Annotated in this window: 407 protein-coding genes, 3 tRNA genes and 1 other RNA gene (2 of these 411 running past the window's edge); 195 read left to right on the top strand and 216 right to left on the bottom strand. The window is 44.2% G+C overall.

Annotation, left to right across the window (positions count from 1 at the left end; translation table 11 throughout):
* The 8 genes in view from AC6H1S_RS12775 to AC6H1S_RS12740 are tightly spaced (at most 35 nt apart) and all read left to right on the top strand, a layout consistent with a single transcriptional unit that may run on beyond the window.
* Positions 1 to 256: the 3' end of a DUF5007 domain-containing protein gene (locus tag AC6H1S_RS12775; RefSeq protein WP_497563861.1), read on the top strand. Its footprint begins 770 nt before the window's first position; only the last 256 of its 1,026 coding nucleotides appear in the window; the start codon falls outside the window, past its left edge; it ends in the stop codon at positions 254 to 256.
* 35 nt (positions 257 to 291) lie between these two features.
* The gene (locus AC6H1S_RS12770; RefSeq protein ID WP_199136444.1) at positions 292 to 3,453 is read left to right on the top strand and encodes a SusC/RagA family TonB-linked outer membrane protein; all 3,162 of its coding nucleotides are present in this window, start codon (positions 292 to 294) and stop codon (positions 3,451 to 3,453) included.
* A 17-nt stretch (positions 3,454 to 3,470) separates the two neighbouring features.
* The gene (locus AC6H1S_RS12765) at positions 3,471 to 4,994 is read left to right on the top strand and encodes a RagB/SusD family nutrient uptake outer membrane protein (RefSeq protein WP_497563860.1); all 1,524 of its coding nucleotides are present in this window, start codon (positions 3,471 to 3,473) and stop codon (positions 4,992 to 4,994) included.
* 13 nt (positions 4,995 to 5,007) lie between these two features.
* Positions 5,008 to 5,727 (top strand): fasciclin domain-containing protein, encoded by a 720-nt coding sequence (locus AC6H1S_RS12760; RefSeq protein WP_497563859.1) that lies wholly within the window; start codon positions 5,008 to 5,010, stop codon positions 5,725 to 5,727.
* A 27-nt stretch (positions 5,728 to 5,754) separates the two neighbouring features.
* Complete coding sequence (locus tag AC6H1S_RS12755) at positions 5,755 to 7,452, top strand: DUF5008 domain-containing protein (RefSeq protein WP_497563858.1); 1,698 nt, start codon at positions 5,755 to 5,757, stop codon at positions 7,450 to 7,452.
* 19 nt (positions 7,453 to 7,471) lie between these two features.
* A complete protein-coding gene (locus tag AC6H1S_RS12750; protein WP_497563857.1) occupies positions 7,472 to 9,214 on the top strand; it encodes an alkaline phosphatase family protein in 1,743 nt (580 codons plus the stop codon).
* Positions 9,215 to 9,228: 14 nt separating this feature from the next.
* Positions 9,229 to 11,172 carry a M60 family metallopeptidase gene (locus AC6H1S_RS12745; RefSeq protein WP_497563856.1) on the top strand — a complete coding sequence of 648 codons (1,944 nt, stop codon included), beginning with the start codon at positions 9,229 to 9,231 and terminating at the stop codon, positions 11,170 to 11,172.
* A gap of 5 nt (positions 11,173 to 11,177) precedes the next feature.
* Positions 11,178 to 12,881 (top strand): alkaline phosphatase family protein, encoded by a 1,704-nt coding sequence (locus tag AC6H1S_RS12740; RefSeq protein WP_199136463.1) that lies wholly within the window; start codon positions 11,178 to 11,180, stop codon positions 12,879 to 12,881.
* 77 nt (positions 12,882 to 12,958) lie between these two features.
* On the opposite strand, the gene lat is transcribed toward AC6H1S_RS12740, so the two are convergent.
* The 3 genes from lat to AC6H1S_RS12725 all read right to left on the bottom strand — a co-directional run bounded on the left by lat (position 12,959) and on the right by AC6H1S_RS12725 (position 16,322).
* On the bottom strand, positions 12,959 to 14,290 hold the full coding sequence (lat, locus tag AC6H1S_RS12735; RefSeq protein WP_497563855.1) for an L-lysine 6-transaminase: 1,332 nt from the start codon (positions 14,288 to 14,290) through the stop codon (positions 12,959 to 12,961).
* Positions 14,291 to 14,574: 284 nt separating this feature from the next.
* Positions 14,575 to 15,288, bottom strand: a complete 714-nt coding sequence (locus AC6H1S_RS12730; RefSeq protein WP_497563854.1) for a LytR/AlgR family response regulator transcription factor — start codon at positions 15,286 to 15,288, stop codon at positions 14,575 to 14,577.
* On the bottom strand, positions 15,285 to 16,322 hold the full coding sequence (locus tag AC6H1S_RS12725) for a sensor histidine kinase (RefSeq protein ID WP_497563853.1): 1,038 nt from the start codon (positions 16,320 to 16,322) through the stop codon (positions 15,285 to 15,287). The genes AC6H1S_RS12730 and AC6H1S_RS12725 overlap by 4 nt, the downstream gene beginning before the upstream one ends.
* 205 nt (positions 16,323 to 16,527) lie before the next feature.
* Here AC6H1S_RS12725 and AC6H1S_RS12720 point away from each other — a divergent pair, with 205 nt between their 5' ends.
* Positions 16,528 to 18,288, top strand: coding sequence for a S41 family peptidase (locus AC6H1S_RS12720; protein WP_497563852.1), 1,761 nt, complete (start codon positions 16,528 to 16,530; stop codon positions 18,286 to 18,288).
* A 20-nt stretch (positions 18,289 to 18,308) separates the two neighbouring features.
* Here the strand turns inward: AC6H1S_RS12720 and AC6H1S_RS12715 are convergent, their stop codons facing one another.
* Complete coding sequence (locus AC6H1S_RS12715; RefSeq protein WP_497563851.1) at positions 18,309 to 19,187, bottom strand: 1-aminocyclopropane-1-carboxylate deaminase/D-cysteine desulfhydrase; 879 nt, start codon at positions 19,185 to 19,187, stop codon at positions 18,309 to 18,311.
* Positions 19,188 to 19,243: 56 nt separating this feature from the next.
* Positions 19,244 to 20,287, bottom strand: a complete 1,044-nt coding sequence (locus AC6H1S_RS12710) for a DUF6588 family protein (RefSeq protein WP_497563850.1) — start codon at positions 20,285 to 20,287, stop codon at positions 19,244 to 19,246.
* A 202-nt stretch (positions 20,288 to 20,489) separates the two neighbouring features.
* Between AC6H1S_RS12710 and AC6H1S_RS12705 the strand changes: the two genes are divergently transcribed.
* The 3 genes from AC6H1S_RS12705 (at position 20,490) to AC6H1S_RS12695 (ending at position 23,362) form a co-directional block, all read left to right on the top strand.
* Positions 20,490 to 21,515 (top strand): RluA family pseudouridine synthase, encoded by a 1,026-nt coding sequence (locus tag AC6H1S_RS12705; protein ID WP_199136494.1) that lies wholly within the window; start codon positions 20,490 to 20,492, stop codon positions 21,513 to 21,515.
* A gap of 3 nt (positions 21,516 to 21,518) precedes the next feature.
* On the top strand, positions 21,519 to 22,367 hold the full coding sequence (locus tag AC6H1S_RS12700; protein ID WP_497563849.1) for an aminotransferase class IV: 849 nt from the start codon (positions 21,519 to 21,521) through the stop codon (positions 22,365 to 22,367).
* A 245-nt stretch (positions 22,368 to 22,612) separates the two neighbouring features.
* Positions 22,613 to 23,362 (top strand): hypothetical protein, encoded by a 750-nt coding sequence (locus AC6H1S_RS12695; protein WP_497563848.1) that lies wholly within the window; start codon positions 22,613 to 22,615, stop codon positions 23,360 to 23,362.
* A gap of 45 nt (positions 23,363 to 23,407) precedes the next feature.
* Here the strand turns inward: AC6H1S_RS12695 and fmt are convergent, their stop codons facing one another.
* The gene (gene fmt / locus AC6H1S_RS12690; RefSeq protein ID WP_199136500.1) at positions 23,408 to 24,316 is read right to left on the bottom strand and encodes a methionyl-tRNA formyltransferase; all 909 of its coding nucleotides are present in this window, start codon (positions 24,314 to 24,316) and stop codon (positions 23,408 to 23,410) included.
* 86 nt (positions 24,317 to 24,402) lie between these two features.
* On the opposite strand from fmt, the gene AC6H1S_RS12685 reads away from it, so the two are divergent.
* Positions 24,403 to 25,446: a DNA topoisomerase IB gene (locus AC6H1S_RS12685; RefSeq protein ID WP_497563847.1), complete on the top strand. Its 1,044-nt coding sequence runs from the start codon at positions 24,403 to 24,405 to the stop codon at positions 25,444 to 25,446.
* Positions 25,447 to 25,454: 8 nt separating this feature from the next.
* Here the strand turns inward: AC6H1S_RS12685 and AC6H1S_RS12680 are convergent, their stop codons facing one another.
* A complete protein-coding gene (locus tag AC6H1S_RS12680) occupies positions 25,455 to 26,375 on the bottom strand; it encodes a ketopantoate reductase family protein (RefSeq protein ID WP_497563846.1) in 921 nt (306 codons plus the stop codon).
* 87 nt (positions 26,376 to 26,462) lie between these two features.
* Positions 26,463 to 27,686 carry an exo-beta-N-acetylmuramidase NamZ family protein gene (locus tag AC6H1S_RS12675; RefSeq protein WP_497563845.1) on the bottom strand — a complete coding sequence of 408 codons (1,224 nt, stop codon included), beginning with the start codon at positions 27,684 to 27,686 and terminating at the stop codon, positions 26,463 to 26,465.
* A gap of 80 nt (positions 27,687 to 27,766) precedes the next feature.
* On the opposite strand from AC6H1S_RS12675, the gene AC6H1S_RS12670 reads away from it, so the two are divergent.
* Complete coding sequence (locus AC6H1S_RS12670; RefSeq protein WP_199136508.1) at positions 27,767 to 28,981, top strand: ABC transporter permease; 1,215 nt, start codon at positions 27,767 to 27,769, stop codon at positions 28,979 to 28,981.
* A 38-nt stretch (positions 28,982 to 29,019) separates the two neighbouring features.
* Here AC6H1S_RS12670 and AC6H1S_RS12665 read toward each other — a convergent pair whose 3' ends face one another.
* A complete protein-coding gene (locus AC6H1S_RS12665; RefSeq protein WP_497563844.1) occupies positions 29,020 to 29,517 on the bottom strand; it encodes a YdeI/OmpD-associated family protein in 498 nt (165 codons plus the stop codon).
* Positions 29,518 to 29,706: 189 nt separating this feature from the next.
* Here AC6H1S_RS12665 and AC6H1S_RS12660 point away from each other — a divergent pair, with 189 nt between their 5' ends.
* Entirely contained in the window at positions 29,707 to 31,053 is a 1,347-nt protein-coding gene (locus tag AC6H1S_RS12660; RefSeq protein ID WP_497563843.1) for an alkaline phosphatase family protein, read from the top strand.
* Here AC6H1S_RS12660 and truA read toward each other — a convergent pair.
* The 10 genes from truA to AC6H1S_RS12610 form a co-directional block, all read right to left on the bottom strand.
* On the bottom strand, positions 31,043 to 31,846 hold the full coding sequence (gene truA / locus AC6H1S_RS12655; protein WP_199136514.1) for a tRNA pseudouridine(38-40) synthase TruA: 804 nt from the start codon (positions 31,844 to 31,846) through the stop codon (positions 31,043 to 31,045). The two genes, AC6H1S_RS12660 and truA, sit on opposite strands and share 11 nt — an antisense overlap.
* A gap of 110 nt (positions 31,847 to 31,956) precedes the next feature.
* On the bottom strand, positions 31,957 to 32,430 hold the full coding sequence (locus tag AC6H1S_RS12650; protein ID WP_497563842.1) for a DinB family protein: 474 nt from the start codon (positions 32,428 to 32,430) through the stop codon (positions 31,957 to 31,959).
* A gap of 3 nt (positions 32,431 to 32,433) precedes the next feature.
* Entirely contained in the window at positions 32,434 to 32,925 is a 492-nt protein-coding gene (locus AC6H1S_RS12645) for an SRPBCC family protein (protein WP_199136518.1), read from the bottom strand.
* 3 nt (positions 32,926 to 32,928) lie between these two features.
* The gene (locus tag AC6H1S_RS12640) at positions 32,929 to 33,792 is read right to left on the bottom strand and encodes a ThuA domain-containing protein (protein WP_497563841.1); all 864 of its coding nucleotides are present in this window, start codon (positions 33,790 to 33,792) and stop codon (positions 32,929 to 32,931) included.
* 117 nt (positions 33,793 to 33,909) lie between these two features.
* Positions 33,910 to 36,318: an alpha/beta hydrolase family protein gene (locus tag AC6H1S_RS12635; RefSeq protein WP_497563840.1), complete on the bottom strand. Its 2,409-nt coding sequence runs from the start codon at positions 36,316 to 36,318 to the stop codon at positions 33,910 to 33,912.
* Between the two features lie 312 nt (positions 36,319 to 36,630).
* Positions 36,631 to 37,083 carry a hypothetical protein gene (locus AC6H1S_RS12630; protein ID WP_199136522.1) on the bottom strand — a complete coding sequence of 151 codons (453 nt, stop codon included), beginning with the start codon at positions 37,081 to 37,083 and terminating at the stop codon, positions 36,631 to 36,633.
* 11 nt (positions 37,084 to 37,094) lie between these two features.
* Complete coding sequence (locus AC6H1S_RS12625; protein WP_497563839.1) at positions 37,095 to 37,541, bottom strand: hypothetical protein; 447 nt, start codon at positions 37,539 to 37,541, stop codon at positions 37,095 to 37,097.
* Positions 37,542 to 37,550: 9 nt separating this feature from the next.
* The gene (locus AC6H1S_RS12620; RefSeq protein WP_497563838.1) at positions 37,551 to 38,882 is read right to left on the bottom strand and encodes a hypothetical protein; all 1,332 of its coding nucleotides are present in this window, start codon (positions 38,880 to 38,882) and stop codon (positions 37,551 to 37,553) included.
* Positions 38,879 to 39,433 (bottom strand): RNA polymerase sigma factor, encoded by a 555-nt coding sequence (locus AC6H1S_RS12615; RefSeq protein ID WP_199136528.1) that lies wholly within the window; start codon positions 39,431 to 39,433, stop codon positions 38,879 to 38,881. The genes AC6H1S_RS12620 and AC6H1S_RS12615 overlap by 4 nt, the downstream gene beginning before the upstream one ends.
* Positions 39,434 to 39,829: a hypothetical protein gene (locus AC6H1S_RS12610; protein WP_199136531.1), complete on the bottom strand. Its 396-nt coding sequence runs from the start codon at positions 39,827 to 39,829 to the stop codon at positions 39,434 to 39,436. It lies immediately after the preceding gene.
* A gap of 139 nt (positions 39,830 to 39,968) precedes the next feature.
* Here AC6H1S_RS12610 and AC6H1S_RS12605 point away from each other — a divergent pair, with 139 nt between their 5' ends.
* Entirely contained in the window at positions 39,969 to 41,270 is a 1,302-nt protein-coding gene (locus tag AC6H1S_RS12605) for a DEAD/DEAH box helicase (RefSeq protein ID WP_497563837.1), read from the top strand.
* Between the two features lie 568 nt (positions 41,271 to 41,838).
* Here the strand turns inward: AC6H1S_RS12605 and AC6H1S_RS12600 are convergent.
* From AC6H1S_RS12600 to mnmC2, 5 genes are all read right to left on the bottom strand, one after another.
* Positions 41,839 to 42,540: a M949_RS01915 family surface polysaccharide biosynthesis protein gene (locus AC6H1S_RS12600; protein ID WP_497563836.1), complete on the bottom strand. Its 702-nt coding sequence runs from the start codon at positions 42,538 to 42,540 to the stop codon at positions 41,839 to 41,841.
* Between the two features lie 23 nt (positions 42,541 to 42,563).
* The gene (gene mazG / locus AC6H1S_RS12595; protein ID WP_497563835.1) at positions 42,564 to 43,370 is read right to left on the bottom strand and encodes a nucleoside triphosphate pyrophosphohydrolase; all 807 of its coding nucleotides are present in this window, start codon (positions 43,368 to 43,370) and stop codon (positions 42,564 to 42,566) included.
* Position 43,371: 1 nt separating this feature from the next.
* Entirely contained in the window at positions 43,372 to 43,692 is a 321-nt protein-coding gene (locus tag AC6H1S_RS12590; RefSeq protein WP_233165617.1) for a hypothetical protein, read from the bottom strand.
* Positions 43,676 to 44,791 (bottom strand): AI-2E family transporter, encoded by a 1,116-nt coding sequence (locus AC6H1S_RS12585; RefSeq protein ID WP_199136539.1) that lies wholly within the window; start codon positions 44,789 to 44,791, stop codon positions 43,676 to 43,678. The genes AC6H1S_RS12590 and AC6H1S_RS12585 overlap by 17 nt, the downstream gene beginning before the upstream one ends.
* A gap of 137 nt (positions 44,792 to 44,928) precedes the next feature.
* Positions 44,929 to 45,597 carry a tRNA (5-methylaminomethyl-2-thiouridine)(34)-methyltransferase MnmC2 gene (gene mnmC2, locus AC6H1S_RS12580; RefSeq protein WP_497563834.1) on the bottom strand — a complete coding sequence of 223 codons (669 nt, stop codon included), beginning with the start codon at positions 45,595 to 45,597 and terminating at the stop codon, positions 44,929 to 44,931.
* A gap of 45 nt (positions 45,598 to 45,642) precedes the next feature.
* Here mnmC2 and AC6H1S_RS12575 point away from each other — a divergent pair, with 45 nt between their 5' ends.
* Entirely contained in the window at positions 45,643 to 45,981 is a 339-nt protein-coding gene (locus AC6H1S_RS12575) for an MmcQ/YjbR family DNA-binding protein (RefSeq protein WP_497563833.1), read from the top strand.
* Positions 45,982 to 46,211: 230 nt separating this feature from the next.
* Here the strand turns inward: AC6H1S_RS12575 and AC6H1S_RS12570 are convergent, their stop codons facing one another.
* On the bottom strand, positions 46,212 to 48,248 hold the full coding sequence (locus AC6H1S_RS12570) for a M13 family metallopeptidase (RefSeq protein ID WP_497563832.1): 2,037 nt from the start codon (positions 48,246 to 48,248) through the stop codon (positions 46,212 to 46,214).
* Between the two features lie 283 nt (positions 48,249 to 48,531).
* Between AC6H1S_RS12570 and AC6H1S_RS12565 the strand changes: the two genes are divergently transcribed.
* Together AC6H1S_RS12565 and AC6H1S_RS12560 are read left to right on the top strand one after the other, a co-directional pair.
* Positions 48,532 to 50,484: a heavy metal translocating P-type ATPase gene (locus AC6H1S_RS12565; protein ID WP_497563831.1), complete on the top strand. Its 1,953-nt coding sequence runs from the start codon at positions 48,532 to 48,534 to the stop codon at positions 50,482 to 50,484.
* 30 nt (positions 50,485 to 50,514) lie between these two features.
* Positions 50,515 to 51,144, top strand: a complete 630-nt coding sequence (locus AC6H1S_RS12560) for a Uma2 family endonuclease (protein ID WP_497563830.1) — start codon at positions 50,515 to 50,517, stop codon at positions 51,142 to 51,144.
* Here AC6H1S_RS12560 and AC6H1S_RS12555 read toward each other — a convergent pair.
* Positions 51,131 to 51,499 carry a VOC family protein gene (locus AC6H1S_RS12555; protein ID WP_497563829.1) on the bottom strand — a complete coding sequence of 123 codons (369 nt, stop codon included), beginning with the start codon at positions 51,497 to 51,499 and terminating at the stop codon, positions 51,131 to 51,133. The two genes, AC6H1S_RS12560 and AC6H1S_RS12555, sit on opposite strands and share 14 nt — an antisense overlap.
* Before the next feature lie 214 nt (positions 51,500 to 51,713).
* Between AC6H1S_RS12555 and AC6H1S_RS12550 the strand changes: the two genes are divergently transcribed.
* The 6 genes from AC6H1S_RS12550 (at position 51,714) to AC6H1S_RS12525 (ending at position 59,943) form a co-directional block, all read left to right on the top strand.
* Positions 51,714 to 54,389, top strand: a complete 2,676-nt coding sequence (locus tag AC6H1S_RS12550; protein ID WP_497563828.1) for a valine--tRNA ligase — start codon at positions 51,714 to 51,716, stop codon at positions 54,387 to 54,389.
* Position 54,390: 1 nt separating this feature from the next.
* Positions 54,391 to 55,119 (top strand): hypothetical protein, encoded by a 729-nt coding sequence (locus tag AC6H1S_RS12545; RefSeq protein ID WP_497563827.1) that lies wholly within the window; start codon positions 54,391 to 54,393, stop codon positions 55,117 to 55,119.
* A 3-nt stretch (positions 55,120 to 55,122) separates the two neighbouring features.
* Positions 55,123 to 55,662: a hypothetical protein gene (locus tag AC6H1S_RS12540; protein WP_497563826.1), complete on the top strand. Its 540-nt coding sequence runs from the start codon at positions 55,123 to 55,125 to the stop codon at positions 55,660 to 55,662.
* Positions 55,663 to 56,000: 338 nt separating this feature from the next.
* Positions 56,001 to 57,356, top strand: a complete 1,356-nt coding sequence (locus AC6H1S_RS12535; protein WP_497563825.1) for a Gfo/Idh/MocA family protein — start codon at positions 56,001 to 56,003, stop codon at positions 57,354 to 57,356.
* Positions 57,357 to 57,391: 35 nt separating this feature from the next.
* The gene (locus tag AC6H1S_RS12530; protein WP_199136565.1) at positions 57,392 to 58,756 is read left to right on the top strand and encodes a 3-keto-disaccharide hydrolase; all 1,365 of its coding nucleotides are present in this window, start codon (positions 57,392 to 57,394) and stop codon (positions 58,754 to 58,756) included.
* Complete coding sequence (locus AC6H1S_RS12525) at positions 58,756 to 59,943, top strand: Gfo/Idh/MocA family protein (RefSeq protein WP_497563824.1); 1,188 nt, start codon at positions 58,756 to 58,758, stop codon at positions 59,941 to 59,943. Before AC6H1S_RS12530 ends, AC6H1S_RS12525 begins: the two co-directional genes overlap by 1 nt.
* Positions 59,944 to 59,952: 9 nt before the next feature.
* On the opposite strand, the gene AC6H1S_RS12520 is transcribed toward AC6H1S_RS12525, so the two are convergent.
* Positions 59,953 to 60,414, bottom strand: a complete 462-nt coding sequence (locus AC6H1S_RS12520) for a type I restriction enzyme HsdR N-terminal domain-containing protein (protein WP_497563823.1) — start codon at positions 60,412 to 60,414, stop codon at positions 59,953 to 59,955.
* A gap of 196 nt (positions 60,415 to 60,610) precedes the next feature.
* Here AC6H1S_RS12520 and holA point away from each other — a divergent pair, with 196 nt between their 5' ends.
* The 3 genes from holA to AC6H1S_RS12505 all read left to right on the top strand — a co-directional run bounded on the left by holA (position 60,611) and on the right by AC6H1S_RS12505 (position 64,922).
* The gene (gene holA, locus AC6H1S_RS12515) at positions 60,611 to 61,636 is read left to right on the top strand and encodes a DNA polymerase III subunit delta (RefSeq protein WP_497563822.1); all 1,026 of its coding nucleotides are present in this window, start codon (positions 60,611 to 60,613) and stop codon (positions 61,634 to 61,636) included.
* A 160-nt stretch (positions 61,637 to 61,796) separates the two neighbouring features.
* On the top strand, positions 61,797 to 62,156 hold the full coding sequence (locus tag AC6H1S_RS12510) for a VOC family protein (protein WP_497563821.1): 360 nt from the start codon (positions 61,797 to 61,799) through the stop codon (positions 62,154 to 62,156).
* 189 nt (positions 62,157 to 62,345) lie between these two features.
* Positions 62,346 to 64,922 carry a zinc-dependent metalloprotease gene (locus AC6H1S_RS12505; RefSeq protein WP_497563820.1) on the top strand — a complete coding sequence of 859 codons (2,577 nt, stop codon included), beginning with the start codon at positions 62,346 to 62,348 and terminating at the stop codon, positions 64,920 to 64,922.
* A 53-nt stretch (positions 64,923 to 64,975) separates the two neighbouring features.
* Here AC6H1S_RS12505 and AC6H1S_RS12500 read toward each other — a convergent pair whose 3' ends face one another.
* The 3 genes from AC6H1S_RS12500 to AC6H1S_RS12490 form a co-directional block, all read right to left on the bottom strand.
* Positions 64,976 to 65,470: an SRPBCC family protein gene (locus tag AC6H1S_RS12500; protein ID WP_497563819.1), complete on the bottom strand. Its 495-nt coding sequence runs from the start codon at positions 65,468 to 65,470 to the stop codon at positions 64,976 to 64,978.
* The gene (locus tag AC6H1S_RS12495) at positions 65,467 to 65,787 is read right to left on the bottom strand and encodes an ArsR/SmtB family transcription factor (protein ID WP_497563818.1); all 321 of its coding nucleotides are present in this window, start codon (positions 65,785 to 65,787) and stop codon (positions 65,467 to 65,469) included. The genes AC6H1S_RS12500 and AC6H1S_RS12495 overlap by 4 nt, the downstream gene beginning before the upstream one ends.
* Before the next feature lie 231 nt (positions 65,788 to 66,018).
* Positions 66,019 to 68,586 (bottom strand): TonB-dependent receptor domain-containing protein, encoded by a 2,568-nt coding sequence (locus tag AC6H1S_RS12490; protein ID WP_497563817.1) that lies wholly within the window; start codon positions 68,584 to 68,586, stop codon positions 66,019 to 66,021.
* A 61-nt stretch (positions 68,587 to 68,647) separates the two neighbouring features.
* Between AC6H1S_RS12490 and AC6H1S_RS12485 the strand changes: the two genes are divergently transcribed.
* From AC6H1S_RS12485 to AC6H1S_RS12475, 3 genes are all read left to right on the top strand, one after another.
* Positions 68,648 to 69,694 (top strand): sensor histidine kinase, encoded by a 1,047-nt coding sequence (locus tag AC6H1S_RS12485; RefSeq protein ID WP_497563816.1) that lies wholly within the window; start codon positions 68,648 to 68,650, stop codon positions 69,692 to 69,694.
* Positions 69,695 to 70,405: a LytR/AlgR family response regulator transcription factor gene (locus AC6H1S_RS12480; RefSeq protein ID WP_497563815.1), complete on the top strand. Its 711-nt coding sequence runs from the start codon at positions 69,695 to 69,697 to the stop codon at positions 70,403 to 70,405.
* Positions 70,406 to 70,504: 99 nt separating this feature from the next.
* The gene (locus tag AC6H1S_RS12475; protein WP_199136589.1) at positions 70,505 to 70,909 is read left to right on the top strand and encodes an EVE domain-containing protein; all 405 of its coding nucleotides are present in this window, start codon (positions 70,505 to 70,507) and stop codon (positions 70,907 to 70,909) included.
* 340 nt (positions 70,910 to 71,249) lie between these two features.
* Here AC6H1S_RS12475 and AC6H1S_RS12470 read toward each other — a convergent pair whose 3' ends face one another.
* Entirely contained in the window at positions 71,250 to 72,434 is a 1,185-nt protein-coding gene (locus AC6H1S_RS12470; RefSeq protein ID WP_497563814.1) for a cation:proton antiporter, read from the bottom strand.
* A 37-nt stretch (positions 72,435 to 72,471) separates the two neighbouring features.
* Complete coding sequence (locus AC6H1S_RS12465; protein ID WP_199136593.1) at positions 72,472 to 72,993, bottom strand: acyl-CoA thioesterase; 522 nt, start codon at positions 72,991 to 72,993, stop codon at positions 72,472 to 72,474.
* 180 nt (positions 72,994 to 73,173) lie between these two features.
* On the opposite strand from AC6H1S_RS12465, the gene AC6H1S_RS12460 reads away from it, so the two are divergent.
* The gene (locus AC6H1S_RS12460) at positions 73,174 to 74,655 is read left to right on the top strand and encodes an alpha-amylase (RefSeq protein WP_497563813.1); all 1,482 of its coding nucleotides are present in this window, start codon (positions 73,174 to 73,176) and stop codon (positions 74,653 to 74,655) included.
* Between the two features lie 4 nt (positions 74,656 to 74,659).
* On the opposite strand, the gene AC6H1S_RS12455 is transcribed toward AC6H1S_RS12460, so the two are convergent.
* The 3 genes from AC6H1S_RS12455 to AC6H1S_RS12445 all read right to left on the bottom strand — a co-directional run bounded on the left by AC6H1S_RS12455 (position 74,660) and on the right by AC6H1S_RS12445 (position 78,562).
* Entirely contained in the window at positions 74,660 to 75,307 is a 648-nt protein-coding gene (locus tag AC6H1S_RS12455) for a hypothetical protein (RefSeq protein ID WP_497563812.1), read from the bottom strand.
* Positions 75,308 to 75,376: 69 nt separating this feature from the next.
* Positions 75,377 to 76,639 carry a type IX secretion system plug protein gene (locus tag AC6H1S_RS12450; protein ID WP_497563811.1) on the bottom strand — a complete coding sequence of 421 codons (1,263 nt, stop codon included), beginning with the start codon at positions 76,637 to 76,639 and terminating at the stop codon, positions 75,377 to 75,379.
* A gap of 9 nt (positions 76,640 to 76,648) precedes the next feature.
* Positions 76,649 to 78,562, bottom strand: coding sequence for an ABC-F family ATP-binding cassette domain-containing protein (locus tag AC6H1S_RS12445; RefSeq protein ID WP_497563810.1), 1,914 nt, complete (start codon positions 78,560 to 78,562; stop codon positions 76,649 to 76,651).
* A 208-nt stretch (positions 78,563 to 78,770) separates the two neighbouring features.
* Here AC6H1S_RS12445 and AC6H1S_RS12440 point away from each other — a divergent pair, with 208 nt between their 5' ends.
* A complete protein-coding gene (locus AC6H1S_RS12440) occupies positions 78,771 to 79,181 on the top strand; it encodes an Rrf2 family transcriptional regulator (RefSeq protein WP_199136603.1) in 411 nt (136 codons plus the stop codon).
* A gap of 55 nt (positions 79,182 to 79,236) precedes the next feature.
* Complete coding sequence (locus AC6H1S_RS12435) at positions 79,237 to 79,884, top strand: NAD(P)-dependent oxidoreductase (protein ID WP_199136605.1); 648 nt, start codon at positions 79,237 to 79,239, stop codon at positions 79,882 to 79,884.
* A 61-nt stretch (positions 79,885 to 79,945) separates the two neighbouring features.
* Here the strand turns inward: AC6H1S_RS12435 and AC6H1S_RS12430 are convergent, their stop codons facing one another.
* The gene (locus AC6H1S_RS12430; protein ID WP_199136607.1) at positions 79,946 to 80,179 is read right to left on the bottom strand and encodes a hypothetical protein; all 234 of its coding nucleotides are present in this window, start codon (positions 80,177 to 80,179) and stop codon (positions 79,946 to 79,948) included.
* A 215-nt stretch (positions 80,180 to 80,394) separates the two neighbouring features.
* Here AC6H1S_RS12430 and AC6H1S_RS12425 point away from each other — a divergent pair, with 215 nt between their 5' ends.
* Positions 80,395 to 81,423, top strand: a complete 1,029-nt coding sequence (locus tag AC6H1S_RS12425) for a quinone-dependent dihydroorotate dehydrogenase (RefSeq protein ID WP_497563809.1) — start codon at positions 80,395 to 80,397, stop codon at positions 81,421 to 81,423.
* Positions 81,424 to 81,526: 103 nt separating this feature from the next.
* On the opposite strand, the gene AC6H1S_RS12420 is transcribed toward AC6H1S_RS12425, so the two are convergent.
* From AC6H1S_RS12420 to AC6H1S_RS12370, 11 genes are all read right to left on the bottom strand, one after another.
* Entirely contained in the window at positions 81,527 to 82,153 is a 627-nt protein-coding gene (locus AC6H1S_RS12420; protein ID WP_199136611.1) for a HEAT repeat domain-containing protein, read from the bottom strand.
* A gap of 20 nt (positions 82,154 to 82,173) precedes the next feature.
* Positions 82,174 to 82,578, bottom strand: coding sequence for a YdeI/OmpD-associated family protein (locus tag AC6H1S_RS12415; RefSeq protein WP_199136613.1), 405 nt, complete (start codon positions 82,576 to 82,578; stop codon positions 82,174 to 82,176).
* A 94-nt stretch (positions 82,579 to 82,672) separates the two neighbouring features.
* Positions 82,673 to 83,110 carry a VOC family protein gene (locus AC6H1S_RS12410; RefSeq protein ID WP_199136615.1) on the bottom strand — a complete coding sequence of 146 codons (438 nt, stop codon included), beginning with the start codon at positions 83,108 to 83,110 and terminating at the stop codon, positions 82,673 to 82,675.
* A gap of 75 nt (positions 83,111 to 83,185) precedes the next feature.
* On the bottom strand, positions 83,186 to 83,566 hold the full coding sequence (locus AC6H1S_RS12405) for a VOC family protein (protein WP_497563808.1): 381 nt from the start codon (positions 83,564 to 83,566) through the stop codon (positions 83,186 to 83,188).
* A complete protein-coding gene (locus tag AC6H1S_RS12400) occupies positions 83,563 to 83,955 on the bottom strand; it encodes a DUF7793 family protein (RefSeq protein WP_497563807.1) in 393 nt (130 codons plus the stop codon). Before AC6H1S_RS12400 ends, AC6H1S_RS12405 begins: the two co-directional genes overlap by 4 nt.
* Before the next feature lie 169 nt (positions 83,956 to 84,124).
* Entirely contained in the window at positions 84,125 to 84,571 is a 447-nt protein-coding gene (locus AC6H1S_RS12395; RefSeq protein ID WP_497563806.1) for an SRPBCC family protein, read from the bottom strand.
* 11 nt (positions 84,572 to 84,582) lie between these two features.
* Entirely contained in the window at positions 84,583 to 85,020 is a 438-nt protein-coding gene (locus tag AC6H1S_RS12390; protein WP_497563805.1) for an SRPBCC family protein, read from the bottom strand.
* A gap of 24 nt (positions 85,021 to 85,044) precedes the next feature.
* Entirely contained in the window at positions 85,045 to 85,353 is a 309-nt protein-coding gene (locus tag AC6H1S_RS12385) for an ArsR/SmtB family transcription factor (RefSeq protein WP_199136625.1), read from the bottom strand.
* Between the two features lie 151 nt (positions 85,354 to 85,504).
* Positions 85,505 to 85,681, bottom strand: a complete 177-nt coding sequence (locus AC6H1S_RS12380; RefSeq protein ID WP_199136627.1) for a spore protein — start codon at positions 85,679 to 85,681, stop codon at positions 85,505 to 85,507.
* 38 nt (positions 85,682 to 85,719) lie between these two features.
* Positions 85,720 to 85,790, bottom strand: a tRNA-Cys gene (locus tag AC6H1S_RS12375).
* A 110-nt stretch (positions 85,791 to 85,900) separates the two neighbouring features.
* Positions 85,901 to 86,641, bottom strand: a complete 741-nt coding sequence (locus AC6H1S_RS12370) for a TrmH family RNA methyltransferase (RefSeq protein ID WP_497563804.1) — start codon at positions 86,639 to 86,641, stop codon at positions 85,901 to 85,903.
* Between AC6H1S_RS12370 and tamL the strand changes: the two genes are divergently transcribed.
* Positions 86,632 to 89,061 (top strand): translocation and assembly module lipoprotein TamL, encoded by a 2,430-nt coding sequence (gene tamL / locus AC6H1S_RS12365; protein WP_497563803.1) that lies wholly within the window; start codon positions 86,632 to 86,634, stop codon positions 89,059 to 89,061. The genes AC6H1S_RS12370 and tamL overlap by 10 nt on opposite strands.
* A 72-nt stretch (positions 89,062 to 89,133) precedes the next feature.
* On the opposite strand, the gene AC6H1S_RS12360 is transcribed toward tamL, so the two are convergent.
* The 4 genes from AC6H1S_RS12360 to AC6H1S_RS12345 form a co-directional block, all read right to left on the bottom strand.
* Positions 89,134 to 89,661, bottom strand: a complete 528-nt coding sequence (locus AC6H1S_RS12360) for a hypothetical protein (RefSeq protein ID WP_199136633.1) — start codon at positions 89,659 to 89,661, stop codon at positions 89,134 to 89,136.
* An 18-nt stretch (positions 89,662 to 89,679) separates the two neighbouring features.
* Complete coding sequence (locus tag AC6H1S_RS12355; RefSeq protein ID WP_497563802.1) at positions 89,680 to 91,971, bottom strand: patatin-like phospholipase family protein; 2,292 nt, start codon at positions 91,969 to 91,971, stop codon at positions 89,680 to 89,682.
* A 55-nt stretch (positions 91,972 to 92,026) separates the two neighbouring features.
* Positions 92,027 to 92,515: a TspO/MBR family protein gene (locus AC6H1S_RS12350; protein ID WP_199136637.1), complete on the bottom strand. Its 489-nt coding sequence runs from the start codon at positions 92,513 to 92,515 to the stop codon at positions 92,027 to 92,029.
* Positions 92,516 to 92,582: 67 nt separating this feature from the next.
* Complete coding sequence (locus AC6H1S_RS12345) at positions 92,583 to 93,785, bottom strand: alginate lyase family protein (RefSeq protein ID WP_497563801.1); 1,203 nt, start codon at positions 93,783 to 93,785, stop codon at positions 92,583 to 92,585.
* Positions 93,786 to 93,888: 103 nt separating this feature from the next.
* Here AC6H1S_RS12345 and AC6H1S_RS12340 point away from each other — a divergent pair, with 103 nt between their 5' ends.
* The 9 genes from AC6H1S_RS12340 (at position 93,889) to AC6H1S_RS12300 (ending at position 111,100) form a co-directional block, all read left to right on the top strand.
* Positions 93,889 to 95,112: a Pycsar system effector family protein gene (locus AC6H1S_RS12340; RefSeq protein ID WP_199136642.1), complete on the top strand. Its 1,224-nt coding sequence runs from the start codon at positions 93,889 to 93,891 to the stop codon at positions 95,110 to 95,112.
* 2 nt (positions 95,113 to 95,114) lie between these two features.
* A complete protein-coding gene (gene ppk1 / locus AC6H1S_RS12335; protein WP_497563800.1) occupies positions 95,115 to 97,172 on the top strand; it encodes a polyphosphate kinase 1 in 2,058 nt (685 codons plus the stop codon).
* The gene (locus tag AC6H1S_RS12330; RefSeq protein ID WP_199136646.1) at positions 97,162 to 98,043 is read left to right on the top strand and encodes an SdiA-regulated domain-containing protein; all 882 of its coding nucleotides are present in this window, start codon (positions 97,162 to 97,164) and stop codon (positions 98,041 to 98,043) included. Before ppk1 ends, AC6H1S_RS12330 begins: the two co-directional genes overlap by 11 nt.
* A 44-nt stretch (positions 98,044 to 98,087) precedes the next feature.
* Positions 98,088 to 101,696, top strand: coding sequence for a BamA/TamA family outer membrane protein (locus AC6H1S_RS12325; protein WP_497563799.1), 3,609 nt, complete (start codon positions 98,088 to 98,090; stop codon positions 101,694 to 101,696).
* Positions 101,697 to 101,751: 55 nt separating this feature from the next.
* The gene (locus AC6H1S_RS12320) at positions 101,752 to 104,166 is read left to right on the top strand and encodes a GAF domain-containing protein (RefSeq protein ID WP_497563798.1); all 2,415 of its coding nucleotides are present in this window, start codon (positions 101,752 to 101,754) and stop codon (positions 104,164 to 104,166) included.
* Positions 104,167 to 104,416: 250 nt separating this feature from the next.
* Positions 104,417 to 105,016 (top strand): TetR/AcrR family transcriptional regulator, encoded by a 600-nt coding sequence (locus AC6H1S_RS12315; RefSeq protein WP_199136652.1) that lies wholly within the window; start codon positions 104,417 to 104,419, stop codon positions 105,014 to 105,016.
* Between the two features lie 74 nt (positions 105,017 to 105,090).
* The gene (locus AC6H1S_RS12310) at positions 105,091 to 106,281 is read left to right on the top strand and encodes an efflux RND transporter periplasmic adaptor subunit (RefSeq protein WP_497563797.1); all 1,191 of its coding nucleotides are present in this window, start codon (positions 105,091 to 105,093) and stop codon (positions 106,279 to 106,281) included.
* A gap of 9 nt (positions 106,282 to 106,290) precedes the next feature.
* Complete coding sequence (locus AC6H1S_RS12305) at positions 106,291 to 109,461, top strand: efflux RND transporter permease subunit (protein WP_497563796.1); 3,171 nt, start codon at positions 106,291 to 106,293, stop codon at positions 109,459 to 109,461.
* A 232-nt stretch (positions 109,462 to 109,693) separates the two neighbouring features.
* The gene (locus AC6H1S_RS12300; RefSeq protein ID WP_497563795.1) at positions 109,694 to 111,100 is read left to right on the top strand and encodes a TolC family protein; all 1,407 of its coding nucleotides are present in this window, start codon (positions 109,694 to 109,696) and stop codon (positions 111,098 to 111,100) included.
* 85 nt (positions 111,101 to 111,185) lie between these two features.
* Here AC6H1S_RS12300 and AC6H1S_RS12295 read toward each other — a convergent pair whose 3' ends face one another.
* From AC6H1S_RS12295 to AC6H1S_RS12275, 5 genes are all read right to left on the bottom strand, one after another.
* Complete coding sequence (locus AC6H1S_RS12295; protein ID WP_497563794.1) at positions 111,186 to 111,938, bottom strand: LytR/AlgR family response regulator transcription factor; 753 nt, start codon at positions 111,936 to 111,938, stop codon at positions 111,186 to 111,188.
* Positions 111,935 to 113,455, bottom strand: a complete 1,521-nt coding sequence (locus AC6H1S_RS12290) for a sensor histidine kinase (protein ID WP_497563793.1) — start codon at positions 113,453 to 113,455, stop codon at positions 111,935 to 111,937. The genes AC6H1S_RS12295 and AC6H1S_RS12290 overlap by 4 nt, the downstream gene beginning before the upstream one ends.
* Before the next feature lie 15 nt (positions 113,456 to 113,470).
* Positions 113,471 to 114,718 (bottom strand): TlpA family protein disulfide reductase, encoded by a 1,248-nt coding sequence (locus AC6H1S_RS12285; RefSeq protein ID WP_497563792.1) that lies wholly within the window; start codon positions 114,716 to 114,718, stop codon positions 113,471 to 113,473.
* A gap of 111 nt (positions 114,719 to 114,829) precedes the next feature.
* Complete coding sequence (locus AC6H1S_RS12280) at positions 114,830 to 115,465, bottom strand: class I SAM-dependent methyltransferase (protein WP_497563791.1); 636 nt, start codon at positions 115,463 to 115,465, stop codon at positions 114,830 to 114,832.
* Positions 115,466 to 115,629: 164 nt separating this feature from the next.
* Positions 115,630 to 115,701 (bottom strand) — tRNA-Arg (locus tag AC6H1S_RS12275).
* A 255-nt stretch (positions 115,702 to 115,956) separates the two neighbouring features.
* On the opposite strand from AC6H1S_RS12275, the gene mgtE reads away from it, so the two are divergent.
* A complete protein-coding gene (mgtE, locus tag AC6H1S_RS12270; protein WP_497563790.1) occupies positions 115,957 to 117,333 on the top strand; it encodes a magnesium transporter in 1,377 nt (458 codons plus the stop codon).
* 105 nt (positions 117,334 to 117,438) lie between these two features.
* On the opposite strand, the gene ychF is transcribed toward mgtE, so the two are convergent.
* Positions 117,439 to 118,533 carry a redox-regulated ATPase YchF gene (gene ychF, locus AC6H1S_RS12265; RefSeq protein ID WP_199136670.1) on the bottom strand — a complete coding sequence of 365 codons (1,095 nt, stop codon included), beginning with the start codon at positions 118,531 to 118,533 and terminating at the stop codon, positions 117,439 to 117,441.
* 325 nt (positions 118,534 to 118,858) lie between these two features.
* Between ychF and AC6H1S_RS12260 the strand changes: the two genes are divergently transcribed.
* Positions 118,859 to 119,320, top strand: a complete 462-nt coding sequence (locus AC6H1S_RS12260; RefSeq protein WP_199136672.1) for a DUF5362 family protein — start codon at positions 118,859 to 118,861, stop codon at positions 119,318 to 119,320.
* Between the two features lie 84 nt (positions 119,321 to 119,404).
* Here the strand turns inward: AC6H1S_RS12260 and AC6H1S_RS12255 are convergent, their stop codons facing one another.
* Together AC6H1S_RS12255 and AC6H1S_RS12250 are read right to left on the bottom strand one after the other, a co-directional pair.
* Positions 119,405 to 119,734 (bottom strand): DUF3276 family protein, encoded by a 330-nt coding sequence (locus tag AC6H1S_RS12255; protein WP_199136674.1) that lies wholly within the window; start codon positions 119,732 to 119,734, stop codon positions 119,405 to 119,407.
* Between the two features lie 145 nt (positions 119,735 to 119,879).
* On the bottom strand, positions 119,880 to 121,664 hold the full coding sequence (locus tag AC6H1S_RS12250; RefSeq protein WP_497563789.1) for an ABC transporter ATP-binding protein: 1,785 nt from the start codon (positions 121,662 to 121,664) through the stop codon (positions 119,880 to 119,882).
* 113 nt (positions 121,665 to 121,777) lie between these two features.
* Between AC6H1S_RS12250 and AC6H1S_RS12245 the strand changes: the two genes are divergently transcribed.
* The 9 genes from AC6H1S_RS12245 (at position 121,778) to AC6H1S_RS12205 (ending at position 127,926) form a co-directional block, all read left to right on the top strand.
* The gene (locus AC6H1S_RS12245) at positions 121,778 to 122,866 is read left to right on the top strand and encodes a Glu/Leu/Phe/Val family dehydrogenase (protein WP_199136678.1); all 1,089 of its coding nucleotides are present in this window, start codon (positions 121,778 to 121,780) and stop codon (positions 122,864 to 122,866) included.
* Between the two features lie 34 nt (positions 122,867 to 122,900).
* On the top strand, positions 122,901 to 123,854 hold the full coding sequence (nusB, locus tag AC6H1S_RS12240; protein WP_199136681.1) for a transcription antitermination factor NusB: 954 nt from the start codon (positions 122,901 to 122,903) through the stop codon (positions 123,852 to 123,854).
* Positions 123,855 to 123,859: 5 nt separating this feature from the next.
* Positions 123,860 to 124,315 carry a DUF1573 domain-containing protein gene (locus AC6H1S_RS12235; RefSeq protein WP_497563788.1) on the top strand — a complete coding sequence of 152 codons (456 nt, stop codon included), beginning with the start codon at positions 123,860 to 123,862 and terminating at the stop codon, positions 124,313 to 124,315.
* Positions 124,316 to 124,409: 94 nt separating this feature from the next.
* A complete protein-coding gene (yajC, locus tag AC6H1S_RS12230) occupies positions 124,410 to 124,721 on the top strand; it encodes a preprotein translocase subunit YajC (RefSeq protein ID WP_199136684.1) in 312 nt (103 codons plus the stop codon).
* 68 nt (positions 124,722 to 124,789) lie between these two features.
* A complete protein-coding gene (locus AC6H1S_RS12225) occupies positions 124,790 to 125,737 on the top strand; it encodes a CdaR family protein (protein ID WP_199136686.1) in 948 nt (315 codons plus the stop codon).
* Positions 125,737 to 126,327: a dephospho-CoA kinase gene (gene coaE, locus AC6H1S_RS12220; protein WP_199136688.1), complete on the top strand. Its 591-nt coding sequence runs from the start codon at positions 125,737 to 125,739 to the stop codon at positions 126,325 to 126,327. The genes AC6H1S_RS12225 and coaE overlap by 1 nt, the downstream gene beginning before the upstream one ends.
* Before the next feature lie 12 nt (positions 126,328 to 126,339).
* Positions 126,340 to 127,299: an exonuclease gene (locus tag AC6H1S_RS12215; RefSeq protein ID WP_497563787.1), complete on the top strand. Its 960-nt coding sequence runs from the start codon at positions 126,340 to 126,342 to the stop codon at positions 127,297 to 127,299.
* The gene (locus tag AC6H1S_RS12210) at positions 127,296 to 127,499 is read left to right on the top strand and encodes a C1orf53 family protein (protein WP_497563786.1); all 204 of its coding nucleotides are present in this window, start codon (positions 127,296 to 127,298) and stop codon (positions 127,497 to 127,499) included. The genes AC6H1S_RS12215 and AC6H1S_RS12210 overlap by 4 nt, the downstream gene beginning before the upstream one ends.
* A complete protein-coding gene (locus tag AC6H1S_RS12205; RefSeq protein WP_497563785.1) occupies positions 127,477 to 127,926 on the top strand; it encodes a MarR family winged helix-turn-helix transcriptional regulator in 450 nt (149 codons plus the stop codon). Before AC6H1S_RS12210 ends, AC6H1S_RS12205 begins: the two co-directional genes overlap by 23 nt.
* Here the strand turns inward: AC6H1S_RS12205 and AC6H1S_RS12200 are convergent.
* Genes AC6H1S_RS12200 through AC6H1S_RS12190 form a run of 3 tightly spaced genes read right to left on the bottom strand, consistent with a single transcriptional unit; the run spans position 127,923 to position 129,939 of the window.
* Complete coding sequence (locus AC6H1S_RS12200; RefSeq protein ID WP_497563784.1) at positions 127,923 to 128,648, bottom strand: ZIP family metal transporter; 726 nt, start codon at positions 128,646 to 128,648, stop codon at positions 127,923 to 127,925. The two genes, AC6H1S_RS12205 and AC6H1S_RS12200, sit on opposite strands and share 4 nt — an antisense overlap.
* Complete coding sequence (locus tag AC6H1S_RS12195; protein WP_199141867.1) at positions 128,648 to 129,211, bottom strand: phosphatase PAP2 family protein; 564 nt, start codon at positions 129,209 to 129,211, stop codon at positions 128,648 to 128,650. Before AC6H1S_RS12195 ends, AC6H1S_RS12200 begins: the two co-directional genes overlap by 1 nt.
* A complete protein-coding gene (locus AC6H1S_RS12190) occupies positions 129,208 to 129,939 on the bottom strand; it encodes a class I SAM-dependent methyltransferase (protein ID WP_497563783.1) in 732 nt (243 codons plus the stop codon). The genes AC6H1S_RS12195 and AC6H1S_RS12190 overlap by 4 nt, the downstream gene beginning before the upstream one ends.
* Before the next feature lie 169 nt (positions 129,940 to 130,108).
* Here AC6H1S_RS12190 and glmM point away from each other — a divergent pair, with 169 nt between their 5' ends.
* Genes glmM through AC6H1S_RS12175 form a run of 3 tightly spaced genes read left to right on the top strand, consistent with a single transcriptional unit; the run spans position 130,109 to position 133,409 of the window.
* On the top strand, positions 130,109 to 131,497 hold the full coding sequence (gene glmM / locus AC6H1S_RS12185) for a phosphoglucosamine mutase (protein ID WP_497563782.1): 1,389 nt from the start codon (positions 130,109 to 130,111) through the stop codon (positions 131,495 to 131,497).
* Positions 131,498 to 131,508: 11 nt separating this feature from the next.
* Entirely contained in the window at positions 131,509 to 132,657 is a 1,149-nt protein-coding gene (locus tag AC6H1S_RS12180; protein ID WP_497563781.1) for a cysteine desulfurase family protein, read from the top strand.
* A 26-nt stretch (positions 132,658 to 132,683) separates the two neighbouring features.
* Complete coding sequence (locus AC6H1S_RS12175) at positions 132,684 to 133,409, top strand: PA3715 family protein (protein WP_497563780.1); 726 nt, start codon at positions 132,684 to 132,686, stop codon at positions 133,407 to 133,409.
* A 78-nt stretch (positions 133,410 to 133,487) separates the two neighbouring features.
* Here the strand turns inward: AC6H1S_RS12175 and AC6H1S_RS12170 are convergent, their stop codons facing one another.
* Entirely contained in the window at positions 133,488 to 133,826 is a 339-nt protein-coding gene (locus AC6H1S_RS12170) for a hypothetical protein (protein ID WP_497563779.1), read from the bottom strand.
* A gap of 225 nt (positions 133,827 to 134,051) precedes the next feature.
* Positions 134,052 to 135,695 (bottom strand): RDD family protein, encoded by a 1,644-nt coding sequence (locus tag AC6H1S_RS12165; protein ID WP_497563778.1) that lies wholly within the window; start codon positions 135,693 to 135,695, stop codon positions 134,052 to 134,054.
* 115 nt (positions 135,696 to 135,810) lie between these two features.
* On the opposite strand from AC6H1S_RS12165, the gene AC6H1S_RS12160 reads away from it, so the two are divergent.
* From AC6H1S_RS12160 to AC6H1S_RS12145, 4 genes are all read left to right on the top strand, one after another.
* Complete coding sequence (locus tag AC6H1S_RS12160) at positions 135,811 to 136,017, top strand: hypothetical protein (RefSeq protein ID WP_199141853.1); 207 nt, start codon at positions 135,811 to 135,813, stop codon at positions 136,015 to 136,017.
* Between the two features lie 64 nt (positions 136,018 to 136,081).
* Entirely contained in the window at positions 136,082 to 136,981 is a 900-nt protein-coding gene (locus tag AC6H1S_RS12155; RefSeq protein ID WP_497563777.1) for an MBL fold metallo-hydrolase, read from the top strand.
* Between the two features lie 256 nt (positions 136,982 to 137,237).
* Positions 137,238 to 138,560 (top strand): cytochrome ubiquinol oxidase subunit I, encoded by a 1,323-nt coding sequence (locus tag AC6H1S_RS12150; RefSeq protein ID WP_497563776.1) that lies wholly within the window; start codon positions 137,238 to 137,240, stop codon positions 138,558 to 138,560.
* 2 nt (positions 138,561 to 138,562) lie between these two features.
* Positions 138,563 to 139,567: a cytochrome d ubiquinol oxidase subunit II gene (locus tag AC6H1S_RS12145; RefSeq protein WP_497563775.1), complete on the top strand. Its 1,005-nt coding sequence runs from the start codon at positions 138,563 to 138,565 to the stop codon at positions 139,565 to 139,567.
* A 172-nt stretch (positions 139,568 to 139,739) separates the two neighbouring features.
* On the opposite strand, the gene AC6H1S_RS12140 is transcribed toward AC6H1S_RS12145, so the two are convergent.
* From AC6H1S_RS12140 to accD, 4 genes are all read right to left on the bottom strand, one after another.
* Positions 139,740 to 140,948 (bottom strand): S41 family peptidase, encoded by a 1,209-nt coding sequence (locus AC6H1S_RS12140; protein WP_497563774.1) that lies wholly within the window; start codon positions 140,946 to 140,948, stop codon positions 139,740 to 139,742.
* 58 nt (positions 140,949 to 141,006) lie between these two features.
* Complete coding sequence (locus AC6H1S_RS12135) at positions 141,007 to 141,471, bottom strand: YciI family protein (protein WP_199138526.1); 465 nt, start codon at positions 141,469 to 141,471, stop codon at positions 141,007 to 141,009.
* 36 nt (positions 141,472 to 141,507) lie between these two features.
* Positions 141,508 to 142,233, bottom strand: coding sequence for an N-acetylmuramoyl-L-alanine amidase (locus AC6H1S_RS12130; protein ID WP_497563773.1), 726 nt, complete (start codon positions 142,231 to 142,233; stop codon positions 141,508 to 141,510).
* Positions 142,234 to 142,378: 145 nt separating this feature from the next.
* On the bottom strand, positions 142,379 to 143,224 hold the full coding sequence (gene accD, locus AC6H1S_RS12125; protein WP_199138530.1) for an acetyl-CoA carboxylase, carboxyltransferase subunit beta: 846 nt from the start codon (positions 143,222 to 143,224) through the stop codon (positions 142,379 to 142,381).
* A 295-nt stretch (positions 143,225 to 143,519) separates the two neighbouring features.
* On the opposite strand from accD, the gene fbaA reads away from it, so the two are divergent.
* The 3 genes from fbaA (at position 143,520) to AC6H1S_RS12110 (ending at position 145,615) form a co-directional block, all read left to right on the top strand.
* Positions 143,520 to 144,599, top strand: a complete 1,080-nt coding sequence (gene fbaA / locus AC6H1S_RS12120; protein WP_497563772.1) for a class II fructose-bisphosphate aldolase — start codon at positions 143,520 to 143,522, stop codon at positions 144,597 to 144,599.
* 115 nt (positions 144,600 to 144,714) lie between these two features.
* Positions 144,715 to 145,188 (top strand): low affinity iron permease family protein, encoded by a 474-nt coding sequence (locus tag AC6H1S_RS12115; RefSeq protein ID WP_497563771.1) that lies wholly within the window; start codon positions 144,715 to 144,717, stop codon positions 145,186 to 145,188.
* A gap of 1 nt (position 145,189) precedes the next feature.
* Positions 145,190 to 145,615: a GNAT family N-acetyltransferase gene (locus AC6H1S_RS12110; RefSeq protein ID WP_199138536.1), complete on the top strand. Its 426-nt coding sequence runs from the start codon at positions 145,190 to 145,192 to the stop codon at positions 145,613 to 145,615.
* Positions 145,616 to 145,689: 74 nt separating this feature from the next.
* Here AC6H1S_RS12110 and AC6H1S_RS12105 read toward each other — a convergent pair whose 3' ends face one another.
* From AC6H1S_RS12105 to AC6H1S_RS12080, 6 genes are all read right to left on the bottom strand, one after another.
* Positions 145,690 to 146,454: a hypothetical protein gene (locus AC6H1S_RS12105; RefSeq protein ID WP_497563770.1), complete on the bottom strand. Its 765-nt coding sequence runs from the start codon at positions 146,452 to 146,454 to the stop codon at positions 145,690 to 145,692.
* A gap of 75 nt (positions 146,455 to 146,529) precedes the next feature.
* Positions 146,530 to 147,375: a hydroxymethylglutaryl-CoA lyase gene (locus AC6H1S_RS12100; RefSeq protein ID WP_497563769.1), complete on the bottom strand. Its 846-nt coding sequence runs from the start codon at positions 147,373 to 147,375 to the stop codon at positions 146,530 to 146,532.
* A gap of 89 nt (positions 147,376 to 147,464) precedes the next feature.
* Positions 147,465 to 148,772 carry an NAD(P)/FAD-dependent oxidoreductase gene (locus tag AC6H1S_RS12095; RefSeq protein ID WP_497563768.1) on the bottom strand — a complete coding sequence of 436 codons (1,308 nt, stop codon included), beginning with the start codon at positions 148,770 to 148,772 and terminating at the stop codon, positions 147,465 to 147,467.
* Between the two features lie 143 nt (positions 148,773 to 148,915).
* Positions 148,916 to 151,870 carry a protein translocase subunit SecDF gene (gene secDF, locus AC6H1S_RS12090; RefSeq protein ID WP_199138545.1) on the bottom strand — a complete coding sequence of 985 codons (2,955 nt, stop codon included), beginning with the start codon at positions 151,868 to 151,870 and terminating at the stop codon, positions 148,916 to 148,918.
* 118 nt (positions 151,871 to 151,988) lie between these two features.
* A complete protein-coding gene (locus tag AC6H1S_RS12085; protein ID WP_497563767.1) occupies positions 151,989 to 152,474 on the bottom strand; it encodes a dihydrofolate reductase in 486 nt (161 codons plus the stop codon).
* Positions 152,475 to 152,921: 447 nt separating this feature from the next.
* Positions 152,922 to 153,716: a thymidylate synthase gene (locus AC6H1S_RS12080; RefSeq protein ID WP_497563766.1), complete on the bottom strand. Its 795-nt coding sequence runs from the start codon at positions 153,714 to 153,716 to the stop codon at positions 152,922 to 152,924.
* 116 nt (positions 153,717 to 153,832) lie between these two features.
* On the opposite strand from AC6H1S_RS12080, the gene AC6H1S_RS12075 reads away from it, so the two are divergent.
* The 5 genes from AC6H1S_RS12075 to AC6H1S_RS12055 all read left to right on the top strand — a co-directional run bounded on the left by AC6H1S_RS12075 (position 153,833) and on the right by AC6H1S_RS12055 (position 157,884).
* Complete coding sequence (locus tag AC6H1S_RS12075) at positions 153,833 to 154,417, top strand: DUF1287 domain-containing protein (RefSeq protein ID WP_497563765.1); 585 nt, start codon at positions 153,833 to 153,835, stop codon at positions 154,415 to 154,417.
* A 71-nt stretch (positions 154,418 to 154,488) separates the two neighbouring features.
* Positions 154,489 to 155,292: a 4-(cytidine 5'-diphospho)-2-C-methyl-D-erythritol kinase gene (ispE, locus tag AC6H1S_RS12070; protein WP_497563764.1), complete on the top strand. Its 804-nt coding sequence runs from the start codon at positions 154,489 to 154,491 to the stop codon at positions 155,290 to 155,292.
* Positions 155,293 to 155,419: 127 nt separating this feature from the next.
* Positions 155,420 to 155,833 (top strand): OsmC family protein, encoded by a 414-nt coding sequence (locus AC6H1S_RS12065; protein WP_199138555.1) that lies wholly within the window; start codon positions 155,420 to 155,422, stop codon positions 155,831 to 155,833.
* Positions 155,834 to 155,893: 60 nt separating this feature from the next.
* Positions 155,894 to 157,060 (top strand): trans-sulfuration enzyme family protein, encoded by a 1,167-nt coding sequence (locus tag AC6H1S_RS12060; protein WP_497566029.1) that lies wholly within the window; start codon positions 155,894 to 155,896, stop codon positions 157,058 to 157,060.
* A 143-nt stretch (positions 157,061 to 157,203) separates the two neighbouring features.
* Complete coding sequence (locus AC6H1S_RS12055; RefSeq protein WP_497563763.1) at positions 157,204 to 157,884, top strand: DNA alkylation repair protein; 681 nt, start codon at positions 157,204 to 157,206, stop codon at positions 157,882 to 157,884.
* Between the two features lie 111 nt (positions 157,885 to 157,995).
* On the opposite strand, the gene AC6H1S_RS12050 is transcribed toward AC6H1S_RS12055, so the two are convergent.
* From AC6H1S_RS12050 to tgt, 5 genes are all read right to left on the bottom strand, one after another.
* Positions 157,996 to 158,277, bottom strand: a complete 282-nt coding sequence (locus tag AC6H1S_RS12050; RefSeq protein ID WP_199138560.1) for a hypothetical protein — start codon at positions 158,275 to 158,277, stop codon at positions 157,996 to 157,998.
* 4 nt (positions 158,278 to 158,281) lie between these two features.
* Positions 158,282 to 161,092 (bottom strand): TolB family protein, encoded by a 2,811-nt coding sequence (locus AC6H1S_RS12045; protein WP_497563762.1) that lies wholly within the window; start codon positions 161,090 to 161,092, stop codon positions 158,282 to 158,284.
* A 1,187-nt stretch (positions 161,093 to 162,279) separates the two neighbouring features.
* Positions 162,280 to 163,179: a DMT family transporter gene (locus tag AC6H1S_RS12040; RefSeq protein WP_199138565.1), complete on the bottom strand. Its 900-nt coding sequence runs from the start codon at positions 163,177 to 163,179 to the stop codon at positions 162,280 to 162,282.
* Between the two features lies 1 nt (position 163,180).
* On the bottom strand, positions 163,181 to 164,284 hold the full coding sequence (locus AC6H1S_RS12035) for an LptF/LptG family permease (protein WP_199138566.1): 1,104 nt from the start codon (positions 164,282 to 164,284) through the stop codon (positions 163,181 to 163,183).
* Positions 164,284 to 165,414 (bottom strand): tRNA guanosine(34) transglycosylase Tgt, encoded by a 1,131-nt coding sequence (gene tgt, locus AC6H1S_RS12030; protein WP_199138569.1) that lies wholly within the window; start codon positions 165,412 to 165,414, stop codon positions 164,284 to 164,286. Before tgt ends, AC6H1S_RS12035 begins: the two co-directional genes overlap by 1 nt.
* Before the next feature lie 215 nt (positions 165,415 to 165,629).
* Here tgt and AC6H1S_RS12025 point away from each other — a divergent pair, with 215 nt between their 5' ends.
* Positions 165,630 to 166,784, top strand: coding sequence for a glycosyltransferase (locus AC6H1S_RS12025; protein ID WP_497563761.1), 1,155 nt, complete (start codon positions 165,630 to 165,632; stop codon positions 166,782 to 166,784).
* 10 nt (positions 166,785 to 166,794) lie between these two features.
* Positions 166,795 to 167,430 (top strand): 16S rRNA (guanine(527)-N(7))-methyltransferase RsmG, encoded by a 636-nt coding sequence (gene rsmG, locus AC6H1S_RS12020; RefSeq protein WP_497563760.1) that lies wholly within the window; start codon positions 166,795 to 166,797, stop codon positions 167,428 to 167,430.
* Between the two features lie 160 nt (positions 167,431 to 167,590).
* Here the strand turns inward: rsmG and AC6H1S_RS12015 are convergent, their stop codons facing one another.
* Together AC6H1S_RS12015 and AC6H1S_RS12010 are read right to left on the bottom strand one after the other, a co-directional pair.
* Positions 167,591 to 169,243 carry a M56 family metallopeptidase gene (locus AC6H1S_RS12015; RefSeq protein ID WP_497563759.1) on the bottom strand — a complete coding sequence of 551 codons (1,653 nt, stop codon included), beginning with the start codon at positions 169,241 to 169,243 and terminating at the stop codon, positions 167,591 to 167,593.
* Positions 169,243 to 169,611, bottom strand: a complete 369-nt coding sequence (locus tag AC6H1S_RS12010) for a BlaI/MecI/CopY family transcriptional regulator (protein WP_199138577.1) — start codon at positions 169,609 to 169,611, stop codon at positions 169,243 to 169,245. Before AC6H1S_RS12010 ends, AC6H1S_RS12015 begins: the two co-directional genes overlap by 1 nt.
* 144 nt (positions 169,612 to 169,755) lie before the next feature.
* Here AC6H1S_RS12010 and dprA point away from each other — a divergent pair, with 144 nt between their 5' ends.
* Both dprA and AC6H1S_RS12000 read left to right on the top strand, forming a co-directional pair.
* On the top strand, positions 169,756 to 170,847 hold the full coding sequence (gene dprA / locus AC6H1S_RS12005) for a DNA-processing protein DprA (protein ID WP_199138586.1): 1,092 nt from the start codon (positions 169,756 to 169,758) through the stop codon (positions 170,845 to 170,847).
* A gap of 131 nt (positions 170,848 to 170,978) precedes the next feature.
* Positions 170,979 to 172,340: a pyridoxal-phosphate dependent enzyme gene (locus AC6H1S_RS12000; protein ID WP_199138588.1), complete on the top strand. Its 1,362-nt coding sequence runs from the start codon at positions 170,979 to 170,981 to the stop codon at positions 172,338 to 172,340.
* A gap of 84 nt (positions 172,341 to 172,424) precedes the next feature.
* Here AC6H1S_RS12000 and murA read toward each other — a convergent pair whose 3' ends face one another.
* The 9 genes from murA to AC6H1S_RS11955 all read right to left on the bottom strand — a co-directional run bounded on the left by murA (position 172,425) and on the right by AC6H1S_RS11955 (position 185,833).
* A complete protein-coding gene (gene murA / locus AC6H1S_RS11995) occupies positions 172,425 to 173,750 on the bottom strand; it encodes a UDP-N-acetylglucosamine 1-carboxyvinyltransferase (protein WP_497563758.1) in 1,326 nt (441 codons plus the stop codon).
* A 76-nt stretch (positions 173,751 to 173,826) separates the two neighbouring features.
* Positions 173,827 to 174,480, bottom strand: a complete 654-nt coding sequence (locus AC6H1S_RS11990) for a DUF4290 domain-containing protein (RefSeq protein ID WP_497563757.1) — start codon at positions 174,478 to 174,480, stop codon at positions 173,827 to 173,829.
* 78 nt (positions 174,481 to 174,558) lie between these two features.
* Positions 174,559 to 176,844, bottom strand: coding sequence for an ATP-dependent helicase (locus AC6H1S_RS11985; protein WP_497563756.1), 2,286 nt, complete (start codon positions 176,842 to 176,844; stop codon positions 174,559 to 174,561).
* Between the two features lie 154 nt (positions 176,845 to 176,998).
* Positions 176,999 to 177,652: an outer membrane beta-barrel protein gene (locus AC6H1S_RS11980; RefSeq protein ID WP_497563755.1), complete on the bottom strand. Its 654-nt coding sequence runs from the start codon at positions 177,650 to 177,652 to the stop codon at positions 176,999 to 177,001.
* A 98-nt stretch (positions 177,653 to 177,750) separates the two neighbouring features.
* Complete coding sequence (locus AC6H1S_RS11975) at positions 177,751 to 179,430, bottom strand: RagB/SusD family nutrient uptake outer membrane protein (protein ID WP_497563754.1); 1,680 nt, start codon at positions 179,428 to 179,430, stop codon at positions 177,751 to 177,753.
* Positions 179,431 to 179,435: 5 nt separating this feature from the next.
* Entirely contained in the window at positions 179,436 to 182,489 is a 3,054-nt protein-coding gene (locus tag AC6H1S_RS11970) for a SusC/RagA family TonB-linked outer membrane protein (protein ID WP_199138597.1), read from the bottom strand.
* A 285-nt stretch (positions 182,490 to 182,774) separates the two neighbouring features.
* Complete coding sequence (locus AC6H1S_RS11965) at positions 182,775 to 184,277, bottom strand: PH domain-containing protein (RefSeq protein ID WP_497563753.1); 1,503 nt, start codon at positions 184,275 to 184,277, stop codon at positions 182,775 to 182,777.
* Positions 184,274 to 184,810, bottom strand: a complete 537-nt coding sequence (locus AC6H1S_RS11960) for a PH domain-containing protein (RefSeq protein ID WP_199138605.1) — start codon at positions 184,808 to 184,810, stop codon at positions 184,274 to 184,276. Before AC6H1S_RS11960 ends, AC6H1S_RS11965 begins: the two co-directional genes overlap by 4 nt.
* 60 nt (positions 184,811 to 184,870) lie before the next feature.
* Entirely contained in the window at positions 184,871 to 185,833 is a 963-nt protein-coding gene (locus tag AC6H1S_RS11955; RefSeq protein ID WP_199138607.1) for an SGNH/GDSL hydrolase family protein, read from the bottom strand.
* 178 nt (positions 185,834 to 186,011) lie between these two features.
* Here AC6H1S_RS11955 and AC6H1S_RS11950 point away from each other — a divergent pair, with 178 nt between their 5' ends.
* Positions 186,012 to 187,382: a dipeptidase gene (locus AC6H1S_RS11950; RefSeq protein WP_497563752.1), complete on the top strand. Its 1,371-nt coding sequence runs from the start codon at positions 186,012 to 186,014 to the stop codon at positions 187,380 to 187,382.
* Between the two features lie 108 nt (positions 187,383 to 187,490).
* The gene (locus AC6H1S_RS11945; RefSeq protein WP_199138611.1) at positions 187,491 to 188,333 is read left to right on the top strand and encodes a glycoside hydrolase family 25 protein; all 843 of its coding nucleotides are present in this window, start codon (positions 187,491 to 187,493) and stop codon (positions 188,331 to 188,333) included.
* A 30-nt stretch (positions 188,334 to 188,363) separates the two neighbouring features.
* On the opposite strand, the gene AC6H1S_RS11940 is transcribed toward AC6H1S_RS11945, so the two are convergent.
* Positions 188,364 to 189,461, bottom strand: a complete 1,098-nt coding sequence (locus AC6H1S_RS11940; RefSeq protein ID WP_497563751.1) for a mandelate racemase/muconate lactonizing enzyme family protein — start codon at positions 189,459 to 189,461, stop codon at positions 188,364 to 188,366.
* A gap of 195 nt (positions 189,462 to 189,656) precedes the next feature.
* Between AC6H1S_RS11940 and AC6H1S_RS11935 the strand changes: the two genes are divergently transcribed.
* Positions 189,657 to 191,672: a thioredoxin domain-containing protein gene (locus AC6H1S_RS11935; protein ID WP_497563750.1), complete on the top strand. Its 2,016-nt coding sequence runs from the start codon at positions 189,657 to 189,659 to the stop codon at positions 191,670 to 191,672.
* 78 nt (positions 191,673 to 191,750) lie between these two features.
* On the opposite strand, the gene AC6H1S_RS11930 is transcribed toward AC6H1S_RS11935, so the two are convergent.
* Positions 191,751 to 192,341, bottom strand: a complete 591-nt coding sequence (locus AC6H1S_RS11930) for a hypothetical protein (RefSeq protein WP_497563749.1) — start codon at positions 192,339 to 192,341, stop codon at positions 191,751 to 191,753.
* 235 nt (positions 192,342 to 192,576) lie between these two features.
* Here AC6H1S_RS11930 and AC6H1S_RS11925 point away from each other — a divergent pair, with 235 nt between their 5' ends.
* Complete coding sequence (locus AC6H1S_RS11925) at positions 192,577 to 193,083, top strand: FKBP-type peptidyl-prolyl cis-trans isomerase (protein WP_199138619.1); 507 nt, start codon at positions 192,577 to 192,579, stop codon at positions 193,081 to 193,083.
* Between the two features lie 64 nt (positions 193,084 to 193,147).
* Here AC6H1S_RS11925 and AC6H1S_RS11920 read toward each other — a convergent pair whose 3' ends face one another.
* The 6 genes from AC6H1S_RS11920 to AC6H1S_RS11895 form a co-directional block, all read right to left on the bottom strand.
* Positions 193,148 to 193,582, bottom strand: a complete 435-nt coding sequence (locus AC6H1S_RS11920; protein WP_199138621.1) for a Fur family transcriptional regulator — start codon at positions 193,580 to 193,582, stop codon at positions 193,148 to 193,150.
* Positions 193,583 to 193,584: 2 nt separating this feature from the next.
* Entirely contained in the window at positions 193,585 to 194,028 is a 444-nt protein-coding gene (locus AC6H1S_RS11915) for a hypothetical protein (RefSeq protein ID WP_199138623.1), read from the bottom strand.
* 8 nt (positions 194,029 to 194,036) lie between these two features.
* Complete coding sequence (locus AC6H1S_RS11910) at positions 194,037 to 195,260, bottom strand: ABC transporter permease (protein ID WP_199138626.1); 1,224 nt, start codon at positions 195,258 to 195,260, stop codon at positions 194,037 to 194,039.
* Positions 195,257 to 195,886 carry an ABC transporter ATP-binding protein gene (locus AC6H1S_RS11905; RefSeq protein WP_199138628.1) on the bottom strand — a complete coding sequence of 210 codons (630 nt, stop codon included), beginning with the start codon at positions 195,884 to 195,886 and terminating at the stop codon, positions 195,257 to 195,259. Before AC6H1S_RS11905 ends, AC6H1S_RS11910 begins: the two co-directional genes overlap by 4 nt.
* Positions 195,887 to 196,043: 157 nt before the next feature.
* Positions 196,044 to 197,666 carry an ABC-F family ATP-binding cassette domain-containing protein gene (locus AC6H1S_RS11900; protein ID WP_497563748.1) on the bottom strand — a complete coding sequence of 541 codons (1,623 nt, stop codon included), beginning with the start codon at positions 197,664 to 197,666 and terminating at the stop codon, positions 196,044 to 196,046.
* Positions 197,667 to 197,799: 133 nt separating this feature from the next.
* Positions 197,800 to 198,495, bottom strand: a complete 696-nt coding sequence (locus AC6H1S_RS11895; protein WP_497563747.1) for a hypothetical protein — start codon at positions 198,493 to 198,495, stop codon at positions 197,800 to 197,802.
* Between the two features lie 60 nt (positions 198,496 to 198,555).
* On the opposite strand from AC6H1S_RS11895, the gene AC6H1S_RS11890 reads away from it, so the two are divergent.
* The 3 genes from AC6H1S_RS11890 to AC6H1S_RS11880 all read left to right on the top strand — a co-directional run bounded on the left by AC6H1S_RS11890 (position 198,556) and on the right by AC6H1S_RS11880 (position 200,393).
* Entirely contained in the window at positions 198,556 to 199,131 is a 576-nt protein-coding gene (locus tag AC6H1S_RS11890) for a HEAT-like fold family protein (protein WP_497563746.1), read from the top strand.
* 90 nt (positions 199,132 to 199,221) lie between these two features.
* Entirely contained in the window at positions 199,222 to 199,800 is a 579-nt protein-coding gene (locus tag AC6H1S_RS11885; protein ID WP_497563745.1) for a nitroreductase family protein, read from the top strand.
* Positions 199,801 to 199,943: 143 nt separating this feature from the next.
* Positions 199,944 to 200,393 carry a 3-oxoacyl-ACP synthase gene (locus AC6H1S_RS11880; RefSeq protein ID WP_199139060.1) on the top strand — a complete coding sequence of 150 codons (450 nt, stop codon included), beginning with the start codon at positions 199,944 to 199,946 and terminating at the stop codon, positions 200,391 to 200,393.
* 31 nt (positions 200,394 to 200,424) lie between these two features.
* Here the strand turns inward: AC6H1S_RS11880 and AC6H1S_RS11875 are convergent, their stop codons facing one another.
* On the bottom strand, positions 200,425 to 201,312 hold the full coding sequence (locus AC6H1S_RS11875; RefSeq protein WP_497563744.1) for a polysaccharide deacetylase family protein: 888 nt from the start codon (positions 201,310 to 201,312) through the stop codon (positions 200,425 to 200,427).
* A 196-nt stretch (positions 201,313 to 201,508) separates the two neighbouring features.
* Between AC6H1S_RS11875 and AC6H1S_RS11870 the strand changes: the two genes are divergently transcribed.
* Entirely contained in the window at positions 201,509 to 204,013 is a 2,505-nt protein-coding gene (locus AC6H1S_RS11870) for a S9 family peptidase (RefSeq protein ID WP_497563743.1), read from the top strand.
* Positions 204,014 to 204,096: 83 nt separating this feature from the next.
* Positions 204,097 to 205,755, top strand: a complete 1,659-nt coding sequence (locus AC6H1S_RS11865; protein ID WP_497563742.1) for a M28 family metallopeptidase — start codon at positions 204,097 to 204,099, stop codon at positions 205,753 to 205,755.
* Between the two features lie 67 nt (positions 205,756 to 205,822).
* Here the strand turns inward: AC6H1S_RS11865 and AC6H1S_RS11860 are convergent, their stop codons facing one another.
* The 4 genes from AC6H1S_RS11860 to AC6H1S_RS11845 all read right to left on the bottom strand — a co-directional run bounded on the left by AC6H1S_RS11860 (position 205,823) and on the right by AC6H1S_RS11845 (position 214,974).
* Positions 205,823 to 206,509, bottom strand: a complete 687-nt coding sequence (locus AC6H1S_RS11860; protein WP_199139068.1) for an autotransporter outer membrane beta-barrel domain-containing protein — start codon at positions 206,507 to 206,509, stop codon at positions 205,823 to 205,825.
* A 160-nt stretch (positions 206,510 to 206,669) separates the two neighbouring features.
* Positions 206,670 to 209,186, bottom strand: a complete 2,517-nt coding sequence (locus AC6H1S_RS11855) for a carboxypeptidase-like regulatory domain-containing protein (RefSeq protein ID WP_497563741.1) — start codon at positions 209,184 to 209,186, stop codon at positions 206,670 to 206,672.
* Between the two features lie 378 nt (positions 209,187 to 209,564).
* Positions 209,565 to 212,165: an ATP-dependent chaperone ClpB gene (gene clpB, locus AC6H1S_RS11850; protein ID WP_497563740.1), complete on the bottom strand. Its 2,601-nt coding sequence runs from the start codon at positions 212,163 to 212,165 to the stop codon at positions 209,565 to 209,567.
* Positions 212,166 to 212,301: 136 nt separating this feature from the next.
* Positions 212,302 to 214,974 (bottom strand): alpha-L-rhamnosidase, encoded by a 2,673-nt coding sequence (locus AC6H1S_RS11845; protein ID WP_497563739.1) that lies wholly within the window; start codon positions 214,972 to 214,974, stop codon positions 212,302 to 212,304.
* Between the two features lie 118 nt (positions 214,975 to 215,092).
* Between AC6H1S_RS11845 and AC6H1S_RS11840 the strand changes: the two genes are divergently transcribed.
* Positions 215,093 to 217,828, top strand: coding sequence for a carboxypeptidase-like regulatory domain-containing protein (locus AC6H1S_RS11840; protein ID WP_497563738.1), 2,736 nt, complete (start codon positions 215,093 to 215,095; stop codon positions 217,826 to 217,828).
* Between the two features lie 51 nt (positions 217,829 to 217,879).
* Here AC6H1S_RS11840 and AC6H1S_RS11835 read toward each other — a convergent pair whose 3' ends face one another.
* Both AC6H1S_RS11835 and pyrE read right to left on the bottom strand, forming a co-directional pair.
* Positions 217,880 to 218,278: an SRPBCC family protein gene (locus AC6H1S_RS11835; protein ID WP_199139078.1), complete on the bottom strand. Its 399-nt coding sequence runs from the start codon at positions 218,276 to 218,278 to the stop codon at positions 217,880 to 217,882.
* A 43-nt stretch (positions 218,279 to 218,321) separates the two neighbouring features.
* Positions 218,322 to 218,984: an orotate phosphoribosyltransferase gene (gene pyrE, locus AC6H1S_RS11830; RefSeq protein ID WP_233165778.1), complete on the bottom strand. Its 663-nt coding sequence runs from the start codon at positions 218,982 to 218,984 to the stop codon at positions 218,322 to 218,324.
* On the opposite strand from pyrE, the gene AC6H1S_RS11825 reads away from it, so the two are divergent.
* A complete protein-coding gene (locus tag AC6H1S_RS11825; protein WP_199139080.1) occupies positions 218,983 to 219,594 on the top strand; it encodes an NUDIX hydrolase in 612 nt (203 codons plus the stop codon). The genes pyrE and AC6H1S_RS11825 overlap by 2 nt on opposite strands.
* 34 nt (positions 219,595 to 219,628) lie before the next feature.
* On the opposite strand, the gene coaD is transcribed toward AC6H1S_RS11825, so the two are convergent.
* Genes coaD through AC6H1S_RS11810 form a run of 3 tightly spaced genes read right to left on the bottom strand, consistent with a single transcriptional unit; the run spans position 219,629 to position 221,505 of the window.
* The gene (gene coaD, locus AC6H1S_RS11820; protein WP_199139082.1) at positions 219,629 to 220,090 is read right to left on the bottom strand and encodes a pantetheine-phosphate adenylyltransferase; all 462 of its coding nucleotides are present in this window, start codon (positions 220,088 to 220,090) and stop codon (positions 219,629 to 219,631) included.
* Between the two features lie 60 nt (positions 220,091 to 220,150).
* Positions 220,151 to 220,690: an RsmD family RNA methyltransferase gene (locus AC6H1S_RS11815; RefSeq protein ID WP_497563737.1), complete on the bottom strand. Its 540-nt coding sequence runs from the start codon at positions 220,688 to 220,690 to the stop codon at positions 220,151 to 220,153.
* Positions 220,681 to 221,505, bottom strand: coding sequence for a DUF3822 family protein (locus tag AC6H1S_RS11810; RefSeq protein ID WP_199139086.1), 825 nt, complete (start codon positions 221,503 to 221,505; stop codon positions 220,681 to 220,683). The genes AC6H1S_RS11815 and AC6H1S_RS11810 overlap by 10 nt, the downstream gene beginning before the upstream one ends.
* 180 nt (positions 221,506 to 221,685) lie before the next feature.
* Between AC6H1S_RS11810 and AC6H1S_RS11805 the strand changes: the two genes are divergently transcribed.
* Entirely contained in the window at positions 221,686 to 223,134 is a 1,449-nt protein-coding gene (locus tag AC6H1S_RS11805) for an ATP-dependent DNA helicase (RefSeq protein WP_199139088.1), read from the top strand.
* Here AC6H1S_RS11805 and AC6H1S_RS11800 read toward each other — a convergent pair.
* The 3 genes from AC6H1S_RS11800 to AC6H1S_RS11790 all read right to left on the bottom strand — a co-directional run bounded on the left by AC6H1S_RS11800 (position 223,131) and on the right by AC6H1S_RS11790 (position 225,960).
* The gene (locus tag AC6H1S_RS11800; protein WP_497563736.1) at positions 223,131 to 224,336 is read right to left on the bottom strand and encodes a sensor histidine kinase; all 1,206 of its coding nucleotides are present in this window, start codon (positions 224,334 to 224,336) and stop codon (positions 223,131 to 223,133) included. The two genes, AC6H1S_RS11805 and AC6H1S_RS11800, sit on opposite strands and share 4 nt — an antisense overlap.
* Before the next feature lie 264 nt (positions 224,337 to 224,600).
* Complete coding sequence (locus tag AC6H1S_RS11795) at positions 224,601 to 224,804, bottom strand: cold-shock protein (RefSeq protein WP_199139091.1); 204 nt, start codon at positions 224,802 to 224,804, stop codon at positions 224,601 to 224,603.
* Positions 224,805 to 225,129: 325 nt separating this feature from the next.
* Positions 225,130 to 225,960 carry a CvfB family protein gene (locus AC6H1S_RS11790; RefSeq protein WP_497563735.1) on the bottom strand — a complete coding sequence of 277 codons (831 nt, stop codon included), beginning with the start codon at positions 225,958 to 225,960 and terminating at the stop codon, positions 225,130 to 225,132.
* 155 nt (positions 225,961 to 226,115) lie between these two features.
* On the opposite strand from AC6H1S_RS11790, the gene AC6H1S_RS11785 reads away from it, so the two are divergent.
* Together AC6H1S_RS11785 and AC6H1S_RS11780 are read left to right on the top strand one after the other, a co-directional pair.
* Positions 226,116 to 226,718, top strand: coding sequence for an LURP-one-related/scramblase family protein (locus tag AC6H1S_RS11785; protein ID WP_199139095.1), 603 nt, complete (start codon positions 226,116 to 226,118; stop codon positions 226,716 to 226,718).
* Between the two features lie 119 nt (positions 226,719 to 226,837).
* Complete coding sequence (locus AC6H1S_RS11780; protein WP_199139097.1) at positions 226,838 to 227,059, top strand: hypothetical protein; 222 nt, start codon at positions 226,838 to 226,840, stop codon at positions 227,057 to 227,059.
* A 62-nt stretch (positions 227,060 to 227,121) separates the two neighbouring features.
* Here AC6H1S_RS11780 and AC6H1S_RS11775 read toward each other — a convergent pair whose 3' ends face one another.
* From AC6H1S_RS11775 to AC6H1S_RS11765, 3 genes are all read right to left on the bottom strand, one after another.
* Positions 227,122 to 227,541, bottom strand: a complete 420-nt coding sequence (locus AC6H1S_RS11775) for a DUF983 domain-containing protein (RefSeq protein ID WP_199139099.1) — start codon at positions 227,539 to 227,541, stop codon at positions 227,122 to 227,124.
* Positions 227,528 to 228,415, bottom strand: coding sequence for an AraC family transcriptional regulator (locus AC6H1S_RS11770; protein WP_199139101.1), 888 nt, complete (start codon positions 228,413 to 228,415; stop codon positions 227,528 to 227,530). Before AC6H1S_RS11770 ends, AC6H1S_RS11775 begins: the two co-directional genes overlap by 14 nt.
* Before the next feature lie 109 nt (positions 228,416 to 228,524).
* On the bottom strand, positions 228,525 to 229,940 hold the full coding sequence (locus tag AC6H1S_RS11765; protein ID WP_497563734.1) for an exonuclease domain-containing protein: 1,416 nt from the start codon (positions 229,938 to 229,940) through the stop codon (positions 228,525 to 228,527).
* A 498-nt stretch (positions 229,941 to 230,438) separates the two neighbouring features.
* On the opposite strand from AC6H1S_RS11765, the gene AC6H1S_RS11760 reads away from it, so the two are divergent.
* Positions 230,439 to 230,951, top strand: coding sequence for a hypothetical protein (locus AC6H1S_RS11760; RefSeq protein ID WP_497563733.1), 513 nt, complete (start codon positions 230,439 to 230,441; stop codon positions 230,949 to 230,951).
* A 58-nt stretch (positions 230,952 to 231,009) separates the two neighbouring features.
* Here AC6H1S_RS11760 and AC6H1S_RS11755 read toward each other — a convergent pair whose 3' ends face one another.
* From AC6H1S_RS11755 to AC6H1S_RS11745, 3 genes are all read right to left on the bottom strand, one after another.
* Positions 231,010 to 231,675, bottom strand: a complete 666-nt coding sequence (locus AC6H1S_RS11755) for a phosphatase PAP2 family protein (RefSeq protein ID WP_497563732.1) — start codon at positions 231,673 to 231,675, stop codon at positions 231,010 to 231,012.
* An 83-nt stretch (positions 231,676 to 231,758) separates the two neighbouring features.
* Positions 231,759 to 231,974, bottom strand: a complete 216-nt coding sequence (locus tag AC6H1S_RS11750) for a hypothetical protein (protein ID WP_199139109.1) — start codon at positions 231,972 to 231,974, stop codon at positions 231,759 to 231,761.
* 8 nt (positions 231,975 to 231,982) lie between these two features.
* On the bottom strand, positions 231,983 to 233,473 hold the full coding sequence (locus AC6H1S_RS11745) for an alpha-L-fucosidase (RefSeq protein WP_497563731.1): 1,491 nt from the start codon (positions 233,471 to 233,473) through the stop codon (positions 231,983 to 231,985).
* A gap of 199 nt (positions 233,474 to 233,672) precedes the next feature.
* On the opposite strand from AC6H1S_RS11745, the gene AC6H1S_RS11740 reads away from it, so the two are divergent.
* Positions 233,673 to 234,569, top strand: a complete 897-nt coding sequence (locus AC6H1S_RS11740; RefSeq protein ID WP_199139111.1) for an AraC family transcriptional regulator — start codon at positions 233,673 to 233,675, stop codon at positions 234,567 to 234,569.
* Positions 234,570 to 234,606: 37 nt separating this feature from the next.
* Here the strand turns inward: AC6H1S_RS11740 and AC6H1S_RS11735 are convergent, their stop codons facing one another.
* Entirely contained in the window at positions 234,607 to 235,182 is a 576-nt protein-coding gene (locus AC6H1S_RS11735) for a hypothetical protein (protein ID WP_497563730.1), read from the bottom strand.
* Positions 235,179 to 235,463, bottom strand: coding sequence for a hypothetical protein (locus tag AC6H1S_RS11730; RefSeq protein WP_199139113.1), 285 nt, complete (start codon positions 235,461 to 235,463; stop codon positions 235,179 to 235,181). Before AC6H1S_RS11730 ends, AC6H1S_RS11735 begins: the two co-directional genes overlap by 4 nt.
* A 202-nt stretch (positions 235,464 to 235,665) precedes the next feature.
* Between AC6H1S_RS11730 and AC6H1S_RS11725 the strand changes: the two genes are divergently transcribed.
* From AC6H1S_RS11725 to AC6H1S_RS11710, 4 genes are all read left to right on the top strand, one after another.
* Complete coding sequence (locus tag AC6H1S_RS11725) at positions 235,666 to 236,238, top strand: RNA polymerase sigma-70 factor (RefSeq protein ID WP_199139114.1); 573 nt, start codon at positions 235,666 to 235,668, stop codon at positions 236,236 to 236,238.
* 82 nt (positions 236,239 to 236,320) lie between these two features.
* Entirely contained in the window at positions 236,321 to 237,286 is a 966-nt protein-coding gene (locus tag AC6H1S_RS11720) for a FecR family protein (RefSeq protein WP_497563729.1), read from the top strand.
* A gap of 155 nt (positions 237,287 to 237,441) precedes the next feature.
* Entirely contained in the window at positions 237,442 to 240,234 is a 2,793-nt protein-coding gene (locus AC6H1S_RS11715; protein WP_497563728.1) for a TonB-dependent receptor domain-containing protein, read from the top strand.
* A 188-nt stretch (positions 240,235 to 240,422) separates the two neighbouring features.
* A complete protein-coding gene (locus AC6H1S_RS11710) occupies positions 240,423 to 241,478 on the top strand; it encodes a patatin-like phospholipase family protein (protein WP_497563727.1) in 1,056 nt (351 codons plus the stop codon).
* Positions 241,479 to 241,502: 24 nt separating this feature from the next.
* On the opposite strand, the gene AC6H1S_RS11705 is transcribed toward AC6H1S_RS11710, so the two are convergent.
* Positions 241,503 to 241,835 (bottom strand): YegP family protein, encoded by a 333-nt coding sequence (locus tag AC6H1S_RS11705; protein ID WP_199139120.1) that lies wholly within the window; start codon positions 241,833 to 241,835, stop codon positions 241,503 to 241,505.
* A gap of 59 nt (positions 241,836 to 241,894) precedes the next feature.
* Complete coding sequence (locus AC6H1S_RS11700) at positions 241,895 to 243,211, bottom strand: MFS transporter (RefSeq protein ID WP_199139122.1); 1,317 nt, start codon at positions 243,209 to 243,211, stop codon at positions 241,895 to 241,897.
* Positions 243,212 to 243,314: 103 nt separating this feature from the next.
* Here AC6H1S_RS11700 and AC6H1S_RS11695 point away from each other — a divergent pair, with 103 nt between their 5' ends.
* The 7 genes from AC6H1S_RS11695 to AC6H1S_RS11665 all read left to right on the top strand — a co-directional run bounded on the left by AC6H1S_RS11695 (position 243,315) and on the right by AC6H1S_RS11665 (position 251,341).
* Positions 243,315 to 243,911, top strand: coding sequence for a GNAT family N-acetyltransferase (locus AC6H1S_RS11695; protein WP_497563726.1), 597 nt, complete (start codon positions 243,315 to 243,317; stop codon positions 243,909 to 243,911).
* Positions 243,912 to 243,956: 45 nt separating this feature from the next.
* A complete protein-coding gene (locus AC6H1S_RS11690; RefSeq protein WP_497563725.1) occupies positions 243,957 to 244,307 on the top strand; it encodes a VOC family protein in 351 nt (116 codons plus the stop codon).
* A gap of 186 nt (positions 244,308 to 244,493) precedes the next feature.
* The gene (locus AC6H1S_RS11685) at positions 244,494 to 245,471 is read left to right on the top strand and encodes a ligand-gated ion channel (RefSeq protein ID WP_199139128.1); all 978 of its coding nucleotides are present in this window, start codon (positions 244,494 to 244,496) and stop codon (positions 245,469 to 245,471) included.
* 651 nt (positions 245,472 to 246,122) lie between these two features.
* Positions 246,123 to 248,651 carry a hypothetical protein gene (locus tag AC6H1S_RS11680; RefSeq protein ID WP_497563724.1) on the top strand — a complete coding sequence of 843 codons (2,529 nt, stop codon included), beginning with the start codon at positions 246,123 to 246,125 and terminating at the stop codon, positions 248,649 to 248,651.
* Between the two features lie 19 nt (positions 248,652 to 248,670).
* Positions 248,671 to 249,414: a hypothetical protein gene (locus AC6H1S_RS11675; RefSeq protein ID WP_497563723.1), complete on the top strand. Its 744-nt coding sequence runs from the start codon at positions 248,671 to 248,673 to the stop codon at positions 249,412 to 249,414.
* 21 nt (positions 249,415 to 249,435) lie between these two features.
* The gene (locus AC6H1S_RS11670) at positions 249,436 to 250,362 is read left to right on the top strand and encodes a T9SS type B sorting domain-containing protein (RefSeq protein ID WP_497563722.1); all 927 of its coding nucleotides are present in this window, start codon (positions 249,436 to 249,438) and stop codon (positions 250,360 to 250,362) included.
* A 1-nt stretch (position 250,363) separates the two neighbouring features.
* Positions 250,364 to 251,341, top strand: a complete 978-nt coding sequence (locus AC6H1S_RS11665; protein WP_199139136.1) for a PorP/SprF family type IX secretion system membrane protein — start codon at positions 250,364 to 250,366, stop codon at positions 251,339 to 251,341.
* A gap of 119 nt (positions 251,342 to 251,460) precedes the next feature.
* On the opposite strand, the gene ssrA is transcribed toward AC6H1S_RS11665, so the two are convergent.
* Positions 251,461 to 251,827, bottom strand: a transfer-messenger RNA (tmRNA) gene (gene ssrA / locus AC6H1S_RS11660).
* A 195-nt stretch (positions 251,828 to 252,022) separates the two neighbouring features.
* Here ssrA and AC6H1S_RS11655 point away from each other — a divergent pair.
* Together AC6H1S_RS11655 and AC6H1S_RS11650 are read left to right on the top strand one after the other, a co-directional pair.
* Positions 252,023 to 252,166 carry a hypothetical protein gene (locus AC6H1S_RS11655; RefSeq protein WP_497563721.1) on the top strand — a complete coding sequence of 48 codons (144 nt, stop codon included), beginning with the start codon at positions 252,023 to 252,025 and terminating at the stop codon, positions 252,164 to 252,166.
* 6 nt (positions 252,167 to 252,172) lie between these two features.
* Positions 252,173 to 252,487 carry a DUF3892 domain-containing protein gene (locus AC6H1S_RS11650; protein WP_497563720.1) on the top strand — a complete coding sequence of 105 codons (315 nt, stop codon included), beginning with the start codon at positions 252,173 to 252,175 and terminating at the stop codon, positions 252,485 to 252,487.
* 145 nt (positions 252,488 to 252,632) lie between these two features.
* Here AC6H1S_RS11650 and AC6H1S_RS11645 read toward each other — a convergent pair whose 3' ends face one another.
* Together AC6H1S_RS11645 and AC6H1S_RS11640 are read right to left on the bottom strand one after the other, a co-directional pair.
* Positions 252,633 to 253,832 (bottom strand): pyridoxal phosphate-dependent aminotransferase, encoded by a 1,200-nt coding sequence (locus AC6H1S_RS11645; protein ID WP_497563719.1) that lies wholly within the window; start codon positions 253,830 to 253,832, stop codon positions 252,633 to 252,635.
* 62 nt (positions 253,833 to 253,894) lie between these two features.
* Positions 253,895 to 254,287 (bottom strand): DUF1573 domain-containing protein, encoded by a 393-nt coding sequence (locus tag AC6H1S_RS11640; RefSeq protein WP_199141101.1) that lies wholly within the window; start codon positions 254,285 to 254,287, stop codon positions 253,895 to 253,897.
* Between the two features lie 163 nt (positions 254,288 to 254,450).
* Between AC6H1S_RS11640 and AC6H1S_RS11635 the strand changes: the two genes are divergently transcribed.
* Positions 254,451 to 256,853, top strand: a complete 2,403-nt coding sequence (locus AC6H1S_RS11635; RefSeq protein ID WP_497563718.1) for an alpha-ketoacid dehydrogenase subunit alpha/beta — start codon at positions 254,451 to 254,453, stop codon at positions 256,851 to 256,853.
* A 187-nt stretch (positions 256,854 to 257,040) separates the two neighbouring features.
* Here AC6H1S_RS11635 and AC6H1S_RS11630 read toward each other — a convergent pair whose 3' ends face one another.
* The 10 genes from AC6H1S_RS11630 to AC6H1S_RS11585 all read right to left on the bottom strand — a co-directional run bounded on the left by AC6H1S_RS11630 (position 257,041) and on the right by AC6H1S_RS11585 (position 265,957).
* Positions 257,041 to 257,646 carry a DUF1684 domain-containing protein gene (locus AC6H1S_RS11630; RefSeq protein WP_497563717.1) on the bottom strand — a complete coding sequence of 202 codons (606 nt, stop codon included), beginning with the start codon at positions 257,644 to 257,646 and terminating at the stop codon, positions 257,041 to 257,043.
* Positions 257,647 to 257,861: 215 nt separating this feature from the next.
* On the bottom strand, positions 257,862 to 258,947 hold the full coding sequence (gene aroC / locus AC6H1S_RS11625; protein WP_497563716.1) for a chorismate synthase: 1,086 nt from the start codon (positions 258,945 to 258,947) through the stop codon (positions 257,862 to 257,864).
* A gap of 89 nt (positions 258,948 to 259,036) precedes the next feature.
* Positions 259,037 to 260,290, bottom strand: a complete 1,254-nt coding sequence (gene aroA, locus AC6H1S_RS11620) for a 3-phosphoshikimate 1-carboxyvinyltransferase (protein ID WP_497563715.1) — start codon at positions 260,288 to 260,290, stop codon at positions 259,037 to 259,039.
* A 76-nt stretch (positions 260,291 to 260,366) separates the two neighbouring features.
* Entirely contained in the window at positions 260,367 to 261,506 is a 1,140-nt protein-coding gene (locus tag AC6H1S_RS11615) for a chorismate mutase (RefSeq protein WP_199141096.1), read from the bottom strand.
* Between the two features lie 56 nt (positions 261,507 to 261,562).
* The gene (locus AC6H1S_RS11610; RefSeq protein ID WP_497563714.1) at positions 261,563 to 261,946 is read right to left on the bottom strand and encodes a nuclear transport factor 2 family protein; all 384 of its coding nucleotides are present in this window, start codon (positions 261,944 to 261,946) and stop codon (positions 261,563 to 261,565) included.
* A gap of 1 nt (position 261,947) precedes the next feature.
* Positions 261,948 to 262,784: a prephenate dehydratase gene (locus AC6H1S_RS11605; protein WP_199141094.1), complete on the bottom strand. Its 837-nt coding sequence runs from the start codon at positions 262,782 to 262,784 to the stop codon at positions 261,948 to 261,950.
* A 274-nt stretch (positions 262,785 to 263,058) separates the two neighbouring features.
* Positions 263,059 to 263,661, bottom strand: coding sequence for a hypothetical protein (locus AC6H1S_RS11600; RefSeq protein WP_497563713.1), 603 nt, complete (start codon positions 263,659 to 263,661; stop codon positions 263,059 to 263,061).
* A 102-nt stretch (positions 263,662 to 263,763) separates the two neighbouring features.
* Positions 263,764 to 264,678 carry a sterol desaturase family protein gene (locus tag AC6H1S_RS11595; RefSeq protein ID WP_199141092.1) on the bottom strand — a complete coding sequence of 305 codons (915 nt, stop codon included), beginning with the start codon at positions 264,676 to 264,678 and terminating at the stop codon, positions 263,764 to 263,766.
* A 14-nt stretch (positions 264,679 to 264,692) separates the two neighbouring features.
* Positions 264,693 to 265,751, bottom strand: a complete 1,059-nt coding sequence (gene aroB, locus AC6H1S_RS11590; protein WP_497563712.1) for a 3-dehydroquinate synthase — start codon at positions 265,749 to 265,751, stop codon at positions 264,693 to 264,695.
* Positions 265,751 to 265,957 carry an RNA-binding S4 domain-containing protein gene (locus AC6H1S_RS11585; protein ID WP_199141090.1) on the bottom strand — a complete coding sequence of 69 codons (207 nt, stop codon included), beginning with the start codon at positions 265,955 to 265,957 and terminating at the stop codon, positions 265,751 to 265,753. The genes aroB and AC6H1S_RS11585 overlap by 1 nt, the downstream gene beginning before the upstream one ends.
* A gap of 97 nt (positions 265,958 to 266,054) precedes the next feature.
* On the opposite strand from AC6H1S_RS11585, the gene AC6H1S_RS11580 reads away from it, so the two are divergent.
* Positions 266,055 to 267,239, top strand: a complete 1,185-nt coding sequence (locus AC6H1S_RS11580; protein WP_497563711.1) for a proline dehydrogenase family protein — start codon at positions 266,055 to 266,057, stop codon at positions 267,237 to 267,239.
* A 245-nt stretch (positions 267,240 to 267,484) separates the two neighbouring features.
* On the opposite strand, the gene AC6H1S_RS11575 is transcribed toward AC6H1S_RS11580, so the two are convergent.
* From AC6H1S_RS11575 to AC6H1S_RS11560, 4 genes are all read right to left on the bottom strand, one after another.
* A complete protein-coding gene (locus tag AC6H1S_RS11575; protein ID WP_199141088.1) occupies positions 267,485 to 267,877 on the bottom strand; it encodes a GreA/GreB family elongation factor in 393 nt (130 codons plus the stop codon).
* 104 nt (positions 267,878 to 267,981) lie between these two features.
* The gene (locus AC6H1S_RS11570; protein ID WP_199141087.1) at positions 267,982 to 268,131 is read right to left on the bottom strand and encodes a hypothetical protein; all 150 of its coding nucleotides are present in this window, start codon (positions 268,129 to 268,131) and stop codon (positions 267,982 to 267,984) included.
* Between the two features lie 141 nt (positions 268,132 to 268,272).
* Positions 268,273 to 270,477 (bottom strand): catalase/peroxidase HPI, encoded by a 2,205-nt coding sequence (gene katG, locus AC6H1S_RS11565; protein ID WP_497563710.1) that lies wholly within the window; start codon positions 270,475 to 270,477, stop codon positions 268,273 to 268,275.
* Between the two features lie 178 nt (positions 270,478 to 270,655).
* The gene (locus AC6H1S_RS11560) at positions 270,656 to 270,973 is read right to left on the bottom strand and encodes an Mpo1-like protein (RefSeq protein ID WP_199141085.1); all 318 of its coding nucleotides are present in this window, start codon (positions 270,971 to 270,973) and stop codon (positions 270,656 to 270,658) included.
* A gap of 63 nt (positions 270,974 to 271,036) precedes the next feature.
* Here AC6H1S_RS11560 and AC6H1S_RS11555 point away from each other — a divergent pair, with 63 nt between their 5' ends.
* On the top strand, positions 271,037 to 272,296 hold the full coding sequence (locus AC6H1S_RS11555) for a carboxypeptidase-like regulatory domain-containing protein (RefSeq protein ID WP_497563709.1): 1,260 nt from the start codon (positions 271,037 to 271,039) through the stop codon (positions 272,294 to 272,296).
* Between the two features lie 28 nt (positions 272,297 to 272,324).
* Here the strand turns inward: AC6H1S_RS11555 and AC6H1S_RS11550 are convergent, their stop codons facing one another.
* Positions 272,325 to 272,960 carry an HAD family hydrolase gene (locus AC6H1S_RS11550; protein WP_497563708.1) on the bottom strand — a complete coding sequence of 212 codons (636 nt, stop codon included), beginning with the start codon at positions 272,958 to 272,960 and terminating at the stop codon, positions 272,325 to 272,327.
* A 67-nt stretch (positions 272,961 to 273,027) separates the two neighbouring features.
* Here AC6H1S_RS11550 and AC6H1S_RS11545 point away from each other — a divergent pair.
* Positions 273,028 to 273,101 (top strand) — tRNA-Ile (locus tag AC6H1S_RS11545).
* A gap of 72 nt (positions 273,102 to 273,173) precedes the next feature.
* Here AC6H1S_RS11545 and AC6H1S_RS11540 read toward each other — a convergent pair.
* Both AC6H1S_RS11540 and AC6H1S_RS11535 read right to left on the bottom strand, forming a co-directional pair.
* Complete coding sequence (locus AC6H1S_RS11540) at positions 273,174 to 273,323, bottom strand: alpha/beta fold hydrolase (RefSeq protein ID WP_497563707.1); 150 nt, start codon at positions 273,321 to 273,323, stop codon at positions 273,174 to 273,176.
* Positions 273,324 to 273,332: 9 nt separating this feature from the next.
* A complete protein-coding gene (locus tag AC6H1S_RS11535; protein WP_497563706.1) occupies positions 273,333 to 275,276 on the bottom strand; it encodes a tetratricopeptide repeat-containing sensor histidine kinase in 1,944 nt (647 codons plus the stop codon).
* Positions 275,277 to 275,572: 296 nt separating this feature from the next.
* Between AC6H1S_RS11535 and AC6H1S_RS11530 the strand changes: the two genes are divergently transcribed.
* The 7 genes from AC6H1S_RS11530 to AC6H1S_RS11500 all read left to right on the top strand — a co-directional run bounded on the left by AC6H1S_RS11530 (position 275,573) and on the right by AC6H1S_RS11500 (position 284,116).
* Complete coding sequence (locus AC6H1S_RS11530) at positions 275,573 to 276,196, top strand: hypothetical protein (RefSeq protein ID WP_199141974.1); 624 nt, start codon at positions 275,573 to 275,575, stop codon at positions 276,194 to 276,196.
* 43 nt (positions 276,197 to 276,239) lie between these two features.
* Positions 276,240 to 277,058 carry a M48 family metallopeptidase gene (locus AC6H1S_RS11525; RefSeq protein WP_497563705.1) on the top strand — a complete coding sequence of 273 codons (819 nt, stop codon included), beginning with the start codon at positions 276,240 to 276,242 and terminating at the stop codon, positions 277,056 to 277,058.
* Positions 277,059 to 277,154: 96 nt separating this feature from the next.
* Positions 277,155 to 278,549, top strand: coding sequence for a hypothetical protein (locus AC6H1S_RS11520; protein WP_497563704.1), 1,395 nt, complete (start codon positions 277,155 to 277,157; stop codon positions 278,547 to 278,549).
* Positions 278,550 to 278,625: 76 nt separating this feature from the next.
* Positions 278,626 to 279,786, top strand: coding sequence for a hypothetical protein (locus AC6H1S_RS11515; protein ID WP_497563703.1), 1,161 nt, complete (start codon positions 278,626 to 278,628; stop codon positions 279,784 to 279,786).
* Between the two features lie 55 nt (positions 279,787 to 279,841).
* The gene (locus AC6H1S_RS11510; protein ID WP_497563702.1) at positions 279,842 to 281,986 is read left to right on the top strand and encodes a hypothetical protein; all 2,145 of its coding nucleotides are present in this window, start codon (positions 279,842 to 279,844) and stop codon (positions 281,984 to 281,986) included.
* A gap of 82 nt (positions 281,987 to 282,068) precedes the next feature.
* Positions 282,069 to 283,019, top strand: coding sequence for a hypothetical protein (locus AC6H1S_RS11505; RefSeq protein WP_497563701.1), 951 nt, complete (start codon positions 282,069 to 282,071; stop codon positions 283,017 to 283,019).
* Between the two features lie 23 nt (positions 283,020 to 283,042).
* A complete protein-coding gene (locus AC6H1S_RS11500; RefSeq protein WP_497563700.1) occupies positions 283,043 to 284,116 on the top strand; it encodes a hypothetical protein in 1,074 nt (357 codons plus the stop codon).
* Between the two features lie 76 nt (positions 284,117 to 284,192).
* On the opposite strand, the gene AC6H1S_RS11495 is transcribed toward AC6H1S_RS11500, so the two are convergent.
* Positions 284,193 to 284,762, bottom strand: coding sequence for a porin family protein (locus AC6H1S_RS11495; RefSeq protein WP_497563699.1), 570 nt, complete (start codon positions 284,760 to 284,762; stop codon positions 284,193 to 284,195).
* A gap of 445 nt (positions 284,763 to 285,207) precedes the next feature.
* Between AC6H1S_RS11495 and AC6H1S_RS11490 the strand changes: the two genes are divergently transcribed.
* Both AC6H1S_RS11490 and AC6H1S_RS11485 read left to right on the top strand, forming a co-directional pair.
* Complete coding sequence (locus AC6H1S_RS11490) at positions 285,208 to 285,621, top strand: hypothetical protein (RefSeq protein WP_497563698.1); 414 nt, start codon at positions 285,208 to 285,210, stop codon at positions 285,619 to 285,621.
* Positions 285,622 to 285,784: 163 nt separating this feature from the next.
* Complete coding sequence (locus AC6H1S_RS11485; protein WP_497563697.1) at positions 285,785 to 286,825, top strand: NAD(P)-dependent alcohol dehydrogenase; 1,041 nt, start codon at positions 285,785 to 285,787, stop codon at positions 286,823 to 286,825.
* Between the two features lie 125 nt (positions 286,826 to 286,950).
* Here the strand turns inward: AC6H1S_RS11485 and AC6H1S_RS11480 are convergent, their stop codons facing one another.
* A complete protein-coding gene (locus AC6H1S_RS11480; protein WP_199141664.1) occupies positions 286,951 to 287,466 on the bottom strand; it encodes a DinB family protein in 516 nt (171 codons plus the stop codon).
* 250 nt (positions 287,467 to 287,716) lie between these two features.
* Here AC6H1S_RS11480 and AC6H1S_RS11475 point away from each other — a divergent pair, with 250 nt between their 5' ends.
* From AC6H1S_RS11475 to AC6H1S_RS11460, 4 genes are all read left to right on the top strand, one after another.
* Entirely contained in the window at positions 287,717 to 288,694 is a 978-nt protein-coding gene (locus AC6H1S_RS11475; RefSeq protein WP_497563696.1) for a helix-turn-helix domain-containing protein, read from the top strand.
* Between the two features lie 441 nt (positions 288,695 to 289,135).
* Positions 289,136 to 289,951, top strand: coding sequence for a DUF6597 domain-containing transcriptional factor (locus AC6H1S_RS11470; protein WP_497563695.1), 816 nt, complete (start codon positions 289,136 to 289,138; stop codon positions 289,949 to 289,951).
* A 126-nt stretch (positions 289,952 to 290,077) separates the two neighbouring features.
* Positions 290,078 to 290,554, top strand: a complete 477-nt coding sequence (locus AC6H1S_RS11465; protein ID WP_497563694.1) for a DUF6265 family protein — start codon at positions 290,078 to 290,080, stop codon at positions 290,552 to 290,554.
* 121 nt (positions 290,555 to 290,675) lie between these two features.
* Positions 290,676 to 290,957, top strand: a complete 282-nt coding sequence (locus AC6H1S_RS11460; protein ID WP_497563693.1) for a hypothetical protein — start codon at positions 290,676 to 290,678, stop codon at positions 290,955 to 290,957.
* Here the strand turns inward: AC6H1S_RS11460 and AC6H1S_RS11455 are convergent.
* The 3 genes from AC6H1S_RS11455 to AC6H1S_RS11445 form a co-directional block, all read right to left on the bottom strand.
* A complete protein-coding gene (locus AC6H1S_RS11455; protein WP_497563692.1) occupies positions 290,922 to 291,308 on the bottom strand; it encodes a MerC domain-containing protein in 387 nt (128 codons plus the stop codon). The genes AC6H1S_RS11460 and AC6H1S_RS11455 overlap by 36 nt on opposite strands.
* A gap of 128 nt (positions 291,309 to 291,436) precedes the next feature.
* Positions 291,437 to 293,176: a serine hydrolase domain-containing protein gene (locus AC6H1S_RS11450; protein WP_497563691.1), complete on the bottom strand. Its 1,740-nt coding sequence runs from the start codon at positions 293,174 to 293,176 to the stop codon at positions 291,437 to 291,439.
* Between the two features lie 56 nt (positions 293,177 to 293,232).
* A complete protein-coding gene (locus AC6H1S_RS11445; protein WP_497563690.1) occupies positions 293,233 to 294,039 on the bottom strand; it encodes a helix-turn-helix domain-containing protein in 807 nt (268 codons plus the stop codon).
* Between the two features lie 608 nt (positions 294,040 to 294,647).
* Between AC6H1S_RS11445 and AC6H1S_RS11440 the strand changes: the two genes are divergently transcribed.
* Positions 294,648 to 295,514 carry an OmpA/MotB family protein gene (locus AC6H1S_RS11440; RefSeq protein WP_497563689.1) on the top strand — a complete coding sequence of 289 codons (867 nt, stop codon included), beginning with the start codon at positions 294,648 to 294,650 and terminating at the stop codon, positions 295,512 to 295,514.
* Between the two features lie 68 nt (positions 295,515 to 295,582).
* On the opposite strand, the gene AC6H1S_RS11435 is transcribed toward AC6H1S_RS11440, so the two are convergent.
* The 3 genes from AC6H1S_RS11435 to AC6H1S_RS11425 all read right to left on the bottom strand — a co-directional run bounded on the left by AC6H1S_RS11435 (position 295,583) and on the right by AC6H1S_RS11425 (position 299,123).
* Positions 295,583 to 295,903, bottom strand: a complete 321-nt coding sequence (locus AC6H1S_RS11435) for a hypothetical protein (RefSeq protein WP_497563688.1) — start codon at positions 295,901 to 295,903, stop codon at positions 295,583 to 295,585.
* 106 nt (positions 295,904 to 296,009) lie between these two features.
* Complete coding sequence (locus AC6H1S_RS11430; RefSeq protein WP_199141967.1) at positions 296,010 to 296,357, bottom strand: hypothetical protein; 348 nt, start codon at positions 296,355 to 296,357, stop codon at positions 296,010 to 296,012.
* Positions 296,358 to 296,570: 213 nt separating this feature from the next.
* Positions 296,571 to 299,123, bottom strand: a complete 2,553-nt coding sequence (locus AC6H1S_RS11425; RefSeq protein WP_497563687.1) for a tetratricopeptide repeat protein — start codon at positions 299,121 to 299,123, stop codon at positions 296,571 to 296,573.
* Between the two features lie 303 nt (positions 299,124 to 299,426).
* Here AC6H1S_RS11425 and AC6H1S_RS11420 point away from each other — a divergent pair, with 303 nt between their 5' ends.
* The 3 genes from AC6H1S_RS11420 to AC6H1S_RS11410 are packed head-to-tail and all read left to right on the top strand — an operon-like array spanning position 299,427 to position 312,608.
* A complete protein-coding gene (locus AC6H1S_RS11420) occupies positions 299,427 to 309,557 on the top strand; it encodes an Ig-like domain-containing protein (protein ID WP_497563686.1) in 10,131 nt (3,376 codons plus the stop codon).
* Between the two features lie 43 nt (positions 309,558 to 309,600).
* Complete coding sequence (locus tag AC6H1S_RS11415) at positions 309,601 to 310,596, top strand: PorP/SprF family type IX secretion system membrane protein (protein WP_497563685.1); 996 nt, start codon at positions 309,601 to 309,603, stop codon at positions 310,594 to 310,596.
* Between the two features lie 11 nt (positions 310,597 to 310,607).
* A complete protein-coding gene (locus AC6H1S_RS11410) occupies positions 310,608 to 312,608 on the top strand; it encodes an OmpA family protein (protein WP_497563684.1) in 2,001 nt (666 codons plus the stop codon).
* Between the two features lie 67 nt (positions 312,609 to 312,675).
* On the opposite strand, the gene AC6H1S_RS11405 is transcribed toward AC6H1S_RS11410, so the two are convergent.
* Positions 312,676 to 315,222 carry a hypothetical protein gene (locus AC6H1S_RS11405; protein ID WP_199141381.1) on the bottom strand — a complete coding sequence of 849 codons (2,547 nt, stop codon included), beginning with the start codon at positions 315,220 to 315,222 and terminating at the stop codon, positions 312,676 to 312,678.
* A gap of 379 nt (positions 315,223 to 315,601) precedes the next feature.
* Between AC6H1S_RS11405 and AC6H1S_RS11400 the strand changes: the two genes are divergently transcribed.
* A complete protein-coding gene (locus AC6H1S_RS11400; protein ID WP_497563683.1) occupies positions 315,602 to 315,880 on the top strand; it encodes a helix-turn-helix domain-containing protein in 279 nt (92 codons plus the stop codon).
* Between the two features lie 136 nt (positions 315,881 to 316,016).
* Positions 316,017 to 316,751: a LytR/AlgR family response regulator transcription factor gene (locus AC6H1S_RS11395; RefSeq protein ID WP_497563682.1), complete on the top strand. Its 735-nt coding sequence runs from the start codon at positions 316,017 to 316,019 to the stop codon at positions 316,749 to 316,751.
* 15 nt (positions 316,752 to 316,766) lie between these two features.
* Here AC6H1S_RS11395 and AC6H1S_RS11390 read toward each other — a convergent pair whose 3' ends face one another.
* Positions 316,767 to 316,916: a hypothetical protein gene (locus AC6H1S_RS11390; RefSeq protein ID WP_199141633.1), complete on the bottom strand. Its 150-nt coding sequence runs from the start codon at positions 316,914 to 316,916 to the stop codon at positions 316,767 to 316,769.
* A gap of 95 nt (positions 316,917 to 317,011) precedes the next feature.
* Here AC6H1S_RS11390 and AC6H1S_RS11385 point away from each other — a divergent pair, with 95 nt between their 5' ends.
* The gene (locus AC6H1S_RS11385) at positions 317,012 to 318,133 is read left to right on the top strand and encodes a sensor histidine kinase (RefSeq protein WP_497563681.1); all 1,122 of its coding nucleotides are present in this window, start codon (positions 317,012 to 317,014) and stop codon (positions 318,131 to 318,133) included.
* Here the strand turns inward: AC6H1S_RS11385 and AC6H1S_RS11380 are convergent.
* The 4 genes from AC6H1S_RS11380 to AC6H1S_RS11365 form a co-directional block, all read right to left on the bottom strand.
* Positions 318,066 to 320,894 (bottom strand): lantibiotic dehydratase, encoded by a 2,829-nt coding sequence (locus tag AC6H1S_RS11380; RefSeq protein ID WP_497563680.1) that lies wholly within the window; start codon positions 320,892 to 320,894, stop codon positions 318,066 to 318,068. The genes AC6H1S_RS11385 and AC6H1S_RS11380 overlap by 68 nt on opposite strands.
* Before the next feature lie 298 nt (positions 320,895 to 321,192).
* Complete coding sequence (locus tag AC6H1S_RS11375; protein WP_497563679.1) at positions 321,193 to 322,521, bottom strand: RagB/SusD family nutrient uptake outer membrane protein; 1,329 nt, start codon at positions 322,519 to 322,521, stop codon at positions 321,193 to 321,195.
* Between the two features lie 19 nt (positions 322,522 to 322,540).
* Entirely contained in the window at positions 322,541 to 325,714 is a 3,174-nt protein-coding gene (locus AC6H1S_RS11370; RefSeq protein ID WP_497563678.1) for a SusC/RagA family TonB-linked outer membrane protein, read from the bottom strand.
* A gap of 19 nt (positions 325,715 to 325,733) precedes the next feature.
* A complete protein-coding gene (locus tag AC6H1S_RS11365) occupies positions 325,734 to 327,047 on the bottom strand; it encodes a TlpA family protein disulfide reductase (protein ID WP_497563677.1) in 1,314 nt (437 codons plus the stop codon).
* 398 nt (positions 327,048 to 327,445) lie between these two features.
* Between AC6H1S_RS11365 and AC6H1S_RS11360 the strand changes: the two genes are divergently transcribed.
* Positions 327,446 to 327,673, top strand: a complete 228-nt coding sequence (locus tag AC6H1S_RS11360; RefSeq protein ID WP_330106209.1) for a helix-turn-helix domain-containing protein — start codon at positions 327,446 to 327,448, stop codon at positions 327,671 to 327,673.
* Positions 327,674 to 327,733: 60 nt separating this feature from the next.
* Here the strand turns inward: AC6H1S_RS11360 and AC6H1S_RS11355 are convergent, their stop codons facing one another.
* Together AC6H1S_RS11355 and AC6H1S_RS11350 are read right to left on the bottom strand one after the other, a co-directional pair.
* Positions 327,734 to 328,441, bottom strand: coding sequence for an LOG family protein (locus tag AC6H1S_RS11355; RefSeq protein ID WP_199140969.1), 708 nt, complete (start codon positions 328,439 to 328,441; stop codon positions 327,734 to 327,736).
* Positions 328,442 to 328,458: 17 nt separating this feature from the next.
* Entirely contained in the window at positions 328,459 to 329,967 is a 1,509-nt protein-coding gene (locus tag AC6H1S_RS11350; protein WP_497563676.1) for a sodium:solute symporter, read from the bottom strand.
* A 200-nt stretch (positions 329,968 to 330,167) separates the two neighbouring features.
* On the opposite strand from AC6H1S_RS11350, the gene recR reads away from it, so the two are divergent.
* The 4 genes from recR (at position 330,168) to AC6H1S_RS11330 (ending at position 333,316) form a co-directional block, all read left to right on the top strand.
* Positions 330,168 to 330,785 carry a recombination mediator RecR gene (recR, locus tag AC6H1S_RS11345; protein WP_497563675.1) on the top strand — a complete coding sequence of 206 codons (618 nt, stop codon included), beginning with the start codon at positions 330,168 to 330,170 and terminating at the stop codon, positions 330,783 to 330,785.
* 6 nt (positions 330,786 to 330,791) lie between these two features.
* Complete coding sequence (locus AC6H1S_RS11340) at positions 330,792 to 331,559, top strand: phosphatidylinositol-specific phospholipase C/glycerophosphodiester phosphodiesterase family protein (protein ID WP_497563674.1); 768 nt, start codon at positions 330,792 to 330,794, stop codon at positions 331,557 to 331,559.
* Positions 331,556 to 332,371 (top strand): SDR family oxidoreductase, encoded by an 816-nt coding sequence (locus AC6H1S_RS11335; protein ID WP_497563673.1) that lies wholly within the window; start codon positions 331,556 to 331,558, stop codon positions 332,369 to 332,371. The genes AC6H1S_RS11340 and AC6H1S_RS11335 overlap by 4 nt, the downstream gene beginning before the upstream one ends.
* Before the next feature lie 108 nt (positions 332,372 to 332,479).
* Positions 332,480 to 333,316, top strand: a complete 837-nt coding sequence (locus AC6H1S_RS11330) for an alpha/beta hydrolase (protein ID WP_497563672.1) — start codon at positions 332,480 to 332,482, stop codon at positions 333,314 to 333,316.
* 6 nt (positions 333,317 to 333,322) lie between these two features.
* On the opposite strand, the gene AC6H1S_RS11325 is transcribed toward AC6H1S_RS11330, so the two are convergent.
* Entirely contained in the window at positions 333,323 to 333,886 is a 564-nt protein-coding gene (locus tag AC6H1S_RS11325) for a DUF4377 domain-containing protein (RefSeq protein WP_497563671.1), read from the bottom strand.
* 114 nt (positions 333,887 to 334,000) lie between these two features.
* Positions 334,001 to 334,948 (bottom strand): ion channel, encoded by a 948-nt coding sequence (locus tag AC6H1S_RS11320; RefSeq protein ID WP_497563669.1) that lies wholly within the window; start codon positions 334,946 to 334,948, stop codon positions 334,001 to 334,003.
* A gap of 198 nt (positions 334,949 to 335,146) precedes the next feature.
* Here AC6H1S_RS11320 and trpD point away from each other — a divergent pair, with 198 nt between their 5' ends.
* The 4 genes from trpD (at position 335,147) to trpA (ending at position 338,834) form a co-directional block, all read left to right on the top strand.
* On the top strand, positions 335,147 to 336,133 hold the full coding sequence (gene trpD, locus AC6H1S_RS11315; RefSeq protein ID WP_199140977.1) for an anthranilate phosphoribosyltransferase: 987 nt from the start codon (positions 335,147 to 335,149) through the stop codon (positions 336,131 to 336,133).
* Positions 336,134 to 336,136: 3 nt separating this feature from the next.
* The gene (locus tag AC6H1S_RS11310) at positions 336,137 to 336,763 is read left to right on the top strand and encodes a phosphoribosylanthranilate isomerase (RefSeq protein ID WP_497563668.1); all 627 of its coding nucleotides are present in this window, start codon (positions 336,137 to 336,139) and stop codon (positions 336,761 to 336,763) included.
* Positions 336,764 to 336,801: 38 nt separating this feature from the next.
* Entirely contained in the window at positions 336,802 to 337,983 is a 1,182-nt protein-coding gene (gene trpB / locus AC6H1S_RS11305; RefSeq protein ID WP_199140987.1) for a tryptophan synthase subunit beta, read from the top strand.
* Between the two features lie 80 nt (positions 337,984 to 338,063).
* On the top strand, positions 338,064 to 338,834 hold the full coding sequence (trpA, locus tag AC6H1S_RS11300; protein ID WP_199140979.1) for a tryptophan synthase subunit alpha: 771 nt from the start codon (positions 338,064 to 338,066) through the stop codon (positions 338,832 to 338,834).
* 325 nt (positions 338,835 to 339,159) lie between these two features.
* Here the strand turns inward: trpA and AC6H1S_RS11295 are convergent, their stop codons facing one another.
* The 8 genes from AC6H1S_RS11295 to AC6H1S_RS11260 form a co-directional block, all read right to left on the bottom strand.
* On the bottom strand, positions 339,160 to 339,618 hold the full coding sequence (locus AC6H1S_RS11295) for a GyrI-like domain-containing protein (protein WP_497563667.1): 459 nt from the start codon (positions 339,616 to 339,618) through the stop codon (positions 339,160 to 339,162).
* Between the two features lie 49 nt (positions 339,619 to 339,667).
* Complete coding sequence (locus tag AC6H1S_RS11290) at positions 339,668 to 340,387, bottom strand: helix-turn-helix transcriptional regulator (RefSeq protein ID WP_199140981.1); 720 nt, start codon at positions 340,385 to 340,387, stop codon at positions 339,668 to 339,670.
* 83 nt (positions 340,388 to 340,470) lie between these two features.
* Positions 340,471 to 342,018: a rhomboid family intramembrane serine protease gene (locus AC6H1S_RS11285; protein WP_497563666.1), complete on the bottom strand. Its 1,548-nt coding sequence runs from the start codon at positions 342,016 to 342,018 to the stop codon at positions 340,471 to 340,473.
* A gap of 31 nt (positions 342,019 to 342,049) precedes the next feature.
* Positions 342,050 to 342,184 carry a hypothetical protein gene (locus AC6H1S_RS11280; RefSeq protein ID WP_497563665.1) on the bottom strand — a complete coding sequence of 45 codons (135 nt, stop codon included), beginning with the start codon at positions 342,182 to 342,184 and terminating at the stop codon, positions 342,050 to 342,052.
* Positions 342,181 to 342,513, bottom strand: coding sequence for a GyrI-like domain-containing protein (locus tag AC6H1S_RS11275; protein WP_497563664.1), 333 nt, complete (start codon positions 342,511 to 342,513; stop codon positions 342,181 to 342,183). Before AC6H1S_RS11275 ends, AC6H1S_RS11280 begins: the two co-directional genes overlap by 4 nt.
* Entirely contained in the window at positions 342,510 to 343,682 is a 1,173-nt protein-coding gene (nhaA, locus tag AC6H1S_RS11270) for a Na+/H+ antiporter NhaA (RefSeq protein ID WP_497563663.1), read from the bottom strand. Before nhaA ends, AC6H1S_RS11275 begins: the two co-directional genes overlap by 4 nt.
* Before the next feature lie 216 nt (positions 343,683 to 343,898).
* Entirely contained in the window at positions 343,899 to 344,819 is a 921-nt protein-coding gene (locus AC6H1S_RS11265; protein WP_497563662.1) for a PorP/SprF family type IX secretion system membrane protein, read from the bottom strand.
* A gap of 14 nt (positions 344,820 to 344,833) precedes the next feature.
* On the bottom strand, positions 344,834 to 351,340 hold the full coding sequence (locus AC6H1S_RS11260; RefSeq protein ID WP_497563661.1) for a lamin tail domain-containing protein: 6,507 nt from the start codon (positions 351,338 to 351,340) through the stop codon (positions 344,834 to 344,836).
* A gap of 253 nt (positions 351,341 to 351,593) precedes the next feature.
* On the opposite strand from AC6H1S_RS11260, the gene AC6H1S_RS11255 reads away from it, so the two are divergent.
* Entirely contained in the window at positions 351,594 to 351,983 is a 390-nt protein-coding gene (locus tag AC6H1S_RS11255) for a hypothetical protein (protein ID WP_497563660.1), read from the top strand.
* Positions 351,984 to 351,993: 10 nt separating this feature from the next.
* Here the strand turns inward: AC6H1S_RS11255 and AC6H1S_RS11250 are convergent, their stop codons facing one another.
* Complete coding sequence (locus AC6H1S_RS11250) at positions 351,994 to 352,614, bottom strand: L-threonylcarbamoyladenylate synthase (protein WP_199141716.1); 621 nt, start codon at positions 352,612 to 352,614, stop codon at positions 351,994 to 351,996.
* A gap of 165 nt (positions 352,615 to 352,779) precedes the next feature.
* Here AC6H1S_RS11250 and AC6H1S_RS11245 point away from each other — a divergent pair, with 165 nt between their 5' ends.
* Together AC6H1S_RS11245 and AC6H1S_RS11240 are read left to right on the top strand one after the other, a co-directional pair.
* Positions 352,780 to 354,420 (top strand): FMN-binding glutamate synthase family protein, encoded by a 1,641-nt coding sequence (locus tag AC6H1S_RS11245; protein WP_199141715.1) that lies wholly within the window; start codon positions 352,780 to 352,782, stop codon positions 354,418 to 354,420.
* 28 nt (positions 354,421 to 354,448) lie between these two features.
* Entirely contained in the window at positions 354,449 to 354,850 is a 402-nt protein-coding gene (locus AC6H1S_RS11240; protein ID WP_497563659.1) for a hypothetical protein, read from the top strand.
* Positions 354,851 to 354,938: 88 nt separating this feature from the next.
* On the opposite strand, the gene asnS is transcribed toward AC6H1S_RS11240, so the two are convergent.
* Complete coding sequence (asnS, locus tag AC6H1S_RS11235) at positions 354,939 to 356,375, bottom strand: asparagine--tRNA ligase (RefSeq protein ID WP_199141713.1); 1,437 nt, start codon at positions 356,373 to 356,375, stop codon at positions 354,939 to 354,941.
* 143 nt (positions 356,376 to 356,518) lie between these two features.
* On the opposite strand from asnS, the gene AC6H1S_RS11230 reads away from it, so the two are divergent.
* Positions 356,519 to 357,832 carry an ATP-binding protein gene (locus tag AC6H1S_RS11230; protein ID WP_497563658.1) on the top strand — a complete coding sequence of 438 codons (1,314 nt, stop codon included), beginning with the start codon at positions 356,519 to 356,521 and terminating at the stop codon, positions 357,830 to 357,832.
* On the opposite strand, the gene AC6H1S_RS11225 is transcribed toward AC6H1S_RS11230, so the two are convergent.
* From AC6H1S_RS11225 to AC6H1S_RS11190, 8 genes are all read right to left on the bottom strand, one after another.
* Positions 357,825 to 359,015, bottom strand: a complete 1,191-nt coding sequence (locus AC6H1S_RS11225; RefSeq protein WP_497563657.1) for a GAF domain-containing sensor histidine kinase — start codon at positions 359,013 to 359,015, stop codon at positions 357,825 to 357,827. The two genes, AC6H1S_RS11230 and AC6H1S_RS11225, sit on opposite strands and share 8 nt — an antisense overlap.
* Before the next feature lie 527 nt (positions 359,016 to 359,542).
* Complete coding sequence (gene sucC, locus AC6H1S_RS11220) at positions 359,543 to 360,733, bottom strand: ADP-forming succinate--CoA ligase subunit beta (RefSeq protein WP_497563656.1); 1,191 nt, start codon at positions 360,731 to 360,733, stop codon at positions 359,543 to 359,545.
* Between the two features lie 130 nt (positions 360,734 to 360,863).
* Positions 360,864 to 361,325, bottom strand: a complete 462-nt coding sequence (locus AC6H1S_RS11215; RefSeq protein ID WP_199141746.1) for a hypothetical protein — start codon at positions 361,323 to 361,325, stop codon at positions 360,864 to 360,866.
* Between the two features lie 120 nt (positions 361,326 to 361,445).
* Entirely contained in the window at positions 361,446 to 362,213 is a 768-nt protein-coding gene (locus tag AC6H1S_RS11210) for a ferritin-like domain-containing protein (protein ID WP_497563655.1), read from the bottom strand.
* Between the two features lie 70 nt (positions 362,214 to 362,283).
* A complete protein-coding gene (locus AC6H1S_RS11205) occupies positions 362,284 to 363,897 on the bottom strand; it encodes a DUF4153 domain-containing protein (RefSeq protein WP_497563654.1) in 1,614 nt (537 codons plus the stop codon).
* Positions 363,898 to 363,916: 19 nt separating this feature from the next.
* A complete protein-coding gene (locus AC6H1S_RS11200; protein WP_497563653.1) occupies positions 363,917 to 364,216 on the bottom strand; it encodes a hypothetical protein in 300 nt (99 codons plus the stop codon).
* Positions 364,217 to 364,259: 43 nt separating this feature from the next.
* Positions 364,260 to 364,556, bottom strand: coding sequence for a winged helix-turn-helix domain-containing protein (locus AC6H1S_RS11195; RefSeq protein ID WP_199141750.1), 297 nt, complete (start codon positions 364,554 to 364,556; stop codon positions 364,260 to 364,262).
* A 112-nt stretch (positions 364,557 to 364,668) separates the two neighbouring features.
* A complete protein-coding gene (locus tag AC6H1S_RS11190; RefSeq protein ID WP_497563652.1) occupies positions 364,669 to 365,301 on the bottom strand; it encodes a hypothetical protein in 633 nt (210 codons plus the stop codon).
* Positions 365,302 to 365,445: 144 nt separating this feature from the next.
* Here AC6H1S_RS11190 and AC6H1S_RS11185 point away from each other — a divergent pair, with 144 nt between their 5' ends.
* The 5 genes from AC6H1S_RS11185 (at position 365,446) to AC6H1S_RS11165 (ending at position 369,280) form a co-directional block, all read left to right on the top strand.
* Complete coding sequence (locus AC6H1S_RS11185; protein WP_199141752.1) at positions 365,446 to 366,096, top strand: ABC transporter ATP-binding protein; 651 nt, start codon at positions 365,446 to 365,448, stop codon at positions 366,094 to 366,096.
* Positions 366,097 to 366,105: 9 nt separating this feature from the next.
* Positions 366,106 to 366,585, top strand: coding sequence for a hypothetical protein (locus AC6H1S_RS11180; RefSeq protein ID WP_497563651.1), 480 nt, complete (start codon positions 366,106 to 366,108; stop codon positions 366,583 to 366,585).
* A gap of 8 nt (positions 366,586 to 366,593) precedes the next feature.
* Positions 366,594 to 367,202, top strand: a complete 609-nt coding sequence (locus AC6H1S_RS11175) for an HAD hydrolase-like protein (RefSeq protein WP_497563650.1) — start codon at positions 366,594 to 366,596, stop codon at positions 367,200 to 367,202.
* A gap of 40 nt (positions 367,203 to 367,242) precedes the next feature.
* On the top strand, positions 367,243 to 368,871 hold the full coding sequence (locus AC6H1S_RS11170; RefSeq protein ID WP_497563649.1) for a S41 family peptidase: 1,629 nt from the start codon (positions 367,243 to 367,245) through the stop codon (positions 368,869 to 368,871).
* A gap of 142 nt (positions 368,872 to 369,013) precedes the next feature.
* A complete protein-coding gene (locus tag AC6H1S_RS11165) occupies positions 369,014 to 369,280 on the top strand; it encodes a hypothetical protein (protein WP_199141951.1) in 267 nt (88 codons plus the stop codon).
* A 53-nt stretch (positions 369,281 to 369,333) separates the two neighbouring features.
* Here AC6H1S_RS11165 and AC6H1S_RS11160 read toward each other — a convergent pair whose 3' ends face one another.
* Positions 369,334 to 370,281: a M28 family peptidase gene (locus tag AC6H1S_RS11160; protein WP_199141946.1), complete on the bottom strand. Its 948-nt coding sequence runs from the start codon at positions 370,279 to 370,281 to the stop codon at positions 369,334 to 369,336.
* A gap of 144 nt (positions 370,282 to 370,425) precedes the next feature.
* Here AC6H1S_RS11160 and AC6H1S_RS11155 point away from each other — a divergent pair, with 144 nt between their 5' ends.
* The gene (locus tag AC6H1S_RS11155) at positions 370,426 to 371,409 is read left to right on the top strand and encodes a potassium channel beta subunit family protein (protein ID WP_199141947.1); all 984 of its coding nucleotides are present in this window, start codon (positions 370,426 to 370,428) and stop codon (positions 371,407 to 371,409) included.
* A 335-nt stretch (positions 371,410 to 371,744) separates the two neighbouring features.
* On the opposite strand, the gene AC6H1S_RS11150 is transcribed toward AC6H1S_RS11155, so the two are convergent.
* From AC6H1S_RS11150 to AC6H1S_RS11140, 3 genes are read right to left on the bottom strand one after another with little or no spacing between them, the layout of a single operon-like run.
* The gene (locus AC6H1S_RS11150; RefSeq protein WP_199141948.1) at positions 371,745 to 372,047 is read right to left on the bottom strand and encodes a hypothetical protein; all 303 of its coding nucleotides are present in this window, start codon (positions 372,045 to 372,047) and stop codon (positions 371,745 to 371,747) included.
* A gap of 43 nt (positions 372,048 to 372,090) precedes the next feature.
* Positions 372,091 to 372,543 carry a MauE/DoxX family redox-associated membrane protein gene (locus AC6H1S_RS11145; protein ID WP_199141949.1) on the bottom strand — a complete coding sequence of 151 codons (453 nt, stop codon included), beginning with the start codon at positions 372,541 to 372,543 and terminating at the stop codon, positions 372,091 to 372,093.
* 11 nt (positions 372,544 to 372,554) lie between these two features.
* A complete protein-coding gene (locus tag AC6H1S_RS11140; protein WP_497563648.1) occupies positions 372,555 to 372,941 on the bottom strand; it encodes a hypothetical protein in 387 nt (128 codons plus the stop codon).
* Positions 372,942 to 373,457: 516 nt separating this feature from the next.
* Between AC6H1S_RS11140 and AC6H1S_RS11135 the strand changes: the two genes are divergently transcribed.
* Entirely contained in the window at positions 373,458 to 373,982 is a 525-nt protein-coding gene (locus AC6H1S_RS11135; protein ID WP_497563647.1) for a LytTR family transcriptional regulator DNA-binding domain-containing protein, read from the top strand.
* A 5-nt stretch (positions 373,983 to 373,987) separates the two neighbouring features.
* Here AC6H1S_RS11135 and AC6H1S_RS11130 read toward each other — a convergent pair whose 3' ends face one another.
* From AC6H1S_RS11130 to AC6H1S_RS11105, 6 genes are all read right to left on the bottom strand, one after another.
* Positions 373,988 to 374,257 carry a hypothetical protein gene (locus AC6H1S_RS11130; protein ID WP_497563646.1) on the bottom strand — a complete coding sequence of 90 codons (270 nt, stop codon included), beginning with the start codon at positions 374,255 to 374,257 and terminating at the stop codon, positions 373,988 to 373,990.
* Between the two features lie 77 nt (positions 374,258 to 374,334).
* Positions 374,335 to 374,727 carry a response regulator gene (locus AC6H1S_RS11125; RefSeq protein ID WP_199142024.1) on the bottom strand — a complete coding sequence of 131 codons (393 nt, stop codon included), beginning with the start codon at positions 374,725 to 374,727 and terminating at the stop codon, positions 374,335 to 374,337.
* Entirely contained in the window at positions 374,717 to 375,796 is a 1,080-nt protein-coding gene (locus tag AC6H1S_RS11120) for a hybrid sensor histidine kinase/response regulator (RefSeq protein ID WP_330106257.1), read from the bottom strand. The genes AC6H1S_RS11125 and AC6H1S_RS11120 overlap by 11 nt, the downstream gene beginning before the upstream one ends.
* A 12-nt stretch (positions 375,797 to 375,808) precedes the next feature.
* Positions 375,809 to 377,935, bottom strand: a complete 2,127-nt coding sequence (locus AC6H1S_RS11115; protein WP_497563645.1) for a sensor histidine kinase — start codon at positions 377,933 to 377,935, stop codon at positions 375,809 to 375,811.
* Between the two features lie 4 nt (positions 377,936 to 377,939).
* Positions 377,940 to 378,578, bottom strand: coding sequence for a hypothetical protein (locus AC6H1S_RS11110; RefSeq protein WP_497563644.1), 639 nt, complete (start codon positions 378,576 to 378,578; stop codon positions 377,940 to 377,942).
* Between the two features lie 61 nt (positions 378,579 to 378,639).
* Positions 378,640 to 380,967, bottom strand: a complete 2,328-nt coding sequence (locus tag AC6H1S_RS11105; protein WP_497563643.1) for an Rv1355c family protein — start codon at positions 380,965 to 380,967, stop codon at positions 378,640 to 378,642.
* 117 nt (positions 380,968 to 381,084) lie between these two features.
* Here AC6H1S_RS11105 and AC6H1S_RS11100 point away from each other — a divergent pair, with 117 nt between their 5' ends.
* From AC6H1S_RS11100 to AC6H1S_RS11090, 3 genes are all read left to right on the top strand, one after another.
* Complete coding sequence (locus AC6H1S_RS11100) at positions 381,085 to 381,540, top strand: response regulator (protein ID WP_199141872.1); 456 nt, start codon at positions 381,085 to 381,087, stop codon at positions 381,538 to 381,540.
* A 126-nt stretch (positions 381,541 to 381,666) separates the two neighbouring features.
* A complete protein-coding gene (locus AC6H1S_RS11095; protein WP_497563642.1) occupies positions 381,667 to 385,149 on the top strand; it encodes a PKD domain-containing protein in 3,483 nt (1,160 codons plus the stop codon).
* Positions 385,150 to 385,151: 2 nt separating this feature from the next.
* The gene (locus AC6H1S_RS11090) at positions 385,152 to 386,165 is read left to right on the top strand and encodes a PorP/SprF family type IX secretion system membrane protein (RefSeq protein ID WP_199140925.1); all 1,014 of its coding nucleotides are present in this window, start codon (positions 385,152 to 385,154) and stop codon (positions 386,163 to 386,165) included.
* 83 nt (positions 386,166 to 386,248) lie between these two features.
* Here AC6H1S_RS11090 and rpoN read toward each other — a convergent pair whose 3' ends face one another.
* Entirely contained in the window at positions 386,249 to 387,724 is a 1,476-nt protein-coding gene (rpoN, locus tag AC6H1S_RS11085; protein WP_199140926.1) for an RNA polymerase factor sigma-54, read from the bottom strand.
* Positions 387,725 to 387,904: 180 nt separating this feature from the next.
* Here rpoN and mscL point away from each other — a divergent pair, with 180 nt between their 5' ends.
* Positions 387,905 to 388,339, top strand: coding sequence for a large conductance mechanosensitive channel protein MscL (mscL, locus tag AC6H1S_RS11080; RefSeq protein ID WP_497563641.1), 435 nt, complete (start codon positions 387,905 to 387,907; stop codon positions 388,337 to 388,339).
* A gap of 66 nt (positions 388,340 to 388,405) precedes the next feature.
* Here mscL and AC6H1S_RS11075 read toward each other — a convergent pair whose 3' ends face one another.
* Positions 388,406 to 389,284 (bottom strand): ChaN family lipoprotein, encoded by an 879-nt coding sequence (locus tag AC6H1S_RS11075; RefSeq protein WP_497563640.1) that lies wholly within the window; start codon positions 389,282 to 389,284, stop codon positions 388,406 to 388,408.
* Between the two features lie 294 nt (positions 389,285 to 389,578).
* Here AC6H1S_RS11075 and AC6H1S_RS11070 point away from each other — a divergent pair, with 294 nt between their 5' ends.
* The 7 genes from AC6H1S_RS11070 (at position 389,579) to tsaB (ending at position 393,976) form a co-directional block, all read left to right on the top strand.
* Positions 389,579 to 390,406 carry a LiaF transmembrane domain-containing protein gene (locus AC6H1S_RS11070; protein ID WP_497563639.1) on the top strand — a complete coding sequence of 276 codons (828 nt, stop codon included), beginning with the start codon at positions 389,579 to 389,581 and terminating at the stop codon, positions 390,404 to 390,406.
* A 26-nt stretch (positions 390,407 to 390,432) separates the two neighbouring features.
* Entirely contained in the window at positions 390,433 to 391,494 is a 1,062-nt protein-coding gene (locus tag AC6H1S_RS11065; protein ID WP_370583494.1) for a sensor histidine kinase, read from the top strand.
* Positions 391,472 to 392,209, top strand: a complete 738-nt coding sequence (locus AC6H1S_RS11060) for a LytR/AlgR family response regulator transcription factor (RefSeq protein WP_199140930.1) — start codon at positions 391,472 to 391,474, stop codon at positions 392,207 to 392,209. Before AC6H1S_RS11065 ends, AC6H1S_RS11060 begins: the two co-directional genes overlap by 23 nt.
* A 134-nt stretch (positions 392,210 to 392,343) precedes the next feature.
* Positions 392,344 to 392,502 carry a 50S ribosomal protein L34 gene (gene rpmH / locus AC6H1S_RS11055; RefSeq protein ID WP_008241331.1) on the top strand — a complete coding sequence of 53 codons (159 nt, stop codon included), beginning with the start codon at positions 392,344 to 392,346 and terminating at the stop codon, positions 392,500 to 392,502.
* Positions 392,503 to 392,568: 66 nt separating this feature from the next.
* Entirely contained in the window at positions 392,569 to 392,967 is a 399-nt protein-coding gene (rnpA, locus tag AC6H1S_RS11050) for a ribonuclease P protein component (protein ID WP_497563638.1), read from the top strand.
* Positions 392,954 to 393,184 (top strand): membrane protein insertion efficiency factor YidD, encoded by a 231-nt coding sequence (gene yidD, locus AC6H1S_RS11045; RefSeq protein WP_199140932.1) that lies wholly within the window; start codon positions 392,954 to 392,956, stop codon positions 393,182 to 393,184. Before rnpA ends, yidD begins: the two co-directional genes overlap by 14 nt.
* A gap of 105 nt (positions 393,185 to 393,289) precedes the next feature.
* A complete protein-coding gene (gene tsaB / locus AC6H1S_RS11040) occupies positions 393,290 to 393,976 on the top strand; it encodes a tRNA (adenosine(37)-N6)-threonylcarbamoyltransferase complex dimerization subunit type 1 TsaB (protein WP_497563637.1) in 687 nt (228 codons plus the stop codon).
* A 48-nt stretch (positions 393,977 to 394,024) separates the two neighbouring features.
* Here tsaB and AC6H1S_RS11035 read toward each other — a convergent pair whose 3' ends face one another.
* Together AC6H1S_RS11035 and AC6H1S_RS11030 are read right to left on the bottom strand one after the other, a co-directional pair.
* A complete protein-coding gene (locus tag AC6H1S_RS11035) occupies positions 394,025 to 395,440 on the bottom strand; it encodes a DUF5723 family protein (protein WP_497563636.1) in 1,416 nt (471 codons plus the stop codon).
* A 5-nt stretch (positions 395,441 to 395,445) separates the two neighbouring features.
* On the bottom strand, positions 395,446 to 397,029 hold the full coding sequence (locus AC6H1S_RS11030; protein ID WP_497563635.1) for a hypothetical protein: 1,584 nt from the start codon (positions 397,027 to 397,029) through the stop codon (positions 395,446 to 395,448).
* A gap of 91 nt (positions 397,030 to 397,120) precedes the next feature.
* Here AC6H1S_RS11030 and AC6H1S_RS11025 point away from each other — a divergent pair, with 91 nt between their 5' ends.
* Positions 397,121 to 397,507 carry a DUF423 domain-containing protein gene (locus AC6H1S_RS11025; RefSeq protein WP_497563634.1) on the top strand — a complete coding sequence of 129 codons (387 nt, stop codon included), beginning with the start codon at positions 397,121 to 397,123 and terminating at the stop codon, positions 397,505 to 397,507.
* The gene (gene priA / locus AC6H1S_RS11020; protein WP_199140937.1) at positions 397,507 to 399,984 is read left to right on the top strand and encodes a replication restart helicase PriA; all 2,478 of its coding nucleotides are present in this window, start codon (positions 397,507 to 397,509) and stop codon (positions 399,982 to 399,984) included. Before AC6H1S_RS11025 ends, priA begins: the two co-directional genes overlap by 1 nt.
* Here the strand turns inward: priA and AC6H1S_RS11015 are convergent.
* A complete protein-coding gene (locus AC6H1S_RS11015) occupies positions 399,981 to 400,661 on the bottom strand; it encodes a hypothetical protein (RefSeq protein ID WP_497563633.1) in 681 nt (226 codons plus the stop codon). The two genes, priA and AC6H1S_RS11015, sit on opposite strands and share 4 nt — an antisense overlap.
* A gap of 208 nt (positions 400,662 to 400,869) precedes the next feature.
* Between AC6H1S_RS11015 and AC6H1S_RS11010 the strand changes: the two genes are divergently transcribed.
* Positions 400,870 to 401,526, top strand: coding sequence for a protein-L-isoaspartate(D-aspartate) O-methyltransferase (locus AC6H1S_RS11010; protein ID WP_497563632.1), 657 nt, complete (start codon positions 400,870 to 400,872; stop codon positions 401,524 to 401,526).
* Positions 401,527 to 401,533: 7 nt separating this feature from the next.
* On the opposite strand, the gene smpB is transcribed toward AC6H1S_RS11010, so the two are convergent.
* Positions 401,534 to 401,983 (bottom strand): SsrA-binding protein SmpB, encoded by a 450-nt coding sequence (gene smpB, locus AC6H1S_RS11005; RefSeq protein WP_199140940.1) that lies wholly within the window; start codon positions 401,981 to 401,983, stop codon positions 401,534 to 401,536.
* A 428-nt stretch (positions 401,984 to 402,411) separates the two neighbouring features.
* On the opposite strand from smpB, the gene AC6H1S_RS11000 reads away from it, so the two are divergent.
* A complete protein-coding gene (locus AC6H1S_RS11000; protein WP_497563631.1) occupies positions 402,412 to 404,697 on the top strand; it encodes a TonB-dependent receptor in 2,286 nt (761 codons plus the stop codon).
* A 1-nt stretch (position 404,698) separates the two neighbouring features.
* Positions 404,699 to 405,154, top strand: a complete 456-nt coding sequence (locus tag AC6H1S_RS10995) for a thioredoxin family protein (RefSeq protein WP_497563630.1) — start codon at positions 404,699 to 404,701, stop codon at positions 405,152 to 405,154.
* Here the strand turns inward: AC6H1S_RS10995 and AC6H1S_RS10990 are convergent.
* Positions 405,151 to 407,010 carry an Nramp family divalent metal transporter gene (locus AC6H1S_RS10990; RefSeq protein ID WP_497563629.1) on the bottom strand — a complete coding sequence of 620 codons (1,860 nt, stop codon included), beginning with the start codon at positions 407,008 to 407,010 and terminating at the stop codon, positions 405,151 to 405,153. The genes AC6H1S_RS10995 and AC6H1S_RS10990 overlap by 4 nt on opposite strands.
* Positions 407,011 to 407,012: 2 nt before the next feature.
* Positions 407,013 to 407,663: a metal-dependent transcriptional regulator gene (locus AC6H1S_RS10985; RefSeq protein WP_497563628.1), complete on the bottom strand. Its 651-nt coding sequence runs from the start codon at positions 407,661 to 407,663 to the stop codon at positions 407,013 to 407,015.
* A 139-nt stretch (positions 407,664 to 407,802) separates the two neighbouring features.
* On the opposite strand from AC6H1S_RS10985, the gene AC6H1S_RS10980 reads away from it, so the two are divergent.
* Positions 407,803 to 408,273, top strand: coding sequence for an Lrp/AsnC family transcriptional regulator (locus tag AC6H1S_RS10980; RefSeq protein WP_330106281.1), 471 nt, complete (start codon positions 407,803 to 407,805; stop codon positions 408,271 to 408,273).
* A gap of 364 nt (positions 408,274 to 408,637) precedes the next feature.
* Here the strand turns inward: AC6H1S_RS10980 and AC6H1S_RS10975 are convergent, their stop codons facing one another.
* The 3 genes from AC6H1S_RS10975 to AC6H1S_RS10965 all read right to left on the bottom strand — a co-directional run bounded on the left by AC6H1S_RS10975 (position 408,638) and on the right by AC6H1S_RS10965 (position 410,867).
* Positions 408,638 to 409,042, bottom strand: coding sequence for a GxxExxY protein (locus AC6H1S_RS10975; RefSeq protein ID WP_497563627.1), 405 nt, complete (start codon positions 409,040 to 409,042; stop codon positions 408,638 to 408,640).
* A 604-nt stretch (positions 409,043 to 409,646) separates the two neighbouring features.
* Complete coding sequence (ung, locus tag AC6H1S_RS10970) at positions 409,647 to 410,324, bottom strand: uracil-DNA glycosylase (protein ID WP_497563626.1); 678 nt, start codon at positions 410,322 to 410,324, stop codon at positions 409,647 to 409,649.
* Between the two features lie 3 nt (positions 410,325 to 410,327).
* Entirely contained in the window at positions 410,328 to 410,867 is a 540-nt protein-coding gene (locus tag AC6H1S_RS10965; RefSeq protein ID WP_497563625.1) for a thioredoxin family protein, read from the bottom strand.
* Between the two features lie 124 nt (positions 410,868 to 410,991).
* Here AC6H1S_RS10965 and AC6H1S_RS10960 point away from each other — a divergent pair, with 124 nt between their 5' ends.
* The gene (locus tag AC6H1S_RS10960) at positions 410,992 to 411,531 is read left to right on the top strand and encodes a DUF2892 domain-containing protein (RefSeq protein ID WP_199141478.1); all 540 of its coding nucleotides are present in this window, start codon (positions 410,992 to 410,994) and stop codon (positions 411,529 to 411,531) included.
* Between the two features lie 54 nt (positions 411,532 to 411,585).
* Here AC6H1S_RS10960 and AC6H1S_RS10955 read toward each other — a convergent pair whose 3' ends face one another.
* The 6 genes from AC6H1S_RS10955 to AC6H1S_RS10930 all read right to left on the bottom strand — a co-directional run bounded on the left by AC6H1S_RS10955 (position 411,586) and on the right by AC6H1S_RS10930 (position 418,075).
* Positions 411,586 to 411,798, bottom strand: coding sequence for a hypothetical protein (locus tag AC6H1S_RS10955; RefSeq protein ID WP_199141479.1), 213 nt, complete (start codon positions 411,796 to 411,798; stop codon positions 411,586 to 411,588).
* Between the two features lie 88 nt (positions 411,799 to 411,886).
* The gene (gene lysS, locus AC6H1S_RS10950) at positions 411,887 to 413,608 is read right to left on the bottom strand and encodes a lysine--tRNA ligase (protein WP_199141480.1); all 1,722 of its coding nucleotides are present in this window, start codon (positions 413,606 to 413,608) and stop codon (positions 411,887 to 411,889) included.
* 175 nt (positions 413,609 to 413,783) lie between these two features.
* The gene (locus AC6H1S_RS10945) at positions 413,784 to 415,691 is read right to left on the bottom strand and encodes an AMP-dependent synthetase/ligase (protein ID WP_497563624.1); all 1,908 of its coding nucleotides are present in this window, start codon (positions 415,689 to 415,691) and stop codon (positions 413,784 to 413,786) included.
* A 189-nt stretch (positions 415,692 to 415,880) separates the two neighbouring features.
* Positions 415,881 to 416,207: a HesB/IscA family protein gene (locus AC6H1S_RS10940; RefSeq protein ID WP_199141482.1), complete on the bottom strand. Its 327-nt coding sequence runs from the start codon at positions 416,205 to 416,207 to the stop codon at positions 415,881 to 415,883.
* Positions 416,208 to 416,335: 128 nt separating this feature from the next.
* Positions 416,336 to 416,749: a Fe-S cluster assembly scaffold IscU gene (gene iscU, locus AC6H1S_RS10935; protein WP_497563623.1), complete on the bottom strand. Its 414-nt coding sequence runs from the start codon at positions 416,747 to 416,749 to the stop codon at positions 416,336 to 416,338.
* Positions 416,750 to 416,863: 114 nt separating this feature from the next.
* Positions 416,864 to 418,075: an IscS subfamily cysteine desulfurase gene (locus tag AC6H1S_RS10930; RefSeq protein WP_330107747.1), complete on the bottom strand. Its 1,212-nt coding sequence runs from the start codon at positions 418,073 to 418,075 to the stop codon at positions 416,864 to 416,866.
* Positions 418,076 to 418,198: 123 nt separating this feature from the next.
* On the opposite strand from AC6H1S_RS10930, the gene mce reads away from it, so the two are divergent.
* The 9 genes from mce to AC6H1S_RS10885 all read left to right on the top strand — a co-directional run bounded on the left by mce (position 418,199) and on the right by AC6H1S_RS10885 (position 424,729).
* Positions 418,199 to 418,600, top strand: coding sequence for a methylmalonyl-CoA epimerase (mce, locus tag AC6H1S_RS10925; protein WP_497563622.1), 402 nt, complete (start codon positions 418,199 to 418,201; stop codon positions 418,598 to 418,600).
* Between the two features lie 113 nt (positions 418,601 to 418,713).
* Entirely contained in the window at positions 418,714 to 419,271 is a 558-nt protein-coding gene (locus AC6H1S_RS10920; protein ID WP_497563621.1) for a hypothetical protein, read from the top strand.
* A gap of 9 nt (positions 419,272 to 419,280) precedes the next feature.
* Positions 419,281 to 419,568, top strand: a complete 288-nt coding sequence (locus AC6H1S_RS10915) for a hypothetical protein (protein WP_497563620.1) — start codon at positions 419,281 to 419,283, stop codon at positions 419,566 to 419,568.
* 203 nt (positions 419,569 to 419,771) lie between these two features.
* On the top strand, positions 419,772 to 420,020 hold the full coding sequence (locus AC6H1S_RS10910; protein ID WP_199141488.1) for a type B 50S ribosomal protein L31: 249 nt from the start codon (positions 419,772 to 419,774) through the stop codon (positions 420,018 to 420,020).
* A 71-nt stretch (positions 420,021 to 420,091) separates the two neighbouring features.
* A complete protein-coding gene (locus AC6H1S_RS10905) occupies positions 420,092 to 421,261 on the top strand; it encodes a putative sugar nucleotidyl transferase (RefSeq protein WP_497563619.1) in 1,170 nt (389 codons plus the stop codon).
* Positions 421,262 to 421,281: 20 nt separating this feature from the next.
* A complete protein-coding gene (gene tpiA, locus AC6H1S_RS10900; RefSeq protein WP_199141490.1) occupies positions 421,282 to 422,043 on the top strand; it encodes a triose-phosphate isomerase in 762 nt (253 codons plus the stop codon).
* Positions 422,043 to 422,882 carry a 50S ribosomal protein L11 methyltransferase gene (gene prmA / locus AC6H1S_RS10895; protein WP_497563618.1) on the top strand — a complete coding sequence of 280 codons (840 nt, stop codon included), beginning with the start codon at positions 422,043 to 422,045 and terminating at the stop codon, positions 422,880 to 422,882. Before tpiA ends, prmA begins: the two co-directional genes overlap by 1 nt.
* A 101-nt stretch (positions 422,883 to 422,983) precedes the next feature.
* Entirely contained in the window at positions 422,984 to 424,336 is a 1,353-nt protein-coding gene (locus tag AC6H1S_RS10890; protein ID WP_497563617.1) for a UDP-N-acetylmuramate--L-alanine ligase, read from the top strand.
* A gap of 33 nt (positions 424,337 to 424,369) precedes the next feature.
* Positions 424,370 to 424,729 carry a helix-turn-helix domain-containing protein gene (locus AC6H1S_RS10885; protein ID WP_497563616.1) on the top strand — a complete coding sequence of 120 codons (360 nt, stop codon included), beginning with the start codon at positions 424,370 to 424,372 and terminating at the stop codon, positions 424,727 to 424,729.
* Here the strand turns inward: AC6H1S_RS10885 and AC6H1S_RS10880 are convergent.
* From AC6H1S_RS10880 to AC6H1S_RS10865, 4 genes are all read right to left on the bottom strand, one after another.
* A complete protein-coding gene (locus AC6H1S_RS10880; RefSeq protein WP_497563615.1) occupies positions 424,706 to 425,824 on the bottom strand; it encodes a GNAT family N-acetyltransferase in 1,119 nt (372 codons plus the stop codon). The two genes, AC6H1S_RS10885 and AC6H1S_RS10880, sit on opposite strands and share 24 nt — an antisense overlap.
* 69 nt (positions 425,825 to 425,893) lie before the next feature.
* Positions 425,894 to 426,100 (bottom strand): hypothetical protein, encoded by a 207-nt coding sequence (locus AC6H1S_RS10875; protein WP_199141605.1) that lies wholly within the window; start codon positions 426,098 to 426,100, stop codon positions 425,894 to 425,896.
* Positions 426,101 to 426,549: 449 nt separating this feature from the next.
* Positions 426,550 to 429,492 (bottom strand): sensor histidine kinase, encoded by a 2,943-nt coding sequence (locus tag AC6H1S_RS10870; RefSeq protein ID WP_497563614.1) that lies wholly within the window; start codon positions 429,490 to 429,492, stop codon positions 426,550 to 426,552.
* Complete coding sequence (locus tag AC6H1S_RS10865; RefSeq protein WP_199141603.1) at positions 429,482 to 430,261, bottom strand: LytR/AlgR family response regulator transcription factor; 780 nt, start codon at positions 430,259 to 430,261, stop codon at positions 429,482 to 429,484. Before AC6H1S_RS10865 ends, AC6H1S_RS10870 begins: the two co-directional genes overlap by 11 nt.
* 140 nt (positions 430,262 to 430,401) lie before the next feature.
* Here AC6H1S_RS10865 and AC6H1S_RS10860 point away from each other — a divergent pair, with 140 nt between their 5' ends.
* Both AC6H1S_RS10860 and AC6H1S_RS10855 read left to right on the top strand, forming a co-directional pair.
* A complete protein-coding gene (locus AC6H1S_RS10860; protein ID WP_199141602.1) occupies positions 430,402 to 431,121 on the top strand; it encodes a ferritin-like domain-containing protein in 720 nt (239 codons plus the stop codon).
* Between the two features lie 11 nt (positions 431,122 to 431,132).
* Positions 431,133 to 431,993 (top strand): ferritin-like domain-containing protein, encoded by an 861-nt coding sequence (locus tag AC6H1S_RS10855; RefSeq protein ID WP_199141601.1) that lies wholly within the window; start codon positions 431,133 to 431,135, stop codon positions 431,991 to 431,993.
* A gap of 58 nt (positions 431,994 to 432,051) precedes the next feature.
* Here the strand turns inward: AC6H1S_RS10855 and AC6H1S_RS10850 are convergent, their stop codons facing one another.
* On the bottom strand, positions 432,052 to 433,176 hold the full coding sequence (locus AC6H1S_RS10850) for a CofH family radical SAM protein (RefSeq protein ID WP_199141600.1): 1,125 nt from the start codon (positions 433,174 to 433,176) through the stop codon (positions 432,052 to 432,054).
* Positions 433,177 to 433,470: 294 nt separating this feature from the next.
* On the opposite strand from AC6H1S_RS10850, the gene AC6H1S_RS10845 reads away from it, so the two are divergent.
* From AC6H1S_RS10845 to AC6H1S_RS10835, 3 genes are read left to right on the top strand one after another with little or no spacing between them, the layout of a single operon-like run.
* Positions 433,471 to 434,709 (top strand): M16 family metallopeptidase, encoded by a 1,239-nt coding sequence (locus tag AC6H1S_RS10845; RefSeq protein ID WP_497563613.1) that lies wholly within the window; start codon positions 433,471 to 433,473, stop codon positions 434,707 to 434,709.
* Entirely contained in the window at positions 434,702 to 435,976 is a 1,275-nt protein-coding gene (locus AC6H1S_RS10840; RefSeq protein WP_497563612.1) for a M16 family metallopeptidase, read from the top strand. Before AC6H1S_RS10845 ends, AC6H1S_RS10840 begins: the two co-directional genes overlap by 8 nt.
* A gap of 24 nt (positions 435,977 to 436,000) precedes the next feature.
* Positions 436,001 to 436,453 carry a GNAT family N-acetyltransferase gene (locus AC6H1S_RS10835; RefSeq protein ID WP_199141597.1) on the top strand — a complete coding sequence of 151 codons (453 nt, stop codon included), beginning with the start codon at positions 436,001 to 436,003 and terminating at the stop codon, positions 436,451 to 436,453.
* A 115-nt stretch (positions 436,454 to 436,568) separates the two neighbouring features.
* On the opposite strand, the gene AC6H1S_RS10830 is transcribed toward AC6H1S_RS10835, so the two are convergent.
* On the bottom strand, positions 436,569 to 437,564 hold the full coding sequence (locus AC6H1S_RS10830) for a sterol desaturase family protein (protein ID WP_497563611.1): 996 nt from the start codon (positions 437,562 to 437,564) through the stop codon (positions 436,569 to 436,571).
* Positions 437,565 to 437,799: 235 nt separating this feature from the next.
* On the opposite strand from AC6H1S_RS10830, the gene guaB reads away from it, so the two are divergent.
* The 3 genes from guaB to AC6H1S_RS10815 all read left to right on the top strand — a co-directional run bounded on the left by guaB (position 437,800) and on the right by AC6H1S_RS10815 (position 443,123).
* Positions 437,800 to 439,269, top strand: coding sequence for an IMP dehydrogenase (gene guaB, locus AC6H1S_RS10825; protein WP_199138639.1), 1,470 nt, complete (start codon positions 437,800 to 437,802; stop codon positions 439,267 to 439,269).
* 223 nt (positions 439,270 to 439,492) lie between these two features.
* Positions 439,493 to 442,423, top strand: coding sequence for a TonB-dependent receptor (locus AC6H1S_RS10820; protein WP_497563610.1), 2,931 nt, complete (start codon positions 439,493 to 439,495; stop codon positions 442,421 to 442,423).
* 115 nt (positions 442,424 to 442,538) lie between these two features.
* On the top strand, positions 442,539 to 443,123 hold the full coding sequence (locus AC6H1S_RS10815) for an LOG family protein (RefSeq protein ID WP_497563609.1): 585 nt from the start codon (positions 442,539 to 442,541) through the stop codon (positions 443,121 to 443,123).
* A gap of 3 nt (positions 443,124 to 443,126) precedes the next feature.
* On the opposite strand, the gene AC6H1S_RS10810 is transcribed toward AC6H1S_RS10815, so the two are convergent.
* Positions 443,127 to 443,858 (bottom strand): hypothetical protein, encoded by a 732-nt coding sequence (locus AC6H1S_RS10810; protein ID WP_497563608.1) that lies wholly within the window; start codon positions 443,856 to 443,858, stop codon positions 443,127 to 443,129.
* Positions 443,859 to 444,009: 151 nt separating this feature from the next.
* Between AC6H1S_RS10810 and AC6H1S_RS10805 the strand changes: the two genes are divergently transcribed.
* The 7 genes from AC6H1S_RS10805 to AC6H1S_RS10775 all read left to right on the top strand — a co-directional run bounded on the left by AC6H1S_RS10805 (position 444,010) and on the right by AC6H1S_RS10775 (position 451,946).
* Complete coding sequence (locus AC6H1S_RS10805; protein ID WP_497563607.1) at positions 444,010 to 445,638, top strand: acyl-CoA carboxylase subunit beta; 1,629 nt, start codon at positions 444,010 to 444,012, stop codon at positions 445,636 to 445,638.
* A 111-nt stretch (positions 445,639 to 445,749) separates the two neighbouring features.
* Complete coding sequence (locus AC6H1S_RS10800; RefSeq protein ID WP_497563606.1) at positions 445,750 to 446,322, top strand: toxin-antitoxin system YwqK family antitoxin; 573 nt, start codon at positions 445,750 to 445,752, stop codon at positions 446,320 to 446,322.
* A gap of 30 nt (positions 446,323 to 446,352) precedes the next feature.
* The gene (locus AC6H1S_RS10795; RefSeq protein WP_497563605.1) at positions 446,353 to 446,964 is read left to right on the top strand and encodes a toxin-antitoxin system YwqK family antitoxin; all 612 of its coding nucleotides are present in this window, start codon (positions 446,353 to 446,355) and stop codon (positions 446,962 to 446,964) included.
* A gap of 3 nt (positions 446,965 to 446,967) precedes the next feature.
* The gene (locus AC6H1S_RS10790; protein WP_497563604.1) at positions 446,968 to 448,125 is read left to right on the top strand and encodes a dipeptidase; all 1,158 of its coding nucleotides are present in this window, start codon (positions 446,968 to 446,970) and stop codon (positions 448,123 to 448,125) included.
* Positions 448,126 to 448,263: 138 nt separating this feature from the next.
* Positions 448,264 to 449,232, top strand: a complete 969-nt coding sequence (trxB, locus tag AC6H1S_RS10785; protein WP_199138652.1) for a thioredoxin-disulfide reductase — start codon at positions 448,264 to 448,266, stop codon at positions 449,230 to 449,232.
* 131 nt (positions 449,233 to 449,363) lie between these two features.
* Entirely contained in the window at positions 449,364 to 451,268 is a 1,905-nt protein-coding gene (locus AC6H1S_RS10780) for a beta-N-acetylhexosaminidase (protein ID WP_497563603.1), read from the top strand.
* A 63-nt stretch (positions 451,269 to 451,331) separates the two neighbouring features.
* Positions 451,332 to 451,946, top strand: coding sequence for a hypothetical protein (locus tag AC6H1S_RS10775; protein WP_497563602.1), 615 nt, complete (start codon positions 451,332 to 451,334; stop codon positions 451,944 to 451,946).
* 51 nt (positions 451,947 to 451,997) lie between these two features.
* Here AC6H1S_RS10775 and AC6H1S_RS10770 read toward each other — a convergent pair whose 3' ends face one another.
* The 3 genes from AC6H1S_RS10770 to AC6H1S_RS10760 are packed head-to-tail and all read right to left on the bottom strand — an operon-like array spanning position 451,998 to position 456,157.
* Positions 451,998 to 452,540, bottom strand: a complete 543-nt coding sequence (locus AC6H1S_RS10770; protein ID WP_497563601.1) for a DUF922 domain-containing protein — start codon at positions 452,538 to 452,540, stop codon at positions 451,998 to 452,000.
* A gap of 52 nt (positions 452,541 to 452,592) precedes the next feature.
* Entirely contained in the window at positions 452,593 to 453,225 is a 633-nt protein-coding gene (locus tag AC6H1S_RS10765; RefSeq protein ID WP_199138660.1) for a response regulator transcription factor, read from the bottom strand.
* On the bottom strand, positions 453,218 to 456,157 hold the full coding sequence (locus AC6H1S_RS10760; protein ID WP_497563600.1) for a ligand-binding sensor domain-containing protein: 2,940 nt from the start codon (positions 456,155 to 456,157) through the stop codon (positions 453,218 to 453,220). The genes AC6H1S_RS10765 and AC6H1S_RS10760 overlap by 8 nt, the downstream gene beginning before the upstream one ends.
* Positions 456,158 to 456,329: 172 nt before the next feature.
* On the opposite strand from AC6H1S_RS10760, the gene AC6H1S_RS10755 reads away from it, so the two are divergent.
* Together AC6H1S_RS10755 and AC6H1S_RS10750 are read left to right on the top strand one after the other, a co-directional pair.
* Positions 456,330 to 457,184, top strand: a complete 855-nt coding sequence (locus tag AC6H1S_RS10755) for a helix-turn-helix transcriptional regulator (RefSeq protein WP_497563599.1) — start codon at positions 456,330 to 456,332, stop codon at positions 457,182 to 457,184.
* 30 nt (positions 457,185 to 457,214) lie between these two features.
* Positions 457,215 to 457,658, top strand: coding sequence for a hypothetical protein (locus tag AC6H1S_RS10750; protein ID WP_497563598.1), 444 nt, complete (start codon positions 457,215 to 457,217; stop codon positions 457,656 to 457,658).
* A gap of 257 nt (positions 457,659 to 457,915) precedes the next feature.
* On the opposite strand, the gene AC6H1S_RS10745 is transcribed toward AC6H1S_RS10750, so the two are convergent.
* Complete coding sequence (locus AC6H1S_RS10745; RefSeq protein ID WP_199138667.1) at positions 457,916 to 458,518, bottom strand: hypothetical protein; 603 nt, start codon at positions 458,516 to 458,518, stop codon at positions 457,916 to 457,918.
* Positions 458,505 to 459,002 carry an RNA polymerase sigma factor gene (locus tag AC6H1S_RS10740; protein ID WP_199138669.1) on the bottom strand — a complete coding sequence of 166 codons (498 nt, stop codon included), beginning with the start codon at positions 459,000 to 459,002 and terminating at the stop codon, positions 458,505 to 458,507. The genes AC6H1S_RS10745 and AC6H1S_RS10740 overlap by 14 nt, the downstream gene beginning before the upstream one ends.
* A gap of 152 nt (positions 459,003 to 459,154) precedes the next feature.
* Here AC6H1S_RS10740 and AC6H1S_RS10735 point away from each other — a divergent pair, with 152 nt between their 5' ends.
* The 3 genes in view from AC6H1S_RS10735 to AC6H1S_RS10725 are tightly spaced (at most 23 nt apart) and all read left to right on the top strand, a layout consistent with a single transcriptional unit that may run on beyond the window.
* Entirely contained in the window at positions 459,155 to 460,540 is a 1,386-nt protein-coding gene (locus AC6H1S_RS10735) for a dicarboxylate/amino acid:cation symporter (RefSeq protein WP_497563597.1), read from the top strand.
* A 23-nt stretch (positions 460,541 to 460,563) separates the two neighbouring features.
* Positions 460,564 to 461,070 (top strand): hypothetical protein, encoded by a 507-nt coding sequence (locus tag AC6H1S_RS10730; protein WP_497563596.1) that lies wholly within the window; start codon positions 460,564 to 460,566, stop codon positions 461,068 to 461,070.
* Positions 461,070 to 461,373, top strand: the 5' portion of a protein-coding gene (locus AC6H1S_RS10725; protein ID WP_199138675.1) for a hypothetical protein. It continues 209 nt past the right edge of the window; only the first 304 of its 513 coding nucleotides appear in the window; the start codon lies at positions 461,070 to 461,072; the stop codon falls past the right edge of the window. The genes AC6H1S_RS10730 and AC6H1S_RS10725 overlap by 1 nt, the downstream gene beginning before the upstream one ends.

Raw genomic sequence — 461,373 nt, 5'->3', positions numbered from 1 at the left:
TGGGTTTAACATGGTTAAAGATGCTTCTGGCGTAAAATACGATGTAGCTTATCCAATTCCTTGTACCAGTTATCCTACCAAGTACACAACTTCATCGGGCGATCAGGCCAGGGCGGTGTTCAGGTTTAACAGACAGGCTTTTGGCAACGTGCAGCAGCAATGCTTTATCGCGCTCAATTTCAATATTTATCAAAAGGGCGACTGGGAGATCATCTTCTGGTTTAAGCGCGACAAACCAAAATTCGATAATGATTAATGAAAACAAATAGATCACCACAAAACATATTTCCAATGAAGTATTTTTACAGCATAGCTATTTTATTGATTTTTGGTTTTCAGCAAGTTGCCTTTGCCCAGCAAAAAATCGCAGTAAGCGGCGTAGTTCTTGATGGCAGCATGAAATCAAAAGAAACCATACCAGGCGTTAGCATTATTGCCGATGGAAAAGTTGTAGCGCAGACCGATGCCGATGGCAAGTTTAGGGTTACCGTTTCGCCCGATGCCGAATTATCTTTTAAATACATCGGCTATAAAACCGCAGTGGTTAAGGTAGCCAACAGAACCAATATTACCGTAACCCTTAGTGCAGATAATACCACGTTAAAAGAGGTAAACATTACTTCGGCGGGTTACATCAGCAAATCGAAAACGCTCTCTACGGGATCGAGCGTTAAGATTTCGGGCAAAGACTTGCAAGGCCAGCCGGCCGGCGACGTGATTTCGCTTTTGCAGGGCAAGGTGGCAGGTTTGAATATCCAGAACAATACCGGAGCACCTGGTTTCAGGGGTTCGGTGGTTATCCGTGGTATTTCCAACATCAGCCTATCAGGCTCGGGCAATAGCACTTTCTTAACACCAACTTCGCCATTGTTTGTAATCGACGGGGTTCCGGTTGATGACAATACCAACTATTCTTACGGATTTCAGCAAGCTGGTCCGGGCGTTTCTCCGGCCTCTCAAATTCCGCCTGAAGATATCGAAGACATCGAGGTATTGAAGGATGCGGCGGCTACGGCGCTTTACGGCTCGCGCGGTGCCTACGGGGTAATTTTGATTACCACCAAACGGGGTAATTCTAAAGTGCCGATTGTACGCTACAGCGGTTCGGCCTTCCTTTCTACCGTGCCGCAGCTCCGCTCTGTAATTGGCGGTAAAGGCGAGCGTTTGCTCAGGATAGACCAAATTATGCGTTACGATACAACAGCTAACCATGCCATAGGCTTGATCAATGGTACGCCGTTTTTGGCCGACAGCTTAAATGCCTATTACAACAACTCTACCAATTGGCAGTCTTATTTCTATCGCCCAACGTTTAACCAAACGCATAACCTTAGCGTTTCTGGTGGCGATGTAGCCTTTAACTACAAGGTGGCATTGGGCGCATACGATGAAACAGGTATCCAAGAAAATACCGGCTATTCTCGTTACAATGTGAACATGAACATGACCTATAACCCCACCCGAAAGTTCAAGCTGGTTGGCCAATTGAACAACTCCATACAGAAGCAGCAGACGGGTAGTGGCAACGGTTTAATTAACAGTGGGGTAGCTTCGGGGGGTAACTCGTCGTCGCTCTTGCCCGCGCCATCGCTCTATTCGTCGGTAAATTCGGTGCTTGGAGCCTTAAAAACAGATAACGACAACAAGATTTTAAACACTTTTGCGACTATTAATGCCGAGTATGAGCTGATACCCAATTTAAAGTTGGCTACCTTCTTAAACTATACCAACCAGTCGAGCACCAAAGACAATTTTTCTCCGGGTGCCTTAAACAGCAACCAATCGCAATACTATACTTACAACGACCGCTCTACCAAGTTGTATAACCGTAACCAGTTGCAGTATGTATATTCGATCAAGGAAAAAGACGAAGATGCCCACAACTTTACCGTTTTTGCCTTCACCGAGCTTAACTCTTCGTTTTTCAAGGCCGATGCCATTTTGAACCAGAGAGGCGTAAACGACCAGTTGCGTGGCCCATTAACCAACATGACCGATTACCTGACTTCTTTGGGCGGAACAATAGATTACAACGATTTTAGGTCTATTGCCTTTGCAGGTCAGTTCTCTTACAACTACAAACAGAAATACGTATTGGATTTTAACTACCGTGCCGATGGGGTTTCTACCAATGGTCCGAATACCGGATTTAAACGTAGTCCAGCAATTGCTTTGAAGTGGAACTTTAACAAAGAAAAGTTCATGGAGAAACTAAAATGGCTTGACTATGGCGATATCCGTTTGAGCTATGGTTCTAACATCCAGCCGGTTGGAAGCATTTACGATGCCTATGGCAGGTATAATGCCGGCGACAGGTACAACAATTCAAATACCGTAATCCTCGAGCTTGGCAGGTTGCCTAACTTGAGTTTGCAGCCAACCAAGGCCACTACCTATAACTTGGGCTTCGACCTTGGTCTTTTCCAAAACAGGTTCTCGGTAGCTTTTGATACCTATTACAAACAAAACGACAATATTTATCAAGAGAAAGCCTTGTCTGGAACCAACTCGTTTCAAACCATTGCCTCCAACGAAATCAGCAACGTAAACTACGGCTGGGAGTTTCAGGTAACAGGTCGTCCGTTAAGCAACAGCAGTCCATTTAAATGGAGCTTATCGGCAAGTTTGGCCATTAACCGTGAGGTATTGGCGGCTTTGCCAGACAAATTGCGTGAGAAGATTTATGAAGATGCCTCGAGCTTGGATCAAGATACCTATTACCGTTTAGGTTTGAACTCGCTTTCAAATTACCTGTTCAATACCAAAGGCGTGTATGCTACCAACAAACAGGTACCGGTTGACCCGATTACAGGTTTGCCTTACCGTGTAGGTGCCAACGGAAGACTGAACTACTTCAAGGCTGGCGATCCTATTTTTACCGATTTGGATGGCAACTACGTGCTCAACGATTACGACAAGGTAATTGCGGGCAACTCGCAGCCACAGGTTACCGGTGGTATCACATCATTCTTGCAGTACAAAAACTGGAGTTTGGAAATCAATGCCTCTTTTACCTTCCAACGCGACATTTTGAACAATGCCTTGGCCAGTCAGCTTTTAAACTTTAACAACCCAACGGCCCTAGGTGCTTTGGTGCCACTTTCTGAGTATAACTATTGGTTGGCCAATGGCGATGTAGCCAAATATGGCAACCCATTGGATTTCATCAGGTCTGGTATCATTAATCCATTCAGGTATTCGCAAACCTTGTTCCAGGAAGATGGATCGTACTTTAAGCTGAATGCGGTGAAGCTATACTACAGCCTGAACCAAAAATTCACGCAGAAATTCGGCATGAACAGGGTAAGCTTAAACTTTACGGCCTCTAACTTGGGCTTCATTACCCGATACTCTGGCCCTAATCCTGAAAACGTAACGGCATTGGGTAGAGACAGTTCTGGCGGTTATCCGCTTTCTAAGCAGTTTGCATTTGGTTTAAACATTGAGTTTTAATCTTGGAAATTATGAAAATGAAAAATATAAAATATGTATTGGTGCTGGCCGCTTTGTTTGTTGTGGCGCCAGGATGTAAAAAATTCCTTAACGTAACGCCAATAGATGCTTTGTCTGGAAATAATTTCTGGCAAACCAGGCAAGACGTAGAAGGTTTTACCAATGGTCTTTATACCAGGCTGAGAAATAAGGTAGCTTCGGGAAGCGACCGTATGTTCTTCCCTGCGCTCGACATCAGGTGTAATTTTGTAAAGGTAATCAGCATGGAGAGCAGTGGTACCAACAGCTTCAACAACCTGATCAGCAATAACCTTAAACCGGTAATTTCTGGTACCACCAGGTACGATAATGCCTTAAAGCAGCTGATGGATTGGAAAGGCTTTTACGATATTGTGGCAGCTGCCAATATCCTGTATACCGAAGTAGACAAGGTTCCATCAACCAGCCTTTCGCAAACAGATAAGTTGCGTTATAAAGCCGAAGCTGTTTTTATGCGCAATTTGGCTTATTTGTTCATTACTAAGCTGTATGGCGATGCGGTTTATTACACAGAAGCCTACCATAGCGCCGCTTTGCCACGCAGTCCGCAGCTTGAAGTGCTCAACAAATGTATTGCCGATATGTCGGTGGCCAAAAATGATTTGCCAACGGCATATTCAGACGTATCGCTGAGCGGTTTCAGGCCAACTAGGGCCAGTGCAGTAGCCTTGTTGATGCACCTGAACATGTGGGCCGCTGCCTGGGATACTGCCGATAAGAGCAAATACTATAAAAACGTACTCTTGCTAGCCGATGAAATGGCTACCTACACCAATTACAGCCTATTGCCCGTGACTACAGAAAATACCCTTAAAATTTTCAAGGGCCGTAGTTCCGAAAGCCTGTTTTCGGTATTGCAGGAAACTAATTATGGAGAGAACTTTGCGTTAACAGCTAACTATTCGTACTACTTTTCGCATTATCCTTACCAAGGAACGGTATCAAAAACGGCGAGTTTCCTATCGTACGATAAAGATTACATCACCAAGCTGTTTCCAGGAGGGACGCCCGATGCCAGGTTAACTACTTGGTTTGAAAACTATAACGCAGATAACGGAAGTTTTCAGTTCAAAAAATTCATCAATACCTATACTACGGGTACCGGTTCGTCTATTTCGGTGACCAACAACGACAGTGCGGTTATTTTCAGGTTGCCAGACGCCTTGTTGCTGGCCGCAGAAGCCGCTGCCGAATTGGGCAACGAAGATGCCGCTAAAGGCTATGTAAATCAAGTACGTACGGCTGCGGCTGCGCCGTCTATTACTTCTACAGGCGAAGAGCTTAAAGCTGATATTTTTAAAGAAAGATGCAGGGAATTGATAGGAGAAGGCCAATTCTTCTTCGATCTGGTGCGTACCAAAAGAGTGACCAATCCAGATTTCTCTAAAAACCCAATCAGCGTAAGCAGCTTTAATGCGGGTGCCTGGACTTGGCCTTTAACCATTAGCGCCACCGAACGTACGGCAAACCCATATTTGGTTGGAAATAATTTTTGGAATTAAAAGCGATATAGAGATGAAAATGCAAAACAGAAATAAAACACTATTGCTGATGCTTGTATCGGCATTATTGCTGATGGCCAGCTGTAAGAAATATTATTTTGACACCGGTGTGCACGAGGCCAAATACAACGGCACCATATTGCAATACCTCAAGTCGAAACCTGCCTTGTTCGATACCACCGTTAGGGTAATCAACTTGGCTGGAATGAACGATGTGATAGACAAAGAAAACATAACTTTCTTTGCGCCACCCAGCGGATCGATATTCAAATCGATTAAACGCCTGAACATTTACCTGCGCACCAATGGCAAAGATACCGTTTCAAAACTGGAACAGATCAAGCCTGCCGTATGGAAAAACACGCTTTCGCAATATGTTTTTAAAGGGTCGTATTTATTGAAGGATTACCCGCAGCGCGATACGCTTTCTTATATCGCTTACCCGGGTCAAGGTTATGCTTCTTATGGAGGCAGGATCATGAACATTGGCGTTATTTTTAACGATGCGGGCGGTGTAGCCTATGCAGGTTACCGTCAGTTGTATCTGGCCTATATTCCCGATTTGTCTAATCCGCAGGTGGCACTGGTGAATATTCCGGTGGCTACGTCAGATATCCAGCCTACCAATGGCGTGCTGCATGTACTGAACAGGAACAAGCATAATTTTGGCTTCAACACCGATACGTTCATCGAACAGGTTGTTTCATCCGGAATATTACCCCCAGGTCCATAAATCAATTTTACGTAAACTCATCAGAAAATGTTAAATTCTATCAAATATAAATCTGCCTTAGCCATTTTAAGCGCGCTGATGCTTGTTTTGGCGATTTATTCTTGTAAAAAAGAAACAGAGCTGGCGCCAGATCCTTATGCAGGGGGCAAGCAGCCATTGGGCATTACCTTTATCTCCAAATCTACGGATCCAGATATCGTTACTGCAGGGGCAACACTTAGTTTAAAAGTAAACGGGTTAATGAAGTTCAAAGACAATTTTAAGCTTTACGTGAACGAAATCGAAGCCGAAGTAGTGAACTATACCGACACCACCGTTTCGTTTAAAGTACCGCTAACTGCCAGTACAGGCAGTATGTGGATTACCGCACAGGGGCAGAGCTTCTTCGGACCGATTATTAAAGTAGGGGGCAAAGTAGCCGTAGACGATCAGTTTAAAATCGTGAATGGTGCATCCAACAGCAGCGGTGCAAGCACCGTTTTCGATATCGAGCAGCTGCCTACAGGTAGGTTCTGGCTTGGCGGTGCCTTCAATAACTTCGAATTAAAAGGAACCGACAAAGTGCCGAACGGCGGTATTGCCCAAATTGATGCCGGCGGAACTTACATCACCACCGATATCAATTTTGGAAAAGGTGCTGGCGGAGGTTTCAAAACCATTTACTCCATCAACAGGATTACAAGTGGTGCGCAAAACGGCAAGTATATCATTGCCGGAAGCTTTACCAGCTATAACTCTACCAGGCCAAACAGGCAAACCCTCAATAACATTGCAAGGTTAAATGCCAATGGTACATTAGATACCATTAAAACTGCCGACAAAGATGCTGCGGGAAATTCGTTGGTGCCTATTGTAAATCCTAAACCGGCAGAAACCTGGAAAAATGGCGATACCGTTTCGGCCTTCAATGCCGGAGTTGACGGTACGGTTAGAAAAACATTTGTGTTTGGCGAACAGATTTACATCATCGGCAATTTCCAGAACTTTAAGCGGATGTACATTCCAAACTCTAGCTACGACGAGAAAGTTTACGACGTAACCAAGATGAGGCAGTTGGTTAGGGTAAATTCGGACGGTACGATGGATTCGACCTTCCACTACAACAAAACTACGCGCCAAAGTGCGGCAGGAGCCAATGGTGCCATTATGGATGCCATGATGCAGGCCGACGGCAAGCTGATTTTGGTAGGCAGCTTCAGCACATTTAACGGTGTACAGGCTAACCACATCGTACGCCTTAACCTCGATGGCAGCGTAGACAATACCTTCTTGGCAGGTACGGGAGCAGATAATGATGTGTATGCAATCAGGTACAATGCCACCACCGGCAAAATCATGCTGAGCGGTTCGTTTGCCAGTTTCAACAACAAGTCCTTGTCTGGCTTGGCTTTGCTCAATGCCGATGGCAGTAATGTAGCCACATTTACTACACAGGCCATTACCGGTGGTATAGCTACTTTCGCGGCCCAGCTAAACAATGGCAAAATATTGGTGGCAGGTTCGTTTACCAAATACGGCGATTACCTGCGTCAGGGTTTTATGGTCTTGGAAGCAAACGGGCAGTTGGCCGTAGGCTATAATAATACAGGTGGTTTCCAAGGGCGTGTTTACGATATGATCGAAACACCAACTGCCAGCGGATCGCAGGTAATCTTGGTTGGCGATGTCTTGAGGTTCAATACCATCTTGCCACACAACGTACTTAGATTGATCATTTCAAATTAACCTCTTAATTTATTCGGTTATGAAAAAAATTATAAAATCGGTTTTTAACTTCAAAACATTGGGCATGGGATCCTTGTTGGGTTTCATTTTGCTGAACGCGGCCTGTAACAAAGACTTCGATAACGTGCTGCCGCAAAAGTTTAAGAACGATACAGCTGGAATTGGCAATAATGCTAAAAAAGTGCTTTACATTATTGTGGATGGCATGCGCGGTTCGGTAGTAAGATCCATAGCGCCACCTAACCTCACGCAGGTAACCAGCAAAGCCATTTATTCTTATGATGGTTTGGCAGATTACCAGCTCAACCCGATTACCAACGCCGCGGCATGGACCACCATGACCACTGGTGTAGATTATACCAAGCACAACGTAACCAGCGAAAGTTTTGCTGGCCTTAACGTACAGAATACGCCAACTATTTTCACGCGATTGAAACAAAGCCTGGGCAATGTCAGGACGGTTTCTTTTGCCTCGACGGCCGCATTTAACGATAATCTGGCTGCGGACGCCAGCTTAAAGCAGAACTTTGCCGACGATAAATCGGTTAAAGATGCCGTTGTGGCCGAGCTCACGACTAATAATCCATCGTTGCTGGTAGCCCAATTCCACAGCGTTGAAACTGCAGGTGCGGCAAATGGCTATACCGAAGGTACCCCAGCCTACACCTCGGCCATTACTACTCTAGATGGCTATATTGGTGAGGTATTGGCGGCATTAAGGGCAAGAAGCACTTATGCCGGTGAGAATTGGCTGGTTGTAATTGCCTCAAACAAAGGCGGTGCAAGCGTTTCTGGTGGCTTGCCGGGCTCTAATATCTTTAACGATCTTTCAAGAAACACTTACTTGGCCTTTTACAATCCTAAATTCAGTCCAACACGCGTAGACCAGCCCAACATCAACAGCTTGCCTTATGCGGGGTTCGCACCAAACTTTTCGGGCAACAATGGTGCCTATACAGCGGCGGTAGCGAGTAACAATACCATTGGCGATTTTGGAACCAGTGGCGAATTTACGGTAATGGTAAAAGTGAGGATGGACCATGCCTCAACGGCTTATCCGCCATTTATTGGAAAAACACCAGATTTTAAAAGCGGTAGCGGTACAACCGGCTGGGTGTTTTTCTCGGCAGGAGATACCTGGACCATGAAGGTGTCGGGTACAGGAACCCAGATTGCCGGAGAAAAAGTAAGAGACGGGGTTTGGCATACCTTGGCTATGCGTATCTATAACAACGGCACACGTAAGGCCAAAATTTATACCGACGATAAGATGAGCGCCGAACTGAACCTGGGTACAGCCAACATGTCGGCCCCAACCGTTCCATTTACCCTTGGCCATATCAACTCAACCGAATCAAACGGAACGATCAATGTGCTGATCAAGGATGTAGCTATCTACAACATTGCCATACCAGAATCTGATCTTATTCCCTACATGAGAAAAACGGTAAAACAGCCAACCGATTTATATTATAACAACTTGATTGGCTACTGGCCATGCGACGATAACCAAGGCAGCGTAATCAGGGAAGCTTCTGGCAAAGGTGTCAACCTCAATTACGTAGGTGCGCCAAACTGGAAGTCGTTTAGCGACATTTCTCCATACATCTCTCCAGAAATCTCGCAGGCCGCTTATCAATCTGTTCCAAACGGCGTGGATATTCCTGTGCTGATTTATAACTGGATGAATATAGCCGTGCCATCGCAATGGAATTTGATGGGCAAGCTTTATGCACCAACAGTTAATTATCCAACCAAATAATAAAATGCTATACGATGAAATTTAATCATGTAACTAAATTGTCTGTGCTGATTTTATTATTGGCCACAACAGCCTGTAAAAAATACGGCTATAATATTCCCGATGGATATACCGATAACTCGGGTAATGTAGCCAACGGCAAAATAGACACCAATATGGCGGTTATCGACAAATCGATGTACGCCAAGGCACGGGTATTTCCGGGCTTGGTAGACCAGTCTGAACCGCGTGTAAAAGATGCCAAGTTTACATTGGATCTTAACTTTACCGACCAAACTTCCGATAACCTGCGCATCAGCGTGGCGCCCCAGCCTCAATACAGTACGGGCTACTATGCGGCACCTGGCGAATTGGTAAAAATCGTAGTTCCGGCGGGCATACAAGGCCTGGGCATTCAAATTGGTGGCCAAACCGATAACTTGGGTGGCAAATATCCCTTGCTGAGAGACCCTGTAATTTTTACGCGTCAGCAGTTATATCCGGGTACGAACTACATCCGTAACCTGTATGGCGGTACCATTTATATCAATGCCAGCTTTGCCTATCCAAACCCGGTTGAGTTTACCATTTCTGGTGCCTGTGTTTCTCCAGACTTTATCCTGGGCCAAAGCACCGATGCCGATTGGGTAGCCAAAGTAAAAGCATCACAGGTTCCTTGGCTCGAGTTCAGGAGCAAGCGCGTAATTTTCCTGATGCCGAGGGATAAGGTGATAGCCACCTTTAGCTCTTCGGAGCCTTTAACCAACCCAACCGCGGTATTGAGCAAATGGAATGATGTATTTGAATTAGATTACAATGGCTGGATGGGCCTTTCAGACAATGCTGCCGACATCAGGGACAGGAGCCCGCAAGGCGCTTGGAGAGGCGTATTGGATATTCAGTTGTCGGCCGGTTACGGCCACTCGGGTTTCCCATTTGTGGGTACCAACGATGCCGAATGGTTCAGTGCTTTCTCGAGCTTGAAGAAAATTTCGACCAGCAACGGCATGTGGGGCAGCTACCACGAATTTGGCCACAACTGTCAGCAAGGCAAGGTTTGGAGCTGGAGCACTTTGGGCGAAACTACCAACAACCTGTTCAGCTTTAAGGTAGCCAACAGGATTGGGGCCGATTATAACATCCTGCACCCCGCCGTATCGAGCGGCTTCCCGCAAGCCATTGCCTACGCCAGTGGAACCGGTACCAAAAACTTTGATTTGGATGCTGCCATGAACGATCCATTTAAACGCATGACACCTTTTGTACAAATATTTGAGAAATATGGCTATGGTGCCATGACCTACTTGTATTCGCAGGCCAGACATGCCGAGCGTTTGAATACCAGCGATATCACCATGCATAATTTCGTGTACGAAAAGCTGTCTGATTATACCCAAACCGATTTGGCCTCGTTCTTCGATGCTTGGGGTATTTTGATCAGCGATCCGGTAAGAGATAAGGTTGCCGCCAAATATCCGGTATTGGCTACGCAGATCTGGACTTACAATCCGCTGAACAGAACAGGTGGTACTGGTGCAATTCCGCCAATAACTTATCCTTTCGTGTCGAGTATTTCAAACAACCAATCAACGGAAGGTTCTCCAGCCAACCTGTTAGATGGCAATACCGCAACTTACTGGCACTCGCAATACAGCCCTGCATTAACCAATGCAACAGCTTTCCCAATCAACATCGTGTTAAAAGTGGGCAGATTGCCAATCCAGGTTCAAGGGGTAACGCTAACGCAACGCCAAAACAGCAATTCCTATGCAAAAGACATGGAAGTGTTTATTAGCACAGACGGTACCAACTATACCACCATGGGCACATTTACCTTGCCTAACAACAATGCCAAATTCAACTATAATTTCCCAACAGGCGTACAAACCGCCAGGTATGTAAAACTGGTTATCAAAAATCAGTATACTACTGCCAATACCTATACGTCATTGTCTGAATTCAATATCATTAAACCTTAACCGAAATGATGAAAAAATATTTCAACTATACACTCTTAGCCGGTATTTCGCTTTCGGTATTGGCTATTGCGGGTTGCAAAAAATATGATAATCCACCACCTGTGTTCGAAGAGCTGAAGCCCATTAGCGACGTGCAGCGAAAAGTGCTTGTGATCAGTATTGATGGGGTTACAGGTAGCGAAATCAAAACTATTGCGCCTACCAACATGGCCACCTTGCTGCAAACTTCCAAATATTCGTACGAAGTACAAAAAAGCGGTGTGGGTACCGATGCCTCTTCGTGGGCCAGCATGGCTACCGGGGTAAGCTACGCCAAGCATCAAATTGGTACCGAAAGTTTTGAAAGGTTGGCCGATCCAACCGGCGACGACCACGCGGCGGTAACTTCGTACAGAAACGTTTTAGATTACATTACGCAGTTTAAAGCCACCAAAACCGCAGTGGTAACGCCTTGGTCAAATCTTCGCTATTACCTCAGGAATGCCGATTTTGCTCCTGTAGTGAGCACAGATCTAGCCGTAAAGGACAGCACGGTTAACATCTTGAGCAAACAAGATAACGTAGGTGCCATCTTCGTCAACTTTAGGGATGTGGAAGCAGCCGGTGCCAATGGCGGATTTTTGGCCAGCAATGCCAATTATAAAAATGCCATTGTAAAAGCCGACGAATATGTGGGCAATATCGTAGCCGCATTAAAGGCAAGAAAGAATTATGCCAAGGAAGATTGGCTCATTATGGTGACCACCAATCACGGTGGCAGCAGCACCAATCCGCAGGCTGGCTTTATCATTGCTTCGAATCCAAGGCTTAAACAGGAAGAAATCAAAAAGAGAGGCTTCAATACGGTTTTGTTTAATAGCACCACCATTGGCGCGAGTGTGAATAACGACAATGGACTATACGACCCAGGTGCTACTAAAGACTTCACCGTGCAAATGCAGGCTAAATTTAACATTGATACCTATTATGTAGGTTTTTTGTCGAAGAGCACATTGATCAATACAAGTAGTTCTCAGCCACAAACCGGATGGCTATGGTTTCAAAGCGATTCTAAAAAATGGAAAACGTCTTTTGGAGGGGCTGCGAATGGAGGTGGAACAAGCAGACCAGAATGCGCTGGTGGTGTCGTTTTTGATGGCAATTGGCATACGCTTACCATGACGGTAAAATATGTAAACAGCACCACAAGAACTGTGAGCACCTACACCGACGGCAATCCGGATGCTACCTTAAACATTAGTTCTCTTAAAAGCTTAAGCACCACAGAGAAGTTAACATTGGGTTATAAGCAATTTTCTGGTGGAACAGGCTTGAATTTCCAAGGTGCTGAATTATTATATTTCAACACCGCATTAGACGCGGCAACCATTAAAGCAAATATTGCTTTAAAGGATATAACCCAACATCCGAATTATGCCAACCTGATTGGTTATTGGCAAAACAATGAAGGTACCGATGCCTATATTGCCAACAAGGCACCGGGTGGTTATGACATGTTGCTGTATGGCGCCTATACCTGGAAAGCTATGGGTACAGATGTACCATCTTCGGTAATTGCCGATCCAAATGCTACCGGCAAGTCGATCGCTCTGACACCGACCACTGTGGGTGCCAATATGTTGTATTGGATGAAGATCAAGATCCTGCCAGATTATGGTCTGGATGGCAATCCGTTCTTGAACCAATTTGAATTAGAATTTTTAAAGTAGTTTAAAAATAAATTTAGGTAAAAAAGTAAGCCCCGACCATTTGGACGGGGCTTTTTTATGGGTGTATAAGTTGCGGTTTATAACTGAGGCAATATTTTTTCCATTACTTCCATACCTTCGTCTATGTGTTTTTGCTCAATGCATAAGGCCGGACGGAAGCGAATGGTTTGGTTGCCACAACCTAAAAACATCACGTTGTTGTCCATGCCTTTCTGGATAAAGCTGTTGCGCATTTCCTTGCTCGGAAAATCGAAGGCGCAAAGTAGGCCACGGCCACGTACGTTGCTCATCTGAGCGTGTTTCGCAGCCAAGGCTTCTAATCTGTCTTTGAGGTAGGCGCCAACCTCGCTTGCGTTTTTGCACAGCTGATCGTCGTGAACAATGTTCAGGATCTGTGTAGAACGAACCATGTCGACCAAGTTGCCACCCCAGGTAGAATTGATGCGCGAAGGCACTTTAAACACATTGGTTTCGATTTCTTCTACCTTTTTGCCCACCAAAATGCCGCATACCTGCATTTTTTTGCCAAAAGCTACAATGTCTGGTCTTGCCTTTTCGCTAAAATGCTCATGGCACCAGAATTTTCCGGTTAAGCCAACGCCGGTTTGCACTTCATCATAAATCAGAAAAGCTTCGTTTTCATCGGCCAATTGGCGCAGTTGTGCTAAAAATTCTTCACGCAGGTGGTTGTCGCCACCCTCCGATTGGATTGGTTCGATAATAATGGCACAAATATCGTCTTTATGATCGGCAAAGGCCTGCTTAACCTGGGCAATTGATATTTCTTCGGTTGAGATAGCCGTTTGAAGATTTTCGCCGGTTAGGGGGAACTTTACCTGCGGTACCGGTACCCTTGGCCAATCGAACTTGGCAAACCATTTGGTTTTGTCGGGCAGGGTATTGGTAAGGCTCAAGGTATAGCCCGAGCGCCCATGAAATGCCTTTTCGAAATGCAGCACCTTAAATCCCTTTTCGGTGGTATAGCCTTTGGCAAAATTCTTCTGCACCTTCCAGTCCATGGCTACTTTAATGGCATTTTCAACAGCCAAGGCGCCACCTGCAATAAAAAAGGCATGTGGCAGGTACGCAGGGATGCCAACTTTGGCAAAGGTGGCTACAAATTCTGCATATTGCTGGGTGTAAACATCAGAGTTAGAGGGGTTGGCCAAGGCCGCCAATAAAAGGTTATGTTTAAAGGCTTCGTCGTTAATCATTTTGGGATGATTATAGCCCAAGGGAACCGATGCAAAGCAGGTAAAGAAATCGAGCAGCTGGCGCTTGTATTTAGAATCGTAAATATAAGCACCTTTGCTTTTCTCCATGTCATAGGTCAGGTCGAAACCATCGGCTAGGATATGTTGCTGCAAAGTTTGGGTTACTTGATCTGGCGCTACACTAAGTTGATACATAAAATTTATATTTTGGTGTTGTCCAAAAGTAACGAAATGTGCCAAATTATCAAATCTGGGCACTTTTTTGAGAAAAAGAGCAAAAACTAGGTTTAAACTGTTTAAAGTATGATTCTAGACAAAAAGCAAAACCGGACTAAACAGATGTGGAAAACTTTTTGGTCGGATTTGCGCCGATGAACCGTTGAGCAAAGCGGAGATTGGGGTTTTAACCATGAAAGAATGAAGGGGTGTGAAGTTGAGTATTGACCATGGACTATCGACCAAAAGCTGTCAACCTAAGGCTAAGAAATGGCTTTGTAAAAGGCATCTTTGTAAACATCGCCCAAGGCAATAACCTGATCGGCAATGTAAATGCGGTTGCGCTCAATGCTGCTGATTTTGTTCAGTGCCACAATAAACGACTTATGCACCCTCAAAAACTGAGAGCTGGGCAATTGTTCCTCCGTTTTTTTCATGGTTTGCAAGCTGGTAATCTTTTCGGTGGGGGTACAAATAACGATGTAGTTTTGCATCCCTTCAACATAAACAATATCGGCTGTGTTTACCCGCACCAGTTTATATTCGGTTTTCACAAAAATATGGTCTGTTTCTTTGTCGCTGGTTGGGCTTAGTGCTTGAGTTTGGTTGCCGGTTGCGAGTGCCTGCAGTACAAATTGGGCTTTTTCGGCTGCTTTATAAAAACGTTCGAAAGAAACGGGTTTCAGCAAATAATCTATCGCGTTGTTTTCAAATCCTTCTAAGGCATATTCGCTATAAGCCGTAGTAAAGATGACCTGGCATTTGGTGCCAATGATCTTTGTCAACTGGAGGCCGCTCAGCTCGGGCATTTGAATGTCGAGGAAAATCAGGTCTATGCCACCCTTCATTACCTGGTTGAGCGCGTCGAGCGGATCGGTGGTGCTATGCGCCAGTTCCAAAAAGGGCACTTTGGCCAAATGATGCTTTAATACATCAATGGCAAGGGGTTTATCATCAACAATAAGGCAGCGGATCATAGTGCTATGTTAAGGTCTACCGTAAAGGTACTATTTTGTTGGTCAATGCGCAGTTGGTGCTTTTGCGGGTAAATGAGTGCCAGGCGCCTTTTGACGTTGGCTAAGCCAATGCCCCCGGTTTTGTCTTTGCCCGAGGTACTGATCTTGTTTTTGACCAGCATGCCGAATTGTTTGCCGGCAATGCTCAATTCGATTTGGATGGGCTCATCCGCATCCTTAAAAACACCATGCTTAAACGCATTTTCGATAAAGTTGATTAATATGAGTGGTGCAATTTTTTGGTCTTTCACCTCGCCCTCAACCTTAAACCCGATAAAGGCTTTTCCTTTTTGCCCGATGCGCTGCAGCTCAATTACGTTTTCCAAATAGGCGATTTCGCGCGCCAAGGGTACATAGGCATCGTCGCTTTCGCGCAACATGTAGCGCAAAAGTTCTGACAGTTTGAGCAGGGCTTCGGGCGCTTCTTCGCTTTGTTGCTGGGCCAGCGCATAAATATCGTTAATGGTATTGAACAGGTAATGCGGATTGACCTGCGATTTGAGAAAAGCCAATTCGGTTTTGAACTGTTCTTTTTCGGCAATTTCCTTCTCCACGCGCATAGTGCGCCAGTCCATCAAATAGCTGAGCAAAAGCGCCAAAAAGATGTTGAGGAAGTTTGAACTCAGCACAACCATGGCCGCAAAAGAAAAAGTAAGGTCGAGTTCGTAGCTTTTCCAACCGATTAAAGGGTAAAAATGTTGTTCAAGGTAATAGTACAGCGGTGCAAAAACCAATATGGCGCCTACAAGGGAAACAATATATTTAAAAATGTTGCCTTTTTTAAGGAACAGCGGAATAAGCAGCAGGTAATTCACATAGAAAAAAGCCGCCGCACAGGCCGTTTGGATCAGCTTAACCGGCAAAACAATTCGTAGAAACAAGCCCCATTCGATTTGTGTGCCCAACACGCCGGTACCTAAGGCTACCAATAACACCTGTACAAACACCAATAGCCAATAGCCGATATGCAAATAAATAAAGGTTTGTTTCTTCATGTGCTAAAAATAGGCTAAAAACGATGGTTTTATCAAATGGTTTACATCAAAGGCCATATTTTATTGACAAAAGGCCCATTCATCCACACTTTAGGGCTAAGTTTTAAAAAAGCTTCTCATCAACAAGTTTTGGCCTCTTGTCAATCGTTTTTGTGGCGAGGTTTCAAACCTTCCAACTTTGGGGCATCAACAACAACATAAACAGATGAAAAAGCAACTCCTAATTTTCTTCACGGTTTTAAGCGGCTTAAGCCTCATGGCGAAAGCACAAACAAGTTCGCAACAAGCAAAAAACATTCAGAAATTTATTCAGGTATGGGGATTGATCAAGTATAAATCGCCCCAAGGCATTGCTGGTAGCTTCGATGCTGATAAGGTTTTCCTGGCAAATGTGGCTGCGATAAGCCAAGCAGACGAAGCATCTTGCAACGAAAAGCTGCTCAGCTTGTTAAACGAGAATACAGCAGGGGTGGAAAAGCCTGGCGTGGCAACCGACAAAGCCTTGTACCTGAACCAAAATCTGGATTATGGCTGGATCAAGGCCTTTCCCAAAAAACTACGAACGGCACTTCAGCTGCTTATCGATTATCGCAATACAAGCGGCAAGCACTATTATATTGCTGCCGATGGCAAAAACGTAGGGTTGGTGCCCAACGAAGTAGCTTATGCCGACTATGATTTTAAAAATGAAGCCATGAATTTGCTGGCATTGGCCAAAGCCTGGGCCGTTATCGAGTATTTGTTTCCTTACAAATATGTAATCGGCAAAAATTGGCAAGCGGTATTAACCGAATCGATCCCGGTGTTTAAGGCTGTTGATTCGAGAATGACTTATGAAAAAGCCGTGCTGACGCTCGAAAATGCCATTAACGATACCCACGCAGCCGGTATTTTAAGCCAGTTGAAAACCCTGCCTCAACTCTTTAAGCTGGTTTATTATCCACCATTTGATTACGAGGTAAGCCAATGGAAAATCGTGGTGACGAATATGTTAAACGATTCGCTGGCTCAAGCTTCTGACCTTAAAAAAGGCGACCAGATTTTGGCCATCAATGGTACCGACATCGAGCAATGGCTCAAAATACGCAGTGCCTTGTTGCCAGCCTCAAACGAAGCCGTCAAACAGCGCCACCTATCAACCGATTATAGGGGAAGGGCTTTTGCTTTTGCCGATCTGCCTGCCAAAACATTGACGGTAAAAGTAAGTAGAGGCAACAGGTTAATGAATTTGCAATTAGAAATGTTGGAGCGGGGCAATGCAAAACAGGTAGCGCTGATCAATGCTTATTTCAGATCGAAATATAACGCCGAACAGGCTTGGAAAGGATATGAAGAATTAGATGGGCAAATAGCTTTGGTAAGGGCAGGACGTTTTCATGATGAGAGTTTGCCGCAGGATGAGGAGGCCGAAATAGCCTTTTCAAAACAGCTACAAAGCAAAAAAGCCATCATTTTCGATATGCGCGAATACCCCCAAGCTCCCGGACTGTTTTATTATTACCTGCCAAGGGCTTTGGGTAAAGCAGCATTTAATTTTGGTCGCTACTACCGCGCGGCTTTGCAAAATCCGGGTGCGTTTGTAAGCCAAGAAGCCATAGAAACCTTCATGAGCAAAGACATGAAGCCTATAGGGGATTTATATACCGGCAAAATCGTAATCTTAACAAATGCAAATACACAAAGCATGGGCGAGTGGTTTAGCATGATGCTGAGGCAGTTTAACCAAAATACGGTGGTGATTGGCAGCCAAACTGCCGGCGCCGATGGAGACGAAAAGCAATTGAATTTGCCAGGTGGCTATCAGTTTGTTTTTACAGGCAATGGCATTTTTTATCCCAACGGAAAAGAAACGCAGCGAATAGGCATTGTTCCCGACCGCAGGTTTAAGCCAACGATGGCCGAAATCGCTTCCGGCAAGGATGTACAATTGCAAGAGGCGCTTAACTACCTCAACAAAATTAAATAAACCCCAATGCTAACCTTAAGCTAGCCCAGCATTTGGGTTAGCTTTTCCTGCATGCCCCAAATGCCCAATAAGCCACCGGTGTGGATAGCCAATATTTTATCGTCTTTTTTGAAGAAGTCCTTACCAGCTAAATCGTTAATGGCAAAGAACAGCTTGGCGGTATAAACCGGATCTACCAATAAGCCCGTTTGGCTGACAAAAGTTGTCATAAACTTTAAAAGCTGCGGCGTGGTTTTGGCATAGCCCCCGAAAGAATAGTCGGTATGTAAAGTAAGCCTACTCAAATTGGGTTCGTATTTAGCGATTTCGTCGGCTATAAAACCACCGTTTTTAAGTACAGGCACTACATGTAGCTGGGTGTGTAGCTGTTGGGCATTAATTCCTTGCAACAGGCCGGCCGCGGTAGTGCCTGTACCAGCTGCACAAAAGATATGGTTGTAGGTTAGGGGCAGTTCGGTAATGATGGCTGCGCAACCCCGTACCGCTTCGGCACTGGCTCCGCCTTCGTCAATAAAATAGGCCGTTTGGTTAGTGGCAAAATGTTTGTCAAACAGGTTCCGCTTATCCTTATAGCTTTCTCTATCTACAAAAATGAGTTGCATGCCAAATAACTTGCAGAGCAGGAGCATTTCGTTCTGTACGGTTTCGCCCCGTACAAAGGCCGTAGACTGAAAGCCATGTCTGGAGGCCGCGGCCGCTGTTGCCACCAGGTGGTTGGAATAAGCCCCGCCAAAAGTTACCAGGTGTTTTTGGCCTCGCTGTTGGGCATCGGCAAGGATATGTTGCAGCTTGCGCCACTTGTTGCCAGAAATATAAGGGTCGATCAGGTCGTCGCGCTTAACCCAAATTGGATGGAGGTGCTCAAAATTAAGGGCCTGAACCGGACTGTAAATCTGCATAACAAAAAAAGCTCCTCCAAAGAGAAGCTTTTTTATCGAGGTTTTAAAATTTTAGGCTATTTGCCAAAACCAAAGCCTATACCTACGTTGGCATAGTCGTACTTGGCTGTGGTATAAGAGCCGTAAACCCTGAAAAAGGCCATATTAAGCTGAAAGCCTACAGAAGCCCTAAATCCGTCTAAGTTGTTTTTAATGGAAATAGGATCAGTGTAAGTGGTGGTTTGATTGGGATTGAGTGCGGTTGGGGTAGAAAATTCGTAATCGCCTAAAGCTTTTAGGCTAGACGAAGAACTGTTGTAGCCAACGCTGGCAAAAGGGGTAAAAAACAGGAGTTTTTTAGAGATAATGGCTTCGCTATTAAATCCGTTAACTTTGATGTTGAGCTCTTGGTTCGAGTTTTGTGCATTGGTGTTTACCTGCAAAGGCAAGCTGTAGTTTAGGCGGGTAAAGCCTAAGGCAAGGGCTATATCAAAAGGCATGAGCTTTTGGCTTTTGCCCATGAGGAGCGGAAACAGTTCAACTTTGGCGCCTGCACCAAATAGGTCGATCTTTCCGGCATCGCTGCCTAATTTGATTTTGGGAACATAGCGCAAAGATACATCGATGTTTTTAGGTAAACCCATGGTCAGCTGTATTTGTGGCGAAGGCACAAAATGGATCCCAGTGCCTTGCGGCAGTTTAAAGGTTTCAGTAGTTGGTGTTCCGTTGGCATATAAACGCATGTTGGCACCTTGGCTGTCATTGCCAAAAGCGGTAGGGCCGGTACTCGGACCTCCTGGCGTAGCCGGCCTGATGTTCTGCAGGCCCAATGTATTCACATCGTAGGTACGGTCTGCCGTGGGCACAAAAGCTGCGGTAGCGGTAATGCGCAAATCGAAACGCAAAAATCCATTGCTCTTGGCGGTCGTGTTCCAGCCCGAATTTAAGCCAACGCCCAAGCCTTTAAACAAGGGATTCATATAGGCGTTGATGAGTTTGGTTGCATCCTCCGGACCTGATTTAAATAAGCCTTCTACATCTTGTTGGGCCAGGAGCCTGACCGGAAATAAAAATGCGCTTAGGATAAATAAAATCTTAAGCGCAGCTAATTTTGTTTTCATTTTTTCTATATCTGTTTGGTTTTAAGGCCGAAAGTATATCTTTCTAATCAGATAAGGAAAAAAGTTTAAAATAATCTTAACATTTTGAGTAAAGTTTTTCATGCGCCCGCCTATTAGTTCAGTTTTACAACGGTATATCAACAAATAGCGAGCCAATTTGTTTTTTTCGGGATTATCAAATTGTTAATCCTATTTTTGCACCATGGAGAACCATCAAATTGAGCAGGAAGAAGAGCAGGATTTATTTGAGCATTTTAATATTGTTGTTGATAAAGGACAGTCGTTGCTGCGCATTGACAAGTTTTTAATGCACCGTATAGAGAATGCTTCCCGCAACCGTATTCAGAATGCCATTGATGCGGGCAATGTACTGGTGAACAAGAAAACCGTCAAGTCGAGCTATAAAGTAAAGCCTTTCGATGAGATTTCCATCGTATTTGCCCATCCGCCCCGTGATACCGAGGTTTATCCAGAAAATATTCCGATCGATATCGTTTATGAAGACGACGACCTGCTGGTGGTGAACAAACCTGCCGGCATGGTGGTACACCCCGGCTTTAACAATTACACCGGTACTTTGGTTAATGCCTTGGCCTATCATTTTGAACAATTGCCTACCTTGCCCGGCAATGACGGCAGGCCCGGGCTGGTGCACCGCATCGATAAAGACACCTCTGGCCTTTTGCTCATCAGCAAGAACGAAATGACCATGACCAAACTGGCCAAACAGTTTTTCGACCATAGCATTACCCGTAAATATGTGGCGCTGGCCTGGGGCGATATTGAAACAGACGGAAGGATAACAGGCTACATTGGCCGAAGCCTGAAGAACAGGATTGTAATGGACATGTACGATGATGAAGAGAAGGGAAAATGGTCGGTTACCAATTATAAGGTGCTCGAGCGTTTGGGCTATGTCACGCTGATCAGCTGCCAGTTGGAAACGGGTCGTACACACCAAATTCGTGCACATATGCAACATATTGGCCATCCGCTGTTTAGCGATGCCAATTATGGTGGCGACAAGATTTTAAAGGGAACCACGTTTAACAAATACAAACAGTTTGTGGCCAATTGCTTTGAAATCATGCCACGCCAGGCTCTGCATGCACAAACGCTGGGTTTCATTCATCCCAGTACCCAAAAGTACATGGAATTTGAAGCACCTTTGCCGACCGATTTTGAGGCTGTTTTAACCAAATGGCGTAATTACGCCCAACAAGCTTAACCCATGATGTCGCCATACATTTTGCATAACGACGAATTTTTTGCGGCCGATGAAGCGATCATCAAGGCTAGCAACCGTGCATTTAAATTCGGCGATGGCCTGTTCGAGTCGATGCGCATGTGCAATGGCAAGCTGCAATTTGCGACATTGCACGCCGATAGGCTACGAGCCGGCATGAAGGCCCTAAAAATGGAAGGCTATGCCTTGCTCGATGATTATTTCCTGAAACAGAAAACAGCCGAACTGCTCAAAAAGAACAGGCTTCATGGCAATGTCCGTTTCAGGTTGGCGGTTTACCGCGATGGCGAAGGCCTGTACACCCCGCAAAGCAATAAGGTAGGCTATGTACTGGAAGCCATGCCTTTGGAAGGACCTTTTTATGAGCTGAACAAGAAGGGACTGATTATCGATGTATACGACGAAATTGCCAAACCCATTAACAAGCTGGCCAATTATAAAACCAGCAATGCCTTGCTTTATGTAATGGCGGCGCTTTTTCAGCAGCAGCATCGTTTAGACGAAACCTTGCTTTTGAACCAAAATGGGTTTTTATGCGAGAGCATGAGCTCGAACGTATTTGTGGTTTACCAGAAACAGATCTATACCCCAGCACTTTCAGAAGGCTGCGTGGCAGGCGTGATGCGCAATGTAGTGCTACAGTTGGCCAAAACCCATCAATTGCCGTTAATAGAGGCACAAATTAGTCCTGAAATCTTAAAGGAAGCCGAAGAAGTATTCGTAACCAATGCCAGCAGCGGCATACGCTGGGTAATGGGCTATGGCAAAAAACGCTATTTTAATGAAGTAGCCAAAGTGCTGAACGAAAAGCTTAATCTTTTAGTTGTTCATTAGTTCATTAGCTCATTGGGGTATTGGTTCATTCGGACATTGGTTTTATAGGAATGCAGGATTGTTTCATGAAAGAAAAACCTGGATTCTCATTGCCTGTAGCTTTCAACTTTCCACTTTCCACCTTCTGCCTTCTGGCCTATTGTCTTTCCCTGTTTCCATCGTATATTTTACTTGATTAAATTACAGTTAGCCAAGCATTCTTCGTAAAATTTTAGTATTATTGGTTACACACAAAATGAACCGATATGAAAAAATTACTCATCATCGTGATGGCCTGCTATGGCCTGAACGCTCGTTCGCAAGTGAACGAAAGCAAAAACTACCTGTACCTCTATTCCGATTCTACAATTCATGCACAAAAAGTCCGCTTGCGGCCTAATTTTTTAGGCTCTTGGGTATTAAGTGCCGATTCGAGAAGCGTGCCGCTGGGGCAGGTCAAATTCTTCAACAACGAAAGGGGTTTCTTTGCCAATACCCGACAGCTCAACTTTTTTGGCGAAGCATCGTTTGCCGAGAGGATCATCGAAGGAAAAATCAACCTGTATCAGCAGATTGTTTACCAAGATATACCCTACGATGGGGTTGATTATCGATTTAGTGGCTATAGACGCGAGCCGGTAAGCAGGCGTATGTTCTACAACAAAGGCTTTGCTAATTTGAAAAGGGTTAATTACGCCAACCTCAGCACCGATATGGCCGACAATCCGCAGAGTTTGGATCTGCTCAAAAGCTACAGGAAAAGCATGGCTACAGGCACGGTGATGTACGTGGCCGCCGGCGTGGCCATTCTTGCGGGCGTGGTTACTTTGGTTTCTGGCGATCCCTTTAAGCAAAACGGCAGCACTTACAGGGGCATGCCAACCTATAAAGACCGCAACTATACCCCAAGCTTTGTCTTGCTGGGGCTTGGTACGGGTTTAAGCGTGGGAGGCTTTCTGATCCAGCGGTCGGGTGCCAGAAACATGGAAAGAGCTATCGACAATTATAACCGGTAGTTTTTGGATCACAGGCAGTGTCGTTTCGGCCTGCCTGTTTTAAATTTACAGGCGCATGCCTCGTAAAAATTCTTCGATCAGCATGCGCTTTTTACCCTCGTATTGTATATCGGTTACCTTTAAAAAACCGTCTTTGGCGGCAAATTTCAAGAAGGTTTTGCCATCTGTTAAAAAAGCGCCAGCAGAAATTCCGGGCTCTTTTTCTTCCAAAACGGCACCGAATATTTTCAAAGCCTTATCATTAAAAGTGGTAAAGGCGGTAGGGTAAGGGCTTAAGCCTCTAATGTGGTTGTAAACCGTTTGGCTAGGTTGGTTCCAATCGATCTTGCAAAACTCCTTGAAAATTTTTGGTGCCATTTTAAGTTCGTCGCTTGCTGGCTGCGGTACCTCGTTATAATCGTTGGCTTCGATGGCTTTTACGGTCCTCACCAATAAATGGGCACCCAAATCCATCAGCTTGTCGTGCAATGAACCTGCGCTTTCGTCGTCGGTAATGGCCACAGAATCAGAAAAGATGATGTCGCCGGTGTCAATTTCATGTTTTAAGAAAAAGGTAGTTACGCCACTTTCCTTTTCGCCATTAATAATAACATGGTTAATTGGGGCTGCGCCACGGTATTGGGGCAACAGAGAGGCGTGCAGGTTAATAGTACCCTTGGGTGGCATGTTCCAAACCACTTCGGGCAACATCCTGAAGGCAACCACCACTTGCAGATCGGCTTTAAAGGCCTTCAGGTCTTCGATAAATGCAGGGTCTTTGAGTTTCAGGGGTTGCAAAACAGGAATACCTTTTGCTACCGCATATTTTTTTACAGCACTTTCACTTAGTTTTTGTCCGCGCCCGGCAGGTTTGTCTGCGGCGGTTACTACGGCAACAACATCGAACTCGGCCTGCAACAGGGCATCTAAAGAAGCAACGGCAAAATCGGGCGTACCCATAAAAACTATTTTCATCAGAATGTTGTTTATTCTCAGCAACCGAAAATCGGGGCTGTTCCATACAAAAATAACTAAAATTCGTTCAAATTTATCTTGTTTCCATGGTTTCAACCGAAGAAGTACTCAGTTCAAGCAGTTTGGTTTATGTTAACCCGGCTATGCCTGGGTTTTGCAGGAAGGGAAAGCCAGGTCATTTTTACTATGAAGATACCCAAGGCAAACGACTACAAAACGAGGCCGATTTGGCAAGAATCCAAAAACTGGTATTGCCACCAGCGTGGACCAACGTTTGGATTTCGCCCAAAAAGAATGGTTATTTACAGGCTGTGGGTTTGGACGCGGCCGGACGCAAGCAATACCGCTATCATCCCGACTGGACCAGCAGAAAATCAGATCATAAGTACTTCAGGCTGCTTGAATTTGGCAAGTCTTTGCCCAAGGCCCGCAGGCAGGTGGCCAAAGACCTGAGCAGAAAAGACTTCGACCAAAGAAAGGTATTGGCCATCTGTATTCGTGTCATCGAAAAAACACTGATCAGGATCGGTAACGAAAGCTACAAAAAGAACTATGGCAGCTACGGCTTGAGTACGCTGCGCGATAAACATTTTAAGCAGCAAGGCAATCAATCGTTTTTGACTTTTGTAGGCAAGAAAGGGGTAAGTCAGGAGGTGGCATTAAGCGATAAAAACCTGGCCAAACTGGTTAAAAAATGCAAGGATATTCCCGGGCAGGAGCTATTCCAGTTTTATACCCAGGGCAAAACACATCAAGCCGTAGATTCGGGAATGATCAACAATTACATCCGCGAAATTACCGGTAGCGATTTTACGGCAAAGGATTTCAGGACCTGGGGCGGTACCTTGGAGGCCTTGAGGCAATTGGCCCATTTAACGAAGCGTTACCCTGAAATGTCGAAACAAAAGATCATCGTAGAGATGCTCGACTGTGTATCGGGCAAGCTGGGCAACACCCGTGCCGTGTGTAAAAGTGCTTATGTTTATCCGCAATTGCTGGTGGCTTTCGAGGAAGATCGGCTGCAACCTTACCTGAAACAAATTAGTCAGCCTGATGCCCAAGAGGCCAAAGCCATACAAAACGACGAAAAGGTACTCCTGCGCTTTTTGAAAAAGGCAAGTATTGTTTAAAAATCTGGTTATTTGCGACTTAAGTCCGTAAAAGCCTTTTCGAAAGTCGGCAAATCAAGGCCCAATAGCTTGCCTTGCCTAACCACATAACCTGTTAACGATTCGAGTTCGGTTTGTTTGTTGGCCATAAAATCGCGGTGCATGGAAGAGGTGGCCTGATCAGGCAGGGCTTCGTAGTGCGCCATCGACTTGTCCATAATGTCTGGATCAACAGCAATGCCCTTGGCCTTGGCTAAGGTTGTTACTTCGGTAATCAGCTTGGCCAAAGTTTCGCGGTTTGCTTGCAATAATTCCCCCACGGGCTGGTCAAAATAGGAAGTAGCCGTAGCCAGCGATGAAAGAAAGATGAATTTCTGCCAGATGATTTTCGAAATTGTTGAGGTGAGCGTGGCTTCAATACCAGCCGCTTTCAGGAAATGTTCAAGCTGGTTAAGCCGTTCGTCGGTAACCTGGTCTATACCGAAAAAGAGTTTTTGCTGATGGCCAATGTTCTCTACCACACCGGGTTCTTTTAGGGCCGAAACGATATACACGCAACCCGAAGGCACGGTGGTTTGGGGCAATAAGCTCCTGATTTTTTCGGCGCCTTCAATGCCATTGAGCAGAGGCAATATTGTGGTTTGTGGGCCAATGCAGGGTTTTAGCTGGGCAATGATCGTGTCCAGGTCGTAGTTTTTTGTACAAATGATGATGTAGTCGGCCAGGCCGATTTCGTTGGCATTGTCGGTAGCCAGGTAAGGCCGGGCAATAAAAGATACTTCGCCTCTGATTACCGTTAAGCCGCGTTCCCTAATTTGTTCGAGATGCTCGCCACGGGCAATAAAAGATACCTGAACAGCGCTGTTGGCGTATTTTTTGGCCAGTAGACCTCCAAAATAACCACCAACCCCACCAATGCCTGCAACAACTATTTTGGTTTGATCGGTCACTTTAACAAGGGTTTAGTACGGTTGATAACTTGCTTTTTGAGCGCTTTTTTAACGGGATAAACAGGTGCTGAAAGTTGCTTGCCTGTTTTATGGATAGAGCAAGTATTTTTTGCGCATTTGCTTGTACTTGCTTAGTCCTGGTTCCCAGCTTGCACGGATTTCCTTTTCAGATTTTCCGGCAATAATTTGCTGCCTGAAGGTATCTACGCCAACCAAGCGCTCAATAGTGCCCATTTCCTTGCTCAGCTTGCTGTTAAAGAAATCTTCTTTTTTGGGCGAGGCTTTGTAGAGTTCGATCAACCAGCTAATGTTTAACATTTTTGTCTTCCTAAAGTTTGAAGTATCGTAATTTCTCAGGTCAAGTCCGTAGCAAACCTGGTCTTGAAACAAAGGTGTTTCGGCCATGCCTTTGATACTGGTTGGTGTATAGGAGAATGCATAAATGCCCTTGTAATAAGGTGCGCCAACTACGGTAAAAGGAAATTGCGTGCCGCGGCCGTGGTTAAGGTAGGTGCCCTCGAACAAACAAGTGCTGGGGTATAATAAAATGGCTTGCGCCGTATTGAGGTTGGGCGAAGGTTTTACCGGCAAGTCATAAGGCATATCGTGATTGTAATTGGCATTTTTAACGATTTGCAGCTTGCATTTGAGCTTATCTTTGAGCCAGCCTTCGCCATTCAGCATCTGTGCATATTCTGCAACCGTCAGGCCGTGTACAATAGGAATGGGTTGTAGGCCGATTCCAGATTTGAAACGCGGATCTAAAATCGGGCCGTCTACATAAAAGCCGTTCGGGTTGGGGCGATCCAAAATCATCAGTTCCTTGTTGTTTTGGGCGCAGGCTTCCATTACATGCTGCAAGGTGTTGATATAGGTATAAAAACGTACGCCAACGTCCTGAATGTCAAAAACCATAATGTCTATATCTGCAAGTTCTTCTTTGGTAGGCGTGCTGTGCTTGCCATACAGCGAAACCACTTTGATACCCGTTCTGGTATCAACGCCATCGTCAACATGAACGCCTGCACTGGCATTGCCCCTAAAACCGTGCTCCGGGCCGAAGATTTTTACAATGTTAACGCCACGTTTCAATAAGCTGTCTACCGAGGTCTGCTTGCCAATTATAGAAGTAGGATTAACCACCATACCTACACGTTTGCCTTTTAAGAGAGGCACATATTTTTCGGTTTGGTCGGCTCCGGTTTTCAGTCCCGGTTTTTCGATAGCTTTTTTTGCGTGGCGTTCCTGTGCACAGGCACCTAAGGTTAAAAGGGCAAATACAAAAGTAAAAACAGCGGCAAATTTCTTCATCACATCAGGTTTTTTAAAGATTTATGTGCGAGTTCAAAATTGAATCAGCACTTTTGCTAAGTTACAACTTATTACAAAACTTGAATATAGAATATTTCATTGCGAGGCGGATGGCCATCAAATCTGAGCGGACTTTTTCGAAGCTCATTGTGCGCATAGCGATTGCTGGCGTTATGCTTAGCCTCGCCGTCATGATTCTTTCGGTAGCCATTATCAAAGGGTTCAAAACCGAAATCCAGGATAAGGTACGGGGTTTTATCGGCGATGTTCAGATTTACCGCTTTGATTTGAACGGTTCTTTCGAGAAATCGCCTTTTGTGCCCAACGATACTACCCTCAGGTATCTCAAAAGCAACCATGCCTTGGCTTCCTTCTATCCTTTTGCCACCAAACCAGCTATCATTTCGGCCAATGGCGAGGTAGAGGGCATCAATTTTAAAGGCGTAGATGCGAGTTACGATTGGCAGTTTCTGAAAAAGCACTTGGTGAGTGGGAGCGTCATCAACTTTGCCGATAGTGGCGCCAACCAGATCATGATATCGAGCTATACGGCCAATCGGCTGAAGCTTAAAACTGGCGATAGTTTTCTGATGCATTTTGTACAGAATCCGCCCAAAAAAAGAAAGTTCAAGATTGTAGGTATTTTCAATGTAGGCATCGAAAATATCGACAAGAATTTTGCCGTTGGTGGCATCAATATCATCCGGAGCATAAATAATTGGGCTCCTAACCAGATGGGAGGGATTGAAGTAAAAGTGAAAGACTTTTCTCAACTTAAGGCCACTGCGGATGATGTTTATGCCAATTTGGAGCTCAAGTTGCGATCGCGTTCAGTAAAAGAAAGCACTCCTGAAATCTTCAATTGGCTTTCGCTGCTGGATGTAAATACCAAGGTACTGTTGGTTTTGATGATGATTGTGGGCGTAATTAACATGGTAACGGCTTTGCTGATCATGATTTTAGAACGTACCACCATGATTGGCTTGCTTAAGTCGTTGGGCATGGCTAATGTTGGCATCATGAAGATCTTCCTGTATAATGCCATCTACCTGGTAGGCATTGGCCTGATACTGGGCAATATTTTAGGACTTGGTCTTGCATTTTTGCAACAGTATACGGAAGTGTTTAAATTGAACCAAACCAATTACTATCTCTCCTACGTGCCTATTGAAGTACACTTTATTGATGTGGTACTGCTTAACCTGGCTACCATTGTGGTGTGTTTTCTGGTCTTGCTGGTTCCATCATTGCTGGTCAGCAGAATCAGTCCATTAAAAGCCATCAGATTTAAGTAGGCTTTCGTTGGTGTTTTTTACCAACGGTTAATAGAATACTAACCTCTTTTATCCATTTTCAGGTTCATGGCCAGCCGATCTATGGCCTGTACCATTCTTTCCACTTTGGCGTCCTCGTTTTTGGCGCCATCAATCCAGCTGATCAAAGCTTGTTGCTCTTCCTTGTTGCACTTTTGGTAGGTTTTAAGAGCCAGAGGTTCATCTGCCAGGCATAAAAGAAATTCTTCCTCGGTGCTTAACGAGTGCTCTGCCCGTGCAACCGTGTTGCTGTACAAAACCAAATCTACCCAAGCGCCTGCTTCCTTGCCAATGTGTTTCCTGATTTCGGCTTTCACCGGTAAAAACAGGTTGCCGTTTTTCATGGGCATTAGGTTTACATTGTCGAGTTGATAGCTGTCTATCCATCCGCTGATTTTAACCATGCCGAAATAGCCTCTTTTTTCTTTCGGTATTTCCGAAATCACGATAAACGTCCAGCCCCCTTTGCCAGGCATTTTGTTTAGAAGGTATTTTTGGTTGATGATTTCGTGCTGCATATGGAAAAGGTTTAGCCGAAGGCTGAACGAAGTTCCGAAAAAATGCCTCGAGATGAAAATGTTTTTTGCTTTGGAACTCAGGTTGCCACTTTAGCCTATCAGTTGCTGCCATTAACGTTTTCTTAACCTTCGCCTTACCTTTAACCTATATGGAGTCCCTAGCTTTGGGCAATTCTATTTTCCGTAATCATGAAGAAAACCCTATTTTCCCTCTTGTTGTTCTGTGGTTTGTCAACGATGCTTCAAGCGCAAGAAAGCCACGTTATTGTCATCAGCGTCGATGGCCTGAGGCCAGAATTTTATATGGATCCGAGCTGGGCCATGGTCAATTTACGCCAGGCCATGCAAACGGGATCTTATGCCCAGGGCGTTCGTGGTGTTTTTCCAACGGTTACCTATCCTTCGCATACTACGATTTTAACAGGCGTAAAACCATCAAAACATGGCATCTATTACAATACGCCTGTAGAGCCTTTGGGCATTAGCGGCAAATGGTACTGGGACTACTCGAGCATTAAAGTGCCTACCATTTGGAGTGCGGCTAAACAGGCCGGTTTAACCACGGCTTGTGTAGGTTGGCCGGTAACACTTGGTGCGCCTATTACCTATAACCTGCCCGAGTACTGGTATTTGCCCAAAAACAAAGGTGGGCAGAACGACGAAATCAAGGCCTTGGCCGATGTGGCTAATCCCAAAGGTTTGTTTGAAGAAGTACAGGAACTTGCCACGGGCAAACTAGGCCAAGGTGGTGCCGATTTGGACTATTATTCGAGCGACGAAAACAAATCGCGCATGGCTTCTTACCTGATCCAAAAATACAAACCTTCGTTTTTGGCCATTCATATTGCGCAGGTTGATCATTTTGAGCATGAGGAAGGCCGGGAAGGCCCAAAGGTTAGGTCGGCGGTAGCCGGTGCCGACAGGGCCATCAAAACCATTATCGATGCGGTAGAAAAAGCCGGCATTAAAAAGAATACCACCATTATTGTAACTGGCGACCATGGCTTTGTTGACGTACACACCCAGGTTACGCCTAATGTGTTGCTGGCTAAGGCCGGGTTGTACGATCCTGCCCAAAAAGACAGCTGGAAAGCCTATTTTCATGCCAGTGGCGGCTCGGCGTTTTTGCACCTGAAAGATCCCAAAGACAAGGCTACCCTGGATAAGGTTAAATCGATGCTGAACGGCTTAACGGCTGGCCAGCAACGCTTGTTTAAAGTGGTAGATAGGGTTGCGCTCGACAAGGTGGGTGCCGATCCGAATGCAGCCCTAGCCTTAACTGCCGAACAAGGTGTTTCTTTTGGTCCATCGGCCGAAGGCGAGCTGGTTAAGCCTGGAAAGGGAGGCACACATGGTTACTTTCCCGATTTTAAGGAAATACAAACCGGCTTTGTCATTTTTGGCAAGGGCATTAAACCAGGCGTAGTGATCCCGCAAATGGGCGAAGAAGACATTGCACCCATCATTGCCAAGCTTTTGGCCTTCGATTTCCCGTCGGCCGATGGTATTTTGTACCAGGGATTGTTTACGAAATAATTTCTACCCAATCCTTGCTTTGCAGGCCTGCAAACTCCGATCGCAAAGGCAGGTCGAGGTAGGGGTAGGTTACTTTAGAAAGGTATAATCCGGTAGGATGGGCAGGTTCTAGTAAGGCTGGGGGCGTTTTGTTGATCAGGTAGCTTTCAAATTCGGCTACGCTCAATTCGTTCCGGCCAATTTTAAGCAGCTTGCCCATAATGATCCTGATCATCTTGCTCAAAAAGCGGTTAGACGAAATATGGAACCGGATGTGATCGCCATTGGCCGAGCTAAATAGTTTGGCATCGCGTACGTAGCAGAGCGTGTGTTCGTTCTTGTCGGGCGAAGTGCAAAGCGCTCTATAATCCTTATACAGAGGTAAAAGGCTAGCCGCTTTTTTCATTTCGGTCAAATTCAGGTCTTTATGCCGGTAAAAAGTGCTTTGCTGACTTAAAAACGGGTCTTTGTAGGTATGCAGGTAATAGTCGTACTGGCGCTGCACGGCATCAAAACGGGCATGGCGCTTTTCTTCAACCTGAATGATGTCGAAGATGGCAATGTTGTGTGGCAATAGGGTATTGAGCCTGAACAGGAGGTCGTAATCCCACGCCTGTGGCAGGTCTACATGGAAAAAAAACTGGCTGGCATGTACCTGCGAATCAGTGCGGCCACAGCCCACAATGGTGAGGGGCGTTTTAAAAATCTGGCTGAGCTTGACCTCGATTACTTCTTGGATGCTATTCGCTTTGGGGTGTTTTTGCCAGCCATTGTAGTAATGGCCGTTGTAGCCGATGTGGAAGAAGTATCTCATGCCCTGCAAAGATACATGGATTTTTAGTTTTCGAAAGACGAGTAATAGCCCTAACCCAAGAGATTCTTGGTAAAAATCTGTTAAGCTAGGGCTAAAACACCATATTGGCTTTATGCTACCCGTTTTACCAATTTCTTTAAGGCCAGGCTGCAGCCATAATGCAGGCCATCGTGCGATACGATAAACGTTACGGCATCCTCAACGTTTTGTAGGCTCAGGCCCGGATAGGTAGAAATGGTGTAAGGCGAATAATTGTCGAATTTGTTGGTTTTGAGATCGGCCTCCAACTGGTCGATGGTACTGAGCAGGTAAGCCTTCATTTGGCTTATTTCTTCATCGCTGAAAGGCCTTTCGGGCTTAGAGCCGTTTTTGTAAAGGTCGATCAGGTGTTCTTCGATGACGAAAGGATTGCCCGATAGTCGATAGCACAAAATCTGCTGACTTACCACCAAATGGCCAACCTGCCAGGCCAGGTTATTGTTAAAGCCCTGCGGGATGTGGTTCAGCTCTGCCGTAGAAAGATCGGCAATGATACTCAGTAATTTGTTGCGCGAGGCGCGGATAACTTCTAAAATTTTTTCCATCATTTAATTGTTAAGCATAGGTTTAAAGCGATTGTCTTTGTTTCTTAAGTCCAAGCCGCCCTCGTATACCGATTTGAGGTTGACCAAATAAAACGACCAGCCTCCATGGCAGCCTAAACGGATATATTTTTTGCTGTTGTCGTCGGTAGGGATGTTCTTTTGGGTAAGGGTTACTACAGTATATCCGTTTTCTTGGGCTAAGGTAATGCCTACAAGGCAGTTTCCGGCAAAGGTAAATTCAAAAAAAGTTTGGCCGTCGGCCTGTGTTACCTGGCCCTTCTCCACATCGTTGTAAAGGAACCAGCGCCAAACGTAGCTATGGCCAACTGTGGCCAATTGTGTCGCATCAATAGGTTGGTTATCGCTAGCCAAATAGTCGGCTTCGCTCAAAAACCATTTTTCTATTTCTTTAGTGGCCCAGGCCTTGTAAATGGTTTGCATATCGGCTTTGATAGCTATTCGGAGCGTAAAGGAAGTCCAGTCAAAATTTTCCATGGCTTATTTTTTAGGCTTTGTTTTTTTGCCGTTTCCAAGCCACAGCAACCCATCGATAATCATTTGGTTTTGAATGTCATTGTCGAAAGTGTAGGATAGGGTTTTAACATCTTTGCCGTATTGGTGTTCATAATCCATATCGTTGTGGCCCATGTTTACGTAAATCATCCTGTAGTTTTTGTTGCTCCATACGACCGGATAGTAGCCCGTGTGCCAAATTTCGTATGCTTTAGGACCGGTGCCCAAAGGGAAGCTGGTCGAATCGATGCTGAGCAAAATATCGATGTTTGGGTTTTTGCGCAGGTCTTTTTCCCATCTGTACCACTCGTTGGGTTGCGATTTAAAGGTTTCGGGCAGGTTTTTGGTTGCTGGATGTTTGCGGTTAACCCTCAAGATGGCCGAAGTTGGCCGCCAGGTGTTGCTGCCGTATTGGCCAGTACCTAAAAACTCGTTGTGGTACCAGTTCCAGTTTTGTTCGTAGGCAGAAGGGGTAAGGGCAAAGGCCGAAAAGTGAAAGCCCATCCAGGCGCCTCCGGTTTTCATGTAGTTTTCGAAAGCAAGGCGTTGTTCGGGCTTTTCAGGTCGGGTGTCTAAAAAGAGCACCACTTGGTATTTGGCCAAAAATGCCGCATTTAAATTGTTCCAGTTGGCGGTAGAGTCGTAACTGAAACCGTATTTTGCGGCCATTTTAGGAAACCACTGATTGGCTTCGTGCACATAGCTTACATGGGCCATATCGTTTTTGCCGGTGTAAAAGGCAATGACGTTGAATTTTGATTTTTTTTGCGCGTAGATACTGTTTACAGATAGGACACAGCAAATGATGAGGGCAAGGGCTAACAGTTTGTTTCTAAAGGATCGTAGCATACGTGAATTGGGTTAAGGTTCATTAAATAAAGATACTGTTTTGGCACATCAAGAACGAGAACAACTAAAAAAGCTTGCCATCTTAACAATGGCAAGCTTATCATGCGGTAATTTTTATTATTTGGCGTTTTTAACGTAAGTGTTGAGCCAAGTGTTCATTTCCCAAAGCATGTGCAGGATGTTTTCCTTGCCACGGTAACCGTGCGCCTCGTAAGGCAGGAACACGAAACGCGTAGTGCCACCAAAGCCTTTAATGGCATTGAACAAGCGCTCGCTGTTGATCGGGAAAGTACCTTGGTTGTCGTCCATTTCGCCGTGGATCAATAAAATTGGGGTCTTGATTTTGTTGGCATAGCTGAATGGGCTCATTTCATAGTACAGCTGAGGCGCTTCCCAATAGGTACGGTCTTCGTTTTGGAAGCCAAAAGGCGTAAGCGTTCTGTTGTAGGCACCGCTGCGCGCAATACCTGCTTTGAACAAATTGGTATGCGCCAACAGGTTGGCAGTCATGAAGGCGCCGTAGCTGTGGCCACCTACGGCCATGCGGTTTCTGTCGCCAACACCCATTTCGCTTAATTTGTTGATGGCGGCTTCGGCATTCAGTTTCAGTTGCTCTACAAAAGTATCGTTGGGTTTTTTGCCGTCTTTGGCCACAATCGGCATTTCGGCATTGTCTAAAATGGCGTAGCCTTGGGTAACGAAGAATAAGGGACCACCAGAGCTGATGGTGGTAAACCGGTCTTGAGAGCCGCGTACCTGAGCCGCATCAGCAGCCGAATTGAACTCACGTGGGTAGGCCCAGATCAATACCGGCAATGGTCCGTCTTTATCTTTGTTATAGCCTTTTGGCAGGTACAAATCGCCTGTTAAATCAATGCCATCGGCACGTTTGTAGGAAATTTTTTGCTTGGTAACGCCATCCAATTGGGTATAAGGATTGGTGAAATTGGTGATCTGCCTGTCGGCAACACGCAAAATCAGGTTTTTGATGAAATAGTTTGGCACGTCTTTCTGGCTTTCTTTGCGGGTAAGCAATACCAGCTTTTGAGGATCTAAAACATCGGTCACCATTTCGAAAGAGCCCGGTTGGCAACGCCAAAGGATTTCCGATTTTTTGGTAGCCAGGTCAAATTTAGCCAAGAAAGGCAAATCTCCCTTTTCTGAAGCGCCAGTAGGATTGTTGAGCAACAATTTGGTGCCGTTATCGGTGGTAAGGATTACCTGGCGACCATATTTGTTCTTTTCGGTAACCGGCATGCCCGGGTTGTTGTAGGCATCGGTAGTGTTCAGTTCGTACAAGGTTTCTAAAGCTCCGGTACTCGGATTAAAACGGCTTAGTTTCGACGTTTGTTTGATCCTCGAATTTTCCCTAACCAAAGCCAACGAGGCATTGCCCCAGCTGATGCCACCATAACGCATTTTGGTTTTCAAAAGCTCTTTTGGAGTACCGTTAAAAGGTGCCGAGAGCGATAAAACCTGATCGTGGTATTCAACATTCTTTTTAATCAAGCCACTGTCTAATGGAACGGCCCATACGATGGTAGCAGGCTCGTCGTCGCGCCAATCGAAACCTCTAGGCACATTTTGAACGTTGTCATAGCCTGATGGACGTACTTCGGTAGAAGGCAAATCGGCCAGTTGCTTAACCACTTTTCCAGTTCTGTCGGTAATGTTTACTACCGAAGGGAAGCCACCCGCCGAAACCAGGTAAGAGAATGGTTTTTTAATGGTTCTTACCATCATGTAGTTTTTGTCGGGCGAGAGCGAAATGCCACTGTAAATGGCTGGTTTGCCAATCGGTGCTTCTACGCCGCCTTTGTTTTGTACCAGTTGCGAGGTCGCAAAAAACTCGAATAACTGCTCGTCGAACGGCGATTTGATCAGATCCTGCAACGTGGCACTAGGGGCAGCCTTGCCCAGGTTTTCCTGGATGGTTGGTCCTTTTGGTGTTAACGGACGCTTTGGCGCCAAGCTGGCCGCTTTGGTAGCTACGCGGTAAAGTAGCGTATTGTCGTCAACCCAAGTAGCGCCACCACCCATAATGGCATTTAGAGGCTGCTTGTTAATTTTGGTGGCCTTGGCCGTTGCCACATCGATTACATAGAGGTCAACCCTGTTCTGGGTAGTCTGTGTAAAGGCAATTTTGGTTTCGCTTGGGCTCCAGCTTACGTTGCCGGCATACAAAGGCGTAGGCAAGCCAATAACCGTTGCCGTTTTACCTGTTTTAATGTTTTTAAGGGTAAAATTATTGATGAACGTTTGTCGGCTGGCCGAATAGTTGTTCGGGTTGATGCGCATGCCGGCAATGCGGTATTCGGGCATGGCGAGCTCCTCAACAGAAGGGTAGGAATTGCGCTCGCTGAACAGCATCCATTCGGCCTTGCTGTCTATGCTTACGCCTGGTGTTGGCTTAGCCAGCAACAAATCGGCAATTGCCTTTGGAGGCATTTGGTAGCTCACGGCATCCTGCGCATAAGCACTTCCGCCAAGGGCAATCAAGAATAAATTGAGTAGTAGTTTTTTCATCAGCTTTAAGTTGTTTTTAATGATGATGAAGCAATCATGCGCCATTGTGCACGCTGTTTCATTTGAATAAGGATAAGTTTTCGGTTAGGGCTTGCCTAAAACAGGCTCTTAAACTTACACATTGTTTAAATGATTAGCAATTTGTATCAAAAATTTGATGAAATCGGCCTAAGGTTAAATACGGTGCCAAACAGCTTTGATGGCTGTAGCAAAAAAAGCTGGCATGTTTTTGCTTTAACATACCAGCCTCTTGGGAAGGAATCCAGTAAGCGTATTGACTTCGGTTGGTAAAACGACTGCTTTTTTTATGCCTTAGATCTTGGTTAGTGCAAGCAGGGCAATAGCTGGTGTGTGTGGTGTGTTTACCTGTGGAAAAGGACTGATGTTTTTGAGCTGGATGATGTAATTGGTGCCGTTTAGCGTAATTGGCGCCAAGTCTTTTTGGTCTTTGGGCACAGCACCTCCAATGTAAAGGCTAAGGTTTTTTTCGGAGCCTATGCTCAGGTCTTTGATTTTAAGCGTAACCATTCCGTAGCCTGCCGAGATGCAATCGGCGTATAAGGGGCATCGGCTGTCTTGTACCGCGGTTAAAGCAACCGTTGTTATCACCTTGTCGCCTTGCTTAAACTCGTAGGTTTGGGCTTGGCTTACCGTAAACTGTGCGGAAAGGTCTGCCGTTTTGTCTTTTTTGCAGGCGATGGCCATAATGAGCAAGAAAAGTGCAAATAAGCTTCCTGGCAATGGATTTTGTTTCAATGTTTTCATGGAGTTAGGGTTTAAAGCTTGCTTAACATGAGGTAGGCCGTTTTTTCGCCGGTATCGGTACCGCGATAAGGAGTGATGTCTCTGAGCTGGATAATGTAGCTGGTACCATTGATATTGATTTTGGCGAGGTCTTTTTGGGCCTTCGGCAGGTTGTAGCCAATGTAAAGGGTAAGGTTCTTTTCTTGTGCAATGCCCTTATCCTTGATAGAAACGGTTGCCTTGGCCAATCCGGCAAGTGCACAAAAAGCATTGGGCGGGCAACGGGTATCTTCGATGGCCGTTACAACAAGTTCGACAGCCGTTTGGCCTTTGGGGTTCAGTTCGATGGGCCTGTTTTGGACAAGGGTATAATTGCCCGAAAGATCGACAGCTTTGTCTTTTTTGCACCCTACCAGTACAATGGCGATCGCAAAGACCAGTAAATTGGCTTTAAAGCTTGTTTTTTGCAAAGATTTCATGATTTTGGTTTATTTTTTCTGGCCAGTAAAATTGAATCTCAGGTTAATGCCCGCAGTATTGATCTTGAGGTTTTTTTCGCCCATGCTGCCGATGGTTGGCTTAAAATAAGGTTCGAAAATAATCGTGTTTCTGCCTATGCTTTGGCTAAGGCCTACCGCAATAATCGCGCTATTGGCAAAATCGAAGCCCTTAAATTTGCTCTCTTCGGTTTGTTTTTCAATGGGAACGCTTTTAACAAAGGCAGCCGAATTTTGAACGGTATAGTCATAAGTGTAGCGCTGAAGTAAGTAGGAGTTGGAATTGATGCCCGTGGCCAGGTAAAAATTCTTCTTTTTGCCCGGATAGAATTTAACGGTAATGGGAATGTCTATGCTTAGCAGTTGGGCATTTACCTTGATGTCGCTGATGCGGCTTTCGCGGCTCATTACATTGTAGGCCATGGCTTGGTTAGACACATCGCTGGCTAAATTTTGCGGAACGGTGCGGTTGTTATCGTAAGAAAGCCTGTTCTGGCTGAGTCCGGCACCCACGCTTACCAATAGGCTTTGGCTTACCTTGATGTTGGCATTGACCCCGAAACCTGCATTTACTTTGGCCGTATTGTTGGCATAATAGTTTACAAAGGTGCCGGTATATACATCGAAAGAATTGCTGAGTTCTTGCTGTTTATCTTCTTTTTTGTTGTTGCCACTGGCCATCAAAATCTGGCTTTGCGCTTTCAAAAATTCTTCGGTGGTTTTTTTCTGGGGCGCATTGTCTTTAATCGGCTTGGCTGGCTGATCGGGCACGGCCGCCACAGCTTGCGGGTTAGCGGCCGGATTTGGGGCTGGCTGATTGGCAATAACCTGCTGCGGAGGCCCTATATTTTTCGAGATGCTATCTTTTTGCACCAGAGCCGCATTGACCGGCACAACGCTGCTTGGATTGTCTTTTGGGTTTTTAGCAATTTGATGAGCAAATCTTAAATCCAGATTTGCTGGTTTTTTTTGTTGCTGGCTCGTCTTTGGGTTGGCTACAATTGCGGTGCTTTCGGTTTGTACAGGCGAATTTGGGGTTAAAGTATCATCGGCTTTGTAAGCTGGTTGCTCTTTTTTGGGTGTTTTTGTCAGGTAATCGGTATGCTCTATTTTTGGAGTATTTCTTTGCGTAAACAAGAAGAGGCCGGCCACTACTAAAATAGAGGCCGCAATGCCCGAAAGCCACCAGATAGGCAATTTTTTGCTTGGCGCTTCAGGATATTTTTTGCGCAGTTCGGCCCAGCCGTTTTCACTTAGGCCATCATCCACATCTTCAAACAGGGCTTTAATATGCCTTGTTAGTTCTTCATCTTGCTGCTTCATCGTGTATAAATTGAATAATTGCTCAATAAACTCTTCAGGGCCTGTTTTGCCCTGGTTAGGTAAGTTCTCGACGAACTTTCGGGGATATTCAGCATCTCCCCAATTTCTTTGTGGCTATAGCCGTCTATTTCGTATAAGTTAAAAACCAAATGCTGTGTTTCGTTCAGGTTCTTCATCAACTTCAGGATATCTTTGGCCGAAAGCTGATCGATTGCCGAATGGTAGGTAGTTTGTACTTCGGTATCTACCATTTCTATCGCCTGATTGAAACGCATGTTCCTTCTTTTATGGTCAAGCGAGGTGTTGACTAATATTTTCCTAAACCAGGCCTTGAAATCGGCATCCTCCCTAAACGTATGCAACGATTTGAAAACCTTGATAAAAGAATCGTTAACCACTTCCAAGGCGTCTTCCTGATTGATCAGGTACCTCGAAGCCACTCCCAATGCGTAGCCATAAAACTGTTTGTACAGCAATTCCTGAAACTGCAGATTTCCATCTTTACAGTTCCTCAATAAGTCGTTAAGAGGAGTCGCCTGTGGCTTGGCCATTTATTGTCTGATGCGCTTTAAACGATATTGGTAATAATTGTAAACTTGACTGGGATGATAAGGTATCATCTTGTCCAAAATTAAGCTATCTCCTTTGGTTTCGTATTGGTAATCGTTGTTTAATATCAGCCCCCAGTCAAAATCAGCCGTCCAAATGTTCTCATCGGTAAATCGAACCATCTTATCTACCAGCACAAATTTGCCGCTGCCCCTGCCTTTTAGGCTTTGGTAACGGTTGCCCTTAAATACTATTCTAGCTTCGCTGCTCGTCATTTTACCATCAACAATGGTTCTAAAAGTGCCCACATATGTGCCATTAAATGCGCTTTGGCCTGGATCCTTTTTACATGCCGAAAAAGACAGAGCCAGTACAGATAAGTATAAGATCCTTCTCATGTTTAGTTTGTTTTATAATAGCCATACGCTGATTTGAGGCCAAACGCTACAGGCTTTTCTAAAAAAGAACAGATAGATGCACTGTAATTGGCCAGCCTACCCTTTATATTTCGTAAATTTGCCTTTCAATATAATAACGGTGTCTTTAGAACAACTCAAATTAAGCAAGCCCCTCAACTCGGTAATGACCGAACTGGGCTATTTAAATGCTAAGGAAATACAGGCTAAAAGCATGTCGCGCATTATTGGCGGACAAGATATCATAGCCATAGGGCCAGAGGGTGCGGGCAAAACCACTACCTATGTGCTGGCTACTTTAATGCGCATCAAATATGGGTTCGAAGAAGCACCAAGGGCCTTGATTTTGGTGCCTACCAAAGAAAAAGTGGAAGAAACGATTGCCCAATTTGAACGGCTGAATAGAAACCAAACCATCCGTATTGTGGGCATCCATGCCGATAACAGCATGGAAAATCAGGTGAACGAGCTGACCGATGGCTGCGATATCGTAGTGGCTGTTCCGTCGAGGGCAAGGGCAGTTTACCTGAAATTGGGGCTCAATACCAATAAAATTCAGCTGATGGTTATCGACGATGCGGCCGAAATGGTGAAACAGGGTATGCAGCTGCCGGTTAACGAATTGGCCAACAGCATTCAAAAATGCCAGCACCTGGTGTTTACCGAGGTAATGCACGAAAAGCTGGAGAAAATGATCAGTGCTTTTATGCGTTTTCCAACGCTGATAGAGGTAGAAGACCTGGGCGAAAACAAAGTGGAAACCCAGCCGCAACTATTGTATCAGGTACCCAACTTTAGAACAAAACTCAACCTGCTTAACCTTTTGCTTAAAGACAGCGAAGTGTTTGATAAGGTGGTCGTTTTTGTCAATACCCGATTAACCGCGCAAACCCTGGCCAAAGACCTTTTTGACGGCAAGGCCAGCGATGTTTTTGTGTATAAGCCCCTGTTTTTTGACGAGGCCGGTTTTGATGATGTCGAAGTTTTTAAGGCAACGCCAAATGCCCGTGTGCTGATTGTAGCCAATGAAATGCTAAGCGATTTCGATTTGAAAGGTATTCCGTTTATATTCCATTTTGAGTTGCCTGCACAAAGGGAAACCTATCTGCAGCGCATAATCAGGCAACAGGATTCTGATGAGCTGATGGCTATTACTTTTGCCACCGATTTGGAATTGCCCGAAGTACGTAAGATAGAACAGGCTATCGGTCAGAAATTGGAAATAGCCGAATTGCCAGACGACCTGCTGATTGAAGAAACCCCCAGGGAAAATACTTCAAAAAAGCAACTGAGCAAGGAAGAAGCCGAGGAGGAAGCTTTTCGCAGGGCCGCCTTTCACGAAAAGAAGAAAAGCAATGCCAAGACCAGCAATTTTGGCGCCGGCGAAAAAGCCGTAATGAGCAAGAAGAAGAAGCACAGCTAAGCGCAAAATACTTTCAAACTTTTAAAGCTAGGAAAGCCTGGCTTGGCATTCACCATCTTAAACCGTTAGGTACGATCTGTTTAGCTTAAATTGCGTAGCGTAGCAAAATACAGGTGGCCATGGTGGCAAGAAAAGGAATCAAAACCACTACTAAAAAGGAGAAAATGTAATCGGATATCAGGAATTTTCTGTGGTCTTGAATGCTGTCGAAGCGATTAGTGAGCAAAGGCTCGAATTTCATTTCTTTTAAATATATCTTGCGAAGCCCGCCGAACGCAATGACGAAAAAGAAGAAGTAACCGAACAGGTTGTAATCATGCTCGTTTGGGGTTGAAAAATATAGACTTCCTATAAGTTGATATGCAAAAAAAAGAAAGGAAACAACAACGCAAATCCAAAAGTATAACGGTTTTCTCAATCGTTTATAAAAAAGGAAAGTAAGGCAGATGCAAACTGCATAAAGCAAAAACATACCTCCCATTTGATTATGGAATTAGTGAGAACATCGGCTTGGCATTCTGGTCAATAAAAAAGCACATGGAGCATTGCCTCAACTGCAATTGATTTTTTAATCGACAATTTGCGTTGTCTTTTTAGCCATTTTATCTAAATATTTGTTTGGAAAAATAGCATGGTTATTCTTCACCATTTTTTCCATCAGCTCCTTAACATGAGCCTGTACCTGGGTTGGCAAACTGTAAAAAGTTAGGTCTACTTGTGTTTTTCTTTCACCATCTAATACCCCGTTCTGATGTCTGATGGCTGTTTTTTGGCCTTTGTAATAGATCAGAATCTTCAAGCGGCCGTCGTCGTAGCCGTTATTGCCAAAAGTACCGTACACAATAATCGGTTCAATCAAGCCGTCGCCATCCAAATCGGTAAACTCGCAATACTTGGTCCAGAACCATATCGAACTTTCAACTGTTGCGCCCTTGGCGTCTGGTAGTTTAAAATCGTTGATTTCCCATTTTTTGGTTGCCACGCCTTTATCTGCCTTAAAATTAAAGGCTTTAATGGAGTTGTTGATGGTATCTTTCGCTTTGATTTTGTCCGAACTTTCTGAAAGTGCTACGTAATAAGTGCCACTTTTGTCGCTATAGGTGTAAGCCCTAAAAATAGGGAAGTTAATGAGGTTTTTCTTTTTGAAGGCGGCTGTGAAAAAATCGTCGGTTTCGGTTTTGTTCAGGGTATAGCTGTGGGTGCTGTCGCTTTGCGCACTGGCTTGTAGCACAAAAAGTGTCATGCAAAGGAGAGCGTACAATTTTTTCATGTGGATAGGTTAAGCGGGTAAATTTAAAGTTTTTTGGCTTCGTTCCAGTAAACATCCATTTCGGCCAAAGTCATGTCTTGCAGGGCTTTGCCGTTTTCCTTGGCCTTGCCTTCTAAAAACTGGAAGCGTTTAATGAATTTTTTGTTGGTTTTCTCGAGGGCGTTTTCAGGATTGATGTTGATGAAACGGGCATAATTGACTAAAGAAAAGAGGAGGTCGCCAAATTCGCCTTCTGCCTTTTCGGTATCGATGGTTTCGTTTTCGGCAATGTTAAACTCGTCTTTGAATTCTTGCAGCTCTTCTTCAACCTTGGCCCAAACCTGTTCTTTTTCTTCCCAGTCGAAACCCACGCCACGTGCTTTTTCCTGTATGCGACTGGCTTTAACCAAGGCCGGCAATGAAGCGGGTACGCCTCCTAAAACAGATTTGTTGCCTTCTTTAAGCTTGAGCTGTTCCCAGTTGCGTTTTACATCTTCTTCGCTGTTCACTTCCACGTCGCCATAAATATGCGGATGCCTACTGATGAGCTTGTCGCATACGCCGTTTAGCACATCGGTAATGTTAAACTGATCGGTTTCGCTGGCAATGCGCGCATAAAAAACAAGGTGCATCATCAAATCGCCCAGTTCCTTTTTAACTTCCTGCATGTCGCCATCCAAAATCGAATCAGACAGCTCGTAGGTCTCCTCAATGGTAAGGTGCCTCAGGGTTTCCATGGTTTGTTTTTTGTCCCACGGGCATTGGGTGCGCAAGGTATCGAGCACGGTAAGCAATCTTAAAAAGGCGGTATCTGGACTTTGGGTAGCTGGTGGCGGAATATTGGCGGGCATATTAATGGATAATGTTGAAAGTAATCATAATCGTAGTGAGCAAAAGTACGATAAGTCCGAACAAAAACATGATATCGGCTAAACGTTCCATTTTCTTGGTGCGTAGTGGAGTGCCCTGCATACTCAAAAAAGAAAGCAGGCAACTGGCCATAAACGAAATAACGGCCAATGCGGCGCCTTCGTCTATATAGGTGGATTGGCTGAGCTTTGAAATCTTGACCGAAGTGAGCACGATAAAACAAAAACCCAGCAAGTTGGCCGATGTGTTGAGGATGTGTGGCGATTTGCTCCCGTTTTCTTGCATGTTATTCGGCTTCTTCAAGTTTTATCTTTTTTGTTATCCTGTAAACCTTCCGTTTCCGTGGCGTTGATTTCTGTTCTTCGCCGAGCAAAAGCCCCCAAGGGGTGAGACCATCAACCCTTTCGAAAATGATTTTAAGCATGGCCAAATAGGGGATACATAAAAACATACCCGAAATACCCCAAATCATTTCGCCCACTACAATGCCAATAAAGGCAAAAAGGGCATTTATTTTTACTTTCGAACCTACTACCAAAGGCATCAGCAGGTTGCCGTCGATGGTGTGTACGCCCACAAAAGCCAGGATTACAAACAGGGCTTTGGCTGCGCCGGCGGTGGCGAAAGTGATGAGTGCACTGATGAGCAGTGCCGTAGAAATGCCCAGGTAAGGAATGATATTGAAAATGCCGGCAATGAGGCCCAGCAAAATCGCATATTTTACGCCCAGCAAAGAAAGGGTAACAATCATCAGCGTGGATACGATCAGCATCTGTATAAACAGGCCGGTAATGTATTTTTTGATGATCTGTTGTATTTCCCTTACAATTTCGGTCACCTTGGTTTTATGTTTTTCGGCAAAAACGGTAGTCAGGAAGGTAAACAGCAGGCGCCTGTAATTGAGCACGAAAAACGTGAATAGCAAGGTGAAAGCCAAGAACAGCAGGCTCGAAGAAATGGTAAGCAGGGTAGAGCCCACCAGGGTTGCACCTGTAGCCAAGGCTTTTTCGGCGCTGTTGCTCAGGTAAGCCTCCTGATTGTAAGTATTAACATGGAAAGTCCTCGAAATCCAATGCTGTATGTCGTGAAAAGCCGTTGTAAGCTGTTTAACCAGCAAAGGCCAGTCGCTCCAGAGTTCGCTTAATTGTGTGCCAAAAAAATACATGATGCCGTAAATGACGGCAATCATTACAATAACGGATGCAATGGAAGCCAAGCTGCGCTTAAACCTGAGCTTGCGTTCTAAAAAGTTGGCTAAAGGCAACAGCAAAAAAGCCATGAGCAATGAAAAAAGCAAAGGCGATAGCAGGCTTTTTCCCAAAATGGCCAAATAGCCAATCATGATAATTGAGAGGAGTGCCAGCGCTAGCCGGGCGACAAAAGGTAAGGAAACTTCCTTCATAGCTGGTAAATTTGAAATAAATATAGGTGAAAATTCGGTAGACTGGAAAGAGTTGTTGGTTTGGTGAATCTTTTTTGCTACTTCAAAACAGCTAAGTGCGAAGAATGGTTTTGGCAAACCGAAAATTGCCAATGGAGTTATTCTTTAGTCGCCCTGATCATTTCTCTTTTGCCGGGCGCGCCCGGAAGTTTTTCGATGCGCATGCCACAGGCTTTGAGAGCTCTTTTTAGGTTTCCGGTGATGGCATAACTCACAAAAGTGCCTCCCTGTTTGAGAAAACTGCATGCGTGTGCAATCAGTTCGTTGGTCCACATTTCGGGTTGATGCCTTACCGAAAAAGCATCGTAATACAAAAGATCAAATTGTTGATTGGTGCCAAAATCGGCAAGGGTGGTATGGGCAATGCGCAAGTTGCAAAAGGCAGAAAGTTGTGTTTTGCTTTGTAGCGCCTGTTCGTAATTGCTTATAAATTCTTGCCAGCTTGTTGCCGGAACATAGTCGCTGTAACCGGTTTGGTTAATAGTGGCTAAAGGCAGTGGAAATGCTTCGATGCCGGTGTAATCGAGCCCCTGCTGCTGCTCTTCGCAGTGAGCCTTGCTCAGGATGAAATTCAATCCAGTGCCAAAACCAACCTCGAGCACGCTGACGACCTCACGCGGATTTAAACCGAGGACAAACTTTAATCCAGCCTCGATAAAAACATGCCTGCTTTCCTGCAGGGCGCCATGGGCAGAGTGGTAGTGCTCGCCAATGGTTTCGTTAAACAAGGTGTTGGAGCCATCGGCGGTTTTGGTTAAGGTATTCATGTTGCAAAGTTGCTAAAAAACAGTCATTATCAATTATCTTTAGGGATGAATATAGAAAGCTTTAGAACGTTTTGCCTCAGTTTGCCCGGAACAACCGAAGGCATGAAATGGGAACACCTTTGTTTCATGATTGAAGAAAAGATGTTTGTGATTGTTGCCTTGGAAGAGGGAAACAGCTTTTCTACCAAATGCGAACCGGAAGAGTTTGATGAGCTGGTGGCAAGAAACGGCATCCATCAGGCTTTGCATATGGCCAAGAGGCAATGGGTGCAGATTGATCGTTTGGATATCCTGACTGAAGAAGAATTGAAGAGCAGGGTGATGGCGTCGAGGGCGCTAGTGCTGGCTAAATTGCCTAAAAAGATTCAGGAGAAGTATAAGTAGACTACAGTTCAACAGATTTGGTTTTAGGCTAGCCGGCCAAGAATATCATAATCTTTTAATCTATGGCTGTAGATATAGCTAAGGTTAGCCACAGCTTGACAGATTTTTTATAGGCGATACCGCTAAGGCTGATTTGAAATGAACGCAAGTTGCTATTGCTGCTCTATATCTGTAGTTGTTCTATAAAAAAAGCCTCTCATCATTTGAGAGGCTTTTCTTTGTTTAATGTTTTACCAGAGTCTTATTCTGTCTTCTGGTTTTTTATAGAGTTTGTCTCCAGGCTTTACGTCAAAAGCTTCGTACCAGGCATCCATGTTTACAGGGGCGCCAATGGTTCTGTATGGGCCCGGCGAGTGCGGATCGGTTTTGATCAATTGGGCGGCGGCTTCTGGCAAAATGTTGCCTCTCCAAACCTGGGCCCATGACAAAAAGAAACGCTGATCGGGGGTAAAACCATCGATTTTTTCATTGCTTTGGCCTTGTTTGGTCATTTTGAAGGCGGTATAAGCCGCGTTAAGGCCACCTAAATCACCAATGTTTTCGCCCATGGTCAATTTACCCAATACATGGATGGTGTCAACCACCGTGTAGGCACTGAACTGATCGCCCAAAGCCTTGGTTTTGGCATTGAATTTTGCACGGTCTTCGTCGGTCCACCAGTTTTTAAGGTTGCCTGATCCATCGTACTGGCTTCCGGTATCGTCAAAACCGTGGCTCATTTCATGGCCGATTACCGCACCAATACCACCATAGTTCACCGCATCGTCAGCATTTGGATCGAAAAACGGGAACTGCAAAATTCCGGCAGGAAATACGATTTCGTTCATGGTTGGGCTGTAAGAAGCATTTACCGTTGGAGGCGTCATGCCAAAACGGGTACGGTCAACAGGCTTGCCTAAACGGTTTACCATTTCATTGTAGCCCCATGCTCCGGCATTGCGCAGGTTTTGGAAATAAGTGCCTCTGTTAATTACCAAGCCATCGTAGGTTTGCCATTTGGTGGTGTAACCCACTTTAGGCGTAAAGGCATGCAGTTTTTCTAAGGCCTTTTTCTTGGTGGCATCGCTCATCCAATCCAAGTTGTTGATCCTGATTTCGAAGGCCTTGCGCAGGTTAACAATCATTTGGTCCATACGCACTTTGGCATCTGGCTTGAAATATTTGGCTACGTACAATTGGCCCAATAATTCGCCAATTGTGCCATCGGTTAAGGCCGACATGCGTTGCCAGCGTGGGGTTTGTACTTTTTGTCCGGTTTGTGCCTGGGTAAAGGCAAAGCTGGCTTTTACAAAAGGCGAGCTCAGGTTGTTGGCAGCTCCTTTTAATACGTTCCACTCCAAATAGGTTTTCCAGTCGGCCAACGGAACCGAAGTTAGCATGCCATTCAGGTTTTTGAAGAAAGAAGGTGAGTTAACCAATACTGTATCCTGTCCATTTACCTTAAATTTAGGCATCAAGGTTGTCCAGTTGATATTTGGCGTAATTTTGTTGAATTCGGCAACCGTTAACTTGTTGTAGGTTTTGTATTGGTCGCGCATTTCGATGCGGCTCATCTGGATTTCGGCCAATGCTTTTTCCAGTCTGAAAACCGTTTCGGCCTTTTGGGTCGCTACGGCTTCGGTATTGCCAACCAAACTAAACAGCTTAACCATGTAGGTATGGTAGGCTGCCCTGATTTTTTGGCTTTGTGGGTCGTCTTTTAAATAATAGTCGCGATCGCTTAAGGTAGTACCGCCCTGCGAAATGTTAACCAGGTATTTGGTTACGTTTTTTCGGTCTTGGCCAACCCCAAAACCAAATAGGCCACCACCAACGCCCGAAGTGCGCATATAGGCGATTTGGTCTAAAAGCCCCTGTACATCTTTTACTTGTTTGATTTTTTCAAGATCGGCTTTGATTGGAGTATAGCCCAGTTTTTCGATGGTCACGCTGTCCATGGCCGCCGCATAGAAATCGCCAACGCGTTTGGTTACTGAACCTGCAGGTGCATTTTTGTCGGCAGCAGCGGCTTCTACCAAGCTTCTCACCGCTTGGGCATTAAATTCGCGGAGTTCGTTAAAAGATCCCCAACGCGTTTCTTTGGCCGGAACAGGGTTGTTTTTGATCCAGGTTCCGCTAGCATACTGATAAAAATCATCGCCCGGCTTCACACTCAGATCCATATTTGCCGGGTCGATGTATTTTTTTGGTGCGTTCTGCGCCGAAGACACAAAACTACCCGCCAGAATACCTGCCACCGCAAAATAACTTTTCAATTGAATTTTCATACTTTATGGGATATAATTAAAGATGAAAATTAAGAATTACCCAATAAACTAAGGCATGATAATAGAAATATTACTTGTTGAACCAGTAATAGATTTTGCTTAAGCCAATTTTGCGGAAAATGTCAATATTAAATAGGGTTAATCTGAACGATTTCATTGTTTTAGCTTTATATACTTATTTAACATATTTTAACATCTTTTATTGTACGGCGCTAAAAATCAGCGATGAAAAAGCCCCATTTTAGTGATTTAATGTGTAATTTTGAATAATTCTAAATTAGAAATGGAAAAACACGAACATCCTCCACATACAGACGGCTGTTGCAGCCACGAACACAAGCACAGCCACGACGACGGGCACGACCATGACCATGGCGATGCTTCATCCATCAAAACCTATTTGCCGGCTATCTTAAGTCTGATGCTGCTGTTGAGCGCTATTGCCTTCGATCATTTTAAATTGGGCTTTTTTACGGGTTACTTGCGTACAGGCTGGTATTTGCTGGCTTATGCCATGGTAGCCTTTTCAGTAATCAAGGAAGCTGTATTGACCATCGTCAAGGGCGATATTTTTACCGAATTTTTATTGATGTCGCTGGCAACCATTGGCGCGCTGGCGCTGGGCGAATATCCCGAAGCTGTAGCCGTGATGTTGTTTTATACCATCGGCGAACTGTTTCAGGGCGCTGCGGTCGACAAGGCCAAGCGAAATATCAAAGCCCTGCTCGATGTGAGACCCGATGTAGCTAACGTAGAGCGCAACGGTAAATTCGAAACCGTGAAGCCCGATACTGTAGCCATAGGCGAAACCATACAGCTCAAAGTGGGCGAAAAGGCTCCCCTGGATGGAGAATTGTTGAGCGAAAACGCCAGCTTTAACACGGCTGCCCTAACGGGAGAAAGTACGCCGAGAACCATTCGCCAGGGCGAAGCGGTGTTGGCGGGTATGCTCAATCTCGATCAGGTGGTTACGTTAAAAGTGACCAAGAAGTTTGCCGATAGTGCCTTATCGCGTATTTTGGAGATGGTGCAGAATGCTACTTCGCGAAAAGCCAAAACAGAGTTGTTCATCCGCAAGTTTGCCCGCGTGTATACGCCAATTGTTTTCTTTTTGGCAGTAGCACTGGTGGCTTTGCCTTATTTTTTTGTGGCCAATTACGATTTTCAGACCTGGTTGTACCGCGCACTGGTATTTTTGGTCATTTCATGCCCTTGTGCCCTGGTTATTTCTATACCTTTGGGCTATTTTGGCGGTATTGGTGCGGCTTCTGCGAACGGAATCCTATTTAAAGGCTCCAATTTTCTCGATGTCATCACCCAGCTTAATGTAGTGGTGATGGATAAAACCGGTACCTTAACCCAAGGTGTGTTCAAGGTGAAAGAAGTCAAGGCCGAAATTGACGAAGCCAGGTTCATGAGCTTGTTGGCCTCATTAGAATCGCAGTCTACCCATCCCATTGCCAAAGCCATTGTAAGCCATTATGGCGATAAGCAGTTGCTAGCTGTAACCGAAGTGAAAGAAATTGCAGGTCATGGTTTAACGGCGCTTATCGACCAGCAACAAATAAGTGCGGGCAATGCCAAGCTGCTTAAAAAATTGGGTGTCGATTATCCTGATTTGATCAACGAACAAGTTGAAACCATTGTGCTTTTGGCTGTGGATGGCAAATATGCCGGTTATGCTATCATCGCCGATGAGGTAAAAGCCGATGCCAAGCAGGCGGTTGATGAACTGCACGCCAACGGTATCAAGCAGGTGGTGATGCTAAGTGGCGACAAAACGGCCATTACGCAGAAGCTGGCTAAAGAATTGGGTATCGACCTGGCCTATGGCGATTTGTTGCCCGAAGATAAGGTAAGCAGGTTGGAAGCAATCAAGAAAGATCCGGCAAACCAGGTAGCCTTTGTAGGCGATGGCATCAACGATGCACCGGTGCTGGCGCTTAGCGATGTAGGCATGGCCATGGGGGCCATGGGTAGCGATGCGGCCATCGAAACGGCTGATGTAGTGATTCAAAACGACCAGCCGAGCCGGATTGTTACAGCTATTAAAATTGGCAAAGCCACCAAGCGCGTGGTTTATCAGAACATTGGTCTGGCCTTTGTGGTAAAAGCTGTGGTACTTATTTTGGGTGCTGGTGGTCTTGCCACTATGTGGGAGGCTGTTTTTGCCGATGTTGGCGTCGCATTTCTGGCGATTTTAAATGCGGTGAGAATTCAAAGGATGAAATTTTGAATTTGCTATTAATTTTAGTAAATTTGATTTGTGAAGGAGCATGTTAAATATAAAATCCCTGACGATTACGAAAAGGTGTGGCAGTTCAATGATATTGACCTGTCGCTAACCTATAGCTATGCCCATTACCTCAACTGGCTTTTTGATGATCGCGTAGAATTGATTAAAGGCAAGGTCTTCAAGATGAGCCCTGCGCCATCACGTTTGCATCAGGAAATTTCGAGAAACCTGTTTCTTCCAATCGCCAATTTTTTAAAAAATCAGCCTTGCAAAGCTTATACAGCTCCTTTCGATGTGCGTTTTCCCAAAGAAAGTACAGCCAACGAAGCTATTTATACCGTTTTACAACCCGATATTTGCGTCGTTTGTGATAAATCCAAGCTCGATGATAAAGGTTGCCTCGGCGCGCCAGATCTCGTTATCGAAATCCTTTCGCCGGGCAATAACAAAAAGGAATTGTTGTACAAATACCAAATCTATCAAGAGTTTGGCGTAAAAGAATATTGGGTGGTAAGCCAAAGCGATCAAACCGTTTTAATTTACAGCTTAATCAATGGTCATTACCAGCCTTCAAAAATCTACACGCTAGGCGAGGTTGTGGCCTCGAGCGTTTTGCCGGGCTTTGGCCTCAGCCTCGACGAAGTATTTACTGATTTGTAGGCAAATCCTGTCCGAATTGCAAGAGGTAGCCGTTGTTGTCGTAAATGGCAAATTCGCGCATGCCATAATCAAAATCTTCTAGCGGATAACAAACATTAGCCTGTTCTTTAAGCTTTTCCCAAATTTCATCAACGTTAGGGGTGTTGAAATAAAAAGAACCCGTAAAAACGGCTTTTTCAAAACCGATATGTTCGTTAGGCAGGCTTACAAAGATTTGTACTTCGTCTTTTTGCAGGCAGGCCCAAAAAGTAGGCTGGTCGGTTAGGCAGGTAAAGCCGAGCAGCTGGGTGTAAAATTCAATAGTTGCATCAAACTGGTTAGTATAGAGGCAAGGGGTTAGTCGATCGAGTTGCATGTTGAGCTTTTGGTTGAACTAAGCTACGAAATTATGTTCAAGGTTGTAAAGTTTAGGCTCTGCTAGCCGGTGTTCTTTGCGAAAACCTTATACGATCTGTCAATTAGGTTCGCCATTAAAAACTGCCGACCGGAAAATGCCAATTGTGCACGCTTTCTGCTTTAAAAATTCCTGCCAAAATCGTATTTTTGTAGTTTAATCGACACAAATATACATGAGCATTTCCACAAAATACGACCCTACGGCCGCAGAAGACAAATGGTACAGCTATTGGCTAGACAAAAAGTTTTTTCATTCAATACCCGATGAACGTGAACCTTATACCATCGTCATTCCGCCGCCAAATGTAACCGGCGTATTGCACATGGGCCATATGCTCAACAACACCATTCAGGATGTGCTGATCCGTAAGGCGCGTATGCAGGGCAAAAATGCTTGCTGGGTACCTGGAACCGACCATGCTTCTATTGCAACCGAAGCAAAGGTGGTAGCCATGCTCAAAGAAAGAGGCATCAGCAAAAAAGACCTGAGCCGTGAAGAGTTTTTGAAGTACGCCTGGGAATGGAAAGAAAAATACGGTGGTATTATTCTAGACCAGCTCAAAAAACTGGGTGCCAGTTGCGATTGGGACAGAACCCGTTTCACCATGGAAGATGACCTGTCTGATGCGGTAATCGATAGCTTTATCCATTTGTACAAAAAAGGCAATATCTACCGTGGCGTGCGCATGGTAAACTGGGATCCTACAGGCAAAACTGCCGTTTCTGACGAAGAAGTGATCCGCAAAGAAGTAAACCAAAAGTTGTACTACATCAAATATGAGGTGAAAAACGAAGGCGAGCCTTCGGCCTTTCTGACCATTGCGACCACCAGGCCAGAGACCATCATGGCCGATAGTGCAATTTGTATCAATCCTAACGACGAGCGCTATACGCATTTGCATGGCAAAAAGGTTTTTGTGCCTTTGATCAATCGCGAAATTCCGATTATACAAGACGAATATGTAACCATGGAATTTGGAACAGGTTGCTTAAAAGTTACGCCTGCACACGATTTGAACGATTATGAACTGGGGGTAAAACACAAGCTTCCGGTTATCGATATCCTGAACGACGATGGTACTTTGAACGATAAGGCCGAAATCCTGATTGGTGAAGACCGTTTCGTGGCTCGTAAAAAGATTGCCAAAATGCTCGAAGAAAGCGGGCACTTGGAAAAGGTAGAAGATTATAAATCGCAGGTAGGTTTTTCCGAGCGTACCGATGCGGTTATTGAGCCTAAACTGTCGCTGCAATGGTTCAGTAAAATGGACCAGTTGGCCAAACCGGCCTTGGAGGATGTGTTGAACGGCGAAGTAAAGCTGATTCCGGAAAAGTTCATCAATACCTATCGCCACTGGATGGAAAACGTGAAAGATTGGTGTATTAGTCGCCAATTGTGGTGGGGACAACGCATTCCAGCCTGGTATTTTCAGCACGAGGAGCCGGTTGTAGCCAAAACAAAGGCAGAAGCCATCGAAGAACTGATCAACCGTGTGCCAGAGCGTCGCGAGTGGTCTGAAGAATCGAAGGCAGGCTTTAGAAAACAGGCCGAAGAATTTATCAGGCAGGACGAAGACGTGGTTGACACCTGGTTTTCGTCGTGGTTGTGGCCGATTACCGTTTTTGGTGGCTTTAAAGATCCCCAGAACAAAGATTTCAACTATTATTATCCAACCAACGATTTGGTAACTGCTCCGGAGATTTTGTTCTTCTGGGTGGCCCGTATGATTATGGCTGGACGCGAATTTACAGGCAAAAAACCATTTACCAATGTTTATTTAACTGGTATTGTTCGAGATAAATTGGGCAGAAAAATGTCTAAATCGCTAGGCAACTCGCCTGATCCGATTGGACTGATCGAAAAATACGGTGCCGATGGCGTAAGGGTAGGCATGCTGATGTCTTCGCCGGCTGGCAACGATTTGATGTTCGACGAAGCTTATTGCGAGCAAGGCCGTAACTTTGCCAACAAAATCTGGAATGCCTTCCGCTTGGTAAAAGGATGGGAGGTTGACGAAACTTTGGCCAATCCAAACCAAAAGGCCATCGCCTGGTTCGAAAGCCGTTTTAGCGAAGCCTTGGCCGAAATTGAATCTAACTTTAAACAATACCGCTTATCCGAAGCCTTAATGGCGACCTATAAATTGGTATGGGACGATTTCTGCGCCTGGTACCTGGAAATGATCAAGCCCCAGTACCAACATCCGGTTGATGCCGAGACCAAGAAAATCACCATCCAGTATTTCGAGCAGATTTTAAGGTTATTGCATCCTTTTATGCCATTTTTAACCGAAGAGCTGTACCACGACGAGCTGTTTGGCGAGCGTGCCGAAATGGATTGCTGCATTGTGGCTGAATATCCGGTAATTGGGCAGGCAAACGAGGCTTTGCTTAAAGAGGCCGAATTGGTTAAAGGATTGGTTTCGGAAATCAGAAACGTAAGGAATAAACGCCAGATTTCGCCAAAAGAGGCTTTGCCTTTGGCAATCAAGGTAAATTCTGGACTCGATTATAAACAATGGGAAAACATTGTTTTCAAATTGGCCAATATTGAGCAGATCGAGTTGGTTAACGACAAGGTTGCGGGTGCGGCCAGCTTTATGGTGGGCAACGACGAATTCTTCATCAGTTTAGGGGGCAACGTTGATGCCGAGGCAGAAAAAGAGCGCTTAAGCAAAGAATTGGAATACCTGCAGGGCTTCCTGAAATCGGTTGATGCCAAGTTGGGCAACGAGCGTTTTGTACAAAATGCAAAACCCGAAATCATTGCCAACGAACGCAATAAAAAAGCCGATGCTGAATCTAAAATTGCAATCATTACCGAAAGCCTAGCGGCTTTGGAGGCTTAGTATGAAAAAAATAAAATTGGGCCTTGCCGGCTTGGCCTTGTGCTTTATGGCCTGCCAAAGCAACCAGAAACAACCGGAAACAGCTGATACGATGGTTCTGGATACCAACATTACGCAGGAAGTTGAAATGTCGCCTCCACCGGTTGCTGGGAGCGATACGGGTTTAAAACCAAATCCAAATACCATTTTGGTAAGTTGCGATGGGGTAGGGAAGATTACTTTTGACGATACCTACGAATCTATTGAACGCAAGGCTGGCAAAGCGAATGTAGGACTTGATTCTGTAATTGTTAATGGTGTGTTTCAGCAGACTTTTGCGACCAAAGTTTGGAAAGGTACGGCAGGAGAGCTTACCATCAATTGGCAAGAGAATAAACCTCCCTATCAAACCATTCAGAATATCATTATTGATAAACCCGGCGCTACTTATGTGTTGCAGAATGGCATTAAATTAGGCAGTCCGCTATCACTGTTTAATAAGCTGAATGGCAAACCGGTAATGCTCATTGGCTTTGCGGGTAAAAATGCAGGTACCTTAATGAGTTTTGACGGGGGCAACCTGATGGCGCAGATACCTTGCGTGAGGGGAGTTTTTGCCTTGCCTCCGATGAAGTCGCACCCTAAAGAGGTAGATGCGGTACTGACGCCAAACCTGGTTCAATCAGACCACACAGCTTTTAAGATTTACGATCCTACATTGGTAAAGATAATTGTCAACTCAAAAAGATAAAAGATGAAGAAATTAGCGGTCATGCTTTCGGTAGCCCTTTTGGTGGCCTGTTCCAATAAAAAAGCAACAGAAAATACAAGTAGTTCAACCATCTTTATCGAGCAGAAAGTAAACGAGTTTATTGCCGAAAACCCCGATTGGACCAAAGACCAGGCAACCCAGGATGCCACTACCGATAAGTTTAAGCATTGGGCCATAAACCTGAGCAACGAGCCTGACTTTCTGAAAGACATGCCTTTAAAGCTCAAAAGCCTAACCGATACGTTGGTAAGCGGACAAACTTTTAAGCGGGCCACTTTTGCGGGCTATAACGATAATGCAAGGCCCAAAGGTTCGCTGTTAAATTACATCCAGCTTCAAATAAACGGTATTATGCCCGATGATATTGTGAAAACCGTAACACTCGACAAAAACTATACGCTTACCGGCAACTTGTATAAGCAAGGCAAAAGAGCTGATGTGAAGTTTGTGAAGGTGGCCGATTTTAAAGGTTATGACATAGGCAAATACACCTTTTCTATTACGGCGGTAAAACCGATGTAGTTTTACAATAAGCTTTAGCCACAGATTGGCAGATCGACCTTGATGACTTCAGGGTATTAAAATCTGTCAATCTGTGGCTTTTGTCATTTAGGCTATAACATCTTTTCTATTACGGCGGTAAAGATGAACAGATTGGTTTTGGAGGCCCAGGCCTATTAATTTCGTTCATCAATGACTTTTACCCTATAGCTTAGGGGGCTTTAGGCTTTTGTTTCTATTGTAATTAAAATATTATTGCTCAGGCTATTAATTCTGATTGAAAAACCTTATTATTGGTTAGGTTAAAACGTTTAAACTGCCTAACATCAACTTTTCACTCATTCAATAACCGTTCTGAGATGGATAACACTAGAAGAACATTTATCAAGCAATCCGTATTGCTTGCAGCCGCTACTTATGCCGGTACGCTCAGTACAAGCGCAAAAAGCTATAACCGCATTATAGGTGCCAACGACCGGGTTCGTGTAGGTGCAGTCGGTTTTTCGGATCGATTTAGGGAAACGCTTTTTCCCTGTTTTCAAAATCACTACAAGGAACTGAATTTTGACCTGGTTGGCCTTTCCGATCTGTGGGCCTACCGCAGGGATCAGGGTACCGCCTTTCTCAAGGAAAAAACGGGTAGCGATATCAAAAGCTGTCGCAACAACGACGAACTATACGCCATGAAAGATCTGGATGCGGTTATTATCAGTACGGCCGATTTTCAGCACGCTTTGCATACCATAGAAGCGGTAAAAGCTGGTTGCGATGCCTATGTAGAAAAACCCTTTGCCGAAACCATGGATGATGCCAAAGCCGCCTTAAAGGCCGTGAAATCCAGCAATAAAATTGTACAGATCGGTTCGCAACGCCGCAGTGGCGAGAATTATAAAAATGCAGCTGAATATATCCAACAGGGTAAGTTTGGGCCCATTACAGCGGTGGATTTGGTGTGGAACGTAAACCAACCCGGGCGTTGGCGCAGACCTGCCTTGGTAGCCAAACTCAAACAGGAAGATATCGATTGGAAGCGTTTTCTGCTCAACCGTCCGGCCGATACCTGGGACCCTCGCAAATATTTGGAATACCGTTTGTTCTGGCCTTACTCTTCGGGCATGCCCGGGCAGTGGATGTCGCACCAAATTGATACGGTGCACTGGTTTACGCAGTTGCATCATCCGCGCAGCGTAGTGGCCAATGGTGGTATCTACACTTGGAAGGATGGCCGCAAAAATTGGGATACCATGGTGGCGGTATTCGATTATGGCAAACCCGATACCAGCGATGGCTTTCAGGTTACCTTTACCTCGAGGATGCAGAACAGCGTAGGCGATGTAGGCGAAGTGTATTATTCGAACGGCGGAGAGCTCAACCTCATCACCAATAAAGTTTCGCCGAAAGGAGGCTTGGGCGAGAAAGAAGCGGCCGCTATGGGCATGAAAGCCAATTTGTTGGGCAATTTCGACCTTTCCAAAGCCGAGATCAAGACGGCTACCGGTGCCAGCATGGGTGGCGATCCCCTAACTTCGGGCCACATGCGCAACTGGATGGAATGCGTACGCAGCCGAAAAACGCCAAATGCTCCGGTTGAGGCAGGTTACTATCATTCTATAGCCAATATCATGACCAATGCGGCGGTACATACCGGTGCAAAAGCCACTTTCGATGAGCAAAAACAGGAAGTAATGGCCAACGGCAAGACTTTCAAATATTAAACCCATATCTACCTATCATTTATAACCCCAATATAATGAAGCTGAACACGATTACCTTAGCACTTTCCCTGCTTGGCCTGACCACGGCTGTACAAGCGCAAAAAACTACCTCTTTGTTTGATGGCAAAACCCTAAATGGCTGGAAGCCCATTGTGGGTTCTGCACCTTATGCCATAGAGAACGGCATGATTGTAGGTACCATGGCCAAAGGTTCGCCCAACTCTTTTTTGGTGACCGAAAAAGAATACGGCAATTTTATTTTAGAGCTGGATGTAAAACTGGAAGGCACCGAGACCAATTCGGGTATCCAAACGCGTAGCCATTTTAATCCTGCCGGCAACCAAGGCAAAGGCATGGTGTACGGAAGGCAGGTTGAAATAGATCCATCGGCCAGATCGTGGACTGGCGGTATCTACGACGAGGCCCGAAGGCAGTGGCTTTATCCGCTAGAACTTAATCCGAAAGCCAAATCGGCTTACAAGGTAGAAGAATTTAACCATTATAAAATCGAATGTATCGGTAACGAAACCAAAACTTGGGTAAACGGCATTCCGGTTGCCTATGTTATCGATACCGTTGATCAAACTGGTTTTATTGGCCTGCAGGTGCATGGCATTGGCAATAACCTCAAATTGGATGGCAAAAAGGTTTATTTTAAAAACATCCGCATCCAAACCGAAAACCTCAAGCCACAGGCTTTTCCAAAGGGAATTTATACCGTTAATTTTATGCCTAATAACCTTTCTGCCTACGAAAAAGCCAATGGTTATAAGTTGCTGTTTGATGGAAAAACCAATGCGGGCTGGGTTGGAGCCTATAAAACCGCATTCCCGGCAAAGGGCTGGAGCATTGCCAATGGCGAGCTGACGGTATTGCCGTCGGATGGGGCAGAATCAACCAATGGTGGCGATATCGTGACCAAGGAAGAGTTTTCGGCCTTCGATCTTTCTTTCGATTTCAAGCTGTCTGAAGGCGCCAACAGTGGCGTAAAATACTTCGTCACCCTGTCTGAAAAAAATACCGGATCGGCCATCGGTCTCGAGTATCAGGTACTGGATGACGAGAGGCATCCCGATGCCAAATTGGGCAGGGATGGCAACAGGACATTGGCTTCGCTGTACGATTTGATGACCGCTAAAAAGGAAGCCCGTTTCCTGCATCCTATTGGTGCCTGGAACAGCGGCAGGGTAGTGGTTTATCCGAACAACAAAGTAGAACATTACCTCAACGGCGTAAAAGTATTGGAATATACCAGGGGGTCTGAAGAATTCAGGAAGCTGGTTGCTTTGAGCAAATATAAGGTTTGGAAAGATTTTGGCGAGGCGCCTAAAGGGCACCTTTTGTTACAGGATCATGGAAACCGGGTGAGTTTTAGAAGCATCAAAATCAAGACTTTGTAATGCGACGTCGTACTTTTATCCAAAAATCGGCCCTGATGGTGTCTGGTTTGTTGCTGTCAGACCGTTTGATGGCCAACCTGTATGCCGAACCCATTTCTATGGCCATGATTGGCTGTGGCGATCGGGGCAAAGGGGTGCTTTCCGTTGTCAGATCTATGCCTGAGCTGTTTAAAGTAGCTGCTTATTGCGATGTGCTCGATTTTAGATTGGCCGAAACCAAGCCTTATGTGCCGGCATCGGCCGAAGCAGTAAAAGACTACCAGAAAATTCTCGACAATAAAAATATCAAGGCCGTATTTATTGCGGTACCCTTAAACCAGCATTTTAAAATTGCCAAAGATGCCGTGCTGGCAGGCAAGCACGTTTATGTAGAGAAAACCATGACCTACAATGCCAGTCAGGCGCTCGAGTTGAGGAAACTGGTGAAGCAATATCCTAAACAGGTATTTCAGGTGGGTTACCAATACCGCTATTCGCCTTTGTATTTTAAGGTAAAGGAAATGATCCAGAGTGGCTATATCGGCAAGGTTTCGCAGATAGACTGCCGGTGGGACAGAAACGGCAACTGGCGCAGGGCGGTACCCGATCCGGGTTTAGAACGGCAGATCAACTGGCGCATGTACAAGGAATACTCTGGTGGCCTGCCTGCCGAACTGTTGTCGCACCAAATCGATTTTATCAATTGGGCATTCGAAACGCAACCCAACGAAATTTTGGGGACCGGCGGGATCGACGTCTTTAAGGATGGCCGCGAAACCTACGACAATGTGCAGGCCGTTTTAAGGTACAAGGAGGCGGGCATGATCGGCAATTTTGGAGCCACCTGTGGCAATGCGCACGATGGTTACCTGTTCAAGATCAAAGGCACTAAAGGCACGGTTTCCCTGCTCACCAATACGGGGGTATTTTATCCCGAAAAGGCTTTGGCCAAAGAACTGGGTATTGTTGATGGCGTAACTAGTGCCACCAAAATAGCACCCCATGCCGACGGGGGCATCCCGATTTTAGATAAGCCTACCATAGACGGTACTAATTATGCCTTGAAAGCTTTTTACGAATCGATAACAGCAGGGAGTATGCCCGTTTCGAACATCGATACAGGCACCAAGGCTTCTATTTGTGTGGCCATGTGCAACGAAGCCATTTATTCGGGGCAAAGCCAGTTTTGGAAAAAGGAATACGATTAGGAAGCTAAATTAAAGCGCCTGATAGTGGGGAAGCTCGGCCACAAACAAAAAACGGCCGTTGCTATGGTCTATTTGGGCATGGTAATGCTGCAGGCCATTGGTTACCACCAGCCAAGGCGCTTTGTAAACCGAGTTATAGCGCGCAGCTTGGTCAAAAGTAGCTTGTGTAATCGCCACCGAAGGCGCTTTGCATTCGATAACCATCAATTTATCGCCGGCCGTATTGTAGACCAGAATATCGCTTCTTTTACGTGTTTGATTAAGGCTGAGGCCTCCTTCAATCTGCAGCAATGCGGTAGGGAAGCCTTTTTCCTTCACCAAAAAACGGATAAAATGCTGCCTTACCCATTCTTCGGGCGTTAAGACCAGATGCTTTTTGCGGATTTCGTCGAAAATGAAATAGGTATCCTCTTTTTGCGTAATCTTAAAGGGATGAGGGGGCAAATTAAGGGGCGTAGGGTTAAAGGACATGTAAAGCAGTTTTCGGTTTTCAGTTCCCGGTTCCGGTTCTCGGTTGGCAGTTTGCTATAGGCGGTTTTAGGCTAACGGTTTTCAATTCCCGCGTTTAGCATCTCAATACTTAAATCTCATATCTCACATCTCATATCTCACATCTCACCGACAAATATACTACCTCAAATCTAATTTAAATCGTAATTTTACGGCAATGAGCGCGGTTGATATCCTAAAAGACTTAAAGGCAAGAAAATTCAAGCCACTATACTTATTGCAGGGCGAAGAACCTTATTATATTGACCAGGTGGTTGATTACATGGAGAAGCATGTGCTGAGCGATGGCGAAAAAGGTTTTAACCAAACGGTGCTCTATGGCAAAGACACCGACATGGCCACTATTCTGAATGCGGCCAAACGCTATCCGATGATGTCCGAATACCAGCTCATTATTGTGAAGGAAGCCCAAGACCTGAAATGGGCCAAAGAAACCGAAGTCAGCAGCAAAGAGGCCGAAGTAGCGCTCAACTATTTTGAGAAGCCCTTGCCGAGCACTATTTTGGTGCTTGCCTACAAGTACGCCAATTTCGACAAGCGCAAAAAGATATACAAGGCCATTGCCAACAACGGCGTGGTTTTTCAGTCTGACCCGGTGCGCGATTACAAGCTAATGCCCTGGATCGAAGACCATATCAAGGAAAAAGGCTATAAAATTGCTCCTCAGGCGGCCGCGCTGATGGCCGAATACCTGGGCACCGATTTGTCTAAAATTGCCAACGAAGTAGAGAAGCTCTGTTTGAACATCAGCAAAGATGCCACGATACAAACAGACGATATCCAGCGTAATATTGGTATCAGCAAGGAGTACAACGTATTCGAGCTGCAAAAGGCATTAGCCGCGCGCAATGTGCTCAAATGCAATCAGATTGTGAATTATTTTGCCGACAATCCCAAAGCCAACCCTATGGTGATGGTGATGGCCAATTTGAGCGCTTATTTTACCAAAATTCTCAAGTACCACTACCTGCCCAATAAAAACGATGCCGCTAAGGAACTGGGTGTAAATCCGTATTTTGTGAAAGATTACGAAACCGCCGCCCGGACGTTCAGCATTGGCAAAACCTTCGACATCATCAGCATACTTCGCAGCTACGATCTAAAAAGCAAGGGTTTAGACAGCACCGGAAATACGACCGATGGTGAGCTGTTAAAGGAAATGTTGTTTAAGATAATCCATTAGTTGGTTGGTATGTTAGTTTGTTGGGTGGTTAGTTGTTGACAAATGTTTAATCGTTAACTTAGAACTGCCAATTCAAAACTGCTAACTGTCAACTAAGAACCGGTAATTGTTTCAATCATTCACTCATTCATTCACTCAATCATTCATTCAATCATTCCCCATGCTCAAAGGACTTCGCACCATTGTTTATCATGTTACTGATCTAGCCAAGGCCAAAGACTGGTACCAACAGGTTTTTGGCATCATGCCTTATTTTGACGAGCCTTTCTACGTAGGCTATAACGTCGGCGGTTTCGAACTCGGCCTCGATCCTGATCCCTCAAGCTACCAAAATGGCAACCAATCAATAACCTATTGGGGCGTTGACGATATCAAAGCAGCCTTCGAAAAGATGGAGATTTTGGGTGTTAAGGTACACGAAGCCCCTAAAAACGTGGGCGGCCCAATTTGGGTAGGCAGTATTTACGATCCTTTTGACAACGTAATAGGCCTGATAGAAAATCCGGAGTTTCAGGCTTAAGTCTGTAGGCTGTCGTGTTTTGTAGGTTAACAAGCCGGCCAATCCTTCATTAACCACCCTCAGCACCAAATACCAACTGGTGATTTTCGCCTAAATATTTCTAGGCATTGTAACTACAAAGTTATTGATATGGCGATATAATTGGCTCTTTGGTCGTTTATATTTACTTGTCAATTAACTTATTATTACATGAAAAGAAATTTACTAACCATTTTACTGGCAGTGGGCGCCATTGCGGCAACCCAGGCACAAGTAAGGCCACAAGGCGGTGGTGCAACAGATAGTACCCGCAGGGCTCCGGGTGCGGCCCTGGGCTCGGGTGTGAGGGCACAGCCTAAACCTTATAACCAGGTGATTACCGATAAGGCACTTACCCGAAAGGGAATGATTACTACCCATAAAATTGAAGACAAATACTATTTTGAAATTGCCGATACCACTTTAGGCAGAGACATTTTGGTGGTAAGCCGCATCTCAAAATCGGGTACCGAAGTCCGTGCAGCGCAAGGGTATGCCGGCGATGTCATCGGCAGTACGGTAATCCGTTTCGACAAAGGACCCAACAACCGCATTTTTATGCGAAAAATCAGCTTCAAAACGTATAGTCCCGATAGCACGACGTCGATGTACCAGAACCTGAAAAATTCAAGCATCCAGCCTATTGCGGCTTCTTTTAACGTAGCAGCGTATTCGCCCGACAAAAACGGCAGCGTTATCGATGTAACCGATTACATCAACAGCGACAACGATATTTTTTATTTCAGTTCGCCAATATCCAAAACCCGTTTCAGGTTGGGTAGCCAATTGGCCGATCGCAGCTATATTCAAAACATCCGCAGTTTTCCGATGAACGTAGAGATCAGCACAGTTAAAACCTACAGCTTATCAGCAGCAACCACTGGCGGTTTTGGCGGTGGTGCGCCAGCAGGCGGAGGCGGTGCAGGTGGTTCAACCGGTTCGGCAACCATAGAGCTCAATACTTCGATGGTGATTTTGCCTAAAGTGCCTATGAAAGCCCGCTATGCCGATCCACGTGTAGGCTATTTTACGGTTGGTTATACCGATTTCGACCTCAACCCGCAAGGGGTGAAGGAAATCGAGCTCATCAAACGTTGGAGATTGGAACCAAAACCTCAGGATTTGGCCAAATACAAACGTGGCGAGTTGGTGGAGCCGGCTAAACAGATTGTGTATTACATCGATCCGGCTACGCCAAAAAAATGGGTTCCTTACCTGATTGCCGGTATAAATGATTGGCAAAAAGCCTTTGAGAAAGCCGGTTTCAAAAATGCCATCGTAGGCAAAATGGCACCAACCAAAGCGCAGGATTCGACCTGGAGCATAGACGATGCACGTCATTCGGCTATTGTGTACAAGCCTTCAGAAATTGCCAATGCCAGCGGACCGAGCATTTCCGATCCTCGCAGCGGCGAAATCATGGAGAGCCATATCAACTGGTACCACAACGTGATGAAGCTGGTGCACGATTGGTATATGATCCAAACGGCTGCGGTTGATCCAAGAGCTCGCAAAGTTACTTTCAGTGACGAATTGATGGGCGATTTGATCCGTTTCGTTTCTTCGCACGAAGTAGGCCATACCTTGGGTTTGTTGCATAACTATGGTTCAAGCTCAACCGTGCCGGTAGAAAACCTGCGCAACAAAAAATGGGTAGAAGAAAATGGCCACACGCCATCGATTATGGATTATGCGCGTTTCAACTACGTAGCACAGCCAGAAGACAACATTACTTCTAAGGGTCTTTATCCACGTATTGGCGATTACGATAAATGGGCCATTGAGTGGGGTTATAAATACCTGGATGGCAAAGGTGCCGGCGATGAAACTGCCGCCTTGAATAAAATGGTGATTGAATCGGCCAAAAACAGACGCCTATGGTTTGGCACCGAGTCTAACCCAGACGATCCGCATTCGCAAAATGAAGATTTGGGCGATAATGCCATGAAAGCCAGCGATTATGGCATCAAAAACCTGAAAGTGATCCTGCCTCAATTGCCTGCCTGGACCAAAGAACCTAACGAAGGTTACGAGAATTTGGCGAATATGTATGGCCAATTAACTACGCAGTTTGGCCGCTACATGGGGCACGTGGCTAAAAACGTGGGCGGTATTTACGAAAACCCGAAAACCGTTGAGCAAGCGGGTTCGATTTACGAGCGCGTACCTGCGGCCACGCAAAAAGAAGCCATGGATTTTTTGAACAGGCAATTGTTTGTAACGCCAAAGTGGATGTTAAACCAATCGATTTTAGATAACATCGATCAAAATCCGTTAGAAGTGGTTTCGAGATTGCAGGGTTCTACCTTGAGTCGCTTGTTGAGCAACAATACCTTGAGCAAATTGGTAGCAGCCGAAGCTACAGATGGCGCCACGGCTTACAAAATTACCGATTTGTTTGGCGATTTGAACAATTCGATCTTCACCGAGCTGAAATCGAATGCAACGATCGATGTATACCGTCGTAACCTGCAAAAAGCTTATGTAGACAAGCTGATTGCCATTGTGAAACCAGCTGCGCCAGCACCAACAGCGGTTAATGCCGTTTTAACCGGCAGGGGCGGTAACATTCCTACGGGTTTGTCGGCGTCGCAAAGCGATGTGGTATCGGTGGTTAAAGGCCAGTTACGCGATTTGGATAAAACCATCAAATCGGCGGCAGGCTCGCAAGGCGATACCTTAAGCAAATACCATTTGCAGGATTTGTCAGACCGCATCGAGGCGGCTTTAGACAGCAAAAAAGACTAAGCACTTTTATTAGAAAAACAGAAAAGCCCCGAAATCTTCGGGGCTTTTCTGTTTTATTTCGACATCAAATAGTCGTCCAGATTTTCCATTCCTGCGGTAAAGCCTTCTTTAAAGCCCATACCGATAATGGTGTTCATGTCTTCCTCCTTGTCGAAGGTGATTTCGATGTAAACCTGGGTTTCGTTGCCTTCGGCCTTGAAGTTCTTGTCCCAGTGCATGATTGGAAATTCAAGGTTAGGTGTACCGTTTTCGTCGCAAAAGCCTGCCGAACTGTTGATGTGGCTTTCTGGGTTTACGATATGGTAATCTACGTTGCACCAATGGCGCTCGCCTTCGGGGCCCACCATGCAATAGAGCCAGTGGCCACCGCTCTTGCAATCCATGGTTTTGGTTTCAGCCTTAAAAGGTTTAGGCGCCCACCATTGGTCCAGGATTTCACTGTCTGTCCAGGCTCTCCATACGGTAGAGAGGTCGGCACCGAACGACCTCGTTACGGTTATTTTCTTGTTTTGTGGTTCTTTCGAAAAGATAGCTTCTCTCTTTGTCATGATTTTTTAGGTTTTAGGTTTTCTAATAAGTTGTCCAGTTGTTCGAAGCGCGTTTCCCAAAGTTTACGGAACTGTTCCATCCAAAGGTCAACTTCTTTCATTTGCTGCGGATTAAAATGGTAATAGATTTCCCGTCCAATTTGTTTTTGCTCTATGAGCTGGCATTCGTTTAGAATTTTGATGTGCTTGGATATGGCCTGCCGGGTACTATCGAAATTTTGAGCAATGGCATTGGGTGTCATGGCTTGTAGGGCGAGCAATCCGATAATGGCGCGGCGGGTAGGGTCGGCAATGGCCTGGAATACGTCTCTTCTCATAAAAACAATAATTTGCAACCTTTCAGTTGCAAACATAAGCGAAACCGATCGGTTGCGCAAATGTTTTTGAAAAATTTTGTGTTAGATTGACCACATAGACACATAGAGAACTTAGAACGAAAGTTTGAAAGGAGGAGCCATGGCGAGCTTGTTAAGCAATCGCTTAGGACCTTTAGTTAAATTAGTTCTATATGGTATGTGGCTAAATAGCTAGTGTTAAGAGCAATTTGTCTACTGCAAGTCATCATTTTTAATGCCCCTTTTATTCTTCTTGATTTCGCTTTGCAATTTGCCAAAACGATAGTTTAGGCTTAATCCAAAATTCCGATAATAGTTGCGGGTATGGCTAAGCTGGCTAAATCCTGGACCACTTAATTCATCGTTTATATCCCTGAATTTGGAAAAAGGGTTGCTTACAGAAATGCCAATGTTCAATTTGCTCTGCAACAGATCCTTGCTCAAGCTGAAAGAATTGCCTACATAACCATTGGTACTGCTTTGTGCACCAGAAATCCCGCCAGAGTCCATGGTAAAATCGGCCCCTGCACGCCAGCCTTGCTTAAAACGATACCCGCTCGAAATATTAGCGTAGGCCATAGCGCCACTACCGTTTAGCAAGGCCTGATCTATGGTTGCAGAAAAATCAACATAGCGCAGGTCGGCGTTTAGGCTAATGTTCCATTGCTTTGTTAACGGATAGTTGAGATAGATATTAATCTTATAAATGCCACCCGTAAAGTTGTTTTCGTAAGTAGTTAAGGTAAGGTTGCGGCTGGCATCGAAGATAGAAATCTGACCAATTACGTTATTAAAGAAGATATGGCCAAGGGCAATATTAAAGGTCCATTTTTTAGAGCGTAGGTAGCTTAACTGTAGCAGGCCGCTGGTGGTTGGTCGTAGGCTAGGGTTGCCCATTCTTTCGAAATCTGGATTGGAGCGGTCGATAAAAGGATTCAATTGATAAATAGAAGGGCGTTGGATGCGCTTACTGTAGCTGAAGCTCAGGCTGCTAAATTCGCTTAATTTTCTGCTGATGGCGGCATTTGGCATGGCATTCCAATAATTTTGTACCACCTGTTGGCTTCCTGTATTGAAATTGGCATCGATAATGGTTTTTTCTAACCTAATTCCAGCTCTGAATTGCCATTTTCCCACATTATAACCGTAAGAATTATAAAAGGCATAAACTTTTTGTCCATTTGCAAAGCTATCTGATTTCGAAGGGTCTAAAACGAAACTCGTGCCGTTGTAACCTAAATAATTGAAATCGCTGCTGTTATTTCTGAAAATACCTTTCAAACCGGTTTCCATTAGTAATTTTCCAAATGGCTGTACATAATCTACCTGTACGGTTTGTTCTGTTAAGCCTTCGTTATTGCTTTGCCTAAAAGCGGGCATATTGTAGTTAATAAGCTGCTCGAAATCTTGATCGGTGTTCAAATGGCCTTCGTTGCGCAGGTAACGATAAGAAAAAGTGAGGAGCTGATTCTTGTTTTTGGCAAAGCCCAACTGATAATTTAAGCTTGCATCGATACCATTGCCATTGCGTTGGTTCTGATTGATCAGGCCGTATTGCTGAATGAGGTTGTTGCTGGCGAAAAATTGGCTCAATTGATTTCCGGAGCCATTAAGCCGATTGCCATTCCAATTAAACTGCCCTGAAAGCAAATGAAGACTATCCAATTCGTAGCTCAACTCAATGCCCGAATAGGCCGTGTTGTTTGTCGATTTGCGGTTGCTCTCCTGTACTAGGTAACTTTTTGTGCTTTGTCTGTTAGTTGTTGCAAAGGTATTAGACTGATTGAACCTGCTGGCGCCTGCTAGCGCAGTAAGCCCAAGCTTGCCATATTTTAAGCTGAATGTGCCTCCCGTTCCAGGGCCACCAATGGGTGCTTTTCCGTTCAGGTTTAACGAACCTTGGTAGCCATCAAAAGCCTGTTTAACAGTAATAATATTGATAATACCGGCCAAGCCCTCACCATCGTATTTGGCAGATGGATTAGTCATCACTTCGATGCTTTTAATGGTAGAAGCAGGGATGCTTCGCAAAATATCCTTCGGATTTCTTTCTACCAGTCCCGAAGGTTTGCCATTGATAAACACGCGATAGCTCGAACTGCCTTTTAACTGGATGTTTTCATCGGCATCAACCGTAATGAAAGGTATTTTGCGCATCATTTCTAATACACTGCTGACCTTGCTTTGCGGATCGGCCTGTAAATCGTAGCTGATTTTGTCGGCATCTTGCTTAACCAAAGGTTTCTGCCCAGTGATATTCACAGTAAGCAAATTTTTGGCTTCTCCGATCATGTATATGGTATTAAGTTCATGTAAAGGCGATTGCTCGCTTAAGCTTAAGCTCATCTTTTTGCTTTTATAGCCCATGCCCTGAATGCGGAGGTTGTAATTGCCTGCCTTTAATTCGCTAAAGCTAAAAGAGCCATCAGCCTTGCTTAAGCTGGTTTGCAAAAGACTATCGGCAGCATTGAGTAACCCAATAGTTAGAAATTCTAAAGGCGCTTTGCTGGCAGAATCAACTAGCACACCACGAATGCCCATTGCTTTGTTCTGGGCAAAAGATGAATTGGAGAAGGCAAATAGCGAAATAAATAAGACGATGACGAATTTGATAGCTGGCGTTTTCATGTTGCTTTTGTTGATCTGAAACAAAAATTCAATTTGATGCTTAGCCGTAGAAAAATAAATGACGAACTTAGGGTTTGAACTGATGGAATGCGATTTATCCCTGTCGAGATTTTTCATCAGCCAAAAACTGAGTTTCATCAGCAATTTGAGCATTTCGGACAGCAATTATTTAAGGAACAAAAAAAATTGTTCACCTTTAACTGATCGAAGCCATATGGATACAAGCAATACCCAACAGAAAAAAGGCAAAACACCGCGAAAGTGGGGCAACCGCTTGTTGTTCTACTTTACCGTTATGGCCGCGGTGCCCGTGTATTGGGCTTCGCTTTTCTATATCAAGTTGGTATCGGGCAATAATGCCGAAGAGCTTGGTTTTGCGGTAACTGTTGCTTTCTTCTTGTTTTTGTATTTGGGCTGGTACCTGGCCGATTCTTGGCAATTGAAGAGCGAACATTTGCTTAAAAAGGTAATTACAGCCTTAGGTTTGGTCGTAGTGGCTTGTTTTGTAGGGCTTTTTATTCATGCCGATATCCAGTTGCCACACCTGCCAGCCGTTAACCTGCTGTTGTTTTGGGCACTTTTTATTTTGCTGAGTTCGGCCTTGGGCACCTGGCTTAAATTTCTGGTTAAACGCTTCAATTTGCGCATAGATCAGGCCAATGCCTTGGCTACGCAGAGCAAGAGCGAACTGCAGTTGTTGCAATCGCAATTGAGCCCCCATTTCTTGTTCAATACGCTCAATAACATGTATGGGCTTTCTATTAGCGATCATGAGAAAATCCCGGACTTGTTGTTAAAACTGTCAGAATTGTTGCGCTATTCGGTTTACGAAGCCAAAGAACTGTTGGTTCCGTTAAAGAGCGAGCTGGCCTATATTCACAATTATATCGATTTCGAAAAAATCAGGATTGGCAATCGCTTATCGTTGACCTGTAATTTAGAGCAGGTGGGCACAGAGCACATCAAGATAGCCCCCATGTTGTTGATCGTATTCATTGAAAATGCCTTTAAGCACTCCAAAAATACAGCGCAGAAATCAATAGTGATCGATATAACGCTGAAAACCTGGGAAGACTGGATTTTGTTTTCCATCAGAAACAGTTTTGATGAGCACGAAGAAAAAACAAAGAACCTGAGCAGCGGCTTGGGACTAAGCAACACCTATCAAAGGCTAAAAGTGCTTTACCCCAACCAATACGAATTGAAAATCAGCAAAGACGAAGGCATGTACAATGTGAGCCTCCAATTAAAAATGAAATAGATGAATACCATCAAATGTTTAATTGTTGACGATGAACCTATTGCCAGGCAGATTATTGAAGGCTATGCCAAGCAATATCCTCTGCTCGAGGTAGTGGCTTCGTGCGAGGATGCCATGGAAGCGCGCATCAAATTGCAGCAACATGCCATAGACCTTATTTTTCTCGACATCAATATGCCTGTAATTGATGGCATTGGCTTTTTGAAGACTTTAAAGAAAGCACCGCAGATTATTTTTACCACTGCCTATAAAGAATACGCTGTAGATGCTTTTGAGCTTTCGGCCAGCGATTACTTGCTGAAACCCTTTTCTTTCGAGCGTTTTTTAATGGCGGTAGATAAAGTGGCCGAAAAGCTGGCGCCAGCTACAACACCTATGCCTGTAGCCGAAACAATTCCTGCCGACGATTTTATGTTCATTAAAAGCGATAACAAAATCTTTAAGGTAGCTTTTGATGATATCCTTTACCTCGAGGCTTTTGGCAACTATACCAAGGTATTTTTGAGCGATAAGCAACTGATGCCAACAGCCACACTCACCAGCTTGGAAGAAGTCTTGCCTAAAAACCGTTTCATTCGCGTGCACCGCTCTTTCATCATCAACAAAAACCACATTAGCCACATTGAAGGCAATCGCGTCTTCATTCGCGATCAGGAAGTGCCCATTTCGGCTAATTTTAGAGAAGGCTTTTTAAGGGTTTGTGGGTTGTAAATTCACGATAAATTTTAACAAGCTTTCTTGCCAGATTGAAAATTATCCTTTTCCTAAATCCGTTCCATTTTAGTAATTTCGGGGCTTAAATACCGAAACATGAACCATTGGCTAGTCAAATCAGAACCTTTTAAATACAGTTGGGAAAAATTTAACCAAGACGGACGCACCTTTTGGGATGGCGTGCGCAATTTTCAGGCCCGCAACAACCTCAGGGCCATGAAAGAAGGCGATTTGGTGCTTTTTTACCACAGCAACGAAGGCAAAAATGTAGTTGGTATTGCTAAAGTGGTGAAAGAAGCCTACCAAGATCCCACCACCAGCGATCCGAATTGGGTAGTGGTTGATTTGGCACCGGTACAAAGCCTGGCCAAACCAGTGAGCCTCGAGCAGATCAAAGCCGAAGAAAGCTTGAAAGACATTTCTTTGGTCCGTCAGGGCCGTTTGTCGGTGATGCCTCTAAAAGCAACAGAGTTCGATAAGATTCTGGAAATGGGAAGTTGAGGTGAGTTTACAGTTGTAAGTTGTGGGTTGTCAGAAATAAAGATAAAAGAGCAAAGATAAATATTGTCATCCTGAGCCTGTCGAAGGACAGAAGGGGAATGTCTTATTGTGAGTTAGCTAAAGGATAAAGGAGCAAAGATTAATTAGCTAATTAGCTAATAATGCGTCACCCTGAATTTATTTTACTTCGTAGCATTCCGCTCCGCTACAGGTCAGGGTCTCTCTAGTTAAAATACTGAAACAAGTTCAGCATGACGATACTTATTACCTAAAACTTATTTCTTACTACTTAAAAGTTAAAACTTTCCACTTTTAACTTTCAACCTTCGACTTTCCACTTTTAACCTTCAACCCCCAACTTCCTCTTGCTGGCCAATAAACCTATGCTCATGATCAAACTGGTGCCCAATACCACAACAAAAAGGAAAGAAGTACTGATTTCTGGCAATATCATGCTAGGTGGCAAGTTGTAGTACAACAGGATACTGATTAATCCCCGAGGCGTTACAAATCCCTCTGGAAAGACATTTTCTTTTTTGAAAAGCCGTAAATAAATGAAGCGGATCAAGTAGATGCTCAACAAGATCAGGAAGCCGTTAAGCAATACGTTTTGGTCGTTCAGTTCGTAAATGTTAATGGTAAAGCCGAAAATCACAAAGAAGAAGGTGCGTATAATGAAGGCACTCTCTGCCGAAAGCTGATGCAACTGTGACAAGTCCTTAGTCAGGTTTTCATACAGAAAAACCGTTCTGAACCAAGCATGCTTAATGGTGTCGGCGTTATTTAAAAACAGACCAAATGCCAAGATCAGTACCAGCGACGAAAGGTGGTGCGATTGCCCAATGGCGTAAATCAAAATGAGTATGGAAATGATGAGGAAGAACTTGATGTGGTGGGAAATCTTGCCCATCAGGTAAAGCAAAAATATACAGGCAATGACCGAAAATATAACCACGATGGCCATATCAAGACCCAATGCCGCAAAAGAACTAGCTGAAATATGGGGGTTGGAAACCGCAAAGTTAAAAATGATAATGCCCAAAATATCAGAAAACGAGCTTTCGTAAATGATAAACTCCCGGCTCTTTTTGCCCAATCCGGCAACAGAGGGGATGGCGATGGCCGAGCTGATGACGCTAAAAGGCACTGCATTAACGAGACAGAGGTAAAGCTCCCTGCCCGTTACCTGGTAAATAATAAAGGTAATGCAGGCAATAGTGGCCAATAGGATGAAAAAGGCCGAAAAGAAAGCGCCCTTAATGATTTTATTCTTCTCCTGGTCGTACTTGAGCTCCAAAGAACCCTCAAAAACAATCAATATCAATCCCACGGTACCCAAAGTAGGCAGGATGCGCAAAAAATTGAAGGTTTGCAGGTGCAGGTTGTCTACCAGCAGGCGTAGGCCAATGCCCAGCAACAGGAGCAATAAAACCGAAGGCAGCTTGGTTTTGCTGGCCACCAAATCAAACAGATAGGAAAAGATTACCAATCCGCTTAAAATAATCAAAGTAGTGTAGGTCGTCATGCCGTTTTCGTTGTTAAGCCGACCAAATGGTCAGGATTTATTCCTTAAAAAATAGGGCCTTGAGTTCGCTAGCGTCGTTGGGTTCCATTTTGCCACCCAAGATTAAACGCAATTGCCTACGGCGCAAGGCCCCGTTAAACAACTCGATTTCTTCATTGGTTTCTGGCTTCAACTCGGGCACAGGGATGGTTCTGCCACTTTGATCAACCGCTACGAAAGTATAATAAGCCTCGTTCGACTTCGCTCTGCTGCCAGAAGGGATGTTTTCTGCCCAAACGTCTAAACGTACTTCAACAGAAGTGTTAAACGAACGGGTAACCTTGGCTTCGATGGTAATGACATCGCCCAGTTTAATGGCTTGCTTAAAGGAAACATTGTCAACCGAGGCCGTAACTACAATCCTGTTGCAGTGCTTTTGTGCCGAAATAGCCGCTGCGATATCCATCCAATGCAACAAACGTCCCCCCATTAAGTTGTTCAGGGTGTTGGTGTCGTTGGGCAATACCAGCTCGTTCATGATCGTGAACGAATCTTTAGGGCTTTTAGCTTTTATACTCATAATGGCTGCAAAAGTAGATAAAAAAGATGGGTTTTGTTGTACTTTTTGGCAAAAGCCATCCGTATGGTCACGGTAAAGAATGGCAAAATGCTTGTTTGCCAAGGCTTAAATTGCTAAAATAGCAGTTCGTTTAAAACATAAATTGCACTTTCCTGTTACCCTTATTTAGCCTTTAAAAATATGCAGAACCCAACGCTTATCCAGTATTTTCACTGGTACTACAACGAAGCCGATAATTTGTGGACAAAAGTAAAAAAAGAGGCTCAAAACTTGGCCGCAATGGGCATTACAGGGCTTTGGCTCCCGCCGGCTTATAAGGGCACGAATGGTACCTTTTCTATCGGCTACGATACCTACGACCTGTTCGATTTGGGCGAGTTTGACCAAAAGAACAGCACTGCCACCAAATACGGAACCAAGGAAGAATACCAACAAGCCATTGAGGCTTTGCACCAGCAGGGCCTGCAGGCCATTGCCGATACCATCTTTAACCATAAAGCCGGTGGTGACGAGCTGGAGAAGGTGAGCGTAAGACGGGTAAACGAAGAAAACAGAAACGAATTTACATCTGACGTGTTCGAAATCGAGGCTTGGACCCGGTTTACCTTTCCGGGGCGCAAAGGCCAATATTCTGAATTTGTTTGGGACCATCAATGTTTTAGTGGCGTAGATTGGGCAGAAGACCTGAAGGAGTCGGGGATTTTTATGATCGAAAATGGCTATGGCGAAGGTTGGGAAAAAGTGCCTTCCAACGAACTGGGCAATTATGATTACCTGATGTTCGACGATATCGATTTTAGAAACCCTGCTGTACGCGAAGAGCTTAAGTATTGGGGCAAATGGTATTACGAAAATACCAAGGTAGATGGTTTCCGCCTTGATGCGGTTAAACATATCTCGCCCGATTTTCTGATCGAATGGATGGACGAAATGGAGCAAGAATGTGGTCGGAACTTCTACTTTGTAGCCGAGAACTGGGATATCCAAAATGTTGGCGACCTCGATCAATACCTCGAAATTACCGGTGGCCGTACACAGCTGTTCGATTCGTTGCTGCACCACAACCTTTACCTGGCTTCTATCGAAGGGCAGGATTACGATATGAGCCGTATTTTTGATAATACCTTGGTGGGCAGCAGGCCCGAACTGGCCGTTACTTTTGTGGATAACCACGATTCGCAACCCATGCAGGCACTGGAATCCTTTGTCGACTATTGGTTCCGGCCGTTGGCTTATGCGCTCATTTTGCTGCGCATACAAGGTACGCCATGTGTGTTCTTTACCGATATTTATGGTGCCAGCTACGAAGACAAGGCGCAACAGGTTGATTTGGCTACGGTTGCCGAACTGCCTGTTTTACTAAAAATCAGGCGCGATTTGGCCTATGGCGAACAACAGGATTACCTTAACCATGCCAATTGCATCGGCTGGACCCGAACTGGCGATGCCGAACACGAAAACTCTGGCTTGGCCGTGCTCATGTGCAACGGCGACGAAGGCTTTAAGGAAATGCAACTAGGCAAGGCTTTTGCAGGTCGGGTTTTTGTAGATGCCTTGGGCAAAAGACAGGAGGAGATTACAATTAACGATGATGGAAATGCTACTTTTCTGTGCAACGCAGGCAGCGTAAGCGTTTGGGTGCCTAAAGAGGCCATGGCCTGAGCCATCAGCAACAAATGGTATCTGCAGGTTTTGGAGCTTCGGTTTGGTCTTGCTTTTTTTGTTGGTTCTTGATTTCGATGGAATTGTTTTTTTCTTTAATTGCGAGCCAAACAATGCCGGTACCAATCAAAGCGGTAATTACGACGATCCAGGTAAACGAGTTCAAGATCCTTTTGGTGAATTTATAGCCCCCTCCCGGTATATATGGACTTTTCTTGTGCGCTTTATTGTAAGTATCGATGTCGAATTCGAAAGGTGCTATGCCTAAAATAGCACGTTCGTGGGCATATTCTTCGCGGTAGATTACATACTTGGAGTTGCTCTGGTCTATTTTCTTTCGGGTAGCCCTTGTAAAATGCAGGACGATACAAATAATCAAGAGGCTGATGATACCTGAACAGATCAGGTAAGAGTTTGGGTTCACTTTGGTGCTGAGCGTAATAAAGCTTCCTATTAAGCCTCCAAAAATGATGATGGTGGTTTGTAAGATGGTTTTGAGTACGCCAATGGCATCTTGTGCATGTGCAATTTCGGCATCCTGATTGGCGCGCATAACATCAAATGCCTCACGCTTATGGGCAATGTGGATATCTATGGCCTTATCGTTTGAGACAGGTTGAGGGATGTCTGTAGATTCTTTCTTTGTAGGCATAGACTTTAAGCGCTGAAGATTGCACCTAAAATAACAGAATAGCCGTAGATTTGACAGCCTGCAAATGCTCTATTTTTTGACATTGGAAATATTGGCAAAGCCAATCAGTTCATCCCAACGGCCACCTGGCTTGCGATAATAAGCCAGTATCTGATAGGTATTGCCAGTTTCGAAAAAAGAGCCCTCAAAAACGGTATCATCAAATTTGCCATTGTCGTCAACCCAAACATATTTGAAGTCGTAAACACCTTGCTTTACCTTGATGTTGCCATAAAAGCGCTTGCGGCTGATATCGTAATTGAGCCTGCTATCTTCGTTGAGGGCATAATTGTTAAACCGGCCCACTACATAAGCACTGCCTTTGGCGCTTGGCGGGACTGCGCTTAGGGTAAAAAGCACATTGGCATAATCGCTGTCGGTAATGTTATCACGACCGTCTTGGTTGCGTACAAAAAAATCGCCGTTTTCGTCAAATTGATTGCTGTATCGGGCAGTGCCGGTGGCCTGGTCTGCAAAAAGGATCACATTGATAGCAGTGTCTCGGTAAATATCCTGAACGTGCTCGGCTTTGTACCGGAAGCTCCTGATGTCAAATTTGCGGAACTCGTTGCCTGCCCAAAACTCGTTGGTGCCCAGCTCGTTGTAGGTGAGGGTTCCAGGTTTTACAAAGGCAGGTTTGGCATTTACCACGGCGGTTTGCGGAATGCCATTTTGCATCACTACAGCCTTTACCTGGAGGTAAGGGTTTTGGATAGCCATTTGATGAAAAATGCTAAAGCTTACCCGCTGTTTGCTGTTGCGAAATTCTACCTGGCTGCTTGGCAACAGCTCGGCACCAATATTGGCTAAATTGTCTACAACGTAAAAGCGCTGGGTAATGATTACGTTTTCTGGCCTATTGCTCTCATAAACCTTAAGCAGGTAATTGCCGCTTATTTTAGGCTTGACTTGCTCGTTGGGCAACGAAATTTGGTAATGCGTAAATTTCTGCAGCGTATTAAAGGAATAGCGGTAACCAAAAATGATATCCTCCTTAAACGATTCTACGTAATCGAGCTGGTTGAGGTTAGACGGTTTCCAATCGTAGGTGCAATGTTCTATGCTATAGCTGTAGTTTTTGTTGCCGCCCCGCAGGTCGTCAAAGCCAAAAGTGAGTGTTTCGCCGGTGCGTTGCGTAATAACCGGAAACGACTGTTCTTTTTTGCTGTTGTAGCATTCAACGGTTTTGATGAAAGGCTGATAGATTTTATTGTCGTAAACCACGCTGGCATTTTGGGCAAAAGCGCATGTACATAAAACGGTGATAAAAGCTATCAGGCCTAATTTCTTCATCAAGTTATATTAAGATTCGAGTTCCATGATTTCGGCGGCCAGTTCTTCCCAGGCTTTTTGGGCATGGTCTAAAAGAGCCTTTTCGGCCAGGTAATGCTTATTCGCTTCGTCCAGTTTATGCTGGTTGGAAAATATCTCTTCCTTGGCCAGTTCGGCTTCCGCGGCTTTTACGCTTATTTCGAAAGCTGCAATTTCTTCCTCGGTTCTGCGTAGCTTTTCGTTCAGCTTTTTCAATTGCTGCTGGGCATTGGCTGGCGCAGGTTCGGTCGCTTTGGGTTTCTTTTCCTCGCCCGTTGGCTTAACCGGAATAGGTTTTGGCGCCGGAATAACGCGCTTGCTGTTCCATTCTTCGTATTCGGCGTAGGTGCCTGGATATTCCTTGATTTTTTCTTCTTCGATGAACCAGATTTTGTTGGCCACATGGTCTAAAAAATACCTGTCGTGCGATACGGCAATGAAAGTGCCTTCGTACTGTTGCAGGGCCTGAATAAGGATGTTGACCGACTGGATGTCCAAGTGGTTGGTAGGCTCATCCAAAATTAGGAAATTCGAATCGGTGGTTAGCGACTTGGCCAAGGCTACCCTCGATTTTTCGCCCCCAGAAAGGACTCTGATTTTTTTGAATACATCATCGCCGGTGAACAGGAAGCAACCCAGGATTGAACGCAACTCGGTATCAGTATGTTTTGGTGCAAAAGCCTGCAGTTCTTCTAAGATGGTATTGTCCAGGTGCAACGATTCCAATTGATGCTGCGCAAAAAAGGTCGTGGTTACATTATGGCCGGTTTCGCAAGAACCTTCAAATTTCTCGGTGCCGGCAATCATGCGCAACAAGGTCGATTTACCTTTGCCGTTGGCGCCGATCAAGGCAATTTTATCGCCTTTTTCGATGACGGCATCGGCATGTTCCAAAATATCGATGTTGGGATAGCTTTTAGAGGCATTTTCGATGCGTACCACGTGTCGGCCCGAAGGTTTGGTAAATTTAAAGCTGAAGTTTACCGTTGGGTTGTCGTCGTCAACATCTTCCACACGCTCCATTTTGTCGAGGGCTTTCATCCTCGATTGAGCCATTTTGGCCTTGCTGGCCTTGGCCTTAAAGCGTTCGATCAAACGTTCTTCCTGTTTGATTTTGGCTTGCTGGTTTTTAAACTCGCCTCTTTGTATCTCGCTGCGCAAGGCTTTTTCTTCCAGATAGAAAGAATAGTTGCCCGCATAAACAGTCAGCTTGCCTTTGCGCGATTCGACGGTTTTGTTGACGATTTTGTCCAAGAAATATCTGTCGTGCGAAACAATGACAATGGCGCCTTCAAAACCGCCCAAATAGTTTTCGAGCCACTTGATAGAAGGCAAGTCCATGTGGTTGGTCGGCTCATCCAACAAGAGGATGTCGGGCGTTTGCAACAGGATTTTGGCCAGCATCACGCGCATGCGCCAACCTCCAGAAAAGGTATTCAAAGGGCGTTGCTGATCTGACGTGCTGAACCCCAAACCCGCTAAAATCTCATTGGCGCGGTATTCGATATTATAGCCGTCGAGCGCTTCGAATTCTTGTTGCTTATCGCTCAGTTTATTTAAAATCTCCTCGCTGTAATCCGTTTCGATTTTTTTGAGGAGTTCTTCAATCTCGTCGTGCAGTTGGTTTTGGCGCTCAAAAGCTTCCATGGCCACGTGCAAAATGCTGTGATGCGAATCGTACGACAATAAATCCTGGTTCAGATAGCCAATCTTGATGTCTTTCGCCATCGAAATGCTGCCCGAAGAAGGCGTATATTCGCCCACAATAAGTTTAAGCAAGGTAGATTTGCCGGTTCCGTTTGCACCAATCAATCCCACACGGTCGCCTGGCTTAATGTGCCAATCGGCTTCGTCATATAAGGCCCTAGAGCCAATTAAAAAAGTTAAATCGTTTATAGAAATCATTTCGGCGCAAAAATACAAATTAAATTGGCTAATTCGTGATTGCTTTGGCGGTTAAAATTGCTTTGATAGTTAAATTGTTAGCGCAGCAAACTCATCGCCAACCACAATTCGCTCTAGGTACTGTGCAATACGCGTCACATCCTCATACAAAAATTTGGAATTTAAAAAAATGTTCCTACCTTTGTACTGTAATAAAAATAATTACAGAATGAACAACGGAAGATTCTCCATCGCATTGCATATCCTGGTTTTGCTGGACAAGGCTCAGGGCGAATTGGTATCGTCTGAATGGTTGGCGGGAAGCATCAACATCAATCCGGCCATGGTACGCAAAGAACTGATCAGTTTGCGCCAGCACGGTTTTGTGCAAAGCAAGGAAGGCAAAAACGGGGGAACAACTTTGGCTAAAAAGGCAAGTGAAATTAGCTTAGGGGCCATTTACGAAAGCGTTAGGCAGCTGTCGCTGCTGGGGCACCAAAAAAATACGCCTAATCCGCAATGTCCGGTAGGCAAAAATATCAACGCCCATTTAGACGGCCTGTACAACGATACCGAACGCGTATTGATTGATCAGCTGAACAAGCAAAGCCTGGCCGATTTTAGTGCCAAGTTCGGCTGATATTTTTTTAATTAAAACTGTAACAAAATTATTTACAATATAAAAATCAAAAACAATGAAAGTAGCAGTAATCGGGGCCACGGGTTTTGTTGGCCAAAACTTAACAGCAGAATTGGCCAATCGTGGCCACCAGGTCATCGCCATTGCGCGTAATGTAGCTTCTGTGGCCCAAAATGAACACGTAACGGCAAAAACCGCCGATGTAAGCGATGTTGAATCTTTGGCCGGAGCCCTGAAGGGTGCTGATGTTGTGGTAAGCGCATTTAATGCAGGATGGACCAACCCAAATTTGTATGCCGATTTTATAAAGGGATCTGAGGCCATACAGGCCGCCGTAAAGCTGGCCGGTGTATCCCGTTTAATCGTGATTGGTGGCGCCGGAAGTTTGTTTATTGATGGGCACCAATTGGTAGATGGACCTGATTTTCCGGCCGAATACAAAGCTGGCGCAACAGCTGCCAGGGATTATTTGAACGTCCTTAAAAACGAACAGGAAATCAATTGGACCTTTTTTAGTCCGGCCATAGAGATGCATCCGGGCATTGATACCGGCCGTACCGGCAATTATCGGTTGGGTTTAGAAAATCCAGTGTTTAATGCCGAGGGCAGAAGCATACTTTCTGTACAGGATTTAGCGGTTGTTATTGCCGATGAGGTAGCGAGCAACCAGCATGCCAGGCAAAGGTTTACCGCTGCCTATTAAAAATAGAAAAGCCAGCTTCTTGAAGTGCGAAGCTGGCTTTTTAAAGTTTTTTTGGCTTTAACTAAAAGTAGATGCACTGCGAATCGTCTTCAGAATAGCCATCCTTGCCTGCGCAATAGCTAGCCCAATTGCTGGGCGCGCAATCAGGTACGTTAATCGGGTCGCCAATCAAGGCTACGTATCTGGTACGACAGTACATCACCGCCTGGTCGCCGCCAATGTGGCCAACGGTTTCGCCATCTCCACCCGTTACGTTTTTCATTTCAGCTTTGCTGAGCAAATTTGCTTTTTTCATGTTGAGGATCTTTTGTTTAGGTGGTTGCAAGGGTATGCGCCATTGCTCGCTGTTGAACATAAACCAATTGTTCCTAAGTAAAATCTAACTTATCCAAATGTTCTTTCATTTCAAAGCAGCGGAAATGGTTGTAAAAAAATAGAGCATTTTGCCGATTTGCACAGATTTTTTTTTTCTTCAATAAAAGACAACAAAATCGTTCTTATCTTCGTTGCATGTATCGGCTAGTCAAACCTGTATTTTTTAAGTTCGACCCAGAAAATGTCCACTATTTTGTGGTAAAGCGTCTCAAATGGTTCCATGATTATTTTCCGTTGGGCAAAACCATTCTGCGCAGCAGTTTTGATATCCATCTAAAAGGGCTGGAACGCGAGGTTTTTGGCCTCAAATTCAAAAACCCGGTAGGTTTGGCTGCGGGTTTCGACAAAAATGGCGAATATGTAGAGGCATTGAGCAATTTGGGCTTTGGTTTTATAGAGGTCGGAACCGTTACGCCATTGCCTCAGCCGGGCAACGACAAGCCCCGGATGTTCAGGCTGGAAGAAGACGAAGCCTTGATTAACCGCATGGGCTTCAACAACAAAGGAGTCGACGTCATGGCCGAACGTCTGCGTTTGCTCAAACAAAAAGAACCTCACATTATTGTAGGTGGCAATATTGGCAAAAACAAGAGTACGCCAAACGAAGAGGCCACCAGCGATTACATCAAATGCTTTGATCGTTTGTTTGATGTGGTTGATTATTTTGTGGTGAACGTAAGTTCGCCCAATACGCCCGGATTAAGGGCCCTGCAAGAAAAGGAGCCGTTGAAAGAATTGCTCCATACCTTGCAGCAACGCAACCGCAAAAACGATATTTCGAGGCCAATCCTCCTTAAAATAGCTCCCGATTTAACCAACGAACAATTGGACGATATTGTGGAAATTGTGAAAGAAACGGGCATTGCAGGCGTAATTGCAACCAACACCACAATTGACAGGAACGGCTTATATACCGAAGAAAAGCTGAAAAACGAAACCGGTGGTTTGAGCGGTAAGCCTTTAGCCAAAAGGTCTACCGAGGTTATCCGTTACCTTTCCGAAAAATCGAATAAGTCGTTCCCTATTATTGGGGTAGGAGGCATCCACTCGCCGGCCGACGCCCAGGAAAAAATAGAGGCAGGCGCTTCTTTGGTGCAGCTGTATACGGGCTTTATTTATGAAGGACCGGGGCTGATCAAGCGAATCTGCAAGGCTTTGGCTTAATTGGCTGCGTTACTTAAACTTTTATTTCACCAGTTAGCCCAAATCAGCCTGTTTCCCATCAACTGATTTTTTTGCTCAACTTGGCAATGGTAAGCTTAGGCGACTATTTGTTGATTTTCTGGATCGCCTTTTCAACGCGCAGGCGCTTGCTGTCTTTTTCAATTTCAGGCAAACGTGCAGTTAGCGTACTGAGGAAAGTGCTTTTGTTTTGCTGGTTGATAATGGGTAAGGCGTTTTCGGCATACATGGGCAACTGGTTGGTAGGGCATTTCATTAGCCTTTCGTTGAGCAGGGCAAAAGCGTCGTCGGCATAAGTAGGCACGGCGCAAAGCTTGATTAAAATGCCTACACAGTTATCGTTGGTAATGACCGAGCCTTTGTCGGCACAGGCAATGATTTTAGGCAGCGCCTGATAAACCGCTTTTAGATTTTCATTGGCCACGGCATTTAAGGCGGTCATGGCGCCCCATTGCAGGCGGTTGTTTTTATGGTCGAGCAGGGCCAGCAAAGCCTCGATATGCGGCGCAACGAGTTTAGGACTGAGTTTGCCGATCTCGTCCAGGGTTTTGATGCAGTCGCTCTGGATATCCTTGTTTTTGTGGTGGAGGTTTTCTGCCAGTATCGCCACGGCCTTTTCATCGCCATTGGCTACAAGCTGTTGGGCCAATTCCTGATTAGGAACTTCGTCTCTTCTGCCTAAAGAGGAGGCTAGTTGTTCGATGATTGACATGTTTGGTTAAGCGGTTTGGTTTATTGGTTGTTTTTGGGTTTTGCTTCAGGCATCCATCGGCCATTCGCTTTGGCTATATCAATTGTTTTTTGCCCATGTTCGGTCATCAGGCCCTCGTTGGCAAGCCTAGCCACACGTTCGCGGTTAGCTTGGCTCCAGTTGCTTTTAGGTTTGCGGGGCGAAAACCTTTGGTAAAAGCTTTCTGCGTTTCTTTTGTTGGTTAAAGAGTCAATCCATCCAAAACACAGGGCTTCCTCAACCGATTCGACATAGCTTACGCTTGGCGTTTTGCTTTTTTTATGGTAGAGGATCAGGCATACTGCCACTGCCGACTGATTGTTTTGTGCCAGCCAATTGCGCCATTCCTGCCGGGTTTGGGCGTAAAAAGTAGCCACGCCTCTATTGGTTTCTGCTGTGTTTTCCATTTGATTTTGATGAAATCGTCGAGCAAAAATAAAGGTGCTGCTGACAGCCTTATGGCAGACCTATTTTGTATTCGAGAAAAAGAATAGTGATTTGCTATTCCGGCTCATCTTCAAGCCCAATCATCCAGTTAATGCCGAACTTATCGGTTAGCATACCAAAATAAGCACTCCAAAAGGTCTTGCTCATTGGCATGGTTGCCTGTCCGCCAGCAACTAGTGCATTGTACAAACGGTCGGCCTTGGCTTGGCTGTCGGTACTGATCGAGATGGAGAAGTTGTTGCCCTGGGTAAAATTTGGCGACCATACATCGTCGGTATCGCTGCCCAAAAGAAAGGTTTCTTTGCTGATGGGCAGGGAAACATGCATTACTTTTTCGCCTGCTTCGGCCGACATCGGTGGCATGCCTTCTTGAGGTGGCATATCCTTAAAAAAGCCGATAAATTGAAACTCGCCGCCAAAAACCGATTGGTAAAATTCGAAGGCGGCTTTGCAGTTTCCCTTAAAAGTGAGGTAGACGTTTACTGTTGTCATTTTTTTTAGTTTGGTAGGTTAAGATAAGAAACTTTGGTTTCAAATGAATGAATTTCGCCTCTTGAAACAAAAGACTTATGCTTTGTGCTGTTTGAGCTGAAAAACATTGCCCTCGGGATCCTCGCCGTCGCAAAGCAACCAATCACTTTGTTCGAAATGCTTTACTTCGCGCATGGCTACATTTTGGTGGAGTAGCTGCTGCCTGAGTTCGTAGATATCTGTATCGGTTTCGAAAACAATTTTGGTGTTGTTGTCGAATTGGAAAGGAGGTGCGTTCTTGTCCAGATAGGCATCGCCAATTTGATGGAGCCCGATCTGGCAGGCGCCGGCTTTGAGCAATAGCCATGTTGACGGAAATTCTTCTAGCACTTCGAGCCCTAATACATCTACGTAAAAAGACTTGAGCTTGGCTACATTCTGCGCAAAAATAATGATGGTGTTGAGGTTCAGTTTCATTGGGAGATTTTTTTGAGCCATGCCTTGGCTTGCTGTGCATTGGTAAAGCTTTTCATCGGTATGGGAGGTTTTTGAAGGCTGAACAAAATATTCATGATAAATTTAGAAAGCCCTGGTTGGGCCACCATGGCCATGGCCGAATAGATCTCGGGTAGCTTGGCGGCAGAAAACCTTCTGGTTTCGGCATCCGGAACTGGCGAGCTTTTAAGGTAGATCAGCAAAGGAATAGGCGTATTGTTGGTCAGTTGCTTAACCAGGTCTACATTGGCTGCTATTAGCGGTACGGTTCGTTTGATGGACTTGGACATTGAAACCAAAATCCCATCTTCGAACCAGTAATCTGCAATTTCGCCTTTGGTTATGGCTTTGTTTGTTGGGTAATTTTCCATTGTTATGAGGTGATGGCTTGTTGTTTGCCCTATTCAATAGCCTAAAGTTAAGCTTAATTTTTAAAGAAGGTGTCCCAATCTAGCAATCGGCACCCTTGAATTAGATGCTGTTTAAAACACAAAGCGCACCCATATTCTTATCGGTGCGCTCTGGGCTTTGGGGCTGAGGTCATCTGTGCGGAAACTTATCGCCCACCAAGTTAAGCTGTATGCCGTGCTCGAGGTAGGCCTTGGCGCCGTCTAATACCGTGGTAAAGCCTCCGGTATTGTCCATGACAGCCTTAATCAGTTCATCGGTATCTAGGTTAAAGCCGTAGCTTTTGATTTCTACATAAGTACTGTCGGCGCTTACTGCCGTAAACTCATAATCGACGTTGGTGGCCGGTTGGCCCCATTGCGTTGCTATTTTCTTATCGACAATGATTTCTTTTACCGAAACCTCGTTGCTGACGTTGTACATTTCCCATTCCCAGGTAACGGTTTTGCTTTCTTCCAGCTTGCCCGACGATTTGGTGAACCAGAACTTGGTGGTAATGGCGGGATCAATAAATGCCTCAAAAACCTCTCTTGCGGGTTTTCTGATTAGCATTTGCGCGACGATAACTACTTTTTCCATGGCTGATCAAATTAGTTTTGTTCAGGTTCAAGACAACCTTTTAGTGCAGTGTATAAGAAATAGGTCCAGCCTTCCACAAAATTTTTGCTGGCAAAATCAGGTCCGTTTTCGGCTAGGGTTTCCAAACCGGCGTGCGTAATTCGCAACAAGGTTTTTTCGCCTTGCTCAAAAAGCTCCCAACTGACTACAGAGTTGCCAGGATAATTATCGTAACGCCAGCTATAGGCTATTTTTTGGCCTTCTTCTACTTCGGTTACTTCGCACAGGTGCAGGTATTGCGGGCCTTCTTCTGGTCCGCCCATAAAATCGAACTTAAAGCCAACTTTGGGTTGGAAGTCTTTAAGCTGGAAATACCAGTTTCTCATTTCGTTTACATCGGTAATAGCCTGCCATACTCTTGCAATTGGTGCGGCAAAGGTTCTTTCTACAATAACGGGTTTGTTGCTCATGGTTGGTTTTGTTTAGGGTAAATACTAGGGTTTTTGATTGAGGTGTTTTTCCAAGTCGTCCAACTTGTTGTTCCAGAACGTTTGGTAGCGGGCTATCCAATTGGCTACTTCTTGCAGCTTTTCGAATTTCATTTCGCAAAACCTTTCGCGGCCATCCTGCCTGATGTTAAGCAGGCCGCATTCGTTCAATATTTTGATGTGCTGCGAAATGGCTGGCCTGCTCACCTCGAAATGATCGGCAATGGCATTTAGGTTTAACGATTGAAAAGCAATTAGGTTTATAATTTCTCTTCTTGTGGGGTCGGCAATGGCCTGAAAAACATCTCTTCTCATAATTATGTAAGTGTTTGCTTACAAATATATGTGTAAGTATTTGCTTACGCAAATTTATTTTAAAATAAGATGAAAGGCGGAAGGGGTTTGCAAAAAAAAAGCATCCTAGAGTGATCTAGAATGCTTCAAATCTTTTTAAAAAGAAAACTGACTAAGCTTTAGCTTCTAATTGAGCCAAGATAGCGTTGTTTTTTGCCAATTGGTCTTTTGTAGATTGCTTAGAACGGCTTCCTAACTCTAAGTTAGTCGCTAACTTTAGGTTTTTCACCTCTAAACGAGAAACAGTTTTATTGTATCTGTCTTTTCTTTTTAATCTTGTTACTGCCATGGTAATGCGCTTTATTTCTTTTAATTATTTTAATCTTGAGGTCGAGAGCGGATTCGAACCGCTGTACAAGGTTTTGCAGACCTCTGCCTAGCCACTCGGCCACTCGACCCTTAAAAATTCAAGGTTGCAAAGTTAATAATTAAAAATTAGGGTTCAAAGCAAATTGAATTTAATTTTTTATTCTGTTGGTTAAAATCCAAAAGAAAGTTTGGCAGCCGTTTAGCCACGTTTGATTTCGGAGCAAAAAATAGCGGCGCTTACCGCTACATTTAGCGATTCTGCCTCGCCAATGCGCGGAATGGTAACCTGGATGGTTATTTTTTCCAACAATGCCTGGCTAATGCCATGCCCTTCGTTGCCCAATAAAATCAGCCCTTCGCTGCCCCAGCTGGTTTGGTAAATATTTTGTCCATCAAGCAGGGCGCCAAAAACCGGCAGCTTGGCGCTTGCCAAAAAAGGATCGAGCGGGGTATAGATTACGTTGACCCTGCACAGCGAGCCCATGGTCGACTGTACGGTTTTGGGGTTGTAGGCCTCAACGGTATTTTCCGAGCAGATCACGTTTTTGATGCCGAACCAATCGGCGGTGCGAATAATGGTGCCGAAGTTTCCGGGATCCTGGATATCGTCTAAAACCAGCGAAAACTGGCCTTTTAACGAGGCCATATCAACTTCCTGTTTGGCGGGCATATCAACCAGTGCCAAAACGCCCTGCGGATTTTGCAAGGTACTAATCTTCTCCAGTTCAGCGTTGTTTACCTCAAATAACTTTATATTTGCGAGATTTTTGGGCAATTGGGAAAAGTAGGCGGGCGTATAATAAATGCTGTGGATTTGGTAGCTTGAGTTTATGAATTCTGTGATAGATTTTATACCTTCAATCATAAAAATTCCGCTTTCTTTGCGGTACTTCTTCTGATGTAGCGATTTTATAAAACTGATTTGAGATTTTGAAAGCATACAAATACAACTCTAGACAACAGGTACAAATTACTGCAATATTACTATTTATTTTGGTGTTTGTGGCAGGATGCTCTTCAACAAAGTACATCGAAGACTATCAGTCGATCGTTAAAAAAGTTGAAATAGATAGTGTGGGCAAGGCTTTCGAAGAGCAGGCGTATAACTATGTGCAAAAAGACATCAGGCCTGCAGGCGGCTTGGGCATCAATGTAGCCATCTACAACATGTTCAACACCAAGAACGGCAAATACAAAACCAGCAACATCAAGCCTTTGGGTTCGCCACCGCCTATTTTAGACAGTACTTTGGTAGAAATTTCGCGTACGCAGATCGAAAAGTACCTGAAGAGCAAGGGTTTTTTTAAGGCAAAAGTCAAATCGCAGATCGACATCAAAAACAAAAAGGCCAGCCTCAAATTTATCGCCGAACCAGGCCCAGCCTTTATGGTGAACAAGCTGAGCTATCAAATTCCGGATACGGCCGTAAAAAAACTGTATTTTTCGCATAAAGTGCTGTTTACGCACCTGCGCGAAGGCATGCAATATGATGAAGATTCGCTGGTTTACGAACGGGAGCAGATCTATCAGGTGATGCGCCAAAACGGGTACTTCGATTTTGTGAGGCCTTATGTGCGCTATGAACCCGATTCGGGCCTGAACTCGAGCAAGGTAAACATTAAGCTGATCATTGACAATCCGATAGACAGCCTTGTCAAGAAACACAAGATCTATACCATTGGCGAAACCAATATCATCATCGCCCCTAATTCGGATGGTTTCACCGATTTGGATAAGCTGGGCGATTCGCTCAAGGTAAAAAGAACCATCCGCGGCATTAAATTTACCGATTTGTCCAAGCGGTTTAGGCGCAACCCCATTGTGCGCTACGATTTTTTAAGGGAGGGCGAAATTTTCGATGTCAGCAAGGAACAGCTCACCTACGACCGGCTTTATCAGCTCAACGTCTTCAAAAACGTGAAAATAGATTATACCAAGGCCAAAGATAGCAGCAACAAAGTAGAGCCGGTATTGTTGCTAACGCCACAAAAACGACGGAGCAACAGGATAGAAGGCGAGATTCCTTTTAATGGCGGTACGGTTGGCTTTAACCTGAGCAATACCTATACCGACAACAACTTTCTGAAGGGCGCAGAGCGTTTCCAGTTTCAGATTAAAGGCGGTTTGCAATCAAGGACGAATGGGGGCAAGTCGATTTTTTCGGATATCTACCAGCGTGATTTTTCGGTAAGTGCCAGTTTGAGCGTACCCCGATTGATGGTGCCTTTTGGTATTCCGATGATGGGCAAAAACGGGATGCCTTATACCACCATTTCGACCAGTTACCTTTACGCCTTGCAAAAAGACGTTGCGGTAAGGCGGATTTTTATCAATTCCATTTCTTACGATTGGGTAGAAACCAAGTCGAAGCTCCACTCGTTAACGCCGCTCAACTTTGAATATCGTTTTGGTAACGTACTGATCGATACCAATAGTTCGAACCCCAATGCCCAGGTGAACAAAAAACTGTTGGCCAATAATTTTTACAACATCTTTTTGCTGGGCAGGAAGGATTTCACGCTTGGTGTAAAATACACCTATTCGCTTAATGCAGATAAGCTGCTGAGCAATAGGTCGTTTGTGTATTTCAGAGGTGGCATAGATATGGCAGGCAACCTCTTGCAATTGGCCACCAGGGCCTTGGGTAATAAACACGACCCTGCCAAAGGCGATTTCGGTACAGTATTGGGCCTGCCGTTTAATCAGTATGTCCGTCCTGAAATTGATGTGCGCTGGTACAAAAATATTGGGATAGACAAGCAGTTTGTAGCCAGGATTAATGCAGGCGTTGGCTATGCGTATGGCAACTCTACATCTATTCCTTTCGAAAAAATGTTTTATGCCGGCGGTTCGAGCGGCATCAGGGCGTGGCAAGCCAGAACACTGGGGCCGGGTAACTACAACAGGGCTATTTTGCAAACGCCAGAGCTCAGGAGCGCGCTTTTTGGTTTAGACCAGTTGGGCGAAATGCGCATTGAGAGCAATTTCGAATACAGAACCATGCTGACCAACAAGTTTTTTGGTGGCAAGCTTAAGGGAGCTGTGTTTGTAGATATGGGTAATATCTGGAACCTTACCGACGACGAACTGCAGTCGGGGGCCAAATTTAAGCTAAAGGATTTCGGAAAGCAGCTTGCCATTGGTACCGGCGTAGGCTTAAGGTACGATGTGCAGTTCTTTGTATTCAGGTTCGACCTGGGCCTCAAAGTAAAAGATCCGCAGTTTGAAGGCAGCGAACAATGGGTAATCGGGAAATTCCTAAGAGGTGGCAGCGATTTTAAAGCCCAATACAACATTGCACATAGCCCAGACCGCTACCGCTTTATGCAATACAATTTCGGTATTGGCATGCCGTTTTAATGGGCATTGGTTGACTAGTTCATTGGGCTGGAACTGCCAACTGCTAATCACCAACTGTAAACCGATCATGCATTAAATCAAATTCTTCAGGTAATCAAAAGTAGTTTCGAAGAAAGTAGAGATATTGAGCCCGTTGCTGTAGCTGAAGAAGAAGAAAATCAGCAACAGAATAATGGCGATATAAATGAAGCGCTTAAAGGCAAAGGCCAGAATAATAATAATCAAAGGGATAACGATCAAGAATATCCTGCTGATGGTAAATGGATTGAGGTCGCCGTCTTTTTTGTACACATACAACAGTTTGCTGTGCGTGCCATTGTCGTTTTGGTGCTTGATGTACACAAAAGTAGATTTGTCGATTTGCAGGGGAATAACGGCTACGCCGCCGTTAAAGCTCAGCGATTGGGTAAAGCCACTGATGCTGAACGTATAAACGCCATTGATGTTTTCTATCGGGTTGCCTAACGAATCGGCAGCGATAATGGCCAGCTTGCTATTTTTGAGCAGGCTTTCCTTGACCAAGAAATTATTAATATCGGTATGCTGGGCAAAGCAGGTGCCCGAAATAAAAAGCAGCAAAGCAGCAAGCAGGTTTTTCATGTCTAATGTTAAAGCCAGTTATTCTAAAGATCGTTTGTTGTAGATGAGATACCCTAAATGTAGCAAAACGCCGTTTCTTTTTACAGGATCGTCGTATAAATTATAGCTGAGGCTTATGGGGCCAACAGGGGTATGGTAAACCAATCCGGCGGTACCCGCATAATGCCAGCGCCTAAAAGCTTTTGCATATTTTACCTCCTGCAGCCCGGTTTGTTCAAATTCCTTGTAAGGCAGGAACAGGTAGGCCTCCAGTCGCAAATCGAGGTTTCTTTTAATGTTGAATACATTTTTGAGGCCTCCTGCGGCATAGCTTGTTGCTCTGAACTTTTCAAGAAAAAGCGATCTGCTGTCTTGAAGCGGATAAAAAGCCGGCGCAGCCAGCAAGGTGGCATAGTAGTTGAAATATCGCGGCTGCGAAGAAATTACGCCTTCTACCAAATAGCCTAAGGTATAATGTTTGGTATGGAAAAAGTAATGTTCGTCGCTCAGCTTCAGGTGAAACCATTCCCTAAAAGTACGCGCTATTTCCAGGCTGTTCGCAAAGCTGGTATTGCTTCTGAAAATGTTTCCAGGTGTATAGTTTTCCTTGCCGGTAGTAAAGTTTACGCTGAAAAAAAAACTGTGGCCACGGTCGGCATATTGCTTACGGTTCAGCGAGTTCTGCTCAAAAAGTACGCTTGTTCTCAGGCCGTTAAAAACAGTCCTGTCCAACACATCGCCAACCTGAAAAGTATTGGTAGGGCTGTAGCTGTCGTTGTTGTTGATAAACGAGCCGATCAGGGTAATCCTGGCATTGCGGTTTAAAGGCATGCCCAGTTTGAGGTCTATTTTCCTGTCGCCTTGTTCTACATAGGTAGGATGGGGGTTTTCGATAAAAATTTGACTGGTATTGTAATAGTTCCAGTGGTTGTAGGTCAGTTCGGTAGCCAAAAACAGGGGCAGGCCAGAAGGATAGTCGACACGGCCACTTAGCTGGGCCGATTCGTAAAACCTGCCCGAATAGAAGTTGGCCCCAAAAGTATAGGCCTTGCGGTTAAGATAATTGTACTGCAGACCCAAATAAACATTGCTGATCGGCCTTGAAGAGATATTGCCTCCAAAATCGATCTTGAAGCTTTTTTTAGGTCGGGCTACAATTTCGAAAGTATAACTATCCGTAGCCGGATTGTAGCTTATTTTGGGATAGACGGTTTCAAAAGTCTCGTCGGCCACCAGTTTATAATAGCCCCTTTTGATATCGGTGAGGTTAAAGGTAGCCTGGTCGCTTTTAAAAAGCCTTTCAATATACTTTTTCTGTTGAGAGTTTACGCCCGAAACCACCACGTTGCTAAAAATCATGTCGGGTTTGCGCTGGTTAAATTCCATGCGCTTGGTCAAGAGTTCTTGGGTGCCTACTCTTCTGGCAATCTTGTTTTTAATGCTTTCCATTTCGGCCATGGTTGCATCGTAGCCACGTTTGATGAGCTCGGCTACAGGTACAAAATTGGTCGAGTTGAAATTGGCAAGGTCTGGCTGGATGTAGGTGCCGTTTTCGCCTACCAGGGTAGAGTCGGACTTGGCCAAAAACATATATACCAAAAAACGGTTCAATAGGCGGTCGTCGTTTTTGGGATATTCGTTAAATGTTTTTGACGATACGTTTGCGCCGATAATGAAATCGGGATTGAACTCCTTTTTCATCACATCGGCCGGAAAGTTGTTGTAAATTCCGCCGTCAAATACATATTTGTCAGCCAGTTTAATGGGCCGATAAATCAGGGGTACCGTCATGGTAGCCCGCACGGCTTCGGCCAAATTGCCCTTGCCCACCGTAATGCTTTGTTGCGAAAGCACATCAGATACCATGCAGCGATAAGGCACAAAAAGCTGGTCGAAATTGTCTTTTGAAATGGCCGAAGCCTGCGAAAACAACTCCATCAGCGCAAAATTAAGCGGGATGTCGTTAATAAGGTTAGACCTGAAACTCAGCCTCAGGCTGGTATCTATCGAAAGCTTGGCGGTAAGCACTGAAGCATTTGGACTTGTTTTTTGAAAATAATAGCTGTAATCGCTTTTGTAACGGCCGTTTACCCAATCCTGAAAATCCGAGCTCAAGGCAATTTTCTCCATTTGGCTTGGCGAGTAGCCTGCGGCATACATGGCCCCTACAATGCCACCCATCGAAGTGCCGGTAATGTAGTCGATCGGAATGTGGTTTTCTTCCAAGGCCTTTAAGGTGCCAATATGGGCAAGTCCCTTGGCGCCGCCGCCGCTAAGTACCAGGCCAACTTTTTGCGCCTGGGCTTGCAGTGCCAAAAGTATGAAGAGCAAAACATATAGTTTTTTAGGGTTCATCACCCTATAAAAATATTGTTTTTCTTTCAAATTAATTCAAAAGCGAGATGGAATAGGTTAAATAAGACGCAAAGCTGACCCAAAGAATATAAGGCACAAAGAGCCATCCCGCCGTTTTGTCTATGCGGTAAAAGATAAAGGCATTGATGATGATGGTTAACAACAAAAGGCCGATTTCTATCAATGCAAAGCCGATTTGGTGCTGATAGAAGAACAGAAAAGACCACATGAGGTTAAGCAGCAGCTGCAGCGCATAGATGCCGATTGCCCATGAATAGCCCATGGCGGTTTTGCGTTTTTTCCAAACCAGGTACGAAGAAATGCCCATCAAGACATAAAGCAGGCTCCAAACTGGGCCAAAAACTGCGTTGGGCGGATTAAAAGCAGGCTTGTTGAGGGTCAAATACCAGGTTTTGACTGAATCAAGCGTAAGCATACTGCCTAAAAAACCAACAAACAGAGGAATAAAAAGGCAGATCAGGAAAGGAACAAATTGGAATTTACTGGTTTTCTTGGGCATGAGCTAGTTTTAATTGGTTTACAATTAACAAATCAAAAGAGTTGTTGTTTTGTAACAAAATTGAAAATTAATCGAGCCAGATTAGGGGATGCCTTACGGGTAAATTTCTAATGATTTCCTCGTTTTTGGGGTTGTGCTCGGCCACTTTCCAGGTGTTTAGCCAATCTCGCTGCTGATAGGCCATGGCACCAAACAAAACCGACGGCTGGGCTACCGGCCAGCTTTCCCAATGCATGACGTCTTTGGGATAAGGCCATTTGTCTTTGTTGGCCAGAAAAGGATAGAGAAAAGAGATTCCTTTTTTAATCCCAAGGCCATCGCTGGTTTCGTAGTTCCATAAATTATCTTGCGATGTGCTCAATAACTGGCAAATGGTTGCCATGGCATCTAAATTGAAAATCGAATAGCCATAAGGCTTAGTTCTTTTAAGTTCTAAAGGCAAGCTTCCATCGCTTGCCATTTGCTGAGGTAGGATTACCGTTTTGTAACGTCCCTTGCAAAAATCGATGAGTTGCTGGTTATGGGTAAATTTGGAAAAGCAAGCTACTTGCATTACCCAGCAAGTGCCGTGGTTGTTTTTGGCGTTCATTTCGTCTTTGCCATAGGGATGTGTAACGAGCCAATCCAAATATTGGGCAAACCAGCTTTTAGCACCCTTTAGGGTTTGTTGCGGCAAAGCCTTTGATTTTTGCATGGCCAATATGCCTTGTACTACTTCCATCAATTGTATGGTATCGATAATGCCAATGCCACGCCCCGTGGCAACGCCTTTTATGGCCTGGGCATATAATAAGTTGGGATTCATTTTGGTAGCTTCGTCAACAAACCAGGCGTTGAGATGTACAACGGCCTGTTTTACATATTTATCATCCCCGGTAAGCCGGTAGGCCGATGCCAAAGCGCCTATAAGCTGGCTAAACCTGATCATGGCCTGCCGATGGGCCACAAAATTCTGCGGGTTGGTGAGCCCGTCTTTTTGGATATAAGGTCCGTTTGGGTTTTCGGGGTTTGGCCACCAATAGTCGCCTTCCGAATAAAAGTCGTGCAAACCACCGCTGCTCCTTTCGGCACGAAAGGCGGTAACGGTAATCGGTTTTTGCTGCATGGCCCAGCTGGCTTCTTTTAAAACCTGTTGGCGTAGCGTAGCTGTAAGCTCGTCTTTAAAATCGTCGGCTTTAAAACTGCTGCAAACCAAACCAACTGCAATTAAAATTGTTAGGTAAAATCTACTGAAACTGAGCTTCGGCACAAAAGATGAAACAAATTTCATTTTATGGGTTTTTTGGTAGGCCATGAATAAAAATGCGTATATTTCGTAAATATCTAATTAATTAAGTTAAAAGAAAAATAGCCCTTTTTCGGCATATCAACCAATGAACTATAAGCACCTTCAGGAAGAAGTTGAAAAACACGTGCTCGCTTATTTCAGTACGCACCACGACGAAAAACTTGTTTACCATAACCTAGATCATACCCGAGATGTGGTCAAAGCCACCACGCAGATTGCCAATCACTACCAGCTCAACGACAAGGATTTTTTTATTGTTTATACTGGAGCTTGGTTTCATGATACCGGCTATTTTGAAGCGCCCACCAGCCATGAGCAGAAAAGTGCGGAATTAGCCGGCAACTTTTTGAAGGAGCATGAGGTGCCGGCAGACGTGCGGGATGCCGTGGCGCAGGTGATCTTATCTACCAAAATGCCCCAAAAACCAACCAATCAGCTCGAAAATATTCTATGCGACGGCGATCTTTTTCACCTGGGTGGCGAAAATTTCAGGAAAAAGGGCAAGCTCATGCACAAGGAAATAGAACTGCTTTATAATAAGCACATCAGCAAGATAGAATGGCGTAAAAAAGACATTGCCTTTCTCGAAACGCATCACTACCATACCGATTACTGCAACCTGCTGCTCAACGATCAAAAGGCCAAAAATATAGCTAAGCTCAAAGCTAAGTTGGTTGAAGATGAAGCCGAACAAGGTTTGGCCAATACCAATGAATTGGTTGCCAATGAAGAGCCAAAACAAGAAAAACTGCGTAAAAATAAAGACAAGGAAAGGCCTGACAAAGGTATCGAAACTATGTTTAGGATTACCTCGGGCAATAACCAGCGCCTGAGCGATATGGCCGATAATAAATCGCAGTTGCTCATTACCGTTAATTCCATCATTCTTTCGCTTATTGTGAGTTTGGTGCTCAGAAGACTCGAAGACAATGCTTTTCTCATTGTGCCTACCTTTATTTTGCTCATGGTGGCGCTTTCGTGCATTATTTTTGCCATTTTGGCTACCAGGCCTTCCATTCCAAATGGGGTGTTTACCGATAACGACCTCGATCGCAAAAAGGTAAACCTGCTTTTCTTTGGCAATTTTTATAAAATGGCTTTGCAGGATTATTCGAGAGGGATGATCAAGGTGATGAACGATAAGGAATTTTTGTACGGCACGCTCATTACCGATGTGTACTCGCAGGGCGTGGTGTTGGGGCGCAAATACAAACTCTTGCGTACAGCTTATAACATTTTTATGTACGGATTGATTACTGCGGTACTCGCTTATGTAATTTCTTACGTCGCTTACGGTAAATTAGATTAAAAATGCCCGATACAAGAGTTGAAGATGCTTTTTTTGATAGAGATTTAAGCTGGCTTACCTTTAACCAAAGGGTATTGCAGGAGGCCGGAAGAACCACCGTTCCTTTGCTCGAGCGCATCAAGTTCCTTTCTATTTATTCGTCAAACCTCGACGAGTTTTACCGCGTGCGCATGCCGGTACTTTTGGCCTTGGCCAAACTAAGCAAAAAGGAAAATAACAGCGTTAAGGTAGACCAAAGCCTGCTCGACAGGGCCAACGAAGCCATTCAGTTGCAACAACAGGAATATGGCAGGATCTTAAAAGCAAACATTATTCCCGAATTGAAGAGCCACCACGTGCAGCTCATCTACGACGAAAAAATACCAGCCCAACTGGATGAAGAAATAGAACGCTACTTTTTGAGCCAGGTATTGGCTTTCTTGCAACCGGTTAACCTGGCCGAGGCCAAATCTTCTTTCTTTCCCAACAACAACGAGCTTTACCTGTTGATTAACCTGACCATAGGCACACAGGAAAAGACTTTTATCCTGAACATCCCATCCAATGAGCTGCCTCGCTTTTATAAAGTGGTCAAAGGCGATGAGACTTTCATCGTATTTTTAGATGATATCATCAGGTGCAACCTCAAGCGCTTGTTTAAAGATGCAACCATTACAGGCTGTTTTAGCTTTAAGATTACCCGTAATGCCGAAATCGATCTTAAAGACGAGTATGCGGGCAATTTAGCAGAGCAGATTGAAAAACAGTTGCAAAAACGCGATTTTGGTTTGGCAACCCGGTTTCTGTACCAGCCAGGCATTCCACAGGCTACCCTTAATTTGCTGACCGATAAGCTGAATCTGCAAAATGCCAACCTGGTTGAGGGCGGCTGTTACCACAACCTGAAGGATTTTTCTTCGTTTCCGGTCAGCATCGCCAGTTTATCCAATGTTTCGTGGCCTAAAATCGCCTATCCGCCTATTGTAAAAGACCAGTCTATTTTCGATCAGATTTTGGCCAGAGATATCCTCATCAATCCGCCATATCAATCGTACGACAGTGTATTGCGCTTTTTTAACGAGGCGGCCACCAATGCCAACGTAGAGGAAATTTATGTAACCCTTTACCGTGTGGCCAGCGATTCGAAAATTGTAAATGCCTTGATCAGCGCCGCCAAAAACGGTAAAAAAGTTTTTGTATTGGTCGAGCTCAAGGCCCGTTTTGACGAAGCCAATAACATTAAATGGGCTAAGAAAATGAAAGAGGCCGGTGTAACAATCATTTACAGCGTAACCGCGCTAAAAGTACATGCCAAAATTGCACTGGTTAAAAGGAAAACTGGTTTAAGAACAGTTTATACCGGACTTTTTGCCACCGGAAACTTTAATGAAACCACGGCCAATTTTTATACCGACCACATCCTCATGACGGCCCATCAGGGCATGTTGCGCGAAATGGAACTGGTGTTTATCTTCCTGGCCAAAAGAGAAAAGCCAACCAATCCCGACCTGATCAGGTTTAATTACCTCTTGGTAGCCCAATTTAACCTGCAACAAGCCTTTTTGGCTTTGATAGAACGTGAAATAGCCGAAGCCCAACAGGCCAGGCCAGCTTCAATCATCATTAAATTAAACAATCTCGAAGAGAAAATACTCATTGGCAAACTGTACGAAGCTTCGCAGGCCGGTGTAAAGATACAGCTCATTGTAAGGGGGATTTGCCGGCTCGAACCCGGTGTAAAAGGCCTGAGCGAAAACATTACGGCCAGAAGAATTGTTGACCGCTACCTGGAACATGGCAGGATATTTGTCTTCCATAATGGCGGTAAGGAGGAGATTTATTTGGGCTCGGCCGATTGGATGAACAGGAATATTTACCGTCGCATTGAAGTTTGTTTCCCGGTTCTTGACCAAGAAATCAGGGATGAAATTAAATCGGTGATTAACCTGCAGCTGGCCGATAATGTACAAGCCGTGGCTTTAGACAAAGACCTGAACAATGTTCCGGTTGTGACTAAAGGCGAGCCCGAACAGTCGCAATACCGTATTTATCAATTTTTAAAGAGTAAGTATGAAAAATAGCATCGTAAAAGGATATCAACTGCTATGGCTGGCACTGGCCTCTTTGGCCACCATGCAGCTGTCGTGCGCACAAACCAAAAGCAAGGGGCCGGCAAGTCCTCCGGGATACGACCTGAGCAAACCCCAAAAATATAACATGCCCGATGTGCTGCAGGAAATATCTGGAATTGCCTTCAATAAAGGCGATAACAAGATGGTTTATGCCGAACAAGACGAAGAGGGCAAGATTTTTCGCCTGCCTTTGGGTACTAAAAACGAGAGTGCCACCAAGTTTGCCGGCAAAGGCGATTATGAAGATATTGCCATTAGCCAAGGCTGGGCCATTCTGTTAAAAAGCAATGGCCATTTATATACTTTTCCGCTAAGCGAAACCCAAAAGCCCGAAGCAGCCAACGTACAAAAATTAGAGAACATGTTGCCAAAAGGCGAGTACGAAGGCATGTTTGCCAACCAAGCCACCGGCGATTTGTATGTGCTTTGCAAAGACTGTAAAACAGATCGTGGCAAAAAACAGGCAAGTGGTTATATTTTCTCGCTCCAAAAAAATGGCACCGTCAAACCTAAAGGCACTTTTGTGGTCGATGCCAGTCAAATAGATAAATTATCGGGCAAAAAAAAGGGTGCTTTCCATCCTTCGGCGCTGGCCATGAACTTGCAAACCAACGAGTGGTATATTGTTTCGAGTGTAAACAAGGCGCTTATCGTAACCGATGCCAAGTGGAAAATCAAGAACGTGTATCATTTAAGTTCCAATATATTTAACCAGCCCGAGGGCATTGCCTTTGACAAGGATAACAACCTGTACATCTCTAACGAAGGCAGCGAAACCCAACAAGGCAATATTTTGAGGTTCGATTATAAAAAACCTTAAATTTATAGCCACAACCATTTTTCGTTAACGTTCAAATAGCCAGCATGTTGAAGAAAGTTACCCTATTTGTTTTTTTATTGTTTGCAAGCTTGTTTGGCCTGGCCCAAGAAGAGGTAAAGTATCGTGTTATTTTAATTGGCGATGCGGGCGAAATGAATGCCGGTCAGATGGAATCGCTTAAAAATGCGGCCAAGCATGTGATCAAAGGCAAAACAACCACGCTTTATTTGGGCGATAACATTTACCCTACGGGAATGGCGATTCCGGGGTTTGGCGACGAACAGGAAACCATCAAGATCTTGCAGTCGCAATTTCAGCCTATGCGCGATGCAGGCGCTGCGGTTTTCTTTGTGCCGGGCAACCACGACTGGGACAAATCTGGTCCCAATGGCTTGGCTAAGATCAAAAGGCAGAGCGAATACCTCGAATCGCTGGGCGATCCTTTGCTCAAACTCATTCCGTCCAACGGCTGTCCAGATCCCATTGCCATCAGGCTAACCGATAAACTCACCATTATTGCCTACGACAGCGAGTGGTGGCTTTTTCCCTACAATAAACAAAATCCGGCGGCCGATTGCGATTGCCAAACCAAGGATGCGGTAATTGCCCGCATGAACGACCTGATGGAGCAGAACCGCGACCGGATGATTTTGCTGGCTTCGCACCATCCGTTTCAGAGCTATGGTGCGCATGGCGGTTATTTTACCTGGCGCAACCATTTGCTGCCCTTAACCTTGCTCAACAAAAACCTGGTTATTCCTTTGCCAGTTATCGGTTCGGTTTATCCTTTCCTGCGCTCTACTTTGTTAAGTCCTGAAGATTTGAACCACCCGCTGTACAAAGACATGATCAAAAGCGTGAACAGTGTTTTCGGCGAGAAGCCCAATGTGGTTTATGTGGCGGGGCATGAGCACGGCCTGCAGCTGATCAAAGGCAAGCAATTGCAGCTTGTAAGTGGAGCCGGTTCAAAATGGTCGCCCAATAAAAAAGGCAAAAATTCGCTTTTTCACGAGTACCGCCAAGGCTATGTCATTGCCGATCAATTGCTCAACAATGATATGCGCTATGATTATTATGTATATGCCGATACCGGTGTGGTCAAGGTTTTTAGCTATACCCAGCCTTACAAAGAGGTGGCAGCGGCCAAAAAGAATGAGTACAAGGTCATTAAAGCCGACAGCATCAGCATCAAAGTGCATCCTGCTTACGATAGTGTGGGTAAATTTCACCGCTTTTTATTCGGCGAAAACTACCGCAAAGACTACGCCATGGAAACCAAATTTCCGGTGTTGCGTATTTCAGAGTTTAAAGGAGGTTTAAAACCTACGCAATTGGGTGGTGGCAACCAGTCGCGTTCGTTAAGACTCGAAGATAAAAATGGTAAGGAATGGGTGCTCAGGAGCGTGGAGAAATACCCAGAAGTATTGTTGCCACAGGGATTGAGAAATACGTTTGCCAAAGACATCCTGAAAGACAACATGTCGGCCCAACACCCTTTTGGCGCCCTGGTGGTGCCGCCGTTGGCCGAAGCCGTAAACGTGCCTCACAGCAATCCGATGATCGCCTGGGTATCGCCCGACCCTAACTTGGGCGACTATATGAATGCTTTTGCCAACACGCTTTGCCTGCTCGAGGAGAGGGAGCCGCTGGGGAATTCAGACAATACAACCAAAATGTTCAAAAAGCTTGACGACGATAATGACAACACCTACGATGGGGCTTTGTTGTTGCGCGCGCGTGCGTTGGATGTGATGTTGGGCGATTGGGACCGGCATGAAGACCAATGGCGTTGGAAGCCTGAGAAAGGAGAAAAAGGCTCGAAATACCTGGCTGTTCCAAGAGACCGCGACCAGGTTTTCTTCAGTTCGGATGGCTTGATTCAGCGTTATGCCCAGGGTTCGTCGTTGTTGCCGATGATGCAGGGTTACGAACGCAACATTAAACGCATCAACTGGTTTTTATGGGAAGGAAGGGCCATGAACAGCCGTTTGCTTTCGCAGTTTAGCGAAGCCGAATGGGACCAGATCATCAAGGATTTTTGCGCCAAGCTTACCGACGATGTGTTGGAACAGGCCTTGCGCAGGTTGCCTGAACCTAATTATACGTTGCGCCACGACCAGTTTCTGAAGCAAATGAAAGCGCGTCGTGCGGCCTTACCGGCAATGATGAACGAGTATTATCATTTTTTTAACCGCATTGTCGATATCCAAACCAGCAACAAAAACGAACGGGTAGTGATTACCGATTCTGCCGATCAGCACCTGAACATCCAGATTCATAAAATTGCCAAAGACGGCGATATCAAAGAAGAGATCTTTAGCCGCACCTTCGATCCGAAGGTGACCAAGGAAATCAGGTTGTACGTAAAAGATGGCAACGACAGCGTGATCTTGAACAACAAAACCTCCAACATCAAACTGAGGATCATTGCCGGAGGAGGCAAAAAAATCTACGATGTGCAAAACGCCAGCAGGAGCGTGCAGCTTTTTGGCCTCAAAAACAAGAAATCAACCTTTGAAGGCCATGATGTGGGCAAGCTCAACAAAATACTTGCTACCGATACGTCCAATGTGTCTTATTTGGGCAAAGACCTGTACAGCCGCTATTCGCTGTTGCTGAATGCCGGTTTTAATGTTGATGATGGCCTGTTGATGGGCCTGAATTATAAAATTACTAATCCAGGCTTCAGGAAACAGCCCTACGGCAACCAGCAAAACTTTTCGTTTTTGCACTCGTTTGCCACTTCGGCCTTCCGTTTCAACTACAGTGGCGATTGGCTACAAGCTGTAGGCAAGGCCGATTTGGTGTTGAAGGCCGATGCCTTTGCGCCAGACAATACCCAGAACTTTTTTGGCATGGGCAACGAAACCCCGTTTAAGAAATCTGGCAACGAAGTGAAGTATTACAGGGCCAGGTTCAACATCTACCAAGCTGAGGCATCGCTGAGGTGGCGCAGGCCGAAATCGACCTTCACCGTGGGACCTATTTTTCAGTTTTATAAGTTTGACCGAGAAGACAATGCAGGCAGATTTATCAACAACACGTCACAATTGCACTCTTATGATAGTTTAACCGTTGATAAAGACAAACTTTACACCGGCGTAGCAGTCAACTTTATCAATAATACCCGCGACAACGAGATTTTGCCGACACTAGGCAGCTACACCGATTTTAAACTGGTGGGCTACAAGAGCCTGAACAAATATGCCAGTTCCTTTGTACAGTTTACGGCGAATATTTCCCTGTACAAGAACTTGGACGGCAGGGCTAAATTGGTATTGGCCGATCGTTTTGGAGGCGGTATAACCATTGGCAAGCCCTCGTTTTACCAAACCTTGTTTTTGGGCGGACAGGGCAATTTGTTAGGCTACAGGCAGTTTAGGTTCTCTGGTCAGCATAGTTTTTACAATAACTTGGAGCTGAGGGCCAAACTGGGCGATTTTGTAAGCTACGTGCTTCCGGGCCAGGTAGGCTTATTAGGATTTTATGATGTAGGCCGCGTTTGGAAAACCAACGAAACATCAGATGTATGGCACCATGGCGTAGGTGCCGGCGTATATTTTGCCCCAGCATCCCTAACCATTTTTAGGTTGGTGATGGGCTATTCGAAAGAAGGATGGTATCCTTACGTTTCGATGAACTTTAGATTTTAGTTAACTAGAGATGAAACGCAAGTTCCATCCGGCCATAAAAAATTGAAATACTCGGATGAATACCAATATTATTCAGATCAACAGAAATGAATGCGTAGGCTGCCAGGTAGAATTTACCTTGTCGTTCAGGCCTTTGATTGCCTACCTCAAAAACAGGCTGAAAACCGAACAGACCTTAAAGGCAGAGTTTTATCGCTTTTTGCTCGAAAAGATAGAACGCGAAGAAGCGTTGAGAAACGACATCCAAGTAGAAGAACTGGGCAAATACAAAGATACGCTCGAACTGATTTTTACCATTCTAACGCCTTTAATGGCCAATGAAAAAGACCTGTTCTGGGCATTGAGTACACCCGTGCCCGACAAGATTTTTTTCAGTACCGATTCTTTTTACGATTTTCTTTCCTTCCAAATCGAAGAAAAACGCCAAAACGGAGAGGAAAATCCCGCATCCAAAGAAAAGCAGCAGATGCAGTTTATCTACCGGATGATTTTGGAAAGATTTTACAATTATACTTCCATTTCGCGACACGAAATCCTGCACTCGTACACCAATCCGAAAACACACCTTACCCAGTACTACAACATCAATGCCGATACCCAGTTTATCGACATCCAGTACGATGGTGAACTGCCCGAACTCAATTTTGAGCAGGTAGCCAGCCTCATTCAAGACGGTACCGAGATTGAGCTCCTGCAAAAGATTTTGCCACTCAGCAAATTCAGGTTCGATGGCTTTACGGTAATTTCGCTAAGCGATGTGACCCTGCAACATGCCATTGATGGCATCCGCAATGCCCTGGTTAACCATACCTACGAAAACGAGGCCTATGAGCATGTAATACAGGCCTTGAAAACCTTGGCCGGCGATGGACATATCGAGTTTGGGTTATTGCCTTTCTTGGTGGTAAATGGCAAATTTGTGTTCGACAACGAGCAGAATTCGCAAAGTATCCTGCTCAATTCGGGCAAAAAGTACAATTTGCAGGAAGAATCGTTTTATGCTTTGGTAAAAGAATACCAGCATAACCCACGGCCAGTATTTTTCAATAACCTCGACGATGAAAAGATACAGCGATTCCCCTTTCTCGAGGTATTGAGGAAAAACGGAATCCACTCTTATTCATTCCTCCCTGTTTTTTACAACAACCAGCTGGCCGGAGTATTGGAAATCTACTCGACCGAAAGCCTGGAAGTGGATGAGAAATTGCTGTCGCGCTTGCACTCGGCCATGCCTTTGCTGGGCCAGTTGCTGCAATACCGTATCGAAGAATTTAACGCCAAAATGGATGCCGTGCTGAAAGACAAATTCACGGCCCTGCAACCTTCGGTACAATGGAAGTTTAACCAGGTAGTATGGGATTTCGTGAAAATGAGCAAGGAAAAAAAGAAATCGGTTGAAATAGAAACGGTTACTTTCAAAGACCTTTATCCGCTGTTTGGTGCCATAGACATCCGCAACTCGACGGTAGAGCGCAATTTTGCCCTGAAGGAAGACCTGAAAGTGCAATTGACAATGCTGATTGAAAGCCTGAATGGTTTAAGAGCCATTGTTTCGCTCGATTTGATCGATAAGATTTTGTTCAACTGCAAGGATTGGCTCAAACGTATCGAAGATTTCATCAGTTCGAGCGAAGAGGCCCTGTTCAACGAATTTTTGGAGCTGGAAGTTTATCCGGTATTGAAGCATATTGAAAAAGGCCACCCACAAGCTGTGGCCTTGGTGCAGCAATATTTTGCCACCATCAACCCTGCAAACGGTATTGCTTTCGAAAACAGGAGAACGCTCGAAACCTCTATGCAGTTTATCAATACGTCGGTAAGCGAATATTTAGACGAAGCGCAACAGGCCCTGCAGGCTACCTATCCCTGCTATTTTGCCAAATTCAGGACCGATGGGGTAGAATACGACATCTACATCGGGCAGGATATTGCGCCCGACATCCCTTTTGATTTGTTGTACCTTAAAAATATCCGCCTGTGGCAATTGACGGCTATGGTAGAAGTGGCACGTTTAACCAATGGATTGGTGAGTCAAATGCCAAGAGCTTTGCTGACTACACAGTTGATTTTTGTGCATTCAAATCCTATCGATATCAGCTTCAGGAACGACGAGCGCAGGTTCGACGTAGAAGGCGCCTATAACATCCGCTATGAAGTGGTGAAGAAAAGGATAGACAAGGTTTTGGTAAAGGGTACCAATGAGCGCCTGACCCAGCCCGGTAAAATCGCTTTGGTTTACTTCAATGCCTATGAGGCCAACGAATACTTGGAGTATATCAAGTACCTGCAGGAGCAGGGTTTCCTGAACAACGACCTCGAAACCCTGGAGCTGGAAGAACTACAAGGCGTAAGCGGACTCAAGGCACTGAGGATAGGGGTAAACTACATGGCCTGCGATTTTTACGATGAGCAGTGGACCAAACTGAAAAAGACCATCAAAAAGAGCCCCTTGAAAAAGGAAAGCGCTTAGTCTATTTTAATTTTTCTCGGTGAGTCGGTTTCGTCATCTCAGCTAGGATATTCGCAATCCCGACAAGGGGTAAGAATGTCTTTTGAGCTAGATAGTTCACTGATGCCAAGAAAATTTTTAATCAAAAAACCTCATTTCAAACCTCTAATTATACATTTCAATTTATCTGACAAATAAATGATACGCCGTTTCAAAATCCTTTCTACATTTGCTTAACGGTGTTAGATTATTTTATGTCATTTAACCGGCCATGGGAAGTAAAGAAAGAATCCAGCGACAAAAAGAAGATACCCGCAAAGGGATATTGGATGCCGCTTTGCAAATTGTAAGGCAGGAGGGTTGGAATGCGCTGAGTATGCGTAAGATTGCAGATGCCATCGAGTATACCGCGCCGATTATTTACGAGTACTTTCCCAACAAAGAGGGTCTGTTGATAGAATTAACCCGGCAAGGCTATGCCATCTTGGGCCAGAAAATCAAAAAAGCCCAAGACAGCGAAACCGAACCCGCCAAGCAATTGGAAGCCATGTGGATGGCCTACTGGGAATTTGCCTTCAATTGCAAGGAAATGTACCAGCTGATGTACGGTGTTGACATGAACTGCTGCGAGCTCAAAAAATCGTTGCCTGAAGCAGAATATACAACCAAGCTTTTTTCAGATGCCATTGCAAAGCTCGTGACCAAAGAGCCACAACCAGATGACCTCATCTGTTTAAAATATTATACTTTTTGGTCGGTTATACACGGCCTGATATCGATCAACCTAACACAAAAAGGGACCAACGAGGAAATTAATCAGCAGATTTTGAGGGGCGCCATTCAAGCGATCATCAGAACCATCAACGATTAAAATTTTTTTGGCCTTTACTTAACGCTGTTAGATTAATTTATTAACGTAAAATAAACATTAAAATCCCAATAATCATGAAATATATCTCCAATTCCACTTCTTTACTTAACAATGTTAAGTTGTCTAACTATGTTAGATTTTTTGCTTTGGCTTTAACCTTGTTCTTGGCAAGCTGTTCGGGCAAACAAGAGCAGGCCCAAGTTGCCCAAGCTCCATCATTACCGGTCATTACCATTAGCCAAGGCTCTCAAGAAACATTTATAGATTATCCGGCTGCCATTGAAGGCGCGGCCGATTTGGAAATCCGTCCGCAGGTTTCGGGTACCATAGACCGTATTTATGTAAACGAAGGCCAATTGGTAAGGAAAGGCCAATTGTTGTTCCAAATTTCGCCATTGCCCTTTAAGGCGCAATTAAATAATGCCAAAGCCGCTTTACAGGCTGCACAGGCTGCGGTATTGAACGCACAGTTGGAAATAGACAAGCTTACTCCATTGGTGCAAAACAAAGTGGTATCTGCTTTCCAATTGCAAACTGCAAAAACTGCACATCAAATCGCGCTAGCTAATGTTGAACAGGCCAAAGCCAGCGTAAACAATGCCCAAATCAACTTAGCCTATACCGAAATTAAAGCTCCAATTAGCGGTTATATTGGTCGTTTGCCTAAAAAACAAGGCAGTTTGGTGGGACCGTCAGATCCAGAGGCTTTAACCAACCTTTCTGATGTACACGAAGTCCATGTGTATTTCTCTTTGGCTGAAACCGATTTTATCAATTTCAATGCTAAATACGAAGGCAATTCGGTAAACGACAGGCTGAAGCATTTGCCTCCGGTTTCGTTGGTGTTGGCCGATCAGACTTTATATCCCGCCAATGGCAAAATAGACATGGTTGATGGCCAGTTCGACAAAACTACGGGCGCCATTACCCTAAGAGCCAGTTTCCCGAATGCCAAAGGCGTGTTAAGATCGGGTAATACCGGCAAGGTAAGGCTAGGAATGGCGCATAACAACGTGCTGTTGGTACCGCAAGCGTCTACCATCGAAATACAGGATAAAGTATTTGTATATGCCGTTGGCAAAGACAACAAGGTAAGTAAACGCCCTATTAAGGTACTGGGCACAAGCGGTACCAACTATTTAATACAAGATGGCCTAAAATCGGGCGAGCAGATTATTGCCAAAGGCTTCGAGAGCTTAAAAGAAGGCGACTTGATCCAGCCAGAAATCAGCAAACCCGTAACGGCCTACAACGCTACAAAATAAGAAAAAATCATGTTCAAAATATTTCTAAACAGACCGGTACTCGCTACGGTCATTTCTATCCTATTGGTTATACTTGGGGTTTTGGGACTATCTAAATTGCCCTTGCAACAGTTCCCCGATATAGCGCCTCCTGCAGTTCAGGTTATGGCTTTCTACCCCGGTGCCAATGCCGAAACGGTATTGCGCTCGGTAGCGCCGTCGTTGGAAGAATCTATCAACGGTGTCGAAAACATGAGCTATATGAGCTCTACGGCCAGTAACGACGGCTCGTTGGTCATTACCGTTTATTTTAAACTGGGCACCAATCCCGATCAGGCGGCTGTAAACGTACAAAACCGCGTGGCCCAAGCCACCAGCCAGTTGCCTGCCGAGGTCGTACAAGCAGGTATTACCACAGCCAAGCAACAAAACAGCTTGATTATGGTGGTTGATTTGTTTACTGATGATGAGCAGAACTACGACCAGACTTTCTTGGCCAACTATGCCCAAATCAACATCATTCCTGATATTAAACGTATACCAGGGGTAGGCTCGGCAACCATTTTTGGAGGCAACAAAGATTACTCCATGCGTATCTGGCTCAATCCTTCGAAAATGGCGACTTATAACTTGACGCCAAAAGAAGTGATGGGCATTATCCAGGATAAGAACCTGGAAGCGGCGCCTGGCAAATTCGGCGAGAGCAGCCGAGAAGCTTTCGAATATGTGATTACCTACAAAGGCAAGCTTAACAAACCAGAAGAATATGGCGATATGGTAATCAAAGCCAATCCTGATGGTTCGGTATTGAGGTTGAAAGACTTGGCCAGAATTGAATTTGGGGCCTATTCGTACACTAACTTTACCCGGGTAAACGGCAAGCCTGGGGTTAACATCGGTATTGTGCAGCTGGCAGGTTCAAACTCGAACGAGATTCAGATCGCGATAGACAAGTTGATGCAAAAACTGTCTAAGGACTTTCCGAAAGGCGTAAAACACCTCATTTTATACAATACCAAATATTCGTTAGACCAGTCTATCGATCAGGTTATCCACACCTTGATCGAGGCGTTTATCTTGGTGTTTATTGTAGTGTTTGTGTTCCTGCAGGATTTCAGGTCGACCCTCATTCCAGCCATAGCGGTGCCGGTGGCCATTTTGGGAACTTTCTTCTTCATGTGGATTTTTGGTTTCTCTATCAATCTGCTTACCCTGTTTGCATTGGTGTTGGCCATTGGGATTGTGGTAGACGATGCCATTGTGGTTGTAGAGGCGGTTCATGCCAAAATGGAACACCGGCATTTGCCTCCTAAAGCGGCAACGGCTTCGGCCATGAGCGAAATTACGGGTGCCATTATTTCCATCACCCTGATCATGTCGGCGGTATTCCTGCCGGTAGGCTTTATGGAAGGCTCAACCGGGTTGTTCTACCGGCAGTTTGCCTTTACCCTGGCTATTGCGATTGTGATTTCGGCGGTAAATGCCTTAACCTTGAGCCCTGCTTTGGCGGCCTTGTTCTTGAAAGAACACAATCCGGCTGCGGGAGAAAAGAAAACCTTTAAGCAAAAGTTCTTTGCTGGTTTTAACTCGGGTTTCCAGAAAATTACCGATCAGTATACCAATGGCCTTAAATTTTTAATCAAGTTCCGTTGGGCTACCATGGTAGCACTGCTTGCGGTAATTGTGGCTACAGGCGTGATGATTAAGCGTACGCCATCGGGCTTTATTCCTTCAGAAGACCAGGGCTTTATCGCTATTTCGCTGTCGATGCCGGCTGGTGCTTCGCTTGACCGTACCACGGAGGTTATCAAACAGTTGGAAAGCATTTTGGGATCGATGGAATCAAAGCAAACCTTAATGGGGCTTTCTGGTTTCAACATGCTCACCCAGTCGTCGAGCCCTTCGTCGGGTGTGGCTTTTGTGTTGCTCAAACCCACCAAAGAGCGCGGAAAAATCAAGGATATCGATGGTATTATGGGCGAGGTAAGGCAAAAACTGGCCGCCATTAAAGGAGCCAATTTCTTTGTGTTCACATTTCCAACCGTACCGGGTTTCAGTAACATCGATGGTTTGGATATCGTATTGCAAGACAGGACGGTAGGCAAATTGGACAAGTTTAGCGAGGTTTCGTCTAATTTTATTGGCGAGTTGATGAAACGCCCGGAGATTGCGGTAGCCTTTACCTCGTTCAGGTCGGATTACCCGCAATTGGCCATGGAACTTGACGAGGTTAAAGCGGCCCAGTTGGGCGTAAGCGTTCGTGATATTTTGCAAACCATGCAGGCCTATTTTGGTAGCGCCCAAACTTCCGATTTCAACCGTTTTGGCAAATACTATCGCGTGGTGGTACAGGCCGATCAGGAAGACAGGGCCAACCCGGCGGCTATGGATGGCGTATTTGTGAAGAACAATAGGGGTCAAATGGTGCCTATCAACACCTTGGTTAAATTGAGCAGGGTGTACGGGCCAGAAACGGTGTCGCGTTACAACTTGTTCAGTTCTATTGGCCTCAATGCCATTGCCAAACCGGGCTATAGCTCTGGCGATGCCATTAAAGCGGTAGAGGAGGTAGCCGCCAAGCACTTGCCGGGTGGTTATAGCTACGAGTTTTCGGGCATGACCAAAGAAGAGATTTCTTCGGGTGGCCAATCGGTGGTTATTTTTATCCTTTGCCTGCTGTTTGTTTATTTCTTGCTGTCGGCACAGTACGAAAGCTATATCCTGCCTTTTTCGGTTATCCTGTCTATTCCTACCGGTATATTTGGCGTGTTTGCGGCTATTGGTTTTACAGGAATCTCTAACAATATTTATGTGCAGGTAGCCTTGGTGATGCTGATTGGCTTGCTGGCCAAAAACGCCATCCTGATTGTTGAGTTTGCCATCCAGCGCCGAAGAGCCGGACAAACCCTGCTGTCGTCGGCATTGGAGGCCGCCAAGTTGCGCTTACGCCCGATTATCATGACTTCTTTGGCTTTTATTGTAGGAATGATCCCGATGATGAGGGCTACAGGTCCATCGGCATTGGGTAATCACTCCATCAGTATCGCGGCAGCCGGTGGTATGCTTTCGGGAGTACTGCTTGGTGTGTTCTTTATTCCGGTACTTTTTATCCTCTTCCAGTTTTTACAGGAAAAAATTACGGGTGTGCCTACCAATGTACATCCCGAAGAAAATCATCATTTAGTTCACGATGGAAAATAACCAAACTACAACGCAAGAGCCTTCGCTACTCGAAGAGTTTTTGCCCCTCGTTTCTTCATGGTTGAAGAAATGGTATAACTAAAATGAGTGGAAGGCACGGTTTTGACAACTGTGCTTTCCATGGCAATAATTCAGAACGATATAATGAACCATCATGATTTTACCCAAACCCGAAGGGGAATGATCCTAAAAACATGGTGGCTTCATCACCGTTGAAATAATAGATAAACAGATGAAAACATTTATAAATGGCTTTTTAGCCTTGCTGATTTTGGCTGCAAGCAGCTGTAGCCTCACCAAAAACATCGCCAACCCCATTAAGGATGTACCGATGAACTTTAGGGATGGAAATACAGATACCAGCAGCATTGGTGCTTTGCCGGTAAAGGATTTTTTTGGTACGCCAGCCATCCGCAATCTGATTGATAGCGCTTTGCTGCGAAACATCGACCTGCAAATGGCCTTGAAAAATATCGAGGCCTCTGAACTGATGCTGCAAAGGGCAAAAATGGGCAATGTGCCTCAACTGAATTTGCAAATTACGGCCAATTCTAATCGCCCATCGGACAATAGTTTGAATGGATTGAGCACCTCGCAATTTTTGAAGACCAGTCATATCGAAGATTTTAATGCCAACCTCGGCTTAAGCTGGGAAGCTGATATCTGGGGCAAGATCAAAAAACAAAAAGAAGCCGCTTATGCCGGTTACCTGCAATCGGCCGAAGTAAAGAAAGCGGTGCAGACCCGTATTGTGGCAGAAGTGGCTATGGGTTTTTATCAATTGCTGATGTTGGATGCGCAATTAAAAGTTGCGCAAAAGAATATCGAATTGAATACAAGCACACTTAAAATGATCAAAATGCAATTCGATGCGGGGCAGGTAAGTTCGTTGGCCATTCAGCAGGCCGAAGCCCAATTGTTGAGCGCTACCCAATTGATTCCGCAGATTACCACAGCCATCAGCATTCAAGAAAATGCGCTGAGCGTATTAACCGGCAAGTTTCCAACAGCTATTGAACGCGCAGCTACTTTAACGGAGTTAACCGTTCCCGATCAGTTGGCGGTGGGTGTGCCGGCAAATTTGTTGCGCATCAGGCCCGACGTAAAAAGTATGGAATTAGGATTGAGGATCGCCAATGCCAAAGTAGGCATAGCCAATGCCATGATGTACCCCAGCCTAACCATTTCGGCTAGTGGTGGCTTAAATTCTTTTAAGGCCAGCAATTGGTTTAACATTCCGGCATCGCTGTTTGGCGTAGTAGGCGGTGGCATTACACAGCCTATTTTTCAGCGCAAGGAACTGAAAACCCAGTTCGAACTGGCTAAAATAGAAAGAGAGAAATCGGTATTGCAGTTTAGGCAGACCGTAATTGGGGCGGTGGCCGAAGTTTCGAACGAACAAGCTAGGCTCATCAACCTCAAAAATGAATATGCTACGGTGCAAACCAGGGTGCAGACCTTACAGCTGGCCGTTAAAAACTCAGACCTGTTGTTTAAAAGCGGCATGGCCAATTATTTGGAAGTGATTACAGCTCAAGGCAACCTATTGAGGGGCGAATTGGATCTGACCACGATCAAAACAGCACAGCTGAATGCCGGTGTGGCTTTATACCGTGCACTAGGTGGCGGTTGGCAATAGGTATTGAGTTATCCATATAGTTAAAACCATAGCTTTTCGCTATGGTTTTTTGTTTAATGCGGGGTTAATTAAACTCTAAATAGTCCTAAGCTTTAAAAATGGCTTTGATGAGTGGTTTTTTCTGTCTTGAAATTGGGATTTTGGCATGGTCGGGTTCCATGATCAGGTAGCCCGAATCTTCATTCAAAATACTCTTCACATGTTTCTTGTTCACCAAATGCGATTGGTGGCAACGGATAAAGCCATAGGGTGTCAGTAGTTCTTCGTACTCGTAAATCGGTCTTGAAATGAGCAACGAGGTGCCATCGGTTAAATAGAAGCTGGTATAATTGTTCGATGATTCGCACCTGACAATAGCTTTAATTGGGGTTAGGAAAGTTTCTCTCTGGGTAGGCAAGCCAATTTTTTCGTTTTCATCCAGTTGTTGCCTGTCGAGGAGCTGCATCAAATTTTCCAGGCGCGCATTTTTCTTCCTTTCCTTTACCGAGGCTTCAACTTTGCCCACCGCGGTTTTGAGCTCGGCGGCGTTAATAGGTTTGAGCAGGTAGTCTAAGGCCGAAAATTTAATGGCCATGATGCCATATGCATCAAAAGCGGTTACGAAAACCACTTCGAAGCCGGGTTCGCCGATCGATCTCAATAGGTCGAAGCCATTTTTTTCAGGCATTTGAATGTCCAGAAATACTACGTCGGGCTTGTTGGCCAGCAACAGTTCCTTGGCTTCGGCGGCACTGGTGGCCGAAGCCAGTACTTCAACCTGTGGACAATGTTGCGCCAAGAGCGCCTTAAGGTTGTCGTTATTGATCGGTTCGTCGTCTACTAGTATGGCGCTGATCATTGATTTATCCAGTTTTGAAAAGTGAAAATAGCAACTGTGCCTTGCTGTTTTTCAAAATTAAGCACAATTTTCTTTTCTCGATGCAGCTTGTTAATGGCCGAAATCCTATCGTAGGTTAATTGGAGCCCGTAGCCCATATGGCTATTGGCATTTGTCCACTGGCCATTGTCGCTGATGCTGATGCGTAGCGAATCGTCTTGGTCGTTGGTGTGGCAGCTGATTAGCAATAGGCCTTTGCTGCCTAGCGAGGCAATGCCGTGTTTGATGGCATTTTCGATCAAAGGCTGCAACAATAAGGTAGGAATTTCGATAATAGAAGCATTGCAACTGAGCGATAATTGGATTTCCCAAGTAAAATTATAGCGCAAGGCCTCTAACCGGATGTAGGTCTGCATCATTTCGAGCTCCTGATCCAAGGTGTTGAAAATTTGTTGTCCCTTGCTAAGGGTCTTCCGAAGCAGGCTGCTGAAATCCTGCAGGTAATCATTGGCTTCGGCAATACGGTTGGTGTTCATCAGCCCTTGGATAGAGCTCAGCGCATTGAAGGTAAAATGTGGGTTAAGTTGCGATTGCAACCTTAAAATGGACTGTTCGATTTCCTTTTGTTTTTTTTGCGAGCGCTTCACTTCGCCTTTCAATCGCCAAATAACAGCAATAGCCATAAACAAAATCAGCAAGCCTACAGCCAAACCATACACCAAGGGCAACTGATACCATTTGGCCTTTACTTGGATGTGATAGGAAAGGGTACTTTCGGGCTGGATATCGAAGTTGCAGCGCAACTCATAATCGGTATTGGCCGTTAACTTGGGCAACTGGATAGTTCTTCTGCCCAGAAAGCGCTCTTGCTTCCCGGTTTTCAAATTGGTTAAGGTGTAGTCCAAAGGTTGGTAGCGCAGGTCGTTGTTGTTTGCGGCGCGTACTTCGATTTTATCGGATGAAGCAGCTGCAAGCTGCTTGTTTTCGGAAACCGGTATGTTTTTTCCCTTTTTTCCAACAATGGCATTAAAGTGTATGGATGGAAATACCCTGATTCTTTTGATCGAATACCTTTTGACCAAGGTGTCGGTCTGATAGTCCAGGATATCTACATTAAAGACGTCGTTTACCCTTAAGTAGGCGGTACTCGTTTTTTGATCCTGAAGCCATAGTTTTAGTGGCTCATTAACCGGAGCAGGCATGGTTTGGCCATTGCTTGCAGCAAAATAGGTATGGTAATAGAGCTTGGCATTGCGCGAATAGCGGAGCAGATCAATGTCGGCTGTACTTCCTTGTTTCGAAAAATGGATGACGGTTCCCAGCTTATAGTCGATTGGACGTACATTGATAAAACCTCCGGCAAGGTAGATGTGATTTGTTTTTCCATGGTCTTTGCCAATAGACTTTTGGATTTGGCTCAGCAATATGCCTTCGGCAGAGAGGTAAAAGGCTGGCTTGTCTAATAGCGTAACCTGTGTTTGTGCGTAGCCCAATTGAGCACCAAGCAACAAGAACAAGATGACGATATGCTTTTTCATTTCTGTAAATTTAGGTTATTGTTCGCTGGTTAGGGTAATCATGGCCTCCATTTCGTTCAGAAGTTCGGTTTCGGATGAAAACCCTACAGATAAGAACCGTTGCATGCCGTTTTTGTCGATGACAACCTTGGCTGGAATTCCATTGGGTTTATAAGCTGCTACCACTTGAAAGGTTTTGGACTGGTTGGCTAAAGGTTGGTCGATCAATACCCGGAAAGGATATTTGTTTTCATGAATAAAGCCCTTTATCCTAGCGGTAACGCCACCTTCGGTTTCGTTGGTGGCAATGAATAGAAAAACAACGTCAGGATGCTTTTCCACCAGCTTTTGCATGGCAGGGAAGGAAGCTTTGCAGGGAGCGCACCAGGTGGCCCAAAAATCCAGCACTACGATTTTGCCTTTGAAATCGGCCAGTGATACCTTGTTGCCTTCCAAATCCAATAAGCTAAATGCGGGGGCTTCCGAATGGAGCATGGTCTTGCTCAAATTATTTTTTAGTTCCTGAAAAGCCATTTCGTTAAGGCGCACAAAAAAAGAATCCACGGCTTTTGCCCCATTTTTTCGAAAGTAAAGTTTCCTCAGCTGTGCGTTCATGTTGGCGCTTGCCTTGCCGGTTTTGGCCAGTTGCAGCAAAATACGGTAAGCTTTGTCGCTTTGGTTGTTCAGTTCCAAAAGCAGTGCATAGCGCTCTACAGCAGGTAAATAGGCGTCAGCAAGGTCTTTGTTGCCAAGCGCTTTTTCTTGGTATAGCAAGGCTTTTTGGTATTTTTTGTTGGCCAGTAAAGCCGTGGCGTAGGTATCGCAGTAGGGGCCATTGGCCATTTGCATGAATCTGTTCCAATCTTCCAATGGAAAATGGGCAGGTCTGGCTGCCGTATCGTCTTTATAGGCATTATACAAATCGAGCGTACGTTTGGCTAGCTTTTCGGCATAAACCAGAGCTGTTTTTTGTTCAATCAACTGATCTGCAGCCATATTTAAATAGGATGTCTGGTTAAACTTATTGCTGATCAGGTTAATGTATTGCTCGAACTGTGGGTAGCGTTTGGCTCGAAGAAAGGAGAGCGCTATGGTGCCTTTCATTACATCGATGTCCTCCATGTTTTTAACGGGGTCGAGCTTGTAGGCTGTGAGCAACTCGTTCATGGTCGCCACGTTTTTTTCAGGGCGTTTTTCCTTCGACATGCGTTGCAGCTGCTCCTGCAATGGATCTTTGGTTTGGCCGTTGGCGCAAAAGGCGAGGTGGCAAAGTAGGAGGAGCAACCCTGTTTGAAGGATTTGCTTCCTTGTTGAGTTGGATTTCATGCCCCAAAGATGCGGGCTAAAAACACCATAAAATAACAGCAATGTGAAAATGGTCGCCTTGGCTGTGAATCAGGCATTGGCACGAGGCCGCTTGCTGCATTTAACGAGGAGGAAGGGCTGGCTTTCTTGAATAGGAACGATTTCGAACAGACCGTAAGGACCAAACTCGGTGCCGACTGATTCTTCGTCATAAAAGAACATTTGCACACCCTCGAATATTTCGTAGCGGTTTTTGCTTAAAAATTTGCCTTGCGCATAGGTAGTCGCTGTTTTGGAGATAACCGTAAATACCATGTAGCCATCCTCTGTTAGTTGGTTATAACAGTCGCTGATGAGTTTTTTTCGGTCTTTTTCATCCAGCAAATGGATAAGGGCGTAGCAAAACAAGCCATCGTATTTGTTGTTGTCGAAAGGCATGTCGGTTACCGAACCTTGATAGATTTTTAGGGCTGTTCCGTAGTGTTTCCTGGCCATTGCGATAGCCGTTTTTGAAATTTCGATGCCGGTTACGGCCATGCCGTTAGCTACAAAAAGCTGGGCATTGCGTCCGTAGCCGATGCCGGGAACCAATACGTTTTTTACCGATTTTTCCAGGAAAAGATCTTTGGTCAGTACCGCCGATTGTGCAGGTTCGAAGCCCCACATTTCCTGTTTTTCGTTAAAGGCCTTTTCCCAGAATGTGGGGTCTTCGGTTTCGTTCGTCATAATTGTTGCTATAATGTTGCATTTGCAATTTAGCAAGAAATAGCTAATATGGAAAACAGCAGGACGATTTAGACTGAAATCTGACAGGTGAATGGTCGAACTTGAAAACTATGGGGCATAAAAAACCGCCTCTAATGAAATTAAAGGCGGTTTGGTGTTTTTAGTGTTCCCGAAGGGATTCGAACCCCCATCATCAGAACCGGAATCTGACATTCTATCCATTGAACTACGGAAACAGAACCGCAAATATAGCTAATCCGCGGCTAAATTTATTCATCACTTTTTAAATTCCCCTATATCCGGCCTAAAATGGCAGCAACGTATAAAAACCAGCAGGGTTTGGCAACAGCTGGCATTTTATTCCTTAACTATGATTTAACCTTAAAAAGGATATTTTGGACCGATTATAGTTTGCATTCTGAAAAGAAAAAGCCATTTTTGCAAAAAAAGACGGAATAGCTTGCTTATGTAAACTTAAAATTTAACGGATTATGGAAGAACTGCTAGTAGAAGAAGTGTTGCAACTGATAGAAAACGAGAGCGATAGGCAGTTAAAAGCGTACCTGAACGAGCTGAACATCTCTGATGTAGAGCAGCTCATCGACGAACTTCCACAATATGCCGTTAAATTTATCGAAACCCTTTCAACCAAAAGGGCAGTCAATGTATTCCGTATTCTCGATTTCCCGACTCAGGAAAGGATCATCAAAAAACTGCAAAGCAACAAACTGACCGAAATCATCAGGCAGCTGCCTCCCGATGACAGGACGGCACTTTTGGGCGAACTGAAAGGCGATGCGGTTAAAAAACTGCTCATCTTGTTGCCCGACAACGACCGTATCGAAGCCCTGCACCTGCTGGGCTATGAGGAAGACAGTGTTGGCCGTTTGATGACCCCCGATTTTATTGCGGTTAAAACCGATTGGACCGTAAATCGTGTGCTTTCGCATATCCGTCGCTATGGCAAAAACTCCGAAACCATCGATGTGGTGTATGTAATTGACAAGGACGGCATACTGTTGGATGATATCAGGATCAGGGAGATTTTATTGGCCGATCCCGAAATGCGCATCGGCGATTTGACCGATAACAGATTGATTTCGCTCAATGTAAACGACCCGCAAGAGGAAGCCATCAATGTGTTTAGGATGAACAACCGCGTGGCCCTGCCGGTGGTTGACGACCAGAATATCTTGTTGGGCATTGTAACGGTGGATGATATTTTGTGGATTGCCCACGAAGAATATACCGAAGACATGCAGAAAATAGGGGGTACCGAAGCTTTGGACGAGCCTTACCTCGATATGCCCATCTTTAAACTGGTAAAAAAACGGGCGAGTTGGCTCATCGTACTCTTTTTGGGCGAAATGCTGACCGCAACGGCCATGCAGCACTTTGAAATTGAACTTTCCAAAGCCGTGGTGCTTTCTTTGTTTATCCCGCTGATCATGAGCAGTGGGGGCAACAGCGGTTCGCAGGCCTCCACGCTGATTATACAGGCCATGGCTTTGGGCGAGGTAACCTTGGCCGAGTGGTGGAAAGTGATGCGCCGAGAAATTATTTCTGGTCTTTTGCTGGGCGTAACCTTAGGAACGATAGGCTTGGTGAGGATTGTTTTATGGCAAAGCCTGCACATTTACGATTATGGTACACATTGGTTCCTGTTGTCGGTTACCATTTTCTTTACGCTGATTGGAATCGTGCTGTGGGGAAGTTTAATCGGTTCCATGATGCCGATTATCATGAAAAAACTGAAGCTCGATCCGGCCACGTCGTCGGCACCTTTTGTAGCCACGATGGTCGATGTAACCGGTATCGTCATTTATTTCAGCATCGCTGTGCTAATTTTAAGGGGAACGTTGCTTTAGCCGATTTCTATACAACAGCCTTTTGCATAAAAAATCCCGTAGATGCTGTCTACAGGATTTTTTAAATGGTTTTTTGCTAGGTGTTCTCACCCATAAGCGTCAAGCTTATACGTTAAACCTGAAGTGCATAATGTCGCCATCTTCTACCACATAGGTTTTTCCTTCTACGCCCAGTTTTCCGGCTTCTTTGCAGGCATTTTCAGAGCCTAGCGTTACAAAATCGTTGTATTTGATTACCTCGGCACGGATAAAGCCTTTTTCAAAATCGGTATGGATTACGCCTGCAGCCTGTGGCGCGGTAAAGCCTTTGGTAATGGTCCAGGCCCTAACTTCCTGTACACCGGCCGTAAAGTAGGTGTATAGATCCAACAGGCGATAGGCCGCCCTGATCAGTTTGTTAACCCCCGATTCGGTCAGTCCCAAATCGGCCAAAAACTCCTGGCGCTCTTCATAACTGTCTAATTCGGCAATTTCCGATTCGATCTTTGCCGAAATCACTAAAACTTCCGCATTCTCGTCGGCCACATTGGCTTTCACCAGGTCCACATATTTGTTGCCGGTAACCACCGAGCCTTCGTCAACATTGCAAACATACATCACAGGTTTTTGGGTCAGTAAGCCCAAATCGCTAATGAAATCGAAATCTTCTGGCTGCAGAGGAGCGGTACGAACCGATTTTCCGGTTTCGAGATGTGCTTTCACTACGCTCAAAACATCAAAAGTCTTTTTGGCGTCTTTATCGGTTTTGGCCTGCTTCTCTACTTTTTGGATTCGCTTAACCACGGTGTCCAAATCCTTGAGCTGCAATTCGGTATCGATGATTTCGCGATCACGGATGGGGTCAACAGAACCGTCAACGTGGATTACATTGCCGTCGTCAAAGCAACGCAGCACGTGGATAATGGCATTGGTAGCCCTAATGTTGCCCAAAAATTGGTTGCCCAATCCTTCGCCCTTCGAAGCGCCTTTTACCAAGCCCGCAATATCAACGATCTCGATGGTATTGGGTACTACTTTTTGCGGATTCACCAGCTCGGCAAGTTTGGTTAAACGGTCGTCGGGTACGGTAATTACGCCCACATTGGGTTCGATGGTGCAGAACGGAAAATTGGCCGCTTGCGCCTTTGCGTTAGATAAACAGTTAAATAAGGTTGATTTACCCACATTGGGTAAGCCAACTATACCACATTGTAATGCCATTTATATTTTTGATTTACGATTATTGTTCAGTTATCAGTTTTGGGTTGCTCGTTGTTAAATTTCAATTAACAGTTTCCAGTTGTTTATTAATGGTTTTTATCTGCTCTCAAATCTTTTCACTCCCAACATTGAACTTTCCACTTTTCACCTTCCACCTTCCACCTTCCACCTTCCACCTTCCACCTTCCACCTTCCACCTTCCACCTTCCACCCAGAACTTCCTTTCAAGGCCGCAAAGATATTAATTTTTAAGCCCTTTCCCTAGTGTTTTGTGGTAGGCAAAATTAATTGTTTATCTTTGATTGTAAATCACAATGCCCAAATCATGGAAAACGAAGAATTAACTCCTGTGTCATCAACCCACCCGCAACTGATTGTAAGCGAAGAAATGCGCAGCTATCTTTATGAAATGGCCAAATGGGCTACTTTTTTAGCTATCGTAGGCTTTGTTTTTACGGGATTGATCATCGTTAGTGCTTTCACCGTAGGGGCGGCTATTGGTACAAATCCAGAATTGGCATCCCTCAAATCTTTCGCGGCGTTGGGTGGGCTAGGCATTACCCTGGTTTGCCTATTATACGCCTTTGCTATTTTTTATCCGAGCCTATTGCTTTTCAAATATGCTTCCCGTGCTAAACTGGGAGTTTTGTATGGCGACCAAAACAGCCTGAACGAGGCTTTGATGAGGTTGAAATCGCTGTTCAAATACTGGGGCATCATGACGATTATTCTAATCAGCTTTTATGTCATTGCGCTGGTTTCTACTGTCATGACCATGAAGGTTTAGTCGATTACCCACATGAGCCTCAAAAATTAAGGCGCAAAAAAAATCCCTCAATGTTGGCTGAGGGATTGTAAATATTGGTGGTTCTTAGTAAGAAAAATCGTCGTTTTCAGATTTGGTAACGTTATATTCTGCGTTTTCAGAATATTCGTAGCGTTTTTCCACTACTTCTTGATGTGATTTGATGTAGTCGATGGTTTCTGATAAGCCTTCTGTAAACTTCTCGAAATCTTCCTTGTATAAAAAGATTTTGTGTTTCACAAAAACGCCATCTTCCAATCTTTTTTTGCTTTCTGTTAAGGTAAGGTAGTAATCGCCTGAACGTGTAGCTTTTACATCAAAAAAATAAGTCCGTTTACCTGCTCTTACCTTCTTGGAAAAAACCTCTTCTCTCTCTTTGTTGTCAAAATCTCCCATTGTTGTGTGTAGTATTAGTTTAAGGTTGTCGTAAATATAAAGCAATAATTCTCAAAGTTCAAAATAGAATATCGCAGTTTTTAGTTTTAGTTAAAAAACTGAACTTTATGCTACACGCATTGGTATGGGCGTTTTTTACGACAGATTAGCCGTTTTCTTCTTCCAGTAGTTGGTTGTCGTACATTTCGGCGTAGGCGCCTCCCAAATCAAGCAGTTGTTGGTGCGTGCCCTGCTCAATAATCCGGCCTTCGTCGAGCACAATAATTTTATCGGCGTTCTTGATGGTCGAGATACGATGCGCAATCAGAATGCTGGTTTTGCCTTTCATAATTGCACCAAGATTGCCTAAAATTTCTTCTTCGGTCTTGGTGTCTACTGCAGAGAGGCAATCGTCGAAAATGAGGATCTTGGGTTCTTTGATCAAGGCCCTGGCAATAGAAACCCGTTGTTTTTGTCCACCCGAAAGCGTTATGCCCCTTTCGCCCAGCATGGTTTCGAACTGCAGGTCAAAATCGATGATATTCTGATAAACGGCGGCGTTTTTCGCGGCCTGTTCTACTTGTCCGGGTTCAACCTTGTCTAAGCCAAAGGCGATGTTGTTTTTGATCGTATCCGAAAACAGGAAAACCTCTTGGGGCACAAAACCCACCTGGTTGCGATAGCTGTGCAGGTTAAGGCTTCTCAGTTCGTTGCCATCGATTTGTATACTGCCCGAGTTTACGTCGTACATGCGCATGATGAGGTTGGCCAAGGTTGATTTTCCAGAGCCGGTTCGGCCAATGATGGCTAAAAACTGTCCTTTTTCTATTTCAAAGCTTACATTTTTAAGCGCTTCGATACCTGTATCCGGGTAGGTAAAGCTTACGTTTTTAAAGCTGATCTTGCCTGTAAAATCCTTTTCTTCGGTGCTGGCCGAACTGATATCGGGCTTGAGTTGCAAAAATTCGTTGATACGCTTTTGCGAGGCGGCCGCACGTTGGATAAGCGTAGTTACCCAGCCCAGCATGGTTACCGGAAAGGTAAGCTGGTTTACATACACGATAAATTCGGCAATGTTGCCCGGCGTAATTGAACCTTCGATTACCTGCTTGCCTCCAATGTATACGGTTAGGGTTGTGCTCAGTCCCACGAGGAGGAGCATAGACGGAAAGAAAAGCGCCTGCACTTTGACCAAGCCCATCGAATTATTCTTGTACGATTGGCTCTCTTCTGCAAAAACATCCTGGGTGTGGTCTTCCCTAACGTAAGATTTGATAACCCTGATGCCCGAAAATCGCTCCTGTACAAAGCTCGACAGGCGCGAAAGCTGTTCCTGTATCTTTTCGCTGCGCTGGTTAATGATGGTGTTGACATAGTAAATGGTGAGCACCAGAATGGGCAGAGGCAACAAGCAGTAAATGGCCAAAGTACTGTTTACCGAAAACATGAAATAGATAATCAGGAAAAACAGTACCGTTGTATTAATGGTATACATGATGGCCGGACCAACGTACATCCTTACGCGGTTAACGTCTTCGGTAGCCCGGTTCATTAAGTCGCCGGTATTGTTGCGGCGGTAAAAACCGAGGCTCAGCTTTTGGTAATGCGCATAGATTTCGTTCTTCATATCGAACTCGATGTGCCTCGACATGAGGATGATCGTTTGGCGCATGAAGAAAAGAAAAAGTCCTCGCAACAGGTAAAGCACCAAAATCAGCGCCCCAAAAAAGAAAAGGCTGTTGCTAAAAATATCGTACATCACCTGCTGGCGCTCAAAGCCGTTGCAGAGCTGGTAAATGGCAATGTTCTCGGTAATGAGATTAAAGGCATGTCCAACCACCTGCGCCGGAACGACGCCAAAAATGTTGGAGATGACCACGAAGATTATCCCCGGAATAATCCACCATTTATATTTATAAAAGTATTTGTTTAGAAATAGAAGGTGCCTCATGTATAGGCAAAGTTAGCCAAAAGACTTTTCTTTTTTTCGCAATTACATAAAAAACAACGTAAAATAATGGTTTTTTTGTTTTAATTTTGTCCGTATCATTTCAAGAAATTTGTATGTCTGGTAACAGTACTATCGTTCCTTCAGTTTTAGACCAATTAAGTGCATCAGGCCACAAAAAAGTGGTTTTTTGCAATGATCCAGATACCGGATTAAAAGCCATCATTGCCGTACACGACACCACGTTGGGCCCTGCTTTGGGCGGTACGCGCATGTGGACCTACAACTCTGAGGCCGAAGCGTTGGAAGATGTGCTGCGCCTTTCGAAGGGCATGACCTACAAATCAGCCATTACCGGATTAAATCTTGGTGGCGGCAAAGCCGTTATCATCGGCGATCCGAGAAAACAAAAAACAGAAGCTTTAATGCGCAGCTATGGCCGATTCATCAAAAACATGAATGGCGAATTCATTACGGCCGAAGACATGGGGACTACCACCAGGGATATGGAGTACATCCGCATGGAAACTAATTATGTTACTGGTGTTCCCGAATCGTTGGGTGGCGCAGGCAATCCTGCACCGTATACAGCAAAAGGCGTGTTTTTGGGAATTAAGGCTTGTGTTAAAGAAGTTTTTGGCACCGATATGCTGGCCGGAAAATCGGTTGTGGTACAAGGCATCGGCAACGTGGGCGAGCATTTGGTCGAACTGTTACGCCAAGAAAACGTAGAAGTTTACATCAGCGATATCAACCAAGACCGCTTGCAGGAAGTAGCGCGCAAATACAAGGCGAAGCCAATTGATGCCGATAAGATATTTACCATTGGAGCCGATATCTATGCCCCTTGTGCATTGGGCGCAACAGTAAACGATAAAACCATCAAAACGATGAAGTTTGCCATCATTGCAGGTTCGGCTAACAACCAGCTGGCCGATGAGCAGGTGCATGGACAACTGTTGCTGGAAAAAGGCATTTTATATGCGCCCGATTACCTGATCAATGCCGGCGGCTTGATCAACTGCTATGCCGAACTGACCGGTTTTGGCAAAAAAAGAACCATGCAGCTGACCGAAAATATTTACGATGCTACCCGCGAAGTAATCAAACTCTCTAAAACAGAACAAATTCCGACCAATCTGGCCGCCAGCCGCATTGCCGAAAAAAGAATAAGCGACATCAAAAAAATAAAATCCTCATATTAATTAAACGGTAAAAATACCAATCGTTCTTACATTCATGTTAAACAGAAGGCACCTCCGAATCAAAGTCCTGCAAAATATTTTTGCTTGGCACATGACAGACAAAAAAGACATTCTAAGCAGTCAGAAAAAGCTGATGCAGAGCATTGACAATGTTTATGAAATGTATATCCGTATGTTGGCCCTTTTGGTCGACGTAACCGAATATACCGCCCACGATGCATTGGAGAGAGCCAATAAGCACCTGCCAACTGCCGAAGATTTGAGTCCGAACCAGAAATTGCTGCACAACCGGTTTGCAACGATCTTAAAAGAAAACCCAGAGTATGTTTCGGCCGTGAACAAGTATCAGGTAAACTGGTTTGCCGATCCAGAATTGGTTAAATCAATCTTCAACAAGCTGAAGACCACCAAAGAGTACGAAGCTTATCTGGCCGAAGAAGCCGAAGAAACCCTGGAGAGCTCGAAGGAGATCATCAAGTTCATTTTCCGCAAGCTCCTGCTCAAAAACCAGAACATCATCCAGGCATTTGAAGACAAGTTTATCAACTGGCCAGTGGATAGGGAAGTAATGCAAGGCATGATTGCCAAAACCCTGAAGAACTTTACTTTCGAAGATTCGTTCAAGAACAAGCTAACGCCCATCAGTGCCGACTGGGACGAAGACAGCAAATTTGTGAAAGATTTGTTTGCCTATACCCTTAAAAACGACGATAAATACCAGGAACTGATTGCCGAGCGTACCAAGAACTGGGAATCGGAGCGTATAGCCCTGATGGATACCATCCTGATGAAAATGGCCATCTGCGAACTGATGAATTTCCCGTCGATCCCGGTAAAAGTAACCATCAACGAATACCTCGAGCTTTCAAAAGATTACAGTACGCCGAAAAGTAATTCGTTTATTAATGGTATCTTAGACAAGATTTTGAACGACCTGAAAAGAACAAATAGTATCAAGAAAATTGGCCGTGGCCTTATAGAAGACTAATATCCATGAAAAGATTATTGATCGCTGCCTGTGTGGTAATCGCTTTTACCGCCTGCAACAGAAGCAAGTCTGACACAATTGAACAAAAAGCTGAAGCTAGTGGTCTCTCGGCTGCCGGTGCATCAGCTGCGCCCGTTGCCAATGCGCCCAAGGTGAAGTTCGAAAAGGAGATTTTCGATTTTGGCCAAATTACGCAGGGCGAAAAAGTACACTATGAGTTTAAGTTTAAAAACGAAGGCAAAACCCCGTTGATCATCACCAATGCAAGTGCTACTTGCGGTTGTACGCAACCAGAATATCCTAGTGAGCCGGTAAAGCCCGGAGAAGAAGGCACGATAAAAGTGACATTTAACAGCGAAGGCAAAATGGGCATGCAGGATAAAGTTGTAACTATTATTTCTAACGCAAATCCCGATATCCCGAAACTGCACCTGGTAGGCGAAGTGAAAGCGAGGCCATAGTTTTCGGCCTGCAATTTCCAGTTCGCAGCGGTACAGATGGCCACACCATCCACCAGTAAAGCAATTTTAACAATTCAACAATAAAACAAAAATAATGACATCAACAGTATTATTACAAGCAGCCGGTAACCAACTTACGGGTATGGTTATTCCAATGGTTTTGATCATGATCGTTTTTTATTTCTTCATGATTAGGCCACAGGTAAAAAAAGCCAAAGACCATAAGAAATTGGTAGAAGAACTTAAAATCGGCGACAAAATCGTAACTACCGCTGGCATTCACGGCAAAATTGTTGGCAACAACGATACTACTTTTTTAATCGAAGTAGAAGGCGGTACCAAAATCCGTTTCGACAAAACAGCCATCTCTTTGGATGCAACCAAAGCTGCGGCACCGAAAGCATAATTGTTTTTGACTGATAAAAAGCCGCTCTTCCAGCAAAGGAGAGCGGCTTTTTTTGTATTTTTACCGTCATGCCATTGATCAAGCTAAATAAACTGGAAAGAAAGCGTTTGGGAACGCTCATTGCCTGTTTAGTCTGTGCCATAGGCGCTTGGCTGTTCATGGCGTTAAATGGCAAGTACAAGTATGTAGCCAAAACAGAGCTTTTGTATAAAGACGAACCGCAAAACAAGGCCTTTAAGCCTTTACAGCCAGATCGGGTTAACCTGCAGGTAGAAGGAACGGGCTGGCAGCTGCTGTTTTCGCGCCTTCGCATCAAACCTCAGTCTATTACCGTAAGTTTAGAAAAACTCAACAATCGCAGCTATATCCTGTTTTCAGACCAGCTGGAACAGATCAACAAGCAATTGGAAACTTCGCAAAGGGTGATTTCGGTAAAACCAGATACGCTTTATTTTGATTTTTCTAAGCGCACCATTAAGCGCATCCCCGTTAAATTGGTGTCAGACCTCAGCTTCGTAAAGCAGTACGGCATTGCAAGTCAGGTACAGCTTACACCTTCTTATGTTAATATTTCCGGTCCGCAGGAAGAACTGGCCAAAATTAGCCAATGGTATACCGATACCCTAAAACTGGCCGATTTGCAGCAAACCGTCAATACCCGGCTGGCTATTAGGCAAACCAATTCTAATAACGTAAGCGTTTATCCCAGCAGCATCGGAGTAAAAATACCGGTTGATGAATTTACCGAGAAAACGATAGATGTACCCTTAAAAATCATCAACAACAGCGATTATTACGACGTAAAGCTCTATCCCAAAAAAGTACAGGTTACTTTTATGGTGGCGCTTTCAAGCTATCAGGAAGTGGATGAAGACTTTATAGAAGCTACTTTAGACCTCAACGAATGGAAAAACCTGCATCACGATAAATTAACCGTAAAGCTGACCCGTTTTCCCGAATATTGCACCCTGGTAAAGGTGGTGCCACGAAAAATCAATTTTATCATCGAAAAATAATGCTGAAGATAGGAATAACAGGCGGGATAGGCAGTGGCAAAACCACGGTTTGCAAAGTATTCGAAACCTTGGGCATTCCGGTTTTTTATGCCGATACCGTGGCCAAAGGACTCATGGTAAGCGATCCGGTGTTGATAGCAGGCGTAAAAAAGGCCTTTGGAGAGGAAAGCTACGCGGTAAGTGGTGCCCTCAATAACAAGCATATTGCGCAGATCGTGTTCAACAATCAAGCTGAGCTCGATAAGCTCAATGCCTTGGTACATCCGGCCGTATTCAGGGCTTTCGATAGCTGGGTAAAAAAAGTACCTCCAAGTGTTCCCTATACCTTAAAAGAAGCAGCTTTGTTGTTTGAAAGCGGTTCCTATCAACTATGCGACAAAAATATACTGGTAACGGCGCCGCTCGAACTCAAGCTGGCCAGGGTTATGCAGCGCGATGGCGCCAGTCGAGAACAGGTGCAAGCCCGTATGGACAAACAATGGAGCGATGAGCAAAAAGGCAAAATGGCCGACTACTTTATCGAAAATACCGAACATCAATCCATTATCTTACAAGTGTTGGCGCTTCACGAACAATTCTTGAAGCTTTAACCATCTTTATACATGTCAAATTCTGTTGCAATTCTCGACGATTTTATCGTTCAAACCAAAATTGGCTTATTTTGTAGCTATGGTAACTTCTATCTCGACCCCAAAGAACCTGTAGTTGAGGCGGTTATTTCGCATGCCCACGGCGACCACGCGGTAAGTGGCAATCAAAATGTTTATTGTACGGCGCCTACAGCGGCCTTTATGCAACATCGTTATCGCAAATTTGCGGCTGCGAACTTTCATTTAAAAACTTATCACGAAGTTTTTAACCTCCATGGTATAGCCATCAGCTTTTATCCCGCAGGACACATGTTGGGCTCGGCGCTGGTATTGATGGAGTACCAGGGTGTAAGGTATCTTTATACGGGTGATTACAAGCTGGAAGCAGATTCTACCTGCGAACCTATCGAATTGGTACAGGCCGATGTATTGCTTACCGAAACCACATTTGCCTCAGCAGCAACCAAACACCCCGATGCCATTGAAGAAATCAAAAAACTGAATGCCGTAGAGGCGAATATCATGCTAGGCGCCTATGCCTTGGGCAAGAGCCAACGCCTTATCGCCCTGCTTAACGAGCATTGCCCTCAAAAACGGATTTTGTTGCACCATAGTATCATGCCTTTTGCCCGGTTATACGAAGAAATGGGTATTAAGCTTGGACAATATGAAATGTACGACAGGAAGGTGATGAAGCAAAATCAGGCCAATATGGTTTATATAGTGCCTCCAATGGTATACAATAGTTATTTCAGGGCTATCAATGTTATCAGGGTTTTTGCAACAGGATGGAAAAATCTGCAAAAAAATAACGAAATTCAACTCTATATTTCAGACCACGTAGATTGGGATGCAATTTTAGAGACGATAGCCGCCGTAAAACCTATAGAAGTATGGACCACCCATGGTAGCGGAACAGCATTACAAACTTACCTCGCACCAAAATTGGTCGTTAAATTGCTTAATCAATGAAAGAAGAAACCGACTATTACTTTAACGAAGATGGGTTAATGGTTTTTACGGCCAAATATCACCTTAAAAGAGGGTATTGTTGTAAAAACAAATGTAAGCACTGCCCGTGGAATTATGGGAAAAATAATAGCCGAAAAAGAGCTTCTGCTACCCAGTTTGAAAAACGCAATCCAAAACATGCAACTACAAAAGGAGATTAAGGCTTCAAAATTTGAAAATGTTTTCCAGCAGGCACTGGTTAACTTGACTTATACCTATTTTTGGAGCAGCCAGAAAGTAAAAGACATGCTAAATGTGTACGATATTACACAGCAGCAATTTAATGTACTCAGGATATTGAGAGGGCAGCACCCAAGCCCTTCTACCATCAACCTCATCAAATCGAGGATCTTGGATAAAATGAGCGATACATCCCGGATCGTTGACAGGCTCATTCAAAAAGGCTTTGTTGAAAAAACTGTCAATGTGCACGATAAACGCGCCGTCGACATTATCATTTCGAGCAAAGGCCTTGCCCTGTTGAGAAAAATGGATAAGGAAGTAGATTTTTCTACCTTCATTGTCAACAGCCTTACCGAAGAGGAAGCCGAACAGCTAAATGTTTTGCTCGACAAAATGAGGGGCTAGTGCCCGTGTCCGGCGCTGTAAAAACCGATTAAAGCAATACCGATCCCTAATAGTACAGCGAGCATTTTGCGCTTGTTGATTTTGTGGTCGGCACTTGATTCGAAAAGAATGGTGGTAGAAATGTGCAGGAATATACCAATTACAATGCCCATTACCTTATTGTAATAAGGCTCCATACCGCTAATGCTTCCGTTGCTGAGGCTGGTACTGAAATAATAGCCTGCAGGAGCCATGATGGCAAATACAACAATGTAGAAGATTATTCCCTTGGCCTTAAAATGGTTTTGCAGCAAAATGCTGGCCAGCGCAAAGGCGGCCGGAATATGATGCAAGGCAATGCCGAAGATAAGTTCGTTGTTAGGGTCTTTGGCCAAAGGCATGCCCTCTAAAAAAGCATGCAGGCAAAGGCTGATCATGATGCCCCATGGAAAAGCGTGTCCATCATGGTGCTTATGGATATGGCCGTGTTCAACCCCCTCCGAAAATTGTTCCAAGAAAATCTGCAGCAAAAAGCCAATGAGGATAAAAATGCCGATTTCGCCCTTGTCGCTGCCACTGTAGGCATCGGGGATCAGGTGAAGCACGGTAATGGCAAAAAGGTAGGCACCACTAAAAGAAAGAATAAGCTTAAGCAGTTGCGACTTGTCGTTTTTGACCATAAAAATAGCCGTACCTCCAAAGAAGGCACAAAAAAACAAAACAAGGAACTTCCAGATTTCCATTAGGGCGCAGGTTTAATTTTCTGGTAAATAAAAAAAGTAAAAAAGCCAATAGCGGTACCCAAAAGCGCACCTACAAAGGTATCGATGGGATAGTGCACGCCAACATACACCTGTGCAAAGCTAACCAGCAGGGCCCAAGCCAGGCCCAAAGGCAAAATCGGCTTCCATTTTTGATAGAATAGGCAAATCAGAAAAACGGCAATGGCAAAGTGGTTGGTGGCATGCGACGAGGGAAAGCTGTAGCCGCTGCCGCAAGGCACCCTGTGGATGATATCGTGTACCAAAGTAGGTTCGTTGCAAGGCCTGAGCCGGGCAACGGCAGGCTTAATGAGCCTTGAGGCAATCAAATCGCCCATGGCAAAGGTGGCCAAAACCATACCAATCATGTAATAACCGGTTTTTTTGTATTGCCTGATACAGAAAACCACAATAAACAGGTATAATGGCGACCAAAAGAAACGATTCCTGACCAAGGGCATCAGCCAGTCGAAAAAATCATTGCTTAGGCCACGATGAACTTTTAAAAAAAGCCCGGCATCAAACTGTTGAAGTGTTTCGATCATGCTTTTTTGCAAATGAGGATTAACCGGTCAGACTTCATCTCGTCGTAAGGAGCTAAGCCATAGCTGCCAAAAGTTTCGGTAATGACCAGGCCGCTTTTTTGGAACATACGCTCAAAATCGGCCAAAAAGAAAGCCTGTACGCGCTCCTCAAAAGCGTATGTTTTCAGGCGGTGCTCAAAGTTGATGTGCTTGATGATTTTGCCTTCCGATACGAATTTTTTAAGGTGGAATTCAATGCCGTCAACCGTTTTGGTTTCTTGGTGGGTCAGGTTCTTGATGATCTTTTGCGTGTTGAAATAATCGATAACCAGGGTGCCGTCGGCCTTCAAGCCCTTTCTAAATGCCTTTAATGCATTTACATGGTCCTTTTCGGTATCAAAATAACCAAAGCTGGTAAACAGGTTCAGGGCAATGTCGAAATAGTTGATGTAAGACAGCTTGCGCATGTCGTGCACATAAAAATGCAGGTTTTTCTGCTCAAACTGCTGCGCATATTTGATGCTCTGCTCAGAAAGGTCAATTCCGGTAACGTCGTAGCCCTTCTTGTTCAGGTAAATGGCATGTCGGCCACGGCCACATGCAATATCCAGGATGCGGCTATTGGCTTCGGGCCTCAAATGGGCAGATAGATTGTCTATTAAAAACTCGGCCTCCTCATCGTTACGTTGACTGTAAAGGATGTGATAATAAGGAGAATTAAACCAATGTTGAAACCATTTACGTTGCATTACGCTATTTGTTGACGTTTTTTGATAAGGCAAATATAGTATTTGTAGAACAGCAAATCTGATTTTATTTCTCAAAATGCAAATCAGTTGCTTTTAAAAATTACCTTGGCATGTGTTTAATTGGCATTCATTAGGCAAAAAATTACTATTTTTGGAAAAATCTACAACCTTGACATTAATAAAATCTATTTCTGGAATTAGAGGGACCATTGGCGGAAAGGCCGGCGATGGGCTGACCCCAATTGATATTGTTAAATTTACGGCCGCCTATGGTTCGTGGGTGATTAACAAAACACAAAACAAAAAAATCGTATTAGGCCGCGATGCCCGCATTTCGGGCGCCATGGTCAACCATTTGGTCATCGGTACCCTGCAAGGCCTCGGCATTGAGGTGATTGACCTGGGCTTGTCTACTACGCCAACCGTTGAAATTGCCGTTCCGCTCGAAAAAGCCGGAGGAGGCATTATTTTAACGGCCAGCCATAACCCAAAACAATGGAATGCGCTGAAGCTGCTGAACGAAAAAGGTGAGTTTATCAGCGATGCCGATGGCAAGGAAGTATTGGAAATGGCAGAAAATGCCGATTTTGCTTTCGCCGATGTCAACGAACTGGGCAAGGTAACGCCAAACGATACTTACCTGCAAAAACACATCGATGCGATTTTGGCCCTGCCACTGGTTGATACAGCAGCCATTAAAAAGGCTAATTTCAAAATTGCCATCGACTGTGTAAATTCTACCGGTGGTATTTTTGTGCCGGCTTTGTTGAAAGCTTTGGGTGTTGAAACCGTTTATGAACTTTATTGCGAACCAAACGGCGAATTTCCGCACAACCCCGAGCCTTTGCCAGAGCATCTGACCGAAATTTCGAAGGTAGTACAAGCCAAGCGTGCCGATTTAGGCATCGTGGTTGATCCAGATGTTGACCGTTTGTGTTTTGTAAACGAAGATGGTAGCATGTTTGGCGAAGAATATACCTTGGTAGCCATTGCCGATTACGTGCTTAAAAATACACCAGGCAATACCGTTTCCAACCTTTCGTCAACCCGTGCCCTGCGCGACGTGACGGAGAAGGCCGGTGGTCAATACAACGCCGCTGCGGTAGGCGAGGTCAACGTGGTAAACCAAATGAAGGCTACCAATGCCATCATTGGCGGCGAAGGCAATGGTGGCGTAATTTATCCAGAATCGCATTATGGCAGAGATGCCATGGTAGGTATCGCTTTGTTCTTGTCGCACCTGGCCAAAGTGGGCAAAACCATTTCGGTGTTGAGGAGCTCGTATCCGGCTTACCATATTTCGAAAAACAAAATTACGCTTACCCCAGAAATGGACATCGACGGTTTGTTGCTTAAGGTACAGGAGAAGTACAAGAGCCAGCCGCATAGCACCATCGACGGGTTAAAGATAGAGTTTGAAAAAGAATGGGTACATTTGCGCCGTTCGAATACCGAACCAATCATCCGTATTTACAGCGAAGCCGAGAATGAAACTGTGGCCGAAAACCTGGCCAACAAGATCATTACAGATATTAAAGAAATATTACAACTCAATTAATACCAAACCAAATGAAAAGGGTTTATTTAGATAATGCGGCCACTACGCCTTTAGATGAAGCAGTAATTGCCGAAATGACCAATGTAATGCAGAATTTCTACGGAAATCCGTCAGCTATACACGCATTGGGACGCGAGGTAAGAACCTTGGTAGAAAAAGCAAGGAAAACGGTAGCGGGACTTTTGAACGCATCGCCTTCTGAGATTTTCTTTACTTCTGGAGGTACCGAGGCTGATAATACAGCCATTCGTTGCGGTATTGCCGCTTATGGAATTAAACATGCCATTACGTCTAAAATTGAACACCATGCGGTTGAGCATACCTTAAACATGTTGTTGAAGGATGGTGTAATCGATAAATTGAGTTTCGTAAATATAGATAGCAAAGGCAACGTCGACTATAACCATTTGGAAGAGCTGCTGCAAACCAATGGCCGTACTTTTGTATCGCTGATGCACGCCAACAACGAGTTGGGTACCTTAACCGATATGGAAAGGGTAGGCGGGATCTGCGAAAAATACGATGCCATTTACCATGCCGATACCGTGCAAACCATGGGCCACTATGTGCACGATGTACGCAAGCTGAAAGCGCACTTTATTGTTTGCGCGGCGCATAAGCTGCATGGGCCAAAAGGCGTGGGCTTTTTGTATGTAAACAGCAATATCAAAATTCCGCCGATGATTTACGGCGGTGCCCAGGAGCGCAACATGCGTGGTGGTACCGAAAACGTATATGGCATTGTAGGCTTGGCCAAAGCGCTAGAAATTGCTTATGCCGAAATGGAAGCGCACCAAACGCATATACAAGACCTGAAAGACTATTTAAAGGCACAGCTGATTGCAGAAATACCCGGCGTAGCCTTTAATGGCGAAACAGATGCCGATAAGAGCCTTTATACGGTCCTAAATGTTTCTTTCCCTGAAATGGACATGGCCGATATGTTGTTGTTCAACCTCGATATCAATGGTATCTGTGCGTCTGGAGGCAGCGCCTGTTCGTCGGGATCGAATATTGGTTCGCATGTACTGAACGGCATCAAAGCCGATCCTAACCGTCCAGCCGTACGTTTTTCTTTCAGCAAATATACCACCAAGGAAGATTTGGATTATGTGATTGAAAAAGTGAAAATGGTGGTGAAGCAAAGTGCCTTGGCCTAGTAGCCAAAGAACCTGATTATCGTTTAATGAAACGCTGTATTGCCTGTTTGATCATTGCTTTGAGCTTATCCATCAGCAATAGAAGTTACGGGCAGGCTGCGCTAGTGGCTAAAGTGTTGGCGCAGCTCCACATAGAGCGTAGCCAGTGCAACGAAGAACTGATAGCGGAAAAACCATTGCCTTATCGTAAAGATTGGTCGGTAGTAGTTATCCCTAAGTATAACGAAAAAGAGGAAGAGTCTTTTTCGCTTGATAGCTATATCCTTTTGGTCGATAACCAAACCGGGAAGATCATCAGCAAATACTTTGAAGAAGGCACGGCTAATGGCTGGACATCGGATGCGGTAAGACTGGAAAGCATTTTTATAGATACAGATCCCTATAAAGTTAAAGCTGGTGTAAATGCGTTTGCCATTAAACTTGCTTTTAGGGGAAGTTCAAGTCCTAATCCTTACAGCAGCGAGCGGATTTCTATTTTCGAACCTCAAGGCGCCCAAATCAAATGCCTGCTTAAGAATTTTGAAACTGAAACCTCTACAGGAGAATGGGATATGCACTGTGCAGGCGTATTTAACGAAGCCGTAAGAACGTTGAGCTTTTCAAAGACCGTTTCGCAGGGCTATTACAATATCATCGTTAGCAATAAAGTCAAGCATATTATTAGCCAAAAAGTAAACGATGATTGCAAGGAGAAAATAACTTCAAAAACAACAACAAAAATATTAAGGTTTAAAAACGGAACATACCAATAAACCTAAAATATGCTGGTTTTACAAATAAAAACCTCATAGTTGATGGCTATGAGGTTTTTTTGTGGGAATAACTTGAGCTTAAAAAACGGTATAGTCGCCCGAAGCATCAATAGGACCGGTAGTTTCCAAAAGACTGATCTGAAAATCGTTTACCGTGATGGTTGATGCCGTTGCAGAAGCCGACGAGTAGGTAAAGCCGGTTACATGAACATCTGGACTATCAACACCTATTACGGTGTTTGTACCCGTGCGGAAAGAGATTAAAAATTCCCATCCATACATTGGATGCGTTCTTGACCCCTGAAGAATTATTTTCTTCTTGGTAATCAGGCTGGTTTTGGCCGAGGCTGCGTAATTAGGCATCAACATGCTGGAAAGCACAAAGCACAATGCCCCCAATAAAATTAACTTTCTCATCGTTTTAGTTTTAGGTTAACTCATTAAACAACTGTAATACAAGTTAATGTTTAATTTTCGAAAGCAGGTATTTGATTTGATAATGAACAAGATAGCTACTGCAGCTGTTCATTTTTTTGTTCAGTAAATTCATGAATGATTTAGATGATGGAGCAAGGCTTCGCTGTTTGCCCAACGATTGACTCAGCAAAACCCTTTCAAGTAGCAGTTGCTGGACTTTTGTTGTTAGGGTTTTAGCCTTTTAAGCCTATGGCCTTCGTCGGCCGATGATAGCCTATAAACGCGGGCCACATGGAGGCTGTCGGTTACATAAATCCTGATTTTAAAATCACTGATTGGCTCTTCGCTTTTTCCAAGTATGGAACCCAGGGTGCCGCTTAAATAATTGCCTAGTTGTGGCCTGTCAATTTCCCATTTGATGTTGCTGTCGCCTCCGTCATTTTCAATTTTGAGGATGGTTGCCGGAATGCCGAAGTTCCTGATGTTTACAACAACAAACTTGCTTTTGTAAGGATGTTGTATGATTGGGTTTAAATCGGGCTGGAAATGATAGCTTATCCCATTGATTTTATAAAAGCCCATCTCGGGTAAACGGATGCCTTTGAGCTGGTCTTTGTCGCCTTTAACAGCTTCAATCAGTTCTTTCTTGCTCAGTGTGATACGGGGCAGCGTATCTTTGTTCTTCAAATAAAACGCTTCTATTTTTTCTTTCTGCTCGGCACCCTCCGGACTGACCTTGATTGCCGTAAAAGTGATTTGGGTAGCTTCTATTTTTTCCGGCTTCAGGTAAACTGTGCTGTAAAAGTCGCTGTTGCTAGTTGTTTTGATAAAATCGTTGGTTTCCAGGTTGTTGAGCTCTTCAATCAAGTCGTTTTGCTCCTTTTCTATGCGCTCGGTATAGGCTTTGGCCGTTCGGTATGAGCTTATTTGGTAGGTAAAAAACTGAAATACAGCCATTAAAATTAGCAGCAAGGGAATAAGCAGGAAATAAAGCGCGGGTTTGCCCACGGCCTTTTCTTCTTTCACCACCGAAGTATCCGACCACCTGTCGTGCCAGCCTGTTCTCGAAAAAACAAAAGAAAAGGGCTCGAAAGGGATATACCTGCAAAGAGTTCGCAAAAATGTAGTCTTAAAATCCAATTTGGTGCTATCGTTTTTAATAACGCTCGTACCTGTAAGCAGTTTGCCCGCCGAAGTTTGAAAAGCCAGTTCAAAACCGAGGTAATAAACAAACCTGAAAAGTGCCACTATAAAAAGGAAACCCATTCTTTCGCCAAGCAGGTCGGATAGCGATAGGGCGGCTTGCCTTACCCATTCTATTTTGAGAAGGTAACTGAAAAGTGCAAAGAGCAGGAGCAGGGCTACAAGGGTATCGATCAGAAAATTAAATAGTCGCTGCCCAGCCGAGGCCGCCACATAATAGTTCTCCTCGTATTTTTCGCTTTGCTCGGTTTTTAAGGTCTTTTGTTGGTTAAAATAGTTAAGCATGCGTATGGCAATCCAAACCCACAGCACATTGCCAAGCATAAAAATACTTGTAGACAAGTTAAATTGATGAAATAGTTTTGGCAAATTGCCTAAAAAAAGCGAAAGTCTGTAGCCTAGGATAACCGCAAACGAAAATCCGAGCAACCGGGTTTCTCTGCCTTTATAGGCCTGGTAAATCAAGGCGCCGATCAAGAGCATTAAATTGATAAGCGACGTAATAGGGATGTCTTTGATGGCTCTAACCGTGCTGTAGAAATCGAAAGCCACCAACAGGTTTTCGATGATCCAGCTCAAGGGAAAATTTGGCAAATGTATGCCTATGTCGGCAAGAATGCCCATGATCGCTGTAGCAAGGCATAATAAGGTAATTCTGGTTCTCATCTGTTTGGTTGAGTCAAACATAAAGATTTATTTGCTTTTTCAATAATCGATGTCTGCGACCTCAAACAATGCTCGTTCTTAAGTTGTTATAACCTTACATCAAAACACAGTTGTTATGGAAAATTACAATGAAAAAAAGAGAACGGTTAAAAACGATCTGATAGCTGTTGATGCTGAAAAAGATACGCCGAGAAACGAAGAAAACATCGAAAAAAACAGTTCTTCGAACATCACCAGCAAATTTGAGAAAAAACACGGGCGTACCAACCAAGCCTTTGGCGATGGACACGAACCTGGTACTATTCCAGGCAGTGGCGTTTAATCAGAATATTTAACTAAATTTAAACCACGGGATTTACTTTCGTGGTTTTTTAATTTTCATCCTCATGCACAGAAGACAATTTATCCAAAACTCGGCATTGGCTTTAGCCATGCTTGCCTTTTACAGGGCAGATCTTTTTGCCAGCCCTAGCTGGGCCCGGGCCTATGAGTTTAAGGCTTTGCGCAACGATATTGGCATTTTTACCGAACAAGGAGGCACCATTGCCTGGTTAAACGGCACCAGTGGCTTTGTAGTGGTCGATGCGCAGTTTCCGACTACAGCACCCCATGTCATAGAAGAACTTAAAAAACTGGGTGATAAGCCTTTCAAATACCTTTTAAATACCCATCACCATGGCGACCATACAGCTGGCAATATTTCGTTTAAAGGCCTGGCCGAACATGTGGTAGCCCATCAAAATTCGGCGGTCAACCAAAAACTAGCCGCCGAAAAAGCCAATAGCCTGGATAAACAGCTGTTGCCCGATACCACTTTTGGCAAAGGCTGGAAAGCTCCGGTAGGCAAGGAAAAAATCAGCGCCTATTATTATGGCTCTGGTCATACCAATGGCGACGTGGTTTACCACTTCGAAAATGCCAATATTGCCCATGTTGGCGATTTGGTGTTCAACAGACGTTATCCTTATATCGATCAAGACAACGGGGCGCATATCGGCAATTGGATCAAAGCCCTGGACCAAATTACCAACCAATTCGACAACGATACGCTGTTTATTTGGGGCCATAGCCTCGATCCTGAAAAAGTAACCGGTAACAAGGCCGACATCAAGGCTTTTCAAAATTATCTGCAGTCGCTGTTGACTTTTGTAGGTGGCGAAATCAAGGCCGGAAAAAGTAGGGAAGACATCCTGAAAGCAACTAGTATACCCGGCGCACCCGAATGGAAAGGCGATGGCATTGCACGCAGTTTAACAGCAGCCTACAAGGAGTTGACCACGGGCTAGTTGAAAGTTGTGGGTTGAAAGTTGTGGGTTGAAAGTTAAAAGTTTAGAGTTGTCGGTTTTGAGTTAGACAGGAGCCTTGGCACATCTCAACTCCCAGACGTTCCAATATTTTTCAATCAAACAATTGGCCGAACAATGCCAAATTTAGTTGCAATTTATAAACGTTCTATATTGAAAATGGATAAGCTATTTTATTGATTTTAAGGGAAATCAATGCGTTGGGCAAGTATATTTGTAACCTATAATTTACTTTATTATGGACGATTTCCTCGCTGCCCGTTCACAGATGGCCCTTTCGCTGGGCTTCCACATCATTTATGCATGTATAGGTATGGTGATGCCGTTTTTTATGGCGGTTTCACATTACAAATGGCTTAAAACCAACCATGAAGTTTATAGAAACCTGACCAAGGCCTGGAGCAAAGGCGTAGCCATTTTTTTTGCAACCGGAGCTGTTTCGGGTACCATGCTGTCTTTTGAGCTGGGACTGCTCTGGCCCAAGTTTATGGAGCATGCAGGGCCTATTTTCGGCATGCCCTTTTCTTTAGAAGGTACTGCCTTTTTTATTGAAGCCATTGCTTTGGGCTTTTTTCTGTACGGATGGAACAAACTGAACAAATGGTTTCATTGGTTTACCGGAGTTGTGGTTGGCGTAAGCGGCCTGGCTTCGGGTATTTTGGTGGTAGCGGCCAATGCCTGGATGAACAGTCCGGCAGGTTTCGATTATGTAAACGGTCAGTATCTCCATATCGATCCCATTCAGGCCATGTTTAACAAGGCTTGGTTTACACAGGCATTGCACATGTGCCTGGCCGCGTTTACGGCTACAGGCTTTGCGGTAGCCGGTGTGCATGCGCTCATGATCCTGCGAAAGCAAAACCAGGAATTTCATTACAAAGCCTTCAAGATTGCGGCGGTTTTTGCCACCATCGGGGCTTTGTTGCAACCGATCAGTGGCGATATTTCGGCCAAAGACGTGGCCAAAAGGCAACCGGCCAAACTGGCGGCCATGGAGGCGCTCTACCACACGCAAAAACCTGCTCCCTTGTTAATTGGCGGTATTGTTGATGAAAAAAAGAAAGAAGTAAAAATGGCTTTTGAAGTGCCAGCTGCTTTAAGTTTCTTGGCGCATGGCGATTTTAAGGCCGAGGTAAAAGGCCTAGACCAAATTCCCGAAAGCGAGCATCCACCGGTAGCCGTAACGCATTATGCCTTTCAATTGATGGTGGGTATAGGAAGCTTATTGGTGTTGCTATCGCTTACCTATTATGTAAACTTATGGCGCAAAAAGGCAATTGTCGATCGCCGATGGCTGTTAAAGCTCTTTGTGGCCGCTATTCCGTTAGGCTACATTGCCCTGGAAGCTGGGTGGGTAGTTACAGAGGTAGGCCGGCAGCCGTGGATTATTTATGGTGTGATGAAGACCAAGGACGCGGTAACGCCAATGCCAGGCATCGCTTGGTCTTTTTACTTGTTTACGGCCATTTATGCTTCGCTAAGCCTGATCGTGATCTTTTTGCTTTACCGACAGATCAAAATGGTACCAACCTTGTATAGTCAGCAACCTCAAAAACAATAGCCATGCAGTATGTAGTCATTTCTTTCTTGTGCCTCGCTATTTTGCTTTACTTTTTGTTAGGTGGCGCCGATTTTGGGGCAGGCATCATCGAACTTTTTACCTCTCCTAAAAACCGGAGCAAAACCCGTAAAACAATGTACCATGCCATAGGTCCGGTTTGGGAGGCCAACCACATGTGGCTTATTATTGCCATTGTGATTTTGTTTGTGGCCTTTCCGCTCATTTACAGCACGATGTCTATCTATCTGCACATTCCGTTGGCCGTCATGCTTATCGGCATCATTGCCCGCGGAACAGCTTTTGTGTTCAGGCATTACGATGCGGTAAAAGACCAGATGCAGGAAGTATACAACAAGATTTTTGTGTATTCGAGCTTTATTACGCCTTTGTTTTTAGGCATTATTGCAGGTAGCATGCTTTGCGGACAAATAGACACTGATCCACATAATTTTGTACAGGCCTATATTTGGGGCTGGCTCAACTTTTTTTCGGTAGCTGTTGGCTTGTTTACCGTGGCTTTATGTGGGTTTTTGGCCGCCATTTACCTCATTGGTGAGTGCAAAGAAGAGGAAGATAAAAAACGCTTCATTAAAAAGGCGAAATTCATGAACGTAGCGGCTGTGCTTTTGGGTATCGTTGTTTTTTGGGCAGCCTACTCGGAAGGAGTACCCTTGGTTAATTGGGTATTTGAAAACCCCGTTGGATTAACCGCAGTAAGCTTGGCCAGTCTCTCGTTAATTTTGTTGTGGTATTTGTTGCTGAAAGGCAAAACAAAGGTATTGCGCATTTTAGCAGGTTTTCAGGTGACCATGATTTTATTGGCCATCAGCTATGCGCACTTCCCTAATTTCATCAGGCTCAGAAATGGCGATGCCATTTCGCTCTACGAAGCCATTGGGCCGGAAAAAACAGTTAGTACCCTGGGTTGGGCCTTGCTCTTGGGCAGTTTGATCATCCTGCCGTTTCTAGGCTATTTGTTTTATAAATTCCAGAAGAAAGAAGAATAATCAGGAAACCGAAGCCTAAAACTGAAAGTATAAAGAAAGATAAAGGCGGATTTGAAATCCGAAGTTGCTTTAGTCGGGAAAGCATTTCCCGACTAGCATTTCGTCTTTAATCTTCAACTTTAACCCTCAACCTTCAACCTTCCTGCCTTCAGCCTTCCTGCCTTCCCACCTTCTACCTCTTCTCCACCTGCATCAAAGCCTCGTCTTGGCCAGCTATATAGTTTTTAATCGAATAATCTACGGCCACATCGGGTTTTAAAGGTCCCTTTTTGCCTTTCCATCTTTCCCAATACCTGGTAGAATAAGCCACTACGATTTTCGATTTGGGCAAGGCAAACCCTCTAACCTCGCCATAACCGTTAATCAAACCCGCACTAGGTTGACCAATTAGGGTAATGTTCAGGTTTCTTTTGAGGTCGACAGCGTTCATCACGGCCGATGAGAAAGTCGTTTTGCCAATCAGTACAAAAAACTTGTTCTTTTGGTTAAGATAGCTCTGCTTGATTTGCTCGGTAAACGGCTCTAGAATGCCCGAATTGCCGCCGCTGTTATAGCGTAGATCGAGTACAATTTTCTCGGGCTTGTGCTCATTGATGCTGGCAAACAGCTCGTCGTTGAACTTGGCAAAAGGATAGTTCGGCATTTCCCTGCACTGGCTGTAGTTGAAATACAGGATTTTTTTATCGGCGCTATACTCAAACCAGTAGTTGCCGGCTTTCTTTTTGGAAAGCAGGCTTTGGCCAGACCTTACCAAAGGCAGTTTTGCAGCATTGTTGCCGGCTACCGAAGCAAGGCTTATCTTTGTTGTTTGCTCTTTGTTTGTGCTAAAAACGAAGATGGCTTTAGAAACGTCGTCAATAAGGCCCAAGCCTTTCAACAATACGGGGTTATTAAGGTGATGTACCAAATGATCATTGAAATAAGAAGGGTTTTCGTGGAGGATGATTTCCTTAAAGCGGGTAACCACTTCGCTTACCGGATGACCGTTTATGCTCTCCAACTTGCTGTTTAACAAGGAGGAATGGGCCGAATCGATGCCGGTTACAAAAAGGCCTTCCTTAAAAACTTCGAATTGGATAGGCAGGGTCTTGGTAAAATCAACCTCTATAAAAGTATGTTCGTCGCCTATGGATACGGTCAGTTTAAAAAGCTCGGCTATAAAGCGGTCCCAGTCAAGCGAGTTAGACCTCATTAAAATCTGGTCGACTTTGTTTTCGAACTGGGCGCGGTCTATTTTGGCAAATAGGTTGGTATGCTTTTCTGGAAGTGTTTTTTTCAGGAATTCGAGGTCTTGTACAAAATCTTCTTTGCTAAGCGATTGCGCCCAGCTGCCAAAGCTGCACAAGGCGAAAAATAGGATAGGGAGTATTGTTCTTTTCATGTTTAGGTTTTCCAAAAGACAAGGCTTTTGTGGAAACGTTGCACCCAATCGCAGCAAATTAGAATTTATACTTGCCCATTTTTCCGTCTATCGTTAAATATGCCGGCAATGCAGCCGAGCCATACCAGTTGAACAGTTCGGCATCCAGTAGCTTGGCTTTTACTGCTGGGTCTGTAGCCAGCATTTCCTTGGCTTCGTCGAGCGATTTGGTGTTGAGGATAAAAATGCCCCTATAGCTCTTGTCGTTCTTGCCCAAAGGTCCGGCAACAATGAGCTTGTTCTGTTGCACCAGCTTGCCCATATTGGCCATGTGTCCGGCAAAGAGGCTATCGGTTTTGGCTTTGGTTTCGGTAGTATTGCTCCCTGTTTTAAGGATCACCAATACGTACATCTTCATGCCATAATCGTCGGCGCCATATTCTTTGGCAAGTTTTTCATCGTATTTCGGATTGGCCTTTTTTTCCTGGGCACCCACGTAGATGCAAGCGCAAAGCAGCAGGGTAGACAACAGCAATTTTTTCATGATAATTTAAATTTTAAGCTGAAATGATTCATGGAGCTAGTCTAGATTCTTTTCGCGCATCCACTTGACCAGCTCGGCTTTTAGTGCTTCGCCCATTTTTTTCTGATTGGCCGGATCCTGCAAAAAAGCCTTGCTCACCTCATTGTCGCCAATTTCCAGTAAAACCCGGTATTTGGCAGTATTGATGTTTTCGTCGAGACTATAAAATGCTTTTTTGCCTGTAGCTTTGCAGGTGTAATCGTTTCTTCCGGTCGAGCTATCGAAAAGAACGCCTCGGTTTTCCAGGTCGGTGGCCTTGCTGATGGCGGCGATCAATCGTGCAGCCAATTCCTTGTTTTCAGCTTCCTGGGCATCGCCTTCATGTATATAGCCCCAAATGGCATGGCGCTTGGTGCCACCGTTATTGTGTACAGCGATAAATACGGTGGGCTTCAATTTATTCGATTCCTGCAATTCGTAGGCATAGCCCGATATTTTGCCATCGATAATAGCCGAAGTATGTTCAATTACGGTATTGCTGCCTACATCGGGATGGTGCAGGCCTTCCTGGTGCAGGCTCCAAACCTTGTGTTCGTTTAAGGTTGGCTTGCTGGCCATGGCACCCTCTATGATGCCGTTACAGGTGGCGGCTTCGCTAAAATCGGTTCCGGTGTCGGTTTGGTGCGAGGGTTGCCACACCACAACCGTTTTGGGCTTAAGCGGTACGTGGCCAACACTGGTGCAAAGGGCTAAGCCCAAAGTGGCTAGCAATAACTTGTTCATAAAAGGGCGATTTGGTGAAAACTAAAGATAGCAAATCTCCAGATAGGCTGGCAAAGAAAAAGCCCAATCGTTTTGACTGGGCTTTTTTATGGTTTTCTTTAGTGGTTAGCGGTTTACAATCACGCAATCGAACAGCTAACCTCGGTTAGTTTTTCATCATCTTCAAGAAAGTAGCCAGTTTGGCTTTCATTTGCCTTCTGTCTACAATAAAATCCAAAAATCCGTGCTCTAATACAAATTCGGAGGTTTGGAAACCTTTAGGCAGGTCTTTTTTAATGGTTTCTTTGATAACGCGCGGTCCGGCAAAGCCGATCAAAGCGCCAGGTTCGGCAATGTTAATGTCGCCCAGCATGGCATAAGACGCCGTCACACCACCGGTAGTCGGATCGGTAAGCAAAGAAATGTATGGAATTTTAGCTTGGCTCAACAAAGCCAGTTTAGCCGAAGTTTTAGCCATCTGCATCAAAGAAAAGGCGGCTTCCATCATTCGTGCACCGCCCGACTTCGAAATCATCAGGAAAGGCACCTTGTGTTTAAGGCTGTAGTCGATAGAGCGCGCAATTTTTTCACCTACTACCGATCCCATCGAACCGCCGATAAAAGCGAAGTCCATACAGGCAATCATGATTTCTTCGCCATCAATTTTGCCATGTGCAGCCCTGATGGCATCTTTTAAGCCTGTTTTGGCCGTAGTTTCGACAATTCTTTCTGTATACGGCTTGCTATCGACAAAGTGAAGCGGATCGCCCGAAGTCAAGTTGCCGAAAAGTTCGGTAAACTCGTTATTGTCAAAAAGAACCTGGAAATATTCTTTAGAACCTATTCTGAGGTGGTAGTCGCAGTAGTGGCAAACGTACTTGTTTTCTATCAAGTCTGCGCTGTGGAGTGCTTTTTTACAGTTCGGACACTTGTTCCACAAGCCGTCTGGCGCTTCTTTTTTTTCTTCTGTTGAGGTACTGATCCCCTTTTTTTCTCTCTTAAACCAAGCCATGTTACTTTTAAAAAATGCGAGTACAAAGAAACAAAAAAATATTTTAAGCGGTAGTTTTAATTTCGCCTAAATATAATTTGCGCAGACAGCCCCAAACGCTTAAGGCTAAATCGATTTTAAAAAGGCGGAGCCAAGATTTTTGTTTTCAAATTAAAATAGTGCTTTCAAATATAATTGTATATTAGCCGATGATATTGTAAAAAGTACACTAAGTTGATTGTTGAATACAGTTCAGCTTTGAGCGGTATTTTTTAAAATTTTTGCTAAATTCGAAAATCAACAAAACAAATATAAAATGAGTTTAAAAGGCTATAAAGGCGTAATTTACGGAGCAGCCGTTCAGGAGTTGTTTGAACAGGCTAAAAAACATCAATTTGCATTGCCAGCGGTAAACGTTACAGGTACCAATACCATCAATGCAGTAATGGAAACGGCAAAAGCGGTAAATTCGCCGGTAATGATCCAGCTTTCTAATGGTGGCGCGCAATTTTATGCGGGCAAAACCCTAAACAACGATAACCTGAATGCTTGCGTGCTGGGTGCGGTTTCTGCGGCCAAACACGTGCATTTATTGGCCGAGCACTATGGCGTAGCGGTTATTTTGCATACCGACCATGCGGCTAAAAAATTGTTGCCTTGGATTGACGGCCTTTTAGACCATGGAGAGAAATTCTTTGCCGAAACCGGCAAGCCTTTGTTCTCGTCGCACATGTTGGACCTTTCTGAAGAGCCGATTGAAGAAAACATGGAAATCTGCACCAAGTACCTAGAGCGCATGAGCAAAATGGGCATGACCATCGAAATCGAGCTGGGCGTTACCGGTGGCGAGGAAGATGGCGTAGACAACAGTGATGTAGACAGTTCTAAACTATATACCCAGCCGTCTGAAGTGGCTTATGCCTACGAAGAACTGAGCAAAGTAAGCGACAGGTTTACCATTGCGGCCGCTTTTGGAAACGTACACGGCGTTTATAAACCAGGAAACGTAAAGCTACAACCGATTATCCTGAAGAATTCGCAGGATTATGTAAGAGAAAAATTCGGTTTGACTACCGAAAAACCTGTTAACTTCGTATTCCATGGTGGTTCTGGCTCTTCTCAGGAAGAAATCAGGGAAGCCATTTCGTACGGTGCCATCAAAATGAACATCGATACCGATATGCAATGGGCATTTTGGGAGGGCATTTTAGCTTATTACAAAAAGAACGAAGCCTATCTGCAAGGCCAGATCGGCAACCCAGAGGGCGAAGATAAGCCGAATAAAAAATACTACGATCCACGCGTTTGGTTGCGCAAGGGCGAAGAAGAGTTTGTAAAACGCCTCACCGTTGCCTTCGAAGATTTGAACTGTATCAACGTACACGAAAAGTTGTAAGCGGCAAACATTTCGCAAGCTAAAAATGTTTAAAGAAAGCGTGACAGTAGAATTACTCGTTGCGCTTTTTTTATGCCCGTATTTATTCGCAAATTAGTACAATAAAACACCTGTTATGAAAAGTAGAAAAAAGAAAGGTAATCTGTTCGAAGATTTTGCCAATGCCGCTACCCGTTTTACCGGCAGCTCTTATGCTTTTTTGGCCGCCACGGCCATTGTGGTTTTATGGGCGGTATCGGGACCAATTTTCGATTATTCCGAAACCTGGCAACTCGTCATCAATACCGGAACCACGATCATTACTTTCTTGATGGTATTCCTGATCCAGAAATCGCAGAACAAAGACAGCAAGGCCATCCAACTGAAGCTGAACGAGCTCATTGCGGCACACGAGCAGGCCAGTAACCGCATGGTTGATATCGAAGACCTGACCGAAAAGGAACTCGACCAGTTGCATAAGTTCTATGTAACCTTGTCTAAACTGGCCAAAAAGGAAAGCGATATCCATTGTTCGCACTCCATAGATCGGGCTGAAGAGATCAACGAGCAAAAAGCAAAGCACGTTTTAAAAACCGCAAAGAAACAATAAAATGGACACACTTCAAGTACACAAGGCTACCACCAAAGAAGAACTGGAAAAAGTTTTCGCCATCCGTAAGATCGTTTTTGTACACGAACAGGGCTGTCCGCCAGAACTGGAATGGGAAAACGAAGATGTATCGACCCATTTTTTGGCTTTATCAGACCATCGGCCTTGTGGAGCCTGTCGCTGGCGCAAAACCGATAAAGGCTATAAGCTGGAGCGTTTTGCGGTGCTGAAAGAGTTTAGGGGCCAAGGCGTTGGCCGGGCCCTGATTGCCACTGCGCTCGACGATTTGCCACCCGATGCCAATTACATTTACCTCAACTCGCAACTGGATGCCATGAGCCTGTATGCCAAGTTTGGCTTTGTAGCTGAAGGCGAACAGTTTGAGGAAGCTGGGATACAGCATTTCAGGATGGTGAAGAAGGTTTAGTTTGATTTCCTTCAGCGTTAATGAAATATTTTACCCGAATAAGCGAGGGACTTTAATTATTTAAGGAAGAATAATTAAATGATTGGAATAAATTTTAGGTTTACCCATTCACCGGAGCTATAGATTTCAACATTGAAATCGTCGACAATAGTATCACCAAGTATATTGTTGTAAGTAAGTCTAAGTTTCAAAGCGGGTTTTTTTATTTCTTTTTTATTAATTTTTGTACCACAACATGCCATATATGAAATAGGAAGTCTGATATCTTCCCCTCTTTCAGTTTTAATTGTAGATAGGATTTCTTTGTCACTAATGTTATTTATGGTTAAATCGCTCTCATATACATCTTTTACAAACTCCTTAACTGTTTGATGATCATATATCCAATGTGTTTTTACCAATCTTGCATTACCTTTGCCAATATTTTCAATCTTAACAGATGCCGTAGGTTTTGAAATATTTGTAGGATCTGTTACTTCGTTATAAAAAAACGGACGCGAAATCTCGATAGGGTCTTGATTCTGTTCGGTAGGAAAGACTACTATTGTTTTTCTGTCGAGAGTAAAAAGTGTTGTTTCATTAGGAATGAGATATGGAAGCACAGAGGCTTTCCTGTCAACATTAATTTCTATAAGTTGCTTATAAATAAATAATAAGGTCAATACAGTAGCCATTGCGCCAAGGCAGGTAAAATATTCGGCTATTTTTTGACTATTTATCGTCTTATTTAATGAAAAATTTTGTGGCTCATTCCAAACAAAAAATACTGTTAAAATTATGATCGAAAATGTAGAAATATAAAAAATATTCTCTATCGTATATTCTCTTATTGCTTTCATCGTTTAATTGGTTGAAGAATAAGTAAATATAGAAAAGTACGATATTTTTTAAATCTGGTGTCGACAATTTAATAGCTAATGGAATATTTTGCCCGAATAAGCCATAGCTTCTACCCATTTTTCTAGATCGAGACCCAGATATTCGCCTTTCGATTGCAGATAAGCAATCAAGTCTTCGGTGGCCATGTTGCCCGTCAGGTCGTCGGTAGCCATGGGGCAGCCTCCAAAGCCTTTTAGGGCACTGTCAAAACGCTTGCAGCCAACTTCGTAAGCCGCTTCGATCTTTTCTAATCGGGTTTGTGGCGTACTGTGCAAATGGATGCCGATTTCGGTTTGCGGAAAACTGTTTATCAATGCCGGCAAAAGGGCTCTGATCTTTTCAGGTGAAGAAACCCCGGTGGTGTCTGCCAGTGCCAGGATTTTTACGCCCCGGTTCACCAGCTCATAGGCCCAATGCTGTACAATTTCGGTATTCCACTCGTCGCCATAAGGATTGCCAAATCCCATAGAAAGGTAAACCACTGCCGTTTTGTTGTGTTGGTCGCATAAATTGAGCATTTCTTCAACCGTATGCAACGACTGGGCAATGCTCGAGTTCGTATTGCGCTGCTGGAAGGTCTCAGACACCGAAAAGGGAAAACCGAGGTAAGTAATGGCCTGATGTTGAACGGCCTCTGCTACGCCCCTTAAATTGGCTACAATGGCCAGCAGTTTAGACTTGGTACGAGCCATATCCAGCAAACCGAGCACTTCTTGGGTATCGCGCAATTGTGGAATGGCCTTTGGCGAAACAAAACTGCCAAAATCGATGGTATCAAAGCCTACCTGCAACAAAAGATTGATGTATTGGGCTTTAATTGCGGTGGGAATAAAATCGTGCAGGCCTTGCATGGCATCGCGTGGACATTCTACGAGTTTCATGGGTTAAGGGTTATCAAGTTGAAAGGTTATCAAGTTGGGATTCGGGTTGCAATTAATGCTGCTTTTTCAGTTGAAGGTTAAGCAATAAGCTAATTTTTCTTGTCTTCTGCTTCAAGTTTGTCGGCTTTTACAAATGGCCTGATAATTAATCGCGTGCCTCTGTCGTAGCTAAAGTAGCTCCAAACCCAGTTTACAAAAACCACCAGTTTGTTTCTGAAGCCAACAAGGGTCATCAGGTGGACAAACATCCAGGTAAACCAGGCAAAAACGCCCTGAAAACGGATTTTGTTGATGTCGACCACGGCACGGTTACGGCCCACGGTAGCCATCGCACCTTTGTCAAAGTACTTAAAGTCTTCGGTAGGTTCGTTGTTGATAAGGTGGGTCAGGTTTTTGGCCAATTGTTTGCCTTGCTGAATGGCTGCAGGCGCAACTCCTGGGTGTCCGTTAGGGGTTTCATCGGTAATCATGGCCGCTACATCGCCAATGGCATAAATGTTCTGGTAGCCCTCTACGCGGTTAATCTTGTCGACTTTTAACCGATTGCCACGTACAATTTTCTCGGTATTGAGGCCATCGAGCACCACACCCTTTACACCGGCGCTCCAAATTACGGTAGAGGAGGCAATGGTGCGGCCATCAACAAAAGAAAGCACCTTGCCATCGTAGGCCTGTACGCGGGTTTCGGTGTATACGGTTACACCCAGCTCTTCGAGAAAGGCCTTGGCTTTTTGCTGGGCCTGTACAGACATGGCGCCTAAAAGTTCTGGCGAGCCTTCGACCAGGTAAATGTTCACCTTGTGGATATCCAGCTCGGGATAATCGTTTTTTAAGACATGCTTTTTAAGCTCGGCAATGGCACCAGCGGTTTCAACACCGGTTGGGCCGCCGCCAACCACCACAAAGTTCAAAAGCTCGGCTTCTTGTTCGGGCGTTTTGGCAATGAGCGAAGCCTCGAGGTTCTGCAAAATCAGGCTGCGCAGGTTTAAGGCTTCGGGAATAGACTTCATTGGCATGGCATTGTGCTCTATTTCGGCCTGGCCAAAGAAATTGCTGGTAGAACCTGTGGCAATTACCAAATGGTCGTATTTGATTTCGCCAATCGTAGTTAAGAGGGTATTGCTTTCGGGAATGACCTTTTCTACTTCGGTTACCCTAAAAGTGAGGTTTTTTTGTCCCTTGAATATTTTTCGGATCGGGAAGGCAATCGAATCGGCCTCCAGGCCACCGGTAGCAACCTGATAGAGCAGGGGCTGAAAAGTGTGGTAGTTGTGCCTATCGAGTATAGTCACTTCTACGTTTTTTTTACGGAGTTTCTTGGCCAGCTCTATGCCGCCAAAACCGCCGCCAACAATAACTATTTTCTGCTTTTCGTTGTTCATATCTGATAAACCCATGAGCTTCGCATTTAGTTTAGCAAATATAGAAGATACTTTAGCATTGTTGCTTAAACCAGTTTAAGAACAGGGCGTTTATGGTAATTTGATTGTAACAAAAAAGGCCCCGAAATTTTCGGGGCCTCTTGAATATATTTTTCAACCTATTTTTTCTTTTCGTCTTTCGACAAGTCGATTACGATAGGGGTTGAGATACACAATGAAGAGTAAGTACCGATGATACGTCCGATTAACAAGGCAAAGATAAAGCCACGGATGCTATCGCCACCAAAGATGAAGATCACCATCAATACGAAGAATACCGTTAACGAGGTTAGGATGGTACGGCTCAAGGTGCTGTTCAATGCAAAGTTGATCAAGTTATTGCGTTCTTCGCCATATACATCGGCTTTGCCGGTTTCGCCCAATTTCTCGCGGATACGGTCGAATACGACCACGGTTTCTGTCATGGTATAACCCATTACCGTTAAAATGGCGGCAATGAAATCCTGTCCAATTTCTAATGGGAAAGGCAACACGCCATCTAAAATGGTGTAGAACGAAAGTACCAACAATACGTCGTGGAATAAGGCGATAACCGCACCCAAACCATATTGCCATTTTTTGAAACGTACCAAGATGTAGATAAACATCACGATACAAGAGAACAAGATTGCACCGTATGCACCATAAATGATGTCGCTGGCAATAGTAGGGGTTACTTTTTGCGAGCTTTCGATGCTATATTTCGCGCCTAGTTCGTCTAACCCCTTTCTCAAAGCGGTTTCAACTACTTTATCGGCATTCTGGTCTTGGTCGTTGATATGGAAAGGCGTAGTAATTTTTAACGAGTTATCCGTTCCGGCTGTCTTTACCAAGGCTTCTTCGCCATCGAAATTAGCCGAAAGCTTTTTGGCTACATCTTCGGTGTTCATGGCTTTGTCGAACTTCACCATGTAGGTTCTGCCGCCTTTAAAATCAACACCCAGGTGCAGGCCGCCATTTTTTACATAGAAACCGATACCGGCCAAAATGATAAGCGACGAAATCACATAATAAAGCTTTCTACGGCCAACAAAGTTGAAGGCAATGTTTTTGAATGCGTTTCTGGTTACGCTGTTATCGAAAGAAATTGACGATTTTTTGTTCAGCAAACCTTCAAAAATTACGCGGGAGATTGCTACTGCAGCGAATAATGAAGTTACGATACCCACCATTAAGGTTACGGCAAAACCACGAACCGGCCCTGTACCGAAAATGGCCAGGATAAATCCAAGGATAAACAAGGTAACGTTCGAGTCGATGATAGACGACATGGCGTGCTTAAAGCCTTCTCTAATGGCTACGGCAGTGCTCTTGCCATGCGCCAGCTCTTCACGTACACGCTCGAAGATCAAGATGTTCGCATCTACCGATAAACCGATGGTTAATACGATACCAGCAATACCTGGAAGGGTTAATACAGCATGGAAGGCGGCCAATATACCCATGATAAAGAACAAGTTGATGACCAAGGCCAAGTTGGCTACCCAACCTGCTTTGTTGTAGTACATGGCCATAAAGGCTAAGATTACAATAAAGGCAATGATGAATGAAGCCAGACCACTGTTGATTGCTTGTTGACCCAATGATGGACCTACCACGAAATCTGAAACGATTTTGGCAGGAGCAGGCAATTTACCGGCCTTTAAAATGTTGGCCAAGTCTTTGGTATCTTCTTGCGTAAAGCTTCCAGAGATAGAAGAAACGCCGTTAGGGATTTCGTTCTGTACGGTAGGCGCTGAATATACGGTATTGTCTAATACAATGGCAATGGCTTTTTTGTTGTTTGGATCGGCTGCGGCATCGGCAGTGATCTTTTTCCATTTGGTAGCACCTTCAGAAGTCATGAACATGGTTACCTCTGGTCTGTTTTGCTGATCGAAATCGGCACGGGCGTTGGCAATCGCATCGCCACCCAAATCAGGTTTTCCGTCTAAAGAAGTTACTTTGATGGCATAAAGTTCGAATAGTTTGGTACCAGTTCTAGGCTTGGCACTCCACATGAACTTCATATTGCCAGGAATAATCGGCTTTACTTCGGCTTTGGCAAAGAAGGCATTTACTTTGGCCGTGTCTTTTTGCATGGCAATACCTACTACGGCTCCAGGAATCAACGACATCTGACCAGCTTCGTTAGGCGCAATTGCAGGTTGCAATAGGGCAAACAAAGGGTTCTTTTTGGCTTCGTTAAGGACTTTGGTTGCTTTAGAAGTATCGGCAGTGTTGCCTTTAGTGGTTAAACCAGCCAATTTACCGCCTTTTTTGGTGGTATCGCCAGCAACTGCAGGCGTCGTGGCTACGGTATCTTTAACGCCAGCAGCCAAGGTTTTGTTGATGTTGTCCAAAACGCCATAAGTTTCATCGTTTTGGTAAACTTGCCAGAACTGCAATTCGGCCGAGCCCTGCAATAGCTTGCGTACACGCTCTTTGTCTTGGATGCCCGGCATCTCGATGAAGATACGGTTTGAGCCTTCCTGCTTCTGCATGTTCGGACTTACCACGCCAAAACCATCAATACGGCTACGCAAGATAATGAACGAACGGTCGATGGCACTGTTGGCTTCTTTAGACAAGTAGTTTTTTACTTCAGAATTGCTCGAGTTGCTTTTTAAAACGGTCGAATTATCTTGGTTGGCAAAGAAATCGGCCAATTTTCCGTTAGGTACAAGTTTTTCGTATTCGTTAACAAACAAAGAGATGAAATCTTTTCCACCAGTGTTCATTTGTTGCTGTGCATTTTTCAATGCCTCGTTAAAGTTGGCATCGGTAGGATTGCCCGCTAAGGATTTGGTCAGCTCTGCCAACGAAATCTCCATGGTCACGTTCATACCACCTTTCAAGTCGAGGCCAAGGTTGATTTCCTTGCTTTTTACTTGTTGATAGGTTAGGCCTAAACCGGGATAAACCGGAACGGTAGCCATCGAATCTAAATAGGCTTTCTCCTTAACGGCATCGCCTTTGGCATACTCTTTGGCTTTTTTCTCTACATTATAAGTAACTAGATTAAACGAAAGTGAATACAGACAGACAATACCCAATAGTATTGCCATAAATTTAATAAAACCTTTACCTTGCATTTGTTTGACTTTTGTATATAATTTTTTCTATAGTATGCTGTTTTTAAACAAGTCGGCAAATCTAATTATTTTTTTAAATAATAGGACTTCTTATTGTAATTTTATTAAGGAAGCTTGGCTATAGGCGTTGCAACGTTGAAAAAGTATAGCCTAAGGCGTTTTTTTCGTCGGGCGCGTAGCTTTCTTTCTCGGTTTCAACCCATTCGTTGGTATTGATTTCGGGGAAAAAGGCATCGGCCTCAAAAGATTGGTGCACCGTAGTCAGGTAAATTTTTTGTGTCAAAGGCAAAGCCGTTTTATAGATTTCGGCACCGCCAATTAGAAATACTTCGTTTTCGGCTTTACACAGGGCAATGGCTTCGGTCAGGCTGTTTACCACTTCTACACCCTCCAGCGACAAGCCCTTTTGGCGGGTAATTACAATGTTGCGCCTGTTGGGCAAGGGCTTGCCGATCGAATCGTAGGTTTTGCGGCCCATAATAACGGTATGCCCCGAAGTAATTTGTTTAAAATGTTTGAGGTCGGCCGGCAAATGCCACAGCAATTGGTTGTTTTTGCCGATGGCACGGTTTTCGGCAATGGCTACAACGATTGATATAATCATTAGTTTATTTAGAGGTTGACTGATTGGTATAATTATAGTTATACACACAAAGGTAGGGCTACAAATGAGTTGGCAAAAACTTATTTCCCAACATGCCAATTTAACTTTAATCGATAGTCTGAGATTTACCTTTGTTAAAGGGTCAGTCCTTTCTCCTTAGATGAGAAAGGACCAAAGAATCAAGGCTTCAAACCTTTGTTGCAATAGCTAAACCTACGCCTGATGATGCAAGGCCAAGCCGTGTTTATGGTGGTGCTTATATGTTGGCCATACACCACTTTTGCGCCCTTGCTTGTTATTGCAAGATGAAAGTGAGTGCAATGCTTCGGTTTGCTCTCGCTTCCAAAGTTTTGTAGGCCAAATAACATTAGCCATTCCCCTCCCTTTTGGAGGGGTGCCTGAAAGGCGGGGTGGTTAAAACTTAGAATAGCTCTTGCTAAAAGTTACCTAGACCGCCACAACGCCTTTAATATGTGGATGCGGATCGTAGTCTTTTAAGGTAAAGTCTTCGTATTTGAAATCGAAAATGTTTTTAACGGCTGGGTTGATTTCCATGGTTGGCAGTGGTCTAGGATCTCTGCTTAGTTGCAACTTGGCCTGCTCAATATGATTGTTGTATAAGTGGGCATCGCCGAGGGTATGGATAAAATCGCCGTACTGCAGGCCACATACCTGAGCCACCATCATGGTTAATAGGGCGTAGGAAGCAATGTTGAAAGGCACGCCCAAGAAAATATCGGCGCTGCGCTGGTACAGTTGGCAACTCAGCTTGCCTTCGGCTACATAAAACTGAAAAAAGGCGTGGCAAGGCGGCAAAGCCATGTTTTCTACTTCGGCCACGTTCCACGCCGATACAATGATCCTGCGCGAATCGGGGTTGTTTTTGATCATGTTCACGATCTGGCTGATTTGGTCGATCTTTTCGCCGTCGGGCTTAGGCCACGAGCGCCATTGCGAGCCGTAAACCGGACCCAAATTGCCTGCCTCATCGGCCCATTCGTCCCATATCCTTACGCCGTTGTCTTTAAGGTATTTGATGTTGGTATCGCCACTCAAAAACCAGATGAGTTCGTGAATGATAGATTTGAGGTGCAGCTTTTTGGTGGTTACCATCGGAAAGCCCTCTTGAAGGTTAAAGCGCATCTGATAGCCGAAAACGCTAATAGTACCTGTGCCTGTACGGTCGTGCTTCTGCGTGCCGTGGTCGAGCACGTGCTGCATCAAATCTAAATACTGTTTCATAAGCTACAAAGTTAAGCAATTTAAGAGCCTTTGTGCCTGAGGTTTTTTTAAACATTGGGCCGTTTTTCCAATTCGCGAAAAAATAAATTAGCTTTGGCTGTTAAATAACCATGATTATGCTTAAAAATGTAGTGCTTTCTTTTGTGGGCTTGTTGTTGGCTTCGGGTGTTTTTGCACAATCGCCAAAAGCATTGCAGCTATCTGATGCCGCCTTGGCGCTCACCAAGCAAAAAGTGGTTTACGATCCGGCTTATTTTAAAATTCCTTATCCCAATGGCGATGTGCCTGCCGGAAAAGGCGTATGCACGGATGTGGTTATTAGGGCTTACCGTACTTTGGGTACCGACCTGCAAAAGGAGGTACACGAGGATATGAAGCGCAATTTTAAGCTTTATCCCAAAAATTGGGGCCGTAAGCAGCCCGATCCGAATATCGATCATCGCAGGGTATACAACCTGATGCTGTTTTTTGCCAGAAAAGGCACAAAACTGGATTTGAGCAAAAAAACGGAAGACTACAAGCCTGGCGACCTGGTATGCTGGAACCTGAGTGGCAATATTTCGCATATCGGATTGGTGGTCAATAAAAAATCGGCCGATAACAAAAGATACCTCGTTGTACACAATATTGGCAACGGACAGGAGCTCTCCGACTGCTTGTTTTCTTGGAAAATCATTGGTCATTACCGGTATAAAATCTAGGTGGATAAGAATCGTTATTTTTGCCAGGCAACCATCAATCTCAAATCGTCAATCTGAAATCGTCAATTTAAATGCTCGCTTTTGCCAATGCCAAAATCAATTTAGGACTGTTGCTTACCGAAAAGAGAAGCGATGGCTACCATAACCTGCAAACCGTTTTTTATCCGGTTAAGCTGTATGATTCGGTAGAACTGGTGGATGCCGCAACAACTTTTTGTACGGTTAAGGGAATTGACATACCCGGTGACGCACAAGATAACCTTTGTGTGAAGGCTTTTAAGCAACTACAGGCCGATTTCGGCTTGCCTAACCAACAAATCGTGTTGCTGAAGCACATACCTGTTGGCGCAGGCCTCGGTGGTGGTTCGGCCGATGCGGCTTTCCTGATCAAGCTGGCGAACGAAAAGTTTAAACTGGGCTTAAGTACGGCAAAAATGGAGGATTATGCGCGCGCCTTGGGCGCCGATTGTGCTTTCTTTATTGCTAATAAGCCGGTTTATGCCACTGAAAAGGGCGATTGCTTCGAGGCGCTCGAAATGGATCTTTCCAAGTATTTTATAGTGCTGGTTAAACCGCCGGTACATGTTTCTACCGCCAAAGCCTACCGCAACGCAAGCGTAAAACAGCCTGCGGTTTCGCTCAAAGAATTGATAAATTTGCCTATAAGCCAGTGGAAAGAGAAGATATTTAACGGTTTTGAGGCCACTGTTTTTGCGCAGTATCCGCAAATTGACGAAATAAAAACAAAGCTTTACGCCGCAGGTGCTACATTTGCGCTGATGAGCGGCAGCGGTTCATCGGTTTTCGCAATTTTTAAACAACCGGTTTCCCTGCCCGAACTTGAAAAAGAGAATCTGGTGTTTTATGACATTTGATAGAAGTGGAAGGTAGAAAGTTAAAAGTTAAAAGTTGAAAGTGAGAGAAGTGATGAAAACTGCCAACTGGTAACTAAAAACTGACAACTGCCAACTGATAACTAACACCGGCAACTAAATAAACAATATGGAAATTAATCTCAGCCGCAAAAGCGGGAAATTCAATTTTGAAGCCGTCAACGAAAGCGGATTTACAGTGCAATTAGATGCCAAGCCAGCCATAGGTGGCGAAGGCAAGGGTTTTAGGCCCATGGAAACCCTTTTGGTTGGATTGGGTGGTTGCAGCGGTATCGACATCGTCAATGTGCTGACCAAACAAAAAGAGCCTTTAAACGACATTAAAATCAATATCAAGGCCACGCGTAAAGACGAAGAAATGCCCCCGATTTTTGATGTCATCAATATTCATTTCGACCTTTATGGCCATTTAAGCGTGGCCAAGGTAGAAAGAGCCATCCAAATGACTTTTGATAAATACTGTTCGGTTTCCAATATCCTGGGCCGTTCGGCAACCATTAATTTTACCTACGCCATTAAATAAAGTCGCGGCATCGCTATCCGCAATACTCATTACCAATTACACAATACTCACTACCCCATGATGAAAAACGAAAATTTTGAAACCATAGCCATCCGTACCCAAACCGAAAGAAGCAGCCACAAAGAGCATTCGGCGCCCATTTACCTCACATCGAGCTATAAATTTGACGACGCCGAAGAAATGCGCGCGCTTTTTGCCAACGAAAAGGAAGGCAACGTTTACAGTCGCTATTCGAACCCGAATACTTCAGAGTTTATCGAAAAGATGTGCCTTTTGGAAGGTGCCGAAGACGGTTTTGCCACCGCAACAGGCATGGCAGCCATTTTTACAACTTTTGGTGCCTTTTTGAAAAATGGCGACCACATTGTTTCGAGCCGCTCGGTTTTTGGGTCGACGCATCAGTTGCTAACCAATGTTTTCTCTAAATGGGGCGTTACCTTCGATTATGCCGATTTGGACAAGCCTGAAGATTGGGAAGCCCTGATCAAGCCCAATACCAAGATGATTTTTGTGGAGACCCCATCCAATCCGGGTATCGACATCATCGACTTGGAGTTTTTGGGTGCACTAGCCAAAAAACACAATGTATTATTTGTGGTTGATAACTGTTTTGCAACACCTTACTTGCAGCAGCCCATCAAATGGGGTGCACATATTTCCATCCATTCGGCTACCAAATACATCGACGGACAAGGTCGTGTGTTGGGTGGCATTATCTTGGGCAGCAAGGCGCTTGTGGCAGAAATTGTTGCCTTTGCCCGTCACAGTGGCCCATCGTTGTCGCCTTTTAATGCCTGGATTTTATCAAAAAGCTTAGAAACACTTGCAGTCCGCATGGATCGCCATTGCGAAAATGCCTTGAAAGTGGCCGAATATTTAGAAAAGCACCCGCAAATCAAATTGGTAAAATATCCGTTCCTGCCATCGCATCCGCAATACGAAATTGCCAAAAAACAGATGAAACAGGGTGGAGGTATTGTAACCATCGTGGTAAACGGCGGCGTAGCAGGCGCACGCAAATTTATGGACGGCCTGAAAATGTTTTCGATTTCGGCCAACTTGGCCGACACCCGGTCTATCGCTACGCATCCGGCTACCAGCACACATAGCAAGCTTACCGAAGAAGAGCGTAACATTGTGGGCATTGAGCAGGGCTCTATCCGCCTTTCGATAGGTTTGGAACATATTGACGATATCCTGGCCGATATTGAACAGGCTTTGGCTTAGTTCGGGTTAACGATTTCGACAAAAACGTTGTGCCGGGTTTCGATCCGGCATTTTTTATTTCATGATTTACCTTCGACCATATTTTGGATTGTCGATTACGGTCAACTTTGGTGTTTTGCCTTTAGACTTTTAGCTTTGCTTGTATGAACGACTGCGAATTTATCATTTCAGCGCTCCAATCGCTGTCAGAGCCGGCATATCGTCAAAAAATGTTGCGTTTTGGTATCGATAATTCCAAAGCTTTGGGCGTAAGCGTGCCCAAGGTGAGGGCATTGGCCAAGCAAATCGGCAAAAACCAGGCCTTGTCGCTCGAGCTTTGGGGAACCGGAATTCATGAAGCAAGAATTTTAGCGACCATCATTGGCGAACCCAAATTGGTAACTGAGCAACAGATAGACTGCTGGGCAAACGATTTTACCTCTTGGGATGTATGTGACCAGGCCTGTGGCAATCTGTTCGTTAAAACGCCTTATTTCAAGCCGAAGATTTTCGAGTACAGCAGGGCTGAAAAGGAATTTGTGAAACGCACGGGCTTTGTGCTCATGGCGGCGGCGGCCGTACACCTCAAAAAAGAACCTGACGAAACTTTTCTGGAGTTTTTTCCAGTCATTGAACGGGAGGCCTGGGACAACCGAAATTTTGTGAAAAAAGCCATCAACTGGGCGCTGAGGCAAATCGGCAAGCGCAATGCTTTGTTGTATGAGCAGGCCATCGTTACCGCCGAAAATATCCTTGACCAACAAAACAAAAAAGCTAACTGGGTTGCGCTTGATGCCCTGAGAGAGTTAAGAAGTAAGGGGCCTAAGGGAGGTTTGGAGTTTTAAAGTTTAAAGTTTAAAGTTGAAAGTGGTGAGTTGGGGGTTAAAGGGGGGGCATCGCCTTTAAATTTCAAATAGGTAAGCCCATCCTTAAACATCAACCATTGGCCAAAAGAATCAGGAAATGTAATCCCTGTCCTCGTCGCTCAGGGTTGATTTGTGCTCCACAGGTTGGTGCTTTTCTATTTCCGTATCGTAGCTGGTGAGGGTTTTCTTTGGCCTTCCGGCAATAAAGCCCAAAATAAAGCCAATCAGGATGCAAACGCCAATCACGATGAGCTTGGAGATGTACACCTCTTTTCCGATGATGAAATCGAATGGAACAGCATCCCTGTTGATGAGCAAAAATGTGGTTAGCAAGGCGGTAACAACAATGATGAAGATGGTTTTTGCTTTCATAAGTTTAAAAACTGTAGTTGAATATTAGTTCTAAGATAGGGTTTTGGTGGTAAACTTTGTTCACAAATACGGCCCTTACCCCCAAATCTATAACAGGCTGGTAGCGCAAAAGGTTTAGGCTGCTGCGCAATTCAAGCCCAAAAGTCTTGGGCTGTGTCAGATTAGTTTCGGTACCGATGTTTTCGTAATGGCTAAAGAAACCGCCCCTCAGATTGCGGATATAGGCAAAAGGACCAATTTCGGCATCTGGAAAAGCAATCGGAAAACGGTAGCTAAGCAACAAAGTATTTTTCAGTTCGCTCCTGGCACTGATCTGTCCGTAGCCATAAACCGTTGCAATTTCGTTATTGCCCTTCAATATGCCGCTGCTTTGCTGGTAATTGAAGCTGGCTACCAAAGAATGGTTTTTCATAATCCCAGGAAAGTAAAGCGCACTTTCAAAAGCAATCAGGTCGCCGTTAAGGTGCGGGTCGAAAGGTTGGTTGTAGTAACTGATTGTAACCGATTGGGCCCATTTAGGCGCTACGTTGCGCTCGGCAGTCCGTATGCTGTGGACGAATCCGAAGCGGTAGCTCATCGGAAAATCAAGCGTTTTGCTGAAAATGGCAGCTTCCTGTGGCGCAAAATTCCTTTGTGTATAGCTTGTTCCTACCTCTCCCAAAAAACTGTAATTGTGATTGTAGGCGTTTATGCTTAACGGTACACTGGCCTTCAGTTCGAGCCTGTTTTCCCGCCAATTGGCTTCCCGTAGCTGTCCGGCAAGGCGATAATAGGCCAAGCGTGGACGGTTCCTGAAAGTGGCGCTCAGTACCGGGTAAAGGCTTTTGTAGGTCAGCCCGGCGTTGTATTCCAGTTTCCTCAGGTCGCTGTGGTAGCTCACGCCACCAAAAAAATCAACGGTATTGAGCAGGTCGTTCGATTTGAGTGCAATGCCCACCCTGTCGTCATCATCAACCGTTGGACTGATGCTGTGGAATGAAAAAGCATGAGCCAGCGGGCTGTAGCTGGCAGAGGTATAAGCGCTGTCTGGAATTTGCCTGAACACATCGCCAGTATTTTCCTGTTTTTCGGCAGCTTCGCCAAAATATACAAAATGGTTGGGCTGCACCTCTTTGGGTTCGATTGGAGCCGTTGCAACCTCGTAACCCGTCAGTTGGTAGTTGTTGAAAAAAATCGATTGGCCATCGTTGCTCGGGCTCGGATTAAAAGCGCCGTATTTTGCTGACGTTAGCGCCACGATTTTTTTGTCGGTGGGCGTAACCTCGTAAATATTGTCAAGTCCGCTTAAATGGGCGTTAAATGCGATTTTATCGCCAATAAATACCGGCCTGTTCAGCTGCTGATTCGTTTCTTTGATCAATTGCACGGTTTCGCCCTTTTCGTTGGCCAGCCAAAGCGACTTTCCTTTTTCGCTTACGCCAACCCAGGTCCATTGCGACCCATCGACATTGAGGGCCGGCGTTTGCAAGATCAGATTTTCGGGGTTGCTGTAGGTCTTCGTTATTTGGCCATTGATCAGGTCGATGGTCACCAGGTTGAAGTTGTTGCTCAGGTCGGCCTGCACAGCCAGCAATTTTTTTCCATCGCCCGAAAGCGTTGGCGAAAACAGCCTCGTCCTGAAAGTAAGCTGGCGCCTGGTTTTGGTCGAAAAGTCGTAAAGGCAAATCACGCTGTAGTTGCGCTGCTTGTAGCGGGGGTCGTACCTGATCTCATCCCAAACCAGCAGCTGGTTGGCATAGCTGAACCAGGGTTGTTCCTGATAGCCAATTTTGAAAAGTTTTTCCTCGCTCTGATCGGGGTTCAAAACCACAAAACCAGGAACCTCGTCCTTACTTTGTTTGAGGGTTAAAAGTTGTCCATTGGGCAAGGCGGTTGGCAAGTAATAATTGGTGGCGATTTTCGCTGGCCGGTTCAGGCTTTTATAATCGCTGTGCAGGGTTTGCTCGTCTTGTCTTTGCCAATCTTTTTTCAGCTGCTCCAAAACATGCGCATAAAATTTTTGGGTGTTATAGCCCGTGTATTTTTTAAGGCTCTGCGAAAAAGGGTAGAGGCGAAGTGGTCGGTGGTGGATGTCGGCAAGCAAGCTGTCTACTATTCCTTTTCCAAATTCTTTGCGCAGCTGCGAAGTGAGCAGGTAGCCCAATTGGTAGTAGCCTGGGGTCTGGTCTTTGTTCGATCCGAAGTAGGCTTTCGAGTAAGAAAAATTTTGCCCGCTGAGCAGCGAAGTTCTGAAAGGCATGACCCATGAAGGCTGCCTGCCGCGACCCGCATGGGTAAGCGAAGTTTCGGTGCTAACCGCGTCGCCTTCGAAGAACCAGGTGGGGATGCTTGCCCCCAAATAGGCGAAGTAGATTTCTTCCGGAAAGGGGTGGGCCTGGCCTCCGGTTATTTTGTCGAATTGGGCCACATGCCTAAGCTCGTGAACGGCCAAATTATTAAGCCAATCCTGACTGTCAAATTGCTGGGGTGGAGTGGTGTTGAATTGCGACTTTTTTGGAGCCAGTTGAACAAAGCCGTTTGCGATGGTTCCCCGGTTCTGAAGCACGATGGGGATACTCGTTTTTTGTCGGTCTAAATCACGCCCAACATAAGGGTAGATGTAGGTGATGGTATTGGCCATTCTTTGAGCTTCTTTTTCGAGTTCGCTCGGATAGATGAGCCGGAAACCATTGCTGTTAATTTGGCGCCATTTTACACTAAGTGGATTTTGTTCGCTGTCGAAAATCTGTGAAAAAGCATGAAGTGAAATAAAGCTTAATGTAATTATTGTTAATATGCTGATTTTAAGTTTGTTTAATTGTTTGTTAAGCTTCATTATGATTTTGTGCTAAAATTTTTAGTTTTCTGAGGTTTTGTTAAGGTCTTTTATCTTAAATTTTAATTCAACTTAAATTTTTTAATTTATTGATTTATAGATTTTTATGCTAAATATTTAAATCAAGTATTTTTGGTGAATTTTATATTATTTTATGCTGTTTGGGGTGTTTTTTAACAGCCTTAAGGAAATCAGAGAACGTTTTTAAAACTTGCTATTAAGGTACACTTATTCCTTCGGATTTTAAGCGATTTTTTTTGTTAATTTTTTAAACATGTATACGTTTCTTCACACTCCTACCCTAGGGCTGAGTTGCTGAAACAGATTGAAAATGGCTTAAAAATGAAGCCTATTTTTGTCAGTAAATGCAGAGTTTTTAGGTTGGTTTTTAAGTTGAAAACATCCTGTCTGAACACTTCCATTCTTAGCTTTTTTTGGATGGTTCAATGGGTTTTTTCACTGACAAAAATAGAATGCTTGAAACTTGTTTTTAGGTGTCGAAAATTAGATGCGTTTTGGGTTCTTTAACTCGATTTTTTCAAGTGCGTTTTGAGGAGCAAAGGTCGGGTTGGCTTTGTTAGGCATGTTGGTTTTTCGTGGCAAGTTAGTCGCTTTGCAAAGGTGAAAATGGAACGGAAATTGGGCTTTTCCCTTTGGTTTGTTAAGGTCAAAAATTAGCATGACCTGATACAGAGTTGTTGTCGTTTGCGCTTCAAAAATGGGTGTCTTGGCTGGGTAAAAGTCGGGCAGAAAATAGTCTTTTAGATGCTCTTTAGGGAGTGGGGTTTAGCGAATAAAACGTCGGTATAACGATTGATTTTTGGGCAAGCAGTGGCTTTGGGCGGACGGAAAATAGGGCAAATATAAGCGCTCTCTGCAACGTTTTTTGATCGAAATAAAGGCTGTTTTACGGGTCAAAAACCGCGATTTTCTATGGAAAAAAGCAGTTGTTTTGGTGAGAAAATGATAAAAAATGGCTTGTAAAATGGCGGTTTTGAGTAAAAATTGGCCTTATATCGGCTTTTCCTGCCGATATTCTGACGGAAATAATTCTTTTTTCGAATAAAGCTAGGGCGGAATCGAGGCTTTAAAAGGGCTTTTTAAGCTGGATTAAAGTAGAAATGCCACGAAATCTTATGGCTTTTCTGCCTAGAACTTTGGTTTTTCGGGGAGAAAATGGAGGGAAATCAGGCCTTGTTGCGACGGTTTTTATAGATGGGATAGATAAAAACCGCGGCTAAAATAAGTAACGAACCGAGGTAAAAACCGCCGGTCATCTGCTCTTTCTGACCGAACAAAATAAAGGCTAAAACGATGCCATAAACGGGTTCCAAATTGGTAATCAAAGCCACCCTGAATGCCGATAAAGTTCGCATCACCGAGACCCCTGCAACGTAGGCCAAAGCTGTGCAAACCGTGCCAAGAATTAGCAAATAAAACCAGTCGCTTAAGCTTAGATTGAAGGTCTCTGTAAGCAGGCTTTTGTCGAATAAACGGTAAATACTGATCCAGAAAAAGGCGCCGGCAAGCTCATAAAATCCAATAATGCTGGGGTTGTTTTTCTGTACCAAAGTAGAGTTAATGGTAGAAAAAAAGCTGGCGGCAACTGCCGATAGCAAGCCGAAAATAATGCCTGTGGTGTACTTGGTTTCGAATTTAAAGATGAGATAAATGCCCAAAATAATGAGTAATCCCACCAGAATATCGCCTTTGGAAATGGCATGTTTTTTTATCAGAGGCTCTAAAATGGCGATGAAAAGCGTAACGGATGAGAGGCAAATAAGGCTTACCGAAACGTTGGCTACCTTAATGGAATGGAAGAAGAATATCCAGTGCGTAGCTACAATACTGCCCGTGAAAAAGAATTTGAGAAACTGGGTACGCGTTACCCTGATATTGGTTTTGCTGAATTTAAAATAGGCAAATAGCGTAATTGAGGCAATCAATACCCTGTACCATACCATTTGCACGGCACTGATGGAAATTAATGCGCCCAGAATACCTGTAAAGCCCCAAACAAAAACGGTAAGGTGTAAAATTAAGAGGTTTCGGTTGTCGTGATTAAGTGTTTTAAGGCTGGGTTTCATCTTATTTTGGTGCTTTTCGCAGCAAATATAAGCCTAGTAAGCCAAAAAAGAGCGTAGGCAAAATCGTTGCAGCCAAAGGAGGCAAGCCGCCCTTGGTCGAAAACATCTTGGCAAACTGCGTCAAAACGATATAGGCAAAGCTCAGGATAATGCCGATTCCGAGTGGCAACCCCACGCCTCCACGTACTTTTCTGGAAGATAAAGCTACGCCGATTAATGTGAGTACAAAGGCCGATAGGGGTTGCAGCCAACGCTTGTACTGTTCAAAAAGCAGGTCGCTCATAATGCCAGAGCCCCTTATTCTTTCTTTTTTGATCTTGTCTGAAAGCTCTTTGTTGCTCATGCTTTCGAATACATTCTGGTAAGCCGAAAAATCGTTGGGCCTCATATCCAGAACTGTATCTTTCTGCTTGTTGAAGGCATAAACCATCGTTTCTTTAAGGCCGTCAATGTTCCTGATGGTGTAGCTGCTCAGTTTCCAGGTTCTTTTTACCGAATCCCAGGTAATCTGCTCAGCCATCAGTTTTTTCTTCAAGACGTCGCCCTTGAATTTATCTAGCGAGAAACGGTAGCCAATATTGGTTTTATTGTCGAAATTATCGATGAAGATATAGGTATTGCTATCCACTTTCATGTGGATATTGGTTTTGATATAGGGGTCGTTTTTGTTTACCACCTCATTTTCGAACTTGTTTTTGATCCTGTTGGTATAGGGCAATACATAGAGATTAGACAACAGGTTGAGCGAGAAAATAATGAAGGCCGAGATAAAGTAAGGTCTTAAAAAACGGTTAAAGCTTACGCCCCCACTTAAAATAGGCACGATTTCGGTCTGGTCGGCCATTTTAGCCGTAAAGAAAATGACTGCAATAAAATTGATCAATGGCGAGAGCATGTTCACATAAAACGGTATAGAACCGGCATAGTATTGCGAAATGGTTTGCCAGATGCTCATGTTGTTCTCCAAAAAATCGTCGAGTTTTTCCGAAAGGTCAAAGATGACAATGATCACCACAAAGATAACCAGGGTGTAAACAAAGGTACCCAGGTACTTGCCAATAATATAGCCGTCGATAATTTTAATGCGCTGCCTGATGAAGTTCATTACAATTTATTCCCTAATATACTCACCATTTTATTCTTCCAAGCGTAAAACTCGCCCGAAATGATTTTTTCTCTGGCTTCTTTAACCAGCCAGAGGTAGAAATGCAGGTTATGCAAAGTGGCAATCTGTGCACCCAACATCTCTTTCGAGTGCATCAAGTGCCTTAAATAGGCTTTGGTATACACTTGGTCGGCCAGTAAATCGCTTTCGGCATCGATTGGAGAAAAATCGCTTTCCCATTTCTTGTTGCCGATGTTGATGATGCCGTTTCGGGTGAACAGCATGCCGTTTCGGGCATTTCTGGTGGGCATTACACAGTCGAACATGTCAACGCCAAGCGCAATGTTTTCCAATATATTAATAGGAGTACCCACGCCCATCAGGTAGCGTGGTTTGTCTGTGGGCAGGATGTCGCAAACCACCTCGGTCATGGCATACATTTCTTCGGCAGGTTCGCCTACCGATAAACCGCCAATGGCATTGCCTTCGCGACCCATTGAAGCAATAAATTCGGCCGACTTCACCCTTAAATCCTTATAAACCGAACCCTGAACGATAGGGAAAAGCGTTTGTTCATAGCCATATTTGGGTTCGGTAGTGTCTACACGCTCGCAACAGCGTTTAAGCCACCTGTGGGTCATGTTGAGCGAATTGGCCGCGTACTTGTAATCGCAGGGATAAGGTGTGCATTCGTCAAAAGCCATAATGATGTCAGCGCCTATGGTTCTTTGGATGTCCATGGCGTATTCGGGTGTAAACAAGTGCTTTGAGCCGTCAATGTGCGAACGGAAAGTTACCCCTTCCTCCTTGATTTTGCGCACTTTGCTCAACGAGTACACTTGATAGCCACCGCTGTCGGTTAAAATAGGCTTGTCCCAGCCAATGAACTTGTGAAGTCCACCGGCAGGTTCTAAAACTTCCAGTCCGGGTCTTAGGTACAAATGATAGGTATTGCCCAAGATGATTTGGGCTTTGATCTCTTCTTTGAGTTCTTTTTGGTGCACTGCTTTTACTGTTCCGGCAGTGCCTACAGGCATAAAAATAGGGGTTTGTATTTCGCCGTGGGCAGTGGTAATTACGCCTGCCCTGGCTTTGGATGACGGGTCTTTGGCCTGTAAATCAAATTTCATGCTGTTCTGTGTTTTGTTGGCCAAGATGGTTTTCATGGCATGGCATTCTGCTTCAAAAATCCGACAAAAATAGCAAGAATATTCCTTTTTATGGTCATTGTGCCGTGTTGTTTTGAGGCTGAGCTAGAAACAACGTTCAAAACCTTTAATAATTATGCGTTTTTTGAACATGGCTTTATTTTTTATCAACATCAAGCTGGTTTTACAGATTAAAAATGAGAGATTTGCTAGCTTTCAGAAATACCATCGTGGAATTAGATATATTAGAGATTAGCCTGCTCGGCGCTTTTGTTTTTTGTTTTTTGGTCCAGCTCTATTTTAGCTTGTTTGTGCATGCCAAACTGGCCAGTTATAAAATAGCAGAGATACCTGAGCACGCAGTTAATCCCATCAGCGTTATTATATGTGCCCGTAACGAAATCCAGAACCTGGAAAAATATCTTACCAGCATTCTAAATCAGGACTATCCGCAATTTGAGGTGGTTGTAGTCAACGACCGCTCGTGGGATGGGACCGGCGATTTTTTAGAGCGATTAGCCAAGCAACATAGCCATTTAAAGGTGGTAACCGTGGCCGAAGGCGAGAAATTTATTGCCGGAAAAAAGTTTGCCGTTACCATGGGCATCAAGGCTGCCAGCTATGAGTGGTTGGTATTTACCGATGCCGATTGCGAACCTGCTTCGGCCCATTGGCTAATGGGCATGCAACAACCTGCCGATCATAACATCGATATTTTGCTGGGCTATTCGCCTTATTTTAAGAAACGAAGCCTGTTGAACTGTCTGATCAGGTTTGAAACTTTTTTTACGGCGGTTAACTATCTTGCCTTTGCCCTCAAAGGTATGCCTTATATGGGGGTTGGCCGAAATATGGCCTACAAAAAATCGCTTTTCTTTAAAAACAAAGGCTTTGCGGCGCACATGCACATCCCCTCTGGCGATGATGACCTGTTCGTAAATGCCCATGCCCATGCGCATAATACGGCTATCCAAATTCATAAAGATACACAGGTTTGGAGCGAACCTAAAACTTCTTTTTTCGATTACCTGCGCCAAAAAAAGAGACATGTAGGTGCTGGCAAGTTTTATAAGCCAAAACATAAGTTCGTTTTATCGCTGCAGATTGCCGTACAGTTTTTGTTCTATATATTAGGTATTGTGTTGCTTTGCCTTCCGGCTACGCTTTATTTGGGCATCGGTATTTTTGCCTTGAGCATCCTGATCAGAAGCTTTGTTTACCCGCGACTGCTAAAACGCCTCAATTATGGCGAATTGAGCTGGTGGTTCCCGCTGCTAGACCTCATCTTGTTTGTTTTTCTGGTGCTTAATGCCTTTCTGTCTATATTTGTGAAAAAAGTAAAGTGGAAATAAATCGCTGATCATGTCTGATATTAAACCAACCATCGTTTTTAAGTATTTTAAGGAGCTTACCGAAAAGCAGCGTGCGCAGTTTGAGCAGCTGTACGATTTATACAGTTTCTGGAATGCGCAAATCAATGTCATTTCGAGGAAAGACATCGACGAGTTGTACGAGCGCCATATCCTGCATTCGCTGGGCATTGCCAAGTTCTGTACCTTTAAAGCAGGCGAGAAAGTATTAGACGTAGGTACGGGAGGTGGTTTTCCAGGTATTCCCTTGGCCATTTTGTTTCCAGAAACACAGTTCCATTTGGTTGATTCGATTGGAAAAAAAATCAAGGTTGTGGGCGAAGTAGCGGCCGCATTGGGGCTCAGCAATGTGAAGGCTAGCCATTTAAGGGCCGAGCAGGTAACTGATCAATATAATTTTGTGGTATCGAGAGCAGTAACGCGTTTAATCGATTTTTACCCCTGGATACGTGGCAAATTTGCCAAAGAAAATATCAATGCCATCCAAAATGGCATTCTTTACCTCAAAGGTGGCGATTTGACCGAAGAAATCAAGGAATCTAAGCTGAAGGCAGAATTGCATCCGCTTTCTGCTTATTTTGAAGAGGATTTTTTCGAAACCAAGTATGTAGTTTATATCCCCCAATAAGGTTCTTGAAACCGAATTTCTGTTGGCGATTGTTCTCTGTTGGCTTTTCTATTTCCTGGATTGCTTTTTGCAGGCTTGCTTAAAAAGCATGGCTCGTAGGCCAACAATCCATCTTGCGCTACGCACAAGATGGAATTGTACTAAAACTATGTTTGTTTGGTTAAGGCTGTTTGTTGGTTGGAAGCAATTCTAAGGCAATGGTTTGCCTTGCTTCTTTTTTGGATTCTTTTATACTAGGCTTCAGCTTAAGTTTCAGCTTTTGTTGTTCTGTTCCCGGATAGAGGTCTTTGTTGTTCTTTAAACTTTCTTGAGGTTTTGTTACCGCGATTGAATAACGGACTTTCGAATCTGATCTCAGGCTGGTTGATGGCTGCTCAGTGCCCACTGCTGCGATTTGGTTTTCTTTTGCCGATTTGATGTACAGCTGTTCTTTGGCATTGTTGGGCTCTGCACTGGCAATGCTTACACTTGGTAAGGCAGCCACTTTGGCCTTTAAATCTGCTTCGTCATTGTTTCCTTTTTTATCCTTTCTTATTACGGGCGGCGGAAATTTTACTTGGTCTTTCTTGGTTTTTTTTGCACCCGATGGTGGCGGTTCAATGGCGGGTGCATTTTTGTCGCGCCTTACTATGGGCGGTGGAAACTTAACCGTTTTTACTGTTGGCGGTGGCGGCTCCACAGCAGGTGCTTTTTTATCGCGTTTTACTATGGGCGGCGGAAACTTAACCGTTTTTACACCTGGCGGTGGCGGTTCAATGGCAGGAGCATCAAGTCGGGTTTTGTAGGTCTTACCGGAAGGTGGCGGAAATTTGACCTGACCTTTTTTGGTCTTTTTAATGTTGTCTGGCTTAACTTCCTGTACTTTGATGTTTTCTACTTTCACAGGCTGTTTTTTGACATTCTCCACTTTGGGTTCCTGTTGTACTAAAGCTTCGATAGTTTTATTTTTCTCCGGAAATAAATCTACGTAGCCATAGTCTTTGGTAAATGCCATCGTCGAGGTGCAAAGCATTGCGCCGCCCAGGGGTAGGGCCAACAACAGCTTGAGCCTGGCCCAATGGGCTGTTCTTTTTTTGTTTAACATGTTAATTCTCCTTTTTAATATTGATTGATTGAAAATTTGGTGTGTAAGTTTTTGGGGCACAATGCCAAAGGAATTCTCGATCAGGAACATCACATAATCGTGTTTCTGCTCACTGGTAGAGGCACTGCGTTCATCTGCGATATATTCGTGCAGCAGCTTGATGTCTTTTTTGATGAAATAGATAATAGGATTAAACCAGCAAACGACCTGCATGAATTCAAAAAATAATACATCGATACTGTGTTTTTGCTTAATGTGCACAAGCTCATGTTTTAATACAACCTGTTTTTCGGCCAAGTGGGGGTGGATAAAAAGTAAGTTGAAGAAAGAAAAAGCTTCTGTTTCTTGTTGCAGTTCTACCAGGGTGAAATCTTCGTTCTGGTATTTTTTGGCGCCTTGCCAAAGGCTAATGATTTTTGCAATGGAGAGGAAGAGCTTAATTGCAAATGCCAGCGCAACCGCCACGTAGATGAGGTACAGGTAATCGCTAAGACCGGGGGCTTGACGTGCAACAGGCAAACCTGAATAAACAGCCTGTTCAACTATTTCTGGCCTAGGCTTAAGGTAGCCTATTTGCAGAACAGGCAAAGCAAATGCCGCAAGGCTGCTCAGCAACAGGTAATAGCGGTTGCTATTATAAAATGTCTGGTTCTGTAGCAACAAACGGTAAAAACCGTAGAAGATGAGCAAGTAGAGGTTTGCCTCTAGCAAATAGTACAACCAATCCATTATTTGTCGTTTTTAAGTTTTTCGGCCAATGCAATCAGCTCGTCTAGTTCGTTCATGTCCATGTTCTTTTCCTTCACCAAAAAAGAAACGAGGCTCTGGTAGTTGTTTTCGAAATAGTTGTTCATCACCTTGTCGAAGGCGAAATGCTTGTATTGCGCCTCGCTGATGAGCGGAAAGTAGATGTGTGTATTGCCTATGGCCTTGTGCGAAATAAAGCCCTTGGTTTCTAAAACCCTGATTACCGTTGATACCGTATTGTAAGCTGGTTTTGGCGGATCCATCTTGTCGATTACATCTTTTACAATGCCTTCTTTCATTTCCCACAAAATCAGCATCACCTGTTCTTCGGCTTTTGTTAACTCTCTCATTCTATTGTTTGCTTATTACTTAATTTAAATTTACCACTATTTTTATAGTTGACAAACTATTTTTATAGTTTAGTTGTAAACAATTGATTTTCAGTTTAATAAAATTAATTCTTAAATCTAAATTTATTGATTATTTTAGTTTTAATGAGTTTAACGCATCAAATTGCACTAAGCCTGATTAAAGGTGTAGGCCCTATGCTGGCCAAAAATCTGCTGTTTCATTTTGGCAGTGCCGAAGCCGTATTTGTTGCCTCGAAGCAGGAAATGAAAAAGGTGGAAGGCATAGGAGAGAAGACGGCTAATGCAATTTTGGCTACCAATGCCTTGGCTGTTGCCGAAAAACAGCTCGGTTTTATCCAAAAGCACGGTATCAAAGTATTGTTTTATGGCGATAAGGCTTATCCTAAACGCTTGAGGCAATGTTATGATGCGCCCTTGTTGCTTTATTATAAAGGCCATGCCGATTTAAATCATCATCGCATCGTAAGCGTGGTGGGTACGCGCAATGCTACTGCCTACGGCAAACAGCTGTGCAAGCAGCTAATTGGCGCTTTATTGCCTTATGATGTAATCGTAGTAAGCGGCTTGGCTTTGGGCATCGACGCAGTGGCGCATCAAGAAAGCCTTGCGCAAGGCCTGCCAACGGTGGGGGTGCTGGCGCATGGCCTTGACCGTATTTATCCGGCTGTTCATAGGGAACTGACCCAAAAAATGGCTCGACAGGGTGGTTTATTGACAGAGTTTTTGCCGGGTACCAATCCCGACCGGGAGAATTTTCCGAAACGGAACCGCATCATTGCCGGGATGAGCGATGTAACCATTGTGGTGGAGGCCTCAATTAAAGGAGGCGCCCTGATTACGGCTGAATTGGCCAATTCGTACAACAGGGATGTTTATGCCTTTCCGGGAAGAACAAGCGACGAATTTTCAGAAGGCTGCAATTTTTTGATCAAAACCAATCGGGCAGGGCTGATCAACCACCCGCGCGACTTGATTTATTACTTGGGCTGGGATGATGAGCCAGTGGCCAAGAAAGAAATCCAAACGCAAATGCCCATCCAACTGAATAAGGAAGAGCAGGTCATTGTAGACTTGTTGCGCGAAGAGCCAATGAGCACCGACGAGCTTGCTATCCAATCGGATACGCCCCAAAGCAAGCTGGCCATGACGCTGCTTACACTCGAAATGCAGGGAATCCTGATTTCGCTACCAGGCAAAATTTACAAGTTAGCCTAATTTTATAGTATAATTGTCTACTAATTTTGTAGATTATGGAATAAAATTTCTTAAAAAGGCTGATTGAAAAATAATGTTCCAAATAAATATTAGTTTATAAAATACTAATCGTCAATGCGTAATTTTGCGACATGTGGTATAACAATATTTTAGAGACCATCGGCAATACGCCTTTGGTTAAATTGAACAGCATTACAAAAGAAATACCGGCAACTGTATTGGCTAAAATCGAGACGACCAATCCTGGCAATTCGATTAAAGACCGTATGGCGGTAAAAATGATAGAAGATGCAGAAAAATCGGGCAAACTGAAACCTGGAGGTACCATTATCGAAGGTACTTCGGGCAATACAGGCATGGGCCTGGCTATGGCAGCCATTATCAAAGGCTATAAATGTATTTTTACTACTACCGACAAGCAATCAAAGGAAAAGGTTGACGCTTTGCGTGCCTTTGGGGCCGAAGTCATTGTTTGTCCAACCAATGTTGATCCCGAAGATCCACGTTCTTACTATTCGGTTTCATCACGCTTAGAACGTGAAGTGCCTAATTCGTGGAAACCCAACCAATACGACAATCTTTCTAATAGCCAAGCGCATTACGAGCAAACCGGTCCTGAAATTTGGGCGCAAACCGAAGGCAAGATCACCCATTTGGTGGTTGGCGTGGGTACCGGGGGCACCATTTCGGGTACCGGAAAATACCTGAAAGAGAAAAACCCTAAAATAAAGGTTTGGGGCATAGATACTTATGGTTCGGTGTTCAAAAAATATAAGGAAACCGGCATTTTAGACAAAAACGAAATCTATCCTTACATTACCGAAGGCATTGGCGAAGATTTTTTGCCACAGAATGTAAATTTTGATGTAATTGATGCCTTTGAAAAGGTTACTGACAAAGATGCTGCGCTAATGACCCGCGAAATCGCACGTCGGGAGGGTATTTTTGCAGGCAACTCTGCAGGTGCAGCCATTGCCGGACTGCTGCAGCTTAAAGATTCGCTGAAACCAGAAGATGTAGTCGTGGTTATTTTCCACGATCATGGCAGCCGCTACATGGGCAAAATGTACAACGAAGACTGGTTGCGCGAACGCGGTTTCCTGAAAGACGAAAAACTTACGGCCCGCTCTATTTTGGCTAAACGCTCTAACCAAGAGGTCGTTACGCTAGATTGCGAGAAAACGATTATCGAAGCCATCAACATCATGAAGACTTTGAGTATTTCGCAACTTCCGGTTACGCAGCAAGGCATGGTAATTGGCAAGGTAACGGAGAGTAATGTGCTGGAATCGCTACTGGAAAATCCATCGCTAAGGTCGAGCCCGGTGAAGGAAATCATGACGGCTTCTTTGCCTTTTGTAGACCTGAATACGTCGATAGACAAAATTTCGGCTATGATCAATAAAGACAACAGCGCTGTTTTGGTTGAAGACGAGCAAGGCAAATTCGAAATCATTACCCAATACGATATCATTGAAGCTATTTCAGGTTAATTGTCCCGTAAATAGTTTACTTATGAAATAAAAAAGCCCCGGATGTAAATTCGGGGCTTTCTTTTCTTTATGGCTTTTTTATGATCAATGGCTTGGGCCCGAGCCCTCAACACGCTTGATTTGTGCGCCAAGGGCACGCAAGCGGATATCAATGTCTTGGTAGCCACGCTCAATTTGCTCGATATTGTAGATGGTCGAAGTTCCTTCGGCAGACAAGGCGGCAATAAGCAGGGAAACGCCGGCCCGGATATCGGGAGAGGTCATGCTGATGCCCCTTAGTTTGTATTTTTTGTCGATACCATTTACTGTGGCGCGGTGCGGGTCGCAAAGAATGATCTGCGCGCCCATGTCAATCAGTTTATCAACGAAGAACAGCCGGCTTTCGAACATTTTTTGGTGAATCAATACCGAACCGCGTGCCTGGGTAGCCACAACGAGCACAATGCTCAGTAAATCAGGCGTAAAACCTGGCCAAGGTGCATCGGCAATGGTTAAAATCGACCCATCGATAAAAGTATCGATTTCGTAATGTTTCTGCGAAGGGATGTAAATATCGTCGCCACGGCGCTCCAGTTTGATGCCCAGTTTTTTGAAAACTTCAGGAATAACGCCCAGTTCGTCGTAGCACACGTTTTTGATGGTGATTTCAGACTCGGTCATGGCCGCTAAACCAATAAAAGAACCGATTTCTATCATATCGGGCAACATGCGGTGTTCGGTGCCACCTAATTTCGTTACCCCTTCAATGGTGAGCAAATTAGAGCCGATGCCCGAAATTTTGGCGCCCATGCGGTTCAGCATTTTGCAGAGCTGCTGCAAATAGGGTTCGCAAGCTGCGTTATAAATGGTAGTAGTGCCTTTAGCCAATACCGCTGCCATTACAATGTTGGCCGTTCCGGTTACCGAAGCCTCGTCTAAGAGGATATAAGCTCCTTTTAAATTGGTGGCATCTACATTGAAGAATGCTTTTTTAGAGTCGTACACAAATTTGGCTCCCAATTTCTCGAAGCCTAAAAAGTGGGTGTCCAATCGGCGACGGCCGATTTTATCGCCGCCTGGCTTAGGGATGGCCGCTTTGCCAAAACGGGCCAAAAGCGGGCCAACAATCATGATTGAGCCACGCAAGCCCCCGCCTTTTGCCTTGAAAACGTCAGACTGGAAGAAATCCAGGTTGATGTTTTTGGCCTCGAAGGTATAAGTATCTTTGTTTAAACGTTCTACAATTACGCCTAGGTCGCCCAAAAGTTCAATCAGTTTGTTTACATCCTTGATGTCGGGAATATTACTGATAGTTACCTTTTGGTCGGTTAACAAAACGGCAGATAAAATCTGAAGCGCCTCGTTCTTAGCTCCCTGCGGAGTGATTTCGCCTTTTAATTTCTTACCACCTATAATTTCGAATGCATTCATCTTTCTAGTTTTTCTTATCTGGATTTCACAAAACAGGTTTGGCATTTGTATCGCCTGCCCAATTCTGCCTTTAACGTTAGTGTCTTTGTTTAGCGTTGTTGTTGCGACCTTTGTTGTTACGGTTTTTGTTGTTGCGGTTGCGGTTATTGTTGTTGTTGTTCGATCGGTTGGCCTGTGGCTTAAATTCTACCTTATTCAGGTTTACGTTTTCTTCTAAAGCCAAAGCCCCGCCCGAAAGGTCTTTCAGGTTTTTCAGGATGGTTTCGTCGGCCACATTGTCTTTATTCCATTGTACATAGGCCATTTTCATGAAATTGGCGATGCCTTGTACCATGGCTGATTTGCGCTCTGGATTTTCCTCTTCCATTGCTTTGGCAATCAGTTTTTCCACTGTTTTACCGTAGTGTTTATAGGCAATTTTTTGTTGCGGATAGCCGATATGTGCGGGCTTAAACTGCGTATCTTCTGGCGTGGGTTTAGGATATGGGCTGTCCACATCGATTTTATAATCAGAAATGATGTGCAAATGATCCCATAGTTTATGCTTAAAGTCGGCCACATCACGCAAGTGCGGATTTAAAAAGCCCATCAGGTCGATGACGGCCTGTGCATATTTATTGCGCTCCTCTTTGGTAGGCAAATCGATAATGTACTTAACCATGTTTTGTACATTACGGCCATATTCTGCTAAAATGAGGTCGCTACGGGTGGTGTTATAATCGAAATTCATTGTTGTTTTTTTAGCGCTGGCTCTTTAGTATGAGCTATTTGGCACTTTATTGATGTAAATGATGGACAAAGATAGTTCTTATTTCACAATTCGCAATTTAGCAAATTTTAGCAATAATTGTTTGTTGCCCAAACCTTGAAAAAATACGGTTGCCTTTACGTCGGGCAAAGTGCCTTCCAGGTTCACGATTTTGCCAAAGCCGAACTTTTCGTGTTCTACGTCCATGCCGTTTTGGAATTCGTTGGCAGCGTTTGGCGTAAAACCTGCCGTTGGCACGTGTGCCTTTGGCAACATAGCCGTGGTTTTTGGCCTGATTACCGTAGTGCTTTGGCTTGGTTTTGGTGTAAATTCGCGTTGTTGGGTCCAGGCTTTGCGTTCGTTGTCGAAACTGTTTTCGCCGAAGCTACTCTTAGCCGGTTTCACAATTTCCAGCTCCAAATATGAAGGATTGATTTCGTTGATGAAACGGCTCGGCTCGCAAGAGGTTAGCGTACCCCAACGGTAACGCGAAGTGGCGTAGGTAATGGTCAGTTTCTTCTCGGCACGCGTAATGGCCACATAAAATAGCCTGCGTTCTTCTTCCAGGTCGGTTCTTGAGGTTAGCGACATTTGCGAAGGGAAGAGGTTTTCTTCCAAGCCCACAATATATACGTTTTTAAACTCTAAACCCTTGGCCGAGTGGATGGTCATTAACGAAACGGTATCCTTGTCTTTGTCGTCTTGGCGGTCGTCGTTGGTTAGTAAGGCGATATCCTGCATAAAAATGGCGAGGCTTCTGTCTTCGATGTCTTCGCGCTCCGCAAATTCCTTAATACCGTTCAGCAATTCCTGGATGTTTTCGTAGCGGCTACGGCCCTCCACGCTGTCGTCGTTGTGCAATTCTTTTAAAATGCCCGAATGCTGCGCAATGTAAAGCGCGGTTTCGTAGGCATCGAGTTTTTTTGATTCGGCTGCAAAACTTTGGATCATGGTCGCAAAATCGCTCAGCTGACTGGGTACACGGCCGTCTAAATACTGATGCGGGTTGCAAATCACCTGCCACATGCTGATGTCGTGCTGACCGGCTGCTGCAGAGATTTTCTCTAAAGTGGTATCGCCCAAGCCACGGCGAGGGTAATTAATGACCCTTTTGATGGCTTCTTCGTCGGCCGGGTTAAAGGTAAGGCGAAAATAGGCAATCAAATCCTTAACCTCTTTGCGTTGGTAGAAAGAAAGGCCACCATATATTTTATAAGGCACATTGAGTTTGCGCAAGGCTTCCTCCATAGCCCTGCTTTGGGCATTGGTACGGTATAAAATGGCGAAGTCCTTATACTCCAATCCTTTAGAAGTGCGGTCTTGCACAATGGATTCGGCTACGAGCTTGCCTTCCTCATTGTCGGTAAAAGCCCTCGATACCTTAATCCTGTCGCCTTTTTCATTGTCGGAGAAAACGTTTTTCTCCAACTGGTTTTTGTTGTTGGCGATGATGCTGTTGGCGGCTTCCACGATATTTTGGGTAGAGCGGTAGTTCTGCTCCAGTTTATAAACCTTTAAATCGGGATAATCGCGCTCAAAATTGAGGATATTCTGGATGTTGGCGCCACGGAAAGCATAGATACTTTGCGCATCGTCGCCCACTACGCAAATATTCTGGTGGGCAGCGGCCAGTTTCCTCACAATGGTATATTGCGAAAAGTTGGTATCCTGATACTCGTCTACCATCAAATACTTGAATTTGTGCTGGTATTTGTTTAAAACATCGGGATGGTCTTTGAGCAGGATGTTAGTTTTGAACAACAAATCGTCGAAATCCATGGCACCAGCCTTGTAGCAGCGTTTGGCATAGGTTTCGTAGATCTGACCGAGCAAGGGGCGTTTGTTGCCACTATCTTCAGCCTGGATCTGGCTATTTTCCTGATATTCGGTATACGAAACCAGGTTGTTTTTGGCCGATGAAATGCGGTTGTACACGATATTGGCGGCATAAAGCTTATCATCGAGCTGCATTTCTTTCAAAATGGTTCGGATTAGGCTTTTGCTGTCGTCGGTATCGTAAATGGTAAAATTAGAAGGATAGCCTATTTTTTCGGCTTCCACGCGCAAAATCTTGGCAAATACCGAGTGGAAAGTACCCATCCAAATGTTTTTGGCCTCGCTGCCTACTACCTTGCTGATCCGCTCACGCATGTCCTTGCTGGCTTTGTTGGTAAAGGTAAGCACCAGAATATTGAAGGCATCGGTACCTTGTTGAATAAGATGGGCTACCCTATAGGTAATCACACGGGTTTTGCCCGAGCCTGCGCCCGCCACAATCATCACTGGTCCCTGGGTGTTTTCTACTGCTGCTCTTTGCTGTGGGTTTAATCCTGCTAAGTAATCCAAATCGGCTCCTGTTTTTAAAGCCCAAAAATAGCAAATTATGCGCGCTTATGAAAAGGTGTTGGTAAGTTAGGTGTAAACACTTGCTTTTGATAACACTTGCGAAGTTTTTAAAACTTCACAAGTGTTACTGCGCTAAATTTCACAAGTATATCGACTAAAAATGGGCGTGTATGCCAAAGGTTGGCGTAAAATTTTCTAAAGCCAGGCGGAGGTTGTTGGCTTTGGGGTAATTATAGCTCGAATTGGCATCGTAATAATTTTGATGGAAGAAGCTTACTACCGGAAAAGAAAACTCGATGCCCAGTTTGTTGTTGAAAAAATAGGCTACACCTGGGCTTAGACTTGCGCCAATTCCTTTCAAACGGCCACTGTTCCTGATCAGGTAGCCATCGTCGTCGATTAATTTGGTGCTGATGACCTGAAAATTGAGGTTGGCCTGGCCGAAAATCTTCCAATGCTCTTTGATATCGAAATACTTTCGGGCAAAGGCAGCAATGCCAAAGTTGAATTCCCTAGGGCCAGATGCATCTTCGTAGTAACCTCCTTCTTCATTCCATCGGGTGTAGTCTACGCCATGCAACTTAGAGAGACTCAACGGAAACTCGACGCCCAGGGCAAAGTTTTTGCGAAGGAAATAGCCAATCCTGGGGGTAACGGTAAAATTGTTCAAGGCACTGTTTTCGCCTTTTGTTTTTGACGTGCCAAAGCTCAGGCTGCCTCCGGCTAGGCCCTGACCTCTGTCTGTTTGGGCCCGCGTACCGCATGCAAGGGTACATAGCAAAGCCATGAAGATTAATTTTGGTTTCATTTGGTTGTGTGTTGTGTGTAACCAATTATAGCAAATTTTAGGCCTAAAAACAAAAAAGGCCGAGCATTTGCCCGGCCTTTAAAAATATGGAAGAAATATTAATAACCTTTGGCACTTTGTGCGGCCTTCAGGTTAGGGTTTTTATCCAATGCGCGTTGTGGATAAGGCATCCATACAAATTTGGCTTGCCAAACACGGGTTTGTACCGGACTATTGGTAATATCGTAAGTGGTTTTCATTACGTTTTGGGCGATGTTCCAGCGTCTGATATCCCAAAAGCGCTGACCTTCGGCGGCCAGTTCGATCCTGCGTTCGTTGCGGATCAATGTTCTGAGCTTATCCTTGTCGTTATACACAGCCTGGTTCACTGCAGGCATGCCGGCACGGTCGCGGATATCGTCCAAGGCCGCATAAATAGTAGCATCTGGCCCGCTTAATTCGTTCTTTGCCTCGGCATAAGAAAGCAGGATTTCGGCATACCTGATGATGGCAAAATCTTGTTCGCCATCCCAGTCGTTGGCAATGTAAGCCGGATCTACCAGTTTCTTGAAATTGTAGCCGGTTACGCTGTTGTTGCCGCCCCCTTTGCCCCAAGCAAACTTATAGCCATTGTTGAAGCGCCCCCAAGGTGCACCTGGAAACAATACGCTGGCATATAAGCGGGTATCCCTGTTTTTGAATTCGTCGGCATAGGCCGCATTAGGTGTACCATTGTTGTAGTTGGTAGCCCTGGCGGTAGCGCTTGGCGGGGTAAAGGTATTTCCTGTTTTGTCCCAATAGGCATTGATCAGTTCTTGGGTAGGCGTGATAGAGCTCCAGCCACCCAAGTCGCTTGGAGGGAAAAGGGTTCTTAGGCCATTGCCATAGTCGTAGGAAGAATTGGTAATGTTTTGCGAAACCAGGATGACTTCTTTGCTGGTTAGCTCGTTGGCTGCCCAAAACTGCTGTTCGTAACTGGCCAAGCCTTTGTAGAATTTGTCTTTCTCGGCATCGTTGGCAAAAGTTACATAAGGACTGAAATCGTCTTTCAAGTCATCCGTAGTGAGCGTGGTTTTTCTGTACAAGGCATAACCTGCACCCATTACTTTTTGGGCGCTGATTACTGCATCGGCCCATTTTTGATAATGCAATTGGATTCTTGTTAACAGCGCCCAGGCTGCGCCGCTGGTAATCCTGCCGGTTTCGGTGGTCGCGCTGCCTGCATAGCTTGCCGGTAGATCAACCAATGCGCTTTGGATTTCGGCAATGGCAAAATTAATAACATCGGCTTCTGGAGTTGGTGCTATTGCGGTTTCCTGTGGATCGGTATACGAAGTCTTTAGCAAGGGTACAGGGCCGAATGTTTTGGCCAATTCAAAATAGGTAAAAGCCCTTAACACCCTGGCTTCGGCAATGAAGCGTTTTTTCAGGGCGTCGCTCATGGGCGCCTTGTTGATGTTGTCTAAAAAGTAGTTGTACCTGCGGATATAGGTATAACGGCTGTTATAACCTTGGTCGAGGGTAGCATCGATATTACCTGCTGCAATAGGGGTGGCATTGCTTTCCCAAGGGTATTGGGCATAGGCATTATCTGAAGCGCCGTCGTCATAGGCATAATTGTAGGCATTGCTTAAGTAGCCGTAGCATCCGTTTAGGGCTAATTGTGCATCTTTTTGGGATTTCCAGAAAGAACTGCTCGACAACTGATCTTGTGGCACAAAATCGATGGCCGACTTCTTGCACCCGCTCAACGAGTAGGTGGCAAGCGTAATCATTGATATATAAAATATTTTTTTCATGGCTATTACAGAGTTAGATTGATACCAAACGAATAAGTTTTTAGTGAAGGGTACGACGCGCGAGACGATGGTGCCTCTGGGTCAAAATCCTTCAGCCTTTTATCGCCGCGGATGGTGAACGGATTGTTGCTTGAAGCGTAAACCCTTAAGCCACCGATTTTAAGCTTGCCGGTTATGCTTTTTGGCAGGCTGTAGCCCAGGGTAATGCTCTTGATCCTGAAATAATCGGCATTGAACAGCCAAAAATCAGACTGCTTCAGGTTTTGGGTATTATCGGCAGAGATGAGTACTCTTGGATAAGCTGCGTTAGGATTTGGATTTTCCTTGGTCCAACGGTCTAATACATAAGATTTTACGCCAGCGCTGTTGAAAAACGCCTGCGAAGCTTCGGCTTCTAGGTAAACTTTGACGTCGTTTACGCCTTGGCCAAGCAATGAAAAATCGAAGCCTTTGTAGTTAGCCGATAAGTTGATGCCGTAAATGAAGTAAGGAACATCGTTGCCTACGATTACGCGGTCGTCGCCATCTATCTTGCCATCGCCGTTTTGATCAACATATTTGATGTCGCCAGCCTTGGTGCCGGTCGATTGGAAAGCATGTTGTGCTACTTCGGCGTCGCTGGCAAACAAGCCATCCGATTTCCACATGTAAAACGAACCAATGCCATAACCCACGCGGTTAATGTAGTAGCCACTTGGAGGAGTTTCGTTTACGCCACCCAAATCCACAATCTTGTTCCAGATTTTGCTCACATTGCCACCAACAGTATAGCTGAAATCGTTGATTTTTCCATTGTAATTAAGCGAGAGTTCGAAGCCTCTGTTTCTAACCTTGCCCAGGTTGATGGAAGGGGCCTGGCCACTGCTTAAACCCGCTTCGTCAGGAATGCTTGGGTTTTGCAACAGGATATCCTTGGTTAGGCGGTCAAATACATCGGCCTGAAGCGATAGCGAGTTGAAAAGCGTTAGGTCTACACCGATGTTGGTGGTATTTACTTTTTCCCAGCTCAACAAAGGATTGTACAATTTGGCCGGAAAGACGCCATCTTGCTTGCTTTCGTCTAAAATTGAGCCCGTTCCGGTCGTTAAGCCGTCGTAAAAATCGTAAGAACCTACGTTGTTTACGTTACCCGACTTGCCCCACGATGCACGCAGCTTCAATTCGGTAATGGATTTGATGTCCTTCATGAAATCTTCCTGCGAGATACGCCAAGCGCCCAGAAATGAAGGATAGGTACCCCAACGATGACCTGGTGCAAACTGCGAAGAAGCATCGGCCCTAATGGTTGATTCGAAGATGTATTTGTTATTGTAGGTATAGTTTAACCTGCCAAAATAAGATTCGAAGGCACGCTGGTCTATGCCGCCAGAAGCTGTCGTGTTCAACGGATCAGACGAACCGCCGTTAATGGCGTTCAAATCGTTGTTTACAAAATTCTTGCGGATGGTTCTGATGGTTCGGTTGTTGGTGTTTTCGTACGAACTACCGGCTAAAATCTTGAAATAATGCTTGTCTATCGTTTTCTCGTAGGTTACCGTAGCCTGTGCCAATAAACGGCCAATGTTTTGCCACGATTCATCGAGCTGGTTGGTAGTAACCGCCGTACTTGCAATCGGAACCCCTGTAAAATAGTTAGGAATAGGGTTCATAGTGCTGGTAAAGCTACTGTTTAACGAATTGTAAAAGTTGTAAGAGAAGAGGCCCGAAATGTCGAGGCCTTTGATTGGAGTATAAGTTCCTGTTAAGTTGCCGATAAAGCGATTGGTATAATAAGAACTTCTGCCACCTTCTGCTAATTTACGTACGGTATTTCCGGTAGCCAAGGTAGCGTCGATCAGGCCGCCATTTACGCTGCCCCAATTGCCATTGCTTTGTTTGTTTACCAGTAAAGGCACTTGTCTTGATAGCGACACGAAGTCGATGTTGCCTTTATCGTTATTAAATCCATCCCTGATGTAGGAAATATTGGTTCCTACTTTGAATTTCTCGCTCACCTGTGCATCGATGTTGGTTCTGAGCGAATAACGTTTCAAGTCTTTGCCTGGAATCAACGAATTTTGATCGAAATAGGCGCCCCCCAGGTAATACCTGATTTTGTCGCCCCCCGAAATATTGATGGCATGTTCCATCATCGGGGCGGTTTTTCTTAAGGTTAAGGCATACCAGTCGTTGTCTGGATAGAGGTCGGGGTTAGCATGATTTTGGATCTGCGTTAAGGCCGTTTGCGAGAAAACCGGGGTTTTGCCTGCATTGGCGGCGGCCTCGTTGCGCAAAATGGCATAATCGTAAGAACCTACAAAATCGGGCAAGTAGGTGGCCGATTGGGTGCCATAATAGGCATTGTAGTTGATCCTCATGGCGCCATTGCCTTTTTTGGTGGTTACCAAGATTACGCCATAGGCTGCCCTTGAGCCATAGATAGCGGCGGCGGCATCCTTAAGTAGGGAAATGTTCTCTACGTCATTGGTGTTGATGCGGGCAAAATCGCCAGCCGAAACAATTACGCCATCCACTACATAAAGTGGCTCGGAAGTGCCCAGGTTGCCGCGCCCCCTGATGTTGACAGAGCCCAGGTCGCTGCCTACGTCGCCAGGTGCCGATTTGATGGCTACCCCAGGTACAGCGCCTTGCAAAGCATTGGTTAGGGAAGTAACTGGCCTGTTGATGATGTTTTTGGTGTTTACGGTGGCAACCGATCCTGCCAAACTCACCTTCTTTTGTGCACCGTAGCCCACTACTACCACTTCGTTTAAGTCGTTGGTTGAGCCCTGTAATACAACATTGATTTCGGTTTTGTCGCCTATGGCAATATCTTGGGTAATAAAGCCGATAAACGAGAACGTCAGGGTAGAATTGGTGGGCACGCTGATGAAATACTTGCCGTTTGGATCGGTGCTTACACCGGTCAAGCTTCCTTTGATCTGGACACTTGCGCCGGGTATCGGCAATCCATCCTTGTCTTTTACTGTACCGCTTACCTTAACCTGTGCGTAGGTTAGGAGCGAGAAAATAACGAGCAGGCCCGTTAAAATCATCTTTTTTGATAGATTTTTTTTCATTGGAATAAGTTTAGGTTAGTAAGGCTGCTTGAGCGCAAAAGCCCTTGGAGGATTAAGGTATAACCTAAATTTTGGATTGAAACGGGCCAAGCCTACGCAAACGATTGAGTAAGCCTAAGGCCAATAGTCCTAATTTTTAATTAAGAACAGCTTAGTGAACGAATATTAGCAGAAATAAAATTTTTATTAGCGTGACTATCTTTTTAGTTGTTTTTATTGGCTAAATCGTTTTTTTTAATTTTACGCAAACGATTGCAGTTGGTTAAAAGCAAAGCAGGCTTAGCTTTACATCCATTCTTCGCTGCCACTTTCCAACTGGTAAAGCCAGTAATTAACCAGCTGTTTGATTTCGGTGTAGTTGCCGTATTTAAAACGGATCATACCGGCTGCGGTATGCAGGTGCAAGTGGCCAACATCAACGCTTTTATGCCATGGAAACTGAAATGTGGTGATAGACTGTATTTTGTGCGAAAAAATGATTTCATTCGAAATGTCCCAGATCCCCTTTTGTTTGACGATGAAATCTTCGCTAACGCTTAAACGGTGCTTGGTGTAACTGATATAGATCATTAAAATTCCCAGCACAAAATAGGTAATGGCTAGCGGATAAAAAGACCAAAGTTGCCGAATATGCGAAGCCAATAACAGGTAAATGCCCACAGGTATGACGAGGTTAAAGAAAATGGGCAGGTTTAAAAACCTGAAATTTGGAATAAATACCTGTCCTTGAGGCGGCGTTTTTCCAAGGATAAGCTGCAACAATGCATCTTTTTCGGCAACGTTGCAGCCCGGAACTTCCAAGTTGGATTTGTGTAGCTCCTTTTCGCTTTGTTCCTTGCCGGCATGCGCCTGCCTGAGGGTCAGGTTCATGAAATTGAGCTTTTGTTGAAAGTAGTTTTGGCTATAGGCGGTAATCTGCACCTTTTTGGGACTAAGTAAAGTATGGTTGCGCGAAAAAAGGCCAGAAGCCATAAGCAAGGAACCGTTTTGTTTGCTGATCTGAAAATCGAAATACTTTACAAATGTGCGGATAATGTTGGTGCCCAACAGGATAAAGAGTACCAAAACAATCAGCAAGCTTACCGAAAAAGCTGAAATGCCTTTTTCTAGCACGCTCTCAACCTGCCCGTTGTCGGTATCGAAAGCCTTGAGCAATTCTTTGATATTATGGAAAGCCGCAAAGGCAAAACCAATCAGCAAGGCCAGGCTACGGCCATAATTAGAAGTTAGGCCAACTTTGAATAGCGTGCCGGCACTTATTTTAAGCAGGGGCAATACAGGCGCAGGAGCTACAGGGTTTTCTAATTCATGAGCTTGGAGATTGGGCTTGTGGTTAAGCAGCTTTTCCTTTAAACGATAGGCACTCTGTTCGTCAATAGCCTTCAGGCTTACCTCTTTGCCATCTGTTCCTGCCGTATCAATGTGCAGGCTGTAAATGCCGATTACTTTTTGCAACAAAGACTGGTTAATGTTAACCTGCTGTATTTTGTCAAGCTGTATAGTCAGTTGGATTCGCTTAAAAATACCCTTGTTAATCACGAATTCCTGCTTGGCTTCATCTAAAAAAAAGGTAAATCTTCGATAGCTGAGGTAGCCAAGCAAGAGCGAAACCAGCAATATGGCGCCAACTATAATTACAAAAACCATCATTTGCTTGTAATCGGTTTTATAGATCATCAGCAAAATTGGTATGATAAAAGCCCTGATGAGCTCTTGCAGCATATTGCCGGTCATGATGATGATGCCCGTTACCGATTGTCGCTGTGGCTGGCTAAAATCCTGGTTCATTGCGCTTCGATTGCGGGGTTTTCTATTAAATCGAGGCGTTTAACCAGCGCTTCTTTAATCACCCGGGCTTTTGCTATAGGTATGCCTGCAATGTGCATGTGGCCACTTTGTCCACCGGCGGTAAACAGTTGCAAGGTGGCCAATCCGTACATTCTCGAAAAAAGGCCTTCTTCCAAAGCCACATGTTGTATGCGGTTTAAGGGGATAATCGTAGTGGTTTCGGCAATGATGCCACTTTTATACATGATGTCTTTTTCGCGCAGGGCAAAGCCTCTCTTTTTAAAGCTGGCGCGGTAAAGCACAAACAGCAAAATCCAAACTAAAAGATAGGCAATACCCATAGGTACAAGGTAGGGGCGTATTTCTTGGTTAAGGAAGAAAAGCATGGCCAAGGCACCGCTTAGCAGCAGCAAACAAATCAGCAGGTTAATCAGGATCACCCGCCAATAGCTGGCATGTGGTGCATTCAACTTGGTTTCTTCGTATTTGGGCAGTTGATCTAAGTCGATCGTTTCGTTTGCGAAATGGAGCATTGCAACAGCTTAATGATGTTTGTTTGGCTAATATAGCAATGAAAATGAAGAATAAAATGCCTAACGCACAACGATCATCTTTTTGGTAGCCGAATACTGGCCCGATGAGGATACGATTTTGTAGATGTAAATGCCGGGAGAAAGGTAGTGCAGGTCTAGCTGTACGGTATGCTTGCCCGTGTTGAGATATTCATTCAATACAGTTTGCACTACTTTGCCTTGCAGGTTGTAAATTTTGAATTCTATTTTGTCTGAAGCCGGCATTACAATGTCAACCGAAGTCAGGTCCCTGCCAGGGTTGGGATAGTTTTGCGTAACCACGAACTGCAAAAAGCGTTCGGCAATAATTTTGTTGATGGTGTCAAAAAGTACAAAGCTGATCAGCCTGTTGCCTCTGGCGTTAGGGTGGATGGCATCCTGGTACAAGGTAAAATCGCGGCGTATCACGGCATTGATGTCGGCCAGATAGATGTTATACTCCTTAACCAGCTTTTTGTAAATGTCGTTGATGAGCCTTACCTGTACGTTTGCCCTTCTTAAACGAGCATCTTGGCGATCGTCGAAGTTTTGCAATGTACAAACAATGGGCACCAGGTTCTGGTTCAGCGACTTGACGATAAAAGTACGCATGTTAGCCTCGGTTTCGGCTATTTTTTGTTTGCCTGCCTCAATGTCCAAGGCATCATTGGCCCCCATTAAAATAACGATAAAGCCTGTTTTGCCAAAAATGGCATTGTCTATCCTCAACAGGCCTTTGCCAGTGGTTTCGCCCGCAACACCGTATTTCTGTACGTTGATGGTTTTGCCGGTATAGCAGTTTAAAAAATTGGTGGTAAGGTACGATTGAAAGTCCAGGCCGTTTACGCCTGCTACCGTGCTTGCGCCAAAGGTCACCACATTTACGCTGTCTTTAGCATAATATTTGGCAGATTCCGGACAGCTGGCTCCAGTAATCTGGGCAGTTGAACGGAAACAAAAACCTAATAAAATTGCAAAGCATAGCGCTAATGCCCGAAATCTCATCCCTTTTAAATTATTATAGCGCAAAAATAAAGCTATTCGGCCACAAATATATAATTATTACAAATGCGATTTATAAGCTTGATTTACTTTTAGTTAAAGTTGGCAATTAAGCCCGATGGCAATTGTTTTTTAGCAGGCTTTGGCAAAAAGCATATATTTGTTTAAAAATATAAATGATATGCAAGAAATCAAGAATTATGTTGAGGCGAATAAGCAACGCTTTTTAGACGAGCTTTTCGAATTATTGCGTTTTCCATCGGTAAGTGCTGATCCAAAATATAAAGGCGATGTTTTAAAAACGGCCGATTTTGTGGCGCAGAAGCTAAGAGATGCCGGTGCCGATAAAGTAGAAATCTGCGAAACTGCCGGCTATCCGATCGTGTATGGCGAAAAAATAATCGACGCCAGCTTGCCAACGGTACTGATTTATGGCCATTACGACGTGCAGCCACCTGATCCGCTCGAGCTATGGCATACGCCTCCTTTTGAGCCTACGGTTCGCGATGGCAAAATCTATGCCCGTGGTGCCTGCGACGATAAAGGACAATTCTACATGCACGTCAAAGCATTTGAACTGATGATGCAAACCAATACTTTGGCCTGCAACGTTAAATTCATGATTGAAGGCGAAGAAGAAGTAGGGTCGGCCAACCTGGGCATTTTTGTAAAAGCAAATGCCGAGCGCCTAAAGGCCGATGTGGTGCTGATTTCTGATACCTCGATGATCAGCATGGAAAATCCATCGATCGAAACCGGCCTGCGCGGCTTGGCTTACATGGAAGTAGAAGTAATTGGACCGAACCGCGACCTGCACTCTGGTGTTTATGGTGGTGCAGTGGCCAATCCGGCTACCATTTTATGCAAAATGATTGCTTCGCTGCACGATGAGAACAACCATATCACCATTCCTGCATTTTACGATAAAGTAGTTGAACTGAGCGATGAGGAAAAGAAAGCCCTCAATTCGGCACCATTTGATTTAGACGAATACAAAAAAGACCTGGATATCAAGGCCGACTGGGGCGAAAAAGGCTATTCGGCATTGGAACGTACCGGAACCCGCCCAACCTTAGAAGTAAACGGCATTTGGAGCGGCTATATTGGCGAAGGTGCCAAAACCGTATTGCCAAGCAAGGCCAATGCTAAAATTTCAATGCGCTTGGTGCCTAACCAAAACTCCGACGAAATCAGCGAGATCTTTACCAAGCATTTCGAAAGCATTGCGCCAGATTATGTAAAGGTTAAGGTTACTGCGCACCATGGCGGCGAGCCGGTGGTTACCCCAACCGATAGCGTGGCTTACCGTGCGGCCGAGAAAGCCATTGAAGACAGCTTTGGCAAAAAGCCAATTCCAACCCGTGGCGGTGGCAGTATTCCAATTGTGGCTTTGTTTGAAGATGTTTTGGGTATTAAATCGGTATTGTTCGGCTTTGGCCTGGACAGCGATGCCTTGCACTCGCCAAACGAAAAATACGATATTTTCAACTATTATAAAGGCATAGAAACCCTGCCTTTGTTTCATAAGTACTACGCCGAATTAAGCAAATAATCGGCAAACCGTGATATGGGGCTAACAGCTTCTGTAAAACGGTTCAAATTAACCAGAAACCTCATTTAAATGGTATACGATTTAAGTGAGGTTTCGTATTTTTAGTCCATGCCTCCAGTCAAAAGAAAAACCCTAAGGAAACCGCAACGGAAGAAGCAAAAAGGATGGTCGATCTACCTTAAATTTGCCGTTGTGGGCTTATTGCTTATTCTTTTGTCGCCGTTCTATTATGGCTACATCCTCAAATTTGCCAGTGCCACTTGGTATGGATTGCGCCATCCAGGCGAGGACAAAAACTACCGTACCTACGAAAGTTTCAACATCAAAATCCCTAAAAAATATAGGATCCACGGCATTGATGTGTCGTATTACCAAGGACGTATCGATTGGCAAAAGGTAAAAAACATGGAAGAAGACGGCGTAAGGGTTTCCTTTGCCTTTATCAAAGCTACCGAGGGTTTGTTAGGTGTAGACCCCTGTTTTCAGCGCAACTGGCGAGAAGCTCCCAAAGCTGGCCTAAAAGTAGGCGCCTACCATTTTTTCAGACCCAAAAAATCGGGTTTATGGCAGGCTAATTTCTTTTTGCAGACGGTAAGCATCGAAAAAGGCGATCTGCCCCCGGTTGTCGATATCGAAAGCCTCGATGGCGTATCTCCTGCACAGATGCGCAAGGAACTGAACGCATTTATCATTCAAATAGAAGACCGTACCAAGGTAAAACCCATTATTTATACGGGCTTGAAATTCTATCAGGAGCATTTGCAGGGCTATTATAAAGACTATCCGTTTTGGGTAGCGCATTACCACCAGCCTAAGCTTAAGCTCAATGAAAAGGACTGGAAGTTTTGGCAACACTCAGATCAAGCGCGAATCAATGGGATTAACCATGTAGTTGATTTCAATGCCTTTAACGGTGATAGTTTGGCTTTTGACCGATTGCTGAAAAAATAGCGATCGCTTGTTAGGGATGGGCAATAACAACTAAATCGTCCATTTTTCGCAGGTATCTAGAAATTGCTGGTCGGCATCAGCGCCGATACCTATGCTTTCTGGCACATCGAGCATAAAGCCGTCGTAGGTGAGCCCGCCAGTTACCGGGTCTACCAAATGTCCCAATAGGCAGGTATCGAGGTCGAAAAAGACTACGTTAGGACTAGCCAAGGCAAAATGTAGGTTGGCCGTAAGTGCAATACGGCTTTCGAGCATGCTGCCAATCATACATTTTACCCCTTTTTGCAGGGCTTCTTCATGTATTTTTTGAGCTTCTAAAATACCGCCAGATTTGGCAAATTTAATATTCAGGTATTCGCAGGCCTGCGCGTTGATCAGTTTGCGTGCGTCGTGATGGTTATAGCAGCTTTCGTCGGCCATGATTTTAATCGGCGAGTTAAGGTTCAGCTCGGGCAGTCGGTCGTCGTACCAGGTGCGCATGGGCTGTTCGCAAAATTCTATGTTTTGCGTCTCGAGTTCGCCCAAGGCCAGCAAGGCATCATCAAAGCTCCAGCCCTGGTTGGCGTCCAGGCGCAGTACCATTTCTGGGCCAACCGCAGCCCTGATCTGTTTAACACGTTCAATATCGTCATGCACTTTTTTTCCCAATTTGATTTTGAGGATCTGACAGCCATTTTTTTGGTGCTTCAACGCCATCAGCGACATTTTTTCGGGCGTATCGATCCCAATCGTCATGTCGGTTTCTATCGCACGTTTGTGCCCGCCCAAAAATTTGTATAGGGGCAAACCTGCATTTTTGGCCGCAATATCAAACAAAGCCATATCGAATGCACTTTTAATAGTTGCATTATGGTCGGCATAAGCCAGCAGGTCTTGCATGCGTTCCGGTATTTCGAGCGGATTCTTGCCTTTCCAAATCAGCGCAAAATCTTTGGCCATGGCGATGCAGGTATCCTGGGTTTCGCCCACAATCATCGGAAAAGCCGAACATTCGCCAATGCCATAGATGCCCGAATCGGTGTAGATTTTAACCAATACATTCTGTGCAAAGTGCATGGTGCCTGTAGCAATGACAAAAGGCTCCATCGGTATGCTGAAGCGGTAGATTTCGGTGTGGGTGATTTTCATTTTTTTAGATACTGGACAATAGCTTTACGATTTGGGAACTAATGTAAAAAACAAAAATTAAATAGAAACAGGTTTGTAGATAATTGATAGATTTACACCTTAATTGTGACAATCGACCATTGTGTCAGGTCTCCAATCTATCATCTCATATCTCAAATCTATCGTCTCATATCTCAAATCTATTGCCTCACAGCTATGAACAAAGAACCCAATAGCCTCATCAACGCTTCTTCGCCTTATTTGTTGCAACATGCCTACAATCCGGTACAATGGTACGAGTGGGGGCCAGCAGCCTTGGCCAAAGCCCAGGCAGAAAACAAGCTCATTTTGGTAAGCATTGGCTACTCGGCCTGCCATTGGTGCCATGTTATGGAACACGAAAGTTTTGAAAGCCATGAGGTGGCCGAGGTGATGAACCAGCATTTTGTGTGCATTAAGGTAGATCGCGAGGAAAGACCCGATATAGACCAGATTTACATGCTGGCCGTACAATTGATGAACGGCAACGGGGGCTGGCCCTTAAATGCCATTTGCCTGCCCGATCAGCGCCCCATTTACGGGGGTACGTATTTTAGAAAGCCAGATTGGATCAATATTCTGCTCAATTTAGCCACTTTGTGGAAAGACGAACCCCAAAAGGCCACCAACTATGCCCAGCGATTGACCGATGGTATTCAACAAGCCGAACAGATTATTCCTTTCCAGGGCGAAACCGATTTCTCGCCGATCCAACTTGCCGAAATTATAGAACCCTGGAAGCGCCATTTCGATATTACCGAAGGCGGCTACAACCGTGCACCCAAATTTCCTTTGCCCAACAATTGGAGTTTTCTGTTGCGCTATGCCTTTTTGGCGCCCGAAGAAGCGGTTTTTACGGCAGTTTGCACTACCCTGGAAGCGATGGCGATGGGTGGCATTTACGATCAGATAGGTGGCGGTTTTGCCCGTTATTCGGTTGACGACAAATGGCATGTGCCCCATTTCGAAAAAATGCTTTACGATAATGCCCAGCTCATTGGGCTATATGCAGAAGCCTATCAATGCCTCAAGTTTCAGCCCTTTGCACAAGTGGTTGTTGATACGATTGATTGGGCCTTTAGCGAGATGAGCGCGCCAAACGGCCTGTTTTATTCGGCCTTAGATGCGGATAGCGAAGGGGTAGAAGGCAAATTTTATGTATGGGACAAAGAAACCTTTGATAAGGTAGTTGGCGAAGAAGATGCGGTGTTATTGGCCGAATACTTCAATGTTACCGCCGAAGGAAACTGGGAAGAGGAAGAAACGAATATTCTAAGAAGAACAATTAACGACGAGGAGATCCTCGCCAGATACGAAATAGATGCAGCAACGCTTTATGATAAAGTAGCTTTGGCCAAAGCCAAATTACTTGATGAAAGAGGCAAACGCGTAAGACCAGGCTTAGACGATAAGTGTTTAACAGCTTGGAACGCCATGATGATCAAGGCTTTGGCCGAAACTTCCCAAATATTAGCTTATGAATTGTATTATGAACGCGCCAAAAAGGCCGCAACTTTTATCCTGAGCGAAATGGTGGCGCCAGATGGCGGCCTATACCGCAACTACAAGAACGGAAAGGCCAGCATTTCGGGCTTTTTAGATGATTATGCCTTGATGATCGAAGCATTAATTGCCCTTTACGAAGCTGATTTTAACGAAGATTGGCTAAGCAAAGCCAAAGCATTAACCGATTATGTATTGGCCAATTTTGCAGACCACACAAACGATATGTTCTTTTATACAGCAGGCAATGGCGAAGCACTGATTGCGCGCAAGCATGAGGTTATGGACAACGTGATTGCATCTTCTAATTCGGTCATGGCCCAAAACCTGCAAAAACTGGGACTGCTTTATGATGAGCAAAGCTACAGCGAAAAAGCATCGGCTATGTTGGCTGCGGTGTTGCCGAGGATCAAGGCTTATGGTTCGGCCTACTCCAACTGGTGCATCCAACTGCTCAATGAGATTTATGGTATCAACGAAATCGCCTTGGCGGGTACAGCTACCGAAAACGTGAAAAAAGAGTTCAACGAGCGGTATATTCCCAATAAAATGATGCTGGGTGGCGCAAAAAGTAGCCTTCCTTTGCTGGAGGGCAAGCTAAGCGAGGAAACAAAAATATATGTTTGCCGAAACAAAACCTGCCAGTTGCCAGTAGGTACGGTTGCCGAAGCCTTAAAATTGATTAATTAATTTTTGAGATAGGGAAGGAGTTGCCAAGATCGTGAAAATAGGTGTTTTAGAGAGGCCAGAATAATTTTTAAGCCAAAGCTAGAAGCCGTCGCTCTTGTTCTCTGTTTGGTTGAGCTCGTTGATCCGTGCTTTAATGCTGGTTATGATTTCATCCTTTCCGGTGTTCTTGGGTTTCATAATCGCTTTCATTTCTGCCCTGAATTGCTTTGCGGTGAGGCCCTCTGTTTCAGCGACAAATTTCCTCACAAAAACGCTTTCGCTGGTAGCCACTATATTGATATAAACGGCCCTCATCATGATAATTGCCATTATCACAAAGACAAATAACATTTTACCGCTGCTCGTAGCGCTAAATGTTTGGATGATGGCAAATGCGCAAAACATGATCGAATAGATCCTGGTAAACCAAATGGCATACTTCCAGTCGGGCGTTATGGCTATTTTGCGGATCAGGGCTACCGATATAAAAACCAGTGGATAGTTAGCTATAAAAATTGCGATAAAGCCTACAAGTACAAATAATGTCCAGTACAGCGATTCGCCAATAGCCGGTTGATAGGCTTCTATTTTATCAAATAGCCAAAAAGTAAGCTTGATGAGGAGGTAAAACTCTATGGTGACGAATATGAACATCATCAACGAATACAGCAGGTTTCTAAATGCATTCATCTTATGGCTTGGTTTTTTCTTCGGTTAAGCGTTATCGAATCAGGATGATCGGCTAAGATAAATAGATTTTGGTATTGTTTTTCTTGTTGTTCCCCATTCTTGTTGCTTTTGCGGCAACAATTAAGGATGGTTTTTTGTTACCCTAATAATTAACCTATATTTGCCGAAATAAAACTTGCCAACTGCCTGTATTTCGGTTGCCGGCAGTAGAATTTATAAATTAAAACAGAACAGAATGAATATCAATTCAAACACCGTAGTGTCTATCACTTATGAGTTGCACACTACTACACCAGAAGGTCAGCAAGTTTTTGTTGAAAAAGCAAACGAAGAGAACCCTTTAGTGTTCTTGTTTGGCGTAGGCATGATGCTGCCAAAATTTGAAGAGCATTTGCAGGGCTTAAAAGCTGGCGACGAATACGGCTTCGAGCTTTCTCCGGCAGAAGGTTATGGCGAAATCGATCCAGCGGCCCACGTTGACCTGCCTATCGATATGTTTAAGGAAGCCGGAGGCGATTTGCCAAATGTTGGCGATGTAATTCCGTTGCAAGACAACCAAGGCAACCATTTCCGTGCAGGTGTAACCGGTGTACACGAAGAATATATTTCGGTTGATTTGAACCACCCAATGGCTGGTAAAAACCTTATTTTTTCAGGAAAGATTTTAACCGTTCGCGAGGCAACTGCCGAAGAATTGAGCCACGGTCATGCACACGGTGCCGATGGCCACTCAGGCCACTAGGGGTTTGGCCTAACTAACAAAAAAGGCGCTGAAATCATTTCAGCGCCTTTTTTATGGGGTTTTTTCAGTTGCGCTTATCGGCCTTGCCACATTTGTCGCAAATGCCATAAGCAATTAAGCTGATGGTATTGGCTGTAAAACCATCAGGAATGTTGATGGCGGGCACTTTGGTTTCTAGGCAATAGATTTTGTGGCAATGGGTACAATTGAAATGCAAATGTTCGTCGTGGTGATGGTGTGCGGTGCAGGCCGACGAGCAGATAGCATAATTGGCCGTACCGTTAAAATCGATAATGCGGTGCAGGATGCCTTTGTCTTCGTAAGTGTTGAGAATACGATATAAGGTTACCCGGTCTATTTCCTTGCCCAACTTCTTTTCCAAATCAGGTTGCGAAATAGCCGCTTTGTCGGCCGCGATCTCTTCGAGTACACGTACCCGCTGACGCGTGTTTTTGAGCTGGTTTTCCCTTAAAATATCTACGGGATTTCTCTTTTGCATGATTATAGTGCTTTGCCTGCCATTAAACTTATCGGCGGACTGTCCATGGCATTGGCCGTGCTTAATTTCAAGGTTCCTTTAATTTTTACCGTTTGGTAGGTAAATTTGATGGGTTCGGTCAGTTCAACCATCACCATAATTGGCACGCCGTTTTTGCCGCAAAAGAAACATTGGTTAATGGGTAGCGTAGAGAGCATGAACTTAGTTTGTTTCATGCCGTCTTTGATCGGCACAATATAGCCCTCCAATTCGAAAGGCTTGTTGGCATGTTTTTTAATTTCATTGCCAAAAATGGCATACATCTCGGTGTCTTTAACGGTTTTAAAGTCAACGCTGCCTATAATATCCCAGTTTTCTGACATGATCTGATCGCTAGGGTCGTGTTGCGCCTTGGCTGCAAATCCGAAGCCGGTTAATAATAAAAGAATGATGCTTAGTTTTTTCATCTGTGGTTTTAGTTTTTGGCAAGTATTTTAGAAATATTAGAACGGTAAGCTTGTAAAGCCGGTATGATAGATGCAAATATACCGATAGCCAGCCCAGCAAGCAAGAGGTAAGCCTCGGATGGGATAAAAACCAGTCCGCTGAGCTTGGCCTGGCTGCTTTCTTGATAATGTGCAATCAATTCCAGTGCCAGGTGCCCCAAACCCATGCCAACGATGGTTCCTATAATGGTCAAGATAAGTCCTTCGAGGATAACAATAACAAACAGTTTGGTTCGTGAAGCCCCCAAAGTACGCATAATGGCCAGGTCGTAGCTTCTTTCTTTAAGCGAGTTGTAAAGATTCACAAATACGCTGATGGCGGCAATGAGCATAATGAGGATCGCAAACCACTGCAGGGTATCAACGCCCACACCAATCAGAGAGAAAAGGCGCGTACTTTCCATAGCCGGTGAGGCCGATTGCAAATTGGTGGCCTGGTTTACCATTCGCGGAAACATGACCACCGACATTGGCGAGCGGTATTGGATCAGCAACGAAGTGATTTCCTGACCCTGGATTTCGCTTGTTGGGTTAGGAGTTGGCGCATCGTGGTGTTCGTGCGCCCCCGCTTTTTCGGGTTCTTCGTGCATTTTCCAAACACTGGCAATATTGGTCAAAATCAAGTTGTCGGTTACGTTGCCTTGCGGAGCCAAAATACCCACTACCTTATAGGCGTGGTCTTTATGCACATCGGAGTTGCCGGTTAAGCCATGCGCACCGAAAAAAGTATCGCCTACCTTTAAGTTTTGGTTTTTGGCCACCGTGGCTCCAATGGTCGCTTCTAAATCGGCTTTCCAGAATTTTCCGTCCTGTACCTTTAATTGATACAGACTGATAAAATTGGTATCGGTTCCCACGATGCGCACCCCATTGTAGTTGTCGCCTAGGGCCAGGGGCGTAGCGCGCTTAACAAAAGGATTATGCGCCAGCTCGTTGGCCTCTTTGAGCGGAATGTTGCCGGTTGGGAAGTCGATGTAGTAGATGCTGCTTAAAATGAGCTGCAAAGGACTGCCTTTGGCTCCAACTACAAGGTCTATATCTTTCGAGTTGTTGTTCAGCTTTTCTTCAATTTGGGTCGAAGCCAACAGCAAAATGGTTAAGATACCTGTACCAAAGGCAATGAGCAAAATATTTAAGGCCGATGAAAGCGGTTTAGCTGCTAAACTCTTCCAACTTATTCTAAAAGGGCTCATGTCAGGTCGTAAGTGTGGGTAAAGGCATCTTTTACTCGTTTATCGTGGGTAGCTACAACCAGGGTGGCTTGGTTTAAGCCCGATTGTTGCAGCAGCAATTCAAGCACCGCTTCGGCATTCTTGTCGTCGAGGCTCGAAGTAGGCTCGTCGGCAATTAACAGGGCAGGTTTATTGATAACGGCCCTGGCAATAGAAATACGTTGCAGCTGTCCTTGGCTCAGCTCGTTGGGGTAAGCATTTTTTTTGTGCAGCATATCCAACGATTTCAGCACCTCGTCTAAGCGTTCGTGGTTTTCGGGCAGTTTGGCAAAACTTTGGGCCAATAATAGGTTTTCGGCAATGGTTAAGCTTTTGATGAGGTGTGGCCTTTGAAAAATAATACCGATCTGCCTGCCCCTAAAACGGTCGAGTGCCTTTGGCGAAAGCTGGTAAATGGAAGTATCGCCGATGCGTACTTCGCCGGCAGTAGGTTTTAAAATACCTGTTAAAATATGCAAAAGCGTGGTTTTTCCACTGCCAGATTGGCCCAGCAACAGCCATTGTTCGCCATTGTTGATCTGCCAGTCCTTAAAACGGAGCTGCTGGTTGCTATTGTAGCTATGTGCTACAGCTTGGATTGAAATCATTGAATAAGCAAAAAAGCCATTGAGCCTTCTGTTTACAAAAATAGTATATGCAATTAAATTGCATTAAAAATTGTGTAAAGGATTTGCTACCGCCTGCATAAAAAAAATCCCACCGGGTTTTAATCCGATGGGAGGTATGGCTTTTAAGCCTAATTGCTTATTTGTACATTTCTTCGCGCTGTTTGGTTACATCGCTGTTGTTGATGTATTCGTCGTAAGTCATCAGTTTATCGATGATGCCCTTAGGCGTAATTTCGATGATGCGGTTGGCAACCGATTCGGTCAGGGCGTGGTCGCGCGAAGTGAACAGCATAGTGCCCTTAAAATCGTTCATGCCATTATTTAAGGCCGTAATCGACTCGAGGTCCAAGTGGTTGGTTGGCTCGTCGAACATCAGGAAATTGGCTTGTTGCAACATCATCCTCGAGAACATGCAACGCATTTTTTCGCCTCCAGAAAGTACTTTTACGTTTTTAAGCACTTCTTCGCCCGAGAACAGCATACGGCCAAGGAAGCTTCTCACAAACTGTTCGTCGGCATCCGTGCCCGAATATTCGCGCAGCCAATCCACCAGATTTTCGTTCTTGCCTTCAAAATAGGTTGAATTGTCATTCGGGATATCAGCGGTGCTGATGGTTACGCCAAACTTGAATTCGCCGGTAAAATCTTTATCATGGCCAGCCAAAATATCGTAAAAAGCAGTGGTGGCCAAACTGTTTTGCGATAAAACGGCAATTTTATCACCTTTGTTTACCATAAAACTGATGTTTTTGAACATCACTTCGCCATTGGCCGTTTTGCCCAGGTTCTCTACCTGCAAAATCTGATCGCCAGCCTCGCGGCCTGCATTGTTGAACATGATGGCCGGATATTTTCGGCTCGAAGCCTTGATTTCCGAGATATCGATCTTATCCAATGCTTTTTTACGTGAGGTAGCCTGTTTAGATTTAGAGGCATTGGCACTAAAGCGCTGGATAAATTCCTGTAGCTCTTTTACTTTCTCTTCCAGTTTTTTGTTCTGGTCGCTGCGTTGTTTCAGGGCCAATTGGCTCGATTCGTACCAGAAAGTATAGTTTCCGGTATAAATGCTCATCTTGCCAAAGTCAATATCAACGATGTGCGTACAAACGGCATCCAAAAAGTGCCTATCGTGGGAAACCACCAAAACAATGTTCTGGTAGTCGGCCAAGAAGTTCTCTAGCCAGGCAATGGTATCGATGTCCAAGTCGTTGGTAGGCTCATCGAGCAACAGGATATCCGGATTGCCGAAAAGGGCTTGTGCCAAAAGCACACGTACTTTTTGGTTGCCATCCAATTCCTTCAGCAATTTGTAATGGTGTTCTTCTTTTATGCCCAAGTTGCTCAACAGGGTAGCGGCATTGCTCTCCATGTTCCAGCCGTCTTTTTCGGCAAACAGATTTTCCAGCTCGCCGGCACGCTCGCCATCTTTCTCCGTGAAATCTTCTTTCAGGTAAATGGCGTCTTTTTCCTTCATGATGTCGTACAGCTCTTTGTGACCCATCATTACGGTTTCGATGACCGAAAATTCGTCAAACTCGTAGTGGTTCTGCTTCAATACGGCCATGCGCTCGCCGGGCGTAAAGGCTACACTGCCGGTCGTGGCACTTACATCGCCAGAAAGGATCTTTAGGAAAGTAGATTTACCTGCGCCATTGGCCCCAATTACACCATAGCAGTTGCCGTGTGTAAACTTAAGGTTAACTTCTTCAAAAAGAGTGCGTTTGCCGTAGCGCAGGGATAAGTTAGAAACTGAAATCATGTTGCTGAAAAATAAGCTGCAAAGGTACGTATTTTTTTTGCTTATACCTAGGCTTTTGCACTTTGCGAGGGATTGCAACCAATAAAAAAAGGCAACCTTTTTGAGATTGCCTGGCTATGGTGGGCTTTAATGCTTAGTTCCAGTTGAAACGTTTATGGCCGTCGTTATTTGAGAAGGAAATCTCGGTAGCCACTTTAAATTCTGAGGCTACACCTTTGCCTTCGTACATGGCAGGAACCCAGTCGATTACAAAAGCCTTGCTTTTTCCAGATACGCTGATGCTTCTTTTGATTTTGTCGAAAATGTAGTTAACCTGGTATTTCGCCTGTCCGTTTGCATCTACTTTAGCTACGATTTCGAGGTTGGTTGGGGTAGCGTATTGCATATGCGGCTGTGGAAAAACATCTGAAATCTCTTTTTTAAGGAAAGAAATATATTGATCGAGCGGACATACCGGCACGCTGATGCTTGCATTTTTTACAGCCTCAGGGTTTTTGTCTAAGATTACGATTTCGGCTTTTTTAATGGCTACGGTGTCGATGAACAAAATCTTTTTCTGATCGTAATTGTATCTTAAAAAAAGGCTTTTGTCGTTGTTGAAGCAATACCAGTTACCCGTTCTTTTGTTATCAGTATAGCTGCCCCTAATGGTTACATTATCTTTGGTATTCTGCACAGAATATGCACCATGTAATTCGTTTTTTTCGTTAACGTGATAAATCAGTTTAGAGTCATCAATGAGTTTAGCTTCCTTCTGGATACCATCGATTAAGGTAAAAGAAAACAGAGAAGCTCCCAGAACCAAAGAAGACAGAATTAAATTTTTCATTTTTATTTGGGTTAGTTTAGTATTTAAAGTTACTTATTTTAGCAAATCCAAACAAGTTTTATGGATAAAATTGAATTGAAAACTATTTTGGCCCAAACCATTGGAAAAGAAAAAGTAGTTTATCTGTCTAATATCGTTGCAAAGCACCATATCCCAGTAAAAGACCTTGTCGACCTTACTTTTGATAGCGACGATAAAGTTTCGTTCAGGGCGGCTTGGATATTGGAAAATGTTTACGTTAGCCGGCCGGCAGATTTTTTACCCGCGGCAGCCTATTTTTTAAACCGTTTTGCCGCGCAGGATAATCTTTCTTGCAGGAGGCATTATGGCAAGATACTGGCCCTCATGACCAAGAGAAATGCACCTCAAGCCATTAAGGAGGTACTAGCACAACATCCTTTGGATGCTTTGGTCGAAACTTCGTTTGCCTGGCTTATCGACGAGGAAGTTCCGGTTGCCATCAAATCGCATATGTTAAATATTCTGGCCAATTTAAGCGCCAGGCAAGATTGGATCAGGGACGAATTGCTCCAAACGATGGATTGCCTGGTGAATAAAGAAAGCATTGCCTTTTTTGCCAAAGCAAAACAGATCAGGAAACAGTTAAAGGTGAAGCCTGGCGCCTATAGCAGATAGGTCATTATTCGGTAGCCGGTTTGCGGGTTTGGTTGAACAATTAACAATACAAAGATAAATCGCAGTTTCGAAATGCCTATTTTTGGACCCATGAACAATACATACGAAATTCTATCAAAAGTTATCAAAAATAGACGGAGCATTTTTCCGGCAAGCTATACCAATAAAGAAATCCCAACCGAAATAATCGAGCAGATTTTGGAAAGCGCCAATTATGCACCGACCCATAAATTGACCCAGCCTTGGCGTTTTACTGTAATCAGAAAAGAAGGAAAGGCCAAATTGGGCGAAACCTTGGGCCAGCTTTATCAGGCGGGTGTTCCGGCAGAGAAGTTTTTACAGAAAAAATTCGACAGTTTCGGCGAAAAAACCTCGCAGGCCTCTTGTATCTTGGCCATCAATATCCAGTTTAGCCCAGATAAATTGCCCGCTTGGGAAGAAATAGCCGCCACAGCTTGTGCCGTACAAAATATTGCCTTAACTGCCGAAGCCCTAAACGTAGGCGCTTACTGGAGTTCGCCACCATTGATCGAGCATTTGGACGAGTTTTTGGGATTAGCACCAAACGAAAAATGCTATGGCCTTTTTTACATGGGCTACCACAACGAAGAAGTACGCGAAGCCAACAGAACGCCAATGGCCGAAAAAGTAACCTGGATCGAAGGCTAGGGAGTTGGTTAGTCCGTGGTCAATAGTGCTATTGGAGTTAGTGCTAAGGCGATTGCGAATGAGCACTATTCGGGCTAACCAAACATTTTAACTTTCCGGTCTTTCAACTTTTCAACCTTCTAACTTTACAACTTAATCTGGACATGAATATCAAAACCTCATTATACCAACTGTGTTTAGCTTTTGTAGAAAAACGTATTGAAACAGCTAAAACCGCCTTGCAACAGGCAAGAGAGGCCAGCAACGACGACACCAAGAGCAGTGCCGGCGATAAGTTCGAAACCAGTAGGGAAATGGCGCAACAGGATATCGAGCGCAACATGCGCCTGCTGAGCGATGCAGAGGAGCAACTGAAAGGTTTGGAACTGATGAAGGAGCTGGCACCAACAATGCAGGTAAGAAACGGCAGCTTGGTCTTCACCGACCAAGGCAATTTTTACTTGAGCATCAGTGCCGGACAATTACAACTTGATCAAACGGCTTATTTTGCCATTTCGGTAGCCTCGCCCATTGGCAAATTGTTTTTAGGCAAACAAAAAGGGGATATGGTCGATTTTAACGGAAAGCAATATAAAATCAGCGAAGTACTCTAACAAAAAAGCCGGCGATTAGCCGGCTTTTTTGTTAGAAACTATTCTTAATGCTGTTGCTTAGTGTTTTAGGGCTCCAATAGCCACTGGCAATAATCCTTCTGATGGTGAATAATGGATCTTTCTCGTCGCGTTTGGTAGCTAACTGAAAAGCCATTCTGAAACCACGCTTTTTAAGTTCCGGAATGCCTTCTGCGTTCCACAAGCCAAATGGATAGGCAAACTCCGTCATTTTCTTGCCGGTAATCTCCTCCAGTTTTTTAGTAGGCTTGTCTAGTTGTTCTTCCCAGTCTTTGCCCGCATATTTTTTAAAGTTCTTGTGGTCGTAGGTATGGCTTCCGATCACGTTGCCTTCTGCTGCCAATTGCTTAATCTGGTCGGCGCTCATGTAATCAACAAATTTTCCCTTTTTGCCAATAGAAACGGTCATGATAAAATAAACTGCTTTGTAGCCGTATTTCTGCAAGGTTGGACGAACAACCGTAAATTGGTCGAGGTCGGTATCGTCAAAAGTAAGCATGATGGGCTTGCTAGGCAGGGGTGCGCCAGTATTGAGGTAGGCGTAAAGTTGGTCTGGCAAAATGGTATGGTAACCGCTGTCGGCCAGCATTTTGATCTGGTCTTTAAAGTTTTGGATTTCTACAATATAGTCTTTGCCTACTTTTCCATCGGTTGGCTTCCAGTTACGAACCTGGTGGTAACACAAAATAGGCACTTGTTTGCGTGCCAAGATGGTTTTAGCATCGGCTACTTTGATGTTGCCATTTGCTGTTTGAGGTGTAGTAGCTGCAGCAGGGCTTGTTGCCTGTGCATTTGCGGTACTATCGCCTCCAGCCTGGGTAGCGCTTGGTTGCGATTTGGATTGGCAGCCTAGGACTAAAATCAGCGAAGCGGCCAAAAGTGATAAGAAAGTTTTTCTCATGGTTAATATTTATGTTACAAAACTATGAAAACAAGGGGGATTTGATGGCAAAATTTTTCGGGTGTGGATAAAAATAGATGATTGGTAGCAGAAAAATAGGCGAATCCCAATTTTCCTATCTTTTTTACAATTAAAACTATGGCCAACAGTACATTTTAAATAAATTAGGCGCTTCAATTTATCAATCAACTATGTAATGAAAAAACTTTACTTCTTTTTGTTTTTTGTTTCCTTGTTGGGCGTACAGGCTTTTGCACAAACCAAAACCATATCGCTAACAGAAACTACTCCAGCTCCTGAACGAGCAAACTATCAAGCCGCTGCCCGTTTCTCGCCAAATAAGTTGAGAAAAATTATTTACTCGACAGCGGTAGATCCACATTGGCTCAAGTTGAGCAACCGTTTTTGGTATCAGTATGAAACGCCAAACGGCAAGCAATGGTATATTGTTGAACCAGCGGCCAGAAGCAAAAAAATGCTGTTCGACCCGGCCAAAATGGCCGCGCAGATTACCATGATTATCCGCGATCCTTTTGATGCGCAGCACCTGCCTATCGAAAACCTCAAGTTTGCCAAAGACGAAAAAAGCATCACTTTCGAAGTGAGAAGCACTACCGATGAGGTAAAACCCGACAGAAAAGACAAAAAAGCAGCCGATTCGATGCAAAAGAAAATCTATTCTTTCAACTACGAACTGGCCAGTCAAAAACTGACCGAAATCCCAAACTTTCAAAAGCCTAAGGCCAAGCCGTCATGGGGGTCGGTAGCACCCGATTCTTCGGCCATTATTTTCTCGCGCAACTATAACCTGTATTGGATGGATAAAGAGAACTACAAAAAAGCGGTTAAGAACGAAGAAGACAGCACTATTGTAGAGCACCAATTGACCAAAGATGGTGTGAAGTTCTATTCGTACGGTAGCGACGGCGATGGCGAAAACAACGAAGAAAACATCAAAAACAACAAGAAAAGACGTGGAGCTTATGTATTGTGGTCGCCAGATTCTAAATATTTTGTTTTAGACAGAACCGATTCGCGTCAGGTTAAAGACCTTTGGGTAATCAACAGCGTTTCGGCTGGTCGCCCAACCTTAGAAACTTACAAATACCAGATGCCGGGCGAGAAAGAAGCGCCGATTGACGAGTTTGTATTGTTCGATTTTGCAAAGAAAACCTACAAAACCATCAATACTACCGCGTTTAAAGACCAAAGCATTTCGGCTTGGGGCAAAGAATCGCTAAACAAAGACCGCGACAATGAGTTCCGCCCGTCTATTTGGCTGGGCGATAACAGCAAGTTTTATTTTGCCCGTACCAGCAGGGATTTGAAACGCATCGATATCTGTACCATTGATATCAATACCGGTAAGGTAACTACCCTCATCGAAGAGCGTTTTAATACTTATGTAGAGGTACAACGCCCAGGATTAATTGATGGAGGCAAGGAAATTATCCACTGGAGCGAACGCGACGGCTGGGGGCATTTCTACCTGTTTGATGGCAATGGTAAATTGAAAAATCAAATTACTTCGGGATCTTTCCACTGCGAAGGCATCGTTAACATCGACCAGAAAAACCGCGTGCTTTATTTTACGGCCAATGGTCGCGAAGCGAAGGAAGACCCTTATTACCTGCACCTTTACCGCATCAATTTTGATGGTACAGGAATGAAATTGCTGAACAGTGGCGATTTTGACCATCAAGTAAACATGAACGACGAGAACAAATTCCTAGTAGATAATTTCTCGCGTGTCAATACTGTTCCTAAATCTGTTTTGCTGGATAACGAAGGCAATAAGGTGATGGACTTGGAAACTGCCGACCTGTCTTTGCTGATGGCTACCGGCTACAAGTTTCCTGAACCTTTCAAGGTGAAAGCCGACGATGGCATTACCGATTTGTATGGCGTCATGTACAAGCCTTTCAATTTCGATCCAAACAAGAAATACCCGATTATCGAGTACGTTTATCCGGGCCCTCAAACCGAGGCGGTAAACAAATCGTTTGGCCGTGCCATGGACCGTGTTGACCGTTTGGCGCAACTGGGCTACATTGTCATTACCGTGGGTAACCGTGGCGGCAATCCGGCGCGTTCTAAATGGTACCATACTTATGGCTATGGCAACCTGCGCGATTATGGTTTGGCCGATAAAAAAGCAGCTATTGAGCAACTGGCCGATAAATATTCGTTCATCGATGCCAACAGGGTAGGTATTACCGGTCACTCGGGAGGTGGTTTCATGTCAACCGCGGCCATGTTGGTTTATCCAGATTTCTTTAAAGTGGCCGTATCTGCGGCGGGTAACCATGACAATAGCATCTACAACCGCTGGTGGAGCGAAAAGCACCATGGCGTAAAAGAGATCGTGTCGGCCAAAGGCGATACCACCTTCAAATATTCGATCGACAAAAATCCTGACCTGGCTAAAAACCTGAAAGGCCATTTATTGCTCATGCATGGCGATATCGACAACAACGTACATCCAGCCAACTCTATCCGTGTAGCCAATGCCTTGATCAGGGCTGGCAAAAGGTTCGACTTTATGATTGTTCCGGGGCAGCGCCACGGTTTTGGCGACATGACCGAATACATGTTCTGGCGCTTGGCCGATTATTTTAACAATTACCTGCTCAACGATTTTTCGCAGTCTGTAAACGTAAACATTACCGAAATGGACAGGGAAATAGAACGCAAGCAATAACATCAGCAACAAATAAGCCTCGAATTTTCGAGGCTTATTTGTTTTAAAACCTTATTTTAGGTATTCCTAAACCCGCTAAACAAATGAAAAAACAATTACTCGTACTGTCGGTGGGCATGCTAGCTTTAGCCTCCTGCCAATCGTCAGGTCAAAAATCGGCAGGCGTAGAAGCCGATTCCGCATCGCTAAAAGCCATTAACGATTCTGCCTTCGCCAAACACATCGCCGTGCTGGCTTCCGACGATTTTGAAGGGCGCAAGCCATTTACCGCCGGAGAAACCAAAACCATCAATTACCTGAAAGGTGAATTCGAAAAACTGGGCCTGAAACCGGGCAATGGCGACAGCTATTTTCAGCAGGTGCCGATGGTTGATATCAAATCGACCCCAGCCGGAGCCATGGCCATTAAAGGAGCTACAGGAAGCCTGAGCCTTAAATACCTCGACGATTTTGTGGCCGCCACCCGCCATGTAACCAATCAGGTGAAAGTTGAGAACTCCGAGATGGTTTTTGCCGGCTATGGCATTGTGGCACCAGAGTACAAATGGAACGACTACGAAGGCCTGGATGTGAAGGGCAAAACCGTTGTGGTATTGGTAAACGATCCGGGTTTTTCAGACTCGACTTTGTTTAAGGGCAAAACCATGACTTATTACGGCCGTTGGACTTACAAGTTTGAAGAGGCGGCCCGTCAAGGCGCTACTGGGATCATCATCATCCACGACACGGCACCGGCAAGCTATCCTTGGAGCGTAGTGAGAAGCGGCTGGTCTAAATCGAAACTGTATTTGGACTCCAAAGACAATAACCGTTCGAGGGCTTTAATGGAAGGCTGGATTACCCAAGAGGTAGCCAAGAACCTATTTAAAATGGCCGGCAAATCGGAAGATTTGATGAAACAGGCTGGGAAACCTGGCTTTAAACCGGTTGATTTGGGGCTCAAAGTGTCGCTAACCATTAACAATGCCATCAAAAAATCGGTTTCCAACAATGTGGTGGCAGTTTTGCCGGGCACCAAAAGAGCCAACGAATACTTGATCTATTCGGGCCATTGGGACCACCTGGGCAAGGGCGAAGCCATTAACGGCGATTCGATTTATAACGGCGCGGTTGACAATGCCACCGGAACAGCGGCTTTGTTGCTCTTGGCCGATGCCTTTAAAAAAGCCAAGCACCAGCCTGAGCGTTCTATTTTGTTTATTGCCTTAACAGGCGAGGAACAGGGCTTGCTGGGTTCAGAGTATTATGCTTCGCATCCTTTGGTTCCAGTAAACAAAACGGTTGCCGATATCAACATCGATGCCATGGAGGCTTCGGGGATGACCAAAGATATTGTTGTAGTAGGCTATGGCCAGTCAGAATTGGAAGACTACTTGGCCGAAGCAGCCAAAAAGCAGGAGCGTGTAGTAGCCAAAGATCCTAATCCTTCAGCAGGCTCGTATTTCAGGTCAGACCACTTCAATTTTGCCAAAGTGGGTATTCCGGCATTGTACACCGGCAACGGCATTAACAATGTAAAGCACGGTGAAGCTTGGGGCAAGGCGCAGCAAGAAGATTATACCAAAAACCGTTACCATGCGCCTGCAGATAATTTTGAACCAGCTAAATGGGATTTTTCGGGTATGGTGGCCGATTTGAGATTGTTATTTGAGGTGGGCTATCGCCTCAGCAACGAAAGTACCTTTCCGGGATGGAAAGAAGGCTCTGAATTTAAGGCCATTAGGGCCAAGAGCATGAAATAGAAATTACGGAAGTATATGATTAACCCCTCGTTTATTGCTAAACTGAGGGGTTTTTTATACAGAGTAATCAAAAATGAAAATTAAAACCGATGCTCGGATTGAATGAGTCGGTTGCAAAAGAGAACGTTTCGGTAGTTGGGATGCTCAACCCGTTTGATACGTCTTTAGGTTTTGTTTTGCGGTAGCTGGCCAATGGGAAGCTAAATTCGATAGCCCATTTTTTGGATGGAAAAAAGGCAAAGCCTGGTGATAGGGCCGCACCATAAGAAGTTAGTTTGTAATTGTCTTCCGAGCTGGAATTTATCGGCGCGCTATAAACAGAACGGTTAATCGCTTTGCCAAAACCAACGCCAAGGTTAAACTCGCCGAAAAATTTAAATTTATCAGCCACATCAACATATTTTCTTACAAAAGGTTCGATACTGAAGACATGTTGCTTACCCGTTTGCGTAGCCAAAATAATAGCAGAAGAAGCGGTATTTACTGTATTAACCGTCGATTTGCTATGAACATAGCCAGCTCCGAGACCAATGGTCAGGTTATCGGCTACAAAATAGCCGAAACGCGGCATGATGTTAAAAGCCTCTGCTTTTTGTTCGGTGCTAAAAGTTGGACTAGTGGAAACGATTTGGTTGTTTTTATTGGAAGTAAATCCAATTGAACCATTGATAAAGCTTTTTCCTTTTTCTGTTTGTGCGTTTGCGCCACAGGCCATAAGGCATAGCGCGGCCAGGATGAATAATTGAGGTTTCATTTGTGTGTTTTTGTGTTAACCAAGTTTAGGCATAAAAAACGAAAAACAACTATAGATGTAGTTGTTAAATCTTTAACTGCTTGTAAATCAGGTTAAAAATTTTCAACATGGCTTTAGCCTTTATCCACTAAGCTATAATGCGATACGATTTGGCCAAAGGTTATTTGACCGTGATTTTAATGGCCTTAAAGCCAAAATTTCCTTCGGTATCGGTGCCTTCCAGCCATGCGGTATAAGTGCCTTTGCGGTCGCTGGCAAAAAAGTGGGCGTTGGCTTCGCCGTTTTTATTGGTTACCAGGTTTGGCATCCAATACAAGGTAGACCGGAGGTCGGGGGTATGGGTAGCTTTGTTGGCTGCAGTATATTTCGGACTATAGAAAATCTTGTTGTCGCCATAGGGCAGAGGCTTATAGATATACATGTTGGCGGCTTTTTTGAGAAAGGGCCCCGAGCCGGTTTTGGTGGTTATTTCTATAAAGGCATATTCCGTTTCATCCATCGGATTTAAAAACTCCATGCGGTATCGACCTGCGTTTCGGGCGTGCTTCATAATCTCTATGCCTTGCACATCTTCGGCTGTATAATAGTCGAGGTAGTATTTGAGGTGTTGGTAATGTGCATCGGTAATGGGCCAATCAGAGGGCGAGTAGAAAAAATCTACATCAACCCCATCGATAACCAGTTTTACAAGGGCAAAGTTTACCATAAATTCTTTAATGTTGGTTTTGCGCCTGTAACCCATTCTAAAGCCTTTTACCTGTTCTTCCAATACATTGAGCAACGATTTTTTATTCAGTTTCTCCAAATCGGCTTCAGATAAGGTTTGGTCTGCCTCGCCTGGTCCATTTAGGTTTTTGGAGCTTTTGACTACTTTTTTGCCCGTTATTTTAACCTCGCGCAAGCCAATGCCGCCACCACGGTAGGTAGAGGCCTGTCTTTGGCTCGTCACCATTTGCTTGGTTACGCTATCCGTGGCTTCTGACATTGTTGCAAGGGGTACGATTGGAGCTGCAACGGTAATGGGCGGTCGTTTAAACTCGTTCATTTCTATACCTAAAGTACCTCGGTTGCCTTTGGCATTGAGCGCCTGGATCAAAAAAGACAGGCTATCCATCGCCGGAAAATTCCTGAACACAAATTCTCCCTTGTCGTTGGTTACCGTGTCCATAATCATAAAGCCTTTGCGGGTGCTCAGCAGGGTGATCTTTCCTTTGGCAATGGGCTTATTGGTAATGTTGGTGACTTTGCCGCTTACCGTAAATTCGCTTTCGGCCTTAAATGTTGGCTTTTTGTTCAGGTCCCACTGGTAACTCACCCAGCCTTGGGTAAGCATCAACGCATCGAGTTCTTCCTGCTGCTGCGGGTTTGATACATTGAAGTAATGGCCTGGATTTTCGATTTCGCCTTTCAGGTCGGAGCTCAGCAGCAGGTAATTTAAGATGTTCTGGTCGTTTAAGCTGTCTTTTTTTACCTGCCCGTCGTCAGTAACAGCTAAAGAAAAAGAACCTGCAATGGGCTTGCCACTTTGGTCGGTTATTTGAAGGTGGATCGGGATGCTGTCTCTCACCGCAAAACTTTGGTTGGGTGTGGTCATTTGTACCTTAAGCTCATCGTGGTGATTGATGAAGAAATTGCGTTCGTTCAGCGTTTGCTGCTGCTCGTTTTGAATTAAAATCTGGCACACACCGGTAGGGAAGATATTTTTGGGCACCCGAACAATTTTGTAGGTAGAATTGGGTTTGATTTTAGCCAGGAAACACAATACGCCTCTCGATTGGCCTAAAATGGTAAGTTCTTGGTTGGGCAGGTCTGAAAGGATAGAAATACTGATCGAATCGCTATTCAGGTTGTTGTTTAACCTGAGCGTAATGCCACTGGGCTGTGTTTTAGGCAAGGGCTGGCTGCCGTTGCCAATGGCCGATCTGTAATTGGCCATGTAAGTTTCGCCGGCTTTGGGCGTAAAATCAAAATAGCCCATTCCCATGCTGTTCGATTTGAATTTGGCCACTTTTTGTTGCTTGGAATCTACAATGTCGCCCTCTACAGTTGTGCCCTTGCCATTAATGTTGAGCGCCTTAAAGGCCAGCTTTTGCTGGCGTTCGGCAATCCAAGTGCCACCTTCGGGCAAAAACTGCAAGTCGATTAGCGGTTTTTTGTTGCTGTTTGTGGTATTGCTCCTTACATTTTGCACTTTTGCCGTTGCTGTGCTCGGACTGGCTGGTTGGGGCTCGGCGATATCCAAAATCTGGATTTCCTTTTTAAACAGAAAAGTGTCGCCAAAATTCTGCATCCAGTTGGTGTAGGCTCTAAAGGTGTAGATGCCGGGTTCGTATTTGTTGGGGTTGACGGCAAAACCAGCCCAGGTTAAGCCATATTGCGTAGGCAGACTCACGGTTTGGATCACCTGTCCTTTTTTATCGATGATGTCTGCATAAATCAAGGCGCTGGTTGTAGAATAATTAAGCAGACTGGCATTGATCAGGTAACCTTTAAACCAGATGGTATCGCCCATGGCATAAACCGGCTTGTCAAGCTGCATGTACAATTTTTCTCTGGGTACTGATTTGCGTACGCTGTCGTACTGTACCATTTCCTTGTATTTGGCTTGTTGGGCCTGGCCCGATAAACTGATGAAGAACAAGATAAAAGATAGGAGAAAACGGCTATGTTTGGTCATGGACTAACGAGCTAGGTATGAAGCTAAAATACAAAATCGTTTATGATTTTTTGATGAAGACCACAAATGGCTGCAAAACCTGGTAATGCCGTTGGTGAAGAACACTAACGACAGCGACCGGATTTTTGGCTTGGACTGAATAACACCAACCAAAGCCTGCGGGTTGCCCGGCAACTTAGCAAAGTCGCTGGCGGAGAAGACCAACGATGGCTTTAAACCCCAAGAGAATGCCTTTGCTGGTGTTCTTGATAAGCAAGTTGAGCAAAACTATTGCGAAGCAAACCTGTGAAATTTTTAAAATTTCGAAAGTTCAGCCCATGAAAAAGCCCTTCGCGAGATTTTTCCCGAAGGGCTTGATTTTAAAATATGTGGAGGCTTTTAGCTCGCTTTTTCGTTTAAGAAAACAAACTTATGGTCGAACATGTCGAGTTTGATTTTGCTTTCCTTGTCAACTGTTCCAGCCAAAATAGATTTAGACAATTCGTTTAATATCCTTTTTTGGATGACACGTTTTAACGGTCTGGCGCCAAATTGAGGGTCGTAGCCCAACTCGGCCAACCAATCGAGGGCTTCTTCGCTGGCCTCGAGGGTAATACCCATTTCGGCCAAGGTTTTTTGCACCTGTTTGAACTGTAGAGCCACAATATCCCTGATTTCGGTTCTGTTGAGTGGCGTAAACATGATCAGCTCGTCGATACGGTTCAAAAACTCCGGACGGATGGTTTGCTTCAAAAGCTCAAACAATTCACTTTTGGTTTTGGCAATCACCTCATCACGGTTTTCATCATTAAGGTTCTTAAAATTATCCTGGATCAGGTGCGAACCAATATTTGAAGTCATGATGATAATGGTATTCTTGAAGTTTACCACACGGCCTTTGTTGTCGGTTAAACGACCATCGTCAAGTACCTGCAACAAGATGTTGAATACATCTGGATGCGCTTTTTCAATCTCATCGAGCAATACCACCGAATAAGGTTTGCGCCTTACTGCTTCGGTTAGCTGTCCACCTTCATCGTAGCCTACATAGCCCGGAGGCGCTCCGATCAATCGCGAAACCGCATGTCTTTCCTGATACTCGCTCATGTCTATCCTGGTCATAGCATTTTCGTCGTTGAACAGGAACTCGGCCAAGGCTTTGGCCAACTCGGTTTTACCTACACCGGTGGTACCCAGAAAAATGAACGATCCGATAGGCTTGCGTTTGTCCTGCAAACCGGCACGTGAACGGCGGATGGCATCAGAAACGGCCTCGATGGCTTCTTCCTGACCAGCTACGCGTTTGTGCAGCTCATCTTCCAGGTGCAATAGTTTTTCGCGTTCGCTGGCTACCAATTTGGTAACCGGAATGCCGGTCCAACGGGCCACCACGCCTGCAATATCATCGGCAGTAACCTCTTCTTTCAGCATTCTGCTGTCGCTTTGCTGGCTTTCCAAATCGGCTTTGAGTTTTTCAACCTTATCTTGTGCCTCTTTGATTTTGCCATAACGGATTTCGGCTACGCGGCCATAATCGCCGGCGCGTTCGGCCTGTTCGGCTTCCAGCTTGTACTGCTCAATCTGCTCAATCTGATTGTTTACCGCATCCACCAAATCTTTTTCGCCTTGCCATTTGGCTTTAAACTCGTCGCGTTCGGCCGAAAGATTGGCGATTTCTGCTGAAAGCTCTTTTACTTTTTTATCGTCTTTTTCGCGTTTAATGGCTTCACGTTCAATTTCCAGGCGCATAATTTCGCGGTCTAAGGCATCTACGTGCTCAGGTACGCTGTCCATTTCCATACGCAGTTTAGAAGCCGCCTCATCCATCAGGTCGATGGCCTTGTCGGGCAAGAACCTATCGGCAATGTAGCGTTGCGACATTTCTACCGCGGCAATAATGGCTTCGTCTTTGATCCTTACCTTATGGTGGGTTTCGTAACGTTCTTTTAAGCCACGCAAAATAGAAATGGCATCTTGGGTATCAGGCTCTTCTACCATTACTTTTTGAAAACGACGCTCCAAAGCCTTGTCTTTTTCGAGGTATTTTTGGTACTCGTCGAGCGTAGTTGCACCAATGGCACGCAGTTCGCCACGCGCCAAGGCTGGTTTCAAGATGTTGGCGGCATCCATAGCGCCTTCGCCGCCACCTGCGCCAACCAAGGTGTGAATTTCGTCGATAAACAAAATGATATCGCCATCGCTTTGTGTTACTTCTTTCACAACGGCTTTTAAACGTTCCTCAAATTCGCCTTTGTATTTGGCGCCTGCAATCAAGGCACCCATATCTAAAGAGAATACGGTTTTCGATTTCAGGTTTTCGGGCACGTCGCCTTTAATGATCCTAAAGGCAATGCCTTCGGCAATGGCAGTTTTACCAACACCGGGTTCGCCAATCAGGATAGGGTTGTTTTTGGTACGGCGCGAAAGAATTTGGATTACACGCCTGATTTCTTCGTCGCGGCCAATTACCGGATCGAGCTTGCCGCTTTCGGCATACTCATTCAGGTTGCGGGCGTATTTGCTCAAAGCCTGGTAAGTGGCTTCGGCATTTTGGTCGGTTACCCGACTGTCGCCACGCAATTCGGTAATGGCCTTTTTAAGGTCTTTTTCGGTTACGCCCTGATCTTTCAATAGTTTGGAAGTCGAGTCGTTAACAGCCAAAATACCCAATAAAATATGTTCTACGGCCACAAACTCGTCTTTAAACTCTTTGAGGTACGACTGGGCTTTTTGCAGGGCCGAGTTGGCTCCTGACGACAGGTAAATATCGCCACCAGAAACCTTTGGTAATTTTTCTATAGCGGTGTTGAGGTTTTGTTCCAACACGTTAAGGTTCACATTCAGTTTCTTTAAAACATAAGAAACCACGTTTTCATCAACCGATAGCAGACCTTTTAACAGGTGTGCCGTTTCGATAGCTTGCTGTTGATTGCCTTGTGCTATTTCGGAAGCCTTTTGAATGGCCTCTTGTGCTTTAATGGTAAAGTTGTTGAAGTTCATGTTTCTTTTAAATCAAAACAAATGCCACTGCCGTTTTGCTTCACCAATCGGAAATTTTGTCGCTATGTTTTGGGGTTTGTTGACTAATTGTCTGTAAGTTAATGATTTATCCTGAAAAAATGTCTTGTTTTGTAATTTACCGAAGTTCTAGGCGATGATTTCCGGCCGGAAGCCTGATGGGTTGCGCTTTGATGGGTTTGCCGTTTAGGTAGACTGTTTGTGTTATAGCTACCGGAATATCAACGCTTGCCGTTGCATTGGCCGGGACCACAAAATGATAGGTGAGCAGTTGCCCTTTCTTCTCCCATCCCGATACGATTTGGCCATAAGGGCCACGGTGCGTGGCCTCAAAGCTTTCCAATCCCTCAACCACCTGTGGCCGCAACAAAATATGCTTAAAGCCCGGCTGCGTTTCGTCGGGTTTAATGCCCCCAAGCGATTTATACCACCAGGCACCGATTTCGCCAAACATGATGTGGTTGAGCGAGATATCATTTTTCGATTGGATATTCCAGTTTTCGTACAGGGTAGTGGCTCCGTTTTCAATCCACCAGCCCCAGCTCGGAAAGGTTCGCTGACTGGCCAATTTATAGGCCACCTCGCCAAAGCCGTTGTCGCTCAAGGCCGATAGGATGGCTTTCGTACCTAGCAGACCCACATCTAGGTGGAAGTTGTCTGCAGCTACGCGTTTGGCCAGATTTTCGGCCACGCGGTGCTTCAGGTTGTCGGGAACCAAGCCCCAAAATAAAGGTACGCTCAGTTCGGTTTGCAGCCCTGACCCATACAAGCCTGTAGTTTGGTTGAGGTATTTGGCATTAAAGGCGTTTTTAATTTTGCGCGCGAGGTTCGAATAATATTGGTAATCGGCAGTTTTGCCCAGAATTTTTGCCGTTTTGGCCAAAATCAGCGCATCGGCGTAGTAATAGCAGGTAGAAGTCAACTCAACAGGAGATACCGATTTCACAGGCACCCAATCGCCCAAGCCCCAGGTGGTTAGACCACTAGGATAGGTTTCGTTGATGTGGTTTACATAACGGCGGATATTTTCGTAGTTGTCGTTCAGGATTTTGGGGTCGCCGTAAAACAGGTAAATGTTCCAGGGGATAATGGCAATGGTACTCGTCCAATCGGGCCCGTTGCCCCATTCGTAGCCCCAACCATCGGTGGGGATAATGGAGGGTAAAACCCCATTGGGCTGTTGTTCATCGCGGTGGTCGGCCAGCCATTTTTCGTAAATGGTAATGCCGTCAAAGCCGTACAATCCGGTTTCTATGGCAATTTGCGCATCCCCTGTCCAGCCGTTTTTCTCGCGTTGCGGACAATCGGTCGGGTAGCCAAAAAGATTGGAGAGGTAAGAGTTGTTGGTGGCAAACTGTAGCTTTTCGATCAAAGGGTCGCTGGCTTTGATGCTCCCTGCCACGGGTACGTCGCTGTGCATAAAATAGCCTAACAAATCTTCTTTGGCCAATTGGATAGGGGCATTGCTGGTAACTTCCACATATTGAAAACCCTTGTAATTGAAATGGGGCATAAAGCTTTGCTCGCCTTTGCCGTTTAAAATGAGGATATCGGTTTGAAACGGGTCTTTATCGTCGGTAGGCCGGTAATGCACATCGATGTTAGACAAGTCGACATGCCCATTTGGGTAAAGTCTTTCGCCATGTTTGAGCTTAACTATGGTGCCGGCAGGGCCATGCAGTTTAATTTTGCTTACGCCCGAAATATTGCGACCCAAATCGAAAACATAAGTGGTATCGTCCAGTTTTTTGAGACTGATGGCCTTGATTTCTTCTACGTTGCGTACCGGATGCATGGCTTGGGCCACAATTTGCGAGGAGGGTGCAGATCGGAAAATGACGTTTTTCCATTTATTGTCGTCGAAACCAACAGTATTCCAACCCGCTTGTTCCAAACGCGAATCGTAATGTTCGGCGGTATAGATGCTGTTGAAAATGATAGGGCTGAGGTCGGTTTTCCAGTCTTTGCCCGATTTGATGGTTTCTACGCTGCCATCGGTATAGGTAATCCTTAAATCCAGGCAAAACGTAGGCCTGTTGCGCCAAGGCGCACGGTCAAAATACCATACCGCGGTTGATTGATGATTGTACCAGCCATTGCCTAGCAACACGCCAATGGCATTTTTTCCTTGCCGAAGCTGTGGGGTTACATCGTAGGTTACGTATAAATTCCTCCGGTCGAAACGTGTGTACATGGGGTCGAGCCTATGGTTGCCCACCTTCTCACCATTTAATGAAAGTTCGTATAAGCCTGCAGCCACAATGTAGGCCCTGGCCGATCTGATTTGCTTTTTGGTCTCGAAAACCTTCCTGAAATAGGGGGCGGGTTTAAGCTTGATCTGCTCATTGTCGGCAATCCAGGCACCTTGCCAGTTTTTAGGGTTCATCATGCCCATTTCGAAGCTGGCTATTTTTGCAGCACCTGATTTCTTCTGGTGCTGGTCGGCAATATCAACCCGCCAATAATACTTAGTAAAAGGTTTTAGTTGCGGGCCCGAATAAGATTTGAGCTGTGCGTTGGTTTGTAACCACCCGGTAGTCCAGGTATTGGCTTTACCTTGTGCCAAAGCCAAGGAGTCGGTACCTAGCATTAACCTGAAGGCCGTTTGCTTGGCGCCGGTTCTGGTGTCGGCCATTTGCCAGGTAAAACGTGGATTGGGATTGTCTAATCCAATCGGATTAATCAGATATTCTGTTTTTAGCGCAGTTGTGGCAAAGGGTTGTGCATAAGCGTTGGCCATAAAGCCGAGAAAAGTAAGCAGCAGGAGAGTACGGAGGAATCTTGACGACATGACAGTAGGTTTAATTTACAACTAAGGTATTAAAATTTATGTTTGACAGGTAGATTATCCCGAACAACTAAGAATTTAGATTAAAAATCTTATATTGAAGTGCTTAACTATTAACGATATGAAAAAGCGTCTCTTGCTGCAGGTATTTGTTGCCGCTGCTTTTATCGCGCTGTCTGGCTTTTTGCTCAAAGACGACGGGCCGTTAAACTCCTTTATCGAAAAGCTTGAACAGTATACCAACAGAAATCCGCAAGAAAAAGTGCATCTGCACCTGGATAAACCTTATTACAGCATCGGAGAAGACATCTGGTTCAGTGCCTATGTGGTTAATGCCGAAGAAAACAAACTGTCGCTTTTGAGCAAGGTGCTTTATGTAGACATCATTGATGAGCGAGGAAAGGTTAAAAAAACACAGGTGCTTCCTTTGGAAAACGGGTTGAGCAATGGCCATATCGATCTTTCTGATACCACGTTTAGGGCTGGAACCTATCAACTAAGAGCATACACCAATTGGATGCGCAATTTTGACGATGCCTTTTTGTTCAGGAAAGAAATCAATATTGGCGATGCCCTTCACGACAAAGTAATGGTTGATACCAAATTTGAGCTGAACCCAAGCTCAAACGGCACCGCATTAAAGGCTACGCTCAGCTATTCCAATTTTGACAACGAGCCCGAAATCAATAAGGAAGTGAGCTATAACCTGGTTTACGGAGACGATAAATTGTTTAGCGGTACGGGAAGAACCGACAGCAAAGGTACAATTACGGTAAACTATAACCTTAAAAAGGACTATACGCTTAACAAACTGTTGCTCAATACGGTGTTTAACAAAAACGACGTCATTAAAGTAACCAAAACTGTTGCAGTGGTAAGCCAAGCCAAAACAATCGACCTGCAGTTTTTTCCGGAAGGCGGAAATTTGGTCGACGGAATCCGTTCAAAAGTGGCTTTCAAAGCGATTAACGAAAACGGAATGGGTACGGCTGTTGAAGGCTATGTAGAAGATAATGATGGCAAAAAAGTAGCGGCCATCAATACAACACATTTGGGCATGGGACTTTTTGCGTTTATGCCAGTGGCAGGGCAACAATATCAGGCGGTTATTGTGAAAGACGGCGAGCAGAAACGCTTTCGGTTGCCACCGGCCATGGCTACTGGCTATGTCCTGAACATGAACCATCTGGACGATGAAAACTTGCTATTGCGCATCAATTGCTCGCCAGCGTTGGTCCAAGATAGGGAGGTGGTTGTGGTAGCCCAATCAAACGGCATGATCAAATACACCGCCAAGATCAAGCTGGATAGGGAGTCGGTTTCTTCCAGGTTGCCTAAAAACATGTTTTCTGAAGGCATTGTGCAGTTCACGCTTTTTACAGCCAACATGTCTCCCTTGGCAGAGCGGTTGGTATTTATACATCGGAATGATAGCCTTAATGTTAAGGTGAGTACGCCCAAAGCAAGCTATGGCAAAAGAGAGCAAGTTAACCTTGCGTTGCATGTTGAAGATACCCAGGCGAAAGGAGAAGTGGGCAGCTTCTCGGTATCGGTGGTAAACCAAGACAAAGTGAACCAGGTAGAAGATAACGAGACCACCATTTTGTCTAACCTGTTGCTGACCTCCGATTTAAAGGGAAACATAGAAAAACCCAACTATTATTTTACAGCCATCGATGCGGCCAAGATCAGAGACCTTGACCTGCTGATGCTTACCCAGGGCTGGCGCAGGTTTAAATGGAGCGATGTGATGCAGCCAGAAGGCCAAGCCCATTTCAAGTTTAATACCGAGTCCAGTTTTGCCATCCACGGTACCATTGTTAACCTCAGCAATAAGCCCATTCCTTATGGCAAGATCAACCTGTTTGTGCCGAGCACCCTGCTGCTGATCGATACAGTAGCCGATGCCAATGGGCGTTTTGTGTTCGACGATTTGGTTTTTCCGGATAGTACCACGGTGATTTTGCGCGCTAAAAATGCCAAAGACCGCAATAATGCGCAGATCTTGATCGATAACAGGGTAGGATTCGCCAGTGCGACTGCGCCTAGAACCGATGACGCAAAAGATGCCGTATTTGTAAGCTACCTCGCTGCCGCGCAGCAAAGGTTTGGCGAAATGGGCAAATATGGTTTAATTAATGGGCGCATTTTGCTCAAGCCGGTAGAAATCAAGACATCCAGAAATCCGCCTATCTATAAATCAGCACTTCCGACCATCAGTCCGCCAGATTATACCATTACCCCAGATAAGCTCCAGTCTTCCACCAATGTGCTCAACTTTTTTACGGGCATGGCTGGGATAACGGTGAGAAGCAATATCATTTACGGCCGCAGAAAAGGTACCGAGGGGCCTATGTTGCTGCTGTTAGACGGAAGGCCAATTAAAGACGCCACCATGATTGACCCGAGTACTTTGGCCGGCATACAGATTATTAGGGCCGGCGCTTATTCATCAGGCATAGGACTGAATTTGCAAGAACCTATTGATGCAGTAGTGGATGGCCCGCAATATAAGGGCCTCACCAACATCATGAGCTCAGCTTATGGAATTGTCTTTTTTACCACCGATTGGAGGGCCAAAGCAAAACCAGCTTTGGGTTTAAGCAGGCTAAAAACCGGCTATACCCTAACCAAGGAATTTTATGCGCCGGCCTACGATGTGCCTGGCCAGCATAGGGAAATGGCCGACCTGAGGTCGACCATTTACTGGAAGCCCGATTTGATTACTGACGAAAAGGGCAATGCCAGCCTCAAGTTTTTTACCGCCGACGAAGCGGGCAAATACCTGGTTACTTTAGAGGGTGTAGCCTTGAGCGGACAACTGGTAAGAAAGCGCTACAGCTTTACGGTAAAATAAAAAAAGCCCCTCAAAAATCGAGGGGCTTTTAAGCTTATTTAGGCTTGGCTATTAGCCCAGCACTTCTTTTAGTCTTTTGGTTTGGTGGTCTGCCAGTTTTTGCAACGGACCGGCGGCCAACATTTTCATCATCATGTTCAAATCGGCCGAAATGATGTGTTTGGCTGTCGTGCCCCCATTTGCATTGGGTGCTACTGTCCACTTCAGTTCTACATCAAAAGGTGCTTTTTCTGAAGGAACAGCCACAATTTCGCTGTTAGGGATGCGGTTAGAAATTTTGATGGCCAATTTTGCCATGTTTTGGATGGTAAAACTCGCTTCATCGGCTGTAGACGACCAATTATAGATGTTTTCGGGCATTAACTGTTGGTGATTATTCAAATCTTCCAAAAAATTATAAACCTTGTCTATAGGCAAATCTAGTTCAACGGTACTTTCAATAATGGTCATAAGTATGTTTTTCTTTGAGGTCTCGAAAATCGTACCAAATTTGTTATTCTGCGTCAATGGCAATGTCTTTGCCCCAGGTTGCCGGGGTTTCGCGCCATTTGTTCAATAAATTGATTTCGTTTTGGGCAATGAAACCGTGCTCGGCTGCATAGCTGATCAACGTAGGATAGTTAGATAAGGTGGAATAACGGCATTTGGCATCGGCAAAATTTTGGTCGGCCTGGTCAAATCCATAAGTGAAAATAGCCACTAAACCCGCTACCGACAAACCGGCAGCACGCAACGCCTCTACAGCCTGCAGGCTGCTTTTGCCAGTAGAAATCAAATCTTCGATAACTACTACGCGTTGGCCTTCAATAATTTCGCCCTCAATCAAACTTCCAGTGCCATGTTCTTTGGCTTTAGAACGTACATAGATGAAAGGAAGGCCCAGCTCTTGGGCAACCAAAACACCTTGCGGAATTCCGGCAGTAGCCACACCTGCAATCACATCAACTGCACCATATTCTTCTTGGATCAGTTGCGCAAGCTTTTGGCGGATGTAGGTTCTAACAGCAGGATGCGACAATGTAATTCTGTTATCGCAATAAATAGGAGATTTCCAACCCGAGGCCCATGTAAATGGATTATTAGGTTGTAATTTAATTGCTTTAATTTGTAATAAAAATTCAGCTACCTTTAATTCAATATCACTTTTATTATACATGGCCCAAAAATACAGAATTTATATCAACGATAACACCTTGTTTATTGCAGATACTGTACCCAGACAAATAGATAAAATACAACAGCTTGATACAGAGTATTTTGATTTTCCAACATTTTATAGAAACCTCAAACTGAGCAAGCAGAAAAACTATGTACTGATCAGCAAAAGGCCGAAGGAACTTTTTCAGTCCATCAAGAAAAAGCTAACCATAATCAAGGCGGCTGGCGGATTGGTAGAGAATGCCAACGGCGAATTTTTATTTATTTTCAGAAATAAAAAGTGGGATTTGCCAAAGGGAAAGGTAGAAAAAGAAGAAAAAATCAAAACTGCAGCCGTAAGGGAAGTAGAAGAAGAATGTGGCGTTAAAATAGAAAGGCGCGATGAACGGCTTTGCAAAACCTATCACGTTTATGAGTTAGGCAATAAGCTGATCCTTAAACGTACCAGCTGGTATAAAATGTGGGTAAAAGGCGCACCTAAACTCGTGCCGCAAAAAGACGAAGGCATCACCAGCGCTGTTTGGGTCAATCCCTTGGGCATTCAGGGCAAGATCAAAAATACCTATCCTTTGATTTTGGATGTGCTGAAGGCAGAAAACCTGATTTAAAATTAATTGGCTATTTAGCTTTAAGCGGCGCTGCCTACAAGAATTTCAAGGCCTCTTGAGGCACGAAAGGAGCCACATTGCCTTTGTTGCGCAAAATATCGCGAACAATGGTAGAACTAATAGCCGAAAACTCGGGTTTGCTGAGCAGCAAGATGGTTTCTACCTCGGGCATCATGGTTTGGTTGATTTGGGCAATGGCACGCTCATATTCGAAATCGGCGGCCGAACGTATGCCCCTGATCATGTATTTAGCCTTAATTTTGGCGCAAAAATCAACCGTCAATCCTTCGTAAAGCTGTACTTCTACATGGCTTGCCGATTGAAAAACGGTTTTGACGATTTCTTCCCTTTTTTCGGCCGACAAAAAGTTCTGCTTCGAGCTGTTCAGACCAATACCTACCACAATGCGGTCAAACAGGGGCATTGCCCTCTTCAAAATATCGACATGAGCAATGGTAATCGGATCGAATGAACCCGGAAATAGCGCTATTTTCATATTCAAATATATCAATTGTTAACGAATGGGAAAGATTTGGCTGTGTAGAAATTACAGCGGTCAAATAACAGGGTCGAAAAAACTGAAGGAAGAATTGCCGTATTTTCTGGTGTGCGAATAGCCGGGCTGCTGTTCCAATTTAAGCAGCGGCGGATGCTCAACAATAAACACGCCGTTGGTTTTGAGCAATTGGTTTTGAGCTACCAGTTGTGGCAACAGCGGAATATTGGGCAAATCGTAGGGCGGATCGGCAAAAATAATGTCATAGCGGTTGTGCTCTTGCGCCAGGTATTTGAAGGCATCGGCTTTTTGTGCATCAATTTCGCTAAGGTTGTATTTTTCGGCAACCGACTTGATCCAAGCTACGCAACCCGGGTGCTTGTCAACGGTTCTCACTTCCTTAATGCCACGTGAGGCAAATTCGATGCTTACGCTACCTGTACCGCTAAAAAGGTCGAGTACAGCGCATTCTTCAAAATCGTAAGTGTTGTGCAGGATGTTGAACAGCGCTTCTTTGGCCATGTCTTTGGTTGGCCTTACCGGGAGTTTGGCAGGTGCGTTCAGCTGTATGCCCTTTAATTTTCCGCCTATTATTCGCATTGATCTAGCGCTAGTAAATTGCTATAGTAATGGCTCGGCATGTCGTCAAGGATGCTTTGATCCAGTTCAGGTTGTCCGTTAACAAATTGAAGCTGTGCAAAATATTTAGCCAGGCAATTGTAGCGTTCATCGCCTTCATGCACAATGCCACTCAAAAACAGCGGTGTTTCTTTTGGTTCAATGCCAAGCTGGTTGATGATGAGCAAGAGATAATAGTTGAACTCGTCGAGATTGTCGATTTCATAGTTTTGCTGAAAAACTACCTGTTTGTTTTTGAGGTAAAGCACCTGAAAAGAGCTGGCCGTAAAATCAATCAGTAAGCCGGTTTCTCCAATATTTTGGGCTAAAGCCAGCAGCCCAGCATCCAGGGTAAATAATTGGCTCAGGTTAAAGCTGTTCAGGGTATCTTCGGCGGTTTTGGAGAGGGCAAAAACGGTGGTAAATCCAAAATGGCTATGGGCCTGCTGGTAGAGGCTGCCGGTATGCGAACCGATAAAATAAGGCGTATGGTTGGCCAAAAGCTGTTCGCTATACAGCTCGTTCGGAACCGCAATGACATTGGGGGTATGTACAGCCACTTTTACCTTTTGATAGGGCAAGGTCAGGTAATGGTCGGTTTTTAAACGGTCGCTCAGTTTTTGGAGCCCATTTTCGCATTCCTGTTCGTCAAAAACAGCATTTACTTGTTGGGTTTCCTTATTAACGATGGCATAAGAAAAACTATCCTGGCCTACTTTGATCAATAAATTACAGGCCGATACCTTAGCGGGATCAAAATTGGGATCGATTAATAAAATGCTGTTGCTGCTGTTCATGTACAGGCAAAAATAATTCTTTTTTCTATATGATGCGGTTTAAATTTTTGGCGAAAAGGGGGGCGGCTTATTTTGATCCAGCGCCTGCCTAAAACCTTGTCTGCAGATAAACGATAATGTTCAAATAAATTATTAGATAAATTTAACCGGTTTCTGCCAATACGGTTGCATCTTTGCTAAATGGATAAAGCCCATTTCATCGCCCAGTCATATCCTTTCGAGCCAACCGACGAACAATTGGTGTTTTGCACCAAGGCCAGTGCTTTTTTGGACGATCGGCGTACCGAGAAATGCTTCGTGCTGCGTGGTTATGCCGGTACGGGAAAAACCACTTCGGTGGCGGCTTTGGTCAAAGCCTTGCCCCAGTTCAGGTTAAATGTGGTGCTGTTGGCGCCTACGGGCAGGGCAGCCAAGGTAATCAGCTCGTATACCCAAAAAAAGGCGTTGACCATCCATAAAAAAATCTATCGTAAAAAAAGCGCCGTCAGCACCGAAATGGCTTTTCAGCTGGCGCCCAACCTGGCCAAAAACACTTTGTTTATTGTAGATGAGGCCTCAATGATTGCCGACGAATGGAACCAACAAAACGGATCTTCGTTTTTGAGGGATTTGATCGAGTTTGTTTATCAACCTGGTGCCGATGGGAAAGACAAAAACTGCTCGCTGCTGTTTGTTGGCGATACGGCCCAGTTGCCCCCTGTAGGCAGCATCGATAGCCCGGCACTGAACGAAAAATACCTGAGCGACAATTTTCACCTTCACGTGGTTGCCGTAGAGTTGAAAGAAGTGGTGCGGCAAGAGAAAAAATCTGGTATTTTGGCCAATGCCACCATGTTGCGCAAGCTGATCAACAAATATAGCGAAGCACCAAAGGTTTTGCCTAAGTTCATTACCAAAAATTACAAGGACATTTTTAGCATGACGGGCATAAAAATGGTGGAGGGCCTGGAATATGCCTATAGCAAATTCGGTCTGGAAAATACCTTGGTGGTTTGCCGTTCCAATAAATCGGCCAACGTATACAACAACCAGATCAGGAGCCGCTTGCTTTACCGCGACGAAGAGTTGAGCGGTGGCGATCAGCTGATGGTGGTACGCAATAATTATTTTTGGTTGCCTGATAACCAGGAAACGGCTTTTATTGCCAATGGCGATATGGCCAAAGTCATCAGGGTGCGTAGGGAGGAGGAGCGCTACGGCTTGAGGTTTGCAGAAGTACAGCTGGAGTTTTTGGATTTTCAGGAGGTGGGCAGCGTCAGTTGCAAGGTTATCCTAGATACCCTGCAAGCCGAAACGCCTAATTTGCCTTATTCGCAAAGCAAGCAGCTTTTTGAAGGACTGATGCTCGATTATGAGCACATCAGCAACAGAAAAGAAAAAATGGAAGCCATTAAGCAAGATCCTTACTACAATGCCTTACAGATCAAGTTTGCCTATGCTGTAACCTGCCATAAGGCGCAAGGTGGCCAATGGGATGCCGTTTTTGTTGACCAAGGCTATTTAACTGACGATATGGTAGACATGGATTTTTTGCGCTGGCTGTATACCGCCGTAACCAGGGCAAAAAAAGAGCTGTTTCTGGTTAATTTCTCCCCCAAACTTTTTGCCACGCAGCAAGACACAGATTAGGCCAGTGGCAGCAGGATCCTAAAGGTGGTGCCTTTGTTTTCTTCGCTTTTCATGAGCAACTTGCCCTCGTGCTGAGCAATGATGCGCTGAGAGATGTGGAGGCCCAAACCCACCGATTTTTCGCCCTTTAGGCCGGTACGCCCAGCCTTAGAAAACTGATCGAAAATATGGTGCTGCAGTTTTTTCGGAATGCCTATTCCATAATCAATAATGGCAATGCATACGCTTTGCTTATGTATGCTGAGCTCGATGTCAAGCGGTTGCTCAGGGTCTGAAAATTTGAGTCCGTTGCTGATCAGGTTGTCTATCGCCCGCTCCATTTTAGAACGGTTGATATGGGCAAAAGCAGTTTCGTTGGCTCCCGCAAAGTTGAGGATTCTTTGCTGATTGGCTCTCCATTTTTCTAAGATAGACCGTACAAAAGGCACAACGGCCAGGCGCTCGGTGTGCATGGTGGTTTGGTCTAATTTGGCCGCTTCAATCAGGTCGTTAATGATTTCTTTGGCCTGATGGGCTGCGGTCGAAATCATCTTGGCTTCATTGTGCTGTTTGTCTTCGGCCAGCAACAGCTTGCTCAATGTTTCGATGTTGTTTAACGGATTTCTGAGGTCGTGTGCCACAAAAGCCAAAATTTCGCTCTTTTGGGTATTCAGATGTTGTATTTCCAGGTTTTTTTCTTCCAATTGCCTTAGCCTTACAAAGTGCATCGACTTGAAATAGTAGCTGTATCTTGAAAAGCCCATCAAGATAAAACCTAAAATAAAAGCCGCAATCACGTTCATGATTTTTTCCTGAGAAGTAATTTTGGGCAATACCATGCTTAGGATAAACACGATTACCACTAAAATGGCAATGGCTAAAATTTCGCGGTATTCGATGGCAAAAAACAGGCTTACGCTTACAATGCCAATCAAAAACATGGTCAGCGTGTTTTTGGTGTTGTGTAACGAAACGGTATAGCTTACTCCAAAAGAGATCAGCAACACAAAAATAATGAAGCAGATGGTAAGCAATCGCCGGTGCACAATGGTCCATTTGGCCGATTGGAGGGCGATGGTACTGAGCAGGTAAAAGACAAATGCACCCGATAGCTGTATCCAGTTGCCCAAAGAGTGTTCGGCATAATTCTCTATCTTGATCATGTCGGCATAAAAAACAAGGCTGGTTATCCTCGAACAAAAAGCAATGATGAAAATGATCATGCTCAGTACCTTAATTTGCCTCAAATTGGCCAAACTATAGAATTGCTTAAATGCAGCAGCGAATCTTTGTGGTGTCTTATACGTAAAAAAGGTTAGCAAATGACAACAGTTAGGGAATCCAAAAGTACAAAAAATGGATATTGCCCGGATGTAAATGTTCTAAAACGTTACAAAAAGGCATTCTGAAAAGTGCTAAAAAAAAATGTCACCAACTTTGGTGACATTTTTTTCGCATCAAATAAATAAATAAAAAGTCTTTATTACTTATCCTGTTACTCTAACGTTGCTTGCTTCAGGGCCTTTTTTGCCGTCTTTAACTTCAAATTCAACTTGTTGGCCTTCTTTTAAAGATCTTAGTCCTGAAGATTGAATGGCAGAATGGTGGCAAAAAATATCTTTACCGCCTTCCTCTGGTGTGATAAAACCAAAGCCTTTTGCATCGTTAAACCATTTTACTGTACCTGTCATAATTTGTTTTTATTAAATTGAATAGTGAAGATAACGATTTCGATATAAAAGCCTAAAAAAAAATAACACAATTACATTTAAACTATATAAAGCCTAGCAGAAAACCGTTTTTTAAAATCATTTGGAAAAGCTTGGCCTGGCTTTTTTCGGATATGGTGCTCTGATAATATAAATAGCTGTGCAACAGTTTTTTTAAATAAAAAGGTGCAGCCATAAGACTGCACCTCACAAAAAAACTCCCTCAAGTAGATTCTACTCTTATTACTTATACGTTTGATTTGGGGAAAAGGTTTCCAAAACACCAAAATATTTATAGCTATTTTGTTTAATCAGGCAAAATTAACCTAATCTCCTCATCGCCAATGCTGATGGTACGTTCCTTGTAAAGGCCGCCGATGGCTTTTTTGAAGGCGCTCTTGCTGATTTGGAAACGTTCGTAAATATCTTCTGGAGAGCTTTTGTCGCCCAACGGGAGTTTGCCGCCTGCTTCCCTCAAAGCTTTGAGGATAACGTCCTTAGTTTCTAAAATGTGACCATAGCCCATCGGTTGCAGGCTTAAATCTATTTTATTGCCGATACGGATTTTCTTGATCCATCCCTTCCGCTGGTCGCCGGGCAGTAAATGGGCAAAAAGCTCGTTGTGGTATAAAAGGCCGATGTACCTGTTGTTGATGATGGCATTATAGCCCAAATCGGTTTTTTCGCTGATGAGCAGGCTCACTTCGTCGCCTTCTTCAAAATCAAATTCTTCTTCCTCAATAAACCTGTCGAGCCTCGACGAGGCCATGAGGCGCCTATCATCGTCAAGGTGCAGGTACACTACATAGCCCTCGCCTTTGTGCATAGGCCTCTTTTGCTCACGCACAGGTACATACACGTCTTTGCCGATGCCCAAGTCCAAAAAAGCGCCGTTCTCGCCCGAATCAACCGCAACGAGGTAAGCAAAATCGCCTACTTCTGCAAAGGCATCCTGGGTTGTGGCCATCAAATCGCCTGTTTTGCTGGCGTAAACGAATACTTCGAGGTTATCGCCCACCTGCACGTTTTTGGGTACTTCGCCAAAGGGCAGCAAAACTTCGCTGTTGCCGTCTGATAGGCTTAGGCCAGCTGCATTCTTGCCCACTATCCTTAAGGTATTGTATCTTCCTATTTCCATGTTTAAAATTAGTTAAGCCATTTTCTTCAATAGCTGTTGTGGCAAAGTTAAGGATATTTAACCGCTATGCCGCTTTAAAATTATTGGCACGTTAATTTGCAGGATAGAAAAAATAATTATTTTAGGTGCATAACTGAAAACTTAAAAATCAATTAATGAATAATTCTATTCCTACTTTTTTCCTTGGCGATGAATATTTTATCGATGAGAAGGTCAACTTTTTGAAGTTTACGAACGAATACAAGGTATACAACGAGCAGGGCGCACAAATCGGGATCATCAAGCAGCGCATGAGCGGCTGGCACAAGTTCCTCACTTTGCTCATCAATAAAGGCATGATGCCTTTCCACCTGGAAATAACCGATGTAAACGATCAGTTGCAGGCCACCATTAGCAGGGGATGGACATTTTGGATGTCGAAAATTACGGTTGCCGACCCGGCAGGAATAGAGATTGGCCTCATCAAACAAAAATTCAAGTTCTTTAAACCTACTTTTACCATTAATGATGCAGCCACAGGCGAAAACATTGCGCAGATAACCGGCGACTGGAAAGCCTGGAACTTTGTCATCAAAGATGCCAAGGGAATCGAAATGGGCAAAATCAGCAAAAAATGGGCGGGTGCATTAAAGGAAATCTTTACCACGGCCGATAAATACAACGTGTCTATCGACCCCAATTATGCAGAAAACAAACAAAAGGTAGCTATTGTGGCCACGGCCATTACCATTGACATGGTGCTGAAAGAGAGCAAATAGGCAGCAGGGTTCTGATTCTTCGAGCAAAAATAGCTTTTGCAGCGTTATTTTGACGATTTTGGCCAAACATTATCGAAAAAACAGTTGTTGTCATGATAGTTTTTACAAATAACTGAGCCATGCATACAAAAACAACAGAAAAGCCAGCAAAAGCAACAACAGATTTGTCGAGTAAAGTTGCGCAAGAACCCCAAAGCGCTCACGCTACTCCGGTAGTAGAAAAATATGTAGAAAAACGTAAGGATAAGGCTGAAGAGCAAAGCCAGAAAGAGCAGGAAAATGCTCCTCAAACCAAAACGGTTTGGGATGAGTGGGTGAGCTACAGATACGCCATTCTCTAAGTTAAGGAGACTTGCGAGGCTTTTCGAGCTTCGCAAGTCCTGTTTCTAAACTTTGCAGGTCTTTATTTGGCGCTTCGCTCTGGCTCATAATGCAGCCCTGGCGATAACCAATACAACAAAATCATTCTAGAATAACGATAGTTTAGTGGCGAAAATACCAAGGTAGAGCCGAAAAGCAGGGCTACAAAATACCAGAGGTTTTCATATTCCAGTTTAAGCCCTAAAATATAGGCCGCAACGCTGATCGTTACCATTTCGGCCACATTCATGGCGTAGCTCACAAACATCGATACATAGAAATATCCAGGTTCGCGCTCAAACTTCAATTGGCAATGCGGACAGAATTCGTTCATTTTTTGGGCCCTAAAGCCGTAGGTAGCACCCGTAAATACTTTGCCAACCCTGCAACGCGGGCATTTTGCATTGGCAAAGCCATGCCATTGAGAGATGTATAGTCCTTTGGTGTCTTTATTTTGTTCCATGTGGTGTTGTATTTAATTTTCTGAATTTTTCGGGCGTAATGCCTTCATATTTTTTAAAAAACTTGATGAAATAAGATTGATCGGCAAAATTGAGCCTGGTTGCTATTTCGGCTACCATCAAATCGAGGTTGATGAGCAGACGCTTCGCTTCCAAAATAACACGTTCTCTGATCAACGTACCTGCCGATTGGCCCAAAAAATCGTTGCAAAGCGCATTTAAGTGGTTGGGCGTGATGTAAAGCAGGCTTGCGTACTGTTTGGGTAGCCTTAATTGGGCATAATTCTGATCGATAAGGCGCTGAAAATTTTTCAAGAGCGTGTGGTTGTACGAACTGCCTGGTGCGGTATGCATAATGTTGGTGCTTCTGGCCACTTCTATAAACATCCGAAGCAACAAAGTCTTCACCAAATCGTCGTTAATGGGCTTTTCGTTTTGGCCTTCTTTTAAAATATCCTCAAAAATGGCTACCAGTTTGGCCTGCGTTTCAGCCGGCAGCAAAATAACCTGAGAGTCGGGCTGACCGTTAAAAAAGCTGAAGTTTTCGAGGTAGTTGGGCTGCAGCAAAAAGCTGCTCAAATAATCGCTAGAAAAATTGATGATATAGCCATCAGGCGCGGTTTCAAAATCCCAGCTGTGTACCTGTCCTGGCACCATAAAATAAATCAGACCAGGTTTTACGCCAAAGCGTTTAAAGTCGATCTGTTGGCTGCCGCTGCCTTGCGTAAAAAAAACAAGGTGGAAAAAAGAGTGGCGGTGCGCCGAATGCAGGTGCTGATGTTGCTGAGCATAATGGCCAAAACGGCTGACCAGAATGCCATCATTCTTGTAGGCCTTGAAGTTTTGGATATCATAAACAGGAATATCATTTTTCATATACAAAGATACCGGTTTCGTAAACGCCAGCAAAGGTGTTATCTCTACTAAAAATGGTACTTTTTACTTTTTGTATATGTTTTTATATCTCCATATTGCTAAAAAATGGCTAGGTAAAGGTAAAATCTATGGCTTCGCTATTTTGTTGGATAATGGTTAGCGGTATAGCCTTTGCCGGAAACCGACTTTGGTACGAGAGGATCAGGTTCATAATATAATCGTTGGATGGATAGGGCTCCATGGCAGATTTAAGGCTTTCTAAATCGTTTACATCGACATGGTTCGAAATATAGCCCATTCCGTAAAATTTACCTTTTTCTACCCAAATGCAACTCTGCTCATCATCGGTACGACCTTGGTCAACCAATATAAACGATGGCAAAAGATCTTGTAGCTGTTTAATGGCTTGGTTTACGCGGTAATTATAATCTTCGGGGGCTTCCTCGCCAACACAGGCACCATTGCATTGTCCGTTGGCGTGATGCGTGCAGGCGTGCTTAAGGGTTTGGATAAAACAGAGTTTTTCGCAGAGCGAATGTTGCTCAACCAGTTTTCTCAAGAGTTCGTGTCCTTCAAGAAGATAGTTGAAGCTATACAGTGCATGGCTGTCTTTGCGATGCTTATCTATGCCCAGACGGATATAGCCATTTTGGTCTTCGAAATGATAAAGCGAATACTTTTGCTCGAAGCGCTTCATGGCGCGGTTGTTGGGCGGCCATAGTTTTTTGATTTCACTAGCCTCTAAAATAAAGGCCATGAGCTCGGTACCACAGCTTACAAAGTCGATATGGAAAATGCTTTTCAGAAAATTTTGCCGTTGCTGGCTGATGCTATGGCCCGTAAAATGCGTACAGACGCGTTTTTTGAGCTGTTTGGCCTTGCCTACATAAACTACTTTGCCTTTTTCGTCTTTAAAATAGTAAACGCCAGGGGTGTTGGGCAGCTTATCTATGGCTTCGCGCAACAAATTAGGGGGCAAAACCTGTTCGCGAGAACCTTTTTTCAAAGTATCGGCAATTACGCCAGCGTGGTCTTCGCTTACAATCAGGCCCAGCAAAGTAGCCGTAGCTTCGGCGTCGCCGGCTGCCCGGTGGCGGTTGTTGATGGCAATATTCAGGGTTTTGCACAGCTTGCCCAAGCTATAAGAAGCCAAGCCTGGAAAAACCTTGCGACTTAGCCTAACGGTGCAAAGTTTTTTTACCAGTAGTTGATGGCCACAGGCTTCGAGGTGATGACGCACAAAAGAGTAATCAAAATTGACGTTGTGCGCCACAAAAATCTTGTCGTGCAGCAATTCGTAAATATGATCGGCCACTTCCCTGAAATCGGGTGCATCGGCTACCATGTCGTTGTTAATGCCGGTTAGGGCTTGGATGTGCATCGGGATGGGCTGATGCGGATTGATGAGCGTTTCAAAACTGTCTACCACCTCTTCGCCATTATGAATATAGATGGCAATTTCTGTAATGCCGTGTGCGGCAGCATAGCCTCCGGTGGTTTCAATATCGACAACTGCGTATAACATTTCTGATTTGTGTTGAAACAAATATATGCTAAAAAAATTAGTAAACAAAGTTTTTCGAAATGGCCTTTGTCCAAAACGTTCAGTAGGCCGGAGGCAGATGCCAATGGCAACGAATGCCACCAGACAGTGCATTGGATTCAGCATGCTGTTTGGTTCTTGCCAGCGATTATGGCCAAGGCGCAATAAAAAATTCAATCCGAACATACTAAAATGCTTCTTCGAGCGTCTTTGTATGGAGAGCGTTAATTTAGATGACGGGGATAGGGCTTAGGCCTTCTATCTCCGTCTCTTTTTTAGAGCTATTCGGAGTAAAAAAAAGATTTTATTTTTTGCGATAATTAGAAAAAATAACCGTCTATTTGTTGCGAGAGCGTTAATTTAGATAACGGGGATGGGACTTCTAGTCTTGTCCCCGTTTCTTTTTAGGCATAAAATACACATTATTAGGTATTTTGTTGTCCATCATCAATGTTTATCTTTACTGTTCATCATCAAAGTATGCCACAGAAATCCATCGCCTTTTTATTTTTTATACCGTTTTTATTGTTCTCTTTTGCCTGGGAGCAAGTAAAAATAAGCCCAAATGTGTCGGTAGCCTTTCCCAAAAAACCCGAAAAGAAAATAATCGAGGGCAAGGAAATTTGGATAGCCGAGCTCGATTCGACAGTCAAAATGTTTGTTGTCATAACCGATTTCGAAAAACAGGGTGTCGATGCAAAAAAAATGGCCGAATTGCTCAAAAAGGCAAAGACTTATACAGATCTGAAGAATGGATTTGTGTTGGGGGCCGGCAATGCGGTTGCGCTTAAGGACTCCATCTGCACCTTTAAAGGCAAGCCTGCCTATTACCTTAAAATGGATATGCGCGGCGAGAAAGAAGACCTGAACAAGTCGCAATTAATGAATGTTTTTGTAGGTGCCAAAATGTATGGGCTTTGGTTTCTGGAAAAGAACGGCACCAGCCATGAGGCTGAAAAGCTTAAGTTTTGGAATTCGTTGTCCATCAAATAAAAAAAATCAGCCGTTGTACAATAAAGTTTTTAAACGAACGTCTATATATTCGAGAGCGTTAATTTAGATGACGGGGATGAGGCTTAGCTTTATCCCCGTTTCTTTTTTTAAAGTACAGCCAGCAAAGCGGAAACAGGCAGATCAGCCCTAAAATAAAGCCTCCCAAAGTATCGGTAAACCAGTGGGCGCCCAAATAAATCCTAGAGGGGGCAATCATCACCACCAAAAAAGCCGAAATAACCGTAACCACGCGACGTGTGGCTTGGGGAATGTTTTTTAAATGGCGCATCAGAATAATGAGGAAGCCAAAAAAGAGCACATAAGAAAGCACATGTCCGCTCGGAAAGCTCTGAAACCGGTTTATTTCTACCAAACGCACATAGAACTCGGTTGGCCTGGGGCGATCTACGTAGTTTTTGACCACTAGAATAAGCAATCCCGAAAAAAGGATCTGGGCAATAAAAAAGGCTTCCCGCTTGTATCGGTAATAATAAAAAATCAGCGCCACTATAATTACCGATAACAGGGAATAGGGCAGTTCGCCAAAGAAACTAATGGCCAGCATGATTTTGTCCAAGGTATCGGAATGGTATTTTTGCACGGCCAGCGAAATTCCGAGATCAAATTTTGGAATCGGATGGTGGGCCACAAAAATACTGAGCCCAACAAAACAGGCAATCAGCACAAAAAGCACGGTTAAGAGTAGGTTTCGTTTATACTGCATCAGAACTGGTGTTTAGTCAAAGCTAATCATTTATGCCGAAGCCATCCAACCAAAAACTTAAGCCGCTGTTTTGATCTTGGTTTTTATTCAATCGTCCTCACATAACCGTTGTACAGGATAATTCCCTGTTTGTTAGCCGTATAATAAACGCCGGCTTTTTGGGTGCTTGGTGCAATCAGCCAATCGGTCTGGTGCTGCTTTGTTATGGATTCGGTATAAGGCAGGGGCGTTTCTTGGGCCTGTAAGCCCAAAGAACAGTTAACCAAAAAGGCCAGGGTCAATATTTTTTTAAAGTTCATAGATGAGCTTATTTGCTGGCTCGGTAAATTACCGTTATTTCGTTGATGCCCGGTGGCGCTGTAGCTTTTAGCACTTTGAAACGAAGCTTGGCGGCCTTATAATGCTTGGCTAAACGGATTACTTTACAATCGCCCATAGGCTCGTCGCCGAGGTAAATGGTTTGCCACTGCCCATCTTGCAAGATGTCTACGCTGTACTGCTGGATGCGGGGTACCCTGATTTGCGAAAAGCCGTCTGCCAATTCCTTGGTATCCTGATATTCGAAAATACTGATTTTATTGAAGGCCTGGCTTGGGTCGAGTTCCATTTCTACGCTGGCCAAAGTATCTTTCGAAAGCCATTTGCTGTCTAGTTTGCCATCATTAATGGCACTGGCTGGAAAATGCCTGCCCTTTTCTTCGCCGGTACTGGTAGCGGTTGCCGGACGATTAAAAGAAATAAACTGGCCGTTTTTAGGCAGGGGTTTATTCGCCGAAAGACCCAGTCTTTTGCCCAGGCCGATCACTGCATCGGCTTCGTAGGCCCTAATGCGGCCAGTTTGGTCGGGCGGTACGTTGATTACAAGGCTGTTATCGTTGTCGGTACACCAATAAAAAAGCTCTTCCAGTTCGTCAAGGTCCCTGGTAGGCAATTGCGCCGATTTTTGGAACCAATTCCAGCGCTTGCTCAAACACAGCGTATGTTCAAAAGGCAGGTAATAAGACTGACCATTATGCAGGTACTGTTTTTTGTCGAATTTGGTAATGAGCTTAGGGTCCCAGAGCCTGAAATCGGAAGGGAAATACTGAAAAAAGTATTTGTTGTCTTCGGTCATGTTCGAGGGCAAGGTAAAGTTTCTTCGGCCAGCTGTGCTCTCTATGGTATGGTTTACGCTCACCGCACAAGCGGGATTATACTTTTTAACCAGCCTGTAAAGCTGATCGATGCCCCAATCGTTAGGTTTCCTATCCCAGCCGCCATCAAGCCATAGTTCGCAAATATTGCCATAATTGCTAAACAGTTCGGTTAACTGGTTCAGCATGTAGTCTATATATTTTTGAGGGTTTTTGTCTTTGTAGCTTGGTTCGTGCCTGTCCCATAGCGAATAATAAATGGCGAACTGTATGCCATACTTCTTGCAGGCATCGGCCACTGCTTTAACCACATCGGTTTTTACCGGTGATGAAGCTACATCGTAATCGGTGTATTTGCTGTTCCACAAACAAAAGCCATCGTGGTGCTTGGTAATGAGCAGTACATACCTAAACCCGGCTTCTTTGGCTGTGCGCACCCACTGTTCGGGATCAAGCTTACTGGGGTTGTAGCTCGAAACGGGCAAGGTACCGTCAGACCATTCGGTTTCGTTAAAGGTGTTGATGCCGAAATGGATAAACATGCCATAGCCGCGCTTGATCATTGCTTTTTGCGCCAGGTTGGGCTTTGTGTCGGGAAGTTGTTGCTGCGCCTTGCCATAACTCAAACCAAGCAAGAGCAAGAAAAGCAGGAAGATTTTTTTCATAGGGAAGGTATTAATTTGCTAGGGCAATAAGTTTGGTAATTTTTAAAGTTAGTCGCATAAATGTTGAAATACTAGAAATAAATTTGCGTTTTATGGTTTTATATTAGCTACTTTAGTGGTTTTAAATGTAATTTATGGTAATTGTGGCTCTTTATGATGATGATGAATTGGTGAGTATGGTATTTAATGGCTGGCGTGCATGAGACCTGTTTTTGCCAAAATATTAGAAGGTTCAACAAATGAAGTCTACAAAACCAAGGTTGTAGATAGTCCGTATTTTTCAACTACATTCCATTTTCATGTCGAATGCCAGATGAGCTATATCGTTGAAAGTAGCGGGCGGAGGATTATTGGCGACAGCATAGGCACTTTTGAACACGACGAACTTACGTTTATCGGAGCCAACCTGCCTCATGTTTGGTATAACGACGAACGGTATTTTGAGGCGGTAGAGCCTTCGTCTCACGCACGTTCGGTAACCTTGTTTTTCGATTCGGATAAGCTAATAGCCGCTTTTGAGGGTATGGTTTCCATGCAGAAACTTAAATCTATCTTGCAAATTGCACAACGGGGGATGAAATTTTTTGGGCAAACCAAAGATAAACTCAAAGCACTGCTGCTGCAAATGGCAGCCCAGGAGGAAGGCATTGAGCGGATGATCCTTTTGCTTAAAATCCTCGACACCTTGTCAAATGCCGAAGAGTACGAATTGCTGTCGGGTTTGGGCTACACCAATAATTACCAGCTTAAGGACAACAATCGTATGGATAAAGTATTCAAATACGTGTTTGCCAATTTTTCGGATGAGATCCAGCTGGATACCGTATCGGCGCTGATCAACATGAACAAGCAGGCGTTTTGTCGCTATTTTAAGAGTCGCACGCAAAAAACCTTCGTAGAATTTGTGAACGAAGTACGGATTAGCCATGCTTGCAAGCTGATGGCCGATGGTGAACAACAGATCAGCAGCCTGGCCTACGCATGCGGTTTTAACAGCTTATCTAATTTTAACCGATTTTTTAAGGAGGCCAAGGGCATTACCCCACGCGAATACAAGAAAATAATGGCCGATAATAAATTGGCTGCTTATCAATAATTTTGGGTACACAAATAAAAGCCCAAAGGTAGGGCTTTTATTTAGCGCTGTTCCATATCGCTGGCGGAATGGCATCTTCGCAAGGACATTTGGCCTTGTTTACTATAATCAGCTTGATAGACGATGAAATCTGTGTGGCATATTCTTTAAAGCCTTCGTCATTCATGGTACTTCTGGCATAGGCCGCGGCCGCGCAAAACGACCAAAGCTGGGCATCTTTTTTATCGGTAAGCATTTTGGCTTTATAGCGCTCGGCCATGGCCGAGTAGGTTTTGTATTGCTCATTACTGCTGCTTTCGCTGGTGCTACTCAGCTTGAGGGTGTAGCGGCTGCTCGAAACGTTGGCCTTGAAAGTCTGTATGGTTTGCGGGTCCATTACCTCGATGCGGTAGTCTATTTTTGAAGTTGGATGGATAAAGCTGAAAATATTATCCGATACCTTGGTGTAAATAGAGGTCCGGTTAGGTTCAATCAAGGTCAAGGTGTTGCTTTCAAAATTAATGGTTACCGTGTAATAGCCATCGGCGGTAGTGTATTGGCCTGAGGTTGGCTTGATTTGCCCCTTTGTTACACCGTATACGGCAATTAATACTAGGATGAAAAGCGCTCTCATGGACATTGTGCTTTTTTGCTGTTGGCGTCGGCAAAGTTGTTGGCATCGTTGCAACCATAGGTCCGCGCATAGTATTCCCAATTTCTTTTGCAGGTTGCAGAGAGCCTATTTGGAATTTCTATGGTGTTTTTTCTGCCAGTAGGACAAGTGTAGGTGTAGGTATAGGTAGAATTGTCGACCTTTTTGGTTTCTTCTTCGGGCTTTTCTTCAAAAAGCTCACAACCCATTGCCAATACGGGAAGTGCAAAGGCAAAGAGTAAAAATTTTTTAGTTTGTTCCATGTTCAGATTATTTGTTTGTCAAAACTAACCGTATCGCAGCAACGGGTAAATACTTAATTTTAGGTATTTTTTCTTTAAAGTGCATTTAAAGCCAAATGGAGCGGGTTTTTAGTAGGGCTTGTTGAAGGCGTTTGATGGAGTAAAGGCAGGGTTGATTAGAAAAAATGAGGCTTAATGCTATATTTGTTTCAGATCAAACAGGATGCGATTAGATACCTTTACCGATAGCCAATTAGTTGGGTTGCTAAAAGAAGACAACCGCGACGCTTTTACCGAAATCTACCATAGGTATAGCCAGGATTTAGCACGTTATACGGTGGCCAGTTCGAGGCTGCACGATTTGGACGAAGCGAGTGATATTTTGCACGACCTCTTTGTATGGCTATGGGAGAAACGGCAACAGCTGGATACCGAAATGCAACTTAAAAGCTACCTCTATGCGGCAACCCGCCATAGGATTATCGATCATATCCGAAAAAACAGCCATCATCAGCGTTATGCGGCCTTTTTGCAGGCCTTAGCTACCAGCTATGCCCAAAGCGCCGATCAGCAACTCGAAGCAAAGGAACTGCAAAAAACATTGGAAGATTCGTTGGCCAAGCTGTCGCCACGCATCCAAGAAATTTATCGCTTAAGCAGACACGAGCATCTCAGCGTAAAACAAATAGCCGAAAAGCTGGGAATTACTGAACAAACGGTCAAAAACCAGCTGACTACAGCACTCAAATATCTCAAAGAAGCCCTGCCGGTACTGGCTTTTTTGTTAATGAAATAGCTCGATTTTGTCGACGACTAAATTTTTTTCATTTTCTGATAGTACCAATGCTAACTTCATACGCTAATAGGGAAAGGCGTTTATGAAAATCGATCAATTATTAGACAAGTACCTTAAAGGCGAAGCGAGTTTGGAAGAACAGCAGCTGGTTGAACGGTGGCTGGAAAATCCGGACCAGGCCGCTACCGTTTGGAACCAGCTCGATGCCGGCAGCCAAGACGAATGGCTACAAAAGCTCTATCGCAGGATAGCCCATACCATTGATGCCGAAAACAAAAAGACAATCAAATTTAAAAGCTGGTTCAAAGTAGCGATGGCCAGTGCAGCCGTATTCGCTGGCTTTTTGCTGGCCTTGTTGCTCTGGCCGAAACAAAAACAACCGACAGCCATGGCCAGCTGGACTACCGTTGGCGCAGCCACAGGCGAAAAACATTACGTCATGTTGGAAGACAGCAGCAGCGTATGGCTCAATAGTGGCGCAAGCATCAGATACAACACTGCCCCGGGCCATAAAAACAGGGAAGTATACCTCAGTGGCGAAGCCTATTTTGATGTCAAACATCTTCCACAAAGGCCTTTTATGGTACATACGGGCAAAATAACCACTACGGTATTGGGTACCGCCTTTAACATCAGTACCGATAAATTGGGCAACCAGGTAAAGGTTGCTGTAACCCGTGGCAAGGTGCAGGTTGCCAAAGAGGGCGAAGTATTGGGGCTGTTAATGCCCAATCAGCAAATTGTTTACGAACGGCAACACCAAAGCCATGTGCAGCGCAACATAGATACCGAGGTCGTGCTGGACTGGCTGCCCGATGACCTGTATTTTGACAACATCACCTTTGGCGAAGCTGCACTGGCCCTGGCAAAACAGTACGATGTGCAAATCAAATTTAGCAACGAAAAGCTAAAGAACTGCCGTTTCACCGGTACAATCAAAAAAGATAAAACCCTAGACCAGGCCCTCAGGGTGATATGCGAATTTAACAAGGCCACTTACAAGATCAAAAACAATACCGTTACCATTTTTGGTACCGGATGCGAATAACCAACCTACCTAAAATACGAACCAGAAAAGAAGATAGAAGCCCCAAAAGGGATGGCAAGGCCATAAAAACTGCGAACCGACGGCAATCGGCCCGCAGGTTTCCTGAAAACAGGATGTTTTAAATCATTTTGACAATCAATAAAACTTTTAAAAATATGAAATTTTCTGCAAAACAGCAGCAAGGTTTGGCTTGGCATGGCTCAGATTCGTTCCGCTTTGTCTCGCCTTTGATGATACAATTTATGCGCATTAGCTTATTAATATTTGTTTTTTCATTTGTCGGGCTGCAGCTGCTTTTTGGCTTGACGCTTAAAAGCCAAGACATAAAGGCAACGCCGGTAACAGTGGGACTGAACAACGAACCGATACACAAGGCGCTCAAAAGAATAGAGAAACAAACCCAGTTCCGATTTTTTTATAGAAAAGACGATATCAAGGCCATGCCTGTTTTAAGTCTGCCGCCAGCCAGCAGAACGGTAGAACAAACCTTGGCTGAGATTTTTCAGCAAAGCGATTTTACTTTTAGGCAGGTAGAAGACAACATCCTGATCGAAAAGAAAAAAATAGGGCAGGCAGCCGAAAGGAGGCTTACAGGTAAGGTTTTCATAGAAAATACCAAAGATCCTGCCATGTACGTGCTCGTTGAGTTTTTAAACAAGGCCGATTCGGCCCTGATTGGCCATGGCTATACCGATACCACGGGTACCTATAATATTTTGGCCAAGCCGGCTACGGCAACGATATTACGCGTTTCGGGTTTGGGCTATCAGGTTTATACCAGAGAGCTGCGCGATTCGGGCGAGCGGGTAGATGTAGAACCCGTTTATTTGAAGCCGAGCATCAACAGCTTAAAAGAAGTCACCATTTCTTCATCGAGACCCTTAATTCAGCGCAAGTCAGATCGTTTTGTAGTGAATGTGGCGAACAGTAGCCTGAGCATCAACAACACGGTTTGGGATGTGCTTAAACAGGTACCTTTGGTTAACGCCGACGATAATGGTTCATTGTCTATCTCTGCCAAGCAAGGGGCCATCATCTACATCAACGGACGCAAATCGAACCTGAGTGGACAGGCTTTGTTCAATTACCTTAAAAGCCTGCCCAGTGCAACGCTGAACAATGTTGAAATTATAACCACTCCGGGTAGCGAATTCGACGCATCGGGCAATGCCGGAATCCTGAATATTGTATTTAAAAAACGCGAAAGTGATGGATATCAAGGCTCTTTAGCCTTAACAGACCGTCAAGCCACCTATAATTCGCAACAGGTGAGTGGCGCGTTCAACTACCGCCAAAAAAGCCTGGGCATTAATGTTACTCCTTACCTTAACCGCGACAGCAAGTTCATCACCGAAAGACATGATTTCGATTTTAGAGGCGCGGCCACCAAGCAGCTCTTAAATTTGTCGGCATTAGACAGAGCCGAGTTCCGTACTTACTATGGTGGCAATTTGGGCGTAGAATACGGTATTGGCAAAAAACAGGTACTGGCGGCTACGCTCAACTATAATCCGAACCGTCAAACTTTAAATTGGGTCAACCACAACAGCTTTATCAACAAAACAACCCGTCAAACCGATTCGAGCTTCGTTTTTACCAATAATAGCAAAATCAAAGGCCATTCGTTAGATGCCGGCCTCAACTATAGTTTCGACCTCGATACCTTAGGGCAGCGCTTAACGGCCAGCGCCGATTATTTCGAATACAGCAACAACACCAACCAACGCACCTATGCCACGGTTGTAGAAACCAACGAAGTAAGGCGAAACGAAATTGCTGTTTTGCCACAACAGATTAAAAACTACACTTTTGCGCTCGATTATAAACTGCCCATTGGCAACCAAGTCAAGTTGAAATTAGGAGCAAGGTCTTTTAATACGGCTACCGAAAACAATTTGTATTATGCCGTAGCCAACGCAGGTGGCACTTATGTAAAAGACGAATTGCGGAGTACCAACTACGCCTATAATGAACAGATCAACGCGGCTTATGCCAGCGCCGATTTTAGTTTGGGCAAGCAATGGGGCCTAACCACTGGGCTTAGGCTCGAACAATCGAGCACCAAAGGCAGGGAAACGATCAAAGATGAAGTGGCGGTAGATAAGGATTACCTGAATTTGTTTCCTACGCTAGCCGTTAACTATGCGCCAAACACAAACCATAATTTTTCGTACACCCTTTCCAAAAGGATAGAGCGTCCCGATTTTTGGCAGCTCAATAACCTGCGGGTTTATAATAATCCCACGCAGTACGCCGAAGGTAATCCCTTTTTGCAGTCGTCTTATATTTTAAAGAACGAACTGAGCTATACCTTAAAAGGCGCCTATATCTTTTTGCTGAGCAATGCCCATATTACCAATAGCTTTTCGCAGTTTTTGCTGGCCAACAACAGCAATAACATTACCAGGATCGTATGGCTCAATTATGGAACTGGCAATATAGCCGACCTTACCTTTATTGCCAATTTTAAAATAGGCAGCCGAATCAAATCGTCGCTAACACTGGCCGGCAACTATACCAGCTACAAGGGGCAGGCGGCCGATGAACCGATTGACAACAGCGGTTTTTCGGGGAGCGTTAAAATGAACAATTCGATTATCCTTTCGCAAAAGGGCCAGTTTTCGGCCTTTGTTAACATCAACTATCTCGCACCCGTTGTGGCCGATATTGGCGAAGGCAGCAGGGGCATGGCCAGGGGAGACCTTGGCATCGGTTTCAGAAAAACAGTGCGACAGTTTGTGTTTACCCTATCGGGTGCCGACTTGCTCAAAACATCGGCCAACAAATCGATAATTAATTCGAGGTATGCCATTACCAACAACAACAATTATTGGGATGCCAGAAGCGTTTCTTTCAACATCAGGTATAATTTTGGCAACAGCAAGCTCCAAAAAAACAAGCCTAACGAAAATGCAGCGCAGGAAATTATGCAGCGTACCGGCATCTAGTCATTGGTATTGTAATAGTGAAAGGCCAGCGATTATGCGTTGGCCTTTTTGCTTGGATCATAAAACCGTTAAAAGCATCGTTTTCAGCTCCGTAATACATTAATTACCTAAGAAATGACTTTTTAAGGAGCAAAGCGCTTCGCAATCAAAAATAAGTAGGCTATATTTACCCTTAGGCCAAATAGCTTATGAAAAAGATACTTTCTATTGATGGTGGCGGGATAAGAGGCATCATACCTGGGATGTTGCTTGTAGCGCTCGAAGACAAACTGAAGCAGGAGAGCAAAAATCCAGATGCGGCCATTGTAGACTATTTCGATTTTTTTGCCGGAACCAGTACCGGTGGCATATTAACCTGTTTATTGCTTTGCCCATCGGAAGACCACCCAACACGACCCAAATTTTCGGCGAGGGCAGCCTTGGACCTTTACCTCGAGCATGGCAACGAAATCTTTAAAATGAGCCTGCTTAAACGCATCAGAGCCAAGCTGGGTTTAGCTGGCGAGCGTTATAACAGTCAGATTTTTGAAGGCATCCTGAAAAAATATTTTGGTCAGACCAAACTAAGCCAGCTCATTAAGCCTTGCATCATCAGTGCCTATAACATCGAATTGCGTAAAACGCATTTTTTTAGACAGCAAACCGCCATTACCCGTGGCGAGAGCAGGGATTTTTATTTGAAAGACGTATGCAGGGCCACTTCGGCTGCACCTACCTATTTTAGCGTGGCCGAAATCTATTCATTGGCCAATGTGCGCTATCCCTTGTTGGATGGCGGTGTTTTTGCCACCAATCCCGCGTTAAGCGGCCTGATCGAAGTAACCAAAGCCTACAACCAGACCAAAATAAACGATATCCACCTGTTTTCTTTGGGCACTGGCCGTTCCAGGAGGTCGTACGATTACGATCATTTTAAAAAGAGCAGTGCCATGGCCATCGTACCTGCGCTGATTGACATTATGATGAGCGGCGTGGCCGAAACCAGCGATTTTTTTCTGGAACAGCTTTTCCACTCGGTAGGGAAGGAAAAAAACTACATTCGCATAGAGCCAGATAGCTTAGAAAGTATCAAGGAAGGTTTAGATGCGGCCAATCCATCGAACATTCAAAAACTAGTGGCCTTGGGCGACAGAACTGTCAGCGAAAACGATTTGTTGCTTACCCAAATAGCGCGCTTTTTGATAGAAGAAGAAAGACGCAGTACCAGTAAAATGCCCTGGGATTTCTTGAAACACCGTAATTAGCTTTCCTGCCATGGTCGCAATCCGCTAAGAAAGCTGTTCTTCAACCGTGGCGTCGGGTGCATTTTTCTTAACCGATTCAATGCCGTTATCCCTTCCAGAAGCACTTTCATACATTTGGCTATTGCCTATAATCTCGCCATTGCCGGCTTTCAGTACAAAATAATGCTTGTCGTTGGTTGAGGTTTTCCTTTCATAGCGGTTATCGTCGTGCGCATTTTTTCTAACCGATTCGATTCCGCTGTTGCAGGAAGCCTTGCTCGAGTAGCCCTGGCTTGTTAAAATGATTTCACCATTTCCAGCTTTGAGGTTAAACTGGAAGTCTCCATTGTTCCTGGTCGAGATGACAAATTTTCCCATAGCTATAAGTTTTAAGTTTTCCACTTAAATTTAAAAAGATATGGAATAAAAAGCAAACGCTATTTAACCTGGTCGCGGTCTAGCGACGAGCTTTCCCTGGTGTCTTTCATGCTTACATAAACAATCAACGAAAGAAATATACAAGCGGTAATGTACCAGTAGTAATACGATTCGTGGCCCCAATCTTTAAACTGCAGGGCAATGTATTCGGCAGTGCCACCAAAAACCGCAACGGTTAAGGCATAGGGCAAGCCAACTCCCAAGGCGCGTATCTCGGCCGGAAAGAGCTCTGCTTTTACGATGGCATTGATGCTGGTATAGCCGCTTACGATAATGAGAGCAACCATTAGCAAAAAGAAAGCCTGCCACTGCGACGAAGTTTGGCTCAAGGTAGTGAGCAAGGGAACGGTGCCCAATGTGCCCAGCACACCGAAGCTGATGAGCAAGGGTTTGCGGCCAATCCGGTCAGAAAGTGCGCCAAATACAGGTTGCAGACAAGCAAAAATAAACAAGGTGGCAAACGACATCAGCGTAGATTGCTCTTTGCTCAGGTGTACGGTATTGACCAAGAATTTTTGCATGTAAGTGGTATAGGTATAAAAGGCCAGAGTGCCGCCCAATGTTAGGCCAATAACTTTCATGACGGCTTTGGGGTGTTTGAGCAGCTCTTTAAGGGTTCCTTTTCGGCTAGGCTTTACGTGCGCCTGATTTTCGAAGGCTTGGGTTTCTTCCAGGTTTTTTCGGAGGTAGAGCGCAACCAGCGAAAGTAAAGCTCCGAAAATAAACGGAATGCGCCAGCCCCAGGCCAATATTTCGGCTTCTGTTAAAAACAGTTGCTGCAAGGCCAATTGTATGGCAAGGGCTAATAGCTGGCCACCGATTAAGGTTACATATTGAAAGCTCGAGTAAAAGCCGCGCCGGTTTTTGCTGGCCATTTCACTCAGGTAGGTAGCAGATACGCCATACTCGCCACCCACGCTCAAGCCCTGCATCAGGCGGGCGGTTAACAGCAAAACAGGAGCAAAAATACCGATGCTTTGATAGGTTGGTATAAGTGCAATGAGCAACGAACCTAGCGACATGAGCAGTACCGAAAGGGTCATCGACTGTTTTCGGCCAATCCTGTCGGCAATGCGGCCAAACAGATAGCCACCCAGCGGACGCATCAAAAAGCCCAAGGCAAAAATACCTGCCGTGTTGAGCAGCTGCACCGTTGGGTTGCCCTTTGGAAAAAACGAAGCCGAAAAGTAGATGGCAAAAGCCGTGTAGGCATACCAATCGTACCATTCTACCAAATTTCCTATCGATCCGCCAAATATGGCCTTGAGCTTTTTGGCAGAGATCTGGTCGTGGTTGCTGGCAACAGGATTTTTCATTACGCTAAGATATTACATTAAATGGATGAACCTACCTAACCGGGTTAAACGATGAAGAAGTACTTAGGTAAAAAAATGGATAGAAGGGCACAACGTGGTCTAAATGAACGATATTAGTGCCATGATAAGTGCGTCAATTCAGGATAAGGCAAGAGTGGTAGAAATACTCAGCGCCTCTTTTGACCAGAATAAAAGCGTAAACCAGTTGGTCAAACAAGATGGCAGACGACTGCAGCGGATTAAAATGCTGATGGGGTATGCTTTTGATGAATGTATGGAATTTGGTCAGGTGGTCATCTCTAAAGACCGGGATTGTTGCGCACTGGTGCTTTTTGATGAGCGAAAACACTTTAGCTTCCGCTCGCTTTTCAGGGACTTGAAACTTACGCTTTTCATAGCTGGGCTTGGCAATATTGGTCGCGTAATGGCCAAAGAAAAAATGGTGAAGCAAGCCCATCAGGAGCTTGCCCAAGGCAAACCAACTTATCACCTCTGGTTTATTGGAGTCGATCCATCAGTACAGGGCCAAGGCGAAGGATCGCACCTGCTAACGGCTTTACTGGCCGAAAGCAAGGCGTTGGGTCGTTTGTTGCTTTTAGAAACCTCAACCGAAAAAAACCTGCCTTTTTATGCCAAGTTCGGTTTAAAGATATATAAGGAAATAGATGCAGGCTATCCAATCTATCTCTTGAGCTATTGATTTTTTAGCCTTCAAATGGCTAACTTGACCATTCGATTATCCTTTATGAAAGTTAAGCGCATTGTTGCCAATATCCATACGGCAGAACTATCTAAAGCCAAGGTCTTTTACCAAGATATATTAGGCTTGGAATTGCTGATGGACCAAGGCTGGATTGCCACTTATGGCAACAGCAGTAAGATGGATGTCCAATTAAGTGTTATGCAGGAGGGCGGGTCGGGAACCGAAACACCCGATCTTTCTGTGGAGGTAGACGATGTTGACGAAGCCCTCGAATTGATGCAGGCCGCGCAGTTCCACATCGAATATGGTCCAGTTAACGAACCTTGGGGCGTACGCAGGTTCTATGTGCGCGACCCTTTTGGGAAGTTGGTTAATATTTTGATGCATTTGTAGGATTTTTACAGCCAACAACGAGGATAACAAGCAAGCCACAAGTTAAGCCACAGAAATCTGTTAAACTGTGCCTTGTTTGTTGTGCTGTGGGGCATGCTACACTAATATGAGCCCATCCAGGTAATATTTTTGCATAGCTATAGTTTTATCGGAGCTAACTCTTATTTTTAAATAAAAATAATTGTCTTGAAAAATAACTGCCGTTATGTAACACTTTACCTTTACATCCTATTGCTTTCGCTGTATGGTACCGTGGCCTTTGCCCAAAAATCAAAGCCCGATACCGTAAAGGCTGGCATCTATGTAACCAGCATCCACGACATTAATTTTAAGGACAAAGAGTACACGGTCGATTTTTGGCTTTGGCTCAAATACAAAAACAAGGACTTCGATTTTGTAAACAACCTCGAAATTCCGCAGGCCAAATCCATCAGCAAATCTTTTTCTACCCTCGATAGCACCGGGCACCGCATGTACCTGCTCATGAAAATCCAGTGCGTGATGAAAGATTCCTGGGCCATCAACAATTTTCCCTTCGATAAGCAGGCACTTCGCCTATCTATAGAAAATTCGCAATTTGATAAAGATGCACTTGTTTTTGTACCCGATACAGTAGGCAAGCAATACGATCCCAGGTTTACGTTGCGTGGCTGGAATATCGACAGTTTGACCTTAAAAAGCGCTGTCAAAAAATATGAAACCGCCTTTGGCGACGAAAGTATTAAGCCCGCACATACCGAATACAGCAGTTTTAAGGTGAAGATCAATATCAGCAGAGATGCCCTTGGCCTGTTCCTGAAAATGTTTCTGGGGATGTATGTGGCATTTTTTATCGCATTGATGTGCTTTTTTATCCACGCCGATAGCATCGATTCGCGCTTTGGCCTGAGTGTAGGCTCGCTTTTTGCCGTTATTGGCAACAAATATATTATTGATGGCTCTCTGCCCGATTCGAGTTCCTTTACCTTGGTGGATATGCTGCACGGTTTAACGCTGATTTTTATCCTTGTGGTAATCATCTGTACAGCCATTTCGCTTCAAATGATCAAGAAGGGGAAAGATGCCAAGGCAGACCGCCTAGACCGTAGGTTTTTCTTGCTGCTTTTGGTCGCTTATGTATTGCTCAACGCATTTTTAATCATCAGGGCGGGCATACTCAGGTAAAAATCTAGAGGATTTTCGGTACACTCCTTTCTAAGCAGGGGCTATGGCTGAGGAGGTGTAAAAATGCATCGACAATTAAACAGCTACTCAAAATGCTAGGGACGGAGAGGCAATCTTTAAGCCCCCCAAATCAGGTTGAACATCGGCGGTCTTGCCGTCGCTTGCTCAAGAATAGAATAGCGCTTTCTTCATTGGGATTTTGGAAATCCTTCAGCCAAAAACCTGATTTCACATTAAAATCAATTGTCGTTGTTTTTGTTACAAATAGGCTTCCTTATCCAGTCTTTTCTGGATCGATAAAAATTAAACCCCATATATTTCGTGCCAAATGTATTTTTTTAATCAAAAGTTAAATAATTAAAAAATTTGTGTAAAATATTCTACAGTTTTTCAAGATGTTGATGTAATATTTTACACAAAATGTAGAATATTTTACCCTATATCAATTTTTGTTCCTACTTTAGGAGAGAGAACTATTAATACACAAACGTCTCCCTATTTATGTTTGGTTTAGGACATTTGCGCTCTTGCAATGCATGCTTTTTTTGAAATATGTATTGCGTTACGGTGCTAAATATATGGAAGCCATCAGGGCTAACTTCACAGCGCTTGCTGTGCTGTCTGATCTTTGTTGCCCTTTCGTGTTTTGCCTTGACAACCTTTGCAGAAGGTAGTAAAGATCTTTACCCTGCAGGAGCACAAGGTAATAGGGCCTTTCTGTATGCCAACATCGATGGTACCAACTATACAGACCGGTTTCCTTTTAAAACCAGGGGCGCCCATTTCGTTTATGCCAAATCTGGCGAAACTATTGCCGTGGCCTCAAGTGCTATTGGGGTAAACAACGGGCGTATTGTCGTTACCTCGCCCGATGGAAATTCGACTACCTATAATGTGAGCGCTGGTGTTGGGCTTATTCCAAACCGAACAGCAGAGCTGTCGGGGCCGGGCGTGGGCTATACGCCTATCAGCATTTCGGTTGCTGCTGCGCGTACGGGCGTATGGATGGTCGAATTCCTGGCGCCTGTGGGCAATGGCAACAGTAGTGACATTACGCCACCAGATGTTTTGGCCGATGGAAACTGGACCCAATCTACCGGCAATACCGCAAACTATATCGCCGCATGGGATGTATCGGTAAGAAATGCTGCGGGCACAGCTTGGCTAACAGGCCGTGTTTACACCAATGTTTTAAACCTTGGAATCCGGAATAACTTTACCAGTAGTGCAAAAGGGTTTTATGTAACCAATTACATTCTTACCGAAGATGGAAGGGCGTACCGTGTAAAAACCAATGGCAACAATGGTTGGGCCTTTACGTTTTTTTCTAACAACAATGGTTTTGCCGTTGGAGGTGTAGCCACTTACAAGAGTTTAAATGCATCTACAACAGCTGCCCTTTCTGGCCTCCACGATCCAAGAACACTTGATGATGCCTTGAACAAAACCCATAAGATTTTTTACAACAAGCCCAATGCCGATCTTCCAGAAACGGTGCCTGCCTATATCAGTGCGGCCAATCAAACTACCTGGCTCAAAAAAACAGCCGTTTTGCCAGTCATTACCGATCTGAAATTTACTGGCATTGAGGGTAGCGATGGAAAGATCAGTTATAAAGGGGCAAAAATTACTTTTACGGCTTCGGCATCAGGAAGCTACCAAATTACCATTCCCATGGCCAATGGTGCCGACCGGGTTATCAATGGCTCTGCCGTGGCAGGCGCTAACGAAGTATTTTGGGATGTAAAAGATGCCAATGGGAATTTCTTGCAGCCGGGGCCAATTTCACCGCTGGTGCAAACTTTTTTGCGGTCGGCCGAGGTTCACTTTCCCTACATCGATATGGAAATCAACCCGCAGGGTTTGATCATCGAACTGATAGAAAATAATACGAGTTACAATGTTAACCCTGCCAATCCCAATCCATCAGAATATAGCGATATTGTGTACTGGGACGACGTAAATATTACCAATGCAGGGGTGCCGGGCAGCAATAGTTCCAACCCGGTAACCAATTTAACCGGAGTAAGCAGCAATACCAACGGGCACAAGTTTGGTGCTTATAGCAATAGTAATCAATTTGGTGATGAGCGTTCGATGGACACCTGGACCTATATCGAAAGTGGTAAAACTACCCAATTGGTCAATATCGAAATATTCAAGGCAGATTTAAAGATAGAATCGATCAGCCCAGATCTATCCAAGTACTTTTCAGACCGGACAATTACTTACACGGTTAAAGTACAAAATGCCGGCCCTTCGGCTGCTGATGGATCGCGTTTAGCCATTTCGTTGCCTGCCGGATTAACCATTGCCTCTGTAGCAGCGGCCAATCAAAGCGCGGGTGTAACGGTAAGCAATGCCGTTACGGGCATACAGAATTATACCGCCACGCTGAACATGCCTAACCAAGGCACCATCGACGTTGTTATCGTAGCCACCTTTTCAGGAAGTTATAACCAAACATTCAGCAACGCAAAAGCGAGCATATTGAGGCCAGCCGATGTAGGCGACCCTGATGCCACGGGCAATAATGTCTTGGGTCCGGTAGATGCTGACGAGGAATGTTTAAATGGTGCGGCGTCTGGCGTTGGCCTTTGCAACAACATTAAATACAATACGGTTAATGGCCAGGAAGTATGCCAAGGGAGTGGCATTGCGGCCGTTAGCTATCCGTTATCGGCAGATGGTACACAATTTGAAAATTCGACGCTTCCAGCAGGCTTAAGTTCACAGGATGCAGGCGGCAATCGGACGATTAGCGGTGCCTTATCATCGTCAGGCGTACAAACTTTCTATATCAAAACGCTGAATACCAAAAGAACGCAAACCAATGTGATCTTGAGGTCTAATGTTTTGCCAACTGCCACTACAGATGGCCCGTTGAGCGTTTGCGTTGACGCCACCGATAACCCAGTTGTTAGTTTTAAGGGCACTGGTGCAACAGGCGCTTATGAATTTAGCTATACAATTAACAATGGCAGCACACAAACCGTTGCAACAGCTTCGGGATCGGACACGGCAACGGTGCCTATACCTGTAAATAGTACCGGCGTACTTACCTACAAGCTGGTATCGGTCAAAGACCTGGCCACGGGCTGTAGTCAGGCAATGAATGCAAGTGTTGCCGTTAATGTTCAGCCCAAACCCACAAAAGCACATATTCAATTAAATAATTAATAAAAAAGCATCCAAAACAATGAAAACAACATTTATCAAAACAATTCTCGCGGCATTTATCATCATCCTTGGCATGAATGCAACAAGTAAAGCGCAAACTTACTACCCGGTTTATTTATGCGATGGCGGAACGGCAACACTGCATAGCCCTGAAGAAAGTACCTTAACAAACGGAGATAAGGTTCATTGGTATTTAGAAGGCGTTGAAGTAGCGAGCAAAACCTATACTGGAACAACCAACGAAACCAATTATGTGACTCCGAATAATCTTTCGGCGGGCGTGCATAATTATACCAGCAGGATAGAATCGGCTGCCGGCTGTTGGGGAGATCTTTCAGATCCTTTCCAGGTTTACCAATTGCCGAGCAAAACACTTGCCTTAGTTGCAAATAATGCTTCTTATTGCGGTGGAGATGCAAGTTTAAGTTCTATTATCACGGCCACGGCCACACCGGCCCAGGCTTTGCCTGCAGGCATCGAGTACGCTTATGTATGGTCGGCAACAAAAAATGGAGCAGCAGTAACTCCACTTTCAGGAATAGGTTCTGACGATGGCTCAAAGACTGATGTTAATAAATTTACCTTGAATACAACTGGTGCTGGCACTTATGTTTTCAGTGCAACCGTAAAATATGTAAAAACGGCGGCTAATACGGGCGTGCTCAAATCGGGCGATAATAATGGATGCGAGGTTACGGCAACCGCAACACAAACCGTAACTGTAACGCCGAAACCAGTTAAACCTACCATTATTGTCCAATAGTATTGCTAGCAGACCACTGGGTTGAACATAAAACGGTACATATTACTGGCGTTCTTCTTGCTGTTGGCCACTTGGGCATTTGCACAGGCAAGTCCTCATGTTGTTAGAATTCGTTTGGGTTCTTCGGTCAAATTCGCAGTAAGAGATCAGGCTGGACTTTCCTCGTTCCAATGGTATCGAGATGGGAAAGCTATAGCCAATGCTACCGCACCAATCTATACCGCCAGCGTAGCGGGTTTGTACCAAGTGGTGGCTATCAATGCTGAAGGATGTAAGTCGGATCTTTCGGATGGTTTTTTATTAATAATTGAATATGCGGACTTAGCAGTCCATAAAATTTCCGAAAAACGATATGTAGGGCCGGGTGAAGCCTTCGAATATCAGATTTCAGTGCAGAATAACGGCAATATCGATGCTACGGGAGTAGAAGTGGTAGATAAACTGCCAAGCAACCTAAAATACATGGGCATTATTGGCGACCCAATGGACAACGTTAGCGTTGTTAACAATGTCATTTCGTGGAAGATACCTTTATTGGCAAACGGTCAAAAAATGGTTTTATTGCTAAAAACTACAGCAATTAAGGCCGAAAAAGTGGTGAACACCGCTAGTGTAACCGGGCTTGAGCCCGATCCGAATTTGGCCAATAATACAGCTACCGATGTGAAGGAGATTATTGGCGAAGTCATCGTGCCTAATGTCATTACGCCAAATGGAGATGGCAAAAATGATGTCTTTAAGATACATGGGCTGGAGCTTCATCCCGAAAATACCTTGTCTATTTTTAACAGATGGGGCAATGAGGTGTATAGGAGCAATGGTCCCTACAAAAACGATTGGAACGGAAATGGTCTTAATGAAGGTACCTATTACTACTTGTTGAAGATCAGGGATAAAGATGGTAGCGAGAGAAGCAGTACAGGTTGGATTACGTTGATCAAAGATTGATATGTGGAAATTAACTAAGCTTATTTTAATGTTGTGTTTGGCCACTCCGTGTTTGGCCCAGCAAGATGCGCAGTATAGCCAATATATTTTCAATGGTATTTATATCAATCCGGCATACGCGGGATATCGCGAACGCATCAACATCAATGCCACCTATAGAAGCCAATGGGCTGGTGTTAATGGTGCTCCCAAAGGCTTTACTTTGGCGGCTGATGCGCTCATGCCCAACGAGCGTGTTGGCCTGTCACTGGTGATGAGTACAGAGCAGTTGGGTGCCCAGAAAAATATTTCGGCCTTTGCCAACTATGCCTATCGCTTGCCGATTAACGAAGAAGAAACTTCGAAGCTTGCCTTTGGCCTGGGCCTTGGTGTAATGCAGTCGGGCTTAAATGGAGACCTGCTCAATCCGATAGATTTGGACGATAATTATATTCCAAACGGCACGGTCAAACAAATAGTACCCGATATACATGCAGGCGTTTTTTTCTCTACGCCCAGAATGTATATCGGTGCATCGGTCAACAATTTGATTGGCAAATATATATTGGACAAACGGTCTCTGGATTACAATTTTCCAACACCGAAGCCCCATTTTTATCTAACAGGCGGCGTATTGATTCCTATGGTAGAATATGCCATTGATTTTAAGCCTTTCTTTTTGATCAAAGACGACATCAAAGGTCCGACAGTGATGGACATCAATGCTTTTTTCCTATTCAAGCAGGTGGTTTGGCTAGGCGCAGGCTATAGAACCGGCATCAACCTGTACAAAAAACCAGCCCTGCAGGGAGATTTCAACAGCAAAAATGCCCTCATTGGCATGGCCGAGATATTTGTGAGCCAACAGCTCAGGCTGGGCTATTCGTACGATCACAGCATGAGCAAATTGGCTGGTTATGCCGGCTCCACCCACGAAATCTCCATCAGCTGGAACTTTTACACCACCAAAGAAAAACGCTTGTACTTCTGTTATTTCTGAGCGGTTTACGAAAGCTGGGTTCCGCTGGGACGAAATGCCATCTAGAGAGTAATCCGGAATCTAAACCCACTACACAAAACATTTTCCATAAAAAAAGCTTCTCATGAAAATGAGAAGCTTTGTGGAGCCGAAGGGGTTCGAACCCTTGTCCAGTTGTGTTCTAAATTATGCCTTCTACATGCTTATTTTCCAATTCATTGTAGGGAGTAGACGGGCTGGAAACCGACCTTGTCTTGCTCCTTAGGTACTTTGTTTCGCCATTGCAGCGCACCATGCAACAGCTAGCGTCGTTATTTCGATGCCCCGGTTTCTAGCCTAACAATGCGGCAACTAGAGGGACAAAAGCTTGCGTAATTCTAAATTAGGCAGCTAAGGCGTAGTTATTTTCGCCAATTATTGTTTGAACGTTATCTTTTAAGTGCTCTCCGTACAACGCACTGCATGCTTACATACTCAGCGCCACCCTGTCAAATCCAAAACGGCCCCATCTGTAAGTTTCCAATTCCGGGCTTGTTGCTTCACAACAAGTAGAACTGGATAACAAAGATACAAAATAAATGCCAAACTAAGCTGTTGGCAGGCTTTTTTTATTGAATGGCCTTAGAAAAACAGTCTTACGGAAACCAGTAAAAAGATGAAATGTTTCTCGGTTATGTTTGTAGGTATTTAAACCTAATGCATATGATGGAAAAAATTGAAGCAATTAAACCCGGACCAAAACCTAAAAAAGAGGATGGAGACCTGGACAAAAGACGCCGGGTTACCCCCGAGAAAAAGGAGAAATATCCTCCATTAAAGCCACACAAACATAAACCCAAAGATTAAAAATGTATGAGTAAGTATTACGTAACAGCCGTTCGATATGCCACAAATGGTTCACACATCACGCATGTGTTAGCCCATTTGCCTAATGGTTCTGGAAGATTGTACAAAGGCAATATTTTAAGCAAAGATGATGTGATTAGCAATATGGCAAAAGGTCATGTGTACCAAACTGCTGTATATCGTTACACGGACGGAAATTGGCACAATGGAGCCGAAATTGGAAAAATAGTGGTGAACAACGTTAGTTACCTGCGTACCGATGCAGATAAGACGGCCAGCGACAATTTAGGCCATTTGCTTTTGATAGACGAGCTGAGGTAATTTTTAAAGGCAAGAAATTGTGGGCTTTACCGGGTTTTCATCAAAAAGCCTCCCAATTTTGGGAGGCTTTTTATTTGTATTGTGTCGGAATAGGTTCGGGTTGCATGTTCTTGGTTCGCAAACCACCCATGCACTAAACCATCCACTAAAGTGTTCTTCCGGGATATTCTGTTAAAGCTTTTTCCAGGCAATCCATGGCGGCATTGAGGTCGGCAGTATTCAATACATAAGCCATCCTTACTTCGTTCTTGCCTGTGCTTGGGCTTGAATAGAAGCCTGTTGCCGGCGCCATCATTACTGTGGAATTGTTATGCGCAAAGCTTTCCAGCATCCATTGGCAGAAAGCATCTGCGTCGTCGATAGGCAGTTTGGCTACTACATAAAAAGCGCCACCCGGATTAGGGCAGAAAACGCCTTCCATGCTGTTTAACCGGTTAACCAAAGTATCTCTGCGCAAGGTATATTCCTTATTTACTTCTTCAAAATAACTGTCTGGCGTGTCTACAGCGGCAGTTCCGGCAATCTGTTCCACCATACCCGGGCTTAAACGGGCCTGTGCAAACTTCAATCCCGAAGCAATAACTGCGGCATTTTTGGTGATCAAGCAACCCAAACGGGCACCGCAGGCACTGTAGCGTTTAGATACGGTGTCCATAACCACTACGTTTTCGTCCAAGCCATCCAGGTGCATCGGCGAAATAAACTCGCGTCCATCATAGCAGAATTCGCGGTAAGCCTCGTCAGAAAACAAGAACAAATCGTATTTCAGGCACAAGGCTTTTAAGGCCTCCAATTCTTCTTTCGAATACAGATAACCAGTTGGATTATTCGGGTTGCAGATGATGATGGCTTTGGTTTTTGGCGTAATCAGCTTCTCGAACTCGGCAATGGGAGGCAACGCAAAACCATTTTCGATGTACGAAAGGATGGGCTTAACTACCACGTTGCTCATACAGGCAAAACCATTGTAATTGGCGTAAAAAGGCTCAGGGATAATGATTTCATCGCCTTCGTTTACGCAGGTCTGCATGGCAATGGTAATGGCTTCCGAACCGCCAACGGTTACCAAAATGTTTTCGGGCTTAATGTTGTAGCCCAATTTGTTGTAATATTCGGTGAGTTTGGTCCTATAGGCTAAGGTACCTTCAGATGGGGTATAGGCCCAAACATTAAAATCTATGTTCTTTACGGCATTAAGCATGCCTTCTGGTGTAGCAATATCTGGCTGACCAATGTTTAAATGGTAAACTTTTTTACCCGCCGCCTTGGCCTTGTCGGCAAAAGGAGTGAGTTTTCTAATAGGGGAAGCGGGCATTTGGAGCCCTTTTTCTGATATTTTTGGCATGGCACAAAAATAAAAAACCCCGTTGGATTAACGGGGTTTTTGTTTAAATATCTTCAAGAATTTTACTTGGTCGATCCATTGACCGATTCGCCTTTGATATAAAGGACCTTGGTGGTTGTCCTGGCATTTGAAGTCAGGGTGATGGCTTTATTGAAAGGAAGTGGTGATCCTGCAGGGGTTAAAGTTACTTTTACAAAGCCTTTTTCGCCTTTTTTGACAGGAGTTTGGGTATATTCTGAAACGGTACAGCCACAAGTGGTTTCCACTTTCGAGATGATCAGCGGTGCATCGCCTTCATTGGTAAAATTGAAGGTAAAGCTAACCGGTTTGTTCAAGACTACTTTCCCAAAATCATGGGTTTCGGTTTCGAACTTAAACTCTGCAGGCTTGGTCTGTGCCTTGGTGGCAAATCCTACGCCCAGCATCAACGTAAATAACAAAATTAAATTTTTCATCTTTCTTCGGGTTTAAACAAATTTAATTGTTTTAAAGCTTAATACAAAAACTATTCCAAACTATTCTACCATTTAAATTACATTGGAGTATTCGGCGCTATTTAGAAAGAATCGTATCTTTGTGCCCTAACCAATACCGCTTATGATGTCAAATAGCAAGCTAATGACCAATCAGATTGATGCTTCAGAATTGAGTTTCGACGACTTTAAAACCATAGTAATCAACGACTATAGGATAGCAGTAGAGAGCCGCCAGGCGAGTTTGCTGGGTCGAAAGGAAGTGTTAACTGGTAAGGCCAAGTTTGGTATTTTCGGCGACGGCAAGGAGGTGCCTCAATTGGCTATGGCCAAGGCCTTCAAAAATGGCGACTGGCGTTCGGGTTATTACCGCGACCAAACTTTTGCCTTTGCTACGGGTATTGCCACATTGAAAGAATTTTTTGCGCAACTGTATGCAAATCCAAGTGTCGAAGCTGATCCTTCTTCGGCCGGCCGACAAATGAACTGCCACTTTGCTACACGTTCGCTAAACGAAGACGGTTCTTGGAAAGACCTTACGCAGGTAAAGAACTGCTCGTCTGATATTGCGCCAACCGGCGGACAAATGGCCCGTTTGGTGGGCTTGGCTTATGCTTCCAAGCTGTTTAGGCAAAATCCTGAACTCGATTACCTTAAGAACTTCTCGGTAAACGGCAACGAAGTGGCTTTCGGAACCATCGGCAACGCATCGACTTCGGAAGGCGTATTTTTTGAAGCCATCAATGCTGCGGGTGTTTTGCAGGTGCCTATGGCCATTTCGGTTTGGGACGATGCTTATGGGATTTCGGTTCCGGCCAAATATCAAACCACTAAAGAAGATATTTCCGAGATCCTAAAAGGATTTCAGCGCGAAGAAGGCACCAACGGCTACGAAATATTCAAGGTAAAAGGATGGGATTATCCCGCTTTATGCGAAACTTATCAAAAAGCGATTGAAGTATGCCGTACCGAGCATGTACCGGTTTTGATACACGTTACAGAGGTGACCCAGCCGCAAGGGCACTCTACTTCGGGCTCGCACGAACGTTATAAAGACAAAGACAGGTTAGCGTGGGAAAAAGAGCACGATTGTATTGTGCAGATGCGCAATTGGATGATCGAATCGGCAATTGCTACCGACGAAGAGCTGATCCAATTGGAAGACGAAGCCAAAAAACATGTTCGCGAAGTGCAAAAAGAAGCCTGGAACGAGTTTTTGGAAAGCATTAAGGAAGAGCAAGCTCAAGTAATCAACATGATTAATGCTTTGGCCAATGGCAATTCGGTGCTTGCTAAAATCGCTTCGCAATTGGCTTCTACACCCGATGCATTGAGAAGGGAAGTGATGAATGCCGCCAGAAAAGCCATTCGTCAGAGCGTCCATTCACCCTCGCCAGCGCGTGATGTACTGGTAAAATGGTACCAGGAACAGGCTGGCGTTAACGAAGAAAAATACAGCTCAAAACTATTTACCGATGGCAAGGAAAGTCCTTTTGCGGTAGAAGTTGTGGAGGCCGTTTATACCGAAAACAGCAAAATGATCGATGGCAGGGAGGTATTGAATGCCTGCTTCGATTCTAATTTTGCCAGAGACCCACGTTTAGTAGCTTTTGGCGAAGATTTGGGTAACATCGGCGATGTAAACCAGGGCTTTGCCGGTTTGCAGGCCAAATATGGCGAATTGCGCGTAACCGATACGGGCATCAGGGAAATGACCATTGCGGGCCAGGGCATAGGTTTGGCCATGCGTGGCTTAAGGCCGATTGCCGAAATCCAATATTTGGATTATTTGCTGTTTGCCCTCAACGTATTGAGCGATGATTTGGCCAGCTTATCTTACCGTACCAAGGCTGGACAAAAAGCGCCGGTAATTGTGCGTACTCGCGGACACCGTTTAGAGGGGGTTTGGCACTCAGGTTCGCCGATGGCTATGATTTTGGGCTCTTTGAGAGGCATGCACATTTGCGTACCGCGCAACATGACCCAGGCGGCAGGCATGTACAATACTTTATTCAGGTCAGACGAGCCTGCTTTGGTGATCGAATGCCTCAACGGCTACCGTTTAAAAGAGAAATTGCCCGAAAATGTGGGCAGTTTTACCGTTCCTTTGGGCAAGGCCGAGATTTTGAGAGAAGGAACCGATTTAACCGTGGTAACTTATGGTTCTACCTTGCGTATCGTAGAGGAAGCTGCCGAAGAACTGGAGCAAATGGGTATTTCGATTGAAATTATTGATCCGCAAACCCTTTTACCGTTCGATACCGATCAGGTTTGTGCCAAATCGTTGCAAAAAACCAATAAATTGCTAGTGATAGACGAAGATGTTCCGGGAGGCGCAACGGCATTTATTATGCAGCAGATTTTAGAAGAACAAAAAGGCTATTATAAGCTAGATGCCCAACCAAAAACCCTAACGGCTAAGGCCCATCGTCCGCCTTATGGCTCTGATGGCGATTACTTTAGCAAACCATCAACCGACGACGTGATGGAAGCGGTTTACGAAATCATGCACGAAAGCAATCCGGATAAGTTTCCTAAGCTGTTTTAGTTAGGTGTTTAGGTGGTTTGTTGGTTAGGTTGTAGTTAACGGGTGATAGGAAATAGGCTTACCTACTACTGTATATACTAGCTACCAACTACTCTGTTGTCCTTAATTCGATAACTGAAAACCTACAACTCGTAACCTACAACTCGTAGCTCGCAACTCGCAACTCGTAACCCACAACCCATAACTCCTAAGGATGTTTCTTCTCGCCCTTGTACAATTTTTCGCCGGCTTCGATGGCTATGGCCAAATCGTTTTCTTCGGGCGGAATAGGGCATCGGTAGCCCGAGCTATAGGCGCAGTAAGGATTGTAAGCTTTGTTAAAATCGATCTCGATTTGGCCGTTTTTAATGGTTTTTAGATCCAGATCGATGTAACGGCCACCCCCATAAGTACTTTTGTTGTTGGTTTCGTCGGTAAAAGGCAGAAACAAAAGGTCTTTATATTGGGGATGCTGCAACAAGGCAATGCTACGGTATAAAGTGAGGGTCAGCGCCTGACCGTTTAACTTAAAATCTACTTTTGCATAGCGAATATAATCGGCTGTGGTGCCTGCATAGGTTGGCATTTTGAAAGCTTTCTGGTTATTGAGCAGAGAAACTTTGCCTTGTACCCGGTAGTTGCTGTCGGGCTTAAAGAAATCGAGGTTAACGAGGTCGGCTTCTTTTAATGGCGAACGTTCTTCCTTCAGAAAATCGGCTTTGTAGGCTTCGCGATGCTGTGCTATGGTTTGCTGATAATTTTGGGCATTGGCTGCCACACTAATTAGGAGCAGGAAGAAAAAAAGATATTTCATAAGCCAAATATAGGTTTATTGTTCATGAATGCAATTGACATCAGGGTTAACCGAAAAGAAAGAGGGTTAGCTAATCCTTGCAATTAAACAGAGCTATATGCAAAAAAAGCCCGGATCAAATCCAGGCCCTTTTAGGCTATCGCATATGATTACCCGTGGCTAGCCGTTCCTCCTCGTCATGACGATTGATGGACTATGGCCAATCTATCAAAAAACTATAACTTCGCGCTTCTTTGCCTCAACAAATGATCGGCCAGCACCAAAGCGGCCATGGCTTCTACAATAATTACCGCCCTGGGCACCACGCAAGGGTCATGGCGGCCCATGCCTTTAATCTCGGCCGCTTCGCCAGCGGCATTAACCGTTTGTTGGTTGTGCATAATCGTAGCTACGGGCTTAAAGGCAACCGTAAAATTGATGTCCATACCATTACTGATGCCACCTTGAATGCCTCCAGAGAAGTTGGTTAGTGTAGAAGGTTTTTCGCCAGCTATAAAAATATCATTGTGTTCAGATCCGCGCATTTCGCTGCCTGCAAAGCCTGATCCATATTCGAACCCATGTACGGCATTGATACTGAGCATGGCCTTGCCTAAATCGGCATGGAGCTTATCAAAAACAGGTTCACCTAAGCCAACCGGACAGTTTTTAATTATGCAACCCACCTTACCACCAACAGTATCGCCATCTTTGCGTACCGAGTCGATAAAATCGATCATTTCTTTGGCTGTGGCCGGATCGGCACAGCGAACAATATTTTCTTCGCGAGTGGCGAGTGCTTCGGTTAGGTTATTGGAATTGAAATTTGGCGCATTGATTTGTCCAACGGCCGTTACATGTCCAAAAATCTCGACCCCAAAATGTTTCAACAACAATTTGGCAATAGCTCCGGCAGCTACGCGGGCAGCGGTTTCGCGTGCCGAAGAACGGCCACCGCCCCTGTGATCGCGGAAGCCATATTTGGCATCGTAGGTATAATCGGCATGCGAAGGACGGTAAACATCTTTGTTGTGCTCGTAGTCTTTCGAACGCTGGTCTTCGTTAGGAATCAACAGGCTGATCGGTGTTCCGGTACTCTTGCCTTCAAAAATACCCGAAAGCACCTGCACACTATCGCTTTCCTTGCGTTGCGTGGTGATTTTCGATTGTCCAGGCCTGCGTTTATCCAATTCCGATTGCACAAAATCAAGATCTATGGTTAATCCTGCCGGACAACCATCGATAATTACGCCAATAGCCACGCCATGCGATTCGCCAAAAGTAGTAATCTTGAATAACTTTCCGAATGAGTTTCCTGCCATTTTTCTAGTATTGAGTATTGAGTATTGAGTATTGAGCTCTCATCGAATACAATTTTATATTTTAATTTAAGCGCCTTACGCAAATCGCATTACGCTGTACCCATATTAAAACCAGCCTTCGCCAAGTCTTTCCAAAAATAAGGATAAGATTTGTCAACCACGTGTTCGTCTTCAATTTCAACATTGGCGATTTTGAGAGCCAAAGGAGCAAAAGCCATGGCCATGCGGTGATCTTCGTAAGTGCTGATGCTGATTTTATCGGGGAAATGAAGCCCCGAGCAATCTAACTTATAGCTGAAGTTTTTCTCGATAAATTTTACACCGATCTTGGCCAACTCGGTTTGTAGCGCTAACACGCGGTTGGTTTCCTTAATTTTGAGGGTCTCCAGACCCGTAAACGTCGCATCGTGGCCCAAAGCGGCACAGATAACCACTACAGTCTGCGCCAAATCGGGACATTCCTTCATGTCGAAGATTTTGCGTTCTATTGGTTTAGGTTCTTTTTTGAGCAATACCCCACCGTTTTTAAACTGCGAAGTAATGCCAAAGTTGGCCATAATTTCGGTGATTTTGCTATCACCCTGCAAGCTGTAGCCGTTTAGGCCCGGCAGAAAGATTTCGGCTTCGTCGGCCAATGCCGCAATGGCATACCAGTAAGAGGCTGCGCTCCAATCGGGTTCTACATAAAGCTTGGCAGGTTTGAACTGTTGCGGTGCAATGCTGATTACATTTTCTTGCCATCCATGTACAATGCCTGCCTGTTCTAACATGGCTAAGGTCATTTCCACATAGGGCTTGGAAGTGAGTTCGCCCTCTATTTCCAGGCTAAGGCCCTGGGGTAGGCAAGGAGCAATCATGAGCAGGGCAGAAATGTATTGGCTGCTGATGTCGCCTTTGATTTTTACACTGGCTTGGCTTTGTTCAAAAGGACCTCCAATATGCAGGGGAGGGAAGCCTTCGTTTTCGGCATAGCTGATTTTGGCGCCGATGCTTTGGAGCGCCTCAACCAAAATGCCGATTGGCCTTTGTTTCATGCGTTCGGTTCCTGTCAATAGAAAATTACCCGATTGTAGGCTCAAAAAAGCTGTTAAAAAACGCATGGCTGTACCTGCAGGGCCGATGTCGACAGTGAGTGTTTCATTTTTATTTTCGGCGATAGCTTTTAATTTGGCATCCAAAGTCACCGTGTCGGCCGCTACAGAAAGATTCTCTACGCCAACGGTTCCCTTGCTCAGTGCCGAAATGATCAATGCCCTGTTGCACTCGCTTTTAGAGCCGGTTAGCCTGATTTCGGTATTGATTTGTTTGTTCCCTTCGAAAGAAAGCAATAGGTTTTTAGACATTTTTTGGGGTTGAATGAGGTGGGCTATTATCCAAAATCGTCACCCCGAGCTTGTCTCGGGATGACGATTGGTTATATTATGCTTTGGCTTCGGCGTGGGCTTCGGCTGCAATTCCTTCTTCGGCTTTGCCTGCATTCATGATTTCGGTTTGTTTGCGGATCGATTCGCCGTGGATCAATTCCAATAATTTTTCGGTAAAATTCAAGTCCAGTTTCAGGGCTTTGGCAAAAGCAGTACGTTTTTTCATGATTTCGTCCCAACGGTTTACCTGTAGAATGGTTACGCCGTTATCTCTTTTGTATTCGCCGATTTTTTGGGTAATGCCCATGCGTTCGGCCAGTTTTTGGAATACCAAATCATCAATTTTATCAATTTGGGCTCTCAAATCGGCTAATTTATCCGTAAAATCTTCGTTTTTCGATTCGGGTTTGCGTAGGGTGAAATTGTTAACGATATCGGCTAGTGCCGCTGGAGTTACTTGTTGTTTGGCATCGGTCCAAGCTACCGAAGGATCGATGTGCGATTCGATCATCAAGCCTTGCATATCCAAATCCAATGCTTTTTGCGCTACGTAAGAAATCAAGTCGCGGTTGCCGCAAATGTGGCTCGGATCGTTGATGATCGGCAATTCAGGGCACAAGGTTTTCAGTTGGATGGCCATTTCCCACATCGGTTCGTTGCGGAAGGCACTTTTCTCGAAAGAAGAGAAACCACGGTGAATGGCACCCAATTTAGTGATTCCGGCTTTGTTGATGCGCTCTAAAGCCCCAATCCATAATTGCAAATCAGGGTTAACCGGATTTTTAACCAATACCGGGATGTCAACACCTTGCAAGGCATCGGCAATTTCCTGTACGGTGAACGGATTTACGGTTGAACGGGCACCAATCCATAAGATATCAACGCCAGCGGCCAAAGCCTCTTCCACGTGCTTGGCATTGGCTACCTCAACGGCTGTAGGCAGGCCGGTTTCTGCTTTGGCGCGTTTCAGCCATTCCAAACCAATGCTGCCGATGCCTTCAAATTCTCCCGGACGGGTACGTGGCTTCCAGATACCTGCTCTCAACACGCTTACTTTGCCCGTTGCGGCCAACAAGTGCGCGGTAGATAGCAATTGCTCTTCAGTTTCTGCACTGCATGGTCCAGAGATTAGTAAAGGTTCGTTTTTTACGCTGATCCAGCTGTTCAGAGGTTGGATGTTTAATTGTAATTTCATTTTTCGGGGGTTATTGGGGTTTTATGATTCTTTTTAATTTAATACTATTTTAATGCTTAACTAAAGTCCTCTATTTTAACGATTTGATTGTCGTTGTTAAAATGGAAGACCGATTTTCCTTTCAAACTCAAACTGTCGCCTTTTTTTAAAGTTTCAGCAAGATCCTGTGCCAAAACGGCATCGTATTGGATCTCCGCTTTTATGGTTTCACCTTCTTCTGCAAGCTCCATAATTTGTTGTTTCCGTTCGCTAAAGAGGGTGGTGGCCAGTTGCGCCTGTTTTTCAAATTCGTCAACACCATTTAAACTCAAGGTAAGTTCTCCGTTGCTAAAGTTGTTAAAGACAATTGTCGATGCTAGATCGGTTAATATACCTTTGGTGTCGAAGCTGTTGTAAGCTTTGATATAGTTTTCGATGATATGCTGACGTTGCGTTTCCATTTTATACCTTGTCGTTTTTTTGGTACTCGCCCATGATGTTGAAGTTTACGGTGTATTTGAGGGCCTTTCTAATGGCAGTATCGTAGTTTTCCATGTTGGTCCACTCCATGTCTACGTAAAAATAATACTCGTTTCTTTTGCCCAGCACCGGCATAGATTGTATTTTGGTCAAGTTTACGTTGAGCTCGGCAAAAAGGTTGAGCACTTTGGCCAAAGCACCTACATGGTTGCCTACCTGAAAACAGATGGAAGCTTTGTTGATTTCCTTGATGTCCTCTGTCTTGTCTTTTTTCAGGATGAGGAAACGCGTAAAGTTCTTTTTGTTTGATTCGATGCGGCGTTCGATGATATTGAGTCCATATAATTCGGCAGCCAGGGTGTTGGCAATAGCTACGGTATCTTTCAGTTGCTCGTCCCTGATTTTCTTGGCACAGGCGGCGGTATCATTGCTTTCAATGACCTGAATGGCTGGGAAATCGTCAAAAAAGTCAACACATTGCCTGATGGCAATAGGATGGGAAGTAGCAAATTTAACGTCTTCGAACTTAACACCGGGCAAGGCCATCAGATGGAGCTGAATAGGCAGGTAAACTTCGCCGGTTACGGCAAAATTATATTCTCTGATCAAGGTATAGTTAGGCAATAAGCTACCGGCAATAGAGTTTTCGATGGCCATGATCACATAATCAGCTTCGCCTTTTTCCAAGCTCTCGCAAGTTTGCTTAAAAGAGTTGCACTCGATGGTTTCGATGTCTCTGCCGAAGAATTTGAATGCGGCCTCTTCGTGGAACGATGCCTTGATACCTTGGATGGCTACCTTTGTTTTTGGTGTTTTCATTGACGTTTTTGCGTTAAAACAAAAAAGTCCCGGCGGTATGCCGGGACTTTTTATATACAAATATTCTTGTGCTATTTTTTGCATACTAGTCCCGGCTCTTACTAAAGTAGTAAAAGTAGCCGAACCAATATGTAGTAGTTAAATTCATTTTTTGCTTTATGGTGTCAAATGTACACACCCGAATTTAATTTGTCAAGAGCGAAGTGAAAATAATTTGAACAAAATTAAATTTTGTTGTTTGTGAAGCCTTTTTCAAGAAGGTCAGAAGATGAGCTTATTGCACCGCTTTTACCGCTTTTTCAACAAAGGAAAGAGGGAACTCGCCAAAATAGCTGCTGTACTTTCCGGTTTTGGATATGGCTACGAAACTTTGGCAGGGGTAATGGTATTTAAAGAATGATTTTTCTACCAGCGCTTCAGGGTCTTTGATCCATTTGTCTGGAATGTTGCCGGTCGAACTATCGAAGTCTTTGTACACAAAAATGAGATGGGCATCTAATTGCTTTTGCAGGCTGCGGTAATAGGAAGTGGATTTTGAAAGCGAAATCGTTTCGTTGCACTTATCTTTTCCGGGATAATAAATAATAACCAGGGGTTTTTCGGTGTCTATTTTTTTGCCACTTGCTTTTTCTATGGCTGAAACCAGTTTGGCATAGTCTGCAAATTGTCCATTTTCCTCCCTTTCAATGAGTTTGCGATGGTTTGTAGAATCGCCAACAATGTCCAATACTTGATTGGTAGCCCGACGCTCTTTAAATTTTTTCTCGGTGATGGGCCTGTTTTTAGTGTCGAAATATTTAATGTTTTCGCTTTGCTGGGCAGCGGTAAGCCTAGCTAAAAGAAACAATTGGAAGATTAACAGGGCAAATGTTTTCATGGGCGTTTAATTTGGTACAATATAGTGTTTTATAGACAACAGCCCAACGACAATGGTCTATACCCATAAAAACCTACACCATTAAAAGGGAAGTATTATCGACTAAACGCTTTCTTTCTTTGCCCGTTGCTCGGCCTCTCTCAGCTCTCTTTGCATCACCTTGGCAATTTGGGTACTGCCATCGTGGCTCCATCCCGGAGGGTTGAATACATATTTCACCTTGTCCCAAAAAGTAGGTGCTTTTTTCACATCCTGTGCCAAGGCAATCCACTCGTGGAAAACGATGTTGCTGAACTTCGAATCGTCGGGTTGCTTGGTTAAGCCGTATTTGATTTCTTCCTGCGGTACTTCTGCCTGAAAAGTGCCGAACCACCTGTCCCATAGAATAAGCACCATGCCCATGTTTTTGTCCAAATAGCGTACGTTGCTGGCATGGTGCACCCGGTGGTGCGATGGGGTAACGAAAATATACTCGATAATAGGGTGGAGCTTGCCCACGGTTTGGGTGTGCACAATGTTGCCATAAATTTGGGTTACCAAATAGGCAAAAAGCACATCTAGTGCATTGAAGCCCATAAAGGCTAGAGGCAGGTAGAAAAACACCCTGTACAAAGGTTCAAAAACCGTTGAGCGGAAGCCTGTAGTAAGGTTGAAATATTCTGAGGAATGGTGGGTAACGTGCATGGCCCAGAAAAAGCGTACGTAATGGCCCACGGTATGCAGAAACCAGTATAAAAAGTCCTGCGCCAGGATCAGCACGATCCAGTACAGCCAAACATTTTCGATCTGGAACAAGCGGTAGTTTTCGTAGCAATACTGCAACAGAAAAAAGGTAGCCGTTTTCATGGTCAGGTTAACCAGAACCGCTGCCAACATGAGGTAGATATTGTTTAAGGTATCTTTTTTGGTATACAGCTTACGGTCGTGGGCATAGCTGAAATACATTTCGACCAAGGTCAAAACAATTACCCCTCCAAATAAAGTGCCTACAGAAATATCGCTGCCGGTAAATGTCATACGTTGTTCTTAACTTATAATGAATTGTAATAATTTAAGCTTTCCAGGATATCGGCATCCGTAACCTTGCAATTGTAGGTACATTGGCCAATTTTATCAAGCAGAGAGAACAGGATAAAGCCTTCTTCGTTTTTTTTGTCGCTTTGCATCAGCTCGATCAGCTGTGCAAAACTGTCTTCCTTGATCTGGTATTTAGGGTAGATGCTTACGATATAGTTGCTGATGTCATTGAGTTCTCCTTGACCGAGGTTGCAGTACTTGGCCGAAAGAAATGCTTCGCAAATCATGCCAATGGCAATAGCTTCGCCATGCGTTAACGGTTTTTTGTCGTTGGTTAGGGCATAGCTTTCAACAGCGTGGCCGATGGTGTGGCCATAATTCAATATTTTGCGCAAGCCTTTTTCAAAAGGATCGGCGGTAACTACCTCGTGCTTAATTTCTACCGAACGGTAAATGTCGTCTGATGAAACGGTCTGGTAAGCTAGGTTTTTAAGCGCCTGGTAGTAGGCTGCATCTGCGATCAATCCGTGTTTGATCATTTCTGCAAAGCCCGAAAGCATTTCTCTTGTAGAAAGGGTTTGCAAAAAGGCATTTTCGATAAAAACAGCCTGTGGCAAAGCAAAAGTGCCTACCATGTTTTTTACGTTGTCGATGTCGATACCGGTCTTGCCACCTACAGAAGCATCAACCTGCGAGAGCAGGGTGGTAGGAATATTGATGAAATCGATCCCTCTTTTATAGGTCGAGGCAATAAAGCCACCCATGTCGGTAATCACGCCACCACCCAGGTTAATCATCAGGCATTTGCGGTCGGCACCGAAATCCAAAAGCGTTTTCCAAATGCCGATGCAAAAATCGATGTTTTTGTTTTCTTCGCCCGGATCGGTTTCAATGATGTCGAAATCTTCCAGTTCATCTAAATACTCCCTAAACAAAGGCAGGCAAAGTTCGGAAGTGTGGCTATCGGCGAAAACAAAAACCTTGCTATAGTTGCGTTGCGCCAAAAGCTCTTTTAAAGGGGCAAGGCCTGATTCGAAATAAATGGAATGTCCGTCGCTGTTGATCGTTTTCATTATTCGACTTCAATTGTTTTGCCCATAAATTCTACCTTGTCGCCTTGGCGAACTTTTAGTCGTTTGCGGCGGTCTACCGTACCATTGTACTTGACCAGGCCGTCTTCCACTACCATTTGTGCCTCGCCGCCACTTTGAACCAGCGAAACAGCCTTTAAAAGGGCTATTAGCGGAATGAATTCGCCTTCTAGTTTGAATTTTATCATTGCGCTGCAAATTTACAATTATTTGCAGAGTGTTTTAGCTAAAGAATCATTGTTATTTATATTTTTGCACTCGTCTGACCAAGTAAAATACACTTCAATGGAAACACACCCCGCAAGAAAAATCAATTTTGACAATACAGAAATCGCTTTCCGCAATAAATCCAATGCCGAACTTAATCAAGCCTATTGGTTGTTCAAGATCATCGGCAACAACTTCCTCACCAAAATTGGCCCTCCCATTACCAACTTCATGCTCAATATTGGCTTTCCGATCAAAGGAGCCATCAAAGCAACCATATTTAAGCAGTTTTGTGGCGGAGAAACTATTCAGGATTGCGAGCATACCATTGAGCAATTGCATTTGGGCAAGGTGGGTACCATTTTGGATTATTCGGTAGAAGGCGAGGAGGAAGAAGAAGTATTTGATTTTACCTGTGAGGAAATTATCCGCACCATTTTAAGGGCTGATGGCGATCCGCGCATCCCGATTACCGTATTCAAGGTAACCGGAATCGGCCGTTTTGCCTTGTTGGAAAAACTCGATGCCAAGCAAACTTTAACCGCTGAAGAAACGACCGAATTTGATCGCGTTAGAAAGCGTTGCGAAAAGATCTGCCAAACGGCTTACGATAAACAGGTGCCGGTAATGATCGATGCCGAAGAGACCTGGATCCAAGATACCATCGATATGCTGGCCTTGGAAATGATGACCAAGTTTAACCAGCAAAAGCTGATTGTTTACAATACCTACCAAATGTATAGGCATGATAAATTGGCCGATTTGCAGGCTGATTACCTGATTGCCAAAGAAACCGGGTTTATCCTGGGCGTTAAAATGGTACGTGGAGCCTACATGGAAAAAGAGCGCAAGCGTGCAGCCGAGATGGGCTATCCATCGCCTATACAGCCTGATAAAGCCAGTACCGATCATGATTATGACGAATCGCTGAGGTTCTGTGTAGCACATATCGACCAGATTGGTTTCGTTTGTGGTACGCACAACGAAGAAAGCAGCCGTTTGCTCACCGAACTGATGGACGAAAAGCAGATTCCGCATAACCACCCGCATGCTTTTTTTGCCCAGTTGCTGGGCATGAGCGATAACCTGAGCTTTAACCTTTCTGATGCCGGCTATAACGTAGCCAAATATGTGCCATACGGGCCAATCAAAGCGGTAATGCCTTATCTGTTCAGGAGAGCGCAGGAAAATACTTCTGTTGCCGGGCAAACCGGAAGGGAATTGGGCCTCATTAGCAAGGAAAAGGCGAGGAGGAGGATTTAGCGGTTAGTCTATGGTCGATAGCCTATAGTTAACAGTCCATGGTCCAAATCGGTTAATCGTTTATTATTGGTTGTTACAAATGATAAGCAGGCCAGCTATTTCAATACAAAATAGCCAAGGGCAAGCCAGGCCAAACCCTTGGCTAGAAAGAAAATAAAGCCCCAGAAACCAAATCTTTTGGCCCATTTTTTTATTTTTTCTTTGCTTTCTGGTTTCATATGCAATAAAGCAGGTTCGTTAATACCCTATAATTCGTTGGTGGCCAGCTTCCGAACTGAAATGATTTTGTAGGCCTTAATGCCGTCGGGCATTTCCCAATTGATCAAATCGCCGGTTTGGTAGCCCAGCAAAGCTATGCTGATGGGGGCAAAGATAGATACTTTTTGCTGTTTGATATCGGCATCTTTGGGCAAAACCAATTTAAAGACAAATTCCTGACCATTATCAGTGCTTTCAATCTTAGTCTCTGTGTATAAGGAAACTACGTCGGCAGGCAACTGCTCATCATCGAATATTTTGGCATTTTTGATTTCTTCCCTCAGGCGCTGTTTGTTGTAGTCGCTCATGATGGCTTTTTCTAAGTGTTCGCTCAGAAATTTGTAGTCGCTTTTAGACAATAAAATGGATTTGGTGTTCATCTTAAGATAAATTAAAGTGAATGGATGGCCCAATGCAAAGGCATGGCATTAAAATAAGAGGTGGTTATCCCCCGAAATCAAGAAAAAGCTGTAGGATCCGGGGTTTATTGAATGAAGTCTTTACGCTGGTTAAGGGCGATGGGCTTCAATGAAATGCTGGCAAAAGGCAATTGATAAACGGCAATAGGCATACGCGTTCCGCTCTTCGGATTGAAGAGGCGGACAATCGTTTGAAGTATGTTCCTTTTGCTCATGGCTACAAATATGGCTTTGTTATTTGTGAAAAGCAAAAAAAGGAAGAAACTTTACAAACGACGGATGCTGCTTAAAAAGCCAAAGCCCACATTTGGCGTGCAAATGTGGGCTTTGGCTATGCTGAAGTACGAAGTTGTTAGCTAGGCCAGATCGAACCGGTCGAGGTTCATCACTTTGTTCCAGGCGGCTACAAAATCGGTTACGAATTTTTGCTGCGCATCGGCACTGCCATAAACTTCGGCCACTGCCCTCAATTCTGCATTCGAGCCAAATACCAAATCGGCGCGGGTAGCGGTCCATTGAGTTTCGCCGGTGTTGCGGTTGCGGCCTTCAAAAAGCTCCTGGTCGTCGCTTATGGCTTTCCAGGCTGTTTCCATATCGAGCAGGTTGATGAAGAAATCGTTGGTCAGTACATGTTTGCGCTTGGTGAAAACGCCAAGTTGGCTACCATCGAAATTGGTGCCTAATACGCGCAATCCCCCGAGCAATACGGTTAGCTCAGGCGCAGTAAGCGTTAATAATTGTGCCTTGTCGATGAGCAAAGCCTCTGTCGAAACCGGATATTTCGTTTTCCTGTAGTTTCGGAAACCATCGGCACCTGGCTCTAGGAACGCAAAAGAATCAATATCGGTCTGTTCTTGCGAGGCATCTGTACGGCCAGGCGTAAAAGGTACTTCAATGGCATGGCCTGCATCTTTGGCCGCCTTTTCTACCCCCGCACATCCAGCCAGGACAATCAAATCGGCAAGCGATACTTTTTTGCCTCCATTTGCTGCGGCATTAAACTCGTTTTGGATGGCTGTAAGCTTATCCAATACCTTCGCTAGTTGGGTAGGGTTATTAACCAGCCAGTATTTTTGAGGCGCAAGACGGATGCGTGCCCCGTTTGCCCCACCACGTTTATCTGAACCGCGGAAAGTAGAGGCCGAAGCCCAGGCTGTTGATACCAGTTCTGGAATTGATAGACCCGAATCTAATATTTTCGATTTTAAGGCGATGCTGTCGTTGCCATCGATCAATACATGATCTACTGCCGGAATTGGGTCTTGCCAAATGAGTTCTTCGCTGGGTACCTCTGGACCTAAATAGCGCGATACCGGCCCCATATCGCGATGGGTAAGTTTAAACCAGGCACGGGCAAAGGCATCGGCAAACTCATCTGGATTTTCGAAGAAGCGTCTTGAAATTTTTTCATAAGCTGGGTCGAACCTTAACGAAAGGTCTGTGGTTAACATGGTTGGCAGCTGTTTTTTCGAGGCGTCGAAAGCATCAGGGATAATTGGGCTGGCATTTTTGGCTACCCACTGGTGTGCGCCGGCCGGACTTTTAGAAAGCTCCCATTCAAAGTTAAACAGGTTTTCGAAGAAATTGTTGCTCCATTGGGTAGGGGTGGTTGTCCAGGTCACTTCCAAGCCACTGGTAATGGCATCTTTGCCTACGCCCGTGCCGAAAGTACTGGCCCAACCCAAGCCTTGGCTTTCTAGGTTGGCTGCTTCTGGTTCTTTGCCAACGTGGGTTGCCGGACCTGCTCCATGTGTTTTACCAAAAGTATGTCCGCCGGCAATCAGCGCAACGGTTTCTTCATCGTTCATGGCCATGCGGGCAAAGGTTTCTCTGATGTCGCGGGCAGCGGCAATCGGGTCTGGGTTTCCTGCCGGACCTTCGGGGTTTACATAAATCAATCCCATCTGTACGGCGCCAAGCGGATCTTCGAGGTTGCGATCGCCACTATACCTTTTGTTGTCGCCAAGCCAGGTGGTTTCATTGCCCCAAAATACATCTTCCTGCGATTCCCAAACATCTTCGCGTCCGCCAGCAAAGCCAAAGGTTTTAAAGCCCATCGATTCGAGGGCCACGTTGCCGGTTAAGATCAACAAATCGGCCCAAGATATTTTACGGCCATATTTTTGTTTAATTGGCCAAAGTAATCTCCTGGCCTTGTCCAAGCTCACATTGTCTGGCCAGCTGTTTAAAGGGGCAAAACGTTGCTGTCCGGCTCCTGCGCCACCACGGCCATCGCCCACGCGATAGGTGCCTGCGCTATGCCAAGCCATTCTGATAAATAACGGGCCGTAATGGCCAAAATCGGCTGGCCACCATTCCTGCGAGTCGGTCATCAAGGCATGAAGATCTTTTTTTACCGCTTGGAGGTCTAGGCTTTTAAACGCCTCGGCATAGTTAAAGTCTTTGTCCATTGGATCGGACAAGGTAGAGTGTTGCCTCAAAATATTCAGTTTCAGCTGATTTGGCCACCAGTCGCGGTTTCTGGTGCCGCCACCGCCTATATTTTGCTGATTTGCTCCGTGAAAAGGGCATTTGCTGCCTTCGTTAGCGTTGTTTTCCATGTTTAATGCGTTTTAATAATCGAACAGTTATTTTGTGTAAACTACTTGTCTCCAAATGCTTGGTGCAAAGCTTGCAAAAGCTTTTAAATGCTATTTTTTGCTTTGTTAACCGAGGTAAAGATAGCCGGGATGGTACCCGTTATCAAACTGCTTTTCTCTATGTGCGTATAGGCAAAAGCTATTTAACCTTAAATGGTTGTTGGCCGCTCAGCAAATCCCAGAACAGCAAAAAATCACTCATCAAACTATAGCCAGGGTATTTAAAAGTGGCGGGTTTATTCTTCTCGAAGAAAAAATGCCCCACCCAGGCAAAGCCATAGCCGATAAAGGGAATGGCCACCAAAAAGCGCCAATTGTGGAATAATACGGCTGCAATCAGTGCCAGGATCAGCAATGCCGTTCCGATAAAATGCAAGATGCGGCTGGTCGAATTTTGGTGTTCGCTCAGGTAAAAAGGGTAAAATTCCTTTAGGGATGTAAATCTTTTTTCGTTCATCTCTTAAAAATTAGCGGTTAATTTTCGATATTGAAGCAGCTGAAAAAAAGCTTTCCTAAATTTATGAAAAAATATTTACTCTTTTTGCTCTTCTTTGCCTCTATGGCTGTGCAAGCCCAGACTTTGATTAAAGGCCAGGTAAATGATGAAAAAACCAAGAAGCCTTTGCAAGGAGTTAATGTTTATGTAAACAACAGCACGCTCGGAACAGCCACAGACCAAGATGGCAAGTTCGCATTTTCGGTGCCTTTCAACGGGAAAATAGAGTTGGTGTTTTCTTACATTGGCTATAATAAAAACACAATAATTTTAGAGAGTCAGGGTGTCAATGAATTAGCAGTTGAACTAAAGCAGCAAAGCAATACTTTAAATGAGGTGGTTATCAAGGCCACAAAAAGCAAAAGCGGCAATTTCGATAAATGGGGCCCTTTATTCAGTAAGCTTTTACTGGGCAACAGCCATAGCTTTGTAGCTGGATGTACCATTAAAAATCCAGAAGTACTGGTGTTTTATTTTGATCAACTTACTAATCAGTTGGCTGTTTATGCAAAATCGCCGCTTATTATCGAAAACCGATTAACCGCCTATCGTATAAAACTAGATTTTGATAATTTTAAATACGACTTTAATACTTATGTGCTCGAATGTAGCTATTCGGCATTTTTTGAAGAAATGAGCCGTCCAAAAGACAAAGAAGCGACCGTAGTAATGTGGAGGCATATGGCTTATTATGGTTCGCAAATGCATTTTATGAGAGCGCTTCACGCTAATGACCTAACTCGCAATGGATATGTGGTTTATGTTTATAAAGCGATACAAAACAAGGAGAAGGAAAGAGTATCAAAAATTATTCAGCAAAAACTTACAGAAAACTCGGTTACTCAAAGTAGCGTAGTTTACGATATCGGCAAGCTTTTTAAAATACGGGATACAGCTAATTATTACAAGATGATCATGAAGCAGGAAGATGTACTGTCTGCGGATACTGTTAGGGCCAATATTAAAAAATATTCTTCGCTTAATAGGCAGCTGGATATCATTTCTTTTAAATCTAAAGATTCGCTGATGATAAATTACCAGATGTTTTTAGATCGGAATAACAAGTTGGTTACGCCAGAAAATTTGGAAAAATGGAAGATGAAAGACTTTAAGGCGAGAAATAAAGGCCTTGTTACTATTTTTTATTTTGTTGGGGATGAGGGGATTAATGTTCAGCGTACGGGCTATTATCCTGAAACTGGCTTATACATGTACAATGATATGTTTGATCGGCGGATTTCGCAGCTTTTGCCTTGGGATTATGACCCGGACAAGGGAGGATAGCAGTTGGCCATTAGCGGTGGCAGGTTAGCTATAAAATTCCGTGCTGTTGCAAAAACGTACGTAGCTTTTCGGGATGCACATCCATTAACAGGGTATTTAGGCCTGCTTTTTTGGCACCTTCAATGTGTTGCGGACTATCGTCTATAAACAGGGTTTCGCTTGGATTGAGGTTGTTTTCTCTGATCACCTGCTCAAAAATATTGACGTTGGGCTTGCGTAGTTTCATGTGCTGCGAGAAATAGGCCTTTTCAAAATGATTATCATAATTCTCTATGTCGAATTCCTTTCTCAGGTAATTGATGATCCAGTTATAGTGGATTTCGTTGTTGTTGCTCAATAAGAAGGTACGGTATTTTTCCTTCACATCGAGCAGTACCTGGTGGTTGCCTTCAGAAACGCCGATCAAGAGGCTATTCCAGGCTTCGTCAATTTGGGCGTCGCTCAGGTGCAGGTTGCCTGCAGCCACGCGGATGCCATCGCGAAACTGATCGGGGCTAATGCCGGCTACTTCAAAATCGTCGAAAAGGCTGTTGTGGCTCTGGTGGGCAAAAAATTGTTCGGTGTTATGGATACCGAGCTGTAAGAGTGCGTTTTGGGTACGTTTAAAGTTGATTTCGAAGATTACGTTGCCATAATCGAAAATAATATTTTTTATATTTTCCATAAAAAGGGTTTCCAAAATTCGTTGCAAATATGTAACATTGCACTCGCAAAACCTAATTGGTTTTTCAGGGCCTATAGCTCAGTTGGTTAGAGCGCCGGACTCATAATCCGTCGGTCCCAGGTTCAAGTCCTGGTGGGCCCACAAAGCCACCCATTCATTTGGGTGGCTTTTTTTTATCCAGCTATTTTTTGCAAAGCTAATTCTTGCTTTTCTTTAACGAATGTCCAAAAATTCCAGGATGAGCTGATTAAGCTGGTTTGGTTGTTCAAAAGGTACGTAATGGGTTGAGTTGGGAATGATCTGGTGACGAATGCCTTCTATCACCATGTAATGATCGTCTACCACAAAAACGCCTATTGTCATCGCTTGCTCTTAAATATTAATTTCTATCATTACCGAAGTGCCTTTACCCGGGTTCGATTGCAGATCTACACGCCCTTTTAAAAACTCTACACGGTTTTTAATGTTAGGCCAGCCCATTCCGCCAGATTGCTTCAAAACAGCCGCGTCAAAGCCATTGCCGTCATCTTCTACCGTCACAGCTAGCAGTTTTTCCTGTGCCGATTGATGCAACTGCACCAATACATTTTTGGCGTTGGCATGTTTGATGGTATTGTTCAACAGCTCTTGTACGATACGGTAAATGGTAACCGAAGTGGTTTGTGCTATTTCGGCCTGTTGCATGCCTACCGACTGGTAGCTCACGTGCACCACGCCGCTGCGGTCTATCTCGGTGCAAAACTCTTTTAGCGCGGCATCGAGCCCGTATTTTACCAGTACTTCTGGCATCATGTTATGAGCTACACGGCGCATTTCTTTAATAGAGCTGTCTAACATATCAATGCTACGCTCAAAAGCATGGGCATTTTCTGGGGTCATGATTAGGTTTTCTTTCACGGTGTTTAATGAAAATTTGATGCCGCTGAGCATGCCGCCCAATCCATCATGTAAATCTTTGGCTAGGCGGGTGCGTTCTTGTGCTTCGCCCCTCAGTACGGCCTCGGTTGCAGTAAGTTGTTTTTCGGTTTCCAGCTCATCTATTTTTGTCTGTTGCAATTTCTGGCGATGCTTATAGTTGCGGTAACTGAGTATGAGAATGGCTAAAAAAGCAACGGTTCCGGCTATTAAAAAGTAGTTCAAAATGTTTTTTTGCCTTATTTCTGCAGTTTGTAATTTGATTTGGCTTTCTTTTTTCTCCGTTTCAAATTTTACTTCTTCATTGGCGTGTTTTTGAGCCATCGATTCGGTAAAAATATCTTCTCTAATTTTTGTAGCTTCTCTTTGATATTGAGATGCTAAAGCATAATTATGCTCTGCGTACAGCACATTGGAAAGACTTTGCAATAGGGTACCTCTGGCTTCTTTATAATCGTTGGCCTTGCTGATGTCGAGTGCTTTAAAAAGTAATTCTTTGGCTTTAGCATGTTGGTTTGTTTTTAAATAATAAACCGCCAAATTCTGGTAGCAAGACATGATGTTGAAGTTATCGGCTATTTTAATGGCTGTTGCCAGTCCTTTTTCGGCATAATATTTTACCTCGTCTAATTTGTTTTGCCTATCCATAATTTCTACAATTCCTTCGCAATTCATAGCTACAAAACTTGGAAAGTTGTATTTATCGCAGAGCATTAAACTTTCTTTATAGACCTTAAGTGCTTTTACATCCTGACCTAATGCATCGTAGGCATTGCCCAGATTGAGTAAGGTAGAAGCGAGACTTTTGTAATTCTTGTTTTTTCTGTCCAAGGCTTCTGCTTTCTCGCCAAATTCTATCGATTTCTTGTAGTCTTTGATCATCAAGTAGTTGGCGGCCATACTCGCATTTAAAGTGGCTCTTGTTTTAGATGAAGTATCCAACCGTTCTATAATACGTACTCCCTTTAAACTATATTCAATCCCTGTTTCGTAATCTGATTTGAAATTGTAGCGCTCTCCCAAGGTAAAGTAGGCTACGCCCATGCTAAAAGAATCTTTCGTTTCTGTAGCAATTTTAAGAATCTGTTTGCCGTATGCTATAGCTGAGTCATGTTGCGTAAGCGTTGCAAATATGTACATCATTCTTTTGTTGTACTTGAGTTTACCAGCGGTATAGTTAAGTTTATCGCTTAGGCGACCACCCTCTCTAGCATAATTCATAGCCTTTTTCATGTCATGGTCTTCGAGTTCTAAGGTAAGGGCAAAGAGTAATTTTACCTTATTGGTATCTTCTTTTGCCTTATTCAATAGCCTGGTTAGGCTATCAATTTTTTTGAGATCCTGGCCATAGCTATTTAGAAAACACAATAGTATAAATAGGCTTGCGAGTAGTTTTTTCATTGAGCGCAAATTAGATATAGCGGTTATTGTTTTTTATCGTCTTTTTTAATGATTTTTTAAGCTTTGCTTAAGTGAAAACCATCTTTTAGATTAGAATGCCTGATTGATTTAAACTTGGCTATTGGTCTGTTTTAGATAAAGTTAATTAAAATTTTAACTCAACAACCCAATGCTTTCCTCTTTATTGATTGAATTTTTATCCCATGTGCTGACCAATAAAAAATCATCCTTTTTAATGATTACTACTGCCATTTAACTGGGCTAATTTTACCATCATCAATTTTAAAATCAGCAAAATGAAAAAGGTATTTTTTATACTACTGTTGGCTTCAAGTGCAATGGTGGTACAGGCACAGATGTCGAAGGCTAAAAATGGAAACACCAATAACCAACAGTCTTCAGCATCAAGTACGGCAGTTAACGATGCCGATTACTTTCTAGCAGTTGCAAAGGTTACCATTAAAACCGGAAAGGATAATAAAGAGCTCAACTCTAAATTAATAGTAAGGGTTTATCCTACATCTGGTACCGACAATTACCAAAAAGGGTACATGATGGAAAACTACATGCCCGAACTCAAAGTTTGGAGTACCAAAGAATTTTATCTGCCTAGAGCTCCCGGTTTCGATCAGGCCTTTAATAGCCTTGCGCATTATAGACAAACTGGAGTAATGGTCGATATCCTGTACAATACACAAGGAAACGGACCATTTTTTGGCTTGGATGCCTGGAAAATTGATGAAGTGAATGTTGTGCTCGAGTTTAAGGATAAAAACGGCAACCCGCACCCAACCATGCCTTCTAAAACAATCTATTTTACCGGATCAGACATGTATCTCGATTTTATGAAGTGGCACCTGTTCTGCAAAACCGATGCCTACTTTAATACGCTTCCAACCTTCATTACCAAGAGGGAATGATTTAACCTGGTTCATTTCTTTTCATTATCCAATCATATCCGAAATGAAAAAAGCCCTTACCCGTATTGTAATCGTATTGTCGATAGCGCTCTCGGCATGTAAAACCGTGCCAGTTACTGGTCGCAAGCAAATGAATTTAGTGCCCGATGCCATGCTTACTACCTTGGCATTTACGGCATACGACACGATTGTGAAAAACAGTGCCACGCTTGGCAAAAACGATGAAAGAGCACAAATGGTAGCAAGGGTAGGCGCGAAAATCCAACAGGCAGTAGAAACCTACATGCAACAAAATGGGATGAGCAAAGACCTGAAAAACTTTAAATGGGACTATAATGCCATTGCTGCCACTACAGTTAATGCCTGGTGCATGCCCGGTGGCAAAGTGGTGGTGTATACAGGCCTGTTATCATACACGCAAAATGAAAATGCATTGGCTGTAGTACTGGGGCATGAAATTGCCCATGCCATTGCACGTCATGGTAATGAGCGAATGAGCCAAGGTTTGTTGATCAGTTTGGGTGGGATGATGTTGCAAGAAGCTTTAAAAGAAAAGAAGGCCAAAACGCAGGAATTGTTTCTGGCATTGTATATCGTGGGATCAAATTTGGCATTGTCCCTTCCTAATAGTCGCATGCAAGAAAGTGAAGCAGATCAGTTGGGATTGATATTCGCCGCCATGGCGGGCTATGACCCTGAAGAAGCTATTCCTTTCTGGCAACGCATGGCGGCTGGCAACCCAAACAAAGTGCCCGAATTTTTATCTACCCATCCTTCCAATGAAACGAGGATCGAAAAACTGGCAACGTTAATCCCTGAAATAAAAAGCAAATATTACAACCATCAAATTGAAAAGCGATGAAGACATCATTTTTAGCCCTGTTTTTTGTATTAGTAGCACCTGCACGGGAAGATCATTCAGTAATAGCTTTATTTATAACTACTTAAAGTTTTGTCTATGAAAAAGATAATTCTTTTTGCGATGAATATTGTTTTTGTTGCATCGGCTTTTGCCCAACAGCAGGCTTTTGATGTAGTAAATTACACCATGCCAAAAGGCTGGGACAAAACAGAAATGCCCAATGGCATACAGCTTTCTACCAAAAATGATGGGAAAGAAAACTATGCAGCGGTTGTTATTTTACGCTCGGTAGAGACTAAAGCAACAGCAAACGAAAACTTTAAAGCCAGTTGGGAAAAACTGGTCAAAGGTACTGTATCTGTTTCAGGGGAACCAGCCATGCAAGCGCCTGCTACCGAAAAAGGATGGAGCATTATTTCGGGACAAGCCAGCTATACCAATGGCGCCAATAAAGGAATGGCAACGCTGATAACCGCTACAGGAAATGGAAAAATGGCTAATGTGGTCATACTGACCAACACCGAAAAATATCAAAGCCAAATACTGGATTTTATCCAAAGCCTGGACTTGAACGAAACAGGACCTGCGGTGAACAACAATAAAAGGCCCGATCAAAAATCTGCTAATGAAAACCCAGTTTCGCCAACAAACTATACAACTGGTTCAGGAAGCAAAAATATTTATTCAATTACTGTTCCGCCCACCTGGAGTTTAAATGCAGGGGAAAATAGTTTAATGTTAGAGAAAAACACCACTACAGGAAAAAGAATTATTGAGTTCATGAGTATGATAAAATCATCGGGCAGTTTAGAAAATGATATGTCGCATATTTTTTTCGAGGTGTTTGATGGTTGGGAAACACGGATTCCAGGTATCACAGTATTTACAGAAGCTGTGTGCGAAAAAGGGATGACCTGCCAAGGGTTGAATTATTATATGATGTCCAATAGCATAAAGAAAAGAGGTGGGTATGATGTGATCAAAGCAACTGTATTGCTTGTACAAGCTGGCGATAAAGTAGCCATCATTAATTCTATGGATAACATTTTAGGCAGCGAAGTAGAAATGGCTTTACACTTTTTATTATTTAACCTGAGGATAAAAGGAGTGGGCGAAAAAAGTATAAATTATAAACAACAACTGATAGGCACCTGGGCATCAGGCAGTGGCACCTATGGCAATAGTTTGAATTCAGCCACCATCTACACAGCAGACGGGAAATCTTATGTTACGATACAATCTTCAACTACTTCAGGTTATGATTATTATAATAACCTGATAAAAACCAAACAATTTAAAAGTCAAAGCATGTATAGCTTTACTGGCAATGTATTGGTAAGGAAATCGTCATCGGGAAGTGAAAGTAAATATTTTATACGGTTCTATTCCCGCAGATACGGTGACAGGCCATGGGAAAGTTATATGAGTTTGTATGACTGTAATTATGATAAAAACAAAATAGAAGCGGTTCTTCATTTTCATAAGATTTGATTACAATGCCAATTTGAATAAGTGAGAGCAGTTTAAAACCCAAGTATTTTTTTGATAACAAAGACTGATTTTAACAATGAGAAAAATACAATCCATTTTCGTCCTTTTCTTTACGCTATATTTTGTGCCTTGCAAAGCACAAAGCGATCAGGAACTTAACAGAGACTCGGTAATTGGCTGGCAATACATAAGCAATCCAATAAATCCTAAAATTATTTACAAACCCATTAAAAGTCAATATGCCAACGGGGCTGTTTATTCTGTAAAACAACAACAGGCATCTGATGTATTGATAAGTTGGATCATGCAATCGTATTCGCCTCGCGGATTGGTAATGCGTACGCTAGCAAAAAACGATGAACGTTGGTATGTGGATGCCAATGGCCCATTACAAAGTTATGGAGTAAATTTCTTGGGCTATGCGGCAATATTTGCGAAAGGAAAAATCAACCTTCATTGTTGTGAGCTAGGACAAAGGTTAGTAGCTGGGTTTAATGATTTTCCTGGCGTTTATGTCAAAGGCTTTAATCCTGGTGGACTATACTTTTTTGCCGAACAGGCACAATTTAGTGCTGGCGAGGATGAGACGAAGTTAGCCAACGAAGGAGTAGACAAAAAAATTCAAGCTAATGTTTACCCTTATCGTACTTATCTGGATCACTTTCATAACAATGGCTCTCCGTTTAATAAAATTGGGATTGTAGTGGCTAAAAATGGGGAGTGGCCTTTTAAACCTGTGTTGGTAAAAGATGCGGTTGCTTTGATCAATCAGCAAATAGCCTCTTGGCCAGCTATTCTACAAAAAAATCCCTACTCGGTAGAGGTTGTAAAAAAGGCATTAGAAAGATTAAAGCCGTATTACAACGAAGTTGTAAAACTGAGAGCTAATTATAATTATAGCAATGCTCTTAATGATGGTAATGGCCACTATTTGTTAAATCCAGAAGCTATTTTAAATGGGAAAACAATTGATAAAACGTTTCCCGAGTACAGTATCCTGGTTTCAACTACCCAACAAACCATTGATCAGACCAAAAAAGACGGTCCGCTTTGGGTATATTTTAATTTAACGCCATCAATTGAGATGCAGGGAAACCTATCGAAATACGATGCCAAGCTGGGTACGGGAGTAGCGCATATGGTGTATTCCTTACTCAACAATTTGAATTTCGCTTATATCTATAAATGGTTGTCGCAACCCGAAGCGATGAAGGGAACCTTGTACAAGCCTCAGTAGCTCGCTTTTCAATCGTATTTCATCAAACTTATTAAACTCAATAAAAATTAAAACAATGAAAAAGATACTGATCATTCTGCTTCTACTGCCTATTATGGCGGTAGCGCAACAAAAGCAAAGCATAGAAGATGCCATGAAAAAGATGGAGGAATTGAAAAAAGGCATGACCCCAGAGCAGAGAGCCATGTTGGAAAAAATGGGTGTCGAAAAAACGATGCAGGGCGTACAAAAAAACATGGCGCAGGGTAACACAGGTGCCGCAATGATGCCCCTTGGCGATCCCAATAAAATTCCTACAACCCTTTCTACGCGTGCAATTGCTCCAACACCGGTAGGTAAAGAAAAGTTGTTGGGTTATTTAAAGCCAATTTTCTCAGAAACAGAAAAAGCCATCAAACCTGAACATAAAAAAGCGGTAGCAGGCTTAATCAATAAAGGCAAGAAAACCGGCCAATATGCCATGGCTTTTTGGGCAAATAACGAATTGGATAAAGCACTGTATTTATTAGAAAATGCTTGCATAACCAATCCCGAGGATTACCTTTCGCTCAATAACCTAGCGGCTTTGCTTACCATATCAGGGTATGCGCATAAATCGTTGCCATTGCTTTTGTACACACAAAAATTATTGCCCCAAAATGCTACGGTAACCAACAATCTTGGGCAGGCGTATCTCAGTTTAGGGAATATAGAAAAAGCGCAACCATTGCTCTTATCAGCCATTAAAAAAGATAGTACCAATACCGAGGCTTATAGGTCTTTAGCACTTATTGCTCAACAACAAGGTAACAATACGCTTTGTGGCAACTATCTTGAAAAAGCCATTGCCAACGGTGGCGCCACTACAGAAGCCATCAATTTATTGAGTAAAGTAGCGCCGGGCAAAGATATCTCCGGATATATCCGTAATCGTTTTAAACGGTACTATAAAGACCATAGCATTACCAAACGTTTTCTGGTGCCAGCAGTCCCTGCGTCTTATGAAGAGGCTGTAAGCCGAAATCGTGAGGTCGAAACTTATTTTAAGGACATGGATGCCACCATTAACGCTGCCTATAAAACACAGCAAGAATTGACAAAAAAATATGAGGGTCAAGTAGTGGAGAACCAGACCAAAAGAATGGCGCAAATGCAACAAATGCTGGCCAATGCCGGCAAGCCCGGATTTTCACAATCGGTGCAGGACATGAAAGCATCGTTAAGCAACCCCCTTATGGCCCAAGGCGCTACCATGCTGGCGAGTATAGACAACCCGCAATTCAGCAAATCGTACATCAGTCGGATAAAAACAGAAGCCGCTAACAGGCTAAAAAGCGAAAATGAACTGAAACAGGCATTAAAAATAGATTTTGATAATAAGATCAGTGCGCTTGAAAAGGAAAAGAAAGGGCTTGACGATGGCGAAGGTAAGGATGCTGCAAATGCGCGGGCCATGCAGATAGAAAAAGAGCTGTGTAAATTAAAAGAAGGCAGACAGGCGAAATGGCTGGAGAAAATGGCCGAAATCAATAATCAATATATCCATAACATGGAAGACCTGCTTAATCAGCGTTTGCAGGAGTACCTTTTTTGGAACACCGTAGTGATGCAATCTCTTCAAGACCCTACAGCAGTTAACTATGCCGCTTATGTGGGTTATTTAAAAAACCTTAGAGACTTGGCATACTCGCTTTTCCCTACGCATGTAGATGGTGGATTATCAAAGCCTTGTGGCGATTATTTAAAACAAGATAATGCGCTAAAAGGCAAGATACACGATTGGGAGCGAGAACATTGTGAGGTAGATTTTGGAGTTGATTTAGCTGTAACTGGCGCAAAAATGAATTGCGAAGGCTGGTCTGTCTATGCCAATTTTGAAATCGGATCAATGAAATACGAACGAGGTGTAGATCCAGTAACCTGGCAAACCACTGGGCATAGCCTAACAGTAACCCCTGGTGTAAGCGCTGAATTTGAAATCGGTAAAATAGGTGGCTCTTTAAGCGGAGCGGTAGAAACCACTGTTAAGTTCGATGGCAATATGAATTTCCAGGATGTAAACATTAAAGGTACCGTAGGAGCGGAGTTAAAAGGCCCTCTTGGTGGCAAAGCTGGAGCCTCGGTAGATGTAGGTAGTGTAACGGTTAGTGCTAATGGTGGCTTTAATAGTGCTCCGCCTTCTATATCTGCACCGGGTTTTGGCAGCGATTTCCTGAAATAAGCCCCACCTGTAAAAATCATTCTTTTTAATGATTAAAAGGGCTTGTTGAATGGTCTATTTTTATTGCATAAAATTTAAGACGATGAAAAAACTACTCATTTTATTCTTGTTTATTGTGGTTGCAATGACAGGTAATGCGCAGAATCCTTTTGAAGGCAAATGGGAAGGTATGCAAACCAATATGCAGGGATATTACCCAAACAAAGTAGAGTTTGAGCTTAGTTCAAATAAAGAGTTTTTGATGAAGGATCCCGTATCGAAAACAGATTGTAAAGGTACTTATACTGTTTCGGGAAATTCTATCACCTGTAAATATTTTGAAACCATCGGTAGCACAAGTTATGCGCATTATTTTGTAGGCACTTATGATGCCACTTCAAAAAAAATGACCTGCACCTATGGAAACTACCCCAACAATAACTGGCTAGGAAAATGGGTTGTATCCTTAAAGCCTGTCGCACAAACTTCTGTATCTTCAATACCGTCAGTAAATACACAACCCGTGCAAAATAAAGATGCCGATTATTTCCTTTCTGTTGTTACCACCATTTTTAAAACAGGAAGTGATAACAAAGAATTTCCTTCTCCAATACGGGTTCAAGTCTATTCAGGTAATTTAAATTATGCTAATAACCATGGGTTTAGAATGAGCAATTATAAGAACGAGTTACCTAAATATAGCACGATACCTCTTGTTATTGCACAACAAGAGGGCTACAATTCCTATAACGCAATTGAAAATTCACTTGCTAATTATAGACAATACGGGCTTAAATTTTTTTTAGTTTACGATGCTAATGTATCGTTGGATGCATGGAAGATCGAATCCATTGCGCTTAAGCTCGAATTTAAAGATGCTGCTGGTAATCCTCATCCTACAATGGGAAACAAATTAATTACATTTTATGGCTCCAATCTTTCGATGGATGGTTTTGATAAAATAATTACCTTCTTTAAGACAGATAAATATTTTAACCCACTTCCGGTTCAGCAAACAGGAAAATGGTCAGATGTTAATAATTTGAAATGGTAGATTGTTCCATTAAAATGAAATGTATGAAAAGAACGGTTTTTATAATAATACTTTCTGTGCTCTCCGTCTTTGTCTATGCCCAAAAGCGAATATTTGATGTGGTTGCTTATGCCTTGCCCAAAGGATGGCAAGAACAGAGAAGCGAGGCGGGCATTCAATTATCTGTTACCGATAAAAAAACGGACGCCTATGCTGTAGTGGTAATCACCAAATCAATGGCATCAGGCTTAACTGCAGGCGAAAATTTTAATAACGACTGGCTTAAACTGGTAAAAGGAGCGGTACAGCTAAACGGCGAACCTACTATACAAAACCCAACAAAGAAAAATGGATGGAATATCATTTCTGGCAATGCAAATTATACCGATGGTGCTAACACTGGAGTAGCCACTTTACTGACCGCAACAGGAGGCAATAAGGCCGTAAGCGTAGTTTTAATGACCAATGCCAAGCAATATCAGAACGATTTGTCGGCTTTTCTTAGCTCGCTCGAATTATCAAAGCCTTTGTTAGGAACTAAATCCTATACCAATACAGAGGCAACAGATGGAGTACGTACTAACGCTATTACTGGTATATGGGGACAGTACCAGAACGAGAATTTTTCTACAGCAGGTGGTGGCAGACAGGCTACAGCTGGATACGATTGGCGTGAATATTATTTAAACACTAACGGGACTTACCAATTCCTTCAAAAAAACATTAGCTATCTGTACAATAACAATATCGTGATCGCTTATGAAAAAGGGGCGTATAAAATTAATGGTAAGCAAATAGAGATTATACCTCAATCAGGTATTGTTGAGGTTTGGAGCAAAGGTAATAGTGATAAGGCAGGCAAGTTGCTGAAAACTGAAAAGCGGAAGCTCGAGAAAATTTCATATACTTTCACGTTGCATTATTTTTCGGGTATTAAAGAAACAAATCTTGTATTGCAATATACCACAACAACAGCAAGAGATGGTGCTTTTAGCAGTAATAATTTGTTCCCAAATGCTTGGTACTATAAGAGACCCTTTAGCCCGAACAAAGGTTCCATTGAACTGCCCGAAGGAACAAGCATCAAATTTGAAAACAACGTTGAAATTGCACCATAACAGACCAGCCGAATTGATGGCATGAAAAAGGGGAGAATAGCGTTATTCTCCCCTTTGTACAAATTGTGGTTTTAGCTTAAAATACCTTTAAGCCTACAGATAGATTAAACAGGTTGGTTTTTTCCTGCAACTGTTTGTTTATCTTGGTAAAACCCCTGCTGTAACGCGCATCCAAGGTAAGGTTGCCCATATCTACGCCGGCATTGATTACGCCGCCCACATTTAGTTTTTTATAGTCGAACCCGGCGGGGCCTGCAGCTTTGTTTAGTGTATAGTTGAGGTCGGGGCCAGCCGAAAGCCTCAAGTTGAGCGCATCGGTGTTAATCAGCTTATAGCCTACCATTAATGGTAAATTGAGCTGATGGAATTTAGGCGTATAGGTTTGGGAAGCATAGTTGTACGAACTTTTAAAGGTTACATAGTTAAGCTCGGGCTGAAAATAAAGTGTGTTGCCTACCCTGGCAAAGGCACCAAAGTTGTAGCCTATCTTTCCTTTTTTATCGGTAATAGCACTTAGGCTGCTGGGCAGGCTGGCATAGTTTAAACCGGCCTTAAGGCCAAAGCTTGTTTGCGAATTTTGGGCTTTAGCAGCAATAGTTGCCATGGTCATGACGGCAATCATTAAATAAAACTTGTAAGTTTTCATACTTTTTGAAATAGTGGATTAATTGTTTTTTGTGATTTGATAGTATGACAACAACTTGAGCCAGTACCCCTATGTGCAGCAAGAAAAAAATGCTAGTAGTTGTTTATACTCGCTTAAAAAAAGAAACGTACTACAAATGTGCCAACCAAACATTTGCCTTTTGTTTACCCGGCGAGGATGTCAAAAAAAGGCCAGCAAAAATGCAGATCCAAGGAGTGTCGAACTGATGCATGGGCTCATGACGCAATGATTTGAGGCTTGATAAGCAGGCAGAAGATTGGAGCTCAGGCCCGAAAATGGATTTGAATATTTTCGCTAGCCAAACAACACGATTTGAGTGCGGGGCAAATCCTGTTTTTTTGCTCTATTTTTTTACTTTTTCGCTAATCTATTTGATATGGCGTAATTTAACTGATAGTTAATTATAAAACTTAATCGGAAAATTATGAAAAAATTAATTGCTGCATTTACAATGGTAGTTGCATTAGGGCTGGGCCTTAGCCAAACTGCCCAGGCTACCGACGGACTGATTCGGAAAAAAGCGGAGTTGGTTGCTGAAAAATTATCATCCTATTATCCAGAAGGTGTATTAATTGGCCCAGGCTCGGCCTACTATTCGTCAACTGGCTCTTTGTATTTTGCCTGGTATGGCGATCCGCTTCCGGCAGGTGCTTACTACTACATCAACGATTATAACATCGAATACCAAAGTGCCGGATTTCCAGGCAGCGAAGGCAATGCCATTAATATTCCCATGTCGGCATTTGGCGGACCGGGTACGTACTTTGTTGGCATCGTTTATTGGGATGGTGGCGTGATTTACAATTATGTATTGCCTGTTACGGTTAATTTGTGGTAAGTGGATAACCTGCCATTAACCTATCAAAAGCACCTTTTTGCACGGGTGCTTTTTTGTTTTTCGGCAAAATTGTTTGAAATATATAATTATTGCTTTGAATCTTATAGTCGGATTTTAGGCGATTGATTGTAGCTTTGTTCATAACAAAACTTAATTCATAATTATGATACAAGCCAAAGGTTATGCAGCGCAAACTGCAACAACAGATTTAGCACCCTGGGATTTTGAGCGCAGGGAAGTTGGACCACACGATGTTCAGCTGGAAATATTATACTGTGGGGTTTGTCACTCAGACCTCCATCAAATTAAAAACGACTGGTTTCCTGGTATTTTTCCCATGGTGCCGGGCCATGAAATTGTGGGCCGTGTGATTAAGGTGGGCAACCATGTTAAGAAATTCAAATTAGACGATTTGGCCGGTGTGGGCTGTATGGTCGATTCGTGCCAGGTTTGCGAAAACTGCAAAGACGGATTGGAACAATATTGCTTTGAAGGAAATACACAAACCTACAATAACAAAGACAGACAAGGGATGCCTACTTATGGTGGCTATTCGAATACCATTGTCGTGCGCGAAGAATTTGTATTGCACATTTCCGATAAGCTGCCATTGGCGGCTACCGCACCATTGCTGTGTGCCGGTATTACCACTTATTCGCCATTGCGCCATTGGAAAGTAGGCAAGGGCCATAAATTGGCCGTTCTAGGCTTGGGTGGCCTGGGCCACATGGGTGTTAAGTTTGGCGTGGCATTTGGTGCCGAAGTTACCGTATTAAGTACTTCTCCATCAAAAGAAGCGGCAGCTAAAGAACTGGGTGCGCATCATTTTGTGGTAACCTCGGATCCTGAACAGTTAAAAGCGGTTAGAGGTTCTTTCGATTTTATCTTGGATACGGTTTCTGCCGAGCACGACATGAACATGTACCTGTCGCTTTTAAAAACCAATGGAACGCATATCTGCGTAGGTGTACCTTCAGCGCCTTATGCCGTACAGCCGTTTGCTTTGCTGGGTGGCCGTAAAAGTTTGGCAGGCTCTGGCATTGGAGGCATCCCTGAGACTCAGGAAATGCTCGATTTCTGCGCTGAGCACCATATTGTATCGGATATCGAAGTGATCGATATCAAAGACATCACCGCTTCTTACGAAAGAATGCTGAAAGGCGATGTACGTTATCGTTTCGTTATTGATATGGCTACACTTTAAGTGTGCTTAACAAGCCAAAAGCCCTTCATGTAAATGAGGGGCTTTTTTGCTGGTTCTGTAACCTGTGCCGCTTACTACAGCGTGTAGGCTTCCCATGGCCGTTCATGATGAAAGTATGGCCGAAATTAGTTTCTGTTCCAAAATGCAGGTGGCTCTATGCCCAGGCTGCGCAGGTAAACGGTACCTTGTGCGCGGTGGTGGATTTCATTATCGATAAAATACAGAAGCGACGAAAAAACTACGCCTTCGTACAGGCCAAATGTCACCACGGTTTCTTGAAACCTTGCTGTCGAAATTTGTGGCAGAAAAGTTTGGATTTCTGCTGTTCCGGCATCAAACAGTCGCAACAAAGCTTCTTTGTTCTGATCGGCGGCTTCAATAACATGGCCGTCAAGGTTGCCGGTATGGTCCCAGTTATCGGTAGCAATGCCGCGTACGCCTGGTCCCGAAATATCGATGATTTCTTTTATCATTTCGGCAAAGGTGCGCATGCCCCCAATGCTATGGGTAAATAATTGATCGGCTGGAAATGCCTCGATGACGCGTCGGGTTAATCGGCGATGGCCCAGCCACTGGTTTAAAATGTCATTGCTCGAAGCGAATACCGGAGATTCTGTGGCAGTTAGGTTTTGTGTTTCCATGATTGAATTTTAGCTAATTTTTGATCTGATTTTTTGTTGATACAAAGAAACAGCCCGTTACTGACAACCCTATGTCAGCCCTCTTTTGGATATTCAATTTTTTCTCAAAATAATTTTAAATATACTGGCCCGAAGTAAAAATGGTATGATTTTCTGGTTACAAATCAATGGTTAAATTGGAGAAATGTATAGTCAAAAATATTTTTTTGATATTTTTGGATTATTAATCATCCTTAAATCGTTCATCTCCTTGCTCACAAAACAACTATCCCCTCGGCGGGCTACAAAACCGGATTCCGATCTGGTTCTCGACTTTTTAAGCCGGGTTTATCCCATAAGCGATCAGCTCAAGAAAGAAGCCTATGCCAATATGGTCGCTTTCGAATTTCCAAAAGGCCATGTTTTGGTTAAAGAGTACGCCATTTGCCAATACGTGTACTTTATCAAAAAAGGAGCCTTAATGGGCTGTACCACACATAAAAAAAAGCATATCGTTACCTATATTTCGGTAGAGAACGAATTTGTAAGTTCTATTTCCGGCCTTTATGGCAATGGCGCCTCCAAAGAAGCCATTATAGCCGTTGAGGATGTAAGCCTAGTGGCCATACCTGTTAATGTGCTTCAAGGTTTTTTTCTGCGCTACTTTGAACTTAATTTTATTTTTAGGGTAATGTTGGAGCAGTATTACATGGATGCCCAGGAGCGTGCACATATTGTACGCGTAGGCAGCGCCAAGGAACGTTACCTCTACTTTATCCAAACCAAGCCTGGTTATATGGAACGTTTGCCGCTGGAGTTTGTGGCCTCGTTGCTCGACATGAAGCCCCTAACGCTGGTTAAAATTCAGAAGCAATATGCGCTTTCGCTTAAAAAGGATAAGGAAATGGAACAGCTCTGCAAACAAATAGAGCGACACATGACCGAAAAGCAGGCCTTTAAAGACAAAAACCTTAACCTGAAGTCGCTTTCGGAGGCTTTGGGCCTATCTCCACACAAGCTGTCGTCTATCTTAAATAACCAATACCAACAGAATTTTATGGATTTTGTAAATACCTACCGCATCGCCGATTTGAAAGAACAGATCGCAAAGCCTGGGTTTATGCAGAGCTATACCATCGAAACCTTGGCGCACGATGCAGGTTTTGCCTCTCGCAGCGCTTTTTACAACTCGTTTAAGAAACTGGTAGGGCAGAGCCCATCGGCATACGTAAAAAACCAGGGCTATTAGCCTAGTAGGTAAATTGTTTGCCGAAATTTGTACTGATTTATAATTATGGACAAATTTGGCCTTGTTTCCTTTCTTATATAAATATAGGTTAATTAACTTCGTTTTATTATTCGCGGTCAACGCTCTTATCTCCTTGAAAACGAATTAAAAAGATTATCCTATAAAATATTCATAATGTCTCTCAACAATTAACCAGCTATTGCAAACAATAGCTGGTTATTACCTGCATTAACCTGGCTTGTTTTACCATTGCCGATACTTGGGCAAGCGTATCAGTACATACTACATTGATGATAGATTTTGGCATTTGCTTTGGCCCCAAAAGGACCTTATTACCTGTGGAGGCCAGCGCTAAAGCATTGGGGCATTCGCTGAAAAAGGGGGATCCATTGCCGGATGCCCCTTTTTATTTGTTTATATTTGGTTAATAATGCCCCCCATATGGATTACCAAACTTTCGAAGTCAGCCCCGAAATCAATGCCTTTGTTAAATGCGCCTGGACCTTGGAAAGTCCTGCCTTGGCTACAGAACAGCGACAAACAATTGTGCCTGACGGCTGTATGGAAATGATTTTTCATTATGGCGATTTGTATAGGCAATATCGAAACGAAGAGGAATTTATCGTTCAGCCCCGTTGTTTTGTGTTCGGACAGCTTACCTCTACATTGTCTATCGCACCAACAGGATCAACCGGGATTTTTGCTTTGCGTTTTAATCCCGAAGGCTTTTTGCCTTTTACCACCTGGAGTGTGCAGCAATTGGCCAACAAAGCCGTACCCTTGGCCGAGCTGTTTGGCGAGGCCGGTCTTCAGCTGGAAAAAGAAGTGTTGGCGGCCACAAGCACCGCCGAAAGAATAAAACTGGCCGAATCGTTTCTGCTACTCAAACTACAAGAAACTGAAACGGCCAATAGTTTAGTCAAATCTTGCATAAATGCCATGCTTGCCCTGAATGGCCAGCTTTCTGTTGGTCGGTTGAGTGAACAGCTGCACATCAACAGGAGGCAGCTGGAACGCAAATTTGCCACCGCCGTTGGATTAAGTCCGAAGCAATTGAACAAAATTATAAGGCTGCAAACGGCCCTAAAAATGATGGCCGAAAAGCGTTTTGACAATTTAACAGCTTTGGCCTACGAAGCCTCTTACTACGATCAGGCGCACTTTATCAAGGATTTTAAAGAGTTTACAGGGCTCAGTCCGAAGAAATTCTATGCAGCCAATCTCCAGCTTTCAAAGTTGTTCGTAGGAACGGCATAAGCTTGTCGCATTTTTACAATTTTTTGCCTTTGCTTATGCGCAGCTTTGTTCAATAAAAATTCGAACAACTGGAAACATCATGAATAAGCTCACGATGGCTTCATAACCATTAAAAACTATATGCTCATGAAAAAAAATAGCGTAGGCCTGGTATTGGCCTTGATGACAATCCTGATTTCTGCTTTTAAAACAGGAACTACAGATTTAGACAAAACCAAATGGTTGATTGGCACTTGGGAGCAAAAAACAGCTCGTGGCCGCATGTATGAAACGTGGGTAAAAGCCTCTTCGACAGAATTTCATGGCAAAAGCTACGTAATCAAAGAAAAAGACACCATGGTTTTCGAGAACATCAAACTCGCACAGCAAGCCAATGGACTTTTTTATATCCCTACGGTAAAGAACCAGAATGGTGGCGAACCGGTGAGCTTCAAAGCCAAAACAGTTTCGGCCACCGAAATGGTCTTCGAAAATCCTGCACACGATTTTCCACAGCAGATCAGCTACAAACAAATCAGCAAAGACTCGCTGGTAGCCGAAATTTCGGGAACGGTAAACGGCAAATTCAAATCGCAAAAATTCCAGATGCGCAGAAGCAATTAACAAGTGCTTTTGAATAGGATGGATGCCTTATACCGATTTTTATATTGGTATAAGGCATTTTTATTTAGGCCCACCGAAACCTCAACCGGATTTCGGCTTTCTAGAAACCTACACCGAATAAATGTACGCCAAAGGCAGGGGATTAGCCGTTCGTGGCGATTTTACCTTTGTTTCGATCAGCTGGGAGAAAAAAAACGGCGAGGATCTAAAATGGTTACTCGACAGACTTGGTGTTATTGCGGCTATGGCTTTTCAGGTATTTCAGATAAAGCTTTCGGGCATCCATTTGTTCATGTTTGCAGGCAGGCTGTACAGTGGCCATCAATACCAAAAGCAAGACAAAGGGCAGTTTTTTTCTGTTCATGGCTTAAGGATGGGTATGGTGGTGGCAAGATTTTGTTAATTGGAGGTTGATGAAATGCGCAATCGCAATGAGCAGACCACCCAGCGGGATCAGATACCTTTCCAGTTCTTCAAGCAAATGCCCCATGGCAATGCAGCAAAAGCCCAGCATCAAAACAGCAAAGGGCAGCACCTTGCGGTGTTTTTTATAGGCACTAGATAAGGCAAGGCAAGCCAGTGCAAGCGAAAGGCTAATCATGCTCAGCTCTATCATGGGATTAGCCAAGAATTCGAGTCCTACAATAGGCAATAGGGTAAGAACAATGGGAAGCAGCGCGCAGTGAATGGCGCAGGCTGCCGAAGCCGACATGCCGACCTTGTCGAACAGTTGGGAGTTGATGGGGAATTTCATGCCACAAATATAAATGCAATTTTGTTGCATTTATAAAATAATGTGTATATATTTGAAACTCATCATTATTAATAGTTAAGTTAAGCAATGTGGCAGTGGATACTGTTGCATTGCTTTTTAAGCACAACCTAATTAGTGATGAAAGCAGGTAAAATATAGTTTTCTACTACCTTTTCTGGTTGCCATACTCTGCCGTTTCTAAAATTGCCCGAGGTAATTACGATTACCATATCCAATGCAGGCAAAATAATAATATATTGTCCTCCAGCACCACGCGCCTCGATTGATTCCAGGATATGGTGGCCAACCTTGTAGCTATAATGCCACCATAAAAATCCATAGCCGTTTTTTTCGGGATGGTTTTCTAGGGTCAGGTAGTTCTTGAACGAGGAATTAACCCAGGCTTTGCTGACGATTTGCTGGCCTTGCCATTGGCCCTTATTGGCGTAAAGCAGTCCAAATTTGAGCATATCGCGCGGACGCATGAAAATACCACCTCCAAAGTAGGGGTTGGCCTTTTCATCTTGCTGAATAATGTAATTGCTGATGGCCAATGGCTTGTACAGGTTTTGGTCTATAAAATTTAAGGTGCCCTGCTTTAATTTATGAGCCAATACCAAACCCAGTAAATAGGGATTGGCCGATCCATAATTGGCGTGGCTACCTGGATAATTGACCATTGGGGCTGTCAGCACGGTTTTTGTCCAGTCAAGTGTGGACTGATAGTTGTCTTCGGCAGCAACCGATTTGCGCTTGATGCCAAAATCCACCGCGTCAATACCCGAACTCATCGTGAGCAGATTGCCCAAGCTAATGGCTTGTTTGCGTGGTTCCTGCATCAGATTTTGGTAGGAAGAAGGTAGCAAATCAATCAGTTTTTGGGCAGTATCGCGCAAAATATGCTGGTCAATGGCGATGCCGATCAGTGCCGACGAAATACTTTTGGAAGCCGAACGCATATCATGTGGCGTAGTGGCATCATAGCCACCAAAATAGGCTTCATAAAGCAGTTTGTTGTTTTTGGCGATCAATACGCTATGCGTATTCGTAATTTTGTTGGCGTTGATGCTATCGACCATCTTTTGCAGGTAGCTTTCATCGATTTTTAGCCCGGTTTCTTGAAGGCTCAGGGTACTTAGGCCGTCATTCAATTGCTGTGGCCGCTTATTGGAGTAATGGGTTGGCTTGGCGCTTGATTTCAAATCCCAGTCCCGGGTCGAGGGCTTCAATTGAAATGTTGCCAATAAAAGCTTCCCGATTTTAATTTGCAAGGGGATGCGTTGATCTTGCAGTTTGCCACTAAAAGCAAGACCTGTCCTAAAATCACGGAATGAGATATGGCTGCCCGATTTCTTGAAATCGTAGCAGAAAAAGCCTGGATAACGGACTTCCGAACTAAAGGCATAAGCCTCGAAATTTTCGCCATTGGCATTTTCTATGCTCAGGTAAAGAGGCGAACGGAATTGGGAGGCAAGCAAAATGTTCCAGTTAGCAGTAAACTCCATTTTGGTGTGGGGCAACAATCGAAGGTGGTAAAACCATTGTCCAGATTTGATGAAACCGGTTATTGCCTTTTCTCCTTCATTCCAGGATCCCCTGAAAACTAAGCCCTCACTCAATTTTACTTCAAACGGTTTGTCTTTTTCATACGAAAATTGCTGTTGGATGGAGCCATGCAATCCGCTTAGCTTGAGCAAGGCGTAACGAGCATTAAGAAATTGGATGCTGAGTGTTGGACTAAAGGTTTGTGGTTGGACTAATTCGCTTTGCCAATGCCCTTCATAGGCTTTCATGCTTTGTGCATTGGCTTGCCAAAACGGGAATAGGAACAACAGGAAAAGATTGATGCTTATTTTTTTGAATGTCATATTACGTACTGATGAGGCAATACTAGTGAGTTGGCACGTCAAAAAATAGAACATTTTTAACGTTGCATCATTTTCTTATAGCTTAACGGGCTGATGCCCATTTCCTTTTTAAACCGCCTGGTGAAATGGCTTTGGTCGGCAAAACCACAGCTATAGGTAATTTCAGTTAGTGGGGCATCGGTTAAGAGTAAATGGCAGGCCTTTTGATGTTGCAGCTGGCGGAGGTACTGGCCAATGGAGGCATTAAAATACTTGGGAAAATCTCTTGAAAGGTGCACAGGATGCACATCGGCTATGGTAGCCAGTTTGTTCAGGCTCAAGTCGGCATAGGTGCAATGGTGCAAGGCTTCTTTGACCCTTTTTACCCATTTGGGGAGGCCATTATTGCCTAGTTGCTGTTCTTTGTTCAATAACTCAAAAGCCCTTAGCAATTGTACTTCTACGGCCAAAGCGGTAATAGAATCGTTGATTTTGCTCTCGAGGTAAAGTTGTTGGAAAATGGATTTGAGCATGGGGTTGTGCAGTTGCAGGCTTCCCTCAATGGCGTGCAGGTTCAGTTCGAACTGCGCAGCAAAAAACGGACTCAGCTCTACATGCAATCCTTGTACAAAGCCTCGCCCCTTAACATTGTAATGGGCATCTTGCCAATGATGGTAGAGCAAGGTGCCGGGAAGGCATTCGTAACGTTCTTTTTTATTGGCTTCGAGCATGCTTCCCTGCAAAAGAAAGGTAAAGTAGGGATTTTGATGATAATGCCAATCTACCTTGTCTTTGGTGTACTGGGTATCTGTAATTACCAGTCCAGGCAACTTGATCACCTTGTGGTGTGCACCAAAAAAAGTTCCTGTTTGTAGTTCAAGCATTTTGTTTCTAATTCGTATGGTGTAAAACGTCTTGCGTACAGTGTCTTTATGTTATATAAATGTTATCGCCATGCACTACACCCTTAGATAAATATAGGCTTTGCTGGTTACAAAAAGGAACAAGTTTTAGCATGCTGCATTGCCCGATTTATTTGCTGAACAGCATGTTGCGCAAAATGGATAAACTGAATGCGCTATGGGGCCGTTTTTGGGTAATCCATACTGCTAAAGGCCATTTTTTTTCGATATTTTTAAGGAGTTGGTTTGATGCTTGATAACCAACATGATAATCACGAGGCTTTTAAAAACAAGATTAACAACATGACATGTCATAGGCTATTGCTTAGGTTGAGGGTTTCCAGATCGTTACTGTCGTTATTAGCTATTTTATTGGTCGCGGTTTTGGTTTGTATTTTGATATGGCTGTGGTTCGATTATAGGATCGAACAGCTGGAAGATGGGCAGAAGCAGCCCATTATGGAAGACCCCCCCAATTTTTAAGCGCTATGCAAGCTTTTGCTTGTCGTTGCTAAAATTCCTGAAAAAGAGCAAACTTTCTTAGCGCTTATTTGTTTAAAAGATAATTATTTAACCAAAAGGTAAAAAATATGAAGTTAAAGAATACGGTGCCATTACTGCTGCTTGCGGGGGTATTGATGCAAGGTTGCGTAAGCAACAAAAAATATGCGGAACTGCAATCCAACAATACCAAATTGCAACAAAGCAACCAAGAATTGAACCAGCGGTTACAAGACAGCGAAAAGGAGGTTTCCGGATCAAAAATCAGGATTAAAGGCTTGGAAGAACAGCTCGCTTCGGAGCGCGCTAATGTAGCGGCTTTGCAAACAGCGCTCAATAAATGCTTGGCCTCGAGCAACCAGGGAAATGTGAACATCTCCAAACTGGTTGACGAAATCAATAGTTCGAATAAATACATCCAACAACTGGTTAACGCCAAAAACAAAAGCGATTCGCTTAATATGGTGCTCACCAATAACCTCACCCGTTCGTTAAGCAGGGAAGAGATGAGCGATGTTGATGTACAGGTATTGAAAGGCGTGGTTTACATTTCACTATCAGACAATATGCTGTATAAATCGGGTAGCTACGAAATTTCTGACAAAGCTGGAGCTACCTTGGCTAAGATTGCCAAGATCATTAAAGATTACCAAGGCTATGATGTGCTGATAGAGGGTAACACCGATAATGTGCCGATTAGCAAACCCAATATCAGGAACAACTGGGATTTAAGTGCGCTGAGGGCTTCGTCGGTGGTGCAATCGCTGCAGAACAATTACGCGGTAGATCCTAAACGTTTAACTGCTGGCGGCAGGGGCGAATATAATACCGTAGCCAGCAATGATACCGATGCGGGCAAAGCCAGAAACAGGCGTACGCAGATTATTATTACCCCAAAACTGGATCAATTTATGGAGTTGATAGGTAAAGCCCCGGAAGCACCTGACAAGCCATAATCGATTTGATAGTTAGTTAATAGTTAAAAGCCTCCCGAAATTTCGGGAGGCTTTTTTTATCTGTTGGCTTAAGATTCGGCCGGAGTTTCTTTTTTGGCAGATTTGGGCGTTTTTGGAGCAACGGCTTTTTGGGGTGCCCGAACAGCTTTAGCCTCGGTGCCTGCTACGGTTGTTTCTTTTGCGTCGGTTTCGGGCTGCAAGTTAAGCTCTTTAGACAATTCCTTGGCAAGCTTGATGGCGCTTCTTTTGATGGTTTTGTCAAGTTTCTTAGAGGTTTTTCCGAATTTGCCCACTACTTCCTGTAAAGCCTTGGTTAAATCTGCTTGAATATCTTTTTTGGCGTTCTTTCTAGAAATCTTTAGGAGCGTTTTTACTTTGTGCTTTTTCATGAAATCAAATAGGATTTTTTTTGTAAAATTAGGCTATTGGGCCTTTAAATCCATATTATGTTTATGTTAAGCGGGCTTTTTAGAGTTAACATAGATTTTGTTTGGATTAAAGCAATCCTTTTCTCCTGATGAGGTAAACCCCCAGGGCGCTGGTGCCAAGCACCAAGGCCCAGGTATGATCGTCGATGTCGCAATCCATAACATAGTTTGCCTGAAGGCCATCCACAAAACTTACCGAACAGCCGGTGAGCAGCCCGGCAACGCTATTATAGGAGCCCGGGCAAACCTTGCAGGCAACCGTACCCGTAGTGGCCGTCCAATAACAGGTTCCCGGATCGGTTAAGCTAACGTTCGGGCTTGCATAATAAATAGGAGTAGAGCCAACCAAGAGCGCTAAAACCACATTTAACAAACCCGGATCTACCTGCGCAGTGTAAAGTGTATTATTGGGCAAAAGACATCCCGTTTGGGCGTTGGAATTTAAGCCCCAACCAATTAAAAAAAGTCCTATTATATACCTTAAACGTAGCATCAGCATTAATCTTATGCCTACAAATAACCATAGATAAGGCCATATTGTATACGTTCTTTTTGTTCAAGTTAGAACCGTTTTTTAAAGACTGAACAAAGCTGTTCATTAGGGCTTGGCCTTGTTCACTTTTTGTTTTTAAGGGTTTGTGATGTGGTTGGAAACCATAGCTTGAAAACTGAAAAGATTGGAGTTGATCTTTTTTTCGTCGAGCAGGCAGAGTACGGTATACCGGTATTCGTTGGCCTTGTCTATATCTTTTGTTTCCAGGTAGGTTCTGATCAAAACCTGATAAGCAATCATCTGGAGTGCCAGACAATGGTTTTTCTGGTAGCGTTCTACGCTTTCGTGGCCGTGAATCAGTGCTTGTTCGTAATTGCCCTTGTTCAGGTATTGCTGAGCCAGCACCAATTGTTGCAGGTCTTTGGCGCAGGGACTGGTATCGGGCCTGAGCGGATGCTCGTGGATATGGTTCAGGATCCGTTCCAACTGGTCGGCTTTTCTGGTATTGCCACTTTTGGCATAGGCCAAGGCCAGTACGTGAAGCATGTAAATAGAATAATAGTCGGAAATAGACCCTGATTGCTTAAAATTCTTGATCGAATTGATCAGGTTAATCACCTGATGCAAATTGCCGTTCAGCCAGTTTATTAGCAACAGAAAGATGCAACAGGCATATTGTGGTGCGTCCGACATTCGTTCTAATAATGCCTGGCCATTGTTTTCGAGGTCGAATTGCACAGAAATAGGATTGTCGCTAATGTTTTCCCCATTGAGCAGCTGCAGCAGCAAAGTACCAAATTCGGCAGGATGTACGGGCCAGTTTTTGAGCGGATTCGTTGCCGGGTCAAATGCTTCGATATGCTGCTGCAGTCTGTTTGCCTGTAGCGAAAGGCTGTCGAAAATAAATACCATCGAATAATAAATGGCTTTTACTTCTTCGTCTTGGCTTATTTCGCTAAAAATTTTGAGCAGGTTGCAATAGCTTGGATCGATAAAATCTATCTCGGCAAATTTCCTGAGCAATTCCTGATGGATGTTGTGTTTTTTAAGCCCGTTCAGGCTTTCTGGCTCGTTATGGAGCTGGTAATTGAACTGCTCGGCCATAAATAGCATCAGCTGATTGGTTTCCCATCGGCCCAGCTTGAGGTTCAAAATGGATATGATCGGGTCGAAATCACCATTTTTGATGGTAAAGTAAGTCGCCCATTTTAAAAGGGGGAGCACTAGTTTATGGTTGCTGTAGCCCGAAACGATCGCCTGGAAAAAAGCTGGGCTCATCTGGTCCTGATGGCGCTCCAATGTTTCCTTAAACAAAAAGTATTCGAAAATATGCGGATGGATAAAGCGGACCAATTCTACCGGAAATCCGTGTTCGTGGTGTTGCTCTTCGATCAGTAGTCCGTCTAGCAGCAATTCCATATAGGCATCCCTAAAAACCGTGAACTCGTCCATCAGCAAGCTCTTGTCTATCCGGTTACCCTTCAGGCCGTAATCGCTCAACTGGATCAATTGTTTGCAAAGGATGAGCTTTTCTACCGAATGCTTAGACGAATAGATTTTTTTGGAGAGATACTGCAGGGTCATTTCGTAGAAAACGAGGTTGGTTCGGTACTCGTTTTCTGGATAAAGGCTTTTCAGCTCGTAATAATAGGAGATGTGGAATGGATATTTGAGCTGATACTTCAGTTCGGGATTAAGGCGCTTGCTTGGAAAGGAACTGATTTTGCTGAACAAGATGTCTACTTCGGCCTCGGTAAACGTAGGTACGTTCGATTGTTCTACCGACCTGAAATAGCTTCCGGCAAACCATTTGCTTTTTAGATAATGCGAATGGCGGATGCTTTGATAGAAACGTTTCCAGACGTAGGAGCGCATGCTCAGCACCAGTTTAATAGCCGGACTGCCCTCCAAATCGCAAAGCGTTTTTACAATACTGTCGAATATTTTGGGTTTGAGGCCGCTTCTTCTTAAAATATCATGAAAACCATCGAGAATAAGTATCAGTTTTTTGCCGTTTTTGGCATATTGTTCATTAAAATAAGTAATGATGTCTTTTTCTGTAGCTAACCCTAAGATTTTTTGCAGGTCGGTTTCGAGGTTCAGCGAATCGTTTTCTACATTAAAAACCCTTTCGGCATGCAAAAACAGCACTACGTCTTGTGCATATTTTGCGCCAGGTTTTAGAAAAAGGTTTTGTACGAGGTGGCTAAGCAATATGCTCTTGCCGTAGCCTGCCTGGGCAATAAAAGCCGTAAAAATATAATTGGAAGAATAGAAATAATTAAAATCGTGTTCGGCAAATTTCCTGTTGATGGTAAGATGGTAGGGGATTTCGCTCTGCGTAATTATACGTTTGATGGTGCTTTCTGAAAGTGCTCTGGCTTTTGCAATCAGGTAATCCCAATCTTTGTCGCCGGTATACTGACTGCCATTAATGGCGGCATCGGTTACCGCCTGAGTATCGTCGTTCTCAACATATTCTAAAAGCGTGTTGATGGTAAACTTGGAGAACTGATGGTGAATAGCCGCAAAGCCGAATAGTCTTTTAATGGTGGTTTCGCTAATGCTTTTATTTACTTTTTTGCTGATGGCCAATGCAATAACCTGGCAATCTGAAGGACAGACCACACGGATTCCAACTTTTTTCAGAATTAAATGCCTGAGTTCATCTAAAATAAATTGAGTCATTTTTTTAGCGTGTTGCAATCGATTTCACGCGAAGATAAGACTTAACTTAAAAGAAAATCAATGTTCAGATTATAGCGCTATTCGGGGCTTATCTATCATTTTTGGTCAAAAAGTGCCCTAAGGGGCTATAACAGAGAAATATGGGCTTGTTCAACTGGTTTTCGTTCGATTGTGAACAATACAAAATGAATAAAATGAACAATGACTGTATATGACTGTGTTCTAATGAACAAGTCGAATGGCCAAGCAAAGTAGTTTGCTGCTTAAAATTGCATCAGAATAACGCAATATAATCCCTATTTTATGAAATCGATATCTACTTTTAACCTTCGGTCTATTAGATGGATCGCTTTTCTGCTTCAAATTACCATTATAACGCTGCTATTTTCCAAATCGTATGCGCAGACCAGAATTTATGCCACAATTGCCACTGTAAAGTCTGCCCAGGTTGACGATGCAACAAATGCAACAAATGGCAGCAATACTTTCGCTACGGTTAAATCGTATGGTGGTGCAGCGCTAGGTTTGGGCAAGTATAGCGGAGAGCTGGAGCTTCAGTTTGCTTCAACTATACCGGCAAACACCACTACTTATTTGCGCATTGACGGAGATGCCTCGTTGCTCAACGTATTGTTGGGTGGCAATTTGGGCAGTGCGCTGGCATCGGTGGTCGGTAATGTGGCGCTGGGCGACCATTATTTTGAGGTCGGGGCCCGAAACTCTTCCGGAAATACGGTGGTCTCTGGGTTAAGTAGCTCAGGGTTTGGAAATGCCGATCTGCGTCTGATCAAAGATGCGAACGGTTTTTTTTATTTGGCGATAACGCCAAACCAGACCTACGATAGGGTATACCTTAAAGATAGAACAGATGCTTTATTGTTAAGCTCGCCATATAGTACCAAAGTTTATTATGCTTTTTATACTTCGGGTACGACTGGTTGTGCCAGTGCATTTGCCACCAGCTACGAGGGCAGCGGCCTTACAGTTGATTTGTTGGGCTTGGGCAAAGCGGGGGTAACCAATCCTCAATTTGCCATTGATGCCGACCAGACCAATTTTTCTGAAATCAGTTTGGGCGCATTGGGGGTTGCGGGTTCTATCAGTCAAACCGTTTATTTCGCTATTCCATCGCAGGCCGGCGACGAGTTTAATATCCGGATGCGTGTCAATCCAGCTTTGTTGAGTGCCGGATTGCTAAATAATACCCAGGTAACGGCTTATAATGGGAATGTGCAGGTATATACCACCAACCTGAACAATTTATTGAGCCTCGATTTGTTGGGGCTGCTCAATGCTGGTCAGGTAACCAATATTCCATTTTCGCCCGGTCTGGCTTTCGACCGTGTAAAAATAACGCTCAATTCCCTGCTTAATGTAGGCTTAACCCAAACCATTAACTTGTATGGCATAACCAGTACCGCACCAAGGCCAACGTTTACGGCACCGCAATCTAATGCGGTGAATGCCTGCTACAACGGTACAGCCGTTCTGGGCGCAACCACAGGTGCTAATAACGAGCTTCGCTGGTACGATGTAGCCGATGGGGGCAGTGCATTGGCTACCAGTGCAACTTTTACCACTCCGGCTTTAACAGCCAATAAAACTTATTACGTGGCAGCCAGGAGGATTGGCTGTACAGATGAATCGGTAAGGGTGCCAATTGTGGTTACGGTAAATCCGCAAATTACTTTTGCCACTACTACCTTGGCCAATGGAACGATTGGTTCGGCCTATTCTAAACAAATTACGGCGGCCAGCGGCGGTACACCCGCTTTTACCTATGCGTTGGCAGCGGGAAGCAGCCTGCCTGCAGGTTTGATGTTATCGGCCAGCGGACAAATAGGGGGTACGCCAACTGCTGCCGGTACTTTTAATTTTAATATTACGGCAACCGACAGCAAAGGCTGTACAGCTACGGTGGCTTACACCTTAAAAATAACACCAACTTTGGTTTTGCCAGGGGCGAGTTTGCCTAATGGTACTGTTGGGACATTATATCCTACACAAGTAATTCCGTTGGCTACTGGAGGAAGCACGCCTTATACTTATGCAGCCACTAATTTGCCTCCGGGTTTAAGTTTTAACCCAGCCACCAGGGAAATCACCGGAACGCCAACCCAATCGGGCACTTTTGTAGTTGGCGTTAATGTAACCGATGCCGATGGCAATACCACGGCTACCAATTATACAGTTGTGGTGAAAGATCCGTTGGTGCTGGCTACCACCGCACTTTCTGACGGAACAGTAGGCACGCCTTATCCAACCCAGATTTTGCTGGCGGCAACCGGAGGTACTACACCTTATACCTATTCAGTTAGCAACCTGCCTCCGGGATTGAATTTTAATCCAACCACTAGGGAAATCACCGGAACGCCTACAACGGCTGGAACTTATACGCTAACTTTAAATGCTAGCGATGCCGATGGGAAAACGGCTACGGCTAACTATACCATTAAAGTGGTTGATCCGCTGGTAATGCCTGCCAAAACCTTGGCCGACGGAAATGTAGGTATTGCTTATCCTACAGAAACAATTCCGGCCGCTACTGGTGGTACAGGTCCGTATACTTATGTGGCCAGCAACTTGCCTCCGGGATTGAGCTTCAATCCGGCAACCAGACAAATTACTGGAACGCCAACCCAATCGGGTAATTACAATATCGGCGTAACCGTAACTGATGGCACGGGAAAAACGGCTACCAATACCTATCCGGTAAAAGTAATAGGTGCTTTGTCGTTACCTACGGCTACTTTGGCTAATGGTACGGTTGGGGCGACTTATCCAACCCAGACCCTGCCAGCGGTAAGTGGTGGCACCGCTCCTTATACTTATGTTGCTACCAATTTGCCTCCGGGTTTAAGCTTTAATACCACAACAAGAGAAATTACGGGAACGCCAACACAAGGCGGAACCTATACTTTATCGTTAACTGCTACTGATGCAAATGGCAATAAGGTAAATACAGATTATACCATTACCGTTGGTGTCAATCAGCCTGTAGTAGCCAGTGCTGTCATCTGTAGTGGCAGTGCAACCTCATTAAGCGTAAGCAACTTGCAGGCTGGCGTAACCTATAATTGGTACGGACCGACCGGAAATACGCCATTGGCAACCAACAATGCGGGTGTATTCAATACCGGAACCTTAACCAGTACCACTACTTTTTATGTAGAAGCGGTTTCAGGAACAGCGGTTAGTGCACGTACTGCAGTTACGGTAACCATTAACCCGGCACCAGCTGCGCCAGTGGTGACGACCAATAATCAGGTGGTGAACAGTGGCCAAACTACCGTATTGCAAGCTACAGCCGACAATGGCGATGTGATTAAATGGTACAACGTAGCTACTGGTGGCACTGCATTAGGCACAGGGCCAAGCTTTACTACACCAGCATTAACTGCGACGACTACTTTCTATGCCGAAACCAGTAACAATACGGGTTGCGTAAGTGCCAGCCGTACACCGGTGGTGGTAACCGTATTAAATGGGCCGGTTAATCCGAACTGTAACGCGGCTACCAGTCAAAACAGTGGGATTATCGGTATTTGCGTATTGTGCAATATCAGTGGCCCGGGAAATTCTACCGATGCCGACCTCACCAATTATACCAGGATAACCTTGGCAGTTGGGGTAGGCGCAACGGGCTATCAGAGATTGATTTTCCCTAATGTTGGTTTGTCTACCGATAGCGTCCGTTTAGACTTGGCAACGCCAACTGGTCTATTGGATTTATCGGTGCTGAGCGGAATTACCATTAACGTCATGAATGGTTCGAGCGTAGTGACCAGCTACCAACTGAATTCGGCCCTGATAGATTTGAAACTATTGGCAGGCAATCGCTTTAAAGCGACTTTTGCCGCCGGACAACCTTATGACAGGGTAGAAGTGAGGTTTGGTGCAACCGTGGCCGCTTTAAGCAGCCTTGATATTTATGGCGCTGAAATCATTTACCCTAAACCAACCGTAGCCACTTCGGGCCTGAATATCTGTGCCGGAAGCACTACTACCTTAAATGCTACGCCTAATGGAGGCACTACCTTAACCTGGTACGATGCCGCTGTGGGTGGCAGCGTAGTGGGCAATGGAAACAGTTTTACCACCCCGGCTCTGGCCACTACTACAACTTATTATATTGAAGTAAGTAAAGCAGGCTGTGCCAATGCCGAGCGCGTGCCGGTAACTGTAAATGTAGTACCTGTATTGGCGGTGCCTGTTGTCGCTACTGTGCCTGCAAGTTGCGAGGGTTCTACTACGGTACTAGCCGTAACCAATCCTGATCCAACCCTTACTTATAATTGGTATGAAACAGCTGCTGGCGGAACTCCGGTATTCAGCGGTGCTAATTTTACCACGCCGGCTTTAACAGCCACCAAAACTTATTACGTAGAAGCCGCCTTGTCGGGATGTGTAAGCGCTACCCGTGGTGCAGTTACGGTAACGGTTAATCCGCGTCCGGTGGCCCCTCAGGTTCAGGTTTCTTCTTCAACCATCAGTCCTGGACAAACGGCCATCCTTACGGCAAGCTCTTCAGAAGCCAATGTGATATTTAACTGGTATTCGTCGGCTACAGCTACCGCACCAGTTTATACCGGCGCAACTTTTGTAACGCCACCACTAACGGCTACCACTTCTTACTTTGTAGAAAGCACCAATACCCTTACGGGATGTAGCTCTGCAAGCCGTATTCAGGTAACGGTAACTGTTGATGGAAACGGATCGAGCAATCCGGTACCTTGCGAAGGCGCCATCAGTCAAACCAATGGTGTAACAGGCGTGGCCTTATTGGCGGGTGTTTCTAACCCTAGCTTGGCTATTGACAACGATACGCAAACCGGTTCTACCTTGTTGATGCCGGTGGGTGCCCTGGGTGCCTCGGTTTACCAAAGACTAGCATTTGGAAGTGTTTCGAATATTGGAGATACTGTTCGCGTACTGATCAACTCACCAGGCAAGCTATTGTCCGCAAGCGTGCTGGGAACGGTTCAGGTATCCACCCTGAATGGAGGCGTAAGCAACAACGATGTGTTGCCAAGCAACAGTCCGCTCATCAGTTTAGAATTACTAAGTGGCAATACCCAAGCCCTGTTAACCTTTGTGCCAACTGCCCAATTTGATGCGGTAGAAGTAAGCTTGAATTCAGGCGTGCTGGGTGCCCTAACTTCATTGAACGTAAATTATGCACAACGTGTAATTGCGGCGCCAGAGGTAATGGCTGCTAATGTTACCGCCTGCGTAACACAAACTGCCGTGCTAACCGTAAAAAATCCGAAAGCAGGGTTAACCTATAAATGGTACGATGCAGCTGGCGTTTATCAAACCGGCAAAGACGGCATAAGCTTTACTACGCCTGCCCTGACTGCCGATACCAGGTACTTTGTAGCGGCCAGTAGCGCCTCAGGTTGTGTAAGCTATAAAACAGCAGTCAATGTAACAACTACACCTGCTCCTTCGGTTCCAGAGCTCTTAGCCAGCAACGTCAATACTTGCGCAGGCAACGATGTACTGTTGCAAGTTAAAAATCCAATTGCAGGCATTACTTACAAATGGTATGATGCCGGAGGTACCTATCAGACAGGCAAAGATGGGGTAAGCTTTACAGCTAATGCTGTTGTGGCCAACACTTCTTATTCGGTAGAAGCGGTAAATGCCTGTGGCTTGGCTTCGGCAACCCGGGCTTCGGCTACCATTACGGTTGGCTCTGTAGATTTGCCGATTGTTACTCCTGCGGCCGTAACTGTTGCCCAAAACAGTCCAGCTATCTTAACAGCTAGTTCAAGTACTGCCGGTGCAACCTTTAGATGGTACGATCTACCAGTTGGTGGCACTTTATTGGCGAGCACTGCTACTTATGTAACCCCGCCTTTAACTGCAACAACTACTTTTTATGTAGAAGCAACCGTTCCAGGTCCATGCCCGGCTTCTGGTCGTGCATCGGTTGTGGTAACGGTTATTCCTAATGGAACAGAGCCTACACCTTGCGGTGCAGCTACGGTACAGCTTGCCGATGGCGTTACCGGCATAGCCTTATTGGCCGGTGTTTCAAATCCAGGTTTGGCAGTTGATAACAATGTACAAACTGGTTCTTCATTGCTGATGCCGGTAGGTGCCTTGGGTGCTTCGGTTTACCAACGCGTAGGTTTTACAGGTGGCTTGTCTAAAGTAGGCGATACCCTGAAAGTGGTATTGACCTCGCCAGGTAAATTATTATCGTTGGCCGTTTTACCAACGCTAACCGTAACCACCTACAATGGAGCAACCAGCAATAACGACGAAATGGTGGTGAACAACCCGCTTATCCACCTCGAATTATTAAGCGATAACAGTGCCATTATCCTTACCTATGTACCAACCGCCGCGTTTGATGGCGTAGAAGTAAGGTTAAATTCAGGATTGATCGGTGCCTTAACCTCAATCAACTTCAATTACGCTCAAAGAATAAATGTAGCGCCTCAAGTAGCCGTTGCCACCGCCAGTGCCTGCCAAGGTAGTGCAGCTATGTTGAATGTTAAAAATCCTCAAGCTGGTGTAACGTACAGGTGGTATTTGGAAACTACCTATCAAGCCGATGGAACTACCTTCAATACGCCAACTTCATTGGTTGCCGGAACCTACAACTACTATGTAAAAGCCTTTGTAAACGGATGCGAGAGTGCCCCTACCAAAGTAGTGGTTACGATCTTGCCGCCACCTGCACCGCCAACTCCAATTGCCGGAAATCCAACCACAACCTGTATCAACTCGCCAGTAACCTTAGGCGTACAGGCTGTAGCAGGGGTAACCTTTAACTGGTACGATGCAAGCGGTAACCTGTTGGTGCTTAACAATAGCAATTACACTACGCCAACCAACTTGGCCGCGGGTACCTACGATTTCTTTGTAGAGGCCGTAAACGGCAATAGCTGCGCCAGCGCCAGCCGTACTAAAATCACCGTTACGATTAAGCCATCTGCTACTGTTGCCGATATTCAGGTGAGTGGCGTAAACAACATCTGCAGTGCAGGTACCACTACTTTAACGGCAAGTTCAACAACGGTAACCAATCCTTCATTTATTTGGTACAGCGATGCGGCCTTAACCACCGTGGTTTCTACACAAGCTACGTTCACTACTCCGGCACTTTCGGCTACCACCACTTATTATGTAACCGTAAGTGGCACCAACAAATGTGCTAATGCCCCAACCGATGCCAAAACGGTAACCATTACCATTAACCCTTCGGCTACTGCTGCCGACATTAATTTGGCAGGTGTAAGCACCATTTGTGCAGGTTCGACCGTTTCGTTGAACGCAAGTTCAACTACGGTAACCAATCCAGTGTTTACCTGGTATAAAAATGCAGCTTTAACAGATGTAGCCTATGTAGGCGCTAATTTTGTTAGCCCACCTTTAAATGGCAACACCACCTATTATGTAACCGTAAAAGGTGATAACAAGTGCGAAAATAAACCGGCAGATGCCCAAGTGATTACCATTACGGTTAATCCGTTGGCTACTGCAGCCGATATCTTGGTAAGTGGACCAACCAAAGTTTGTTCAGGTAGTCCAACTACACTCAATGCAAGCTCAACTACGGTAACTAACCCGGTATTTACCTGGTATAGCGATGCGGCCTTAACCACTGTGGCCCACGTTGGCGCAGATTTTACCACGCCCCCACTAACTGCTACCACCACTTATTATGTAGTAATTAAAGGCGATAATAAATGTACCAATGGTGTGGCCGATGCGAAAGCAGTTACCATTACTGTGAATCCATATGCTGCTGCGGCCGATATCAACCTGAGCAACATGACCATCTGTGCCGGAAATTCGGTAAGTCTCATGGCTTCAAGTTTTACGGTAACCAATCCGGTATTTACCTGGTATAGCGATGCTTCGTTAACTGCTGTGGTATTTGTAGGACCAACCTACCTGATTCCATCTTTAAGCAGCACCACTACGTTCTATGTAACGGTAAAAGGCGATAATAAATGCGAAAACAAAGCCGTTGATGCCAAGGTAGTTACCGTTACGGTAAATCCGTTGTCGGGAATGACCGATATCATCCTTGCAGGAAATACAACGGTGTGCAACGGATCTGCAGCAGTTCTTACGGCTACCAGTCCAACGGTAACCAATCCGGTATTTACTTGGTATGCCGATGCAGCCTTAACCAATTTGATTTACATTGGCCCATCATTTACCAGTCAGCCACTAAGTGCTACCACTACGTTCTATGTAACGGTAAAAGGCGATAACAGCTGTGCCAATAGTCCAGGTAGTGCCAAAGCCATCACCATTACGGTGAAACCGGTTGCCGATGCATCGGATATTACCGCCAACAACGCTACTATTTGCCAAAATGGTACCGCTACGTTGGTGGCTAGTACCACTACGGTAACCAATCCGGTATTTACCTGGTACAACGATGCCGCCCTTACTTCGGTTGCTTTTGTTGGCGCTTCGTATACTACCGGAGCACTGGCCGCTACCAAAACCTATTCTGTAACCGTAAAAGGCGATAACAAGTGCGAAAACAGTACTTCTACTGCTAAAATGGTAACGGTAACGGTTAATACTGCAGCAACTGCAGCGGATATCAACCTGAACCCAACGATGGTAAATATTTGTGGTACTGGTACAGCTACCATCACAGCCAGTAGCTTAACCGTAACCAATCCGGTATTTACCTGGTATACCGATGCTTCGTTAACTAACGTAGCCCAAATAGGTGCCGTATTTGTAACGCCAACATTAAGTGCAACCACCACTTATTATGTCACCGTAAAAGGAAGCAACAAATGCGAAAATACCCCTGCAAATGCCAAAACCATTACCATAACCGTTAGGCCAAATGCAACGCCTGCCGATATCTCGGTAACGGGTACAAATACCATTTGCGAAAACAATACCACTACACTTACAGCAAGCAGTACTACGGTAATCAATCCGGTATTTACCTGGTACAGCGATGCCGCTTTAACCAATGTGGTTTCTAACCAGGCTTCGTTTACCACACCAGCACTAACGGCCAATACCACTTACTATGTAACCGTAAAAGGCGATAACAAGTGCGAAAATATAGCCGGAAACGGAAAAGTAGTGGCTATTACCGTAAACCCTCGCCCGGTAAATCCAATAGTATCTAACACTGGAACAAGTATTTGCGCCGGCGATGGAACCACCTTAACCGTACAAAATGCCGATCCGGCAGCTACCTACCAATGGTTCGATGCCGCTGTAGGCGGTACAATGGTTGGAACGGGTGCAACCTTGAATATCTCGATTTTAAATACCACCACCGATTATTACGTACAGGCAGTAAGCGCGAATGGTTGTGGCAATGCCAGCGGCAGGGTTAAGGTAACCGTAACCGTTACGCCAAGGCCAACCACACCGGTAGTGGCCACCAACAATGTCAATGTATGTATAGGCAATAGTACCGTACTAAGTGTAAGCAATCCGCAAAGTGGCGTAACCTATACCTGGTATAACGCAGCGGTGGGCGGAACAGCAGTTGGTAGTGGCGCTAGCTTCACCACACCGGCTATTGCGGCTAATGTAACTTACTACGTAGAAGCAAGCACCGGCTCTTGTATTTCTCCTACCAGAGCGCCTGCAGCTATCATAGCCATGCCGGTACCAACGGCCCCGGTTAGCGTTTCGGCCAACAACAACCCGATATGTTCAGGCAGTACAGCAATATTAAGCGTGAATAATCCTGATGCCAATCTGGTTTACAGGTGGTATGCCAATAGCTCTGGCGGCACCATGCTGGCCGAAGGAAACAGCTTTACCACTCCGGCCTTAAATGCTACTACAACCTATTATGTAGAAAGCGTTTCTAAAGCAGGCGGCTGTGCAAGCAATTCGCGTACTGCCATTACGGTAAATGTATTGCCAGTATTGGCTATCCCGATAGTTAGGGTAGAAAGCACTACGGCCAATAGCGTAACTTTTGCCTGGAACGCGGTAACAGGAGCTACAGCCTACGAAGTTTCGCTCAATAACGGCAATACCTGGGTTGCGCCAACCGGTGGACCTACCGGTACAACTTATCAGGTAGTTGGCTTGCAACCTGGACAAAGTGTAACCATTGTGGTTAGGGCCAAAGGACAGATCGATTGCCAAACCAGTGCCAACTCTGCACCGGTAACCGGCACGGCCAGTAATCCTTTTGCCAACGAGCTTTACATACCAAACACCTTTACACCAAACGGCGATGGCAAGAACGATATCTTCTATGCCTATGGCAACCTGGTGAGCAAGTTCAACATGAAAATCTACAACCAGTGGGGACAGTTCCTGTTCGAGTCGAACTCGCTCACTACCGGATGGGATGGAAGGTTTAACGGCACTATGCAGCCAAACGGAGTTTATGTGTATACTATCGCGGTAACCTTTGCCGATGGTAGCACCAAGTCTTATAAAGGAACGATAACATTGCTCAGATAGCATTAAACAAAATTGTGAAATGGTTTTACCTAACAAGAAACACATGAAATACTTAAGAATAGTAATGCTGGCATTCGGACTAAGTTTTGGAGTACAGCAAGCACAAGCACAGATAGATCCACATTTTTCGCAATATTATGCTAATCCGCTTTGGCTTAACCCGGCCCTAACCGGGGTTACCGATGGCGATTACCGGGTAAATGTAAATGCCAAGCAACAATGGGATGCATTAAGAAACGGCTACCTCACTGCCGGTGCCTCTTTTGATATGGCTCCCGTTAAAAACCTGTCGCTGGGCGGTATTGTCATTAACCAAAGAGCAGGCGATATTGGCTATAACCAACTGAGTGCCCTGGCTTCGGCCGCCTATCGCATCCGCTTCGGCCAAAGTGGCGAGCAGATCATCAATTTCGGTATGCAGGCCGGTATCATCAGCAAGAGCCTCGATATTTCTAAAATCACCACAGGCAGCCAATACAATCCTATATTGGGTTACGATCCGAGCATGTCTATCTCCGACGATATTTCTTCGTCGAGCTATGTTGCACCAGATATCAATGCCGGTATCATGTTTTTTGATGGCAGCACCAATAAAAAAGTAAATGTTTTCGCCGGCGCCAGTGTATCGCACCTCACCAGGCCCAAAGACAAATTCATCGCCGGCGACAACCCGCGACTGCCCATGCGCTTTACTGGACACGGCGGCGCGCGCATCCAGGTAAACAACATGTTGGATATCACGCCCAATTTCATCTACCTGAAGCAAGGCAATGCCCGTGAAATCGCGGCCGGGGCCTATGCACAGATGATGCTCAACGCAGAATCAGATATTTTGTTCGGCTCGAACTATCGCGTTGACGATTCTGCCATTGCTTTTTTAGGAGTCCATTTTAAAAGCATGGTTATCGGGGTCAGCTATGATTTCAATACCTCGAGCCTCAACAAGGCAACAGGCGCCAGGGGCGGATTGGAACTTTCTGTATCGTTTACCAGCAGGAAAGGCATTGTTGGCCCTAATTTCTTCTGTCCACGACTTTAATTTTTTGAGATATGCGCTATTTAAAAACAATTTTGATCCTGTGTTGCGGCCTTTCATTTGCCCAGGCCCAGATTACAACAGATAACAAGAGGGTAGCCGACGTCTACTTCATCAACAAAGAATATTATGCGGCCTCAGAATATTATAAGCGGGCGCTGCAGATATCGCCAGACAGTGCTGGTTTCGTGGTGCCTTATGGCTTCGAAAAGCGGATTCAGGAAGAAAGTCCCCGCAAAGATGATTACGAATATGCCGTATTTCAGCTGGCCACTTCGCTCAGGTTGTACAAAAACTTTAAGGATGCCGAAAAATGGTATGTGATTGCCAACGGTTTCAGCAATCCCAAATACGCGTTGAGCGGTTATTGGTATGCCGAATGTTTGCGGGCCAACTTTAAGTTTGACGAAGCCATTACCGCTTTTACCGCTTTCCTGAACAAATACAACGTAAACGATGGCTACAAGGAAAAAGCAAGGGCAGAAATCGAGTCGTGCAGGTTTGCACTGAACGAAATCAAATATCCCAGGCTCTTCAAACTAACAAGGCTGCCAGCCGAAGTAAATACTGCCGGTTCTAACTATGCGCCGGCGGTTGGCAACCAGACTTTTTATTTCACTTCGTCGAGGCCGGTACGAGCCAATGGCAAGAATGAGGTGTTGTCTGGAGGTACCAGCAGGGTAGTGAGAAAGGATAATCCATACATCAATGCCATTTATGCAACCTCAGCCAAGCCGGAAAGCCCAGATGCCGAAGTAAGTCGGGTAGGCGTTAACGTAAAGCAAATGGAAGTGGCGGCACCTACGTTGCATCCGAACGGGGGCTTCATGTATTTTACCGCCTGGATTAATAAAGAAGACAAAAAACGCAGCATTTACGTATCTAGCCGCATGGCTAACAACCAATGGTCTGATCCGGTGGCTTTGGGGGGCGAAATCAATGTGAATGGCTTCAATTCTATGCAACCCTACATTACTAAAGATGGCAAATACCTCATTTTTGCTTCAGATAGGCCAGGAGGTTTAGGCAAGTACGATTTGTGGTACGCCATTATCAGGCCCGACGGCACTACTGGCAATGCCATGAACATGGGCGATAAAATCAATACCAAGGAAGATGAGGAGGCACCCTATTATAACCCTAAAACCCGCAAACTGCTTTTCAGCAGTAATGGTCGCGTTGGCATAGGCGGATTTGATTTTTATGAATCAGAAGGCGATTTTGCCGATTGGACCACGCCAAAGAATATGGGCTATCCTTTTAACTCGGCCAAAGATGATATGTACTTTACGCCTACAGACGACGAAGACAAAGAAGGCTATATCAGTTCTGATCGCGAATCGTTGTGCTGTCTGGAGATCTTCAAAATCAGGAGAGAAACCCTAACCATCAGTGGCAAGCTCATTGATTGCGCCACCTTAAAACCATTGGCAGGTGCTACCGTAACCATTACCGGTGCCGATTTTACCGAGCAAACCACCACTTCCGATCAAAATGGCATGTACAGATTTGGAATCGGCTCTAACCGCGGCTTTCAGGTCAATGCGGTAAAAGACAGTTATTTTGCCAAAAACATCAGCTATGGTTATGAGCAACTGGCCAGTGTTGATACATTAAAGAGTACCGAACTCTGCCTAACACCATTCAAGGTGAACAAGCCTATTGTGCTGAATAATATTTTTTATGAATTCGATAGCGCCGAACTGACCGATTCGTCAAAGGTTACGCTTAACTATTTGTACGATCTGATGGTAGACAACAAGAACATCGAAATCGAATTGGGTGCGCATACAGACAATATCGGAACAGAAGCCTATAACCTCGACTTGTCTAACCGCAGGGCCAAATCGTGTGTCGATTATTTGGTGAGCCGGGGCATAGCGCCAGAACGGATGACAAGCAAGGGCTATGGCTTTAGCATGCCGGTGGCCCCTAATAAATTGCCCGATGGCAAAGACAATCCCGAGGGCAGGGCGCTCAACAGGCGTACCGAGTTTAAGGTAACCAAGAAATAGTTAGTTGATAGTAATAAATAGAAAAGGAGGTGCAAATCTCCTTTTTTTATGGCTAAAAAATTAATGGCTAGATGAAAGAGGTTGACTTGAATACCGGCACGTTTACCTGTTTGCTGTCGAGCAGGTTAAGCTTGTGGTAGCTGTATTCCTCTACTTTTTCGTCGTCTTTAAGTTCTTTGTAAATGCCGATGATGAGGTTGTAGGTAAACAGTTCGTTGATAGCCAGGTCGTTGCGTTTGTAGATTTTAATGCATTCGTGCGCATATTGTAACGCCGTGGCATAATCCTTTCTGTTTTTGCTCTGCTCGGCCTTTAGCGACAAAAATACCGACTGTGCATACAGCGTAGGGTTTACCCTCGATTCGTCGGCGTACAGCTGTGTCAGTATTTTCTCCATTTGGTCTGTCTTTTTGCTAGGATTCGTCCTTGCGCAAGCCTGGGCCATCAGGTTGAGCAAGTAAATGGAGAAAAATTTACGCGTTTTCATCAGCTTTGGATGTTGCCGCAGAATAGCCGATATGATTTTTGTCGCCTCTAATGGCGAACCATAAAACAGGTTGAGCAGAAAGATCAGCAAGTAGCTGATTACCTGTCGCATGTCGGGCAGCTCCTTGTTCCTGATGCCGTTTATTTTGCTGCCATATTTAAAGTCTTCTATCTTTTGCAAGGTTTGATTTTCGGCAATGGCAACATCTTTAATGCGTAGGTAAATAAGTTTAACGGTTTCGTAGGGATTGATATCCCAGTTTTTCGCTTCGCATTTCAGGCTCTCCATTTTTTCGAGTCGCTTCAGTATTTTGGCCTGGTTCAGGCTCAGGCAATCGAAAATAGCCAGAATGGCGTGGTAATAAAGGGCGGTTTCTTCGCTGTCGGCTACATCTATCAGGCATTTAACCGCGTCCTTGTAGTACGAATCGATAAAATCAAAATGGATAAACTGCTTCATCAGCAATTTGTGCAGCTGCTGTTCTTTGATCTGCTGCAATAGGTTCGGGTCCTTCTTGTTTCTGTAATTGAGGTTTTCGGCAATAAAGTAAATGAGGTAGTTCTTTTCGTAGTTGTTCAGCTTAAGGTTGAGCACGGCATTGATTTCTCGAAACTTGTGGAGGCGTACCAACAGCCTTACCGACCATTGCAAAAGCTGAAACCGCACATGATTGCCCACATACTCCTGATGCACCAGTTCGAAGAAACGGTCGTCCATTTGCTGGTTAAACAGTTCGTACAGTTCGGTGAATAAGAAATACTCGAATACGTGTGGCTGTATAAAGCGTACAAATTCCGATGGGAAGCCGCTCTTCACATGTTTTTCCTCCATTAATATGCCATCGGTAAGCAGCTCCATGTAGGCATTCTTAAACACAGGCAGCTCCTTAATCAGGTCGGTTTTGGTTACCGAGTAGCCTCGACGCCCATAATTGGTTAAATGGATGATCTTTTTGCAGAAAAGCACCTTTTCGGTGGCATAGGTCGAATTGTAGATTTTTTCTTGGATAAAACGGGCAATGATTTCGTAGTGGATAATATTGGTATACGAATCGAAAGCGGGGTATTCTTCCTTAAGCTGGTAGTACCATTGGATCTGGAACGGAAATTTAAGCTGGGCCTTCAGGCTGTCGCTGATCTTGGTAAAACCGAGCGGGCTCATTTTCTGGAAAATCTGTTCAACCTCTATTTCAGTTAGTGGCGGAACATTTGAACTGTCGTTGAGATTGAAATAATTGCCCGGAAACCATTTGCTTTTCAGGAAATAAGAATAACGTATCTTATCGTAAAAACGGTTCCAGGTGGTAGAACGCATGCCCAGTATCAGTTTGATGCTCTCGTGTTGATCGATATTGGTGACCAAGCTGATGATGCTTTCAAATACCTTTTGCTTGGTGGTTTTGTTGATGACCAGTTCAGAAAAACCGTCGAGAATAATGATGAATTTTTGGCCATGTTTAAGCCATTGGTCGTTAAAATAGGCAATAAGGTCGGTGTGTTGGTGCAAACCAATCCTGGTTTTGATGCGTTCTTCGAGACTTAGTTCTTCCAGCTCTTTGTTAAACAGGTAGTCTGCATTTAAAAAAAGCACAATATCCTTTTTAAAGGGAGCCTCCTCGTCTATAAACATCTGCTGCACCAAATGGCTCAGCAAAATGCTTTTTCCATAGCCAGGCTGCGAAATAAAGGATGTATAACTGTACTTGCTCGAGTGGAAGAACATGAGGTCGTGCTTGGCAAACTTGCGCGCAATGGTCATTTCGTAGGGAACGCTGCACCTGTTTCGGATGTTCTGCAGGGTAAAGTAGGTAATGCGTTGCGCCCTGGCCCGCAATTGTTCGAAGGCATCTTCGGGTACCTGTTCTATATCGAGTGACTTTTTGCCGATGTTATGCTCATCGGCCATACCTACATATTCCATCAGGGTATTGATGGTAAACTTTGAAAATTCGTGTTTGATTTCGGCAAAGCCAAAGAGCCGTTTGATGGTGGTTTCGCTAATGTTCTTTTTGAGTTCTTTCTGAACAGAACTGGAAATAATCCTGCAATCTGAAGGACTAATGACCTTGATGTTCGTTTTGATGAGGATAAGCCGTTTTAATTCTTGCAAGAATAGGGGATTTGGCATAAGGAGATACGTTATTTTGAGCTTTACCACTAATATACCACTATAAAATGCAAAAATTAAATCCGAAAATGAACAAAGAAAACGGCGTTTTTGAGGCGTATGTGGACAATGAACAGATTTTCAGTGTTTTAATGAGCGACCAGAACGATTTTTTAATTCTGAATTAAATTTTTGTGTAAAAAAAATGAACATCATGAATGAAAAGAATGGCCCTGTGGCTTGGAAAAGCATTTTGTCAAAAAAATGATCCTTTGAAAAAATTTAATCCTGAAATAAAGCCTTTCTGTCCCGAAATTAGCCCTGTTCGTATAAGAAAGCATTAAAAATAAAGCCGATTTGCAATATTGAACAATAAATTCCATCTCAAATTTACTGTGTTATGAATCTTCAACTTGGCCAAATCTTAAAGAAACTGAGAAAACAGCAAAATCTCAACCAACAAGAGGTTGCAAATTATTTATTTGTAAGCAGGCCAACCTATATCAGGTATGAGAGAAATCTGGTAGAAACGCCTTTATCGAAGCTTTTTGCCCTATCATCTCTTTATAATTTCGATATGGTTGATTTGGTTAAGCTTATCGATTCGTGTCGCCCGATAGAAGACCTGGATACCATGCTGGCCGATATCGACCCCGATATTTCCTTTAAGCGCTCATAGGCCTAACACCTTTCCCACGTGCTTATACGGGCCCTTGTTTTTGCTATATCAGTCGGTCATTTTAACTGATAAGAAATAAATAAAAGTTGTATAATACAGCTATTTTGTACATATTTAGGGGGATTATAAACTAAAGATGTACAAGTGCATTATAATTGACGATGAGCAACATGCGATAGACGGACTGAAAAAATACATCGATTCGGTGCCCGAACTTACGTTGATCCAAAGCTATACCGACCCGTTAAAAGCCTTGAAATCCATTACAGAAGGCGAAGCTGTAGACCTGATTCTCATGGACGTTGATATGCCCAAAATTACCGGCATCGAACTTTCTAAGGCCATCAGGAGCAAAACAAACAAGCTGATCTTTACAACTGCACATACCAAGTATGCCTACGATGCTTTTGAGGCCGACGCAGACGCCTTTTTATTGAAGCCTTATACACTGGGCAAATTTGTAATTACGATTAACAAATTATTCCCCAGCGAAAACCAAGGCGATGCCGTTTTGGAAAGAGCGGATTTCTTTTTTGTGAAAAGCAAGGAAGAAAGCCCCAAAATCATCAAAATCAAGTACAAAGACGTCATTGCCGTAGAAAGCAAGCTCAACTATGTGATGATCCATACCGCTGCCAAAAACATATTAACTTACATGTCATTGACAGAAATGGCCAAAATATTGAACAGCAACGATGATTTTATCCAACTGCACAGAAGCTTTATCGTGAGAAAAGACCACATGGAAAGCATCGATGGGAATACCATCAAAATGATCAATGGTATTCAGATTACGGTTGGCGACCATTACCGCAAGGAATTTACCGACTTTATCAACATAAGATTGATCAAGGCGGGAAAGAAAAGCTAATCCCGCCAATCAACTTTATTTTTGGAAAATTCCCGTTAAAGAGCTTGTGGCGGTCATAGAAGTAGTAGGGTCGGTATCAACAGTAGTGCCCCTGCCCGTGGCAGCTTTAACAGATTTGTAAACAAACAAGGTATTTGAGCTGATTTTTAGTGCTTTGCGTTTCATGATGTTTAAATTTTTATTGAAACTAGCCTACTGTTCTGTGCTCAAAAAGAATCTTATATAGAAAGGATAATATCCTATACAAAAAGGTATAAAATATGGAAAAAACTAAGCTAAACTGGTTTGCCGCAAACAGAGTCCACATCCTGGTTTGGGTGCTGTTTATTTTTTACGAAGCCATTATCATCGGCATCCTCTACAACTTCTCCAATCCCGTTACCTACATCCTGCATTATGCTATCAATATCCTTTTCTTTTATATACATGCCGATTGGGCCATGCCTTGGAGTACCAAAGACCGCCTAAATGCGATATGGAAACTACCTGTTATTGTGGTGGTACAGCTGTGCATTTATGTGCTTTTGCACTATTGGGCCGATGAATTTTTGATCCTGATCAAGATTATCAAATGGAAGGGGCCCTATAAACTCGATTCTATCTTTCTGCTCAAGAATTTTTATCGGGGTATTTATTTTATGGGCTTTGCCACTGGCTATTATTACATCAAAACCTATTTAAAGGAGCGCAAGAAAACGGAAGAACTGGAAAGAGAGCGACTAAACAACATCATCTTGCAACAACGCATTACGCAAGACCTGGTGCAGGCGCAAAATGCTTTTTTAAAAGCGCAGATCAATCCGCACTTTTTGTTCAATACGCTTGATTTTGTTTACCATAACGTGAATGCGCACTCTCCGATTGCCGGTGATGCGATCATCAGGCTGGCACAGATGATGCGCTATGCCATCGATTCGGAACAGGTAGATGTTCGCTTGGGCGAAGAAATAGAACAGGTAGAAAACCTGCTCTATCTAAATCAGGTGAGGAAAGACAAGCCGCTCAATCTCGAGTTTTCCTATACCGAAGAGGTTAAAAAGCTGCATCTCATTCCATTAGTGCTGCTAACCCTCGTCGAGAACATCTTTAAACATGGCGATTTGAGCGATGAGGCCCATCAGGCGCAGCTTAATGTAGCTGTGGTAGAAGATGTTTTTTACCTCGAAACAAACAACCTGATCAATCCGAAACCAAGTAGCCACAGTAATAATTCAGGCCTGCTCAACATTAAGCAACGTTTACAATATGCTTATGGCGAAGATGTTGATTTTAGCTATGGCATAGAAGACCAAAACCATTTTGTAGTGAGGTTGCTTATTCCACTGGTAAAGCTGCAAGTGCCTGCTTCGTCTGCAAGGCCCTTAGCAGGTAATGATAAATAATGGTTTCGTGTACCCGCTGATCGCTGATAAAAAGCCGATTGACGTGCATGTGGATCAGGTCGGTAAGCAAACGCTTCTTGTCTGTTTCGTCTTTGCAGCTGCGCATCAGCATTTTAAAATGTTTAAGCAGCGCTTGTTTGGCCAACTTGGGCAAAGGCATTTTTAATGCTGCGGTTCTTTTCTTAAAATCGTTAAACTCGCTGTTGATGCGTTTAAAATTATCAATGTCGATGTTCATTTCCAATGCAAAATTCTGGGCTATTTCCTTGGCAAAGGCAAGCTGGTCGCTGATATTTGGGATGGCCTGTTCATAAAGTTCCAATAAAAGGGAAAGCGTAGCCAGGTATAGCTTTTCGTTATCCTCGCTTTTGCCGGTTAAATAGAGGATGTAGTGGCTGTCGGCACAAAAATATTGCTCTACCAGATCCATCCTGGCTGCGCCATAGCGCTCGGTTTCCTTGTAGTAGGTCCTGATTTTGTAATCCTGGATCAGCCCGAGCGCTACTTCCTTGGCAATAAGTTCCCTAAATTCATTCAATATCACATAGGCATCGGCTTTTTTGTACAGATGTAGCCTAAAGCGAAGATGCGAACTAGGCTCGTTGTACCTGATGAAAAACCATTTTCTGAACTGTTGCCGGTTGTTTTTTAAGAACGGTCGGATAACATGCTGCAAAACCATATTGCTTCGGCTCGGGTGGAGGTAGAGCTCAAAGTAAAGCCATTCTCCGCCAGGCAACTCCAACACGGGTGCCTGGGTTTCGTTGGGGCGTGCCTTTCCGATGTTTGCGTAAGGCCTGTAAATGGTTTCCTTATGCGTAACGCTGGCAATAAACTGGGGCAGTAATGCTTTGCCTGTTTCGCTGCGTACCACCGATGTGTTGTCAATTAAACCCTCCTGAATGTAAATTTCCTGCTGGCAACATTGTTTGCCGTACAATATAAATGCCTGCAAGTCTCCGTCGTTTGCCGGGTCGAAGCATAAAATATTGTCGCTGGTGCCGGCCTTAAAAATGCTATCGATCTGGTTTGTGCCAAGCCAGTCTTTGAGCTGCTTTAAAGCAACCGTTGTTTGCTTCTCCTTAAAAAAAACTGTCGGTACCAACCAGCTTGCCGGCGAAAGAATGATGTCTTTGAAACTTACCCGCGGATAATGGGCCAAATGCGGAAAGAAATCCTGTAGCTTAAAATTTAGGTTGCCATATAGGCCTTGGTATTGCAAATCGCATAATAAACGGTAGGCAGAAAGGTCAGAACGACTGTAGTTGTAGGCAGAGGGTATTCTCGGGATTAATCTTTTATTGAGCCGTTTTGAGCGCAGTACGATTTCCTGGCCACAAATAGAAACCAAGATGTCGTTAAGGTCTAAAGGCTTTGCGCTTGCAGGCCAGGTTAATATAGGCAGTTCGTGGTCGTACAACATTTTGCGACGGTTTACATTGTCTACGCGTTGTTCGGCTTGATAAGCCAGGTCAAAAAAAAGCACATCGGGATTAGCCTCTTTTTCAAGCTGTGCCAGTTGTCGGCCATACTTTTCTATTGGTTTGTTCGCCAACGTAAAACGGCCTAACAGTGCATTTGCGGTACAGCCCCCAATCTGGTTGATTACCGGACTGCCCTTAAAAAGATGAAAAATCAAACTGAAAGAATTAGACAATTGCAGGGCACTTGTTGGGGTGTTTTCCTTAAAATTCTCCAACTGGATGGGTTCCTTGCTCATCATCTGGTTCAGTAAAAAATGCTGCAGGGGGCCATAGGCAATCTGTAAGGCGCTGCTGCCTTTTTGCTGGCCCTCCTTAATGTTGGCAATCAGTTTGTCTTGCTGACGCTGCTGTTCGAGCTGGCTGTAGCCTATGCCGATTTCGGGGTCCATGGCTACGGCTAAGCTGACTTCTTTTTGTTCAAATTTTTTAAGGAAAGCCTGTTTAAAATCGTTTAAATCGCAGTTGATAGCTGGTTGAAAGTGTTGTGTAAGAAAACCGATGAGCTCTGGAAGCTGTTTAAGGTATTGTTGCTCAAAGGCTCCATTGAGGAGCTTGCGTTCGGCAATGATGTAGTCGCTGGGCAAACATTTTGCCTGTTGGTTTATCCTGGCAAAATAATCTTCGCCAGTAATATTCGGAAAGGCATCGGTGCAGATCAGTTGCAGGTCGATCAGTTGCATCAATAACTGGTTGGTGTTGCCCTTGTCCATTTCAAATTGCTGCCACATCAGCTCGTGGAGGCTATGGAGCGGTGTGGGATGGCGGCAATGTTCGAGCAGTATTTCCAATTCGGGCATGCGCGCAACGGCGGCCAGTTCAAATCCCTGGTTTTTAGAGCAGACATACCTGATTTCTTCGCCTATTAAATAGAATGAGGAATTACTTAAAAAGTATTTAGAATATTTAAAGGCCTTTTTTACATTTTGGCTGTAGATTTCTTTTTGGCTCCAATCGATAAAATAATGGGGGTAAATGGCCTCGCTGATTTGGATAGGTTGTGTTGGCGCCTTTACTACCGGAATAGGTACAACAGTTGCAAATGTTCCAAATGGAGTGGCCCTATATTTAGCTCGATTAAAGTATTTCCAAATGGTAAAGCGAGCTTTTTCGGGAAGCTTGGCAATTTCGTCTGTTTCGAGGCCTGCAATGGTTTGGTGAAAATCTGGAGAAGATTCGTTGATTTTTTCTTTCAGTTCTTCCCATTTGTCTTCAAGACGGTCTGTTATTCCGAACGCTGGGGTGCGGCATAGGATAAATTCACTAAGGCTAATTTTCATGATTGCTAAGTCATTTTATTGAATGGTAAAATTACTATAGTTGGCTGATGTAAAGGGCAGATTGGGCGACTCGTGTTATAACAAAAGGTTGTATCGGATCATGGCAAGGAATTGTAAATTCCCTGATACAATATTAATGTTAAATATAAACGATTAGCCCTTAGCTTGCTAAACATAGATCTATAGGATAGATTTCTGCAGCTTTTGTGTGCTGCGCCTGAAAGGACCAGCGGTGAGCTTTAGTGGTGGTGCAAACAAAAAGCGCACCGGCTGTTACCGATGCGCTTGATTGTTGAGCCTAATTTTGCTCAATGGTTCCGTACTGTATTTCCCTGTCGGGTATGGGGAAAGTATATTTCCTGTCGTTGGGAGGCAGTGTGTAGGTTTTTCCGCTGTAAGTTCGGGTTAAGGTAATGGCAAACCTGGGGTCTTGGTTTAAGCGCCGAAGATCAGTCCAGCGCAGCCCACGGCCAACCAGTTCCTTGCGCCGTTCTGTGAGGATAAGATTGAGCGCCATACTGGCAGTGCTGGCACTTTGGTTGATGTAAGTGCCCGTTTTCCAGCGTTTTTGCAAGAGGGTATTCAATTCGTTCAGGGCACCCTCACTGTCGTTGCGCCGGGCTTTGCATTCGGCACTGATGAGGTAGAGCTCGTCGGTAGCCAGCCCTTCGTAGCCCGTAAACGAGACCGAGCTGTTAGTGCCATCCCTGAAATAGAATTTACGACGCAAATCATTGCTTGGGTATAAATTAGCCAATCCTACATCGATTTTGATAATGCCAGAGGTGAAAAAGGCATAAGAAAGCTTTTTGTTATAGAAGATAACTTCGTCTATTCCGTTTGGCAGCACCTGGCCAAAAGGCGTTGTGGTTGCCACGGCAGTGTTGTAATCTATCAGGTTCCGGCTAATATTTAGTGCTTTCTCGGCATAGGCTTCCGCCTGCGGATAATCTTGCATAATCAGGTAAACCCTGGCCATTAAAGCAAGGGCTGCATGTTGGCTCGGCCTGTTTTTGGAAGCTGGTTTCAGTGGTAAAAGCGGAATGGCCTCCTGTAGATTTTTAAGTAGTTGCGTATAACTATAGCTCAAGGTATTACGTGCAGGTCTTTCGTTAATATCAGAACTTAATGGAACTGGAAGACCAGGATAGCTGTCGGCATGTTCATCATAAGGTTTGGCAAACAGTTGCAAAAGGTTATGTAGGGCCATCGCTTTATAAAAATAGGCACTTCCCTTAATGGAATTGTAGGTGCTTTGCGTTGCCTGACTGGTTTCTATTTTTGCTAGGGCATCCAATACCACGTTGCTATAAAAGATTTGTTGATATGGCGTATTCCAATCGCCTACCGTATTACCTTGGTAAGCATCATCGGCCCAAAAGTATCCGCCGTTTTGTACCGCATCTATTTTTAATGCACCACCTTCCAGTAGGCTGTAATCGTCGGCAGCAACCGTGGGCAGTGCTGGAGCCGAGTTCATTACATTGATGTTGTCTAGCAAAGCTTGCAAATCGGTCAAGGTATTCGGAACCAATAACGATTTTGAGGGCCTTTCGTCAAGAAAATCCTTGGTGCAGCCCAAGTTCAAAACTAAGATACAAGTGATAAGGAGGCATAATTTTTTCATGGTCATTGTGTTTAAGTGTTTATAAATTGGCGTTCAATCCGAAAGAAAGGTTAAACGGTGGCTGACCGCTGTTCAGGTAGTAAGGGTCTTCGCTGCCTTTATTGGCTTTGTACAACAGTCCCAGGTTACGGGCATAGCTGTATAGGCGAAGGCTCTTGAAAGGCGTTCGTTTCAAAAACCGTGGAGGCAACTCGTAGCTCAGGTTAAGATCGTCCAAACGGATATGGTCGCCTTTGGCCACCAGTATGCTGGATCCGGTATAAAAACTGTCTCTACGGTCGTTGGCTACGGCTGGTACGGCAGGCACATGGGTAAGGTTTTCGTCGCCTGGTTTTTGCCAGCGAAGCAGGTAGTCGCCATGGCTGCTGCTCAGGCCGAGGTCTCGCCCATAAATGATGCTGTTTGTTCGAATGTAATAGCCTAATTTGTAGCTGATGGTAGCCGAAAGCTCAAAGCCTGCATAGCTCAACGTATTGCTGAAAGCGCCAAATTGGGTAGGGCGGGCACTGCCGTTATACAATAGCTTTTCTGGAGTATAACTGTTTAAGATAGACAGGTAATCCTTGCTGGCTGTTCCATTCAAATAGCCGAGCGGATCGCCGCTTAAAGGATCTAACCCGGCCCATTCGTAGCTGTAAACTGCATATAAGGGCTTGCCTAGCATGGGCGTACCATAAGACAGGTAACTGGCGGCCGAAGTAACCGCACTGTATTTGGTTACCTTTTCGCTGATCAGGCTATAATTGAAACGGGTTTGCCAACCCAATGGACCGTTTAGGACTTGGACATTCAGGTCGAGGTCTAAGCCCTGGCTCTTGGTTTGTGCATAGTTGCCCTTGAAGTTCGATATCCCGCTTGATGGCGGAAAGGAAACATTTGAAATGAGGTCGAGCCCTTTTTTATTGTAAACATCAATATTGCCACCAACACGATTGTTAAACAATTTAAAGTCGAGCCCCAGGTTTACAATTTTTACCTTTTCCCAGCGCAACGACGGGTTGGGCGGATTAACCACTTGGGCATAAGGCTGTTTGGTGAGGTTGTTGCCCGAAAAAGCACTAGCCGGAAAATAACGTGCCGTGGTATAGGCCGAAAGGCTTTTGTCTATATTCCCGTTATAGCCATAGCTCATCCTCAATTTGAGATAAGAAATCGGCTTAAAAGCATAAAAGCTTTCGTCAGAAACAATCCAGCTGGCACCCAACGAATAAAGCGGAACGCCTTTCTGGTTGGTTTTTACGCCAAAAAGATTGCTGCGGTCTAAACGTGCACTGCCTGTTAAAAAATAGCGGTTTTTGTAGCTGTAATTTGCATTGGCATAATAAGATACAAAACGATCGGTCAAGCCATCCTGGCTGTCGTGGTTTTCGATGTTGAGGCTATTGGCTGGTACGTTGTAGCTTGGAAAAACGCTCACGTAGTCTACAATGGCACTTGTGGCGTGCGCATCATCATAGCCATACAGCCGGTATTGATTGCTTTCGCTTTGCAGCGCTTTAAGCTCGTAGCCCGCCAATGCGCTAAGCCTATGGTTTTGCCATTGCTGTTTTACGTTTGCCTGCGCCCTTAAACTGTGGCTAAAAGCTTGGCCAAAGCCCTGATCCAAAATGCCACCCAAGGGAATCGGCCGTGTTAAGCTGCCATCGGTGTTTACTTTGGTAAAGGTATTGATGAGGTTGCGGGTATAATAACTTGCCAAGGGCGCATCATCTTTGCTTTTGGTAGTACTTAAGCCATATTGGTACAGCACTTCGGCACCGAGCCAGCTGGTTGCCTTGTAATTAAGCCCCATATTTAAACGATAATCTCTTAAATGACTGCTGTTGTCCCTGAGCTTTATTTCATCTATGGGACGATTTTCCCAATCGAGCAGTCCTTTATTCAACGAAGCGGTTAGGAAGCCCTGTCTTTGGGTGGGAACCGGAATAGGCGTTCCGTTTTCATCGGCCAGCATGGCATAAGGCTGTTTGTAGACATACGCATTGCCATTGTTCTGGCGGCTGCTCTGCACAAGGAAAATGTCGGTGTTGAGCTGTAAACGCTCTTTTAAAAAGGTCCAACTCTGATTGGCTTTTAAGGTTAGCCTGTCTTGCGCATTGCCCTTTAGGCTTTCCGAGCGCTGATCGTAACCCAAGCTAAATGCATAGCGCTGTTGGGTACCTCCGCCATTAAGGCTAAGGTAATATTGCTGACTAACGGCCTGCTGGTACAGGTATTTGTCCATGTCGTTCCTTGCGTCGTTGACACGGAGCAGGTCGAGTTGCTGTTCCAGTGCCGCATTGCTGATTTTGCCGTCGCGCTGGGCAATGAACAGCTCAACTGCGGCTGGCAATGCCGTGTGCGAAACGTTATTCTGGTCATTCAGCTCATCGTTTTTGTAATACCCGGCCTGAAAAAGCTGTCGCTGGATATCGATATAGGTTGCACTATTGATCTTGTTGGCGTAAAACTGGTCGGGCCTTTGCGTCAGGCCAAAGTTGCTGTTAAAGCTGAACTGCATAGGCTTGTTGTACTGGCCTTTTTTAGTGTTGATTACGATTACGCCATTGCCAGCCCTTGCGCCCCATATGGCTGCGGCTGCGGCGTCTTTCAGTACGGTGATGCTTTCCACATCGTTTGGATTGATGGCATTCAGGTCACCATCGTAAGGAAAATTGTCGAGTACAATCAAGGGATCGGTATTGGCGCTGAGCGTACTTTGCCCGCGAATGCTGATGTTCAGCTTGTTGGGTGCATTGCCTACCTGCGTAAAAATCAAGCCCGGCACCACGTTTTCCAATCTTTCCAAAATGGTAGGGCCTGTTCTCCTGTTCAATAGATTTGGTTCAACTACGGTAACCGAACCTGTACTATGTTTTGGTTTTAATTGCTCGTAGCCGGTATGGATAACCACTTCCTGTAGTTGCTGATTTTCGGGTTCGAGCCTGATCGTTAATTCTTCGGCCGATGGAACTTGAAGTTCGGTTTGCAGTTTCTGGTAGCCCATATAGCTAAAGCTAAAGTGGTATCGGCCCGGTGGCAGGTTGAGGGTAAACCGGCCCGAAGCGTCGGTGCCAAGGCTAAGTTTTCCGTTATCTTGTTGGATGCTGACGCCAGTTAAAGGCTCGCCGTTCGCCGAGATTACCCTGCCTTTTAATTGGGCGTTGCCATTGAGGGCAAGCGCCCATAAAAGCGCTAATAAAATGTATTTCATAGGTTAAGTTCAATGAGGTTTATAATTCTTTGATATTTACAATAGGACAGGAGCCTATCTTTTTTACCAGGGCCAGGTCATAGGCCTTTAAAGCCTTGTTGATGGAGTCGAGATTGCCCATGTCGGCCTGCAGGGAAAGTTTGATGGGGCCTGCATAACCCGTTTCATCAATCAAAGGCAAGTCGATGTTTTGAAGGTAGTAGGTGGCCAATGGCCTAATCAGTTGCATAAAATGCTGGTTTTGGATCTGCAGGCTTTGGCCATCTACCTTTAAAAAGCTGTCGCTGTTGGCACGGGCTTCAAATTTGGTAGCCCCAGAGGTTCTGACCAAGGCCAGGCAAGCTTGTTGCCGATAGCTGATGCTTGTTTGGTACTGTGGCAGGTAAATGGCTAAAAAACGACGTATTTGCTCGTAAAAAAGCCTGGTTTCGCTTTGTTCTGGTGCAACCACCACCTCAAAACAGTAGGTGTGCTTTTTGGCCCAGTCCTTTAACCTTGTCTTGGCTATGCCGATACTCAGCTGGCTGCTGTCTTTAAGCATAAAAACCATGTTTTTGTAGCCAAAATTTCCGTAATCGCGGTAGGCGATAGAGAACAGGTTCATTAGGCTCAGGTTGGTGGCGGTTAGGCGTTTTCCTTTTGCCGTATCGTTGGGATAGATGGCGTAACCTGCGCTTAAGCCCTCAATAAAACCAGAAAAATAGCTGTAGCCTTTTAAGCCTTGTTCAAAAACAGGTGCATTTTGGTTCAGGAACAGGTTTTGGCTATTCAGCTCTAGTCTGGTATCGTGTTTCATTTCAAAGCCCTGATCCTGTTTGGCCAGCATTTGCCTAATGTGTTGCGCATCGATGGCTTCATGGTCTGTAATGGCCCTAACTACGCCATTTTCGTCTATCCACACGTAATGGGGCAGGTATACATGCGGAAACAGGCGGTGCAGCTGCTGGTCGTTGCTTACCAGCGGGATGGCACCGTGCTTGGTTTTTCGTTGTTGGAGAAAAGCCTTAACCTCTGCCGATTTCTGATAGGTAACCGCCAAGAATTGCACTTGGCCGTCGAACTGTTGCTGCAGCCGCTCCATTTTGGGAAACATGCCAATGCAGGGGCCGCACCAGGTGGCCCAAAAATCGATAATGAGCAGCTTGCCCCTAAACGACGAGGTAGATAACGTTTTTGTTGGGAAATTAATGACACTATCCAAGCTGAACCCTGGAAGAGCCTGGCCAACTTGCAGGCCTTTACTGGTGATATCGATGGCTTGATTCTGTTGTGCAGCTGCCCAAAAATTAAGGCATAACAAAGCCAGTACAACAAAAAGTGTTGATTTTTTCATGATACAATGTTTTGGTTTAGGACAAATAAATGCCCATAATGAATGGTAGACGAGCTATTTTGTTTTGTAAAATGCTGGCCCACAATCATTTTGTGAATAAGTAATCGTTGGGTAAACTAAAGGATTTGCTATCTTTAAATAGCAACGGCTTTATTCGGGAGAACAGATAACCAAACTGATGAGAATTTTAAAGGCAATGCCGGTCGCCTCATCTTCACCCCTTTTTAATACCGTTTGGCTTTGCCTAGGTAAAAAAAGAGCATTGCAAAATCCGTTTTTTATGTGCTTAATCATCAGTTGCTTAAGGCTTAAAGAGCTTAAACCAAATTTAATGAAAAATATTTTAAAAGGACAAATAAGTCCTAATATTTTTTCATTAATATTTTCACTTTGGTAGGGTGGGAAAACAGTACAGAAATCAGCAATACCTGCAAAAAGTAGGAAAGAAGCTAGTAGAGATTAGGGAAAGGCTCAACATTACCCAAGAAAAGCTCCAGGAACTGACCGGTTTTGATACCCGGCAGATTGGGCGCATCGAAAGGGCCGAAACCAATTCTTCCATCAGCAACATCAAGAAAATTGCCGATGCGCTGAAAGTTAAGATGAGCGAACTGCTAGATGTATAGCAACTCAAATAAAAAAGGCCGACATGATTGCATGCCGGCCTTTTTGTTGCTTAGAACCGCTTAGAAGTTCGGTTTCAACACATATTTGTCGTAGAACCTGAAAATGTGTTCTGCCGCATCTTCGGCCGTATCAACCAGCCTAAACAGGTTCAGGTCTTCGGCGTGGATGTTATGTTCTTTCTCGAGCATGTGGGTTTTGATCCAGTCTACCAAGCCGCCCCAATAGGCCTTGCCTACCAGCACAATCGGGAAACGTGCAATCTTGCCGGTTTGGATCAAGGTAATGGCTTCGAAGAGCTCATCCATGGTGCCCATGCCGCCTGGCAGTACCACAAAACCCTGCGAATATTTCATAAACATTACTTTCCTCACAAAGAAATAATCGAATTCGAGCAGTTTGTTATGGTCGATATACTTGTTGTGGAACTGCTCAAAGGGCAGATCGATGTTTAAGCCCACCGACTTGCCACCGTTCATATGGGCGCCCTTGTTGCCCGCTTCCATAATGCCTGGTCCGCCGCCGGTAATCACGCCATAGCCACGCTCGGTAAGCAAACGGCCACACTCTACCGCAATTTGGTAGTAGGGGTTGGTTTCGGCGGTACGTGCCGAGCCGAAAATACTTACGCAAGGGCCAATTTTGGCCAATTTCTCAAAGCCGTCAACAAATTCGGCCATGATTTTAAAAATCTGCCAGCTGTCGGTTACTTTTATTTCCTGCCAATCCTTATTGGCAAAAGCACTTCTTATCTTTTCTTCACTTGTCATTCTATATTCCGTATAATTTAAAACTTGGTTTGTTGATCTGTTTTCCTGCTGATCAGTAATAAGCTTACAAAGGTAATCAATCCGTTCACCAAAATCAGTTCTACGCTAAAAACGTAGCCTCCAAGAAGTTTGGCCGAATATTTATCCAAGAAAAAGCAGGCGATTGGCGCCAATATACAAACAAGTGGTACCAATTTGTCGTGTAATCCCCGGTTTTTAACAAAAAGGCCAAACGAGTAAAGGCCTAGAAGCGGACCATAGGTGTAAGATGCTATCTTAAAAATCAAACTCACAACAGAAGAACTGTTGAGGGCATTGATCACCAATATCACCAAAAACATGAGGATGGAAAAAGCAATGTGAACCATATGCCTTTTACGCACGGTATTTCCCTTGTCTAGGTTTTCTTTTTTGTTCATCCCTAAAAAATCAACGCAAAAAGAGGTAGTCAGTGCAGTTAAAGCACTGTCGGTGGTGGCAAATGTGGCGGCGGTTAGGCCCAGCATAAACACGATTGCCGGCAGGGTGGCCAAATGGTTCAGTGCTATTTCCGGAAAAAGCAGGTCGGTTCTTGGTTGTTGGGTAACGTGGTCGAGCGGGATGCCGATTCCGTTTTTCGTGGCAAAAATATAGAGCAAGGCGCCTACGCTTAAAAAGAAGATGTTTAAAACCACAAATATTCCGGTAAAGGTGAACATGTTCTTTTTAGCTTCGCCAATGGTTTTCATGCTCAGGTTTTTTTGCATCAGGTCTTGATCTAGCCCTGTCATGGCAATGGTCACGAAAATACCGCCGATAAACTGCTTGCTGAGGTAAAATTTATTCGTTAAAAAATCGTCGAGGAAGAAAATTTTTGAATAGCTGCTGTTTTTGATGGTCTCGAAGGCTTGCGGGATATCGAGGTTTAGGCTGCTGCATACGAAGTAAATGGTCAGGAATACAGACAATACCAAAAAGAACGTCTGTAAAGTATCCGTAATGATGATCGTCTTTAAGCCGCCTTTAAAGGTGTATGACCAAATTAATCCCAACGAAATCAACACGGTTGCCCAGAAAGGAATGCCATAGCTGTCGAAGATGAAGCGCTGCAGTACGATAACCACCAGGTACAAACGGGTTGCCGAGCCCAAAGTACGGCTGAGCAAAAAGATGGAGGCTGCGGTTTTATAACTGAAATAGCCCAATCTATGTTCAATGTAGCTATAAATTGAGGTTAAATTCATTCGGTAATAAAGAGGCAGGAGTACGGTAGCAATGATGACAAAGCCAACCGCGTTGCCCAGCACGAACTGAAAATACTGAAACTGGTTTCCACCTGGGGCGCCTACTTCGCCAGGCACCGAAATAAAGGTCACCCCAGAAAGGGCAGTGCCGATCATGCCAAAGGCTACCAGGTACCATTTCGAATTCCGGTTGGCAATAAAAAAAGAAGCATTGTCTGAGTTGTTTCTGGAAGTAAAATAGGCTACGCCGATCAGCAAGGCAAAATAACCCAATAAGAAAGATAAAAGTATCGCGGGACTCATAATTTATATTTAGCTTCTAAATGTAAGTATTTACAGGTTTAAATCAAGAAAGCGTTGGTAAATTATTGGCTCATTTGCCGATTGGTTTACTGGCTGATTGGTCTGGTTAGTTCATTTCTTAATTTGACGAGAGCTTGTTCATGTACAAGCCGCCAGTTAGCCACTATTGACTGCCGAATAACTTTTAATTAAATTTGTAAATGAATTTTTCTTCCCAACTGCTCGAAGATGCGGTAAACGAATTTGCAAAACTGCCAGGTGTAGGGCAAAAAACAGCTTTGCGTTTGGTGCTGCATCTGCTCAACAAAGAACAGGAAGAAGTATCGCATTTTGGCCGTACGCTAATTCGGCTAAAGGAAGAAATCAAACATTGTCAGGTTTGCCATAACATTTCAGACCATAACACCTGCAGCATTTGCAGTGCGCCGAAAAGAGACAGAGAGACCATTTGTGTGGTTGAAGATACCCGCGACGTGATGGCCATCGAAAACACCAATCAATATTTTGGGGTTTACCATGTGCTGGGCGGACTGATTTCGCCAATGGATGGAATTGGGCCTTCCGACCTGAATATCGACAGCCTGGTGCAACGTGTCGCTACAACGCCGGTTAAAGAAGTAATTTTGGCCCTGAGTGCCAACATGGAAGGCGATACCACTTTGTTTTATCTGCATAAAAGACTGAAGGATTTTCAAATTCCGATCACCACCATTGCCCGGGGCATTGCTTTTGGTGGCGAATTGGAGTATGCCGACGAAATTACGCTTGGCCGCTCTATCCTTACCCGCGTGCCTTATGAAAATTCACTGATCAAGTAGCCGAAGATGAAAAAAATAGCTGGCATTCTCTTTCTGTTTTTAAGTTCATTTTCCGCTTTCGCACAGATCAAAATCCATTCTCATAATGACTATTTGCAAGCAGCTCCTTTTTTTAAAGCTTACCAGCAAGAAGTTTATGAAATAGAAGCAGATATTTTTCTGGTTGGCGATTCATTGGTCGTAGCTCATAGCAAGAAGGAAATAAACCCTGCCAAAACACTTGATAAACTTTATTTAATGCCAATAGCGGCAATGTTCAAGGAAAATCATGGTTATGCCAATTCTTCTAAAAATTACACCTTCTGTTTAATGATCGATGTAAAGGAAAACTGGCAAGCAGTTTATCCTGTTTTAAAAAGAACCATAGAGCAATATGGTGCTATTTTCAATCGCAGTAAGAACAAGCATGCGGTTCAGATTGTAATCAGTGGTTCTAGACCAGCCGATTCTACTTTCCATACTTATCCCAATTGGCTGTTTTTTGATGGATTGCCAAATGTGAACTATGCAAAAGAAGACCTGAAAAGGGTAACGATGATCAGCGATAATTTTGCAAACTATTCGAAATGGAGCGGAGCGGGTGTTCTGCCTGATGCAGATAAAGCCAAACTACAGGCAACCATCCGCCAAGGTGATCAACTGAACAAACCGGTGCGTTTTTGGGGTGCCCCTGATACCGAAGCGAGCTGGTATCAATTACAAAAACTAGGAGCAACAATCATTAATACGGATAAAATAGAAGCCTGTAGGGCATATTTCAAAGAAACTAAATGAATTACAAAGATAAAACCATCATCATTACCGGCGCCTCATCGGGCATAGGCAAGGCATTAGCCGAAGAATTAGCCAAAAGAGGAGCAAATTTGGTATTGGGTGCCCGCCAGTATGTAACGCTTTGCGAAATCACTTCCGAATTGGAAAAGCAATATGGTATCAAGGCTTTGGCTGTACAGACCGATGTAAGCAAAGAAGAAGACTGTGCGCAGTTGATTAATCAAGCTGTGCTCACTTTTGGGCAGATCGATGTGCTGATCAACAATGCTGGCCTTTCGATGCGCGCCTTGTTTAAAGACCTCGACTTGTCGGTACTCAAAAACCTGATGGACGTTAACTTTTGGGGAACCGTTTATTGCACGAAATATGCTTTGCCCGAAATCCTGAAAACAAAAGGTGTGATTGTAGGCGTGTCTTCAATTGCAGGCTACAGGGGCTTGCCCGGCCGAACAGGCTATTCTTCGTCCAAATTTGCCATGAACGGTTTTATGGAATCGTTGCGCACCGAATTGCTCAAAACTGGCGTACACGTGATGGTGGCCTGTCCGGGCTTTACCACTTCAAATATTAGGGTGGCCGCCTTGTCTAAGGATGGCCAGGCGCATGGCGAAACCAGTATGGAAGAAGGCAAGATGATGACAGCCGAACAAGTGGCAAGCCGTATTAGTGATGGCATTGAACAGCGCAAGCGTACGCTGATCATGACCCGCCAAGGTAAGCTCGCCGTATGGATGAACAAGCTTTTTCCGGCATTTACCGACAAAAAAGTGTTTCAGTTGTTTGCCAAAGAGAAAAACCCCTTGATCAAGTAGGAAATCTTCACCTCAAATCCAACAAGTCAGCAATAGCGTAATTATAAACGATCAAACAATCAATAAACCATGTACTCGTGTGTTTAAAAATAGAAAATCAGCTATATAATGAAGCTTAAAATTATGTTTCTCGCTTTTTTGGTACAGGCTTTCAGTGTTTCGGCACAAGTTAGGATAGAAAAGGATATTCATTATGCAGGTACTGCAGCCCCCAGCCATTCTCTTAACATTTATTTTCAAAAAGACAGTACAAAGCAACGCGACGTAATTGTCTTCATCCATGGGGGCTCCTGGAGCAGTGGCAAAAAAGAAACCTATTGGTGGCTGGGCCGAAATTTTGCCAAAAAAGGGGTGGTTACAGCGGTTATCAACTATCCTTTGGCCCCGGCTGCTACCTACAAAGAAATGGCACAGGCTAGTGCGCAGGCTGTAAAGTGGGTAAAAGACCACATCGCGGCCTACGGCGGAAACCCAGATCGGCTATTTTTGATGGGCCATTCGGCCGGCGGGCACCTGTGCGAACTGATCAATGCCGATTCTCGGTATTTTGAAGATCTCGGCATTAAAAACCCGATCAAAGGCGTTGTGCTTGATGATCCATTTGGCCTCGATATGGAAGAATACCTTGCCAATGCCGAAAAAGACCATTATTACGAAGATTTTATCAGGACTTTTAGTACAGACAGCAAAGTATGGCAGGCGGGTTCGCCCTTGTTCTATGTAAAGAACAGCAACAATCCGCACCTGATCTTGTACGGCACGAAAACCTATGAGGCCATCAAAATCCAATCCGAAAGAATGAATAAATTGTTGCTTGCCCAACATGTGCCGGCTACCTTAAAAGTAATCGAAGGCAAAAAGCATGTAGGCATGATTAGCCAAATGATTTTCGGAAGCAATCAGCTGTACAAATTTATTTTAGACTTTTTTAAAGAAGTGAAATAGGTTTAGCTACTCGCTCAGTATTTCTACCAATTTGATAGAGCCGTTATCATTTAAAATGAATTTGCCGCTTAGTTTTTTGGCGTTCGATTGCAAAGCCTGTTCAAACTCGCCGCACAAATTGCCACAATCTATATTTACCTTGTTCAGGATGTTGTAACCTGTATTCGAATTGCCGTTTACGCATTTTACATTCCCCAGCTTCAGGTCAAGGTCAAAAGAATCGTCAGATTTGGCTTTTGTTTTCGAAAGTACCTGTCTTAGCTGAAAAGTATGTTGGTAGCCATCGCCTTTTGGCGATTTTACCTCGGCATCGGTAACCAAAAGGTCGTAAATGAAACCTTCTTCATAGTCAAAGCCAACAATAGTCTCATTTAAAGGCCTCCATTTGTCGCCTCCAATTTCATCGCCTTGCTGTACTGAAAATACCAATGTAGGGTATGGGGCAATGGTTGTTTGCTTAAATTGGTTGATGCGAAATTGGATCGGTTGCTCTTTTTTTTCGCAGGAAGCGAATAGCGCAGCAAAACAGGCTAAAAGAATAAAGAGGCTTTGGAGCTTAGTAGGTTTCATTTAGTTAGTTGTGTTAACCAAAAATAAGCGAATTTTTGATCAAAGCAACTAAGTGCTTAGTGAATTTTTAAATTTATTCAGTAAATAATTTATTTATTCTATGCAAGATTAGTTTTATGTGGATGTCACCATTTCTATATCGCTTAGTTTCGAAAGATCTATGGTGGTAAGACCGGTGTTGTCGTGGTAAAAAGCAGGTGCAAATCTGGCATTGTAAATAATGTTTTCGTCTAGATAGGAGGCGCGGCTATGTACGGTCTGCGAAAAAGTATCGTCAAAAGCCTGGAGCAATACGATGAATTCTACTTCGGCATCGATCAGTTCTTCTTTCGTTTTGCCCAAAAGCGGACTGTGTTCGTTGATTGGGTGGACTATTGTCCAGCTGAGGCTCAAAAGCCCAATTTTGCTTCTTTCGAGTTCGAGGGGCAGAAACCTGCGCACTTTTTGGCCGTCAACGATCTCATTATAAGTGAAAACCAGATTTACCGACATTTCAATCAGCTGACTATTGCGAAAATTGGCCAGTCTGAACATCAGGGCCGTTGCGTTTTTGTAAGGCGCAACTACCATGTTTTTGCTGTACAATATTTTCGCATTTGGCTTCGAAAAGCGTCCGTAGAGCAAGCCCGTGGCCAAAGCAAAAGCCAATAAGCCCAGCATCGACTCGAAGGCGGCAATGCAACTGGTTATAAATCCGCTCGGACTGATATGGCCATAGCCTACGGTAGAAATAGTTTGCGCAGAAAAGAAAAAGGCATCAAAAAAATGATCGCGGGCAGTAATCCCATCAGTGCCTTTCAGGTTTTCGATGCCCACGCCAACATACACAAAGGCAAACAAAATATTGACAATGAGCCAGGCGATGACAATGATGGTCAGGAATTTGCCCCACGACATGGAAATGAGCCAGTTGTAGGTGTCGGAACTGCGAAAAAAGGGGAGGCCTATGCGTTTGATGTTCGAGCTGCCGTTGGCATTCATCATGCGTTGGTCTTTGCCCATGGGCCTGTTGCCAAAGCCCAGATCATCTTCATGGTGTAATTTTCGTTTGATAAAAGACATAATTCCTAATAATTTTAAAGAAAGATTTTGCAAATAATAAAAACTATTCCATCTTTGCTACAGAATGATTCAAGTAAGCGTAAATAAAAATTTGTGGTGGCATAACGCAATAGCGTGATGTGACCTTTTTTTGTACGTTTATTTTTTTAAAAATATATAGAAGGTTGCTCATAAGGCAGCCTTTTTTGTTTGATACCCATGAAGAAAATACTTAATCACTTATTTGAAAACAAGACCTTTAGCCGTGAAGAAGCTAGAAAAATACTCACTTCCATTGCTTTGGGCGAGTTCAACAGCTCGCAGATCGCCGCTTTTATTACGGCTTACTGTATGCGTAACATTACCGTAGAAGAACTGCAGGGTTTTAGGGATTCGATGCTCGATTTGTGCCTGAAGATAGACTTCTCGAACTTTGAACTGGTAGACCTTTGCGGTACTGGGGGTGATGGAAAAGACACCTTTAACATTTCTACACTGGCTTCGTTTGTGGTAGCTGGCGCTGGGCACCAGGTGGCCAAACATGGCAATTATGGGGTGTCTTCTGGCTGTGGTTCTTCTAACGTCATGGAATATTTGGGCTACAGCTTTACCAACGATGAAGCTAGCCTGAAAAGGAGCTTAGACAGGGCAGGCATCTGCTTTTTGCATGCGCCATTGTTTAATCCGGCCATGAAAACCGTGGCCCCGATACGCAAGGAACTGGGCGTGAAAACGTTTTTTAACATGTTGGGACCCATGGTTAATCCGGTCCAGCCCCAAAATCAGATTGTTGGTGTTTTTAGCCTCGAACTGGCCCGTTTGTATGCCTACCTGTACCAACAAACCGATAAGAACTATACCATTATCCATGCGGTTGATGGCTTTGACGAGGTTTCGATGACCTGCGATTTCAAGACATTCAGCAAAAAGGGCGAGGTATTGACCCAAATCAGCGATTTAGGCTTTGAAGAGATTGGCGAGCAGGAAATCAAGGGTGGGGATACGGTAGAATCGTCGGCCAGGATTTTTATGGATATTTTAAATGGCAAAGGTACCGATGCGCAAACCAACGTGGTGCTGTGCAATGCGGCCCTGGCTATCCAAACCATAAAACAAGGCAGTTCTTTTGCCGATTGCTATTATGAAGCAGAAGAATCATTGTTGGCCAAAAAAGCCTTGCATAGTTTTAAACAGTTGCTCAATTAAGCCATGGAATCGAAACTTAAGATATGTGGCCTGCGTGAAGCCGCCAATATTGCGGCGGTGGCCGAATTGCAACCCGATTATATGGGATTTATTTTTTATCCTCAATCGCCACGTTGCATTAGCGAGGTCTCGGCCGAATTGATTAAATATGTGCCGTCAAGCATTAAAACCACAGGTGTTTTTGTAAATGAAGAATTGAAAAAGGTTGTTGCGGATGTAATCAGGTATAATTTAAAAGCCGTTCAGCTGCATGGGCACGAAGATGTGGCTTATTGCCATGCGCTAGCCGCAACAGGTGCAACAATCATCAAGGCCTTTGGCATTGGCGAGGATTTTGATTTCGAACAGCTCAAAGCGTATGAACCAGTGGTCGATTATTTCCTTTTCGATACACAAACTCCAGTTCATGGGGGCTCGGGAAAGGTGTTCGACTGGACTTTGCTGGCCAAATATACTTTAGACAAACGCTATTTTTTAAGTGGTGGCATTGGGCTGCAACAGGTTGAAACCTTGAAACAGTTGAACGATCCGCGCTTGTATGCCATCGACGTAAACAGCAAGTTTGAACTGGCGCCGGGCTTGAAAGACGTTGCCCAACTGAAAGAATTTATAACATTAATGCGTAACTAACGTTCCCACTTTGTTTTAGCGGGAGGAGAAAAAATATGATGAACTATTTTGTAGACGAAAGAGGCTATTACGGCGATTTTGGTGGAGCTTACATCCCCGAAATGCTTTATCCCAATGTGGAAGAGCTGAGACAGGAATACCTCAAGATTTTAAACGAAGAAAGTTTTCAGCAAGAATTTAGGGCCTTGCTCAAAGACTATGTAGGTCGGCCATCACCTTTGTACTTGGCCAATCGCCTTTCGCAAAAGTATGGCGCCAATATCTTTCTTAAACGCGAGGACTTGAACCATACCGGTGCGCATAAAATCAACAATACCATCGGGCAGATTTTACTGGCCGAGCGTTTGGGCAAAAAACGGATCATTGCCGAAACCGGGGCCGGACAACATGGCGTAGCTACTGCAACGGTGTGTGCCTTACGTGGCTTGGAATGTGTGGTTTACATGGGCGAGGTGGATATCCAACGCCAGGCACCCAATGTTGCCCGTATGAAAATGCTGGGCGCTAAGGTTGTTCCGGCTACCTCGGGCAGCAAAACGTTAAAAGATGCCACCAATGAAGCCATGCGCGATTGGATCAACAACCCGGTTGATACACATTATATCATCGGCTCGGTGGTTGGTCCGCATCCCTATCCCGATATGGTAGCCACTTTCCAATCGGTTATTTCTGAAGAAACCAAAAAGCAATTATTAGAGCAGACCGGCAGCGACTTGCCAGCTTATGTGTTGGCCTGTGTAGGTGGCGGCAGCAATGCCATGGGTATGTTTTACCACTTCATTAACGATGAAAGCGTAAAACTGATTGCCGTAGAGGCTGCGGGCAAAGGGGTTGATAGTGGATTTTCTGCTGCAACAACTTACCTGGGCAAAGAAGGCGTATTGCATGGCAGCCGGAGCATTTTGATGCAAACACTCGATGGACAAGTGGTAGAGCCACATTCGGTTTCTGCCGGATTGGATTATCCCGGCATTGGCCCTCAGCATGCACATTTGTTTAAAACTGGTCGCGGGCAATATGTTTCCATTACCGACGATGAATCGTTGCAGGCAGGCTTGTTGCTTACCCAATTGGAAGGTATTATTCCGGCCATAGAAAGTGCCCATGCCTTGGCTTATTTAGAAAAGATGCAGTTTAAGGGAGGCGAAAACGTAGTGGTTTGCCTTTCGGGCCGTGGCGACAAGGATATGGAAACTTATATGAAATATTTTAACCTTTAAAGAAGATTTTAGACCTGAGGTAAGAGAAGTTAGCCAAATGTTCTCTCATATCTCACATCTCATATCTCACATCTCAACAAATGAATCGCTTACAACAACTTTTCCAGCATAAAAAGAAAGACATTCTTTCGATTTATTATACCGCGGGCTACCCGGCTTTAGACAGCACTTTGAAAATTGCACAGGCATTGCAGGAAGCCGGTGCCGATTTTTTAGAGATAGGTTTTCCTTATTCGGATCCTGTAGCCGATGGTCCGGTAATTCAGGCCAGCAGCAAACAAGCCTTGGATCAGGGCATGACCTTGCACTTGCTTTTTGAGCAGTTGAAAGACCTGCGCAAAACCGTTACCATCCCTATTCTATTGATGGGTTATGTTAATCCGGTATTGCAATTTGGTGTGGCCAATTTTTGCAAGGCCTGCGCCGAAGTAGGGGTTGATGGCTGTATCATTCCTGATTTGCCGATGTATGAATATGAAGAACTGTACAAAGACGAATTTGAGAAAAACGGACTGAGCAATATCTTTTTGGTAACGCCACAAACTTCTGAAGAACGCATCCGCAAGATTGATGGCTTGAGCAATGCCTTTATCTACCTGCTGTCTTCATCGGCCACCACCGGTAAAAACCTCGATGTCTCAACCAGTGCAACCACTTATTTTTCGCGTATTAAAGCCATGGAGCTTAAAAATCCATTGATGATCGGTTTTGGTATTTCCGATAGAAAAACCTTCGATTCGGCCAATGAATATGCCAGCGGAGCTATTATCGGCAGTGCCTTTGTCAAATGCTTGGCCAAAGGTGATGTACAAATGCAGGTTAAAGATTTTATGAAGGAGTTTAGGCCTTAAATCCAATTTGCCCACTGGAATGGCGCCTGTAAGTGGGGTGGTTTATGTGATGGCGGCGTGTTTCACCTGCCGTTGGGTTTAGCTTGAGGCTTGTTGGTGAGGAATACCAACAAGTGCGAACATCAAAGAATTATGCCATCGTTGGTGTTCTTCACCAACGATTAAATTAACATGAGGTTTATTCGTGGGCATACAACAAGTGCGAAAATGCAACCTGGATTTCAGATCCAAAGTCATTGGGGTGGAAGAACCATCTTCTGATCAATATGTCATTGAGGCCTTGATGCTATGGTTGGTGTTTTTTATCAACGATCACGCAACAAAACTACCTTAGCCCAATAAAGATATCTACTTCGGCATCCAGGGGATTTTGTGCCTTTTCGCCATATACTTCAAAATCGGTTTGAAATGCCCTCGGCAGATCCGAATTCCAAATTTCTGTCCAGGCATTAAATACAGCTCCTTGTTGCAGGTTGCCTTTGGCTACATATTTGGCGTAATTGGCTTCATTTATACTTTTGCCAACGAGTCCGGCAGGAATATGATCAAGATTGCTTACCTGATAACCCAACAAAGTAGTATAGGGACGCGTGTGGTCCATTTCATAATCTGTATAAAGACAATAAATGTCATGGCTGATTTTGTTTGGAATCTGATCGCCAATGCTTTCGCTTAGAAACTGATGCCAAAGGGCTGGGATATCTTGTGCTGATTTGCCGTTTTCATTGGTCGTTCTTAAGCTAATGCCTATCACGTAAAAGGGTTTGATTGTTTGAGTGCTCATGGGAATTTGATTTTGTTGAGCTCAAAAATAAAACCGCCGAATGACAACCCTATGTCAGGGCTGCTTCGAAATTTTGTCTGCAAATTTCAACATATTCTTCCAAGGTCAGCTGATGCGGCTCAAAGGTTTCTGAAAGCACCTCCAAGTTAGACATTCTGTCCATGCGAAAAGCACGATAATCTTTTCTTAACCTGCACCAGGCAATCAGCAACCAATTTTCTTGGGTACTGTTGTAGATGGCAAATGGTTCTACTACTCTTTGTGTAGTTTGTTTTCCTTCAACTGTGCAGTAATTGAGCTGGATGGGCTTAAAATTGGTCAATGCCAGCTGGATGCACGACAAGTAATTGCTAGTATGGTTGCTTTCGTCGTGATGGGCGAAAATGGTGCGCTCGGCCAACAGGTTAGCTTTGTCTTTGGTATTATAGCGTAAAACCGATTTGATTTTGTTGATGGCTTCGATGTACTCGCGGACAAATGAAGAATCTTTGTTTTGGCGGATCAGCTGTTCGGCAGTCACCAAAGCGTTGGCTTCGCTTTCGGTAAGCATAATGGGTGGCACGCGATAGCCTTCCATGATAGCGTAGCCTTTGCCCGGATCAGTTAAAATAGGGACGCCCGATTCTTCCAATGCCCTGATATCGCGATAGATGGTACGTATGCTTACCTCGAATTTTTCGGCCAATTCGGTAGCTGTTAGCAGTCTTTTGGTCTGCAATTGCGTTAAAATGGCTGTTAAGCGAGGCAGGCGTTTGGGGTTGCTGGACATGGCTATCGATTTTACGCGAGGCACCGCAAATATAAGCTATTATGGCAAAAAGCAGCATCGCCTTGCGCATAAATGCTCATCGTTTAATGGGTTCTTTGAATGGTGGAGAGCAATTCGTTGGTGGATTTGATCCGTGCCTTGATTTCATCATCATAGTCGTGGGTGCCTTCGTCTATCGCTTTGTACATGAGTTCGTAGGTTTTGATGTTTTCCTCACAATAATGCCTAAGTACCTTGTTGCGTTTGGCGAATAAGGGATGAATGCCTTGCTTGTCCAGTTCGTCTAAGATTTCAATGCCGCGTTTCCAATAATAGATGCCTACGTCTTTGATGTCTGATAGCGATTTTTCCCGGCCTGCAGCTGTTGTATCTATAGGGAAGATATTTAAAGCCAGACTTTCTACCGAATGGAAATCGATCATCAGCTTATCGTAGGCCACCTGATCAAAATCGGGGTCGATTGAGGGATTGTTAGCCTTGGCTAAGACTGGTGGCTGCATCACAATTTGAACTTCGTTAGCCTTTAGCTGGTCGTAAGCTACGCCCGAACAAACCAATACAAGCAGGGTAAGCAAACCGATCGAAAAATATTCAATGGCAGGTTCTTGTGCTCTTTTTAAGCTGGGCACAAAGGCAAAGCCGATCACGAATCCCGAAAGGAGACCGCCGATGTGGGCAGCATTATCGATATTGCCTTTCAAGCCATAAACCAGGTTATAGGCCACAAAAATACCCATACTGATCAGCAAGGCTTTGCGTGCTTTTTGTTCTACCAAACTGGTGCAAAGCAAGGCCAACAACACTCCATACAGACCGAAAATCGCACCCGAGGCACCGGCGCTTATGGTGAGGTTGTGCCAGCTTAAGCTGGTGATGCTGGCCAAAATGCCAGTTAACAGATAAGCCACAAGAAATCTCGATCTGCCCAGCATAGGCTCTAAAAAAATAGAAACATACACCAGCGCAAACATATTGAACAGCAAATGGATAATGCCAATGTGTAGGAAACAGTTGCTGAGCAGCCGCCACCATTGGCCATTTAAAGTTGCCGGACGGAAATTGGCACCCCATTGCAGCAAAATTTCGGCCGAAGGATTAAGGAGGTTGGCGCCGTTGATGGCCATCAGCACAAAAACCCCTACATTGAGCCAAATAAGAATTGGCGTAATGAAAAAGCCTTGCCGAGGCATAAAAAACTTGAAAAAATCGACAAAATCTTCCCTGGCTGTTGATGGTGGCAGTTTCAGAAAATCGTCTTCTTCCGGCGCTAGCTCAGGTCGCAAAGCTTCAAACTTTTGTTGCAGTTCTTCGGCAGTAAATTGCTGTTTAGCGTCGTCGAGCGCCAGGATAAAAGCAACAACATTCTTTTTGTTTTTTCCGAAATCAAAGGTTTCAGAGCCCAGAGAACTGCTGGTTAATGTGGCTGTTCCATTTTGGATCAATAACTTGATTTCGAAATTGCTTTTAAAGAAACCTCTGCTGGTATGGGCAATAAAGCCGGTTTCGCTTATAAACATCAGGTTGAGACCTTGCGTTTTTGCCGCTTCTACGGCCAGGGCTAAAAATTGCTGGGCGTTGAGAGGCGAAAGCTGCAGTTCTTCCGTGTGCTTGGGGGTAAATCCAAATGCCATGAGTTGCGTAATTTAGGAATAGATGATTGGTTTAAGGTTTAACGGCCACAAAAATCTCGACCTGGGCATTGCTCCAGTCTTTGCTTCGCTCGCCATAGCTTTCAAAATCGCAGGTATAGGCGCGGTTAAGGTTGCTTTTCCAAATAGCAGTCCAGGCATCGGTCATGCAATTGGGCATTTGGCCCTGCGCGCGGTATTTACATAGTTGCCATTGGCAATTTGCAAACTGCTTAATCCGGCAGGCACTGGTGTGGTTGCAGGTACTTTGCACCCGATAAAATAGGAAAAGGGCTGGGTGTGGTCGCCTTCATAATCAAAATAAACGGCATAGATCTCGTCGCCTATCTTTTCGGGTAAGCGCCCGGCTATATTTTCGGTTTCGAATTTTTGCCATAAGTGGCCGCAATCAATAGCCGATTGCCCATTTTGGTTAGTGGTTGGGTGCGCAAGCTGCAAACCGATTAAGCGAAAGCCCGTGATGAAATTGTTGGTCATTTGGTTCGAGTTCTGATGCTTTTTAAGTAAATAAAGCCCGCTATTCCTGCCAAAACAGAAGCACAAAGGATAGAAAATTTGGCTTCAACTACAAATAATGGATTTTTAAACGAAAGCAGGGCGATAAAAATAGACATGGTAAATCCAATACCAGCCAACATGCCTACACCAACAATGTGCTTCCAATTAGCGCCTGAAGGCAGTTTGGCCAGTTTCATTTTCACGGCCAGCCAAGAGAAAAAGCTGATGCCTATGGTTTTGCCTACAAACAATCCGGTTATAATACCCAATCCCAAAGGCGAAACCAGGCCATCGATCATTTCCTTTTGAAAGGTGATGTTGGTATTGGCCAAGGCGAAAATAGGCATGATGAGGTAATTGACCGGAATGGTGAGGCTGTGTTCCAGTTTTTCGAGTGGCGATTCGACGGCCGTGTTGTTGGTTGGGATGGTAAATGCCAGCAAAACACCCGCAATAGTGGCATGGATGCCCGAATGATGGACAAAATACCAAAGAAATACGCCCGGTACAAGGTAAAAGAACAGGCGTTTTACCTTGAAATAATTGAGCAACAAAAGGAAAGCAAAAATACCACCGGCAAACAGCAGCTCGGTCCAGTGGATCTGTTCGGTATAAAAAACGGCAATCACCAAAATGGCGCCAAGGTCGTCGGCAATGGCTAAGGCCGCCAAGAATATTTTAAGCGAAGGAGGCACGTTTTTGCCCAGCATGGCAATGATGGCCAAGGCAAAGGCAATATCAGTAGCCATCGGGATGCCCCAGCCCGAAACTGTTTCCGTACTTTGGTTAAAGAGGAAATAAATGAGTGCCGGAACAATCATGCCACCCAAGGCAGCCAGCACCGGCAGCGATGCTTTTTTGACGTTGGAGAGCTCGCCTTCCAAGAGTTCGCGCTTGATTTCCAAGCCAACCAGCAAGAAGAAGATGGCCATCAATCCATCGTTTATCCAAGCCGAAATGCTGTAGCTTATGGATAGGGAGTCGGTTTGGAAACCAAAATCCCTGGCCAAAAAACCAGCGAAACTGATGGCTTGGCTCGAATTGGCAATGCACAAAGAGACGATTACACAAACCAATAAAAGTATGCCACCCACTTTTCCCGATTGAAAGAATTCTTTAAAAATGTTGAGATTGATCTTTTTGGCCATGCCCTAAAAATAAAAAAAAGAAAGCGTTTTTTGGTACATCAGCCATCGGTTTTCGCTACAAGGTTTTAAGCGTGTCGTTTACGTTGTTTATGGCCTTGATGGCTAAGGTCTTACCCAAATTTGATGTTATTGGCCTCATTTTTACTTCTTTTGTGATTAATCAGGCATAAAAAAACCGCTCCAAAAAGAAGCGGTTTTGAAAGGTTGGGTAGTTGTTTATTTAAACAAACTTGCCCTTAGGCTGATTTCGAAAGTACCATTGGCCGAACCTTGCAAGGCCGAAGTTTCGGTGGTGTAAAAGCCCATGATAGCCAGAGAATTTTTGTAATTGATGCCTGCGCCAAACGAAGCACTCTTGGTGGTATGGTACATGCCCATGATGAATATTTTCTCGGCAAAAATGAAGTTGGCTCCGGCATCCACAATGTTTTCGTAGCCTTTTATGCCTCTAAAGGCAACTTTAGGTTCGATTTCGAGCGCATTAACCCCCGCTCCGGTACCGAATTTATAGCTGGCGGCCGCATAAAACTGCGAACGGTCTACATTGTTATTGTCTTCTTGCTTAATCAGGCTCCTGATGTTGGGCAAGACGGCCTCAATGTTCAGCTTGTTGCTGGTGTAGGCTATCCCAAAATCGCCATCAAACAGCGAGCCTTTGTTGTTGAACTGGGCAATAGACATATCGGTAGGATCGCCGTTTACCTCGCTGTAGTCAATACGCTCGTTCATAATGCCCACCGATGCACCAAAATTAAGTTTTTGGTTATTATCGTTCAAGGGCAGGTGATAGGCGTAGGTGGCTACGGCTTTGGTGCGTTGCAGCGAGCCTGCCTTTTCGTTAAATACGTTGAGACCCAAACCTACCTTGTTCATTTTATAATCGGCGGTAATGGATTGCGTACTTGGCGACCCTGGAATGTTGCTCCATTGTTTGCGGTAATTCAGGTTTACGTTTAAACCATCCATTGTTCCCGCAAAAGCCGGATTAGCCTGGTATTGGTTTAAAAAGTATTGTGAGGTTAACGGATTGAGCTGTGCCTGGGCGGTTGTGCTCCCCAGCATGCTCACTGCCGAACTAAGCAATAACAGTCCAATTGCATTGCTCAAAAATTGATATTTTTTAAAATTGATCTTCATTGGAGTGTTGCGTTTTAGTTTCTAACAATAGTGATGTAGCCTTTAAATGGAGCGATGTTGGTTCCAAACTCGAGGATGTAGTAGTACGTGTCTGAAGCCAATGGCGTACCGTTGTAAGTGCCATCCCATTCGTTGGCATAACCTTTTTTGGTGTATACTTTTCGGCCAGATCGGTCGAAAATGGTCAGGGTATTGTTCGGATAGTAATCGATGTTCTGGATCACGAACTTATCGTTTTTGCCATCGCCGTTAGGGCTCATGATGTTGAGGGCCTTTACCTGATAATCGTCTTGTACCTGAATGGTAATGCTCTGCGTAGTGGTACAGCCCGAAGCATTGGTTCCGGTAACGGTGTAGGTAGTGGTTTGTTTTGGCCTGATGGTTAAATTGGCACTTCCTTGTCCGGCAATTACATCTGTTTGTGGCGACCAGGTATAGGTATTTGCGCCGCTGGCCGAAAGTACGATAGCGGTACCTTTAGAAATTACTGCCGATGAAGTATTGCTCGTGATAACCAGAGCGGGCAAAGCATTGATGATTACGGTAGCTGTTCCGCTTTGCGCCTGATTGGCATAGGCATCGGCTACGCTAATCAAAGTATAGACGAATGTCCCTGCAGTATTGGTAGGCACGTTTAAAGTAGCAGTAGTGTTATTGGTGGTAATGGTTCTGTTTGCGCCACCGTTAACCGTATAGGTAAAGGTGTAAGGCGCAGTTCCGGCCGCACCGGTAAAAGTAACCACAGGAGAGGCGCCATTCAAGCAAACCTGTCCATTTCCGGCTATGGTAGCAGTTGGCAACGGACGTACAACTACAGTTGCTGTTCCGGTTTGTGCCTGTCCACAGTTGGCATCGCTTACATTAACCAAATTATAGGCAAATGTACCTGCTGCATTTGTCGCGACAGCTACGGTTACGCTATTGCCACTGGTCGTAGTTACGGTTTTGTTGGTGCCACCGTTAATGTTGTAAGTAAAGGTATATGGTGCGGTTCCATTGGCGCCGGTAAAGGTAATTACTGGTGCCGTTGCATTCACGGTAACTGCTGTTGTACCCGAAATGCTCGCGGTAGCCAAGGTGCGAACGGTAACTGTTGCCGTACCGGTTTGCGCCTGACTGGCATTGGCATCGGCAATACTTACCAAATTATAGGCAAATGTACCGGTGGCTGTGGTTGGTGCAGCTACGGTTACGCTATTGCCGCTGGTGGTAGTTACGGTTTTGTTGGTGCCTCCATTAATATTGTAGGTAAAAGTAAAAGGAGCTGTGCCTACAGTAGCTGTAAACGTAACGTTAGGTGCTGTTGCATTTTGACAAACGGCGGTAGTACCGCTGATATTGCCAACAGGCAATGGATTAACCATAATTGTTGCGGTTCCTGTTTGCGCCTGACTGCAATTGGCATCACTTACACTAACCAGGTTGTAGTTAAAGGTACCCGCAACCGCAGTAGATGCATTAAGCGTTACGCTGTTGCCACTGGTTGTGGTAATGGTTTGATTGGCACCGCCATTTAGGTTATAGGTAAAAGTATAAGGGGCGGTTCCATTGGCTCCGGTAAAAGTAATTACTGGTGCCGTTGCATTAACCACAGTTGTGGCAGTACCCGCAATAGTGGCGGTAGCCAAGCTGTTTACAGTCAATTTAAAGGTTCTGCTGACATTGTCAACGCCACCAAAATCGGTGCCGCCGTTATCCATTACCTTAACGGTGATGTTAGCTGTGCCACTTACATTATTTTTAAGATGGTAGGTTACCGTGCCTTTGTCGGCGCTGGTCGTTTGTGCACTTAAAACATCAAATAAGTTAGCATTGTCTGTAGTGACAGCTAAAGTAGTGGTTTGACTGGTTTCTGGGCCTGCCGAAATACCGGTTAAAGCAACGGTTTGGTTGCTCTGACTGTAGCAAATGGTTTGATCTGTAATGGTATTCAATGTTGGTGCGCCATTGCCAAACAAATACCTCGACTTGATAGGGTAGTGGTCGGTGGTGGTGTTGGCATAATTGGTGACCAGGTTTTTAGCACCATCTATAACTTCGGCTGTGCCTGGAATATAATTGACATTGAGCGCTTTGGTAATGATAACGTTATCGATAACCGTAGGGAAACCCGCTGTCGATTGTTTTCCGGCTAAGCTTAAAGGCAGGGTGATGGGAAAATAATTGGCCACATCGTTAGTAAAATCCGAATAAGAGGTGCCTGTTCCGGCCGGCATTGGCGCAATGGTTTTGTCAGCATCCAATACATCGTTAAAATCGCCCAAAATCAGTACTTTTTTGCCGGCAAGGTTGGCATCTAGCCAGGTTTTGAACTGCAGGTTGCCCCCTTTTCGTCGGTTGTAGGCATCAATCTGGTCGGCTGTTGTACCGGTATTGGCCTTGGCGTGGATTTCGATAAAGGTTACGGTATCTTTTTTGCCGTTAATGGTTACCTCGGCTTCCATGGCAAATGGGAAACGGCCTGACGACCAGTTTTTGTATGGCGTACCGTCTACGCTGGTTGATGGTACAGCAGGATTATAGGTGTCTTGCAATACGCCATAAGTCCTCAATGGCTTAATGATATCGGTACGGTACATGAAGGCCAGTTTCTGAGCCAAAGTGTAATCTGGATCAGATTTGTTGTCGGCATAAGAACCGAACTCGCTAAAAATTACGCCATAACCAGCAGGTAATACCTTGGTTCTGAAAAGCGTGGTATCAACCACTTCGGCGAAGCCATAAATATCGGCACCAAGGCTGTTCACAACGGTTCTCACGTTAGTGGCTTGGAGCTGGTCGTCGTTTGGTGCCTGGGCCGGACTGCCAAACCACTCGATGTTCCAGTTTACCACCTCCAAAGTATTGGCTATATCGAAAGTGTTGCCCGATAAGGCTACCGATTTATTCGCACTGCCCGGTGTAGCTATGGTTACATTGCCATTGTAGGTGGTGTTAACTGCTGTTGGCGAGAATTTGGCATAAACGGTTTGTGAAGTATTGTTAATGCTTGCCTGGGTATATGTTAGCGTTGAACCAAAAGTGCCACCGCTGGTTTTAGAAATAGTGAAATTGGCAGGAGCAGTTAAGGTTACATCGCCGGTTAGGTTGCCCGCAGAAAAGCCAAATGTACTTTCGGCCGAAGTTGTGCCTGCCGCTTGGAAACCAAAACTTAAACTTGATGGCGACACGGTAATGTCAACAGGTGGCGGTGTAGCCGAATTGTTTACGGCGAAATCGTCAACTGTCCACCTGCTGGCCGATGAAGTGGTAGAAGTATAAACAAAAGCCACATAAACTGGTGCAGCCTTGTAAGGCGTTAAGTCAATAAAGTCTGATTTGGTCCAGGTGTCTGTAGCGGTTTCAGGAAACTTTCCATCTAAATCAACCCATGTGGCTGCGCTTGGATTGCCACTACCTGTGTAATTGGTCGATATTTTGAGTTTCAATTTATCGCCGGCAAATGCAGAACGGGTCCAGAACGATAATACTGCATAGTTCATGGCCGATAAATTCAAAGCTGGAGAAATCAGCCAATCCTCATTTTGGATATTGCCTCCGGCATAACCGTTTATTTGCAATGCATTGCCTGTACTGGCTTTTCCGGTTGCATCGCTCGGGTCATGACCAAAAGTACTTACACAGCCCCAGGTTTGGGCACCGGCAACGCTATATTGATAAAAACCATCTGAAAGGGCCGAACTGCCAGCTGTAGTGCAGTTTTCGAAGTTGAATACGGTTTGGTTCGGATCAACACCAGCACCACTAAGAGCAAGGTTAACCGTGGTGGCTCCAGCGCTGCTGTGAGCCAACTGAACCGCGGCATTGCCAATAGCAGTTGGGCTAAATTTTACATACAGGGTTTGACCAGCCATGGCTTCTGCCGCTGTAAAACTTGTCGAATTAGAAAAAATAGCATTGTCTTTCGAAATGCTGAAAGGTGCGTTAACCGATATACTTACATTATTGGTCAGGTTAGCCCCAGCTAGCGTATAGGTTTTGGCTGTTGAAACCGTATTAATGGCCTGGCTGCCAAAGGCCAAACTGGTTGGCGTAACACTAATGCTGGCTGCAGAGCTGGAAATAGGTTCTGTGACGGTAGAGTTTTGGGGATTTGGCGTACTTACTACAAAATCGATGCTGTTATCATCGCTATCAAAACCATTGCCCGCAAATTCGTCTGTACCTCCAATAGCCATGGTAGCTGCTGTTGATGCCGCGTTGGCCTTGCGCTCTGCCGATGTAGAGTTGGTGGTTGCTGGCGCCGGACCACTGCCTTCGTAGCCATTTGCAGTGCCATAACCAACCAAGTCTACAATGTTGGTACCGGTTGGATTAGCTCCGGTAAGGGCAGTAGTACTGTTGCTCAATGCCACTTTTCCTGCTGTTCCTGAAAGATTTAAACTACCTGTTGCATCAGGTATAGGCAAATTTTGGGTACCTCCAGCACCTGCTGCACCTTGAACTAAGTAAAAGCCTTTGGCTTTAATGGTGCCAGACAAGGCAGTAGTTGACCAATTGCCTGTACCCGTAGCACTGGCATATTGGACCGACCAGCCCGTTAAGCTAATATCGGCATTGGTTGGGTTGTATAATTCGATAAAGTCGTTTTTATAGGTTGCGCCACTGTTGCCTCCGCCTCCATATACTTCGCTAATGACCACGTGGTTGGCGCCTGTAGGCTCCATAACCGTCGAGTTTTGAGGGTTAGGTGTTTGCGCTACAAAATCGGTATTGTTGTTGTCGGTATCGTAACCGTTGCCGGCAAACTCTTCCGTGCCTCCTGCAGCTAACGTAGTGGCCGTACTGGTAGCGGTTGCCTTTCTTTCAATGGATGTAGTGTTCGTGGTAGCTGGAGTAGGTCCAGTGCCTTCAAAGCCATTGGCTGTGCCAAAACCTACCAAATCGATAATTTGCGAACCCGTAGGCTTGATGCCGGTTTGAATAGCGGTTGTATTGGCTAATAAAACCTTACCTGCTGTACCCGAAAGAGCTAAAGTTCCAACCGCATCGGGGGTAGGCAGGTTAGTTGTTCCTCCGGCTCCGGCTGCCTGTTGGATCAAATAGAAACTTTTGGCCGGAATGCTGCCGCTTAGTGGTGTGGCTTGCCAATTACCCGTACCTGTAGCACTGGCATATTGTACCGACCAGCCCGTTAAATCAACGGCTACATTGCCCGGATTGTATAATTCGATAAAGTCATTTTTATAGGTGGCGCCACTATTGCCACCGCCGCCATACACCTCGCTAATCACCACATGGGCCTGAGGAGCTGGAGGTGTAACACCTGTACCCGAAAGCGCTAATGTAGCGCTATTGGCATTTGTACTTACATTAAGCACATTATCTGTAGAAGTTACAGCGCTTGTCGGACTGAAACGTACATAAACAGTCGGGCTACTACCAACTTCTGTTGTAGTATAAGTAATCGATTGGCTAAAAGTGGTGTTGTCTTTCGAAACAGAAAAAGGAGCAGAGGTACTTACTGTTACGTCATTGCTTAATCCAGTGCCACTTAATATATAGCTTTGTGATGCCGAATTGGTACCGGTATTTTGGTTGCCAAAGTCGAGCGATGCCTTGCTGGCATTTACGGTACCACTGATGCCAGTACCGCTTACGCTCACGCTCACATCTGCAGCTCCTGTACTTGAGTTCACCACGGTTCCGTTGGCTGGTCCGCCGGCAGTAGGGCTAAATCGTACGTAGACCGTTGGAGAGGCTGCCGCTTCAACAGCCGTATAGCTAATAGAAGAACTGAATGTTGTGCCATCTTTCGAAACGGCAAAAGGAGCAACTGTAGTAACGCTAACGGCTGCTGTTAAATTGCTGCCATTTAATACATAGGTTTGTGCAGTGGTTGTGGAGCCTGTATTTAAGCTGCCAAAAGCCAAAGCGGTAGGGTTGGCATTTAATGTAGGGGTACCTGTACTGACGTTTGATAACGTTCCGCTAATTGAAAAGCCATTTGTACCACTTGAAGAGGAGTTAAATCCCCAGCCCCCCGTAGTAGTTTGTCCGCTTGCATAATAACGTAAGGTTACCGTAGTGCCTGCCGGTATGTTTTGAAGGTCTGTAACACCAGAAAGATTGGTAGAACTGCTTAAGCTGGCGGCTAAAATAGTTGCTGGAGTGCCAATTAATGTAAAATTAGTGCCATCCAAACTATAGGCAAATTGCGAAGAGACACCAGGAGATGCATAGAACGACGCAGTTCCGGCAAATTTGGCGTCAATGCTGCTCAAAGAAAGTCGCTTTCCGGTAGCTGCGGTCAGCGTGACCTGGAAATAATCTGTATTTGCCGTGCTGATACCATTGTTTTGGAACCCCACTGTTCTAAATGAATTGGCTCCTGCACTTGCGGCTGCGCCTGTACCACGAGTGAGTACCGGAACAGAAGCCAATCCAGGATCTGAACTATTGGCAGTGGAGGTAGCCACCTGGTTTTGCCCCGTAAAGTCCCAACTTGCGATTTGTGCGCAAACATGCAAGGGTAAATAGCAAATGGTGGCAAAAAGAAAAAAGAGTAAAAGTTTTCTCATATACATTAATTTAACAAGCAAATGTATACGCAAAAACTAATTTTCAATGTTAAGTTGTTGTTAAATAATCATTTTGTGGAAAACTAAAGATAATCTTCAGATGATTTTAACGTTGCATAAATTCTTTGAAAGCAGGCGCGCAACGGAATTTTATTTCAAAATATAGCTCTTCTGTTAAAATAGGCTCATTACCTACTAAATTTACTTATACTTCCCATGTGCCCAGACAACTTAACAAAAAATGAACAAATCAATGATCGATAAAAACCTGCTCTCCAAAAAAGACAATAGAATCATAATGCTAGTGTTCGGTATACCCTTTGTATTTTTCTTGTCTTTTGCCATATGGTCATTTGCCACCATGGAGGATAAGGGAGTTGTAATGAGAAAAGACGACCTGGCTGAGCATTTTAATGGGGTAGTAGATAGTCTGTATATAGAAGAGCAAAATCACAGCGTAAAAGTCGCGCTACTTAACAATGGCTATAAATATTACATTTTTCGCCCGTGGGAGCCGAACATCAGTGTTGGTGATTCTCTTTCGAAGAAGATAAATACTTTAATGGTAGAAGTTTTCAAGTCCAATCATCAAAAAATGATTCTGAGTTATGAAGATAGGTATAGGAAAGATGATAGCCGTTAACTTGTATGGGCTAAAAATAATCCTCAATATTTCCTTTGCCTTCACGTACCACCTCAAAATCCCCACCTGTACAGTCAATTACGGTAGAAGCTTCGTTGTCGCCATAGCCACCGTCAATCACCAGATCAACCAGGTCTTCGTATTTTTCGTGGATCAGTTCCGGATCGGTAGAATATTCGATCAATTCGTCGTCATCTTTGATAGAGGTAGAAATAATAGGATGGCCAAGGGCTTCTACAATCTGCCTCGCAATGTTGTTGTCGGGTACGCGTATGCCCACCGTTTTTTTGTTCGAGCTCAGCAGCTTGGGTACATTGTTGTTGGCGTTGAAAATAAAGGTAAACGGACCTGGGAGTGCCTTTTTCAATACCCTGAAAACCGTAGTGTCTATGGGTTTGATGTAATCTGAAATATGCCTCAAATCTGAACAGATAAAAGAAAAGTTGGCCTTTTCTGGCTTGATGCCTCGGATGCGGCAGATTTTTTCGATGGCCTTTTGATTGGTAATGTCGCAGCCCAAGCCGTAAACCGTATCGGTAGGATAAATGATCAATCCGCCTTTTTGCAGTACCTCCACCACTTGTTCAATGGCCTTCGGATTCGGATTTTCAGGATAAATTTTGATAAGCATATGTAAAAATAACAAAATTACGGCGCTGCTTGTTTAACATCGTAAGATTATAATTACATTTAATAGACGGTTCATGCTCGCTTAGCGTTAAAGCATTTGCTACTTTTGGACCAATCGGTTTGTATTGATTTCAAAATTTTAGAAACAGCATTAAGACGATAGATTATGAGAAAAGCTTTTGTTGCCATTGCCGCATTCCTGGTGGCGCTCACCATTATGTTGGGACTTACTTATGCACCCCTGTGGTGGTTGTTTATCTTTACCGGACCTTTTGTGGTGCTTGGTGTATACGATTTGTATCAGCCTAAACATAGTATCGTAAGGAACTATCCGGTTTTTGGTCGCCTCAGGTATTTTATGGAGGAATTGAGGCCTAAAATCTATCAGTATTTTATAGAAAGCGATACCAATGGCAAGCCTTTTAGTCGCCTTAACCGCTCGCTGATCTACCAACGCGCCAAAAAAGACAATGATACCATTCCCTTTGGCACCCAATTAGATGTTTACGAAAACGGCTACGAGTGGCTGAGCCATAGCATTGCCGCCATTAGCCACCACGAACTGGATTCCAATCCACGGGTATTGGTGGGTGGGCCAGAATGTACCCAGCCTTATTCGGCCAGTATTTACAACATATCGGCCATGAGCTTTGGTTCGCTGAGCCAAAATGCCATTCTTGCGTTAAATGGCGGTGCCAAAATGGGCAATTTCGCGCATAACACTGGCGAAGGTGGCATTAGCGATTACCACAGCGGACCGGGCGGCGACCTGATCTGGCAAATCGGAACGGGTTATTTCGGCTGCAGAAACCACGACGGCTCTTTCAATTACGATGCCTTTGCAGAAAGATCTAAAGCGCCTAACGTAAAAATGATCGAAATCAAGCTTTCGCAAGGTGCCAAGCCAGGTCACGGCGGTATCTTGCCGGCTAAAAAAGTAACGCCTGAAATTGCCCGCATCCGTTTGGTAAAAGAGGGTTTCGATGTAATTTCGCCACCTGCGCACACCGCATTTTCTACGCCGATAGAAATGATGGAGTTTGTGAAAAAGCTACGTACCCTTTCTGGTGGCAAACCCATAGGTTTTAAGCTCTGCATCGGTCGCAGGAGCGAATTTTTTGCCATCTGCAAAGCCATGATCGAAACCGGTATTTATGTAGATTTTGTTACCGTTGATGGTGGCGAAGGTGGTACCGGCGCCGCACCGCAAGAATTTTCTAATGCCGTAGGTATGCCATTGCGTGAAGGTGTTGCTTTTGTATACGATGTATTGAGTGGCTTCGGGCTAAAGAAACATATTAAAATCATTGCTTCGGGCAAGGTGGCTTCCGGATTTGATTTAGTGAAAAACATTGCCCTCGGTGCCGATCTATGTAACTCGGCCCGTGGTATGATGTTTGCCTTGGGCTGCATCCAGGCATTAGAATGCAATAGCAATACTTGTCCAACTGGTGTGGCTACCCAAGATCCTAGTTTGATGAAGGGCTTGGTGGTAGAAGACAAAACGGTTCGCGTATTCAATTTCCATCAGGCTACCGTGCAAAGCGCGGTCGAATTGTTGGGCGCGGCAGGCTTACGCCATCCTTACCAGCTTACCCGTGCCTACATTAACCGCCGTACTTCGCAAAACATGATGCAGAGCTATATCGAAACCTTTCCTTACATACCAGAGGGAAGTTTATTGCAAACGCCTTATCCTTTGCAGCACGAATTGGGCATGGCCTTGAGCACATCGGCCAGTTTTGCACCCACCGATTACAAAGTTTCATTGGTCGATTACCAGCATGCCAGTGCGCATCACGAGTAAAAGTCGATTTTAAACAGTATAAATCCAAATGGCTAAAACAATTTCTAAAGACTTCAAGATCATTCCGTTATTGTTGGTCTTGCTGTCTTTTTATTACCTCGCAATTTTTGATAAACAATACCCCAAGCTGGTATTTGTGTTAATGGTACTTTCAATTGTTTTTTTGTATTTCTATATCATCAGGGGCAATTTATCACTTAATCTGTTCAAAAACATCAGAAAACAGGAGGGAAGGATTTTGTTTTTTCTGGTAGCTAATGCGGTGCTGCTGATTGCAGTGATGATAGAAGAGCTGGAGTTTGATTATAAAAATCTCGCACTAAACATTGCATTTATGGCGATGAAAGCTGTTTTTACCCTGGAGATTTTGGTAGCTTACCTCATTAATTTTGCTAAGCCTGAAGAGCCTGCGCTTTTAGAGGATCACTAAGGCAACACAAAAGAAAATAAAAACCCGTTCTGCAATTTACAGAACGGGTTTTTTATGCGAAAACTGGCAAAGCCGTGGTAGCCTGGGCTTAAAACTCGGCTCCTTTAGGGAATCTCGGGAAAGCAATTACGTCTCTGATGTTGGTCATGCCGGTTACGAACAGTACCAGGCGCTCAAAACCCAATCCAAAGCCGGCGTGTGGCGCCGAACCGAATCTGCGGGTGTCTAAATACCACCATAGTTCCTCTTCCGGAATGTTCATTTCAGCCATGCGCTCGGTCAATTTGTCTAAACGCTCCTCGCGTTGCGAACCACCAATCATTTCGCCGATGCCCGGAAACAGGATGTCCATAGCGGCTACGGTTTTGCCATCGTCGTTCATGCGCATGTAAAACGACTTGATGTCTTTTGGATAATCGGTTAGGATTACCGGTTTTTTGAAGTGCTTCTCTACCAAATAGCGTTCGTGCTCCGACTGCAAATCTGCACCCCACTCGTCAATCAGGTATTTGAATTGCTTTTTCTGGTTCGGCTTCGACGATTTTAAGATCTGTATCGCTTCGGTATAAGTTAAACGCTCAAAATCGTTGGCCAAACAGAAATCGAGTTTTTCCAGTAAAGAAAGCTCGCTTCTTTCTTGTTGCGGCTTTTGTTTTTCTTCTTCCAGCAACCTGTCGTTTAAGAAAGCCAATTCGTCTTTGCAATGGGTCAAGGCATAATTGATAACATATTTCATCATGTCTTCTGCCAATTGCATGTTGTTTTCCAGGTCGGCAAAGGCTACTTCTGGCTCAATCATCCAGAATTCGGCCAAATGGCGCGTGGTATTTGAGTTTTCGGCCCTAAATGTTGGTCCGAAGGTATAAATTTGTCCGAAAGCCATAGCCGCCAATTCGCCTTCCAGCTGTCCAGAAACGGTCAGGTTGGTAGAACGGCCAAAGAAATCTTCCTTAAAGTCAACTTTTCCATCTTCGGTGCGTGGCGTATTGTCGAAATCCAAGGTGGTTACCCTGAACATTTCTCCAGCACCTTCGGCGTCGCTGGCGGTAATGACCGGCGTGTGCATATAAACAAAGCCCTGTTCGTTAAAAAACTGATGGATGGCAAAAGCCAAGGCATGCCTTACCTTAAAAACGGCATTAAAAGTATTGGTACGAAAACGCAGGTGTGCTTTTTCCCGTAAAAACTCCAAGCTGTGTTTTTTAGGCTGCAAAGGATATTCTTCTGCATTGCTGTCGCCCAATATTTCAATGTGGCGGGCTTTGATGTCAACCTTTTGGCCCTTGCCCAATGATTCGACCAAAGTGCCCTCAATGGCAAGCGCGGCGCCTGTAGTAATGCGTTTAAGCAATTCTTCGGGCGTATTGGCAAAATCTACTACAATTTGGATATTGCCCATGCAAGAACCGTCGTTTAAGGCTATAAACTGGTTATTGCGGAAGGTACGTACCCATCCCATTACTTTAACTTCGGTGTTAAATGCAGTAGACTGCAGCAGGTCTTTGATTTTTTCTCTCTTGATCATTGCGAATTGCTTTATAAGGGGGTCAAAAATAAGGATTTAAACCTAAATCCCGATGGCTTTTGTCCATTGTTTTTTATAAAATACATTTTTTCTTTGTGGCGAAATATGTTTAAGTTTGCTTTCCGCTAAATCCTTATTAAGTTTTGCAGATTCTCGGTAAAAAGTTAGATGGCAGTCGACTTATCGGTACACCTGAATTGTTTTCTTTAGAAGAGAGGATATTCAATACCGTATGCATCATTGCCTTCATTACCATGTGCTTTGAGGTGCCGTTCAATTTTTTTATCGGCTTGGCGGTTCCGGCAGGTCTTTGCATCTTTGGCGTAGTCTTTTCGGCCTACATGTATTACCTCTCTCGCTTTAGGCGGAAATCGTCTCTGGGCATCAAAGTGTTCTGCATCGTCTGCAATCTGGCTTTTGCCATCAACTATTTCTATAATTCGGGCGTTTACGGGCCTAACCTGTTGCTGTTCAGCCTGGTTTTTCTGATGGTTATTGCGGTAATCCCCAAAACACACTTTAAGATTTGGATTCCGATCAACATCTTGCTGGTATTTGTCATTTTGACCGTTGAGTATTTTTATCCAAATGCGGCGCCAGACGTATACATCGGTCGCCTGAGCAAGGTAATCGATTTTGGGGTGACCTATTTCGTCGTGGTTATTTTAACCTATTTTGCCATTAGCTACATCAGGAAAAATTACGATGCCGAGCGTTTTTCTGTCGATGAAAAGAACAAAGCCATCGAACAGCAGAAGCTGGAGCTGGAAAGGATCAATTCTGAAAAAGACAAGTTGTTTTCGGTAGTGACGCATGATATCAGGATGCCGCTCAACTCCATACAAAGTTATCTGGAGCTATTAGACGGAAGCGATTTGGGCGTAGAGGAACGTGCCCAAATCAAAAAGCAGCTGCTTCAGGTTACAAGAGATACTTCTGCTATGGTTACCAACGTGCTTTCTTGGTCTAAAGCACAGATGGCTGGCTCGAGAGTCGATTTGGCGCCTGTGAATGTAAAAGATGCGCTGATGAGCGGCCTGAATATCGAAAAGAGCATTTCGCAGCGGAAAGGAGTGAGGCTTGAAATTGTTAGTGAAGACAACCTGCACATTATTGCCGACTACCACATGTTTCAACTCGTGGTGCGCAACCTGGTGAGCAATGCCATTAAATTTACCGAAAAAGGAGGTCAGGTTATGGTAAGCGCAAAACGAATAGCCAATGTTGGCTGTATAGAGGTTCGAGATAACGGATTGGGTATCAGTAAGGAACGACAGCATAAGCTGTTTCAGCTTAAGGCTTCGTCAACTTACGGCACCAATAAGGAAAAAGGGGTGGGCCTAGGCTTGTTGCTGTGCAAGGAATTTACCGATTTGCAGGGTGGCACCATTGCATTCGAGCCTAATGGCCATAAAGGCTCTGTTTTTACGCTTAGTTTCGCCTTAAGCGCTAATTAAGGGGCAGGGTTACATAAAAGCTGGCTCCTGTGTCTTTTCCTTCACTGGCGGCCCATATCTTGCCCTTGTGCAATTCAATTAATGTTCTTGCGATAGAAAGGCCAACACCATGGCTGTATTCCTTGTGGGTTGGAACAGCGCTCAGTTTTGCGAACTTGATAAACAGTTTGTGCATATCAGCTTCACTCAGGCCCTGGCCTTCATCTTTAAAAACAATCATCAGGTTTTCGTCGGCCTTGCTCAGTTCGATGTAGATTTTAGTATGCGGGTAACTGTACTTAATGGCATTGCTCAGTAATTGGGCAAAGGCATCGTGAAGCCTCTTGGCATCTCCAATTACAAGGGCGTTAGTGGTGTTGCTCAGTTGCACGCTCAGGTGTTTTTGTTGTATCCTTAGCTCAAAATCACGTATCACAAGTTCCAGTAAGTCATGTAGGTTTACCTCCTGCATGTTGAGCCTGAAGTTACTGTTTTCTAGCTGCGAAACTTCCATGGCTTGATCTATCTTGGCCAAGATGCTGCCGGTGGCTGTTTTGATCCTGTCGGCAAAATTATTAACGATATCGGCATCGTCTATTTTCTTTTTGATGATTTCTGTGGCCAACGAAATGGTGGTATTTGGATTTTTGAGGTCGTGTGCCAGTTTGTTGGTCAACTCGGTTTGTACAGAGGCGACCAGTCTGGAACTTAGGCGCATTTCCAGCACATCGATCACTAAGGCGGCCAGCGATTGCAGCATTTCCAATTTTTGTGTTGCGATTTCCTTAGGCTTTTCATCGAATACGCTCAAGGTACCAACGGCAAGGCCTTCGGGACTGAGCAAAGGCACAGCTACATAAAAAGCAATTTGGTTTGCCGCTAAAAAGGGATGATCGAATATTGCTTGTGTTGTTGACGCTTGATTAAATAAGGTCAATTCGTTGGTTGAAATGGCCAGGGCAGCCAGGCTTCCTTCGCGTGCGATACCGTCTGTTCCGAGCGGACCTACATTGCTTTTGATAAAAACGCTATCGTGGTCTATAAAGCAAAGTTGCGCCATTGGCACCTCTAGTAGCTGTGCTGCTAAATGGGTAATCCTGTCGAATGGATTTTCGGGCGGGGTTTGTACAATGCTATAGTCGTGAAGCTTTTGAAGGCGAAGATGTTCGTTCGTCGGAATGGCAGCTGATGGGGTGTTTTTCATAGAGCCTACATTGCAGGTATCAGTTCTTTACAAAGATAAAAAATGGATTTGTTTTTAGGTGTTTATGTTTTAGTAGGCTTTTTTGAATTTAAATTTGAATTTTTGATCATTTTTTGGCTTTTATTATGATTTTTTTGATTTTATTTTAAATTTATTATGTTTTTTTTTGATTTGTTGTGTTTTTGATTTGTTTTTAGTGAGTTTTATTGTTTAATTTTTATATTTTTTTGTTTTTGATTTATTTATTTAATGATTTTTCAATAAAAAAACATGCGAAAAAATATTTTTTATGATTTTTTTACAATATTTATTTTATATTTGTGGTGTTCATACAAAAAAGTACATTTATATTTGGTTTGATTAAAGCTCTGGTTGGATGACCAGAGCTTTTTCATTAAAAAAATGATTTTTTAGCCTAGAAACTTAACTAACCTAACAACTATAACCAAAAAGACCAGCTCGATTACTCGGCTGGTCTTTTATTTTAAGGCTAGATGTTGAAGCCTATCCTTAATCTTTATGTTTTATTAAGCTAATACTTTGCTTACCAAGTCTGCTGCTTCTTTTAAAGCAATGGCTGAGTAAACTTTCAATCCCGAATCGTCGATCAGTTTCTTCGCTTCTTCGGCATTGGTGCCTTGTAAACGGCAGATGATTGGAACTGGTACATTGCCGATTTCTTTATAAGCATCAATTACGCCTTGAGCAACCCTGTCGCAACGTACAATACCTCCAAAAATATTGATTAGGATGGCTTTTACGTTTGGATCTTTCAAGATGATGTTGAAAGCGGCCTTTACGGTTTGCGCATTGGCCGTACCGCCTACGTCTAAGAAGTTGGCAGGCTCGCCGCCGGCAATTTTAATGATATCCATGGTTGCCATGGCCAAACCAGCGCCATTTACCATACAGCCCACGTTACCGTCAAGCTTTACATAGTTCAGGTTGCTTTCGCTGGCCTCAACTTCTGTAGGATCTTCTTCGGTTTTATCGCGCATAGCGGCGTAGTCTGGGTGACGGAACAAAGCGTTCTCGTCTAGATTTACTTTAGCATCCACTGCAATGATTTTATCGTCGCTGGTTTTTAGAACCGGGTTGATTTCGAACATGGCAGAGTCGGTTTGATCGTAAGCTTTGTACAATGCGGCAACGAATTTAACCATTTCTTTGTGCGCGGCACCGCTTAAGCCCAGGTTGAAGGCGATTTTGCGCGCCTGAAAGGCTTGCAGGCCAACTTTAGGGTCAATTTCTTCTTTGAAGATCAAGTGCGGCGTGTGTTCGGCCACTTCTTCGATATCCATACCGCCTTCGGTACTGTACATGATAATGTTAGTTCCATTGGCACGGTTCAACAAAACGCTCATGTAAAACTCGCTGGTTTCAGACGGACCTGGATAGTATACGTCTTGCGCTACCAATACTTTGTTTACTTTCTTGCCTTCGGGGCCTGTTTGAGGGGTTACCAGTTGCATACCCAAAATATCGGTTGCTCTTTGTTTAACCTCGTCTAGGTTTTTGGCCAGCTTTACGCCACCGCCTTTGCCTCTGCCACCTGCATGGATTTGGGCTTTAATTACAACCCAGTCAGAGTTATAGTCGGTTTTCATTTTTTTGGCGGCTTCAACAGCTTGGTCAACTGTATCGGCAACGATGCCTTCTTGGATGGCAACGCCAAAACTTTTTAGAATTTGTTTACCTTGATATTCGTGGATATTCATTGCTCAAAAATTTGCCCAAATCTACAATTTCAAAAGCTTTATGCCAATAGCAACCGCCTGATTTTTTAATAATTGTTGCTTTTGTGCTCGAGAAATTACAAAATGCCTAGTTAGGCAGAAATAAGGCTTGTCAAGTTGAAATTTGTCTTGCCGAAATAACCCTGCCATTTTTGAATTTTATCTCCAAGATATCCGGGTCTATGTTGCCAATGCTCGCTACAAACCCTATGTCGTAATGCCAAAGGTCTTCGTCGGCTTTATTGCTGCTTTCCTTGCCCAGTATAGCGATGACTTCTGACTTGTTTTTTCCGATAAGAACTTGGCTGTTGATGAGGTTTTTCGTAAGCTCGTATCTCTTATCGGGCTCGCTTTTCCATCGTTCCTGGTCGAAGTCGCGATTGGGATGGTAGGTCATCCCGGCAATGAGCAACATCGCTAGCCCTAAATAAACAGCTGGTGCACTTGCTAAGGTAAGCAACACGATGATTATTCTTTTTTTAACAGTGTTTTTGGCAGACCTGAAAACCAGGCTCCAAAACAGGCTTAGGCCCAAGGCCAAAAAGAACAGGATAAAATAAACTTCAATGCCCATGATGATGAGTTGGTGTTTTGCTACAGGTGAACGGATTCCTGCTGTATCCTAGTTGATAAAATATATAATGCCAATTTACTTCAGATTATACTAAAGCAAAGATAATCAGTGCCAAAATAATCAAGCTTGCCATGATGCCTTTGCCTGTTGACTTGTGCTATGGTTTACGGATGAAGGCTTAGCGTTCAGTTTTTTAATGGTCTTGCCGAATTTGGATTGCATTTTTTTCCAATAACCGGCAAAGCGTACATGCCCGGCCCTAAACAGCCTTTGGTGGGCAAACCAAACGGTTAAGATGGTGCCATAGTAAAAGCCGGTGTAAAAAATATAGGAAATTCCTCGGGCCAGCTTGGTTTTGTGCTGATAAATCAGGCAAAGGCGTTCCAGCTGAAAGTCGATGTGGGCCGCTTCGTCTATGAGGATATCGGTGCAGATTTGCTTCAGCAGCTTACAGGAGGTGGCATCCTTTAAGCATTGGTAAAAAACCTGAGCAGTGCTTTCTACGGTGATTACGGCAATGGTCCAGAATTCCATATCCGTCTGAAGTCCTCGTACTTTTCTGAACAGGCTATCGCCCCAATCTTTTTTAATTCTGGGTTCGCCGATGCGGTCGAGGTATTTGCCCAGGTTTTCGCCATGTTTTTGTTCTTCTTTGATAAACAATTTGATGGCATCCGTATAATGTGCATCGTTTAGTTTTTTGGCATGTTTGGTGGCCGCGTTGATCAGGTTGGTGCCTTCAGAGGTTTCGCCCAGTTGCCAAGCCTGTAGCGAGGCCAGTATTTCCTGTTTTTCGGTAAGGGTTAACGTAGGGCTGATGGACCAGTCGATCCGTTCTTTCTTGAGGTTCTGGTCAAAATAATCTTTCCAATAACGAGAAGTTTTCATGGTTTAGGTTTTAGGTCAGGAAAAGAGAGCGTTAATTTGAGGTAGCGCGTATCGATTTAGCTAAAATATTTTAATGAAAATATTGGTGTGTTTGCCAGTCGCGATAGTTCCACGATAACCAGGTTGTACGGTTGTAGCGCGCTTTGAAATCAGCAATCCTCCGGTCTAATCGCTTGTTAAAGGCCAGTTCTGCTTGTTGCTGTTCGGTCAGTTTTTCGGTTTGTGTGGTTTGGGCCGGATTGTTTACAGCCGTATCGATGGCAAATGGCCAAAACTCAGAATCCTTTAAGGCGCTGTACAGCAGTTTTCGGTTTTGGTCGAGCAGAGGAAGCGTTTTGTCTGAAAGATCGGTCAAATGGTCAACGTCTATAGCGGAAGCCTTTTGGTTTTTTAGGTTATATTCCACAATAAAGACATCCCAGTTTGCAAAACAGCAGACAAACAACAGCGCATACCAAACCATGCCGTTTACCTTGTAAAGGAAAAAGAAGGTTTTTCGTTGCGCTACTTTTAAATACACCGTAACCAACCCAACCGTACAGAGCATCAGGAAAACGGCTACACCAATCCGTTTATAGGTAAGTCCGTACATGAGCACATAGTTATAATCTCTCAAGCCGACAGAAAGCACCAGGAATGTATTTTGTACAATCCAAATGAAGGCCAATAACTTAAGCGTTTTGTTTTTGCGGTAAAAGTTAAGGTTGCCATTAAAGAAATAGAGGATAACGATCATGGCCAACACAATGCTGAAAATCAATATGTTCGTGCCGTCATGTAGTTCTGAGGCATAATGCGCCGCGCTTGCGTTTTGGGCATTTAGCCAAAGGGTGCCTAGGTCTATCAGATTCAAAAACAGCAACAAAAGATTAAGCATGGCAAAGCAAAGTATGCCAATGATGTTTTCTGTTTTAAGTGCAAGTTTGCTCTTGATGAAGCTGCCCAGGAAAAGATCGGCTAACTCATGAGCAAAAGTGTTTTTGTTGCGTTTGCGGTTACGTACCAGCTGCTCCTTGCACTTGAGTTCGAGCGCCTCAAAGCCATTTCCCTTCAAACCAAGCAAAATAGCCGCCGTAAACAAGAGGCCGATGATGAGGTGGATGACACGTTCAATGCTGAGGTCTGCAAAGAAGAAATTGTAAGTGTTGGTAAAGAATACGGATAGGCCATTGGTAAACTGGTTCAGGTATTGGGCAAAAACCTCGTTTGCATTGCTGTACAAGGCCGTGAACAGCAAAAGCACCAGGATGGGCAACACTACATACTTAACAGGTTTGGCCAAGGGTTTAAGCGAAAAATTGCCGATACGGATATTAATCAGCCGCTGGATGAGGTTGAATGGCGAGGTAAACAGTTGCATCAGGAAGGAAATAATGGCGGTAAAAACACTCCTGATCAATTGTGCATGGGCAAAGCCCACAAACACGGCCAAACTGATATACCAGGTAAATACGGTAAGGACCGACTGGTTATAAACCACCAAAATACCGGCCAACAAGTGCAAAGCGCCCAAGGTAAACAGCTTGCGGCTTTTAGGAATTCCTTTGTCGAGCAGCAATGCGATGCCGCTGAATACCGAGTAGAGGAGGAGGTTGAGCGCCATTTTTTCCATCCAGAAAAGAAAGGTAAAAAGCAGTCCGCCAGCAACAATGGCGAGCAGTTTGAAATCTAATTTTTGTTCCATTTGAATAGGATATTGAAGTTTAAAGATTAAGCGCAAGGGTTGCGCAGGTTAGCGAGAGCGGAATGTTAAGGAGCATAATGCCCATCGAAATGAGCAGCTGCTTTCGGTCTTTGGCATTGATTAGCAATTCGATAAATAGCGTCAGCAGGATAATGCCATTCACAATGGCGGCAACAACCAGATAGAATAAGCCGATGGGCATCAATGCCTCGAAACGGCTAATGCAAAAGAGCAGGAAAATGCCTATTCCGATAATGGCCGAATATTTGGCCGTCTGTTTGCCGGTCTCGGCTGCGAAGTTTTGGTTTGGTGGTTTCATTTTTAAAAGTGCTTTGTAATTCAAAGTTAAAGTTCAAAAAAAATTAAATTCCTTTGATCATTTTTTCCAAGGCATCTAAATGCGCCTTGAAATGCTGCTTGCCCAAATCTGTAATCATGTAGGTCGTATTGGTTTTTCGGCCGATAAAGGCTTTTTGTACCTTGATATATGCTGCCTGTTCCAAGGTCTGCAGGTGTGAGGCCAGGTTGCCGTCGGTTAGCTCAAGCAGCTGTTTCAGTTCGTTAAAGCTGACGCGCTCGTTCACCGTCAATACCGACATTACGCCAAGCCTGATCCTGCTGTCGAATATTTTGTTTAAAGCCTCTATCGGGTTTTTCATCTCTTCAATTTTTGTTTTCAGTGGCGGTGAAGCCTTCCTGATTTAACCATTCATTCCGTTGCGCGATCTTGAAAATAGGATGGTTTCATGAGCTAAAAATCTGTTCAACGGGTTATTGGGCTCTTTCGTATTTAAGGTACATGATAGTGCCGTAAATAATATGCAATGCGCCAAAGCCAATGGCCCAGAAATAAAGGCCGTAGCCAATATAGAATGTAGCGATAAGGCCCAAGACCACTTGGCAAATGCCCAAAACGCGAATATCCGAATAGGTGTACTTGCTGGCATTGATCAGCGCCAGTCCATAAAACAACAAGCAGAGCGGGGCAATAAGGCCAACGCTGTTGGCGTATTGAAACAGCAGGGCAAGAATGAACAGGCCACCGGCAACCAGCGGAATGGCCAGGTTAATCACCAGCATTCTGGTGGTTCTGTCCCAAATAGGAAGTTTTTTCTTTTTGCTTTGCCTGTAGGTGAACAGAAATCCTCCCATGAGGGCTATAACCAACACCAGCAGGCCCAATTTCAACAAGTTGAATTCGATGGCTATATCCGCATCAACGCCATAACCATAAGCGCCAGTGGCGTAGGCTTCGAGTTCCCTGTATGCGAAAAAAGCGCCTCCCAAGGCCGTTAAGCCTGCAAATACGCCAGATAAGCCACTTAGCGAAATAAACCGGGAAGAGCGGTCCATCAATTTTCTAATATCGCTTAGGGCATTCAGTTGTTCCTCTTGGTTGCTCATGCTAAAAGTACTTTGTTTTTCAAAGTTAAATAGAAAAATCAAACCTGCAAGTTTTTTTCGAAAAAAGGAGAAAGGCAATTGTTGTGGCAGCTGGCAAATTCAAAATAGCCTGTTCCTAATTTATAAAATAACTAACTTTGTCGCATGCTAAAAGCGACAGGAATAAAGAAAGCCTACGGAAGCCTTCCCATTTTAAAAGGAGTGGATTTTGAAGTGGCCCAAGGTGAAATTGTAAGTATCATAGGCGCTTCAGGTGCTGGCAAAAGCACCTTGTTGCATATTTTGGGCAGCTTAGACAAGCCCGACGAAGGTACGGTTGAGCTGAAAGGCACCAAAATAAACGAGCTTTCCGGCGATCTGCTCAGCGTGTTCAGGAACAAAAACATCGGATTTGTGTTTCAGTTTCATCACCTGCTGCCCGAATTTACGGCATTGGAAAACATCTGTATTCCTGCCTTTATCGCAAAAAAAAGCAAGAAAGAAGCCGAAAGGAGGGCGCACGAACTGCTGGAGCTGTTCGGCCTCAACGGAAGGGCCGATCATAAACCTAACGAACTCTCGGGGGGCGAGCAGCAGCGCATTGCCGTGGCTAGGGCACTGATTAATAATCCTGCCATTGTGTTGGCCGATGAGCCTTCGGGCAATCTCGATTCGGTAAATGCCAATGCGCTGCATCAATTATTTATCAATCTGCGCGACAATTTTAGGCAGACTTTTGTCATTGTAACCCATAACGAAGACCTGGCTCAAATTAGTGACAGGGTAGTGACCATGAAAGATGGTTTCATTATTTAACATTAGAATTTGAAATTATTAATTACCGGCGGCACGGCCATTGCCGCATTGAAACTGCTCAAGGCCTTTGAAAATAAGGAAGCAGTATTGGCCGATTACGGAACGGTGCCGATGCTCAGATCAGCGGCTTATCAAATGATCAGCCTGGGCAAAAAAAACGAAGAAATTGTTGCGCACAACATCCTGAATATTTGCTTAGACGAGGGTATAACTACGGTTTTGCCCCTGTATAGCTTTGAAGTCGCTGCGCTTGCAAAAGCCAAAGTACTGTTTGGCGAATTTGGCATACACATCTTGTTGCCCGATGACCAAGCGCTGCCACTTTACTTTAGTGCAAACCAAACACCGAAATTAAACGATTGGGCGGTTTACGACTCTGGTAAGCTTTTATATGCCTCTAGCGACAACGTGGTTTGGCAAACGCCACAAGACAACCTAAACGGGGCTTTTGCCTGGGTCAACGGTCAACACTCATTAATTACCATTTAATTCAGGTTATGGCATTTGAAACTCTCCTCAAACACAAAAAGGCTTTTGTTTTTGGCCTCGACGATGTACTTTATCCCAAAAAAGACTACCTCTTGCAGGTTTATTACCTGTTTTCAGAATTTATGGCCTATACCGAACAGCTTGATTCTGGAGCAATGATAGCTTTCATGCAAAACGAATACCTAACCAGCGGTGCCGAGGCTATTTTCGATAAAACGGCTAAGCAATTTGCCATTGATAGCAAATACAGGCATAATTTTGATCTTCTGCACGAAAACGCGAGGCTTCCCTTAAAGTTGCTGCTTTATAAACAGGTTTTGGCCTTGATGCAGGAGATTGTGGTAGAAAGAAAACAGATTTTCATTTTGGCCGACGGCAATCCTGCCGAAGAAATCAATAAAATCAAGCAGCTAGAGTGGAATGGTTTGGAACAATACCTTAAAGTATATTTTACGGCAGAATTTGAGCCCAAACCATCGACGGCGAGTATCGATTTCCTGAGCGAGCAAAACGGGCTGTCTATAGATGATATGGCAATCATAGGTGCAAACGAAAGAGATGAACAGTTTGCGGTAGTTCTCGGCATAGAATATTTTGATGTAACAAAACTATTGTAAAAAAAAATCCGTTAATTAGTACTTGATTAACTTATTTAAAATGAAATTCAAACCACTCTTCATTTTGGCTTTGTTTGCCGTGGTATTTGCATCTTCTTGCAAGAAAACCAAGGTAACGCCTACACCAACGCCTGTTACGCCCCCTGAACAGCCCCCAGTAACACCAAGCGTTTCGAGGGCAGACCTAACGCGTGACTCTATTTTTCTTTATGCCAAACAGATCTATTTATGGAACGATGCCCTGCCTACTTACGAGGTGTTCAATCCGCGCAAATATACTTCGGGCTCTTCAGATTTAGCTAATTATAATAGCGAGCTGTATGCCATTACGCAGCTTAAAATTAATCCGAGTACCGGAAAGCCTTATGAAGCTAGCTCTAGTTCTGGTTCTTCTAAGTATTCTTATATTCAGGATATCACCACCAAAAATCCTACCGCCTTCGTACAAACCGAGAAAAGCTCGGTCGATTTGGAAGGCAATGGCAACGACCTGGGCGTAAAATTAGGCGCTTATGGCACCAGCTCGTCAACGGATGCTTTTGCGCTATTCATTACCGCTGTTTACCAAAATTCGCCAGCTGATAAAGCGGGAATGGTAAGAAGCGACCGTGTGACCAAAATCAATGGCCGTTCTATCGGTTCAAGTTTTGCCTCTGATGTAGATTTTATCAATACCGCATTTAACGGAACTACGATTACCTTAGAAGGCACTAAATATGTAGATGGCGCACCTGGCGCTGCATTTACGGTTTCTTTAACCAAGGCTGTTTATAAAAGCAGTCCGATTTATGCCACAAAAGTATTTACTGCTGGTAGCAAAAAAGTGGGGTATCTGGCTTATGCCCGTTTTTCGAGCATGGCTAACTCTCAGGCTGCTTTCGATGCGGCATTCAGCAATTTCAATGCCAGTGGCGTAACCGATTTGATTGTTGATTTGAGGTACAATGGGGGTGGCTATGTAAATACTGCCCAATACCTGATTGATCAGATTGCGCCTTCGAGTGCAAACGGACAAATGATGTTTGCCGAGTATTACAACAGTTTGATGCAGAGTGGACAGGCAACGATTTTATCTAATCAACCCCTGCTTGATGGCAATGGAAAAGTACAATACCAAAACGGTAAGATTGTTACCTATGCCAATGTATCGTATACCGTAGCCGCCAATACCGAAAAATTCAACAAAACAGGACCCTTGCAAAATGTGAAAAACATAGTTTTTATCGTTTCTGGCAATACGGCTTCTGCCAGCGAATTGGTGATCAACTCGCTTAAACCTTACATGACCGTAACTTTGGTAGGCACTAAAACCTATGGCAAACCGGTGGGCTTTTTCCCCGTAACCATTGAAAACAGGTACGATGTTTATTTTTCTTTGTTCCAAAGCAAGAATTCGTTGGGTCAAGGCGATTACTTTGATGGCTTTACACCAGATATTGTAGATAGCTATGATGATCCATTGCGCAATTTTGGCGATCCAAAAGAAAATTACCTGGCCAAGGCGCTGAATTCCATTGCACCTAGTGTGCCCGTTACGGCAAAGGCAAATATCTCGATGTCTATCCAAGGACAAAAAGTAACTGCCCAGAGCCTAAGTCCGATGAGGCCTTTGGTTGATGGAAATGAGTTTGTGGGGATGATAGAAACCAAGCATACCTTAAAGAAATAACCTTAAAAAGGCCGCGAATAGCGGCCTTTTTCATTTGTTACTAACTTTTATTTTACATTTGGTTTATAAAAATTCGTGTCGGTTTTTTTGCCTAATTAGCAAAAAATAATTAAGCTTGTTATACACAAAACACGAATACACTATGACTAGCGAATTGATAGAAAAGGAAACAATTGATGTAGCCAAAATCGTACCTGCCCAAACTGCACTTTCTGAAGAATTGACCAACAGGCTAACGGCTGCACAACGGTTAGGCAACGAATTTAAGGCGAAAGCAACCATCGAATTCAATACGGTTGATGGACCCAAAAGAGTAAATACAACGGTATGGTCTGTTACCGAAAAATATATCCAGCTTAAAAACAACATCCACATTCCGATTAAATCGATAATCGATATCGACTTTTAAAGAAAAAGCCCGTTTCATTTCTGAAACGGGCTTTTTTGTCTGGTTAAATGATCTTATTGCTTTTTCATTTGAAGGGTTTCCCTAAAAATGGCCTGGATGTCTCTTTGCTTATCAATGTTGACGATCACTTCCTGTATGGTATTGGCTGCATCGATAAAGAATTGTTTGTTGATGTTCTGGTACTCGTCTGTGGCCTTATGGTAGTCTTTATGGTCTTCTACGCCAAAGTAGATAAACGGAATATTCTTGGCATTAAAAGCACCTTGATCGCTTTGGTTTGTCCAATCGTCGTGACCCAGTTTAGGGTCGTCATGGCCCAGAAGTAATTTAAGGTTTGGATTGCTTGAAATCAAGAAGGGCTTAAGCTGCGGATACTTGAAAGTACCTGTGGCATAAAGTTCTTGCTTGTCGTTATGGCTGATCATATCCATATTGATGTTGAGCTTTATTTTTTCGAGTGCTACCGGCGGGTTAGCTACAAAAGCCTTTGCACCCTGAAGCCCCATTTCCTCACCATCGAAAACGGCAAAAATAAGTGTGTTGTTAGGTTTGTTTTTGGAAAAGTATTTGGCAAACTGCAAAAGTCCGGCAACTCCCGAGGCATTATCATCGGCACCGTTGTAGATTTCGTTTTTGATGACGCCTACATGGTCGTAATGAGCCGAAATTACAATTACGTTATCGGTTTTGCCCGGAATATAGGCAATCAGGTTTTTGCCTTGTATGGCTGTTCCTCCATTGCGGCCTTTAATTTCGAAAGCTTGTTCGTAGCTGCCTTGGCCAGGATAAGGCTTAAGCCCGATTTCCTTCAAACGGCCGGTTATATAGGTTCTGGCCATTTCGGCGCCCTTGGTTCCGGTTTTGCGGCCTTCGTAGGCATCAGAAGAAAGCACTTCTACGTCTTTTAGCAGTTGCTTACTTGTTTTATCATTCCCTTGTTGCGTTTTAACTGAGCCACAGCTCATTAATAAGGCTAATGGAAGCAGGAATATCCTTTTCATTGATTTTGGTTTTGTTTGAAGACTAAAGGTAAAGATATTGTGGGACAAAATATGCGTTTGAGTTTTGTAAAAACTTAATTTGGGGCATCGATGTTGTAAGATTAATCTTAATTTGGAGTATTAATTCAACATTAAAAACAGCATATGGAATATAGACGTTTAGGAAAATCGGGTTTGCAGGTAAGTGCGCTTTCTTTTGGAAGCTGGCTAACTTTTGGCAACCAGATCAGCGACAAAACCGCCGACGAACTGATGGGGATTGCCTATGATGCCGGTGTCAATTTTTTTGACAATGCAGAAGGCTATGCCGAAGGTAAATCGGAAATCGTGATGGGTAAAATCCTCAAATCACAAAAATGGGACCGCGAATCTTTTGTGGTATCGAGCAAGGTATTTTTTGGCGCCGAACACAAAGGCCCAAACCGGATGGGCCTGTCGCGCAAACACGTAATTGAAGCCTGCAACGCCGCCTTAAGCAGACTGCAGGTAGATTACCTCGATTTGTATTTCTGCCATAGGCCCGACAAACAAACGCCAATAGAAGAAACCGTGTGGGCTATGAATACGCTTTTGCAACAAGGCAAAATACTTTATTGGGGTACTTCAGAATGGAGCGCGTCAGAGATTATGGAAGCCATAAGCGTAGCTAAGCAATATCATTTGATAGGACCAACCATGGAACAGCCTCAGTATAACTTGTTCGAGCGCCAAAAGCTTGAAAACGAATACCTTCACTTGTTTAAGGAGCATGGCTTGGGCACGACCATTTGGTCGCCATTGGCTTCTGGACTGCTTTCGGGCAAGTATTCGAGTGGCGATGTGAAAGATACGCGTTTAGCACTTAGCGGCTTGGAATGGTTAAAGGATAGGGTAATGGCCACCGAGAAACTGAAAAAGGTTGAAGCCCTTAAAAAACTTGCCGAGAAGATGAATCTTCCTGTGGCTAAATTGGCTTTGGCCTGGTGCCTTAAAAATCCAAATGTAAGTACCATGATCTTAGGTGCTTCTAAACCTGCGCAATTGAAAGAGAATCTTACTGTGTTAGAGGTGGTGCCTCTTTTAACCGACAAGGTAATGGAGAACATTGAGAAAATTATGGGTACTAAGCCTGTATTGCCACCATTCTAGAGATACTTTCCAAGAATTACAAATAAGCTCTGGCCTAACTGTCAGGGCTTTTTTTGTCGATATTAACTAGGGTAAATTCAGGATGATTACAAAATAACCCGGCCCAAGCGCACAACTTGGGCCGAGTTCCAAATAAATTATCCGACAAGAGCGTCTGATTTAATTTAGATGAGGGGTAAAATGACTTAGCACTCAAAGTTGATTAAATCGGCCGGATTATTTAAATGTTTTATATAGAAGCGCATAAATCTTATACGAAAGCCTCATTTCTCGATATGAAACCTCATGCAAGATTTGTGTGCAAGATCCTATTCGGTTCAGATCTTGTACGGTCGCTATCTATTAAACTCGAAAATACCCAGGGTTGCAACAGTACTTTCCGGATCGTTTGAAGAAGGAACACTGTTAAACATGGCCGTGCAGGTTTGTTCATCGCTATAGCTGCACTTGTAGGTATTAGGTCCGAGTTCGCCTTCTTCAACCCGTTCAAGGTTGGCAATGGGCTCCCAGTCCCACGTAGTTGGAGAATGCATCACTTTTCCATAATAAGCTGATTTGGGTGCTTTAAAAGCGCTTTGCGTGAAAGCAAGTGCAAGTGCGGTCATACACACCAATGCACTGATTTTGTAATTTTTCATCGTGTTTAAGTTTTTGATTGATAAATAAGCCGGGACTGAAGTTTCAACTATAAATGTTGTGTTTTTTCTTACCTCCTTTCTTTATAAGTATAATGGCCAAAACAGAGAGCATTAACCAGAAAAGGTTAAAGTAAAAGTGTTCGTTCCAGCTGGTGTTTTCGAGCAGGCCACCGCAAGAACAAGGTATGGTGCCGAATACTTTAGCTATTACCAATCCGATGTAGCCCGTAAACAGCAACATCAATAAAAAGGATAGGTAAAATCCGTACAGTCTGGTGCGGATAGCAAGCAGTAGAATCGCCGCCACCAGCTCAAAAATTGGCAGCAGAAAAAGAAGGGCAATTGCTAAAGCGTGTGGCAATGGCTGGTTAAACAACGACCACTTGAAGCTTTGGATATCAATCAGTTTTGTGGCCAATGTATAGCACCAAAGAAAGATAAAGGCCAAAGCTGCCAATTGGATGATTTGTTTTTCATAGGTAGATGAAATCCTCATTTTCAGATTGGTTAACACAGTACTGGTAGTTTATAGCTCACATCAAAGCTCAAAGAACCTTTCGCCACATTGTCTGACGAGAAGTAGGTTTTGTCAGAACCCCTGATTATTTTTTCGGCACCATATTCCTGGCCTTGGAAATCGGGGCTGTTAAAATAAATAGGCAAACGATTAATCAACGCAAAACCGACTCGGCCTGCAGCGTAATTGATAAAGTCAGACCCCATCTGTTCTAAGTAACTGTTCTGGCTAGGGCTGAATTCAAACTTGCTTTTCATCCAATTCCTGAAGTCTGTGATCACTGCAGTTGCTTCCATGGCAAGCAGGTTGTCTTTTAGCGCATACAGCTCTGTTTGCAAGACCTGTATAGACGCCGCGTTAAAGGGTAGTTTTTTCATGGCGTTAATCGGTTAGGTGAATTCGATACCCAAAACTAAACTCGGAAAATGTGCTTTTGCAAACTGTAGGGGCATTTTTTTAACGAGACGGTGAAAACTGCCAATGAGGCGGTTGGTTTAGATGGGAAAGATTATTTTACAGCTATACCAAACTTTTGATTTATGAAAAAAATGCCTTAGATTTCTGTTGCCTGTTTCAAGAAAAACATACCTATGCGAACCAAAATTAATGGCCAACGGTATTTGTCTCTATTGTTTTATGTGGTCTTAGTTCCCTATGCCGCTCACTTTCTTATTTCTATAAGGGCAAGGGATACTCTGATTCATCGCCTGCAAAACAAGTATTATTGGATTGCACTGGTTTATACGCTGTTTCTATCTTATGGAATGGCTTTAGGCCTAGCCAAGCTCTCTGTTTTTTTAGACAAACACCCAAAACTCGCCAATAATAGCCTAGGTCGTATAACCTGGCAAATATTGCTGGGCCTGTTATTGCCTACATTACTTGTTATAGCAATGACGGCTTTTTATTTTTGGTTTTTTGGTGAGAATATTGTGGATAGGGGGTACTTCATGTTTGAATTGCCCATTGTAGTGCTCTACTTGGCGCTTATTAACGGATTTTATTTATTGGTTTATTTCAATAACCAGGCCTGGGCAATTAAACGGAATTATTTGCAACAACAGGAGTTGCTGTCAAAAGACAAGAGGATACTGATTAACCACAAGGGAGGACAGTTGTCCATCAAGGTTGGCCAAATAGCGGTTATAGACCAGATTAGCCAGATTAACTGGCTGATTATGCGCAATGGAGAAAGCCATATTCTAAGTCTTTCTCTAAAGGAAATCAACGCTTTACTCAACAGTTCCGACTTTTTTCAGGTGAACCGTAAACAGATTGTAAACAAAGAAGTAATCAAGAAAATTACGGCCCTTTCTTTTGGCAAATTGGAACTGACCCTGCACATCCACTATGAAAACCAGGTAACTGTAAGCAAAGATCGCGCAAAGCGATTTAAGAAATGGCTGTCGGCCAGCTGACGATCTTATTTAGGCTGCTGGTCTTTTGCACTTGAAGTGTCTTCCCATTTATCGGCCTTTTGATGCTCTTCTCTGGCATACTCATGAGCCTGTTGATGGATTTGCTCGATATCTTTATGTGATTGGTCTCTTTGCTTTTTGTTGATGCTGTATGGCTGATTGTCCAAATTTTCTGTAGCTGGCTTTGCCTCGCTTTGCTTTTTGGCCAAATCGTGGGGTTTTGCTTCCCGATCATGGTTTTTGCCTAAACCAGCTATGTTTTCGTTGTATTCCATAACAAATACTTTTAGTTACCTGAATATAAACAATTCAAAAAGCTAAAGGTTTGACGAGGTTAAAAGCCGTAGGTTGTTTAGATGAGTTTTTCCAAATCGGTTGGCAGAAGCGGTTTTTTAAGCAACTTGATAACGTAGGGGTTGGCTTCGGCTTTTTGGATATCACCAAAATCGAGGGTGGAGGAAAGCATGGCTACCGGGCAGGTGTCGGTAAAAGATTTAGGGAAACGCTTAAATTCTTCCAAAAAATCAAAGCCATCCATATCGGGCATTTGAATATCCAGTAAAATAAATTCTGGCAACTGTTGCTGGTCCTGCAAATGTTTGCGTAGGTATTCCAAACCAGCTTCTGCCGAATTACAGATGATAATATCTTCAAATAAATTCGTAATGTTGATCAACTTGGAATTGATTTTTAAATCAATCTCATTATCATCGATCATCATTACTCTTTTGGGTTTATTTGACATTTGGAATAACGATTTTAAATGTAGTACCGCGGTTGACATCGGAATTTACTGAAATCCGGCCGTCAATTTTGTTGAGTGCTTCTTTAACGATAAATAAGCCCATACCGCTGCCATGGTGTACTTTGCCTTTAAAAAACTGGGTAAAAATCTTTTCGAGATGCTCATTTAAAATGCCCATTCCGTTATCGGTGATGTTAATTTGAACTGCCTCCGGAGTTACTTCTACATCAATATTCACTTTTTTGTTGAGTTCGGCTGCCCTTTGGTATTTAATGGCATTCGAAATCAGGTTACCCAATATGACTTCTATCCTAAACAGATCCCCGCGAAAGCTAACAGGCTGATCTACCTGAACGATAAATTGCGTATCCTTATCGGTATAGGCATACACTTCGATCAGTTCCTTGATCAACTTTTTAAAGTCGACCTCGTTAATATCGGTAACGGTTTTATTGTTTTTGTAGTATTGCAGCGTTTTTTGGATATAGTAATCTAGCTTGTTTGAACAGGTTTCGATCAGGCTCCAGTATTCGCCACTCGAGTTGTAAAGTCCTTCCATTTTTACCAGGTTAACAATGCCGATTACCGAAACCAATGGCGCCCTCAGTTCGTGCGAAATGCTGTAGATAAAACGGTTAAGTTCGTCGTTTGTTTTCTCGAGTTCTGCCATTTTGTTGCGCAGGTCAATTTTGGCCTTGTAAGCATCGTAGGCGTTCTTGATCGAGTTGTGCAACTCAAGATCGTTCCATGGCTTAGTGATGTACCTGTAAATATCGCCATGGTTAATGGCGTCGGCCAAAGCCTCAATGTCGGTATAGCCGGTTAAAAGGATGCGTACCGGATCTGGAAAGGTATCTGTAATGCTCTTGAAAAACTCAACTCCAGTGGTGTTGGGCATTTTCTGGTCGGCAATGATTACATGCACAGCCACGCTTTGAAGTATCTTTAATCCTTCAGCTGCAGAAATAGCAGTATAAATCTCGTACTGCCTTCTGAAACTGGCCTTGAAGGCTTGTAAGTTATTTTCTTCATCGTCAATGTATAAAACTCTTACACTCGGAGACTTCATTTTTGCAGCTGGTTATGGATTTACATTTAAGGTAATAATAAATTCTGTACCTTCATCGGGTTTGGATATAACTTCTATGTGACCTTTGTGTTTCTCAATGATACTGAACACGATAGAAAGACCAAGGCCTGTGCCTTCGCCAATATCTTTGGTGGTAAAGAAAGGTTCAAAGATACGGTGTTTTACTTCTTCTGTCATCCCAATGCCCGAATCCTTGATGCTGATCTTTACCTGCTGATCTTCGTACCAGGTTCTGATGGTTAAGAATTCTTCTGCTCGTTGTTCTGTTTTGGTTTTTATGGCCTGTATGGCATTGGTCACCAAATTCATGAAAACTTGGTTGATTTTGCCAGGCAGGCAGTCTACTTTAGGCAAATTGCCATATTCCTTAATTACCGTAAGGTTATCTGGCAAGCTGTTTCTTACCAGTACCAGCGTAGACTGAAGGCCCTCGTTAAGATCGATAGGCTTCATGTCTGTTTCGTCGACCCGACTAAAATTGCGGAGGCTACGGATGATTTCGGCCGTACGTTTGGCGCCTTCGCTAATGCCCGAAAGGAGCGACGAGATTTCATTATTTACAAAGTCGATATCGATCTGTTTTTTGAATGCTTCAATTTCCTCTATTTGATCTTTAACATCTTTGTCGAGGTCAATGTTTTCGTATTTCGTAATAATTTCCTTCAAATCGTTAATGTCGAGCTCTAAAGGCTTGATGTTGGAGGTAACAAAGTTGATCGGGTTATTGATTTCGTGCGCAATGCCGGCGGTTAACTGACCCAATGCGGCCATTTTTTCGGCATCAACCAGTTGCGATTGTGTATCCTTTAAATTGGTAAGGGTTACATTTAAGGTATCGTTGGCATTTTCGAGCTCTTCCGTTCTTTCTTTTACCTTTTTCTCCAATACAATGTTTTGTTCCCTGATAAGCTTTTGGTTTTCGAGGGAAGCATTCAGGGCTTGGGCTTGGGCTACTTCGTTTTCCTTTTTAAAGAAGTTGATCTTATCGGCCAAGGCGAAAGAAAGCAACATCACTTCGATGGCCGACGAAATCTGCAGCAGGTAAATGGTAAAGTTGTTGTAAGGAATGGCGCCATAGTCTTTCATTACAAAAAGAATGGCCCCCACCAGCAGTACCGACCACGCCACAAGATAATATCCCGCTGGCTTGAAATGCTTTTTAAAGTATACAAAACTTGCAGCGGCCAAGGCCAAAATCGTTCCAGAAATAGTGAGGAACTGCATGAATAAAAAGGCTGCATAAATACCGAACGTACATAGCACAACCAGGTTCAGCAAGGTTAAATAAAAATAGATGACGATGAGCCTGTGCCAAAGCTTGGAGAATACCTTGGTGTTGAGGAACGAAAGCGTGAACAAACTGGTAAACACCAGCGCCATGCTCGAAAAAAGAACCACCGAATAGGTGTTTGCCGTGCTTCCTTCGGGAAAAAAATACTTGGCAAAATAGCCTTGTATAGAGATTTGCGTTAGCCAGGTGAAGAAAATGTAAAAAATGTAGTAGAGGTAGCTTTTGTCTCTGATAATGATAAACAGAAACAAGTTGTATACAAACATAACCACCATAATACCCGTGTACAGCCCGAAAATGATGTTTCTTAATGAGAAATTTTCCAGTAGTGCACCTTCTTCAATGATGCTTACCGGTGCCAGGAAAGTTTCATTGGAGCGGAGCCTGAGAAAAAGTTCGTCGTTAGCCTCTAATAGAGGAGGCAACTGAAATATCTTTCCCAAAGTTGCGCCATTGTTGGCATATGGAAAGCTGCTGAATGGTTTGATCAGTTTGGTCTCGCCGGTATGATGTACCAAGTAAAGTTCGGCAAGTGCCAAACGCGACTGGTCTATAAAGAGCAGCTGGCCGTTAAATTGCCTAGCTGTTTTTGGACTGAACTTAATCCAGTAGCTGGCTGTATCCAAGCTGTAGTTGAGTACATCTTTGTCGGTTGCAGTAAACTTTTGGCGCAGCACCTGGTTCAGGTTGGCTTTGTTGGTGCCGTCTCTGTAATAGGCTATGCTGAAAGTGTTTTGTAAAATGCCTTTATCGACATCTGAGGCCTTTGCCCTGAAATTGCCAACAGAAAGAAGGAGGAACAATAACAGGTATACCGTTCTTTTCATAAGCCTATAAGGTTAAATCGAAATGCAGGGTGATTGTTTCGCCGGTTTTAGATTGTATTTCTTGTTTGGTTATGGCATTTGCGCGCATGTTCATGGCAATGCTTCTTTCTGGTTCATGCGTCAGAGGTAGATTTTTTACATCATCGATTAAGATAGAAGTTGCCGTTAAATCTTCTTTGGGATAATAGAACTTGCCGTTGATGCCGATTTCGTTGATTACCCTAAAGCCACCGCGGATAGAGTTACGGTAAGTAGCGGGAGCACACAAACCAAACAAAGTGCTCAGTTTGATCATGTCGGCGTAAGCTACGCAGGCGGTGCTCAGGTGCATGCTGCCGATGCCAAGCCCGGCAATATCCCAGGAGTTCCAAAGGCCACAAAGTTCGCCTGTGCCAGCATCTGTTCTCTCCTCTACCATTTGGTAAATCCTTTCGTCCATGTAGCCAACGGCATCTTCAATGGGAAGTGGATTTTTTCGGTTGGCTTGATGGATGCGTCCACCGGCCAAGGCCCGTCCGCCTTCTTCGGCAGTAACCAAAATCACAAATACATCTGGATTAAGTACCCAATCTATTTTTGCCGAGGTAATTTGGGTAATACCAAAAATTTCGAGAACATGGGTATGTCCTTCAATAAATTTCATGCACGCTGCGCGGTCGTCAACAGCCCTAAAGGCCTTGAAATATAAATTATCTATATGTGGCCTATGCTCTTCCAATGGAGAATATTTTATCGGTTGTTTTTCTGATCGTTCTTTCTGGCGATGGGCTGGCTTTGAAAAGCCTGAACATGAATATGGCCTGTTCATCAGCCTGTAAGCCAAAAATATGTTTAAACTGCTGTTCGGCTTGGCTTAACTGGGCCTTGCTTTCTGTTGGCAAAGGTAAGCTGTTTTCGACAGAGTTTTTGTAGAAAAAGATCAAGGGCACGTTAATCGGGTGTACCTGAAGGCCTAAGCCCGTGGCGCCCAGCCAAAGTTTTTCGGCAGCCATACCGCCTTCAATAAACGATTTGATCTCGCCCTGTGGCATGGTAACCAAACCTATAGCGCTCGATGCCATGAATTGCATCATAGAAAGGCGTTTAAAGCCGCTGCCACCGTTAATCTGTTGCAAAAAGTTGATCATTCTTTTGTCTTTAAGCAAACGGATGCCAATTTGGTCGTTATTGCCCAAGTCGAGGGTGTGTATGCCGATGCCATCTTCGGTTGCATTTACCTCGTCCAAGTTCCAGCGCATTTCACGTTGGATAAAATCGGTATGGGCTTCAGGTATAAACATTCTTAGCAAATCGGCGTGGGTAGCCATCATGCCCAGGTTTTTGATCATTTCCGGATCGGTAACCCATTGCAGTTTGGCATTTTTGGTTTGTTGCACCAGGCTGCTTAAATGCGCCAAGGTATCTTGGTCAAGCTCCTGCCTTGGGCCGATTTTTCGGTTGGTATGTCTTAAAGGGATTTGGTTGGCTAATTCTTTTTCTGCATCGGTTGGCTGGTAACTTCCGGTAAAACTAAACCAAGCAATATGTTTTGGTGCCAATTGTGGCGTAAGTTGCCAGTTAACCGCCAAGTTTAGGCTGGCTGCCTTAAGCAATAGGTTTTCTATGCTGGCTCCCAAAGCGGTATAAGAAGAAATAAACTGCGGATCCAAATAGGCCTGGGCAACCTGTTCTTCTAAGAACAAGTGCAACAAGCCATTTTGGTAGTGCCAGTGCCAAGGCTGGTTGTTGCCTCCCGAAGGTGCCTGTTTGGCCGCTTCGATCAGTTGCAGCAATATCTCTTCGCTGATATTTTGCTGGCTGGGTTCAAAGGCCAGTCTATGTTCGCTAATAAAATCTTCAATCTCCTTTTTGCTAAGCAATACCGGGGCGGGAAAGGCGGTTGGAGTTTCGGCAGGTTTAGGGTCGCTGATTAGTTCGTCAAGGTCTAAAAAGAAACGTCCTGATACTTTTAGCAGATTCAATAATATCTTTCTCGACAGATCGGCAGTAACACCACCACCATAGGTAACTGCACTGGCCAATTGTGGCCAGGTCGAAATGGTACCCATAATCTCAACAGCCGAAGCTTTCATGCGGGGCGATAAGGTTTCTACGCCAGTTACCGCAGTAATGTACGGGGCCCTTTCGTCTAGCGTGGTCAGCGTTTGGTATTTGCTCATGTCCAGATGCTCAACCATGCCATGCAAAACAGGTCTTTCGGGCTCCAGATCAAATCTTTCAATATCAATGGTGCCACGGTCGCTGCCTTCCATTAAAACCGGAATGCCCAAGGCTTTGGCCTTGGTACGCGCATTGATTTTGATGTCGAAACTGTCGCATTCGTCAATCAAAAGGTCGAGCTTGCCATTTTCGGTCAAAAATTTATCCAGATTCTCTTCGGTAATGCCTTCTTCAAAGCAAACCACGTTCAGGTAAGGATCTATTTCGGCAATTTCGCGGGCCACGATAACGGTTTTCTTGATTTTAAGGTTGTAAACCCCCGTCCTGATGCGGTTGATGTTGCTGAGGTCGAGTTCGTCGAAATCGGCAATGCGCAATTCGCCGAATCCTCTTTCCATGGCAAGGGTTAATGAAACCGATTGTCCTACCGAAAGTCCCATGACCCCAATTTTCTTTTGGGCCAGTGTTTGCTGCTCCTGTGCGGTAATTTTATGCTTGTTGCGGTTGGTGCGAACAATGGCGAAATCTGCTTCATCTAATAAATGCACCAGTTTATTGGCCCAGGGATAGTAGACCCAAACCCCAAATTCTTCGGGTTCAAGTCCGCCAAAATGCTTTGCTACGGCATCGGCCAATACGCTCGGAGGCATAAAAACAATGGTAGGCTGCAAACATTTGATCAATTCTTCTACTTGGTCCTTAATGTGGTCGTAAACTTGTAGATTTGTCCTGCTTTGAATAAGCACTTCAAATGCATTTTTTTGCTCTTGATCCAGTAACCTGAAGAACACAGGTTTATAGCTGTTTTGGTAGGCTAGTGTTTGTTCGGTGAGCTGTGAGAGCAATGGGTTGAAACCAGTATTAGACTGCATTTTTGGTAGTAAAATAGTAACTTGTTAATGATAAAATACGTATAAATGTTAAAACAACTAAATTAGTCTTTTAAGAGTTATAATAAAAAAGTATTTTTATCTTTTATTAACATCCCGATGAGCACAAATATCCTATACGTAGACGACGAACCACACAACCTGAGCGCCTTTGCGGCAACCTATCGCAGGTTGTACAAAATTTTTACGGCCGAATCTGCCGAAGATGGCAGAAAAATACTAGATAAAGAAGATATCCATATCATTATAACCGACCAAAGGATGCCCAAAACCACTGGTGTAGAGTTTTTGGCTTCCATTTTAGAAGAACACCCCGATCCGATCAGAATGATCTTGACAGGCTATACCGATATCGACGCCGTTATCGATGCCATCAACAAGGGCCAGGTTTATCGTTACATCCAAAAACCTTGGATGGAAGAAGATCTTCGTATCAATATTGAAAAAGCCATCGAAATTTATACCCTAAGAAAAGAAAACCGGGAGCTTACCGAAAAACTATTGGTTGCCAACAGGCAATTGGAATTTATCGCGCGCCAAAATCTCCTGTCGTAAGCTAACCTATTGCAGACAAGTCAAATTGCTTAATCATTCTTAACCTATAAATCCGTCGTTTAGTTTTAAATAAATTATTATTATTGTAAAACGCTGTCTGTTTTTTTCGGGACAGTTAACGCCTGGATGAAGAATTTTTGCTTTTTGGTTCTGCTTTTTTTGCTTTTTGGCCCCTTTAAAAAGGCGAGTGCCCAAAATATTTCTAATGAAGGGACCGACTTTTGGGCCGTTTTTCCTACGCATGTGCCCAGCGGAAACAGCTTTGCCAATATGGTGATCTTTATTTCTGCTAAAGCTAATAGTTCAGGGGAAGTAATCGTAGGAGGGCAGACCTTCAATTTTACTGTAAAGGCCAATTCAATAGCCCAAGTTAACATTCCGCGAAATCTGGCTTATATAGACGATGTTAATGCCGGTAAGGTGTTGACCAATAAAGGAATACATATTGTTGTTGATGCCGGCCAACCAAAAGTATCGGTTTATGCCCATATTTATGCCCGGGCAAGATCGGAAGCTTATTTGGTTTTGCCACTCGAATCGCACGGCAAACGTTATTACGTTATGAGTGCAGAGGGAAACCCAGCACCCAATAATGCGAAAAACGGCTTGGAAGGCATGTCTTTTTTAACCATTGTTGCTACAGAAGATGATACGCACGTCAACATCAAAAGGCCGAATAGTATACAGGTTGAACAGGTAGTTTTGCCCAAGGCGGGCGATGTTTATGAAGTGCTCTCTGGCCCAGACTTAACGGGGACATTGGTAGAAATTGATGATGCATCCTCGTCCTGTAAAACCATGGCGGTATATTCAGGCCATTCGGGCTTGGCTTACTTTGTAGGCTCTTACGACCCGCTGTTGCAACAATTATACCCTGTAGCAAGCTGGGGCAGGACCTATGGCGTTGTTCCGTTTTACAAGAGGTCATTCTTTGGGCGGATTTTACCTTCTGAAAACAATACCACAATTACGATTAATGGCAAGGTGGTTGGCAAAATTAATGTCGGCGATATATATGAGATACCACGCTCAGACATACCGATGCTGATCCAGGCAGACCAACCGATTTCTGTGGCCCAATTTACCTACTCGCAGGATGAAATTGCCACCGTGCCCACCGATAATTTGTTAGGAGACCCTGATATGGTGGTCTTAAACCCCATCGAGTATAACATCAAAAATATTACGGTGTTTTCGTCTAGTTTAGAAGCGATAAGAAATAAATACATCAATATCTTTATGAAGACCAGTACCCGGACTTCATTTAAGGTAAACGGTAAAATCCCTACAGAGGATTGGCAAATCCTGCCCTCTGATGCAACTTACTCTTATATACAAATAGAGGTCTTTGAAGAAAGCCTGACGCTGAGCGCCGATGATGGCTTTAATGCCATTGCCTATGGTTTTGGCGACCATGAGTCCTATGCTTATTCTGCGGGCACGAACTTGGCCACCAGTCAGTTTTTGACCATTAAGAACAGGATTACTAATGCTGAAGGGAGTTCGGCATGCATCGGTCAGCCTTCCGATTTTAAGCTTACCCTGCCTTACCTGTTAACCAGGATTGTATGGAAGGCCGAAGATGGCAGCGTATTGTACGACGATCAAAACCCTACGCCTACACAGAGCGTTGTTTCCGGACAGACCCTTTATACCTATTTGGCACCGGTAAATAAAACATTCGTCGCGCTTGGCCAATTCAAGCTTTCTGCATTGGCCTCTATTCCACAAACCGTTGGCAACTGTTTTAGTGGCGATATTGAATTGTTATTTACGGTTGATGTAGACCCATTGCCGACGGCAAATTTTACGGTCGATGCAGCCGGATGTGTAGCTAAGGAAATTGTCTTTACGGATAAAAGCATATCGAATGTAGCTCAAAAAAGCATAACCAAATGGCAGTGGGATTTTGGCGATAATTCTCCTGTTGCTACCGAGCAAAATCCAAAACATATTTACCAAACGGATGGCGAGTTTACCATCAAGCTGTTTGTTGGCGCCGAAAATGGCTGTATGTCGGAAGTGTTTGAGAAAAAAATCATCATCAACCCTAAAATTACGCCTAAGTTCGAGGCAAGGGTAGCCACCTGCATCAATACTGATGTAAGTTTTAAAGATCAATCGACCATCACTTCAGGCAATATTGTAAAATGGACCTGGGATATGGGCGATCAAAAAGGAACCTTGCAGAAAACGGATGCAAATGCCTTTGATTACAGATACGATACGCCCGGCAAGTACGCCGTAACCCTTGTGGCCGAAAGCGACAAAGGATGTACGGCCACTTACACGCAAGAAATTACGGTTACAGCTTTGCCTACCAATGATTTTGTATTGCCCGAAGTGTGTCTGGCTGATGCCCAGGCTGCTTTTGCAAACAATTCGACAGATTTTGACGGCACAATCACAAACCTTACTTATTTATGGAACTTTGGCGACCCGGCTTCTGGCGCGTTAAATACTTCGACGCAAAAAGACGGCAAACACAAATACAATGCGGTTGGCAATTACAACGTCACCCTGACTGTTTTTAACAGCAATGGTTGTAGTGTAAGCTTAGTAAAACCTTTTGTGGTAAATGGCTCGTCACCAAAAGCAGATTTTGTAGTGGGTAATAATTTGTGCAGCAATCAGGCTTTTTCGGCCAGCAATGCTGCTACTGTCGATTTTGGAAGCATCACCAGAATTGAATGGTATATTGATGGCGTAAAATACAGCGAAGATGAAAATCCATTGCCAGGCAAACTATACAACTTTAGTTATCCTGCTTTTACAGCACCTTTAACGAAAACCATCATGCTCGAAATGGTGGCTTATTCAGGGGGCATTTGCTCAAACAGGGCTTCAAAGCCGGTTGTTTTATTGGCTTCTCCGGAGGTAACGTTTAATGCCTTGGCTCCACTGTGTTTTAATGCGCCAGTAACACAACTCCAAGCCAGCGAAGCATCGGGTTTAAGTGGTACGGGCGTTTTTAGTGGAGATGGAGTGATGGCCGATGGCCAGTTTGATCCACGGATTGCAGGCGTAGGCAAGCATAGCATTACCTATACTTTTACCGCCACAAACGGATGCATTGATGCCAAAACGCAGGTTATCGAGGTTTATCCGGTACCAACTGTGAGTGTTGAACCAGCTGTTTACATATTTGTTGGCGGGCAGAAAGAACTACAGGCCACTGCCAATGGAACAGGGCTAAGCTACAAATGGACACCGGCAGTAGGCTTAAGCAGCGATGTGGTGTTAAACCCGATTGCCAGCCCACAGACCGATACCAAGTACACCTTAACGGTTACTTCGAGCCAGGGCTGCAGCGAAACAAGCGAAGTTTGGGTGCATGTACTGCAGAATATAAATCCGCCCAGCAGCTTTTCGCCAAACGGCGACGGAGTCAACGATGTATGGAACATCAAGTATTTGGATACCTATCCTAACGCTTCTGTCGAAATTTTTGACAGAAACGGACAAAAAGTATATTTTAGCAAAGGATATGCCGTGCCATTCGACGGAAACTATAACAATAAGGCTTTGCCGGTAGGAACTTATTACTATGTGATAAGCCCGAACAACGGCAGAAAAAGTGTAACAGGAGCAGTCACCATTATTAGATAATTTTGAAAAGAAGTATTTGTATTTTAGGAATAATAATGGTCCTGTCGGTAACGGCAATTGCGCAGCAACGACCACAATATACCCAGTATATTTTTAACAATTACCTACTCAATCCGGCACTTAGCGGCATTGAAAACTACATGGATGTAAAAGCAGGCTATCGTAAACAGTGGTCTGGCATAAACAACGCCCCGCAAACTACTTTTTTGGCTGCACATTGGAACCTGGGCAGCGATTACCTGTGGAAAAATGCGCTTTCTATGCCCGATAAGGAAGACAACCCGATGCGCGACAACTACATGCAGAACTACACCGCTTCGCCTGCACACCATGGCATGGGCGTAGTTATGGTACTTGATAAGGTGGGGCCCATTTCGAGGTTCGATGCCAGCTTAACCTATGCCTACCATTTGCAGTTATCCGGAACGCTAAATCTCTCGGCTGGCGTGGCTGCCGGTTTAACCCGAATCGGACTGGATGTAAACCAGCTTACTTTTGAAAACCCCAACGATCCGGCAATAAACAATACCATTGTAAGCCAGGTAAAACCTGATTTGTCGCTTGGGCTTTGGCTTTATGGCGCTCGTTTTTTTGCTGGTGTTTCTGCCCAGCAGATTTTGCCTCAAAAATTGTCCTTTACCAACGATCCCAAATACAACAGTGGCAAAGAAGTACCTCATGCTTTTCTTACCGCAGGCTACAAACTGTTCTTAGACGAAGAGATTTCGGCCATTCCTTCTTTCATGGTCAAATATGTAAGCCCAACACCGGTTTCGGTTGACGTGAATTTGAAGGTTTCTTTTAAAGATCGCTTTTGGGTAGGGGGAAGCTATCGTCACAATGATTCTTTTGCGGCCATGGCTGGGTTAAACATCAGCAGGTTGGTAAACCTCACTTATTCTTACGATTTTACAACCTCTGAACTCAATAACGTTAGTTACGGGAGCCATGAAATTGTGTTAGGCCTTCAGCTTAACAATGTTTATAAGGTTATGAGTTCTATGCGTATGTGGTAACAGTTGCGTGTTTACAGTTGCCAATTTGCAGTTATCAGTTTACAGTTGAAAGTTAGCAGTTAACAGTTTAATTCAATAAAAAATTAAAGCTCTTTTCTTAGCCTGGCTACCGGAATGTTCATCTGTTCGCGGTATTTGGCTACGGTTCGGCGGGCAATGTTGTAGCCTCTTTCCTTCAGGATTTCGGTCAGTTTTTCATCGGCCAAAGGTCTGCGTTTGTCTTCGTTGCCAATGCAGTCTTCCAATATCTTTTTCACTTCCTTGTTCGATACTTCTTCGCCGGTTTCGGTTTGGATAGCCTCAGAGAAGAAAGATTTGAGCAGGAAAGTGCCAAACTCGGTTTGTACGTATTTGGAATTGGCCACCCTCGAAACGGTCGAAATGTCCATGCCGATTTTATCGGCAATGTCTTTCAGGATCATCGGACGCATTTTACGCTCGTCGGCCGTTAAAAAATATTCGTATTGGTATTGCATGATGGCATTCATGGTTTTCAGCAAGGTTTGCTGTCTTTGCTTAATCGCATCGATAAACCATTTGGCCGAGTCGAGTTTTTGTTTAACAAACTGGACCGCCTCTTTCATTTTCTTGTCCTTTTGGGCCGCTTTGTCGTAATGATCGAACATGTCCATGTAAGAACGGCTCACTCTCAGTTCGGGTGCATTTTTTGAGTTGAGGGTCAGGATCAAGACGCCGTCGTTATTGGAAATATGGAAATCGGGAATAATCTGCAGCTGTTTGGTGGTTACCTGGTTGGAGTCGCCTGGTTTGGGGTTTAGCCTCAATATTTCGGCCACAACTTCTTTCAGTTCTTCGCTGGTTAGCCCTACAGATTTTTCCAGTTTGTCGTAATGCTTTCGCGTAAATTCATCCAAATGGTGTTCAACAATGGCAATGGCTTTTTTGATGATCGGATTATTGGTGTCTTTACGTTTTAATTGTAACGACAGGCATTCTTGCAAGTCTCTGGCGGCAATGCCCGGCGGGTCGAAGCTTTGGATCACTTTGAGCATTTCGAGCACGTCTTCTTCCTCCACCATTACGTTTTGCGAAAAGGCCAGGTCGTCAATCATCGACGTAATCGGTCTGCGCAGGTAGCCGTCATCGTCAAGGCTTCCAATAATCTGCTTGCCAACAATAAAATCAGTATCAGAAAGCGGTACCAGGTCTAACTGTTCCTGCAGGCTTTCAAAAAAAGTGCTTTCAATGGCAATTGGCGTTTCCTTTTTGTCTTCGTCGTCGTCGCCGTTATTGTAAGATGTGCTGTAATCGTTGGTGTTGTCGTCTTGAAGGTAGTCTTCTACGTTAAATTCGTCGCTGCCCATGTCGTCGCCCGAATCCTGGTTGTAGTCGTCGCCGTCTTCGTTCAGGTCGTCGTATTCGCTTTTGGGCTCGTCGGCTGTCATCAGGCTAGGGTCTTCCAGTGCCGGATTGTCTTCCAATTCTTCTTTAATACGAGTATCTAAAGCAACAGTAGGCACCTGTAGCAGTTTAATGAACTGGATCTGCTGGGGTGATAACTTTTGTAATAGCTTTTGCTGTAAATGTTGTTTTAGCATATTTAAGGTTTGGATACGAATCGTTGTCAAAAATAAGCATTTGCTTTAGATTATTGAAGTACGGCCTGTCTATTCTTTTAGAAATAGTTAATTATTTCAACTTAAATACTTGCATTGATGTTAAAGTTTGCTATTTTTAATTCACTTAATTAAACAAGATTGTTCATCTAAAAACTGCTTATGGGCTTTGTTAAAGAATTTAAAGAATTTGCTGTTAAGGGTAATGTAATGGACTTGGCAGTCGGTGTGATCATCGGTGGTGCATTCGGTAAAATCATTGATAGTGTTGTAAATGACCTGGTTATGCCAGTAGTGGCCGCCATTATCGGCAAACCTGATTTTAGCAATATGTACTATGTGTTAAAAGGCAACGTAAAGGTTGGTACAGCCTTGGCCGACGCAAGGAAAGTAGACGGAGCTGTTATTTTTGCCTATGGTAATTTTATTACAGTGGCTATTAACTTCCTGCTGCTGGCGCTCGTTATCTTTATGATGGTAAAGGCTATTAATGCAATGAAACGTAAAGAGGAAGAGAAAGTTGCCGCTGCGCCACCTGCACCTAGCAACGAAGAAGTGCTTTTATCAGAAATCAGAGATTTGCTGAAAAACAAATAAGAACTACAGACTTCAAAAAAAAAAACGTCATTCAGATCAGCTGGATGACGTTTTTTGTTTTAAAGGTTAAAAGGTTTTCTTTACCGTTGGATCAGTTAAGATAATGTAATCGCCGAGGTCTTTATAGCTGTTCCAGTTGGGTTGGCTAAAATCGTCGGGCGCAAACGAAGAAATATTCAGTATTTTGAGTTTGGGTGCATATTTATTCAGTTTGGCTAAGGTGCCTAGCTTTTCGTCGCTATGGAAGCGGCCGTTTACCTGAAAAATCTTTTTGCCCTTGTTGTTCTTGGCATAAGTGGCGATACTCCAGGCCATGGTGGCATCCCAGAAATTTTGCGTTTGGTATACTTTCATGCCGCCCATGCCGTGTCCGCCCAAGGTTTCGATAAACTTGTCGTAGTAGCGTCCGGTCGCGGTGTCGATTGGCAAGGGGGCGATAAAGCGCTTGGAACCTTCAGGCAATTGTTTTAATGCATCCAATCCTGATTTGGTGACCACATTGCTGTACCTGGCTGCGCCATTGGCCCCAATTACATCCAGTTTATTGGTTTTTGCCCATTCGATCATTGGCCTGTAGTCTTTATAATTATTCCAGGCACGGCCTTCTTTGATAAAATTCTTCTCGCTGATGATGCCACTGAGGTATTCGTTAATTACCGGTTGTACATCGGTGTGGAACATTTCTAAGGTCAAAGCCGCTTTGCCCGGGTAGGCCAGCGCAATTTTCTTGAAGATTTCGGCTTCTAGGTAATGGCCAACAGAATCGTTATGCTCTTCGCCGAAGAAAAGGACGTCGGCCTTGCCCAAATCGGTAATGATATCGTCGATACTGATGAGCTTTTGCTTTTTAACATCGTAGATTTTGTAATGGCTCGAAAGGTCTTGCGAAAAGCCCAGCAATGGCAAGATAAAGGCCGCAACAAGTAAAAGGTGTTTTCTGGTCATCTGGTTTTTTTGTGCTAAAGTAAACATTTGCCGGCTATACCTCAAGTAGGTAGCCGTTGTTTGTTGCCTATGATTTGGGGCCTGGCACCGGTTGTTGCTTTGGCATCGGCAAAATTGGCTAATTTGCAATTGTCGGCCCTGCTTCCTGAAGCGGATTTTCGCTACTTTAATTGTTTTAATATTTTTACCGATTAATTAATGCTTTTTACCGATAATTGGCCTGCAAACAGGAGAATGCCATTGGCTGGCAGCGGCGCTTGCACTACCTTTGGTGTATAATAATTGAAGAAACAAATGGAAAACAATAATAATAATACAAATGTGACTAATCGCTCGGGCAAGGTTTGGGCAGGATTAATCATCATCGTTGTAGGCGCTCTCATTCTGCTAGACAACGTAGGCCTCGATTTGCCACGCTGGCTTTTTAGCTGGGGCAACATTTTAATCGCCATTGGTTTACTGGTTGGCTTTAAGCACAACTTTAGGCACAGCGGCTGGTTTATCATGATATTGATTGGTTCTTATTTCAGTTTGGAAAATGCCTTTGGCGATACCATCAACTTCTCGAAAATCGTATTTCCCTGTCTGATTGTTGCGCTGGGACTGTTTATTCTCATTAAGCCGAAAAGTACATATCAAGATCATGCCGAAAGATGGAAAAGAAGAAACGACAAGTGGAACAGGAGGGGCGACAGGTGGAACAGAAGATTTGGCAATGAGCCTCATCAGTTTAGCGGCGAAGAGCCAATAGTAGCCTCGGAAGAAGAAAAAAAAAATAGCAGCAACGATTACCTTGAGTCGGTAAATGTTTTTGGAGGCTGCCATCAAGCCGTGTTTTCTAAAAACTTTAAAGGTGGCGAAATTGTGGCGGTGTTTGGCGGCTGCGACCTGAACCTTACCCAAGCCGATTTTGAGGGCGAAATAACCATCGATGTAACCGCGATTTTTGGAGGCGCCAAGATTATTGTCCCTCCGGGATGGAGGGTGAAATCTGAAGTAACCGCAGTCTTTGGGGGGTTAGACGATAAAAGAAGCATCCAGCCTTTGGCAGAAGGGGTAGATAAAATATTGATCATTAGAGGGATCGCGTTGTTTGGCGGGGTGGATATCAGAAACTATTAACAGGGTCTTTACCTAAAACTCAGCCCGTGACAATTACTCCATTATCAGTAAGTCGAATTAAGCTGGCCTGTGGCGTTTTCTTGGGAGGCTGGATAGCGGCGTGGTCAGCCATGCTTTACTTTACCTTAGATTTTAATTGGCAAATTGCCTTGGCCGATAGCATTGTAAGCAATGGACTATTGGCCATTGGCTGTATGGTGCTGAGCAATATGCTGGGCTATTACCAGCCCAAAAAAGAACGCCTGCTGTTTTTGGTATTGCTTACGGCGGTGCTTACCCTGGTGGCGGTGCTTTTATCCAAGTACGGCTTGCATTATTTGTTTGGCAAACAGAAGGATTACATCCGTTTTTTGGATTTTTCTTTGCCTTTTAGGGCCTTGGTTGCGTTTTTGTGCCTTAGCTGGTGCGCCGTGTCCATTATTTTGTGGTACCGCATAGAAGAACAGTCGGAAACCCAGGAACGCCTGCTCGTGGCGCAAAATCTGGCCAAAGAAGCAGAACTGAACAAGTTGAGGCATCAGTTGCAGCCCCATTTTTTGTTCAATAGCCTCAATTCGGTGTATGCGCTTACCATTGTCAATCCAACCGAAGCCGGCACCATGATCACCAAGCTGGCCGCTTTCTTGCGCGGCACCCTAAAACGCGACGATGAGGTTTGGGTAAACGTAGCCGACGAAATGGAATACATCCAGCTTTACCTCGATATTGAAAAAGTACGATTCAGCCATCGCCTAAACATAGATGTAGCAATTGCCGAAGAAACCCTGGGCTTATGTCTGCCAGGTACCTTGTTGCAGCCTATTGTAGAAAATGCCATCAAATTTGGCCTTTACAATACCTCGAACGCCATTACCATTACCATTCAAGTAAAACTGGAAAACAAGGCCTTGGTTATTTGTGTAGCCAATCCTTTCGATCCCGAAATGAGAGCCAGCAAGGGTACGGGTTTTGGTCTTTCGGCCATACGGCGCAGACTGTACCTGTTATTTGCCGACAGTAATCTATTGCAAACCGAAACAAAAGACAATAATTTGTATATTACCACACTTAAAATACCGCAGAAAGATGATAAGAACGATACTAATTGACGATGAGGCATTAGCACGCGATGTGGTAAAACACTATTTGAAAGATTATCCAGATATTGAAGTGGTGGCCGAGTGCTGCGATGGCTTTGAAGGCCTGAAAGCAATTACCCAGCACAAACCTGATTTTATATTTTTGGATGTACAGATGCCAAAGATCAGCGGTTTTGAAATGCTGGAACTGGTAGAAAACCCGCCGGCCGTTATTTTTACCACGGCTTTTGACGAGTACGCCATCAAGGCTTTTGAAGTAAATGCTGTTGATTACCTGCTCAAGCCTATCGAAAAGATCCGTTTTGAACAGGCCATGCAAAAACTGCCGGCCAAACTGGCCAAAGAAGAGAACAGCAGCCAGGAGTTGCTGGAAACCGCTTCCTTATCGCCTGCACAGAACAGCCGTATTGTGGTGAAAAGCGCGGGAGTGATCAAAATTATTCCGGTTAGCGAACTGCATTACATCGAGGCGGACGACGATTATGTAAAGCTCAGTACTTCTGAAGGCAATTTCCATAAGAATAAAACTATGGGTTTCTTCGAGCAGACTTTAGACCCTTCACAGTTTATCCGTATCCACCGTTCCTACATCATTAACCTGGCTCAGGTCACCAAAATAGAACTGAAAGAAAAAGACAGCTACATTGTGTTGCTCAAATCAGATATCTGGTTGCCGGTGAGCAAAACGGGCTATGTAAAACTGAAAGCGGCTTTAGGCCTTTAATGCAAAAGAACAGCAGGCTTGAGGTTGGGAAGCTTGGTTGATAAAAATAAAAAGAAATCATTTTTGCATTTGTAGAAAAATCGCGTTATATTTGCACCTCTTATTTAAAAACTTAGTTAAGATATTATACAGTTATGAAAAGAACTTTCCAACCTTCGCAAAGAAAGAGAAGAAACAAACATGGCTTCCGCGAAAGAATGGCTACAGCAAACGGTAGAAGAGTATTAGCTTCTCGCCGTGCAAAAGGAAGAAAAAAATTATCAGTTTCTGACGAGCGTCGTCATAAAGCATAATTTTTGATTGCATCGCCTCAATAGGGGAGTTCGCAGATCAGCTATGCTGCCAAACTGCAATCAAAAATGAATAGATTTAACAAAGAAGAACGGTTGTGTAGTAAGAAATATTTAGACTTACTCTTTAAAAACGGTTCTTCTTTTTTATTATATCCCTTTCGCATTACCTTTCTGCTGGTAGCCGAACCGCACAAATATCCCGCACAGGTGGTTATCAACGTAGCCAAAAAGCGCTACAGGCATGCGGTTGATCGGAACCTGATCAAAAGACGTACCCGCGAAGCCTATCGGCTGCAGAAGGAAACAAAGCTTTATCCTTTTTTAAATCAGCCAGACCGGTTGCTGCTGCTGTCATTGCAATACGTAGGCAAAGCAAAATACGACTACAGCGTTTTTGAAAAGAAGCTTTCGGTTGCGCTCCAAAAATTGGTTTCCCAAATCCAGCCAGCCGATGAAATTCATTAAGCAATTGTTTTCCTGGCTTTTCTTGGGCATCATTAAGCTCTATCAGCTCTTTTTGTCGCCTTTGTTGGGGGCAAGTTGCCGCTTTACGCCTACTTGTTCGCAGTATGGGGTAGAGGCCATTAAAAAGCACGGGCCGTTTAAGGGCGGATGGCTTACACTGAAGCGCATTGCCAGCTGCCATCCCTGGGGCAGGCACGGACATGATCCCGTTCCTTAGCGGGGAAGGCTATAATGGACAGTTCATTGTCTTTCAACAATTAAGAGATTATTTTATCATTCTTCCCAAGTCTTTGCCCTTTAATTTTTACTTTTGTGCCTGAAAATGGCTACAATACTTCAAATAGAAACGGCTACGCCGGTTTGCTCGGTGGCTTTGTCGGTAAACGGCACAACTGTTGCGCTTAAGGAACAGGCCGGTCAGCATGTCCATGCGGCCAACCTCACTTTGTTTATTGACGAAGTGTTGCAAATGGCCAAGCTCAGCTACGCCCAAATAGATGCCATAGCGGTAAGTAAGGGGCCGGGTTCTTATACCGGTTTAAGAATTGGCGTATCGACGGCCAAAGGGCTCTGCTTCGCTTTAGATAAGCCTTTAATTGCAATTGGAACCCTGCAAATGATGGCTAATGGCTTTTTGCAGAATCATCCTAACTACGGCGGATTGATCTGCCCGATGATCGATGCCCGACGGATGGAGGTTTTTACGGCCGTATACGACAACAAATTGCAAAGCCTGGAAGCCGTAAATGCCAAAATAATAGACGAAAAAAGCTTTGTGTTAGAGCTGGATAATCATTTTGTGACTTTTATTGGTGATGGAGCGGCTAAATGTGCTCCCGTATTGGAACATCCCAATGCCCATTTTTCTGATGCAAATTTCAATTCGGCCACCTACATGAGCAGGCTTGCCTACGAGGCTTTCAACCAAGAAGCTTTTGAAAATGTAGCCTACTTTGAGCCGTTCTACTTGAAAGATTTTGTGTTTACCACACCAAAGAACAAGCTCTAGGCCACTTGAACATATAGTTAAATAGACTATGGTCCATGGTCTGTCTTATTATAGTTTCCTGAAAAACTCGTACATGCTCCTGAAAAAGCCTTTGTATACCTTTTCGCCGTTTACACCCGGCATGGTGCTCAGGTTTTGCGGATGCTCTACCGTACGGCCAAACTTAATGCCCATGCCCAGGTAAAATGAACCGCCCACATAGCCGCTGCCTACGCTTGCATCGCTTTGGCTAATGCCTTTGCCCAATGAAATGCTTTTGCCCACATTGTCGGTGCCTAAAAAGAATTCAAAATTTGGCGTTTGGTACATGGCCTGCAAACCAATCATCATAAAATTGTTGAAATTATACAATGGCGTTACGCTGGCGGCAAACCTGTCGATTTTGAAAGTATTAACCAAGGCAACATCGCCACCTGGCCGAAAAAGGTTTTTGGAAACAATAAAGCTCGGCTTGTAGAAACCGAAAGTTCTGGAAACGAGGAAGTCGGCCTTGGCATTGGTAGCGGCAAAGAAACTCTTTTGCAGGTCTATGTCTCGTGCCATGTCGGTAATCTCTTGATTGATTTCCGAATTGGTACGGGTAGAGAGCTCGTAAATGCTTTTCAGCTGGTTAAACTTAGCCACATGCGAACTTTTGCTCCACTTGATAAAACCTAAATCCTTAATGTTGCCCATGATAAAATAACCTGATTTAGAAGTATAGGTCGTGCCCAGGCTTATGGATATTCCTGGGTTTTTGAAGGTGGGAATAAAGGTTTTCTTGTTGATTTCGTCGCTTTGTATAAAACTGCCTTTGTAGGTGCCGTTAAGCCCAAGATCTAAACGGTCGTTAAAAGCATCGGCAAAAATGTAAGAATTGTCTATGCGGATCGAATTATAGGTAATGCCACTCAATAAGCTCAATTTGGCGCCAAATGCCAGTCTTTTGTCCCAGTTTTCCCGAATACTTACACTAAACTGGTGGTACGATTGTGCATAGCCCTTGTCGTTGAAGATATCGGTATAAGGCACATTTTGGAAGCGTTTATAGGAATCGAAAATGGCCAGCGATTCGTTGGTGTAGGCTACCTGCGCATCCGATCGGATCTGCCAGGCAAAGCCGATTTCCTGGTTGTATTTGTAAGAATTGAAAATCCTGAAGGTAAGCACATACAAATTGGTCTGCTGATAGAGCTTGTTGATGGCCCCGGTACCTATGGGCAGACCTCTGGTATCGTTCACCTGCTCTTGAGCCAGTTTCCGCAGTACATCCTGCGCACTACCCCCGCCTGCCGCATTGAACCCTAAATTGGGAAAAAGAAAATTGGAGGCATATTTGCCCGAACTGTCTAGGGTAAAGGCCTTTACTGCCGGATTTTCGAACGCATCGAACAAGGTTCTGGTATTAAACAGGGCATATTGCTGCGCTTTAAGCTGGCTAAACAGGCAGATTAATCCAAACAATAGGAAGTATTTCTTTTTCATGGCCACTATGGGGTAGTTTGCAAAGTATCGGCTTTGGCTGTAATTGCTTCTGGTTTTTTATACAAAAGCAAATTAGTCAAAAACTTTCCATTATCACCCGCCAGTTGATAACAAAAAGAATCAAAAGTTCTTAGCCCGTTTTTCGATTGGTATTGTTTATAATAAGCCGGTTTGAGGTTGCGGCCAAAAATATCGTTGGCGTTTTTGTTGCCTACATAGAACGAAATTGTGCTCGATGAAGAAAGCTGGTCGGCCAGGCCTTGATAGGCGGCATCGTTAACAAGCAACTGGTTGCTTTTGTAGCTGTTTAAAAATGCCTGTACGCTGCTGGCATTGTTGGCCATCACCAAATAGTTGTCTATGATGGTGAAGAATGGTCGTTCGAATTTTTTGAAAGGCTCGCCAAAATAGCTGTAGGGAATATTATTTTCCTTAAAAATCCTGATGTCGGGTGCGTAAGAGGCGCTGATGTCCAGCAAAAGCTGGTTCACCTTTTCGCCGTTGCTAAGGGCAATGGCACCAAACTTCTCGCCGGTATTAAGCTGAAAGGCAATCAGTTCGTTTTTGAAATACTTCGGGAAAATCTGGTCCAGGTCCAAGCCGTATTGCTGCTTGATGTTTGCTGTTGTTTTGCCGGTTTTATCGCCGTCTTTTTGTTTGGCTATCCAATGGTCAAGCTCCTTTTTCCAGCTCGCATAATCGCCAATGGCATAGAGGCTGTAATTGGCTGTTTTATCCGGAACAATGTTGTTGATGCTGATTTTCTGCTCCTGGATTTTCGAAAACAACTGATAATAGCTATTGGCATCGTTAATTGTAGTGCTGCCGTTGAATAGCAGTTTTTCCCTGCTGAAATTATAGTTGAGCGAAGCATAACTGTTCTGCTTGTTTAAAATGCCCAGCTCGCCGTTAAGATTGCTGCTCAATATTTGCTGCAGCAACAAAGGCATTTTGTTGAAATTAAGGTAAAGGCTGGCCAAAGTGTTTTTGCTGAAACGGCTGTTGGCTTTAATGTAAGCCGTAAAATCGTGGTCTACCGCAGTTTTAGGATGCAGCGACTGCTGGATGGCTTCCAAGGTGTTCGATACCATAACCAGTTGGTCTTCAATCGCGATAAAGCAAACGGTGCTGTCGGCAAAACTCAATTCATAACTTGTTCCCGTTTGTTTGATTTTGACGTTTTTTAAGCCTAAATCTGGTAAGGATAGCTTCTTTTTGATGTTGGATTTGAGTTGCGTGCTCACGATAAAATCAATGGCATTGTTGGCCCCAGGTACAAAAGCTATATAGATTTTTTGGCCTTCAATAAGTCGGTTGATTTCGGGCTGGTCGATGAGATTGGCCTTCAGAGACCTGATCGAAGCCATCTTTGTTTCGCCGAGCAGGGGCTGAAAAAGATTTTGGCCGCTTAGGATCTCGTAAAAGCTTTTATCGTTTTCAAAACTGAATATCACGCCTGAGTTGGCCGCGGCAGCATTCAGGGATAGGTCGTTGGCATTGGCTTCGGTATTCAGGCTAGAAAAATATACATAGACCATCGCTATGATTCCGAGCAATAAAACACTGAGTATGATGTAAATTCTTTTCATGGTCTTTGTTCACAAATTTAATTTAATTTTGCGATTACAGAGATTATAAGGGCATTTTCTTAATTTAGCAACCGTATAAAGCCGATAACTTATGAATAAACGGATCATCCTAACTGCAGCTTTTTTTGGGGCATTGGCAGTTGTATTAGGTGCTTTTGGTGCGCACGGACTTAAAAACTCCATCAGCGCCTCTGCTTTAGCTATATGGCAGAAAGGGGTAGAATACCAGTTTTACCACACTTTTGCCCTGTTGTACCTTTCTACCTTTGCCCGTTATAAAAACAAGCTTATCGGATTTGCTTACGTGTTTTTTACCCTGGGCATCCTATTGTTTTCGGGCTCGCTATACCTGTTGGCGCTAAAAGACAGTTTCCATCTCGCTTTTGCAGGCTTTATTGGCCCGATTACGCCAATTGGCGGCCTGTGTTTTATTTTGGGCTGGATCAGCCTGTTTATGGCCGCATTAAGAGATAAATAATGCAGTTTGCCGAGCCTACCGATTTTTCTGAAAGAGAAACCCTCTTTGTGGAGGTGATTTTGCCATTGTCGCTGGCCATCAACTATACCTATCGGGTTCCTTATGAACTGAACGACCGCATTGGGGTAGGCAAAAGGGTAGTGGTGCAGTTTGGCAAGCATAAAATGTATACGGCGCTGGTTAAAAGCATCGGTACGCAGCCTCCAGAATTTTATCAGGCCAAGTATATTATCGATGTAGTAGACGATGTACCCGTAATTAATACTAAACAGTTCGAGTTTTGGGACTGGATTGCTTCTTATTACCTCTGCAATGAAGGCGATGTGATGTCTGCCGCCTTGCCTACTGGACTAAAACTGGCCAGCGAAACCATTTTGGTAATCAGAGAGGAATTGCCCGAAGAACTGGTGCTGACCGAAAAAGAAGAACTTATTTTTCAGGTGCTGCAAAAACAGCAGCGTATGAGCATAGACGATGTGGTCGAATTGCTGGGACAAAAAACCGTGTATCCCATTATCAATTCGCTTATTGCCAAAGAAATCATTTTTGTGGCCGAAGAGGTGGTCGAAAAATACAAGCCACTGCTCAAATCATTCATCAAACTCAATCCGTTTTATCAAGATCAGGAAAACCTGAAGCAACTTTTTGCCGTTTTAGAACGGGCACCCAAACAATTGGATGCCTTGTTGGCCTATCTCAAGCTGTCGCGAACCGACCAGGCTGTTCCAAGGCAGCTGTTGCTCGAAGAAAGCGCCTGCGGGCAAGCCGCCCTCAAGGCCTTATTGGATAAAGATATTTTTAGCCTGGAAAAAAGACAGGTAAGCCGATTGAATCAGACAGGCGATGAATTTGAAGTGAATTTTGAGCTCAGTCCAGCGCAGCAACATGCCTTTAACGAAGTGCAAAAAGGCTTTGAAGAAAAAGATGTGGTGCTGTTGCACGGCATTACCGCTTCGGGCAAAACGCAACTTTACATCAAACTGATCGAAAAGGCTATCGCCAATGGCGGACAGGTATTGTTTCTATTGCCCGAAATTGCATTGACCACCCAAATCGTAGAACGCATTAAACAATATTTTGGCGATAAGATTGGGGTTTACCATTCTAAATTCAACGACAACGAACGCGTAGAAATTTGGAATAAAGTAGTAAACGGCGCCTACCAAGTAGTGCTGGGTGCCAGGTCGGCTGTTTTTCTGCCCTTTAAAGAACTCAAACTGATTGTAGTTGACGAAGAACACGAAGCTTCGTACAAGCAACACGAACCCGCGCCACGCTATCAAGCCCGCGATGCTGCCGTTTTCCTGGCGCATCTGCACCAGGCCAAAGTGGTGCTTGGTTCGGCAACGCCATCTATCGAGAGCTTTTACAATGCGCAAACCGACAAGTATGCGCTGGTTACCCTCAACGAAAGGTTTGGAGGCGTACAACTGCCCCTGCAACAAGTAGTCAGCATTGCCGAAGAAACAAAGCGTAAAAAAATGACCTCTTATTTTACCAGCGTGCTCATAGACGATATGGCTGTAGCGCTTGAAAATAAAGAACAGGTTATTTTATTTCAAAACCGTAGGGGCTATGCCACTATTTTGATTTGCGCAACCTGTGGCTATGCACCCAAATGCGTAAACTGCGACGTAAGCCTTACTTACCATAAAACCAGTGGTAAGTTGCACTGTCATTATTGTGGCTACCACCAATCGAGCATTAACATTTGCCCGGCCTGTGGTTCGGTACATATCGAACAAAAAGGATTTGGCACCGAGCGCATAGAAGAAGAACTGAGCCTCATTTTTCCCGAAGCAAAAATAGCCCGCCTGGATTTGGATAGCACCCGCACCAAAAACAGTCTGCAGCAAATCATCTCCGATTTTCAGGATAAAAAAACACAGGTGCTTATTGGTACGCAAATGGTGGCCAAAGGGCTCGATTTTGATAATGTGAGCCTTATTGGCGTAATCAATGCCGATACCTTGCTCAATTACCCCGATTTTAGGGCCTTCGAACGCAGTTACCAGTTGTTGGCCCAGGTGGCAGGCAGAGCGGGCAGGAGAGATAAGCAGGGAAAAGTCTGCATCCAGGCCTACGACGATTCGCACCGGATCATTAAGCAGGTGATGGAAAACAACTACCTGCAAATGTATGCCGACGAAATGGACGAGCGCAAACAGTTTAACTATCCGCCATTTACCCGTTTGATTTTTATAAACGTTAAACACAAGGATGCCCATGTGCTTCAAGTTGCCTCCAATCAGCTGGCCAGTGCGCTTAGGCAACAGCTGGGCAACAGGATATTAGGTCCAGAGCAACCCCTGGTGGCCCGTATCAGAAATTACTACATTAAGCAGATTATCATTAAAATAGAAAAGGCAGCACCTGTACAAAAGGTGAAAACCATTTTAAAAGATACCATCAGGGATTTTAACGCCCAAAAAGACTTTAAGAGCGTAATTACGCAAATAGATGTAGATCCTTATTAGTTTCGGCCTACCAAATGAACCTGTATGCCTACCGAAACAGGATTAAGCAGGAACTCCCATTTGTTGTATTTTACAAAAGTTCGGGTATTGCCTGCATCTTGTTGGGTTGTCTCCTGGCGTTCGTACGAATAGTAGAAATCCAAGCTTGTTTCGGCAAAAATAGAGATGTTTTTAAGTGGATTTATCTTGATGCCCAGCACAGGAGCAAAAACGAAACCGTTTTTATCTGCATCAGCCATATAGGGCATGCTGTTGCTCTTGATATTGTTGTTTTTGATTTCGCCGGTAAAACGGTTGGCTCGAAAACCTGCATCGGCACCAAAATAAGGCTGTATGACCGCGTAATTGATGCTTTTTTCGAAACCTAGCTTAAATGAATAGTCGGTTGATTTTCCAGTGGCAATTTCACAATTGGTACATTGGTTAAAAAAGGTAATGTTGTTCCTGAAATAGTTGCCACTTAAGCGATAGCCGATTTGGTTGTCGTTAAACTTGATGAGCACACCATTGGCAAAAGTATGGGTATAATCCTGAGAGTTGACCTGGTTTAATATTTTTGGCATCTGCATCAAGCTATAGCCCCGCAATCCGATGCTATAGTTGTAGTTGCCGTCTAATTGTGCAAAAGCAACCGATGAAACCAATAAACAAAAAACACTCGCCAAAAATCTTTTCATACTATAATAGGAATATATATCGATTTCAAAAGTAAAAATTATTTGGCGATTTATCAGTACATCTATAGTTGTTTAGGCATATTTTTTAAGCCTTATGGTTTTGTGGATAATTTTTGGGATTGATTTTGTGTTGGTTATCGGCAAATAATCGCTAACCGTAAATAAAAATAACCCGATTTACTGTTTAAACCCTTATTTTTGGAACAAGATGGCGTACAAGTTTGTAGACAATTACCGAGAACAGGGAGCAAGAAAAAGACTGGTTGTATTATTGAGGGAAAGAGGCATCAGCGATGAGCGCGTACTGAAAGCCATAGGCAAGGTGCCCCGTCATTTTTTCTTCGACGAAACTTTCTGGAACCAGGCCTACAAGGATATTGCTTTTCCAATAGGTGATGGACAAACCATTTCTCAACCTTATACCGTAGCTTACCAAACAGAGCTGCTGCATATCCAAAAAGGCGACAAGGTATTGGAAATCGGCACGGGTTCGGGCTACCAGACTTGTATCCTCATGGAGCTTGGCGCCAAGGTTTATACCATCGAACGCCAGGCCAATCTGTATGCCCATACCCTTAAAGTGTTGCCAGGCATGGGCTATAAAGCCAATTTCTTTCTTGGCGATGGCTCTAAAGGCATTGAAGAGCATGCGCCTTACGACAAGATCATTGTAACGGCTGGTGCGCCCTTTGTGCCCGAACTCCTTTTGAAACAGCTGAAAATTGGAGGTATTCTGGTTATTCCGGTCGGCGACGAAAAATCGCAGAAAATGCTCACGGTAATCCGTGCAAGCGAAAACGATTACGATAAAATTGAACTAGATACTTTTCGCTTTGTGCCTTTGGTAGGCGACCAGGCTTGGTAGACCACTATTAAAACTTCAGCGCCCTGTCCATTTCGCGCTTGCTTTCGCGCTCTTTGATGCTGTCGCGTTTGTCAAATTCCTTCTTGCCTTGTGCTAAGGCGATTTCGATTTTCGCAAAGCCCCTTTCGTTGGTGAAAATGCGCAAAGGCACGATGGTATAGCCTTTTTCTTCACCTTTAACCTTCAGTTTCTTAAGTTCCCTTTTTTGCAGAAGCAAAACACGGTCTCTTTTGATGTCGTGATGATAAAAAGAACTATGGCTGTATTCGGAGATATGAAGGTTTCTTACATACAAGTTATCGCCAATAAACATACAGAAAGCATCGGTCATGTTGGCCTTTCCCTGTCTTATCGATTTGATTTCAGTGCCCAGCAAAGCAATGCCGGCCACAAAACTCTCCAAGATGTGGTAATCGAAATAAGCTCTTTTGTTTTTGATCTGTATATCTTTTGACATGTGGCAAATATCGGTATTTATTAGCTAAAATCCTTATTTCTTCTCTTGGCACAACAAAAGCCTTTAAAGAATTGCTTTTGAAAATTTTAAATGCAATTATGTTGCATTTAAAAGTCAGACTATTATATTTGTGTCAATGTTGCTATTGACTATCGCATGGCACATACCATAAATAGCTATAACCATGATAAAAAATCAAACCCTTTCGTCTCGTTACTGGACAAGAAATCATAGCTAAACAAATTATAGCCAATCTTGAAAATGTCTGCCACAGCAAGATGAATTGAAAACCGAATTGAAATCGTTCGCCTTTTATGACCCTTATCCCGTATATCTAATTAAGGTCTGTCAAAATATAAAAAAATGTATTGTTGATTTATTTTTTAGATTAATCTAAATTTATATTTTTGCAAGACTAATAATTGATTATGAAAAGAATTATCCTTCCTGTTTTATTTGTTTTTCTGTTTACAGCAGCAAGAGCACAGTCTATTAAAGTAAGTGGCAAGCTATCGGATGGCAAAGAACCTATACACAAGGCAAGCGTGCAATTGGTAGGCTTGGGTATTGGAACAGTTACTGATAGCTTAGGCGGTTTTGTATTGGCAAACCTAAAACCGGGTAACTACACGCTTAAGGTGAATGCCATGGGCTATAAAACACTAACTATGCCTGTTCGGTTGCAAAGAGATACGCTGCTGTTGCCCATTGCTTTAGAAACCATCGACGAAAAGCTGCATGAAATAGTGGTTACGGGTACACAAAAGGAAATCAAACGGCTAGAAAGTCCGGTGCCTGTCGAGATTTATACGGCTCAATTTTTCAAGAAAAATCCTACACCTAGCATATTCGATGCACTGCAGAACGTAAATGGCGTAAGGCCTCAGCTCAACTGCAATATCTGCAATACGGGTGATATCCATATTAATGGCCTGGAAGGGCCCTATACCATGGTATTGATAGATGGAATGCCCATTGTGAGCAGTTTGTCAACGGTTTATGGTTTGTCGGGCATACCGAATGCGTTGGTAGAACGGATTGAAGTGGTTAAAGGTCCAGCTTCGTCATTGTATGGGAGCGAGGCGGTAGGAGGCTTGATCAATATCATTACCAAAAAGGTACAAAATGCTGCCTTGTTTTCGGCTGATGCCATGGCTACCGGTTACGGCGAGTACAATACGGATTTGGGTTTTAAAGTGAAGGTATCGCCAAGGGTGGCGGTACTTACCGGTGTTAATTACTTCAATTTTCAAAACAAGGTAGACCATAACCATGACGGATTTACAGATGTAACCTTGCAAAATCGGATTTCGCTGTTTCAAAAATGGAACGTCGACCGTAAAGACAACAGGCTGTTTTCGCTGGCCGGTCGCTTTTTGTACGAAGACAGGTGGGGCGGAGAAATGAATTGGAACAAATCTTACCGGGGTGGCAACGAAGTATATGGTGAGAGTATTTACACCAAAAGGTTCGAACTGATTGGCAATTACCAGTTGCCGATCAAGGAAAAATTTTTCTTGGCTTTTTCTTTAACCAATCACGACCAAAACAGCAGGTATGGCGATGTGTCTTACATCGCGCAACAAAAAATAGCCTTTAGTCAGTTGACTTGGGACAAAAAAATTGGCCGGCACGATTTGCTCTTCGGTACGGCTTTGCGCTATACCTATTACGACGACAATACGCCGGCAACAGCCTCTGCCGATTTAGCCGATCGGCATAACCAGCCCGAGCGTACATTTTTACCGGGCCTATTTGTACAAGACGAAATGAAATTGAGCCAAGCCCATTCGCTGTTGGCTGGGTTAAGGTATGACTACAACTCGATACATGGCCATATTTTAACCCCAAGATTGGCCTATAAGTGGAGTATAGATGAGCAAAACATCGTCAGGTTGAATGCGGGAACAGGATTTAGGGTGGTAAATCTGTTTACCGAAGATCATGCCGCTTTAACAGGCGCACGCGAGGTGGTGGTGCCCAATCAGCTGAAACCAGAACGTACATATAATGTTAACCTTAACTATTTAACCAAGGTTTATTTGGATAATGGCTCGTTTTTTGGCTTCGATTTGGCTGCCTTTTATACCTATTTCAATAACCGGATTGTAGGCGATTTCGAAACCAACCCCAATCAGATTATTTACAACAATTTAAATGGCCATGCCGTGAGCAAAGGCTTAACCGGCAACATAGACATGGCTTTGGCCAACGGCTTAAAAGCAACTATCGGACTAACCTATCAAGAGGTAAGCCTAACGGAAGACAGCGTCAAGAAACAGCAACTTTTAACCGAGAAATTTTCAGGTACATGGGCCGTTTCGTATAAAGTCAATAAAATGCATTTGGCTATCGATTATACAGGCAATGTGTATGGGCCCATGCGTTTGCCTTTGTTGGGCAGCTTAGACCCGCGGAGGCCTTTTTCGCCAACCTGGAGCATCCAGAATATTCAATTCACCTACAGCGGTTTTAAGCGTCTTGAAATTTACGGCGGTATCAAAAACCTCTTGAACTTCACGCCAAACAAAGGAACTCCGTTCATCATCGCGCGTACGAATGATCCTTTTGATAAAAATGTACAGTTTGGGGCCAATGGGCAGGTCGTGCCAACTTCCGATAATCCTTATGCTTTAACATTCGATCCCAATTATGTGTATGCGCCCAATCAGGGCATCAGAGGTTTTTTAGGTGTTCGCTTAAGCATCAATTAGCATGAAGAGACTGGTGGTTACATGGATCATCCTTTTGGTGATCGGGTCTGCGAAATCCCAATTGCGGGCCTTTAGTTTTGCGCAATTGGATAGTTTGCAAAAAATAGCGCAACGCAAGGTGTTGGTATTTGTTTATACCGATTGGTGCAACTATTGCCAAGCGATGGAACGGCAAGTGTTTGGCGAAGCTAGCATCCAACAGCAACTTAAGCAAAACTATTATTGGATTGCCTTGAATGCGGAAGAGCAATCGCCAATTAGCTATGGTGGGCATACCTTTGTTTTTAAAGCCAGCAAAGGTGTCCATGAATTGGCAATAGCCCTGATGCCCAATCAAAAAAAGCTGGCTTTCCCGTTTTTGGCTATTCTTGATCAGCAAAACCAAATCAGCTTTCAACGGGAAGGATTTATGGGTGTTGCCGAACTTAAAAAAGTGCTTGCCTATTTTAGGCGCTAGCGTACAATAAGTACGGGGATATCTACTTTGTGCCTTACCGAATCAACCGTTGTGCCGAAAATAAGATCTTTAAGGCCCTTGTGCCCATGCGCACCCATTACCAATAGCTGGATGTTATTTTGCTTGCTGATGCTGGCAATGGCTTTTGCTGTACCGCCAAAACCAATATGCGTACTCGATTCGTAGCCCAAGTCCATCAGGTTTAACCTGTATTTTTCGAGATTCTCAGTATCGATTTGTGTTTCGTGGTCCATTGCCTTTTGGCCGTGGTAGCGTGCCGCTGCGGTTTCAACCACATGTATAAGGTAGTAATGCGCGTTTTTTCCGCCTTGGATCAGCGCATGTCTGATCGTATTTCGGTCGTTTGCAGAAAAATCTACCGTAATCCCGATTTTATGGTAACTGATTTTTTCAATATTGCTAATGGCCAAGGCATCGCCATGCGGCACATTACCAACGCGCTGCCTTTTGCTGATGAGTGGATAGATAAAGATGTAAATTAGCAGCAAGGCCGTTAATACAGCTGCAGGAATTACAATTACGTCGATATACCAGCCACCAGCAGCAGTTCGCCAGTTGCTGATTTCTTCGATTACCAATTTAATATTGAGGCTAACAATGACAATGGCACTTGTCCAAGCCAATATTCTAACCCAAGGCTTAATGGCAAAGCCTTTCATTTCGTTTTTGTCGGAAGTGAGGTGGATAAGCGGAATAATAGCAAAGCCCAATTGCAGGCTCAGTACCACCTGACTTAAAATCAATAAGCCGCCTAGGGCATCGTCGCCAAAAAAGAGGATAGTGCAAAATGCCGGAATAATAGCCAGCAAACGGGTAATCAATCGGCGCAGCCAAGGCTGTATTCTTAAATTTAAATGGCCTTCCATGATAATTTGTCCGGCCAAAGTTCCGGTTACGGTTGAGCTTTGGCCAGCGGCAATTAAAGCGATGGCAAAGAGGGCGGGGGCTACCGAACCAAAGATGTTGTTCAGCAAGCGGTGCGCATCTTGTATTTCGGCTACGTGATGAAAACCGTTTTTAAAGAAAGCGGCAGCGGCTAAGATCAAAATGGCGGCATTGACAAAGAACGCCAGATTCAGGGCCACAGCTGTATCGATGAAATTGAATTTGATGGCTTCTTGAATGCCTTTGTTGTCGCGTTCAAACTTTCGTGTTTGTACCAAAGAAGAGTGAAGGTACAAGTTGTGTGGCATTACCGTGGCACCAATAATACCAATGGCAATGTAAAGTGCCTCGCCAGATAGCATCGAAGGTTCAAAACCCTTGGCAATTTCTTTGATGGATGGTTCTACAATAAACATTTCTACCAAAAAAGAAATACCTACAACAAATACCATCGAAACAATGAAGGCTTCCATTTTACGCATGCCTTTGTTGAGCAGGAAAAGGAGCAGTACGGTATCGAATATGGTAATGGAAATGCCCCAGATTAATGGTAAGCCAAACAGGAGGTTCATGCCAATGGCCATTCCGATGATTTCGGCCAAATCGCAGGCAATAATAGCGGTTTGGGCTAGAACAAACAGCGGAAAATTAACCCATTTGGGATAGGCATTTCGCGAAGCCTGAGCTAAATCAAGCCCCCTTACAATGCCTAAACGCGCGCTAAGCGATTGAAGGAGCAAAGCGATGAGGTTTGACATGAGCAGCACCCAAATAAGCTGATAGCCGAATTTGCTACCCCCGGCAATGTCTGTTGCCCAGTTGCCAGGGTCCATATAGCCCACGCTAACCAGGTAAGCCGGACCAATAAAGGCCAAAATCCGCTTCCAGCCGGTCCGTTTATTGGTCACAACGCTTTGGTGTACTTCGCTTAACGACTGCTTTTGGTCCATGGCTATTTGCTGATTAAAATGTGTTTGGCTACTTCTCTGCTAATACTTTGTTTGTGGTTGTCGACCAAGAGTTCTACCGATCCATCGAAATCTGTGATGGTCATGATTTCTAATTTTTTGCCCAGGGTAAGGCCTAATTTTTCCAAGTGTTTTAAAAAGGGAGAGGAGTGCTCGCTCACGCCTGTGATGGTGCCTTTTTCGCCTACTTTTAATTTGTTGAGCTTGATGAAGGCTTGATCGGCAAAGTTTCCGTTTTTATCTGGAATAGGGTCGCCATGCGGATCTACTTTTGGGAAATCCAAAAAAGCATCCAAACGCTCTATTAATAGGGCCGAGTTGATGTGTTCGAGTTCTTCGGCCACTTCGTGCACCTGGTCCCACTTAAAAGAAAGTTTCTCTACCAAAAAAACTTCCCAAAGCCTGTGTTTCCTCACGATATTGATAGCCGTTAGCCTTCCTTTTTCGGTTAAGGTAACACCTTGGTATTTTACGTAATCTACCAGTTCCTTTTCAGATAGTTTTTTAAGCATATCGGTAACTGAAGCCGCCTTGGTTTGGATGCGTTCGGCAATGGCATTGGTTTGTACCGGATTGCTGATTTCGGAAAGATGATAGATGATTTTCAAGTAGTTCTCTTCGGTGTAGGATTGCATTTTTGTTTACCTAATGATTATTTTAGACAAATCTAAAAAATAAACAATAAAATTAAAAGTAATATTATTGAGGCTTTGTAGAATAAAATTTGGCTAATCAGCGTTAGTATCCTACCTTTGGGTAACAAATGAAACATTTATGGCAACAGAACTAGACAAAACCGATTTTAAAATACTTAAACTGCTTCAAGAGAACGGCAGGATGACCAATTTGCTATTGTCGCAAGAAATCGGTCTATCGCCAGCACCCACCCTGGAGCGTGTACGTAAACTGGAAATGTCGGGTTACATTAAAAGCTACCATGCTTTGGTCGACGAAGAAAAATTGGGCCTAGGCATCAAGACTTTTATCCAGGTGCAGTTGGATTTTCATAAAAACAATACCATTCAGATTTTTTTGGATGAAGTGAACCAAATCAACGAAATTACGGAATGTCATCACGTTACCGGTCAGGCCGACTTTCTGCTGAAGGTTTATGTAAACGACATTAAAGCTTACGAAAGATTGATCATGGATAAAATCAGCAAGATTTCTGTCGTAAAAACCTTTCAAACCATGATGATCATGTCGACCACCAAAAAAGAGCCAATCGTGCCTTTAGAGTATTAGTCTGTTCTTATTCATGACTGAAAGCAGTTGACAAAAAGCTTAGTTTAGATTTGTGATGTTTCCTAAGGCGACCTAAGGTTCCTGAGGCGGTTTAAACTAGGCTTTTGTTCATTTGGGCTAGTGCCTCTGCGTTTACCACCTTAGACAGCTGAGGTAGGCTAAAGCTTAGACAGATGTTTTTTCTTAGGATTCCTAAGGTGCCTGAGGCGGTTTTAGACTAAGCTTTTGTAAATTTGGCTAGTGCCTATCTGCGTTTACCACCTCAAGCGGCTGAGATAGGCTGAGTTTAGGCCGATGTATTTTTTCTTGAGTGCGCTAGGTGTCTGAGGAGGTTTTAAATTAGACCTTAGTATTGTGCTTTGGTTCAGAAAGGTGGATAATACTCGTTTATGAATGGTTTTTTACCATTTTTCACAATATTGGTACAGTTAAAATTGATTAACATTCCTTTTGGAACCCGAAGTATTTTCATATAGGTCAGTATTTGTGCTTCGTGAATAGGTAATATTTTTTCAACTGATTTAAGCTCTACGATGAGGAAATCCTCAATCAGTAAATCTACCCTTAGCTCTGTATCGAGCAACATGCCTTTGTAAGAGATGGTAACAACTTGTTCAGACACAAAAGAAATATTTCTTAATTGCAATTCTCTAATTAGGCATTTATGATAGACTTTTTCTAACAAACCCGGCCCTAAAGTTCGATGTACTTCAATACAAGCGCCAGTTACCTCATACTCGAGATCGTCGATGAAATTTTTATCAATCATATTAAATAAATTTTAAAATGATCAATAGAGATATATTCTAATATAAGAATTAATTAGGAATTCTTTTGCTTAAAATGCTGGATAGACTTAGTTTGGTCGACGTGTTTTTTCTTAGGTATCTTAAGGTGCCTGAGGCGGGTTTAGACTAGGCTTTTGTTCGATTTGGCTAGTGCCTGTCTATGTTTACCACCTAAGACGGCTGAGATAGGCTAAGGTTGGCATATGTATTTTTACTTAGGTGGCCCTAAGGTTCCTGAGGTGGTTTAGACTAGGCTTTTGTTCAGTTTGGCTAGTGCCTGTCTATGTTTGCCACCTTAGACGGCTGAGATAGGCTAAGGTTGGCATATGTATTTTTTCTTAGGTGGCCCTAAGGTTCCTGAGGTGGTTTAGACTAGGCTTTTGTTCAGTTTGGCTAGTGCCTATCTATGTTTACCACCTCGGGCGACTGAGATTGGCTAAGGTTGGCATATATGTTTTTTCTTAGGTGGCCATAAGGTGCCTGTGGCGGTTTTAGACTAAGTTTGTTTAATTTAGCTAGACACGACTATCTGTGTCTACCACTTCAGGTTGAGGTACTTTTTCCTGGGTGAAGGTTATATAAAGCTTAAGTAATTTGCCAATCAATAGGCGTTAACCCTTCTTTTTTTAAGATTTCGTTGGTTTTGGCAAAATGCTTGGAGCCAAAAAAACCATTGTAAGCAGAAAAAGGAGAGGGGTGCGCGGCTTTAAGCACAAAGTGTTTTTTGGTGTCAATCAGGCTCTCTTTTTGCTGGGCATATCGGCCCCAAAGTAAAAATACCAGTCCTGTTCTTTTTGCTGACAGTACCGAAATAACATGGTCTGTAAAAGTTTCCCAACCCTTGTTCTGGTGCGAGCCTGCCTCGTGCGCGCGTACCGTAAGCGTTGCATTGAGCAAAAGTACGCCTTGATCAGCCCAAGCCGTTAGATCGCCGTGATTGGGAATCTTATAGTCCGGAAACTCTTCAGCCAGCTCTTTGTACATGTTTTTGAGCGAAGGTGGTACCACAAGTCCTTTTTGTACAGAAAATGACAAACCATGCGCCTGGCCCTGGCCGTGGTAAGGGTCTTGGCCCAAAATCACCACTTTTACGTTCTCAAAAGGCGTATGGTTAAAAGCGTTGAAGATATCGGCATTTTTAGGATAAACAGTAAATCCTTTCTGCTTTTCTTCTAGCAAAAAGGATTTCAGGCTTTTCATATAAGGCTTTTCAAATTCGCCTTCCAATACATTTAGCCAGCTTGGCTCTAAAGCTGCTGCCATAAATTATTTGGTTTTTGTTTTGGTTGGGGCAGGAGCCGACAGGATATTTACCATGTCTTTTTCCAGCGATTCTTTTGGATGTTCGGTAATGCGGCCAATTTCGTTCCCTTTTTTGTCGGTAAAGATGAAAGTAGGAACACGTTCGATTTTCAGGTTGTCGATCAATCCGTTTTCGGCATGCTTGTTGCCATCAACGGCAATAAAGGCAATCTTGTTTTCGTCAATTTTAAGCTTGTCCATTATCTTGAGGAAATGTGGCACCTGATATTTGCTGTCGCCACACCAAGTACCCAACACAATGGTTACTTTTTTGTTCTTCAAAAGTTTGGTCAATTGGTCAAACTGGGTAGAATCGGCAACATAAGAACTATAGTTGGCATCGTAGCTCTCCTTAAACTCAGGGAAAGTGGTAATGCCTTCTCTTGTACATTGGTTAATCATGACTTGTTTATGTCTGTTAGGGTCTTCCATTTTTTTGTTCAATTCTTGCGCGCCCGCGTTCATTGCGAATAAAAGCAGCAGAGCAGCTAGTATATTTTTCATTTGTTTAATTTTAAGAGTTGGTTGGTAACAACGATTTTGATACTGGATTTATTTGATGAAATTATGAATTTAAAATCTAAATTTTGGTATTTAAACACGATATTTGCGAAAATATTATAAAACTATGTCGAATTTAATACGTCTCATTATAGGTTTTGCTTTTGTTGGTGCCGCGGTTACGCTGATGGTTTTTGGCTATTGGGGCTGGGGAATACTCTTGGTATTTTTAAGTATCTTTTTGTTCGTCACTTATTTCTACAACGAAAACATGCTGATTGCCCAATGGTACCTGCGCAAAGACAATATGTCGAAGGCCGAGCAGTTTTTGGGACGCATCACCAATTACGAAAAACAACTGAACCGAGTACAACACGGTTACTATAATTTATTGATCGGTCTGATCGAATCGAGAAAGGCTCCCATGAAATCGGAGAAATATTTCAAAACCGCATTGAGCCTCGGCTTGCACATGGACCATAACGTGGCCTTGGCCAAGTTAAGTTTGGCAGGTATTGCCATGGCGAAAAGAAACAAAAGAGAAGCCCAAATGTATTTGGCAGATGCCAAAAAAGCAGATAAAAACAAACTATTGGCCGATCAGATCAAACAGATGAAAGACCAAATGGTACTGATGGACAAACAGCAAATCAGGTATAGCCGTTAGTTTAGCTAGAGGCATCAGTCTTGTAGTCGGCTTGGTCGTTACAAAGACTGCCCGCTATTTGTCGCTCAGGCGATCAAAATTCTCATCATATTCAACAGCGTTTCTGCTGATGATATCATCATCGAGGTTGTCGTTTTTACGGCTAAAGAATAGCTCTTCGGCTTGGATGCGCTTTATGAGCTGACGGATCAACGATAAATCGAAGGTGTCTTTACTCAGCTTAATGCAATATTCGTTTTCTGTAATTTCTAAGCTTGAACTGTTCATTTTACGGATCGTTTAAATTTCAAGCTAAAATTAAAAAAGGCTTGCTGCAATAAATGTAACAAGCCTTTAAGTTATTATTATGCTTTTGTTAAGCGAACCAAGCTTCAACCTCGGCCTTGCTTGGCATGGCCAACTCCAGTTTTAGTTTTTTGCGCATACCGCCCAAATCGTTAAATACCTTGTTCGGATTGCCGGCTTTCAGCTCTTCAACGGTATTAAAACCCATTTTACGGATAACCGGAACCCAGTCGGCCGCAACGCCCGCATCAACAAAATCCTGATCGGTGGTAACCTTTGCTTTTTTCTCCGGACGCATCTGCGGGAAGAACAATACCTCTTGGATGGTCGATTGGTTGGTCATCAACATCACCAAACGGTCGATACCGATACCCAGGCCTGAAGTAGGAGGCATGCCATATTCCAGGGCACGCACAAAATCGTCGTCCATGGCCATGGCTTCATCATCACCTCTGGCGGCCAGTTTCAATTGCTCTTCAAAACGCTCTTTCTGGTCGATCGGGTCGTTAAGCTCAGAATACGCATTGGCGATTTCCTTGCCATTTACAAAAAGCTCAAAACGCTCAACCAGGCCATCTTTGCTGCGGTGTTTCTTAGCCAATGGAGTCATTTCCAACGGATAATCGGTAATATAGGTTGGCTGGATCAGGTTGGCTTCCACTTTCTCGCTGAACAGTTCGTCAATCAGTTTGCCACGGCCCATTGAAGCATCAACCTCAATATTCAGGCTCGTGCAGGTTGCCCTGATTTCGTCTTCGCTCATGGCCGATACATCAATTCCGGTATATTTTTCAATCGACTCGTACATGGTCAGCTTCTCGTATGGCCCAGCAAAATTGATTTCGTGTTCGCCCACTTTGACCACAGGATTGCCATGAATGGCCAAAGCCACTTTTTCCAGGCATTCTTCTACCATGCTCATCATCCAGATATAGTCTTTGTAGGCCACATAAATTTCCATCGAGGTAAATTCAGGGTTGTGGGTACGGTCCATGCCTTCGTTCCTGAACATTTTGCCAAACTCGTAAACGCCATCAAAGCCGGCTACGATTAGCCTTTTAAGGTAAAGTTCGTTCGCAATGCGAAGAAACAATGGCATATCCAAAGTGTTGTGGTGCGTAGCAAACGGACGTGCCGCTGCCCCGCCATGTACAGCTTGCAAAATAGGCGTTTCAACTTCCATCCAGCCTTGGCTATCGAAATAGTTGCGCATGGTGTTGATGACCTTAGAGCGGTTAATGAAGATCTGCTTGTAATCAGGGTTAACCGTTAAGTCAACGTAGCGCATCCTGTAACGCAGCTCCGGGTTGGTAAAACCATCGTAAACATTGCCATCGTCGTCGCGCTTTACAATTGGCAAAGGACGCAACGATTTAGAAAGTACGGTCAGTTTTTTAACGTGTACAGAAATTTCGCCGGTTTGGGTGGTAAACACATAACCTTCAACACCGATAAAATCACCGATGTCCAACAACTTTTTAAATACGGTATTGTAAAGGGTCTTGTCTTCGGTGGGACAAAGTTCGTCGCGCTTCAAATAAATTTGGATACGGCCTGTTGCATCTTGCAATTCGGCAAAAGAGGCGGCGCCCATAATATTGCGGCCCATAATTCTTCCAGCAATGCTAATGGTCTTATAAGCGGTTTTATCTTTTTCGTAGTTGGCTAAAATATCTGCAGCGTGGGCATTAATCGTAAATGTTTCGGCCGGGTAAGGCTCGATCCCTAATTCGCGTAATTGCTTTAAAGATTCGCGACGTAATATTTCCTGTTCTGATAATCCTATACTCATTGAATGGTATTTTTTTGCAAAAGTAATGATTTAGTCCGAAGACTAAAGCCTAAAGACCAAAGTTTAAAGCCTATATATCGTCATTGCCGGAAGCGGGCCAACCTCTTACCGAATCAGAGTCGGGCACGACGATTGATGATGGCTGCGAAGTCTTAAAACTTCAAAAGCATGATTTTTAATCGGCTTCTACGCCTTCGGTGTACATGGCATTGATGGCCTCGGCATATTTCTTCTCTACTACGCGGCGCTTTACCTTTAGCGTAGGGGTAATCTCGCCTTCATCTATGCTGAAAGGATTACGCTTGATCTTGAAGTTCTTGATCCTTTCAAACTTGGCCAGTTCGTTCGAGATTTTTTTGATGTCTTTCTCCATCCAGTCGATGATTTCCTGGTTTTCGATAAAATCGCCAGGTTCCTGGAAAAAGGATTCCTTCAGGTTAAAAGTTTCCTGCAAGGTTTCCTTGTTAGGGATGATGATGGCGGTAATGTATTCGCGCTTATCGCCAATTAAGAAAAGCTGATCTATTTTAGGGCTCTTCAGGTAGATGTTCTCTACCGGAGTAGGGTACACGTTTTTGCCATAGGCATTCACGATCATGTTTTTTAAGCGATCGGTAATCTGCAGGTTGCCCTTGTAAAAGCGGCCTATGTCGCCGGTGTGGAACCACTTGTCTTTGTCAATGGCTTCGGCGGTTTCGGCAGGTTTGTTAAAGTAGCCTTTCATTACGCAGTGGCCGCGTACAATGATTTCGCCTTCGGCACATTCAAAGTTTTCGTTAAAGGTATCATGGGTTTGGATGTTGATCATTTGCTTGGTTTCTACATCTTGTATACCCACCTCAATACCCGGAATAACGCGGCCAACCGTACCGTAAACCTGACGGTGGTACTCGGTTACGGCCATTACCGGCGAAGTTTCAGTCAGTCCGAAGCCTTCCAATATCTTAATGCCCAAGTCGCCAAAAAATTCGCCTACGTTTTTAGGCAAAGCTGCGCCGCCCGAAATCATAAATTTTAAACGGCCGCCTGTTTTTTCCTTGATCTTGCTGAATACCAGTTTTTCGGCAATGGCTTTCTGTGCGCTCAGTACCAAACCGGCACTTTGGCCCGCTTCTTTGGCCTGACGGTATTTTTTGCCAATTTCAAGTGCCCAAGTAAATATTTTGGCTTTTAAGCCACCGGCCGCAGTACCCGATTTGATGGCTTTGTCGTGGATGCGTTCCAGCAAACGGGGCACACAGTTCATGACGGTTGGCCTTACCTCGCCCATGTTTTTGGCCAAAAGCTCGAGGCTTTGGGCAAAGGCAATTTTGCAGCCCTGTGCGCAACATACATGGTAGGTAGCCGTACGCTCGAAAACGTGCGAAAGTGGCAGGAAAGACAAGAAGGTTTCGTGTTCGTTGATGACAGGGATTTGCTCCAGACAAACCTTTACGTTTTCCACAAAATTGTAATGGGTAAGCATTACGCCTTTTGGCGTGCCCGTTGTACCCGAAGTATAAATCAAAGAAGATACATCCTGAGGCATCAGTTGGGCTCTGGCCGCTTCAATAGCCTGCCGTTCCTCATTGCTTACGGTTTTGGCCAAAACGGTATCGTAGCTGATGATTTCGGCTTGGATATCGTCTGGAACCGTTATTTTTTCGTAATCCTTAAAGGTTGGAATAATGTAGCGCAATTCCTGGCAGTTGCCAGCCACCTTCAGTACCTTACGCATTAAAAACGGATTGCCGATCAGTAATGATTTAATACCCGAATCGTTAATGATATAGGCTACTTCCTGCTCTGACAAGGTAGGGTAGATGGACACGTTAATAGCTCCGATTTGCTGGATGCCCTGATCGTAATAAACATATTCTGGCGAATTTTCTATCATGAGGCCCAACCTGTCGCCTTTGGTAATGCCCTTCTCCAAAAAGAAGGCCGAAACAGCATCGGCATTGGCAAGGGTAGTGGCAAAGGATATTTCTTCCCAATCGGTACTCTTTTTGTGGATAAGGAAGGTTTCTTCGGGCTTATGAATGTTTTCTACTACGTTTCGCAGCAAAGAAGGAACGGTAGAAAATTCGTTAAATGAGACCATGTAGTAAATTGTTTGGTTTGTTTTGAACTGACAATGATAGGCTTTTCACTTTAATAATGCAACATAAGGCGCATTAACAAAAACAAAAAAAACGCTAAAAAGATTGCAAATTATAGGCGGCCAAAGCGACTTTTACGAAAAAGGCGCGCTTGATTGCTCGAGCACGCCTTTTTGCCTTATTAAGTAATATTAAACAGAAAAACTTTCGCCACAGCCACAAGAACGGCTGGCGTTTGGATTGTTAAAGTTAAAGCCCTTGCCGTTTAGTCCGTCGGTAAAATCCAATTCGGTACCAGCAAGGTAAAGGAATGATTTCATATCCAAGGCAATCTTGATGCCCTTGTCTTCAAAAAACTGGTCGCCAGTTTTGGTTTCGTTGTCGAAATCAAGGTTGTAAGATAAACCTGAGCAACCACCGCCCTTTACAGAAACCCGTAAAAAGTAGTCAGAACCCAATTGCGAATCCTGCATCAGGTGGTCTATTTTGCTTTTTGCTTTATCGGTTATGGTAATCATGATATTTACGATTTATGATTTTAGGTTTACGATTTTGGATTTACGATTTTGTAATGATTTGGATTTGCTACCCAGCTTATTTATCGGATAGTCCAATCTAAAATCGTAACTCGCAAATCTAAAATCTGCTAGTGGTGCGATTTTTCTAAAACCAATGCTTCCATGCCGTTTTTAACACGGTAATCGTTAATGGCCGATTTAATGGCATCTTCTGCCAATACCGAACAGTGGATTTTTACCGGTGGCAAAGCCAACTCTTCTACGATGTCCATGTTGTCGATTTCCAAGGCTTGGTCGATGGTTTTTCCTTTGAGCCATTCTGTAGCCAAAGAAGAAGAGGCAATAGCCGAACCACAGCCAAAAGTTTTGAATTTGGCATCGGTAATTACGTTGTTGCTGTCAACTTCTATCTGCAGGCGCATTACGTCGCCACATTCTGGTGCGCCAACCAAACCGGTACCTACGGTTTTGCTGTCTTTATTTAAAGTACCAACGTTGCGCGGGTTGGTATAATGATCGATTACTTTTTCTGAATATGCCATGATAGTTTAGCTTTTGGATTTTAGCTTTACGATTTTCTAAAATCTCGGTTCTTTTTATTTTTTTATCGTAGAATGCTAAATCGTAATTCGTCAATCTACAATCGTCAGTCTATTTTAGTGTTCAGCCCACTCAATTTTGCTCAGGTCAACACCTTCTTTAAACATTTCCCAAAGCGGAGAAAGGTCTCTCAGGTGGTTAACGGCTTTCTTGGTGTTCTCAATTGCGTAGTCAACTTCTTCTTCGGTGGTAAAACGGCCCAAGCCAAAACGGATTGAAGAGTGCGCCAAATCATCAGACAAGCCTAAGCTTTTCAATACGTATGATGGTTCTAAAGATGCCGAAGTACAAGCCGAGCCAGAAGATACGGCCAAATCTTTCATGGCCATCATCAAACCTTCGCCTTCTACATATTTGAAAGAAATATTGGCTACGTGTGGCAGTCGATGTTCGCGGTTGCCATTTACATAGCTTTCTTCCAAAGTGGTCAATGCGCTTTCCAGTTTATCGCGCAAAGCCGATAAGCGTTTGGCTTCTGATTCCATCTCTAACCTGCACAATTCGCAAGCTTTGCCCAAGCCTACAATGCCCGGTACGTTTAGGGTACCCGAACGCATGCCGCGCTCGTGGCCGCCGCCGTCCATTTGTGCGGTAACTTTAACCCTTGGGTTCTTTCTGCGTACATATAAAACGCCAACACCTTTAGGGCCGTACATTTTATGGGCACTGAAAGCCATCAAATCGATACCGTCTTCGTTTACGTTTACCGGAATTTTGCCCACGGCCTGCGTAGCATCGGTCATAAACAAAGCGCCATGTTTGTGTGCAATAGCCGAAATTTCCTTGATCGGTTGGATCACGCCGATTTCGTTGTTGCCATACATAATGGTTACCAAAATGGTTTTTTCGGTCATGGCCGCTTCAAGTTCCTGCAAATCGATCAAACCATCTTCTTTTACGTTCAGGTAAGTTACTTTGGCACCCAGTTTCTCCAGGTGTTTGCAGGTATCAAGTACAGCTTTGTGTTCTGTTGTGGCAGTTATGATATGGTTACCTTTGTCCTGGTACATTTCAAAAACGCCTTTGATACCCAAGTTATCGGCTTCTGTAGCGCCAGAGGTGAAAATAATTTCTTTGTCTGTACAACCAATTAGTTTTGCTACCTGCTCGCGCGCATAATCAACACCTTCTTCGGCTACCCAACCAAAGGCGTGGTTACGGCTGGCCGCATTGCCAAATTTGTTGGTAAAGTAAGGCAACATGGCCTCTAGCACTCTCGGATCAAGAGGCGTGGTAGCATTATTATCTAAGTAAATCGGAAGTTCCATCATCTATCAATTGTTATCAATACACAAAGATACGAAAAAAGTTTTCGAACAATTATAAATAATAGCTATGAAGCTATAGGTAAAACCCGCATTTTTACATTTGCTTAACTGTTTGAAACCAAGATGAACAAAATAGAACACATTGGCATTGCCATTAAAGACATGCAACAGGCCTGCCATACCTACGAAAAACTGCTCGGAACAGCCTGCTACAAGACGGAGCCGGTCGAATCGGAAGGCGTAAACACGGCATTTTTTAAAGTGGGGCAGAACAAGATCGAACTGCTGGCCAGTACTCGCGAAGACAGCGCGATTGCCAAGTTTTTGGAAAAGAAAGGCGAAGGAATTCATCATATTGCTTTCGATGTGGAAGATATCCATGCAGAAATGGAGCGCCTAAAAAACGAAGGCTTTACTTTGCTGAACGCCGAACCGAAAAAAGGTGCCGACAATAAACTGATCTGTTTTGTGCATCCCAAAGACAGCAATGGCGTGCTGGTAGAGCTTTGCCAGGAAATACGTTAGGTTAATTGTTCATTAGTATCATTGGTTCATTAGTCCATTGGTTTTTTTAGATTTTTAAAGGGTTAAACTGCCGATGTAAACGGCTAAATGTAAACGGCCACACTATTAATTGAATGGAATTGTTTCAAAGTGTAATCGAATTATTAAGGGCCAGCTATTCGGATGTGACTTACGATGGGTTGCATATCGAATATGAAGCTGGACGTGGCAGGCGTTCAATATTTGTACATGATATCGATTATGCCGATGGCAGGCTGGTTTGGCATGAAACCGATGGCTCGAACAATCCTTACCTGGTGGTTTATGGCGACGGTGCTGTTTGGAGTTGGGCACCAATATCCGGTGGCGAAAATTCTGTTGATTTTGAATGCCTTTTGGTCGAGTGGTATCGAGAACACCTCCTTTTTATCTGTTTTGAAAAAAACAGGATCTACGTCAATTCGATGAAGGATAAAAAAAACAGGTCCTTTAGTTTTGATGGTGATCAGCTTAATAGAAAAGATGATGTGCTCTATTGCCGTTCATATAAAGAATTGGATATGGTGAGGCGGGTAAAACTGCCAGAACTCATTGAAATGGAGCCCCTAAGTTTAGAACAGTGCCGAAAAGATGGGGTAGCGCCCGAAACTATAGGCGGGTTAAACGATTTGTCGTCAAAAAATTATCAATAATTTAAAATAATGGCCGAAATAGCATCATTAATCAAAATCATCAGCAAAGATTTCGATATCGCCGAGAACTTGAGCGAAGAACAGCTTTACCATATCCTGGTCAATTCATTCGGTTATTTGGTAGAGAACGATTTTTCGAAGCTGTTGCAAATTCTTTATCGGGCTGATGTTGACCAGTACAAGCTTAAGGAGCTGTTAGAAAGCAGCGATAACCAAAACTCGGCTGAAGTGATTGCCAAGGCCTATATCGACCGCCAAAAAGCCAAGATAGAAACCTGGAAAAAATACAGTTCGTAAGCAGGATTTGGCGTGGCAATGTATCTTCTTCGAATTTTAATTGATTTGCTGTTGTAAATGAAAAATAAAATTAAGATATTTGCATCCTCTAAAATTAGAGCAAAGAAACAAAAGACTAATTGAAACATTCATAAGTGGCGTTGCCAGCAAATTGCAACCTTATTCTTGGAGTTTCATACACATAAAACTTAAATAATATTCAAATGAAAAAAGATTTGCATCCATCAAACTACAGATTTGTTGTGTTTAAAGACATGTCTAACGACTATGCTTTCTTAACCAAATCATGCGTTGAGACAAAAGAAACTATTAAATGGGAAGATGGAAATGAATATCCATTATACAAATTAGAGATTTCTCACACTTCGCACCCTTACTATACCGGTAAAATGAAATTGGTTGATACCGCCGGCCGTATCGATAAATTCAAATCACGTTACGCTAAGAAATAATTTTAGCTTACGCATAAAATATTTGAAAGTCCCGTGCAAATGCCTCGGGACTTTTTTTATTTTTGTAGCTTATGACAATCAATTTATTTGATGACAAGTCTTGGCTTTCGCTAAGGCCGCTGACCTTTACCAGGCCTGTGGCAAATTTGAGGATAGGCATCTTGACCATTGCCGAAAAGTGGGCAAAATACCTCCATGCCGATTTTGGCTACTTAACGCAAGCTTACCTCAGCTCCAAATACCCTGCAATAGATTCGGCTCTTTATATTAATGGGTCAATTTGCCCTGACGAAGCCTTGCTCAATGCCATTACGGCACTCCAAGATGGCGAGGCATTGGTCAAAAATGAACTGGTTATCGCTTATTTTTCTTCGGTTCCCTTATCGGCCAGCCAAGCCTTAACGCAATTGAAGCCTATAGCCTTTACTGGCGATTTTACGCACTTGGTTTACCCAGAGCAGTTATTTGGCTTTAATCCCATAGAGATAAGAAAAGATTTTGCCTTGCTTACCAAGGGCAGAACTTCTGCGCAGCTTGACAGTACCAATACCATTCTGGGCGACCATATCTTTGTGGAAGAAGGCGCAAAAGCTACCTGCAGTATATTTAATACCACTTACGGGCCTATCTACCTGGGAAAAAATTCGGAAGTTTGGGAGGCAAGCGCCATCCGTGGCTCATTTGCGCTTGGCGAAAATGCATCGGTAAAAATGGGTGCCAAGATTTATTCGGGTACTACAATCGGGCCAAATTGCCGAGTGGGGGGCGAGATTAACAATTCGGTAATCTGGGGCAACTCTTCAAAGGGCCACGAAGGCTATTTGGGCAATTCGGTGATGGGTGAGTGGTGCAATATTGGTGCCGACAGCAACAACTCTAACCTGAAAAACAATTATGCCAATGTAAAGCTATACGATTACGAAACGCAAAAAATGCGCGATACCACGTTGCAGTTTTGTGGCTTGATCATGGCCGACCATGCCAAATGTGGTATCAATACCATGTTTAATACCGGTTCGGTAGTGGGCGTAAGCGCCAATGTTTTTGGAGCAGGCTTTCCGCCTCACCATATTCCAGATTTTAGCTGGGGCGGTGCACAGGGCTTTGAAACTTACCGTTTAGACAAAATGCTGCATACCACAGTAAAAGTGCTGGCCAGAAAACAAGAGGTTTTAAATGAGGCCGATCGGGCTATTTTGGCACATATCTTTGAAATAACAGAACAATATAGAGGGGTTTAACTCAACAAAGCAAAAAAATTATGAGAAAGAAGATAGTTGCAGGCAACTGGAAAATGAATTTAGATTACCAAGAAGGAGTATCTCTTTTTTCGGAAATCGTAAATATGGTGAGAGACGAAAGAAAAGGTAATCAAATTGCCGTAATCTGTTCGCCGTTTATCCATTTGAACAGCTTGTCGCAATTAGCAGGCGGCGTAGTGAAGATTGGAGCCCAAAATTGCCATCAAAATGAAAGCGGGGCATTTACAGGCGAAATTTCGGCCAAAATGCTCAGCTCTGTAGGTTGCGAATATGTAATCATCGGCCACTCTGAGCGCAGGCAATATTTTGCCGAGTCGGATGCGCTTTTGGCTCAAAAAACCGGTTTGGCCCTTAAAAACAACCTTACGCCAATTTTTTGCGTAGGCGAAACCCTTGACGAGCGCAATAACGGCAGCTACTACCACGTGCTCAAAACACAATTGGAAAATGGCCTGTTTAATTTAAGTGCCGATGATTTTGCCAAGATTGTTTTGGCCTACGAGCCTGTTTGGGCTATTGGTACCGGCTTAACCGCCACGCCAGAACAGGCACAGGATATCCACGCCTTTATCAGGGCCGAAATAGAGGCTAAATATGGCGCTAACATTGCCGATAATACCACGATTTTATACGGGGGCAGCTGCAACGCCAAAAATGCACCCGAACTATTCGCCCAACACGATATCGACGGTGGCTTAATTGGTGGCGCTTCCTTAAAATCGCGCGATTTTGTTGACATCATCAAAACCTTCAATTCCTAATGGATTATAAACAAGTAGCTTTTCAGTTTAGCCAGATCGAAGAATACCAGCAAGATTTATTGGTAGGCGCCTTGGGCGAAATCGGTTTTGATACCTTTGAAGATACCGACAAGGGCTTTGACGCCTTTATCTTGGCTAATCAGTTTAACGAAGCCGAGTTGAACGAGGTTTTGGCAAGCTTTGGCGATGAATTGCAGTACACTTACCTGGTAAGCGATATCCAGGCCCAAAACTGGAACGAAGAGTGGGAGAAGAATTTTAGTCCACTCATTATAACCAATAACTGCTACGTTCGGGCCACTTTTCACGAGGCGCAACCCCAATACGAATACGAAATCGTAATCGATCCCAAAATGGCCTTTGGCACCGGGCATCACCAAACAACCACCATGATGATGCAGTATATTCTCGAAACGGATGTGCAGGACAAAACAATACTCGACATGGGTGCCGGCACGGGCATATTGGGCATTTTAGCAGCGAAAAGGGGAGCGAGGCAAATCGTGGCCATAGACAACGACGAGGTTTGCCATCGCAGTACCATCGAAAATGCCGAATTGAACGAAGTAAGTAATCTGGTATCGTTTTGTGGTAGCAAGGAAGCTATCCCGGATACGCAGTTTGATATCATATTGGCTAATATCAATCGAAATATCTTGTTAGACCAGATTGAGGCTTATGATCGGGTTTTAAAAGAAAATGGCCTGATCTTCTTCAGTGGCTTTTATGAGAGTCCGGATTTGGACATGATCAAGGTGCACTGCGACGGTTTCGGCCTGGTTTATGTAAGCCACAAGAAGCTCGGCGATTGGGTGGCTGCCCAATTTGTAAAAAAATAAATTATAAGGTTAAAAAGCCTGCCTATGGTAGGTGGGTTGCAATGTTTTGGCATTTCAACCTGAATTTCAACCTTGCTGCATTTTAACATTCAACATTAGCTATGCGTATACATTTTATAGCAATAGGCGGCAGTGCCATGCACAATTTGGCTATTGCCCTCCACAAGAAGGGTTTTAAGGTTACAGGCTCTGACGATGTAGTTTTTGAGCCATCGAGCAGCAGATTGGCCAGCTATGGCCTTTTGCCGGCCGAAATGGGTTGGAACGAAGAGTCGATTACTCCCGATATCGATGCTGTTATTTTGGGCATGCATGCCCGGGTTGACAATCCGGAACTGTTGAAGGCCCAAGAAATGGGGCTGAAGATCTATTCTTATCCAGAGTATATTTACGAACAATCTAAAGACAAGTTAAGGGTAGTGATAGGCGGCAGCCATGGCAAAACCACCATTACTTCGATGATCCTGCACGTGCTCAATTATTACCAGCGCGATTTCGACTATTTGGTAGGAGCACAGCTCGCCGGCTTCGATACGATGGTTAAGGTAACCGATTCTGCTCCGGTAATTATTATTGAAGGAGACGAGTACCTGGCTTCGCCGATAGACCGCAGACCAAAGTTCCATTTGTACCATGCAAACATTGGGGTAATCAGCGGCATAGCATGGGACCATATCAACGTTTTTCCTACATTTGGGGAATATATTTCCCAGTTCAGCAAATTTATAGACACGATATCGCCCAACGGAAAATTGATTTATTGTGAAAATGATCTGGAATTAAGAAAAATTGTAATTAATTCTAAAGCAAATATTGAACGTATTCCATATGGTGTTCCGGCGCATGAAGTAATAGACGGAATAACATATATTTTACCTCAGCATACCCCGCTTAAGGTGTTTGGAGATCATAATTTAATGAACCTGAGCGCAGCCAGGTTGGTGTGTGGGCAATTGGGTATAAACGAAAATGATTTTAACCAGGCCATTGCATCTTTTTCTGGCGCTGCCAAGCGTTTAGAGTTGTTAAACGCTACTAAACAGACCAATGTATACAAAGACTTTGCACATTCGCCGTCTAAGCTAAAAGCAACTATCGATGCCGTAAAGGCACAATTTAAAGATAGGAAACTGGTGGCTTGCATCGAGCTGCATACTTTTAGCAGCTTAAACAAAACCTTTCTGCAGCAATATAAAGATACGATGAACGATGCTGATGTGGCCATTGTTTACATAGACGAAAAGACTTTTAGCCAAAAGAAAATGGAGCCATTAACCGAAAAAGATGTTCAAACATCTTTTGGTGATGAAAGGCTGCTGTTTTTTAATAAGGCTTCACAATTGGAAAAATATTTGCGGCAGTTTGATTTTGCCAAAACGAACCTGTTGTTGATGAGTTCGGGCAACTTTGGAGGTATGGATTTGGTTAGATTGGCATTAGAGTTGAATGTATAATGACATACAAACTCTATTTACCTAAAAAATCAAATGAACAACATTGGAAAAAACATCAGACAATTGCGTCAAAAAAATGGCTGGAGCCAGGGGGAGGTAGCCAAAAGACTTAAGATTTCTATTCCCGCATTTTCAAAAATCGAGACAGGCATAACAGACATCAATATTTCAAGGTTGGACCAGATAGCCAAGCTATTCGAGGTTTCTACGCTGGAAATTATTTCTAACGATGACAAAGGTATTCTGGGCGGGAGCTCGTCGATAGAAATCAGCATCCTCAAGGATAAGCTTGCCATCAAGGAAGAAGAAATCACCAAGCTCCAAAAAAAGATCATCGATCTTTATGAGGAGCTTAGAAATTTATCGGAATCAAAAAACTTTTCGCAACGTTAAGTGGCGCTTGCCAAAAGTTGCGCCTGTAGCCTGATGTATGGCGATCATTTTTTCATTGAAATCGCCTACCCACGAAAGTTCCAGTTCCTTGTATTGATTTTTGGGTATCACATATTCTTTGAGCTTAATAAAAAGCACGGACTCCAGTCCGTGTTTTTGATAGGCTGATTTGGTACCCATCACAATGGCGCGCATACGTGTAACGCCTACCCATCGTTTGTAGGCAAATTTTAGCTTTTCCAATAGACCCAATTTGCCATTCAATCCTTTGATCATTTGGTTGGCATCCGGAATAATCACCACAAAAGAGGCTGGTTCGCCATTGGCATAGGCGAACCAGATGAGCTTTTCGTCCATGATCACTTCCATTTGCTTAAAGCTTTCCTCCAGTACTTCTTGCTTGATAGGGACAAAATTTTCAAAATCCTTCCAGCCATCGTTGTAAATTTCCATCAGGTCTTTGATGTATTTTTGGGAATCGCTTTTTTTGAAATGCTCAAAAGTGTAGCCCGGTTTATTGGCCACCCAATTGGCAATTTTGGTGAACCTCTCTGGAAACGGAATGCTCAGGTTGATATGGTTGGTAAGCTGCTCGTAAGCGGTTTCAAAACCATATTCGGTAAAGAATTTCTGGTAATAGGGCAAATGGTAGTTCATGCCGTATGAAGGCGGCGTAAAGCCTTCCACCAATAGCCCCCAAAATTGGTCGTTCTCGCCAAAATTGATTGGGCCTTCCATCACTTTCATGCCTTTAGCCAGGAGCCAGTTTTTAGCCGTATCGAACAGTAAAAAAGCGGCTTCTTTTTGATCGATACATTCGAAAAAGCCCATGCCACCGGTAGGCAACTCATAATGGTGTGCTTTTTTCTCGTTAATGAAAGCGGCTACGCGGCCAATGGTTTGACCTTTGTTGTCAACTAAAATCCAGCGTATGCATTGGCCATGCTTAAAGAAAGGGTTTTTTTCTTCGTCGAATATTTTCTCGATGTCCTGGTCTAGCGGACGGATCCAGCTCGGATCGTTTTGATAGATGGTCTCTACAACATTTAAAAATTCTCTTTTCGTTCCTTTGTCTTTAACGGGTACGATCTTCATTTGCGGCATGGATTTAAAATAAAAAGCACCCTAAAAGGATGCTTTTAAATATAAGGTTTTTAAACTTGGTTAGTATCTGTCGTCGTCATCGTCGTCATCGTCAAAACTTTCGAAGGTATCTAAATCGTCTAACGGCATATCGAAGTCGTCGTCATCGTCTTCGTCCCTGATATCACGATCTTGGATATCATCATCTTCTTCTTCATCTGATTCCTTTTTGCTAGACATCGGCTTGTTCAATGGGTTTTTCTGAATAGGTTTTTTTGGCGTTTTCATAACACAAAAAATATTAATTGTCGGAAAGTTTTAACGATTACTCTAAATTACAAAAAATCTTTTTAAATAGAAAGAAACCTGTTTTTTTAGAATTTTATTTGAGCCAAAATTAATATAAAATCATTCTTTCTGAAAGTTTTTTTGTTTTTTTTCGGGGCTCGAAACGCAAGGGATTAAGGCGCAGCCGGACAACTTTCGGAGAAGAGAAAACAGGCATTAAAACAAAAAAGCGTCTCGAGTTTTTCGGGACGCTTTTAACACACAAATGAAACCTGAATTGAGATATAGTTTTAGGTTAGGTTAAAAAATATCTTTGTCAATCCTATAAGAACGTTTTTAAAACAAACCCATCTGGGTTGTTGAATATCTTATAACAAGTTTAATGCTATTTGAACAATGATTGGAGAATATTTAGTGAGTGGTATGAATAATTGAGTAAACGGTAAAAATTACTGCAATGGGACCAAAATTGTAATGGAAGTGCCACTTTTTCCCAGCTGTTCGATGTACAATTGTATAGGTTTTGCTTCAATCCTGTTCAATAAATTGATCCTTTCTTTGGTTAGGCTCATGCCTTTGCTTTGATGGTTGCCTTTCTTTTGGCCCAGCGAATTGTTGATTCCTACGCCATTGTCGATAATCTGGATGCGCAGGTAATCATCGTCCTGCTGGTTGATTTGGATATTGACCTCGCCACCTTCTTCTTTTGGCATAATGCCGTGCCATATTGCGTTTTCGATGTAAGGCTGCAAAAGCATAGAAGGAATAAGGGTTTCTTCCTTGTCGAGCTGCTGATCTACCTGGATGCTGTAAATGAGCTTGTCGCCAAAGCGGTTTTTCTCTAAGCTGAGGTATAGATTAAGGTATTCGGTTTCTTCTTCCAGATTGATATAGCTCTTGGTACAGATCTCGAGGTTCTTTCTGATGAGCCTCGCAAAGCCCGTGAGCACCTTGTTGGCCGAAGAAGTGTTTTTGGTGTTGATGTAGTGCTGGATGGAGTTCATCACGTTGAACACGAAATGGGGGTTCATCATGGCCTGCAGCGCCTGTTGCTCCAACATCAGGATTTTGTTTTTCAACAGCAATTGTTCCTGTTCCTTGTTCTTCTGCCTTTTGGTAATGCTAACGGTTATGGCATATAAAATATAGCCACCAATGACCAGTAGCAGGGCGAAAAACCACCAGGTTTGCCAAAAATGCTTTTCGAGCACAAAGTTGAATTTGGCGGGCTCGCTCCAAGGGCTGTCCTGGCTTTTTGCGCTTACTTCAAAACAATAGGTGCCTGGTTCCAGCGAAGAAAGCTCCAGTCGCCTGTTTTTGGTTTCAGACCAATTGGCATCGGGCTTTAGGCGATATCTGTACAATATTTTACGGTTTTTAAAGTCGATAGCGCTATAGTTGAAGGTAATGTTGCGTTCGTCTGGCTTGAGCACAAAACTGGCCGAACTTAAATCGAGCACCTCCCTGTTGTTAAGAACCGAAGAAATATAGATTTTTGGCGCTTTGGTTTGCGCTGCTCTTTGGCCGTGTGCAAAATAAACCAAGCCGTTGTTGGTGGCAAAGTAGGCCGTGTCGGTATCGATGTACAGGTCGTTCAGGTCGTCTGATAGCAGGTCGTTGGCATAATCGAACGAATTGATGCTAAAGCTGTTCTGGGCTGTCGAAATGCGGGTGATACCGGTATTGCTGATGGCCCAAAGGTAATTGTCTTTAACAAAAAGCCTGTTGATGATGTTGTTGTTGAGCCCATCTTTCTGGGTAATGTGCCTAATTACCTTGCCGTTCTGAAAAATAACGATGCCGTAGCCATCGGTGGCCATGGCCAATGTGCCGTTGGCCAGCTCCTTGATATCGTTGATGCGTTTGGTGAGCAAAGGCGCATGCTCGTAATATTTGTTGAGCACGCCATGGTTAAACTCCGAAAGCCCGCTGATGTTAGAAAACCATAAATTCTGCCTGCTGTCGTAAAAAACGCGATAAGAACGGTCCTTGAAATAATCTTGCTGTTCTTTGTAGTTGAGGGAAGAGAATTCGAACTTGTTTGTGCGGTCGTTGATGATTACCACGCCCGAAGAAAGGGCCAAGGCCAGTTTGGCGCTGGTATCGATGCTGAAATTCTTGACTACAAACACCGAATTGTTGGTCTCCTTTAAAAAGCGAAGCGATTTTTGTTGCGGATTGGCAGCCGAAATCGAACCGAGGCCATAATCGGAAGCGAAATAAAGAGTATGGTTCTTTTTGTCGATCAGCAGTTGCTTAATGGTATTGTATTTCCGTTTATCGGCGATGTTGATTTGCTGTACACTTTTCGATTTGAGGTTCAGGATATTGAGGTCGCCGCTGCCCATGCCGAGCCATAGTTTGCCCTTTTCGTCTTTGGTTACGCTTTTCACTACTTCGGTGCTCAAGCCCTGGTCTTTATTGATAATGTAAAGCCTCTCTTTAGCAGCAGGCAAGCGGTAAATCCCGTTTTTGGTGGTGAACCACATGTTCTGGCTGTTGTCTCTGATTACCTGGTTCACATCCACGTTTTTGAGCAGCTGCTTGGTATTGCCGTCGTAATCGATTACATAAACGCCGCTATTGTTGCTTAGCCAAAGTTCGTCGTCGTTGGCATAAATATAACCCGGACTATTGCCGAGCAGTTCTGGGGCTACGCGTAAAACCGGTCTGCTCATCGCACCCGATTTGATGTTTAAACCATCCTTATTTAAGAAGTAAACCAGTTTGTCTTTGGTTAGTGCGAGCGTTTTATAAGAGAGTGGCAAGAAATCGTCTTCGATGAGCACGAAATTGTTTCTGATGTACAAAAAACTAGCCGTGGTGCTATAGGCCCAGATATTGCCATGCAGGTCTTCATAAATAAAGGCATTGGCAAATTGCTTTTCCATGGTAGGAGAGCTGTATTTGAGTAGCGATTCGCCATCCCATACGCCAATGATGTTCTTATTGGTGCCAAACCAGATGCGGCCTTTGCTGTCTTCGAAAAAAGAAACAACTACCGCGTTGAAATTGAGTTTTTTGAGCTCTTTGTCGTTGTCGGGATTATAGATTTTGCCATTGTAGAAATAGCTCAATTGCCCATTGAGCGACAAAAACCAGATCCTGCCCTTTTTGTCTTCCCTCAATTGCAGCACCTGGTTGTCGGGTAGCCCATCATCAACAGAAAAGTTTTCGAACATGGAGCCGTCAAAGCGGCTTACGCCGGCATCGGTGGCTATCCAAATATAACCTTTGCGGTCTTGCAAGGTATAGTAGCAGTTGTTGCTGGGCAAGCCGTTTTTGGTGGTATAGTGCGGCAGGTAGGCCGTTTGGGCAACAGCTCTTGCGTTGGCGAATAGCAATAAGGCCAAAACAGCAAAAAATAAACGCAAACAAGCTCTAGCTCTCACTTTGGATATTGGTATAGGCTTTAATGGCATCGAAAAAATCGCTCGCTCTTCTGCGCGATACGTTGATGGCCTCGCCGTTGGTTAATACGACCTGTAGGCCATTTTTAGAGTTGTATTCTTTTACGTATTTGAGGTTAACGATGCTCGACTTATGGATGCGCACAAAGCGTTCTTCGGGCAATATCTCTTCGTAGTCCTTCAGGATTTTGGAAACCGCAATTTTTTCGAGGTTGGCCAGATGGAATACCGAGTAATTGCTGTCGGCTTCAATGCGTATAATTTCGTCTATATCCACTAGTCTGTAGCCTTGGCCGCTAGGCAAGGTTATTTTTTTGATGTTGCTCCGCTCGCTCAGGTCGTTGGCCAGGTTTTTCAGGCTTTCGTTGCGGTTGTTCTCGGCCTTGTTCAGTTTGATGTATTTGGTAGCCTTGGCTACGGCCTCTTTCAATTCATCTATATCGATGGGTTTAAGCAGGTAGTCGAGCGCATTGGCCTTGATGGCTTTTAAGGCATACTGATCATAAGCTGTGGTAAAAATAACCGTGGCATTGGCATTTTGGGCTTGCGGAATAAGCTCGAAGCCATTCTCGCCGGGCATGGCAATATCTAAGAAAATCAGGTCGACATTGTATTGGCTCAGCAAGGCCCTTGCATCGTTTACCGACTTGGCAATGCCCATAATATTGACGTTTTCGCAATTTTCCTGCAGGAGGAAATAAAGCGAGGAACGCGCAAACTCTTCATCATCAACTATGATCGCATTTAGCATAGGTTAGTTTTAATAGGGCTTAATTTATCAAAAAAAGCAGGAAATAGGAAATATTCGGTGCGATTAAATCCAAAGGCACCATTCTTCCGTATGTTATTTCAAAACCTAATTAATTGAACCTTAACCTAAATTTCATTCGTATGGAAAATTTGAACGAACAAAACGTGCTCGAGGAAGAAAAAGGCATTTTTGATGCCAAACTTGAGCGACGTTCTTTTTTGCAGTTTGCGGGAGCAAGCGCAGCGGCTTTGGCGCTAGTGGCAGCTGGCTGTAGAAAAGACAGAACACCTTCGCCAATGGCCAGTGGCGTAACGCTCGATTTTAAAGACGATACCGGCGTACTTAATTATGCCTATGCCTTAGAGCAGCTGGAAGCCGCATTTTATATTCAGGTGGCTTCGAACCCTCCTGCCGGCTTTACGGCAACGCAAAAAGCATATTTCCAAGATGTGCAGTTCCATGAGATTGCCCACCGCGAGTTTTTCAAAAAAGCACTGGGTGCTTCGGCAATTGCCAGCTTAGAGGTTAATTTTTCCGCTATTGATTTTACAAGTGCTACCAGCGTATTGGGTGCCGCCAAAACATTCGAAGATTTGGGAGTTGCCGCCTATAACGGAGCTGGTGTGCGTTTAAATAATGCCGCCAATTTGGTTATCGCAGGGCAGATTGTTTCTGTAGAAGCCCGCCATGCGGCTTGGGTAAGAGACCAGATTTCGCCTGGAAGCTTTGCCGACTTGGCTAGCCTTAGCGCTTTTGGTTCAGTTAATGCCAATGGCTTGGATGGTGCCTTAACCCCAGATAAGGTTTTGGGTTTGGCCGCTCCATATATCAAAACAAAAATCAACGTCATCAACCTTTAAAACCAGTAATCATGAATATTGTAAACATATTAGAAGAAATTGAAAAAGTTGACGGCGAAATCTATGAAAGATTAAGCCCAAGAAGAGCAGCCATGAAAGATTTTTTCAACATGGGCAAGAAAATCTCTTTGGCAGCGCTTCCGTTAGCTTTAGGTTCGATGTTTCAAAAAGCATATGGACAAACCAATCCCACTAGCGTAAATGAAGTTTTAAATTTTGCGCTTTCGCTCGAGTATTTGGAGTATCATTTTTATAACCATGCAGTAGTGGCCGCGCCCGGGCTCATTCCAACAGGTGCGCCATTAACGGCTATTACCACCATTCGCGACCATGAAAAGGCACACGTTGATTTGTTGGTTGGTGCTTTAGGAGCCAATGCCAGAACACCGTTGGCCTATACCGACTTTGATTTTACGGCTGGAGGCACTTTTGGCGACGTTTACACCAATTACTCAACTTTCTTGAAAGTAGCTACAGCTTTTGAAGATACAGGTGTACGTGCCTACAAGGGGCAGGCGCCTATTTTAAAAGGCATGCCGGTTTTAACCACAGCTTTGCAGATCCACTCGGTAGAAGCCCGTCATGCCTCGCATTTGCGCCAAATGACAGCTGCTAATTTGGGTGTCGGGTTAAAACCTTGGATCAGTTTGGGGCCAAACGGCATTTCGAACGATACCGGCGTAGCGGCTGCTGATGCTGTTTATGCCGGCGAAAACAATACATTGCAAGCTGGCGTAGAAATTACAGGTATTGGCGGAGTTAGCGGTGTAACCAAAGCGGCCGCGGCCGAATCTTTTGACGAGTTTTTAACAGGTGCTGCGGTTAAAACCATTGCCAACCTGTTTATCGTACCAGGTAAGAGACTGACATAGTTTTGTTTATAGGTTTGAGTTGAAGGGGAGAGGCTCAAAGCCTTTCCCCTTTTTTTATTTAGTAGGTAATGACCTGCTCTTCCAGATGTGCGGGCAGTTCGCGGTAATTGTATTTTTGGCCTCGCAACTGAGGCTCGAAGCCGGCTTCCCTGATGGCGGTTTGGATACCGTTTGCAGTGAAACGGTGTGGTGCACCAGCCGCCGAAACCACGTTTTCTTCGATCATAATTGAACCAAAATCGTTGGCGCCTGCATGTAGGCAGAGTTGGGCTACGGTTTTGCCAACGGTTAGCCAACTGGCCTGGATGTTTTTGACATTGGGCAACATGATTCTGCTCAGCGCAATCATCCTTACATATTCGTCGCCGGTTACGTTGTTGCTAATGCCCCTTAAACGTTTCAACAAGGTGCCGTCGTCTTGGAAAGGCCAAGGAATAAACGCTAAAAAGCCATTGGCATCGGCCGGTTTTTCGCTTTGTACCGTTCTAATCCACACCAAGTGCTCAAAACGTTCTTCGATGGTTTCTACATGGCCAAACATCATCGTAGCAGAGGTGGTGATGTCTAATTGATGGGCGGCGCGCATCACGTCGAGCCATTCCTGACCCCCGCACTTGCCTTTAGAAATCAATCGGCGTACCCGATCGTTCAGGATTTCGGCGCCTGCACCGGGCAGCGAATCCATGCCGCTGGCTTTGAGCTCTTTTAAGACTTCGGTATGTGAAATGCCTTCTAATTTGGCAATATGGGCAATTTCTGGCGGACCTAAGGCATGCAGCTTCAAGTCTGGATAAAGTTCTTTGAGCTGCTTGAACAGGTTGGCATAAAAGCTCAGGCCTAAATCGGGATGGTGTCCGCCTTGCAGCAACAACTGGTCGCCACCCAGGCGAAAAGTTTCTTCTATCTTCACCTTGTAGGTTTCAATATCGGTAATGTAGCTTTCGTCGTGGCCAGGCCTGCGAAAAAAATTACAGAACTTACAGTTGGCAATACATACGTTCGTGGTGTTTACGTTACGGTCAATTTGCCAAGTTACTTTTCCGCTCGGAACCTGTATTTTCCTCAATTCGTTGGCTACATAGGCCAGCTCTGCTGTGGTGGCATGGTGGTATAAAAAAACGCCTTCTTCTTGGGTAAGGAAGTCGAATTTAAGCGCCCGCTGTAATAGATCGGCAGTATTCATATCACAAAGATAACTAAAAGGGACGTAAGGCGGGTGTAAAATTAGTCTCTAGCGGGAACTGTTGTTGGTTGCCAATTGCCAGTTGTCAGTTTTCGGTTAGCAAGACAACAGTCAGCCAATTTTCTAATCGCTTAATGAACAGGTTTTTAGTTGTCAGTTCGCAATGTAACAATCAACAAATGACTAATCAACCAATGATACCAACGAACTAATTTATCATAAAATAGACACATCTGCTATTTTGCCTAAGCGGTTTTGGCTTTTTCTCTATATTTACGCTCCTTAAAAAATATTATGGTAGACTTTAATCGTTTTACGCTGTCTAATGGACTAAAAGTACTGGTACATGAAGACAACACCACGCCAATGGCGGTATTGAATATTTTGTATGATGTTGGCGCCAGAGACGAAGAAGCCGGACGGACGGGTTTTGCCCATCTTTTTGAGCACCTCATGTTTGGCGGTTCGATCAATATCCCGAGTTACGACGAGCCCCTGCAACGGGTTGGTGGCGAAAACAATGCCTTTACCAGCAACGACATTACCAACTATTACATTACCTTGCCGGCCGCCAATATAGAAACGGCTTTCTGGCTCGAAAGCGATAGGATGCTGAGCCTTGCCTTTTCCGAAAAAAGCCTCGATACGCAGCGTAACGTGGTGATGGAGGAATTTAAACAACGTTACCTTAATCAGCCTTATGGCGATGTTTGGCTTAAATTAAGGCCGCTAGCCTATCAAAAGCATCCTTATCAATGGGCAACTATTGGCCAGGATTTGGCGCAGATAGAAAATGCAAAGATGGAGGATGTGAAAGCATTTTTTCAAAAACATTACAATCCGAAAAATGCCATTTTGGTAGTAGGCGGCAATGTAAAGACCGAAGAGGTGAAAAAACTGGCCGAGAAATGGTTCGAACCTATTCCGGCAGGCGAGAAATACGTGCGAAACCTGCCTAAAGAACCCGAGCAACAAGAGGCAAGAAGCTTAACGGTTAGTGCAAACGTGCCTTTAAATGGCATTTATATTGCTTTTAAGATGGCCTCCAGGCTAGACGCAGATTATCAGGTGTACGATCTTTTGTCTGACATTCTTTCGCAGGGACAATCCTCTCGCCTGTACAACAGCCTGCTCAAATCGCAAAAGCTGTTCAGCGAAATCAATGCCTATATTACAAGCAGCCTCGACGAAGGCCTGCTGGTGGTGGAAGGGAAATTGGTTGCCGGTGTGACCATGGCTGATGCAGAAAAGGCTATTTGGAAAGAACTGGAGAAAATAAGCGCCGAGCTGGTTAGCGAAGAAGAGCTGACCAAGGTAAAGAACAAATCCGAATCGATTATGGTATTTGCTGAAATGAGTTTGTTAGACAAGGCCATGAACTTGGCTTATTACGAGCTTTTGGACGATGCAGCCCAGCTGAATACCGAAATAGATAAATACCTGGCCATTACGGCGGCCCAGCTTCAAAGCGTAGCTGCAAAAACCTTTGTAAAAGAAAAATCGTCTACCTTATATTATTTGGCCAATGCTTAACCGTACAATTGCACCTGATTTTAAACAGGTAAATGATATCCATTTTATTCATCCCCAAGCGCAGCAACTCGACAATGGCATTAAGGTTTTTACCATCAATGCAGGCAAACAGGAACTGGTGAGGATCGAATTCATATTTGAAAACGTAAACTGGCAGGCTAACAAGCCTTTGCAGACCATGGCAGTAAACGGCCTGATCAATAGTGGTACCAAACAGCTTTCGGCCAGAGAAATTGCCGAGAGGGTAGATTATTATGGTGCTTTCCTGCAAACAGACTATACTGCCGATCAAACCAATGTTACGCTCTATACCTTAAACAAACACTTAGAAGCTGTTTTGCCTATTGTTTGGTCTATCCTCAACGAAAGTGTTTTTCCGCAGCACGAATTGGATATTTATATCCAAAATCAGAAGCAAAGGTTACAGGTAAGTTTGCAGAAAAACGACTTCATGGCACGCAAAACATTTGCCAATGCCGTTTTTGGTCAGACACCGTATGGCGTAGACGTGCAGCTAACTGACTATGATGCCTTGACCCAGGCCGAACTGCTGGCTTATTTCAAGGCGGCTTATAAACCATCAAATTGCACTATTGTGGCAGCAGGCAAGTTTGAGGAGAACGAGTTTGTTGTTTTAAACAAGGTTTTTGGAGGCGAATGGGAGAATCATGAAGATTCGGCAGTCAACAGCTTTGGTTTTGAGGCCACAACTGGCCAAGAAATCTACGTAGAGCGGGCAGATGCCTTGCAATCGGCTATCCGAATGGGTAATTTGAGCATTAACCGTAAGCATGCAGATTTTCCGGGCTTACAATTGCTCAATTGTGTACTTGGCGGGTATTTCGGGTCGCGTTTAATGGCTAACATCCGCGAAGACAAAGGCTACACCTATGGAATCGGGTCGAGCATTGCCTCCTTAAGACATGCGGGTTATTTCTTTATTGCCACCGAGGTTGGAACAGCAGTTTGTGCCAGTGCCCTGGAGGAGATAGCAAAGGAAATAGACCTGCTCAAAACGGAGCTGATCAGCAGCGAAGAACTAGATTTGGTCCGCAATTACATGTTGGGTTCGATGCTGGGTAGTTTGGAAAATGCTTTTTCGCATGCAGATAAGTTCAAAAACATCTACTTCTCTGGTCTAGACTACGATTATTACGACAGGTATATCCAAACCGTTAAAACCATGGGGGCCGAAGAACTGAGGCAACTGGCCAATACCTACCTGAACTGGGATGCAATGACCCGGGTAGTGGTAGGTCGAAAATAATCCTTTTGTTAGCATACAATTTTTATGAACATCCCTCAAGAAAACCCACAATATACGTATATCATCAACCCAGATCTGTCTAAAATAGATTGGGACTATGTAATTTCGCTTTTTTATAAAATAGAATGGAAGCACCGCAAGGCAGAAGAAATAGCGGCTGCCTTTAAAAACAGCACCACTACGCTTTTTATATTCGATAACGATCGGATTATTGCTTTTGGCAGGGTAGTGGGCGACGGCAGGTATTATGCCATGCTGGCCGATATTGTGGTAGACCCCGATTACCAGAAACAAGGTTTGGGCAAATATTTGGTTACCACACTCAATAACCAGTTAGAAAACTATCACTTCGTCAATTTGAGCGCCGCCCCTGGTGCCGACCATTTTTATAAAAGCATGGGCTGGAAAAAACAAACAACGGCCTTTATTTGGCCACAGGGTCCCAAGCAATTGAGGCAACATTGCGAGGCCGAATAGTTTCGAGATAATATTCGACAATAAAAAATCCCGCATCGTTAGGAGATGCGGGATTTTTTTATGGTGCTTTGGCTAAAATAGCCTTTTGCCTGTCGGTGCATTGCCAGCATGGCATTTAAGCGCTTTGTTGCGTCTGTAAATACTCGTTTCGTACTGCCTTGGCCGTTTTGTGCGCTTTGGTATGGCTCCAGCCGGGTGGCATTATGATGTATAAAAACTTGTTTTTCAGTCCGGGTGCATTCCAAACGTCTTGGGCCAGCACTACAAATTCGCCAAAATAGGCATCTAAAAAGCTGTTCTTTTTCATAGGCCTCGTTATGCCATACTCAATTTTGATGTTTTTGTCTTCTGCTTGGTAGGTTTTAAAGACATGATCCCATATAGGCAGCAGGTTACAGAAATTGGTATCCATGTACAAAGGGTTTTTGGCATGGTGTACCCGATGGTGCGAAGGAGTAAGGATAATTTTGTTCAGGAAGCCAAAACGCCCATCTTTCGAAATGTTTTCGCCGATGTGGATGAAAGAACCCCAAATACCATCAATAAACATCATGAGAAACAACAAGGCCGGACTAACACCTAAAAGAATGCAAACACTCGTCCTGATCAGGTCGGCATAGGGCGCTTCGAGAAAGAAATGGGCAAAGTTAACCGACAGATTCATGGTTTCGGGCGCATGGTGGGTAGAATGCAGGCACCAAAACAAACGGACTTTGTGGCCTAGATAATGATAGATAAAGTGCCCAAATTCCCAAACAACATAGCCGTAAACAAGTCCGTACCAGGTAATTTCGAGACTGAACGGCGCAAATTTGGCAAAGAGGCCGATACAGATGGAAACCATGCCGATGGAAATAACACGGCCTACCAGCGAATTGATTACCAAGGAAAAGAAGGAAATCCGGTAATCAACCAATTTGAACCGGCGATAAAGTAGCATCCTTATAATTTCGAAGAGCAACAAAAAGGGGATAATAGGCCCAATAAGTGCGGTTATGCCTTTCCAGGTCAGAAACTGGCCATAATCGTGGGTAGTTATTAGCTTTAAGAAATCGCCAAGCCCAAAGAAGTCGATGAGCCATTCTTTGACGCCTATAAAAAAGTTTTCCATAAGTAAAGGTGTTTGCAACAATTGAATTTAACTCAATTCTATAACTTTTGCAAAAAGACGGCAAAGCAATTGACAGATGCCATGCGCAACAAGGAAAAGACGATCGGGAAAAAAAATGCTCAAGCAGGATATGGGCCCTCGCTTTTTTTGTCGGCATAAAACATAATGATATTTTTATATTGACAGATTATATTGTATCTTTGCCCGGCAAATAATAATTCTTAATTTATTTGCTATGCAACTCGATCCCCAAAAATTTATTGCAACTGGTTTAACCTACGATGACGTGCTTTTGGTGCCGTCTTATTCGGAGATTTTGCCCCGTGAAGTGAATACATCCACTTTCTTGACCAAGAAAATCAAGCTGAACGTTCCCTTGGTTTCGGCCGCCATGGATACCGTTACAGAGGCGGCATTGGCCATTGCCATTGCGCAAAATGGCGGACTTGGCATGTTGCACAAAAATATGACGATTGAAAGACAAGCCGAAGAAGTGCGCAAAGTAAAGCGCTCGGAAAGCGGCATGATCCAAGATCCGGTTACCTTGTTGGAGCACTCGATTGTAGCCGATGCCTTTAAGATCATGAAAGAGCATAAAATTGGTGGCATTCCGGTGGTAAGCAGCGATAATAAATTGGTAGGGATCATTACCAATCGCGATCTCCGTTTCCAAAAGGACATGAACAAGCCAATTGCCGAGGTGATGACCAAGCATAACCTCATTGTGGCGCCAGAGGGAACAACTTTGCTACAAGCCGAAGAAATCCTGCAAAACCACAAAATCGAGAAGTTGCCTGTGGTCAATAACGAGGGCTACCTAAGCGGATTGATCACTTTTAAAGATATCCAAAAAGTAAAAAATTACCCGGCTGCCTGTAAAGACGAAAAAGGCCGGCTAAGAGTAGGCGCAGCCGTAGGCGTTACTGCTGATACCTTGCTTCGTGTAGATGCTTTGGTAAAAGCCGGGGTTGATGTTATTGCCATTGATACGGCACACGGCCATTCAAAAGGCGTAATCGATAAATTGAAGGAAGTAAAAGCCAAATATCCAGACCTGCAGGTAATTGCCGGTAACATTGCCACCGGTGCAGCCGCCAAGGCCTTGGCCGAAGCAGGTGCCGATGCCGTAAAAGTAGGAATTGGACCAGGTTCTATCTGTACTACCCGTATTATCGCCGGTGTAGGCGTACCACAGCTATATGCGGTTTTCGAGTGCGCCAAAGCGCTCAAAGGGACTGGCGTTCCGGTTATTGCCGACGGTGGAATTAAACATACCGGCGATATTTCTAAAGCCATAGCAGCTGGTGCAAGTACTGTAATGGCAGGCTCGCTGTTTGCAGGAGTGGAAGAATCGCCAGGTGAAACCATTATTTACGAAGGCCGTAAGTTCAAGTCTTATCGTGGCATGGGCTCTATCGAAGCCATGGAACAAGGCTCTAAAGACCGTTATTTTCAAGATGTAGAAGACGATATCAAAAAACTGGTACCAGAAGGCATTGTTGGCCGCGTTCCTTTTAAAGGCACTTTGGCCGAAGTGATGTATCAATATGTTGGTGGCTTGCGTGCCAGTATGGGTTACTGTGGGGCTGCAACCATCGAAGCTTTGCAGGAAGCGCAGTTTGTACAGATTACGGCTGCCGGCATGAGGGAAAGTCACCCGCACGATATTACCATTACTAAAGAAGCACCAAACTACAGCAGATAGTAGGCATTACATTATATTGAAAGGAGCATCGCATATCGATGCTCTTTTTTTTGAAATAATGCTAAACAATAAGGTGGTTGCTGTGGAATTTTGTTCTGTTGAAACGATTTTTTTAATAAAATTCAGTATAAAATTTTGTTGTTGGCTTTTTTAAAATATATTTGTCTACTTAATCTATAGATATTATATATTATTGAAATCAATTTTAACATCATCATGCTTTATGAAACATCATTACTCCCTTTTTAAACTTACGTTTTTGCTGTTCCTCTTCGTCGCGCCGGTGCTGGCCTGGGCACAAGGCAATAATTTTATCGAAGTGAGCGGCCATATCATCGATAAGGAAAACAAACAATCTTTGACAGGCATCAACGTATTGATCAAAGGCACAGTGAACGGGGTAGCCACCGATTCGCAGGGAAAGTTTACCTTAAAAACCAAAGCCAAATATCCCTTCACCCTGATTTTTTCGGCTGTCGGCTTCGAAACCCAGGAATTTGAGGTTTCAAGTCCCAATTCGGTACTCAACATTGAGTTGGTTACCCAAACGCTCTTGGGCAAAGAAGTCGTCGTTACCGCATCAAGGGTAGAAGAGAATATCCTTAAATCGCCGGTTGCCATAGAAAAGCTCGACATCAGGGCCATCCGCGAATCGCCTGCTCCCAGCTTCTACGATGCTTTGGAAAATGTAAAAGGCGTACAGATGACTACCTCGAGCATTACCTTTAAAATACCCAATACCCGTGGTTTCAATATTCCTAACAATTTTCGTTTTGTGCAGCTGGTTGATGGCATCGATATGCAGGCCGCTACCTTGGGCGTACCGTTGGGCAATGCCATTGGACCAACAGAATTGGATATTGCCAGCGTAGAAATTACGCCAGGGGCAGCTTCTGCATTATATGGCATGAATGCCATTAATGGTATGGCTAATTTGCTCACAAAGAGTCCGTTTTTGTACCAAGGGCTAAGTTTTTACCAAAAAACAGGGATCAACCATGTAGGCGGCACAGGCAGAGAGTTGAGCAACCTCACCGAAACAGCCTTTCGCTATGCCAAGGCCTTCAACAATAAGTTTGCCTTTAAAGTCAATTTTAGCTACCTGAGGGGCACCGATTGGTTGGCCGATACCAAGACCAACCAAAATCCGAACAACCTGAATACCGCCAATCCATCGTTCCCAGAGCTCAATGCCGACGTAGACAATCCGGCCTACGACGCCTGGAACAAGTATGGCGACGATAGCGGGAGCAATGCCGTAACCTTAACGGGCCTCACCATTCCGGGCCATAGCGGAAGCCAGAGCATTATTGTAAGGCGTACCGGCTATTGGGAAAAAGATGTGGTAAAACCCACTGTCGATAACCTTAAATTCGATGCCTCCCTGCACTACCGTTTGGGCGACAATGCAGAACTTTCTTACGGCTACCGCATTGGCAAAATGGATGGGGTCTTTCAGCGTGGCAACAAAATCCAGCTAGACAATGTTGTTGTGCAGAACCATAAATTGGAGCTCAAAGGATCCAATTATTTTGTGAGAACCTATGTTTCTTTAGAAAATACCGGCGATTCTTACAACATCAAACCCTTGGTTGATAATTTAGACATCACCAGCGGAGGTACCAACAGCGTTTGGGGTGCCAAATACAAAACGGCGCTGCAAAATGCACTGAACAATGGTGCTTCGTTGGCCGATGCCTTGCGCATTGGGCGTACGGCTGCCGATGCCAGCAGGGTAGTGCCGGGTACACCGGCTTTCGAAGAGTTGAAAAATACCATTATCGCCATCAATAACTGGGACCATAAGGCCGTAGTTGGTGGCGATGCACCCGCAACAGGCGGCGCTTGGTTGAGCCAAAAAAGCCATACTTACCATGCCGACGGCCAATTAGACCTGTCGCACAAAACCAAGGTGTTTAACCTTTTGGTCGGTGCCGATGCCCGTATTTACGAAGTAGTGCCCGATGGCAACAACTTTGTCGATTTTAAAAGACCTGTTGCCGATAGAAACAAGCCTTTGCCCGATGGCAGTTTTGGCGACAATGTTTACTATAAAAAATTCGGTGCCTTTGCGCAAGTAACCAAAACCTTTTTCGAAGAAAAGCTGAAGCTGTTTGGCTCGTTGCGCCTCGATTACAATCCAGAGTTTACCGCCAAGCTCAACCCGAGGGTGGCAGCGGTTTATACGCTGGCCCAAAAGCATAACTTCAGGGTATCTTTCCAGAACGGCTACCGTTTTCCGGCACTGTTCGAGGCTATTTCTTTTGTCAATAATGGTAACATCAGGCGTGTAGGAGGTTTGTCGTATATTAATGAAGGATTGAATTACCTTGATAATTCCTACACCTTAAATTCGATCAACAGCTTTAATGCGGCGGTAAACAAAGATGTGGCGGGCGGATTAACGACCAATGCCGCCGCGCTAAAAAACAGGAGCCTGCTCGAGGTTACCAATCTTTCGCCAACAAGGCCAGAACGTATCAATTCGTTCGAGTTTGGCTATAAAAGCGTATTGCTCGACAATAAGTTGGTGTTGGATATTGATGCTTACGTAAACCAGTACAACGGATTTCTGGGACAGGTAGAAGTGGCCGTGCCTTATGCTACAGGCTTAAGTTCGCAGGTAAAGGTGGGTTCTGACGAAGCGGTGGTCGCCATGGTGCAATCGAACAGAAACACCCAGCAAACACGCTATAGGGTGTATACCAATGCCAAAAACCAGTACAACAACTATGGCTCGTCGCTGGGGCTGACCTACAATTTCTATAGGCAATTTACCATAGCCGGAAATGTAAACTATAACGATATTTCGGAAAACAAGAGCAAAGATGTATTTGTAACTGGGTTTAATACGCCCAATTGGGCGACCAATATTTCTTTTGGCAATCGGGAAATCGTAAAGAATTTGGGCTTTAACGTATTGTGGAAATGGCAACAGTCCTTTTTGTGGGAAAGTCCCTTGGTTAATGGCCAAGTGCCGGCATTCCATACTTTCGATGCGCAGGTTACTTATCGCATCCCGCAAAACAAAGCCACCATTAAATTGGGTGGTACCAATATCTTCAACAAAAACTACGTGCAATATGCAGGCGGACCAACTTTGGGCGGACTTTATTATGTAGCCGTAACTTTCGATGGTTTGTTGGTGAAGTAGGTAGGGAGTGATGGTCCATAGCAGATGGTCTGGTCAATTGTTGATAAACCACAGACTATTGTCACTTGCTATGGACTATCTACTATTTTCATACTTTTGTATCAAAATTGAAAATATGAAATCCATCTGCGTGTATTGCGGCTCAAACTTTAATGGCGACCCTATCCTTCAAAAAGCGATAGAAGATTTGGCTCTTACCTTAGCCAACCAGCAGATTACCTTGGTTTATGGTGGCGGAAGCGTAGGGGTAATGGGCGTGCTGGCCAATCAGGTGCTCGAGCAGCAAGGCCAAGTGATTGGCGTTATCCCGCAGTTTTTGATGGATAAGGAAGTTGGCCATAAAGGATTGACGCAATTGATTGTTACCGAAAATATGCATCAACGCAAGCAAAAAATGGCCGATCTGTGCGATGGGTTTATCATTCTGCCTGGTGGTTTTGGCACTTTAGAAGAGTTTTTTGAAGTCTTAACCTGGTTGCAGCTCGGCTTGCATGCCAAACCGATAGGTGTATTGAACGTAAATGGCTTTTATGATCCGCTCTTTTTGCAGATGGACGTTATGGTGCAGCACCGTTTCTTGAAGCAGGTTAACAGAGACTTGGTTTTTAATGAAACAGAAGCCCCTGTATTGGTCGAGAAAATGAAAAATTTTACCGCCAAACCCGACGATGTTTGGTTCAGGGATAGAAATCTGGCCTAAAGCCTACAGAAAGTTATCCTTGGTAATTTCCCAGGTCCAGGGTTTTTTAAAATCGTTAAGGGTACGTAGGTCGGTAAAATACAGAACATCTTCGCTGGTGATGTTGGCGGCGTTCCGCGAAAACAAATTGCCGTTTACCTGTTTAAGCCTGCGGTCTATAAAATCGTAGGTCTTATCGCTCATTTCGCCAGAAGTAATGTTGTAATAGGTGTTGTTGGCCTTAATCAGCACCCATTGTTTATGCTGGTATTTAAATTCATAAGCCAATTTCCAGCGCCAGTCGTTGCCTCCTTCAAACAGCAGGTTCAAGGTGTTGTTTTTAATGCGCAATTCCTTAAAGGGTTCGCCCAAGGCACCGCCTTCTTCAGATCGGAGGATGAAGTTGTTGTTTTGCAAAACCAACTGATAGCCACTGGATGGCTGCTGCCTAAAAAAGATGGCCAGGATGCGCGGTTTTTGAAACTCCTTGATCAATTCGGTTTCGCTATCGCCATAGGCTCTTCTTTCGGTAACTGGAAAATTGTATTCCAGCACCAATGCCATATCCTCAAGGCCATCATTATTCAGGTCGCCGTAGGCCGTATCAATGGCTTTCCAGTTATTTGGAACAAAGGTGCCAATGGTTTTGCCCTTCGCAGCCAGTTTGGGATAGCTGAAGTTTTGTGCCGTGGCCCATTGAAAGCAGCAGATACAAAAAATTAAAATCAGGTAGCGCATCTTTAGTAAAACGTTCAAAAATTCAAATTAGCATGTAAGCGTTCCTAAACTAAATACCAAACAGGGTTTTAGTTTTAAGAATATAGCCGCTAACTTGCTCGCCTGAACCTTGCTCGATTAAAGTTTGATCGGCGAAGGCCTCATCTAACCAAATCAATAAACAATATAGATGAACATAGAATTCAACAAAAACGAAGATGCAAATAAGCAGCTGGTGTACGAATTAAAGACCAGGCTTAAAACAATATATAGCGGCGGTGGAGAGAAAAATGCCCAAAAGCAAAAAGAAAAGGGCAAAATGCTGGCTCGAGAGCGCATCAAATACCTGATAGACGACGATCGCGAGTTCTTGGAACTGGCTGCCTTTGCTGCCGATGGCATGTATGCCGCAGAAGGCGGTTGCCCGAGTGCCGGCGTAGTAGCCGGAATTGGCTATGTGTCGGGCAGGCAATGCATGATTGTGGCCAACGATGCCACCGTAAAAGCCGGTGCCTGGTTCCCGATGACGGCTAAAAAGAACCTGAGGGCGCAGGAAGTTGCCATGGAAAACCGTTTGCCGATTATCTATTTGGTTGACAGCGCAGGTGTTTACCTACCTATGCAGGACGAAATTTTTCCAGACAAGGAACATTTTGGACGTATTTTCAGAAATAATGCTATCATGTCGTCGGAGGGTATCGTGCAGATCGCGGCTATTATGGGGTCTTGCGTAGCAGGAGGAGCCTATCTGCCCATCATGAGCGATGAAGCCATGATTGTAGACGGCACGGGCTCTGTTTTCTTGGCAGGCTCTTACCTGGTTAAATCGGCCATTGGCGAAAGCGTTGACAACGAAACACTGGGTGGCGCTACTACCCATTGCGAAATTTCGGGGGTTACCGATTATAAGCATCCGAATGATCAGGCTTGTTTAGACAGCATCTGCAACATCATGAGCATGCTGGGGGCACCGCAACAAGCCGGCTTCGACAGGATAAAACCAGCCAGTCCAAAACTCAATGAGCAGGAAATTTATGGCATTTTGCCCGATAACAGGGAAAAACCTTACGAAATGAGGGATATTGTCCATCGTTTGGTCGACAACTCTGAATTTGAAGAATACAAGGCATTATATGGCCAGAGCATTGTTTGTGGCTTGGGCCGTATAGATGGCTGGGCTGTGGGCATTGTAGCCAACCAGCGCAACGTGGTGAAGTCTAAAAAGGGCGAAATGCAGTTTGGCGGTGTTATCTATTCCGATAGTGCCGATAAGGCTACCCGTTTCATCATGAACTGCAACCAAAAGAAAATACCGCTGGTATTTTTGCAGGATGTAACCGGGTTTATGGTGGGTAGCAGGTCTGAACAGGGTGGCATTATCAAAGACGGCGCCAAGATGGTAAATGCAGTGGCCAATTCGGTTGTGCCTAAATTTACCATTGTGGTGGGTAATTCGTATGGAGCCGGCAATTACGCCATGTGTGGCAAGGCTTACGATCCGAGGCTTATTTATGCTTGGCCAAGTGCCAAAATTGCCGTAATGGGTGGTGCACAGGCCGCCAAGGTCTTGCTGCAGATTCAGCAGGCTTCGTCAAAGGCCAAGGAAGAAGTGGCCGATCCTGCAAAAGAGAACGAACTGCTCAAGCAGATTACCGATCGCTATAACAGTCAAACTACGCCGTATTATGCGGCCGCCAGGCTTTGGGTTGATGGAGTTATCGATCCCTTGGAAACCCGTAAGGTCATTTCGATGGGTATCGAAGCTGCCAACCAATCGCCCATTATAAAACCATTTAACGTAGGGGTTATACAAACCTGATTTTTCGGAGGTGAGTAAGCATTGCTAACGGTTGGCAGGAAACATGGTTTTAAGGTCGTACCCCCGCCGATTTTTGAAAAATCACGATCGTTTTGTATATTGCTTTTGCAAATGAAAAATGTTTTAGTCTTGTTTTTACTACTGGCCTGCTTTGGTGTTAGGGCGCAGGTAAGGCCAATCTATTTTATTGCCGATTCGATAACCACCGATAAGAGCAAGGCCACGCATTACGGTGTTTTTGGAAAGATCAGCACCGATACCTTATGGACATTTAAGTTGTACGACCTCCGCAATAACCTGGTACAGGTAGGCACTTTTGCCGATTCGTTGCTGATGATGCCCGTGGGCAAATTCTCTTACTATAGTTCTGTAGATGATTTCAACTACGACCATCATACCCATTTCTATTTCAAGCAAACCGATCGTTTTCTCGCCGAACAAGGCCAGTATGTAGCCGGCAAGAAGAGCGGGAGGTGGATCGAATTCTTCCCCGATGGCAAAATCCTGAGCATTACGGTATACCTGGCTGGAATAAAACACGGCGAATACAAGCTGTTTAATGAACGTGGCAAGTTGCTGGTATCTGGTCAGCATGTACTGGATTTACGGGATGGCGAATGGAAATACTCGGAAGGAAAAAAAGAAACCTATAAATCAGGCGAACTGATAGCCATCAAGCCATAAACTAGGCCAAGAGCCAAAAAATAATCTTCAATGAAAAAATATCTGATCTTTTCTGTTCTATGTATGCTTGGGCTTACGGTGGTGGCCCAAAAACCCATTTATTTTGTAGGTGATGGGGTAACAAGCGATGCCGCAAGAGCTACGTCTTACGGCATTTATGGCAAGCTGAGCACCGAAGACGTTTGGATACTTAAAAGGTACGACCTTGATGATAACCTGATGCAAACAGGCTCTTACAAAGACGAAAACCTGACCATTCCGCATGGGCAGTTTGTTTTTTATATGGACTTGGCCTATTTTAATATGCTGGGCAAAGAAAACTTCAAGTTGAAAAATAAAACCCGTTTTAAATATCAGGAAGGCTCTTTTGTGGATGGCTTAGAGCAGGGCACATGGACTTTATTCTATCCCGATGGGAATATCCTCAATATTCAGCATTATAAAAATGGCCAGCTGGATGGAGAGTTTAAGACATTGGATAGGTATGGCAGGGTTGTGGTTAGTGGCCATTTTGTAGCCGGCAAAAAGGAAGGCGAATGGATTACTGAAAAAGGGACAAAGATAGAAACCTATGAGGAAGATGTACTCAAATCGAGCAAAGCAGTAAAGTCTGAAAAAGAGAAGCAACAAATCAAGAATTAACCGATGAAAAAGCTTATTTGTTGGTTGCTTTTATGGCCTGTATCGCTTTGTTTTGCCCAAACGGCTTCTACCATTCACGAACAAGCCATTGTGGTAGATACCCATGGCGATATTCTGTTTAACCAGATTAAATCGGGCATTGATATCGGCCAATTGCAGGCGTCTGGTAATTTTGACCTGGTACGCGCCAAAAAGGGCGGATTGGATGTACAGGTGTTTTCCATCTGGTGCGATGAAACCGGAGGTTTTGCAGTAGCCAACCGCGAAATAGATTCGCTTTACAGCCTTATTAAACGCTATCCCCAGCAAATTGCTTTGGTTAAAAATGCCAGAGAATTGCTACAGGCAGTTAAAGACAAAAAACTGGCGGCCATGATTGGGGTAGAAGGCGGCCACATGATAGAAAATGACCTAAGCAAACTGGATGCCTTGGCCAAACGAGGCATGATTTACCTGACCCTTACCTGGAACAACAGCACGCCCTGGGCCAGTTCGGCCGCAGATGAAACCAGTGGAAAGGTAAAACCTTCGGTTGCGGGACTTAACGAATGGGGCAAAAAAGTAGTACATCGCCTTAACCAATTAGGCGTATTGGTAGATCTTTCGCATGTAGGCGAAAAGACCTTTTTCGATGCCGTTCAAACCTCCAACAAACCTGTATTGGTGTCGCACAGCTGTGTGTATGCGTTAAATCCTGTAGCCAGGAACCTTAAAGACGAACAGATCAAGGCCGTTGGTAAAAACGGTGGCGTAATTTCGCTCAACTTTTACAGTGGCTTTCTCGATTCTGCTTTCGATGCCAAACAAAAACGCTTTTTGGCCAAATATGGCGACGAACTCAAGACCCTAAGCAGTAAATATGGGCGCAGCAATGCCATTGATACGTTGATTGCCCTACATCGGCAAGATGCCGATGCCACAAGGCCTACCGTTGAATTGCTCATTGATCATATCGACTACATCGTGAAACTGATTGGGGTAGACCACGTGGGCTTGGGTGCCGACTTTGATGGGGCCGAATCGTTTCCGCTGGGCATGGATAGCGTAGCCGATTATCCGAAAGTGACGGCTGCTTTGCGCAGAAGAGGCTATTCAAAAGAAGCCATCGAGAAAATATTGGGTGGTAATTTCATCCGCCTGCTCAAAGCCAACGAACGTTAAATGCCTGTCCATGTACCTATTGCCAATACCTATAGCTTTATCATTAAAATTTATTGATTTTCCATCTTAAATTCACATTTTAGCGCAGGGTTGTCCCATCAAAACTTAAACCGTACTTTTGTATAAATTTTAATCATAATGTCTCAAGAACAAGAAATAGAACACGTAAAATGTCTGATCATCGGCTCTGGTCCTGCGGGCTATACCGCCGCCATTTATGCTGCCCGTGCAGACCTGAACCCAGTGATGTATACCGGCATGGAAATGGGGGGGCAGCTAACCCAAACCACCGATGTAGATAACTTTCCAGGTTATCCCGACGGAATTATGGGGCCAGAAATGATGGAAGACTTCAGAAAACAGGCCGAACGCTTTGGTACGCAGATCCGTTTTGGTTACGTAAGTTCTGTTGATTTTTCGGCCATGCCGCACAAGGTAGTGGTTGATGAAATTAAAACCATTACAGCTGATACGGTGATTATTGCTACTGGTGCCAAGGCCAAATGGCTGGGTTTGCCTAGCGAGCAGCAGTACAACGGCTTTGGCGTTTCGGCCTGTGCCGTATGCGATGGCTTTTTCTTCAAAGGTCAGGATGTAGCCATTGTTGGTGCTGGCGATACAGCTGCCGAAGAAGCTACCTATTTGGCCAAACTTTGTAAAAAAGTGTACATGTTGGTGCGCAGAGACGAATTCAGGGCTTCGAAAGCCATGGTTCACCGCGTGCTGAATACCCCAAACATCGAGGTCATATACAATACCGAAACTACCGAGATTATTGGCAACGGCAAAAACGTAACCGGCGTACATGTATTTAACCACCAAACCAAGGAATCGAGAACCTTGGACATTGAAGGTTTTTTTGTGGCCATAGGACACAAGCCCAATACCGATATTTTTAAAGGCTGGTTAGATATGGACGAAACCGGTTACCTGAAAACCATTCCGGGTACGTCTAAAACCAATATTGAAGGCGTGTTTGCCTGTGGAGATGTGCAGGACCATTATTACCGTCAGGCGGTTACCGCTGCGGGTTCTGGCTGTATGGCAGCCCTTGATGCCGAACGCTATTTGGCAGCCAAGGGCGATGTGGCCAAAGTAACGGCCTAGTACGCCTGAATTTTGATAGATGATAAGAAAGCGTTGCCAATCCGGCAGCGCTTTTTTTGCTTCAAGACCAAGATCAATGCTTTTGGCATTGGCTTAAATTTTATATCTTGTGGACTTAACCACATACAACCATGAAAAAACTAATACCTGTTCTTTTCCTCGCTTTGATGGCCTTTCAAAGCCGAGCGCAAACAGACGCAAACCTGGGAATCATCCCCGCGCCTGTATCTATCCAAAAATCAAATGGCAGCTTTCATTTAAGCAAAACGGTAGTTTTGATAAGCAACGAAGCCGAAAATGCCAAATCGGCCGATTTGTTGAATGCTTTTATCGTAACCAAAGGTGGTTTCGCCTTGCGCGAAGCCAAAACCATAGACAAAGGCCAAAAAGCCATTGTGCTGACTTCGGTAGGGGCCGAAAAATTGCCTGCCGAAGGCTATACCATTAAAATTACGCCCAACGAAATTAAGGTAACCGGTAAAGGTGCAGGCCTTTTTTATGGCGTACAATCGCTGATGCAACTGATGCCAGAAAAGGCACAGGATAAAATTGTTGTTCCTGCCGTAGAAATTAACGATTATCCGCGTTTCAAATACAGGGGACTTCACTTAGATGTAGGCCGTCATTTCTTTCCGGTTGCTTTCGTAAAGAAATACATCGACCTGATGGCTCAATACAAGCTCAACACTTTCCATTGGCATCTAACCGAAGACCAAGGCTGGAGGATAGAGATCAAGAAATATCCGAAACTCATCAGCGTGGGCAGCAGCCGAAACGGAACCATTGTAGGCAACTATCCGGGTACTGGTGGTACCGATAACGAAGTTTACAAAGGTTATTATACCCAAGACGAGGTAAAAGGCATTGTAGCTTATGCCGCCTCGAAATTTATCAACGTGATTCCCGAAATCGAAATGCCTGGCCATGCCTCGGCCGCTATAGCCGCCTATCCAGAATTGAGCTGCTTTCCTGACAGGGACACCTTCGTGAGCGATAAAACGCCTTGGTCGGGCAGCAGAACCGGCAAACAAGTACAGCAAACCTGGGGTGTTTTCGACGATGTTTTTGTGCCTACAGAAAATACCTTTAACTTTTTGCAGGATGTGTTGGATGAGGTGATGGCCTTGTTTCCTTCAAAATACATCCATATTGGCGGCGACGAATGCCCGAAAGAATATTGGAAACAATCGCCGTTTTGCCAGCAGTTTATCAAAGACAACAACCTGAAAGACGAGCATGGCCTGCAGAGCTACTTTATCCAACGCATCGAAAAATACATCAACAGCAAAGGCCGTTCGATTATTGGATGGGATGAAATTTTAGAGGGTGGCCTGGCACCCAATGCTACCGTAATGAGCTGGAGGGGCGAGGCTGGTGGCATTGAAGCCGCCAAGCAAAATCACGATGTAATCATGACCCCGGGTTCGGCCGGAATGTACTTCGACCATAAACAGTCTGATTCGCCTGATGAGCCGTTAACCATTGGCGGCTTTGCACCTTACACCAAAACCTATGCCTACGATCCTGTTCCAAAAGAATTGTCGGCCGAACAGCAAAAACACATCATCGGCGTGCAAGGCAACGTATGGACCGAATACATGGAAACCCCGGCCAAAGTAGAATACATGATTTTGCCTAAGCTTTTCTCTTTGTCTGAAATTGCATGGAGCCAGGTAGCTAGAAAAGACATCAAAAACTTTACCGAAGAAAGGGTACCGGTGCATTTGGCGCGCTTAGACAAAACAGCTACCAATTATTGGGTGCCAACCCCAATAGGACAGGACCAAAAGGTTATTAACGGTGAAAATATTACGGTAGAATTGAAAATCCCAATTCCGGGCGCTAAAATCTTTTATACCTTGGATGGCTACCGTCCGTCTGAAAATGCCACCGAATACACTGCTCCAATCAAGGTAATTGTACCACAAGGGCAAAAGAAAACGTTAAAGACCATAGTGGTTGCGCCAAGCGGAAAAAGAAGCGTAGTTAAAGAAACCACCTTGAACAACGGTTCGCCGGATGTAAAGGCCAAATAAGCATAAAAAGCTTGCAAAAAAAGGATAAAACCTATAATTTGGAGTTTAAAATCATCACAACAAATGAAACTAAACCACGCTATTAAATTTTGCCTTTTTGTACTAACGGGTGCATTGCTGTTCGCGTCGTGTCGCAACGAGCAAAAGCCTGCTCCCGCTGCTAAAGTGGCTGCAAGTGCCAAACAAGTTAACCCTTTTCCATTTTATAAAGACATAGAAATAAAACCCGGCTACCATTTTGAGGTGCTAAGCTGGGGCAAAGGCGTAGACACGGTAGGTGGCTACCTGTTGCTCATGTCTGATTCGATCAAAAACAATTACAGGTCGATAGCCGGAGAGCGGAAAGGAATCATTACCGATGCCTGGAACATGGATTTGGATAATGATGGGAATCCAGAATTATACATCCAGTACGTAGTAAGGAACAATGTAAACGACCTGAACGTATACGAGTTTGCCGGCAACAGCTTTGACAAGATCAGTTTTCCGGGCCTGAGCAGCAACCTCAAAAAAGACTACAAGGGTAACGATAAGTTCTTTGTTAAAAACGGCGATTTGTTCCGTTCGGTGCCCGTGGTAAGTACAGACAGCGGCAAAACCACTACGGTAATCAAAACCCTCAAATACCGTTTAAGCGGCAACAGTTTTTTGGCAACGGAAGTAAAGCCGGAAAATTAAGATCAGAGGTTGTCCAAATCAAATCCCTATCGCTTAGCGATAGGGATTTTTTTATGGATATTTGTTCAGTTCCGCACGTAAAAAATCATCCCACCGGGCTTGGGCTTCCAAATCCGAACCATGCTTGGTTTCATCGTCGTAGCGGTCTTGCATAGCACTGTAATAATCGCTGATGCGGTTTGCGGTTTGTACAATTAGTCTTTTGTAGTTGCTTGCCGTATATTTTTGGCTGGGAATTTGGATTTCACCTGTTTTAAGCAGCAAAAAATTGATGTAAACATGACCCTGTTCATGGTTTAAAAGCTGGCGACTTGTTTTTCTGTTGCTGATGCGGTCTCTTTTCACCCATGAGCGAGAAGCATCTACACCGGCGGCAAACTTAAAATCGATAGATAAGTGGCCGTCTCTTATTTTCGAGGTATAGCTATAATGCCAAGTGGTTACCGTTAAGGCGGCATAAGCCGAGTGGGAGTCGGGCTCGCCCCTAAAATGGGTATCCCAGTCGAGCTGCTCAGGATAAACCTCCCGACCGGCCTTAAAGCTGCTTAGGCAAACCAGCAGCATGGCGAAGGTAAAATTCAATGCGGTTTTCATTCGATGATATAGAACGAAAGCCGTGCCAAGAAAGTATACAAGCTGATAAAAGCTAAATCAAACGGTTGGCTTTGGCAATTTTAATGGCATCGGCTTTAGAGTTCACGTTCAGTTTGATGTAAATATTCTTGACGTGCGTTTTGACCGTTTCTACTTCTATAAAAAGCTCGTTGGCAATCTGGCTTCGGTCTTTGCCCTTCGAAATCAGGTCCAAAATTTGGGCTTCTCTTTTGGTTAACGGCGAATCGAAGTTTTTTTGCAACGACCTGATTACCGTTCGGGCAACGTTGGGGCTCATTGGCCCGCCACCCATAATCACTTCTTTAATGGCGTCGATAATTTTTGCCGAAGGCGTATTTTTTGTAAAATAGCCAGAGGCGCCATTGGCCAATGCATCCAGTATCGTTTTTTCTACCTCAAATACGGTTAGTATAATTACATAAACCTGGGGCAGCATTTTTTTGATCAGCGGCAAGGCATCGATGCCGCTAACGCCGGGCAATTGTATGTCCAGCAAAATCACATCCGGATTGTCTTTCGCCAATTGGTGTTTAGCCGTTTCAAAAGAAGCGTAAGTACTAACCACCTGATACGGCGAAGTATGGTCGATGAGATAGGCATAGCCCTCCCTAATGGTTTCGTCGTCTTCTATTATTGCAATCCTTGCTTCTGCCTTGTTATACATTTTGTTTTCGTTTTAAGGTGGAGAAATTGATCAGCAGGCAAATGGCCGTTCCGTCGGCTTTCGAAATCACGTTAAGGTCGGCACCAATTCTTTCGGCGCGCAGGTACATGTTGTTCATGCCATGCCCGCTTTTGGCCTTGTTAATATCAAACCCTTTGCCGTTGTCTTCCAAGCTAAGCAGCAATAACTTGTTGTTGAGCTTGGCCTTGAAATATACTTCGGTGGCTTTAGAGTGCTTGAGCGCATTGTGGATGGATTCCTTAAAAATAAGCAGCACGTTTCTGTTCAGGTCTAACGTAAGTCCAATGTGGTTGTCGGGAATTTCGATATGGTGCTTAAACTGTGCTGGCGTATCGTTAAACATTTCGATTCCAAAATCCTTGATATGGTCTACCAGCTGATTTAGGGTGTCGTTTTTGGGGTTCAACGACCAAAGAATATCTTTCGTGCCGTTATACAGCTCGTTAACATTGGTGGCTATCTTCTTGATGATGTTCTTTTTTTCGCTGTCGTCATCGCGAAGCATGCTGCTCAGTACTTCAGAAAGCACGGTAATGCGCGTTAGTTTGTTGCCCAGGTCGTCGTGAAAATCTTCGGCCGTCTGTTTCCTGATCTTGTACTGTTCTTCGAGCTTTATTTTTAAATGAAGCTTTCTTCTGCGTTCGTTAATGGTTAAAATGGCATATACGGTAGCCAAAATGAGCAATATGACCAATAGGAATACAAAAAACCTGAAGGTATTGGTTTGGTAGTAGGGCGGCAGGATTTCGAACGAAAAAGAAGCGGTATTAACAGAAGTGAGCCCTTCTTTGGTAATGGCAATCACTTCGAAGGTGTACCTTCCGGCAGGTACGGCGGTAAAGTTGACGGCACTGTTGCTGCTGGCCTGGCTAAATTTGTTGTCGAGGCCAACTAAACGATATTTATAACGCAACGAACTCGGGTTGGTGAGGTAAATGCCCGAAAAATTAATACTGATGTAGTTGTGGCTATAAGGAAACGAGGGTCTTTCTTGAAGTTCGTGGCTCTTGAAAGTAGTTTTAAAAGTGCTTTGTTCGGTTTTTCTTTTATAGCTGGGAAAAACGTTGATAGAATTGATGGTGATGTAAGGTTTTACTTCAACGCTTGGCATGGGGTCTACCTTGTACACAATAACCCCTTTGGTGGTGCCTATCCACATGTTGTTGTGGTCTTGCAAAATGGCATTTTGGTTGCATTCTACCAAAAGCCCGTTGGCATCAGGCGTGTTGATGAGCTTAAAGTTTTTGGGGTCCATGCGGCTAATGCCCCTGCCGGTTCCCAGCCAGATTAATCCGTTGCTGTCTTCAATGATGCTGTAAATGTGATCAGAAGCCAGGCCGTTTTTGGTATTGATGGTCCAGTTTTTCCCTGTTTCCCTGTTCCAGATCAGCAGACCATAGTCGGAAGTGCCAAACAAGATATAGCCTTTGTATTTGAGCATGCAAAGTATGCTGGAGCCCATCAGGTTCTTGTTTTTGATGTGCCTTACATTCTGTTTGTTTACAAAAACATAGGCGCCGTCTTGTGTGCCTACTAAAACTGTATCCCGCCCCAGGTCGAGCAGGCTGTTGCCTGGCAGTTTTGAAATTTTGTTGAGCTTTTTGGTTCCCTCATCAAATGTAAAAACGCCTCGGTTGGTGGTTATCCATATCTCTTTGCTGCCGGTTTCTATAATGGATTGGTAAGAAATGGGCGAGGGGCTTTTTTGATCTACTCTTTTAATGGCTTTGTCGGTAGCCAGCCATAAGCCCCCTTCGGCAGAACCAATCCACACCCTTTTTTTACTATCGCGGTGCAGAAAATTGATATGGTAGGATTCGTCTTTGGCAAAAGGAATTTCGATGTTCCTTATTTTTTGCCCCGAACGGTATTCGTAAAGCCCATCGTAAGCTCCCATCCATATGGCATCAGAGCTGGGACCATAGCTAACGGCCATCACCAGTTTATTATGGATGCCTTGGCTTTCGTCAAATATAACGTAGTTGTTGTTGTTGAATTTAAAGAGCCCTGCGCCATAGGTTCCCAGCCAAATGTTGTTTTCTATATCCTTGAATATTTTGCTTACCGTATTGTCGGTAAAGCCATTTTGGGCTGTAAAATGGATGATTCTTCTTTTTTTGATCAGGTAGGCACCTTTTTCGGCACCAACCCAAACGGCTCCATTATCGTCTTGGGCAATGCACATGGGCTTGCTGTCTATGGCCCAGGGTTCCTTGCTTAACAGGCCGTTTTCGGCCACATAAACCCCCTTAGTGGAGACCAGCCAAAGCCTGTTGCGGTTATGGTTGTCGAGCAGGATGTCCGAGATTTCCAGGTCGGGAGGAAGTCCGTTTTTGAAGTGCAGGCTTTTCCAGGTGTTGTTTTCCAAAAAGTAAATGCCTTTGTTGTAAACGGCTGCCCATAGCCTGCCCATCGGGTCGGCATATATGGAGCTTACATATTCCATGCTGTCTTTGCTGATGTTGATGTATTGCTCCTGATCCTTTTCTATCTTGTACAACGACCGTTTTCTGAGGGTAAAGATTTCACCGTTTTTGGTGCTGGCCAGTTTTCTTGTCCAATAAGAAGAAGCGCTGCGCTTAATAAAGCGTTGGCCGTCGTAGCTTGTTAGTGCACCCGACGATCCGATCCAGATTTTGTTGCTTTTGTCTACGGCCAGTGCTACGTTGTAGTTGCTGGTGAGGCCGTTGGTTCTGCTGTAGTTGGTAAACTGTCGGCCGTTAAAAGAGCCTAGCCCCCCCAGGGTGGCTATCCAAAGCTTGCGTTTTTGGTCTTGTACAATGGCAGTTACCTGCGACTGGATCAGTCCCCTTTCAATATCGTATTGTTCAAAATAATATCGCTGTGCGGTAGATTTATAACTATAAATTAAAAATAATAAAGAAATGAATAATATTTTTTTGTAGCTCAAGGTATTAGAGATAAAAAGCCTAACCTAAAGTAAATATATTTAACTATGTAGAATTAAAAAATACCCCCTGAAGCGGGATTTTGTGTTTGTGCCCGAAAATACCCCCTGAGGGGTGAAAAGGGCGCATTATTGTTCAGGTAAATTTGTTTAACACCAACAAACCTACCGAACCATGAGCACCAAAAGGATCCGGATCTTCAAGAACGAAATTCTGAACGAATTCTCAATTAACTCTTCATACACAGGCATCAGTACCAAATACATGATCAGCTTGGTTAGCAATGGCGCTGTGCAGTATCATTTAGGCAAGAGAGGGCTTACCCTGTTTCCGCAGAGCTTTATTTTTTTGAATGAAGGCACTTCGTATACCAGTCAGATCAATTCGAAAGAAACGACCAACCGGTTTTCGGTGCTGCTAGACCCAGGCTTTGTTTGCGATTACGAATATTCGGTGGCCAACAAAAGCCATACCCTGTTAGATTGTCCGGCCTACAAAGACAGCAAACCTGTTTTTTTGGAGGCAATTTATCCTTTGCAGGGAGAAATTGCTGCGGTTTTGAGGCAATTGAAAAACAATATGGAAAGCGGGCAGACGAATGAACTGGTTATGGCCGAATACCTGAGCCACTGTTTGGAGAGCTATTACAGGTTTTATCGCGCAGAAGTAACCAATAGAGCCGAATCGCTAAACTTTCTGAACAAATCTACCCGAACTGAAATCCTGAAGCGCCTTTCGATTGCCAAAGACTTTATCAACAGCAACTACAATAAGAACATCAGCCTGAACGATATTGCGCTGGCTTCATGCTTGTCTGTAAATCACCTGCTCCGTACGTTTAAGCAAGCCTATCAAATGTCGCCCCACCAGTTTCTTACCCAGGTAAGGTTAAGGCAGGCCCAGTACTATTTAAAGCATACCGATTACCAGGTAAGCGAAATCGTTGACATCATTGGTTTCGAGTGCCAGAGCTCTTTTACCCGCCTGTTCAGGAATTCGTTTCAGGTTACCCCTAAACAATATAGATAATAACAAGAGTACACCACCAAAAACCACGCAATGAAAAAAAGAATGTTTACGTATTTGGCTTTACTATGTATTGCCTTTACAACCGCTAACGCCACTGAAGTTAAACCGGCTAAAAAAGTGAATTTGGCCAAGCCTGCCGCTGTTATCAATGCTTATATTGAAGCACAGGTAAAAGGCGATATTGCTTTGTTTGACCAGGTTCTGGCCAACGAACTTGTCATGAAAGTCAATCGGCCGGACCGCATAAATTTCCATACCAAAGAAAACATCATGACATATTATGGAAAGAATGCCGACGTGCTGCGGGGTTGCCAGCCGAATTATGAAATCCTGTCGAGCCGCAACACTGCTATTCTGGTAAGGATCGACTTCAAGTTCGATACTTTTGTACAGCAAAATTTTGTGGCCTTGGAGAAAGATTCCTTAGGCGAATGGAAAATCACCCAATTGAACAGATTTAACAAGGCGGTTTAGTTGGAATGGGTGATTTTCGCCTATCTAGCTTAACAAAGCCACACTATCTTTGAGCTTAGGAAACCCAATATAAGTTTGGATGAATTTAAAATTTGGGTTAGTTAATAGTAGGAGTCATCCGTTTACGGATGACTTTTTTTATGCGCAATCCCCTGCTTGTTCAACTAATCGGAGGATTGGCCGCTCAGCAATCTTGTTTTATCGGTATTAATTGATAACCCAAACCTTAAGATACCGAACTCTTTATTTAGGCCGGCTTAATGTTGCTCCTTAAATTGCCCGCTAATGCGTTCAAATTTTTCGATGAGCAATGCAATTCTTTCCTTGTCTTTTTTGATAACGGCCTTGCGCACCAGGGTAGAGCAGAAAATCATCCAGCCAAAGCTTAAAACGAGGGCTGCTATTTTTGCCCAGAGTGCCAGATGGGGCAATATTTCGAAAAAGTAGAATGCCATGCCCAGCGATATGGCAACGGCATAGAACCAATAGAGGCGGTTATATAAACGGAAACGCTTGAGCTGGTAAAGCTTAAGCTTAGCCATAAACTCGTTCGGATTGACCGTGAAATCGCTTTTGGCAAGGATGCGGTAATTGTTGTATAAAATGATGGTGTAAACGATAATGGCGCCGATCATCAGGCTAATGCCGATATGGGTTGTCAACGATCGGAAATCGATGGCAAACCACAGGAAGGCCAATGCTATAAATGCAAGCGTCATGCCCACTACGGTGAGTAGCGATTTGGTACGCATGCTGCTTACTTCTTTTTTGGCCTGTTTCAGCATTTCATCGGCAGATATTTTCACATCTACGGTGTTGTGCTTGGCCCAAAGCGCTTCTATGTGATCAAATTCTTGCATGCTGGTTGTATAATTCAGTCAGTTTTTGTTTAATGCGATGGATCTTGACCCTCAAGTTGCCTTCGCTAATGCCCGAAATCTCGGCAATTTCGTTGTAGGGCAGCTCGTCTAATACCATGGTGATGATCAAGCGGTCGTTTTCTTCGAGCTTCGATATCGACTTGTAGAGCAGGGCAATCTGTTCGTTCTTCTCAGAATACTCCTCAATCTTGTTTTCGATAATGTTTTCTGTCAACTCATCCTTAGCCTGTCTTTTTTCGGAACGCAGGTAAGTGAGGCAGGTGTTAACGGCAATACGATAAATCCACGTAGAAATAAGCGATTTGTTCCTGAACTTGTCCAGGTTTTGCCAAACCTTTAAAAAAGTTTCCTGCAACAGGTCGTTGGCCGAATCCTTATCTCCGGTATAACCATAGCATAAGTGAAAAATCTTCTTTGAATTCTTGTCGAAAATATCCTTAAATAGTATATCTTTTTGGTTCACTTAGCGGCTTTTGATGATCAACGATTAGATATCCGGAATTTAGTTTTGTTACGCCCCAAATATGTAAAATAACTAATGCTTTATCAACAATGTTTAGAGAATAATTTAATTATTGTAGTTTTACGGCTTCTATTCAAATGTAAACTTAACAAATGTCGAATAAGAACAAACTTACCCTCTTTATTTTCATTGCGCTGGTATTGGGCGTAGCCGTGGGTTATTATTTAAACGTTAATAATTTTAGCAAGCATAACGAGGCCATCGTGAGTGCCGATGCACAAATCAAGAAAATAGACGGGCAATTGGGCGATATGAAAGACACCACCGTGGTGCAGTACGCCCAGCTCAAAACGCAAAAGGCGGCACAGGTCAAGATCCGTAAGGAAAACGAAACCCTGCGCGAGAAAAAACTGGAGCCTTTTACCTTGTTGAGCGATATCTTTTTGAGGTTGATCAAGATGATTGTGGCGCCCTTGGTGTTTACAACACTGGTAGTAGGGGTGGCTAAAGTAGGCGACATCAAAGCGGTGGGCCGTATTGGAGGCAAAACCATGTTGTGGTTCATCAGCGCTTCGCTCATGTCGTTGTTACTGGGGATGCTTTTGGTTAATATCTTTAAGCCTGGAGAGGCCATGCACCTGCCTTTGCCAAGCAGCCATACCGATACCGGTATCAAAGCCACTGCACTATCGGTCAAAGACTTTATTTCGCATATTTTTCCAAAAAGCTTTGCCGAATCGATGGCTACCAACGAAATCCTGCAAATTGTAGTGTTTTCCCTGTTCTTTGGCGTAGCCACAGCCGCCGTTGGCGAAAAAGGCAAAGTAGTGATCGAATTTTTTGATTCAGTAGCGCATATCGTGCTCAAGGTAACAGGCTATGTAATGAATTTTGCACCATTTGCGGTATTTGGTGCTATGGCTGCCATTGTGGCAAAACAGGGCATCAGCGTGCTGTCTACCTATGCTTTGTTTATCGGCGAGTTTTATTCGAGCATGCTCATTCTTTGGTTGTTGCTCATATTTATAGGCTACCTTATTCTAAAACGCAGGATTTTTAACCTGATGAACAGAATGAAAGAACCTGTAATGCTGGCATTTAGTACAGCCAGTAGCGAGGCGGCCTACCCAAGAACCATGTTGCAACTCGAGCGCTTTGGCTGCAAAGACAAGATTGTAAGTTTTGTATTGCCTTTGGGCTATTCGTTTAACCTCGATGGTTCGATGCTGTACATGACCTTTGCCTCGCTGTTTATTGCGCAGAGCTATGGAATTCACCTGTCTTTCGAACAACAGATTACCATGTTGCTCATCCTGATGCTGACCAGTAAAGGCATTGCAGGCGTGCCCCGTGCTTCGTTGGTGGTTATTGCAGGCACCATCGCCACTTTTAATATTCCTGAGGCTGGTTTGGCATTGCTTATTGGCATCGATCCGCTGTTGGATATGGGCCGGTCGGCAACCAACGTTGTAGGCAATAGCATTGCTACCGCAGTAGTGAGCAAGTGGGAGGGCGATTTAACCGAACCTCTAGATTAGTTTTAAGTTTTTAGCATACGGCAATGACAAGCAGGGCAAAGAAAGTTTTTTTGGCATCTACCATCGTAGTACCTTTTATTATTTATTGCATTATTTATTATGCACCCATTATCAGAAATGCACCTTTTAAGGCCAAGGAATTTGTTTCGCTAGAGTATAAATGGGGCGCGGGCGATCAGCTCGAAAATTCGTACAACTCGGCTACAGGCGAATACAAATACCTGAACGATAAAGATTCGCTGGTTACCAAACATGTAATGCTGAACGAAAGAGACAAAAAGTTCTTAGACAGCAATGCCGATGTACAGGGCTTTTGGAATTTGCCAGATGTGGTGGCCAATAGTGCAGAAGACTTGAAGAACTCGAAAGCGCCACGCTTTTTCATGAAATTCAACTACCAGAAAAAATCCAAGGAGGTAACCTACCTGGCCGATTTTTCGGGCAATCCCAAAATGAAGGATGCCGCCGCGCAGATGCAGAAAATTATCGAGCAAACTATTAACGACCGAGAAGAAAAGGAGCACAACTAATGATTTCTGCTTTCCAAAAGAACTGGTCGCTGATTAGCATGATTGCGGTTATTGCAATTGCCGGCATTGGAGGTTATTACGTCATCAGGCTTAAGCAAGGGCCTTACCGCTCGGCCGATTTCGTGTCTGTTCAGTACAGTTGGGGTCTTGGCGATACCTTGGTCAACAGCTACAACTCGGCTACTGGCCATTATCAATACCTCAGCAACAAAGATTCGCTGGTTACCAATAAATTCAAGCTGCGCAGCAACAACATGATCTACTTGCACAGCAAGGCCAACGAATTGGATCTTTGGACCCTGC

It is taken from the genome of Pedobacter sp. TM02 (genome assembly GCF_059705275.1).
This window is presented reverse-complemented; position numbering and strand designations above follow the sequence as displayed.

Excerpts from the sequence above, each read along its gene's own strand:
- AC6H1S_RS12770 (WP_199136444.1), top strand. The coding sequence starts at position 292 with ATGAAGTATTTTTACAGCATAGCTATTTTATTGATTTTTGGTTTTCAG.
- AC6H1S_RS12765 (WP_497563860.1), top strand. The coding sequence starts at position 3,471 with ATGAAAAATATAAAATATGTATTGGTGCTGGCCGCTTTGTTTGTTGTG.
- AC6H1S_RS12760 (WP_497563859.1), top strand. The coding sequence starts at position 5,008 with ATGAAAATGCAAAACAGAAATAAAACACTATTGCTGATGCTTGTATCG.
- AC6H1S_RS12755 (WP_497563858.1), top strand. The coding sequence starts at position 5,755 with ATGTTAAATTCTATCAAATATAAATCTGCCTTAGCCATTTTAAGCGCG.
- AC6H1S_RS12750 (WP_497563857.1), top strand. The coding sequence starts at position 7,472 with ATGAAAAAAATTATAAAATCGGTTTTTAACTTCAAAACATTGGGCATG.
- AC6H1S_RS12745 (WP_497563856.1), top strand. The coding sequence starts at position 9,229 with ATGAAATTTAATCATGTAACTAAATTGTCTGTGCTGATTTTATTATTG.
- AC6H1S_RS12740 (WP_199136463.1), top strand. The coding sequence starts at position 11,178 with ATGATGAAAAAATATTTCAACTATACACTCTTAGCCGGTATTTCGCTT.
- lat (WP_497563855.1), bottom strand. The coding sequence starts at position 14,290 with ATGTATCAACTTAGTGTAGCGCCAGATCAAGTAACCCAAACTTTGCAG.
- AC6H1S_RS12730 (WP_497563854.1), bottom strand. The coding sequence starts at position 15,288 with ATGATCCGCTGCCTTATTGTTGATGATAAACCCCTTGCCATTGATGTA.
- AC6H1S_RS12725 (WP_497563853.1), bottom strand. The coding sequence starts at position 16,322 with ATGAAGAAACAAACCTTTATTTATTTGCATATCGGCTATTGGCTATTG.
- AC6H1S_RS12720 (WP_497563852.1), top strand. The coding sequence starts at position 16,528 with ATGAAAAAGCAACTCCTAATTTTCTTCACGGTTTTAAGCGGCTTAAGC.
- AC6H1S_RS12715 (WP_497563851.1), bottom strand. The coding sequence starts at position 19,187 with ATGCAGATTTACAGTCCGGTTCAGGCCCTTAATTTTGAGCACCTCCAT.
- AC6H1S_RS12710 (WP_497563850.1), bottom strand. The coding sequence starts at position 20,287 with ATGAAAACAAAATTAGCTGCGCTTAAGATTTTATTTATCCTAAGCGCA.
- AC6H1S_RS12705 (WP_199136494.1), top strand. The coding sequence starts at position 20,490 with ATGGAGAACCATCAAATTGAGCAGGAAGAAGAGCAGGATTTATTTGAG.
- AC6H1S_RS12700 (WP_497563849.1), top strand. The coding sequence starts at position 21,519 with ATGATGTCGCCATACATTTTGCATAACGACGAATTTTTTGCGGCCGAT.
- AC6H1S_RS12695 (WP_497563848.1), top strand. The coding sequence starts at position 22,613 with ATGAAAAAATTACTCATCATCGTGATGGCCTGCTATGGCCTGAACGCT.
- fmt (WP_199136500.1), bottom strand. The coding sequence starts at position 24,316 with ATGAAAATAGTTTTTATGGGTACGCCCGATTTTGCCGTTGCTTCTTTA.
- AC6H1S_RS12685 (WP_497563847.1), top strand. The coding sequence starts at position 24,403 with ATGGTTTCAACCGAAGAAGTACTCAGTTCAAGCAGTTTGGTTTATGTT.
- AC6H1S_RS12675 (WP_497563845.1), bottom strand. The coding sequence starts at position 27,686 with ATGAAGAAATTTGCCGCTGTTTTTACTTTTGTATTTGCCCTTTTAACC.
- AC6H1S_RS12665 (WP_497563844.1), bottom strand. The coding sequence starts at position 29,517 with ATGCAGCACGAAATCATCAACCAAAAATACCTTCTAAACAAAATGCCT.
- AC6H1S_RS12660 (WP_497563843.1), top strand. The coding sequence starts at position 29,707 with ATGAAGAAAACCCTATTTTCCCTCTTGTTGTTCTGTGGTTTGTCAACG.
- truA (WP_199136514.1), bottom strand. The coding sequence starts at position 31,846 with ATGAGATACTTCTTCCACATCGGCTACAACGGCCATTACTACAATGGC.
- AC6H1S_RS12650 (WP_497563842.1), bottom strand. The coding sequence starts at position 32,430 with ATGGAAAAAATTTTAGAAGTTATCCGCGCCTCGCGCAACAAATTACTG.
- AC6H1S_RS12645 (WP_199136518.1), bottom strand. The coding sequence starts at position 32,925 with ATGGAAAATTTTGACTGGACTTCCTTTACGCTCCGAATAGCTATCAAA.
- AC6H1S_RS12640 (WP_497563841.1), bottom strand. The coding sequence starts at position 33,792 with ATGCTACGATCCTTTAGAAACAAACTGTTAGCCCTTGCCCTCATCATT.
- AC6H1S_RS12635 (WP_497563840.1), bottom strand. The coding sequence starts at position 36,318 with ATGAAAAAACTACTACTCAATTTATTCTTGATTGCCCTTGGCGGAAGT.
- AC6H1S_RS12630 (WP_199136522.1), bottom strand. The coding sequence starts at position 37,083 with ATGAAAACATTGAAACAAAATCCATTGCCAGGAAGCTTATTTGCACTT.
- AC6H1S_RS12625 (WP_497563839.1), bottom strand. The coding sequence starts at position 37,541 with ATGAAATCTTTGCAAAAAACAAGCTTTAAAGCCAATTTACTGGTCTTT.
- AC6H1S_RS12620 (WP_497563838.1), bottom strand. The coding sequence starts at position 38,882 with ATGAAGCAGCAAGATGAAGAACTAACAAGGCATATTAAAGCCCTGTTT.
- AC6H1S_RS12615 (WP_199136528.1), bottom strand. The coding sequence starts at position 39,433 with ATGGCCAAGCCACAGGCGACTCCTCTTAACGACTTATTGAGGAACTGT.
- AC6H1S_RS12610 (WP_199136531.1), bottom strand. The coding sequence starts at position 39,829 with ATGAGAAGGATCTTATACTTATCTGTACTGGCTCTGTCTTTTTCGGCA.
- AC6H1S_RS12600 (WP_497563836.1), bottom strand. The coding sequence starts at position 42,540 with ATGAAAAAATTGTACGCTCTCCTTTGCATGACACTTTTTGTGCTACAA.
- mazG (WP_497563835.1), bottom strand. The coding sequence starts at position 43,370 with ATGCCCGCCAATATTCCGCCACCAGCTACCCAAAGTCCAGATACCGCC.
- AC6H1S_RS12585 (WP_199136539.1), bottom strand. The coding sequence starts at position 44,791 with ATGAAGGAAGTTTCCTTACCTTTTGTCGCCCGGCTAGCGCTGGCACTC.
- mnmC2 (WP_497563834.1), bottom strand. The coding sequence starts at position 45,597 with ATGAATACCTTAACCAAAACCGCCGATGGCTCCAACACCTTGTTTAAC.
- AC6H1S_RS12575 (WP_497563833.1), top strand. The coding sequence starts at position 45,643 with ATGAATATAGAAAGCTTTAGAACGTTTTGCCTCAGTTTGCCCGGAACA.
- AC6H1S_RS12570 (WP_497563832.1), bottom strand. The coding sequence starts at position 48,248 with ATGAAAATTCAATTGAAAAGTTATTTTGCGGTGGCAGGTATTCTGGCG.
- AC6H1S_RS12565 (WP_497563831.1), top strand. The coding sequence starts at position 48,532 with ATGGAAAAACACGAACATCCTCCACATACAGACGGCTGTTGCAGCCAC.
- AC6H1S_RS12555 (WP_497563829.1), bottom strand. The coding sequence starts at position 51,499 with ATGCAACTCGATCGACTAACCCCTTGCCTCTATACTAACCAGTTTGAT.
- AC6H1S_RS12550 (WP_497563828.1), top strand. The coding sequence starts at position 51,714 with ATGAGCATTTCCACAAAATACGACCCTACGGCCGCAGAAGACAAATGG.
- AC6H1S_RS12545 (WP_497563827.1), top strand. The coding sequence starts at position 54,391 with ATGAAAAAAATAAAATTGGGCCTTGCCGGCTTGGCCTTGTGCTTTATG.
- AC6H1S_RS12540 (WP_497563826.1), top strand. The coding sequence starts at position 55,123 with ATGAAGAAATTAGCGGTCATGCTTTCGGTAGCCCTTTTGGTGGCCTGT.
- AC6H1S_RS12535 (WP_497563825.1), top strand. The coding sequence starts at position 56,001 with ATGGATAACACTAGAAGAACATTTATCAAGCAATCCGTATTGCTTGCA.
- AC6H1S_RS12530 (WP_199136565.1), top strand. The coding sequence starts at position 57,392 with ATGAAGCTGAACACGATTACCTTAGCACTTTCCCTGCTTGGCCTGACC.
- AC6H1S_RS12525 (WP_497563824.1), top strand. The coding sequence starts at position 58,756 with ATGCGACGTCGTACTTTTATCCAAAAATCGGCCCTGATGGTGTCTGGT.
- AC6H1S_RS12520 (WP_497563823.1), bottom strand. The coding sequence starts at position 60,414 with ATGTCCTTTAACCCTACGCCCCTTAATTTGCCCCCTCATCCCTTTAAG.
- holA (WP_497563822.1), top strand. The coding sequence starts at position 60,611 with ATGAGCGCGGTTGATATCCTAAAAGACTTAAAGGCAAGAAAATTCAAG.
- AC6H1S_RS12510 (WP_497563821.1), top strand. The coding sequence starts at position 61,797 with ATGCTCAAAGGACTTCGCACCATTGTTTATCATGTTACTGATCTAGCC.
- AC6H1S_RS12505 (WP_497563820.1), top strand. The coding sequence starts at position 62,346 with ATGAAAAGAAATTTACTAACCATTTTACTGGCAGTGGGCGCCATTGCG.
- AC6H1S_RS12500 (WP_497563819.1), bottom strand. The coding sequence starts at position 65,470 with ATGACAAAGAGAGAAGCTATCTTTTCGAAAGAACCACAAAACAAGAAA.
- AC6H1S_RS12495 (WP_497563818.1), bottom strand. The coding sequence starts at position 65,787 with ATGAGAAGAGACGTATTCCAGGCCATTGCCGACCCTACCCGCCGCGCC.
- AC6H1S_RS12490 (WP_497563817.1), bottom strand. The coding sequence starts at position 68,586 with ATGCTCAAATTGCTGATGAAACTCAGTTTTTGGCTGATGAAAAATCTC.
- AC6H1S_RS12485 (WP_497563816.1), top strand. The coding sequence starts at position 68,648 with ATGGATACAAGCAATACCCAACAGAAAAAAGGCAAAACACCGCGAAAG.
- AC6H1S_RS12480 (WP_497563815.1), top strand. The coding sequence starts at position 69,695 with ATGAATACCATCAAATGTTTAATTGTTGACGATGAACCTATTGCCAGG.
- AC6H1S_RS12475 (WP_199136589.1), top strand. The coding sequence starts at position 70,505 with ATGAACCATTGGCTAGTCAAATCAGAACCTTTTAAATACAGTTGGGAA.
- AC6H1S_RS12470 (WP_497563814.1), bottom strand. The coding sequence starts at position 72,434 with ATGACGACCTACACTACTTTGATTATTTTAAGCGGATTGGTAATCTTT.
- AC6H1S_RS12465 (WP_199136593.1), bottom strand. The coding sequence starts at position 72,993 with ATGAGTATAAAAGCTAAAAGCCCTAAAGATTCGTTCACGATCATGAAC.
- AC6H1S_RS12460 (WP_497563813.1), top strand. The coding sequence starts at position 73,174 with ATGCAGAACCCAACGCTTATCCAGTATTTTCACTGGTACTACAACGAA.
- AC6H1S_RS12455 (WP_497563812.1), bottom strand. The coding sequence starts at position 75,307 with ATGCCTACAAAGAAAGAATCTACAGACATCCCTCAACCTGTCTCAAAC.
- AC6H1S_RS12450 (WP_497563811.1), bottom strand. The coding sequence starts at position 76,639 with ATGAAGAAATTAGGCCTGATAGCTTTTATCACCGTTTTATGTACATGC.
- AC6H1S_RS12445 (WP_497563810.1), bottom strand. The coding sequence starts at position 78,562 with ATGATTTCTATAAACGATTTAACTTTTTTAATTGGCTCTAGGGCCTTA.
- AC6H1S_RS12440 (WP_199136603.1), top strand. The coding sequence starts at position 78,771 with ATGAACAACGGAAGATTCTCCATCGCATTGCATATCCTGGTTTTGCTG.
- AC6H1S_RS12435 (WP_199136605.1), top strand. The coding sequence starts at position 79,237 with ATGAAAGTAGCAGTAATCGGGGCCACGGGTTTTGTTGGCCAAAACTTA.
- AC6H1S_RS12430 (WP_199136607.1), bottom strand. The coding sequence starts at position 80,179 with ATGAAAAAAGCAAATTTGCTCAGCAAAGCTGAAATGAAAAACGTAACG.
- AC6H1S_RS12425 (WP_497563809.1), top strand. The coding sequence starts at position 80,395 with ATGTATCGGCTAGTCAAACCTGTATTTTTTAAGTTCGACCCAGAAAAT.
- AC6H1S_RS12420 (WP_199136611.1), bottom strand. The coding sequence starts at position 82,153 with ATGTCAATCATCGAACAACTAGCCTCCTCTTTAGGCAGAAGAGACGAA.
- AC6H1S_RS12415 (WP_199136613.1), bottom strand. The coding sequence starts at position 82,578 with ATGGAAAACACAGCAGAAACCAATAGAGGCGTGGCTACTTTTTACGCC.
- AC6H1S_RS12410 (WP_199136615.1), bottom strand. The coding sequence starts at position 83,110 with ATGACAACAGTAAACGTCTACCTCACTTTTAAGGGAAACTGCAAAGCC.
- AC6H1S_RS12405 (WP_497563808.1), bottom strand. The coding sequence starts at position 83,566 with ATGAAACTGAACCTCAACACCATCATTATTTTTGCGCAGAATGTAGCC.
- AC6H1S_RS12400 (WP_497563807.1), bottom strand. The coding sequence starts at position 83,955 with ATGGAAAATTACCCAACAAACAAAGCCATAACCAAAGGCGAAATTGCA.
- AC6H1S_RS12395 (WP_497563806.1), bottom strand. The coding sequence starts at position 84,571 with ATGGAAAAAGTAGTTATCGTCGCGCAAATGCTAATCAGAAAACCCGCA.
- AC6H1S_RS12390 (WP_497563805.1), bottom strand. The coding sequence starts at position 85,020 with ATGAGCAACAAACCCGTTATTGTAGAAAGAACCTTTGCCGCACCAATT.
- AC6H1S_RS12385 (WP_199136625.1), bottom strand. The coding sequence starts at position 85,353 with ATGAGAAGAGATGTTTTTCAGGCCATTGCCGACCCCACAAGAAGAGAA.
- AC6H1S_RS12380 (WP_199136627.1), bottom strand. The coding sequence starts at position 85,681 with ATGGCAGTAACAAGATTAAAAAGAAAAGACAGATACAATAAAACTGTT.
- AC6H1S_RS12370 (WP_497563804.1), bottom strand. The coding sequence starts at position 86,641 with ATGCTTTCAAAATCTCAAATCAGTTTTATAAAATCGCTACATCAGAAG.
- AC6H1S_RS12360 (WP_199136633.1), bottom strand. The coding sequence starts at position 89,661 with ATGAAAAACCTGCTTGCTGCTTTGCTGCTTTTTATTTCGGGCACCTGC.
- AC6H1S_RS12350 (WP_199136637.1), bottom strand. The coding sequence starts at position 92,515 with ATGCCCAAGAAAACCAGTAAATTCCAATTTGTTCCTTTCCTGATCTGC.
- AC6H1S_RS12345 (WP_497563801.1), bottom strand. The coding sequence starts at position 93,785 with ATGAAATTTGTTTCATCTTTTGTGCCGAAGCTCAGTTTCAGTAGATTT.
- AC6H1S_RS12340 (WP_199136642.1), top strand. The coding sequence starts at position 93,889 with ATGAACTATAAGCACCTTCAGGAAGAAGTTGAAAAACACGTGCTCGCT.
- ppk1 (WP_497563800.1), top strand. The coding sequence starts at position 95,115 with ATGCCCGATACAAGAGTTGAAGATGCTTTTTTTGATAGAGATTTAAGC.
- AC6H1S_RS12330 (WP_199136646.1), top strand. The coding sequence starts at position 97,162 with ATGAAAAATAGCATCGTAAAAGGATATCAACTGCTATGGCTGGCACTG.
- AC6H1S_RS12325 (WP_497563799.1), top strand. The coding sequence starts at position 98,088 with ATGTTGAAGAAAGTTACCCTATTTGTTTTTTTATTGTTTGCAAGCTTG.
- AC6H1S_RS12320 (WP_497563798.1), top strand. The coding sequence starts at position 101,752 with ATGAATACCAATATTATTCAGATCAACAGAAATGAATGCGTAGGCTGC.
- AC6H1S_RS12315 (WP_199136652.1), top strand. The coding sequence starts at position 104,417 with ATGGGAAGTAAAGAAAGAATCCAGCGACAAAAAGAAGATACCCGCAAA.
- AC6H1S_RS12310 (WP_497563797.1), top strand. The coding sequence starts at position 105,091 with ATGAAATATATCTCCAATTCCACTTCTTTACTTAACAATGTTAAGTTG.
- AC6H1S_RS12305 (WP_497563796.1), top strand. The coding sequence starts at position 106,291 with ATGTTCAAAATATTTCTAAACAGACCGGTACTCGCTACGGTCATTTCT.
- AC6H1S_RS12300 (WP_497563795.1), top strand. The coding sequence starts at position 109,694 with ATGAAAACATTTATAAATGGCTTTTTAGCCTTGCTGATTTTGGCTGCA.
- AC6H1S_RS12295 (WP_497563794.1), bottom strand. The coding sequence starts at position 111,938 with ATGATCAGCGCCATACTAGTAGACGACGAACCGATCAATAACGACAAC.
- AC6H1S_RS12290 (WP_497563793.1), bottom strand. The coding sequence starts at position 113,455 with ATGAAAAAGCATATCGTCATCTTGTTCTTGTTGCTTGGTGCTCAATTG.
- AC6H1S_RS12280 (WP_497563791.1), bottom strand. The coding sequence starts at position 115,465 with ATGACGAACGAAACCGAAGACCCCACATTCTGGGAAAAGGCCTTTAAC.
- mgtE (WP_497563790.1), top strand. The coding sequence starts at position 115,957 with ATGGAAGAACTGCTAGTAGAAGAAGTGTTGCAACTGATAGAAAACGAG.
- ychF (WP_199136670.1), bottom strand. The coding sequence starts at position 118,533 with ATGGCATTACAATGTGGTATAGTTGGCTTACCCAATGTGGGTAAATCA.
- AC6H1S_RS12260 (WP_199136672.1), top strand. The coding sequence starts at position 118,859 with ATGGAAAACGAAGAATTAACTCCTGTGTCATCAACCCACCCGCAACTG.
- AC6H1S_RS12255 (WP_199136674.1), bottom strand. The coding sequence starts at position 119,734 with ATGGGAGATTTTGACAACAAAGAGAGAGAAGAGGTTTTTTCCAAGAAG.
- AC6H1S_RS12250 (WP_497563789.1), bottom strand. The coding sequence starts at position 121,664 with ATGAGGCACCTTCTATTTCTAAACAAATACTTTTATAAATATAAATGG.
- AC6H1S_RS12245 (WP_199136678.1), top strand. The coding sequence starts at position 121,778 with ATGTCTGGTAACAGTACTATCGTTCCTTCAGTTTTAGACCAATTAAGT.
- nusB (WP_199136681.1), top strand. The coding sequence starts at position 122,901 with ATGTTAAACAGAAGGCACCTCCGAATCAAAGTCCTGCAAAATATTTTT.
- AC6H1S_RS12235 (WP_497563788.1), top strand. The coding sequence starts at position 123,860 with ATGAAAAGATTATTGATCGCTGCCTGTGTGGTAATCGCTTTTACCGCC.
- yajC (WP_199136684.1), top strand. The coding sequence starts at position 124,410 with ATGACATCAACAGTATTATTACAAGCAGCCGGTAACCAACTTACGGGT.
- AC6H1S_RS12225 (WP_199136686.1), top strand. The coding sequence starts at position 124,790 with ATGCCATTGATCAAGCTAAATAAACTGGAAAGAAAGCGTTTGGGAACG.
- coaE (WP_199136688.1), top strand. The coding sequence starts at position 125,737 with ATGCTGAAGATAGGAATAACAGGCGGGATAGGCAGTGGCAAAACCACG.
- AC6H1S_RS12215 (WP_497563787.1), top strand. The coding sequence starts at position 126,340 with ATGTCAAATTCTGTTGCAATTCTCGACGATTTTATCGTTCAAACCAAA.
- AC6H1S_RS12210 (WP_497563786.1), top strand. The coding sequence starts at position 127,296 with ATGAAAGAAGAAACCGACTATTACTTTAACGAAGATGGGTTAATGGTT.
- AC6H1S_RS12205 (WP_497563785.1), top strand. The coding sequence starts at position 127,477 with ATGCAACTACAAAAGGAGATTAAGGCTTCAAAATTTGAAAATGTTTTC.
- AC6H1S_RS12200 (WP_497563784.1), bottom strand. The coding sequence starts at position 128,648 with ATGGAAATCTGGAAGTTCCTTGTTTTGTTTTTTTGTGCCTTCTTTGGA.
- AC6H1S_RS12195 (WP_199141867.1), bottom strand. The coding sequence starts at position 129,211 with ATGATCGAAACACTTCAACAGTTTGATGCCGGGCTTTTTTTAAAAGTT.
- AC6H1S_RS12190 (WP_497563783.1), bottom strand. The coding sequence starts at position 129,939 with ATGCAACGTAAATGGTTTCAACATTGGTTTAATTCTCCTTATTATCAC.
- AC6H1S_RS12180 (WP_497563781.1), top strand. The coding sequence starts at position 131,509 with ATGAAAAGGGTTTATTTAGATAATGCGGCCACTACGCCTTTAGATGAA.
- AC6H1S_RS12175 (WP_497563780.1), top strand. The coding sequence starts at position 132,684 with ATGAAACGCTGTATTGCCTGTTTGATCATTGCTTTGAGCTTATCCATC.
- AC6H1S_RS12170 (WP_497563779.1), bottom strand. The coding sequence starts at position 133,826 with ATGAGAAAGTTAATTTTATTGGGGGCATTGTGCTTTGTGCTTTCCAGC.
- AC6H1S_RS12165 (WP_497563778.1), bottom strand. The coding sequence starts at position 135,695 with ATGAGAACCAGAATTACCTTATTATGCCTTGCTACAGCGATCATGGGC.
- AC6H1S_RS12160 (WP_199141853.1), top strand. The coding sequence starts at position 135,811 with ATGGAAAATTACAATGAAAAAAAGAGAACGGTTAAAAACGATCTGATA.
- AC6H1S_RS12155 (WP_497563777.1), top strand. The coding sequence starts at position 136,082 with ATGCACAGAAGACAATTTATCCAAAACTCGGCATTGGCTTTAGCCATG.
- AC6H1S_RS12150 (WP_497563776.1), top strand. The coding sequence starts at position 137,238 with ATGGACGATTTCCTCGCTGCCCGTTCACAGATGGCCCTTTCGCTGGGC.
- AC6H1S_RS12145 (WP_497563775.1), top strand. The coding sequence starts at position 138,563 with ATGCAGTATGTAGTCATTTCTTTCTTGTGCCTCGCTATTTTGCTTTAC.
- AC6H1S_RS12140 (WP_497563774.1), bottom strand. The coding sequence starts at position 140,948 with ATGAAAAGAACAATACTCCCTATCCTATTTTTCGCCTTGTGCAGCTTT.
- AC6H1S_RS12135 (WP_199138526.1), bottom strand. The coding sequence starts at position 141,471 with ATGAAAAAATTGCTGTTGTCTACCCTGCTGCTTTGCGCTTGCATCTAC.
- AC6H1S_RS12130 (WP_497563773.1), bottom strand. The coding sequence starts at position 142,233 with ATGAACAAGTTATTGCTAGCCACTTTGGGCTTAGCCCTTTGCACCAGT.
- accD (WP_199138530.1), bottom strand. The coding sequence starts at position 143,224 with ATGGCTTGGTTTAAGAGAGAAAAAAAGGGGATCAGTACCTCAACAGAA.
- fbaA (WP_497563772.1), top strand. The coding sequence starts at position 143,520 with ATGAGTTTAAAAGGCTATAAAGGCGTAATTTACGGAGCAGCCGTTCAG.
- AC6H1S_RS12115 (WP_497563771.1), top strand. The coding sequence starts at position 144,715 with ATGAAAAGTAGAAAAAAGAAAGGTAATCTGTTCGAAGATTTTGCCAAT.
- AC6H1S_RS12110 (WP_199138536.1), top strand. The coding sequence starts at position 145,190 with ATGGACACACTTCAAGTACACAAGGCTACCACCAAAGAAGAACTGGAA.
- AC6H1S_RS12105 (WP_497563770.1), bottom strand. The coding sequence starts at position 146,454 with ATGAAAGCAATAAGAGAATATACGATAGAGAATATTTTTTATATTTCT.
- AC6H1S_RS12100 (WP_497563769.1), bottom strand. The coding sequence starts at position 147,375 with ATGAAACTCGTAGAATGTCCACGCGATGCCATGCAAGGCCTGCACGAT.
- AC6H1S_RS12095 (WP_497563768.1), bottom strand. The coding sequence starts at position 148,772 with ATGGGTTTATCAGATATGAACAACGAAAAGCAGAAAATAGTTATTGTT.
- secDF (WP_199138545.1), bottom strand. The coding sequence starts at position 151,870 with ATGCAAGGTAAAGGTTTTATTAAATTTATGGCAATACTATTGGGTATT.
- AC6H1S_RS12085 (WP_497563767.1), bottom strand. The coding sequence starts at position 152,474 with ATGATTATATCAATCGTTGTAGCCATTGCCGAAAACCGTGCCATCGGC.
- AC6H1S_RS12080 (WP_497563766.1), bottom strand. The coding sequence starts at position 153,716 with ATGAAACAGTATTTAGATTTGATGCAGCACGTGCTCGACCACGGCACG.
- AC6H1S_RS12075 (WP_497563765.1), top strand. The coding sequence starts at position 153,833 with ATGCTTAAAAATGTAGTGCTTTCTTTTGTGGGCTTGTTGTTGGCTTCG.
- ispE (WP_497563764.1), top strand. The coding sequence starts at position 154,489 with ATGCTCGCTTTTGCCAATGCCAAAATCAATTTAGGACTGTTGCTTACC.
- AC6H1S_RS12065 (WP_199138555.1), top strand. The coding sequence starts at position 155,420 with ATGGAAATTAATCTCAGCCGCAAAAGCGGGAAATTCAATTTTGAAGCC.
- AC6H1S_RS12060 (WP_497566029.1), top strand. The coding sequence starts at position 155,894 with ATGAAAAACGAAAATTTTGAAACCATAGCCATCCGTACCCAAACCGAA.
- AC6H1S_RS12055 (WP_497563763.1), top strand. The coding sequence starts at position 157,204 with ATGAACGACTGCGAATTTATCATTTCAGCGCTCCAATCGCTGTCAGAG.
- AC6H1S_RS12050 (WP_199138560.1), bottom strand. The coding sequence starts at position 158,277 with ATGAAAGCAAAAACCATCTTCATCATTGTTGTTACCGCCTTGCTAACC.
- AC6H1S_RS12045 (WP_497563762.1), bottom strand. The coding sequence starts at position 161,092 with ATGAAGCTTAACAAACAATTAAACAAACTTAAAATCAGCATATTAACA.
- AC6H1S_RS12040 (WP_199138565.1), bottom strand. The coding sequence starts at position 163,179 with ATGAAACCCAGCCTTAAAACACTTAATCACGACAACCGAAACCTCTTA.
- AC6H1S_RS12035 (WP_199138566.1), bottom strand. The coding sequence starts at position 164,284 with ATGAACTTCATCAGGCAGCGCATTAAAATTATCGACGGCTATATTATT.
- tgt (WP_199138569.1), bottom strand. The coding sequence starts at position 165,414 with ATGAAATTTGATTTACAGGCCAAAGACCCGTCATCCAAAGCCAGGGCA.
- AC6H1S_RS12025 (WP_497563761.1), top strand. The coding sequence starts at position 165,630 with ATGAGAGATTTGCTAGCTTTCAGAAATACCATCGTGGAATTAGATATA.
- rsmG (WP_497563760.1), top strand. The coding sequence starts at position 166,795 with ATGTCTGATATTAAACCAACCATCGTTTTTAAGTATTTTAAGGAGCTT.
- AC6H1S_RS12015 (WP_497563759.1), bottom strand. The coding sequence starts at position 169,243 with ATGGATTGGTTGTACTATTTGCTAGAGGCAAACCTCTACTTGCTCATC.
- AC6H1S_RS12010 (WP_199138577.1), bottom strand. The coding sequence starts at position 169,611 with ATGAGAGAGTTAACAAAAGCCGAAGAACAGGTGATGCTGATTTTGTGG.
- dprA (WP_199138586.1), top strand. The coding sequence starts at position 169,756 with ATGAGTTTAACGCATCAAATTGCACTAAGCCTGATTAAAGGTGTAGGC.
- AC6H1S_RS12000 (WP_199138588.1), top strand. The coding sequence starts at position 170,979 with ATGTGGTATAACAATATTTTAGAGACCATCGGCAATACGCCTTTGGTT.
- murA (WP_497563758.1), bottom strand. The coding sequence starts at position 173,750 with ATGAATGCATTCGAAATTATAGGTGGTAAGAAATTAAAAGGCGAAATC.
- AC6H1S_RS11990 (WP_497563757.1), bottom strand. The coding sequence starts at position 174,480 with ATGAATTTCGATTATAACACCACCCGTAGCGACCTCATTTTAGCAGAA.
- AC6H1S_RS11980 (WP_497563755.1), bottom strand. The coding sequence starts at position 177,652 with ATGAAACCAAAATTAATCTTCATGGCTTTGCTATGTACCCTTGCATGC.
- AC6H1S_RS11975 (WP_497563754.1), bottom strand. The coding sequence starts at position 179,430 with ATGAAAAAAATATTTTATATATCAATGATTACGCTTGCCACCTACTCG.
- AC6H1S_RS11970 (WP_199138597.1), bottom strand. The coding sequence starts at position 182,489 with ATGAAAAAAAATCTATCAAAAAAGATGATTTTAACGGGCCTGCTCGTT.
- AC6H1S_RS11965 (WP_497563753.1), bottom strand. The coding sequence starts at position 184,277 with ATGAACCAGGATTTTAGCCAGCCACAGCGACAATCGGTAACGGGCATC.
- AC6H1S_RS11960 (WP_199138605.1), bottom strand. The coding sequence starts at position 184,810 with ATGCTCCATTTCGCAAACGAAACGATCGACTTAGATCAACTGCCCAAA.
- AC6H1S_RS11955 (WP_199138607.1), bottom strand. The coding sequence starts at position 185,833 with ATGAGATTTCGGGCATTAGCGCTATGCTTTGCAATTTTATTAGGTTTT.
- AC6H1S_RS11950 (WP_497563752.1), top strand. The coding sequence starts at position 186,012 with ATGCAAGAAATCAAGAATTATGTTGAGGCGAATAAGCAACGCTTTTTA.
- AC6H1S_RS11945 (WP_199138611.1), top strand. The coding sequence starts at position 187,491 with ATGCCTCCAGTCAAAAGAAAAACCCTAAGGAAACCGCAACGGAAGAAG.
- AC6H1S_RS11940 (WP_497563751.1), bottom strand. The coding sequence starts at position 189,461 with ATGAAAATCACCCACACCGAAATCTACCGCTTCAGCATACCGATGGAG.
- AC6H1S_RS11935 (WP_497563750.1), top strand. The coding sequence starts at position 189,657 with ATGAACAAAGAACCCAATAGCCTCATCAACGCTTCTTCGCCTTATTTG.
- AC6H1S_RS11930 (WP_497563749.1), bottom strand. The coding sequence starts at position 192,341 with ATGAATGCATTTAGAAACCTGCTGTATTCGTTGATGATGTTCATATTC.
- AC6H1S_RS11925 (WP_199138619.1), top strand. The coding sequence starts at position 192,577 with ATGAATATCAATTCAAACACCGTAGTGTCTATCACTTATGAGTTGCAC.
- AC6H1S_RS11920 (WP_199138621.1), bottom strand. The coding sequence starts at position 193,582 with ATGCAAAAGAGAAATCCCGTAGATATTTTAAGGGAAAACCAGCTCAAA.
- AC6H1S_RS11915 (WP_199138623.1), bottom strand. The coding sequence starts at position 194,028 with ATGAAAAAACTAAGCATCATTCTTTTATTATTAACCGGCTTCGGATTT.
- AC6H1S_RS11910 (WP_199138626.1), bottom strand. The coding sequence starts at position 195,260 with ATGAGCCCTTTTAGAATAAGTTGGAAGAGTTTAGCAGCTAAACCGCTT.
- AC6H1S_RS11905 (WP_199138628.1), bottom strand. The coding sequence starts at position 195,886 with ATGATTTCAATCCAAGCTGTAGCACATAGCTACAATAGCAACCAGCAG.
- AC6H1S_RS11900 (WP_497563748.1), bottom strand. The coding sequence starts at position 197,666 with ATGATTTCAGTTTCTAACTTATCCCTGCGCTACGGCAAACGCACTCTT.
- AC6H1S_RS11895 (WP_497563747.1), bottom strand. The coding sequence starts at position 198,495 with ATGAAAAATTTAATTCTGTCTTCTTTGGTTCTGGGAGCTTCTCTGTTT.
- AC6H1S_RS11890 (WP_497563746.1), top strand. The coding sequence starts at position 198,556 with ATGGATAAAATTGAATTGAAAACTATTTTGGCCCAAACCATTGGAAAA.
- AC6H1S_RS11885 (WP_497563745.1), top strand. The coding sequence starts at position 199,222 with ATGAACAATACATACGAAATTCTATCAAAAGTTATCAAAAATAGACGG.
- AC6H1S_RS11880 (WP_199139060.1), top strand. The coding sequence starts at position 199,944 with ATGAATATCAAAACCTCATTATACCAACTGTGTTTAGCTTTTGTAGAA.
- AC6H1S_RS11875 (WP_497563744.1), bottom strand. The coding sequence starts at position 201,312 with ATGAGAAAAACTTTCTTATCACTTTTGGCCGCTTCGCTGATTTTAGTC.
- AC6H1S_RS11870 (WP_497563743.1), top strand. The coding sequence starts at position 201,509 with ATGAAAAAACTTTACTTCTTTTTGTTTTTTGTTTCCTTGTTGGGCGTA.
- AC6H1S_RS11865 (WP_497563742.1), top strand. The coding sequence starts at position 204,097 with ATGAAAAAACAATTACTCGTACTGTCGGTGGGCATGCTAGCTTTAGCC.
- AC6H1S_RS11860 (WP_199139068.1), bottom strand. The coding sequence starts at position 206,509 with ATGAAACCTCAATTATTCATCCTGGCCGCGCTATGCCTTATGGCCTGT.
- AC6H1S_RS11855 (WP_497563741.1), bottom strand. The coding sequence starts at position 209,186 with ATGACCAAACATAGCCGTTTTCTCCTATCTTTTATCTTGTTCTTCATC.
- clpB (WP_497563740.1), bottom strand. The coding sequence starts at position 212,165 with ATGAACTTCAACAACTTTACCATTAAAGCACAAGAGGCCATTCAAAAG.
- AC6H1S_RS11845 (WP_497563739.1), bottom strand. The coding sequence starts at position 214,974 with ATGTCGTCAAGATTCCTCCGTACTCTCCTGCTGCTTACTTTTCTCGGC.
- AC6H1S_RS11840 (WP_497563738.1), top strand. The coding sequence starts at position 215,093 with ATGAAAAAGCGTCTCTTGCTGCAGGTATTTGTTGCCGCTGCTTTTATC.
- AC6H1S_RS11835 (WP_199139078.1), bottom strand. The coding sequence starts at position 218,278 with ATGACCATTATTGAAAGTACCGTTGAACTAGATTTGCCTATAGACAAG.
- AC6H1S_RS11825 (WP_199139080.1), top strand. The coding sequence starts at position 218,983 with ATGGCCCAAAAATACAGAATTTATATCAACGATAACACCTTGTTTATT.
- pyrE (WP_233165778.1), bottom strand. The coding sequence starts at position 218,984 with ATGTATAATAAAAGTGATATTGAATTAAAGGTAGCTGAATTTTTATTA.
- coaD (WP_199139082.1), bottom strand. The coding sequence starts at position 220,090 with ATGAAAATAGCGCTATTTCCGGGTTCATTCGATCCGATTACCATTGCT.
- AC6H1S_RS11815 (WP_497563737.1), bottom strand. The coding sequence starts at position 220,690 with ATGCGAATAATAGGCGGAAAATTAAAGGGCATACAGCTGAACGCACCT.
- AC6H1S_RS11810 (WP_199139086.1), bottom strand. The coding sequence starts at position 221,505 with ATGAACAGCAGCAACAGCATTTTATTAATCGATCCCAATTTTGATCCC.
- AC6H1S_RS11805 (WP_199139088.1), top strand. The coding sequence starts at position 221,686 with ATGGATAAAGCCCATTTCATCGCCCAGTCATATCCTTTCGAGCCAACC.
- AC6H1S_RS11800 (WP_497563736.1), bottom strand. The coding sequence starts at position 224,336 with ATGATCATTTTCATCATTGCTTTTTGTTCGAGGATAACCAGCCTTGTT.
- AC6H1S_RS11795 (WP_199139091.1), bottom strand. The coding sequence starts at position 224,804 with ATGACAGGTACAGTAAAATGGTTTAACGATGCAAAAGGCTTTGGTTTT.
- AC6H1S_RS11790 (WP_497563735.1), bottom strand. The coding sequence starts at position 225,960 with ATGGAAATAGGAAGATACAATACCTTAAGGATAGTGGGCAAGAATGCA.
- AC6H1S_RS11785 (WP_199139095.1), top strand. The coding sequence starts at position 226,116 with ATGAATAATTCTATTCCTACTTTTTTCCTTGGCGATGAATATTTTATC.
- AC6H1S_RS11780 (WP_199139097.1), top strand. The coding sequence starts at position 226,838 with ATGCATACAAAAACAACAGAAAAGCCAGCAAAAGCAACAACAGATTTG.
- AC6H1S_RS11775 (WP_199139099.1), bottom strand. The coding sequence starts at position 227,541 with ATGGAACAAAATAAAGACACCAAAGGACTATACATCTCTCAATGGCAT.
- AC6H1S_RS11770 (WP_199139101.1), bottom strand. The coding sequence starts at position 228,415 with ATGAAAAATGATATTCCTGTTTATGATATCCAAAACTTCAAGGCCTAC.
- AC6H1S_RS11765 (WP_497563734.1), bottom strand. The coding sequence starts at position 229,940 with ATGTTATACGCAGTTGTCGATATTGAAACCACCGGAGGCTATGCTGCC.
- AC6H1S_RS11760 (WP_497563733.1), top strand. The coding sequence starts at position 230,439 with ATGCCACAGAAATCCATCGCCTTTTTATTTTTTATACCGTTTTTATTG.
- AC6H1S_RS11755 (WP_497563732.1), bottom strand. The coding sequence starts at position 231,675 with ATGCAGTATAAACGAAACCTACTCTTAACCGTGCTTTTTGTGCTGATT.
- AC6H1S_RS11750 (WP_199139109.1), bottom strand. The coding sequence starts at position 231,974 with ATGAACTTTAAAAAAATATTGACCCTGGCCTTTTTGGTTAACTGTTCT.
- AC6H1S_RS11745 (WP_497563731.1), bottom strand. The coding sequence starts at position 233,473 with ATGAAAAAAATCTTCCTGCTTTTCTTGCTCTTGCTTGGTTTGAGTTAT.
- AC6H1S_RS11740 (WP_199139111.1), top strand. The coding sequence starts at position 233,673 with ATGAGACCTGTTTTTGCCAAAATATTAGAAGGTTCAACAAATGAAGTC.
- AC6H1S_RS11735 (WP_497563730.1), bottom strand. The coding sequence starts at position 235,182 with ATGAGAGCGCTTTTCATCCTAGTATTAATTGCCGTATACGGTGTAACA.
- AC6H1S_RS11730 (WP_199139113.1), bottom strand. The coding sequence starts at position 235,463 with ATGGAACAAACTAAAAAATTTTTACTCTTTGCCTTTGCACTTCCCGTA.
- AC6H1S_RS11725 (WP_199139114.1), top strand. The coding sequence starts at position 235,666 with ATGCGATTAGATACCTTTACCGATAGCCAATTAGTTGGGTTGCTAAAA.
- AC6H1S_RS11720 (WP_497563729.1), top strand. The coding sequence starts at position 236,321 with ATGAAAATCGATCAATTATTAGACAAGTACCTTAAAGGCGAAGCGAGT.
- AC6H1S_RS11715 (WP_497563728.1), top strand. The coding sequence starts at position 237,442 with ATGAAATTTTCTGCAAAACAGCAGCAAGGTTTGGCTTGGCATGGCTCA.
- AC6H1S_RS11710 (WP_497563727.1), top strand. The coding sequence starts at position 240,423 with ATGAAAAAGATACTTTCTATTGATGGTGGCGGGATAAGAGGCATCATA.
- AC6H1S_RS11705 (WP_199139120.1), bottom strand. The coding sequence starts at position 241,835 with ATGGGAAAATTTGTCATCTCGACCAGGAACAATGGAGACTTCCAGTTT.
- AC6H1S_RS11700 (WP_199139122.1), bottom strand. The coding sequence starts at position 243,211 with ATGAAAAATCCTGTTGCCAGCAACCACGACCAGATCTCTGCCAAAAAG.
- AC6H1S_RS11695 (WP_497563726.1), top strand. The coding sequence starts at position 243,315 with ATGAACGATATTAGTGCCATGATAAGTGCGTCAATTCAGGATAAGGCA.
- AC6H1S_RS11690 (WP_497563725.1), top strand. The coding sequence starts at position 243,957 with ATGAAAGTTAAGCGCATTGTTGCCAATATCCATACGGCAGAACTATCT.
- AC6H1S_RS11675 (WP_497563723.1), top strand. The coding sequence starts at position 248,671 with ATGAAAACAACATTTATCAAAACAATTCTCGCGGCATTTATCATCATC.
- AC6H1S_RS11665 (WP_199139136.1), top strand. The coding sequence starts at position 250,364 with ATGTGGAAATTAACTAAGCTTATTTTAATGTTGTGTTTGGCCACTCCG.
- AC6H1S_RS11655 (WP_497563721.1), top strand. The coding sequence starts at position 252,023 with ATGATGGAAAAAATTGAAGCAATTAAACCCGGACCAAAACCTAAAAAA.
- AC6H1S_RS11650 (WP_497563720.1), top strand. The coding sequence starts at position 252,173 with ATGAGTAAGTATTACGTAACAGCCGTTCGATATGCCACAAATGGTTCA.
- AC6H1S_RS11645 (WP_497563719.1), bottom strand. The coding sequence starts at position 253,832 with ATGCCAAAAATATCAGAAAAAGGGCTCCAAATGCCCGCTTCCCCTATT.
- AC6H1S_RS11640 (WP_199141101.1), bottom strand. The coding sequence starts at position 254,287 with ATGAAAAATTTAATTTTGTTATTTACGTTGATGCTGGGCGTAGGATTT.
- AC6H1S_RS11635 (WP_497563718.1), top strand. The coding sequence starts at position 254,451 with ATGACCAATCAGATTGATGCTTCAGAATTGAGTTTCGACGACTTTAAA.
- AC6H1S_RS11630 (WP_497563717.1), bottom strand. The coding sequence starts at position 257,646 with ATGAAATATCTTTTTTTCTTCCTGCTCCTAATTAGTGTGGCAGCCAAT.
- aroC (WP_497563716.1), bottom strand. The coding sequence starts at position 258,947 with ATGGCAGGAAACTCATTCGGAAAGTTATTCAAGATTACTACTTTTGGC.
- aroA (WP_497563715.1), bottom strand. The coding sequence starts at position 260,290 with ATGTCTAAAAACCTATTGCTTTCTTTCGAAGGGAACAAACAAATCAAT.
- AC6H1S_RS11615 (WP_199141096.1), bottom strand. The coding sequence starts at position 261,506 with ATGAAATTACAATTAAACATCCAACCTCTGAACAGCTGGATCAGCGTA.
- AC6H1S_RS11610 (WP_497563714.1), bottom strand. The coding sequence starts at position 261,946 with ATGGAAACGCAACGTCAGCATATCATCGAAAACTATATCAAAGCTTAC.
- AC6H1S_RS11605 (WP_199141094.1), bottom strand. The coding sequence starts at position 262,784 with ATGAAAACACCAAAAACAAAGGTAGCCATCCAAGGTATCAAGGCATCG.
- AC6H1S_RS11600 (WP_497563713.1), bottom strand. The coding sequence starts at position 263,661 with ATGAAAACATTTGCCCTGTTAATCTTCCAATTGTTTCTTTTAGCTAGG.
- AC6H1S_RS11595 (WP_199141092.1), bottom strand. The coding sequence starts at position 264,678 with ATGACATTTACCGGCAGCGATATTTCTGTAGGCACTTTATTTGGAGGG.
- aroB (WP_497563712.1), bottom strand. The coding sequence starts at position 265,751 with ATGAAAACGATCAACAGCGACGGACATTCCATTTATTTCGAATCAGGC.
- AC6H1S_RS11585 (WP_199141090.1), bottom strand. The coding sequence starts at position 265,957 with ATGATAAAATTCAAACTAGAAGGCGAATTCATTCCGCTAATAGCCCTT.
- AC6H1S_RS11580 (WP_497563711.1), top strand. The coding sequence starts at position 266,055 with ATGGAAACACACCCCGCAAGAAAAATCAATTTTGACAATACAGAAATC.
- AC6H1S_RS11575 (WP_199141088.1), bottom strand. The coding sequence starts at position 267,877 with ATGAACACCAAATCCATTTTATTGTCTAAAAGCGACTACAAATTTCTG.
- AC6H1S_RS11570 (WP_199141087.1), bottom strand. The coding sequence starts at position 268,131 with ATGAGCAAAAGGAACATACTTCAAACGATTGTCCGCCTCTTCAATCCG.
- katG (WP_497563710.1), bottom strand. The coding sequence starts at position 270,477 with ATGGAAAACAACGCTAACGAAGGCAGCAAATGCCCTTTTCACGGAGCA.
- AC6H1S_RS11560 (WP_199141085.1), bottom strand. The coding sequence starts at position 270,973 with ATGAACGAAAAAAGATTTACATCCCTAAAGGAATTTTACCCTTTTTAC.
- AC6H1S_RS11555 (WP_497563709.1), top strand. The coding sequence starts at position 271,037 with ATGAAAAAATATTTACTCTTTTTGCTCTTCTTTGCCTCTATGGCTGTG.
- AC6H1S_RS11550 (WP_497563708.1), bottom strand. The coding sequence starts at position 272,960 with ATGGAAAATATAAAAAATATTATTTTCGATTATGGCAACGTAATCTTC.
- AC6H1S_RS11540 (WP_497563707.1), bottom strand. The coding sequence starts at position 273,323 with ATGACAATAGGCGTTTTTGTGGTAGACGATCATTACATGGTGATAGAA.
- AC6H1S_RS11535 (WP_497563706.1), bottom strand. The coding sequence starts at position 275,276 with ATGAAAAAACTACTCGCAAGCCTATTTATACTATTGTGTTTTCTAAAT.
- AC6H1S_RS11530 (WP_199141974.1), top strand. The coding sequence starts at position 275,573 with ATGAAAAAGGTATTTTTTATACTACTGTTGGCTTCAAGTGCAATGGTG.
- AC6H1S_RS11525 (WP_497563705.1), top strand. The coding sequence starts at position 276,240 with ATGAAAAAAGCCCTTACCCGTATTGTAATCGTATTGTCGATAGCGCTC.
- AC6H1S_RS11520 (WP_497563704.1), top strand. The coding sequence starts at position 277,155 with ATGAAAAAGATAATTCTTTTTGCGATGAATATTGTTTTTGTTGCATCG.
- AC6H1S_RS11515 (WP_497563703.1), top strand. The coding sequence starts at position 278,626 with ATGAGAAAAATACAATCCATTTTCGTCCTTTTCTTTACGCTATATTTT.
- AC6H1S_RS11510 (WP_497563702.1), top strand. The coding sequence starts at position 279,842 with ATGAAAAAGATACTGATCATTCTGCTTCTACTGCCTATTATGGCGGTA.
- AC6H1S_RS11505 (WP_497563701.1), top strand. The coding sequence starts at position 282,069 with ATGAAAAAACTACTCATTTTATTCTTGTTTATTGTGGTTGCAATGACA.
- AC6H1S_RS11500 (WP_497563700.1), top strand. The coding sequence starts at position 283,043 with ATGAAAAGAACGGTTTTTATAATAATACTTTCTGTGCTCTCCGTCTTT.
- AC6H1S_RS11495 (WP_497563699.1), bottom strand. The coding sequence starts at position 284,762 with ATGAAAACTTACAAGTTTTATTTAATGATTGCCGTCATGACCATGGCA.
- AC6H1S_RS11490 (WP_497563698.1), top strand. The coding sequence starts at position 285,208 with ATGAAAAAATTAATTGCTGCATTTACAATGGTAGTTGCATTAGGGCTG.
- AC6H1S_RS11485 (WP_497563697.1), top strand. The coding sequence starts at position 285,785 with ATGATACAAGCCAAAGGTTATGCAGCGCAAACTGCAACAACAGATTTA.
- AC6H1S_RS11480 (WP_199141664.1), bottom strand. The coding sequence starts at position 287,466 with ATGGAAACACAAAACCTAACTGCCACAGAATCTCCGGTATTCGCTTCG.
- AC6H1S_RS11470 (WP_497563695.1), top strand. The coding sequence starts at position 289,136 with ATGGATTACCAAACTTTCGAAGTCAGCCCCGAAATCAATGCCTTTGTT.
- AC6H1S_RS11465 (WP_497563694.1), top strand. The coding sequence starts at position 290,078 with ATGAAAAAAAATAGCGTAGGCCTGGTATTGGCCTTGATGACAATCCTG.
- AC6H1S_RS11460 (WP_497563693.1), top strand. The coding sequence starts at position 290,676 with ATGTACGCCAAAGGCAGGGGATTAGCCGTTCGTGGCGATTTTACCTTT.
- AC6H1S_RS11455 (WP_497563692.1), bottom strand. The coding sequence starts at position 291,308 with ATGAAATTCCCCATCAACTCCCAACTGTTCGACAAGGTCGGCATGTCG.
- AC6H1S_RS11450 (WP_497563691.1), bottom strand. The coding sequence starts at position 293,176 with ATGACATTCAAAAAAATAAGCATCAATCTTTTCCTGTTGTTCCTATTC.
- AC6H1S_RS11445 (WP_497563690.1), bottom strand. The coding sequence starts at position 294,039 with ATGCTTGAACTACAAACAGGAACTTTTTTTGGTGCACACCACAAGGTG.
- AC6H1S_RS11440 (WP_497563689.1), top strand. The coding sequence starts at position 294,648 with ATGAAGTTAAAGAATACGGTGCCATTACTGCTGCTTGCGGGGGTATTG.
- AC6H1S_RS11435 (WP_497563688.1), bottom strand. The coding sequence starts at position 295,903 with ATGAAAAAGCACAAAGTAAAAACGCTCCTAAAGATTTCTAGAAAGAAC.
- AC6H1S_RS11425 (WP_497563687.1), bottom strand. The coding sequence starts at position 299,123 with ATGACTCAATTTATTTTAGATGAACTCAGGCATTTAATTCTGAAAAAA.
- AC6H1S_RS11420 (WP_497563686.1), top strand. The coding sequence starts at position 299,427 with ATGAAATCGATATCTACTTTTAACCTTCGGTCTATTAGATGGATCGCT.
- AC6H1S_RS11415 (WP_497563685.1), top strand. The coding sequence starts at position 309,601 with ATGAAATACTTAAGAATAGTAATGCTGGCATTCGGACTAAGTTTTGGA.
- AC6H1S_RS11410 (WP_497563684.1), top strand. The coding sequence starts at position 310,608 with ATGCGCTATTTAAAAACAATTTTGATCCTGTGTTGCGGCCTTTCATTT.
- AC6H1S_RS11405 (WP_199141381.1), bottom strand. The coding sequence starts at position 315,222 with ATGCCAAATCCCCTATTCTTGCAAGAATTAAAACGGCTTATCCTCATC.
- AC6H1S_RS11400 (WP_497563683.1), top strand. The coding sequence starts at position 315,602 with ATGAATCTTCAACTTGGCCAAATCTTAAAGAAACTGAGAAAACAGCAA.
- AC6H1S_RS11395 (WP_497563682.1), top strand. The coding sequence starts at position 316,017 with ATGTACAAGTGCATTATAATTGACGATGAGCAACATGCGATAGACGGA.
- AC6H1S_RS11390 (WP_199141633.1), bottom strand. The coding sequence starts at position 316,916 with ATGAAACGCAAAGCACTAAAAATCAGCTCAAATACCTTGTTTGTTTAC.
- AC6H1S_RS11385 (WP_497563681.1), top strand. The coding sequence starts at position 317,012 with ATGGAAAAAACTAAGCTAAACTGGTTTGCCGCAAACAGAGTCCACATC.
- AC6H1S_RS11380 (WP_497563680.1), bottom strand. The coding sequence starts at position 320,894 with ATGAAAATTAGCCTTAGTGAATTTATCCTATGCCGCACCCCAGCGTTC.
- AC6H1S_RS11375 (WP_497563679.1), bottom strand. The coding sequence starts at position 322,521 with ATGAAAAAATTATGCCTCCTTATCACTTGTATCTTAGTTTTGAACTTG.
- AC6H1S_RS11370 (WP_497563678.1), bottom strand. The coding sequence starts at position 325,714 with ATGAAATACATTTTATTAGCGCTTTTATGGGCGCTTGCCCTCAATGGC.
- AC6H1S_RS11365 (WP_497563677.1), bottom strand. The coding sequence starts at position 327,047 with ATGAAAAAATCAACACTTTTTGTTGTACTGGCTTTGTTATGCCTTAAT.
- AC6H1S_RS11355 (WP_199140969.1), bottom strand. The coding sequence starts at position 328,441 with ATGACAAGTGAAGAAAAGATAAGAAGTGCTTTTGCCAATAAGGATTGG.
- AC6H1S_RS11350 (WP_497563676.1), bottom strand. The coding sequence starts at position 329,967 with ATGAGTCCCGCGATACTTTTATCTTTCTTATTGGGTTATTTTGCCTTG.
- recR (WP_497563675.1), top strand. The coding sequence starts at position 330,168 with ATGAATTTTTCTTCCCAACTGCTCGAAGATGCGGTAAACGAATTTGCA.
- AC6H1S_RS11340 (WP_497563674.1), top strand. The coding sequence starts at position 330,792 with ATGAAAAAAATAGCTGGCATTCTCTTTCTGTTTTTAAGTTCATTTTCC.
- AC6H1S_RS11335 (WP_497563673.1), top strand. The coding sequence starts at position 331,556 with ATGAATTACAAAGATAAAACCATCATCATTACCGGCGCCTCATCGGGC.
- AC6H1S_RS11330 (WP_497563672.1), top strand. The coding sequence starts at position 332,480 with ATGAAGCTTAAAATTATGTTTCTCGCTTTTTTGGTACAGGCTTTCAGT.
- AC6H1S_RS11325 (WP_497563671.1), bottom strand. The coding sequence starts at position 333,886 with ATGAAACCTACTAAGCTCCAAAGCCTCTTTATTCTTTTAGCCTGTTTT.
- AC6H1S_RS11320 (WP_497563669.1), bottom strand. The coding sequence starts at position 334,948 with ATGTCTTTTATCAAACGAAAATTACACCATGAAGATGATCTGGGCTTT.
- trpD (WP_199140977.1), top strand. The coding sequence starts at position 335,147 with ATGAAGAAAATACTTAATCACTTATTTGAAAACAAGACCTTTAGCCGT.
- AC6H1S_RS11310 (WP_497563668.1), top strand. The coding sequence starts at position 336,137 with ATGGAATCGAAACTTAAGATATGTGGCCTGCGTGAAGCCGCCAATATT.
- trpB (WP_199140987.1), top strand. The coding sequence starts at position 336,802 with ATGAACTATTTTGTAGACGAAAGAGGCTATTACGGCGATTTTGGTGGA.
- trpA (WP_199140979.1), top strand. The coding sequence starts at position 338,064 with ATGAATCGCTTACAACAACTTTTCCAGCATAAAAAGAAAGACATTCTT.
- AC6H1S_RS11295 (WP_497563667.1), bottom strand. The coding sequence starts at position 339,618 with ATGAGCACTCAAACAATCAAACCCTTTTACGTGATAGGCATTAGCTTA.
- AC6H1S_RS11290 (WP_199140981.1), bottom strand. The coding sequence starts at position 340,387 with ATGTCCAGCAACCCCAAACGCCTGCCTCGCTTAACAGCCATTTTAACG.
- AC6H1S_RS11285 (WP_497563666.1), bottom strand. The coding sequence starts at position 342,018 with ATGGCATTTGGATTTACCCCCAAGCACACGGAAGAACTGCAGCTTTCG.
- AC6H1S_RS11280 (WP_497563665.1), bottom strand. The coding sequence starts at position 342,184 with ATGACCGATGCCTGGACTGCTATTTGGAAAAGCAACCTTAACCGCGCC.
- AC6H1S_RS11275 (WP_497563664.1), bottom strand. The coding sequence starts at position 342,513 with ATGACCAACAATTTCATCACGGGCTTTCGCTTAATCGGTTTGCAGCTT.
- nhaA (WP_497563663.1), bottom strand. The coding sequence starts at position 343,682 with ATGGCCAAAAAGATCAATCTCAACATTTTTAAAGAATTCTTTCAATCG.
- AC6H1S_RS11265 (WP_497563662.1), bottom strand. The coding sequence starts at position 344,819 with ATGAAGATCAATTTTAAAAAATATCAATTTTTGAGCAATGCAATTGGA.
- AC6H1S_RS11260 (WP_497563661.1), bottom strand. The coding sequence starts at position 351,340 with ATGAGAAAACTTTTACTCTTTTTTCTTTTTGCCACCATTTGCTATTTA.
- AC6H1S_RS11255 (WP_497563660.1), top strand. The coding sequence starts at position 351,594 with ATGATCGATAAAAACCTGCTCTCCAAAAAAGACAATAGAATCATAATG.
- AC6H1S_RS11250 (WP_199141716.1), bottom strand. The coding sequence starts at position 352,614 with ATGCTTATCAAAATTTATCCTGAAAATCCGAATCCGAAGGCCATTGAA.
- AC6H1S_RS11245 (WP_199141715.1), top strand. The coding sequence starts at position 352,780 with ATGAGAAAAGCTTTTGTTGCCATTGCCGCATTCCTGGTGGCGCTCACC.
- AC6H1S_RS11240 (WP_497563659.1), top strand. The coding sequence starts at position 354,449 with ATGGCTAAAACAATTTCTAAAGACTTCAAGATCATTCCGTTATTGTTG.
- asnS (WP_199141713.1), bottom strand. The coding sequence starts at position 356,375 with ATGATCAAGAGAGAAAAAATCAAAGACCTGCTGCAGTCTACTGCATTT.
- AC6H1S_RS11225 (WP_497563657.1), bottom strand. The coding sequence starts at position 359,015 with ATGAAAAACACCCCATCAGCTGCCATTCCGACGAACGAACATCTTCGC.
- sucC (WP_497563656.1), bottom strand. The coding sequence starts at position 360,733 with ATGAATATCCACGAATATCAAGGTAAACAAATTCTAAAAAGTTTTGGC.
- AC6H1S_RS11215 (WP_199141746.1), bottom strand. The coding sequence starts at position 361,325 with ATGGGCATTGAAGTTTATTTTATCCTGTTCTTTTTGGCCTTGGGCCTA.
- AC6H1S_RS11210 (WP_497563655.1), bottom strand. The coding sequence starts at position 362,213 with ATGAAAACTTCTCGTTATTGGAAAGATTATTTTGACCAGAACCTCAAG.
- AC6H1S_RS11205 (WP_497563654.1), bottom strand. The coding sequence starts at position 363,897 with ATGGAACAAAAATTAGATTTCAAACTGCTCGCCATTGTTGCTGGCGGA.
- AC6H1S_RS11200 (WP_497563653.1), bottom strand. The coding sequence starts at position 364,216 with ATGAAACCACCAAACCAAAACTTCGCAGCCGAGACCGGCAAACAGACG.
- AC6H1S_RS11195 (WP_199141750.1), bottom strand. The coding sequence starts at position 364,556 with ATGAAAAACCCGATAGAGGCTTTAAACAAAATATTCGACAGCAGGATC.
- AC6H1S_RS11190 (WP_497563652.1), bottom strand. The coding sequence starts at position 365,301 with ATGAGCAACCAAGAGGAACAACTGAATGCCCTAAGCGATATTAGAAAA.
- AC6H1S_RS11185 (WP_199141752.1), top strand. The coding sequence starts at position 365,446 with ATGCTAAAAGCGACAGGAATAAAGAAAGCCTACGGAAGCCTTCCCATT.
- AC6H1S_RS11175 (WP_497563650.1), top strand. The coding sequence starts at position 366,594 with ATGGCATTTGAAACTCTCCTCAAACACAAAAAGGCTTTTGTTTTTGGC.
- AC6H1S_RS11170 (WP_497563649.1), top strand. The coding sequence starts at position 367,243 with ATGAAATTCAAACCACTCTTCATTTTGGCTTTGTTTGCCGTGGTATTT.
- AC6H1S_RS11165 (WP_199141951.1), top strand. The coding sequence starts at position 369,014 with ATGACTAGCGAATTGATAGAAAAGGAAACAATTGATGTAGCCAAAATC.
- AC6H1S_RS11160 (WP_199141946.1), bottom strand. The coding sequence starts at position 370,281 with ATGAAAAGGATATTCCTGCTTCCATTAGCCTTATTAATGAGCTGTGGC.
- AC6H1S_RS11155 (WP_199141947.1), top strand. The coding sequence starts at position 370,426 with ATGGAATATAGACGTTTAGGAAAATCGGGTTTGCAGGTAAGTGCGCTT.
- AC6H1S_RS11150 (WP_199141948.1), bottom strand. The coding sequence starts at position 372,047 with ATGAAAAATTACAAAATCAGTGCATTGGTGTGTATGACCGCACTTGCA.
- AC6H1S_RS11145 (WP_199141949.1), bottom strand. The coding sequence starts at position 372,543 with ATGAGGATTTCATCTACCTATGAAAAACAAATCATCCAATTGGCAGCT.
- AC6H1S_RS11140 (WP_497563648.1), bottom strand. The coding sequence starts at position 372,941 with ATGAAAAAACTACCCTTTAACGCGGCGTCTATACAGGTCTTGCAAACA.
- AC6H1S_RS11135 (WP_497563647.1), top strand. The coding sequence starts at position 373,458 with ATGACGGCTTTTTATTTTTGGTTTTTTGGTGAGAATATTGTGGATAGG.
- AC6H1S_RS11130 (WP_497563646.1), bottom strand. The coding sequence starts at position 374,257 with ATGGAATACAACGAAAACATAGCTGGTTTAGGCAAAAACCATGATCGG.
- AC6H1S_RS11125 (WP_199142024.1), bottom strand. The coding sequence starts at position 374,727 with ATGTCAAATAAACCCAAAAGAGTAATGATGATCGATGATAATGAGATT.
- AC6H1S_RS11120 (WP_330106257.1), bottom strand. The coding sequence starts at position 375,796 with ATGAAGTCTCCGAGTGTAAGAGTTTTATACATTGACGATGAAGAAAAT.
- AC6H1S_RS11115 (WP_497563645.1), bottom strand. The coding sequence starts at position 377,935 with ATGAAAAGAACGGTATACCTGTTATTGTTCCTCCTTCTTTCTGTTGGC.
- AC6H1S_RS11110 (WP_497563644.1), bottom strand. The coding sequence starts at position 378,578 with ATGAAATTTATTGAAGGACATACCCATGTTCTCGAAATTTTTGGTATT.
- AC6H1S_RS11105 (WP_497563643.1), bottom strand. The coding sequence starts at position 380,967 with ATGCAGTCTAATACTGGTTTCAACCCATTGCTCTCACAGCTCACCGAA.
- AC6H1S_RS11100 (WP_199141872.1), top strand. The coding sequence starts at position 381,085 with ATGAGCACAAATATCCTATACGTAGACGACGAACCACACAACCTGAGC.
- AC6H1S_RS11095 (WP_497563642.1), top strand. The coding sequence starts at position 381,667 with ATGAAGAATTTTTGCTTTTTGGTTCTGCTTTTTTTGCTTTTTGGCCCC.
- rpoN (WP_199140926.1), bottom strand. The coding sequence starts at position 387,724 with ATGCTAAAACAACATTTACAGCAAAAGCTATTACAAAAGTTATCACCC.
- mscL (WP_497563641.1), top strand. The coding sequence starts at position 387,905 with ATGGGCTTTGTTAAAGAATTTAAAGAATTTGCTGTTAAGGGTAATGTA.
- AC6H1S_RS11075 (WP_497563640.1), bottom strand. The coding sequence starts at position 389,284 with ATGACCAGAAAACACCTTTTACTTGTTGCGGCCTTTATCTTGCCATTG.
- AC6H1S_RS11070 (WP_497563639.1), top strand. The coding sequence starts at position 389,579 with ATGGAAAACAATAATAATAATACAAATGTGACTAATCGCTCGGGCAAG.
- AC6H1S_RS11060 (WP_199140930.1), top strand. The coding sequence starts at position 391,472 with ATGATAAGAACGATACTAATTGACGATGAGGCATTAGCACGCGATGTG.
- rpmH (WP_008241331.1), top strand. The coding sequence starts at position 392,344 with ATGAAAAGAACTTTCCAACCTTCGCAAAGAAAGAGAAGAAACAAACAT.
- rnpA (WP_497563638.1), top strand. The coding sequence starts at position 392,569 with ATGAATAGATTTAACAAAGAAGAACGGTTGTGTAGTAAGAAATATTTA.
- yidD (WP_199140932.1), top strand. The coding sequence starts at position 392,954 with ATGAAATTCATTAAGCAATTGTTTTCCTGGCTTTTCTTGGGCATCATT.
- tsaB (WP_497563637.1), top strand. The coding sequence starts at position 393,290 with ATGGCTACAATACTTCAAATAGAAACGGCTACGCCGGTTTGCTCGGTG.
- AC6H1S_RS11035 (WP_497563636.1), bottom strand. The coding sequence starts at position 395,440 with ATGAAAAAGAAATACTTCCTATTGTTTGGATTAATCTGCCTGTTTAGC.
- AC6H1S_RS11030 (WP_497563635.1), bottom strand. The coding sequence starts at position 397,029 with ATGAAAAGAATTTACATCATACTCAGTGTTTTATTGCTCGGAATCATA.
- AC6H1S_RS11025 (WP_497563634.1), top strand. The coding sequence starts at position 397,121 with ATGAATAAACGGATCATCCTAACTGCAGCTTTTTTTGGGGCATTGGCA.
- priA (WP_199140937.1), top strand. The coding sequence starts at position 397,507 with ATGCAGTTTGCCGAGCCTACCGATTTTTCTGAAAGAGAAACCCTCTTT.
- AC6H1S_RS11015 (WP_497563633.1), bottom strand. The coding sequence starts at position 400,661 with ATGAAAAGATTTTTGGCGAGTGTTTTTTGTTTATTGGTTTCATCGGTT.
- AC6H1S_RS11010 (WP_497563632.1), top strand. The coding sequence starts at position 400,870 with ATGGCGTACAAGTTTGTAGACAATTACCGAGAACAGGGAGCAAGAAAA.
- smpB (WP_199140940.1), bottom strand. The coding sequence starts at position 401,983 with ATGTCAAAAGATATACAGATCAAAAACAAAAGAGCTTATTTCGATTAC.
- AC6H1S_RS11000 (WP_497563631.1), top strand. The coding sequence starts at position 402,412 with ATGAAAAGAATTATCCTTCCTGTTTTATTTGTTTTTCTGTTTACAGCA.
- AC6H1S_RS10995 (WP_497563630.1), top strand. The coding sequence starts at position 404,699 with ATGAAGAGACTGGTGGTTACATGGATCATCCTTTTGGTGATCGGGTCT.
- AC6H1S_RS10990 (WP_497563629.1), bottom strand. The coding sequence starts at position 407,010 with ATGGACCAAAAGCAGTCGTTAAGCGAAGTACACCAAAGCGTTGTGACC.
- AC6H1S_RS10985 (WP_497563628.1), bottom strand. The coding sequence starts at position 407,663 with ATGCAATCCTACACCGAAGAGAACTACTTGAAAATCATCTATCATCTT.
- AC6H1S_RS10980 (WP_330106281.1), top strand. The coding sequence starts at position 407,803 with ATGGCAACAGAACTAGACAAAACCGATTTTAAAATACTTAAACTGCTT.
- AC6H1S_RS10975 (WP_497563627.1), bottom strand. The coding sequence starts at position 409,042 with ATGATTGATAAAAATTTCATCGACGATCTCGAGTATGAGGTAACTGGC.
- ung (WP_497563626.1), bottom strand. The coding sequence starts at position 410,324 with ATGGCAGCAGCTTTAGAGCCAAGCTGGCTAAATGTATTGGAAGGCGAA.
- AC6H1S_RS10965 (WP_497563625.1), bottom strand. The coding sequence starts at position 410,867 with ATGAAAAATATACTAGCTGCTCTGCTGCTTTTATTCGCAATGAACGCG.
- AC6H1S_RS10960 (WP_199141478.1), top strand. The coding sequence starts at position 410,992 with ATGTCGAATTTAATACGTCTCATTATAGGTTTTGCTTTTGTTGGTGCC.
- AC6H1S_RS10955 (WP_199141479.1), bottom strand. The coding sequence starts at position 411,798 with ATGAACAGTTCAAGCTTAGAAATTACAGAAAACGAATATTGCATTAAG.
- lysS (WP_199141480.1), bottom strand. The coding sequence starts at position 413,608 with ATGAGTATAGGATTATCAGAACAGGAAATATTACGTCGCGAATCTTTA.
- AC6H1S_RS10945 (WP_497563624.1), bottom strand. The coding sequence starts at position 415,691 with ATGGTCTCATTTAACGAATTTTCTACCGTTCCTTCTTTGCTGCGAAAC.
- AC6H1S_RS10940 (WP_199141482.1), bottom strand. The coding sequence starts at position 416,207 with ATGATTACCATAACCGATAAAGCAAAAAGCAAAATAGACCACCTGATG.
- iscU (WP_497563623.1), bottom strand. The coding sequence starts at position 416,749 with ATGGCATATTCAGAAAAAGTAATCGATCATTATACCAACCCGCGCAAC.
- AC6H1S_RS10930 (WP_330107747.1), bottom strand. The coding sequence starts at position 418,075 with ATGGAACTTCCGATTTACTTAGATAATAATGCTACCACGCCTCTTGAT.
- mce (WP_497563622.1), top strand. The coding sequence starts at position 418,199 with ATGAACAAAATAGAACACATTGGCATTGCCATTAAAGACATGCAACAG.
- AC6H1S_RS10920 (WP_497563621.1), top strand. The coding sequence starts at position 418,714 with ATGGAATTGTTTCAAAGTGTAATCGAATTATTAAGGGCCAGCTATTCG.
- AC6H1S_RS10915 (WP_497563620.1), top strand. The coding sequence starts at position 419,281 with ATGGCCGAAATAGCATCATTAATCAAAATCATCAGCAAAGATTTCGAT.
- AC6H1S_RS10910 (WP_199141488.1), top strand. The coding sequence starts at position 419,772 with ATGAAAAAAGATTTGCATCCATCAAACTACAGATTTGTTGTGTTTAAA.
- AC6H1S_RS10905 (WP_497563619.1), top strand. The coding sequence starts at position 420,092 with ATGACAATCAATTTATTTGATGACAAGTCTTGGCTTTCGCTAAGGCCG.
- tpiA (WP_199141490.1), top strand. The coding sequence starts at position 421,282 with ATGAGAAAGAAGATAGTTGCAGGCAACTGGAAAATGAATTTAGATTAC.
- prmA (WP_497563618.1), top strand. The coding sequence starts at position 422,043 with ATGGATTATAAACAAGTAGCTTTTCAGTTTAGCCAGATCGAAGAATAC.
- AC6H1S_RS10890 (WP_497563617.1), top strand. The coding sequence starts at position 422,984 with ATGCGTATACATTTTATAGCAATAGGCGGCAGTGCCATGCACAATTTG.
- AC6H1S_RS10885 (WP_497563616.1), top strand. The coding sequence starts at position 424,370 with ATGAACAACATTGGAAAAAACATCAGACAATTGCGTCAAAAAAATGGC.
- AC6H1S_RS10880 (WP_497563615.1), bottom strand. The coding sequence starts at position 425,824 with ATGAAGATCGTACCCGTTAAAGACAAAGGAACGAAAAGAGAATTTTTA.
- AC6H1S_RS10875 (WP_199141605.1), bottom strand. The coding sequence starts at position 426,100 with ATGAAAACGCCAAAAAAACCTATTCAGAAAAACCCATTGAACAAGCCG.
- AC6H1S_RS10865 (WP_199141603.1), bottom strand. The coding sequence starts at position 430,261 with ATGCTAAATGCGATCATAGTTGATGATGAAGAGTTTGCGCGTTCCTCG.
- AC6H1S_RS10860 (WP_199141602.1), top strand. The coding sequence starts at position 430,402 with ATGGAAAATTTGAACGAACAAAACGTGCTCGAGGAAGAAAAAGGCATT.
- AC6H1S_RS10855 (WP_199141601.1), top strand. The coding sequence starts at position 431,133 with ATGAATATTGTAAACATATTAGAAGAAATTGAAAAAGTTGACGGCGAA.
- AC6H1S_RS10850 (WP_199141600.1), bottom strand. The coding sequence starts at position 433,176 with ATGAATACTGCCGATCTATTACAGCGGGCGCTTAAATTCGACTTCCTT.
- AC6H1S_RS10845 (WP_497563613.1), top strand. The coding sequence starts at position 433,471 with ATGGTAGACTTTAATCGTTTTACGCTGTCTAATGGACTAAAAGTACTG.
- AC6H1S_RS10840 (WP_497563612.1), top strand. The coding sequence starts at position 434,702 with ATGCTTAACCGTACAATTGCACCTGATTTTAAACAGGTAAATGATATC.
- AC6H1S_RS10835 (WP_199141597.1), top strand. The coding sequence starts at position 436,001 with ATGAACATCCCTCAAGAAAACCCACAATATACGTATATCATCAACCCA.
- AC6H1S_RS10830 (WP_497563611.1), bottom strand. The coding sequence starts at position 437,564 with ATGGAAAACTTTTTTATAGGCGTCAAAGAATGGCTCATCGACTTCTTT.
- guaB (WP_199138639.1), top strand. The coding sequence starts at position 437,800 with ATGCAACTCGATCCCCAAAAATTTATTGCAACTGGTTTAACCTACGAT.
- AC6H1S_RS10820 (WP_497563610.1), top strand. The coding sequence starts at position 439,493 with ATGAAACATCATTACTCCCTTTTTAAACTTACGTTTTTGCTGTTCCTC.
- AC6H1S_RS10815 (WP_497563609.1), top strand. The coding sequence starts at position 442,539 with ATGAAATCCATCTGCGTGTATTGCGGCTCAAACTTTAATGGCGACCCT.
- AC6H1S_RS10805 (WP_497563607.1), top strand. The coding sequence starts at position 444,010 with ATGAACATAGAATTCAACAAAAACGAAGATGCAAATAAGCAGCTGGTG.
- AC6H1S_RS10800 (WP_497563606.1), top strand. The coding sequence starts at position 445,750 with ATGAAAAATGTTTTAGTCTTGTTTTTACTACTGGCCTGCTTTGGTGTT.
- AC6H1S_RS10795 (WP_497563605.1), top strand. The coding sequence starts at position 446,353 with ATGAAAAAATATCTGATCTTTTCTGTTCTATGTATGCTTGGGCTTACG.
- AC6H1S_RS10790 (WP_497563604.1), top strand. The coding sequence starts at position 446,968 with ATGAAAAAGCTTATTTGTTGGTTGCTTTTATGGCCTGTATCGCTTTGT.
- trxB (WP_199138652.1), top strand. The coding sequence starts at position 448,264 with ATGTCTCAAGAACAAGAAATAGAACACGTAAAATGTCTGATCATCGGC.
- AC6H1S_RS10780 (WP_497563603.1), top strand. The coding sequence starts at position 449,364 with ATGAAAAAACTAATACCTGTTCTTTTCCTCGCTTTGATGGCCTTTCAA.
- AC6H1S_RS10775 (WP_497563602.1), top strand. The coding sequence starts at position 451,332 with ATGAAACTAAACCACGCTATTAAATTTTGCCTTTTTGTACTAACGGGT.
- AC6H1S_RS10770 (WP_497563601.1), bottom strand. The coding sequence starts at position 452,540 with ATGAAAACCGCATTGAATTTTACCTTCGCCATGCTGCTGGTTTGCCTA.
- AC6H1S_RS10765 (WP_199138660.1), bottom strand. The coding sequence starts at position 453,225 with ATGTATAACAAGGCAGAAGCAAGGATTGCAATAATAGAAGACGACGAA.
- AC6H1S_RS10755 (WP_497563599.1), top strand. The coding sequence starts at position 456,330 with ATGAGCACCAAAAGGATCCGGATCTTCAAGAACGAAATTCTGAACGAA.
- AC6H1S_RS10750 (WP_497563598.1), top strand. The coding sequence starts at position 457,215 with ATGAAAAAAAGAATGTTTACGTATTTGGCTTTACTATGTATTGCCTTT.
- AC6H1S_RS10745 (WP_199138667.1), bottom strand. The coding sequence starts at position 458,518 with ATGCAAGAATTTGATCACATAGAAGCGCTTTGGGCCAAGCACAACACC.
- AC6H1S_RS10735 (WP_497563597.1), top strand. The coding sequence starts at position 459,155 with ATGTCGAATAAGAACAAACTTACCCTCTTTATTTTCATTGCGCTGGTA.
- AC6H1S_RS10730 (WP_497563596.1), top strand. The coding sequence starts at position 460,564 with ATGACAAGCAGGGCAAAGAAAGTTTTTTTGGCATCTACCATCGTAGTA.